This is a genomic window from Planctopirus sp. SH287, assembly GCF_056500625.1.
This window is the reverse complement of the sequence record NZ_CM151403.1, coordinates 2,865,515-3,326,887: the sequence shown is the minus strand read 5'-3', so window position 1 is coordinate 3,326,887 and position 461,373 is coordinate 2,865,515. Positions and strand designations below refer to the sequence as shown.

At 53.4% G+C, this 461,373-nt stretch carries 355 protein-coding genes and 5 tRNA genes (1 of these 360 running past the window's edge); 181 read left to right on the top strand and 179 right to left on the bottom strand.

The features are described from left to right. Positions 1–27 precede the first annotated feature (27 nt). Positions 28–1,083, top strand: a complete 1,056-nt coding sequence (locus SH287x_RS12330; RefSeq protein ID WP_479514613.1) for an alpha/beta hydrolase — start codon at positions 28–30, stop codon at positions 1,081–1,083. Positions 1,084–1,139: 56 nt separating this feature from the next. Here SH287x_RS12330 and SH287x_RS12325 read toward each other — a convergent pair whose 3' ends face one another. Next, on the bottom strand, positions 1,140–2,681 hold the full coding sequence (locus tag SH287x_RS12325) for a carboxypeptidase-like regulatory domain-containing protein (protein ID WP_479514612.1): 1,542 nt from the start codon (positions 2,679–2,681) through the stop codon (positions 1,140–1,142). Between the two features lie 414 nt (positions 2,682–3,095). Between SH287x_RS12325 and SH287x_RS12320 the strand changes: the two genes are divergently transcribed. Further along, on the top strand, positions 3,096–3,887 hold the full coding sequence (locus SH287x_RS12320) for a hypothetical protein (protein WP_479514611.1): 792 nt from the start codon (positions 3,096–3,098) through the stop codon (positions 3,885–3,887). A 251-nt stretch (positions 3,888–4,138) separates the two neighbouring features. Here SH287x_RS12320 and SH287x_RS12315 read toward each other — a convergent pair whose 3' ends face one another. The 3 genes from SH287x_RS12315 to trpE all read right to left on the bottom strand — a co-directional run bounded on the left by SH287x_RS12315 (position 4,139) and on the right by trpE (position 9,173). Next, positions 4,139–5,245: a WD40 repeat domain-containing protein gene (locus tag SH287x_RS12315; protein WP_479514610.1), complete on the bottom strand. Its 1,107-nt coding sequence runs from the start codon at positions 5,243–5,245 to the stop codon at positions 4,139–4,141. A 524-nt stretch (positions 5,246–5,769) separates the two neighbouring features. Continuing rightward, complete coding sequence (locus SH287x_RS12310) at positions 5,770–7,641, bottom strand: arylsulfatase (RefSeq protein WP_479514609.1); 1,872 nt, start codon at positions 7,639–7,641, stop codon at positions 5,770–5,772. Between the two features lie 83 nt (positions 7,642–7,724). After that, positions 7,725–9,173, bottom strand: a complete 1,449-nt coding sequence (gene trpE, locus SH287x_RS12305) for an anthranilate synthase component I (protein ID WP_479518705.1) — start codon at positions 9,171–9,173, stop codon at positions 7,725–7,727. 845 nt (positions 9,174–10,018) lie between these two features. On the opposite strand from trpE, the gene SH287x_RS12300 reads away from it, so the two are divergent. The 3 genes from SH287x_RS12300 (at position 10,019) to SH287x_RS12290 (ending at position 13,878) form a co-directional block, all read left to right on the top strand. Then, positions 10,019–10,543: a UvrB/UvrC motif-containing protein gene (locus tag SH287x_RS12300; RefSeq protein WP_479514608.1), complete on the top strand. Its 525-nt coding sequence runs from the start codon at positions 10,019–10,021 to the stop codon at positions 10,541–10,543. A 186-nt stretch (positions 10,544–10,729) separates the two neighbouring features. After that, positions 10,730–11,800: a protein arginine kinase gene (locus SH287x_RS12295; RefSeq protein ID WP_479514607.1), complete on the top strand. Its 1,071-nt coding sequence runs from the start codon at positions 10,730–10,732 to the stop codon at positions 11,798–11,800. Between the two features lie 605 nt (positions 11,801–12,405). Continuing rightward, positions 12,406–13,878, top strand: a complete 1,473-nt coding sequence (locus tag SH287x_RS12290; protein ID WP_479514606.1) for a POT-type proton-dependent oligopeptide transporter — start codon at positions 12,406–12,408, stop codon at positions 13,876–13,878. A gap of 48 nt (positions 13,879–13,926) precedes the next feature. Here SH287x_RS12290 and SH287x_RS12285 read toward each other — a convergent pair whose 3' ends face one another. Further along, the gene (locus SH287x_RS12285) at positions 13,927–15,528 is read right to left on the bottom strand and encodes a DUF58 domain-containing protein (RefSeq protein ID WP_479514605.1); all 1,602 of its coding nucleotides are present in this window, start codon (positions 15,526–15,528) and stop codon (positions 13,927–13,929) included. Positions 15,529–15,844: 316 nt separating this feature from the next. Between SH287x_RS12285 and SH287x_RS12280 the strand changes: the two genes are divergently transcribed. Together SH287x_RS12280 and SH287x_RS12275 are read left to right on the top strand one after the other, a co-directional pair. After that, positions 15,845–16,369, top strand: a complete 525-nt coding sequence (locus tag SH287x_RS12280) for a peptide chain release factor-like protein (RefSeq protein WP_479514604.1) — start codon at positions 15,845–15,847, stop codon at positions 16,367–16,369. Between the two features lie 192 nt (positions 16,370–16,561). Then, the gene (locus tag SH287x_RS12275) at positions 16,562–17,086 is read left to right on the top strand and encodes a hypothetical protein (RefSeq protein ID WP_479514603.1); all 525 of its coding nucleotides are present in this window, start codon (positions 16,562–16,564) and stop codon (positions 17,084–17,086) included. 34 nt (positions 17,087–17,120) lie between these two features. Here SH287x_RS12275 and tsaE read toward each other — a convergent pair whose 3' ends face one another. Next, complete coding sequence (tsaE, locus tag SH287x_RS12270; protein ID WP_479514602.1) at positions 17,121–17,663, bottom strand: tRNA (adenosine(37)-N6)-threonylcarbamoyltransferase complex ATPase subunit type 1 TsaE; 543 nt, start codon at positions 17,661–17,663, stop codon at positions 17,121–17,123. Between the two features lie 448 nt (positions 17,664–18,111). Between tsaE and SH287x_RS12265 the strand changes: the two genes are divergently transcribed. The 5 genes from SH287x_RS12265 to SH287x_RS12245 all read left to right on the top strand — a co-directional run bounded on the left by SH287x_RS12265 (position 18,112) and on the right by SH287x_RS12245 (position 25,223). Then, the gene (locus SH287x_RS12265; protein ID WP_479514601.1) at positions 18,112–18,906 is read left to right on the top strand and encodes a gamma-glutamyl-gamma-aminobutyrate hydrolase family protein; all 795 of its coding nucleotides are present in this window, start codon (positions 18,112–18,114) and stop codon (positions 18,904–18,906) included. Between the two features lie 294 nt (positions 18,907–19,200). After that, on the top strand, positions 19,201–19,326 hold the full coding sequence (locus SH287x_RS12260; RefSeq protein WP_479514600.1) for a hypothetical protein: 126 nt from the start codon (positions 19,201–19,203) through the stop codon (positions 19,324–19,326). A 110-nt stretch (positions 19,327–19,436) separates the two neighbouring features. Continuing rightward, positions 19,437–20,705, top strand: coding sequence for a PP2C family protein-serine/threonine phosphatase (locus SH287x_RS12255; protein ID WP_479514599.1), 1,269 nt, complete (start codon positions 19,437–19,439; stop codon positions 20,703–20,705). A 182-nt stretch (positions 20,706–20,887) separates the two neighbouring features. After that, positions 20,888–22,729: a glutamate mutase L gene (locus SH287x_RS12250; RefSeq protein WP_479514598.1), complete on the top strand. Its 1,842-nt coding sequence runs from the start codon at positions 20,888–20,890 to the stop codon at positions 22,727–22,729. A gap of 658 nt (positions 22,730–23,387) precedes the next feature. Then, positions 23,388–25,223 carry a DEAD/DEAH box helicase gene (locus tag SH287x_RS12245; RefSeq protein WP_479514597.1) on the top strand — a complete coding sequence of 612 codons (1,836 nt, stop codon included), beginning with the start codon at positions 23,388–23,390 and terminating at the stop codon, positions 25,221–25,223. 646 nt (positions 25,224–25,869) lie between these two features. On the opposite strand, the gene SH287x_RS12240 is transcribed toward SH287x_RS12245, so the two are convergent. The 7 genes from SH287x_RS12240 to gap form a co-directional block, all read right to left on the bottom strand. After that, the gene (locus tag SH287x_RS12240; protein WP_479514596.1) at positions 25,870–26,526 is read right to left on the bottom strand and encodes a hypothetical protein; all 657 of its coding nucleotides are present in this window, start codon (positions 26,524–26,526) and stop codon (positions 25,870–25,872) included. Positions 26,527–26,781: 255 nt separating this feature from the next. After that, positions 26,782–27,570 (bottom strand): ROK family protein, encoded by a 789-nt coding sequence (locus SH287x_RS12235; RefSeq protein WP_479518704.1) that lies wholly within the window; start codon positions 27,568–27,570, stop codon positions 26,782–26,784. Positions 27,571–27,712: 142 nt separating this feature from the next. Further along, entirely contained in the window at positions 27,713–30,562 is a 2,850-nt protein-coding gene (locus SH287x_RS12230; protein ID WP_479514595.1) for a c-type cytochrome domain-containing protein, read from the bottom strand. A 301-nt stretch (positions 30,563–30,863) separates the two neighbouring features. Next, entirely contained in the window at positions 30,864–31,715 is an 852-nt protein-coding gene (gene accD, locus SH287x_RS12225; RefSeq protein ID WP_479514594.1) for an acetyl-CoA carboxylase, carboxyltransferase subunit beta, read from the bottom strand. A gap of 259 nt (positions 31,716–31,974) precedes the next feature. After that, the gene (locus SH287x_RS12220) at positions 31,975–32,793 is read right to left on the bottom strand and encodes a histidine phosphatase family protein (protein ID WP_479514593.1); all 819 of its coding nucleotides are present in this window, start codon (positions 32,791–32,793) and stop codon (positions 31,975–31,977) included. 5 nt (positions 32,794–32,798) lie between these two features. Continuing rightward, positions 32,799–33,449, bottom strand: coding sequence for a ribulose-phosphate 3-epimerase (rpe, locus tag SH287x_RS12215; protein WP_479514592.1), 651 nt, complete (start codon positions 33,447–33,449; stop codon positions 32,799–32,801). 188 nt (positions 33,450–33,637) lie between these two features. Then, on the bottom strand, positions 33,638–34,660 hold the full coding sequence (gap, locus tag SH287x_RS12210) for a type I glyceraldehyde-3-phosphate dehydrogenase (protein ID WP_479514591.1): 1,023 nt from the start codon (positions 34,658–34,660) through the stop codon (positions 33,638–33,640). Between the two features lie 306 nt (positions 34,661–34,966). Between gap and SH287x_RS12205 the strand changes: the two genes are divergently transcribed. Continuing rightward, positions 34,967–35,548, top strand: a complete 582-nt coding sequence (locus SH287x_RS12205; RefSeq protein ID WP_479514590.1) for an HD domain-containing protein — start codon at positions 34,967–34,969, stop codon at positions 35,546–35,548. A gap of 121 nt (positions 35,549–35,669) precedes the next feature. Here the strand turns inward: SH287x_RS12205 and SH287x_RS12200 are convergent, their stop codons facing one another. From SH287x_RS12200 to SH287x_RS12190, 3 genes are all read right to left on the bottom strand, one after another. After that, a complete protein-coding gene (locus tag SH287x_RS12200; protein ID WP_479514589.1) occupies positions 35,670–36,935 on the bottom strand; it encodes a hypothetical protein in 1,266 nt (421 codons plus the stop codon). Positions 36,936–37,003: 68 nt separating this feature from the next. Beyond that, positions 37,004–38,074, bottom strand: coding sequence for a hypothetical protein (locus tag SH287x_RS12195; protein ID WP_479514588.1), 1,071 nt, complete (start codon positions 38,072–38,074; stop codon positions 37,004–37,006). Positions 38,075–38,419: 345 nt separating this feature from the next. Continuing rightward, positions 38,420–39,178: a DUF3299 domain-containing protein gene (locus SH287x_RS12190; RefSeq protein WP_479514587.1), complete on the bottom strand. Its 759-nt coding sequence runs from the start codon at positions 39,176–39,178 to the stop codon at positions 38,420–38,422. Between the two features lie 1,377 nt (positions 39,179–40,555). Here SH287x_RS12190 and SH287x_RS12185 point away from each other — a divergent pair. Beyond that, the gene (locus tag SH287x_RS12185) at positions 40,556–45,214 is read left to right on the top strand and encodes a type II secretion system protein GspD (RefSeq protein WP_479514586.1); all 4,659 of its coding nucleotides are present in this window, start codon (positions 40,556–40,558) and stop codon (positions 45,212–45,214) included. Positions 45,215–45,667: 453 nt separating this feature from the next. Here SH287x_RS12185 and SH287x_RS12180 read toward each other — a convergent pair whose 3' ends face one another. From SH287x_RS12180 to SH287x_RS12160, 5 genes are all read right to left on the bottom strand, one after another. After that, positions 45,668–47,224: a hypothetical protein gene (locus tag SH287x_RS12180; protein WP_479514585.1), complete on the bottom strand. Its 1,557-nt coding sequence runs from the start codon at positions 47,222–47,224 to the stop codon at positions 45,668–45,670. A 1,117-nt stretch (positions 47,225–48,341) separates the two neighbouring features. Further along, positions 48,342–48,644, bottom strand: coding sequence for a hypothetical protein (locus tag SH287x_RS12175; RefSeq protein ID WP_479514584.1), 303 nt, complete (start codon positions 48,642–48,644; stop codon positions 48,342–48,344). Between the two features lie 347 nt (positions 48,645–48,991). Continuing rightward, entirely contained in the window at positions 48,992–49,471 is a 480-nt protein-coding gene (locus SH287x_RS12170) for a hypothetical protein (RefSeq protein WP_479514583.1), read from the bottom strand. Positions 49,472–49,489: 18 nt separating this feature from the next. Then, on the bottom strand, positions 49,490–50,350 hold the full coding sequence (locus SH287x_RS12165) for a polymorphic toxin-type HINT domain-containing protein (protein WP_479518703.1): 861 nt from the start codon (positions 50,348–50,350) through the stop codon (positions 49,490–49,492). A 60-nt stretch (positions 50,351–50,410) separates the two neighbouring features. Further along, positions 50,411–50,851, bottom strand: a complete 441-nt coding sequence (locus tag SH287x_RS12160; protein WP_479514582.1) for a hypothetical protein — start codon at positions 50,849–50,851, stop codon at positions 50,411–50,413. An 890-nt stretch (positions 50,852–51,741) separates the two neighbouring features. Between SH287x_RS12160 and SH287x_RS12155 the strand changes: the two genes are divergently transcribed. The 9 genes from SH287x_RS12155 to SH287x_RS12115 all read left to right on the top strand — a co-directional run bounded on the left by SH287x_RS12155 (position 51,742) and on the right by SH287x_RS12115 (position 62,103). Next, positions 51,742–52,842, top strand: coding sequence for an aminotransferase class V-fold PLP-dependent enzyme (locus tag SH287x_RS12155; protein ID WP_479514581.1), 1,101 nt, complete (start codon positions 51,742–51,744; stop codon positions 52,840–52,842). 201 nt (positions 52,843–53,043) lie between these two features. Further along, positions 53,044–54,417 (top strand): lipid II flippase MurJ, encoded by a 1,374-nt coding sequence (locus SH287x_RS12150; RefSeq protein WP_479514580.1) that lies wholly within the window; start codon positions 53,044–53,046, stop codon positions 54,415–54,417. A gap of 19 nt (positions 54,418–54,436) precedes the next feature. Beyond that, positions 54,437–55,522: a glycosyltransferase family 4 protein gene (locus tag SH287x_RS12145; protein WP_479514579.1), complete on the top strand. Its 1,086-nt coding sequence runs from the start codon at positions 54,437–54,439 to the stop codon at positions 55,520–55,522. Positions 55,523–55,598: 76 nt separating this feature from the next. Then, positions 55,599–56,732 carry a hypothetical protein gene (locus tag SH287x_RS12140; RefSeq protein WP_479514578.1) on the top strand — a complete coding sequence of 378 codons (1,134 nt, stop codon included), beginning with the start codon at positions 55,599–55,601 and terminating at the stop codon, positions 56,730–56,732. A gap of 101 nt (positions 56,733–56,833) precedes the next feature. Beyond that, a complete protein-coding gene (locus SH287x_RS12135; RefSeq protein WP_479514577.1) occupies positions 56,834–57,982 on the top strand; it encodes a glycosyltransferase in 1,149 nt (382 codons plus the stop codon). Beyond that, positions 57,979–59,154 (top strand): glycosyltransferase, encoded by a 1,176-nt coding sequence (locus SH287x_RS12130; protein ID WP_479514576.1) that lies wholly within the window; start codon positions 57,979–57,981, stop codon positions 59,152–59,154. The genes SH287x_RS12135 and SH287x_RS12130 overlap by 4 nt, the downstream gene beginning before the upstream one ends. Positions 59,155–59,198: 44 nt before the next feature. Then, entirely contained in the window at positions 59,199–60,422 is a 1,224-nt protein-coding gene (locus tag SH287x_RS12125) for a glycosyltransferase family 4 protein (protein WP_479514575.1), read from the top strand. Position 60,423: 1 nt separating this feature from the next. Next, on the top strand, positions 60,424–61,470 hold the full coding sequence (locus tag SH287x_RS12120; RefSeq protein WP_479514574.1) for an NAD-dependent epimerase/dehydratase family protein: 1,047 nt from the start codon (positions 60,424–60,426) through the stop codon (positions 61,468–61,470). Between the two features lie 42 nt (positions 61,471–61,512). Next, positions 61,513–62,103, top strand: a complete 591-nt coding sequence (locus tag SH287x_RS12115; RefSeq protein WP_479514573.1) for a sugar transferase — start codon at positions 61,513–61,515, stop codon at positions 62,101–62,103. Between the two features lie 875 nt (positions 62,104–62,978). On the opposite strand, the gene SH287x_RS12110 is transcribed toward SH287x_RS12115, so the two are convergent. Both SH287x_RS12110 and SH287x_RS12105 read right to left on the bottom strand, forming a co-directional pair. After that, positions 62,979–63,449, bottom strand: coding sequence for a DNA-methyltransferase (locus SH287x_RS12110; RefSeq protein ID WP_479514572.1), 471 nt, complete (start codon positions 63,447–63,449; stop codon positions 62,979–62,981). Next, complete coding sequence (locus tag SH287x_RS12105) at positions 63,380–63,709, bottom strand: hypothetical protein (RefSeq protein ID WP_479514571.1); 330 nt, start codon at positions 63,707–63,709, stop codon at positions 63,380–63,382. The genes SH287x_RS12110 and SH287x_RS12105 overlap by 70 nt, the downstream gene beginning before the upstream one ends. On the opposite strand from SH287x_RS12105, the gene SH287x_RS12100 reads away from it, so the two are divergent. The 8 genes from SH287x_RS12100 (at position 63,708) to SH287x_RS12065 (ending at position 69,835) form a co-directional block, all read left to right on the top strand. Continuing rightward, positions 63,708–64,139, top strand: a complete 432-nt coding sequence (locus SH287x_RS12100; RefSeq protein ID WP_479518761.1) for a hypothetical protein — start codon at positions 63,708–63,710, stop codon at positions 64,137–64,139. The two genes, SH287x_RS12105 and SH287x_RS12100, sit on opposite strands and share 2 nt — an antisense overlap. Then, complete coding sequence (locus SH287x_RS12095) at positions 64,082–64,309, top strand: Y-family DNA polymerase (protein WP_479514570.1); 228 nt, start codon at positions 64,082–64,084, stop codon at positions 64,307–64,309. Before SH287x_RS12100 ends, SH287x_RS12095 begins: the two co-directional genes overlap by 58 nt. Positions 64,310–64,491: 182 nt before the next feature. Further along, complete coding sequence (locus tag SH287x_RS12090; RefSeq protein WP_479514569.1) at positions 64,492–64,848, top strand: hypothetical protein; 357 nt, start codon at positions 64,492–64,494, stop codon at positions 64,846–64,848. 450 nt (positions 64,849–65,298) lie between these two features. Beyond that, the gene (locus tag SH287x_RS12085; protein ID WP_479514568.1) at positions 65,299–66,207 is read left to right on the top strand and encodes a DNA adenine methylase; all 909 of its coding nucleotides are present in this window, start codon (positions 65,299–65,301) and stop codon (positions 66,205–66,207) included. Further along, entirely contained in the window at positions 66,204–67,730 is a 1,527-nt protein-coding gene (locus SH287x_RS12080; RefSeq protein WP_479514567.1) for an HTH domain-containing protein, read from the top strand. The genes SH287x_RS12085 and SH287x_RS12080 overlap by 4 nt, the downstream gene beginning before the upstream one ends. Then, a complete protein-coding gene (locus SH287x_RS12075; RefSeq protein ID WP_479514566.1) occupies positions 67,727–68,353 on the top strand; it encodes a methyltransferase domain-containing protein in 627 nt (208 codons plus the stop codon). Before SH287x_RS12080 ends, SH287x_RS12075 begins: the two co-directional genes overlap by 4 nt. Continuing rightward, a complete protein-coding gene (locus SH287x_RS12070) occupies positions 68,350–69,204 on the top strand; it encodes an SIR2 family protein (protein ID WP_479514565.1) in 855 nt (284 codons plus the stop codon). The genes SH287x_RS12075 and SH287x_RS12070 overlap by 4 nt, the downstream gene beginning before the upstream one ends. Next, on the top strand, positions 69,194–69,835 hold the full coding sequence (locus SH287x_RS12065) for a non-canonical purine NTP pyrophosphatase (protein ID WP_479514564.1): 642 nt from the start codon (positions 69,194–69,196) through the stop codon (positions 69,833–69,835). Before SH287x_RS12070 ends, SH287x_RS12065 begins: the two co-directional genes overlap by 11 nt. 154 nt (positions 69,836–69,989) lie before the next feature. Here the strand turns inward: SH287x_RS12065 and SH287x_RS12060 are convergent, their stop codons facing one another. From SH287x_RS12060 to SH287x_RS11960, 21 genes are all read right to left on the bottom strand, one after another. Further along, positions 69,990–71,258 (bottom strand): glycosyltransferase family 2 protein, encoded by a 1,269-nt coding sequence (locus SH287x_RS12060; protein ID WP_479514563.1) that lies wholly within the window; start codon positions 71,256–71,258, stop codon positions 69,990–69,992. A gap of 2 nt (positions 71,259–71,260) precedes the next feature. Next, entirely contained in the window at positions 71,261–72,991 is a 1,731-nt protein-coding gene (locus tag SH287x_RS12055) for a hypothetical protein (RefSeq protein ID WP_479514562.1), read from the bottom strand. 1 nt (position 72,992) lies between these two features. Continuing rightward, the gene (locus SH287x_RS12050) at positions 72,993–74,891 is read right to left on the bottom strand and encodes a hypothetical protein (protein ID WP_479514561.1); all 1,899 of its coding nucleotides are present in this window, start codon (positions 74,889–74,891) and stop codon (positions 72,993–72,995) included. Beyond that, on the bottom strand, positions 74,888–77,851 hold the full coding sequence (locus tag SH287x_RS12045; protein ID WP_479514560.1) for a hypothetical protein: 2,964 nt from the start codon (positions 77,849–77,851) through the stop codon (positions 74,888–74,890). Before SH287x_RS12045 ends, SH287x_RS12050 begins: the two co-directional genes overlap by 4 nt. A 4-nt stretch (positions 77,852–77,855) precedes the next feature. Next, entirely contained in the window at positions 77,856–78,002 is a 147-nt protein-coding gene (locus tag SH287x_RS12040; RefSeq protein ID WP_479514559.1) for a hypothetical protein, read from the bottom strand. 32 nt (positions 78,003–78,034) lie between these two features. Continuing rightward, entirely contained in the window at positions 78,035–78,463 is a 429-nt protein-coding gene (locus tag SH287x_RS12035) for a hypothetical protein (protein WP_479514558.1), read from the bottom strand. Between the two features lie 11 nt (positions 78,464–78,474). Continuing rightward, the gene (locus SH287x_RS12030; RefSeq protein WP_479514557.1) at positions 78,475–78,918 is read right to left on the bottom strand and encodes a hypothetical protein; all 444 of its coding nucleotides are present in this window, start codon (positions 78,916–78,918) and stop codon (positions 78,475–78,477) included. Further along, positions 78,918–79,886, bottom strand: coding sequence for a phage tail tube protein (locus tag SH287x_RS12025; protein ID WP_479514556.1), 969 nt, complete (start codon positions 79,884–79,886; stop codon positions 78,918–78,920). The genes SH287x_RS12030 and SH287x_RS12025 overlap by 1 nt, the downstream gene beginning before the upstream one ends. Next, complete coding sequence (locus SH287x_RS12020; protein ID WP_479514555.1) at positions 79,886–80,089, bottom strand: hypothetical protein; 204 nt, start codon at positions 80,087–80,089, stop codon at positions 79,886–79,888. Before SH287x_RS12020 ends, SH287x_RS12025 begins: the two co-directional genes overlap by 1 nt. 7 nt (positions 80,090–80,096) lie before the next feature. Then, positions 80,097–80,852: a hypothetical protein gene (locus tag SH287x_RS12015; protein ID WP_479514554.1), complete on the bottom strand. Its 756-nt coding sequence runs from the start codon at positions 80,850–80,852 to the stop codon at positions 80,097–80,099. A gap of 69 nt (positions 80,853–80,921) precedes the next feature. Then, the gene (locus SH287x_RS12010) at positions 80,922–81,392 is read right to left on the bottom strand and encodes a hypothetical protein (protein ID WP_479514553.1); all 471 of its coding nucleotides are present in this window, start codon (positions 81,390–81,392) and stop codon (positions 80,922–80,924) included. Between the two features lie 86 nt (positions 81,393–81,478). Beyond that, on the bottom strand, positions 81,479–82,534 hold the full coding sequence (locus SH287x_RS12005) for a C1 family peptidase (RefSeq protein ID WP_479514552.1): 1,056 nt from the start codon (positions 82,532–82,534) through the stop codon (positions 81,479–81,481). A 74-nt stretch (positions 82,535–82,608) separates the two neighbouring features. After that, positions 82,609–83,709 carry a hypothetical protein gene (locus tag SH287x_RS12000; protein ID WP_479514551.1) on the bottom strand — a complete coding sequence of 367 codons (1,101 nt, stop codon included), beginning with the start codon at positions 83,707–83,709 and terminating at the stop codon, positions 82,609–82,611. Next, on the bottom strand, positions 83,706–84,095 hold the full coding sequence (locus SH287x_RS11995; protein WP_479514550.1) for a hypothetical protein: 390 nt from the start codon (positions 84,093–84,095) through the stop codon (positions 83,706–83,708). Before SH287x_RS11995 ends, SH287x_RS12000 begins: the two co-directional genes overlap by 4 nt. Before the next feature lie 128 nt (positions 84,096–84,223). After that, positions 84,224–84,568 carry a DUF2190 family protein gene (locus SH287x_RS11990; protein ID WP_479514549.1) on the bottom strand — a complete coding sequence of 115 codons (345 nt, stop codon included), beginning with the start codon at positions 84,566–84,568 and terminating at the stop codon, positions 84,224–84,226. Between the two features lie 134 nt (positions 84,569–84,702). Next, entirely contained in the window at positions 84,703–86,934 is a 2,232-nt protein-coding gene (locus SH287x_RS11985; RefSeq protein ID WP_479514548.1) for a phage major capsid protein, read from the bottom strand. Beyond that, positions 86,915–88,390 carry a phage portal protein gene (locus SH287x_RS11980; protein ID WP_479514547.1) on the bottom strand — a complete coding sequence of 492 codons (1,476 nt, stop codon included), beginning with the start codon at positions 88,388–88,390 and terminating at the stop codon, positions 86,915–86,917. The genes SH287x_RS11985 and SH287x_RS11980 overlap by 20 nt, the downstream gene beginning before the upstream one ends. A 1-nt stretch (position 88,391) precedes the next feature. Next, positions 88,392–88,598 (bottom strand): hypothetical protein, encoded by a 207-nt coding sequence (locus SH287x_RS11975; RefSeq protein WP_479514546.1) that lies wholly within the window; start codon positions 88,596–88,598, stop codon positions 88,392–88,394. 158 nt (positions 88,599–88,756) lie between these two features. After that, complete coding sequence (locus SH287x_RS11970) at positions 88,757–89,614, bottom strand: hypothetical protein (protein ID WP_479514545.1); 858 nt, start codon at positions 89,612–89,614, stop codon at positions 88,757–88,759. Between the two features lie 245 nt (positions 89,615–89,859). Then, positions 89,860–90,039 carry a hypothetical protein gene (locus SH287x_RS11965; protein ID WP_479514544.1) on the bottom strand — a complete coding sequence of 60 codons (180 nt, stop codon included), beginning with the start codon at positions 90,037–90,039 and terminating at the stop codon, positions 89,860–89,862. Beyond that, a complete protein-coding gene (locus SH287x_RS11960; RefSeq protein WP_479514543.1) occupies positions 90,036–92,180 on the bottom strand; it encodes a terminase gpA endonuclease subunit in 2,145 nt (714 codons plus the stop codon). The genes SH287x_RS11965 and SH287x_RS11960 overlap by 4 nt, the downstream gene beginning before the upstream one ends. A gap of 285 nt (positions 92,181–92,465) precedes the next feature. Between SH287x_RS11960 and SH287x_RS11955 the strand changes: the two genes are divergently transcribed. Together SH287x_RS11955 and SH287x_RS11950 are read left to right on the top strand one after the other, a co-directional pair. Beyond that, positions 92,466–92,669, top strand: coding sequence for a hypothetical protein (locus tag SH287x_RS11955; RefSeq protein ID WP_479514542.1), 204 nt, complete (start codon positions 92,466–92,468; stop codon positions 92,667–92,669). Between the two features lie 142 nt (positions 92,670–92,811). Continuing rightward, positions 92,812–93,471, top strand: a complete 660-nt coding sequence (locus SH287x_RS11950; RefSeq protein ID WP_479514541.1) for a hypothetical protein — start codon at positions 92,812–92,814, stop codon at positions 93,469–93,471. Positions 93,472–93,586: 115 nt separating this feature from the next. Here SH287x_RS11950 and SH287x_RS11945 read toward each other — a convergent pair whose 3' ends face one another. From SH287x_RS11945 to SH287x_RS11855, 19 genes are all read right to left on the bottom strand, one after another. Further along, on the bottom strand, positions 93,587–93,823 hold the full coding sequence (locus SH287x_RS11945) for a DUF6011 domain-containing protein (RefSeq protein WP_479514540.1): 237 nt from the start codon (positions 93,821–93,823) through the stop codon (positions 93,587–93,589). Next, positions 93,820–93,990 carry a hypothetical protein gene (locus SH287x_RS11940; protein WP_479514539.1) on the bottom strand — a complete coding sequence of 57 codons (171 nt, stop codon included), beginning with the start codon at positions 93,988–93,990 and terminating at the stop codon, positions 93,820–93,822. Before SH287x_RS11940 ends, SH287x_RS11945 begins: the two co-directional genes overlap by 4 nt. 296 nt (positions 93,991–94,286) lie before the next feature. Next, a complete protein-coding gene (locus tag SH287x_RS11935) occupies positions 94,287–94,490 on the bottom strand; it encodes a hypothetical protein (RefSeq protein WP_479514538.1) in 204 nt (67 codons plus the stop codon). Further along, positions 94,487–94,792 carry a hypothetical protein gene (locus tag SH287x_RS11930; RefSeq protein ID WP_479514537.1) on the bottom strand — a complete coding sequence of 102 codons (306 nt, stop codon included), beginning with the start codon at positions 94,790–94,792 and terminating at the stop codon, positions 94,487–94,489. The genes SH287x_RS11935 and SH287x_RS11930 overlap by 4 nt, the downstream gene beginning before the upstream one ends. Positions 94,793–94,930: 138 nt before the next feature. After that, on the bottom strand, positions 94,931–95,305 hold the full coding sequence (locus SH287x_RS11925) for a hypothetical protein (RefSeq protein WP_479514536.1): 375 nt from the start codon (positions 95,303–95,305) through the stop codon (positions 94,931–94,933). Between the two features lies 1 nt (position 95,306). Next, positions 95,307–96,749 (bottom strand): hypothetical protein, encoded by a 1,443-nt coding sequence (locus SH287x_RS11920; protein ID WP_479514535.1) that lies wholly within the window; start codon positions 96,747–96,749, stop codon positions 95,307–95,309. 91 nt (positions 96,750–96,840) lie between these two features. After that, the gene (locus SH287x_RS11915) at positions 96,841–97,050 is read right to left on the bottom strand and encodes a carbon storage regulator (protein WP_479514534.1); all 210 of its coding nucleotides are present in this window, start codon (positions 97,048–97,050) and stop codon (positions 96,841–96,843) included. A gap of 195 nt (positions 97,051–97,245) precedes the next feature. Beyond that, complete coding sequence (locus SH287x_RS11910) at positions 97,246–97,452, bottom strand: hypothetical protein (RefSeq protein ID WP_479514533.1); 207 nt, start codon at positions 97,450–97,452, stop codon at positions 97,246–97,248. Between the two features lie 15 nt (positions 97,453–97,467). Continuing rightward, a complete protein-coding gene (locus SH287x_RS11905; protein WP_479514532.1) occupies positions 97,468–97,692 on the bottom strand; it encodes a hypothetical protein in 225 nt (74 codons plus the stop codon). A gap of 12 nt (positions 97,693–97,704) precedes the next feature. After that, on the bottom strand, positions 97,705–97,932 hold the full coding sequence (locus SH287x_RS11900; RefSeq protein ID WP_479514531.1) for a DUF7167 family protein: 228 nt from the start codon (positions 97,930–97,932) through the stop codon (positions 97,705–97,707). After that, entirely contained in the window at positions 97,922–98,212 is a 291-nt protein-coding gene (locus SH287x_RS11895) for a hypothetical protein (protein ID WP_479514530.1), read from the bottom strand. The genes SH287x_RS11900 and SH287x_RS11895 overlap by 11 nt, the downstream gene beginning before the upstream one ends. Before the next feature lie 36 nt (positions 98,213–98,248). Continuing rightward, positions 98,249–98,539 (bottom strand): hypothetical protein, encoded by a 291-nt coding sequence (locus SH287x_RS11890; RefSeq protein ID WP_479514529.1) that lies wholly within the window; start codon positions 98,537–98,539, stop codon positions 98,249–98,251. A gap of 14 nt (positions 98,540–98,553) precedes the next feature. Beyond that, entirely contained in the window at positions 98,554–98,769 is a 216-nt protein-coding gene (locus SH287x_RS11885) for a hypothetical protein (RefSeq protein WP_479514528.1), read from the bottom strand. Positions 98,770–98,798: 29 nt separating this feature from the next. After that, positions 98,799–98,885: transfer RNA gene (locus tag SH287x_RS11880), tRNA-OTHER, on the bottom strand. A gap of 20 nt (positions 98,886–98,905) precedes the next feature. Then, positions 98,906–99,256 carry a hypothetical protein gene (locus SH287x_RS11875; RefSeq protein WP_479514527.1) on the bottom strand — a complete coding sequence of 117 codons (351 nt, stop codon included), beginning with the start codon at positions 99,254–99,256 and terminating at the stop codon, positions 98,906–98,908. A gap of 82 nt (positions 99,257–99,338) precedes the next feature. Beyond that, positions 99,339–99,614 (bottom strand): hypothetical protein, encoded by a 276-nt coding sequence (locus SH287x_RS11870; protein WP_479514526.1) that lies wholly within the window; start codon positions 99,612–99,614, stop codon positions 99,339–99,341. A 133-nt stretch (positions 99,615–99,747) separates the two neighbouring features. Beyond that, positions 99,748–100,881, bottom strand: a complete 1,134-nt coding sequence (locus tag SH287x_RS11865) for a tyrosine-type recombinase/integrase (protein ID WP_479514525.1) — start codon at positions 100,879–100,881, stop codon at positions 99,748–99,750. 538 nt (positions 100,882–101,419) lie between these two features. Further along, a complete protein-coding gene (locus tag SH287x_RS11860) occupies positions 101,420–102,133 on the bottom strand; it encodes an MAE_28990/MAE_18760 family HEPN-like nuclease (protein WP_479514524.1) in 714 nt (237 codons plus the stop codon). Next, positions 102,130–103,188, bottom strand: a complete 1,059-nt coding sequence (locus tag SH287x_RS11855; RefSeq protein WP_479514523.1) for a GmrSD restriction endonuclease domain-containing protein — start codon at positions 103,186–103,188, stop codon at positions 102,130–102,132. The genes SH287x_RS11860 and SH287x_RS11855 overlap by 4 nt, the downstream gene beginning before the upstream one ends. 112 nt (positions 103,189–103,300) lie before the next feature. Here SH287x_RS11855 and SH287x_RS11850 point away from each other — a divergent pair, with 112 nt between their 5' ends. Then, on the top strand, positions 103,301–104,473 hold the full coding sequence (locus tag SH287x_RS11850; protein WP_479514522.1) for a DNA cytosine methyltransferase: 1,173 nt from the start codon (positions 103,301–103,303) through the stop codon (positions 104,471–104,473). A gap of 620 nt (positions 104,474–105,093) precedes the next feature. On the opposite strand, the gene SH287x_RS11845 is transcribed toward SH287x_RS11850, so the two are convergent. Both SH287x_RS11845 and SH287x_RS11840 read right to left on the bottom strand, forming a co-directional pair. Next, positions 105,094–105,167 (bottom strand) — tRNA-Asp (locus tag SH287x_RS11845). Between the two features lie 195 nt (positions 105,168–105,362). Beyond that, a complete protein-coding gene (locus tag SH287x_RS11840; protein ID WP_479514521.1) occupies positions 105,363–106,484 on the bottom strand; it encodes an LptF/LptG family permease in 1,122 nt (373 codons plus the stop codon). A 351-nt stretch (positions 106,485–106,835) separates the two neighbouring features. On the opposite strand from SH287x_RS11840, the gene leuC reads away from it, so the two are divergent. From leuC to SH287x_RS11815, 5 genes are all read left to right on the top strand, one after another. Next, the gene (gene leuC / locus SH287x_RS11835) at positions 106,836–108,242 is read left to right on the top strand and encodes a 3-isopropylmalate dehydratase large subunit (RefSeq protein ID WP_479514520.1); all 1,407 of its coding nucleotides are present in this window, start codon (positions 106,836–106,838) and stop codon (positions 108,240–108,242) included. 16 nt (positions 108,243–108,258) lie between these two features. Continuing rightward, entirely contained in the window at positions 108,259–108,708 is a 450-nt protein-coding gene (locus SH287x_RS11830; RefSeq protein WP_479514519.1) for an aspartyl protease, read from the top strand. A 54-nt stretch (positions 108,709–108,762) separates the two neighbouring features. Next, positions 108,763–109,374 carry a Uma2 family endonuclease gene (locus SH287x_RS11825; protein WP_479514518.1) on the top strand — a complete coding sequence of 204 codons (612 nt, stop codon included), beginning with the start codon at positions 108,763–108,765 and terminating at the stop codon, positions 109,372–109,374. 83 nt (positions 109,375–109,457) lie between these two features. Further along, the gene (gene leuD, locus SH287x_RS11820) at positions 109,458–110,069 is read left to right on the top strand and encodes a 3-isopropylmalate dehydratase small subunit (RefSeq protein WP_479514517.1); all 612 of its coding nucleotides are present in this window, start codon (positions 109,458–109,460) and stop codon (positions 110,067–110,069) included. Between the two features lie 378 nt (positions 110,070–110,447). Next, positions 110,448–111,968, top strand: coding sequence for an MFS transporter (locus SH287x_RS11815; protein WP_479514516.1), 1,521 nt, complete (start codon positions 110,448–110,450; stop codon positions 111,966–111,968). A gap of 80 nt (positions 111,969–112,048) precedes the next feature. On the opposite strand, the gene SH287x_RS11810 is transcribed toward SH287x_RS11815, so the two are convergent. Continuing rightward, positions 112,049–112,492, bottom strand: coding sequence for a hypothetical protein (locus tag SH287x_RS11810; protein WP_479514515.1), 444 nt, complete (start codon positions 112,490–112,492; stop codon positions 112,049–112,051). Between the two features lie 82 nt (positions 112,493–112,574). Then, entirely contained in the window at positions 112,575–113,834 is a 1,260-nt protein-coding gene (locus tag SH287x_RS11805; protein ID WP_479514514.1) for a lactate racemase domain-containing protein, read from the bottom strand. Positions 113,835–114,206: 372 nt separating this feature from the next. Here SH287x_RS11805 and SH287x_RS11800 point away from each other — a divergent pair, with 372 nt between their 5' ends. The 3 genes from SH287x_RS11800 to cysC all read left to right on the top strand — a co-directional run bounded on the left by SH287x_RS11800 (position 114,207) and on the right by cysC (position 116,827). Beyond that, positions 114,207–114,836, top strand: coding sequence for an RNA polymerase sigma factor (locus tag SH287x_RS11800; protein ID WP_479514513.1), 630 nt, complete (start codon positions 114,207–114,209; stop codon positions 114,834–114,836). A gap of 335 nt (positions 114,837–115,171) precedes the next feature. Continuing rightward, the gene (locus SH287x_RS11795) at positions 115,172–115,714 is read left to right on the top strand and encodes a PspA/IM30 family protein (RefSeq protein WP_479514512.1); all 543 of its coding nucleotides are present in this window, start codon (positions 115,172–115,174) and stop codon (positions 115,712–115,714) included. 501 nt (positions 115,715–116,215) lie between these two features. Continuing rightward, a complete protein-coding gene (gene cysC / locus SH287x_RS11790) occupies positions 116,216–116,827 on the top strand; it encodes an adenylyl-sulfate kinase (RefSeq protein ID WP_479514511.1) in 612 nt (203 codons plus the stop codon). A gap of 449 nt (positions 116,828–117,276) precedes the next feature. Here cysC and SH287x_RS11785 read toward each other — a convergent pair whose 3' ends face one another. Further along, on the bottom strand, positions 117,277–119,088 hold the full coding sequence (locus SH287x_RS11785) for an arylsulfatase (RefSeq protein WP_479514510.1): 1,812 nt from the start codon (positions 119,086–119,088) through the stop codon (positions 117,277–117,279). Between the two features lie 25 nt (positions 119,089–119,113). Here SH287x_RS11785 and SH287x_RS11780 point away from each other — a divergent pair, with 25 nt between their 5' ends. After that, complete coding sequence (locus SH287x_RS11780) at positions 119,114–119,239, top strand: hypothetical protein (RefSeq protein ID WP_479514509.1); 126 nt, start codon at positions 119,114–119,116, stop codon at positions 119,237–119,239. A gap of 934 nt (positions 119,240–120,173) precedes the next feature. Here the strand turns inward: SH287x_RS11780 and SH287x_RS11775 are convergent. From SH287x_RS11775 to SH287x_RS11765, 3 genes are all read right to left on the bottom strand, one after another. Beyond that, positions 120,174–120,671: a hypothetical protein gene (locus SH287x_RS11775; RefSeq protein WP_479514508.1), complete on the bottom strand. Its 498-nt coding sequence runs from the start codon at positions 120,669–120,671 to the stop codon at positions 120,174–120,176. A 137-nt stretch (positions 120,672–120,808) separates the two neighbouring features. Next, on the bottom strand, positions 120,809–122,083 hold the full coding sequence (locus SH287x_RS11770) for a glycosyltransferase (RefSeq protein ID WP_479514507.1): 1,275 nt from the start codon (positions 122,081–122,083) through the stop codon (positions 120,809–120,811). 112 nt (positions 122,084–122,195) lie between these two features. Next, complete coding sequence (locus tag SH287x_RS11765; RefSeq protein ID WP_479514506.1) at positions 122,196–123,251, bottom strand: PA0069 family radical SAM protein; 1,056 nt, start codon at positions 123,249–123,251, stop codon at positions 122,196–122,198. A 403-nt stretch (positions 123,252–123,654) separates the two neighbouring features. Between SH287x_RS11765 and SH287x_RS11760 the strand changes: the two genes are divergently transcribed. Beyond that, on the top strand, positions 123,655–124,518 hold the full coding sequence (locus SH287x_RS11760; protein ID WP_479514505.1) for a fumarylacetoacetate hydrolase family protein: 864 nt from the start codon (positions 123,655–123,657) through the stop codon (positions 124,516–124,518). A 138-nt stretch (positions 124,519–124,656) separates the two neighbouring features. On the opposite strand, the gene SH287x_RS11755 is transcribed toward SH287x_RS11760, so the two are convergent. Beyond that, positions 124,657–125,541: a tetratricopeptide repeat protein gene (locus SH287x_RS11755; protein ID WP_479514504.1), complete on the bottom strand. Its 885-nt coding sequence runs from the start codon at positions 125,539–125,541 to the stop codon at positions 124,657–124,659. 542 nt (positions 125,542–126,083) lie between these two features. Between SH287x_RS11755 and SH287x_RS11750 the strand changes: the two genes are divergently transcribed. Further along, positions 126,084–127,343, top strand: coding sequence for a sulfate adenylyltransferase (locus SH287x_RS11750; RefSeq protein WP_479514503.1), 1,260 nt, complete (start codon positions 126,084–126,086; stop codon positions 127,341–127,343). Between the two features lie 198 nt (positions 127,344–127,541). Here the strand turns inward: SH287x_RS11750 and SH287x_RS11745 are convergent, their stop codons facing one another. Beyond that, entirely contained in the window at positions 127,542–129,770 is a 2,229-nt protein-coding gene (locus tag SH287x_RS11745) for a hypothetical protein (protein WP_479514502.1), read from the bottom strand. Between the two features lie 418 nt (positions 129,771–130,188). Here SH287x_RS11745 and SH287x_RS11740 point away from each other — a divergent pair, with 418 nt between their 5' ends. After that, complete coding sequence (locus SH287x_RS11740; protein ID WP_479514501.1) at positions 130,189–131,499, top strand: TCR/Tet family MFS transporter; 1,311 nt, start codon at positions 130,189–130,191, stop codon at positions 131,497–131,499. A 220-nt stretch (positions 131,500–131,719) separates the two neighbouring features. Here the strand turns inward: SH287x_RS11740 and SH287x_RS11735 are convergent, their stop codons facing one another. The 5 genes from SH287x_RS11735 to SH287x_RS11715 form a co-directional block, all read right to left on the bottom strand. Beyond that, a complete protein-coding gene (locus SH287x_RS11735) occupies positions 131,720–135,058 on the bottom strand; it encodes a WD40 repeat domain-containing protein (RefSeq protein ID WP_479514500.1) in 3,339 nt (1,112 codons plus the stop codon). A 253-nt stretch (positions 135,059–135,311) separates the two neighbouring features. Beyond that, positions 135,312–136,496 (bottom strand): iron-containing alcohol dehydrogenase, encoded by a 1,185-nt coding sequence (locus SH287x_RS11730; RefSeq protein WP_479514499.1) that lies wholly within the window; start codon positions 136,494–136,496, stop codon positions 135,312–135,314. A gap of 127 nt (positions 136,497–136,623) precedes the next feature. Further along, positions 136,624–138,006: a SpoIID/LytB domain-containing protein gene (locus SH287x_RS11725; protein WP_479514498.1), complete on the bottom strand. Its 1,383-nt coding sequence runs from the start codon at positions 138,004–138,006 to the stop codon at positions 136,624–136,626. A gap of 262 nt (positions 138,007–138,268) precedes the next feature. Beyond that, positions 138,269–139,624 (bottom strand): tetratricopeptide repeat protein, encoded by a 1,356-nt coding sequence (locus tag SH287x_RS11720; protein WP_479514497.1) that lies wholly within the window; start codon positions 139,622–139,624, stop codon positions 138,269–138,271. Between the two features lie 635 nt (positions 139,625–140,259). Next, a complete protein-coding gene (locus SH287x_RS11715) occupies positions 140,260–141,285 on the bottom strand; it encodes an alpha/beta hydrolase (protein ID WP_479514496.1) in 1,026 nt (341 codons plus the stop codon). 630 nt (positions 141,286–141,915) lie between these two features. On the opposite strand from SH287x_RS11715, the gene SH287x_RS11710 reads away from it, so the two are divergent. Both SH287x_RS11710 and SH287x_RS11705 read left to right on the top strand, forming a co-directional pair. Then, positions 141,916–143,433 carry a carboxypeptidase M32 gene (locus SH287x_RS11710; protein WP_479514495.1) on the top strand — a complete coding sequence of 506 codons (1,518 nt, stop codon included), beginning with the start codon at positions 141,916–141,918 and terminating at the stop codon, positions 143,431–143,433. 65 nt (positions 143,434–143,498) lie between these two features. Next, positions 143,499–144,026: a TlpA family protein disulfide reductase gene (locus SH287x_RS11705; protein WP_479514494.1), complete on the top strand. Its 528-nt coding sequence runs from the start codon at positions 143,499–143,501 to the stop codon at positions 144,024–144,026. Between the two features lie 111 nt (positions 144,027–144,137). Here the strand turns inward: SH287x_RS11705 and epmA are convergent, their stop codons facing one another. Further along, complete coding sequence (gene epmA, locus SH287x_RS11700) at positions 144,138–145,223, bottom strand: EF-P lysine aminoacylase EpmA (RefSeq protein ID WP_479514493.1); 1,086 nt, start codon at positions 145,221–145,223, stop codon at positions 144,138–144,140. 441 nt (positions 145,224–145,664) lie between these two features. Here epmA and SH287x_RS11695 point away from each other — a divergent pair, with 441 nt between their 5' ends. The 3 genes from SH287x_RS11695 to SH287x_RS11685 all read left to right on the top strand — a co-directional run bounded on the left by SH287x_RS11695 (position 145,665) and on the right by SH287x_RS11685 (position 148,357). Next, entirely contained in the window at positions 145,665–146,333 is a 669-nt protein-coding gene (locus SH287x_RS11695; RefSeq protein ID WP_479514492.1) for a penicillin-binding protein activator LpoB, read from the top strand. Positions 146,334–146,434: 101 nt separating this feature from the next. Continuing rightward, positions 146,435–147,919: a COG3014 family protein gene (locus SH287x_RS11690; protein WP_479514491.1), complete on the top strand. Its 1,485-nt coding sequence runs from the start codon at positions 146,435–146,437 to the stop codon at positions 147,917–147,919. A 126-nt stretch (positions 147,920–148,045) separates the two neighbouring features. Next, positions 148,046–148,357: a MazG nucleotide pyrophosphohydrolase domain-containing protein gene (locus SH287x_RS11685; RefSeq protein ID WP_479518702.1), complete on the top strand. Its 312-nt coding sequence runs from the start codon at positions 148,046–148,048 to the stop codon at positions 148,355–148,357. Positions 148,358–148,509: 152 nt separating this feature from the next. On the opposite strand, the gene SH287x_RS11680 is transcribed toward SH287x_RS11685, so the two are convergent. After that, positions 148,510–150,417, bottom strand: coding sequence for an ArnT family glycosyltransferase (locus tag SH287x_RS11680; RefSeq protein WP_479514490.1), 1,908 nt, complete (start codon positions 150,415–150,417; stop codon positions 148,510–148,512). Between the two features lie 327 nt (positions 150,418–150,744). On the opposite strand from SH287x_RS11680, the gene SH287x_RS11675 reads away from it, so the two are divergent. Beyond that, positions 150,745–151,890 (top strand): formylglycine-generating enzyme family protein, encoded by a 1,146-nt coding sequence (locus SH287x_RS11675; protein ID WP_479514489.1) that lies wholly within the window; start codon positions 150,745–150,747, stop codon positions 151,888–151,890. Then, the gene (locus tag SH287x_RS11670; RefSeq protein ID WP_479514488.1) at positions 151,890–153,821 is read left to right on the top strand and encodes a heavy metal translocating P-type ATPase; all 1,932 of its coding nucleotides are present in this window, start codon (positions 151,890–151,892) and stop codon (positions 153,819–153,821) included. The genes SH287x_RS11675 and SH287x_RS11670 overlap by 1 nt, the downstream gene beginning before the upstream one ends. Before the next feature lie 61 nt (positions 153,822–153,882). Here SH287x_RS11670 and mdoH read toward each other — a convergent pair whose 3' ends face one another. The 3 genes from mdoH to SH287x_RS11655 form a co-directional block, all read right to left on the bottom strand. Beyond that, positions 153,883–155,925, bottom strand: coding sequence for a glucans biosynthesis glucosyltransferase MdoH (mdoH, locus tag SH287x_RS11665; protein ID WP_479514487.1), 2,043 nt, complete (start codon positions 155,923–155,925; stop codon positions 153,883–153,885). A gap of 168 nt (positions 155,926–156,093) precedes the next feature. Next, positions 156,094–156,756, bottom strand: a complete 663-nt coding sequence (locus SH287x_RS11660) for a hypothetical protein (RefSeq protein WP_479514486.1) — start codon at positions 156,754–156,756, stop codon at positions 156,094–156,096. Next, positions 156,753–158,408 carry a glucan biosynthesis protein G gene (locus SH287x_RS11655; protein WP_479514485.1) on the bottom strand — a complete coding sequence of 552 codons (1,656 nt, stop codon included), beginning with the start codon at positions 158,406–158,408 and terminating at the stop codon, positions 156,753–156,755. Before SH287x_RS11655 ends, SH287x_RS11660 begins: the two co-directional genes overlap by 4 nt. 528 nt (positions 158,409–158,936) lie before the next feature. Between SH287x_RS11655 and SH287x_RS11650 the strand changes: the two genes are divergently transcribed. The 10 genes from SH287x_RS11650 to SH287x_RS11605 all read left to right on the top strand — a co-directional run bounded on the left by SH287x_RS11650 (position 158,937) and on the right by SH287x_RS11605 (position 171,279). After that, complete coding sequence (locus SH287x_RS11650) at positions 158,937–160,745, top strand: alpha-keto acid decarboxylase family protein (protein WP_479514484.1); 1,809 nt, start codon at positions 158,937–158,939, stop codon at positions 160,743–160,745. 48 nt (positions 160,746–160,793) lie between these two features. Beyond that, positions 160,794–161,708, top strand: a complete 915-nt coding sequence (locus SH287x_RS11645) for a hypothetical protein (protein WP_479514483.1) — start codon at positions 160,794–160,796, stop codon at positions 161,706–161,708. Positions 161,709–161,905: 197 nt separating this feature from the next. Further along, a complete protein-coding gene (locus SH287x_RS11640; protein ID WP_479514482.1) occupies positions 161,906–163,960 on the top strand; it encodes a prolyl oligopeptidase family serine peptidase in 2,055 nt (684 codons plus the stop codon). A gap of 304 nt (positions 163,961–164,264) precedes the next feature. Beyond that, the gene (locus tag SH287x_RS11635; protein ID WP_479514481.1) at positions 164,265–165,080 is read left to right on the top strand and encodes an alpha/beta fold hydrolase; all 816 of its coding nucleotides are present in this window, start codon (positions 164,265–164,267) and stop codon (positions 165,078–165,080) included. 138 nt (positions 165,081–165,218) lie between these two features. Then, positions 165,219–166,613, top strand: a complete 1,395-nt coding sequence (locus tag SH287x_RS11630) for an alkaline phosphatase family protein (RefSeq protein WP_479514480.1) — start codon at positions 165,219–165,221, stop codon at positions 166,611–166,613. A 22-nt stretch (positions 166,614–166,635) separates the two neighbouring features. Next, the gene (locus tag SH287x_RS11625; protein ID WP_479514479.1) at positions 166,636–167,724 is read left to right on the top strand and encodes a methyltransferase; all 1,089 of its coding nucleotides are present in this window, start codon (positions 166,636–166,638) and stop codon (positions 167,722–167,724) included. 205 nt (positions 167,725–167,929) lie between these two features. Further along, positions 167,930–169,435 (top strand): prenyltransferase/squalene oxidase repeat-containing protein, encoded by a 1,506-nt coding sequence (locus tag SH287x_RS11620; protein ID WP_479514478.1) that lies wholly within the window; start codon positions 167,930–167,932, stop codon positions 169,433–169,435. Positions 169,436–169,646: 211 nt separating this feature from the next. After that, positions 169,647–169,970, top strand: a complete 324-nt coding sequence (locus tag SH287x_RS11615; protein ID WP_479514477.1) for a DUF6793 family protein — start codon at positions 169,647–169,649, stop codon at positions 169,968–169,970. Between the two features lie 147 nt (positions 169,971–170,117). Beyond that, positions 170,118–170,927, top strand: a complete 810-nt coding sequence (locus SH287x_RS11610) for an SDR family NAD(P)-dependent oxidoreductase (protein WP_479514476.1) — start codon at positions 170,118–170,120, stop codon at positions 170,925–170,927. Positions 170,928–171,206: 279 nt separating this feature from the next. Beyond that, positions 171,207–171,279, top strand: a tRNA-Lys gene (locus SH287x_RS11605). Positions 171,280–171,714: 435 nt separating this feature from the next. Here the strand turns inward: SH287x_RS11605 and SH287x_RS11600 are convergent. Together SH287x_RS11600 and SH287x_RS11595 are read right to left on the bottom strand one after the other, a co-directional pair. Then, positions 171,715–171,787: transfer RNA gene (locus SH287x_RS11600), tRNA-Phe, on the bottom strand. Between the two features lie 277 nt (positions 171,788–172,064). Beyond that, positions 172,065–173,093, bottom strand: a complete 1,029-nt coding sequence (locus SH287x_RS11595) for a hypothetical protein (RefSeq protein WP_479514475.1) — start codon at positions 173,091–173,093, stop codon at positions 172,065–172,067. Positions 173,094–173,567: 474 nt separating this feature from the next. Here SH287x_RS11595 and SH287x_RS11590 point away from each other — a divergent pair, with 474 nt between their 5' ends. From SH287x_RS11590 to SH287x_RS11580, 3 genes are all read left to right on the top strand, one after another. Continuing rightward, positions 173,568–174,887 (top strand): hypothetical protein, encoded by a 1,320-nt coding sequence (locus tag SH287x_RS11590; RefSeq protein ID WP_479514474.1) that lies wholly within the window; start codon positions 173,568–173,570, stop codon positions 174,885–174,887. Between the two features lie 118 nt (positions 174,888–175,005). Then, the gene (locus tag SH287x_RS11585; RefSeq protein WP_479514473.1) at positions 175,006–175,833 is read left to right on the top strand and encodes a hypothetical protein; all 828 of its coding nucleotides are present in this window, start codon (positions 175,006–175,008) and stop codon (positions 175,831–175,833) included. A gap of 87 nt (positions 175,834–175,920) precedes the next feature. Beyond that, positions 175,921–177,324 carry a hypothetical protein gene (locus tag SH287x_RS11580; RefSeq protein ID WP_479514472.1) on the top strand — a complete coding sequence of 468 codons (1,404 nt, stop codon included), beginning with the start codon at positions 175,921–175,923 and terminating at the stop codon, positions 177,322–177,324. Positions 177,325–177,375: 51 nt separating this feature from the next. Here SH287x_RS11580 and SH287x_RS11575 read toward each other — a convergent pair whose 3' ends face one another. Together SH287x_RS11575 and SH287x_RS11570 are read right to left on the bottom strand one after the other, a co-directional pair. Further along, positions 177,376–179,601: an ABC transporter permease subunit/CPBP intramembrane protease gene (locus SH287x_RS11575; protein ID WP_479514471.1), complete on the bottom strand. Its 2,226-nt coding sequence runs from the start codon at positions 179,599–179,601 to the stop codon at positions 177,376–177,378. After that, a complete protein-coding gene (locus SH287x_RS11570) occupies positions 179,598–180,389 on the bottom strand; it encodes an ABC transporter ATP-binding protein (protein ID WP_479514470.1) in 792 nt (263 codons plus the stop codon). Before SH287x_RS11570 ends, SH287x_RS11575 begins: the two co-directional genes overlap by 4 nt. Positions 180,390–180,875: 486 nt before the next feature. Between SH287x_RS11570 and fhcD the strand changes: the two genes are divergently transcribed. From fhcD to SH287x_RS11550, 4 genes are all read left to right on the top strand, one after another. Continuing rightward, a complete protein-coding gene (fhcD, locus tag SH287x_RS11565) occupies positions 180,876–181,805 on the top strand; it encodes a formylmethanofuran--tetrahydromethanopterin N-formyltransferase (RefSeq protein WP_479518700.1) in 930 nt (309 codons plus the stop codon). Between the two features lie 59 nt (positions 181,806–181,864). Then, the gene (locus SH287x_RS11560) at positions 181,865–184,030 is read left to right on the top strand and encodes a hypothetical protein (RefSeq protein WP_479514469.1); all 2,166 of its coding nucleotides are present in this window, start codon (positions 181,865–181,867) and stop codon (positions 184,028–184,030) included. Between the two features lie 143 nt (positions 184,031–184,173). Further along, the gene (mgtA, locus tag SH287x_RS11555) at positions 184,174–186,714 is read left to right on the top strand and encodes a magnesium-translocating P-type ATPase (protein ID WP_479514468.1); all 2,541 of its coding nucleotides are present in this window, start codon (positions 184,174–184,176) and stop codon (positions 186,712–186,714) included. 241 nt (positions 186,715–186,955) lie between these two features. Next, entirely contained in the window at positions 186,956–187,510 is a 555-nt protein-coding gene (locus tag SH287x_RS11550; RefSeq protein ID WP_479514467.1) for a hypothetical protein, read from the top strand. A 108-nt stretch (positions 187,511–187,618) separates the two neighbouring features. Here the strand turns inward: SH287x_RS11550 and SH287x_RS11545 are convergent, their stop codons facing one another. Further along, complete coding sequence (locus tag SH287x_RS11545) at positions 187,619–188,236, bottom strand: HNH endonuclease (RefSeq protein ID WP_479514466.1); 618 nt, start codon at positions 188,234–188,236, stop codon at positions 187,619–187,621. Positions 188,237–188,694: 458 nt separating this feature from the next. Between SH287x_RS11545 and SH287x_RS11540 the strand changes: the two genes are divergently transcribed. Together SH287x_RS11540 and SH287x_RS11535 are read left to right on the top strand one after the other, a co-directional pair. After that, entirely contained in the window at positions 188,695–189,636 is a 942-nt protein-coding gene (locus tag SH287x_RS11540; RefSeq protein ID WP_479514465.1) for an L-lactate dehydrogenase, read from the top strand. A gap of 160 nt (positions 189,637–189,796) precedes the next feature. Then, positions 189,797–190,525 (top strand): DUF3386 family protein, encoded by a 729-nt coding sequence (locus SH287x_RS11535; protein WP_479514464.1) that lies wholly within the window; start codon positions 189,797–189,799, stop codon positions 190,523–190,525. Between the two features lie 172 nt (positions 190,526–190,697). Here SH287x_RS11535 and SH287x_RS11530 read toward each other — a convergent pair whose 3' ends face one another. Further along, a complete protein-coding gene (locus SH287x_RS11530; protein WP_479514463.1) occupies positions 190,698–191,771 on the bottom strand; it encodes a formylglycine-generating enzyme family protein in 1,074 nt (357 codons plus the stop codon). A gap of 325 nt (positions 191,772–192,096) precedes the next feature. On the opposite strand from SH287x_RS11530, the gene SH287x_RS11525 reads away from it, so the two are divergent. Continuing rightward, positions 192,097–193,290 (top strand): FAD:protein FMN transferase, encoded by a 1,194-nt coding sequence (locus SH287x_RS11525; RefSeq protein WP_479514462.1) that lies wholly within the window; start codon positions 192,097–192,099, stop codon positions 193,288–193,290. 6 nt (positions 193,291–193,296) lie between these two features. Here SH287x_RS11525 and SH287x_RS11520 read toward each other — a convergent pair whose 3' ends face one another. After that, positions 193,297–194,370: a PQQ-binding-like beta-propeller repeat protein gene (locus tag SH287x_RS11520; RefSeq protein WP_479514461.1), complete on the bottom strand. Its 1,074-nt coding sequence runs from the start codon at positions 194,368–194,370 to the stop codon at positions 193,297–193,299. 677 nt (positions 194,371–195,047) lie between these two features. Here SH287x_RS11520 and SH287x_RS11515 point away from each other — a divergent pair. Both SH287x_RS11515 and SH287x_RS11510 read left to right on the top strand, forming a co-directional pair. Next, a complete protein-coding gene (locus SH287x_RS11515) occupies positions 195,048–196,412 on the top strand; it encodes a YkgJ family cysteine cluster protein (protein WP_479514460.1) in 1,365 nt (454 codons plus the stop codon). A gap of 429 nt (positions 196,413–196,841) precedes the next feature. Continuing rightward, on the top strand, positions 196,842–197,333 hold the full coding sequence (locus SH287x_RS11510; protein WP_479514459.1) for a SixA phosphatase family protein: 492 nt from the start codon (positions 196,842–196,844) through the stop codon (positions 197,331–197,333). Positions 197,334–197,383: 50 nt separating this feature from the next. Here SH287x_RS11510 and trpD read toward each other — a convergent pair whose 3' ends face one another. Both trpD and SH287x_RS11500 read right to left on the bottom strand, forming a co-directional pair. After that, the gene (gene trpD, locus SH287x_RS11505) at positions 197,384–198,445 is read right to left on the bottom strand and encodes an anthranilate phosphoribosyltransferase (RefSeq protein ID WP_479514458.1); all 1,062 of its coding nucleotides are present in this window, start codon (positions 198,443–198,445) and stop codon (positions 197,384–197,386) included. A gap of 207 nt (positions 198,446–198,652) precedes the next feature. Beyond that, entirely contained in the window at positions 198,653–199,915 is a 1,263-nt protein-coding gene (locus SH287x_RS11500) for a WD40 repeat domain-containing protein (RefSeq protein WP_479514457.1), read from the bottom strand. Between the two features lie 811 nt (positions 199,916–200,726). On the opposite strand from SH287x_RS11500, the gene SH287x_RS11495 reads away from it, so the two are divergent. The 4 genes from SH287x_RS11495 to SH287x_RS11480 all read left to right on the top strand — a co-directional run bounded on the left by SH287x_RS11495 (position 200,727) and on the right by SH287x_RS11480 (position 209,180). Then, positions 200,727–202,343: an amidophosphoribosyltransferase gene (locus SH287x_RS11495; protein WP_479514456.1), complete on the top strand. Its 1,617-nt coding sequence runs from the start codon at positions 200,727–200,729 to the stop codon at positions 202,341–202,343. Between the two features lie 188 nt (positions 202,344–202,531). After that, positions 202,532–206,059 carry a DNA polymerase III subunit alpha gene (gene dnaE, locus SH287x_RS11490; RefSeq protein ID WP_479514455.1) on the top strand — a complete coding sequence of 1,176 codons (3,528 nt, stop codon included), beginning with the start codon at positions 202,532–202,534 and terminating at the stop codon, positions 206,057–206,059. A gap of 283 nt (positions 206,060–206,342) precedes the next feature. Continuing rightward, positions 206,343–207,347, top strand: a complete 1,005-nt coding sequence (gene glsA / locus SH287x_RS11485; RefSeq protein WP_479514454.1) for a glutaminase A — start codon at positions 206,343–206,345, stop codon at positions 207,345–207,347. Between the two features lie 192 nt (positions 207,348–207,539). After that, positions 207,540–209,180: an MFS transporter gene (locus tag SH287x_RS11480; protein WP_479514453.1), complete on the top strand. Its 1,641-nt coding sequence runs from the start codon at positions 207,540–207,542 to the stop codon at positions 209,178–209,180. 39 nt (positions 209,181–209,219) lie between these two features. On the opposite strand, the gene SH287x_RS11475 is transcribed toward SH287x_RS11480, so the two are convergent. Then, on the bottom strand, positions 209,220–210,665 hold the full coding sequence (locus tag SH287x_RS11475) for an FAD-binding oxidoreductase (protein ID WP_479514452.1): 1,446 nt from the start codon (positions 210,663–210,665) through the stop codon (positions 209,220–209,222). A gap of 384 nt (positions 210,666–211,049) precedes the next feature. Here SH287x_RS11475 and SH287x_RS11470 point away from each other — a divergent pair, with 384 nt between their 5' ends. Genes SH287x_RS11470 through SH287x_RS11460 form a run of 3 tightly spaced genes read left to right on the top strand, consistent with a single transcriptional unit; the run spans position 211,050 to position 213,120 of the window. After that, on the top strand, positions 211,050–211,712 hold the full coding sequence (locus SH287x_RS11470; RefSeq protein ID WP_479514451.1) for a MotA/TolQ/ExbB proton channel family protein: 663 nt from the start codon (positions 211,050–211,052) through the stop codon (positions 211,710–211,712). Between the two features lie 52 nt (positions 211,713–211,764). Then, positions 211,765–212,250, top strand: a complete 486-nt coding sequence (locus tag SH287x_RS11465; protein ID WP_479514450.1) for an ExbD/TolR family protein — start codon at positions 211,765–211,767, stop codon at positions 212,248–212,250. A gap of 6 nt (positions 212,251–212,256) precedes the next feature. Beyond that, positions 212,257–213,120: an ExbD/TolR family protein gene (locus SH287x_RS11460; RefSeq protein WP_479514449.1), complete on the top strand. Its 864-nt coding sequence runs from the start codon at positions 212,257–212,259 to the stop codon at positions 213,118–213,120. A 52-nt stretch (positions 213,121–213,172) separates the two neighbouring features. Here the strand turns inward: SH287x_RS11460 and SH287x_RS11455 are convergent, their stop codons facing one another. Further along, positions 213,173–213,559 (bottom strand): GlsB/YeaQ/YmgE family stress response membrane protein, encoded by a 387-nt coding sequence (locus SH287x_RS11455; protein ID WP_479514448.1) that lies wholly within the window; start codon positions 213,557–213,559, stop codon positions 213,173–213,175. Between the two features lie 398 nt (positions 213,560–213,957). On the opposite strand from SH287x_RS11455, the gene SH287x_RS11450 reads away from it, so the two are divergent. The 3 genes from SH287x_RS11450 (at position 213,958) to SH287x_RS11440 (ending at position 217,428) form a co-directional block, all read left to right on the top strand. After that, a complete protein-coding gene (locus SH287x_RS11450) occupies positions 213,958–214,887 on the top strand; it encodes an NAD(P)-dependent oxidoreductase (protein ID WP_479514447.1) in 930 nt (309 codons plus the stop codon). Positions 214,888–215,087: 200 nt separating this feature from the next. Continuing rightward, a complete protein-coding gene (dapA, locus tag SH287x_RS11445) occupies positions 215,088–215,978 on the top strand; it encodes a 4-hydroxy-tetrahydrodipicolinate synthase (RefSeq protein ID WP_479514446.1) in 891 nt (296 codons plus the stop codon). Between the two features lie 118 nt (positions 215,979–216,096). Next, positions 216,097–217,428, top strand: a complete 1,332-nt coding sequence (locus SH287x_RS11440; protein WP_479514445.1) for an ATPase, T2SS/T4P/T4SS family — start codon at positions 216,097–216,099, stop codon at positions 217,426–217,428. A 42-nt stretch (positions 217,429–217,470) separates the two neighbouring features. Here SH287x_RS11440 and arfB read toward each other — a convergent pair whose 3' ends face one another. Then, the gene (arfB, locus tag SH287x_RS11435; RefSeq protein ID WP_479514444.1) at positions 217,471–217,938 is read right to left on the bottom strand and encodes an alternative ribosome rescue aminoacyl-tRNA hydrolase ArfB; all 468 of its coding nucleotides are present in this window, start codon (positions 217,936–217,938) and stop codon (positions 217,471–217,473) included. A 280-nt stretch (positions 217,939–218,218) separates the two neighbouring features. Between arfB and SH287x_RS11430 the strand changes: the two genes are divergently transcribed. The 7 genes from SH287x_RS11430 to SH287x_RS11400 all read left to right on the top strand — a co-directional run bounded on the left by SH287x_RS11430 (position 218,219) and on the right by SH287x_RS11400 (position 227,564). Then, complete coding sequence (locus SH287x_RS11430; protein WP_479514443.1) at positions 218,219–220,399, top strand: FdhF/YdeP family oxidoreductase; 2,181 nt, start codon at positions 218,219–218,221, stop codon at positions 220,397–220,399. 108 nt (positions 220,400–220,507) lie between these two features. Then, the gene (locus SH287x_RS11425; protein WP_479514442.1) at positions 220,508–221,359 is read left to right on the top strand and encodes a ParA family protein; all 852 of its coding nucleotides are present in this window, start codon (positions 220,508–220,510) and stop codon (positions 221,357–221,359) included. A 154-nt stretch (positions 221,360–221,513) separates the two neighbouring features. After that, positions 221,514–222,059 carry a signal peptidase II gene (locus SH287x_RS11420; protein ID WP_479514441.1) on the top strand — a complete coding sequence of 182 codons (546 nt, stop codon included), beginning with the start codon at positions 221,514–221,516 and terminating at the stop codon, positions 222,057–222,059. A gap of 604 nt (positions 222,060–222,663) precedes the next feature. Further along, positions 222,664–223,794, top strand: a complete 1,131-nt coding sequence (locus tag SH287x_RS11415; RefSeq protein WP_479514440.1) for a hypothetical protein — start codon at positions 222,664–222,666, stop codon at positions 223,792–223,794. Between the two features lie 188 nt (positions 223,795–223,982). Next, positions 223,983–224,957: a DUF1559 family PulG-like putative transporter gene (locus tag SH287x_RS11410; protein WP_479514439.1), complete on the top strand. Its 975-nt coding sequence runs from the start codon at positions 223,983–223,985 to the stop codon at positions 224,955–224,957. Between the two features lie 74 nt (positions 224,958–225,031). After that, positions 225,032–225,439, top strand: coding sequence for a hypothetical protein (locus SH287x_RS11405; RefSeq protein ID WP_479514438.1), 408 nt, complete (start codon positions 225,032–225,034; stop codon positions 225,437–225,439). A gap of 340 nt (positions 225,440–225,779) precedes the next feature. Then, a complete protein-coding gene (locus tag SH287x_RS11400) occupies positions 225,780–227,564 on the top strand; it encodes a RuBisCO large subunit C-terminal-like domain-containing protein (protein WP_479514437.1) in 1,785 nt (594 codons plus the stop codon). A gap of 61 nt (positions 227,565–227,625) precedes the next feature. Here the strand turns inward: SH287x_RS11400 and SH287x_RS11395 are convergent, their stop codons facing one another. The 3 genes from SH287x_RS11395 to SH287x_RS11385 all read right to left on the bottom strand — a co-directional run bounded on the left by SH287x_RS11395 (position 227,626) and on the right by SH287x_RS11385 (position 232,458). Then, the gene (locus SH287x_RS11395) at positions 227,626–228,138 is read right to left on the bottom strand and encodes an MEKHLA domain-containing protein (protein WP_479514436.1); all 513 of its coding nucleotides are present in this window, start codon (positions 228,136–228,138) and stop codon (positions 227,626–227,628) included. A gap of 49 nt (positions 228,139–228,187) precedes the next feature. Continuing rightward, positions 228,188–229,675 (bottom strand): trypsin-like peptidase domain-containing protein, encoded by a 1,488-nt coding sequence (locus tag SH287x_RS11390; protein WP_479514435.1) that lies wholly within the window; start codon positions 229,673–229,675, stop codon positions 228,188–228,190. 476 nt (positions 229,676–230,151) lie between these two features. Next, on the bottom strand, positions 230,152–232,458 hold the full coding sequence (locus SH287x_RS11385) for a tetratricopeptide repeat protein (RefSeq protein ID WP_479514434.1): 2,307 nt from the start codon (positions 232,456–232,458) through the stop codon (positions 230,152–230,154). 352 nt (positions 232,459–232,810) lie between these two features. Between SH287x_RS11385 and pgm the strand changes: the two genes are divergently transcribed. Beyond that, positions 232,811–234,457: a phosphoglucomutase (alpha-D-glucose-1,6-bisphosphate-dependent) gene (gene pgm / locus SH287x_RS11380; RefSeq protein WP_479518699.1), complete on the top strand. Its 1,647-nt coding sequence runs from the start codon at positions 232,811–232,813 to the stop codon at positions 234,455–234,457. Positions 234,458–234,603: 146 nt separating this feature from the next. Then, complete coding sequence (gene malQ / locus SH287x_RS11375) at positions 234,604–236,151, top strand: 4-alpha-glucanotransferase (RefSeq protein ID WP_479514433.1); 1,548 nt, start codon at positions 234,604–234,606, stop codon at positions 236,149–236,151. Positions 236,152–236,278: 127 nt separating this feature from the next. On the opposite strand, the gene SH287x_RS11370 is transcribed toward malQ, so the two are convergent. Further along, positions 236,279–236,440: a hypothetical protein gene (locus tag SH287x_RS11370; protein ID WP_479514432.1), complete on the bottom strand. Its 162-nt coding sequence runs from the start codon at positions 236,438–236,440 to the stop codon at positions 236,279–236,281. 89 nt (positions 236,441–236,529) lie between these two features. Here SH287x_RS11370 and SH287x_RS11365 point away from each other — a divergent pair, with 89 nt between their 5' ends. The 9 genes from SH287x_RS11365 to SH287x_RS11325 all read left to right on the top strand — a co-directional run bounded on the left by SH287x_RS11365 (position 236,530) and on the right by SH287x_RS11325 (position 254,621). Continuing rightward, positions 236,530–237,321 carry a ferritin-like domain-containing protein gene (locus tag SH287x_RS11365; RefSeq protein ID WP_479514431.1) on the top strand — a complete coding sequence of 264 codons (792 nt, stop codon included), beginning with the start codon at positions 236,530–236,532 and terminating at the stop codon, positions 237,319–237,321. Positions 237,322–237,659: 338 nt separating this feature from the next. Next, positions 237,660–239,258, top strand: coding sequence for an MFS transporter (locus SH287x_RS11360; RefSeq protein WP_479514430.1), 1,599 nt, complete (start codon positions 237,660–237,662; stop codon positions 239,256–239,258). A gap of 649 nt (positions 239,259–239,907) precedes the next feature. Then, entirely contained in the window at positions 239,908–241,125 is a 1,218-nt protein-coding gene (locus tag SH287x_RS11355) for a prenyltransferase/squalene oxidase repeat-containing protein (protein ID WP_479514429.1), read from the top strand. A gap of 98 nt (positions 241,126–241,223) precedes the next feature. After that, positions 241,224–244,004, top strand: coding sequence for a BatA domain-containing protein (locus SH287x_RS11350; RefSeq protein WP_479514428.1), 2,781 nt, complete (start codon positions 241,224–241,226; stop codon positions 244,002–244,004). Beyond that, positions 244,001–246,574 carry a hypothetical protein gene (locus SH287x_RS11345; protein ID WP_479514427.1) on the top strand — a complete coding sequence of 858 codons (2,574 nt, stop codon included), beginning with the start codon at positions 244,001–244,003 and terminating at the stop codon, positions 246,572–246,574. The genes SH287x_RS11350 and SH287x_RS11345 overlap by 4 nt, the downstream gene beginning before the upstream one ends. Next, complete coding sequence (locus tag SH287x_RS11340) at positions 246,571–248,244, top strand: hypothetical protein (protein ID WP_479514426.1); 1,674 nt, start codon at positions 246,571–246,573, stop codon at positions 248,242–248,244. Before SH287x_RS11345 ends, SH287x_RS11340 begins: the two co-directional genes overlap by 4 nt. Before the next feature lie 50 nt (positions 248,245–248,294). After that, positions 248,295–252,482, top strand: a complete 4,188-nt coding sequence (locus SH287x_RS11335; RefSeq protein ID WP_479514425.1) for a coiled-coil domain-containing protein — start codon at positions 248,295–248,297, stop codon at positions 252,480–252,482. A 116-nt stretch (positions 252,483–252,598) separates the two neighbouring features. Next, positions 252,599–253,651 (top strand): AAA family ATPase, encoded by a 1,053-nt coding sequence (locus SH287x_RS11330; protein WP_479514424.1) that lies wholly within the window; start codon positions 252,599–252,601, stop codon positions 253,649–253,651. A gap of 61 nt (positions 253,652–253,712) precedes the next feature. Continuing rightward, positions 253,713–254,621, top strand: coding sequence for a DUF58 domain-containing protein (locus tag SH287x_RS11325; RefSeq protein WP_479514423.1), 909 nt, complete (start codon positions 253,713–253,715; stop codon positions 254,619–254,621). Positions 254,622–254,766: 145 nt separating this feature from the next. On the opposite strand, the gene SH287x_RS11320 is transcribed toward SH287x_RS11325, so the two are convergent. From SH287x_RS11320 to SH287x_RS11310, 3 genes are all read right to left on the bottom strand, one after another. Continuing rightward, a complete protein-coding gene (locus SH287x_RS11320) occupies positions 254,767–254,913 on the bottom strand; it encodes a hypothetical protein (RefSeq protein WP_479514422.1) in 147 nt (48 codons plus the stop codon). Continuing rightward, positions 254,894–255,742, bottom strand: coding sequence for a hypothetical protein (locus SH287x_RS11315; protein ID WP_479514421.1), 849 nt, complete (start codon positions 255,740–255,742; stop codon positions 254,894–254,896). Before SH287x_RS11315 ends, SH287x_RS11320 begins: the two co-directional genes overlap by 20 nt. A 258-nt stretch (positions 255,743–256,000) precedes the next feature. Continuing rightward, positions 256,001–256,708 (bottom strand): hypothetical protein, encoded by a 708-nt coding sequence (locus SH287x_RS11310; RefSeq protein ID WP_479514420.1) that lies wholly within the window; start codon positions 256,706–256,708, stop codon positions 256,001–256,003. A gap of 744 nt (positions 256,709–257,452) precedes the next feature. Between SH287x_RS11310 and SH287x_RS11305 the strand changes: the two genes are divergently transcribed. From SH287x_RS11305 to SH287x_RS11295, 3 genes are all read left to right on the top strand, one after another. Further along, positions 257,453–258,391, top strand: a complete 939-nt coding sequence (locus SH287x_RS11305) for an STAS domain-containing protein (protein WP_479514419.1) — start codon at positions 257,453–257,455, stop codon at positions 258,389–258,391. A gap of 310 nt (positions 258,392–258,701) precedes the next feature. Then, positions 258,702–259,943, top strand: a complete 1,242-nt coding sequence (locus tag SH287x_RS11300; protein WP_479514418.1) for a GspE/PulE family protein — start codon at positions 258,702–258,704, stop codon at positions 259,941–259,943. Between the two features lie 227 nt (positions 259,944–260,170). Next, positions 260,171–261,964, top strand: a complete 1,794-nt coding sequence (locus SH287x_RS11295) for a cation:proton antiporter (RefSeq protein WP_479514417.1) — start codon at positions 260,171–260,173, stop codon at positions 261,962–261,964. 45 nt (positions 261,965–262,009) lie between these two features. On the opposite strand, the gene SH287x_RS11290 is transcribed toward SH287x_RS11295, so the two are convergent. From SH287x_RS11290 to SH287x_RS11225, 14 genes are all read right to left on the bottom strand, one after another. Next, positions 262,010–263,209 carry a magnesium transporter gene (locus tag SH287x_RS11290; RefSeq protein WP_479514416.1) on the bottom strand — a complete coding sequence of 400 codons (1,200 nt, stop codon included), beginning with the start codon at positions 263,207–263,209 and terminating at the stop codon, positions 262,010–262,012. A 167-nt stretch (positions 263,210–263,376) separates the two neighbouring features. Next, on the bottom strand, positions 263,377–264,312 hold the full coding sequence (locus SH287x_RS11285) for a hypothetical protein (protein WP_479514415.1): 936 nt from the start codon (positions 264,310–264,312) through the stop codon (positions 263,377–263,379). 114 nt (positions 264,313–264,426) lie between these two features. Further along, positions 264,427–265,449: a hypothetical protein gene (locus tag SH287x_RS11280; protein ID WP_479514414.1), complete on the bottom strand. Its 1,023-nt coding sequence runs from the start codon at positions 265,447–265,449 to the stop codon at positions 264,427–264,429. 319 nt (positions 265,450–265,768) lie between these two features. Beyond that, entirely contained in the window at positions 265,769–266,497 is a 729-nt protein-coding gene (locus SH287x_RS11275) for an HPP family protein (protein WP_479514413.1), read from the bottom strand. 126 nt (positions 266,498–266,623) lie between these two features. Continuing rightward, positions 266,624–267,160: a c-type heme family protein gene (locus SH287x_RS11270; protein WP_479514412.1), complete on the bottom strand. Its 537-nt coding sequence runs from the start codon at positions 267,158–267,160 to the stop codon at positions 266,624–266,626. A gap of 317 nt (positions 267,161–267,477) precedes the next feature. Continuing rightward, a complete protein-coding gene (rplU, locus tag SH287x_RS11265; RefSeq protein WP_479514411.1) occupies positions 267,478–267,822 on the bottom strand; it encodes a 50S ribosomal protein L21 in 345 nt (114 codons plus the stop codon). 108 nt (positions 267,823–267,930) lie between these two features. Then, entirely contained in the window at positions 267,931–269,541 is a 1,611-nt protein-coding gene (locus tag SH287x_RS11260; RefSeq protein ID WP_479514410.1) for an Rne/Rng family ribonuclease, read from the bottom strand. 743 nt (positions 269,542–270,284) lie between these two features. Continuing rightward, positions 270,285–272,033 (bottom strand): phosphoenolpyruvate--protein phosphotransferase, encoded by a 1,749-nt coding sequence (ptsP, locus tag SH287x_RS11255; protein ID WP_479514409.1) that lies wholly within the window; start codon positions 272,031–272,033, stop codon positions 270,285–270,287. A 63-nt stretch (positions 272,034–272,096) separates the two neighbouring features. After that, positions 272,097–272,294, bottom strand: a complete 198-nt coding sequence (locus SH287x_RS11250) for a hypothetical protein (protein WP_479514408.1) — start codon at positions 272,292–272,294, stop codon at positions 272,097–272,099. A gap of 228 nt (positions 272,295–272,522) precedes the next feature. Further along, positions 272,523–272,807 carry an HPr family phosphocarrier protein gene (locus tag SH287x_RS11245; protein ID WP_479514407.1) on the bottom strand — a complete coding sequence of 95 codons (285 nt, stop codon included), beginning with the start codon at positions 272,805–272,807 and terminating at the stop codon, positions 272,523–272,525. A gap of 154 nt (positions 272,808–272,961) precedes the next feature. Then, on the bottom strand, positions 272,962–273,432 hold the full coding sequence (locus SH287x_RS11240; protein WP_479514406.1) for a PTS sugar transporter subunit IIA: 471 nt from the start codon (positions 273,430–273,432) through the stop codon (positions 272,962–272,964). A 324-nt stretch (positions 273,433–273,756) separates the two neighbouring features. Further along, positions 273,757–274,092, bottom strand: a complete 336-nt coding sequence (gene hpf, locus SH287x_RS11235; protein ID WP_479514405.1) for a ribosome hibernation-promoting factor, HPF/YfiA family — start codon at positions 274,090–274,092, stop codon at positions 273,757–273,759. A 276-nt stretch (positions 274,093–274,368) separates the two neighbouring features. Next, on the bottom strand, positions 274,369–275,631 hold the full coding sequence (locus SH287x_RS11230) for a PQQ-dependent sugar dehydrogenase (RefSeq protein ID WP_479514404.1): 1,263 nt from the start codon (positions 275,629–275,631) through the stop codon (positions 274,369–274,371). A 376-nt stretch (positions 275,632–276,007) separates the two neighbouring features. Further along, positions 276,008–277,489, bottom strand: a complete 1,482-nt coding sequence (locus SH287x_RS11225; protein WP_479514403.1) for an SDR family oxidoreductase — start codon at positions 277,487–277,489, stop codon at positions 276,008–276,010. A gap of 734 nt (positions 277,490–278,223) precedes the next feature. Between SH287x_RS11225 and SH287x_RS11220 the strand changes: the two genes are divergently transcribed. From SH287x_RS11220 to SH287x_RS11205, 4 genes are all read left to right on the top strand, one after another. Then, the gene (locus SH287x_RS11220; RefSeq protein ID WP_479514402.1) at positions 278,224–279,375 is read left to right on the top strand and encodes a phosphatidate phosphatase App1 family protein; all 1,152 of its coding nucleotides are present in this window, start codon (positions 278,224–278,226) and stop codon (positions 279,373–279,375) included. A 21-nt stretch (positions 279,376–279,396) separates the two neighbouring features. Beyond that, on the top strand, positions 279,397–281,790 hold the full coding sequence (locus SH287x_RS11215; protein WP_479514401.1) for a hypothetical protein: 2,394 nt from the start codon (positions 279,397–279,399) through the stop codon (positions 281,788–281,790). A 146-nt stretch (positions 281,791–281,936) separates the two neighbouring features. Next, positions 281,937–282,446: a hypothetical protein gene (locus tag SH287x_RS11210; protein ID WP_479514400.1), complete on the top strand. Its 510-nt coding sequence runs from the start codon at positions 281,937–281,939 to the stop codon at positions 282,444–282,446. Between the two features lie 191 nt (positions 282,447–282,637). Then, on the top strand, positions 282,638–284,683 hold the full coding sequence (locus SH287x_RS11205; RefSeq protein ID WP_479514399.1) for a DEAD/DEAH box helicase: 2,046 nt from the start codon (positions 282,638–282,640) through the stop codon (positions 284,681–284,683). A 164-nt stretch (positions 284,684–284,847) separates the two neighbouring features. Here SH287x_RS11205 and SH287x_RS11200 read toward each other — a convergent pair whose 3' ends face one another. Further along, the gene (locus tag SH287x_RS11200; protein WP_479514398.1) at positions 284,848–286,656 is read right to left on the bottom strand and encodes a protocadherin; all 1,809 of its coding nucleotides are present in this window, start codon (positions 286,654–286,656) and stop codon (positions 284,848–284,850) included. Positions 286,657–286,757: 101 nt separating this feature from the next. Beyond that, positions 286,758–287,708, bottom strand: a complete 951-nt coding sequence (locus tag SH287x_RS11195) for a YybH family protein (RefSeq protein ID WP_479514397.1) — start codon at positions 287,706–287,708, stop codon at positions 286,758–286,760. Between the two features lie 305 nt (positions 287,709–288,013). On the opposite strand from SH287x_RS11195, the gene SH287x_RS11190 reads away from it, so the two are divergent. After that, positions 288,014–288,922: a DMT family transporter gene (locus tag SH287x_RS11190; RefSeq protein WP_479514396.1), complete on the top strand. Its 909-nt coding sequence runs from the start codon at positions 288,014–288,016 to the stop codon at positions 288,920–288,922. A 114-nt stretch (positions 288,923–289,036) separates the two neighbouring features. On the opposite strand, the gene SH287x_RS11185 is transcribed toward SH287x_RS11190, so the two are convergent. After that, on the bottom strand, positions 289,037–290,725 hold the full coding sequence (locus SH287x_RS11185) for a thiamine phosphate synthase (protein ID WP_479514395.1): 1,689 nt from the start codon (positions 290,723–290,725) through the stop codon (positions 289,037–289,039). Between the two features lie 375 nt (positions 290,726–291,100). On the opposite strand from SH287x_RS11185, the gene SH287x_RS11180 reads away from it, so the two are divergent. The 3 genes from SH287x_RS11180 to SH287x_RS11170 all read left to right on the top strand — a co-directional run bounded on the left by SH287x_RS11180 (position 291,101) and on the right by SH287x_RS11170 (position 298,084). Next, positions 291,101–293,659 carry an ATP-dependent Clp protease ATP-binding subunit gene (locus SH287x_RS11180; protein WP_479514394.1) on the top strand — a complete coding sequence of 853 codons (2,559 nt, stop codon included), beginning with the start codon at positions 291,101–291,103 and terminating at the stop codon, positions 293,657–293,659. Positions 293,660–294,104: 445 nt separating this feature from the next. Continuing rightward, positions 294,105–295,313, top strand: a complete 1,209-nt coding sequence (locus SH287x_RS11175; RefSeq protein WP_479514393.1) for a PQQ-binding-like beta-propeller repeat protein — start codon at positions 294,105–294,107, stop codon at positions 295,311–295,313. Positions 295,314–295,612: 299 nt separating this feature from the next. Further along, positions 295,613–298,084 carry a DNA gyrase subunit B gene (locus SH287x_RS11170; RefSeq protein WP_479514392.1) on the top strand — a complete coding sequence of 824 codons (2,472 nt, stop codon included), beginning with the start codon at positions 295,613–295,615 and terminating at the stop codon, positions 298,082–298,084. 363 nt (positions 298,085–298,447) lie between these two features. Here SH287x_RS11170 and SH287x_RS11165 read toward each other — a convergent pair whose 3' ends face one another. Further along, positions 298,448–299,278 carry a response regulator gene (locus SH287x_RS11165; protein ID WP_479514391.1) on the bottom strand — a complete coding sequence of 277 codons (831 nt, stop codon included), beginning with the start codon at positions 299,276–299,278 and terminating at the stop codon, positions 298,448–298,450. 391 nt (positions 299,279–299,669) lie between these two features. Here SH287x_RS11165 and SH287x_RS11160 point away from each other — a divergent pair, with 391 nt between their 5' ends. Continuing rightward, complete coding sequence (locus SH287x_RS11160) at positions 299,670–300,206, top strand: YraN family protein (protein ID WP_479514390.1); 537 nt, start codon at positions 299,670–299,672, stop codon at positions 300,204–300,206. Between the two features lie 60 nt (positions 300,207–300,266). Here SH287x_RS11160 and rimO read toward each other — a convergent pair whose 3' ends face one another. The 7 genes from rimO to SH287x_RS11125 all read right to left on the bottom strand — a co-directional run bounded on the left by rimO (position 300,267) and on the right by SH287x_RS11125 (position 308,581). Then, positions 300,267–301,700: a 30S ribosomal protein S12 methylthiotransferase RimO gene (gene rimO, locus SH287x_RS11155; RefSeq protein WP_479514389.1), complete on the bottom strand. Its 1,434-nt coding sequence runs from the start codon at positions 301,698–301,700 to the stop codon at positions 300,267–300,269. A 93-nt stretch (positions 301,701–301,793) separates the two neighbouring features. Further along, positions 301,794–302,351 (bottom strand): Uma2 family endonuclease, encoded by a 558-nt coding sequence (locus SH287x_RS11150; protein WP_479518698.1) that lies wholly within the window; start codon positions 302,349–302,351, stop codon positions 301,794–301,796. Between the two features lie 169 nt (positions 302,352–302,520). Continuing rightward, positions 302,521–303,150, bottom strand: a complete 630-nt coding sequence (locus SH287x_RS11145) for an adenylate kinase family protein (protein WP_479514388.1) — start codon at positions 303,148–303,150, stop codon at positions 302,521–302,523. A gap of 221 nt (positions 303,151–303,371) precedes the next feature. Next, positions 303,372–303,980 carry a 30S ribosomal protein S4 gene (rpsD, locus tag SH287x_RS11140; RefSeq protein WP_479514387.1) on the bottom strand — a complete coding sequence of 203 codons (609 nt, stop codon included), beginning with the start codon at positions 303,978–303,980 and terminating at the stop codon, positions 303,372–303,374. Between the two features lie 168 nt (positions 303,981–304,148). Then, positions 304,149–304,646, bottom strand: coding sequence for an SET domain-containing protein-lysine N-methyltransferase (locus tag SH287x_RS11135; protein ID WP_479514386.1), 498 nt, complete (start codon positions 304,644–304,646; stop codon positions 304,149–304,151). Positions 304,647–304,773: 127 nt separating this feature from the next. Then, positions 304,774–307,257, bottom strand: a complete 2,484-nt coding sequence (locus SH287x_RS11130; RefSeq protein WP_479514385.1) for an NfeD family protein — start codon at positions 307,255–307,257, stop codon at positions 304,774–304,776. 280 nt (positions 307,258–307,537) lie between these two features. Then, positions 307,538–308,581 (bottom strand): zinc-dependent alcohol dehydrogenase family protein, encoded by a 1,044-nt coding sequence (locus SH287x_RS11125; protein WP_479514384.1) that lies wholly within the window; start codon positions 308,579–308,581, stop codon positions 307,538–307,540. 242 nt (positions 308,582–308,823) lie between these two features. Here SH287x_RS11125 and SH287x_RS11120 point away from each other — a divergent pair, with 242 nt between their 5' ends. From SH287x_RS11120 to SH287x_RS11110, 3 genes are all read left to right on the top strand, one after another. Further along, positions 308,824–309,909 (top strand): NADH:flavin oxidoreductase/NADH oxidase, encoded by a 1,086-nt coding sequence (locus SH287x_RS11120; RefSeq protein WP_479514383.1) that lies wholly within the window; start codon positions 308,824–308,826, stop codon positions 309,907–309,909. Positions 309,910–309,983: 74 nt separating this feature from the next. Continuing rightward, positions 309,984–311,009 (top strand): zinc-dependent alcohol dehydrogenase family protein, encoded by a 1,026-nt coding sequence (locus SH287x_RS11115; RefSeq protein ID WP_479514382.1) that lies wholly within the window; start codon positions 309,984–309,986, stop codon positions 311,007–311,009. Positions 311,010–311,147: 138 nt separating this feature from the next. Beyond that, positions 311,148–311,468: a ribosomal protein L7/L12 gene (locus SH287x_RS11110; protein WP_479514381.1), complete on the top strand. Its 321-nt coding sequence runs from the start codon at positions 311,148–311,150 to the stop codon at positions 311,466–311,468. 45 nt (positions 311,469–311,513) lie between these two features. Here the strand turns inward: SH287x_RS11110 and SH287x_RS11105 are convergent, their stop codons facing one another. Then, on the bottom strand, positions 311,514–312,950 hold the full coding sequence (locus tag SH287x_RS11105; protein WP_479514380.1) for a sensor histidine kinase: 1,437 nt from the start codon (positions 312,948–312,950) through the stop codon (positions 311,514–311,516). A gap of 173 nt (positions 312,951–313,123) precedes the next feature. Further along, the gene (locus SH287x_RS11100; protein WP_479514379.1) at positions 313,124–313,867 is read right to left on the bottom strand and encodes a sugar phosphate isomerase/epimerase family protein; all 744 of its coding nucleotides are present in this window, start codon (positions 313,865–313,867) and stop codon (positions 313,124–313,126) included. Positions 313,868–314,216: 349 nt separating this feature from the next. On the opposite strand from SH287x_RS11100, the gene SH287x_RS11095 reads away from it, so the two are divergent. Together SH287x_RS11095 and SH287x_RS11090 are read left to right on the top strand one after the other, a co-directional pair. After that, positions 314,217–314,807, top strand: a complete 591-nt coding sequence (locus SH287x_RS11095; RefSeq protein ID WP_479514378.1) for a hypothetical protein — start codon at positions 314,217–314,219, stop codon at positions 314,805–314,807. Between the two features lie 351 nt (positions 314,808–315,158). Next, positions 315,159–315,347, top strand: coding sequence for a hypothetical protein (locus SH287x_RS11090; RefSeq protein WP_479514377.1), 189 nt, complete (start codon positions 315,159–315,161; stop codon positions 315,345–315,347). A gap of 42 nt (positions 315,348–315,389) precedes the next feature. Here the strand turns inward: SH287x_RS11090 and SH287x_RS11085 are convergent. The 3 genes from SH287x_RS11085 to SH287x_RS11075 all read right to left on the bottom strand — a co-directional run bounded on the left by SH287x_RS11085 (position 315,390) and on the right by SH287x_RS11075 (position 318,054). Continuing rightward, a tRNA-Arg gene (locus SH287x_RS11085) sits at positions 315,390–315,463 on the bottom strand. 85 nt (positions 315,464–315,548) lie between these two features. Continuing rightward, on the bottom strand, positions 315,549–316,481 hold the full coding sequence (locus SH287x_RS11080) for a hypothetical protein (RefSeq protein ID WP_479514376.1): 933 nt from the start codon (positions 316,479–316,481) through the stop codon (positions 315,549–315,551). A gap of 424 nt (positions 316,482–316,905) precedes the next feature. Further along, on the bottom strand, positions 316,906–318,054 hold the full coding sequence (locus SH287x_RS11075) for a XylR family transcriptional regulator (protein WP_479514375.1): 1,149 nt from the start codon (positions 318,052–318,054) through the stop codon (positions 316,906–316,908). Positions 318,055–318,238: 184 nt separating this feature from the next. On the opposite strand from SH287x_RS11075, the gene SH287x_RS11070 reads away from it, so the two are divergent. Further along, positions 318,239–319,069 carry a DUF1559 domain-containing protein gene (locus SH287x_RS11070; RefSeq protein WP_479514374.1) on the top strand — a complete coding sequence of 277 codons (831 nt, stop codon included), beginning with the start codon at positions 318,239–318,241 and terminating at the stop codon, positions 319,067–319,069. A 103-nt stretch (positions 319,070–319,172) separates the two neighbouring features. Beyond that, entirely contained in the window at positions 319,173–319,559 is a 387-nt protein-coding gene (locus SH287x_RS11065) for a hypothetical protein (protein ID WP_479514373.1), read from the top strand. Positions 319,560–319,697: 138 nt separating this feature from the next. Here the strand turns inward: SH287x_RS11065 and SH287x_RS11060 are convergent, their stop codons facing one another. Continuing rightward, entirely contained in the window at positions 319,698–321,215 is a 1,518-nt protein-coding gene (locus SH287x_RS11060) for a sulfatase (RefSeq protein ID WP_479514372.1), read from the bottom strand. Positions 321,216–321,542: 327 nt separating this feature from the next. Between SH287x_RS11060 and eat the strand changes: the two genes are divergently transcribed. The 3 genes from eat to eutC all read left to right on the top strand — a co-directional run bounded on the left by eat (position 321,543) and on the right by eutC (position 325,435). After that, a complete protein-coding gene (eat, locus tag SH287x_RS11055; protein ID WP_479514371.1) occupies positions 321,543–323,048 on the top strand; it encodes an ethanolamine permease in 1,506 nt (501 codons plus the stop codon). 50 nt (positions 323,049–323,098) lie between these two features. Beyond that, positions 323,099–324,484, top strand: coding sequence for an ethanolamine ammonia-lyase subunit EutB (locus SH287x_RS11050; RefSeq protein ID WP_479514370.1), 1,386 nt, complete (start codon positions 323,099–323,101; stop codon positions 324,482–324,484). Positions 324,485–324,613: 129 nt separating this feature from the next. Further along, the gene (gene eutC, locus SH287x_RS11045; RefSeq protein WP_479514369.1) at positions 324,614–325,435 is read left to right on the top strand and encodes an ethanolamine ammonia-lyase subunit EutC; all 822 of its coding nucleotides are present in this window, start codon (positions 324,614–324,616) and stop codon (positions 325,433–325,435) included. Between the two features lie 121 nt (positions 325,436–325,556). Here the strand turns inward: eutC and SH287x_RS11040 are convergent, their stop codons facing one another. After that, entirely contained in the window at positions 325,557–326,783 is a 1,227-nt protein-coding gene (locus SH287x_RS11040) for an FG-GAP repeat domain-containing protein (RefSeq protein ID WP_479514368.1), read from the bottom strand. A gap of 440 nt (positions 326,784–327,223) precedes the next feature. Here SH287x_RS11040 and SH287x_RS11035 point away from each other — a divergent pair, with 440 nt between their 5' ends. From SH287x_RS11035 to SH287x_RS11025, 3 genes are all read left to right on the top strand, one after another. Further along, positions 327,224–328,258 carry an SGNH/GDSL hydrolase family protein gene (locus SH287x_RS11035; protein ID WP_479514367.1) on the top strand — a complete coding sequence of 345 codons (1,035 nt, stop codon included), beginning with the start codon at positions 327,224–327,226 and terminating at the stop codon, positions 328,256–328,258. Positions 328,259–328,513: 255 nt separating this feature from the next. After that, entirely contained in the window at positions 328,514–332,083 is a 3,570-nt protein-coding gene (locus SH287x_RS11030; protein WP_479514366.1) for a PVC-type heme-binding CxxCH protein, read from the top strand. 219 nt (positions 332,084–332,302) lie between these two features. Next, on the top strand, positions 332,303–335,032 hold the full coding sequence (locus tag SH287x_RS11025) for an alpha/beta hydrolase family protein (RefSeq protein ID WP_479514365.1): 2,730 nt from the start codon (positions 332,303–332,305) through the stop codon (positions 335,030–335,032). A gap of 11 nt (positions 335,033–335,043) precedes the next feature. On the opposite strand, the gene SH287x_RS11020 is transcribed toward SH287x_RS11025, so the two are convergent. The 5 genes from SH287x_RS11020 to lepB form a co-directional block, all read right to left on the bottom strand. After that, positions 335,044–336,531 carry a TIGR01777 family oxidoreductase gene (locus tag SH287x_RS11020; RefSeq protein ID WP_479514364.1) on the bottom strand — a complete coding sequence of 496 codons (1,488 nt, stop codon included), beginning with the start codon at positions 336,529–336,531 and terminating at the stop codon, positions 335,044–335,046. Between the two features lie 338 nt (positions 336,532–336,869). Next, positions 336,870–337,736 carry a sigma-70 family RNA polymerase sigma factor gene (locus SH287x_RS11015; RefSeq protein ID WP_479514363.1) on the bottom strand — a complete coding sequence of 289 codons (867 nt, stop codon included), beginning with the start codon at positions 337,734–337,736 and terminating at the stop codon, positions 336,870–336,872. A gap of 574 nt (positions 337,737–338,310) precedes the next feature. After that, on the bottom strand, positions 338,311–339,498 hold the full coding sequence (locus SH287x_RS11010; protein ID WP_479514362.1) for an FtsW/RodA/SpoVE family cell cycle protein: 1,188 nt from the start codon (positions 339,496–339,498) through the stop codon (positions 338,311–338,313). A gap of 208 nt (positions 339,499–339,706) precedes the next feature. Next, the gene (gene lptB, locus SH287x_RS11005) at positions 339,707–340,495 is read right to left on the bottom strand and encodes an LPS export ABC transporter ATP-binding protein (RefSeq protein WP_479514361.1); all 789 of its coding nucleotides are present in this window, start codon (positions 340,493–340,495) and stop codon (positions 339,707–339,709) included. A gap of 164 nt (positions 340,496–340,659) precedes the next feature. After that, positions 340,660–342,591: a signal peptidase I gene (gene lepB / locus SH287x_RS11000; protein ID WP_479514360.1), complete on the bottom strand. Its 1,932-nt coding sequence runs from the start codon at positions 342,589–342,591 to the stop codon at positions 340,660–340,662. A gap of 448 nt (positions 342,592–343,039) precedes the next feature. Between lepB and SH287x_RS10995 the strand changes: the two genes are divergently transcribed. Continuing rightward, positions 343,040–343,678 carry a histidine phosphatase family protein gene (locus SH287x_RS10995; protein ID WP_479514359.1) on the top strand — a complete coding sequence of 213 codons (639 nt, stop codon included), beginning with the start codon at positions 343,040–343,042 and terminating at the stop codon, positions 343,676–343,678. A gap of 92 nt (positions 343,679–343,770) precedes the next feature. On the opposite strand, the gene SH287x_RS10990 is transcribed toward SH287x_RS10995, so the two are convergent. Both SH287x_RS10990 and SH287x_RS10985 read right to left on the bottom strand, forming a co-directional pair. Next, positions 343,771–344,712 carry a leucine-rich repeat domain-containing protein gene (locus SH287x_RS10990; RefSeq protein ID WP_479514358.1) on the bottom strand — a complete coding sequence of 314 codons (942 nt, stop codon included), beginning with the start codon at positions 344,710–344,712 and terminating at the stop codon, positions 343,771–343,773. Then, a complete protein-coding gene (locus SH287x_RS10985) occupies positions 344,679–347,630 on the bottom strand; it encodes a hypothetical protein (protein ID WP_479514357.1) in 2,952 nt (983 codons plus the stop codon). Before SH287x_RS10985 ends, SH287x_RS10990 begins: the two co-directional genes overlap by 34 nt. Before the next feature lie 149 nt (positions 347,631–347,779). On the opposite strand from SH287x_RS10985, the gene SH287x_RS10980 reads away from it, so the two are divergent. The 5 genes from SH287x_RS10980 to SH287x_RS10960 all read left to right on the top strand — a co-directional run bounded on the left by SH287x_RS10980 (position 347,780) and on the right by SH287x_RS10960 (position 352,436). Beyond that, the gene (locus SH287x_RS10980) at positions 347,780–347,923 is read left to right on the top strand and encodes a hypothetical protein (RefSeq protein ID WP_479514356.1); all 144 of its coding nucleotides are present in this window, start codon (positions 347,780–347,782) and stop codon (positions 347,921–347,923) included. Positions 347,924–348,071: 148 nt separating this feature from the next. Continuing rightward, positions 348,072–348,470: a DUF4440 domain-containing protein gene (locus SH287x_RS10975; protein WP_479514355.1), complete on the top strand. Its 399-nt coding sequence runs from the start codon at positions 348,072–348,074 to the stop codon at positions 348,468–348,470. Between the two features lie 156 nt (positions 348,471–348,626). Next, positions 348,627–349,037, top strand: a complete 411-nt coding sequence (locus SH287x_RS10970) for a hypothetical protein (protein ID WP_479514354.1) — start codon at positions 348,627–348,629, stop codon at positions 349,035–349,037. Positions 349,038–349,194: 157 nt separating this feature from the next. After that, the gene (locus SH287x_RS10965) at positions 349,195–351,513 is read left to right on the top strand and encodes a glycoside hydrolase family 5 protein (protein WP_479514353.1); all 2,319 of its coding nucleotides are present in this window, start codon (positions 349,195–349,197) and stop codon (positions 351,511–351,513) included. Positions 351,514–351,578: 65 nt separating this feature from the next. After that, entirely contained in the window at positions 351,579–352,436 is an 858-nt protein-coding gene (locus tag SH287x_RS10960) for an NAD-dependent epimerase/dehydratase family protein (protein ID WP_479514352.1), read from the top strand. 93 nt (positions 352,437–352,529) lie between these two features. Here the strand turns inward: SH287x_RS10960 and SH287x_RS10955 are convergent, their stop codons facing one another. Further along, positions 352,530–353,300 carry a DUF4890 domain-containing protein gene (locus SH287x_RS10955; protein WP_479514351.1) on the bottom strand — a complete coding sequence of 257 codons (771 nt, stop codon included), beginning with the start codon at positions 353,298–353,300 and terminating at the stop codon, positions 352,530–352,532. A 367-nt stretch (positions 353,301–353,667) separates the two neighbouring features. Here SH287x_RS10955 and SH287x_RS10950 point away from each other — a divergent pair, with 367 nt between their 5' ends. The 3 genes from SH287x_RS10950 to SH287x_RS10940 all read left to right on the top strand — a co-directional run bounded on the left by SH287x_RS10950 (position 353,668) and on the right by SH287x_RS10940 (position 359,304). Next, on the top strand, positions 353,668–354,384 hold the full coding sequence (locus SH287x_RS10950) for a TetR/AcrR family transcriptional regulator (protein ID WP_479514350.1): 717 nt from the start codon (positions 353,668–353,670) through the stop codon (positions 354,382–354,384). 73 nt (positions 354,385–354,457) lie between these two features. Further along, entirely contained in the window at positions 354,458–356,059 is a 1,602-nt protein-coding gene (locus SH287x_RS10945) for an efflux RND transporter periplasmic adaptor subunit (RefSeq protein ID WP_479514349.1), read from the top strand. Further along, a complete protein-coding gene (locus tag SH287x_RS10940; RefSeq protein ID WP_479514348.1) occupies positions 356,056–359,304 on the top strand; it encodes an efflux RND transporter permease subunit in 3,249 nt (1,082 codons plus the stop codon). Before SH287x_RS10945 ends, SH287x_RS10940 begins: the two co-directional genes overlap by 4 nt. Before the next feature lie 371 nt (positions 359,305–359,675). Here the strand turns inward: SH287x_RS10940 and SH287x_RS10935 are convergent, their stop codons facing one another. From SH287x_RS10935 to SH287x_RS10925, 3 genes are all read right to left on the bottom strand, one after another. Next, a complete protein-coding gene (locus SH287x_RS10935; protein ID WP_479514347.1) occupies positions 359,676–360,059 on the bottom strand; it encodes a CoA-binding protein in 384 nt (127 codons plus the stop codon). 97 nt (positions 360,060–360,156) lie between these two features. Next, a complete protein-coding gene (locus SH287x_RS10930) occupies positions 360,157–360,750 on the bottom strand; it encodes a putative metallopeptidase (protein WP_479514346.1) in 594 nt (197 codons plus the stop codon). Between the two features lie 212 nt (positions 360,751–360,962). Continuing rightward, positions 360,963–361,949 carry an adenosine kinase gene (locus SH287x_RS10925; protein ID WP_479514345.1) on the bottom strand — a complete coding sequence of 329 codons (987 nt, stop codon included), beginning with the start codon at positions 361,947–361,949 and terminating at the stop codon, positions 360,963–360,965. 335 nt (positions 361,950–362,284) lie between these two features. Here SH287x_RS10925 and SH287x_RS10920 point away from each other — a divergent pair, with 335 nt between their 5' ends. Then, the gene (locus SH287x_RS10920) at positions 362,285–363,715 is read left to right on the top strand and encodes an HD-GYP domain-containing protein (RefSeq protein ID WP_479514344.1); all 1,431 of its coding nucleotides are present in this window, start codon (positions 362,285–362,287) and stop codon (positions 363,713–363,715) included. A gap of 390 nt (positions 363,716–364,105) precedes the next feature. Then, the gene (locus SH287x_RS10915) at positions 364,106–364,525 is read left to right on the top strand and encodes a PilZ domain-containing protein (protein WP_479514343.1); all 420 of its coding nucleotides are present in this window, start codon (positions 364,106–364,108) and stop codon (positions 364,523–364,525) included. 40 nt (positions 364,526–364,565) lie between these two features. Here the strand turns inward: SH287x_RS10915 and SH287x_RS10910 are convergent, their stop codons facing one another. Beyond that, positions 364,566–365,420 (bottom strand): MurR/RpiR family transcriptional regulator, encoded by an 855-nt coding sequence (locus SH287x_RS10910; RefSeq protein WP_479514342.1) that lies wholly within the window; start codon positions 365,418–365,420, stop codon positions 364,566–364,568. 260 nt (positions 365,421–365,680) lie between these two features. Here SH287x_RS10910 and SH287x_RS10905 point away from each other — a divergent pair, with 260 nt between their 5' ends. From SH287x_RS10905 to SH287x_RS10885, 5 genes are all read left to right on the top strand, one after another. Beyond that, a complete protein-coding gene (locus SH287x_RS10905; protein WP_479514341.1) occupies positions 365,681–366,763 on the top strand; it encodes a metallophosphoesterase in 1,083 nt (360 codons plus the stop codon). 188 nt (positions 366,764–366,951) lie between these two features. Beyond that, the gene (locus SH287x_RS10900) at positions 366,952–367,935 is read left to right on the top strand and encodes a DUF1559 family PulG-like putative transporter (protein ID WP_479514340.1); all 984 of its coding nucleotides are present in this window, start codon (positions 366,952–366,954) and stop codon (positions 367,933–367,935) included. A gap of 114 nt (positions 367,936–368,049) precedes the next feature. Then, the gene (locus tag SH287x_RS10895) at positions 368,050–368,523 is read left to right on the top strand and encodes a hypothetical protein (RefSeq protein WP_479514339.1); all 474 of its coding nucleotides are present in this window, start codon (positions 368,050–368,052) and stop codon (positions 368,521–368,523) included. Positions 368,524–368,577: 54 nt separating this feature from the next. After that, positions 368,578–369,585 (top strand): hypothetical protein, encoded by a 1,008-nt coding sequence (locus SH287x_RS10890; protein ID WP_479514338.1) that lies wholly within the window; start codon positions 368,578–368,580, stop codon positions 369,583–369,585. Next, positions 369,582–370,748, top strand: coding sequence for a tetratricopeptide repeat protein (locus tag SH287x_RS10885; protein WP_479514337.1), 1,167 nt, complete (start codon positions 369,582–369,584; stop codon positions 370,746–370,748). Before SH287x_RS10890 ends, SH287x_RS10885 begins: the two co-directional genes overlap by 4 nt. Before the next feature lie 57 nt (positions 370,749–370,805). On the opposite strand, the gene SH287x_RS10880 is transcribed toward SH287x_RS10885, so the two are convergent. Continuing rightward, a complete protein-coding gene (locus SH287x_RS10880; RefSeq protein WP_479514336.1) occupies positions 370,806–371,687 on the bottom strand; it encodes a DUF58 domain-containing protein in 882 nt (293 codons plus the stop codon). Between the two features lie 285 nt (positions 371,688–371,972). Here SH287x_RS10880 and SH287x_RS10875 point away from each other — a divergent pair, with 285 nt between their 5' ends. Beyond that, complete coding sequence (locus SH287x_RS10875) at positions 371,973–373,163, top strand: M20 family metallopeptidase (RefSeq protein ID WP_479514335.1); 1,191 nt, start codon at positions 371,973–371,975, stop codon at positions 373,161–373,163. 65 nt (positions 373,164–373,228) lie between these two features. On the opposite strand, the gene SH287x_RS10870 is transcribed toward SH287x_RS10875, so the two are convergent. After that, positions 373,229–373,729 (bottom strand): hypothetical protein, encoded by a 501-nt coding sequence (locus SH287x_RS10870; RefSeq protein ID WP_479514334.1) that lies wholly within the window; start codon positions 373,727–373,729, stop codon positions 373,229–373,231. A 547-nt stretch (positions 373,730–374,276) separates the two neighbouring features. Between SH287x_RS10870 and SH287x_RS10865 the strand changes: the two genes are divergently transcribed. After that, positions 374,277–376,595, top strand: coding sequence for a HEAT repeat domain-containing protein (locus SH287x_RS10865; RefSeq protein ID WP_479514333.1), 2,319 nt, complete (start codon positions 374,277–374,279; stop codon positions 376,593–376,595). A 272-nt stretch (positions 376,596–376,867) separates the two neighbouring features. After that, positions 376,868–377,038: a hypothetical protein gene (locus SH287x_RS10860; protein ID WP_479514332.1), complete on the top strand. Its 171-nt coding sequence runs from the start codon at positions 376,868–376,870 to the stop codon at positions 377,036–377,038. Between the two features lie 497 nt (positions 377,039–377,535). Here SH287x_RS10860 and SH287x_RS10855 read toward each other — a convergent pair whose 3' ends face one another. The 4 genes from SH287x_RS10855 to SH287x_RS10840 form a co-directional block, all read right to left on the bottom strand. Then, positions 377,536–377,835, bottom strand: coding sequence for a hypothetical protein (locus SH287x_RS10855; RefSeq protein ID WP_479514331.1), 300 nt, complete (start codon positions 377,833–377,835; stop codon positions 377,536–377,538). An 837-nt stretch (positions 377,836–378,672) separates the two neighbouring features. Beyond that, on the bottom strand, positions 378,673–379,878 hold the full coding sequence (locus SH287x_RS10850) for an alpha/beta fold hydrolase (RefSeq protein WP_479514330.1): 1,206 nt from the start codon (positions 379,876–379,878) through the stop codon (positions 378,673–378,675). A gap of 124 nt (positions 379,879–380,002) precedes the next feature. Next, positions 380,003–381,499, bottom strand: coding sequence for a c-type cytochrome (locus SH287x_RS10845; RefSeq protein ID WP_479514329.1), 1,497 nt, complete (start codon positions 381,497–381,499; stop codon positions 380,003–380,005). A gap of 22 nt (positions 381,500–381,521) precedes the next feature. Further along, a complete protein-coding gene (locus tag SH287x_RS10840) occupies positions 381,522–383,564 on the bottom strand; it encodes a YjhG/YagF family D-xylonate dehydratase (protein ID WP_479514328.1) in 2,043 nt (680 codons plus the stop codon). A gap of 345 nt (positions 383,565–383,909) precedes the next feature. On the opposite strand from SH287x_RS10840, the gene SH287x_RS10835 reads away from it, so the two are divergent. Together SH287x_RS10835 and SH287x_RS10830 are read left to right on the top strand one after the other, a co-directional pair. Further along, on the top strand, positions 383,910–384,068 hold the full coding sequence (locus tag SH287x_RS10835; RefSeq protein WP_479514327.1) for a hypothetical protein: 159 nt from the start codon (positions 383,910–383,912) through the stop codon (positions 384,066–384,068). Continuing rightward, positions 384,068–384,385 (top strand): hypothetical protein, encoded by a 318-nt coding sequence (locus SH287x_RS10830; RefSeq protein ID WP_479514326.1) that lies wholly within the window; start codon positions 384,068–384,070, stop codon positions 384,383–384,385. Before SH287x_RS10835 ends, SH287x_RS10830 begins: the two co-directional genes overlap by 1 nt. Positions 384,386–384,437: 52 nt before the next feature. Here SH287x_RS10830 and SH287x_RS10825 read toward each other — a convergent pair whose 3' ends face one another. After that, positions 384,438–385,937 carry a DUF1501 domain-containing protein gene (locus tag SH287x_RS10825; protein ID WP_479514325.1) on the bottom strand — a complete coding sequence of 500 codons (1,500 nt, stop codon included), beginning with the start codon at positions 385,935–385,937 and terminating at the stop codon, positions 384,438–384,440. 127 nt (positions 385,938–386,064) lie between these two features. Continuing rightward, positions 386,065–389,529, bottom strand: coding sequence for a DUF1553 domain-containing protein (locus tag SH287x_RS10820; RefSeq protein WP_479514324.1), 3,465 nt, complete (start codon positions 389,527–389,529; stop codon positions 386,065–386,067). A gap of 558 nt (positions 389,530–390,087) precedes the next feature. On the opposite strand from SH287x_RS10820, the gene SH287x_RS10815 reads away from it, so the two are divergent. The 5 genes from SH287x_RS10815 to SH287x_RS10795 all read left to right on the top strand — a co-directional run bounded on the left by SH287x_RS10815 (position 390,088) and on the right by SH287x_RS10795 (position 395,590). Beyond that, positions 390,088–391,245, top strand: a complete 1,158-nt coding sequence (locus SH287x_RS10815) for a M24 family metallopeptidase (protein ID WP_479514323.1) — start codon at positions 390,088–390,090, stop codon at positions 391,243–391,245. Positions 391,246–391,594: 349 nt separating this feature from the next. Beyond that, entirely contained in the window at positions 391,595–391,834 is a 240-nt protein-coding gene (locus tag SH287x_RS10810; protein WP_479514322.1) for a hypothetical protein, read from the top strand. Between the two features lie 129 nt (positions 391,835–391,963). Then, entirely contained in the window at positions 391,964–392,845 is an 882-nt protein-coding gene (locus SH287x_RS10805) for an ExeA family protein (RefSeq protein ID WP_479514321.1), read from the top strand. Between the two features lie 80 nt (positions 392,846–392,925). Continuing rightward, on the top strand, positions 392,926–394,359 hold the full coding sequence (gene cls / locus SH287x_RS10800; RefSeq protein ID WP_479514320.1) for a cardiolipin synthase: 1,434 nt from the start codon (positions 392,926–392,928) through the stop codon (positions 394,357–394,359). Between the two features lie 208 nt (positions 394,360–394,567). Beyond that, positions 394,568–395,590, top strand: coding sequence for a glycosyltransferase family 2 protein (locus tag SH287x_RS10795; protein ID WP_479514319.1), 1,023 nt, complete (start codon positions 394,568–394,570; stop codon positions 395,588–395,590). Positions 395,591–396,601: 1,011 nt separating this feature from the next. Here the strand turns inward: SH287x_RS10795 and lptE are convergent. From lptE to SH287x_RS10770, 5 genes are all read right to left on the bottom strand, one after another. Next, on the bottom strand, positions 396,602–397,159 hold the full coding sequence (gene lptE, locus SH287x_RS10790) for an LPS assembly lipoprotein LptE (protein ID WP_479514318.1): 558 nt from the start codon (positions 397,157–397,159) through the stop codon (positions 396,602–396,604). A 2-nt stretch (positions 397,160–397,161) separates the two neighbouring features. Further along, entirely contained in the window at positions 397,162–398,676 is a 1,515-nt protein-coding gene (locus tag SH287x_RS10785) for a tetratricopeptide repeat protein (protein ID WP_479514317.1), read from the bottom strand. An 82-nt stretch (positions 398,677–398,758) separates the two neighbouring features. Then, positions 398,759–399,508, bottom strand: coding sequence for a DNA repair protein RecO (gene recO / locus SH287x_RS10780; RefSeq protein WP_479514316.1), 750 nt, complete (start codon positions 399,506–399,508; stop codon positions 398,759–398,761). A gap of 183 nt (positions 399,509–399,691) precedes the next feature. Beyond that, complete coding sequence (locus SH287x_RS10775) at positions 399,692–400,273, bottom strand: hypothetical protein (RefSeq protein WP_479514315.1); 582 nt, start codon at positions 400,271–400,273, stop codon at positions 399,692–399,694. 176 nt (positions 400,274–400,449) lie between these two features. Then, positions 400,450–400,845: a Minf_1886 family protein gene (locus SH287x_RS10770; RefSeq protein ID WP_479514314.1), complete on the bottom strand. Its 396-nt coding sequence runs from the start codon at positions 400,843–400,845 to the stop codon at positions 400,450–400,452. 440 nt (positions 400,846–401,285) lie between these two features. Between SH287x_RS10770 and xylB the strand changes: the two genes are divergently transcribed. The 6 genes from xylB to SH287x_RS10740 all read left to right on the top strand — a co-directional run bounded on the left by xylB (position 401,286) and on the right by SH287x_RS10740 (position 409,294). After that, the gene (gene xylB, locus SH287x_RS10765) at positions 401,286–402,821 is read left to right on the top strand and encodes a xylulokinase (RefSeq protein WP_479514313.1); all 1,536 of its coding nucleotides are present in this window, start codon (positions 401,286–401,288) and stop codon (positions 402,819–402,821) included. A gap of 135 nt (positions 402,822–402,956) precedes the next feature. After that, a complete protein-coding gene (locus SH287x_RS10760) occupies positions 402,957–403,913 on the top strand; it encodes an ornithine cyclodeaminase family protein (RefSeq protein WP_479514312.1) in 957 nt (318 codons plus the stop codon). Positions 403,914–404,100: 187 nt separating this feature from the next. Continuing rightward, positions 404,101–405,843 carry a pseudouridine synthase gene (locus tag SH287x_RS10755; protein WP_479514311.1) on the top strand — a complete coding sequence of 581 codons (1,743 nt, stop codon included), beginning with the start codon at positions 404,101–404,103 and terminating at the stop codon, positions 405,841–405,843. Between the two features lie 93 nt (positions 405,844–405,936). Next, complete coding sequence (locus SH287x_RS10750; protein WP_479514310.1) at positions 405,937–406,905, top strand: dihydroorotate dehydrogenase electron transfer subunit; 969 nt, start codon at positions 405,937–405,939, stop codon at positions 406,903–406,905. A gap of 180 nt (positions 406,906–407,085) precedes the next feature. Then, complete coding sequence (gene obgE / locus SH287x_RS10745) at positions 407,086–408,228, top strand: GTPase ObgE (protein WP_479514309.1); 1,143 nt, start codon at positions 407,086–407,088, stop codon at positions 408,226–408,228. A gap of 118 nt (positions 408,229–408,346) precedes the next feature. Beyond that, a complete protein-coding gene (locus SH287x_RS10740; protein WP_479518697.1) occupies positions 408,347–409,294 on the top strand; it encodes a ribose-phosphate diphosphokinase in 948 nt (315 codons plus the stop codon). Between the two features lie 329 nt (positions 409,295–409,623). Here SH287x_RS10740 and SH287x_RS10735 read toward each other — a convergent pair whose 3' ends face one another. Then, entirely contained in the window at positions 409,624–409,776 is a 153-nt protein-coding gene (locus SH287x_RS10735; RefSeq protein ID WP_479514308.1) for a hypothetical protein, read from the bottom strand. 207 nt (positions 409,777–409,983) lie between these two features. Between SH287x_RS10735 and SH287x_RS10730 the strand changes: the two genes are divergently transcribed. From SH287x_RS10730 to SH287x_RS10705, 6 genes are all read left to right on the top strand, one after another. After that, positions 409,984–411,789, top strand: coding sequence for a hypothetical protein (locus tag SH287x_RS10730; protein WP_479514307.1), 1,806 nt, complete (start codon positions 409,984–409,986; stop codon positions 411,787–411,789). A 115-nt stretch (positions 411,790–411,904) separates the two neighbouring features. After that, positions 411,905–412,372 (top strand): hypothetical protein, encoded by a 468-nt coding sequence (locus SH287x_RS10725; RefSeq protein WP_479514306.1) that lies wholly within the window; start codon positions 411,905–411,907, stop codon positions 412,370–412,372. Continuing rightward, complete coding sequence (locus SH287x_RS10720) at positions 412,362–412,817, top strand: cupin domain-containing protein (RefSeq protein WP_479514305.1); 456 nt, start codon at positions 412,362–412,364, stop codon at positions 412,815–412,817. The genes SH287x_RS10725 and SH287x_RS10720 overlap by 11 nt, the downstream gene beginning before the upstream one ends. Then, positions 412,807–414,495, top strand: a complete 1,689-nt coding sequence (locus tag SH287x_RS10715) for a hypothetical protein (protein WP_479514304.1) — start codon at positions 412,807–412,809, stop codon at positions 414,493–414,495. The genes SH287x_RS10720 and SH287x_RS10715 overlap by 11 nt, the downstream gene beginning before the upstream one ends. Before the next feature lie 147 nt (positions 414,496–414,642). After that, the gene (locus SH287x_RS10710) at positions 414,643–415,839 is read left to right on the top strand and encodes a THUMP domain-containing class I SAM-dependent RNA methyltransferase (RefSeq protein ID WP_479514303.1); all 1,197 of its coding nucleotides are present in this window, start codon (positions 414,643–414,645) and stop codon (positions 415,837–415,839) included. 173 nt (positions 415,840–416,012) lie between these two features. Beyond that, entirely contained in the window at positions 416,013–416,384 is a 372-nt protein-coding gene (locus tag SH287x_RS10705) for a response regulator (RefSeq protein ID WP_479514302.1), read from the top strand. A 71-nt stretch (positions 416,385–416,455) separates the two neighbouring features. Here the strand turns inward: SH287x_RS10705 and SH287x_RS10700 are convergent, their stop codons facing one another. Both SH287x_RS10700 and SH287x_RS10695 read right to left on the bottom strand, forming a co-directional pair. Further along, a complete protein-coding gene (locus SH287x_RS10700) occupies positions 416,456–417,577 on the bottom strand; it encodes a disk-shape morphogenesis protein volactin (protein WP_479514301.1) in 1,122 nt (373 codons plus the stop codon). Beyond that, entirely contained in the window at positions 417,574–419,688 is a 2,115-nt protein-coding gene (locus tag SH287x_RS10695) for a hypothetical protein (RefSeq protein ID WP_479514300.1), read from the bottom strand. The genes SH287x_RS10700 and SH287x_RS10695 overlap by 4 nt, the downstream gene beginning before the upstream one ends. A gap of 401 nt (positions 419,689–420,089) precedes the next feature. On the opposite strand from SH287x_RS10695, the gene SH287x_RS10690 reads away from it, so the two are divergent. Then, positions 420,090–420,953, top strand: a complete 864-nt coding sequence (locus SH287x_RS10690; RefSeq protein WP_479514299.1) for an NAD(P)-dependent methylenetetrahydromethanopterin dehydrogenase — start codon at positions 420,090–420,092, stop codon at positions 420,951–420,953. Positions 420,954–421,028: 75 nt separating this feature from the next. Here the strand turns inward: SH287x_RS10690 and SH287x_RS10685 are convergent, their stop codons facing one another. Further along, positions 421,029–421,220, bottom strand: coding sequence for a hypothetical protein (locus SH287x_RS10685; RefSeq protein WP_479514298.1), 192 nt, complete (start codon positions 421,218–421,220; stop codon positions 421,029–421,031). Positions 421,221–421,671: 451 nt separating this feature from the next. On the opposite strand from SH287x_RS10685, the gene SH287x_RS10680 reads away from it, so the two are divergent. The 3 genes from SH287x_RS10680 (at position 421,672) to SH287x_RS10670 (ending at position 424,255) form a co-directional block, all read left to right on the top strand. Next, positions 421,672–422,583, top strand: coding sequence for a UbiA-like polyprenyltransferase (locus SH287x_RS10680; RefSeq protein ID WP_479518696.1), 912 nt, complete (start codon positions 421,672–421,674; stop codon positions 422,581–422,583). Positions 422,584–422,896: 313 nt separating this feature from the next. Continuing rightward, on the top strand, positions 422,897–423,385 hold the full coding sequence (bfr, locus tag SH287x_RS10675; RefSeq protein WP_479514297.1) for a bacterioferritin: 489 nt from the start codon (positions 422,897–422,899) through the stop codon (positions 423,383–423,385). Between the two features lie 351 nt (positions 423,386–423,736). Further along, entirely contained in the window at positions 423,737–424,255 is a 519-nt protein-coding gene (locus SH287x_RS10670; protein ID WP_479514296.1) for a GNAT family N-acetyltransferase, read from the top strand. Positions 424,256–424,523: 268 nt separating this feature from the next. Here SH287x_RS10670 and SH287x_RS10665 read toward each other — a convergent pair whose 3' ends face one another. The 3 genes from SH287x_RS10665 to SH287x_RS10655 form a co-directional block, all read right to left on the bottom strand. Beyond that, the gene (locus SH287x_RS10665; protein WP_479514295.1) at positions 424,524–425,960 is read right to left on the bottom strand and encodes a DUF1501 domain-containing protein; all 1,437 of its coding nucleotides are present in this window, start codon (positions 425,958–425,960) and stop codon (positions 424,524–424,526) included. A 40-nt stretch (positions 425,961–426,000) separates the two neighbouring features. Next, positions 426,001–429,018: a PSD1 and planctomycete cytochrome C domain-containing protein gene (locus tag SH287x_RS10660; RefSeq protein ID WP_479514294.1), complete on the bottom strand. Its 3,018-nt coding sequence runs from the start codon at positions 429,016–429,018 to the stop codon at positions 426,001–426,003. 267 nt (positions 429,019–429,285) lie between these two features. After that, complete coding sequence (locus SH287x_RS10655) at positions 429,286–430,491, bottom strand: inositol-3-phosphate synthase (protein WP_479514293.1); 1,206 nt, start codon at positions 430,489–430,491, stop codon at positions 429,286–429,288. Positions 430,492–430,722: 231 nt separating this feature from the next. On the opposite strand from SH287x_RS10655, the gene SH287x_RS10650 reads away from it, so the two are divergent. Beyond that, a complete protein-coding gene (locus SH287x_RS10650; RefSeq protein ID WP_479514292.1) occupies positions 430,723–431,538 on the top strand; it encodes a sugar phosphate isomerase/epimerase family protein in 816 nt (271 codons plus the stop codon). A gap of 145 nt (positions 431,539–431,683) precedes the next feature. Here SH287x_RS10650 and clpX read toward each other — a convergent pair whose 3' ends face one another. The 3 genes from clpX to polX all read right to left on the bottom strand — a co-directional run bounded on the left by clpX (position 431,684) and on the right by polX (position 436,010). Further along, entirely contained in the window at positions 431,684–432,967 is a 1,284-nt protein-coding gene (gene clpX / locus SH287x_RS10645) for an ATP-dependent Clp protease ATP-binding subunit ClpX (protein WP_479514291.1), read from the bottom strand. 398 nt (positions 432,968–433,365) lie between these two features. Beyond that, positions 433,366–433,812 carry a hypothetical protein gene (locus SH287x_RS10640; protein WP_479514290.1) on the bottom strand — a complete coding sequence of 149 codons (447 nt, stop codon included), beginning with the start codon at positions 433,810–433,812 and terminating at the stop codon, positions 433,366–433,368. A 485-nt stretch (positions 433,813–434,297) separates the two neighbouring features. After that, complete coding sequence (polX, locus tag SH287x_RS10635) at positions 434,298–436,010, bottom strand: DNA polymerase/3'-5' exonuclease PolX (RefSeq protein WP_479514289.1); 1,713 nt, start codon at positions 436,008–436,010, stop codon at positions 434,298–434,300. Between the two features lie 245 nt (positions 436,011–436,255). Between polX and SH287x_RS10630 the strand changes: the two genes are divergently transcribed. Beyond that, positions 436,256–436,780 carry a hypothetical protein gene (locus SH287x_RS10630; protein WP_479514288.1) on the top strand — a complete coding sequence of 175 codons (525 nt, stop codon included), beginning with the start codon at positions 436,256–436,258 and terminating at the stop codon, positions 436,778–436,780. 102 nt (positions 436,781–436,882) lie between these two features. On the opposite strand, the gene SH287x_RS10625 is transcribed toward SH287x_RS10630, so the two are convergent. The 3 genes from SH287x_RS10625 to SH287x_RS10615 all read right to left on the bottom strand — a co-directional run bounded on the left by SH287x_RS10625 (position 436,883) and on the right by SH287x_RS10615 (position 440,321). Next, positions 436,883–437,869: a phosphate acyltransferase gene (locus SH287x_RS10625; protein WP_479514287.1), complete on the bottom strand. Its 987-nt coding sequence runs from the start codon at positions 437,867–437,869 to the stop codon at positions 436,883–436,885. Between the two features lie 83 nt (positions 437,870–437,952). Next, entirely contained in the window at positions 437,953–438,795 is an 843-nt protein-coding gene (locus tag SH287x_RS10620; RefSeq protein WP_479514286.1) for an enoyl-CoA hydratase, read from the bottom strand. Positions 438,796–438,803: 8 nt separating this feature from the next. Beyond that, complete coding sequence (locus SH287x_RS10615) at positions 438,804–440,321, bottom strand: hypothetical protein (protein WP_479514285.1); 1,518 nt, start codon at positions 440,319–440,321, stop codon at positions 438,804–438,806. A gap of 421 nt (positions 440,322–440,742) precedes the next feature. On the opposite strand from SH287x_RS10615, the gene SH287x_RS10610 reads away from it, so the two are divergent. After that, the gene (locus SH287x_RS10610; protein ID WP_479514284.1) at positions 440,743–442,332 is read left to right on the top strand and encodes an Hsp70 family protein; all 1,590 of its coding nucleotides are present in this window, start codon (positions 440,743–440,745) and stop codon (positions 442,330–442,332) included. Positions 442,333–442,563: 231 nt separating this feature from the next. On the opposite strand, the gene SH287x_RS10605 is transcribed toward SH287x_RS10610, so the two are convergent. Beyond that, on the bottom strand, positions 442,564–443,754 hold the full coding sequence (locus SH287x_RS10605; protein WP_479514283.1) for a DegT/DnrJ/EryC1/StrS family aminotransferase: 1,191 nt from the start codon (positions 443,752–443,754) through the stop codon (positions 442,564–442,566). Between the two features lie 979 nt (positions 443,755–444,733). Here SH287x_RS10605 and SH287x_RS10600 point away from each other — a divergent pair. Continuing rightward, entirely contained in the window at positions 444,734–445,654 is a 921-nt protein-coding gene (locus SH287x_RS10600; protein WP_479514282.1) for a peptidylprolyl isomerase, read from the top strand. A gap of 74 nt (positions 445,655–445,728) precedes the next feature. Here the strand turns inward: SH287x_RS10600 and SH287x_RS10595 are convergent, their stop codons facing one another. Continuing rightward, the gene (locus SH287x_RS10595; protein WP_479514281.1) at positions 445,729–446,298 is read right to left on the bottom strand and encodes a DUF6580 family putative transport protein; all 570 of its coding nucleotides are present in this window, start codon (positions 446,296–446,298) and stop codon (positions 445,729–445,731) included. A 1,066-nt stretch (positions 446,299–447,364) separates the two neighbouring features. Here SH287x_RS10595 and SH287x_RS10590 point away from each other — a divergent pair. Both SH287x_RS10590 and SH287x_RS10585 read left to right on the top strand, forming a co-directional pair. Beyond that, complete coding sequence (locus SH287x_RS10590) at positions 447,365–449,644, top strand: efflux RND transporter permease subunit (protein WP_479514280.1); 2,280 nt, start codon at positions 447,365–447,367, stop codon at positions 449,642–449,644. 202 nt (positions 449,645–449,846) lie between these two features. After that, entirely contained in the window at positions 449,847–450,665 is an 819-nt protein-coding gene (locus SH287x_RS10585) for an FkbM family methyltransferase (RefSeq protein ID WP_479514279.1), read from the top strand. 397 nt (positions 450,666–451,062) lie between these two features. Here SH287x_RS10585 and SH287x_RS10580 read toward each other — a convergent pair whose 3' ends face one another. Continuing rightward, the gene (locus tag SH287x_RS10580) at positions 451,063–451,842 is read right to left on the bottom strand and encodes a hypothetical protein (RefSeq protein ID WP_479514278.1); all 780 of its coding nucleotides are present in this window, start codon (positions 451,840–451,842) and stop codon (positions 451,063–451,065) included. A 580-nt stretch (positions 451,843–452,422) separates the two neighbouring features. Here SH287x_RS10580 and SH287x_RS10575 point away from each other — a divergent pair. The 4 genes from SH287x_RS10575 (at position 452,423) to SH287x_RS10560 (ending at position 456,376) form a co-directional block, all read left to right on the top strand. After that, complete coding sequence (locus SH287x_RS10575) at positions 452,423–452,797, top strand: hypothetical protein (RefSeq protein WP_479514277.1); 375 nt, start codon at positions 452,423–452,425, stop codon at positions 452,795–452,797. 531 nt (positions 452,798–453,328) lie between these two features. Then, complete coding sequence (locus SH287x_RS10570) at positions 453,329–453,883, top strand: RNA polymerase sigma factor (protein ID WP_479514276.1); 555 nt, start codon at positions 453,329–453,331, stop codon at positions 453,881–453,883. Between the two features lie 566 nt (positions 453,884–454,449). Next, complete coding sequence (locus SH287x_RS10565) at positions 454,450–455,178, top strand: hypothetical protein (RefSeq protein WP_479514275.1); 729 nt, start codon at positions 454,450–454,452, stop codon at positions 455,176–455,178. 238 nt (positions 455,179–455,416) lie between these two features. Continuing rightward, positions 455,417–456,376 (top strand): ROK family protein, encoded by a 960-nt coding sequence (locus SH287x_RS10560; RefSeq protein WP_479514274.1) that lies wholly within the window; start codon positions 455,417–455,419, stop codon positions 456,374–456,376. Positions 456,377–456,428: 52 nt separating this feature from the next. Here the strand turns inward: SH287x_RS10560 and glgA are convergent, their stop codons facing one another. From glgA to SH287x_RS10540, 4 genes are all read right to left on the bottom strand, one after another. Beyond that, entirely contained in the window at positions 456,429–457,916 is a 1,488-nt protein-coding gene (gene glgA / locus SH287x_RS10555; protein WP_479514273.1) for a glycogen synthase GlgA, read from the bottom strand. Positions 457,917–458,237: 321 nt separating this feature from the next. Further along, positions 458,238–458,936, bottom strand: a complete 699-nt coding sequence (locus SH287x_RS10550) for a hypothetical protein (RefSeq protein WP_479514272.1) — start codon at positions 458,934–458,936, stop codon at positions 458,238–458,240. Between the two features lie 135 nt (positions 458,937–459,071). Beyond that, positions 459,072–459,773 carry a hypothetical protein gene (locus SH287x_RS10545; protein WP_479514271.1) on the bottom strand — a complete coding sequence of 234 codons (702 nt, stop codon included), beginning with the start codon at positions 459,771–459,773 and terminating at the stop codon, positions 459,072–459,074. A gap of 215 nt (positions 459,774–459,988) precedes the next feature. Next, the gene (locus tag SH287x_RS10540; protein WP_479514270.1) at positions 459,989–460,432 is read right to left on the bottom strand and encodes a DUF2752 domain-containing protein; all 444 of its coding nucleotides are present in this window, start codon (positions 460,430–460,432) and stop codon (positions 459,989–459,991) included. 427 nt (positions 460,433–460,859) lie between these two features. Between SH287x_RS10540 and flhA the strand changes: the two genes are divergently transcribed. Next, positions 460,860–461,373, top strand: the start of a protein-coding gene (gene flhA / locus SH287x_RS10535; protein WP_479514269.1) for a flagellar biosynthesis protein FlhA. Its footprint extends 1,637 nt past the window's final position; 514 of the gene's 2,151 nt are visible here — the first part of the coding sequence; the start codon lies at positions 460,860–460,862; the stop codon falls past the right edge of the window.

Below are 461,373 nucleotides of genomic sequence, written 5' to 3'. Positions count from 1 at the left end.
TGTCAGTTCATTATCGGAAGCTCACGCATGTCGGCCTCTGTCTTCACCGTCTTGCCTCTCCATGGGTTTGTTAGTCGATTTTTTCTGGTTTATGTAACTGTCGGGATGACGCTGCTGGCGCTTGGTGTGCCATCTCAGGCCCAGCAGCGGGATCTTCAACAGAAGATTGGCACAACTGTCGCTGATCAGGAGTCTCCCCATTACCGGTTTGAACGATTCACCGTCTCCAGTGCCGATGGGCAGCGGACATGGCGCGTACAATTGGCAATTCCGCGCTCGCAAGCCCCGGATCAAGGGTTTCCCTCAATCTGGATGATGGACGGCAACGCCGCTCTGGCGGAATTTGATGCCTCACTTCTGGAAGATCTGGCCAAACAGCCGGTGCCTCATGTGCTGGTCTTTTTGGGGTATGATAATGATCTGCGCATTGATTCCCCCGCTCGTACCCGTGACTACACGCCTCAATTGACTCCAGCAGAAACACCCGCAACTCAAGCAGAAAAACCAGCAACGACGCCTCAGGAATTCACCGGCGGCGCGCAAGCCTTTCTGGAAATCATCGAGCGGAAAATTCGTCCACAGGTCGTCCAGCGTGTGCCGCTGAATCTTGCTCAGCAGACTCTCTGGGGCCATTCTTACGGCGGTCTTTTTACACTGCACACCCTCTTTACAAGAGCGGGAGCATTTCAGACTTATGCAGCCAGCAGTCCTTCCTTGTGGTGGGGAAAGGGGGCTGCTCTGAAGGAAGCGGATCAATTTATCGCTCACAATGCCGGTCACCCCGCCCGAATTTTGATTCACCTGGGTGGCTCTGAGCGTGTGGGAGATTTTGGCCCGCGTGATCTCAATGACCCGCGTGTGGCAGCCCATATGGCGCGTGTTCGTGCTGTCCCCCCTGATTCAGCAATGAGCCTGGCCGAACGATTAAAAAACGTTCCCGGCCTGGAAGTGACTTATCGCGAATTCCCCGGCTTGGGGCATGGGCCGATGCTTCGCGCATCACTCATGGGAACGTTACACACCGTCACTGGAGTCGAAGATCGCAGCAGCAGCTTGCGGACACCGCCTGCTGTGGGAAAGTGAACGTCACTCACCATGCTGTCGCTTCGCGCAACAGAGGCGCCTCAAGATGTGACGAGTCATCGAAACAATCGGACTTGAAGATTGACAAGCTCAAAGTCATCCAGATCGCCATTACAATTGCTGGCTCGAATTGTCAGTACGTTCTCACCCACCTGTAACCATTGGGGATTCAGTGGCAAAATCATCGTGCTGAAAGAGCCATCTCCCGGAGACTGAGTCAACCCATCAGTCAATGTGTGGCCATTGAGCTGGATTTGGGGAAGACACTGAATCCCTTTCGCCAGGAATGTGACAGCCGCTTTGGTAAAATTCCCGGATCGCTGTTCTCTGGTCACGGGAAATCGCACAGAGAACGACTCACCTTCGGAGGGTCGTTGAAACTGGCTGTTCTCCCGTCCCTCAAACTGATCGTTCCCCAAGTGATGAACGATCGGGGTCTCTTCAATGGAAATCACGTTTTCGCTCTGAGCCTTGAGAGTGAAGTCCAGCCGCTGCGACTGCGTTGACGCGGCGGCAATTCGCAGGTTTTTCGCTTCAGGAACGTATCCCAGCCGTGCCGCACTGACCGCCACGTTCTCCGGCATCTCGGAAAGTTCCAGTTGATAGACTCCGTTTTCGTCGGTACGAGTGACTGTGGGTCGCCCGTTGGCCAGATCCAGACGAACCGTCGCGGAGGCCAGCGGTTGCCCTGTCTCAAGATCCTTCACCACCCCGTGCAATATGGCCTGAGAATTTGACAAAGGGCGTTCTTTCGGCAATTCAGGGCGCGGGTCAGGGGCAGCCGAAGGAATCGTCATCGAAGGCGGTGCTTCGGTAATCAATGGGATTTTCGCGACCTGCGGCTGTTGAGTCGGGCTGGTTGGCCTTGCGAGCTTACGAAGAGTTTCTTCTTGGGAAGATACAGGCATTGCGGCTTTCCCCGGTGTGAGATCTCTTCTCGCAAACGGTGTTGATCGCGTCGCCGGCGGCTCAATCGCCAACGGTTTCGCGAAATCAGGCTCGATGGAAGGAGCCGGAATACGGGCAAGTGCTTCAGGAAATCTCGCTTCTGGTGAGATGATCTCTTGTGGCGCTGGCTGAGTCTTCACCGATGGAATCGCCATGAGAGGCACTGTCTTGTCCACTGGCCGTTCCATGAGTTCGGACAAAGCCAGAGGAGGTTTTATCGAGGGGAGAGATTCCTGCGGGGATGCTGTTTGAGGGGAACGTGCCGGTCGTGCTAACCGCTGAGCCGCCCCCACTGCCGCCAGGTTGTCAGCCATGACCGGAAGCTGCTCGTCACTGCCGGTCTCTGGTTGATCCACAAGGATCTCGCGAACGACAAAAGGATCTTCGGCAGAAATTGACTGCGGAGGAGCGAAGCTTAGCTCCAGCACCGTCGCCCAGCCCAAGCCGAGACAAACATGAATTAACACTGAAAGACTGAGCGATTTGGGCAATAGAAACCGGTCTTCCCAGCGCGTCCACCACAGGGTGATCAGCTGCAACAGAATCACAATCAGGCAAGCAGACAGTGTGACTCGCGCCAACACGTCCCACGCGCTGCCATCGAATCCTCTGCTGAAGAGGCCCCACGCTTGCTCTGCAAATTCAAGCATGGCCAACGCCTACCCTTTCTGCGGAAATTTCAACAGGCTTTGCCACTGGAGTTACGGTAATTCGCCATCCCATGGTGAGTGATATCGACCAAACTCACAGCAATGTACGTACCATTCAAACTTTTATCGTGCCGTATTACGGCTTTGTCTTCGGGTTGATGTCGCCGCAACGTCCTCCGTTGTCAGACTTAACAACAGAAGAGACCTGAATTTTATACTTTGACAATGCAATAGTAAGAAACGACTCAATAAAGACATGGCATGATGATGGCCAATCAATAAAAAACGTCAAAAAAAACGCGCTGACGCTCTCTCACGGCAAGACGGCGTTCTGAAAAATAGCTGGTGAAGCCTTGAATTTGATTTGATAGGCTAAGCGGCAGATCTCGATAGACCTCTCCAAGGAATCGGCAAATGCGAACAACTTCACTCGCCGGATTGATGATCCTGAGCCTCTTTTCAGGATTCGCCCATGCCCAGCCCCCTCAGACTGAGCCTGCGATCAGTCAAGCTCCGACTCCAGTACGAAGTGAGCAGGGACAACTGCTTAAGGCCCCTTCTTTCCAGCCCACGAATGCTTATGGTCTCCAGGTTTTAGCGATCCCCACACAGTTCGTGAGACTGCAGGTCAAGATCATGGCGTTTAATAAGAGCCAGATCACAGAGGGTGCCGTTTCTCAGGACGACGCGAAATCGGAGCTGCTCTTTCCTTCGATGGAACGTTTGAAGCAGTTGGAAGACGCTGGAAAAATCACCTCGATCACGCAGGCAGAACTTGTCACGGGAAGTGGACAGGAAGCCTCTTGGCACGATGGTGAAGCCTTGCTGGTTCCTGTGGGGCGGACGCCAAGTGGCTTCTCGCGCAGTGGCCGTGATGGAATCCCCACTCCGGCGTTCGCCGTCAATTATCAGCAGGAACTGATCGGCACGATGATCCGTGTCACGCCTAAAGTCCAGGGGGATCGGATAGTGACGGATCTCTCGCTGGAGCAATCGACTCTTCCCCCGGTGCCGTTAAAGGAAGCTGACGTCAACTCGTCACCGGCTTCACAACCCTTGCGGCGAACTCATACTGTAAAGAGCACACTTCCGCTGACATCGGGGACTCCGATGATAGTCGGCGGCTATCAGACTCTCACCTTCAAGGAGGGCCAACCCACCGAAACCTTCCACGTCGTGGTGATCTCAGCCCAGATGATTCCTTAACCCTGGTCGATCAAGAAATACAATTGAAGACTTTTTTCAATAGATCTTCACTACATAAAAAACGACTATCTATCGCCAGGCATTTACTACGTAGGGTGCATGAAGCGAATCGCAATGTACCAACTCGATTAATATCCGCCGCCCTGGCGGCGTAAGACCCATTCGCGGATGAACGGCTGGCTAGCAGGCCAACGAGCCTGCGGGTCTTCGCCCACGTCCCGGCCGATAGGCCCAAACCCCGCAAGGGGGGGTTAGGGTTCCAGTTCGTAGATTGGTTCGCTTCCGAATGCTCCCCAGACCTTGATTTGTCCATCCAGACCTGCTGTCAGGAGGCGTTCTCCTTTGTGGACAAAGCAGACCTGGCGGACAGGCCCGGCATGCCCGTGAAGAACCCGGATTTGATCTAATGTTTCGGTATTGAGAAGGCGGCAATTCTTATCAAATCCTCCGACGGCCAATACTGAGCCATTCGGACTGAAGGCCACCGTCGAAATCTGTTCTGTCGAGACCTTTTTGCAAACAGCGAATTCCTCAAGAGAGGGATCAACACAGAGCACAGAACCATTGAGATATCCCACCGCGAACTGCCCACGATCGCTCCACGCGGAACTGATTCCCCGATCCTGACACTCATTAATACTTCTCAGGGTCACAACCGATTGAGCATCGAGAATATCGATCTGGCCACTTGTCCGCGTCACTCCAATGTAGCGACCGTCTTTGGAGTAGCGCGCCATAAAGGCATCGCTGGAGATGTTCCGGACAAGGCTCAATTCTTTGTCGCAGATTTCATATTCTGCAACAGCTCCATCAACCATCGTGACCAGCAACCGGCTGTTAAGGGACGAGAAAGAAAAGTCGACTGGCCAACGATTCTTGAAGACTTCACCGACATCAAATTGACAGAGTTCACCATCGCGCTGGTGCCAGGCTGAGGGAACTCCCGTTGCTGTGATACTGAGATAATTCTCACCATCTTCCGAGGCTGCGAACGAGGGATAAGTTCGGCTGTGAACCTCGAATGACTTCAGAACATCTCCTGAGGTCACTGAGATGAGGCGGATCGGGCCGGTGGATCGCACCACCCAGACGGCATCCTGTCTTTCGGCAGGATACAGACGAAGAACCCCTTGTTCCGAGTTAGAGGCCAGAACCTTTTCGCTTTCCGGAGCCTGCTGTGTGAGGCTGGAACCAATCAGGATGAGAAGGGTCAACATCAGGCTGATCGCCAGGATTTCACGTCCCCAGAGGCAGAATCGTGAAAGTCCTGAAGGCCCGAACGGAGCCTCGGTTCCCGGTCGGCTGGCACCATTCCCACTTGTTGTGGAAATTCTGTTTGAAGCAGGAGAAGCAAACATTCAATGCTCCGGTCAGTAGCAAAAGAAGGCGGGGCTGGCAATTCAAAGAGCAGGATCTTTGTTGTCAGCAAAATCGGCGGGCATACATCAGGCAGGAAATCAAAGCAGGGCCACCACATGGGGGTTGTCGTAGTTAATCAATCCAACATCAGGATTTGATGAAGGCTTGATAAACATTTTCTGGAATCTCTGACTTAGCAGGATTCGTGCCATAGATGGGCCGAGGATGTAGATAATGTTTTTAAGCGTTGCCACGTAATGAGTTAAATCTCTTGAAGAAGACGATTGACGATCTGTTGATCTGTGCGTTGTCTGTACCGGCAACGCCTAGAAGTCAGGCAGAATCGCTGAGATCAACAAATCGCATTTCGTCTATTCAATTGGCATTAACGCCAGGCGCATCAACACCGGAGTGGGCTGCACACACATGCGGTTCATCGAAAGAGGGAGCTGCCCCAACCTGCCAGATCAGGCACCCTGCCGGCGAAGCGAATCATGGCCGGCAGCAAAAGTGCATCGTGCTCTCAATCAGCAGGCTTCGCAGCGGCTTTCCTGGCCTTCTTCTTGCCCTGACCATTACCTGTCGCTTTTGTGTTATCAGTGCCCTTGGCTCGAAAACCACCCAGAGGGAGAACCTGATTTTCTGCGGCCCACTGATTCCAACCCGCCTGCAGTTCTTGAGCTTTCTCTGCCTTCTTGTCGATCAGGTTGTTCTGCTCACCCCGATCATTTGACAGATCATAAAGCTCCCAAGGGGCCTTCTCTTTAGCGACAAGCTTCCAGTTTCCCGCATGGACAGCCCGGTTTCCTTCATGTTCCCAGTATAATGACGCAGGACGAGTCACCGACTGAGCGTTTAACAGTGGCAGCAGGCTAACCCCCGGCAACGGACGATTTAACAGCGACGTTGAATCCTTCCCAGAAACAGGATCGGTCACCACTTCAGGCTTCACCCCAGCCAGTTCCAGGCAAGTGGGCATCAGGTCGATCAGATGTCCCGGCGTCGCATCGATTCGACCAACTGCCTGAATCTGCTTGGGAAAAGAAATGATCAGTGGTGTCGAGATCCCGCCCTCATGAACGAAATGTTTGAATTCCCGAAACGGTGTGTTGGAAACACTGGCCCAGCCGTGACCATATCCGATGAAAGTGTCCTCCGGGCCAGGCATCACACCCACGCCCTGACGAATCGGCCGACCATCGCGCGTTTGCGCTGGACGTGAGGTCAGGAAAATATGCTCTTTGGGTAAGGGTTGGACTTTATCAGCGGCTGCTTGTGCTTTAGCACTGTTCTTTCCCGGCTGCCCCCGGCCAATTTCTTCCTGGCACCCGCCATTGTCCTGCAAATAGAAAATGCAGGTATTCTCCATTTCGCCCGTCTCTTCCAGCGCGCGAACAATCCGACCAATCCCCTGATCCATACAGTCGATCATAGCCGCATAGGTCGCCATGCAGCGGGCTTCCCAGGCTTTGTCTTCGACTTTCCCCCAGTCACGGGCCAGTGGCGCAGGCTGCCAGTTCTCAGGCAACAACCCCAGCCTTTTTAACTTGGCTAGACGAGCCGCATGGATTGAATCGTAACCATTGGTGTAACGCTCAATATATTTTTCAATAACACTCTGAGGAGCATGTAGCGGCCAATGCCCAGAGGTGTAGGGGATATACATAAAGAACGGTTCATTGCCTTGCCCTTGTTTGTTTTGGCCCTGCTGATGGTGCTGGCGAATGAAAGCGGAAGCGTGATCACTGATGGCATGCGTGTAATAATAATTCTCAGCCGGATATTCCTTATCCGTATGAATATTCAGCATCGTGTCGCCGCGTACGAGAGCTGCGGGATCAAAGTAGTTTCCGGCTCCCGCCAAGGTGCTGTAAACCACATCAAACCCACGGCGGTGGGGCCAGTTATGCGAAGGTGCATCGGGACGCACAAACCGGGTCACGTGCCATTTGCCGAATACAGCCGTCTTGTAGCCCACAGCTTTCAGACGTTCGGCAATGGTCGGAGCTTCCCGTGAAAGATCACCCCGATACCCCGGCAACCCGCGATCTTCCATCATGTGGCCAATGCCCACTTCGTGCGGATATCGTCCGGTCAAAAGTGACGCCCGGGTCGGGCAGCAGCGTCCGGTGTTGTAAAAGTGAGAGAGCCGCAGCCCGTTCTGTGCCAGCCGATCCAATGTGGGCGTTTCGATTTCTCCGCCAAAGCAGCCAATATCTGAGTACCCGATATCATCGCCCATGATCACGATGATATTGGGGCGAGAAGCCGGCTCAGAGGCAGCAGCCAGATGCACGCCTCCAACGTTCTCAAAGAACAGAATCGCCATGCAGGCAAAGGCCTGCGTGTGAAACGAAATCCGGGCCGGCCAAACAATGAAACAGTGCATCGCCATGAGAAGTTCCTGATCAGCAACAGACGGTCATCTGGGCTTCGGAATGTCCGATGGCCACTGAAACACAGTTATCGAATTGTCATTCAGCGGGTTAATTGCTTCTCGGCAACTTCGATTGCTCGTAGAAGCGCGCGGGCTTTGTTTAGCGTTTCTTCATACTCCGAAGCGGGAACGCTATCAGCAACAATCCCCGCACCCGCTTGAAGGTAAACCACATCGTCTTTAACAACCAGCGTGCGGAGTGCAATACAGGTGTCAAGGTTTCCTGAGTAATCAATATATCCGACCGCCCCGCCATATGGCCCCCGACGGTGAGGTTCCAGCTCATCAATGATCTGCATGGCACGCACTTTCGGTGCGCCAGAAACTGTCCCCGCGGGAAGTCCTGAGCGGAGTGCATCCAGTGGCGTTTTTCCCGATGCCAACTGGCCAGACACATTCGACGTAATGTGCATGACGTGACTGTATCTCTCCACGCGCATCATGTCAGACAGTTGCACCGATCCAAACTTCGCCACGCGGCCCACGTCATTCCTTGCCAGATCGACGAGCATAATATGCTCGGCCAGTTCTTTTTCGTCGGCCAAAAGCTCGACTTCCAGAGCACGGTCTTCCTCAGGTGTTTTTCCCCGCTTGCGCGTGCCGGCCAAGGGGCGGATTGTCGTCTCGCCTTCTTCAACACGCACCATGATTTCAGGAGAGGCGCCAATCAGGCAGGAGTCTTCTGTCTGCAAAAAAAACATGAACGGACTGGGATTAACTACCCGTAATGAGCGATAGATATCTAAAGGAGAAGCCGTTGTCTTTCGTGTGAGTCGCTGACTCAGAACCACCTGAAAGATATCCCCCGCGCGAATATATTCTTTGGCCCTCTCGACAATCTGCTCAAAGCCGGCCTGTGAGAAATTTGACTCATAACCATCGCTCACCGGGCCAAGAGGTTTGACATCGGCAATCATCAGTTGATCGGGTTGAGAGAGTCGTTCAACCAACTGGTCAATTCGTTCACAGGCCGCGTCATAGTCAGCCCGGCTGATTCGGCCATAGACAGGAACATGAGCCACGACCAGAATCGTTTTCTGGATGTGATCAAAAATCACCATCAGGTCATAGAGTGAAAAAACCAGATCGGGCAGTTGACGGTCATCTTCTGGCGCATTCGGCAAATGCTCGACATAGCGCACCGTATCATAGCCGGCATACCCGACGGCTCCGCCAATAAACCGGGGAAGTTCCGGAAGATGGACGCCAGGATACCGCTTCAAAAGTTCTTCCAGTTCCCCAAGAGGGTCTTGAGAAACATACCGACGAGGCTGCTCGAGACAGCGGGCCGGATCAGTCGTGATCGTGACATTCTCTCCTGAAGCACTGATCGTCAGAAACGGGTCAGAGCCGGAAAAGCTGTAGCGTCCGACGCGTTCTCCTCCGACAACACTTTCAAAAAGAAAGGAGCCAACCTCTCGTCGCATGCGGGAATAAGCACTGACTGGAGTCAGCGTGTCGCTGAAGAGTTGGCGATAGACAGGAACCATCACGGCAAAAGGAAGAGCCGCTGGCTGAGCCTGAGCCGCCTTTGCTGCCAACGATTGATACTGCTCAACGGCTCCGCGTGCCAGTTGTTCAAACTGATCCCAGTGAGGATCGTGAGACCCTGACGGCAATTCGGTGGCGACAGGGGCGGATGCCAGTTTCTGAACGGAACCTGGATTCTGACTGGGAATCGAGCTGGAAGGCATGAATCTCTTTCGTGAAACAACAGAGCATCTCACCCGGAGGAGTGAAACAATCGCTGATCAATTCGGTCTGGTCATTTGACGCTGAACACTGACAGTTAAATAAAGCCAACATAAGGCCAACGGCAAACCGCTTCTCTTTCACCGCTTCTATTCAGGTTCTATTCAGGGAGTCGCCCCGAAGCAGAAATGTTCGCGAATTCGCCTCAAACAGCAGGAAACGCACGACAGTTGGGCCACCACATGGACGCAAAACGAAAAGTATTGTCCCGCCTGAAATCCGGCTTTACCGACGATTGATCTTAACGCCAATGGAAATCGAACGAAACTCCTCAAACAGCAAAGAGTTGGAACCATGTTGCTCCAAGCTCCCCACCTTGACACTGATTCTGCGAAAGATAGAATTCGATGGCTTTCGACAGACAAGCAATCTGTGTAAAACCTGTTGAATAGAAATCACTTACGTCTTCGCACTTTGAAACGCCACGATTCATACCAGGCCACAATGAGCCGAAGTGTCATGGTCATCTGAAGTGTACAGACGGTTTGTGGGTTGGTCATTGGCCTGTTGTGTGTCGATATTGAAGTTTGCGTGATGTTGGGATGAGGTGAACCCTCCCGGCTTCGCGCAGGGGGGCTAAGACATGAAAAAATGTGAGCAGTGTTCAAAGCCCGCAGTTCTTCATATCACTGAGCTTCATGATGGTGCTGTCGATGCTCACCACCTCTGCGAATCGTGCGCGAAAGATTATCTGTCACACGAGGCGGAACCTGATTCCGAAGATCTCGATTCCGGGTTAGCGACTGACGATCTCGAAGCGGAAGCCAGCGAGACGATTCCCGATGAGCAGCCTCCTTGCCCCAACTGTGGCATCACATTCAAGGAGTTTCGCAGCCAGGGCCGCTTGGGGTGCGCCCATGACTACTCACATTTCCGCGAAGAACTTTCCCGTTTGATCGAGAACATCCATAGTGAAGTTCAGCACGTGGGCAAAGTTCCCCGCCGTCAGCCAGATGCCAGTCGCCAGCAGTTCGACCTCATTCGCTTAAAGCTGCAATTAAAAGAGGCGATCGATGAGGAGCAATATGAACAGGCCGCCAGCATTCGTGATCAGATTCGTAAAGTGGAAGCAGAACTGAGAAGCCCCTCGACCGCCGTCGATTCCTGACACCTTTTCTCACTTTTGATCGTTGGAAATCGCTCCGTTTGCAAATATCAAGCAGCAAGTTTTTTCTTTAATCCCGTTCACTTGTTATATCCAGACCAGCCATCAATCCGCGATTCAGAGATCACAGCCGCAGCAATGCAACCGGTACTCTCATCGCGACGACATTTCATTGAGAAGAGGTAGACCGTGGATCTCGATGCCCTCACACAACGCAGCGGTGAATGGTTGCGAGGAACAGGGCCAGACGCCGATATCGTGATCTCAAGCCGGATCCGCCTCGCACGAAATCTCGCAGAGTTCCCGTTTGTGAACCGCGCCAGCGACAGCGTGCGTGCTCAGATTGAAGATTTTCTGCGCAGCCGCATTGAACATCTTCAGGCCAAGCGGCCACTCACTTATTTACGAATCAGTGACCTCGAACCCCTCGACCGACAATTCCTCGTTGAGCGGCAGCTCATCAGCCGCGAGCAGGCCGAAGACCATGGCCAGTGCGGCGTCGGGCTTTCCCATGAAGAAAACGTCAGCCTGATGGTCAACGAAGAAGACCACCTCCGCATGCAGGTCTTGCGCAGCGGGATGGATCTCGATGCCGCCTGGAATGAAATCAACGAAATTGATGACCTGTTGGAACAGGAAGTGGCCTATGCGTTTGACTCTCAGTTCGGCTATCTGACTGCTTGCCCGACCAATGTCGGCACGGGTATCCGGGTGAGTGTCATGCTTCATCTTCCCGCATTGGTCGCGACCAAAGAAATCCAGAAAGTCTTTCAGGCGCTTCAAAAAATCGGGCTGGCGGTGCGCGGCCTCTATGGGGAAGGGAGTCAGGCCATGGGCGACTTCTACCAGATTTCCAATCAGGTCACGTTGGGCAAGAGCGAAGCCGACATTATTAAGTCGATCAAGGATGTCGTCGCACAGATCCTGGGTTATGAACGACGAGTCCGCACAGCGCTTGTTAAAGAAAACCGGCAGGCACTGCACGATCAGGTTTCTCGAGCATTTGGCATTCTCCAGAACGCACAGACCATCAGTTCCGAAGAAACCATGCACTTGCTGAGCAGTGTGCGCATGGGGGTGAATCTGGGGCTGATTGACGAAGTGGAAATCCCCACCGTCAATGAACTGTTCATTCAGACACAACCGGCCCATCTCCAGAAATTGCGGCATCAAAAACTTGAGTCGGCCGAGCGGAACGTCGCGCGGGCCGCCTACATCCGGCAGCGACTGGCCGAGAACAATCCTCACACATCTGCTTAAAGTCCCCCTGCGTGCTGCTGCGATTCTGATTTTTTCAGAAATAAGGATTGTGCGGTAAAACCGGGAAAAAGCGGCCATACTGCCCGCTGTCACTGCTGTTCCGTTTGACGCAACGGATCTAGTAGATTGATTACAGTCGCACGGCTAATTAGCCTGAGCAGTCTGGGAAATGTCGTCATATCGGCGATTTCTGCGTTGAGTCGTATCGGAATGCCGGTTGAAACTTGGTGTCTCCCCCAAGGGAGAGTCTCCTGGTTTGCCTGTTTTGCCGATAGTTTCAGAGAGTAAGCGTGTTCGGACATGTCTATGGGGCGTTCGTCCCTGATGGTGGCCTATTGGAGCTTCCCTTCTGATTTGACAGGTTAAGCAAGGAGTTTTGAGCAGGCCAACGAGCCTGCGGACAAGCTCAACAATCTGTCAGGACAGAGGGGTGGTGCCACTTCGGCTTTTGTCTCGACGATTTCTCTTCTCAATGTGGTTCATCTCTGTGCGAATCAGCTTTCCCTGGCGGGAACCAGAATCCTGACGGATTCTCTGGCCACTGCTTTGGAACATTGACCCGCTTGGCCCCAGCCGAATTGCTTCTTCATTGATCAGGATTGTTCATGACTGCGGCTCATCGGATCTCACCCGATCAAACATTAACGACCATGCCTCCCGGTATTCCGTTCATCATTGGGAACGAAGCCGCTGAACGTTTCAGCTTTTATGGCATGAAGGCCATTCTGTATCTGTATCTCACCCGCTATATCGTAGATGCTTCGGGACAGTCGGCGGCTTACTCTAAAGAGGATGCTACCTCGCTGGTGCATCTGTTTGTCGCCATGGCCTACCTCTTTCCTATCATCGGCGGGCCACTGGCCGATGCTCTTCTGGGCAAGTACCGCGTCATCCTGTGGTTGTCCTGGGCCTATTGCCTGGGTCATCTTTCACTGGCCACTATCGATGGCCGTAATGGATTGTGGCTGGGCCTGGCACTCATTGCGATTGGTGCGGGGGGGATCAAACCCTGCGTGTCTTCCCATGTGGGTGACCAGTTTGGACGTGGCAACCAGCATCTGATGAGCCGTGTCTTTCGCTGGTTCTATTTTGTGATCAATGTGGGTGCCCTCTCGTCGATGGCCATGATTCCCCGGATGCGCGACATGTTTCTCTCCCCCGAAAATGGGGCGCAGTATCTTGGCTTTCTTCCTGCTTCGTGGCAGGAAGCACTCTTCCCGCATTTCTCCCCAACTCTGGCCCATCACGTCGCATTCGGTTTGCCCGGCGTGCTCATGCTGATCGCAACCTTCATTTTCTGGCTGGGGAGAAACCGGTATGTCCATGTTCCTCCGGCACGTGAAGAGTTTCTTGAAGTCATTAAAAGCAAAGAATCCTGGAAAGCCATTTCTAAATTGCTGCCACTTTTTGCCTTCATTGTGGTCTTCTGGGCGTTGTTTGATCAGACGATGTCAACCTGGGTCGAGCAGGCGACTCACATGCAGCTCACCATCTTCCGCTGGGGTTCCTGGAAGTGGACAATGCTTCCTGATGAAACCCAGACGTTTAATCCTCTGTTCGTGCTGCTGTTTATTCCGCTGTTCGATTTAGCACTCTTTCCGGCAATTTCCAAAGTCTTCACGCTCACGGCGCTGCGTCGGGTTTCCATCGGATTATTTCTTGCTGCACTGGCCTTTGCTGCCAGCGCCTTTATTCAGATGGAAATTGACCAGAAGTTTGTTCCGTCGGTGCTCTGGCTGATCCTGCCTTATGCCATCATCACTTCAGCGGAAATTCTCGTCTCGACAACGTGCCTGGAATTCTCCTACACGCAGGCGCCGAACAAGCTCAAGTCCATCATCATGTCGCTGTATTTAGTCTCCGTGTTTGCCGGAAATATGCTGACCTCTGTCGTCAACATGTTGATCATCCGCAAAGACGGCACCTCAATGCTCGAAGGAAGTTCTTATTACTGGTTCTTCGCGGGCCTGATGCTGATCGCAGCGATTGGCTTCATCCCCTATGCCATGTTTTATCGCGAAGAGCGGTTCATTCAGGGCGATTCAGGCGAGGCTACCGGAAAACCAGCACGCAAGTAAGTTGATGATCGCAGGATCATCAACTGGCCAGCAGAAGAGAAAAAGCGATCAGTCGTCTTCCATCGGAACCAGTTCTGCTTCCTCCGCGCCCGTTTCACCAATTTGCTCACCGTTCATCATCGGTGACTCGTCCAGAATGACGAGGCCAGGGAAAGTTGTGGCATCGATATGAATAATCTGTGCACGGCCCGTTTGCGCGTGCAGAAGATCCTGTGACGTTGGCTTGCCGTGCAGACGAGAAGTCACCAGCACTAATCGTGTATTCCCGCTCGCCATACGCTGAGCCTCTGCCAGCATCGCTGTTGTCGTTGTTGCCGAGCCAGGTTCGACCAAGGCCAACTGATCGAGCAAAAACTCCAGATTCGCAGGCGAGGCAGCTGCTTCATAAACGTGGACATCTAAACCGCTAAGCGCCACTCGCACCGTGGATTCACGGCAGGTGCGTGAATGCTCGGCGCAGAGAGTCGCCACAAAGCTCAGTATCAGTTCCACCTCATGAAGTTCTTGCGGGGTGGGATGTTGTGAAATATGGAGATCCACCACCACAGAAAGATGGTGCTCCCGATTCTGATGAAATTCCCGAATGATCAATTCATTCCGGCGAGCCGAACTGCGCCAGTGAATCGCCTTGGGATTATCGCCCATGCGGTATTCCCGCAGGTGATGGAAATCATCGTTGAAAATCCCCCCTTTCGATTGGCTGGACGTGACCAGTTCCGAGGCGCCGACCAGATCACGTTTCCACCGCGGGTGCAGGCGGCCAATCATGGGATATATCAGGATCTCTGCCGAAGCATTGACGATCAACCCGCGTTCAATCAGCCCCAGGGGATACCGACTGGCAACACTCAGCGGGCCAAATGTAAATCGTCCCCGGTGCCCCAGACGCAGACGATAATGGGCCACCTGAGTTGATTTGGGGCCGACCCGCGTAAATAACACGCTGGCAACCGACTCAATTCCTTCCTGCCGTGTTTTGACAGCCCGCACCTGATCACGAACCAGCATCATCCATGCAGAAAGGAGTGGACGCTCATTGAAGTAAGTCACTTCCACACTGAAGGGTTCTCCGCACATGGCACGCCTGGGTGCTGTCCGCGAGACCCGTGAGCCTTGTAACGCCGTGAAAGCTGTCCAGCCATTCAGAACAAATGGCCCGGCCATCACCGCAAACACCAGCATCATCATGTTCGATTGGCCAAGCATCGAACCCACCAGCAGGACAATCATGATCCCCAGGTAGGTCAACCCTTCACGGGGGATATGGATTCTGTTGCGTTGAAAGACAGGCATTCGATGGGCCAGAGAGCGCTTGCGAATCCACTCTTCGACAAGTGTCTGCATGCTGAAAAGGACAAGCACGCCAATCGCCACAAAGAACGTCATTCGCGTCAATGTCGACCAGCGAGCCGTGATAGTCCATGCGCCGAAATAAACAACAAGCAGCACCGCAGCGACCATCAGCGCAAACATGGCACTGGGAGGAAGCGATAATGGCCTGGATTGATTCCGAACAGCGACAGGACGCTCCGAAGGAAACGCCAGACCCGAGGGATTGGTCGAGGGAAGAGTTCCCACGCCGTTTGCCAAATCTCGTGATGCGTCGAGATTCATCGTTACAGGTTCGGGGGCTGTCGGTGTCGGAGCCAAAACGTCACCATCCTTGATTGCAAGGCCGTTAGCTAATGGAGCTTCAATTCGGGATTGACAGGTTAAGCAATGGGTCGCGGGCAGGCCAACGAACCTGTAGACAAGTTCAACAACCTTAACAGGACGAAGTCGCCTTAAGGCAAAACTTTCTATCGAACAACGCCCTCTCGAAAGTCAGCGATACTGCCCTGCACAGTAGACTCAACTTCGCAGCCTCACGCCATCCCGCGAAGCATGAACTTTCCATGCAGAGATCAGTCGCATAAAAAGTCTGGAAGGTTGGCATCAGAGGGGAATGTCCCGAGGAAATCAGCACATGACGACTAACAACACCCCCTGGAAACACCCGGTATTGTTGCTTCCCGATGAACTTCTGCGGGAATGCTCGGTTCGACGACAAAAAACATCGGGGCCAGGCGGCCAGCATCGCAATAAGGTGGAAACCGGTATTTTTCTGAAGCACGACCCGACCGGAGTTGAAGCCCATGCCGGCGAGCGGCGCAGCCAGGCCGACAATCAACGGGTCGCTTTGAAGCGGCTGCGCCTCCGGTTGGCTCTGGAAATTCGCAGCGAGGCACAAGCCCAGGCAGCCCCGTCAGAGCTTTGGAAACAGCGTCTGAAAGAGGGAAGGATCGTCGTGTCAGAAGACCATTTCGACTTTGCCATTCTTCTGGCTGAAGCTCTGGATGTGCTTGCTGATGTTCTCTGGGAGCCAGGTCGCGCGGCCGATCGTCTCGGCTGCACCGCCTCTCAACTGACAAAACTTCTGAAAAAAGAACCACCCGCTTTCCAGTTGCTGAACGCTCAGCGACATCTTCTGGGGAAAGACCAGTGGCAATAACTCGTCCCGGTGACTGACTTTCCGCGCAGACAGAACTCTCAACTCCCCCTACAGTGGCAGGAATGGTGGTGGAAAGCCTGGGAAGATTATTGATCGAATCCCACGGCTTCGGCAGATCCAGGTCGGCCATCATCTCTTACCGGCCCTCACCGGTCGTTTGCTAAAACTCTGATTGTTGCAAGGAATCACACCATGAAAGTGGGAAGAACTTTGGGAGTCGTAGCGACCGGTGGAATTCTTTTCGGCATGTGGATCAGTGGCTGGCTCAAAGGATTCGGCCTGGGGGGAGGTCAGCTGACCGGCGTGCAGATCTCCACTCAGCAAAGCGGAGTCACAAGCGAAGAAGTCAACGAAACACTGCGGAAAAACGAAAAAACACCAGTCAAGCCCGCTGCGATGGAAGGGGGAAGCCAGAACGCCGACAACGCCCGATTGACCAACAACAGGCCCGTGCCGGCAGTGCTTGACATCATTATCGATGACGTGAACTATCACCTGCGTGACCCACAGACCTATGCCATTTTGCCGGCGTCTGTTTCTCTTGATGAGATCATCCAGTTGGCGCTCCAGACGCCACCGACAGGAGAAGGGCCGCGCGTGAAAATCTACCGTAAAGGATCAGCACGCCCCAGTGCCGAAGCACGCCTGGCCAACGCCCTGGCTGAAGCGGGTTTCAAACCCGTGGATATCTACTGGCATCCTGCGATTACTGAGTAATGAACGATGATTTTTAACAGTTGAGCACCGTTATTTACTCAGGCGGTAGCAGGCAGTCTTTCTGATCAGAAGCCATCAGATGGTTTCGCCAGCGGTCGAGCGCAGCCTCTGAAACCGGGCCGCTGGCCAACGCAGAAAATGCCCGTGATTCTTCCCCTGTATGAGTGATTTCCAAAGCCAGGCGATCTGCAGGAAGCAGTTCCGCCACTAACTCTGGCCACTCGATGATCACCAGTGCGTCATCCGCCAGTAACTCATCAATTCCCAGCGCCAGAAAATCGGCCGGGTTCTTCAATCGATATGTATCCAGATGATAGACCGGCCAGCGGGCGTCGTATTCATGAATCAGCGTGAATGTCGGGCTGGAAACATCATCAGATTCCCCTCCCAGTCCTTGCAGCACCCCGCGGGTCAAGGTGGTTTTTCCTGCTCCCAACTGGCCAGAAAGGGTCAAAGCCAATCGCCCTTCAATTGAGCGACCAAGAAACTCTCCCAGGGAAAAAGTCTCTAAACTACTTCTGGAAAGCAACTTAAGGAGATTCTTTCCTTCGTGGTCAGCCGGATCTGAGGGTTTCATTTCTGCCAAAGCCCTGCTCTGCAAGATTCACTCTCATCGGTGAGGCACAAGATGTTGTGTCCCCGATCGTTATAAGCCGCAAAATCGTCGAAATCGTTGCAGTCTGCCGAAAGTGTAATTATTTGTATTGCCATCAACGGCAGTTTCAGCCAGTCAATTTCAACAACACATCCGAGCATACTCTTCTCAACGTGCGATTGTCACGACGATGGCGGGGGCCATCACTGACAGTTTGTTGGCTTGGTATGGGGGTGTTTTTGAAGTGGATCTGATGAGGATGACGTTGGTTCTTCAAGCGAGAAATTTGGTGTGAGCCTTTTTTCTCAACGAAGGTCAGCAACGCTGATGAGGCAGAATGGATTCGATGCCCGGTGCTGAGCGTTCCTAAGGGGGGAAGTGCCAGCAATCACCAGATCGACGAAAGTCGGTCTTTGCACAAGGACGTGCCATGAGCAAGAAAACTGTTGAAAACAACTCCAAGCCAGTCGTTCTTTTGAACGGAGATTTCCGCTCGAAGAAAAAAGATGGCCCTGCTCTCAGCTGGTTTAATACTGGCTACTACGACTCGGTCACAGCCGCTGGTGCCCTTCCCATTCTTATTCCACCGCTGGAAAACACCGACGACCTGAAGCAATTGCTTGAAACGGTGGATGGTGTGGTGCTTGCCGGTTGCGGCCATGATCTTGATCCCGTTCGCCTGGGGCTTGAACCACATCCGCACACCCGCCCCATGCCTCAGCGACGTGAAGATTTTGACCGTCAGCTTTGCCAATTGGCCGTCGAAATGAAGTTGCCCATCCTCGCGATCGGCTCCGGGATGCAGACGCTCAACGTCGTTCTCGGCGGTTCAATCTTCCAGCACGTTCCTGAAGAAGTGCCTCGCGCTCTGCACCACCGTGATTCGGTCGAAAAGTGCAACCGTCATATCATTGAAATCACCGAAGGAACTCGCGTTTGGGACGTCTATGGCCCTGGGGAAATCCGAGTCAATAGTGATCACCATATGGCCGTAAACCATCTGGCCGAGGGCTTCCGCGCAGCAGCCAACTCACCAGACGGCGTGATTGAAGCTTACGAATCGACCGATCCCGAGTGGTTCTGCGTCGGCGTGCAGTGGCACCCAGAAGATGACACCGCCAGCGCCCTCGATATGCAACTCTTCCAGGAGTTCGTCGGGGCTTGCCGTATCGGCAACATGCCAGCTGTGATTCCAATGACCGGCCGACAGAAGTTCGCCGCGTAAGTTTGGTCATACGACAGCGATTATCGTTTGGAGCAGCGCTGCCAATATCACTTGGCAGCGCTTCCCGAACGATCAATGAACGTCAAAACCCATTCAATATTGTCAGGGGAAGCAAACGCTTCGCATTCACAAAAATTTGCAAACAGCTTTTTTCGCACAGAGTGAGCATCGCGCGCCACTGGCTCTGCCAGTGCAACTTCTGATTCGGGCAATATTTTTATCGCACTGGCGGAGCCAGTGGCAGACAACTCGGGCACACAACTCAAAAATCAAGCTGTGACAAGCATTGGCAGCATGGCTGGAAATCGCCTGGCTAAAGTGGGGACGGACTTCCACTCTGGACAGGTGCTGATGAGGCAGCGCGGGTCGAGCACGGATGTTCGCCCCGACGTTGCGACTAATCCGATTGATCGTCATTGAAGTGCAGCCAATTCTGTCACAAGCCATCAGCCCTCTCGCCCTTGAAGACTGCGGCCTGATTCTCCATCCTCTTAGCCTGATCAACGCACATGGCGTGAAAGGTTCAGAGCATGCAGTTGGCCCCGACGATTTCCAACGAAGCGGAACGCTTGCAAGAGCTACGTTCCCTCGATTTGCTCGATACCCCTCCCGATGAGCGGTACACCTCCATCGTCCGCACACTTCGCGCGATCTATAAAGTCCCCATCGCCTATATTTCGCTCGTCGATGAAGACCGCCAATGGTTCAAAGCGAAGATTGGCCTGGAGATCATCCAGACACCCCGAGATATCTCTCTCTGTGGGCATGCGATCGCCCAAGCTGCACCGCTGATTGTCCCCGACATGCTTGAGGATGAACGATTCAGTGACAACCCCATGGTCACTGGTTCTCCGTACCTGCGATTCTATGCGGGAATCCGTTTGCTGGGGCCTACCGGTCATGCTGTCGGAACTCTTTGCATGGCTGATACGGTTTCCCACCCACTGAATTTCGATGTGGGGCCGCTGCATGAATTGGCACATCTGGCTGAGCAGCAGTTAAAGCTCATGGATCTGGTTTCCAGTCAGCGGCAGTTATTGGAAGTTCGCGGTCAACTTCTCGAAACGCAGGCTCAACTGCAACATGAACTGAATGATGCTGCGGCTTATGTCCATTCTCTGCTGCCAGAACCTCTCACCGGCTTAATTTCTTCGGATCACGAACTCGTGGCCTGCTCCGCATTGGGAGGCGACCTGTTTGGCTTCCATTGGTTGAGCGAAGACGAACTGGCTATTTATCTGTTAGATGTCAGCGGCCACGGTGTGGGGGCCTCGTTACTCTCGGTCTCCGCCTTCAGTGCCTTGAAACGTCAGGCACTTCCCGGGGTCTGCTTTACTGATGTGGAATCGGTACTGAGCGGGATGAATGCCGCTTTCCCGATGGATGAGCACAACGAAAAATTCTTCACCTTGTGGTATGGCGTCTATCACACAGGACGCCGGGAACTGGAATATGGAGCGGCCGGCCACCCGCCGGCATTGTTATGGCAACGCCCTGATGGCCCCTGCACAACGCTCAGGTCAGACCAACTGATGATCGGTGTCTCGCCCGACTATCCTTACTCGGCCCAACGCATTCGGATTCAAAAAGGGGCACGTCTCTATATCTACAGTGACGGGGCTTTTGAAATTGATGATCCACGCGGGAATCAACTGGGAGTTCAGGGACTCACCGAGACCATTCAGAATGCCCGTCATCATGAAGTCGCCAGAGTGTCCGCCATTCGTGAAAGCCTGCAACGCTGGCAAGGTCATTCCCAGTTTGCCGACGATTTCTCAATGATCGAACTGGTGCTGTAAAACCTCTGCCTGTCTGCAATCAGGATCGCATCACATCTCCCCGATGGATGCTTTTCTCTGCCCATTATCCGGAATTCGGGCATCGCTCAGGGCGTCAAATCGCGTTAGAGTGAAGGCCTGATATCACCTAATAAGTACGATTTCGCTCAATCGGCTGAACCACATCACGACAAAGGAACGGCATGACGCAGCCGACTTCCAGTTCCAGGCAACTTCCCGCTGACCCCAATGAGTTGGAAGTCATTCTCGCCACCGATTGTGGCAGCACGACGACCAAAGCTATTCTCATTGAGAAGGTCAACGGCGTTTATCGGCAAACGTTTCGTGGTGAAGCGCCAACGACCGTCGAAGAACCAACCGCCGATGTCACTATCGGTGTCATCAATGCGGCTACTGAAGTAGGGGAATTGGCAGGTCGTCAACTGGTGGACGAAAACGGTTTCCTGATTCGCCCCTCTCGCGGCAACATCGGCTGCGATGCCTATATTTCAACCTCGAGTGCCGGCGGTGGATTGCAGATGCTGGTCTGCGGTGTTGTGCCCACCATGTCGGCTGCCAGCGCCACGCGGGCCGCGCTGGGGGCCGGTGCCATCGTGCTGGAAACGATGTCTTCTAACGATAAACGTAAGCCGCACGACCGCATCCAGCGCATTCGTGATCTGCGACCGGACATGATCCTGTTAGCGGGCGGAACCGATGGCGGAACTGTGCGGCATGTCGTGGCGCAAGCCGAATTGATTGCTCCTGCCAAGCCTCAGCCACGGTTTGGTGGTCAATATAAAATGCCCGTGATTTATGCAGGCAACCGCCACGCGGCATCTGCTGTCAAAGATGTGCTGGGCAGCATCGCTGAACTGTCGATGGTCGAGAACGTCCGCCCTGTGCTCGAGCGAGAAGCCCTCGCGGGAGCACGCGACGCCATCCACGATCTGTTTCTGGAGCACGTCATGGCCCATGCCCCGGGATACGACAACCTGATTGCGTGGGCCGACACGGCGATCATGCCAACTCCCGGCGCTGTGGGGAACATCCTCCAGACGATTGCAAGGACACGCGGCCTCAATGCCCTGGGGGTCGATATTGGGGGAGCAACCACCGACGTTTTCAGTGTCTTCAGTGAGATATTTAACCGGACAGTCAGCGCCAATCTGGGGATGAGCTACTCGATCTCGAACGTCTGTGCCGAAGCGGGTTTCGACGCCATTCTCCGCTGGGTGCCCTATCCGGAAAGTGAAAAAGAACTGAGGAACAGGGTCAAAAACAAAATGATCCGCCCCACAACGATTCCACAGACAATGGAAGCGCTGATTTTTGAACAGGCGGTCGCGCGAGAAGCGTTGCGACTGGCTTATGTCCAGCACAAACAATTTGCCACAACACTCGCCGGCGTTCAGCAGCAGCGAACAATCAGCGACACTTTTGCGCAGTCAGGTGGCCAGCGGACAATCGTGGACAACATGGCCCTGAATCTGATCGTGGGGTCGGGTGGAGTTCTTTCCCATGCCCCGCGCATGGAACAGACAACCATGATGATGATTGACGCCTTTGAACCAGAAGGTGTGACAGAGTTGGCCAAGGACAGCATTTTCATGATGCCCCATCTGGGAGTGCTGGCAGAAATTCATCCGCGAGCCGCCATGGAAGTCTTTGAGCGGGATTGCCTGGTGATGCTGGCGACCTGCATTGCCCCCAAGGGGCCGCCAAATCCGGGCAAGGTACTGATGTCGTATACCATCGAACGCGGTGGTCATACCCAGCAGGGCGAACTGCGAGGCCACGAGATGCAGCGAATGGAACTGGGGCCTGATGAAACGGCGAAAGTGCGACTTGTTCCTGCCAAGGGATATGATGTGGGTGCTGGCCCCGGCAAGCCTTTGGAGCGGGAAATCCGTGGCGGTTCGGTCGGTATTGTGTTTGATGGACGCGGACGGCCTTTGGCTTTGCCTGAAAAGACGGACGACCGGCGTAGCCTTCTCAAAAGATGGAACCAGTCGTTGAACCTCTACCCTCAATCTTCTCACTGACCGGAACCATGGTTCCGGGGTTGGTTAGGGTGCAAAAGTTTATCTATTCAAGAATAAATCACAAGACCCTTTCCTTTTGTACCCCATCTTGGTAATGTTCCGTCGTGAAAGAATGCATGCTGGGCAAGTCTCAGTACGACCTCTTCGGAGGTAGGTTGTCCATTGTGACAACGGTGTCTCGTGGTTTGGCTGTCACAACGTCTTTCCCACCAATGGCTTAGCTATCAAGCCGCAAATGTGGGAGATAAAGATTCCGGGGCAGCAGCCAGATTCGCACGCAGCGGATATTTGTCGGGTTTCTTTTAGAGAACCTGATGTTTGCTGTGGCGATGTGTGGCCCTGAGCAGTACCCGCCGCGTTCGATCGTTCCGTGTCTGCCTGTGAAGAGACTTCTTCAAGGTGATGGCGGTGCTTGATCACGTTGTGCGAGAACCGGATCTCCGGCTCGTGTCGATGTCTCGGAGTGCCTTTTCATCACCTCGACTGGGTTGCTTTGCTTTCGGAATGTGCCGTGTTTCGGCGCACGGAAATCGCTGAAGCGGAGAGCCAAACGAGTCTCACTTTTGAAGTGGTTCGTCGGGTTTGCCGGCCAGGCGATCACTGCCAGGAGTTACCGCACCCGTTTCTTGCCCGCTTTTTCCACTGAAAATCGAGAATAATGACTCAGTTGCCCGCCGAAGTTGAAACCACCACGACCTTTGCCGATCTGAACATCAGCGAGCACATCCTCGCTGCGGTCACAGCCTCAGGCTATGTCAATCCCACGCCCATTCAGGCCCGGACGATTCCCCTTCTCATTGAGGGACGCGATGTCCTAGGGATGGCACAGACCGGGACAGGCAAAACGGCCGCTTTTGCGATTCCGATGCTCCAGTCGATCGACTTGAGTCTCTCGTCGACTCAGGTTTTGATTCTGGCACCCACACGTGAGTTGGCCATGCAAGTGGCCGAAGCGTTTGAAAAGTATGCGGCCAACCTCCGTGGTCTGCGGGTGGCTGCCATTTATGGTGGCCAGGATTATCAACTTCAATTCCGCCAACTGAATCGTGGTGCCCATGTGGTGGTCGGGACTCCCGGCCGCGTTATGGATCACATTCGCCGTGGCTCGCTGAAGCTTGATGGTCTTAAGGGACTTGTGCTGGACGAAGCCGACGAAATGCTTCGGATGGGCTTCGCTGAAGACGTGGAATGGATTCTTGAGCAGACTCCCACAACCCGGCAGATTGCTCTCTTCAGTGCGACCATGCCCGATTCGATTCGTCGGATCGCTCAAAAGCATTTGAAGAACCCCGCCGAAATCACCATTAAGCAGCGTACGGCAACCGCCGAAACAATTCGTCAGCGATTTGTCGTTGTCCCTCCTTATCAGAAGGAATCGGTGCTGGCTCGGATTCTGGAAACAGAACCCATCGATGCCGTCATCATTTTTGTCAAAACCAAAAGCACAACGGTTCCGCTGGCTGAGTATCTCGCCACCAAGGGCTACCGTACGGCTGCTCTCTCGAGCGACGTGGCACAGGCTCAGCGTGAAAGAATTGTCGAACACCTGAAGGCTGGCAAACTGGACGTGGTCATTGCGACTGACGTGGCGGCTCGTGGTCTGGATGTGCAGCGCATCACTCACGTGATCAACTTCGATCTCCCTTCAGACAGCGAAAGCTATGTTCACCGAATTGGCCGCACGGGCCGTGCGGGCCGGCAAGGGGACACGATCCTCTTCCTGCATCCTCGCGAGCGATTCCAACTTCGCCGTATTGAGCAGGTGACTCGCCAGCCAATTGAAGCCATGCAGGTTCCACCAGCTGCTCAGGTCAATGAAAAGCGAATTGAACGCTTTAAATCCCGGATCAAGAATGCCCTTGATCATCGCGATATTGAAGTCTATTCCGCAATTCTTGAAGAACTGCGTAAAGAAACGGAAACACCGGTTGAACAGATCGCTGCGGCTCTTGCAGTTCTGGCGGTAGGCGATGCCCCATTGCTGGAAAAAGATGACATTCGCGATTTCAACACCGGCGACAGCCGAAGCCGGGATAACGGCCCCGCAAGAGGCAATCCCCGAATGGCTCGTGGGCAGGATGTTGAGCGAAACATGCGGCCCCGTGGTCGTGAAATGGGTCGAGAAATGGGCCGTGAAGAACGTGGCCCCCGGTCGGAAGGACGTCCTTTCCGACCCATGGAAACCTTCCGGATTCAGGTAGGCCAGGTTCATCAGGTCAAGCCTGCTAACATCGTTGGTGCCATTGCTAATGAGACGGGCCTCGATAGTTCGTGCATCGGCAAGATCGAAATTTACGACAACTACAGCACCGTGGATCTTCTGGCCGGGATGCCAGAAGATGTCTTCCACTCCCTCAAAGCGGTGGAAGTCCTGGGCCAACAGTTGAACATCTCTCGTGCTTCCGATCATCCCTTTAGTGATGATGCGGGCCGCAAGGGAAAAACCCGCCAGGATTCCAAGCGAACACTGAAGCCTAACTCACAGCGTTCGTAAAACAGCGTTCGTAAAAACGGTGTTCGCCATATGATCAACAGGCCCGGTACAGGATTCTTGTACCGGGCCTGTTCGTTAAATCATGTTCGGTGGGTAGCCCAGGTTGCTTTGCAACCGGGGCCGGCGAAGCCGGTGAGAGGTCGCAGTTTGAGTTAACCCAGCGATACCGTACCCGTCAAAGAAGGGACGTTCTGCCTCGAGGAAGACAGAAGTGGTGAAATGAATCATTTCTTTCCGAGACAGGAAAGTGTCACGAAATGGCAACAGAACTGGTTATCGATCATGCTTCGCGAGCCAGGCAGAACCCCTTCGTTTCATTAACGCCTTCTGGAGACAACCTCCTACGGCTCTGCCGCCCAGGTTGCAAAGCAACCTGGGCCACCCACGTAAAAACGGCGTTCCAAATGTCATCAACAAGCCCGGTACAGGATTCTTGTACCGGGCCTGTTCGTTAAATCATGTTCGGTGGGGTTCATAAGCACTGCCACTTGAAACAGCGCTCTGTGTGCTATGCTTGCGGCTTTGAGAGCAAGCATGCCCTGTGAAACGAGCGAAGAGCGGCGTCAAATGAACATCCGGCATACTCACTCAGAGCCGTGAGCATGGCACGAAGCACTTTCCATCACAAGGTGTTAAGGTCTCTCTATCACTGTGTCGTGACAGCGGTTGTGGCGCTATTGGTGGGAGCAGCCGCAAGACGAAATGTGGTTTTGCCGCTTCGGGATCGAATCACCAGCAGTTCGTCGGTGGATTCAAGCACATCATAAAGATGTTGTGCTCCCCATGACTTGCTGAGCGTCTTTGTCGTCGCAAGCGGGCGGCCACCCGCCATTTTCATTTCCAGACGATTCTCAAGCATTGTCCAGGTGAAGTCGAATTCCAGCTTGGGGCCGTAAAGAAGTGCTCCTACGGTGTCGAGTTCGAGAATCATCACTCCCGTGAAATCGTCACGGAATGTCATGGTGCGTTTTCCATGAAAATGATCGTTCCACGATCCCAGAACCCGTTGGGAATAATCGATCACGGGCGGTTCCTCCGCAGTCGGGAGCGGGGTTGGTCGAGAAGCTGCCACTAATTCGATGTGAGAATCAGAGGCGGGTTCAGGGGCAGGCTCCGGTGAGGAAGATTCGGCCTCTTGAGTGTCAGAAGTACCGGTTGACACGATCTCAGCAACCTGTTGATGGGGCGGAGTTTCCGTGTTGTCGCCAATCGCGATCCCGCATCCGGAAAACAGGCTACCAGCAAATAACCCCAACCCGGCCAAGCTCAGAAAATCATGGCAATTTGATGGATTCCAACTCACGACCGTCTCTCCACACGCCATTCATCGCCCGTCGAATGAGCCTGATCTCTGCTCGCCTCTCGACGCGATGGGGTGTTATTGAACGAACAATCTCAACGACCGCCAGTGTGCCGAAAATTGATTTTTGTGTTAAGAGGAGCCTCCCTCAAGGGGAAAGAATTCACAAAACTCAAATTTAAGCATTCTCGCCTTAATCCCTATCCACCTCCTCTGAAGTCGTTGTGACCCTTTGAACCCCTCGCAAGCACCGCCAGGCTATGAGGGTGTCACGCCCGGATTGGCTTCAAACAGCGAATCACCAATCACGCAATGTGCTCCTTCGGCCTGGGGAGCACGTACCAATGAAGTACCGCGGACACTCGTCCAAAGGGCCAGTCCGCCCAGCAAACCTAAAATGTTCTGCACAATCACAACATCCGCTGGTAGTTGTGACGGATCAAGAATCCGGGCGTTTCCTCCCCCCAGATAGAGCCGGTTGAAATTGAATGTGGCACGCAGCAAATCAATCGCCTCACTGAGATCCGCCCGCCAGACATCAAGGCCATTCTGATCGAGCGCCACCTGACCGAGTCGTTGTTCGTAAGTCGCGTTCTCTTTGAAAGGATGGTGCGGCAACTCCAGATTCGGAACAAGAATGCCATCAATAAACAGTGCAGAACCCATTCCCGTTCCCAGCGTCAGTACCAACTCAACCCCTTGTCCGTGAATGGCACCAAATCCCTGAACGTCGGCATCGTTGGCGACACGAACCGGAACCCGAAGCTGCTTTTCCAGTTCCCCTTCAAGAAAGAACCCTTTCCATTTTGGGGAAAGATTGGGGGCAGTCTGAGTGACCCCTTTTTGAACCACCCCGGGAAATCCCACCGCCACACGATCAAAGTGCCCCAACCGGCCTGCCAGTTGACTGATCACGTTCAGCACGGCTTCAGGGACTGCTGGCGATGGAGTCGGTAGCGATTCACGCGGGCGGACGATTTCTCCGGTCAGCCCCAAAACCAGAGCTTTGATATGGGAACCTCCGATATCAACCGCCAGCGTCAACAGGTCATGGGGACGACCTGCTGTTGTGGAACCAACTGAGGAACCACCTGTCGCATTTGTGTGAGGAATAGCAGGGGTCGAATTCACACAAACCTCTCGTAAGAAATAAGTCACCCCGATGATCGGGGCGTTGTCTGAAGCTGATTCATTTCGATGGGGCCGGAGCCTGCTCGAAAGGATCGTTGGGTGGAGCCGATGCCGATGGCAGGAGATTCAATGTGACAGCAGGAGAGACCTGAAAGCCGGCATTCAACGAGACAGCCGTCACTTGTCGCTGGTTAGGAACCACCCATGGCCTGGCTGTCAAAAAAATCTGCCGTTCGGTCTCTCCTTTGCGGATCAAAACTCCAGATAAACCAATGTTGTCAACAATGACTCCAAAAGGAAGTCCCTCAAGATCGAACTTGATATCTTCATGAAAATCTTGCCGGTCAACAACAATTCTGGCCGTACAGGTGGTGCCTGCGATCAAATCAATTCCCCTCCCGGCTGTTGCTTTTTCTGCCTTCGAGTTGGCGTCATCCGGCAGAAGTTTGACCGTATATTTCGCAGGTGCTCCCAGGTTGAGCTTTTTGAACCCTTCGACAACTCTCACTTCGCCCTTCGCAAGCGCTTGAATGTGAATCGCCTGGAGTTGCTCTGATGTGATCGCGGTGGCTTCACTGGTTGTCCAGATCGATCCCGTGCCATCAAGTGACGACTCATCAATGACAATCGGGGAGGTGACATGCCAACCTGCCGGCAAGCCACTCACCGTGACTTCCACGGGGCCGGAAAATTGATCGATCCGATCAACTGTGAATGTCACTTTCTGCCCGCTGTTCAACGGGACTGTTCTTTCGGGAGTGCCGAGTTTCACCCGAAAATCAGGTTTCCAGGGACGCGATAACAGTTCGTAATCATATCCTTCTCCACCAAAGCCACGCGTGTCGGCCACTCGCACCAGGTAGGTTCCTGTTTCCGGTGCAATGAATGTCAAACGACTGTCCGTTCCCAGCTCCCGTTCGGCGTCATCATCATTTGAGAAATACAGTGGAAAAGTGGGGAGGCCATTATCTGCAACCTGAGCATCCAATGGCCAGGCTTCAACGATGTAAACCGGATCATCCTTTTGATGGGCCACTGCCGTTGTGTCGAATAACGTTTGCCGCTTGCCCATTGAGGTTGCCAGCAGCAGGCCGGAATCTGGCCCACGTGGCATTCGCACAATTTTCGTTATCTCTCCGTTCATATATAAATACTGGCCAAGATCCATCTCTTCCCAGAATTCGACACGCACGTCTGGCGAAGAAGAATCAATCGGGCGAAAGTTGATCCAGGAGTCACGCACCGCTTGCAGCCAACCCCTTTGAACGGGAACTCCTTCGTGGCTTAACACCTCAATTTTTGTGTCTGCCTTCGAGTTCAATCTTGCGGCTTTCGTTTCCAGAACGATCGCCGTCCCCTTTTCGAGATCGATGGCATACAGATCCATGTCATTGGCGAGACTCAGGCTCCCTTTGATGACTTGTCCCGAGAGAATTTTCTGAGCCATGGCCGGCAGATGATTGGGTTCTGTTTCTGCAATTGGCGTCGCTTCGAGCACTTGGAGAGGGATCGTTTTCGTGTCAGGCGGAATTTCAGCCATCTGGGGATGTTGTCGCGTTGGCTGAATAAGCTCTGCCTTCAAAGGGATCGTCTCTAACGAGCCATCCATTCGTCCCACAAATAACCGGGAATCATCGGCCGAGATCGCAATGGCCGGCACCCAGTCAGGCTGATGGTCAAACACTGCAACCTGTGAATAGCTCTCAGTCTCCCAAACTTTCAGGCGACGATCTTCAGACGACGTCACCAGTAATCGCCCTGATGGCGAATAGGCCAGCTTGAGAATCGGCCCCTGATGAGCAAACCTCGCATACAGCAAGGGGTTGGTTCCTTCCTGAGCGGTGTCACTCAGTTCCCACACGCGCAGTCGCAGATCACCGCCAGCAGCGGCGATGTGCCGCCCGGCGGGGTGAATCGCGACGGTGAATTGCTCTTTCGCGGGTTGAGCGAAAGTATCCAGTCGCTGTCCTCGCTCCAGATCCCATAGCTTGATCGTTCGGTCACCACTGGCGCTCAATCCCAGCGGGCGCGTCGGATGGATCGCCACACTGAAGACCGCGTCATTGTGGCCAGCCAGTGATTTTGATGACTGATTGGAAAGATCCCAGTACCTTAAGTCGCGATCGTAGCTACCGGTCAGGGCGAAGGTTCCTTCGGCATTCAGCTGGCAGCTATAGATCACATCCTTGTGTCCATCGAGCGTCGCAACCACTGCCCAGGTCGTTGTGTCATAGATCGTGACTTGCCCGGAAAGTCCTGTTTCTCCTGAGGCTATCGCGAAACGATTTCCGCGGGCATTAAAGCCGGCATCAGCAATGACACCACCGCCAACAGGGAGTGAGCGAAGAATCCGGTTGGTCGCCACCTCGCGAATGTCGACCTGACTCGGGGTCGCCACCGCCAGATGCTGGCCGTCAGGGTGCAGGGAGAGAGCGACAACCGGTTGGCGAATTTTCCCCTGAACCGCAATTTTGGGCGTTTGAGGAACAAGGCTGACAGGCTTTTGGGACGAAGCAACCGCGCCAGCGGCAATCCAGCTTTCCAGCAGTTTCAATTCTTGTGGACTTAAACCCGGCGCATCATCGGGGGGCATTTTGGGAGCCGCAATTCCAGCCGACATCGTGTAGAGCAGGCTTTTATTGGAATGCCCCGGTACGACAGCCAGGCCCGACTTACCACCTTTCATCAGGCTCTGGTAGTCGGTCAGGACGAGACCATTTTCGACAACATCGTCCGCTCCGTGGCAGGCATTGCAATACTTACGCAGGAGCGGTGCAATCTCCGTTGAGAAGTCAGGAGCAGCGCAAGCTGAGGGAAGAGGGGACAGGAACGAGACCAGCCCCACCAGAGTGAAGCATGCCGTCATGAAAGGACATGGCCACCCGCAGATTCCAGCGTGACGAAGCATCGCCTCTCCTCTTCACCTGTCGGAAAAGCTCGTGAAAACGGCTCTCGATAAAACACGGGCGATGTCTGTGGTACTCGCCATCACATCAGATGATGCCGATGCAACGAGAGGGATGCAAGGTACGCCGCTTGTCAGTCAGACGCATTCCCCTCTGGAATATCGCGTTGTGTGCCATGCTTGCGGCATTTGTGCGATGCTTGCGGCGGCTTTGAGGCAAGCACGCCAAAGAGCCTGCGTGAGAGTTCTATGCCTGTCAGGAGAGTCTTTTAGGAAAGCCTGTCAGGAGAGAGTCGTCGCGACACTACTTGGTGCAGTAGTCAATAATCCGAACCAGCTCTTGCTTGAGATTCGGACGCGAGACGATGCGATCCACGAAACCATGCTTCTTGAGGAACTCACTGGTCTGGAAACCCTCAGGGAGTTCAATATTCACGGTATTTTTCACCACGCGCGGGCCAGCAAAACCGACCAGTGCATTTGGCTCGGCAATCGTGATGTCGCCCAGCGATGCGAAACTGGCGGCTACACCACCCATTGTGGGATTCGTCAGCACCGAAATGAAAAGCCCACCTGCTTCATGATAACGGGCCAGAGCGGCTGAGACTTTGCCCATCTGCATCAGGGATACAATCCCCTCGTGCATTCGGGCACCACCGCCGGAACCACTGACAATCACCAGAGGCAGGCTCAAGGCTGTCGCCTGTTCAACAGCTCTGGTCAGCTTTTCGCCAACGACTGAACCCATTGATCCCATGATAAAGGCCGAGTCCGTCGTCGCAAACACCAGTGGTCGACCACGCATGTAGCCACGACCAGCCGTGCAGGCGTCGCGCATGCCGGTCTTCTTCTGCTCGGACTTCAGACGTTCATGATAAGGTTTGGAATCCACGAACCCCAACACATCCTTGGGAGCCAGTTCGGCGTACCATTCCTCAAAGCTGTCTTCATCAAGCAACTGATTGATGCGTTCCGCCGTCGGAACATAGAAATGATGGTCGCATTCCGGGCAGAGATAAAAATTCTTCTCCACCTGCTTGCGGAAAACCGTGGCTTTACAGGACTCGCACTGGATCCATAGGCCATCAGGAACACCGCGTTTTGGACGCATTTGGCCATTGGAAGAAATTGCATCCAAAGGTGCCCCAGTGCTCATTTGATGTTCCTGCAAACCTGAAAGTCAGTCGTGGAAAGATGTTATCCGATGTTCAACGATCGCGAATTTCAACGAATTGGGCAGACCGCCTGTTCGTCAATGCTACCCTGTTTCAATGATTTTTCCGAGAGTAACGCGAACGCCCTCTAAGGAAAACAATTCAGTCAATGTTGTGTCAAATGACCGGCCCCTGGCTTTTCTAAATCCCGGCTTTTCTGCTGTAGCCGGAGTTTATTGGCTGTTGATCTTCTGGAGAAGCTCAGGAGTGATGTGAATCCAGACCGGATGTTGTTAACGACTTGTGTGAGGAAATTCCGTTTCCTGACCAGCTTCCAAACATCGACCAGCCACGCCCCGATTTAGGAGTTGGCATGGAAGCCGGAAGGCTTAATAATTCACAATGGCAATGATTCGCCATGGAATTGCTTTTCTCAGTTGGTGGGGGAGCACTGTTCATGTCGGCCTGCGCCTGTGCTGGCGACGAGGCGGCCCCCATCGGTGATTCCGTGGCTGTTGATCGTGTCACCACAGGCTCATCAAGAGGCCGCGATTCCAGAACCATGCTACCGACAGGATGAAGAACTTCGCGGAGGTACCGTACCAGCGGATCACCGGCCACCACAATCAGACCCATGTAACGACGCAGGGGCTTGCGAAGCACCGCAGCCACCCGTTCGCGAACATCCTCGGCCTCTTCGCCTTCAGGGGGAGAATCGACATCAAGAATGGTGGCTCGTGAACAGAAACGGCGGCCATATTTCCTCTCGATTTCTGACTTCTGAAGTCCTTCCCACAGCCCCAGCGATTGATTGGCAAGCTGGGTGGAAGTGATCAGCGGCAGTCCGAGAGCTTCGGCCAATAGCTCGGCGGTTTCCCGGGCTGGCCCAGAATCTGCCGCGTAAATCGCACCAACACCCAATTCCCGGAGAGCAAGGTGACTCAGGAGGGGAACCGTTCGACGAACCTGTTCAATTCCCGCTGGCGACAAAGGGACATCCAGGCCCCCGAGAACGCGAGAATTTGAACATAACTCCGTTGCTCCTGGTTGAACCAGAACAACGTGTGTGCAGCGAGACATATGCCTCAAGACTCCAATGGGGTAGACGCCAGCTGTTCCAGTTGCCTCATGGCAACGGCGTAATCGCTGGCATCAAAAATCGCACTTCCTGCAACAAACAGGCGTGCTCCTGCGGCCGCCGCCGCAGCAATGGTCGTGGTGCCGATTCCTCCATCGATGGAAAGTCTCACCGAAGGAGCAATGAGTTCACGAATTCTACGCACTTTGTCCAGCACCTCGGGCATAAATTTCTGCCCACCGAAGCCGGGTTGTACGCTCATCACAAGGACAAGATCACATAAATCGAGCCAGGGTTCAATCTCTGACACGGGAGTGTGCGGATTAATGGCCAGGCCCGCATGCGCCCCGAGAGAGCGGATCTTCTTCAGCAGTTCTGCCGGTTCGGGAACAGCCTCAATATGCACTGTAACGGAATCGCAACCAGCCGAGATGTATTCGTCAACATACTTGGCAGGATTGGCAATCATCAGATGTGCGTCGAAAAACAGCTCCGTTCGTTTTCTCGCACTGGCAATCACCATCGCGCCATAAGACAGGTTGGGAACAAAATTCCCATCCATGACATCCCAGTGCAGCACTTTGGCCTTAGCAGCTTCAAGACGTCGAATCTCTTCGCTGAGATCCGCAAAATCGACTTTTAGTATCGACGGTGCCATCGTCGATATCTGACTGCCAAAGCTGTTGTCAAGACGCCAGGGATTCGGACGCATATCGTGCCAGAAACAGGGAAGAGATAGCAAAACACCGTCTGACAGTCGACAATATTGATTGTCAGACGGTGCGTCTTCAGTCGTCAGGCAACATCACAATTCATGTTGCCTGATTCATCCAGTGAAACCAGTTCTTAGAGCTTGGCAACCTTGGCAATCAGGTCAGCAGTTCGGTTGGAATAACCGTACTCGTTATCGTACCAGCTCAGAATCTTGATCATCCGCTTCTGGAGAACCATTGTCCAGGGGGCGTCGAAAATCGAGCTGTGAGCATTACCGATCACATCGCTGGAAACGATGGGGTCAGTGTTGTACTGCAGGATCCCCTTGAGCGGGCCGTCAGCAGCCGCCTTGATGGCAGCGTTGACTTCATCAACGGTCACGTCCTTGCTCAGTTCAACGACAAGGTCGGTGATGCTGCCGCAAGGAACGGGAACGCGGAGAGAAATGCCTGTCAGTTTGCCATTGAGTTCTGGCAACACTTCGCCCACGGCCTTCGCAGCACCTGTCGAAGTGGGGATGATGTTGACAGCCGCAGCACGTGAACGATGGAGGTTGTCGTGCAGCTGATCAGCCAGGCGCTGATCGTTGGTGTAAGCGTGACAGGTCGTCATCAGACCTTTCACAATCCCGAAGCTTTCATGCAGAACCTTGGCCACTGGAGCCAGGCAGTTCGTGGTGCAGCTCGCGTTCGAGATGCACTTGTGTTCTGCAGTCAGCTGATCATCGTTGACACCCACCACAACGGTCAGGTCAGGCGTATCCTTGGCAGGAGCCGAAAGAATGACCTTGCGGGCGCCGGCTTCCAGATGGCTGTCGTAACCAGGCTTTCCATCTTTCGCACGAGCGGTAAAGAAACCGGTCGATTCGAGAGCGATTTCCACGCCCATGGCCTTCCAGGGAAGCTGGCGGGGATCGCGCTCAGCGACAACCTTGACCTTCTTGCCGTTGACGACGATTGAATCGCCATCAACTTCAACTGTTCCAGGGAAACGACCGTGAACGCTGTCGTATTTCAACAGCATGGCGAGCGACTCAGGCTTGCCCAGATCGTTGATGGCGACAATCTCGAACTCTTCCGGGCGAGCTGCCATTGCGCGAAACGCCACGCGGCCAATACGTCCAAAACCGTTAATGCCAACCTTCACCGGGGCCACAAGCACACTCCTCAATTGAAGTACTCCTCTGCCGGGCTGCTCTACCAAGAGTTGCCTCGACTGGAGGGAAGTCCATTGCGAGCGCGCAGTATACGGCGGTCTGTGCCGGTCAACAAGGAGGAGTTATTACACATCAGTGGATGCAGATTCGTTTCGCTCCCCGGCCGCTGCCCGATGGTTTGTACACGTTGCCGATTCTCCGATTGAAAAATATCTTCCCACGATAGAATCATTCTGAAATGAGAGTCGTCAGTCATTGATTGTCCCCCCACCCCAGCCTTTTTCTTCCTCACAGGATTCAGCGATATGGCCAAGATGCCTGAGTTAGCCCACAGCGATTCCCCCCAGGTTGTTCAGGAATTGATTAACCTCTTTGCCGTCCGTGGGGGATCCAACTATGGGAAAGAAGCGGTCACTCAGCAGGAACACGCGCTCCAGGCCGCTCATTTTGCGAAAGAGTTAAAATCGCCAGAGCATGTCGTTGTGGCCGCTTTGCTCCATGACGTCGGGCATCTGATGCATGATCTTCCGGAAGATGCCCCTGATCACGGGGTCGACGACCTCCATGAGATGGTTGCATTTCAATGGATGTCATCACGGTTCACACCGTCTGTCACACAACCTGCCTGTCTGCATGTGCAGGCCAAGCGGTATCTGGCGTTTGCCGAACCGGGCTACTTTGAGCAATTAAGTGCACCATCGGTTCAAAGTCTGGCCATCCAGGGAGGCCCCATGAATGCCGAAGAGGCTGCGGAATTCAAGAATCATCCGCACTTTGAAGATGCCATTCTCCTCCGACGTTGCGACGAAGCCGCCAAAGTCCCTGCGCTTCAGGTCGCTGGCCTGGAAGAGTATTTACCGATGATCCAGAAATACCTGCTCAATTAACGAGCTGGTGCCGTGTCACGGCTTTGTCTTAGGGTTGACGTCGCCGCAACGTCCTTCGTTGTCGGACTTAACAACCTGTTGAACCCTACTTTTAAGCTTTGGCAATGCAATAGTCGTTTCATTATTTAACCAGCAGGAATCGCTTGGCGTCACGCAGCAGGTTGGGGTCGGTTGACTCCACCTGCTTGAGCCATGCTTCCGCTTGCTGGCCGCGCTCCTGCACCACGGCCAGTTCTTCAGAAGTGAGTCCTGTTTCCGCAGCCGGCTTTGACTTCAATTCCTGAGCATCTTTAGCACAGTAGATCATGAAGCGGACAATGGCCCGTTTGATCGACGGAATGCCAAAATCGGGATCGTCAAATTTCTTCGCCAGCAGCGGGACAATCTCCCAATCCTTCCAGCGGGCAAGATCTGCAATCACAAGATCCGCCAATTCAGGGCGATCCAGCAGAATCTCCATCGATTTACGAAGCCGTTGCTGGGGAATAACGCCATTTCCATATTGCCACATGAAGCGAAGTGCCTGCATCGCGGCGTAAGTTTCGCTGAAAGGGGCGTTGAGATCGGCGAGTTTCTGCTTTTCCAGAACGTCCAGTCCCTGTTCTTTCGCCAGCAGTAAATAACCTCCCATGACACCGTCAATTCCCAGACGAAAATCCGTGTTGGCTTCGGTGATTTTCTGCTCCATCAAAGCCCGGTCATCATCGTTCCCTGACAACCCGAGCATGAGGCCGTAAAGCCCAAGCCGACTTGCGGAAACTTTGGGATCAACCAGCCACTTTCGCAGTTTTTCACGAGGCATGACAGAAGCCAAAGGCGTGATCTGATCATAAGGGGCGTTGGCAAACTCTGAATAAGCGTCGTCAGAGACAGGCGTCTCGGAGCTCTCGAGATAGTTCATGAAATAAGGCAACCGCTCACCGGAAGGACGATCCGGCTTCGGAGCGTTCTGCAAATAATCAATCAACGAGCGGCTTGCTGCCACAGGAGGTTGCCAGTCCAGATCATTCCCCGCGGGATTTCCGAACAGCAGATACAATTCCGTTTTATTGCCGGGGCGATAGCGAGGCAATGTGATCAGATCATTGGCCGAAAACTGTTCTTTGTCCTGCTTAATGACTTTCTGGATTCGGTAAGTTGTCGAGCCGACATCTGTTCCCTGGGCATCCTTCGCTGATTCCCAGTGGACTTCCAGCAAGGCCGAAGCATCTGTCACCTGTTCAGACAACGTCCTGCTGGGAGCGGAGCAGAATGGACAAGCCATCGCAAAAGGCATCACAAAGGAGAGCGCCACGCTGAGCAGGCAAAATCCCGAATAGAGACGTGTTTTTAACGAGAGTTTGTGTGCTGTTGAAGCGGTGCGGTGAGGGGGGAAAGTTGTCGGCATGTTGGCTCTGCACTGGCGGGATAATTCGGGCCAAAATCACAAAATTTATCGATGGAAACGATGCACGCTTAACGGTCAGAAATCACCGCGTCACGGATCCAGTAAAGGCCGAAGATTTCGCCCTCAGCTGAAGCCTTTTCGATAACAAATGTCCCCGTCACATCAAACGGACGATTGGGGATATAGTGAGTTGTTTTTCCAGCAGCCATTTTAATCCCGATCAGGTCATAAACCTTGGGATTACGGCCAAAACAACAGATCTGATTATCACGGGCGAGCACAAACTCCGTGATGCCGGTGGCTTCAAACGTGGGATACATAAAACCGCGAATGCGAACTTTCTGACCGTTGAGTTGTTTGAGCCAGTCGGGCATCAACTCCACACACTGATCGGTGACGGGTTCCATGTTCAAAACTTTGAGCAGATCAAGGTCATCATACGACACTCGCAATGCCTGCTCTTTCCCTTCGACAGAAAACTGCTTTTTGGGAATCAGCAGTTTTGTCTCTCGTAACATCACTTTAGCAGGTTCGCTGGCATTCTCTGGAGCGATCGCGCTGGTGGTTTCGCCCGTTGTAGCGCCTCCCTGTTGATCAATTTTCCCCATCGCAGAGTCAACCACTTGGCCGGGAACATCTCCCGGGACAGCAGTCACAAGATCACTGCGAAGGCTGCTGGCTTTGGTTTCCGGGCGGACGGGAGAGGGCATCGCTGTACCCTCTGAAACGACGGGACGTTCGCTGCTTACCGTCCCGTTTTCTGAACGGGATGCCGCCATGTCTGCACGAGATTGTGAACCCTGGGGACTCTCAACAGTGGTCTGGCCACCTGTTGCCCCGCCACCAGATGCCTGACTGGAGGCTGCCTCTTTTGTCTGAACTGACGACGCTCCCGTGAGATCTGCGGGAAGTTCAGGCGAGTTCAACGCCGCCTGATTCGAGGCGATATCGGTTTCAGTGGGCGTCAGAGGAGCAGCCGCAGGAGCTGTCGGAGCCGTCTCGCTCTCACCGTACGTTTTGTAATCACCATAATCGGATGAAAAACAACCGCTGAGTAAGCCAAGAGTTGCGGCCAGACAGAACGCTCTCCACGACAGGATCATCGGAGCGTTTTTATCAGCAATTCTGCGAGGGGGCATTTGCTCAGCCCCAAGATCTTTCGAGCAACACTCTTTTGAGCAACACAATGGACTGTGCGACTTTGAACAAAACGTCATGGCAACAAGTCTCCCCAGCGATTCTTTGTCTCTCCACCTTAGAGAGTTCGCCGGAATCCGAACAGCACGATTGACCCTCTTCACCAAAGAATCTTCGACATGCAATTGGTTTGCGAGTCTGGGAATTGGTGCATTCTCTGAAGCTCCAGACCCTCTGAATCTCTGGTGCCGTGCCACGGCTTTGTCTTAGGGTTGATGCCGCTGCAACGTCCTCCGCTGTCGGACTTAACAACAGAAGTGCCCCGAGTATTATACTTCGACTATGCCTTAGTATGCTGTGCGGGCAGGACTGTAAAAACGTTCGGCATTCAACTGATAAACCGGCGATTGACCATCGGCTTCGGCTCCATTCGCCAGTGTGAAAGTCCCTGCCACGGCTTTTAAGCCTGCCGAAAAGTTGACTCCCTCACCTTTGGGCAATGTGACCAGAATCATATCTGTCGGCTTGGGCTGGCCACCGAAACAGCAGTCGCCACTGTCTTTACAGAGCAGAAATGACGTGATTCCTGTCATCTGCTTGGTGGGATACATATATCCCTTCACAAAGATCGGCTTCCCCTGAAGTTCCTGAACCTGAGCTGGTAACTCGATTTTGCCTTCCACCGTTTTCATTCCATGACGACTGATATCCGACGCAAAACTGACGCGTTGATAGCCTTCAGGAACTTCAGTGAGATAGGCGTATCCATGCATCGAACCCGCTGAGATGATAATCACCCCCGCGGTGTAAAAAATGGCCCGAGCCGCTTTTCCCCCAGTATAAGCACCTGCGGATAGCCGGATTTTACGAATCGCCAAAGCTGCAATGATCATTCCCAGAATCGGCAGCACCAGCAGCCATTCATTGAGAAAAGCCGACAGCCCCAGAATCACCAATCCCGCAGCAATCGAAACCGAAACAGGGACGGGCTGATAGGTGAATTCCTCATCGGAATACCCACCATGCTCTGGTGTCAGCGCAGCAAACCGACCGGGAATACGGCTTGTCGAAACCTCATCCAGCGAATGAGCAGTGGCAGAACTCATATTGAAACTCGCTTGCAACGTCGGGCAATGCCCACAAGTGATCATGTCAGAAGTGAAAACCAACGGACTTTGAATAAAACTGAAAATTGATCGATATCGAAACTGATGCCGTGTCACGGCTTCGTTTTCGGGTTGATGTCGCCGCAACGTCCTCCGTTGTCGGACTTAACAACAGAAGAGACCTGAATTTTATACTTTGATTATGCACTAAGCCTTGTTGCAATCAGGTGTCGTTTGAACCAGACACCTCCCAAACGCAGCAAAGAGTCTGCTGACTGACTCAAGGCTGGCAGCAAACCCCCAAGGTGCGCGACTTCGTCTGCACTGTGTTTTTTGTTTCCAGTCTTCTTTTGTTTTCAGCAATCTCTATTGTCGGGTCTCCTGCGCCATGGGCAAGTGTTTCCTGAGAGGATTCATAAACAACCCGGAAACCACTTCCAAAACCACCGAAAACTTTACTTTCCCGGTTCATCGAGCTTCAATTCGTCGAAACATGTTCCTGTGTAATGATTTGTGTTAATTGTTCACGGTGTCCACCGCCGTTTGATCACGATTTTTCACGTTGTTCCGTGACGGGCGAGGGATCTCACACTTTTTAGACCCGCCGAAGTCAGCCAGATTAGACCCGTCGGAGCCAGCCAGAGACAATAAAAGCCGTTTCACATCAATACGCATAACCTGTTGATGCCAAAAGAAATACAGGCAATGGTCACAAACCTTTCACATCACGCAACTTCCCATTCCGCCTTCTCATGTCAAGATACGCCGGCTGGCACAGTTCGTTTGATGCTTCGCAGGTGAAGAATTGCAAAAAGCGAAGAGTTTCTGACCACACTGAAAAGTTGACTTCGCCTCTAATTATTATGCAGTAACGATTTGCAAGGAAAACGCAGAGGAAAGGAGGTGTGCTTTTTGCAAACCTCCCAGAGTCACCAATCTTAAGATTCGACGGATCTTCTCATTGATAACAGGTCAAGAGCCAGCCTGTTTGGCAAGAAATGCCGAAACTCTCGCAAAGACTACGTGTTACGAGAATTTTTCTGGCTTTCTGAACCCGACTCCGTATTGACCAATCCTTCAGGTTTGAAATACCAATGTGATGTATACGGAGGAGAGCGTTCTCGGGGATGAAGTGATTATTCAATTTCTTCTCTCTGATGACCGTTCGCCACCAGGCATTTTCCACTCACATCGTTCAAGAATGTCAAATCGATCGCAGGACTTTCACAGCCCTGAGATCGGCCCAGACAGCGGTCAAACCGGTGGCAAGGCAACACCAGACTGACCGTTCCCTGAATGCCAGCCAACTATCACATCACTCGCGTACGCTCGACAGGAAGTCTAGTGCATCACGCATGCCTTATGGAGGAGGCTACCTTGGGTAGGGTCATTGGTTTGATCGCGTGCAGCAGTTTGGTCGCCGCTGCACTCTGGCTGACAAATCTTGCGACCGCAACAAGGACTCTGTCCGCGGGGAATGCTCCCCAGGCAGAACAGAAGGCGATTGCCGCTCGCGACGCATTCAAGCGCGGCAAAGAGCTTTATCTGCGTGGCCGGTATGACGAAGCCATTCCGCTGCTGTTGACCAGCAGCGTGAATAACACCGAACTCAACCTGGCCGAACGCCAGGTTGCCGCCGAGTACCTGTCTCGGGCACGGCAGCGAACTTCAGGTTCGCCGGTTGCCCAAACGGGGATCCGTGCTCAATCACCTGATCATGGGGTGCTCCCCACAGGGGTTGAGGAGGCTGCCAAGACTCGCGTTGAACGCCTGATGACCCAGGCCAAAACGGCGGCCCAGCACGGTCGCATGTCTGATGCAACCACCCTGGCAACTCAAGCCTTTCAGATTTCTCGCGAAGCACGCCTGAAATTTTCCAAGGGAGAAACGTCTCCCGGCGAATTTCTGGCCATGCTGCAGGATGCTCCCGCAGGGGGCGCACAGAATATGGCCTGGGCTGAACCTGCCCAGCCGGCAACGGCCAAAAACGAGATTCAACTGGTCGCTGGCGAGACGCCAGAATGGGCCACACTGGCAGCCACCACTGAAGAGAACAGTAACGCTGTGAAAGGCTTGACCGCTGGCGGTTCGCCAAAAGCTCAAGCGGAAGCTCTGGTGGAATCCGCACGAAACGACATGAAAGCGGGCCATTACGACAGTGCTCGCAAGAAGGCACTGACAGCCCTGGATATGAAGGTCAGTTATGACCTGTTTGATGATCGCCCTGAATTGGTGATCGCTGATCTGGATCGCAAACAGGGAACAACGACTGTAGCCGGGGCTGCGACCAAGCCAGCGGCTGTTCAGTCGGATGCCCCCGGCAACAATGATGCCAGCCGTCAGCTTGCTGCCAATCTGGTTCAGGAAGCACGTACAGCCATGGATGCCGGGCAGGTCGAAGTGGCCCGCAACAAGGCCATGGAAGCTCAGAAGCTGGGCGCATCCTATAAGCTATTCGATGACCGCCCAGAACTGGTTTTGAGCGATATCGATGCTCGCCGTCAGTCGGCTGCCAAGATTGCTCAGGCTTCGGCCTCAGACGCCCGCATGGCAGAAGCAGCCCCCAACGCTGCCAAAGGACAAGTTGAGCAACTGCTCAAAGATGCACGTGCTGCACTGTCAGGTGGGCTGATTGAAGATGCCCGTCGCAAGGCCATGGATGCTGAAAAAATCGCCCAGGCGAACAAAGTCACCTATCAGTTGTTTGATGACCGTCCGGAAATTGTGATTGCTGACGCCGCCCGTATGGCTACCCGCGGCAATCCTTCTCCATCGACAGCCGTAGCGTCAACCGACCCTGCTGCCATCAAGGCTCGTAGTGAAGCAGATGAACTCTTGAAGCAGGCTCGGGCCGCTTTGGTCTCACGACAGTTCGATAAAGCCCGCTCTTTGGCTGCTAAAGCTGATCAGATGAATGTGGCTTATGAAGTCTTTGCTGACACACCGGATGCCGTTCTGGCTGATGTGGAAGCGGAACACTCGCTGTTTGTGGCTAATAGCTCCAAGGTTCAGCCAGCCGGAGCCATGGAGGCTTCAGGTGAGTCTGCCGATCGCAAGGTGGATTTTGCCAACAACGATGCGTTTGCAGCAGCTCCTGCAGCGATTGCTGCCCAGGGACTTTCGGCGATCGATCTTTACAACCGTGGGATGTTTGAACTCAATCGTGGCAATCGTGAAGCTGCCTTCGAGGCATTCAGTCAGGCCTATGAATCAGGTCAGAAGCTGGATCGCTTCCGTGCTCAGCGATTGCGAGACTACATGCGGGAACTCGCCCCTAAGGGAGGCCGCGATGTCCAGATGGTTAATCATCAGACCGATGGCGGGCCGGTTGCCGCTGGTGGTGTGATCGATGAGGCGGCTCGCGAAAAATCGCTCAAGTTTGACCGTCTCAGGACGGAAACGCTGAGCACAATTTTCAAGGCCGAGCAACTGCGTGAGAAGGATCCGGAAGCCGCTCTCCAGATGATCGACCGTCAGTTAGCGACCGTGGAAAACACTGATCTTTCCCCTGAATCGATGGCTCAATTGCAGTCATCACTGGGCAAGACACGGGTTTCTCTGACCAATGAGATTCTCGAGCGTAAGCCAAATCTCGAACAGAAGCGGCATAACGAAGAAGTTCTGGCCAAGATCAAAGGTTCCACAGAAACCAAGATCCGCATCGAACAGGAATATGCCAAACTGGTTGAAGAATTCAACGAACTCTTCAAGCAGAAGCGATTTGCTGAAGCGGAAGTCGTGGCCAAGAAAGCCAAAGAACTGAATCCTTCTGAGCCAACTTCAGAAACGCTGATTTACAAGTCACGCCTGGCTCGCCGGGTGGACTCCAATGAGCAGCTGAAGGAACGCAAGGAAAGCACGCTCTGGAACACACTCAACGACGTGGAAAACGGCCTGGTGTTCGGTGTTGGTGATGCTACGCCAATCGAATATCCCAAAAACTGGGCGGAACTCACCGATCGCCGCAGGAAGTATGGCACCGATAACCGCAAGCGAAGTGAAGCTGAACTCAAGATTCAGGACAGCCTGAACCGCACGATTTCGCTGCATGAAGATGGCGTTCCTCTGGCGGAAGTCATCCGCAAGATTGCCGCGATGAGCGACATCAACATCGTCATCGATCCACGCGGCGTGGATGAAGAAGGGGCTAGCACAGATTCTCTGGTGTCGATCGATATCGATGGCATCGCCATGAAGAGTGTTCTGAATCTTGTTCTTGAGCGATTCAACCTGGCCTATATGATTCAGGACGATGTGCTGAAGATCACCAGCCGCTTGCGTCAGCAGGGGCAGATGATCACTGTCAACTATCCCGTCGCTGACCTGGTGGTACCAATTCCAAACTTTGCCGGCGGCGGTGGAATGGGAGCCACGGGCAGCACGAATCGCCCAGGCAACATTGATGCCAGCGGCAGCATGATGAGCGTTCCCGCTGGCATGGGTGGCATGGGCGGACAAGCCATGGCACAAGTGGGGCCAAACGTCGCTGGTGGCATGAACCCCGGTGGTTCCAGCTCACGGACTCGTCCCGCACAACAACCAGCCGACTATGACACGCTGATCGAGCTGATCACCCGGACAATTGCTCCCGATTCCTGGGAACAGGTTGCTGGCTCAGCCTCAATTCAACGATTTGAAACAACCCTCTCGCTGGTGATTCGTCAGACTCAGGCTGTCCATGAAGAGATCACTGATCTGCTCAAGCAGCTCCGACGTCTCCAGGATCTTCAGGTCACAGTGGAAGTTCGCTTCGTCACAGTGACAGACAGCTTCTACGAGCGAATTGGTGTCGACTTTGACTTCAACGTGCAATCGTCAGTCGGTGGCCCGGATACTGATAACCAGGGGCTTCCACTGCCACCTTTCGGTTCGGTTCAATTGCCAACTCAAGGGGCCAGCACCACCACACAGGGAACTGCGGGAACCACGGGAACGACCGGAACCACGGGAACAGCAGGCACTGCTGGCCAGCAGGCACAGCAAGGGCAACAAACTGCCGGTCTCTTCGGCACTCAACCAACTCGTAACACGATCCAGCGCAGTAGCTATCAGAAGGGTGGGACAATCGTTGGTCTGGGAAGCCAGAACAGCTTCACTCAAGACCTTGATATCCCATTCCGACAGGGTTCGTTCGATCTTGGGGTGCCTGACTTCGGTGGATTTGACCCGACGTCTGGTATCACCACAGGTTTGGCGATCCTCAGTGACATCGAAGCGTTCTTCTTCATCCAGGCTGCCCAGGGCGATAGCCGCAGCAACCTGATGTTCGCTCCGAAATTGACACTGTTCAACGGGCAGACAGCCACCGTTCGTGATTCGGTCGATCGTTACTTTGTCACCGGATACGACACAACGGTTGGTGTGGGGGCCGCAATCCAGACTCCACGAGTGCAAACCTTCTCGGAAGGTGTGTTCCTCCAGGTGTCGGCTGTGATCTCTTCGGATCGTCGTTATGTCCGCCTCACCCTGATCCCTCAGTTCACCAGCATCACCGACGTCCAGACATTCTCGACAGCGTCGGGCGTGACTGGTAACCAGCAGCAAGGTGGCGGGAATCAGTTTGGTGGCGGCCAAAACAACAATAACAACAACAATAACAATAATAACAACAACAATAACACCGGTTTCGGTGGTATCGGTGGTTTCGGCGGTGCTGCACAGATTGCAAATCAGTCCTCGCGAGTCAGCATGGGACAGGTCAACAATCAGAACGGCAACAACCAGAACGGCAACAACCAGAACGGACAAGTTCAGCAACCGGTTCAGGTTCTGCAATTGCCAGTTCAGGAAGTTGTTGAAGTGCTCACCACCGTCAGTGTTCCCGATGGCGGGACTGTTCTCCTCGGTGGCGTGAAGCGTCTCCGTGAAGGTCGAAACATGGCTGGTGTCCCCATCCTGAACAAGATTCCTTACATCAGCCGTCTCTTCAAGAACTCGGGTGTCGGACGTGAAACCGAGAGCCTCATGCTCATGGTGACACCACGAATCGTCATCCAGGAAGAAGAAGAGGAACTGTTGGGTGTTGATCTCGACTGATCTTCAGCACCACAAATGACAAGTTCACGACACGTTTTGCGGGTAAGCCAGTGCACTCCGATCGCACTGGCTCACTCGACTGAAACCAAAATTCTCTGCCTGACGAGGATCCGTCGCAAATCCTCGCCCGCCGCAGTCACTGGCCAGTGACTGCGGCGTTTTCTATTCAATGACGAGCATCTTTCACCGTGGGAAGGGGCAAGTCCCTGACCCAGCCCGATGGGGTGATGATTTCACAAAGTGCAAGAACGGGCCGCCACAAGGCCGCGTCTGCAAGAACCGCGGAGCAAACGCGTAAGTCGACCGAGAGAAACCGGATCGTGAACCACGAGCCTAGGGCAACCACGAGCTTAGGGCGAACCGGCAACTCACCCCCAAATCCAGATCCATCAAGGCCGTACCGCATATTCTGGCGGCGTGCGTGGAAGGTGATCTAACTTTCCTGGTGCATTGTCAAAGTCTAAAAATACGGGGGTCTTCTGTTGTTAAGTCCGACAACGGAGGACATTGCGGCGACATCAACCCCAAGACAAAGCCGTGAAACGGCACGACGCATGAAACCCCAAGATAAAACCATGACACGGCACTCGGGATCTCTGTGATTCTGCCCCGGAATCGAAATCGGCCCTGTCGCAAAACGGCTTGATCGCACCAAAGGGACGGCACACGTCTCCCATCTTCGAGCGACTTGCGTGTTGAAATCACCACAGGCCGCTTCGAACGTCCGCTGATTCTGAACACTCCCATCATTCCCCGCGACCGTCTCGTGAGCACTCCGCGAGAATATCTATCGCCATCTCGTAGGGTGCCATGAATCGCAGCGAAATGCACCAATTCTCGGCATGAAAACTCTCTATGTTGACCAATGAAATCAACGCCATGTAAATAAATATTTTGTCGCGAATCTGCCTCACTCGCGACGGCTGAAACACTCCCCAAGAGCATCAGAAACAGTAGGGTGTCATGAAGCGCAGCGCAATGCACCAATTGTGGCATATTGAAGCGTTTGCGGCATCTTAGAGAGAACGTAGATCCGCATACATTAAAAGAATCAGCTAAATACGGCTTCGCGTTAACGATACCCCGATTAATAGCATCAATCTCATGGAACGAAACCGCCTCTTGCGCGACGGCTGGAACATTCCCGAAGAGTGCCAGAAAAGGTAGGGTGCCATGAAGCGCAGCGAAATGCACCAATTCTCGGCTTGGGAGGGTTATATATCTATCAATAGAATATAACTCAGCAAAACCCGCGTCTTGCAGCCACACCGCCTCTTGCGCGACGGCTGAAACACTCCCGAAAAGCATCAGCAGGAATAGCAGGCACCCAATTCCCAGCCAGCGCATGACATCCGCGCCGGACGTCTGGCTTGTACCCCACCGTTCGGGAGGAATTTCCGCAAAAATCTCCCGCAGCTTCTGCTGTTCTTCCGCCGCCGACATCTTGGGAGGCCGCACTTCGACCGGGGAACACTGCGTCAGGGGTTGAGCGGTTTCCGCCAAAGAAACCAGCGCGTCCTCCCGTTCCTCCCGATGTCCCAACCCATTCTCCTCTCGCCCGCCAGCATCCAATTCCAACCCCGCTCCGGCTGCCGCAGGCACAAACCCGCTGTGCGGGAGGCAGGCGCTGTGCGGGCGGTAGATGCGCAACCAATCTTGATAGGTGTCAATCACCGCCTCTTTGCGACCAAACCGGTGCTCCAACGTTTGCCACGACCGTTCCGAGATCCGGCTAAATTCAGAAATGGTCGGATACTGGTTCAAGCGGTTTGCCACGACGTGAAACTCCGCCAGCAGTTCGTCGTCGGTATACAGCACCGGCATGCGGGCCTTGCGGGAAAGCCCTGCTGCCAGGCGAAGATTGGTCCACGATCCCCACCGGTCATGGACTTTGAAGGGAGAAATCCCTGTTTTCTTGCGAAACTCCCGCAGCGTGATCTCCGCACCATTCGCTTCTTGAATCAGATGACGCAACTCTTCAAGAATCTCTTCCGCCGTATGTTCCACCATCCACCCCCTGTCTCAGAGAATTCGAGCGGCCAGAAGAACACCAACGTCCTCAACAACCACCCTCTCTTTAACTGGGAATGTTGCGCGCCAGAAATCCCCCACACAGGAAAAATGATCTGACACGAATCGTCCCATCCCAACGAGCCGGAAGCGTCAGCGACGGACACTCGCATTCGTGATCTCACAATCGGAAGCCAGACGAATTCAAGTAGTAGTAGGGCAGGCTCCCCCCTGCCGATGTTTCTAGCGGTCATCATTAGTCAGGTAGGGTGGGTTAAGGCTTTGCGCAACCCACCAGATCTGTCTCAAACGCAGCGGGGTAGCCCAGGTTGACTGTCCTTATTAGTAGCCAACGTTTCGAGCGGCTATCGCTAGCTGTGAAGTACATCCAACCGGCAGGCAGGAGCCTGCTACATGACTGTCAAAGAACCACGAGTCCAGTAAACGCGGTTAAATAATCACCTCCATAGGACGTCGGACGGATTCGGGTTCACCAGAAGTACATGCCCCGAAATCATAGATAGGCAATGCCCGCACCTACAGAGAACGCCGTAGCATGCACATACAGACGCCTTAGCCAGTCGCGCTAAAATAGCCGGTTTGGTATGATTTGTCAGTCAGGTCTTCATGCTCAGGCGCCAGCACTTACCCCTAGTAGGTATTTAGAGTCACCTTGACAACCACAGCTGAGCAAGACTGGAAGTTTATCACTCGATTGCCAATCATCACTGAAATGTTTGTTACAATATGGGCATTGCCAAGAAATATGATTGACTTCTGAATCGCAAGATTCCTTGATTTCAATTGAAACTGCGGCAGCTGCGATGTTAGTTGTAACAATTCGCCAGCCATCTTCATTTATTCCAATAGCTCATTTGTCACCTAAAGCACCGGCATCTCTACTCGGATCTCCAAATGCATGCGACCGCTCAACCAACGAGCGTGCCTTATCATAACTTAGCGCGTATGAAAAATCACGATCATTCCATCTTCCGACATAGACGTTAAGTTTTTTTTCATTCACCATAATTACTCAATGTTGCTTAAGACGTTGCGAAGCAGTCGACGAATATCAGTAGTAGGGCAGGCTCCCGCCTGCCGATGTTTTTAGCGGACATCATTTGCTGTGAAGTACATCCAACCGGCAGGCAGGAGCCTGCCCTACATCATCTGGCGTAACGGGGCCTGTGGTTGGTTTACGATTGGCGAATTTGCCCAGCAGGCTGTTGAGCTTCTCTTTGGCGGTTTGGGTGTTGATCTTCGACGGAATCACGCCCTTGATCTTCGCCAAAACCGTTTCGGCTTTCAAACCCGCTGCCACTTCGCCAGCACCCGCCGTCAGCACGGTGAACAGCACAATCCCATGAATTCTACCGCTCACCCGGGCATAGGTCACCGGATCAGTATAATACTGCTGCACCCCTTGCAGAATCGACCCCGCGGGGTGGCCCAGGTTGACTGTACTCAGTCCACCTGGGTGGCAACGTCACAAGAGGTTAACGAGATTGAAATAGGTTATCCGAAGGCTTTCTTAGCCGTGGCAAACAGGTTGGGTCACGACGCTCAATGGAAACAGTGACATGCCTTGTCTTATCGGTAGCCAATCTCTTGTGCTTCCAAGCACACAGGTCGCCCGCAGACGGGCAACCTGTGCCTCACAGCGTCATGTGGCGTCTCGTGTGACTGTCGTCACCCAGACGTCCAACACCACGTCCGAGTCATCCCGCCGTAAATGGCTGTGAGTCCCCTCTGGCAAATTGATTAATTCTATCTCTCTCCAACGATCGCCAAGCATGCGTCCTGGAATTTCATTTTATTGTTTTTTATCGCTAATGAACTAATAGCAACCGATGGCTGTATTATAGTGTTGCCGAACCAAAAACCAAACCCGTCTCGAATCTGTGTTTTTTCTGCAATTGCTATGGCCAATGCACAAGCTAGGCCAAGTATGTACTCTGTTGGTTCCCGTGTCCCACCAACAGAGACCGTTGCTACTCGATGATTGTCGTATATTACACTGGAGATAAAAACCTGATCTTGGAAATCTATGTATTCAATTTGGTAAAGAGCCTCATCATCGAGTATTTCACCATCCACAGGTGCGGATTCACCTTTAATAATTTGAGACAATGCAATTTGAGGAATCAATTTTGTGTTTAGTAAGCCTTGGAGTACGTGACCAGTTTCTTCGACTAATTTTTTTGCGATTATCGAAGTCGCAATATCAATTTCAAGGTCAATAGACATCAATCACTCCATGTTGCTTTATCTTGTAAAATGTACCCAGCCATCTTTTGTCAACACACTTATAGATTTCAAGGAAGGTTGCTGTTGAAGAATATCTTTGACAGGCCCGCTCAGTACTGCCTCAGCAGACACGTTCGCAGCTTCAATAAAAACTTCAACCCCTGATACCCCAGCGTTAGCAGCTTTTACACCAGCCACTTTCGCTGCTTGTGTTACAGCAACAGGACTTTTTCCGGACACACTTTTGAGTTGAGCTGGGCTTCCATTCAGCTCACCGTCGATTCCCGGTGTGTTACTCTTCAACTGGCCTTCGAATATACCGCCTTTCTCGTCGGCAACTTTCTGTGCGAAGTCGGCTTCTTCTTTTGAAAGCTTATTTTTAACAACAGTCCCAGTCCCTAAGCTTGAAGTAGTCCCCTTGGGTGGTAATCCAACGACATTATCATCGACGGCTTGTTGGGCCAGGTGTCTGGCGTAGTCTTCGGCTTCTGGCTTGGTATCGAAGATCCCGCCTTTGACCGTCTCGCCAAGCTCGTCAATGACCCTCCATTTTCCATCAGGCAGCGGATTGGGATCCACGCTGTACGCGTTATGCACCCAGACCGCGAAGCCCCAGTCGGGTTTGCCCACAAAGTACGTGTGATCCTCCTCCACCCGCAGATTATACACCACCGCATCCCGCTCTTCACGGTCGATGGCCTCCACAACAACCAATCCGCCCTCTTCCGTGGCGATGTGTAAGCCCACATCCAGATCAACAGCCGCTTTCCAACCCATTCCCGGCACAAAGAACGGGTGTTGCGGCGTGGTGTCAATGACCTGACCGCCAATCGTCAGGCGAATCGCTGTCGCCTGGAACTGGAACAGATCCTCCACCACCTGCAAGCGATTGGCAGCCGTGGAATCCTGCTCCGGCCGTGACCAGGGGATATTAAATATTTATTTTTCTGGGTATTTACTGCCATGTTTGAAAACAGAACCAGGGAACATATATTGTGCTTTCTCCATACGCATCTCCACCAACCGTCGAAGAGTCTTATCTCGATTTTCAGTAGAAAACAATCGCTCAATTTCTGAAAACTGTTGCCCCAGAAATGTAGTGTCATTCTGCAAATCTGTAGGAGCATCTTGCGGTACTCCACCAAGCAAAACAAGACGTACTAGATCAGGTGAGAACCATTGGGTTCCGTAACCGACTTCCAAAAATTCATCTCCACGATCACGCACAAAGCGAATGCTTAGTAAGTCTGTGGCCTCCACGACTTGTATCATCTGATCGAAGGAGTTTGATTTTTCAGGCTCCCTGACGCGTAATCCATACTGATCAACCAGATGTTGAAACAATGCACTTACACACACTGGTAAATAAACATGTGACATAATAACTCCATATTATCGAACTGGAGGGATCAATGTAGTTCCATCTAGACTGAGTTTATATCCCTTGGAGAAAAAGTAATCTAATTCTTTTCGGAAAAAGCTGCCAGACGTAGCACGATCCACTGGAGATGCGAGACGAATCTTGTCGCCATGAGCGATTGTGCGATCGAGAAATTTCAGATTCGCAGGGTGGCCCCAGTTGAAATTCTGATTTCTACTGGGGTGGCTAAGCCATAAGAGGTTTCATCCTCAAGTCGACGTCTGTCACAAGAAACACGGTTTGGCACAGGCTGCCTGTCTTCGGGCGTCTTATATGCTGAAAGCACAAGAGGCAGTTTAAGGAAAAGATTCGAGAACTGACACGTCGGACACGCAGGGGCAGTCTGGATCTGTTGGTAACATCACTGTCACGCCGTTCGCATCGCTGGAGTAGGAGCTATGGTATCTGTAAACACGAGCAGCCTACTTGTAAGATCCAGGCTCGAAGATTCATCCGAGCGTGCGTAACTTTCTGCTGCGTAACATCATCTGGAGAAAATAGCCGCGATGTAAAACAAAATTTGCGAAACGGCCAATGCGGAACGTGCCTCGAGACTTGGCAGCAACCACCGGCGGCAGCAGCCACGGAATGTGACGGCTAAGCAAAAGTCCCAGATTACAGCGAGCCTGCCCGGCGGTATACTGCCGGTCGTCAGAAATGCCTCTGTTGCGTCTCAAGCCAACTTAACCAACTGAATCATCTTGTGCAGACCCGTCCGCAGGGTGTTTTGGAAGAAGTCCGTCGCAAGGCAAACCCCAGTCCCGATTTAAAAAGACGCTTGGAGTGAGATATCCAGCAGAGAGTTTTTGCCTGATATCTCTCCCCAGCCCCAACCCATAATTCACAACTCATGCCCCGCCTCTACTGTGATAACGCCGCCACCAGCTTTCCCAAGGCCCCCGGTGTCGCCGAAGCCATGGTCAAATATCTCACAGAATGCGGAGCCGCCGCAGGGCGAGGCACCTATCGCTCGGCGCTGGAAGCTCAGTCTCTCATTGATCAATGCCGGCTCAAAATTGGCCGTTTTTTTCATGCCCCCGCTGATCGTTTTGTCTTCACGCTCAACTGCACCGACAGCTTGAATCTTGCCATTCGCGGCCTTCTCAAGCCCGGCGATCACGTCGTCACCACCGTCCTCGAGCACAATTCCGTTCTCCGCCCACTTGCCTGGCTCGAGCAAACGATCGGCATCACGCAAACGCTGCTCACTCCCAACGTACAGGGTTGGATCGAACCCGCCGACCTACGTGCCGCCCTCCAGCCAAACACCCGGCTGGTCATCACAACACACGCCAGCAACGTGACCGGCGTCATCCAGCCGATCGATGACATGGGAACCATCTGCCGTCAAGCCGGTGTTCTTTATCTTGTCGATGCTGCCCAGACTGCGGGGATCCTTTCGCTTGACATGTCATCCCAGCCTGTGGATCTGCTCGCCATGGCAGGGCATAAAGGGTTGAAAGGCCCTCTCGGCACCGGCCTGCTTTACATTCGGGAGGGACTCGACGCTGAAATTTCCCCCTGGCGTCTGGGAGGAACAGGGTTAGCCAGTGAAGACCTTTCGCCCCCCACCTCAGGCCCCGCCAGATTTGAGGCAGGTAACCAGAATTTGCCAGGAATAGCCGGGCTTTCGGCGGCGATGGATTGGTTAGCCGGGCAATCGTTGAAGGAAATTCAAGAGCGCGAGCAAATTTCTCGCAAAGGCTGGGAAATTGCTCTTTTCACGTTTCCGGGAATTCGGCTATTTATGCCGGACAGCCCGAGCGTGAACATCTTGAGCGTGACGGCAGAAGGATTCTCACCCCAAGATTTGGCATTGATTTTTGAACAGGAGTACGGCATGGAAGCCCGCCCCGGCCTGCACTGCAGCCCACTCTGCCACCAATGGCTAGGCACCCTAAAATCCGGCGGCACCCTCCGCGTCAGCGGTGAACGCACGGCTTCCATGTGAAATACTACATAGTTTAGTGACTAGGCCTCGGGTGTTTCGCTTGTTGTCACCAGATAGCATGCCCACCCGCACCGAGCAGTCAAACTCCTCATTGTATTGAAAAATGGCAATTGACTGTTTTGTGTCCTATAAGAAAATTGTCGGTGGCACAGATCAGTTTGAAGATAACAATTTTCATCTCTCAAATTCAGATGCCGAGCAATGACGGATTCGATAATTCGCATACTCAGAATTGTTCATGGTCTAGGAAGTTTCCTTGCGATCACGCTAGTATGCCGGCTCATTGGTTTGAGCAGAGAAATTTTCATCGCCAAGTCATTCGGAATGAGTCCGGCACTTGATCTCTTCTATGCGGCAATGCCCTTGGCAAACATTGTCTTGAACTGTGTAGCAGCGGCACTTGCGACTAGCGCGATCCCCCATATTGCTGAAACCATCAGTAGAAATGGTAGAGGCAGTGAATCGAAGGCCCTCGCAAATAGCATCAAAACAGCCTTCCAGATGCTTATCACTGCCGTTGCCTTCTGCTGGATCAGCATGCTGGCCTTCTGTTTTGGAATGGATAGCCTCTACTCAGGATGCAGAGCGCAACATTGCTTGGTGTTAGGCGCAATAATCTCACCATGGGTATTGATGGCAGGAGTCAACACTTTTATATCTTCGCTTCTGTCTGCAAGAGGCTTCGCGCGACTGGCGATGGCGACGACGGCAATTACACCGTTATGCGTCATAGCAAGCGTCATAATGCAAGAGCATAGTTCCGATGTGAGGATTATTGCTTATGCACTTCTGGCAGGATCTTTGCTAGAAGGAGTAGTAAACTTCTTCATGATGAATAAGTATATGCGAATAAGCGACATCGTAGCGAAGGCAAATAAATTCGATGTGCTTTTAGTCAAAAAAATGTCATCATTGTCCGGGGCGTCTTTAATGTATTCCATATTACCTGTCTGGCACAATTTCCTTGTGGGTCAATATGGAGCGGGAAGTATCACGACTTTGGCCCTAGGAACAAAGCTATTCTCCGCTGCGTCATCTTGCAGTACTCCGGTAATTGACAGGGTGTATTACCCAAATGCGATCGTTTCGCTAATAACCGGAAACAAAGTGCAGTATTTTATTAAGAAATGGTTCGTCTGGTCAATGTTTTCTGGTATAGGGTGTGCTTTTTTGGCCTTGTTCATAAGTGTCTATTCACACGAGTTGACGAAAATAATCTTCCATAGAGGGGCTTTTAGCTTAGAAAGTGTTCAGGAAGTCGCGTCAATCCAGGCGTACATGGCATGGTGTTTACCTGGCTTTGTTTTAACACATATTTGCTCGCGAGCGGCATCAGCATTAAATGTGAATCGGTATATACTCGCTTCGTGCATTATTACTGTTCCGGTGGGAATGGTTGTAAGCACACTGACAGTCTTAGGGTATGGCGCACTGGGCATTCCGATGGCCATTTTAGCGACTCAGTTACTGCATACGATAATTATGATTGGAGCAATTGTATACTGGGAAATTCCAAGACGACAATTGATAAAAGAGTCGCATCAGGCGTCGGCTTCCATCAGTATTGCCGCATAGAATAACAGGATAATATAAAATGCGGATTGCAATTGTAATATGCTCACTACAACAGGGTGGGATGGAAAATGTTGCTTTGCGTTTGGCGGTAGGTTGGTTGGCGACAGGTCATCAAGTGGAATTGACAACTATTTTTCCCGTCGAAGATGATTTCTACGCGGCCCCAGATGGAATAGTGCGTTACGATTTGTCAAAATTAGTTGGAGAAAAATCTGGGATATTCGGAGCGTGGAGGAGAATTCTTACTATTCGGAAACATTTGAGGGAGTCTGCGCCAGACGTGGTGGTTGCTTTTGGCGATGTTACAAATTGTACCGTAATCGCAGCAATGTTCGGCAGCAAAACCCCTGTTGTTATTACTGAGCATACAGACCCAAGGGAGAACCCTCCACCTCGTCAATGGGAAATCGCTAGACGATGTCTATATGGCTATGCGTCTTCGCTTGTTGTTCTTACAGATAGCGTACGTGATTGGGCCAGAAATCAGTTTCCAAGGCTAAAAGTGTTTACTATAGGTAATCCACTGCCTGAATTGCAGATTCCTATTGCAAATAGTTCAGTTAAGAAGGTTATCTCTGTAGGAAGGCTAGTGTCACTGAAGCAAGTTGACCTGATTTTACGTGCATTTGCATTGGCGTCTGAAAAAATCCCTGGTTGGCAGTTAGATATTATCGGAGATGGTGAGGATCGTGCAGGTTTGGAGCGTCTTTCACGAGAGTTAGGAATTGATAAATCCGTCTGCTTTATGGGGAGGTCAAAGGAAGTTTTCTCGCTCATGGCAGCAGGTTCGATCTTCGTGATGGCGTCTAAATTTGAGGGCTTCCCAAATTCTCTTCTTGAAGCGATGGCGGTTGGCTTGGCGCCAATATCATCAAATTGCCGCAGTGGCCCATATGAGATGCTTAAGGGTGGTGAGTGCGGTGTTTTGACACCAGTCGGTGACCTTCAGGGTTTGGCTTGTGAGTTGAGTCGCTTGATGGCGTCTCGAGAAGACAGGGAAGCTATTTCTACGAAGGCGCTGTATGTCCGAAAGGAATTTTCCATGCTAAGAATTTTAATGCTTTGGGACGAAGTTCTATTGTCTATGGTTCCAGTAAAAAGCTAGTCACACTGTACGCATGTGTAAACATTAATGAATGGCAATATATGGACTGCGTAGCATGCTAGAATGCCTGTCACTTATGGTCTGGGCGATTGGCTTTTTAATTCTAGCCCTTCGTCTTCAGCTTAAACATGCATTCATGATTGCGACCGCGAGAGTAATGGTACCGTACACCTATTTTTCCGGTTGGTGGGGTAGGCAATGGACACTTTCTGACGACATTGAGTACTTGGAGTCAGCAGAGCGATACCTGAACACTGGTTATTCTTTTCATGAACTCCTGTGGTCGTCGGATGCCTGGCAGTATTTAGAGTCGCTCGCTGGCGGGAGTCATGTTGTTTATAACGCGTTTAACGTTTTGTGCATTGAAACGTTCGGGTATAGCTATTGCGCTCCGGTGCTAGTGAATATTGGATTTAGCTTTGTTGCTGGCGAGTTTTATTCTCGAATCATGGAAAATGCTGGAGTTCCTCGCAAGATTGCGACTTCAGCAAGAATATACAGAGAGTGTCATGCCAATTATTTCACTTGGATTGCTATATTTAATTTAAAGGAGTCGCTCGTCGAACTCTGTATTCTTGTATTGGTTTATGGGTTGCTTGAGTGTCTTAAGCGGGTTAGCTGGGCATCGTTCGGTTTTGCATTCGCAGGGATGTTGTTATTAATTCCTCTCCGCAGTTATACGCCTGTGGTAGTTGGCGCATCTTTTGTGATTTATACTCTATTTCAGTTAAAGTTACGATATAGATTTGGCGTGATTGCTATATCGATGTTAGGATCTCCCTATGTTTATTCGCTAATGATGAGAGGAGGGCATTTTCTAAATCCTTCGGAAATTGTAAGCGGATCACTGACCTTTATTATGACTCCACGTCCCTGGGGGATTGTCCCAGAATATCAATTTATGCTTCCTGCCGCGATTCAGCAGTGGGTGATGTTTATTCCCGCAGTCTATGGTGGTTGGGTGCTATGCCGTAAGCATCAACCGAGATGTCGGGTGATTGTGGTGTTGGTGATTATGTTTATTGGATTTTATGGGATTTTCGAGGAATTACGAGGGCCTCGTCATCGAGTCCAGTTTACTAGTCTCATGACATTGCTGGAGTTTGTTGGAATAGGTGCAATCCTTGGTTGGCACAAATATGCACCAACCGGTTCAATTGCAGCGCTTCATACTAGAACTGTCCCCCCTGTTGTGTCCCGTGCTGCGTGAGCAGAATGAATTAGATTGCTATGGCATTGGAAGCTTTAAGCCATATTGTCATTTTTTTGTTTGACAAAATTTTGTGTTTAGAAATATGAGAGTTAACTCCAGTGCGTGTTCTATGTTGTGTCGCGACTTTGGATGTTGGTGGCGCGGAAAGGGTTATGTGCAATCTTGCCAATGAATTGTCATCTCTCGGTGTCAACACAACTCTAGCTGCTGGTGACGCATCAGGTAGGTTGAAAGAAGATATTTCTCCTAAGGTGCGTCTTGTTGATTTTGAGTCTTTCCGAAGCCTCGTTGCAATTCCAAAGTTGCTACGGGAGGTTTGGCGCTGGAGACCGGATGTTATCTTAACCGTCGGAACCCATCTGAATGCGCTAGTGGGGGCGGTGAGGTTTCTTTTCCCAAGTGGTGTGCGCGTGGTAGCTAGAGAAACTAGCTTGTTGGATGGTGTGTTTTCTGCTCAAAGTCGTTGCAAGAAGTTTTCCGCTAGTAAACAGTTTGCTCTTAAATATCTGGTTCGTTTTGGATATCCTCAATTAGACAATATTGTGTGTGAGTCTATTGGTGCTCAGAATGGGGTCATCAAGTATGGACACATACGGTCTTCAAGAATCTCGACAATCTATAATCCGGTGTCTTTTGAAACGATTCGTGAAAAAACTGCGTGCTCCATTGATCCTTTCGGCGACCGTTCGGTTGAGTTTCCGTTTGCTAAGAGGGTTGTCCTTGTCGGTCGTCTGGCAAAAGTGAAAGCTTTTGATCGAGTAATTTCTTCTTTTCCAAAACTGCTTTCCAAATATCCAGGAAGTTCTTTAGCCATCGTTGGAGATGGCGTAGAACGTGGCCCATTAACGGAATTAGCAAGCCGTTTGAATGTTGAGAAGCAGGTGCAATTCGTTGGTTTCGATAGTAACCCTTGGCGATGGATGGCTCATGCCGACTTGTTTGTACTCTCATCCGAATTTGAAAACATGCCAAACGTATTGGTCGAATCAATCGCGTGTGGTTGTCCTTTAGTTACCCTTCAAATACCCGGCGGCGTTAAAGAGTTTTTGACTAAGGTTAACCTGCATGATCGATTTATATCCAGTCTTGACGACTGGAGCGATGAATGGTTCAAACCACTTTCAACTGAAAGCGTGGAGAAAACCAGGTTATTGTTCGATGCGCCGAATATCGTTCAACAGTATATGGCGTTGATGGGGGTTACTTCTCCCGAAGATACGAGGACGAGTAAGGATTGTGAGCAATGAAGGTTTTGCACATTATCAACAGTAGTCATGTCGGAGGAACGGAGCGCGCCCTTGCAGGACTACTTGCTTATTCCTCTGCAAAAGGAGTCGAGAATTATGTCATGACTCTCCTTCCGGCAGGATCGTTGGACGAGGAGTATGTACGCAATTCACACGAAGTCATCTCACTTGAAATGACTCGCGGTTCGGCGTCACTGCGTGGCATTAGTCATGCAATCGCACAATTTCGAAAGATCCGCCCAGATTTGATTGTCACTTGGATGTATCAGGCGGATTTACTTTCTACTCTCCTATGGATGGGAGCATTAGGGAAAACCCCTGTAATTTGGAATCTCAGAACCAGTGCAACGACAGATCTTGTGGGACGGACATCGGGTATGGTTCGCTCCGCATGTGCGAAATTATCTCGATACATTCCTTCACGAATTATCTGCAATTCACCTGCGGTTGAAGCCGCGCATCGTCAGATTGGATACTGTAGTGACAGAATGCTTGTAATTCCAAATGGATACGATACGCAAGTATTTAAGCCCAATGCCGAACATCGGGATTCTGTTCGATTAGAACTGGGGATTTCAGCTTCAACAAGGCTTGTGGGAATGTTCGCACGATGGGATCCAGCAAAAGATCACCACTCTTTCTTAAGTGCGGCAATCCAGGTGTGTAGAAGACATTCTGACGTACATTTCTTACTATGCGGAGAAGGGACAACTTCGGCATTAAGCGTGATCTGTGATTTGGCCAATCACTCCGAATGTATGGGTAGATTTCATTTACTAGGTCTCAGACACGACATGAAGCGATTGCACGCTAGTCTCGATATTGGCGTGTTGATGTCGAATATGAATGAAGGATTCCCAAACTCCGTAGCGGAATCTATGGCCAGTGGTGTGGCGTGCATAGTCAGCGATAACGGTGGAGCAGCCTATGTGGTGGGCGACTCGGGGAGAATCGTACCTAAAGGGGACGTCGAATCGCTAGTTTATGAAATGGATCAGTTACTGGCATTATCCTCTGAAGAACTCGTGTCCATAGGGCACAAAGCTAGATCACGAATTGCCGAATTGTTCGACATGAATGTTGTTGCAAAAAAGCATCTATGCCTCTGGCAATCTTTTGGCACATCTCAGGCTGAGGTGAAAGATGCCAACCGATACTCGCGAGTAGCTTAAACAATATCAGCCATCGTATTGCATCGATAAGCAAGAAATTCAATATGAAACATGATCATGATTCCCTATACGACTTCGCGATCATCGTGACAGCTCCTCAGAGTGTCAGGACGTTTTTTCGTGGGTGCATCCAATCACTAGTACGTCGTGGCTGGCGAGTGGCGGTGATTTGTGGAGAGGATAAAGAAGCAAGAGAACTTGTTACATCAGAAGGTGGGATCTACGTCGCAGTGGAGTTTGATAGAGAGATTTCTCTCAGTCGCGATGTTCAGTCTCTGATGAAGTTGTGCTCACATTTGCGTCGGATTAGACCCAGGGTGATACTTAGTGCAACTCCCAAGGCGGGTTTTTTGGGAAGCTTAGCTGGCTTCTTGTGTGGGATTCCAGTGAGGATTTATGGCCAGTTTGGCCTGCGCATGGAAACATGCAGAGGGCTTAAAAGATGTATCACTTGGGGATGTGAACGTGTTGCTATTGTCACATCAACGATATGTTGGTGTGTAAGCATTAGTCTTCGTGACGCAATTGTAGAGTATCGACTGGCAGCCTCTTCAAAGCTAGTTGTTCTTGGCGACGGCACATCAAGTGGTGTTGAGTTCGACCGATTTAATCGCCCTAATGTCAGTGAAGTAAATCGAGTGAAAGGACTAGTGGCTGCTAATCCTGAGTTGCCATGGATCGGGTTTGTTGGCCGATTGACTAAAGACAAGGGGGTTGAGGATCTTTATTCCGCATTTTGTAAACTGAACGATACTGGCCACCAGTGCCGGTTATTGTTGGTCGGACGATTTGAAGACGGGGATCCCGTTAGTTCGGCAATGCGTGATATGATTGAGAATGATGATCGGGTGGTCATCACAGGTTTCGTACAGGACACCGCAATCTATTATCCGCTGATCAAGATGTTGGTGTTGCCTTCCTATCGTGAAGGTTTTCCCAATGTACCTCTCGAAGCAGCATGCGCTGGATTACCTACCGTTGGTTATGCCGCAACAGGTACTGTTGACGCTATTATTGACGGCACGACAGGGGCACTAGTTCCCGTTGGCGATGTCGAAGGGCTAAAGAATGCCATACAAAGATATCTTAGTGATGAGTTAGTACGAATGAAACATGGGGATTTGGCACGGCAAAGGGTTCGGCGAGATTTTGATCCGGAACGCATATGGGCTTGTCTTTTTGATCTCTGTAATAATCTGTTGATGAACAAAGGGCTTTTGTCTCCGTCTCTAAATGAATCCTCATATTGTGCCGATAAGGCAGCGTAAAATGCTGAGTCGTTTTAAGATGCTCGACCATGCGCTTAATGTAAGTAAATCGATCATTCTCGTCACCGGGGCCAGTGGTGCCGTGGGGCGGGAAGTTTGTCGGGGGTTGAGGGCGGCTGGATTTCTCGTCCGCGCAGTGGGCCGATCCGCAGTGGGGCCGGAGGTCGCTGATGAGTCGGTCGTGGCTGATCTCGATGATCGTGACGGGATTTTCAAGGCGATGAATGGTGTCGAGACGGTGATCCACCTGGCGGCGTTGCTGCATATCAACAATCCCGCAGCCGACCTGAAGCAGCAATATTGGAAAGTCAACGTAAACGGCACGCGGCACGTCTGCGAGGCGGCGGCCGCAAATGGAGTGAGCCGGGTGGTGCTGGCCAGTACCGTTAATGTTTACGGCAGCGCTCTAAAAAATGGCGTTGTGAACGAATCGACCGTTCCTCAACCATCGGACTGGTACTCCGAAAGCAAACTGGCCGCTGAAGGTGTGGCGCTCGAGTTTCCGAATACGACCGTCTGGCGGCTGGCAGCGGTTTACGGCCGCGGGTTGAAGGGGAACTATCGAACTCTTTTAAACCTCTCTCGCCGGGGGCTGTTGCCGTGCCTGGGGAATGGCGACAACTGCCGCACCCTGGTTCATGCCACCGACGTTGCACGGGCCGCGATTCTGTTCGGGCGGGGAGCGAAGTTGTCCTCAAGGATAGGGAATCTGTGCGACCCGCATATTCCCACGCTCAACGAAATTCTCGAGTCCATGAAGCAAGCGGGCGGCAACCGGGCTCGAATCGTACACATTCCCGCTGGGCTGGCACGCGGCGGCTTGGGAGCTGTGGAATTGGCCTGCGGCATCGTCGGTCGAAAGCCCCCCGTGGGGCGCTGGCTGGTCGACAAAATGTGCGAGGATGTGGCAGTGGATGGGTCGGCGTTGTGGCAGGAACTGAGGATGTCACCCGCTGTTTCGCTGGCTGATGGATGGCGGGATGCGGCTGGCGAATTGAACTTGATCGAAACGCTGAAATCTGAGAGACCCACCTCTCGGGCCGCCTGAATCTGTTGCGGCAAGTATTCCTGTATGGAATGAGGTCTTCAGGTGAAACGTGCGTCTGATTTAGTGCTCGCGTTGGTGACGGGGATGGTTCTGTTGCCGTTAATGGTGGCCATTGCCTGCCTGGTGCGTCTGACATCACGCGGCCCGGCACTCTACTGGTCAAACCGGGTTGGGCGGAACAATCAGATCTTCCAGATGCCGAAGTTTCGCTCCATGCGAATCGATACGCCCGTGGTCGCGACCCATTTGCTCACAGACTCCCGTTCGTGGATCACGCCGGTGGGGCGATTTCTTCGCAAAACGAGCCTCGATGAATTGCCGCAATTATGGTCGATTCTGCGAGGGGACATGAGCTTTGTTGGCCCTCGTCCAGCTCTATATAATCAGGATGATTTGATCGCAGCCCGAACATCTGTCGGCGTACATCAACTGCCTCCAGGCTTAACGGGATGGGCTCAAGTCAATGGGCGAGATGAACTGTCCATTCCGGAAAAAGTGAAGTTCGATGCAGAATATCTGCAAAAACAATCGCTAGTGCTTGACATCAAGATTATATTGCTGACAGCAGCAAAAGTACTTCGACGAGACGGAGTCAGACAAGCCGACGAAACATCATCACGACGAGCAGCCTAACCTCCCACGCCCACATCCCATGGGTAAGTCCAGACGTCAATGAACGGGCTTTGGCTGTTTTTTCAGCAACCTGTTAGCCAGCGAGCCGTGCGCACGCAGAAGATTCATGACGCGACGAAGCTGGTTTTTGAGCAGTCACACCAAGCCTAAAGCAGCGAAAAGATCACTCGCAAACTTCTACAGTGCAGTGTGCTGAATTTGCTTGTGTCGTAACAAGGTGGGCAAGGTCATTCAGGAAATAAGCCTCAAAAGCCGTGTCATTTGCCGAGACAGGCCCACCATCATGTAAAGTGGTTCGACGAAATGACCAGCAGAAAACGTGCTCGCTCAAGAGTTCACAGTAACGAAACCGAATGTGAAGCAAGGTTCAACGTGAGCTTCGCGGTGTGAAGTGATCCCCACCGTCCACCAGTCCTGGGTTGCGGCAAATATCCTGAATTCAGGTTGAAAATCACGAGATGGTGGAGATCCGCAGGGATCCCAAATGTCATCCGTGAAAATGAGTCTCAATAAAAAACAAAGCTCTCGGAGTAATCACTCTGAGAGCTTTGTTAGTGCAATTAGTGAGAATCAAACAGAGGTGTCTGGCAGCTTAGCATTTTCGTTACAGTAGAGTTTCCGATTGTTTCTTCAACCGGAAATTCCTCGACTGTTCTGTTTGCTGAAAAAAAACATTCACTCCTATGGAAGGAGTCTCGCATAGCGAGGCCGGCGGGGTTCGAACCCGTAACCTCCGGATCGACAGTCCGGTGGTGAACTTGTCATGTACATTCACCGGATTCTGCGGCTTTGTTGAGTTATTTCACACTCAGACCAAATGTCGATTCCAAAAAAAAGAACACTTGGCAGGAGTGCGTTTGGCCACAATTGGTATGTCAAACTGCCTGAAGACGCTTGGCGGCGATTTCGCAGCAGGCCTCCGAGATCTCGATGCCGATGGCTTTTCGTCCGGTCTGGCTGGCTGCCAACAGAGTGGTGGCACTCCCGGCGAACGGATCCAGAATCGTTCCGCCCTCAGGGCATAATCGCACCAGGTCGGCCATCAGTGCCGTCGGCTTGCCGGTCATATGATGCTTGTCTGTCTGGCGGACGGAGTGACGCAGGCAACCGTCGAACGGCCCGGCGTCGCTCCGGTTCACGCACTTCCCATGGGTTCCCCACACCACGAATTCACACTGGTGCCTGATGTAGCCACGATGTGGGGCTCTTGCCGCCGTCCCCTTGTCCCAGGCGAGAATGCCGCGATGAATGTAATCGGCTCCCTGCATGGCATCGGTCAGCGTGGGGAGCTGCCGCCAGTCGGTGAAGGCCAGCACATGGCAATCTGTTTCAAGTGTCGCCGACACAGCTTCAGCCACATCATGAGCCACCAGCCATAAGCATGACTGTCCTTGGTGTCACCTTGAAATGAAGGTCGACCGCAATCGTTGCTCCCTTGGCAGTACTTCACGCGCGGATCGGCTTTGGCTGCACTGCCAGCGGCACCGGAGCAATAAGGGGGATCGGTGATCAGGGCATCGACTGCCAAGTGATCGAGCTGCGGCAGTACCTCGAATAAGTCGCCGTGGTACAGAGTTACGTTGTCATTCTGGAAATAGGGCTTCATGAAACTCGTTCAAACCTCACAAACGGAACGATTGATTCGGACACACCAAGGGTCGGAATTTGTTCCGGGGGAGGGCGAGCCAGGACATCAAAGTCTGCAAGCTGACCTAAGTTCGTTGAACAGGCATGCCGCTGCATTTTTCGCTTCCTTGCGAATGCAGGTCGGCCTGTTCAAACCAGGTCGATTTGCAGGCCGGGAAGTTGTTAGAGCAGCTTCCCGGCCGACTTGTTTTCAGGGGATGATTTCGAGCGAAATCAATACCCCGATGGTGGCGCTTGCGCGGCATGAGTCAACCGCAGGTGCGCTCCCGAAAGCGTTCCTTAACGGTGTACTTATTGACACGGGTGGTTTCACTGTTGTATACAATGGTGCATGTTTACGCACCGCGCAAACAGTGTTGGCCATTTGGATTGCGACTGCTTTTATGTGAGTGCCGAGAGGGTGCGTCATCCGCACCTTCGTGGACGGCCCGTAATCGTTTTGGGCAACCAAGGGGCCTGCACAATTGCCAAGTCATACGAAGCCAAAGCAGCCGGGATTAACGATTCGTCGGCCCCATGGACGAAACCTAGGTTCCCTTTCAGCCCTGTCAACACGTGAAAATCACAATTGTTCATGAGTCGGCAGTGATGAACAAGCTGCCTGTGAAAATTCCTGAGCTATGTTCCCTGTGAAGTTTCTGACAGACCACTTCTATGGAACTCTTCATGATCAGCTAGGTTCCCCTCAGACTCCATCAGCCCCATGATCCCGCAGAACCGACTGGGCCGGAAACTCCCGCGTTGGATTCAGAAGGGGATGAAAACCAGTGGGCAATGATGGGCACGGCCGACCTGCACGGGCAGCTGGGCATGATCATGAGCTGGTATTGGGATTACGGCAGCATGGGAACATTCAGCGAAGCCATCCGGGGTGTGCGCCTGGTTCACCGCCTGGTGCGGGGACACACTGAGAAGTTCAGCAGTGATGACTGGTGGCTGATCGTGGACGCAGTTGGAAGCTACCCCGAACGGACTCCGGAGCTCGAGGAAGTCTTCCAAATCGCCCAGGCCGGATACCACGGACGCCTTCCAGAAGGCCGGCGAACAAAGAATATACGAAAGAATCAAAATACGGGATCTCATCGCATCCGAGAATGAAGTCAAGATCTATCTGAGACGCAACTGTCAGCTGACGATAAATCAACTCGCAACGATAGGAAGAAAAACCTTCAAGCCCCCACGCTCCGCCGTTCGACCGTCACATGGAGATGTGATCCAGGCGAAGAAAAAGATCAAATACCCTCCTACTGGAATAACCGAGAAAGTCAGCGCAACCGCGACAGCTTGTACCGACTGCATTTACGGAATTCCAATACAAAACTAAATCCACAACAATAGACAATCTCTCTTTTACAATCACGAGACGTACACTCCTGCCTAAACAATAAGAACACAAAGAAAAAACATATCAAACGATGCGAAGGTGACCAAAGCCGTTCGAATCACAACGCTTCAACAAGACAAGACACGTCCTTCTTCTCGTAGGACAATCATTGCTTCAGTAGACACAACGACTTGACGTATCACATCCATTAACAAAGCCACTCAATGCCTTACGCACACTTTCCAACGCCATTCCTTAAATGGGCAGGTGGAAAAAGATGGTTCGCCAACACATCATCGCTTCTTGCTCAAAAAATGACAGGAGCTCATGTCGAGCCATTTCTCGGCAGTGGCGCGTGCTTCTTTGCCAGCCCTTTGAAGACCGCAAGGTTAAGTGACGTTAATCCAGAACTCGTTGCAACGTTTCAGGTCGTCCGCGACCAACCAGAGGCGCTCATTGAACGACTCTCTGCGATGACAATCTCCAAAAGACACTTCGAACAGATCAAACGCGAACAGCCATCATCGAAACTAGAGCGTGCCGTAAGATTCATTTATCTGAACAAAACAGCATTCAACGGAATCTACCGTGTCAATTCCTCCGGAGTCTTCAATACGCCATTTGGCTGCAAGCCAGGCACTGAATTGTGCAAGCAAGATGAAATTCGTCTCTGTTCAGAACGACTACAGAAAACGACGTTGCGAACAATGCATTACACAGAGGCGCTAACTCCGCTTGCAGCCGGGGACTTTCTCTTTGCGGATCCTCCCTATGTAACACAAGCAACAAACACATTTAAAAGATACAACTCTCTTCCATTTACTTGGAATGACCAGATTCAGCTTGCACTGAAAGCTCGCAAACTCGCCGACAAAGATGTCGGAGTGGTCATCACCAATAAATACGATCCAGATATTACAAATCTCTATTCTTCTTCACACTTTATGTGTTTTGTCGTTGGAAGGCGTGCCTGTGTTGCGGCCTCAGCAAATGATCGATCCGAACGACAAGAAGCCATTCTAGTAACTCGTAACTTCGGCATACATCAGAAGAGAATGAAAGATCTTCTCGCATCAACAATCAATACTACGCTATGCTATCACTCACTCAAGCGCAATGTGGCAGTAGCATGACAAGTGAATTCATAGAAGTTGCCCTACAGGTGCTCAAGGCAGCACAAACACCACTAACTGCACGCCAGATTGTCGCAAAAGCCCGGAAAGACAAACTCTTCTCAGATAGTCTAAACGGAAAGACACCGCACCAGACGATGAAATCTAAGATCAGCGTAAGTATACGCACCTTAGGTGACTCTTCCCCATTTGTTAGAACGGCACCCGGTAAATTCTACTTGAGGAGCATGCTCGAATCACAAGGAAAAGAATACAAAGCAAGGCAACTAGCTCCACCTCGAGCAACGGAGCACGTATTTGCTTTCGACGAAGGATGGTGGCCAATAAAAGAAAGGCATAACGGGATAAGTCGCTCAGCGAACAAGTTGCTTAGAATCATAGGCCGCCCAGGAGTGTGCAAACCAGTTCCTCGACTTCAGGCAGAAAGCGACAATGGTCTAAAACAGCTCCTTACATACATTCTCGTACGGCGTGGCGATGCAGTACTATGCTTCAGACGTGGATCCTATAATAGGGTTGAGGAGCTTTTACGTGGCCGGCTTTGTATTGGGTTCGGTGGGCATGTTTCAAGTAAAGACAAATCACTGTTCTCGGCAAATCGAATACCTCTTTTAGAGTCGGCATGCAGAGAGCTGTCCGAGGAATTGAAGCTTCCCGACGATGACCTGAGAAAGCTGGAAGACCCGTCGTGTCTCACGCCTCTGGGGGTGCTAAATGACGACTCGAGTGATGACGGAAGACGCCATGTTGCATTCCTCTATGAGTATGAGGTCTCACAGTCCTCTCAATGGGATTCTCCAACACGCGGAGAAAAATCCATAACACAGCTACACTGGGTCACAAAAACAACGACGGGCGATTCACTATGGGAGTTTGAGTACTGGTCTCAATTGTGTCTAACGAAATTCTATCCACACCTCACGTCACACCTGCCTGCTTACAGAATCTTGAATCCAATGCATGACAAAAACTGTCATGCATTGATCGTGACAGGGCAACTAGCAGGTGGCAAATCTCAAGCAATAAGTGTATTGATTGACAAATTCGGATATGATGTGATTAATACCGGTCGTGTACTTGCAGATATGATGTACATTGCACCGGTACCACAGACACCAAGGGAAGTCTTTCAAAGAGAAGCGAAGAGATACTTGAGTCATAAAGAAAATCAGTCTCTGTTTGTAACTGAGATCTGTCGTCGAGTAGCCCACTCCAATTCAGATCGAGTTGTCATTGACGGGGTAAGATACAAGTCCGTGATTGATTCTATTCGACAAGTTCTAGCTCCTCAGAAAACATATCTGCTTTTCATTCATACGCCTCCCCACGAAGCATATAGAATGTATAAGTCTAGAGATGATAATAATGCAAGCTTTGCGAAGTTTTTATCCCTTAGGACTGACCACACCGAAAGCGAGGTTCCAGACCTATTGGAGATCTGCGATGCCGTGGTTTACAATACCCATGGTCTCGGAGTCTACAAAAAACTTTTGCTACAACTGTTTAGTCGGTGGCTCACATGATGGAATCCTTTGACGGTGGTTATGATGATGGGTATAGGCAGTGTCCGTGCTTCTGGGGGACGCAGCCGGGATCTATTGTCACTCTACTTAATGATCAAGTTGTCAGCTGGCATGGTATGAAGGTTCTCGATCTGGGTTGTGGGGAAGGGAAAAACTCGTACTTCCTATCCAAGTTGGGTGCAGATGTTTACGGGTTAGATTGCTCGGCACTTGCAATTGACAGTGCGAAGAGGAGATCCTCAGGCAACAATCCCCCAAAATTCTACTTGGGTAATGCGGTCGAGACGGGCCTGCTTGACCAGAAGTATGATGCAATAATTGCGTATGGGCTTCTGCATTGTCTCGACTCAGTTTCGGCTGCATCACAACTTATGACACGAATGAAGGCGGCAACTAACAGAAGGGGGTGGAATATTGTTGTCTGTTTCAATGATAGATCGCAAGATCTATCTGCTCACCCAAACTTTTCGCCTCTTCTATTTCATCATAGCACAATCACCCGAATGTATGCGGACTGGCAGGTCGTATACTGTACTGACTCTATCTTGTGGGAGCGACATCCAAACAATGAGATGCTCCACCATCATTCAATGACCCGCCTGCTTGCCAGGAGACCCGAATGATTAGTTGTCCAGAAGAGTTGAAGTTGCATTACGCTGCCGGGCGGGTCATTCCGTTCATTGGCGCGGGCGTCTCGATGTCACTACAATGGAAGGATCGCGAAGGAAATAATCGGAGTGGGCCGTCGTGGTCGGAGCTTGTCGAGAGAGCGACTTCTGTCCTAGGTTTCTCAGATGCAAGGCTCGCGAGAGCGAGAGGAACCGACCTGCAAATCCTTGAGTATTTTAAGGAGATGAACGCCGATCAGATCGCTCAACTTACCAACTGGTTTAGTAGCTCGATGATTCCTCCTAACGACAAATTGAAAGCTTCCAGCATCCATCGTGAACTTTCTGAAATGATGGAGTGCAAGACGTTTTACACGACTAATTTCGATACCTTCATTGAGGATTCGTTTAAACTCAATGGGAGGGAGTGTAGTGTTGTAGCTGTTGAAAGCCAAATGGGCCGATCAAACAACAACACTGTTGTTGTTAAATTCCACGGCGACATCAATCATCCTGGGGAAATTGTTCTAACGGAGTCTGATTACGAACACCGTCTTAGGCTAAGTCGACCACTGGACTACCGCCTTCGAGCAGATCTTCTTGGAAGAGTAGTTCTCTTCATAGGGTATAGTTTTCGTGACCCGAATGTGTCCTACTTATTCCGACTCTTTACAGATTCACTCACTGGTGAGAGCGGCGTGTTGAAAGGAAGCAGGGGTTACATTCTATACCCGAACCCATCTGATTTTGAACGTACTTTGTTTCAGAGCCGTAAGCTGAATGTCATTGGCTTTGACGAGCGTCATGCAACAAGAGAAGTCACCAAGTTCTTGCGTGAGTTACGAGGTGGGGATCATGCGTCGTAAGAAGATTGTCTATGTCACCATGAGCAGATTTAAGCGAGATGAGTCGTCGTTGATGCTTAAGTGTTGCCAGACTTCGAGTGGCGTGAAATTTGGTGATATTGTTGATTTCTCTTATGAAAATAAAGACGTCTCACAGATTTTGGAACTGGACATTAAAAAGCTAGTTGAGCGTAGAACAATTGACGCGTATGAGATGGTTCGAACACCTTGTATTGTCGAGTATGCGGGATTGATCCTTGATAAGTATTTGGACAGATCCTACCCGGGTGGAATTACTAAAGCCATGTGGGACGCTTTTCAAGACGATTTCTTGAAGGAGACTGGCTTTGCTGGCCAACGTGCCATTGCCCGTGCGGTCGTTGGCTACTGCGACGGAAAGTCTATTAGGACATTTGTAGGCGACACTCAGGGTGTTTTGTCACGGAAACCAAAGGGTGATCGTAAATTTTACTGGGATACTGTTTTCATCCCTGATGCACTCGAGGGTGAGAAGAACAAGCTAACCTACGCGCAGATTGTGGAGAGGTTCACATTGCGAGAGAAGGTGGTGAAGTATTCTCAGTCTATGAAGGCAATAAGAGGGCTGGTAGATTATCTTCAAAGCCCCGAGTCTAGGGGACTATGGATTTAATTGAATCTCTTTGGTCGTTTCTTTTCTTTATGCTGCATCCGTGGCGGGGTGACGCCTGTCACTAGAAACATTTATCTAATTAACTTTAAGTCGGCTGCCAGAGATGGTGGCCGGTTTTTGTTTTTTTCATCCCCAAAAGTGATTCCGCGTGGAATCAGGCGGAACTCACCTTCCGGGAGGGCATCGTTGGGGGCGGGGCTGGTGCTTTCGGGCGGTTGGTCTGATTGGTTTCCACAGCTTCCTGCGTCTGGCAGGTGAGGCAGTTGGTCAGATCGTTCCGGCGTTTTCCTAAGATCACCAGACCGTGCTTCCGACAGTCGAACGTGGTGACGGCCTGGCTCTTCATGCTCGGGCAGCCGATGTTGCACAAGATCTGCCCGGACTGGCGGCCACGAAAGGGGCAGGGCAGCGACTCCAGCAACTCCTGTTCGCCCGGTTGCAGGTGCTTATTGAGCAGGTTCGATGGCGGGGGGGTGAGGCGCTGAGTTGTCAGCGGTTTTGGTGGTAGTGGATCTTTTCCCCGGCCTCGCTCTACGATGCCCAGTTCTTTGATCAGGTCTGCCCATTGCTGTTCGCTCATTCTCCGGGGCTGGACGTGGGCGGCTTTGATGCCGGACAGTTCGGGATAGCCCAGTTCTTTGTAGCCGATCAATGCGTTTTTGGCTTTCGTGGTGAAGTCTTTTCCCACGTAGGGTGAGCCGTCCACGTCGCCGTATTGATGGACGTACTGGAACTCCGGGTGCACCCACGCATGACGGCCCGCTTGGCGGTACTTTTCTTGAATGTAGTGTTCTTCACCGCCCCAACCGCGACAATCCGCGTGGAAGCCTAACCAGCTCGCGCGAAGCACCAGAAAGAACCCGCAACCAGCGGTGGCTACCTTGTAGGGTTTCGCGTCCGCAGCGAGCGTGTGAGGTGCCGCCGTGCAGACTCCGAAATTGCCGTCAGCTCCCCAGCGCTCGGTGCGATGGCTGCAAACCACGGCGGGCGTGCCGTCCGGGTTGACCATCTTTAGATGGAGTTCCATCGCGTGGTGAATGTCATCGTCGAGCGGGTTCGCGTCGATCCATGACAGGATGCGTTCCAGAACTCGGGGTGGTAGCTCACAGTGGGAATCGAGGCACAGCACCCAATCGCCGCTGGCCTGACGCAGGACTTCATTCTTCGTGGGAGCGGTGCCTGCTGATTCACTGAACTCTACGTAACGGGCGTGGGGCAACTCGCCGAGCCGCTCTTTCGCTTTGGCTGCATGTTTCTGGCCACGGGCCTTGTCCGGGATGGTCAACGAATTGTCGACGCAGAGCAGCTCCACGTCCTCGACAACGCCCAGCGCGAGGCGGTCTTTATGCAGCCCCGCCAGCGTGTGCCAGAGGCGTTTATAGTCGCAGCATGTGGGAATGCCGATCGTCAGTTTGGGAGCCATCTTTATATCCAAGTGTAGTATTCATAACCGGCGTAATAGCCGCCGCCTTCGTCGATCATGATGTCGATGAACACGTCACCGACGTATTTAAGAATCAAGCTGTCGCCGACTCCACAGCTGATATAGGTGGCCGGTTCCACTTCGCAGTAGTATTGATGTCCGTGGAGGCCATCCCCCCACGTGAAGTTCGCCCCTTCGGGGTACAGTGGGCCGTAGACCGTGAAGCTGAGAATTTCATAAAAACAGGGCGACCCGCCCCCTGTCCCCGATCCGGTTTCGCTCTCACTCCCCGATCCGGTTTCAGACTCACTGCCAGTGCCGGAATCTGAGCCGGAACCCGTCTCTGAGCCGCTGCCAGCGCATTCGCCGTCAATGCTCCAGTCTCCGTTGCTGCCGGGGAGCGTCTCGATATATCGCGTCTCTTCGTTGAGTTCGTCGTAACACCTGAACGACGTGCCCTCACACTCGAGGGTGATCCAGCCGGTGTCATCAATCCAATGCCAGCCATCCCAGACCAGGGAATGGGGTGTACCGCTGATGGTGAGTACGATTTCGGCAGGCGTGCCGGGCGTGCAATCGCAAGGGCCGGTGCCGGTGCCTGATCCCGTTTCCGATTCGGTTCCGGAATCACTGCCAGTGCCCGACTCCGAGCCGCTGCCTTCGCAATCGAGCGGCATGGGCTGGCAGGGCGTTTCCGCGTATTGGCCGGTGTATTCTCCGGGAATTGTCGGTGGGCAGGCGTCGCAACCGGCTTCGTACGAACTACAGGGAGATGACCCCACTTTTTCCCAGAATCCCGGCTCTGAATAACCATTCCATTCCCACGATTGCGACGTCACGCAGGACGGGCCTGTGCCACTGCCGGTCTCGCTGCCAGTGCCAGAGTCTGAGCCAGTCCCCGAATCCGAGCCGCTGCCGGTTTCCGATTCACTGCCGCTGCCCGTCTCCAGCGGCGGGCATTCTTCAAGGTATGGTTGCGTGCAGGGCACATAGACCACTTCGCCGTCTTCCACGCCCTCGCGTGTGGGCGGGCAGGAGCGGCAGCCATCGGGGCACAGTCCGGTGCCCGCCCAATAACCATAAGTGGCCGACCAAGACCATCGCTCCTCAGTCTCGCAGCCTGTGCCAGATCCGGTCTCGGAACCGGTGCCAGAATCTGAGCCAGTCCCCGAATCCGATCCACTTCCGGTATCAGATCCCGTACCAGAATCAGAGCCAGTGCCGGTGTCATCGTCACAGCTGACAGCACTGAGGACAGCAGAGGTGGGATGCGTCGGCAATCCGGTCTCCGCGTCCTTCGGCAATTCGACAGACCCACTCAGCGACTCGCAATCACCGTCGTAAGTGTAGGTCGCACCGCCGACACCCACCACAATTGACGCCCCTTCGTCGTCCACGCTCACACTAATTGTGTGATCTTCGTTCGACCAGGTGCACGGATTGGACGTGCCGTTGGATGTCAGTCGATGCGTTCCATTGAGCGGCGCCGCACCTCCCGTGGCTCCGCTGAAAACCACCTCAAAACACTCGGGGCAACCGCAAGGATTTTCTTCAGGCTCCTCCGGCTCCCACGGGCCGGTAAAGCTGACCGGTGGCCATGGCCCGCCAACTGGCACGCCTTCGCTTTGACGCCGGAGATTCCGCCAGAGCCGTTCGATATCGACTTTTGCAATCTCCACATCTTGTCTGAGGGCATTTAGCTCCTGCATGGATGTCCGGAATGGCGTCGTCATTTTACTGCTCCATCCCAGTTTCTGGGTCGAGGTACGCAATCCGGCTGTGATGTGTCACGCCCACCACTTCACGCACCTTGTAACCCTTGTAGGTCTTGAACAAATCGAATGTGAGCGTCTGACCGGCGTAGAGTGTCACCTGCTCCAATGCCCGGATTTTGAGACGTTCCCGCAACTCGGCAGGATCTTGCCCCAGCAATTCGGCCCAGTCGCCTGAAAAGGTGATCGAGGTCAGACCTTGGGAGAGGTCGTATTCAACGTCTGTGACGACGGCTTTGATCTGCTCCCAGCCGGTAGCCATCGTGCCACCAGCCCCGTTGCCACTGGTCATAGAGACGCGACGATTCAGTCCAGCGAATGAGAAATCCAGACCGTCCAGAGTTGCACCACCCACCCAGACAATGTCTTTCTGCTCATCCAGCACAGAGCGGGCGTACTTACGGAACTGCTCCAGGCGGGCGGCAGTGGTGACGGGGGTTCCCCACTCTTTGCCGGTCGATAAAAACTCGCTGTACTCCTGAAGCTCTCGCGTCAATCCCGCTGAAGTGAAGGCCGTCCCCTCCCAGCCCGATTCCGGCACGCGAACTTCGAGGCAAGGTGCGTACGGTGCCCAGATGATGCGGACGGCGGATGGCGCGTAGACCGTCTGAGTCGTGCCGGGCCTGGCGGTCGGATGCTGGTAATAGGGCAACGTCCCCTGGAACGTCGCAATGCCGTTCAAGAAATCGAACCACACACTTTCGACCGTCACCCAGGAACCGCCGCGATTATACGACACCTGAATCACAGGCCGCTTCACGTTGTTGAATTGATAGGGGCCAACGGGGATCGTGATATACTCGGGCAGGAGAGCTGCTCCGCGACGTTTCACCGCTGGGATGATCTGCCAGCGATGCCAAGCCTGTTCGGTGTGATACCCGGACGAATCCCCCCACGTCTGTAATAACACGGGGTCACCCAACGGCATGAGTGAATTCACTGGCGGGTCAATGTCGTCTTCGGCGGGCAGAGTCCAGTGAAACACTTCCAGCGTGTTCGTCTCGGGGCCGTAGACCCTCACAGCCGAATGACACTCTTCAATGGACGACTGGAGTTGCATCGACAGTACGGGGAACGTGACGGCGGGATCGTTAAGCCGCAACGTCACCTCGGGCGAGGCGTCAATCTTGAGGAACCGCCACTTGCGACTACCCGGCTCGAACAACATGCGCATGCGGGGATCAAACTGCCTGACTCGCTCTAACGCTGATCGGATCCCCTCGGATTGGAACACCAGCTTCTGTTGCGGCTTGAAGTCAAACGGGGCCAGATCGGCATCGACAAACGGCATCTCTGCCGCTTCGACGGTGCCATCCCCAGGGGCTGCGTTGCGCCAGACCAACGGGTGATAACTGTATTCCAGGACGCCGGCCAGAATCTGACCAACCGTCCCATCACTGCCGACTGAATGCGCGTAATCATCATCCGCATCGTTTTTGCAGTTGTAGACCAGCCTCGGCAACGCGCCGACAGTCGGGTAGGGCCATTGCTCCTCAAAGGGATTTCCCGGTTCCCACGGCGCGTTAAACACCACGACTTCTTTGGTCACGCGATAGGTGGAATCAAAGCATTCGTAGTCGATACGATTGCTCTCGACAGGCTGAATGCTCTCCACGAACCCTTCAAATAGGGGGTTGCTGGACGATTGAGCTGCTCCCCTGATGGTCTCTCCATCGAGCCAGAGACGGATAAACCAATACTCGATTGGCTGCGTGTGCTGGGGTGCCACCACGGAAAACGTGAGCCGGGCCGCATGCTCATAACTGATCTGCAACTTCAGATTGGATAACGCCAAATCTTGCAGGTCGAGTTCGGTGAATTCGCCAAACGGTTCGGCCTGTGTCTGCATCCTCACAGTCATCGCGTGCTCCTCCGCTGGGCCGCTTGTCGCTGAGCGGCGGCTCCCTGAACGATGGTTTTCTGAGCGTCTTCCAGCTTCGCCAGACGTGCCGAAAAGGCTTCGTTGGCTTGCAGCATTTCCGTCTGTGCCCGGATGCCCTCTTCAATCACGTTGATTTCGTCTTCCGATAGCTGCTTGCTCTTGCGCATGGCGTCAATCTGGCCTTGGATCAGGTCACGTTGCGCGGCAACTTTTTGAACAGGGTCAGTCTTCCCCTGTTGATCCTTCACGACGGCTTCCCGCTGAGCAGCCGCCACGGCCCGCTTGCGTTGAGCCGCCAGCCGCTTCTTGGCCATGCCGTCAGCCCCCTTCATTTTGCCGGCGTTGGCCTTGTCGAAACGCTCCCCGGCGATGAGTCCGGCCCGATTGCGGAGCTGCTTGCGGACTGCGTTCGGATCTTGTCTGGCCAATGCCTGCGCAGGATCAAATTTCGCCACATCCTTCAGCCGTTTTTCAGCAGCCTCTTTGTTCTTCGCGTTGGCCTTGACCGCCCACTCTTCCAGCTCTTTTTCGCGGGCCAGTTTTCGGGCGGTTTCGCTGACCGCAAACGCGGCGACCGCTTCGGTCATTTCCATCTGACGTTTGGCTGATTCCTCAGCCGCTTCAGTGGCGTCTTTCACCAGCTCCATCCGTAAATCGGACTCTCTCTGGATGAACTCTTTCTTGCGGGTAAACAGGTTTTCAGCCGCTTGATCCTCTTCGCGGAATCGCTCTTTTTCCTGTTCAGCCAGCTCCTTGCGGATGGTCGCCAACTGCTCATGGTCTTGATGCTGCCATTCGGGTTTTGCCTGTTCGGCGCGGCGTTCCCCTATGGTTTCCAACAGCTTGATATCAGCCTCAAATTCGTTCTTTCTCGAAGTGGTTGCCAATTCGATCTCGTGTTTCCGCAGCGTTTCCTGTGCGGCGGCCTGATCCGCAGCAATCCGCGTGGCTTCGCTCGCCACCCGTCGTTCCTGCTCAATCCGGAAATCAGCCTCATCCCGGGCCAGTGACTGCCGCAGCTCCACCGTGGCTTTCAATCGGTCGGTTTCAATAGCCCGCAGTTGTTCGTTCAGGCTGTCTGTTTCTTCGCGTGTCAGACCTTCCCGCTTCAACTGGGCCTTCAGGCGTTCTTCTTCCTGATTGGCGAGAGCGGACTTTTCCTGCCACTCCGCTTGCAGGAGCCGTTGTTTTTCCGCGTGGACGCTCTGCGCCGCACTCATTTCGAGTTCGTGTAACTCTCGCTCAGAAGCCCCGCGGGCCTTGGCAATCTCGATCTCATGACGCCCTCGGGACTCGACCAACTCCAATTCCTGTTCGAGCATCCCCCGGCGTGCGATCAGAGCTTCCTTTAACAGTCCCTCGTTCGCGATGCGTGCCCGGTCAATCTTCTCGTTGACTTTGGCCTTTTCGGTCGCTTCATCCTTTCCCGTCAGCGTGTCTTCACGAGACTGAAGTTGACCGATTCGCTTTTCGTAAGTGGCCGTATCAATGCGTTCTTCGTTGAGCTTTTCCTGTGCCCGCCGGTTCTTGTCTTTTTGCTCGGGTGACAGGCTGGAATCCTGTGCGTCCAGGTCAAGGCGGGCCTGCAATTCCGTCTGTTCGACCATTTTCTGATTGAGTTTGTCGCGCTCTCCCACCACGTCAGAAACCGTCTTTAGTTCTCCGATGCGCTTCGTTTCTTTGGCGTCCTTTTTGTCCTTCTCCGCCTCTTCATTGACCTTGCGAATTTCCGCGTAGGTTTCTCTGGTCAACTCCTTCAGTTTTCCCATACGCTCGGTCATGCGGCCCATCTGGTCGAGCCGCCGTTGTTCGGCGATGTAGGCTTCCCCACTTCCTCCCGTGATGGAGACGAAGAGTGACTGAAAGCCCCACACGCCTTCCTTCGTGAGGCGTGACGTCTCATTCAGCCCCTCGACCTGATAGCGTGCCCACTTGGTGGCTTCCTTGTTGATCCGGTCATACATCGAAGGGAGAGGATTCAATCCGGACACGAGGGCACTGGCCGCACTGCCAATCCGTCCGAATTCGGTGGTGGCCGTCTTGCCCACCTCCCGATAGCCCTTGTTGATGCGGTCGAGATTGCTTTCGACCTTCACGGCCAGATCGTCGGCCAGGTCGATCCCTTTCCGCTTGGCCAGCGTTTCCAGGCTCACCCCCAGTTCCGTTGATTCCCGCTTAAGGTCTTCAAACTTGCGGCGTTGCTCATCGGTCGCCTTGCTGGACTGTTCAAAGGTTTTGCCGGTGCGAGCCATCACCGCGCTCAAGCCTTTGATGGCCGTGCTGAGCAGCAACGCCGCTGGCAATGCTTTGTCGACCACCTTGAGAGCCACGCCGGCACCTGTGCGAAGTGCACCGGTACCCAGGCCGGCACGCCCCGCCACTCTGCCAACGGCTCCCGCGCCTTTGGCGCCCACACGGACAGCGCCCCGCGCAAACCGGGCGGTGTTGCTGTTGCCAATCGCCTTACTGGCGGCTCTCGCTCCGCGCACTGTGTTGATGGCACTCGACCGCACGGAAGCACTGAGTTTGGCCCGGGCTTCGGTCAACTGGGCCGTGCGGGCAATGAGACGGCCCGTGCTTTCGACGGCTTTTTCGGTCTGCATCCCCAGACGTGTCAATCGCACGGTGTTTTCATCGAGCTGCGATCGTAACCCCGTCCAGGTGGTGAGCTGGCGGGCGTTCGCGGCGGTCAGTTGCTCGGCGACCTTGCGTTGAGCCGTGGCGGCTGCGGCATAGATCTCGGCGGAATAATACGTACTGGCAATGGCGGTGCCAGTTTTGGCAAACGTCGCTGCCTGCTCCAGCATGGCCTGTGACAGCCCACCGCTGGCCTTTTCCAGACGTTGTTGGGACGCTTCCGCCCTCGTGGCACTTTGCTCGATCTCTCCGAGCGGGCCGCTCACCTGGTTATTGAGCGTGTACGTCAACACCATCGCCATAAATCTAATCCTCCTGATGGCCAGGCTGCTTGGCCGCTGCCTCCTCAATCAATTCCCAGACAGCCAACCATTCCTCAGCCACTGCCAACGGCAAGGCCTCAAACTCCCGCAGGCTGATGCCCAGTTTCTTCCGCAGGCCGCTCGATCTCATCAGAGCGGCCAGGCGGTCGAGACTGGGGGAACTCAGGCGGCCGTGGAGCCATTGGCGGGCGAGGCGCCGGACTCCCCCGGCGTGCGGCCCTGGAGCAGTTCCGACGTGGCGACGGAAAACTGGCGGAAGGATTCCGCACTGACCAAGAGCAACTGCTGGAATCGCTTGGCACTGAACTCCAGATCGATGAGCACATCACGCGGGCTTTCGCCCACCCCCAGAGACTCCGCCGGTTTGGGTGTCTTCACACCCTTCCAGCCAGTGACTAAGGAAGCCCGCAACGCAATCAGCGCGGCGAAGTGATGGCCATCAGGATCATCAGCGAGTGACGACAATAGGGAATCCTGCCGCAACGATTCCGAGAACGTGGGCTTGCGGATGATCAGTTCAAATTCCCCTTCCGGTGAAGTCACCGGCAAGGTGATTTCGGTAGGGATATCGAGATTCAATACAAACGACATAGAACCATTCCTTAATCAATCAGCCCACGTTGCCGAAGAACGTCCTCAAACTTGGCGAGCTGGGTTTCCAGTAAAGCGTTGATTTGTGCGGCCCAGGCGGGCGGGATGCGGTCGGGCAGGAGCTTTCGGTGCCGCTCAAAGAACCGGGCCGCGAGGGCCGTGTAATGGACAGAGGCGGTTTTACGGACACGCTTGTTTTTCACCGCGAGCTTGACCGAACGTTTCAGCTCTCCGGTGATCACACCGATTGGCCCTCTGCGAGGCCGCTTCAGGGGTTGCCACCGCAGACCTGATCGGCCTCGACCCGAATGACCGAGGCTCTCGAATTCCTCTTTCGCGAACTCAATCAACAGTTGGGCAATCTCGTTGATCGAGGCCGACAGCGAACGATCCAGCTGGCGACTCAGTGTCGACAACTCGCGGTGCAATTCTTCGGGTCTCAGCTCAGTGGTCATCAGGCCACGTCTTCGTAAGCGAACGTGATGCCGTTCACTCCCGACGATTGTGGCTTCAAAATGTCGAACTCTAACGGCTGCTGGAGAATGCCCCGCTGACGGCCAGTCTTGGCGGATCGCAGGAACAATCGAGGGAGCGTGATCGTGATTTGCGTCCAGTCGGTGTCTTCCTCACCAGTGCCCATATGCAGCCCTTTCAGCACCAGTTCGGCTTCCACCTCTTGCTCTTCCGGATTCAGATCGAGAATGGCTTGCGACCAGGTGTTCGTGGTCTTGGGAGGATTGAATGTGACGGTCTCGACTGTGTCGCCCGCAGGCATCGACAGCGGCACATCGCTGTTGAGATAAGACGTGATCAGGTTGTGGTTAGTGACCAGGTTGAACCCACCAAACGGAACGGTGGCACCGCCCAGTGTGAGTGTGCAGTCTGGCCCGAACTGAAACTCGATCAGCTTCTTCCGATCGAACGGCACAGTGGGAGCCGCTCCGACCGTGGATTGTCCCTGCTGATCGCGGCCCATCAGGGCCAGAGCCAGGGTGATCGGGCCACCCTCTTGTCCTGCTAGCGTCGCCTGATTGACGCGCAGCCCCAAGTGCCGCTGATTGTCGACGTTCAACCCTTCGTACCAGTTGGCGGATTTGCTGGCCCGAAACTTGGCTTCCGGGTTCGCGAACGCCCAGGTAAGCAGGTACTCGGCCAGACTGGGCAACCCTTCCGCCTGCCGCCAGCCAAACAGGTTGGTGTTGAGATTGCCCGATGGCAGGCCTCTGAACCGCCGCCCGTGCTGCCGCTGGCGGGATCCGGTGTACGGAGTCGCGTTGCGGGATTCGGCCACGTATTCGACGTCGTAGGTATCCACGGGGATGTGGATCAGTGTCGGGGAACCGGGGTAATCCGCCCAGGTGGTTTCGTCGACGAGGGCCAGAAATGATTCGTTACCGGTCAGAATTTGAATATCGGCAGGCATCAGGAACTCCCTCCATGGAAGTAATCGAGGTAAACAGGCAACACGATGGTGAGCGTGACTTTGATTGCCTGACGGCTGGGGGTGCCAGGCAAGGTCACGCCGGAAATCTGAAACGGCCCGAGTGGTTCCGGCAGATGGCCAGTCACCCGGCGGACATAAGGCACCGTGCTCCCTTCCGGAGCACAGCGGCAAATGGCCTGCATCAACTGATCACCGAGATATTCCGCCAGCGTGAGGGAGCCGGCGGGTAACCAGAGCGGAAATGCGCAACGAGTACGGGCATTTTTGCAGCACGTTCAAAATCTGTTCGACGGTGAAGGGCTGTGCCCACTCGACGGCGATGGCAGGCAACTCAGCGAGCGACGGCGTCCCGCGCAACAGGAGTTCTTCCGTCGCGGCGTCTGATTTGAAGAGCCGTTCCCACTCGAAATCTTCCGGCCATGTCCAGTGTTCGATAGCTTGCCAGACCGCCAGGCGGGCTTGAGTGAGCAAGGCGGCAGGGGTGAGGGTGATCGGCTGCGCGGGGGCACCGGCCAGCAGTTCGATCGTGAGGGCAAAACTGGTGACATACACACCGGGTGTGCGGAGTGTCTCCCGATCGACAATGGCCGGCTGCTCGATGTCGAGCACCCGGCCGCCGGTCACTTCGCGGTCAGCGAGCCAGTCGCGGAGCTGCTCGGCCAGGCGGTCGAGCCGGTCAATCAGCGGATCTGTGGTCTTGGTGACCCGCACGGCGAGCACCACCCGGACGGTGTACTGTTCCAATGCCCGATCCGATGTGCGACCGACTTCCTGCCAGTCCTCCGGATCGAACAGGATGGTCGGCGTGGTCAGTCCCGCCAGGCTCTGGAGATCGACATGCCGGCGGTCGGCATCAAACGACAGTTCCCAGCCCCCCGCCGGTGGCGTGTTGAGCTGCATCAGCAGGGAGTTGATGGCGGTGTTGATGCGGGAATTGTCAGGCATGATGGGGGGCTTTCTGCTTTTTGGCTTTTTCGCTTCTCAGCTTTTCTGCTTCTCGGCGGCTTGGCTTCCTCAATTGCGGCCGAGTTTCTTCAACTGCTTGGGCGAAAGACCCATCAGTGTCTCGGGCTGCAGGCATTGGCCATTCCGGCAGGCCGGGGTGGGCATCGGATACAGCGCCGGTTGCGGCAGCCGGGCCGGCGGAACCGGAGGAGCTGCCGGCAAGGTCGGTCGCTGGACAGGAGGGGACGGCACGATCACCGGTGGTGCCGGAGCAGGCTTCGGTGGGGCGGGAATGGGCGGCGACTCGAGTAATTGCTCGAGGCAGGCGAACGACGGAGCCGGACAGGCGGCTGCCGGAGCGATCAATCGCTCGAGAGCGGCAAAGCTGGGGCTGGCGGCCGTCATCACCGGTGGTTCTGCCATCAGTCGATCGAGGGCGGAGAAGTCGACTTCCGTGGCCTGGGCTGGGGCAGAAACATGAGCCAGACAGAGGCAGGCGAGAATTCCGGCCTGCCAATAGAGCAATCGATAAGCATTCATTGAATCGGTTCCTTGTTTGCGAGGGGATGGTGTTTGTCGTCCCTTTTTTGCTTTCCTGCTTTTCCGCTACTTCGCTTCTGGCTGCTTTACTTCTTCGCGGCCTCTAACAGGCGGTCGAGAGAAGACCAGTCGATGGCGTCGGCCGGAAAGCCGGAGACATCGCTGATGGCGAAGACTTCCCCGCTGGGAAGGGTGCGGGCATGCGTCGCGGTGAGATCCGTTTCGAGCTGCTTTCTGGTCATCCAGAAGCTGCCAGCGGGTTCATCGCCCAGGGGTGCCGGCGTCGACTCGGGGGGATGGCTGTTGCGAACTAAAAAGTACTGGCGATCAGGGTCAGCGGAGCAGGTGCCGTCGTATCCGCAGAATTCCATGGCATGAGCCCAGCGGCCGACACGCGAGACCACCAGGCGGCCATCCCGTTTTTCAAAGCCAACCGGTTTGAAGGAAGTGCCCCACAAACAGGGGTAACCATTGGTGAGCGCTTTGCAGACATCATCGGCTGTGGTGCAGCGGTGATAGTCTCCCGAGCGGGTTTTGCCGATCTCGATCAAATGTTGTGGGGGGCCTGAACAACCCCAGCTATTGGCCAGTGACCCGGAATATGGTTGGCCCGCTTCCTCCCGCGTGATGAAGCCCATCGTCTTCAGAGCGATCACCGCATAGGACGGATGTGAGCCGGCAGAACCACAGGCAATCTTGGGAGCACCGACGTTTCGCCTGGCTGCTCCATAAAGATAGGGGGGAAACGGTTCGACCACTTTTTGCCGGCGGCCGGCGGCCACCTGCATGACGATCCGATCCCGGATGGCATGAGTCAGCGCGAAGCTGGTGCAATCCCCCGTCTGCTGGATCGAGACGGGCCATTGGTCGAGCAGGGGTTTGCGGGCTGATTCCACGAACAGAGCCGCTCGGTCAAGCCGGGCCAGTTCCCGGGCATGGTTGCGGTCGGGGTCATCGCCACTGGCGACGAAGGGTTTCGCGTCGGGATGCAACCCCTCCGTCACTGCCATGTGATCGGCCGGCAAGCCGAAATCTTCCCAGGGCGTTTCAGGGGCATGGAGCAGCACGGGGGCCACGCAGAGCACGCCGGCCACAGACAAGATCGCCAGCAGGATGCGCAGCCACAATTTCCAGTTCTTCATGTTGGTGTGTCCCATCCTTGGGCTGGCGATCAGGTTTCAAACGTGATTCATAAACGGACTGATTTCGGGCGAAATCACTCTGTGAGTGACTGGGCGGATTCGAGGGCTTGAGCGGCTTCGAGAAAGAAGGCGGCATAGTCCAGCGGTGTGCTGAGCTGGCCTTCTCCAAAGACACGTTTGATCTCGGCAATGATCAGGGAGAGCAGGGGTTTGTAGTCGGCAGGCAACTTGCCAAGGGCCGCTGCGAGCTGGTTGATGGCGGGGGTGACCTCGATCGATCCCGCCTGCAATGATTTGGCCGCTGACCTGGCTTCACTGATCACCCCGGACAGTTCGCCGGCTCGACCAGGCCGATGGATGGCTTTCGCTGCCGTCGCAATCCTGGCCGCAATCCCGAAGGTTTTTTCAGGCTGGGGAGCCGGAGTTGGCTTCACCGGTTCAGGCACCGGCACCGGTTTGGCTGGTTCAGGAACCGGCGGCACCGGGTCAGGTTTCACGGGCTGGGGAGCGGGCGGTGGAAGTGGTGGCGTTCCTTCCACCACAAACTGCCGGGCAATCGTGTCGATGCCGTGGGCATTCCCCACGCTGAGCGTCAAGACGTAGACCCCCGGATATCCGGCCGCGGTGATATCGACGGCACTGGCACTGGAGAGCTGTTTGCGTCCCTTGAGTTCCGGGGAAATTGTCCATTGATAATGATCGGGCTGGCCCTCCGAACTGCGGGCGGAGAATTCCATGAACTCCCCGGGTTCTCCCTTCGCTGGCCCACTGATGACTGCTCGAGGTGGTTTTCCAAAGGCGGGCTGGCAGCCGGTGGCCAGCAGACAGAGTAAGAGAGCCATCGCCCCCAGCGGCAACCACTTCACGCCGGTCGGTGACCGATCATTCGTCACGAGCTTTCGCAGCGCGTCGAGTACTGGCTGAATCGGATTCACAGGTGACGGGCTGGGTGTGCCGCCATCGGAGGTGTCATCGTCGCCATCTTTGTTGTCACCGTTTCGCAGCTTCGTGAGGTAGTTCACCAGCACGGGCGCAAAGCCGGCGACCAGGGGCGTGTAGATGCCGAAGTCCGTCGAGGTGAGCCATTGACTGAGGTAGGCAATCACCACGCCGGAGAGGCCCAGCAAGAACGATTTCACCATCGGCGATGGTGTCGGGAATTGAGGCAATGTCATGTGACAGGCTCCATCGAAACAAGCACGGTATGGATTTTGAGCGACTGGCCGGTGCCGTCGCAGAACTGGTATTCCCGCTGGGATCCCTCGGGGAGCTGCACGCGGAACGTGCGCCGGACGCCGCCCGTCACATGCTGGATCCGGTCGCCGGTGGTCGGGAGAAACGGCAAGCCCCCGTTCTCCAGGGCGGTGAAACGCACCACGAAAAAGACGCTGTCGAACTCCACCAGCAGGCCGAACGCCGCCAGGGCTTTCTGATCCGAGCTGGTGATCATCGACTGCAGCACAAGCTCCTGATCGTCCCGCAAGTAAAGGACAGACTCGGAAACGTGCTGTTCACGCTGCTGAGCCAGCCAGGTGCGGGCGGATTTCAGGAGATTGGCCACAGGTTTTCACTTTCAAAAACGGGTGAAAGAAAAAGCCCGGCGGAGGGCGTGAGGCATGCTCTCGTGCCGTCCGCCGGGCGCATCGTCGCCGCGGCCCTTCTATAGCGAGCCCGCAGCGCGTTGGATTCTTAGGTGTTGGCGAGATGCAGCACGTTCATCGTGCTGACACCGGTGGCATAGGCTCCGACCGAAGTGCCCATCCGCTTGTTGGCGTTGGTGTCGGAAGAGCTGGAGGCCTTCTGTTCGGATTCGTCCCAATAGACGATGGCCCCATCGGTAAACGTCGAGGTGTCCTTGGGGACGGTGTAGACCGCGCCACCGGCCGAGAGGGCACCGGGCGTGTTGGCGGCAATGGAGTGATGGGCAATCCGCACATCGTTTCCGATCACCACGACAGCTCCGGCCGCCACGTCAGCGGATGGGGTGTGGTCGAGAACGATCGGCTCGCCCGACTGAAGTTTTGCAATGGCCATGCGTGGCCCTCCTGCTGGTGTAAAAAAAAGACTTCCGACAACCCACTGACAACCCACCGGCCCCAAGACGGGGCGGGCAGAATGACCGAAGCCAGACAGCCCGCCCCGACTACACGGGTCGTTTCCAGCCGGGATTAAGCCCCGGAATTGCGTTGGCCGGCGTAGTGATCGGCCAGGGCGACGCCGAGGTCGTAATAACCCCGCATCCCGAAACCGAGTGAATCGGGGGCCAGTTCCACCTGCTCAATGACTGGTTGTTCCTGGCCATTGAGGAACACCACCTCAATCGCCGACACGTCGTTCGGATCGGCCAGCAGATACCAGGCGGTGTTGCTGCCACCCAATGTGGTATCGCTGAGGTAAGGACTCATGACGGGGGTCTTGTTGTACTTTCCGGCGTGTGGGTTGGCCGTCCCGTACTTCTTGTCGGTGCCGGTGTCCCGCAACTCGGCAGAGCTGAGGAGTGTCCGGGCAGGCGTGTCGAGGGAAGGTGGCACCAGCAGGATCTTGGGAGTGATCCCCAGCAAAGCCTTGGTCTTCAGATGCTTGCGTTCCAGCATCTGCTTCTCGGCAGCCGTCAGCGCATCAACGCCGAAGGCCGAGCCAGCGCCCGTCAGGATGTTGCCGTTACCGACCTTGAAGAAGTTGCTGTTGCTGTTGAAGGCCAGCCAGAAGACTTCATTCAAGGACAGAGCCGCTCCACGCCCGAGCAACTTCGTCACGGACTGCAAAGCCCCCATGTCATCGTTGATCAGGTCTTCGCGAGCAATGGTCAGGATCTTGGCGTAGGTTTCCGCCCGGTTGGTGTAGGACTCATCCGACAGCGAACCGTGCTTAATCTTCTGCCCGCGCCCCAACTTCTCGAACTTTAAGTCGTCGACCAGGCGGATGCCGTGGATCGTCTTGAAGTCGGTCACCGGCTTGATTGAAGCGATGGCTCGCCACGATTGATCGACGTGCAGGAAAGCATCCCGCACGAACTTGTTGGCGACGTCCATAAAGATGTCGGCCAGCTCGGACGTACTGAACGCCGCTTTCATGACGGCCTGCTCATAACCGCGGAAGCGGTGGCCTTCGTAGCCGTTGGCCTGAGCCGCTTCGAGACAGAGTTCTTGCAGTCCAATCCCTCGCTTGTACCGCTTGTCGGCGGCTTCGAGGACTTCCGGCTTAAAATCCTTTTCGACGGACGGCAGCTTCAGAGTTTTGCTGAGAGCAGCCTTGATCAGGGTGTTCTTCTCGTACCCACCCTGACGGCTGGAATGTGGGGAGACACCCTTGGGACGCTCGGCCCGCATGACCGCCAGTTCGGTCTTGTCGATCGACCAGTTCCCTTCAATCGCTTGGGCAGCAATCTCCGAGTGTTTCGATCCACAGAGTTTGGTAATGCCTGCCACCCGCTTTTCGTTGGCGGCATAAACCTTGTTCACCCGGTTAATACCGGCGGTCAGCGTGGTCTTGGCGCGGCGCTGCTCGAACGTGCTGGATCCAGCCGCTTTGGCCTTCACCTTCGCCTGGCGTCCCTTGGCCTTCACATTGCTCCCCTTGCGGCGGGCAGCGACGGGTTGTTCGTCCTCTTCTCCACCGTCTTCGGCTTCGACGTTTTCTTCGTCATCCTCAGCTTCGAGGTCGCTTTCATCGCTTTCCGCCGCCATTTCGGCGTCATAGGACTGCTGCAGCTTGGTGCGGCCCTCTTCGGTCAGTGTGCCGGGATCGGTGATACCAATCTTGGCTAGCCATTCTTCAAAGGTCATGGGGAATCCTTTCCCAGGTGAGGCGGAACCGATCACTTTCGCAGAGGCCCCGCCTTCGTCGGCCCCCAGCGCTACGAAACTCACTTCGTCGAGAGATGACCGCCGCGTCACATAGAGCGGCCCGACGAAGGTTTGACTGTTGACCACGACGGTTTCGCCTTCGGTGATCTCGTCGATATCAGCCCAATAGGCACAGGCTCCAATGGAGACTTCCCAGGGAAACCCGTTCCGGCCGGAATCCCGGACTTCCGTCGCATCGGCTCCGGCGCCCGAGAGAATGCCCGCCACCAGCAGATTCCGTTCCGTGGCGGTGACAGAGGTGGAATGTCCCACCACCCGGTCATGATCATGGGAACGGAGTAACGGCCGCTGCTGGGACTTGATGGCCAATCCGGAGAGATCCAGCACGACCGGCAGATCAAACTCCGCCAGCAGAAGACGGCCGCCGGTGTAGGCGATCATCTCGCAGCGAGGGAGTCCGTTGGTCTCAGCGGAGGCCAGAAACTTGACCGCATGGCCAGTTGCCCGGGCACGAAACGAAATTTTCCCCTTCAGCGCTTTTCGAGCTTTCACGGAGGGGGAACGACGGATGGATTTACGCGGCCTGGCGGGCATGAGGCACTCCTTCCGGTTGAGAATTCACGAGAGGAGCCGCCGGCTGGTAGATCACATTGGTAATGCGGGTACGAAGGACTTCTGTGGTCATCCCCAGTGCCTTGGCCTGTTTCTCCAGTTCGGCTTCCCAATCGAGTCCGCGCTTGGCGTACTCTCTGGGGAGCGTCGTCAGACCGAGCCGCAGTTCCCGTTCGATCGCGTCGGCCGTCTTGGCGGGATCGATGTCTTCATAGGCATCCCATTGCCAGGAATGCTTCAGTGCTTCCACGGTCAGTCCCCGGGGAATCAACCCCAGCAACTTGGCTTCCCGCACCCACAATCGGAACAACGGCTCCAGCGCCAGCAGCTCATAATCGGAGCGATCCATGTCACAGGTCTTGTAATAAACCTGATGATCGAGGCGGCCGCTCGAATAGTTGTAGCCTGAGGAATCGCCCAGCGCGACGTTCTTGGGCATCGACAGCGGCCGGGCCTGTTCGCAGAGCAGGTGTGTCTTGAAATCCCCGTACAGACTGGTCGGCTGTTCGGCCTTGAGCTGGCTGATTTTCCAGCCTTCCGGGAGCCTCATCAGCATCCCGCGTTCCATGTCAATCGTCGTAAAAGGATCGTCATCCGATTCGGCGGGATCTTCGACGGCTCCGGCCGTCTCCATGACAGCGGAGAGGTTGGCGGCCGTCTCGGCGGCCTGACAGACGGCCAGCGTGTAGCGCCTCATCATCGCACCCAAAGGGAGCGACGACATGATTTCAGGTAGTCCGCGGTGTTGCCCCGGACGTTCGCAGCGGAAGATGTGGGAGACATAACAGGCGGCAAGGGTGTCGTATTCCATGGTGGCGGAATAGCTGAACATGTCCCCCGGATGTCGCTTGAGGACATGGTAAGCCATGGGGTTCGACCATTCGTCGAACTCGATGCCGTCCACCTGATGGATGGTTAAAGCTTGCAGGAAGGGCGTGGTGAGCTGCTCGGCTTCGATCAGCTGAACATCGAGCTGGATGCCGGGCAAGCCCCCGTTGTTGCGGAAGATCGAGATCCCCTCGCCATCCTGGCACTGGGCCAATCGCTTCGTTCTCAGTTTCGGGCCAAGCCTGATCAGCATGGCCCACTGCGTGAAGAGGGCCTCCACCTGGGCGGCGACGGTCTTGTCCTGGAAGTGGATCTGCAACCGCGGGCCGGAACCGATGACGTCGTTCGCCAAAGTCCTGGTCATGCCGCGCAGATAGGAGTTATTGGCGATTTCGCACCGGGCACGATTCCGAAGAATTCGTCGCACGCCGGGAGAATTGGCGGCATCGGCGGAGAGACCATCCGCCATCCGCCAATGCCGAACATTGTCGGGAGAACTTTCGGCGGCGTCATAACGCGCCCGTACGGGAGCCCCGCGCCGGTGAGAGGCGCGGGATACCTGACGTTCTGCGATGAAGGGACGCCCATAAGCGTCAAGAATTCCGGCCATCTCAGGCAGCTCCTGGAGGACGGAATTTGAAGATCCGCAGCCCGCCCAGCTTGCGCTTGGCAGCCCTTTTCTGAGCGAGGTATTTGTCGACCTCGATCAGATCTTTCGGGTTATGGGTCTGCATGGCGCCCGCCGCATCGGAAGCCTGCGCGGGTCCCTGCGCGACTTCCTTGATGCGGTCAGTGAGATCCGGTAATTCGTCGGGCATGTTCGCGTCCTTGCGAGCTCTCCGTCCGGTCGGGCGTGGGAGTCTCGAAGGTGGCGCTTGCGCGAAATTCCGGAAGAGTGATTTCGGGCGAAATCACGAAATGGAGGGAGAAAGTTCCACATGTGGAACGGTACTACTACAATATGACGTACGCGAACTTATCGGATACGGACTTCGGTTGGAATACAATGGTAGAACCCACAAAAGATATTGTATGGCCCTCGATTACAGGTTCGAGGGTCAGAGATTGTGAGACCCGAATTATCTCGATTTGTTGCGGATGTACCACCAGGCTTGTGTGACCACATTGTATTACTATCGCGTCGATACCAGTGGTAATCGAGGAAGCCTGGAGTTGTGGAAATAACAAGAGCGATAATGTGCCCTTGAGTAGGAGTTACATCAGGATTTGAAGTTGGACGCTGTCCGTCTCTTTGTGAAGCGGCCCCTGTACCAGAGCAGCTTGGGGGGTAAGGCCCTTCCTGTCCACTACCACGCCCAGGCTGGGAAAATGTGTTGGTGATTTTATCATTTGCATAATTGTAACAATTGTTATTTCGTCGAATACTTGGATCGTTGTTCCATTTCCCTGGGTCGTAGGGCGGTATGGCAAATAACTCAATTTCACGAAGTGTGTTTGCCGTTCCGCCTTTCACGTTTTTTTGAATTTCTCGCTGAATGTATGTTGCTTCATCACCATCAAGTTGAAGTCCTGCTGTATTGATAAGGAACTCTTCAACCTCACTGTTTCCGTCGATGAAATTCTGTGTATCCGTATGAGTTGCCTCAAGTATTCCATCATAAACACGAGTGAATAAAATGGGGGCAGATTCATCTGCTGAGCTAATCCGAATACCGCGATAACCAAGAAGACCAGCCGGCGATGGTGACTTCATTGGCGTGGGTTCATGCTCCTTTTGGAGTAACTCGCGAAGTTTTTGTGCTTCAGAGTCAGATAACTCCCATGTGGGGTTGGGGCGTCCAGAATACATGTCAACGGTAACAACTACAGTCATAGTTAGCCCTTTTTGTGCTCTGCAATTTTCTGCTGGATAGTTAAACTTTTTTTAATGTAAATACGTACGATGAGCGATTGATCAATCCGAATTGACTGAAGAATTCAAGGATATGTGTGATAGAGAGGTTAGTTTTGAATGTGAACACACTCCTTCTAATGTGATACTTACAACCAACTCTGCACATTCAGTGTCTTTTGTTTAATATCCCCTCGCAATTGGGGATTCTGCTTAGATTTGTTTTTTTAACCCACAATCTTTTCCGTGGTCATGATCCGTCGCCCGCAGTGCCGGCAGGTTTTCACACGGCGGATGCTCTTAGACATGCGGCGGGTGTAGTAGGCCCGGAAATCGCAGCAGCCGCAGTGGGGACATTCCAGGCCTGCGGGTTCGTCCGGCGTGTTGGGCTTGTGGGAATCCGTCATGCGGCCCCCCGTCTGTTCATCGAGAACTTCTTGCGAGGTTTCTTGCCGGCGTCGGGGGCGTCATGGCCGGCGATGGTCAGGCCTTCATAGCTGGCGGCCACGCAGCTTCCCACCAGACAGTCGAGCAGATGGTTCTCGGTGTTGGGCACCGGATACCAGACTTCGATCTTCTCCCCGCCCAGATCTTCACTCTTGGGGGACTCCCCCCGCAGGTGATCGATTAAGAGCTTGTGTTGATCGGGGATCTTCGGGACGGCTTCGCCACCCGCCCGCCGGGTGGCCCATTCCCCGAAGAATGACAGCGAACCGGAACCGCCCATGCCGACACGCAAGCGGCCCCAGAGGAAGGTTTTCCAGAAGTTGGCGTTGTACGAAAGATGGGCCACGCTGGATCGGCGGCTGGTACGCCTGAGCCGCCAGTTGAAGCCGAACCGATCACCCTGTGCCCGGGCGGTTTTTGTGGGCTTGAACATGCTCCGCTGGGTTTTGCCCACGCCATGCGATGGCCAGATCAGGTCTTTGAAGGCTGATTCGGCACAGAAGGCTTTCGTGAGAGCGGACGTTGGCCCATGGCTGGAATCGATCAGGATCCGGCGGAGAGCGAGCTTGGCGTCATCTTCGCGGATCCACTCCCGCTCGAACATCTGCCGGCTGCAGGCGTCCAAGGCAGCGTAGAGCGCTTCCTCCAGGCTGACCGAATCGACCGACCGGCCCTGTGCTTTCGCGAACCAGGTGATCATATCGGGCCGGGCATCCCGTTTGTGGAAATAGATTTTTGACTGCGGCGGGAACGTGCCGTATTCGACCACGTCGCCCGTGAAGCCATCTCCCCAGGCGACGAGGCACCAGTAGAGCAGGTCTTCGTGGACATCGATGAAGCCGGTCAGTAGATGATTGCGGGCGGGCACCAGGCCCCGCTTCAGGCCATTAAGTTTGACCGAGAGTTTGTCGGCGTCGACCACCCGGGTTTCAAAGGCTTCATCTTCGGGTTCGTTCTGGTACTCGGCAAAGAACATGGCCCGGTTCTTGAAGAACAGATTCATCGCCCGTTGCAGGCCGGAGAGTTCCCCCTTCTTTTTCTGATAGTTGTCTTTCCAGGCCACCACGGCCCCGCGGTTCATCTCTTCCAGATTCTGGGCGTAGAACGCGGTGGCCACGGAGCCGTCGCCATCATCCCGCAGATCGTCGGCGAGGATCTGCCAGTACTGCTCCCACAGATCCATGCGCACGGGCATGGCGTAGAGCATCTTGCAACGAATGCCCCGCCAGTCGGGAAAGAGTTGGCGGTTGAGCATGCGGTCAGCCATGTCTCCCCGGCGAATGACGGTGACGGTCATCAAGACCGAAAGAGATTCCCCCGGGCCGACACAGCCCATCAGGTCATTCGTGACCAGTTCTTCACGCGTCTGGCATTGCAAGTCGCTGCGGGCGGATTTCTTGGTTTGGGGATCGTCGACCAGCACCAGGTCAGGCCGGATGACTTCCCCGTTGGGCAAGGCTTCATTGGCTCCCCGGACGGCACTTTCCAGCCCACCCACATTGAGAATGGCCCCGGAACACCTGGCCCCCTCGATCGAAGCGAACACGAGTTGCGAACTGCTGTAACCGATGTAAGTTCGCTGGCCCTGGTAGAGCTGGCCCGTGCAACGATTGGCGAGGCCTTCGAGGGCACGGACAGGCACGACGGCTTCGGGGAAGTCGTCCAGGAGGAGCGGGTTCCGCTCCATTTCGATTTTGATTTTCTTGAGCGACTTCTCGGCTTTTTCCTTCCCGGCGGCAATCAGCAGCCCGAAACGGCAGTGGCCGTAGAGAATGGCCCAGATGACGGCCCGTTCGCAGATGGTGGTTTTGCCAGAACCACGGGGCATGGCAATCGCCTGCTGGCCTCCGTCTCGTACCGCCGACTCGACGGCCGCCACCACTTGCAGATGATCGTCCGACCAACCGAGTTTGAAGGCATTGGGGAAATAGGTTTCCAGAAAGAGCTGAAGGTTGTTTTCACAACTGGTGCGGCGGGCGGGGTTTGCGACGGCGGGCAGCTCGCCGATGTCGCGGGTTTCTTCGCCGATTTCTTTCTGGCGGGCGCGCGAGCGTTCCTTGTGGCGTTCGTACGCGTCTCCTTTCGGCCGGGCTGCATCCATGCTGAAATCCCAGGAGGTTCGCGCGAAAGAAAGTGTGTCGTATCACTCAACCCCACGGACACGAGTCGAAATCGTCCAAAGTGCCAGGAAGTACCTTGGAAGCTCTGGACGAAATCCGTTGGCTGGCGACAATAGCCTCCCAGGGAGAGAGCCAGCCGCGTCCTTGCGTGCTGGCTCTCGGTGGGTTGTCGATCGACGAATCAGATGAAGGCGCTTGCGCAAGTGCCTGTCAAGACCACAGTCAAGACTGCATCCTGTCAAGACCACAACCCCGCGGGCCAACACATGACAACGAACAAGGGGCACGACGCCCAAAAGCAGAAGCCAATCTACGTCCGCACGAAGATCGGCTTTTGGGTGCTCATCCACCAGGCCGCCAGCCGCACCAAACACCCCGGCGGCATGAGCGGCTACGTGGCCGATCTCCTCGCAGGTTTGCACGACCGCATCCAGCAGGACGCGGAATCCGTCCCCGATGCCGCGGCCTGATTTGACCATGCCTGACTCTGGATCCGGATGTGGCGGTGGGGTTCGTGGATCCGTTTCCGCGCACCAAGGCGTGCTGGGGTAGGAGCCTTGTGCTAAACATATCCCCGTTCGTTTCCGCCTTTCTGTTGAAAAGAGTCCCGCCATGTCTCGCACGATTAAGCCGTTAAGCCTCTCCCCGTCCGGCAACAGCGCTCGGATGCCGCCCACGGTTCCTCCGGCCAGCGGCCCGATCACGGTCACCGCCACAGTCACGCGCGATCCGGGGGATGATTCCCCGGTGACCGTTCAGCTGGTGAACGATGGCATTGTGCTGGGATCCACCAACCTGACCACCCCTGCCGGCCCCGGCAACGTCAGCTTCTCCTTCGACGCCAGCCTCCTGGGCAACAACTGCGACTTTGAACCCACGATTGAAGTCATTCCGTGTGAGGAATGTTCCGAACAGGAACCGGTTTTTGTTGCTTGCTGTCCGGGTGTTCCGCTACCAAGAAAATTAATAATCAGTGATGGGGCTACCAGCGTTGAACTGCCATATATCGGAGGAGATACATGGTCTCATTCGGTCTTTAACGGAGATCCAGAGACCTCTCTTCTAGGATGTGACAGAGTGATATCTATTGCTGTGACATGCCCAGAAGGAATGGGATGGTTATCACAAGTAATAGTACACAATGATGTATTCACTGGTATTGATATTAACCCCAACCTGTCAACAGTGTCTTGTGAGCCACTGTTGTTGGCAGCAGCGCCTTTTAATTACCCCTGTGACGGAAATGAATATACTGTAACAGTTTCTGAGTAAGACTTATTCTGTCGTCGTGAGTTACAAGAACTTCATTGATCATTTCTTCACGATGTGCATATCGTCGTTGCTTGCGCATATTTCCCACGCAGTAATTAGGTTCGGGGCACAAGATTCAGCGGCTCACAATGAGTGGCTGGTCTATGACACGTTTCACCATCCGGCCGAACAGTCGGCCGATGATTTCATTCCGGATTCCCTCATGCTGCCGTCTCTGGCAGCCGGGGCCGATCCCGGCCCGGTGGCTTTTTTCGCTGGTCAGGCGTCGGCCGCAGATCGGGCAGTAGCGAATGGGCAGTTCACCCAGAAACGAGAGCTGCCCGGCCAGGGGTTTCGCTTTCGCCACTCTCATGATTTCTTCCCGGTGGGCTTGTCGCCGTTCAGCCAGATGGAGACATCGCTGCCAGATTCCTCTTCCGTCGAATCCACGACTTCGACGATGTCATAACACTCCTGGCCTGAGGAATTCGGTTGTATCCGGACAGTGGCACCGGCGGGATATTCCTGGAGGATAGCCATCAGTTCATAGTTCCTCATTCAAAGAGCCTCCTAAAAGGGAACGTGAAGCTGGTCACACTCGCTTGAACAACACCATTCATTGCCACCGGGGCCAGGAATCCAGTAACGATGGCCGCAGTGGCAGCACTTGTGCCCACGTATTTTCAAGAGCATCCACAGCCAGCATCGCTTGTTTATGCGAATCAGCCAGCAGGGCTGCTGAATGAAATCACCATCATAGATACCGGCACTACAGCGGAGGCAGCAGTACCAGTGGCTTGGGCATTCGCAGCCAAAGATCCAACACAGGTATCGCTTCATGATTCCTCCTCAATGCGCTCTGTCGAATAGGTCACCGACACATCCCGCGTCAGAAAGAACTTGCGATCACAGCCGCTGCACTCATGGTCTCCTTCCTCAAATTCCCATGAATCCCCGTGTTCATAGCCACACCAGGGACACACCACTTCATTCGTGTAATCCGTGTCGAACTCGATGTCATTTGATTGATCCCCACTCATTGGCACACCTCCTCCATGGCTGCCAGAAAACGTTCCACTTGCTGAATCGTGGAGACCGGTTTCGCGTAGGACAAAAACACCATCTCGCGGGATTGATCATCTTTCGTGATGGTGTGCAGTTCGATGTCGAACGCACGTGGGTTCTGATGGTTCTCCAGGAGCAGCACGGCCAGCCGGCTCTGGTCATCCTCGGCAATGGTCAGTTCCCAATTGCCCTGACCGTTTCTGCGAAAGCCCCTGAGTTCCAGAAGCGGCTCAATTCCCGGCTTATCAAACCGGTACTCGTGTGGCTGATTGATCATTTCACTGTAGGCAGTCCTGGACGCCTCACTGTCTGGCAGGTTGTTGCACGACAAGTATTCCTCGTAAGACTGAGCGTGACGGTGTCCCAAATTGAGGTGTTGGGACACCGTGTGGAGTCGATTGATCATGGCCATCTTTCAGGGAATCAGGGGTGAAGGGTCGGGTTTGTGTTCCAGGCGGAGCGTCCGTTGCGGCTTGCTTGTGAGCCTTGATTGCTTCGGCCGGGGAATTTCCAGCTTCGCGCCAGTCAGCAGCGGCACGGCCTGACGCGTCACCCACAACGCGGCATCTTCCAACGAGTGGAACGATTTCCGGAGCAGGTCGTGAATTTCGTCCGGTCGATCATCCAGGTAATCGACCAGGTCAATCCGGTAAGTGACGGAAGAGTACGTCCGCCCACGTTCCTTCTTGTGTCCCAGGTCGATGTGGAAATCGACGTCCGTTCCATCCGGGCACGTTTTGCAGAGCCATTCATAAAAGCCATCGATCGTTTTGGGAGCCTTGGTGGCCATGTCACACCTCTGGTAATTGGGAAAGCACCGCATCCATGCGGGAAGGATCGTCCGTGAACGTTCGCCGGGCCGCTTGTGCCCGGCGGAGCAACGCAAACTTGTCCAGCCCCGACCCGGCCATTGGCCCTTCGGTGGCTGCTGGCGGCCGTTCGGGCGTAGGGCTGATGTTTGAGGCTGTGGGCGATGATCGCGGCCGGGACGGCGTTCTGGCTTCGCTGGCCTGCATGGCCGTCTCATGGTCGAAGATGGCTTTGGCCTGCTTCCGGTCAATCGGTTCCGGTCGATCCAGACAGACGTTGCCCAGGCGATCTGTTTCGTTGGTCAGCAGGTAGTACAGCATTCCCCCCGGGCTGTTTTTTTTGGGATCCTGGGGGTTCATGCATTTTCGTCCCACGTAACAGCACAGCGCCGCAAATTGAGTGAGCGGGATGTCGTACCCGTGATTGGCCGCGGCCTGCTGCAGCTTGCGGATCAGGGCGGGATTGGTCTTCAGCGCCGAAGCGGTGATGGAAGCCACACCCCATTCGATGCGTGGCTTCTTCTCTGAAGAACTCTTCTCTAATAGAGAGATAGAAGAATTCTTCTTTCTATCTAAAGATCTAAATTCTATAGAGGAGGTTTGCGCGCTGGGGGTCACTGGGTTTGCGCTAGCGCCGAAGCTGTCGGCGCTAGCGCTGGGGGCCGTTTTCCGAGGTTTGCGCGGAGGGTTTGCGCGCTGGGGGTGGGGGTTTGCGCTCTCAGCACTAACCACAGCACTGGCCACAGCGGGGGTTTGCGCTGGGGGTGCCGGCGCAAAGGTGAACTCCAACTGGTCGGGCAGGGGTTTGCGCCAGGACTTGGCGCGCTGGGGGTGAGCGGTCGGCGCGCAACTGGTCACCAGTTCCACCACCAGACCCACCCAATAGAGCGTGACCGTCATCAGTTCCCCCGCCACATCCCGCTTTCGGCGCCGACGGTTCAGCACGCTGGGGGATGTCGCTGGGAATGTCACTGGGAACGGTGTGGGCACCATCATGGGAGCTGGGGTTGGAACTGTTGGGGATGAACTTGCCCGGCGTTGACGGCGGCTGGGCAGGGGCATCACCTGGCTGGAGAAAGTCGCGGGGGAGAAAGCAGCCGGAGTGATGGTCAAGCGGCTGGGCCGACCTGGTCGCACTTCCACCTCAAGCAATCCAGCCGCCGCACACTTGGCTGAACGCCGGGTGATGGTGCCGGGGTGACAGTGGAGCAGTTCGGCCAGATGTTTAGCGGGAGCGTTCCAGGTGAACGTGGTCGGATCCTGAGCGCAGATCGCCAGGAGCAGCTCGCGTTCGCCCGGGGGAATGGGGAGGAGCCGCAGCTGGTCGACGGGGTCGAGGTCAAGCGGCAGACGTCGCTGCATCTCGACCCCGGTGCTGTGCGCCTTGGCCTGTGTCGCTGGTATGGGTGAAGGGGGGCCTTCCATGGGCCTGACAATCAGCTGGGGTCACCTGGGAGCATCCTTTCCCCGGCGACCACCTCAGAAGCGACCACCTCCTGCGGCCGCGTGGGGAGATTCAGGCGGCCGCGATGGAATCCTCGGCCAGTTCGTCGACGGGGATCAATTCGACGCGGACGATTTTGACCGATTGCGGCGCATCGAATCCCAGCCGCATACCGCAGGCTCGCTGATCGATGGCTGTGATGTAGAGGAGTGTTCCGGCGGGGAGATCCTCGGTCAGTTTCAATTGAATGACTTCACTGGGTTTACGGGTTAAGACCAGCATGCGATCGATCCTTCGAGTAGAGTTAAGAGAATACAGGACACACTGATGTGCCATTGAATCGGGAGGGGCTTGAACCCCCGAGGCTAACATTGAGAACGGCGCGGCGTTGAACCGCAAAGGCGTCTCGGCTAGTGATCTCCCCGGCCCACAACGATCGGTTTCGCTCCGCCTTGTTGTTGCCGCCGACTCTTGGTTTTATACGTCAGGCAGATTGGCCACTTCGTCGTCAGTCATGTCCTTCAGCTCAAAGTCGACTGATAGCGAAGTGTCACCAGTTTCCACAGCATTCAGGATGAGTGAATGGAGGTGTTGCCCCAGACTCGCTTCATTGAGCGTCCCCGGCTCACCCCAGTAATAGGCGGGTTCTCCACTGTCATCCCGCACAAAGACTCGCAGTGTCATCAGTCCCCCATAGCATTAAGAAGTCAGCCCGTGTCGGGCGTTGTGATTTCGGATGTAGGCGTTGAGCTGCAGCATCAAATGCAGCTTTGTCGGGCTTTCGGGAAACTCCAGGACAGCGACGAGCGCCCCGCCATAGAAGGCGTTGCGCAGTCCCTCCCGTTGTTCGGCTGGCATCTCACTGAAGTCATCGAACGACGCTGCGAGCATTCCCAGAAATTGGTTTTCCAGATCAACGGCCATCTCTATTCGTTTCTATATTGAGTTTGTGATTTCTCTGAAGCCCCACTCCGCCCAATTGAAGGCCCATTCACGCATCAGGCTTTCCTGCTCTTCGTCACTGAGGCGATCCCACTGCTCGCTGGTGACACCGCAATCATCGAGTGTGACTTCGGTCTCATATCGACTCTGCGAATTAGCTCCGCTGTCGAGCCAAACATGAAATCGACGCGGTGACGGGCCGTTTTCGAGATCAGCGGCCATTGGCGGCTTTCCTTTCGGACAAATGCTTGTTGCCCTCATGGGGTTCCTTCCTCATTTCAGAAAGGACTTTTCGACCCCGCCTCATGGCATCACGGAGTACTCCAGTCACCTCGCCACTCTGAAGGGAAGGCTCCTGAATCACCCAGGCCAGCGTGTCACCCATCACATTCAGAACAAGCAATGACTGCCTGGGGTCTTGAGCGCGTTCCATCAATGGAGCCATCTCAATAAACCCGGCCAGCACTGCCAGAATGTCTTCGCGCGACACTTCAACAGCCATCTCTATCTCCCTCAAATTTCCGATACGGATCGGTCATTAGTGACCGACCTGGTTGAAGTCCGGGATCTCTGCAAAGCCGGCATCGACCACTTGCTGCAGGATGGGTGGCATGTCTTCTCGGGCGTCTGAAATAAAGCCCGTCATCATCTCTGCTGATGGGCCGATGTTCTGCGGATGCCGGAGCGCGAGTTGCAGATGTGAGATAAAAGCCAGCAAGAAACGCCCCCGGAGATTCAAGGGGATCTGGCGGTCAAAGTACGCCCGCGCCTCGGGATCCTGTTCGATCCGCCGGGCGGCCAGTTCCATGCCATTATCGAGCTGAGTCATTGCAAGATCACCTTTCAATTGTTGGAAGGGGTTTGGGTCAGATTCAGATGCTCGCGCACCATCTCCGTCGCGAGGAGTTTGCAGGCTGTGCATACCGGATCGCCGCAAGGTTCACCGTGCATGATCAAGCCGGTGACGACCTGCAAGGGAATCAGCAGCAGCGGCCTACTGGCTCCCATGCGATAGAGCGCCTCGGCCCGTTGCTCGATGGTCAGTTCAGAAGCTTTCATCAGTCGATCCTGATTGAGTCAATGAAAAACAAACCTGGCGGGCATCGAACCCGCAATTCCCCAGCAGTGGGGCGTGATGTTCCGCAAAGCGGCTTGTTCCGTTTCACCACAGGTTCTGGGCCGTCCGGACGGCCGTTCACCTTTGAAAACCGATTGGTCTGGTTACCAGCGGCGCGACTTCTTGCGCACGAATGGAACTGACCAGGTGATCGAGAATGCGTGCCAGGTTGTCGGCTTCGTCGACTGTCAGCACGATCGACATGGTGCCGGTGTGCGGCTCGCCGGGTGGCTCGATGGTGAGGCAGAGCTGCACGCCATCGAGCAGCTGGGCCGCCGCCAGGCGAGAGCGGCCACTATTTCGCACTTCGCAGACCGATTGAATGCGCAGGGCATCATCACGAGCGATTGTCCGCACCATGGCAGAACGCAGAGTGATGAGCTGCACATCACGGTCAATATCGGCGGTGGGGGCATTAGTCTCTGACATGGGTCTGAACTCCGTTGGGATGTGTGGTATGTATTGCCTGGCTTCGTGGCTTTTTCTCTTTGTTGCTTCTTGGCTTTTTCGCTCAGGTTTCCTGGACGCGGGAGTTGCCAGCGCCTTGCGCTTGTGACAGCAGTGCATCCAGGGGTGGCACACGCCCATACGGACAATCGACCAGCCACGCCAGAGTCCCGATGGCGGTCCGCAGTACCATCGATTCTTCGCGTGAGAGTTCACCGGGCTTGGGAGGCTGATCGTGCAATGTGGCCAGCGTTTCAATGGCTCGATTGACGACGTTTTGAGCGAATACAGGATTGACTGTTTCTACGGTCGGGGAGGCAGAGGATTCTGAAGTCATCATGAAACCTTTCAATGGGCGCACCGGGTGCGCAGAAAGAGGAAAAAAACACGCCCGGCCCCCACCGCGAGAGGCCATCGCAGCAGAGACCGGGCGCGCCGAGATGGATCAATTGAGGTTGTGATTTCGCCCGAAATCACTTGGAGTGTGATTGCTTGGCCAGATCGGCCTTGAGCTGCGTGAGCAGCGCTTTCGCCCCGGCACGAAAGGCTTTCGGTTGCACCAGGTGGTAAACCGCTTTCCGAACGCGGGCGGTGGCGTCCTGATAGTGCTTGGCGTTGACCCCCTTGAGCGAGTGACCGGTCACCCACGATCCCACGCCATCGAAGGCATCGTCGTACCGCGTGCTGCAGGTTTTGCGATTGTCCTCGTAGCGGGTGTTCCGACCCTTCATGCTCTGGAGTTGAGCGGCCTCGCAAATGTTCTTCCAGCAGCGGTAGAACGTTTTGTTCTTCTTGAAGCTGGGGAAGATTAAGGTGGCGTCGAGGCTCAACGCTTTCACCGCTCGCAGATGGATGGCCGAGATCTTGTTGAGCGGGATCGTTTGCGTCTTCTCGGTTTTCTCGGCCACGAACGTCACCGCCCCATAGCGGTATTTGTTGAAGTCGATGTTGGCCCACTTGAGGGCGAACAAATCCCAAGTCCTCGGGCCACAGTTGAGGCTCAACACCAACCCCGTCTGCCACAACAACGCATTGTAGAGATGTGATCGGCGGTGCGATTTCAGCGGCTTCGCGTGGTGGCTGGCGTTGTAGAGATCTGATAATTGTCCGCGTGTAAACGTGAAGTTTTCCAGCAGGTTGCGCGGCTCTGTCACTGGCTTGGGGAACCTGAAGTAATCGACCAGCCCCAGACCATCGGGATTGCGGGAATCCTTGGGCCACATCCGCCGCACCAGGGCTTTGAAGACTCTCATGAGCTTGTTGACCGTGGCTGGGGAACGCTTGCGTTCGCGGGGCGTGTCTTTGTCGATCAACTGGTTTCCGACCCGTGTGCGGAAATCCTTGACGAGGTCGCGATCGATTTTCCCCACCGGTCGATCGAGGGCCAGCTTCTCCCACAGATTGATAATGTTGCCATAGTCGCTGAGTGCATCTTCGCCGACTTCGAGGTCGCGCAGGATGTGCTTCAGATAGACCTGCCGGAGGCTGGATTGTGGGGTGCATTTCTCCTCGGGCTGGTGGAGGATCTTGAGCACAGGTCTTGAGACGGGTCGAATCGAGAAGGATCTGGTGCGGGCGCGAGGCTTGGCCGCTGAAATCACAGTCACTGTCAATCTCCGCTGTGGTGGATTGCCCGTGCTGGCGGAGAGGACGCCAGCCGCGATCCGTCGAAGCCTCCATGACGGGCGTTGTGGATAGGTTTGGTGGGTGTGCCTGCTGCTTAAATAAATAGCTTGAAAAATGGCACATAGCGCGCGTTTCCGATCAATGCGAGGGGACGCATTGGGGTTGAGCCAAGAAACGTGGACGCGCGGCGATCGATAGACCGTGGGTAGGTAAGGTCGATCGCCGCGCTATCACGCCAGCCCAGGAACGGGAAACAGGCGTGCCACGAAAACTCAGCAGGACGGGTGCCGGTCAAAATCCAGGCGTGAGACAGGACCGGCGTTGAACTTCCACAAACAAAAGCTTGGAGTTCGTGCCGCGGCACCCGGCTGAGACCAGCCCAAGAGCAGACGTTGCGAACTCACGCGAAATCACGTTTTTGACGACGTGGTCGAGCAGTCCCGACGTGTGGTATAAGAACGTCAGAGGAGAAGAATGTCAAATGGAAAAATTCACCGAGAAAAAACTAAGACAGGCAAATCAAGGGGCGGCAAGATAAGAACGGCTGGTCACAAAGTTTTCAAAACTAGAAATCAAGTCACGCATAAAATGTTCTGTCTCCAATACAGCCTGTTCAATTTGCGCCACTGTGACGCCACCCCCAATCACGCTAAATGCCTCATTGCCATGCGCGAGTAAATTTCGATTCTTCTTTACGCTTTCAAGCAACACACCACCATGGGCCTGTGGTGAAATGTTTAATTGGATGCCGTGCCGCTTACAGGCATCTCGAATAATATCGGCATTTAGATTCCCAGAAAATGGTAGGCGGTCAGGATCTAACGACACGGCTTCCTTCTTGAGTACTTGGCAGACAAGTTCATGAACGATTTTCATGTACACCCCAGGTGACCCGTCAAATGCGCTAACCATTCGATTTCTCTGCTCAATCCATTGGTTGCGAAAAGAATCATTAAGCTCCCCCCCGTGGTGTGAATCAGCATATATTTGATTAAATATCTCTTGAAACGCCCTCCGAACAAATGCCTCAATCATGTTGTATAAGACCAGATAGGCCGATCCTTTTAGGACTTTACTGCAATCTGCCGGTAACGTCCCAATCTGAAAATTCTGAATTGATACACCAGTCACAACGGCCAATTCCTCGTTGTCAATCGACTTGAGTAGTTTTAGAAATAGATGTACTTCTTGCACGCGGTTCTCAAACTCTGCTCTCAGGTCTGTGAAAGTCATTCCGCCACCCCCAAGATACGATCACGCACAAACTCAATACGACCGGAAAGTCTTCTGGGGGAATTGCTCGCATGTGTGGTCGTGCATTTTATGAAATCTTCGGAATTGATCCAATCCACTACTGGCGGCGGTATGACCTTCGGATCTCGTCGAAGTGCGAGATTAATTCCTACTGAGAGTGCCTCGAACCTTACCCGGGGTGTCGTAGTCGCCGTGGGTGTCTTGGCAAATCCATAAGGGAAGTGCTTATGCATGAATTTGAGCATACCGTCAAATTCTGAGGTGAATCGTCGCTGCGGAAACTGATTTAGATTGTCACGTACGAATTGATCTAGAAATTCATCAACATCATGAACGAACTCTGTATATCGCTCTGAGTAGGCAAAGAACCGTGTAATAAGTTCAAGAGGTTCCTTACGACTCCGCATAGCGGCCGAAACGGGGCATAGTTTGACGAACATCGGCTTCTTCGCACAATTCTCTAGGAACTGCATGAATTTTCCAGCGAGTGCACCGCGGCGGCGTTCGCTTGGAGTGAGTTTCTGACCAGATTTGTTGATTCGATTGAACAACTCTTGCCGATTTTCGTCTGACGTTTCCTGATCCAATATGACGATTCGCAATGCTCGGCTTAAAAACTTGTTCCTCTGAGTCTCCGTCAACATGTCATAGGTGAAGCCGTTCAAAGAAGTCAGCTTCTTTAGCCCAGAAAGCACCAGATCCCCGGACTTAAAACTATCGAGCGTCTGAATTCTTTGGGCACCGTCAACAATTTCAAAAGTTCCATCCGACGTTTCCCCTAAGAACATCATCGGAATCGGCAATCCCATTATGACCGATTCGATGAAATGGCTCTGGTCGAATTCGTTCCATACGAACTCCCTTTGGTACGGGGGAACAAAGAAATTCTCATTGCCAAACCGATTGACAATGGTCTCGATTGGAAAATCCCGTGTGTCGAACCGAATGTCCTGCTGAATCTGCCGAATCTGTTGGTCTGCCTTTGTGGATTCGGTTTGCGGATTCGCTGCTTTCTTTGCTTTTTCTGGCATCATCGAATTCCCGGTAAATTGCCTCGAGTTCTCAATCTGATTCTGCGATACTTAAAGATGGTGACCGGAGATATTGGCTCAGCACGTGACAGGTCGATAGCAATAAATGAACAAAATGCTGAAAGACTCTTCAAATCGTTCTCTCCGAACCGTCGGACTGTTTTCTGGTATCGGTGGCATAGAACTTGGGCTGAGTCGGCACGGTCACCGGACTGTTCAACTGGCTGACAATGACAAATACGCTCAATCGGTACTGAAAATTCGCTTCCCAGGCGTTGTCGTCACAGGTGATGTGCGAGAATTGCTTAGCCTGCCTGCCTGTGATCTCTTGACCGCTGGATTTCCCTGCCAAAATCTAAGTCAATGCGGAAAAACCGAAGGGATTGATGGGAGTGAATCGGCGCTTGTCAAAGAGGTGTTTCGATTAGTTGCCGATGCAAGTGAGAGGCCCAACTGGATCCTTCTTGAAAATGTCCCCTTCATGTTGCAACTGAATGGTGGCAAAGCAATTCGGTTCATCACTGAGTCGCTGAGTTCTCTCGGATACTCTTGGGCATATCGAACCGTCAACGCTAAGGCCTTCGGCCTACCTCAGAGGCGGCAGCGAGTCGTGATCGTTGCAAGCATGACGAATGACCCACGAACAGTGCTTTTTGCCGATAATGCAACCGAGCCACCCGAACCAACCGAATCCGACGCTTTTGGTTTTTATTGGACTGAGGGATCCAAGGGACTGGGTTGGGCTCCCAATTGTGTGCCGACGTTGAAGGGCGGCTCGACCATTGGCATTCCTTCCCCTCCCGCAATCTGGATTCGAGAGAAGCGGCAACTGGTTACGATCGATGTTCGCGATGCAGAGCGATTACAAGGTTTTCCGTTGAATTGGACGAACACACCATTAATAGCCGACGGCAAGAAGAATTTGAGATGGCGTCTGGTCGGAAATGCCGTCTGTGTGAGAATGGCGGCTTGGGTCGGTCGCCGACTGGCAACACCAGGAGTTTGCGTTTGCAAAAGCGGCTGCGAACTCAACGAAAAAGCTCGCTGGCCGGCCGCCGCCTATGGAGACAAATTCGGAGCCAGGGAGATTCTTGCATCGACTTGGCCAGTGGAATGGCAAAGCCGATCACTTTTAGAATTTCTGAGATTCCCACTACGCTCGCTCTCCGCCAGGGCTACGGCTGGCTTTCTTTCACGAGCAAGCAGAAGTTCGCTGCGATTTGATAAACGTTTTTTATTGGATGTGGCGCACCACTTAAAAAATGCTGAAAACTTGGCTGCGAACTGAACACCCCTGTTTTGTGTATTCTCACCAACTTCACCCCTGAATAGATCACCGGATACGTAGTCCGATGATCTATTCACGGCGTTTCTTCACGCTACGACCGCAATTTTTTTTCTGCTTTTGCCAAACAGTCGAAGTGGGGTGGCCGTGGCGTTGTTGGCTGGAGAGTCTCCATAGTTTCGGGGATCAGGCGGAGTTCGTATTCAGCACCTTCAGCGACCGCGAATATCTTGCTTACGCTCCATAGCGACCATGTGAACGTTGGGTCGTTGAAAGTATTTGAAACCCATTGTGGCTCGAATCGAAAAGGCATCCCGGATCTGGGAATGTCCGATCGCTCGACCACAACGGATCGCGATTCCACTCCGCTCTCCGGGTGATGCCGATAAAGGGAAAGGCGAACTAACACGGCGAGCCTCCCAGCAATTGATCCATATGGAAAAACGAAGAAACCCGGGCGGTGTCCCGCGCCCGGGTTTCTTCAGGGTCATCGAAGAGGTTCAAAACATGGTCGGCCGAAGCGTGAGGAGCCGAAGCTCTGGGCACACCGACTACGCCTCCATCCCTGACGAACGGAGCCTCATCCGAATCAGTTCTTTTTGCTTGACAGGAGTCTCGCATAGCGAGGCCGGCGGGGTTCGAACCCGTAACCTCCGGATCGACAGTCCGGTGCTCTAACCAATTGAGCTACGGCCCCGGAGAAACGTCTTGCCAACTGGCTTAACATTCCTTGGTGCGACGCCGATTGTAGCCATGCTGAAGCGTGGGTCAACCGAGCAGCCCTTTTCTTTGAATAACTTAGCCTGAACTCGGTCTAAATTCGGCAAATCTGGTGAAAGCCTCCCAAAGAGACCTGCACCCCTCTGCAATTTCTGAGGACAAGTGGGATATCTCAGGAGCGAATCATGTCGCTCGTCCAGGCGGCCAGGCCTCCTCCGACAAAAATCGGCAGCCAGGCAGCGATATCAGCCGTCATGACTCCGGTCGAACTCAGGTATGCTGACAACTGAATCATGCCAAACAGTGCCCCCTGCGAGAGAGCACAAATCCCCGAATCCATCACTAATCCTGCACTTTCCCGCCTCACCAACAGGGGAATTGACAGCAAAATTGCGATCAGATTAATCAGCGGCTGCGTCAGCCGTGTGTGGACCTGAGAGACAAATTTCTGCACTGCCAAAGGGCCGTAAGCCTCGTTCTGAATGCGTCCCAGCAATTCATTTGTCGAAAGATGAGAAGAACTCGACTTTCTCTTGAACAATTGATCACAGCTGACCGGGCTGGCAATGAAAATCTCCCCACCCTGACCTATCTGGCGGATAATTTCCTGGCCGCGCGGCGTTAAAGCGAGATCCTCGAAACGCGGAGTTGCTTCAAAAACGACCCAGCCATCAGGCCGTTGTCCCGCTGCTTTGCGAAATATGGCTTTTGTCCCTCGAATAATGGTCAAGTCATGAACAATCAGCGGCGCAGGAAGAACAAACTGGGCACCGTCTAATTGTAATTTGGCGGGATTTACCCTCTCGCCATTGATCGAAATTTTGGTGGAATAGTCGTAAATTGGCTCGACAAGTTGACCGTCGCCAGAAACCGATCCTCTGCCAGAGTGATTGGCATGGGCCACGGCTGGAACCACGAGTTCCTGATTTAAAGTGAGCAGGATCGTCACAAAGACTGGCCCTACTATTAACGCTCGCAAAACACGGTACATTGGCACACCAGCGGCCAGCATGGGATGTAATTCCCCCGATCGCTGAAAAAGCACCAGGACGACCATGACGGCCACTACCATCAAGGACGCACCACCCCGGTCAAGAAAAAAAATCGCCTGATAGCAGTAATAAGTGCCAATTGAAGTCAGAAGCGTCACAAAACCTGAGCCACGATTATTCATCATGAACTCATCGAGGTTTTCCAGCAGGTCGATGGTGACAACCAGACCAAACGCTGCGACAAAGCAGACGAAAAAAACATAGAAGAAATTTCGCAGCAGATATCGGTCAAACGTCCACACGCTGTTTTTCCTGAACGTTCACAGTTTCCGACCATCGCCACCGTGAAACCATCTCTTCCACCAGATTTCCGGCAGTCGGAAGTGAACCTGTGTTTACTTCGGTGTGATGATTCTTAACCTGAGATTGAACGCGGAGAAGCGTTTTGGGGTCAAGATCGAATCTTTGGGTGTAATTGGCTTTTTCAATCGCCACAATTGAGGGTGTCAAGGTCGTGCGACGCCGACAAGCAGTTACAATGGACGAAAGAACTTCCCAGCTGGCCTTCGGGGCCACTGGACGTAGAGCTTTTCTGGATCGCTCGGCAGCTTTACGTAATTCATAGCCAGGTTTTTCAAGAAGACTTTTTGATCATGACCGACAAACGAAATCTCTTCAACAAAGTGTGGGATCTCCATAGCTGCCAGGCACTTCCGTCTGGCCAGGATCAGCTGTTTATCGGTCTGCATCTCATTCACGAAGTGACCAGCCCCCAGGCATTTGCGATTCTTCGTGAGAGAAAGCTGAAGGTGGCTTACCCGGAACGAACAGTCGCGACCGTTGACCATATTGTCCCCACCGAAAGCGTCGCTCGCCCGTTTGTCGACCTGCTCGCCGAAGAAATGATGTCCGCCATTGAGAAAAACTGTCAGGATTTTGGAGTCCGTCTGTTCGATCTCAAAGACAATCGCCAGGGGGTGGTTCACATTGTCGGCCCGGAACAAGGGCTGACCTTGCCCGGTATGACCATTGCCTGCGGCGATAGCCATACCAGTACGCATGGTGCTTTTGGTTCGATTGCCTTTGGAATTGGCACCAGCCAGGTGGCCGATGTCCTCGCGACACAAACCCTTGCTCTTGGCCGTCCGAAAGTGAGGAAAGTGGAGGTCAATGGCACGCTTAAGACGGGCGTTTATGCGAAAGACGTTATTCTTCACATCATTCGCAAACTGGGAGTCCAGGGGGGCGTCGGTTACGCCTATGAATTCTCCGGCGAAGTCTTCTCGCGGATGTCGATGGAAGAACGCATGACCGTTTGCAACATGAGTATCGAAGGGGGAGCTCGTTGCGGCTACATCAACCCTGACCAAACCACGGTTGATTATATTCAGGGGCGGCCATTCGCACCTCAGGGAGAAGAATTCGAGCGTGCCGCAAAGTGGTGGCTCAGCCTGGCCAGCAGCCCGGAAGCGACCTTCGATGATGTCGTTTCTTTCGCCGCTGAAGACATTGAACCCACCGTGACCTGGGGCATCACACCTGCTCAATCCGTTGGTGTAAAAGAGAGCCTCCCGACCATTGCAAGCTTTGCCGCTGATGAGCAGAAAGTGATCAGTGAAGCCTTCCAGTATATGGATCTCAAGGAAGGTCAACCGATTCAAGGGTTGAAAATCAACGTGGCGTTTATTGGTTCCTGCACTAATGGCCGCATCAGTGATCTGCGTGAGGCGGCTAAAATCGTTAAGGGGCGGCACGTGGCTTCAGGCGTGAAGGCACTTGTTGTTCCCGGATCGCAACTGGTTCGCAAACAGGCCATGGAAGAAGGGTTAGATAAAGTCTTTGAAGAAGCCGGTTTTGAATGGCGTGGTGCCGGCTGTTCGATGTGCCTGGCCATGAATCCTGACAAGCTGAAAGGGAACGAAGTCTGTGCGTCGAGCAGCAACCGTAACTTCAAGGGTCGCCAGGGCAGTCCCACAGGCCGGACACTCCTCATGAGCCCGGCGATGGTTGCTGCTGCGGCAATTACCGGTTCGGTGACAGATGTTCGTGACTTGGAGTAATACTAAGGGGAAATTCATGACTGCCAGCGTATCGGGGATAGAAGCCATGGGACGTGTTGTGGTTGAAGCTGTTGTCACGAGCATTGACGACACTTTCCGTGCTCGTCGTGGAGAAATTTCAATTTCACAAATTCGCTCAGTCTCCATCCCTGAAGCGCTGGTCGATACGGGTGCCACCACATTGTGCCTGCCGACGCGGTATATCCAGGAGTTGGGGCTTGTCTCGTTTGGCACCCGTTCCTCAATGTCAACACAAGGCCGAAGGCTGGCCAAAATTTACGGCCCTGTGCAACTGACAATTCAAGACCGCCAATGCAACGTTGACGTGATTGAAGTTCCTGATGAAGTCCCGACATTGGTAGGGCAGGTTCCGCTGGAGTTGTTGGATTTTGTTGTCGATCCTCCGGGACGGCGGCTGATTGGAAATCCGGCCCATGGCGGTGAACAGATGCTGGAAATGTATTGATGATTGGCGTTTTTATCAGGTCTGGTTGATTGTTGAAAATAAAGGGATGTGACGATGGCAACTGCCATTTCCCCACAGAATAAATCCTGTTTTGGTCAAAACATCGACGAGCTTTTCCTTCAGCTTTCAGACATTGAAGGCAAGGCAGAAGTTGTCGACGGAGGGATTTTTGTCATGTCTCCGGCCAGTGCCTGGCACACATTAGTTGCGACAAAACTGGGGCGTTCTCTCGATGAGTATGCCAGTCAGGCCGGAAATGGTGTAGCGGTCGCCGATAACGCGACCTTCCGTTGTGAACTTCCTCACCGCCAATCCTTTTCGCCCGATGCGGCCTATTATGTCGGCCCACCCGCACGATTAGAGCCGTTTCCTATTGCTCCGGTCTTTGCTGTGGAAATTCGTAGTGAAGGCGATTACGGCCCTCGAGCAGAACAGCGTCTGGCAGACAAGCGAGCGGATTACTTCGCCGCAGGAACGCTCGTTGTCTGGGATATTGATCTGCGGTCACATGATGTGGTGCGAGTTTATCGCTCAAGCCAACCCGAGCAACCAGTCATCTATCGCGATACTGATCTTGCAGAAGCCGAACCAGCCGTCCCGGGATGGCTGGTTTCCGTACGTGAATTGCTACCTGATAACTGGGAAGTGATTTCCCCGTTAAAATAAGTCACTTTACGCAATAACCAGGCGTGAACAGGCTGGTTATTTAACAATAAATACGATCTTGTGATTCCGTCTAGAAAGACACCATGGCTCAAGCGATTACGAATGTCACCGGCACTGCTGTTCCCCTTTTGCTCGACGATATTGATACCGACCGCATTATCCCCGCGAGATTTCTCCGCTGTGTGACGTTTGATGGCCTGGGTGAACATGCGTTTGAAGACGACCGAATTCAGGATCCTTCCCATCCGTTCAACCAGCCACAGTTTCAGGGAGGCAAGATTCTTGTCGCGGGGCGCAATTTCGGTTGCGGTTCATCACGAGAACACGCTCCTCAAGCACTGATGCGATGGGGTATCCAGGCTGTGATTGCCGAATCGTATGCCGAAATTTTCTTTGGCAATTGCGTTTCTCTGGGGATTCCCTGTGTTCGCGCCAACCGGGCCGATCTGGAAGCCCTGACTTCGTTGATCAAGAGCGATCCTCAGGCGATTCTTTCGTTGGATCTGCTTGAGCAGACGGTTTCGGCGCAATCACCCGCAGGGAAACTGGTGACCGCGAAGGTCGATATTCCCGCCGGTGCCAAACAATCTCTCACCACGGGCGGTTGGGACTTTCTGGGCCAACTTCTTGAAGGAGAGTCATTCGTCAAAGCTAAGGCGGCAAAGATCCCTTATCTTCAGAAGTTTGCCGTGTAAGACGTTTGCCGTGTCATTGGGTCTCCACCTTCCTTTTCTCACCCGCGCGATTTTCAAAGTGGCCACCATCCACGTTGAAATTCGTGCGTTTCCTGACCTCTCTGAGCACAAAGTTTTGAAAGTCAGAGAGACGGATTGTGAGCCGGGTTGTCTCACGGATTGGCGGCTTCTTCTGCATGACGTCGCCCCATCGATCATCAATTCTCCCTGATGCGCTTGCGTTGAAGCATGAATTGATGTGTATTGGCACCTCGCAATCCTGCCAAAGCACACCGATGTGCTGGAAGCATTGATGGACTTCACCTGAAAATTGATTTCATCCTTCGCACGAGGCCGATCCAGGCTGACAGCCCAATAGGATGAGCGAAAGATTCGCCCATGCACAGTATCGATGCCCCCGCCAACTCGAATGCTCCTGTGCTTCCAGGGCCATGGTGGCGGTCAATGACTCGTTACCATTGGTTCGTTCTCCTGGTGGCTGCTCTGGGTTGGTTGTTTGATTGCCTTGATCAGCAGTTGTTCATTCTGGCCCGTCCTGCTGCGATGAAGGAACTGGTGGTGATTCCTGAAGGGGCTGACGCCGCCGCAATCAAAGCCGCACGCGACTTTGGTGCCAACATCTCCACGTCGATTTTCATCGCGGGATGGGCGACTGGTGGACTGTTCTTTGGGATGCTGGGTGACCGATGGGGTCGCGCAAAAACCATGCTCGTGACGATCCTGCTTTATTCGCTCTTCACCGGTCTCAGCGCCTTGGCCGTGGGGGTGTGGGATTTTGCGTTTTATCGCTTCTTGACAGGGTTGGGTGTCGGTGGTGAATTTGCTGTGGGTGTGGCACTGGTGGCGGAAGTGATGCCATCGAATGCCAGACCATACACATTGGGCTTGCTCCAGGCCCTTTCGGCGGTCGGGAACGTTTCTGCTGCTCTGATCAATCTCTCCTTGGGATTGGCTGAAGAACAGGGGCTTCCTTACAGTCCCTGGCGAATCATGTTCCTGATCGGAGCCATTCCAGCACTGCTGGCAATTGTCGTTCGTCGGCACTTGAAAGAGCCGGAGCAATGGAAGACGGCTTCATTGAACGAAGGCAAGGAGAAACAGCTTGGCTCCTATACAGCGCTGTTTCAGGATCCTGTCTGGCGAAAGCATGCTCTGCTCGGACTGGTTCTTGGCTGCTCAGGTGTTGTGGGGTTATGGTCTGTCGGGTTTTATACCCCGGACTTGATCCGGGAAGTTCAAGCCCCGGTCATTCGACAGTCCGTGCGAGCAGAATTCGTTGCACTACATGGTGCCGAGAAAATGGATCTGATTGATCCGCTTGCGAAGCCTGAGGCCGCCATCACGACGGAAGCGGTGGCAATGGAGTTACCAGAGGATCTCAATGCCCTCAAGACTTCATTTGATCAGACCGTCAGCGGCCGCCAGAATCGCTGGCCAAGCTATGTGTCGATCATGCTGAACCTGGGGGCCTTCTTTGGCATGTTTGGCTTCGGGGCACTCTCACAGAAGATTGGCCGCAAGCCAACCTTTGCGATCACTCTGATCGCTGCCTTTGTGAGTACGCTCACCGTTTGCCTGTTTCTCCGGGAATTCTGGCAGATCTTCGTCTTTGTGCCGATCATGGGCTTCTGTCAGCTGGCTCTTTTTGCCGGCTATGCCATCTACTTTCCGGAACTCTTCCCCACCCGTTTGCGATCAACCGGCACCAGTTTTTGCTACAACGTTGGGCGATTCATCGCCGCTTTGGGGCCGATGGGCCGTGTCTTTCTGGATTCCATGTACCAGGGTCATGCCGATGCCACACGACTGACAGGCGCAACCATGTGCTTCGTCTTTTTGCTGGGCCTCTTTGTTCTCCCGTTCCTGCCCGAAACGAAAGGCAAGCCCCTTCCTGAATAAGCCTTGTTTTTTACAGCCAGAAAGCCCGGTATTCATTCTGAATGCCGGGCTTGTTTTATTATCACCTGTCATCGTCGAGATTAGGTTGTCTCATCATTGTCAGCAGGAGACGTTGTTCTCCTGGCACGATGGGCATCCACCTGCTTCTGTAAGGCTCTTTGCTGCTCTTTGACTTGTTCCAAGTCAAAATGAAGTATTGTGCGGGCTGAAAAATAGTCAGCCAACGCCAGCAAGCCAATCCATAACGCAATCAACAGCACGCCGATCCAGTAGATCGCCATCAACAAGGGTGAAGGTCGCTGCTCCATCCAGAGGTCGCCAGCAGGGATAAGCAACCCTTCCAGAATCACCAGCGCCGCAATCTGCATTCGCCTGCGGGCACGCTTGTAGGAGAGCCTTGACGCCTCGTGATCCGCTTCATTGGCTCCTCGAGATGCCTGAGATTGCGACCAGGCATGCACGAGAAATGCGGCACCAATCAATACCAGCAGCAATCCCACCGCCAGGGCCGGAATTCGAGACATACCTCTCCTCTCATTTCATGGGAAAGTCCACATTGAATCCGGCACAAGTTCCCCAGTAGGCAGTAAGCAGTTGGCAGTAGACTTAATCACTGGATGACTCTGATGAACTTGCCGTAACTTTACCGCGAACATACTGAGCACCCGCCAGCAGAATGCAGTCTTCGCTCCCTTCCAACAGGCGATCCACTTCGTTCAAATTCGCCAAAGGGTGGAGGAAGAGATCTTCAAGAACATCACCTTCCGGCCCGCCCAATAGATAAATGGTGGCAAAATCAATCGCTCGCAAGAGTTGGTCAATCGGGATTTCATCATCGGGTTGCACCATCCGCACCCGCTTGATCGCATCGCGCGGCTGCGTGCAGTCTCGAACCAGTTCCCAACCCGTCGTCAGCTCAACCGGGAGGTCAGTCAGAAGAATAATACGTCCCCCACGAGTCACCAGACGTTTTGCCGCCTGAGCAGCCCGGCTGACATCTTCCCAAAGACAGGGGCGACCATCACGTGAAGAAACACCAGCGATGACAGTTTCACAGCGTCGATCCACCTTGAGCAGCCAGTGATCACGAATCGCTTGACGAGCTAACCGATGGACGGCTTCGGGTTGTCCTGCCAAGACCTGCGAAACTCCCGTTCCGCCCGCTGCCGGGACGAACTCCAGCGAAAATTGCAGCCCCAGCATCATGGCCACTTCTTCGGCCAACTGACGAATGGGCCGTTCGTCATCACCTGAAAGTTCTTCGTGTCCGGCTTTGAATAGCCGCTGGATTGTCTCGGCATTCGTCAATGCGGGAAAAATAGCGTGGATGGCGCCGCAGATGCCCTGGACGGGATCCATTTCGATGGTGGATACGGGAATGATGAAGTCCGCATCCAATAGTGCGCGAGCGACGTAAATCCGCTCTCCGCCAAGGCTGGTTCCCAAATAGCCCGATGCCGCGGGATCACCGGGCTGATGGATCTGCCACACCACTTCCGTTCGTACATTTTCCGGCAGCAAGACACGTGGGTCGCGGGGAGGCTCCATTGGTGAAGGGGCGTCAATGAATGTCACATTCCCTGGAGAGACCCCGCGAGATGCGAAGACTTTCCAGAGTTCACTAGCCACTTCTGCGCGCCCGGCAAGCCGGTGGTTAAGTACCACCACCACGCGGTCGTCCGAAATAATCGCTTCAGCCAGAGCCGGGAAATCGCAGGGAGACTGGCATGCCGTGGCCACTGCTGCGGCAATGGAAGAAACCGCCTCCGGGCCACTGAGTCTCGCAACAAGAGCCTCTCGCGGTAATGGACAATCCCACTGGCCAGTTGCACCAAAAGTCACAGGCGATTGAACGTCAGATTGCACTTCAAAACTCACTCAGAACAATAATTCACCGAATTGATAAGACAAGCCACAAACGGTTGCCTGTTTTCCCGGATCCATGAAGGGTTCGACTTCATGAATCTGAGGGGGGAGATTTCTCCGGGAAACATCACATTTCACCACAAAACTCTGACTGATGACGATAGACAATTCTGGCCGGGAATCATACGCTGCGCGATATGGTTGACCGACAAAGCCTGCTATTCCAGCTGCCATTTCGGATAAGACTTCCCACAAGATCCCTTTGACAGAATGCCTCGGGTTCGTTCCTGATGTGCTGTCGAATTTCATCTGCTTTCACGTAAGAGTCCCTTTTCTCCGATGACTGCATCATTGCCGACTGATGACGAGCTGATGTTGGCCGTCCAAGCGGGCGAAGCAAGGGCGTTTAACCAGCTTGTTGCTCGCTATCAAGGCCCCTTGACGGGTTTCTTTCTCCGCCAGATCCATGATGTGCAATTAGCGGAAGATCTGACTCAGGAAACCCTGTTGCGGGTTTACAGCCAATCGTGGGACTACCTGCCTCGCGGGGCATTTCGTGGCTGGCTGTTCCGGATTGCCCGTAATCTGCTGGTTGATAACCTGCGTCGACGTTCCAGTGATGCCCTGGTTCATTCTGTTCAACCCCGGCAGGAAGAAGACGAGTATCTGAAGAACATCGTGGCTGAAATCGGTTCACCCGAGCAGACAGCCGATGTCCATGAAGTCGCCAGTCTGGTGGATGAATTTCTCAAAGAACTTCCGGAAGAACAGCGTCTGACCTTTGTTCTGCATCATTTCAGCGAACTGACGCTTCCCGAGGTCGCCATCTCATTGGAAGCGAATCTCCCGACTACAAAAAGCCGTTTGCGTCTGGCCAAAGAAAAACTCCGTCAAAAACTCCAGGCACGCGGGATTCTTCCGCCTGATGAAAGAGATTCGCCTGCCCCAGTGGATAAAGTGGATGAAGATGAGGCAAAGCCCTCTCCTTCGCCCACCCTCTGAACATTTGACACATACAGATTGAGGAGGCCAGCATCGCGCGATCTTTAAGAATTCCACTGCGACTCTGAAACATTTTTGTTACTCATGATCTCTCAGTGGGAAAATTGCGTTGTCTACCAGATCCACTCGGCATCAAACTTTTCTGAGGCTAGTGCATTGTCAAAGCTGAAAAGCAGGGTTGAACAGGTCGTCAAGTCCGACAACGGAGGACGTTGCGGCGACATCAACCCGAAGACAAAGCCGTGACACGGCTCTCTGAAAATTTGGTCTCAATAAATACACAGACCCGTTGATTGCTCGATTCACGGTCTATCATCAATGGAGCTTTGTCGACCATGAATTACTTCAGCCGCCTGACTGACATCGTGACCTGCAATCTGTCGCAACTTCTTTCTCAGGAAGAAGATCCAATACAAGCCCTGGAATTGATCGTTCAGGAAATGGATCAAGGGATTGCGGGAGCACGCCGCAGTGTGACGGCTGCCAATCTGGCGGTAGAGCGGATGAACCAGGAAATTACGGAACGCCGCGAGCAAGTCACCAGTTGGCAGAATCGGGCCAAGGCCGAATTAAAAGCAGGGCAAGAAGCCGCAGCGCGTCTTGCGCTTGCCCGAAAAGCCGAAGTTGAAGATTTAGTCGCTGGCTTAATTCAACAGCATCGGGCGGCCATCAACACGTTCGAGCAGCTTCAGACGACTGAACGGGCACTGGAATCCAAGAAATCTGAGGCAACTCGCAAACTTGCCAGCCTGAAGTCGGGTGAAATCGAACAGTCGATTGAAAATCTCTTAATCTCTCCCGAATCATGTCACGAACAGGAACGAAATCAACGCATTGACGCCGACCTTGATGCCCTGCGCCGAGAACTCTTCGCCTAGCGCATCTCGTTTCAGTTAAACATGTTACGGAGCTTCACCCTGCTGACACGAAGTGGAGAAATGGTCGAGAACCACTCCTTTGGCGAGCGGCACCCCAGATCTTGAGTCGCAACCGCGCCGGCACTTAGTGTGACCAAAATCAACGATCGAGGTTCTACTTCCATCCGCAATCCACTTCGCCTAACATCTGCGATGTGTGATGTCTGAATGCGTTGAAACGAATGTGCCGAGAATCTCTCAATCGGCTTCTGCATGACTTGGCACGCCTCTGACAGTGAATTCTCTCGGTGACTGTTTGATACCGTCCACGGTAAAAAATGTGACATGCCTCCTCGCAAGGATCAGAGGCTGTTGATAAATTTTTTCCACCATGGGCAGTGCCAGTTGTCATCAGTAGCGGAATGCCTGTCGTGATGTCTCTTGCCAGTCTGAGGTCAAAGAGTTTTTGGCATCAGACAGCGCGAACCATAACTGTTTCTGTCAACCTGGAAAGTCGGATCGATGACCGAGCAAAAAGCAACGAATGTCACTTGGCACGAAAACAAAGTTACTCGCGCTGAGCGAGAAAAACTCAAAGGCCACAAGGGAGCCGTTCTGTGGTTCACCGGCCTTTCGGCTTGCGGTAAGAGCACCATCGCCAACGAAGTCGATTATCTGCTCAACCAAAAAGGATTTCACACCATCGTTCTCGACGGTGACAACATCCGCATGGGGCTGAACAAGAACCTTGGCTTCTCGGCAGATGACCGCGCCGAAAACATTCGTCGTATTGGCGAAGTGTCCAAGTTGTTCGCCACTTCCGGCACACTGGTTGGCACTGCCTTCATTTCTCCTTACAAGGCTGACCGCGATAAAGTTCGCGCTATCCTTGCTCCTGGCGAATTTATTGAAATCTATGTCAACGCATCGCTCGAAACCTGCGAAAAGCGAGATCCCAAGGGGCTTTATAAGAAGGCTCGTGCTGGCGAATTGAAGAACTTCACCGGGATCGACGATCCTTACGAAGCTCCAGAAAAGCCAGAACTTGTTCTCGATTCCGACAACAAGGGCATCGCAGAACTCGCTCAGGAAGTCGTCGCTCACCTCGAAGCGAACGGTTACCTCAAGGCTTAATTGAACAACCGGATTCAGCCGCGGGCGTGATCAATCAGGTCACGCCCTGCAAGACTCCAACGCCCGGTACGCTGTTAAAGCTGCCGGGCGTTTTTTTGTGCGCCGAGCATGTTTCTCAGCTTGAGGGTGTGAGTCCCTTATCCAACCTGATGGAGGTCAAAGATTAGCGAAGTGTAAGAAAGGGCTGCTGCGAGGCACATACCTGAAAGAAGCATGAGACAAACACGCCAACCGATGGATTGGGAGATCTGGTATATTTCGCTGGCGCTTCATGCTCACTACATAGATACATAAATACTGCTTATCGATAGACGGATGGTTGAAGATGTTCGTTTTGTGAAACGTTTTTTGTGACTGACGTGACCCAGGCGTGCAATGCCACGCCTGGGTCACGCTGCCAAGAGCGATCTCCGGGAAATGCAATCAGCCCGCCACCCTATAGCGGTTGACTACTTTTTCTCCATTTCCCGACGAAGGATTGGGAAATGTGACTCCAGCTTTCGTCCAGCCTTAATTGTCTTGAGTTTTTCTTCCATCAAATTGGCCGGATTAAAACTGGGAGGAAATGAGCGTGGTGGGAATTCATCAAAGGTATCAATGAATGTAAAGACCTCGTTCATCATTCCGTAAGCAGAGCCCACATGGTTGAGATTCCAGTCCCAATAGGTATTGGATGTGATGTCGGCTCTTTCGTAGGGGTCTTGCATCAGGTTGAAGATTTTTTGCAGCCGAAGAGTTGTAAATGGCTCGGCCCAGACTCCCATTGTTCCTTCTTTTCGCTGTTCCGAGAAGACATATTTATAGCTTCCCTGCCGCATGCCTACGAGCAGGCCATCGTCATCTGTATAGAAGAATTTATCTCGAGCACTTTTGACGCCATTATTTTTTCCGGCTGTTCCTTCGTATTTTGTGAGAAATGTCGACTGGTCGCAGCCATCGAGATGAACTTTGTAGGAACGTCCGTTCGCTTCATAACCTTTTTTGCACTTGTTAACGATATCAGGTTCACCGGCAATTGAGCAGAGTGTGGGAATCCAGTCATTGTGACTCATCAGCTCATTGGTAACTGTTCCCCCTCTAATTTTTCCAGGCCAGCGAACCAGGCAGGGGACACGAAATGCACCTTCCCAATTGGTGTTTTTTTCTGAGCGAAAGGGCGTCATGGCTCCATCAGGCCAGGTATTCATGTGAGGGCCATTGTCAGTTGTGTACAGAACAATGGTGTTGTCGGCTATCCCCATGTCATCTAATGCGTTGAGTAGTGATCCAATCGTATCGTCATGTTCGATCATGCCGTCTATATATTCACTATCTCCATGTTTGTATTTTCCGCGATGTTCAGTTCTGACGTGGGTTCGCAGATGCATTCGTGTCGAGTTAAACCAGCAGAAGAATGGCTTTCCTGATTTCTGTTGGCGTTTCATGAAATCAATAGCAGCAGTTGAGGTTTCATCGTCAATGGTTTCCATTCGTTTTTTTGTGAGTGGCCCGCTGTCTTTAATAATTTGCTTGCCAACTTTGCCAAAACGTGGATCAACGGTTGGATCATCAACGTCGGTCGCGAGACATTTAAGGACACCGCGTGGCCCAAACTTTGCCAGATAGGCGGGATCCTTCGGGTAGTCAGGGAGTTCTGGTTCTTCTTCTGCATTCAGGTGATAAAGATTGCCAAAGAACTCATCGAATCCATTGACTGTAGGGAGCGTCTCGTTTCGATCTCCCACATGGTTTTTGCCAAACTGGCCTGTTGAGTAACCCTGATTCTTGAGCAACCCACCTATGGTAGGATCAAGTTGGCTCATTCCCATTGGAGCACCAGGAAAACCGACTTTCGTTAAACCTGTGCGTATTCCATGCTGTCCGGTAAGAAAGGCTGCGCGACCTGCAGTGCAGGATTGCTCGCCATAATAATGCAAAAAACGAATTCCATCTTTGGCAATTCGATCGATGTTGGGTGTCTCATATCCCATGACTCCATCGCTGTAACAACTGAGATTGGAGATACCGATATCATCACCAAACAGCACAAGAATATTGGGTAAGTCACTTTTGGCTGGTTTTGTCTGGGTTACTTGGGAAGTCTCCTGAGCGTTTAACACAGAGCCGAATTCTCTGATTTCAAGTGGCCAGCAGCACAAAACACCACAGACAATCAGAGATGATAAGGCGGGGATTATTCGCGAGCGCATGATGTGACTCTCAAAAAGAACTTGGTCGCCAGCAGACCAATGAATTTGGCCATATCGCTTCGACAGGTTCACATCATCCTACGGACTCGTTCTGAGAATGTCATTTTTTTTCGGCCCTCTGATCTGCCTGTTACCGACTTCTGAACTCGCTCAGGAAGTCGTCGCTCATCTCGAAGCGAACGGTTACCTCAAGTGCATTGTCAAAGTTGAAAAGCAGGGGTGAACAGCTTGTAAAGTCCGACAACGGAGGACGTTGCGGCGACATCAACCCTAAGAGCCTGACAATAAACCTCATTGGGGAGTTAAAAACACTAAAGCATCCAAACGCTCGGGCAGGTATTTTGTCAGACTCTAAGACAAAGCCGTGACACGGCTCAAGGCTTAATTGAACAACCGGATTCAGCCGCGGGCGTGATCAATCAGGTCACGCCCTGCAAGGACTCCAACGCCCGGCACGCTATAAAAGCTGCCGGGCGTTTTTTTGTTGTGTCAGTCAATGACAAGGTTACCCATCTTCGTGCTGCCTGTGTGCCGCAGGGGCAAGGGGTTACGGTACTGGAGAGCGAGTCATCTCCGTTCCTCACTCTCAATCAGAACGAATCAAGACTACCCCTTGCGTCCCCATGCGGGGTTTGGGACGGCGTATATGGCCAGTTGTTGATTCACGTTTGGGTCTTACGCCGCCAGGGCGATAGTTCTCGTTGGGGTTGATTGATTGACTCCTCTCCCATTCCGATGGGAGAGGCTGGGTGAGGGCGAGCCAAAGCTGAAATAGCGATCATTACATTTGCTATGCGAATAGATGCCCAGGCACACTTTTATATTGAGAAAGCCATTGGAAAATCCCTCACCCGGCACTGCGTGCCACCCTCTCCCGCCTTCGCGAGCGAGGGTTCCCCCTTGCGGGGTTTGGGGCGGCGTATGAAGTCGGTTGTTAATTCACGTTTGGGTCTTACGCCGCCAGAGTGGTGATGTTTAGTGATTGGTGAGGTGGGTTACAGGATATATGTAGAGTTGGTGCATTGCGCTGCGTTTCATGCACCCTACGTAAGACTATACAGACACATAAGCCCTGCTTGTCTGTAGATATCCGGGGTGTTGCTCATAAAGTCGGAGTAAGAGACGCTAGACGTTCGGCTCGCTCGTAGAACATATTTCTACTGCTTACGAAAGCATGAAAAATAGTATTTCTCCTCCGAACATTGTGGTATGAAACCATTGGCTATTGCCATGTCAACTAGCTTTTGACCATTCTGGTGGCGCTTTTCTTTGGGTACAAAAATATCGTGCTTTAATCTTATCCCTAATACATACATCGCCTCCATATTTCCATTTGCTGCCGCCAACTCAAGATATTTCCAAGATGTGCCGAAATCATGAATTGCCGGCCAGATGATCCTGTTTTGAACCAAGTCGGGATAGGACTCAATCCATTTCGCATAGCCAAGTTGGCATTCCGCGTTTCCGCTGTTGGCATATTGACGGAGTATCCATCCTTGCGCCCAGAGTGGCGCAATAGGTGCAATGTACAATAGCAGTGAAAGTACGACCAGCATGAATCGAGAATGCGTCGTCAGCCTGTTAGCAAGCAGACTGAACACAGCTATTCCGATACATACAAAGATCATCACGATTGGAAGAAAGCTTACAGGCATTTAGCACGTTTTTTTCTGACAGTGATGAAATCGTTTTCTGTATCGCAAGCAGGCGGTCTTGAGTGGCATGTCAAAACTGGGGCTGGCATTCTTTCTCGATCACAACGCGTCATCTCAGTGGCGATTGACAATCTTTATCAGGTTGTTCGTGAAATGGCCCAATCCTCGAGGGCTTTTGCCGCTGTGATAACGCCATTTTCCTGTCGGATCTGCTCGCCGACTTTCTTGGCTCTTTCAAAGTAACCCGGTGAATTGAGGATTGATTCCATCAGTCGGGTCGCCCGATCAAGAGTGTATTGCCGGCGGGGGAGCCAATGGCCAACGCCCATGCGGGTAATCCGCGTCGCATTGTCTGGCTGATCGTGCGAGAACGGCACCACCAGCATCGGACGACCCGCGCGGAGGGCTTGTCCTGTTGTGCCAATGCCTCCCTGATGAATCGTCATCAGGCCGCGAGGCAACAAAGCGGCATAAGGAGCATAGTCAATCACCAGATGTGCGGCATCGAGATTATTCGGAATATTTTTTGCGAGCGGCCCGACAAGAAAAATGGCCCGACGCTTTAACCGCCGACTGACTTCCAGACTGATTTCATAAAAGTCTCCAGCCGTTCTGACAGCCGCTGAACCCAAGGTGAAAATCAGTGGCCGCTCCCCGGCATTCAGAAACGCTTCAATGTGTTCGGGAAGCTCACCCGAGTGACCTTCATCATGGAATGGGAAACCTGTTTGCGCTGTCTTGGCAGGCCAGTCACGCTGAGGCGCCGAGAAATGAGGCGAGAAAAGCGCCAGCACTAATTCGGTGGATTTCAGGTTGATTAAAACGGGATTTTCTCGCGAATAAGGCAATCCCAATTCCCTCCGCAACTGCTGGTATTCTCCCAGCCAGCCATTGACCATGTGATGAACCACCCAGCGGGTCGACTGCACACCCCAAGGCCCCATTTGATAGATCCAGTTGAATGGCCATGGCATGGGGAGCACAGGACGGTCATAGGCTGAAAAAAATGAAGCCGGGGCAATTGCCACCGACGACATGGGAATCCCTTTGACCTCCGACACCAGTTTTGTGGCTAATGTCAGCGGATGAGAGACAAAGGCATCACAGCCTGCCGATGCCGCCAATGTGGATTCATACATCGAACGAAGGTGCGGGAGCATCCATTCCTGAATGACATATTTGGTTCCCGTTCGCTCGTTCATGGCCTTGGCCATGATCTCGACATCACGTTCAGGGTCGGGAAGATCTGGCCCGATGGGCACGAACTCCATCCCAAATTGTGTGACACGCTCCTGATAGCCGGGAGATGTGGCCAGCACCACCTCATGTCCTCGTTGACGAAGCTGATGCCCGATCGCCAGATAAGGATGCAGGTCTCCTAAGGAACCCAGTGTGGTCAACAAGAATCGCATAACAGCCTCGAACCAGCGAAATGATTTCTCAACTCCCTGACATTAATCGATTGAGCAATCGTTCGCCGTGGCCTGAAGGGCCGGCAATAAAACATTCTTTGCCTTGATCCCGTCAAAACAATCGTAATTGGCCGCTTCGAGGGACGGCAGGTTCAAATTGGCTGGAATCAAGTGGAGGGAGATCAGTGAAGCCGAATTTCTGGCGAAAGAGGCTAAACATGGATTTGATCTGCTCGGCGATCTCGCCAGTGCCGATCATCCGCTTGCCCCAGGTGGAGTCGTTCAACTTGCCGTCTCGTGTCTGGCGAACAAGACCTTCCACTTTCTCTGCCTTGAGAGGTTGAGTCCGATGAAGCCACTCCAGAAAGACAGGTTCGACCGTCAGCGGTAAACGGAGCAGAGTGTAGCGTGCGTCGCTCGCTCCCGCTTCACTTGCGGCTTTCATCACTGCCGGGGCTTCGTGATCGTTCAAACCGGGAATAATCGGAGCCACCATCACCCTCACTGGCACTCCCGCTTTCGCCAGCATCTCAATGGCTCGAAGACGAGCGGAAGGAATGCTGGTTCTGGGTTCCATGACCCGTGCCAGTTCTGGATCAAGAGTGGTGATCGAGAGATTGACATGGGCCAGACGCTGGGACGCCATTTCCGACAGCACATGGATATCCCGCAGGACGAGGGCATTTTTCGTGATGATACTGATCGGGAGATGGCATGCATTGGCCACTTCGAGGCACTGGCGAGTCAGTCGAAACTCTCTTTCTGCCGGCTGGTAGCAATCAGTCACGCCTGAAAAAATTACAGGTTCCGGCGACCAGCGATCACGAGAAAGAAAATCCCGGAACAAGGCCGGGGCATCGTGTTTGACGAAGATTTTTGTTTCAAAATCCAGGCCCGCATTCAGCCCCAGGTATTCGTGATATGGCCTGGCATAACAATAGCTGCAAGCATGAATACAGCCTCGGTAAGGGTTGACGCTGTATCGGAAAGGGATGTCTGACGAGTCGTTCTCAACGACGATCGACTTTGACGTATCAGCCAGGTACTGGAGAGGCCGGTTCTCGTATTGCCGGCGGTACTCTTCGTCCCATTCCAGATGCTCAAAATCTGGCACGGAATGTGTCTTATCGAACCGATTCGGAGGATCGAGCTTTGATCCATGCCGCATGACTTTGACTCCTTTCTCTCGTCGAGCATGGCATTATGTATAGTTCCCCGGCAGTCAAAAATCGAGTCCATCGCGATTCAGGAACGCTTGAGTCGCCGCTTTTACTCAAACGGAATAGAAATTCCGCCAGCTTCCCCCCGCAGTTCAGAGAAATCCCGCACGATCTTGTGAACAGCCAGCGGCGAGATTACGTTTGTCAGGAGGTGTGCTTGACGTCATGGATCAACAACGATGAAGTCATGCGGGAATCGGCCATGAGTGAGACGTGTGGCTTTCTCCGGTAGCAATGACGTGATCGATCCCTCGTTTCTTGCCACAGGCTGTTTCAGGCTCACTCACTCATGGATTTGAACCCATGAATTTGAACATCTGAGAATCTGACCTCTGGGAACCGGAGTGCAACATGAAATTGGGCATGGTCGAAACCGAAGTGGGATCGCGGGTTGTCGCTCTGAATCTCGAGGGTCAGTATGTCGACCTGTTAGCCCTGGACGCTCAGATCGCACCGACCTTATTGGGAATCCTTGAAGATCCCGAGGGTTTGGCGCGCGTGGCGAGCGCCTTGATCACCGGTTGGACAAAAGGCCCTTTTATTGAAGGGCGGTTATTGGCCCCGATCACCCGTTGCGGGAAAGTGATCTGCATCGGTCTTAATTACCGGGCACACGCGATTGAGACGGGAGCAGAAATCCCTTCGGAACCCGTCGTTTTCAATAAGTTTCCCAGCGCCATCATTGGCCCGGAAGAGGCCATTGAACTCCCCTCGGTTTCAAAACAGGTCGATTATGAAGCCGAACTGGTCGTCGTCATTGGGAAGAGGGGCAAGCAGATCCCTAAGGCAAAAGCCTTTGAAATGATTGCCGGGTACATGTGCGGCAACGACGTTTCAGCCAGAGACTGGCAAAAGGGGCGTCCTGGCGGGCAATGGTTGCTTGGCAAGACTCCCGATAAATTTGCCCCTGTCGGCCCCTGGTTTGTGACAGCCGATGAAGTGGGCGACCCGCATGATCTGGCCATCACCTGCCGTCTCAATGGCGAAACGATGCAGCAATCTCGAACCAATGACCTGATTTTTGGAATCGATGAACTGATTGCTCACGTCTCATTGATGGTCACGCTGGAACCGGGAGATCTCATTTTCACAGGAACTCCCTCTGGCGTGGGAGTTGCCAGAACACCGCCAGTCTTTATGAAAGATGGCGATATCGTTGAAGTTGAGATTGAAGGGCTGGGGATCCTCAAAAATCCCGTCACAGTGAGCCATTGAGCATTGTAAGAGCCACTGAGCATTGCACCAAAATCCTTCTCCCTGAGGGAGAAAGTGGCCGCAGGCGGGAGAGGGAGTCTTCTCGGAGGCTCTCAGTACTTACATTGACCACACACCATGAGCGGGAAGATTCTCTGTTTATTGTGGCGGAGTGAAGCCTGCCGGTTGGACATTGGCCACATCACGGGCGAGCGACTCATTATTGACGAGCACTTTATCCGGTGATTCAGCAGACAGAAGTTGAGCCAGCGTCGTGGCGCCACGGTGCCCGGGTTGGATCGCCAACGACTTTTGCAAACTGGCCATGGCATGACTGCCACTGCCAGCATGGAACTGAGCCTGGGCCAACTGATACCAGTCATCAGCTGAGGATTCCCGTTCAGCAATCGCCTGTTCCAGTCTTTGGCACGCATCGTCCCAGCGCTGATGGGCCGCATAGGCCAATCCCAGTTGCCACTCTGCCTCCCGTTGCTGAGGAAGCGTGGCATAAGGATTCTGCATCACGCTACGGAGAATGGGACTGGCTCGATCAGCCTGTCCACGCTCAATCTGCACGCGAGCCATCGCAACTTTAGACGCAATATCGTCAGGCCAGAGATCGCCAATCGATCGGTACATTTCCACTGCGGAGTCGAACTCTCGTTGCTTTTCATAAATCTGTCCCAGCAGCATCCGGGCCGCAACGGACTGTGAGTCTCGGAGTAACGCCGATTCAGCAGACAGGCGGGCTTCATCAATCTGACCAAGCTCCAGATAACACTGCCCCAGACAGACTGCCGGCTGAGGATCACCAGAAAACTGTTCTGCCAGCTCCCGATACGCCACGATGGCTGATTGTTGATGCCCGCTTTCCCAAAGAATCTTCGCTTTCATTTCGCGAGTTGACGCATTTTTGGGATTTGTTTTTTCAATTTCTTTGATGAGTGACGCGGAATGATGAAGGTCACCTTGATCGCGAAGAGCCTCTGCATCGCGACAGAGCTGTTCACAGCGATGATCGTGGTTCGCCACCTGGCGCTGCATCCATGTACACCCGGTCAGGGCCAGAGTGCAGGAGAAAAGAGAAAGTGACGCCAACAGCTTCCGGCAGATTCTGCGGTTCTTCCGTCGCCTGCATGTCAGGGAAGCCAGGCCCATAGCACTCTTCTCAGGGGAAAATCCATTTTCTTCGAGGAAAGACACCAACGGGAAGAATTGAGCAACTCTCCAAATTGACTGTTCACTGAATACCACATCGGCGATTTTCAAGGGAAGACCGAAGTGATTTTCGAGCCAATGGCTCATGTTTGATCGCTTATTTTTCAGCAAATCTTCAGGATTTCCGCCCACTGAAGCGTCACACTTGATTTGACAGGTTGAGCAAAGAGCTTGGGCAGCCTGACAAACTGCGGACAAGTTCAGAATTCTGTCCGGAAAAAGCGACAGCGTTACGACCTCTGGCTGGAAATGTCAGCACAACTTGATCTTTCAGAATAGTCCCCCTATTGTTCGCCGGAAGTAGTCACCAGCGGATTTTCCGACTGACGCACCCGTCCACTTCCTTTCTCTCAGGATTCCAGGTCATTATGGCTGATTTGATTCCTCCCCATGGAGGATTGTCCGAACCGGTCAATCTTACCGTTGCAGACAGTGACATCGAAGCGTTCAAGGCAGAAGCCGCTGGCTTGCCCAAGGTTCCCGTCTCGGCGGCCGACCTTTCGACGGTCTATCGCCTTGCCGACGGGACACTCTCCCCTCTGACTGGCCCCATGGACAGTGCGGTATACCACCGTGTGCTTGATGAAGCGGTGATTGAAAACAATGGCAAAAAATACGCCTGGACAATTCCCCTCGCGTTTCCTGTCACGGCGGAATTGGCCAAAACCATCAAGGCTGGCGACAAAGTCGCTCTGACAGCCCCGGATGGTTCCGCAGTTGCCATCGTTGAATTGACTGATGTCTATGCCTGGCCAAAGCTTAAGTATCTCCAGAAAGTTTATCGCACCGACCGCATCGATCATGCCGGTGCCGATATGGTTCTGAAGGGCGATGCTGACAAGTCCCATCTGATCGGTGGCAAACTGCGAGCACTCCCTCAGCCTAAGAACCCCGCGTTCGGCAAATACGTTCTGACGCCACGCGAAGTCCGCAAACTGCTGGCCGAAAAGGGCTGGGACGCTGTTGTCGCCTTCCAGACTCGCAACCCGCTGCACCGTGCCCATGAATACGCACTCGTTTACGGCCTCGAAACGTTGATCGGCGGCGGCAAGAACGCCGGCGCTGTCCTCAACCCGCTCATTGGTGAAACCAAGGGTGACGACGTCAACGCCGAGATTCGGATGTCGACCTATGAAGCGCTGATTCAGCAGCGTCAACTGGGTGATGGCGACAGCGACGCCACTCTGTGGAAGAGCCGAAACGAATCCGTGCCTGATCGCGTGATCCTGCTCGGTCTCGACATCAAGATGTTCTACGGCGGCCCCAGCGAAGCGGTTATGCACGGGATTTACCGTCAGAATATGGGTTACACCCATATCGTCATCGGCCGTAAGCACGCCGATGTGCCTTACGCCAACGGCGAAGCGATCTGGGGTGATTTCGATGCCCAGGAAATCTTCAACAAGCTCGGCGGTGAACTGCTGATTCAACCTGTCAAGGTCGGCTTTGCAGCATTCTATGAGTCGATCGGGCGCGTTGACCTCACCGAACGTCATGCTGGCGAAAAGCCCGTTTCGATCAGTGGCAAGGACATCCGCACCACCCTCCAGAAGGGGGACATGGTCGATCCCCGGATTATGCGCCCCAGCACCTCCGAGATTCTCGCCAAGGCGATGAAGATCGCGTAATTCATGCCAGGTGCATGTCAATTTAATAAATAAAGGCTGTCGCGAGTTTCTCCCGGCAGCCTTTATTTATTAGCCACTTACATTAATGACGTATGAATACGGCATCTCTCTCAGTTGCTGCGTTCTGGAGGCGTAAAACCCCAAACTTTTCAGGGCAAATGATGCCCACACACCGCCACAATTAACCCGGAAACGGGTTTAGTTCAGAGACGGCAAAGCGGGAAGAGGGTACTTCTCCAGTTGGTCGGCATTGGCACGTGGCGAATTGATGCGGCTACCACGAAGAGTCTCGACAGCCCACTTGAGTTGACCATCAGGCAGATCTTCTAATGAAGCGAACAGTCGCTTTTCATCAATCCCTGTGACCGCCCATCCATAGCGCTGCACATGAGTCAGCAGGTTGTTTGTAGAAATCACCCGCAAATTTTCAGGCAAGCTGGAATTTGTTATCAGCTCGATCAGTCGTGTCTGTACATCACGAGAAGGGATGGCCATCAACGCCTGCTGTGCCGCAGGTCCGAGTTTGCCATCATCCACCAAAGCCATCAGTGGTGCCTGGATGTGCTCCATGTCAACACGATTGATTTGGTTGGTCTTAGCGAGATAGCCCAGCCAGGCTAACGCATCAGCACGCATTTGCTGGTGTTCTTCCGGTGTCAGTGCCGAGGCAGTAAACCGTGTCAGAAAATCACGCGACTGGGTCTGAAAAGATTCTGTGGTGGATGATTCTGCCACGTAAGCGATGGGAGGGTAATCACGAATCAAACGAGCAACCGCGCCCCGTGAAGACTCAGGGCCATACAGCAGGATTGGAAGGGCTGCCGTCCGCGCATCAGCACGGAAATTGGCCAGAGTCTGCGATAAATCCCAGCGAGCGATATTGATATGGATGACCAGCAGAGCCGTTTGATTCGAGGCGACAGCCGTCTTGAATCCCTGTTGACCGGTCTCGACACGAACCGCGTCATATCCCATCTCGGCAAGAAAGCCCGCCAAGGCTGTCCCGCGGGTATCGTCGGCATCCATAATCACAGCCAGTGGCTCTGTTCCAGAAACCAGGCTTCTTGCCAGAACGTTGACGATCTGATGGGACAGTGTGCCAAAATTCTTGGGAGCCAGCTCCATAATCGCAGTAGCCGCAGCGAACTGCACACGGACATCAGGATAATTCAAAGCTGCCGCTAACGGCGACTTGAGAGTCCCTGTTGTCTGGAGGGCGATTTCCGAACGCTGATCGACGATGGCGTCAATGACTTTGACCGCCGTGGCAGGCTGCCGCACAAGCAATGCCTCTGTCAGTACAGAAGAGAGCAATTCAGGGCTGAGCGACCGCAACATCTGCGCCGTCTGTGCCGCAGGATGACCCACGGCTGATTCATAGGACAGATAACTGGTTAAATACAAACGCTGTGCCTCCCGGCGTTCCGGACTGATTCCCAGAACCGCACGAGCCGTTTTGGTCGCGAGAAAACTTGACGCAATCTCGGGCGATAGTTCTCTGCTCACCACCAGATTCTGCTGAGGATCATAGGCCCAAACCGTCACTTGCCCATCATCATGAACGTCCAGAGGGCCTTGCCCCTTCAGGTAGTCGACCGTTCTTTGCTCAAGTTCTTTCAGCGCCACGACATCGGAAAGGCGATCAGCGCGGTCAGGATTCCCATAAAGAATTCGTCCAATCGCTTGACCCGCGGCGGTCTTCTCAGAGGGCGATGATTTTTTTGCAAATGCGATCGCATAAAGATCGAGAACAGCAGCTTGGGCATTAAGGTAACCCAAGGCATCAATCACACGCAGGCGGGTGGATTCATCAGGAATGCCAAGCCCCGCACGCAATGGATCAATGGCCATATTCCCCAGACGGGTCACCGCAAAGACCAGCAAGTCCTGTTCGGCAATGTCTTTGGTTGTTTGCAATCGTTGCAGGATCGGGCCGACGACAGCAGAACCAATACTGCGCATCTCGGTAATCGCAAGCTCGCGTTGAACGGGAGTCCCACCCAACTGATCGATCAGTTTTCCAATAAACTCGGGATTAGCAGCTTGCTCTCGGGCGGCAACAACCAGTTGTTCCTGAAGCCGAGTCGAGAGAGGACGCAGTTCTTTAATCTGAGCCAGCTTGAGAAATGACCCGGTGCCGTGCTTCTCACGCAATTCCAGCAGCAGTTCCGGGGAAGGAGATCCTTCCATGAACTTTTCGAGGTATTGCCGGGCCAGATCCAGACGTCCCAGGTCAACCATCAACAAGACGACGGAAAACTCTTCCGCCGGTGTCGCAGGGGGAGTCAGCAACGGGTTGGCATCATCCAAAAGACCGACGTTCCGGGGCGCTGTGCCATTGGCTTCTTGAGCCATAGCAATAACAGAGCTTGACCCGATCAGGCCAGCAAGAACCATCAGCAGCATAATTCGCACTGCGAACAACATCGGCAGCAGCTCCGGGCATTCTAACAACCGCGAGACACGCCCCTCCCTGGATCGCCTCAAGAATCCGAGCGCACTGCGCTCGTAACGATTCCTGCCGATAGTAAGGTTCCGGAGAAGGGAGTCGCAATCCATCGCTTCAACGGTTTCACATAATGAAGTGAAGTTTGCCGACCGACCGACATCCTCACGGGTGATCGGTTGACCGGGATGAAGCACTCTTCTCTGCGCGGTATTCCAAACCCGTCTTGAGGAAGATCACGTCTATGGTAACGGTCATAACGGTGGTGACTGACAATTCCTCAAAGTCAGCCAGGCTCTCTTTACCCGCTAATGCGTTGTCACTTAAAAGGACTGGGAAGCAAGTTCATCCCTAAAACGCTATACAGTCATTGATTGTCTCGCGTGAAGTGACACCGAGATGACCATGGGATCTTTGAAATCCCCCCTTCAGCCCAGCCTTTGGAAAACCTGCGCACGGATGGATACATCGATGGTTTCCACTTCCCGAAACACAGCCGCCATCGGTTTTATCCTGTTGACGCTGCTATTGGATGTGCTCGGGATTGGTCTGATTATTCCGGTTCTTCCTGATTTGGTGGAATTACTGTCAAATGGAAACCAAAGTCGCGCCACGCTCTGGTACGGCGGTCTGATCACGGCTTATGCCCTGATGCAATTCCTGTTTGCTCCGCTGATCGGTGCCCTTTCTGATCGCTATGGTCGACGTCCTGTCCTGTTGGTGAGCATTGCCGTATTGGGGGCTGATTTTCTGCTGACAGCGTTTGCCCCGAATCTCTGGTGGCTGCTATTCGCGAGGATTCTTTCAGGCATGACCTCAGCGAACATCACGGCTGCGAATGCCTACATTGCCGACATCAGTGACGACACCACGCGAGTCCGGAATTTTGGTCTGGCAGGGGCCATGTTTGGATTGGGCTTTGTGCTGGGGCCGGTTTTAGGAGGGTTAGCGGGAGCGATCAGTCCCCGGTTCCCCTTCATGCTGGCGGCTGGCCTTTCTGCCATCAATTTTTGTTACGGCTGGTTGGTTCTTCCCGAGTCTCTTCCCAAGGAAAAACGACACTGGCCCGAAACGGCGTCACTCCTTCCCGGACGGGCGTTTCAAGTGCTACAGCATGACCGCATGATTCTGGGCCTCTCCCTGGCGTTTTTCTGTGCCAGTTTTGCAGAAATGACGCTTCGCTCGACATGGATCCTGTTTACGAAAAAGGCGTTCCACTGGGACTCACTTCAGAATGGAATCGCCCTGTCTGTTGTTGGCGTGATGACAGCTCTGGTGCAGGCCACGCTTTTAAGACGAGTCTCCTCACGAATCGGGGAACGAGCCACATTACTGCTGGGGTTAATGATTTCCATCATTTCGTATCTCTGCTACGCCTTCGCAACCGAGGGCTGGATGATGTACGGGATTATTGTGCTGAGTGCACTGGGTGGAATGGCAGGGCCGGCGGCTCAATCCATCGTGGCCCGTCGCGTTGCCCCATCAAATCAAGGGCGAGTTCAAGGGGCTTTAGCGAGTATCTCCAGCCTGACAGCGATTATCGCTCCTCCCATCGCAACGGGAGCCTTCTGGCTATTCACAGAATCAGGGCAAACGTTCTATTTCCCTGGAGTTTCATTTCTTTTGGGCAGCCTGATGGTGACGGCCGCATTTTTCATCTCACTTCGGGCAACCGCAATACACTCTCATACGCATTCCCATTTGAAATAGCGCTCTTCGTGCCATGCTTGCGGCTTTGAGCAAACATGCTCTTTGAATTGATGGACGATCGGCGTCAAAGGAGCATCCGGCATGCTCACTCAGAGCCGTGAGCATAGCACGAAGGCACTCGATCTCATCTCCGGGCCAGTCGTGTGCAGAAGCCCTGCACACCAGAAATCACAAATGAAAACATTGCCGGCTGGATGGCATCTCAGCAATATCAATGGGGTTAAGGAATCTCGTTGGACAGGTCATACTGAGAGATGACCCCTGACCCACTGAAGACGACCAGTTTTGGCTCATTCGGATGCCAGGCAATTTCCGAAAACGAACGAATGCCAGGCAATGACTTCCATTTCGCTGGAGAGCTTGAGCGGTTAAGAATCAAAATTTCCGCTTTCGCCTGAATCGCAGGGAACTCCCGAACCACCGCCCATTGTTTCCCTCCTGCGGAGATCTCTAATCGGCCATAAGGCGATTGGATTGGTGAAGGGACAGAGAAGAGAGAGGTGCGTCTGGTGGCATCGTATTCGGTGATGACTTTATCTGTCGCGATTACCAGACGATTTGATCCTGAATGGAATGCCAGCTTTAAGACGTTTCCTTCTTTTACGCGAATCACTCCCAGTTGTTTTCCATTCGTGAGATCAAAAATCGCCACTTCGCTGGGTGAGATCCCAATCGCACCGCGTCGGCTATCTGGCGAGATAGCCAGCGGAGTTTCGTATCGCATCGCCGGCTTCATGGCATTGGGCACTTGAATGAGAATCTTTAGCTCATTCGCCGAAATGCTTGTCAAAATCACTTCACTGAGATTTTGAATGTTCAAGAGATATCGGCCATCAGGACTTAATTTTCCTTCGACCAGGCCATCAAGGTTAGGCACTGCTTTGCGCCACACTTCACTGCCGACCGCACGCGAAACTTCAACTCCGGCAAAGACCGTCACTTCCCCTCCTTTACCGACAGCCAGGTCATAGAGGTGATATGAGGTGGGAAACGCGAGGTTGGTCTCTGGTTTCCCTGTTTTCATGTCGAAGGTTCGCAGCCCACCTCCACGGTTCACCGCAAAGACTCGCCCCGTCAGAGCGAAGTATTTGACATGTCCCGGAACAAGCCCAAAGGCTCGCCAGGAGAGTGTGGGATACTTCACGTCTTCAATCGCGTCATTCCATTCCGCGAGTGAGGAAAACTCTTCGTCGCTGGACAATTCCATCGTCACGCCCAATGAACGCCACAAGCTCTTTCGTGTCGCCTCATCGGGAAGATCTCCAATTTTAGCCTCCGCGATCTTGGCCAACGTGCAGTAAGTCAGAGTGATGTAATCATCTGGCTTTAAGCGACGCAGGGCCTCTAAAGGCCGATCTAATGATTTGGCGTCAATTCCACAGGCGGCTTGCCAGCGTTCAGGCTCAAGGCTCATTGAACAACGATAAACACGACAAGCCATCGCTTCGCCAACATCGCCCGGAAATTGCTTCTTGAGTCTTTCGGCAAACTTGGCGGGGCCGGTCGGGTCATTGCTCCAGCGCTGCATGAGATAGAGCGAAGCGGTATCAATCATATCCAGAGTAAAGTATTCTGTCTGACAACCCGCCATCGCGGCTTCGATGATGGAATCCGAAGTCATCGGTGCGGTCACAGCCAATGTTAACTTCATCAAGGCGGTGTAAGGAGGATTGCTATTCTGGGGAGATTTAGCCAGTGATTGGCTTGCTAGCGACATTAAGTCAATAAACTTGTCGTGATATTCATTGATAACCCGTGGTTCAGTTTTGGATCTGCGCGCCTTCCAGGCGTGATCAATCAGAACGTGAGTTCTTCCCGGATGAACATGGAGTGAATTCGGATACTCCTTCTCGTATAGATCCAGGAGTTCCAGTTGGCTGACCGGATCAGGAGCGTAGGGAACCAGAAATCCGTTGTAAACCGCACCAATCATAGGAGTCCCGAAGCCAAACATGGCTTTCGATTCATGGAGCTTTTGTGCCAAAGTTTCGATTTGGCCAAACTCTTTTTGTTTGAACAGCCAGCGGATCTTCTGGGTCAGAATCTTTTCCTGAGTGCCAGGAGGAAAGAGCTTGAAGGCTTCTTCTGTCATGTAAGGCTGCCCGGGAACAAAATAGAGTTCCTCGTTCTCACGAACGGTTTTGAGTAGCCTCATCGTGTCGACATCGGAAGGGTCTTCCATGCGACACATCAGTCGTGAACCAGCCTTCCAGGGACAGGGGCCACAGTCATACCACCGATCTTTGGAACGTAGCAGTTCCCGATGAAGAACCTGTGACATCCTTTGCTGAGAATCCTCACCAGAGGATTCCGAAGTGACATAGTAGAACAGACCGGCAACTTTGGCATCCGCTGAAACGAAGCTTCGATCTGATTCAACAGGCTTCAAGACCCAGGATCCCTCCATATAAGGAGGGGCGCCCGGAATGGCGAATTTACTGATTTCCAATTGCCGGGAGGTCACTGGGGCATTGGGGTCAACCTTGGGGGCTGGCTTGGTAACGACCTTGTAGTTTTCCGGCTTCAGGTTCAGCTTCCCACCCAGAAGGGCTTCAGGAGCTTCGGATGAAGGTAGCAGTTCCTTCAGATCCCACAGTTCCACCGACCGATCATTGCTGCGCACAGCAAAGACACATTCTTTACCATGGAAAATATATTCTTGAATCTTTGCGGGAAGCCCTGTGATCTCGCCTGCTGGAGACTCAGAAACCATATCCCAGATGATCGCTGGTGTGTTCGGCTTCTGATGCTCAGTCGCCAGGCAGATGGCGTATCGTCCGTCATAAGAGGATTGGACGACAAACCGATCCATCCCGGAAACTCGAGTCTGGTGAGGACTGTGAATCAACGGTGATCGAAAAGGAATCAGGATGCCACGATCGAACGCTGCAATCGATACGGTCTGATTGTCTGCTACTGACAAATTGCTGAAGGTTCGCGGTTGATCGGTAAACTTCTTTCCCATGAAAAGCTGGTTGTCCTTCAGGCCCGTGGGAGGCAATATATTCTGCTCTTTCGGCCCGCCATAAAACGCGTAACTGCCGCGATCAACATGAACGAGCGATGTCAGCGGCCCTTGATATTTTCTTTTCAGCAAAACTTCTGACGAACGAACATTGAGCACTTCGATTTCTTTGGCGGCGATGGTCACACCCTGAAAAAAGGCTCCTTGTCCGAGATGGGTGATTGAACCTTTGCAAATAGTCTTTGCAACCGCCTTCTTCGTTTGCAGGTCAAAAACCTGAACACTGGAGTCACGACAAGCCACGGCCAGGTAAAGATCAATATCATTGATACTCATTGCTACAATGGGCGAATCCAGCTTCGGCCACGGAGTCCCAACCTCTTTCCCTGCAAAATTCCACCAGTGCACACTGCCATCCGTATGGCCTGTTGCCAGCTCTTTGCCTCTTCTCTTGATGGCCAGGCACGAAATGGGCGATGGAGCCTCTATCACCGTAATCTTACGGGCATCTGCCGCCTCAATAGTGATATGACCTATTCCCAGCCAGGGAACCAACATTGTTACTAGCAGGAGTTTCTGGCAGTTAGATATCATTGATGTCTTCTCCCCAGACAGACGAATGCAATGTGAGCAAAATGATTCGTGCGAAGAGCGATCTTGTGCTGCGTGACAGCCATCTCCTGTTCAGCTTCAGGCTGCGGCAGCCATTGGAGCATTTGAAAACAGTATCTGGGATAATTCAAGCATCTCTATTTATTTAGAACGCCTGACAAAACCGGTTGTGCCTGTTGGGAAACGTTGAATGCTTCGTCAATTCCCACTGCATCAGAGGTTTTGTTAGAGTTTTTTAGTGTAAATTTGTCAGCCATTCTTCTATCTCACGCGGAGTGACGGCTCGCGGGTTGCCTGAAAGGCTGTTTCCCTGAGAAAGTTGTGCCAGTAAGGGAAGATGATCCGCAGTCACTCCCAATTCGCTGAGCCGACCGGGAATCTCGCATCGCTGGATGAGTCGTGAAACCCGTTCTGTCAATTCATGAGCAGCGGTCGCGGGATTGGAGCCAGTAGCCACACCAGCCGCCAAGGATAACTGGGCAAGTGACTCACGGCTGACGCTTTGATTCATCGTCAGAGCATGCGGCAACATGACAGCACAGGCCTTGCCATGAGCAATGGGATAGACCGCACCTAAAGCAGCAGCCACAGCATGAGCGATCCCCAATCCCGAATTCGCCAGAGCCACGCCCGATAGATATGCCGCCGATTGCATGGCTCCTCGAGCGGCAAGATCATCAGGGTGGTCGAGCAATCTTTCCAGTGCAGGCAATCCCCAGGCCAGTCCCTGAGCTGCCAGCATACTGCTATATGGGGTTCGTTTACTGCTGATGCCACTCTCGATCAGTTGAGTGATGGCATCAAGCCCCGCCCAAAGCGTGACATCGCGCGAGAGTCCCAGTGTCCACTCAGGATCGAGAAACACAGCTTGAGCATAGAGTTCATCAGATCGAAAGCTCTTTTTGAAAGGGAGTCCCGCACTTCCTTCATCGGAGGAAATCACCGCATTGCGTGTGGCTTCAGCCCCTGTCCCCGAAGTGGTCGGCATCGCCATCCATCGCAATGGCGATTCAACCAGAGATGCTCCCGTTCCAACACCCTCCAGATAATTGCGGCATGATTGAACCTGACTCTGACTGGCCAAACCACAGGCGGCTTTCACCAGATCCATCGCTGAGCCACCACCAACAACCAGAACAAGATCGTCCGGGCCAGCAGCATGGTCGCGGAAAGTTTGTGCCAGCGTATCGGCATCGCGAATCTGTGGTTCACGCGAAGGAAGAGTCAGATCACTGACGACAGGGATCACTCGGCTCAGACTGGCCAGCCAGTCCTGATAGAGCGGTTGTTTTGCAAGTGTGCGGCTGCCGGTCAGCACAAACAATCGGCTGGCTTTTCCCTGAACAAAAGCAGACACCTCATGCCGCACTCCTGCACCAAAACGGACATGCCGCGGGCCACTGACCTGCCACGATTTCATGAGAACGTTCCTGTCGACCGCTGTTAATTCAAATTTGAGTCTCTCACCTCTTTAACCTTGACGGTCGTTACAGAAAGGTGAAATGTCAAATGATGGCGGAAGCACAGGTCGTTGAGGAGTGAAAAGTTTACCGGGCTGCCACATTCGGGGCTTCAGCAGCGTGCAGTGGCTGTGACTGATATCGCGAAACCTCGGCTCCCGGATAGTAATGTTGCACAATGCCGCGGGCATTCATGCCAGTTTCTGCCAGGCCTCGGGCGCCCCACTGGCAGAAGCCCACACAATGACCACTTCCCTGCCCTTCGATTTCAACCTGGTGGTCAGTCAGTCTGATTGAGAATTGCGGACTGGCCAATTCTTTGGTGCCCAGAAGTCGCCGAAGTTCTGTTGAGGAAACCTGCTGAAAATTTCGCCCATCGGTCAGAGTAAACTGAGGAGCTTTCCCCGCATCCTGTTGACGCATGCGGATTGTCATCAGTGATGCCAGGGCAGGCTGGGAAGTCGAAGCGGGCGCGAGCTTGGCCAGCATGTCATTAGTGGGGATCTGCATTTGCCATCGGTAAAGTGGAGCGTTGCGACAGCCTTCGCAACTCACGCTTTTCAAGCAGGGAGCAGTTCGTTGAGACATGGTCGCCCCATCAAGAGTTCTGCCTCCGCAAACAGCGGAGTAATAACTGGTGAAAATCTGTCCCTGGCAAGTGGCCACCAGATGAGCTGTCCGTTGAGCTGCTGCCGTACCGGCGGCAGTCTCGCCCTTTAATCGCTGGCCACGAGCATCAAGATACTCGGCGCCCAGATATTTCTGACTGCGCGTTGTGCCATAGACATCAAACAACGCTGCGGGATGAACTGACTTATGACGGGCAATGGCATAGGTTCGGGCGATAATCGCCTGAGCATCACGGGCTTCCTGTGGGAAAGAAGCCGGCATTTCGCTGTCGACGACCGAGGCGACATAACTTTCAAGGGGAACATGGTTCACGAGCGTGAAGGTCGGTCGAAGTTTGAAACCTTCTTCATTACGCGTGCGATGAACGCTCAAAAAACCTTTGTATAAACTTCCCCCGAAGCCAATCAGTCCCTGACTTTGAGGAATGACCTTGATCGACGAATAATCCAGCAGGTGCGGGCCAACCCTCAGACCTGTGGGCGTCGCTGCAATTTCAGCCGCTCGGAGCATGGCCCCCTGGGCAATCGGCCGCGATGTGACCGCGTCTTGAATCACGTAGGGTGACGCGCATTGAATCGTCCCAGTGGAAAGCAGGCCTTCATGCAGCACGACACGGATTGTCTGCGGAGGGAAGCGAGAGAGATTTGCCGTGCCACTGTTAACTCCTGCTCCCAGAGTCGATTGACTGCGGGTGACATCCACAGGCCCAAGTGGTCTGAGATCTGGCGTGCGGCTGCGGGTTTGCTGCAAGCCAATAAAAAATGCCAGCAGAAAAAGTCCAGGGATGATCAGGAGAACCGTACCTGACGTATCCCGTCTTCGTTGTGATTGGGCCAGCATAGCGCTTCCTTGCGCGATCAGTGAAAGTCAGAGACGTTTATCGAGTGGCTTCATCGGGAAGCGATAACGTACGACGAATCCAAAGGATATGGGGACTCCTCTGATCAGGCCAGAGGAGTTTGCGGCTTGCTTCTCTGGGTATGGTTGCAGCAATGAAGCGGCTCAAATTTAGGGCAGAATCAAGGCTCGGCAATAAAAAAAGCCCGCCGAACCAGAAACTGGCAGGCGAGCCTTTTTTATAGGACTGCAAAACGCGACGAAATTAATCGTTACGCAGTTTGAGATTGTGTTCAGTCAACTGGGCGCGAATTTCGTTGAGTGAAGTCACACCGAAGTTTTTCGTCGCAAGCAGTTCGTCAGCACTGCGCTGGACCAGTTCTGCCAGCGATCCAATTTGCAGACGGGCCATACATTTACGGGCACGTACCGACAGGTTGAGGTCGGAAACAGGACGGCTGAGCAGAGCCTGCTCTTGCGGTGAAAGATCGTTGCCAATTGGTGCGAAAGCGGCAGCAGGAGCACCACTCCATGCGGCATCGCGTGGCTTGGAAGGCTGAAGGTTCTGTCCGACTTTCAACCCGTGTTGCTGCATCAGATCACGGATTTCGACCAGAGAGGTCTCGCCAAAATTCTTACCTTGGAGCAAGTCGCTTTCGCTCACGCGGGTGAGATCACCCAACGAGTGAATATCCATACTGGCCAGGCAGTTGCGGCTGCGTACCGACAACTCAAAGTCAGTGACCGGCCGGCTGAGCAACTGAGACAGACGGGCTTCATTTCGAGCCATATCGTCGTCGTAGTACATTTCCTGCGTGGCTTCAATATCCTTCATATACATGCGGGCACGTGCATGATTCGGATCAAAGGCCAAAACACGACGGAAACAGAAAGCCGCAGAGGCGTAATTGCCACGGTCTTCGTACAGCAGGCCCAGATTCAGCATCGCTCCCAAATGGTAAGGAGGACGGGAAAGAGCTTGCTCGTACAGGCGAATCGCCTCGGTGTCATTACCGTAGAGGGCATTTTGTTCAGCCAGACGGAAGAGAGCCTGACTGTGGTGAGGATCCATATCCACGGCGCGTTCAAAGTATTCAATCGCTCCGTAAGTATCACCACGATCAGACAGAATTGATCCCATCTGGAAGGAATACTCAGCTCGCCGTGCCCCTTCAGTCCCTGACTGACGAACGGCTTTCTCCGCTTCGTCCAGACGCCCTGCCAAACGCAGTGCACCGGCTCTTTTCAGCGTAGAATCGACAGGATCATATCCTGCCTTGGCGGCTGCTTCAAATTTTTCTGCAGCAGCATCAAACTGTTCAAGAGCCGACAAAACATGACCATGGGCATAAAGTGCCAGTGGTTCAGTCGTCAGTTTTGAGAGGATACTGTCAGCAATTGCGTGCTGACCCAGCAACCAGGCGCCAATCCCTGCACGGGAAGCGGGGCCGACATCGGTCTTGCCAGCTTCCACGTCACGAATAATCGTTTCGATTTCGACTCGCGTTGTCGCGACCTGATCACCAGAAATCGCACGGCGCAATTGCGCCAGGTCGTCAGCGGTCAGGGAGTTTTTGCCTTGCAGAATTGCACGAACGTCAACCGGTTCCAAAGACTTCAAGGTCGCCTCGCACTCTTTCGCGTTGAATCTGAAATGTGGCAAACTTTTGCCAACTTCTAAGAATAAGCAATTTTGACAGTCTACTGCAACCGAGACAGCTTAATGTCTCTGATTTGTTGTCACCACAGGGGGATTTCAAATATACAGAGAGCCACGCAGCATGATCTGAAAAAATTGTCTTGCCAAAGTATCCAAATAACAGATATTCCGGCGATTCTTCAAATCATCCGAATGGACTTCACTTCAAATGGGCCGCCAGATGGGATCTGGCTTGATGTGAAATTCGGCAAAATGGAGTGACTTGGTATGAAGTGTCCGCGTTGCAAAACTTCCGATGTTTACCGCAGCCGATCAGGGAAAAATGGAATTCTTTCCATCATGACCACGATGGTTCGCTGCCACCGATGCTGCCATCTGTTTCGGGTAGGCCCCTGGGCACACATCCCTGAGACGCCACCTGTCGAAGAATCAAGCGGTGCGGGGAACGCGTTTAAAAGACGGGCAGCCTGAACAAAAACGACTCAGCAAAAAGCCATGCTTGCCCAGAGCTGCGGCAAGCATGGTACAAAAGAGCGACACTTGAGGGTGAAATGCGTATCAGCCGTGAGGTGATTTCCGCAAAGCCTGCTCGTAAGTTATTTTTTCCTGGAAACATTCGTTGAAGAAGCCGGCTTGGCAGGTTGTGAAGCACCAACAACCTTCGGCTCACGGATCGTCACTTCCTGTTTTGAACCGGGTTGAACCACATCCGACCACAGCCAGCGACTGGCATCAGGAAAGATGACGCCGCCAAAGTTCCCGTTATGTGGCCCTTTTCCTTCCACAATCTTGTAATCGTAGTCCTTAAATTTGAATGAACTGGCCATCTGCTTGTTGGCCAGAAACCAGTTTCCGTGCTGGTTGTCGACATCAAACTCATTCGCTTGAAGGAAAACCTTGATCGGCTTTTTGTCGGTTTTACGGATCACTGTGGGGTAGACATAACCGCCACGAATGTCTGTGAAGCTTCCCACCTGAGTCATAACCTTGCGGAAGCTGTCAGGACGCTCCCAGGCGACGGTGAAGGCACAGATCCCGCCCGAGGAAATACCGCAGATCGCCCGCTGATTGGGATCATCAGTGATGTTGTACTTCGCCTTGACTCGTGGCAGGACATCCTCATGCAGGAATTTTGAGTATTTGTCCCCCAACGTGTCATATTCCACGCTGCGATTATCGGTCTTCCAGGGTGTTTCCGGGAGCTTTCCCTTATTGCCGGGATTGATAAACACCCCGATGATGGGCGGCAGCTGCCTGGTATGAATGAGATTGTCGAACACAACCGGGACGCGAAAATCCCCCTTCTCTCCCAGATAGGTATGCCCGTCCTGAAACACCATCAAGGCGGTGGGCTTGCCATCATATTGCGCCGGCACATAGATCGCGCATTCGCGGAATGTTCCCGGATAAACCTTGCTGTCATTAAGCTCGAATTTTTCAATCTTCCCCTGAGGCACCCCCTCTTTGCGCTGCGAGTCCGGGCCATGTTCGTATTTCAATGGCTCCTCAGCCTGAACTGCCAGTGAGAACGGAGTCAGGCACAGGCCGAGCGCCATCGCAGACACCGCGTGACCAAACCGCCGCGCCAGATGACCCCAGGTACGATTGGACAAAATTTTCATCGATGAACCTCATTGCGAATGCTGTTTGTCTGTGATGTCTCGTCAGTCATGCCGACTCAGTCATGTCGGCTCAAAGTGATTGAACCGGCGGGTGCTTGCTTCTCTCAGGATTTTGCATCAGTTCATGTCAATGTTCTCAGAGCCTGTCCGGAAAAAACTCCCTCGCCCGCTTGCGGGAGAGGGCCGGGGTGAGGGCAATTCTTCCGTGTTTCTGATGGCAATGCACAATCCTTATGCCGAGAGTATCGTGCTCCAGTTCTTCCAGCCTGCGTCCCCCATCTCCCTGAGGACGAAGGGGGCGAAAGTTTCAGGGAAGACTCTCAGCAGCATGAGAAATTTGCCCTCGACTTTCCAGAAAGAAATGCCATTTCTCATTCTCCCGCTGCCACCTGCCTTTAACGATTCCCGCAGGGAAAATTGCTCGTTTTGAAATCTGACAAGTCGTCCTGATTCTTTCACTCACTTGACGATTGCTCATGACCTTCAAACGATAAGGGCCAATCATTGTTTTGAAAAAGCCGAATTGCTGAACACTTCAAACCAGGTGTTCATCCAGAAATACCGGCTGAAGATGCCGACACCACCCGCTTGCAAACACACGACACACGACAAACGACATAAGGATGATTCATGTCGAGCACTCCCGCGATTTATGACGAACTTTGCCAGCGACTCAAAGAGGTGGCCGTCCTGGGGTCATGTAATGCGGTTCTGAGTTGGGATGAACAGACGGGAATGCCGCCGGGCGGTTCAGCACATCGTGCCGATCAGGTGGGGCTGATTGCGGGACTGATCCACGAACGGTCGACTCATCCCCGGATTGGCGAACTTCTGGAGTATTTGGCCGGTGTCGCTGATCTGGGAGAAGAAGACTCGATTCAAGTGGCGAATGTGCGGGAAGCCCGACGAGCTTATGACCGTTCGCGAAAACTCCCTCGTCGTTTGGTTGAAGAGCTTTCCCGCACCACCAGCCTCGCCCAGCAGGCCTGGATCAAAGCCAGAAAGGACAATGATTTCCCCGGATTTCTCCCCTGGCTGGAAAAGATGATCGGCCTCAAACGCGAAGAGGCTGAAGCTGTTGGTTATGGCAACGGACACCTTTATGATGCGTTGCTCGACGAATATGAACCCGGTGCCACAGCGGCATCAATCCAGACGGTCTTCAGTGCCTTGCGCCCCCGTCTGGTTAACCTGATTTCTCGTGTGGGAGAGTCCAAAACCAAACTCAGCACCGAGATTGTCGACCGTCATTATCCCAAGGCAGCGCAAAAGGTCTTTGCAGACGCCGCCGCCCGTTCGATCGGATTTGACTTTGAACGAGGGCGGCTTGATGAATCCGCTCATCCGTTTTGTTCTGGTGTGGGGCCGGGCGATGTCCGCCTGACAACTCGTTTTCTTGACCATCACCTGAATTCAGCGTTCTTCGGTGTCCTGCACGAAGCCGGTCACGGCATCTACGAGCAGGGCCTTCCTGAAGATCAATTCGGCCTGGGGTGCGGAAGTGCCTGCTCACTCGGGATTCATGAATCTCAGTCGCGGCTGTGGGAAAACTTTGTCGGTCGCAGTCGGGCCTTTTGGGATTACTTCTATCCCAGCGCACAGCAGGCATTCCCGGCCTCACTGAAAGATGTCAGCCAGTCCGATTTCTATCACGCAATCAACGTGGTTCAACCGTCATTCATTCGCGTAGAAGCCGACGAAGCCACTTACAACTTGCATATTATGATGCGGTTTGAGTTGGAACTGAAACTCATCACAGGCGAACTGGCTCCGAAAGATCTGCCAGCTGTCTGGAATAGTTCCTTCCAGCGGGACTTTGCGGTAACGCCACCGAATGATACCCAGGGGTGCCTTCAGGACATCCATTGGAGCGCGGGGCTTTTTGGCTATTTTCCCACATATGCTCTTGGCAACATCTACGCTGGTATGCTGTTTGAAGCGGCTTCAAAAGATCTGGGCAACCTTTCATCCCGGTTTGCGAAAGGTGATTTCTTGCCACTCAAGCGTTGGCTGGGTGACAAAGTCCATCAGTACGGCCGCCGGTATTCAGCAACCGATCTGATTCTGAAGGCAACAGGCGAGCCTATATCCCACGAGCCTCTGATGCGTCATCTCGAACAGAAGTATGCCGAGTTATATCAATTGTAGCCTTAACGGTTCGTGGATGTTGTGTCACTTTTACCAACCGATTTCTGCGTGAAAGCTCCCCAGCGATGACCGATAAAAAGCGTCAGTTTCTCTATGCTTTGTTTGCCGTCGTCGTGGCAAGCGTCGTCTTTACACGCTGGTATTTTCCTGGAGGAGAATCGGGAACGTTTGGCCCGCAAGGAGCGCTTCCTTCATTCCGTCAGGAAGGCTGGATCAATGGCCCTGGCCCTACGGTTGATGAACTCAAGGGAAAGATTGTTGTCATCGACCTGTGGGCCTTCTGGTGCGGCCCCTGCCGGGCGGCAGTGCCCGACATGCTGAAGCTCTACAAGACCTACGGCCCCCAGGGAGTTGTCTTTCTGGGAGCAACTAACCACGGAGTTGATGATCTGGCCAAGAGCCAGGCTTTTGTGAAAGAGACAGGGATTCCGTGGCCGAATGCCTATGGAACCGAGCAGTTTTTTGACGATCTGGTGATCGAGGGAATTCCGACCCTGCTGCTGGTCGATGCTCAAGGCCAGATTGTCTGGCGCGGGCACGATCCTGAGCGACTGGAATCGGCAATGAACAAAGTCCTGTCCGCTAAAAACTAAGATCTCTCATGACTCCTGGCGGCATCCTTCGTACGCTTCGGTAAAACTTGGCTCATGCCATCGCCGTCAGCAAGGAAAGCCGCCCCTATGATTTCCAGTAGCAAAGAGGGGTCAGGCGCGATCCCAGGCAAAGCTCAATACCTGCGAAACCTGATCGGCTCCCAAAGCCAGCATGACCAGACGATCAAACCCTAACGCCACGCCCGTGCAGGGGGGGAAGTTCTGCACCATCGCAGACATCAACTGTTGTGGCGCCACCAGCTCAGGAAGCTGGGCTGCTTCACGAAGTCGAGTTTGCTTCTGCGCACGGTGTGCCAGTTCCACGGGGTCGGTCAGTTCGTGATACCCATTGCATAACTCGACACCATCGATATACAGCTCGAATCGATTCGCCACTTCAGGGCCAGCGGGATAAAGAGCACGGGTTGTGGCCAGTGCCGCTTGCGATGCGGGATAGTCCATTAGGAAGGTGGGCCGTTCATATCCCAATTTTGGTTCGATGTAAGTTGTTAATAAAAAATTCAACCAGCCATCACGGTCATCTTCTGAAAGGTCTGGAGTCGGAATTTCTCGAGACTGGGCCAACCGTACCAATTCATTTGTGGGCGTTTCCAGAACTGAAACTCCCAGATGTTGTTCAAAAGCCGCCTGATAAGTCATGCGTTCAAAAGGGAGCGAAGGCAGCAGCTTTCCGTGGGATGCAGGCGTTTGGGTGTCACCAATCCTATGCGAAGCCAGAATTCGCAACCGAGCCGCATCGGCGAAAAAACTTCGGACAAAGTTTTCCACAAACTGGATTTGATCAGCCAGCTCATCATGCGGCTTGTACCACTCCAGCATCGTGAATTCCGGGTTATGAAGCCGCCCGACTTCCCCTTTCCGAAAGACATGGCTGAACTGATAAATGGCCCCGGAGCCATCGGCCAGTAATCGCTTCATATGCGCTTCAGGAGAGGTTTGCAGGAAGTGCTTATCACCGAGAACCTCCTCCTCCCTGGTCTCCTTTTCGTTGGCGACCTGATTCTCAAGCGTGAACGGATCGACCCACGAGTCAATGACGATCTCTCGCGAAAGAATCGGGGTAGTTACTTCCCAATAGCCCGCCGTTTCAAAAAACAGCCGTGTGGCAGCCACAAGTTTGGCCCGTTGCTTCAACACAGCCATTGACGCCGACGAGTGTTGATAATCATCCAACACGGGAAAACATCCTCTCGAGTCTGGTTTTCTCTGCTTTTTGGTAACTCAGAGGGCACGCGTTGTGTCAACTCTGGCTCCTGTCGGCCGGATTGTATCAAACCTGAGAGCCTCTCGCTTCGTCTTGTGTTGAAAGACCGGCAGATCTGGCCGATTAACCCGACGGGATCAAAAATCTCCGTCCAGGAAGATGCCCTCATTCAGCAAGCGGACAGATCTTGCGTGAACAGAAGATGGCCAATGGGTTTGCGCGAATTCAATCAGAGAAACAGGCTCAAACCATCGGCACAAAACGCCGCAACTTTATCAAGCGGAGAGAATGGTCTCTCTTTGGCAACGTAATGAGCCGAGTTAAAACGGACGTACGCCTGATGAATGACTCCCGATCGATCCCCGAGTGATGACAACGCCTGCGTGGCTGTCGAGCACGGAAAGAGGTTTGCGATGGAACGCCGAACATTTCTTCATACCGGATGCTGGTCATTGGCACTGCTGACACTGGCAGCCACGGGGTGTCGTGGCAAACAGGTCGCTCATGTGCTCACTGAAGATGATAAAGATATGGTGGGGAGCCATACCGCTGGTGCAGAAACCTGGGAACCTTTGATTCAGGAATCCGTGGGGAGCCTGTTAGGACGCCAGCATGTTGTCGTCCAGACGACAGGTGGCGAAATGGCGTTACCCCTCAGGAAGCGGATCTGTTTTGCAGGAGTCGAGAACAAGAGCGCCGAAGAAATTGGCGACTTTAAAGCCCAGATCTATCAAAAAGTTGACACCTGTATTAATGCCTCCGAAGCATTTGAAGTCATCAATCAACGATATGTCGAAGCCGGTTTGCGTCAGTGTGGCCTGCGTCCCGATGACCTCTTCGTTCCCAATAGCCGTCGGCAGTTTGTGGCCACCATGGAGAAACTGGAGCAGCCTTTTGACTTCCTGTTATTCGCAACCATCACCTCAGGAACGACTAAAAGCAACGAGAAAAACTATCAGCGGGATTACCTGCTGACGTTGGAACTGGTCAATCTGATCGATGGAACGGCAGACAAAGAGTCTGCTGAAATCCGAAAAGGTTATCACAAGTCTCGCCTCGGCCAGGTCAAGCATTACGGCTAACACCACCCCAGCTTTTCAAGCTCGCATGACACTCTTGTGCTGCCGCCATCGAGTTACTGAGATGATAAGCACCACTCCTTCCAATTTTTGCTGACGCCGCCATGCTTGCACGTCACTTATCGCGATTGCTGCTGTTCGTCACGCTGGCCGTGCCGTTTTTTGCCGTTGTGTTGATGCCGGGATGTGCATCGCATTTCAGCCGAACAGTCGCCGTGCGGGACGCGTTTTATACAAACGATCTGCAAGGGGCACTCACTGAACTGGAGAAGCACAAAGACCGCCGGCTTCGCAATCAGGACGTGAAACAGCTTGACCGTGCGATGATTGAACTGGCGAAAGGTGATCCTCAAGCATCTGAGCGCCTGCTGCGGGAAGTACGCGATCAATTCGATAAGAACGAAGAGGTCTCGCTGGCCGAAGAGGCCGGCATGCTGCTGGCTGATGGAAACGTCCGCGCCTATGCCGGCGAAGACTATGAGAAGGTGCTGATCCGCACTTTTCTCGCACTCAGCAATCTGATGCGAACGGGAGACGATGCAGGAGCCTATGCGCTCCAGGCCACTGACAAGCAGCAAGAGATCATTCAGCGAGTATCCGCTCGCACTGAAGCAAAAGAGGAAGAAATTCTCGCGTACAAACAGGTCGCCATCGGGCCTTATATTCGGGCCATGCTGGCAGAAGAATCACCATTAACACTTGATGATGCGGCTCGTGCCCGTGTGCAGGTTGCTAACTGGGCACCTGATTTCCGTGATGCAAAAGCGGATCTTCAAAGAGCACAATTCGAGTCCCCTCATCGTCCCGGCGAAGGGACGTTATATGTTTTTGCGATGGTGGGGCGCGGCCCGGTCAAAGAGGAAGTGGCGGAGATCGCCACACAAGCCTCTCTCCTCATTGCTGATCGAATTCTTTCCAATAACTCGGATCGAGGATTACCACCAACGCTGGCTCCTGTGAAAGTGCCCAAGATTCGGACATTTTCACCAACCTTCGACAATGTGGCTCTTTCTGTTGATGGCAAAGAACTGGGAAAAACAGCGACATTACTCGATGTCGGAGAAATGGCCGAGCGCCAGTCTCAAGCTCACTTTCCACGTTTGATCGCCGAAGCGGTGGCGCGTCGTGTCGTCAAAAAAGGCGTCATCTATGCGGCGAAGGAAGGGGTCGATGCCTCTCCCTGGTCAGCTGCCAGTGTGGGGCTGAATGTTCTGGGCGTGGCCTGGGAAGCGACAGAAACTGCTGATACACGTTGCTGGTCGCTGCTTCCCGATCAGATTCAAGTCCTGCGGGTGCAATTGCCCGTGGGTGAGCATCAGATCGCCCTGCATGCATCTCGCGGAGGAAACGCAGTGGGGCCATCCGCCAGCACCAGAGTGACAATCACTCAGGGCCGGAATACCTATGCCATGGGCTTCTTTCCGGATCAACGGCCAGTCGGCGAGATTCTGGTCAGCCAGCGTGTCTCCCCTGTCGGTTCAGATGACATGCTGGAAGACTCCGACAGTCGTCTCGAATTGACGGTTCCAGAACCACGCGCATCCAGTGGCATCTCTCATGGGGCGGTTCTACGAGTCGGGATTCAATAATCATTCCGTAAAGAGTGGCTCGGGGAAGGTGCAATTTTGGACAAGACAGAAGATCTGAGTGCCGATCACGCGACGAATGACAAGCCGGTTGCTGGATCGACGCATTCAGATCGGATCACTCCAGAGATGGCATTAACATTACCGCAGCTTCAAACTCTGATCCGGGAAATGTTCGGCAGCAAAGATGCCTCTCGCGGTGTCGCCGGGACATTCATGTGGTTCATGGAAGAGGTGGGAGAACTGTCAGCTTCCCTTCGACAAGGAGAAGCTGACCGGGAAAATCTGGAACTGGAATTCGCGGATGTCCTGGCGTGGCTCGTCACTTTGGCAAACATCTCAAAAGTCGATCTGGAAGCTGCCGTTCGTAAGAAATATGTCAAAGGCTGCCCACGCTGTGCGGCCAACCCGTGCCATTGCCCGGCATCCCAAAAGCCATAGCGGTCTACCTACTCGGCGACATGTTGATGCATTGTGGATTTATAGAAAAACGTGCTTCTATAGCCAATCAGCAGGGCAAGCTGGGACAGCAGATTTCAGAACAGCAGCAGAATAGCAAAAAGTATTGAGCTGCCGCGATCATCATCAGCACCTCAGGAAGGATTCGCCTTGGGTGCAGAATCGATGGCCTCGCGTAGGGTTTGAATCGCCTGTTCAAACGCAGTGACTCTCTCTGGAGTATTAAGTCGGTAGAGAAAGAGGGAATCTCCCGCGCGAGCATCAGGTTCCCAGTTTCGGAATTTCTGATAGGGATCATTCCCAAGGAGATAGAGGCCCTGAAGTTGCGAAAGCGAAATCGCGAGAAGGTCGTATTCTTGGGGCGAATCAGTCAGTTCGGGAATCACGTCTCCCTCATAGCCATAAGCCGCAGGGATCGCAGTACCAAAATACTGCAATGCCGGCTTCTTCGGTTTGATATGGGCCAATTCCTGCATCAACGCGGGCAGATCCTGTCCCCAATCAAGATTGGAGTCGACAAGCAGCTTCCATCCATTCCGGGAGCCGCCGCTCATCTGGTTGAAATAAGAAAGATAGCGAGGATGAACAGCCGCATGGCTCCCGACTTGCCCTCCTAGCAAGAGTATGGCAGGGACAATCAGCCAGCAAGATGAAAGATGGCTTTTTGAGAGCCGGTTCCAAAGACGGTCATAGGCACTGCACCCCAGCAGGAAAATCATGGGATAAAGCACCAGTACATAACGATGACCGATATTGATTCGAGCGGAGAGCAGCAGCCCGCTGATAACCACGAGAGAAAGCAGGAGGCACTGATCATCACAACCAAGCTTGTTCCATGCTGTGACGGGATGGCGCAAACTGGTAAGCAGGCAGATCACTAGAAATAGCATCACCAACAATTCGGCTGGCGTGCTTTTAAAGAGAATCGTGCAGGGGAAATAAATCTTCCACCCTGCCTGCGAAATCGACCCCATCAGAAAGCTGGGATGTCCTCCCTGGTTGTGTAAATATTGAAAGAGAATGCCGCTCAATGGAGCAGGCCGATAGAGTTTTTCATGTGCCAGATCCATGGCCCAGTCAGCCCATGGCCCACGCCCTAGAATTTTGACCCAGGGAGAGTCATCAGGAGTGGCAGCCAGCGGGACGTTTTTCAGTGGCCCGGTAAATGAGAGTCCGTGGATCAGCCAGCAAACGGCAAACGCAATCAACATCAGTAGTACGAAGCGTGCGATCGATGACTTCAGGCTTTGGTAAAGACGCGACAGCCATGACCCCGTCGGAAAGTCTTTGATCTGAGGAGATGATTCGGACAAAACTTGTTCTTCGGTCGAAATGGGATTTTCAGGAGTGGCTGGAACAGTGGCTTTGTAATCCCGCTGGAAGAACATTAACCCAATCACTGGAAGCATAAAAACGCCAGAGTATTTAGCTGACAGGACAGCCCCTAAAGCCAATGCCAGCATGAAAAACCGCGGCCAGGAGGGGGCTTTCAAATAGTAGGCCAGCACTAAAATCGACAGTAACGCAAAAAAAGTAAAACCGAGATCAGTGGTGGCCAAAGCGGCATGGGCGGTGACGGTGGGTGAAAGTGACGTAAAAAGCACACCCATGGCAGCCATCGATGGCCCAAAGCGGTACATGAGCCAGCCGTAAACTAAAAGTAATAAAGAAACGCCCATCAGGAGCGTGTTAAGTTGCCGGGGTCCTTGAATCAGAGACTTATCTTGTGGCTGTCCCTTCCAGACTTCTTTTCGATACTCTCTGGGTTGGAAACTCAGAGGAAGAAAATAAGTGAGGCTAATGGGAAGTGGAGCCACTCCTTCGGCTGGCAGCATGGGATCGATTCTGCCCTGTGACACGCTGCGCAGGCCGCAGTTGAGATAAAACGTTTCATCAAACGTAATGCTGGTGGTCTGCTGCACGCGATGGCACGACCAGAGCAAAACAAGAATGGCCACTCCCAGTGCGGTGTACGACAAAAGGCGTGCCCATGGTGATGTCTGTGGTGCCTCAAGAGGATTGGTGGGGGCCAGAATGCTCATGAGCGACCAATGGTTCTTACAAAAGGATCTGCGATCAGCATCATCGTCGATCTGAGAAAAATGAGACGTGATGTCATCTTGGTCAAAGAGTCTGTCACAACTCAGTGAGAGTATTCCTTTTCTCGTGTGTTGTCGCCACATTGAGAATCTGGATTTCAGACGTGGTCACGTCTTGCACATTTTCTACGGCCTTGATGATGAATGAATCATTTCTCATCGCGGAACCGTAGAATCTCTTGAATGATCATCACGATAGAGACCGGTACGGAGGATGCAAGGTTTCGATTCGCGAGTACCGGTGCGAGTTTTTCAAAGGGTCGTTTGCGCATGTCCAATTCTCCCGGCCACCATGAGAGTCACTCGAACCCGACTCTTGTTCGTCCGCCACGCTCTCGAATGGCTTTGATCCTGCTAGCGGCAATTCCACTTCTGGTGGCCTTGGCTCTGGGTAGTCTGGCAATTGGCTGGGTGCGTCAATGGGGCGGTCGGCCCGAAAATTTACTGGAAAAACCACCCATGGGTGCCAAGGCTCCTGTGGGAATGGCCTGGATTCCCGGCGGAGAGTTTGTCATGGGTTCCAGAGATCCTCTGGCCTGGCAGGACGAAGGGCCACCTCATCCAGTCTTCATCGATGGGTTCTGGCTTGATGAGCATGAGGTCACCAATCGGCAGTTCGCAGAGTTTGTCAAAGCCAGCAGCTACGTGACCACAGCTGAAAAAGCCCCCACAGCCGAAGAAATCCTGGCCAATTCTCCTCCGGGGACACCAGCACCCTCGCCAGAAGTTCTGGTGCCTGGCGCGCTGGTCTTTACGCCACCTGATCACGCGGTGCCATTGAACGATGTTTCTCAGTGGTGGGTCTGGACTCCCGGAGCCAGTTGGCGGCATCCGGAAGGGCCTGGCTCGAATATCGAAACCCGCGGGGAACATCCGGTAGTGCATGTCTCCTGGGATGACGCCACTGCTTACGCGAAATGGGCCGGAAAACGGCTTCCCACTGAAGCGGAGTGGGAACGAGCAGCGCGCGGAGGCCTCAAGGAAAAACCGTTTGTCTGGGGGGATAACCCGCCCAGTGAGACGTCGCCTCAGGCCAACCTCTGGAATGGCAAGTTCCCGTTTCTCAATACCAGGTCTGATGGATATGTGCGGACGGCGCCGGTCAAGTCCTATGCACCCAACGGGTTTGGCCTGTACGACATGTCTGGCAATGTCTGGGAATGGTGCCAGGATTGGTATGACCGCGACTTGTACTCTTCACGCCCCAAAATTGCCGTCACCAGGAACCCTCAAGGCCCCGCGAGAAGCCATGACCCGACACAGCCATATCAACAACTGAGAAGCCAGCGGGGTGGCTCATTCTTGTGCAATGACAGTTATTGCTCACGTTACCGGCCCAGTGCACGACATGGATGCAGCCCCGATACGGGAATGTCACATGTCGGTTTTCGGTGTGCGAAGTCGGTGTCGCCGTGATGGCCAAAACCCAGGAATTGAAAACGGCGGCTTTTCATCCATGGTTCTCGGAAGGACGAATCCAGACATCGATCGCCGCACTGGCAATAGTGGCCATGATCCTCGCGTGCGTGCTCGCGTTATCGTCAACGAACCCCGTCATCTGTGGAAACATCCGTTCTTCCGATGTGCCATTGCTTTTTGCGTTGCTGCTTGGTGGGGGATGGCTTGTTCTCGGCCTCTTGGGAAATCTGTTTCATGGAGAGTTTGGTTCAGATTTATTGGCTGGCATCTCGATTGTCACATCCTTGCTGTTGGGTGAATATCTGGCCGGAACGCTGGTCGTACTGATGCTCTCAGGAGGCCAGGCACTGGAGGCATATGCCGTGAGACGGGCTTCATCGGCGCTGGATGCGCTGGCCAGACGCATGCCCACCATCGCACATCAAAAGATCGCAGCCCAATTGGAAGATGTGGCCATCGATCGTGTCGCGATCGGGGATTTTTTAGTCATCTTTCCCCACGAAACGTGCCCAACGGATGGGACGGTCACGGAAGGGCGAGGAACGATGGATGAATCGTTTCTCACCGGTGAACCTTACTTACTCCCCAAAGCTGTGGGGGCGAATGTCCTTTCAGGAGCGATCAACGGGGAGTCAGCCCTGACAATTCGTGTTGACAAGCTCGCGAGCGATTCCCGGCATGCAAAGATCATGGAAGTCATGCGTGTCTCCGAACAGCGCCGTCCCCGTCTCCGCCGCCTGGGTGACCAACTGGGAGCCTGGTACACACCTTTGGCAGTATCGATTGGTCTTGCCGCATGGTGGGTCAGCGGGGAAGCGGTACGATTTTTAGCGGTTCTCGTCGTGGCCACGCCTTGCCCGCTGCTGATAGCAATTCCTGTGGCGATCATCGGAGCCATCTCCCTGTCGGCACGCAAGGGAATTGTGATCAAGGATCCTGCAGTGCTGGAGACAGTCACCGGGTGCCGTGTGGGGATCTTCGACAAGACTGGCACCCTCACCTATGGTCGCCCTGCGATGGTGGCTCTCACCCCTCTGGCCGGTTTTCAGAAGAACGAGGTGTTACAACTTTCCGCAGCATTGGAGCAATACTCGCGACACCCGTTAGCGATGCCGTTTCTCGAAGCACTCCATGCCGAGAACCTTCCCTTGCTCGAAGTGACCAGCTTGGCTGAACTTCCCGGGCAGGGACTGACAGGCAAAGTGAATGGACGGCAGGTGGCCATCACCGGTCGAACGAAACTTCAGCGGAATCAGCCTCAAGTGGCTGAGCAATTGCCGGCCACGCGGGGAGGGTTAGAGTGTGTGATTCTCGTTGATGGTCACTTGGCGGGAGTGGCCAGTTTTCGTGACAGACCACGAGCGGACGGAATGCGTTTCATCCATCATCTTCGTAACAGACATCACTTTCAGCGGGTGATGATTGTTTCCGGTGACCGTGAAAGTGAAGTTCGATATCTGGCGGAATCGGTGGGAATCACAGAAATTTACGCAGATCAGACGCCCGAACAGAAGGTCGCGATCGTCCGCAAGGAAACACAAAACGCTCGCACACTCTATGTGGGTGATGGTATCAACGACGCACCTGCCCTCCTGGAAGCGACGGTCGGGTTGGCGTTTGGCCGTGGCAGTGACGTGACAGCAGAGGCTGCTGGAGCCGTGATCCTGGATGGGAACCTTAAGCGGGTCGATGAGTTTCTACACATTAGTCGCAGGTTACGTTCAATCGCCCTGCAAAGCGCCATTGGTGGAATTGTATTGAGTCTGCTGGGAATGGGGTTTGCGGCCGCTGGTTATCTGCCACCTGTTGCTGGGGCAGTGTTGCAGGAAGTGATCGACGTCGCGGCAGTGCTCAATGCCCTGCGGATGGGCTTTCCAAGTGCAAGCCTGATCGATTACGACGCCACGGGAACGGACACCGCCACATAGACGGACACTGTCATGTAGGTGGTGCAGGCGTTGGTCATAACATCGTGAGGTTGGCCAGAATTCAAGAGGCGGATGACATGATCCCCTCTTCCTGATTCATTTGACGAACGCGGTACTGAATGTGAAGTTCACGCAGTGCTTCCCGGTCGAGGAGCAACTGCCGGCGGTCTTCAATGCTGAGGCTTTCGGGGCCGGAACTGAAAATGGTTTGTGTCCATTCCCGAACTTTGGCCTCAGGCGCAGGGCTTCCTGATGATGTCTGCTGCAATATCGAGGCATGCAGTGACTGGAAACCCGGGTCAGAAAGGAGTTCGGTAAACAATCCCTCGCGGTCGTGGGAGTTCGCATATTGCTCATGTTGTTCAATGGCCCGCCGCTGGAGTTTCAGAATCGGCGTGAGTTCGGCCTCTTCAGGAATGAGCAGGAGTTTGCGATGAGCCATCCATTGCCCAAGTTCGACACTTCCCAGAATGCGCGAGAAGGGAATAGTTAATGTAAGACCCACAAGGATTGGTGAAAGCCAGAGGAACAATCCCGGACTGAAGAACAGCACAAAGGCTGAACCCAACAGGCCTGTAATGGTATGAGGGCCGAACACTCGGCAAGCTGTCAGCAGATCAATATCGCCATCACCACGGTTCTGCGCATTCCACTGAACTTTCTCTCCCAGGAGCGTGGAAATGACAAAACGGGTGTGGAAGAACATCATAATGGGAGCGACAAGAACAGAGGCTATGGTTTCGATCATGACGCTGGGGATAATTTTCGCCCAGCCGCCAAACTGTTCCCGACGTGGCTGATCGTAAGCCAGGGCCAACAGACTCCAGACCTTGGGAGCCATGAGCAAAAACATGGTGAAGGCAAACACCACCAGACCACTCACCATGCGTTCGGTGCTTTCGAGCCAGGCACCATCAATGGCCATGGCCAGCAATCCGAGGAGTGTGAACATCAACCAGAGAGGTGATGAGAGGTAAGCCATCACACCCATCGCCAAGTGAAGTCTGCTGATGGGCCGAAGTCCTTCGCTGATGATGAGCCGCATGTGCTGCAAATTTCCCTGGCACCAGCGCTGGTCGCGTTTTGCATAGTCCAGCAGCGTGGTCGGGCACTCTTCATAGCTGCCTGCCAGATCATGAGCCAGCGAGACCTTCCAGCCGCCACGTGCCATGAGTGCCGCTTCGACAAAGTCATGGCTGAGAATTTCCCCACCCAGCGGGGCGACACCGGGCAGCTTGGGGAGGCCGCAATGTTCAATGAAAGGGGCAACACGAATGATCGCGTTATGCCCCCAATAGTTACTGTCAAAGCTGGCCCAGGAACTGAACCCTTCCATATGGACAGGGCTGAACATTCTCGCTGAAAACTGCTGGAGACGGGCAAAAAATGAAAGGCGATTCACAGGAACCGGAGGAACCTGCAAAATTCCCAGTGAGGGATCGTCCTGCATGCGGCGGGACATCTCAACCATGGTCTGACCATCCATGACGCTGTCGGCATCGAGGACAATCATGAGATCGTATTGAGATCCCCATCGTTCGCAAAAGTCGGCGATGTTGCCAGCCTTGCGAGAGGTGTTCTTGGGACGACGACGATAGAAGAGGTCGGTCGGGCCGGTGATTCGTTGACGAAGACGTGCCCACATCCGTTCTTCTTCAAGCCAGATATCCGGGTCGGTGGTGTCGCTGAGAACAAACAGGTCAAAGTCGGCCGCGTGATGAGTGGTTGCCAGTGATTCGATCATTGCTTGCACGTTGGCAAACACACTGGCGGGTGTTTCATTGTAGACCGGCATGAGGATCGCCGTTCTTGGCAGTGAACGTCCTTCTGGCTGAGGAAGCGCGGGGGGACGGTGACGATTACGAATGGTCAGCCAAAGTCCCAGTGTGCTTGTCCAGAACGAGAAGGAAATCGTGGAAACAAGCACTGTAAATAGGGGAATGAGGAGCCATTCGGCCGGATTCCAGCCAATCTCCCCCAGGGAGATGACAAATAGCAACAACGCAAAGGCCGATGTCGCCAATGTCAGGATGGCTAATGACCACCGAAACCGGCGACAACCCGGCTGCAATACTTGCGGAGCCTTCAGAGGAGTGGCACTCATCTCACTCACGGCGATCTTTCAGGGTCGAACAATCCGTTCGAGGGAGCAAGCCAGATGATGTTGGGAAATCTTCCGAACAAAAAGGCTCGCAAAAGTGGTCTCTAAAAACAGATGCCAGCGGCAATTGCTGTCACTAATACCTCACGGCCTTGTTCAACGATTTCGCTTTTAACGAACAGGTTCAAAGGCCAGTCGAACCCGGTGACTCGTCCGACAGGTCATCTTCCAGAGAGATCGCCAGAAGCCCTTGCGAAAGAGGAAAATCAATCGCGGGCGCAACTGAGCACGCATCGGGACTTTCTGACTCATCGGAGCCACATCTGAGGGCTGAACCCGAGACATGGCGAGCAAGCTCAAGCCTTGGCTTGCCGTGTTCAGGCGATGTCCTGTGGTTCGTGCTCCTCCTGCTGGCCGCGTTCCCGCAGCCACCCCATTATTAATAGTGCTCGTGGTTTCACCAACAACATGGTGATTATTGAAATCCAGCACATCGACCGACTGAGCGGCGACAGGAACCGGTTCAGCAGCCGAAAGTGGCCCTAACGACGCTTGTGCAGCAGCATCCAGTTCGCGCATCGCGAGACGGAGGGCGGCTTCACAGAGTTCGGCTGCGGTGAACGCCACCGGCTCTCCGCCAGGATCAGCCACCTGCGTGTCTTCCAAAAGCTGCCCCGCTTCTTCGACGAATCGACGGGAGAGCTTCGAGAGCAGATCAGGATGCCTGATCCCAGCGTCTCGCAGGTAATCTGCCACGTGACAACGCGCGACGATCTGCGCGGGGCTGCCGAGCTCAACGGGTGAATCTTCGACGGCAAATGCAACCATGATCATCGAGGTGTCTCCTCCTGTGTCTGCTGAACTCGCCATGGCGGTAAAACCACAGGCGGCGCTTGAAGTGGACAGAGGTAACTCCAGCGTTCCGAAATCGGTTGACCGTTTTCAGTCAACCGGGCAATCAATTCCAAAGGCCCTTCTTCTGTTGGCTCAAGTTCCAGATGTAGCGTCCATTGATCCGCAGTGACTCGTTCGATGCGCCGCGATGCGATTGAACAACGGATCGATGTCAGTTCCACATCTGTCTTTGCGGGGTCTGCTTTAGCAAGGGCCGCGCCATTGAAGTCGAGATCGATAAAGAATTTTTTGGGAGCAACCCGGTTCAGGCGAATGGCAACCACTTTGGCTGCGGTATGTTCGGCAGGATCACCTGCAAGGAAGCTCACTTTATAATTCAGTTCAATCGGCTGTCCGACTATAGGTTTTTGGTCGGGAACCCACCAAGTTGCCACATTGTCGATCCCTTCGTGCTCTGCGGGAAGTTCGAGCAGTTCAATCGCCCCCTTTTCCCAGGGAGTGGTCGGTTCGATCCAGATGCTGGGGCGAAGAGCGTAATTGGCTTCGTCGTCTTTGTAGTTTTCTGGGTTACGGTCTCTTTGAATGACTCCAAACCCCGCCAATTGATCCATCGGATAACGAACGATTGATGGGTAGTTCTGGCGATAGAAACTACGCCAGGCCCATTCCCCATTTCCGTTCTTCATCAGAAGTCCATCGGCATCGTGAACTTCCGGTCGATGATCACCTTTCGGGCCAGGGAGCGCATCCCCCCACATCCACATGCTGGTGAGTGGAGCAATCCCCACCTTCTCGGGAACTTGGCGAAAATGAAGTCGAGCCTTCACATCAAAGGTGGTGACGAGTTTTCCGGGAGTCATGACAAACTGGTAAGCACCGGCCACGCTCTCGCTATCCATCAGTGCCAGAAATGTCAGGCTGAGATCGCCCGGTTGTGGCATACGAACATAGAAGGCACGAAAGACTGGAAACTCTTCCGGCTTGGGAAGCCCGCAATTGACTGCCAGACCCCGGGCAGATGACCCCCAGACCGTCTCTTCACTGTGAGCGCGAAAGTAACTCGCTCCCACAAAGGAGGCAATTTCTGAATACTGAGGGTTGTCTGGAAAGAATCCGACAAACCGCACGCCGGCAAATCCCAAATCTGCGGGAAGGTCGTCGGCTTTCAGCTTCCCTTCATAATTAAATAACGCTTTGTCGAACTCGACCTGCCGAGTTTGGCCCGGCTTTAACAGGTAGAGCTGTACTTGATCCTTGTGAACAAAGCCCCGGTGGAACGTCTGCAACCAGAATGGCAGTTTATCGTTCTTCCAGAGGCTCAGCTCTGGACGAAAACGAATCATTCGGAATTGGTCATATGTCATCTCCGCTAATGATTTGGGGAGAGGATCTGTTGGTAAAGAGCTGCTTTTCGCCAGTTTGACGGCTAATGCATCCAAGTCTGCAAATGACTGAACATGCAACATTTCCTCCTGAATTCCAGAAGGAACGTTGTTCGCCATGCTAACGGATATTGGCAGGCACCAAATTAACGCGATGGAAAGACTAGCGACCATTGCTCCGGAAGAACTTCGACGGAGAAGAGGTAACAGCGAGACCAGCACGCGAGCGGCGAGCGTGGGAATCAACATAGAGAGATCTAGCTACTGCCTCCAAATTGAGCGAGAAGGGAACTATGGGCTAAGAACAGCAAGTCGTATGCCAGCATCGTCAGGTTAGCGATTCCGCATACGCATCAGTTGTTGCTCATTTGTTTCCCGCCTCACTTAAAAACAATCTCGCTAAATAGTATTGATCGACCGGGCGATCACGTTACGAGCGGATCATGGTTAATAAAGAAGAACTTGTCATATGCCATTCGGGCGATGCAATCAAAAGTCAGAGCCAGATCGCCAACAATTCAGCTCCTTCAAGTCCACGATCAACAGCTTTGCAGTGTGTTCATCATGGGGGACGCTTGTGAATCAATTGTTGTTGATCCCAGCCAGTTTGTTCTCACTTTTTGAAGTTCGCCCCTTAAGTTCGATTCCTTGAGAATCTTGAATTGACCCCACAGACCAGGCGCCTGAGAATCGAAGAAGACAGATTCCCGTTGTCTCACCTCATCACATTTAACGAACGCTGGTTTTCAGCGCACGACTTCTCAGAGGACGCGAAACATGGCTCGTGGCAAACCCCTTCCTTCTAGTTCCTCATCTGGGAATAAAGTCGCCAAGCCATCGAAGAACGGCTCTGCGAAAGCCGTTCCCGCTGCCGCAGCTTCTCCCAGAAAAAAAGCACCGTTGAATCCCTCAGCAGTGACTGCTCAGGGAACAAGCACACCGGCAATCGCTGATCATTCGGCTCTGACGATTGGTGGTTACCTGATTCAGCGACTGCTCGACTATGGAATGAAGGATATCTTTGGCATCCCCGGTGATTTCGTTCTTCAATTCTACGGAGATCTCGAAGCCAGTCCCATTCGTGTGATTGGTTGCACGCGCGAAGATAATGCCGGTTACGCCGCTGACGGATATGCACGAATTCATGGCATTGGCGGTGTCTGTGTCACCTACTGCGTGGGGGGACTGAGTGTTTGCAACTCGGTCGCGGGGGCGTTTGCTGAAAAATCCCCCGTGGTGGTCATCACGGGTTCTCCCGGAGTTGAGGAACGGCGATCCAATCCCCTTCTCCATCACCGTGTGAGAGAATTCAGTACGCAACGTGAAGTCTTCGAGAAGATTACCGTCGCCTCAACCGTTCTGGACGATGCTCTGACAGCTTTCCGGGAAATCGACCGTTGCCTGGAAGCCTGCATCCGCTTCAAGCGGCCTGTTTATATTGAATTACCTCGCGACATGATCAAGGCCCGGTGCCCTTACGAGCATGTTCCTCAGGCCAATGTGGTCAAAAGTGACAAAGCCGCTCTCAAGGAAGCGCTGCTGGAAGCCGGGGAGATGCTGGCCAAAGCCGAGCGTCCGATTATTTTGGCCGGCGTGGAAATGCACCGCTTCGGGTTGGCTGACGAACTGATCCATTTTGCAGAAAAGTTTGAAATTCCTATATCGGCCACCCTGCTTGGCAAATCTGTCATCAGCGAAAAACATCCCCTCTTCATTGGCATCTATGAAGGGGCGATGTGTCGCGAGTCGGTGAGGAAATATGTCGAGGAAAGCGACTGTATCGTCATGCTTGGAACATACATGACAGATATCGATATGGGGATCTTTACCGCAGAACTTGACGTATCGAAAACTATTTATGTGACGAGCGAGACCTTAAAAATTTCGCATCACCATTTTCACGACATTCTCGTCAATGATTTTGTGAAGGGGTTGTCAAAGCTCGAGACAAAAATCAAAAAGCGGCCACTTCCCGCCAAACTCAAGCCGTTGCCAAAGTTTGTGGCAGTCCCCGAGACAGACGTATCCAGCGCAAGATTGTTCGCGAGAATCAACGAGTTGCTCGATGAAAAAATGGTGGTTGTGGCCGACGTGGGAGACTGTCTGTTCGGGGCCGCTGACCTGACAATTTATCGAGACACCGAGTTTCTCAGCCCGGCTTACTACACTTCGATGGGCTTTGCCATTCCCGCAGCTTTGGGCGTCCAGGTTGCCAGAAAAGATCTGAGGCCCATCGTGCTAGTGGGAGACGGTGCATTTCAGATGACGTGTCTCGAGCTTTCCACGGTGTTACGCCATAACTTCAATCCGATTGTGATTGTGCTGAATAACAAAGGTTACACGACCGAGCGATTTATTCAGGATGGCCCGTTCAATGACATTCTCAACTGGAACTATCACCGGATGCCGGATCTCCTTGGCGGAGGCTGGGGATTTGAAGTCCGCACTGAAGGTGAGTTGGATCAGGCACTTCACGCGGCGGTGAACAACAAAGAGACGTTCTGTCTGTTGAACGTTCATCTTGACCCACTGGATGTCAGCCCTGCTCTCAAAAGGTTAGGCGAACGATTGGCTCGTCATGTATAAAAAACGGCTGGAATATCATCCTGAGTTGGGGACTGTGGGAAACCTCCGATGAGCGTGCCAGCACCGCGCGACCCTGCTCTTGCCGCACCACTTCCCGTTCCGTTGGGGGTGACGCCGTTTAACGTCACGACCAGTTTACTGGTGGTGTTGATCACGGCGCTCGCTCTCCTGATGGTGGCGCTGGTGGCGTATTACAGTTCCATTCGGACTGTCACCGTCATCAGTTCTGTTCCCGTAGAGATGCTTGAACTTCCTGGCGGGGCCGAAGATGGGGCACAGGGTGAGTCGCTGCGTGTCGAGAACGACTTCCCGGAATCCTATGACGCATCCACCTCAGAAATTCCTGCCGAAGTTTCAGAAATCGCAGCGGCCCTTGACTCGATGGTTGAACTCTCGGGCCAGTCGGCAGAAGTGGCTGAGCAGCAGTTTGATGTGGGGATTGAAAATCTGGGCAAAACCGGAAGCGCTCAGGGAACCGGGCGCCGCGGATTGGGAAAAGGGCCGGGAAAGAGTGGCCTTTCACGAGAGCAGCGTTGGTATGTCAGCTTCAGTGATCGTGTGACGGCTGATGAATATGCTCGTCAACTTGAGGCGATGGGCATTGAACTGGGGGCTGTCGAACCTGATGGGCAGGTGGCCTATCTCTCCAACCCGGCAACTGCTCGGACAGTGCGGCGTGGAATGTCGGCCACAGAAAAGCGGTTGTTCATGTCCTGGCAGGGTGGTAATCGGCGGCAACTGGATCAGGAACTGCTTCGCAGAGCCGGGATCAAGATCAATGAACAGACCTTGATGGTTCATTTTTATCCGCCTTCGCTTGAGCAGACGCTTCAGAAGCTTGAGCAGGATTTTCAACATCGCCGGGTGCAGGAGATCCGTCGCACCTATTTTGAAGTGACCATGAAAGACGGACAGTACACATTCATCGTCACCCGTCAGGTGCTGCTTTCCTCGCCGAAGTAAGGGGCGACCATCCTGACAGTTACAAATCTTATCCCTTTGCAAGCAGCAATGTCTGACGTTTCGATTGCCAGTCTGTGATGCAATTCGTACCTTGCCATGGATCAGCACTTCGGCATTCGTTAGCGCGTCGTTTGACGCCCAGCGGCCTGAAGTCTGCATGAACGACAACACGGATTGAACAGGCAGGTGGATTCGCAATGCTGAGTCTTGGAATTCGTCGTGAGAAACTTCTCACAAAAGTCGCTGGCTTGATGCTGGTATTTCTCGTTTCTCCAACGGCACTGTTCGCTGATGGCCCAGGCGACAATCAGGTGGCCAATGTGCGACCGGTTCCCCCGCCGGGAATTGCCATCGATGACGCAGTGCGGAAGGAATTAACCGAGACACTCCAGAAACTGGAAGCCAAGGTCAAAACGCTCAGCGAAAAAGCCGCCAAGGACGCGAACACGGCTAGATATTGGCCAGATGTCGCCATCTATTCACGAGGTGTCCGATTAGCGCTGGACGAGAACACTTTCTATGACGCCAAGGAGTTTCAGCAGGCGAAAGATGTGCTGGCTGAAGGATTGACACGGGCCGATGAGCTGGAATCGGGCAAGGCTCCCTGGGCCACCCGCACGGGTCTGGTTGTCCGTGGGTTCCGATCAAAGCTCGATGGCAGTGTGCAGCCTTATGGGGTTGTCGTTCCCGGCAATTATTCGCCCGATGTGCTTCATCGATGTGATTTGTGGTTCCGGGGGCGAGCCGAACGGACTCCCGAAATGCAGTTCATCTACCAGCGATCCCGACAAGTCGGAGAGTTTGCTCCACCTCGCACGTTGGTGGTTCATCCCTTTGCCCGTTTTTGCAATGCGAACAAGTTGGCCGGAGAGGTTGATTCACTCGAAGCGTTGGAGCATGCTCAGGCCAATTACGCAGTTGATCCCCAGCGAATTGCCATTCGCGGGTTCTCGATGGGTGGCGCTGCGGTCTGGCATTTGGCTGTTCATTATCCTGATCGCTGGTTTGCCGCCAATCCTGGGGCCGGCTTCTCGGAAACGCCGTTATTTCTCAATGTGTTTCAACAGGAAAAATTAGCTCCCGCAGACTTCGAGCAGACCCTCTGGAAACTTTACGACGCCCCCTACTGGGCATTGAATCTGCGAAATCTTCCAACAATTGCCTACAGCGGAGAGATCGATAAGCAGAAGCAGGCCGCCGATGTCATGGAAGCCGCCATGGCCAAGATTGGTGACCGGCTTGTTCACATTATTGGGCCGCAAACCGCCCATAAGCTCCATCCCGATTCCAAGGTCGAGATCGAGCGTCGGCTGGCCTCATTGGCAGTCGACGGCCGCGATCGAACGCCACGGAATGTCCATTTCACCACCTGCACGTTGCGATATGACCGTAGCTTCTGGGTCCGCGTGGTCGGACTGGAAGAACACTGGAAGTTTGGAACGGTTCAAGCTTCTCTCGTAGAACCAGGTGGCATTCGTGTGAACGCCAGTGGTGTGACTGAAATCGAATTTGATTTTCCTTCTGGAACATTCCCGCTCCCCAATCAGACAATCGCGGTCGAATTTGCGGGAAGCTCACCTCAGATGATCGAAGTTCCCGGCGGCATGTCAGATCGCTCATGGACAGCTCGCTTCCATCAGGAAAAGGGTCGCTGGAAGAATGGCCCTGCTCCCGTCAAGGGACTGAGGAAAGTCCATGGACTCCAGGGGCCAATCGATGATGGCATGATGGAGTCATTTGCCTTTGTGCTTCCCACTCAGAAAGGAGCCACGCCAGCATTTGATGACTGGGTGAATAAAGAAGCCACCCGCGCTCAGAGGGAATGGCTCCGGCAAATGCGGGGGGATGTCCGTCTGATTGCGGCCGATAAAGTCACGCCCGAGGACATGCAGAAGCATCATCTGATCCTGTGGGGCGATGAAAACAGCAACCCGTTGATTGCCAAAATTGTGGAAAAGCTCCCCTTTCGCAAAACAGGAACATCGTGGCGAATTGGAGAGGAACGCTTTTCTATCGATCATCATGCCATTGCGATGATTTATCCCAATCCGCTCTCGCCCACAAAATATGTGGTTCTCAACAGTGGTCTGACTTATCGCGAGTATGACTATCTCAACAATGCCCGGCAGGTTCCTCGCCTGCCCGATTGGGCGATCATTGATTTTCGCACGCCACCTGATGCCAGATTCCCCGGCAAGATTGTGAAAGCCGGCTTTTTTAGTGAAGACTGGCAACTCCGCCCTGTAAAGTGATCCAGAGAACGGGATTTCTCACAGCAAAGTCCGGCATCTGATCAACACTGATCAAAGAGAACGGGCAGTTCATAATGTGATGGGCTGCCCGTTCTTCTATGAGATGCCACCTCTGAGTGATGGTGTGAAGTCATGAACACCTCGTATGAGATGTCCTGAAAAAGAGGAAACGCCGCATTGGGTTTCTCCTTTTTTCGATTCGTGCAAACTCACTGACCGGGCGGGACTTTGCGACCGCCGCAGTCAGACGTAGACTGCATAGTTGGCTGATGCGAGACCAGATGAACCCCCTTGGGGAAAGATCATGCCCTACTTTGAGACATCGACCGGTAAAGTTTATGCCGCTGTTCAGGGAGAAGGCGATCCCATCCTGCTGCTTCACGGCTTTCCTTTAAGCCATCGGATGTGGCGGGAACAGTTAGGGCCGCTTTCAGCCTATGGCCAGGTGATTGCGCCAGATTTCCCAGGGTTCGGGCAAACTCTTCTCGCGACTGATTCTGCGGTGGCCAGCGAAGTGTCGCTCGAAACTTATGCCTTGTCGGCACTCTCTGTCTGTGACCTGATTGCCCCACGCAAGCCCGTGCATGTGGTCGGGTTGTCGATGGGCGGATACGTCGCCATGGCACTCCTCCGTCTTTTTCCCGAGCGAGTGAAGTCACTGACACTTTGCAACACCAAGAGTGAAGCAGACACTGAAGAGGCGGCTCAGAAGCGATTCGCGATGGCAGAGAAACTGCTGACCGATGGCAGCCGGGTTGCTGCCGAAGCCATGTTGCCACAAATGATGGGGACAAAGATCAACGAAGACCGCCCGGCGTTGTTCGATTTTGTGCGCGACTTAATGATATCACAGTCGGCCCGCGGGCTGGCGGTGGCTCAGCGTGCGATGGCGAAGCGAACGGATTCTAGCGAAACGCTGGCACACGCCAAGCTTCCGGTTCTTGTGATCGCAGGCGAACATGACCGAATCACGCCCCCCTTGGGCATGGAGCAAATGGCAGCGCGAATTCCGCAAGCCCGATATGTCATGGTTCCCGAGGCAGGGCATCTTTCCGTTTTAGAAAAGCCCTCAATGGTGAATGAAACGCTGATCAATTTCATTGGTTCGACATCATTGTAAGCCACATTATCCTAAGAACGGGTCTATCCAGTAATCCCGCCCCCGGTTTGCTGACGGTACGCCGGACATGAGTTTTTGTCATTGGCAGAGCGCATGCCCTGCACCCGCTTGACTCTTGAATGAGAAATCGACTGACGCATGGTCAAGCCGCTGGTCATCATCAATGTTGTTGGACTGACTTACGAGCATCTGGGAACACAGACTCCCTGTCTTTCAGCTTTGGCTCGTGAAGGTTACGCCGCTCCTGCAACTGGCGTTTTCCCGGCGGTCACCTGCACTGCCCAGGCATCCATGCTGACTGGCAAACTGCCCACCCAGCACGGCATCGTCGCCAATGGATGGTATTTCCGCGACACCAGTGAAGTCCGTCTCTGGTTGCAATCCAACCGGTTAATACAAGGGGAAAAGCTCTATGAACAGTTGGCGGCAATCGACCCCGGCCTGACCACCGCCAAAATGTTCTGGTGGTACAACATGTATGCCCCCGTGGCATTTTCAATGACGCCTCGCCCCTGCTATCCGGCGGATGGCCGCAAGATTTTTGATTCTTATTCGCAACCCGCGTCATTGCGGGATGAATTGCAATCACGACTGGGAGTCTTCCCACTCCCAGCGTTCTGGGGGCCTATGGCAGGGATCGAAAGCTCCCGCTGGATTGCCAGTGCTTCCCTCGACGTGATGCAGCGGCACCGACCGGCATTGACTCTCGTGTACTTGCCGCACCTCGACTACGACCTACAACGATTTGGCCCTGAGGCACCGCAGATTGAAACGGCCCTGCGTGAGGTCGACGCGGAAGCCGGACGCCTGATCGCGACTGCCAAAGAACAGGGTGCTGAAGTTCTTGTGGTGTCGGAATACGGAATTACTGCCGTCCATCAGCCGGTTCACATCAACCGTGTTCTGAGAGAAGCGGGTTTGCTGACTGTCCGCCGTGAGCCGTTGGGTTATGAAACGCTGGATTGTGGCGCCTCCCGGGCGTTCGCTGTCAGTGACCACCAGGTGGCCCATGTCTATGTCGCCCGATCCTCGGATCTTCAACAGGTCAGGCAGTTGCTGGAAAAGACTCCCGGCATTGAACGAGTTCTCGATGAATCGGGAAAAAAAGAACTGGGTGTGGCCCATGAGCGGGCCGGTGAACTGGTGGCAGTAGCAGCCCCAGAGGCATGGTTCACCTATTACTTCTGGCTGGATGACCGGTTGGCTCCCGATTATGCGCCCACGATCGACATTCATCGTAAGCCCGGCTACGACCCGGCAGAACTGTTCTTTGACCCACAACTGCGCTGGCCAAAACTCAAGGCCGCCAGGCGACTCCTCCGCAAAAAACTGGGCTTTCGTTATTACATGGATGTGATTGGCCTGGATGCCTCGATCATCAAAGGTTCGCACGGCCGCCTGGCAACTCCCGGGCAAGAAGCAAGCGAAGGGCCAGTCATACTTTCTTCAAGCAGAAACATTCCCACAACGTCCTGGGGGCTGACTGACGTGCCATTGCTGGCGCGGCATTTGATGAACCTGACGTCTCGATAACACCAAGAAAAAGCTAAACCTGATGCTGACACGTGACGCCCTGCGGTTTCCACCATCCGATGCCACACCTCTGTTCGATCTGTTTCGTGGAAACTTTGCAACAGAACTGCTGGCAGCAGCCGTTGCTCATCTGAAGGTCTTTGAACGGCTATCCGACCAACCGCTTTTGTTCGATGAACTGCAACAGTCGCTCGCACTTTCCGAGAGAGCCGCCCATGTGGTGGTCACAGGGTTGTGCGCCATGAATTTGCTATCGCGCCAAACGGATGGCAGGATCGAGCTGACAAAAGCAGCCCGCCATCATCTCGTGCCCTCAAGTCCGTTTGACATCGGCGGCTACATCGCTCTGGCGGCCCAGTCACCTGGAACACTGGCACTGGTAGAGCGTTTGCTGTCAGACCGTCCTGCGGGTGAGTCCACCTCAGCCGGGGCCGCATTCATTTACAAGGAAGGCTCTCAATCGGCGATGGAGCAGGAGGCGTCGGCACGATTTCTCACGTTATCACTGGCGGGTCGCGCATGGAACGTGGCTCCCCATCTGGCTGATGTGTTACGTGATCCCGCTGGTCACTCAAATGCCCGTTCTCAAGCAGATGGCCAGCCGGGGCGTGTGGTGCTGGACGTGGCTGGTGGCAGCGGAATTTACACGATGGCGCTATTGCAAAAGCATCCCACCTGGCGAGGAATCGTGCTGGATCGCCCGGAAGTTTTGAAAACGACGGCGGAATTGGCTCGCGAAACGGGAACGACTGATCGTATTCAACTGGTGCCAGGGGACATGTGGGCCACCCCGTTCCCACATGCCGATGACATACTGCTTTCCAATGTATTGCACGATTGGGATCGGCCCGAGTGTGCGAAACTGGTGGCAAAAGCTGCCCACAATCTTCCGGAAGGCGGAAGATTACTGATTCACGACGTTCTGCTGGACAACGATTTGCAAGGGCCACTTCCCATCGCTCTCTATTCCGTGGCACTATTTTCATTGACTGAAGGGCGTGCTTACAGTGAGTTGGAATATCGGGGTTGGATGGAAGGTGCGGGGTTGGAGTATCTCGAAAACGTCAGGACAGCGGCACATTGCCACCTCTTAATCAGTCGAAAGAATTGAGTCTCGGAAAACGAAGGCCCGGCAAGGAAATTTCACGAACAAGACGACCTCAAGCGAGGTGAGAGGTCAGGGGAGTGATCAGGTCATTGACCCTTGCAGTTCTCTCTCGTATAATACATGTGCATTTCTACATCTATTCATTGATTGATATTTTGAAGTCTGGTGGTGCCAATTCTGGCCATCACTCCAGGCGGGAAGCTATCGCATGGCAACAAGCCTTCCAACGTCGTCGTCTCCCGCGACCCCATCAGCCAAACCGGTTTTTTCGCTGAAGGCTCCGCCAGCCAAATCAGTCAAGATGACGGAACTTGCCGTCACGATTGGTGTTAGCGCTGTTTTTCACGCCATCATTCTGGCCGCCTGCGCCATGATGGTCTTTGACAGCCGGGTCGTCGAAGAGATTTTCACCACGATTGCTTCGATCAATGAGACAGAAGCTGATCCGATCACCGAAGAAAGCTCGGTCATCCAGCCCGAAGAAATTGACCAGACGAACCTGGATACCAATCCCGGCGAAGCGGGAGCCATGGAGATCGCAGAAGTCCCCATCGAGATGCCCAGTATCAATGATCTGGATCCCTCGATGGTGCTGGATTCGGTGGACAATGGCGCCGCGAATCTGAATATCAAAATTGGCGATGCCATGGCAGGCCGTTCTGCTGTGGCCAAGGCCCAACTTGTCAAAGAACAAGGGGGAAATGATGCCAGCGAAGCCTCGGTACTCACGGGTCTGAAATGGCTTGCCAATCATCAGGGAGATGACGGCAGCTGGAATTTCAACCATACCTCCGGCATCAAGGATTGCGACTGCAAGCAGCCGGGGACTTTGAAAGCCTGTAAAACGGGCGCCACAGCGATGGCAATGCTGGCCTATATGGGTGGCGGCCATACACACCGTAAGGGTGACTACCAGAAGGAAATGAAGGGCGCCGTCGACTTCATGATCAAGAGCCAGAAAATCACTCCCGAAGGGGGCGATTTTCGGGGAAACGTGCAGTCGAACGAGGGATTCTATACACAAGGGCTTGTTACAATTGCTTTATGTGAAGCATTGGCGATGACCAAAGATGAGCGATTAAGAACCCCCGCATTCAATGCGGTCAAATTTATTGTCAACGCTCAGAATCCAAAGGATGGCGGATGGCGATATCAACCACGTCAGGCAGGTGATACGTCGGTGGTGGGCTGGCAGGTCATGGCGCTGAAGAGTGCTCAAATGAGCAAAATCCGCGTTCCACCACAAGCCTTTCGCGGTGCAGAAAAGTTTCTCGATGCCTGCGCTAAGAATGGCGGATCACAATACACCTATGTGCCTGGAACTGGTGATGCCAAGAATTCCATGACCGCTGCGGGGCTTCTCTGCCGGATTTATATGGGGTGGGAACCCACCAAGACCGCTCTCAAAGAGGGTGTGTTACATCTTGATAAGGCAAAGCCTGCGAAGAACGACATGTATTACAATTATTACGCCACACAGGTCATGCACCACTGGGGAGGGCCGGAATGGCAACGGTGGAATGCTGTGATGCGTGAGCAACTCATTAAAACGCAGCTTAAAAAAGGGCATGAAGCGGGAAGCTGGAATGTGGCCGACCCCCACGGCGGGAGCGGTGGCCGTCTCTATATGACCTGCCTGGCCGTCATGACGCTGGAAGTCTATTACCGACATCTGCCCATCTACCAGCGTGAAGGTGTGAAGGTCGATTTTTAATCGGGCTGACAGTGCTGTCAAAAAAATTGGTGTTTTGGAGGGGTAATCGCTGCCAGTAATGGCTTGCCACAGTATTTCTCCTTTTGATGTGAGCGATTGTTTTTCTTTTTCAAAATTGACAAGTTGTCATCATCAGCCTCTGGGTGGAGCAATCCGGCGGAGCAACCTATACTTTTCAGGGTGTTCTGAATGCTAGTTGCGAGACCGATTCATGCCCCTGTTCGAGATTGAAACGTCTGCCCACATCATGGTGGCCTGGACTGAATCCAAAGATGCTGCCGAATCGCTGACGCATGAGACCTTTCCTGACGAAGAGGTTTTGCGTATCAGTCGTCGGCCACGTGATGCCTGGGTCATCTCCAAGCGGCTTCTCGGACTGACAGGCCCCACCTCTCCCAGTGAAATGGCGCGGGACTGTTTAGCCAAGTCTCATGGCGACAAGGTGGGAGCGATTCATCTCTATATGGAAGGGATGGGAGTCTCTGAAGATGAGGCTCAACGCGCCATCGAGACCAACATGTCTCTGGGCTGGTAAGTCTCAGGCTGGTAATCAGTGCCGTCCCACGGCTTCCCCTTGAGGTTTCATGATCTGTTACGTCCCTCGCTGCGGAATGTGACAGACGATTCAATACAAATCCACAACAGTGATCACTCAACTGGTGGTTTTTTCAGAAAGACATGCATGTCGCGCTTGCTTGAAGGAAAAGTCGCCCTGGTGACTGGGGCAGGTCGTGGTTTGGGTAGAGCCTTTGCTGAACATCTGGCAAGTCTTGGATGCCATGTCGGAATTCACGGCCTGAGGGAAAACGGCCCGGCTGAATACGGCGAAGGCACCAGCCTGACCCAGACAGCGGACGAAATCTCGCAACAATTTTCGACCCGTACGTTTCGCGTACTCGGGGATCTGACGCAAGAACATGACGTGATCCGCGTTGTGGACGAAGTCACGTCTCAACTGGGGCCGATCGACATTCTCATTCACTCGGCGGGAGGTGATATTGCCGCCGCTGGCGGTAAACCCAATCCTAACGACGCCGTCATGATCAAGCCGATCGATGTTCGGGCTGTCCTTGATCGCAATTTGATAAGCACCATTTTTGTCTGCCAGCAAGTCGCCCGCCAGATGATGGAACGACGGCAAGGACGCATCGTCACCATAAGTTCCATTTCAGCTTTTAAAGGCAACGCCAACAGCGCGATCTATTCCACAGCCAAGGCTGCTGTCGTTGAATATACCCGTTGCTTGGCCGAGCAGCTTCGGCCCTATGATGTGACCTGTAATTCATTGGCACCAGGTGAAACGAGAACTGGTCGATTTCTCGGAACTCGCGTTGTTGATGAAAGCCGCCTGGTGGAATCAGGAACTTTGGATCGCATTGGTCTGGTCGAGGAAGTCGCTCGCGTCGTCGAGTTTTTCGCCGGCCCACTGGGGCAGTTTGTCACTGGACAAGTGATTCGAGTTGATGGCGGAAGTCAAATCTGGCCCGCTTAGCTTCGTACTTTCATCTTGTTTCAGGTCGCGTATTGCAGGAAACGCCATCTGCAGATCCTCGTATCAGGCGTCATTGCCGCCAATCGTTTCGTTGGAATCGATCACAACGATTCTTCGGATCGCGTTTATTAATTGTTTACCCGTGGGTTTGATACGAATTGTCGCCGGTTGGTTTTACTCCTGCGAACCAGAAGCTACACTTCGTGTCTCAAGCGGATTACCGCTAACGTCAACGGTAATCTATGGCGTGACCGAACGCCTTGTGAGATGCAAGAGTTTGAGAGCGTAGCTCAGTCGGTAGAGCAACGGACTTTTAATCCGTAGGTCGAGGGTTCGAGTCCCTCCGCTCTCATTTGTTTGAGGCCAATCCCAAACAAAAAAGTACACGCAGCGTTTTTAATGCGAGAAGAGCCACGGATGGAAAGTCCGTGGCTCTTCTCGCATTAAAAATAGGAACAAGCCTCATCCTGACAGGTCAATGAGATCCTGCTGCAGCATGCAGTGAATAATCATCAACTGATATCGCTCGCTCACTGGCCATGACGCTCCATCAGGAGGCAACAAGCCGAGTGATCCTAGCTGAGGGCCATCGAGAGCCACACTTGAAAAAGGCGAGTTCATCCCGAATATGTCACTCATCTCGGTGAGGCCACGCGGGATCAGCGGGGAGACCTGCTGAGGGTTGATGTGGTGGTGACAGTTGCAGGCACGGCTAGGTAAAAGCAACACGCCGAACCCGCACGCCCAATCGGGCCGCCGGTTCGGCGTGCTTTTTCAACTCAAAAAATGGCTAGGGCCGGGATCGAACCGGCGACACCAGGATTTTCAGTCCTGTGCTCTACCGACTGAGCTACCTAGCCAGAAACCTCCTTGAGGTTCTCTCGACAGAGCCGAGTATAAGTGAAGCCGATTGTCATCGCAAGTTGGAGAGCAATAAGAAGCACAGAGGATTTAACTCTTTTCCAGAAAGAGGATTGTGTCTCATCCCCCGAGAGACTGAAGACCGCTCTTTTGCTTCTCGTCCTTTTCCTGGCTGCCTGTCTCACCCGAGTGATGGATCGGCCATGAATCAGTGACTTCTTCGTGCACACCAGAAATTCTAAGGGTTCAGCATCTGCTTCCAAGTGCGGCTCAGTGTTACTTGGTCTTTTCTTGAGTCACTGACTCAGAGGCTGTTCCGACAGAAAGGTTCGCGGGAAGTGCCGGCTTGGGTTTAGCTGAAAAAATTCGTTCCAGATACTGTTTAGTCACATCCTCGGGGATGACCCCTTCGGTGGGAATAAAATCGAAACGCTGATCATCCAGAGACGCATCGAGAATAATGTTCTCGAACTCCATTGAAAGAAGTGGCCGCAAACCGGCCTGAGACTCGTCTTTCTTTGAGGTTCTTTCCACTCTTTTGAAGTAGAGCAATCGCACGGGAAAGAGAGTATCTGCGGCGTAAGTGATGCGGATCACGTCCGGGAAGTAGACCATACTTTCGAGGGATTTATTTCCAAACCACTTTTGGGGAAATTCGGGCTTCCATTCCCCCTGCACCCGGTAAACCTGGCCACTCTCGGTTGATTCTGGCCGCATGGCGGTGAAATCCATACAGCGCTGAATCGAGGCCATGATCCCTGGTAATCCGCCCAACCCGAGTTCGGACAGCATCAAAGTTTCTGTCGTGCCGCCGCTGGCACCCGCATTGAGAATTTGCCGGACATCCCGCCGGGTATACCTCTTCATGTCGTCAATGACCGTACGACTCCAGAGCGTTTCCCCATCGCAAACTTCCAGAAGTTCCCCCTTCAGGCCCGACTTCAGCTTTAACTGAGTCGAAAGCCGGAGCTTCAGGCCTTCAGCTTCGTAACGCCCCGTCGCCACCATGGCCTGCTCGCCGATCTGCACCAATGTTTTGACATCTGCCTGAATCGATTTTCTGCGGGCCAGCCGGATCTGCGCCTCTTGAACAAGGGCCAGGATCTGAGGTGACGTCGTGTTCGATTTGACCAGGGCAGAATCACTTGATGCCTTCTCTTTGATCTCTCCGGCATTTTTCGCCGGTGACGCGATGGGATTTGGCACCGCCTTCAAAACATCCGGCGAAAGAGATTGATCCGCATTGATGCGAGGCGTTGGCAATCGCTCGTTTTGATTGGCAGAAGAGGACGTTACCGAGTGCACAGCTGTTAAAATAGTCCCGCTATCAGATGTAACTTCTTTCATTTCATTGAGTTGTGCTGCAAACGCAATCTTATGCAAGTGCGGAACCTGCCAAAGCAGTCCCCCCGCGAGCGCAACCAGCAGCAAACCATGCCAATAACGAAGCCTGAAACGGGAAAGTGTCCGTTTCTGCGTGTTCCTCCGGGATGTTCGACTTTGCGGGTTATGCATTTCGTTCCCAAGTTGACGGATTTTCCAAAGCTACAGGACGTTGGATTCCGAAAAGAGGTGTGTCAAGTGCTTTTGCACGAGGTCTGTGCTCGATACCCATCTGCTGCTTCACTGGCGCGGATAGTACGCGAACTCAGCTTCGGAGTGAACGGGAAGTTCATTCTTGGCAAACGCACATCAGCGTCACAGTTCGGACACGAGGTCTGTCCAGGTTGGCAGCCCGGCGTCCCCGGATGGTGCAGTGGATAGCAAAGAGGGGTCGCGATGAAGTTTTACTTCCTGGCATTGGGGACAGTCGTCGTTGTGTGCGTCGGCTGTGCCATGGACGGACAGCAACACATGAACAAGGGCGAGTACCATGCTCCACCCGCTGCCATGATGCAGCGTCCGGGGCCGATGGTCGATGGCCCGGGGCCTGGCGTCATGCCAGCTCTTCCTGCTTCAATGAATGGTGGGCCGATGATGGGTGGCCCCGGAATGGGCGGCCCAATGATGGGTGGCCCTGGCATGCCCGGCGGGGCGTTCTGTCCTCCAGGCATGGGTCCCGGGATGGGAATGGGGATGCTGCCTCCTGGCATTCCAACCACGACTCAGGTTCGATTTGTCGGGCCGGATGGAATGCACGTGGGCTGGCAGATTCCTGATGGATATGCCGAAAACCAGCTGGTTGCTCCCGCTCGATTCAACTTCTTGCAGGCTGCAACATACCGGTTGAAGCTTTCCAATGTTCCAGGTCGCCCGGGGCTGAACCTGTACCCAACGCTCCAGATCTACCCCAGCCATCCGAATACCGTCGGCTACCTGTCTCATAACAGCGTGCCACTGCAAATCACCGTCGAAGATCTTGATCAGGTGGAAAGCAACAACTTCGTCACCAAGGTCATCTATCTTCCCGATGCCAAGTATCAGGAACTGGCGATTGCCAACGTCGAAACACTGGTCTCCACACGGCTTGACCCAGGTGTTGACCCAGTGCAGGAAGCTGACAAGCGGGGCACAATCATGGCGATCCTTCGCTTGGGTAACATGGATCTGGAAATGCCGGGTGCTCCCGGTGCTGTGGGTGCCACTGTCGGTGGCCCACATGGCTCAGTCAATCAAGTCGCTTTCACTGCTGTTGATGGGGACAAAGGTCAGCATGTTCCTCCGATGCCTATCACCACCATGCCCGGCTATGGCCCAGGTGTCCCCGGTGCCATGATGATGGCAGGTCAGGGCTTGCCCGGTCAGCCAGCCGGTAGTCCTTATGTCAGCGGTATGGGGATGCCAATGTGGGGCCAGCCCATCACGGGAACACCCATCGGTCTTGCCGGTCCACCCCACCTGCCATATGGTGGTCCTGCTAGTCTCAAGAGCCACACAATGCGTAACCGTACCAAGATGGATATCCCCGATCCTGTCGACCACATGCTGATCGATGTGGAACATGCTCCTGGAATCAGCCTGCCGAAGCCTGTTCGTTATGTGCAGTACAAGGAAACTCATCCTGTCTACTCACCCGGCGAACTGAGCAACCCAGCCTGGAACTCTCCTGGGGCTGGTGGAGCCAACGGTGCTTACTGCCCACCCGGTATGCAACCATAAGCTTGATCAAAACGGCCTGGCCCCAGAGTTCGCTCTGGGGCTTTGGCGTTCTTCAGTCGGTATTCTCCCGCTTAATTAACGACATTGTCTCTCCTTCTCCCTGTCAAGAGCCACTCACATGCGATGGCATATCTCCCGATCACTGCTCGCAATGTTCCGTCCTGCGGCTTCTCTGGGGCTTGGCCTCATGGTGGCCATGGGTTTGGGAACTGTCGCACTGGCTCAGCAGTATCCGTCGACCAACGGTCGGCATTATCCTCTGAATCATATGACTTCACCTGGCACAGCGGCCGCCTGGTCGACAGCCGTAGGAATTTCTCAACCGGCATACTTTCAGCCGGTTCGCGTGAGTCTTCCCAGCCAAGGGCAGGTTGAATTCTTTGATGGGGCACCAACTCGCCCTGTGAGTTTGCCCGCTCCGGGACAAGCCTCGATTCTGGTGGGGCAGACCTACCGGTTGAGATTGTCGGGACTTCCTGAATTTCCCAACCAGGAGTTCTATCCAACCATCGAACTGGTTGATCGATTGCATCCGCCCGAAGGACTGGCTGATCGATTCCCGGTTGAAGTCCAGTTCAGCGAAGAAGATTTTGAATTTGCCGCTCAGGGACGCTTGGTCACCAAAGTCGTTTATCTTGAAAAGCCTGATCGCATTCCGCTAGCCGTTCTCGATGCCGACCTGCGCGTGACAGAAGTCCCTCCTCATCTCAATGCGCTTGCGGAAGCTGATCAACTGGGGCGGCCCGTGGCAATTGTCAGATTGGGAGGACGCACACCTGATCCCCATTATCCCAACGATCCGTCATTCTTTGGCATCTGCCCGCCAGTGCAATTGCCAGCGGCCAAGCCTGTGTCTCCAGAGCTTCCACAAGCGAAAAGAACATCGACTCCATCAGCCGTTCGGCCAGCCTCTCAAGTCACTGTTGAGGCGTTGATCCGACGATAATCCAGCAGAATTGATGCTGTATTCACGTTGTTATTGAATTTTGAAAAGTCCAGCAACGTCCTGGCTCTCTCTACCGAGGTCACTCTGATGACTCTGACCAGAAATACCGCCGTGAACCACGCACTTCGCGTCCAGAACCTTGTGCTGGGCGGGCTGTTGCTGAGCGGTTTGATGACTCAGGGGTGCACGACACAGCGGGCTGTCACCGCCATGCGTCAGATCACAGAGCCACCCGCGTACCTGATTTTGAATGACGAACAATCTGTCGTTCGTGGTCAGGCCCCAGATTTTCCCGAGCAAATGTCCGTGACAGCTCCTGCCAACCCTGATGGTCGGGTTCGTCTGGGCGGAAACCGTCGTCAACAAGACCCTTCTGCCCGGCAGATCCAGCAAACGGGCTATACCCCGTCAACGGCGGCTTTGCCTGCCAGCATGAAAATTGAAGTCTGCCCACCGGATCGCCGTGTCGTCGCTGGCTGCCCTGATCCCAATTTCTGCCCCCATCCCTTTGCACCTGGCTTTACCATTCAGGAATGCCTGTTGATGGAATGCCGCAAGAAGTATCCCGATGAATATATCTGCGACGGCGGCGATCGTGGGCTTCCAGTAGGATTCGACTCCGTCAGATTTGAAGGCTCCGTAGGACTCTCTGGATTTGAAACCGAAGACACCGTTGCCGAATTTGTCGACCACAATGGTAAAGAACGTCTGAAGCCTTCGAGCCGAACCTGTATCTACTCTCCTCGCTTCTCTGCCGTTCGTTCAGTCAGCGTACCTGCCGTCGGCGAAGCCGTCAGTGAACTGGCCAATGTGGCCGGTGCGACAGGTGATCGCAGTATGCGGGCCAACACAAAAATCGATCAGTCGGCACAGCAAACTCCTGCTGGCGGACTGCGGATGAGATCTCGCTCCAGCGGCCTGGAATCGACCTCAGGTCAGAACGACTTCGCACAGATTACGCGACTGGGTGCCCACGAAAAGTTGATCAATGTCTTCCAGAGTATTGGCTTCTTGCGAACCGGGCAGATGGAATTGAATGACATTGCGATGATTCAGGAAGGGATTCAGGCATCCATGGCATGGAGCCGTGAGCAGTCTCCGATCATTGCAGCCAAGTTGGAAGTCCCCATCGAAGGCCGCAGCGATGTTCATGCAGCCGTCATCACGTTGATTGACGATGCAAAGAATGCGGCTCCCGGTGAAGTCCGCGTCGTCAAGCTGGCTGATAAGCAAGACGCGACGAGTGGCGAAATTGTCGAATTTGTCCTTCGCTTCGATAACATTGGCCCGAACGCCGTTTCCAGCGTCCGGATCATCGATAACCTGACACCACGGTTGACCTATGTGGAAGGAAGCTCCACCTGTTCATTGCCCGGCCAGATCACAGTCACGCCCAATGGTCTGGGAAGTGACATTCTGATCTGGGAATTGGATGCTCCACTGGAAGGCAAGACTGGCGGGGTCATCACATTCAAGGCCCGTGTTCGATAATCAGAGTTCAATCGCTTGTGTCCACAACGAGAAGTCAGCAGAGATCAAAGGCTATGGCTGCTCGGTTTTCACAGCAGAACCGAGCATGCCAATCCCGACGAGAGCCCCTGTCCCCAAGGCCAGTGCGGTCATCCACCAGGCGGCGGGAAGGCTTTGGAGATCATTGGCATCAAAGCCAAAAGCTCCAAAAGTCTCTGCAAAATGGCCAAAAACCAGCACCGTGCCGTTATTCAGCACATGCATCAACATCCCGGGCCAGAGTGAGCCAGTCTTCTCCCGGATGATCCCCAGCAGGACGCCCAACAGAGCCGTGGGGATGAATCGTTCCAGAACGATGGCATCACGCACCAGAATATGGAACAAGCCGAAAACCAGCCCTGTCAACAGAATCGTGGGCCAGACGCCCAGTGACTTTCTCCACGATGAAAACAGCAATCCTCGAAAGAAAATCTCTTCACAGACAGCTGGAACGACTGCCAGAGCAATCAGTTTCACGACCAGCGGCAGCTCTTTGATCTTCAGTTGAAGGCCGCCAAAGAGCTTCATTAACTCTTCTTTGCGAACATCAGACATCAAGGTTGTTTCGGCTTGCAGCAGAACCATCCAAAGTGAAAGACCGGCCACCCCTGCCAGACATAATGCGAGCAGCTTCGGCTGCTTCATCCCCAGAGCGACCGAAAGCGGCCAACGGTTCCAGATGGCCAGCACCAGTGGGATTCCCGCAAACAACGAGATGGTGACCAGGCTGTTGACCATTAACCGGGCGATCAGGCTCCAGTCGCCCAAATTTCCTGCCAGGCCGCTAATGACGACAAACAGGGGAGTGACCGCCATCAGGGCAAACCAGCCAGTGGTCGGTGGAATGCTCACCGGTTGTCCCCAAGCCTCTGGTTCTGGTCTTTGGAAAAGTTCGAGCCACGAATTCTGCGAGACCACCAGAAGGGCATCGCTGCCAAATGACCGGGCGGCGAAAGCCAGGCATGCCCCTGTGTAAATCGCTGTCGTCGCGATGGCCAGCGCCAGCAGGGGCCAGTCGATGGTTGCGGCAAAGACATCCCGCGTCGCCAGCACCAGATTAAGCACTGGCACGCACGCAAAAGTCGGTGACAGACTGATCTGTGGAAGCAGACTGGCCACGCCCGGTGCCAAAGACACAATCATGAGTGGAATGATCGACGCTTGAGCTTCTTTGAAACTGCGGGCATGGCTGGTTATCGCCAGCAGTGCCGCTGAGAAAAAGCCGGCAAACAACGCCAGCATTCCAGCCAGGCGGATGATCAATCCAAAGCTCAAGCCTTCATCGCCCAGTAACATCTTTTCCAGGCCGGAAGAACTGAGCGTCACGAACATCGCCAGCAGATTGACGGCTCCTGTCAACATGGCCACAGCCACCACTGCGATATACTTGGCGGTCAATATTTCCAGACGTGGCAGCGGTGCGGCCATCAATGTTTCCAACGTGCCACGTTCACGCTCACCGGCCGTCAGATCGATCGCCGGATAAACAGCACCGGTAATGGTCATCAGGATCAGCATGAGCGGAATGAGGGCACCAATAGAAACGAGTGGCCCACCCCCAGGAAGCTGGATCTCCAGACTGGTTGTAGCTGCCGGCAGTTCCAAAGGTGGTTGCTGGGAAGCCAGCAGTTGTCGAATAAAATCGTCGTTGACCAGTTGGAAACGCGAAAGAATCCCTTCCCGTGCCCGCTGGCTATTGATCAATTGTGGCGAATAGATCAGTTGCCATTCATCGTTTTCCTGTCGTCGAATCCCGACATCGGCAATCCCTTCCTTCACAAGCAATTCCACATCCATCGTGGCCTGTCGGTCATCAGGGAATATCAGGCGAAGCTCGGGACGGAGTTTGTCGGAAAGCGTTTTCTTCAGTCCATCGGTATCTATTTCTTCCATCGTTTCAGTGGAATCGTCAGTGGACGAAGGTCGTTGAATCGATGGGGATCTCAAGTCTGAAACAGCATCTCCGGCCCGTTCAATCGCATCCGCTTCACGGAGCAGATGCGATACGTCTTCGGATTGTTCCCGATTTTCGGCCACCACCCGATAGAGTGGTCGCTCGGTGGAAGCCAGACTCGAGACAAAGAACTTCTGCATCACACTTCCCACCAGGGGATAAGTGATCAGCGGCATCACCAGCAGCGTCAGCAGCGTCCGGCGGTCACGGAGCGTTTCCCGCAGTTCTTTCGTGGCCAGCCGCCACAATCTCCACAGGCGTTTCATGGGATCGAACGGAGGTTGCCGGGCAGAAACTCCGCTCATGAACGTGCCTCCGAACTTGGCATCGAGGACGAAGAGGCGTTGGTTGCTGTCATCAGAACTGGTTTCCCAAGATGTTTCACGAACATCTCAACCAGATGTTCACAACCGGTCTGCTGCTGTAGTTCGGGAAGTGTGCCCTCAAATCGAAGCTGCCCGCGATCGATCAGGCCGAAACGATCGGCAAAGCGTTCGGATTCATCCAACCGGTGCGTTGAAAGCACCACCGCTTTCCCTTGAGATTTCAGCAACCCGATGTATTCAAAAATGACTTGCGTTCCGAGAATGTCGAGCCCGCGCGTTGGCTCATCAAGCAACATCATGGGCGGGTCGTGCAGCAGCGCACGAGCCAGATTAATACGCTGCTTTTGCCCTGTGGAAAGATTGCCGCAGGCGCGATCGAGAAATTTGGCAAAATCGAGCAACTGGCTCAGATCCTGAATTCGCTGCGCTGTCATTTCGGGTGTCAGGCTATAGATATCGCCAAAATATTGGAGCATTTCACGAGGCGTCAGCCATTGATAGATCCCGGTACTGGCCGAAACCAATCCGATCCGCCGTTTGACTTCCTCCGGCTGAAGGGTGACCTGATATCCATCAACGGTCACCTCTCCTGATGTGGGAGCCAGTAATCCCATGATGATTCTGAGCGTGGTCGTTTTGCCGGCTCCATTGGCCCCTAATAATCCGTAGACCTCTCCGGCTTGCACGGTGAACGACAAATGATCGACAGCGCGAAGGATGTGATTTCCTTGCCCGAAATCTTTCACGAGTGCGCGAGCCTGAAGCATGCAGCAATCTTTCGGATTGAAATGGATACCGTACTCGGTCAAAAGTGAGACGTTCTGCCTCGCGACATGCAGAGGTGATGCGAGAGATCAGCCAGGCAAATCTGTTTTCCTGGGAATGAGCATCACACAGCCTTTCATCGCATGCAACTCCCCCGTCTTGAATCCAGTCAGCAGATAAAAGACTGTTTGAGTAGAATGAGTATTGCACCGACAAAGTGGACTAAACCTCGATCCGGGGGATTTTCCAAGTCAGAAATTTCTCAGGATTGAATGGGAAAACGTCTGGACGACTCTGACGAGAAATGGTGTTAAGATTCCCCCTGCGAGCATTTGCTCGGGTCACTCTTCGAGGGAATTCATCCTGAGAAAAAGTCAGACCAGCGAGGATGATGTTGCCCCTGATTCTTAGCCTGTTCACATTGATCTCCGTGCCGAAAAGAGATGCCATTGATGCACGATACGTCCTTGCCAGAGCTTGATGAATCGATGGCCGATCTCCGTTCGCGCTCTGCTCGATCCGGGGCGGGAGCTTTGATTGAATGGACATTCGCCGAAGCTTTTCCGATGTCATACACGCGGTTAATCGTGACCGCCCAGACATTACATTGGGTCGAAATTGCCGCAACGGTCTTCACAGGTTACGCAACCAGCGTTATCGGCTGTGACCTGGAAGCGGGCGTCGAGAGATATCTGGCTGCCAACGAAACTCCTGACGGAAGACCAGGGGTTTCGTTGATGATGTTCAGTTTTAGTCGAGAGAAGTTGGGCACAGCCGTTGTCAATCGTGTTGGCCAATGCCTGCTCACTTGTGCCACGACAGCCATCTTTGATGGATTGCCCGATGCTCCTTCAGACAAACGAATTCCCTTAGGAGATCGACTGCGTTACTTCGGTGATGGTTTCCAGATTTCCAAACAACTGGCGGGCCAGCGGTACTGGCGCATTCCCGTGATGGATGGCGAGTTTTTTTGTGTGGACTCGGTGGGTACTGGGAAAGGCGTGGCGGGTGGCAATCTGATCTTCGGCGGCACGACACAAGAAGGAACATTGTCAGCGGCTGAAATGGCAGTGGCGGCGGCGCGTCAGGTGGCGGGAGTGATCCTCCCTTTTCCCGGCGGTATCGTGCGGAGTGGCAGCAAAGTTGGGTCGAAATACAAAAGCCTCCGTGCGAGCACCAACCAAGATTTTTGTCCGACACTGGCAGGCTGTTCTGCCAATGCCACACTCCCTCCTGACACTGTGGCGGTCTATGAAATTGTGATTGACGGGGTTGATTTTGACTCAGTAGAAGCAGCCATGCGTGCGGCCTTTCAGACACTCTGGAATGCACCAGGGCTAACAGTGATCACTGCCGGAAACTATGGCGGGAAACTTGGCCCCCATCATTTCCCGATCAAGAAGCTCATGGACAACTGATTGCTTCGGGAAGCCGGGCAACCTAACATCGTCAGAGATTGAAGGTTTCCTGCTTTTCCGTGCCCATCAGTGAAGTGCTTCCCTTGAGTTCCTCGACCACCTTGCCCTCTGAAAATACTCTGCCGCAATCAACGGATTCTCACCGGTTTTATCAGTCATTTGTGATCTGGTTGATACTGGTGGTCGGCACAGTGCAATCAGCCATCATTCTCAATGCTCAACCGCTGCAAAGTGCCAATGATCGCTCCCGCTGGTGTGCTGTCTGGTCGATTGTGGAACGGCGCTCCTTCCAGATCGATGAGATTCGCCGCGTCCCCGGTTGGGACACCATCGATATGGTTCGCATTGATGGGCGCTTCTATAGTACGAAGCCACCGATTCTGGCCGTCATGGCAGCGGGAGTGTATGCACCACTTCGTGCGATGGGATGGGATCTGATCAATTATCCCCAGATCGTTTCTGGAATCACGTTATTAATACTGAATCTGTTGCCATTTTTGGGTGGGCTATTTCTGTTTTCTCGCTACCTCATCCGTACCACGGGAGATGCCCTCACCTCGGGAATTGTGCTAGCGGTCATCGCCTGGGGAACAATGGCTGTTCCCTTCCTGGCGACGCTAAATAACCACCTTCCTGCATTTGCGATCACGATGGCTCTCATGTGGAGTGTGCAGATCTGGCTGGAGAAGACGCAGCATGCCGAAGCTCCATCAGGTGAGACAACTTTCTCCGCAAGCCACAAGTCTGCCGGATACTATTGGGCTGGTTTAACGGGGTTTCTGAGTGGATGGCTAGTCTGTTTTGAACTTCCGGCAGCTTTTATGCTCGTCGTGATCCCCTTATTGCGGGTTGTCATTGGCTATCCGTTTCGCCTGGCCAATCAACGACTGATTCCTGAAGCCATCGCCTATGGGTTGGGCGTTTTCATCCCATTGACTCTCTTTTTGATTTGTAACTATCTGGCGACAGGGGAATTTTCTCCGTTATATGCCTCCTATGGTTCAGACCGATATCGGTTTGTCCACGAAGGAGTTCCCAGCTATTGGATGGAGCCACAGGGCGTTGATCGTAATGATGATCGATTCCCCCTTTATCTCTTTCACTGCCTGTTCGGGCATCATGGATTGTTTTCGCTGACACCATTCCTGTTGTTAGTGTTGCCAGCCTGGTTCGTGGCCAGTCGGCAATGGATCACCGCTCGTTTAGAACTTCTGTCAATCACCAATGGCCTCAGCTTAATCTCCGCTGCGACCTGGTTTGTCGTGCTTGGTTTCTATATGACCCGCACCCAGAATTATAACTACGGCGGCGTGAGTGTCGCTTTGCGCTGGGCCTTATGGCTGGTTCCCTTAGGTCTGCTCTCGACGGTGCCGGTTGTCAGCTGGATGACGAGAAGACGATGGGGGCGCTGGACACTGGTCACGCTGGCTGGACTGTCGATCATTTCGGCATGGTTGCCAGCAGGAAATGCCTGGCAGCAACCATGGATATTTCACTGGATGAACCGAACCGGATGGATCAATTACCGTCAGGCACCCCCCGCGTTGTCAGCACCTCTAATGACCTGGTTTTCCAGCATCCCTGAGGGGGAAGCTTCTGCGACGTGGCAGAGTGTGTCGCCTGAAGGAAGCCGCGCGACGTTAACGCTTCGTACGACGGGTGAGGTCAAGACATCTCGCGGAACCCGTTATTCACGAGTTGAAGTCACCGAAACGAGCAGGGCCTGGACTGGCCAGACGCAGCATTCGCAGCGGACACTCTGGATTGATGCCGCTGGTCTGGCGAAGGGCAATCCTCCGGCACAAATCGTCGCCTGGTTTGATGAGGTGACATTGGAAGAACAGCTTCAGGATCTGACGTTTGTGCGTGGTCTGCCTCTGATGCGACCTTATGCCGCTGGCTATATTCGCTATATCAAAACGCCATTACGACGGGATGCGTTTCAAACACAGCGAGTGGCCACGGAAGTCGTCTACCCTCAGGAGTTTCCTGCATCCGGGAATCAACCCCCGGAACATTCAACCTCTCCTCCCCCCTTACGACTGAAATATCGCATGGATCTTTGGCTCTCGCAGGAGGTGCCTTTTGGCACATTGCAATGGGAACGCACGCTGCGTGATCCAGTCACCGGGCAGTTGGTCGGAACGCAATTATGGCAGATGATCGAAGCCCACCCGGCTCCACCGCCAAAAAGTTCACTCAAGGATGAAGTGACACGTCCTTAAGATTCATAAAAGGTTCTGCTTTTCGATTCAGAAATTCTGGCAACTGTACATTCAACATCCGGCGTAATTTTGGCATGATGCCACCGCCTGGAACGGGGTGAGTTCACAATCCGGTTGGAGTACGAGTCGAGATGTCGACCAACATGTCCGATTCCGATGTTTTCTGGTCAGTTGATCTTGAGCGACTATTGATCCGGTTGCAGACAACGCCTGAAGGTTTGTCTGATTCTGAGGCACAGGCGAAGCTGGCAAACTCCCATCAACTGAAGCCACATCGAAAATCGGTATTGGGACTGCTGATCGATCAATTCAAAAGTCCCATCATTCTGTTGCTGTTCGTCTCAGCCGTGCTTTCCTTCACGTTGCTGGATGATGCCACGAACGGCGTGATTATTATGATCATTCTGATTCTCAGTGGTCTTTTAGGCTTTTGGCAGGAACTGAGTGCTGCTGATGCCATGTCCAAACTGCTGGGCATGATTGAGACGAAGGCCGCTGTGATTCGCGATGGCCAGGAAAAACTGATCCCACTGAACGAAGTTGTTCCCGGCGATATTGTCAGCTTGCGAGCCGGAGATCTGATTCCGGGAGACTGTCGGTTGTTGACAGCACGCGATGTGTTCGTCAACGAGGCGGCTTTAACGGGAGAAAGTTTTCCCGCAGAAAAATCGGTCGCCGAGCTTCCTGCGGATGTTCCCCTTTCGCAGCGTTCCAACACGGTTCATCTGGGAACACACGTCATCAGCGGGTTTGCCACTGCGGTCGTTGCAGCCACAGGCCCGGAGACAGAATTCGGTAAGATCTCGGAGCGATTGGAGCACAAGCCCCCCGAGACGGGCTTTGAGCGTGGCATTCGCCAGTTTGGTCAACTTCTGATCAAGGTGGTGGTCGTGATCACGGTGCTGGCTTTTGCCGTGAAAGTCGGCTTACAGGATCGTCCTGTGATCGAGCAATTAACGCTCGCCCTGGCGCTGGCCGTCGGCATGACCCCTCAATTGCTGCCCGCAATTACCAGTGTGGTGCTGGCCACTGGTGCGAAGTCGATGTCGAAACATCAGGTGATCGTGAAGCAGCTTCTATCAATCGAGAATCTGGGAAGTATGACGATTCTCTGCTCGGATAAAACAGGGACATTGACCGAAGGGGTGATTCAACTCCACGACACACTGGATATCGATGGACAACCGAGTGATCGAGTGCAGCAACTCGCCTATTTTAATGCGTTTTTTCAAACGGGCTTTGCGAACCCGATTGACCGTTCGATTTGCGATCATCGCCCGTACGACACCTCGGGCATCGAAAAGCTGGATGAGATTCCTTACGACTTTATCCGCAAACGTTTAAGTATCCGTGTCAAGCAGAATGGTGAGAAGCTTCTGATTACTAAAGGGGCACTTGCCAATGTTTTAGAAGTATGTACTCATGGAGAATCGGCAAATGGCGAAAAGAAAGAGATCGAGTCGCTTCTGCCTGCGATTGAGCAACGATTCAATGAAATGAGTGCTCAGGGGCTGCGCGTCCTGGGATTGGCCGTCCGCTCTATTGATACCGCACATATTACCAAAAACGATGAACACGACATGGTGTTCACTGGCTTTCTGGTCTTTGCTGATCCACCAAAAGCCGACGCGAAACAGACCATCGAAGATTTGCGGCATCTGGGCGTGGGCCTCAAGGTCATCACGGGTGACAACCGCGCCGTCGCGGCATCGATCAGTCAACGCGTAGGGATCACTTCACCCACAATCATTACGGGCAGTGACCTCCGGATGATGAGCGATGAAGCGATTGGGCTGCGTGCTCTTGAAGCTGATATTTTTGCGGAGATTGAGCCTAACCAGAAAGAACAGATCGTCCTCGCGCTGAAGCGTTCCGGGCAGGTCGTCGGATATCTTGGCGACGGGATCAATGATGCTTCAGCGCTTCACGCCGCCGATGTGGGGATCTCTGTTGCTTCAGCCGTTGATGTGGCCCGTGAAGCGGCTCAGGTTGTGTTGCTGAAGCATGACCTCAGCGTGCTGGTTGAAGGTGTTCGTGAAGGTCGTCGCACCTTCTCAAACACTTTGAAATACGTCTTTTTCGCGATTGCGGCCAATTTTGGCTACATGTTCAGCCTGGCCATTGCAGGCATGTTTTTGCCGTTTGATCCATTGCTGGCCCACCAGATTCTGTTAGTGAACCTGCTGGCTGACTTCCCCGCGATGGCGTTAGCAACCGACAGTGTTGACCCTGAGCAGATTCAAAGACCTCAGAACTGGGATACAGGCTTCATTACACGCTTTATGATGTCTTTCGGCTTCGCCAGTTCGACATTTGACTTCATGACCTTCGGGGCGATGTGGGTGATGTTTAACTCCCTGCGAACCACGGAAAGCCCCGAGGCATTTGAGAAGCTCTTCCAGACCGGCTGGTTTGTGGAATCCACGCTGACGGGTCTGATGATTCTCATGGTGATTCGCACAAGACGCCCGTTCTTCCTGAGTCAACCAGGACGACTGTTCTTATTTGCGATCATCGCCGTAGCGATCACGACGGTGCTGATTCCGTTCTCACCGTTCGCCGAAAAACTGGGCTTTGTGACACCACCGCCGATGTTGCTCGTGATTGTCTTTACGATCACCATGCTTTACGGTGTTGGCATGGAAATCGTGAAACGCATGTTCTATCGCTATCTGACGAATTGAGTTGTGAAAAAATGAAGCGACATCAGGAATAATCTCTCTTCATGAGTTTCACTCCGCAGTTTCATCAATTCTGTTAAACTATTGAATCTCGTAGATCTTTCGTATCAACGAGACCTCGACTGAGCGTAACGATTCCTATCAACTCATCGTGGAGCCTGACTTGGGGCAACCCAAGGCTCCTTGACCAAAAAATCTGATACTGAAAAATCAGAACCCGAGAATTAAAAACAAGGAAGACATTATGCAATTGACCAATTGGAAGCTGGCTGTTCCTCTGGCCAGCCTGTTGTTTGTGGTCGCGATTGGTTGTGGTGGCTCGGGGGATTTCAAAACCGCGTCACAGATTAAAAGCGAGGGCAAACACGATGATCATGATCACTCACATGCCCACGGCCCGCATGGCGGGACATTATTCGCGCTTTCCAAGAGTGAAAAAGACGTACAGGGCGAACTTGTTCTGGATGGTAAGCGTCACGCGATTGTGATTTTCCTGCTTGCGGGCGACGGAAAGACGCCAGTCCTTTCAACGGCTCCCGAAGCGGAAATTGCTGTTGAAGATGGTGGAAAGCTCGTTCTTGTGGCCGCTCCTCAAGAGGGAGAAACGGATGGTAAGACCTCCCGCTATGAACTTGTTGATGAAAAGCAGGTTCACGAAATTATTGAAAGCGGGTTTATCCACGCCAATGCCAAGGTGAGCGTCAACGACAAAGCCTATACCCCTTTCCTCGACGTGCATCTTGAGGGCGATCATGATGATCACGATCACGGCAAGGAAGACATGCCTGCCGCTAAATAAGCAGGGCATCTCACGATAGAAACAAACAAAACCCCGAAGCTGACACCTGTGTCGACTTCGGGGTTTTGTGTTTCTGCCAGCAGAAAGTACGACTTCATGGGCTGACTGCTATTCCGTCCGGATAAACGCCCGCCACGTGCGATACTTATCGGATTCCAGATGCTGTTGAAGAGCGGGACTGCGTGCCGGCTTGACCGGAACTGTCATCAGTTTCATACCGGCCTCAACGGGAGTTCGGCCCCCCTTGCGGACATTGCAGTCCAGGCACGAACACACAATATTTTCCCAGGAAGTCGGGCCGCCCCGGCTTTTGGGCATCACATGGTCGAGGCTCAATTTATGGGTACCAAACTTCTTGCCGCAGTATTGGCAGCGGTTTTCATCGCGCAGAAAGATATTGCGACGGTTGAACTTCACCGCATTGCGAGGCATCCGCTCATAGGTGAGTAACCGAATAATCTTCGGCACTTGAATTGCCAGGCTCACCGATTGAACCCAATCAGTCCCTTCTTCAAAGTCGCCGAGCGACGACTTGATCTGGCTGAGTTCCAACCATTGGCCAAAGTCGAGCGACTGGTACGAACCTTCCTCTACCGAGATGACTTCCGCGAGTTCTTTCGCCAGGAGGCAGAAAGAACGGCGTGCTGAAATCACATGCACTGCCGCATAATGCCGATTCAGTACGAGGACGCTGGCATGCAGTCCCGTTGTTCGACCCGCAATCATCGCGATATGACCCCTTTCAATTTGGGTCTGAAAACATGACACCAAATACTGAGTTGGAGGACTCGCTCTCGCTAGAGACAAATAAACCGCAAGGAACCAACACGTTCCCCTTCCCGCTGTCGAGTTGCAGAATTCTACCCCTGCCAATCTTCACCGGCAATTCCCTCTTTCACGATGAGAGCATGTTAAGGGCAGCGGTTCACGTGAATTTCAATTCATGATTCAGAAAAGAACGACTTCACCCGGAACACCGAATGGCCATTTTTTTCAGGGAAGCCATTCTGCACACGGGTTCCTCTTTCGTTACCGTCCAGTAACCGGTTAAATGACCACTGGTGTGGATTCATGAACAGATTTAGTGGGTTGACCCGCTCGCATGATCTCTCCGAGTGAAAATCAGACGATTCAACAGGGGCCGCTCTCCTGAATTCGTTCACCTTCTTTCCAGGAGTCAGCACATGAAAGTCGGAATTGTCGGCTGTGGTATGGTGGGGTCATCTGCGGCTTTTGCCATGATCATGGAAGGAATCGGGCGGGAAATTATTCTGGTCGATAAGAGTACGGCACGGGCCGAAGCCGAAGCTGACGACCTGTTTCACGCGGTCCCTTTTGCACATAACCTGCGTGTCCGCGCGGGAGGATATTCGGATCTCGCCAATGCCAATGTGGTTGTTTTGACTGCTGGAGTGAATCAGAAGCCAGGCGAAACCCGACTGGAACTGCTCACCAGAAATCGAGCCGTCTTTGAAGATATCGTCCCTCAGGTTCTCAAATATGCTCCGGGGGCGGTCATTGTTGTCGCGACCAATCCCGTCGATGTCATGACACACCTGACCGCAGAGATTGCGGCTCGAGGGGGAGTGCCAGCGAATCGCATTATTGGTTCGGGCACCATGCTGGATACCGCCCGCTTCCGTACGTTGCTGGGCGAAGCCCTCGCCGTCGACTCGCACCATGTGCATGCTTATGTGATTGGCGAGCATGGTGATTCGGAAGTATTGACATGGTCACTCGTGACGGTGGCTGGCTTGCACCTCGATGAAATCTGTCACGGCCTGGGCATCTGTCTGCACGATAGCCAGAAGCAGATGATCGATGATCGGGTTCGTGGAGCCGCTTATCGCATTATCCAGGGAAAAGGTTCGACGTATTATGGAATTGGTTCGGCACTTGCCCGTCTGGTAAAGACAATTCTGCACGATCACCGGGCCATCCTTACGGTCTGTTCACGAGAGGCTCTGGTCGAAGGGGTGGAAGACGTTACGCTGGCTTTGCCGCGTATTGTGGGTGGGAATGGCGCACAAGCCACCATTCCCATGCGACTCTCTTCGGCAGAACACCAACTTCTTGGCAAGAGCGCTCGCATCCTCAAAGAAGCGATTGCGCAATTGGAAGGATAGCTCGCTCCGGTTTTTGACCGCAGTTTTGGGCAGCTGTTTTCGCCACTGTTACACGGGCTGATCCGGTCATATCAGAAGATAATGTGCAAGGGGCACGTTGGAAGCAACGGGCACAAAACAAACGGAAATCTCAGGTCTCTTCAACTGGAAAGTCGACTGAATGTTTGCAATGGGCAAGATGTTTCGCTGTTTCTCTCTGGCTCTGGCCTTGGGAGTTTCTGTCAGGCTGGTGAACGCTGCTGATGAACCGGTTCAGAATGATCCTGCTGCCGCTCAGGTGATGACGCAGGTTCACGACAGCCGCCACACCTGGGATCATTTCCCTGGTTTTACGGCGAAAATCAAAGTGTCTACGGGAACCGCCAGTCAGTCCGGAACGGTCATCGTCGACAAAAAATGTGACCATGTCCTTCATCTGGCAGACGCTGAACGGCATCCCTGGCTGGAAAGCAAACTGGTGTCGGTCATTGGGCATCGCCGCCACACACCGGCTCCAACTTACCAGGTCGCTTTTGCCGATCAGGAGATGGGTCATCCCTCCGGGCGACTGATTCGAGACCTGAAGGATGGGAGCCTGCTGCGCGTCAAGGACGCTGTTTTGACAGAAGTTCATCGTAAGTCAGACAAAACCTGGTTCACCATCTCGACACTCTCTGTGAATCGGGTCGATGGAGGACGCTACCTGCCGCACCTGACTTCTGTCACTTACCGAGACCCGGTCACTGGCGATCTCAAGTCGACTCGGGCCAATCTCTTTGAATGGACAGTTGTGGATGGTCAATACCTTCCTCTCCGAACGGTGACCGTCGTGACAACAGGCAATGGCGGTTATGAGACTCAGGAAATCGTCTTCTCGGATCATCAGCTCACAACACCCTCTCAGAAATAGTAGAAATTCCGAGACGAGTCCCGTTTCCGGGTCGGTTGTGGCGACTTTGTCGTTCATGAAAAAACTGAGGGCGTAGAAGAGAAAACTCTCCTCTACGCCCTCTTGGCTTTTCACGGTTGCTCAAAAACAGGCAAGGCAACCGTCAGCATTTTTTGAAGAAGTCACGACCTCATCAATCCACTTTGCGGTTGGGATTTTCGCGGGCATCGATGGGGAGAATCGCGTCATAAGTCCGCGCCTTGCGTTCTTCCGCAGCAGGGGGAGTCAGCGGTCGAACCACTCGGAAACCGACGTGCAGCGCATCGGTCATATACCACACCGACTTGGGAAGATTCGGGTCTTGAATTTTCCATTCATCAGACGAAGGAATGCGTGCGGCGCTGCGGAGCAGCGGGGCGTCATCATCCCATGAACCGCCACGCGCAACACGTGGGTATTCAGTAGAAGGAACATTGACGGGATTGACAGGGATCTCGCCCTTTTTAAACGTGGCGTAGAAATCGGGATCGTATTTGTCAATGCACCATTCGGAGACATTCCCGTGGATATCAAACAGGCCCCAGGGGTTGGGTTTTTTCTGGCCAACCTTCTGATACTTTTCGCTGGAGTTCTCGAAATACCAGGCATAGTCATCGAGCTTTGCCGGGTCGTCTCCAAAGGAGTAAGCCGTGTTAGTACCGGCCCGGCAGGCATATTCCCATTCCGCTTCTGTCGGCAGGCGATAGTAATGACCTGTTTTGGCACTGAGCCATTCGCAATACTTCTTGGCAGCATGCTGTGTCATGCAGATGGCTGGGTAGCCCTTCTGTCCCATACCGAATGTCATGTCGGTGTAGGGGCGAGTGGGGCGAGAAACAAGATCCGCGATTTTGTCTTTCGCAGTGGGGGCTTCACCAGAAAGCTGGCGACGCTGAATATCAAGGTTATATGACCAGATATCATATTCGTCCCAGGTGACTTCAGTCGCCCCCATCCAGAATGGCTCGATCTTCACCTGATGCTGAGGGCCTTCATCAGCATTGCGGCCTTCTTCAGACTCTGGGCTACCCCGCAGAAATTCTCCTCCGGGAATGGGAACCATTTTGAAGGAAACGTCTGTATTGCCAATGATTTCCGTATAAGGCTTCATGACAGGAGGCAATGGATCAGCAGCCAGGAGAGCAGGTGTTCCCTGGAATACGCCCAGTGACAAAGCCACAGCCAACAACCGGCCGGCGGCACGCATTTCGAACTTACGGGAAGGCATTTCATTTTCCTGGAAAAACAATAGGCTCGTGTTGCTCACACAAGTCGCCGTATCCTTACGATAACCTTTGGGCATGTGGTGGAAAATAAGTGCTTTCCATGTTTCTCACACAGATTATTCATACGGACAGGCGCAGGGAGGGATTGCAGGCAGTTGCCTCATGCTAACATTGCAGGGAACCATCAGCAAATCCCCCATTCGCGATGAACCCCATTTATCGCCAAGAATGACCTCCATCCGGCACAGTTTGACTTTCATCATTTGTGAAATGGTTGTTCTTGTCAGCTTTGCAGAAAACACCAATCGCATTTTGCCTGGTTGATTGATGAAAAAAACACATAAAGACATCGTTTCCCCCCTGCTCCCTTGCTGCCTGGTCACGGTGATGTTCACTCTTACTGTGGTGCTCACTCTCATGGCGGGGCCTGCTGCCCGTGGAGAGGACGCCTCTTCACCATCGTTAAGACTTTTTACTGATCAGGCGATCAAGCTGGGCGTGGATGTGTCACTTAAAGTGTTCGCCCCCGATGAAGATCACGCGACGCGGGCTTTCAGGAAGGTTTGGAAGCGAATTGATCAACTCAATCAGGTTTTAAGCGATTATCAGGCAGACAGTGAAATCATGCGATTGTGTGCGTCATCTCCGCATGACAAACCGATGACTGTCAGTGATGACCTCTGGCATGTCCTCAATTCGTCGGTTCGTCTGGCAAAAGAATCTGATGGTGCATTTGACGTGACCATTGGCCCTCTGGTGAAACAGTGGCGCAGAGCACGCCGACGGCATGTTCTCCCCACGCCCGAACAAATCACCCAGGCCCGCCAACCGCTGGGCTGGCAATCGATTGAGCTTTTTCCTGACTCTCATTCAGTGAAATTCACACAACCACACATGCAGGTTGACTTTGGTGGGATTGCCAAAGGGTTTGTCGCCGAAGAAGCCCTGAAAATCTTTCGGCAAGAAGGTTTACCGATTGCAGCGGTCTCGGTGAGTGGTGACCTGGCCCTGGGAGACGCCCCGCCACCAGAATCTGACGGCAAGGATCATGCCGCAAAATCTCATCCTCACGGGTGGAAAGTCACGCTTCCGATCCCTCAGTTTCGCGGTCTCTCGGTCAATTCGGAAAATGATAACTCCTCACATAGGGCGAATTCCATTTCCCCAGTGGAGCATTCATCACATGTCGTCTTTCTCGCCAACTGCTGTGTTTCGACAGCCGGAGATGAATTCCAGTTTCTAGAAATTGACGGCGTTCGCTACTCGCACATTCTTGACCCGACAACCGGGATGGGCCTGACTCGACAGATCCAGGCCAGTGTCATTGCGCCGCATGGCCTGGATGCTGATGGGCTGGATACCACACTTTGCATTCTTGGCCACGAGAAAGCTGAAAAACTGATGCAGCATCATCCTCAAGCTGCCTGGATTCTCTATGAACTGAACTCCGACGGAAAAATCTTGAGCACATGCAACAAACGCATGGAGAGCATGATTAAACAAGACGTTTTGATGCCGTAAACGATCTCATTGAGTTACGGGCGGCGACACAGCAGTGGGTTCGATGCGGTAAAGGTGAGTGCGGGATCTCAGATACAGGACATCGTCACTCACGGCTGGCGAGGCCATAAAGCCATCGCCCAGCTGGCTTTCCCCCAATTCCTTGTACTCGCGAGTCGCTGCCAACGTCTTAATATTCCCCTCCTGATTATAAAACCAGAGTTTGCCATCAGCATACAAGGGAGTAGCCGTATAATTGCCCCCCAGTCGCTCCTGCCAGAATTGCTTGCCGGTCACCGCATCAAAACAGATAGCGGCACCGCCATCATGCACCATGAACAGCAAATCACCAACCAGCACATGAGAAGGTTTTGATGGAATCCCTTTGGAGGCACTCCACTTGATATGGGTTTCCGTCACATCGCCGGTTCCTGTGGGATCGACCGCATGGAGAGCCGCCTTGCCGAACCCGGTGTTGATATAGACCAGACCATTGCCAAACACCGGACGGATCGTGGCGGAGAATTCTTTATAGCGAATCCGCCAGATTTCCTTCCCCGTGTCAGGATCCAATGCCAGACAGGCTTTGGACGTCGGGCTGATCAGTTGAGATTGACCGTTCACAGTAATCACGGTGGGAGTACAGAACGCCTTTTTGAAGTCCCCATTTTCTGTGCCGTATTCGACCTGCCGATCCACTTTCCAGACCGTTTTTCCGGTCTCTTTATCGAGAGCAATGACATACTGCACGTCAAATCCATCCATATGAAAGATCAGCAGATTTTCATAGAGAATGGGAGAACTGCCCGGGCCACGGAAATGCTCGCAAGGGAGGTCTCGACGTTGCCAGAGAACTTCGCCCGAGCGACCAGCCAGACAGGCCGTGCCATAACTGCCAAAACTGATCCAGGCTTTTCCATTCTCAAGCACGGGTGAAGGCGAAGCGTAGCTGTTGAAATCGTGGATTTCGCTGGGCTTGTCGACCTCAAACAACACTTTATCCAAAACAACTTTGCCACTGGGCTTGTCGATGCAAATCACCGAAAGCTGATGACCATCAGGTGTGGCTGTCGTCAACCAGATGTCGTCTCCCCAGATCACGGGAGATGACCACCCTTTGCCATGAATGGCGGCTTTCCAGCGAATCAGGTTTTCTGAGACAACAATCGGTAACCTGGTGCTGGTTGAATGGGAGTCTCCTGTGGGGCCAAGAAACTGAGGCCAGTTGGTCTGTCCAATGGCGACCGAAACTCCGGCGGGACGATCCTGCCCTGCAAGAATTGACAGCAGGCAGATCGACAGAATCAGCGTGTTCGTGAGTAATCGGGGGATCAGAGGGCACCTCGGAGTGTCAAGGGGTGTTGGGCCTTTGGGGAAAGCCTGAGAAACAGAGTCGCTCCGTCCCTTGGTGAACAGATCAAACTTTCCTTGCGCAGGATAATCGGCTCAAGGCTCCAATGCCACCTGTTAGTCTCATGCCTCGGCTTTGTCTTGGGATTCGATACGATGTAACGTCATCAGGTCATCCGCTGTCGGACTAAGAGTCTGTCTGAAAACTCTCAAATCCTTCTCCCTTGAGGGAGAAGGTGGCCGCAGGCCGGATGAGGGGGAGCGTGTTGCTCTCGATGAAAGGGTTGTGCTTTGCCATTGGGAACGCTGGTGATTAATCAGCCCTCACCCCAACCCCGCAAGCGGGTGAGGGGGGGGTTCTCGGACAGGCACTTAACAACAGACGAGACTCAATTTTTAAACATTGACAATGCACCAGGCTTGCAAGAATGAAACCTCGTCTGCTTGAACTCCCCCTCTTACAAAACTGGAGCTGTCACAACTGTGGCGGCTGCTGCAAAAAACACCTTATTGAGATCACAGAAGAAGAGCGTCAACGGATCGATCGTCAAGGCTGGACTTCAGCCGACCTTCCCGATGAACTGGCACCTTATGTTCCACTGGGTTCTGCAGCCAGTGGGCGATTTCGGTTGTCTCAGCGAGCGGACGGAGCATGTGTCTTTCTGAATGATCAGGGGCTATGCCGGATTCATGCCAAATTTGGTGAAGCAGAAAAGCCACTTCCTTGCCGGCTCTATCCCTACGCCTTCCATCCCAGTGGGAAAGGGCTTGTCGTCGGGTTGCGTTTCAGTTGTCCCTCTGTTGTTCGCAATGTTGGCAGCTCTCTGGCATCTCAGCAGAATGATTTAAGGAAGCTGGCCGGTGAAACGGTTGCCGACTGGCCAGACAACATCCCGTCACCGCGACTTTCGGATCAGTCACCGGGTGCCTGGCCGCTCGTGGATGTGCTGCTGGCAGCCCTCATTGAAGATCTGGGAGATCGCTCCATCTCTCTAAGGCTGAGGCTGATTCGTGTGGCGGCCTGGACTGAGCTGATTTCTACAACCAATCTCACGGAACTGACTGTGGGGCAACTGCGAGAGACCTGCCGGGTTGTCCGTGCGACGGTGCAGCAATTACTGGCTGATGACGCCGCTCAGGGGGTGGGATTGGCTCGCTGCGACCGGCTCACCCGTCTGAGCTTCTCTCAACTGGCCGCCTATTACACACGGGAAGATACCGTGGTTGATACGTCCCGCGGTTGGCCAGGCCGGTGGAAACTTCTGAGGGATATTCTGGTCTATACGTTTCGAGTCGGAAGTCTCCCGGATCTTTCGCCAACCTGGGCAGGAATTCCTATTCAAGATTTAGAAACGCCACTCGCCTGGAATACCCTCGAGGCCGATGAACTCTTCACACGGTATCTATTGACCAAATTGCAAAGCCGGGCGGTGTTCGGAGCGGCGTATTATGGCGAGCCAGTCATCGAAGGGGTCTGGAGTTTACTGCTGACAATCCCTGTCACGCTCTGGCTCGCACGCTGGCATGCACTGGCTCATCACCGCGCCAGCATTCTGACCAACGAAGCGGAAAAGATTAGCCCTCCTCAAGAGATGGAGGAAAACAAACAGGCCCTGGCCTCTGGCCCAGTGACTATCCGTCAGGTCGATCTCGAAGCGGCTCTTTCGCGTGTCGATCACAATCATGGCTACTCGCCTGCTCTGGGGATGAGGAGTATCAAATCACGACTCCGTAGCTTTGTTCGCAGAGAACAATTCACCAGCCTGCTCTGGGAACTGACTCGAGAGCCATAACAATTGGCAATTCCTGTTGATTCGACCAATCGATCCTCTGGATTCTGTGCAATCGCCTCATTGAACCAATTCAGGTAATACAGACCGTAGTGCCGTGTCACGGCTTTGTCTTGGGGTTGATGTCGCCGCAACGTCCTCCGTTGTCGGACTTAACAACAGAAGAGACCCGAATTTGACACTTTGACAATGCAGTAAGTAACGGCTAAGCCGATCAAAACACCCCGCGACCAAAGAACGACTCGACCGACAGTTTTTTCTAAAAAAGGCAAGGAAAACAGGCCGGGGCAGTTGCTAGTCTGTTGGTGGCAACGAGCTACCCGGGAATCATTGAGCAAGACTTTACGTTTTGCCGGGATTCATTCTCAGCGAGCCACGATGGTCGATGAGAAGAACGTCCCCTCCTTCATTCTTCTCTGACGAGGGATCCTCATGAAAACGCTGCTTCTATTGCGACATGCCAAAGCCGTTGCGGAGGATGCCAGTGGGCAGGATCACGAGCGTTCTCTCGCACCTCGCGGGTGTGAAGATGCCGTTCAAACAGGAGAGTGGATCGTCAAGAAAAATTTGATTCCTGACTTCATCATGTCGAGCAGTTCCCGCAGAACAATCGACACATTGCGCCTGGTCGGAACGGCTTTTGGTCATTCTCCGCTGGTGATGATCCGTCGCAGGCTCTACATGGCTCATGAGACCGATTTTCCGCCATTACTTCAGGAAGCCCCTGAAAATTGCGAACGCTTGCTGGTTGTGGGACACAACGAAGGCTTGCAGGAATTTCTCAGTCGCCTGACAGGGACAGGACGTGCTGTCCCCACATGTACGCTGGCCGTAGTGGAACTGCCGATTCAGGAATGGTCGGAAATGACCGTGACGACCAAAGGAAAGCTGATCCATCTGGTCACTCCAGATGACCTGACGTAGTTTCGTGGGTAAAGACTGCTTCGTGGACAAAGATTGAAAGATGAATGGAGTCAATTCGTGATCTGTGAGGCAGCGTGCTGATGCGTCCAATTTGCCAAAGCGACTAATTGTGAATGAGCCTGGCCCGTGCCAATGACTTCACTGGCCAGTTTTGCGGCAGCGGCCAGATCATTGGCCTGACCGGCCAGCCATAAGCCGACAGCTGCATTGGCAGCGACCATGTTGTGAGGTGCACCGGCTTTCCCGGTAGTTCCGGCATTCTCAGTGAAAATTTCCAGAATCGTTGCGGCACTTTCCTGAGGGTTGCCCACTTTCAAATCATGGACAGTGCATTCCGGAAGTTGGAAAGTGGCAGCATTCCAACGAAGCTTTTCGATAACAGTCCCTTCCACAAGCCAGACTTGGGTTTCACCCCACAGACTGACTTCATCGATATGATCACCACAAATCACCGCAGAGCGGCCTGTCCCCAGAAGGGACAACGCTTCTGCGACCAGTTGGGCTTCGTGGGGTTGACTCACGCCCAGTACCTGATGCTGGGCATTGGCCGGGTTCGTCAGCGGCCCGAGCAGATTGAAAATCGTGCGAATCCCCAGTTGCTTTCGCACGCCAGCCACATGCTTCATGGCTCCGTGGAAGAGTGGTGCAAAGCAAAAGCCGATTCTCACTTCATCAATGCAATCAGCAATCGCTGCGGGAGGAAGGTCGAGCCGCACGCCCAACGCTTCCAGCACATCGGCCGAACCACTGAGGCTGGTGACGCTGCGGTTACCATGTTTAGCCACGGGCACACCAGCCGCTGCAATCACAATGGCAGCGGCTGTACTGATATTAAAAGTGGCCTGGCCATCGCCCCCGGTGCCGCAAGTGTCAAGCAGGGGGCTGCTTTTCGGGGTCAAAGGAGTGACGTGGGATCGCATGGCGCGGGCTGCGCCGGCCAGTTCGTTGGCTGTGGGGCCTTTACAAGCCATGGCTGTGAGAAAGCCGGCAATCACCGCATCCGAAAGTTGGCCTTCCATAATCTGGAAAACAAACTGCTCGGCCTGCTCAAGCTCAAGCGATTGACCACTGACCAACTGACGAAGTGTATGACTGGCAGAAACAGGCGTCATGCAGAGAAATCCATTACAGGGCATTCGGTCGCTTGCAAAGCATGACAATGTTGCAAGTCCACCGCAGGAACTCAACAACGTCGTCGTCACTGTATCATCAACTCTGCATCATCATCTCTGTGTGTCGTGATGACAAACTTAAAAGCGGGTCGGGGGCATCACAGGAGAGCTTGGCTTTTGACTGACAACCCTCATACGATCAATGCCCTATGGCGCTGTCTCAGGCGACTTTGGAGCGGGTGGCCAATGAGCAGGAACTGGTGTTTTTTTCTGCGTCTCAGCGGGAATCGCGGCACCTGGATTCAAAGCCCCTACTTGAGGCTTCAGTCCACTTAACTGAAAAATGCGTGCGGTGCGATCACGGCTGACCGACGCCAGCAGGTCTGCTTTTGGCGATAATGCCAGGCCGACCACTGGAAGCTGATGATCTTCACTTAAGGTCAAATCATCTCCCGAATCAACAGTCCATCCACGAACTTCATTTTTCCCCGTAAACCGACCACCCACACTGGAAAAACAGACATCCAGTTCAGGGGACTCACTGACCGCGGGGACGAGGTCACGAATTGGTCGTGAATGACCGCCGTAAAATCCCAGCGGTGTGCCATCTTTGGTGTGGAAGACATACGCCTTTTCATCCAATCCCCCAGCAATGACAAATTTTTCGTCGACCGTGAAAATGGCTTTGAGCACGGGGCGTTCAAACCCTTCAAACTTGCGAATGACCTCGCCGTCGGACGCTTTTCTCAGAAAAACCTCGCCAGCTTTGTGAGCACGGGTTTCATCACCCGCCGCAGTCAGCAACCATTCTCCAGAAGCAGACCATTCCACTGAAGTGACGGGATAGGAGTGATCAACCAGCATGAGGAGACGTTGGGCATCTGTCACACTGAATACACGAGCGGCTTCGTCATCAGAGGCCGACGCAATTCGAGTTCCGTCGGGACTCCAGGCCAGATCCAGTACATAGCCGCGATGGCCGGGAAGTGGTTTCACTAAAGATAACGAGGGCACGCCAGTCTCATCATCTTTCCACTGATAGATTTGAACCGACTGATATCCCCCCACGGCAAGCTGAGTCCCGTCCGGTGACCAGGCTAATGCACGGATCTGCCCGGCAGGCACCGCAAGATCCAGTCGTTTTTTTCCTGCGATTGTGTAAATGGCAATCGCCTTATCCAATCCAACCGCCAGATAAGCCCCGTCGGGCGTCATGGCAATGGAATATCCGGGACTGGGTAGCTCAATTGTGGCCTTCAATGTCATCCCGACTTTGGGCAAATTGTTGGCCGGTGCATTATCCGCGAATGCCGATGACAAGCCGGCCAACATCGCCAATGCCAGAATGAATCCTGTTCGCCATTCCAGTCGTGTGAGGCTGATGAGCAAACGAATCACAACAGGGATGCCACAGTACGACTGGCGTGCATGTCGCAAATGTCGCGTTGCCGAATTGATCGATGTTAACATGAGATGATTCTCTCAACTGGGGGCAACGGCGGCGTATACAGTTTGTCTCTGTTTAAGAAACCATCAAAGTTCATCGAACATCGTGGTCAATTTCTTGCGATTGCATCCTGCCAAGTCCCCACAAAACCAGCAAGATTCTGCGGCCCGCCTTTGACACTGAGAAACGACTCCTGACGACAATAGAGTATCCCGTCAGCAGTGTCTGGTCGTATCTCTCACGATGAGACTTTTTGAAGATCCAGATGGTGGACAAACGAGTCGATATCCAATGGTACTCAGTGACACATCAGGACGTCCCTATTCGACAGGGTTTTTCTTCACCCTTGACCCGCAGGATTTGCGGCTTACGCTGACAGCGAACGGAGGGATCAGAAACTGATAAAGAGAAGTTCTGCGACTGCCCGAGGATTGGGCAAGTCCCTGCCGACAATTAGTGAAAACTCAGGATGATTACGGCAATTTTCTTCTCTGAGAATTCACCATTGGCTGAACTCGAGGTGAATCTTGTGTAAGATATGACTGAATTCGGGTATCTCCTGATGAAAGCGACGTTCCAATATTGCTGGAGATGGCCTGACGGCGAATGTCATTCAGTGATTGACAAAATCAGCCATCATTTCACTGTGATTGACCGGAAACGACGGCATTGTGTGTCTTGCATTATCTGTCTCCGACCAGAAACTCTTGCAGTGATGAACGTTATATTCATCGCGAACCATTTGACCACTTGAGCGAATCACAGCCGAACTGAGCCAAAGACCTGCACTTCCTTGAGTCAGGTCGAGCGAATTTCACACGGGATACCAGCGACATGGCGGAATTGCATCACGAGTGCGGCGTGGCAGCCATCTATCATTTGCCCGGTATGGGCGAGAGTCCACTCGCACCGCGCCAGGGGGGGGATCACTCTTCGTGGCATATGCCTCGATTGTTGCTCGAAATCCAGAATCGCGGTCAACTAGCAGCGGGAATGACTTCTTTCGACCCCAACAGCGCCCAAATTCTTGAAACCCATAAAGATGTGGGGATGGTTTCTGAAGTCTTCGACATCCAGCATCAGGAACGATATCTGCCACTGATGGAACGCCTCAAAGGGCCGGCGGCTATTGGACATGTCCGCTACGCCACCTGCGGAAAAGAAGACCGCTGTTATGCCCATCCGTTTGAACGAACTCACATCGAGAAGAACAAGTGGTTTTCGTTTGCCTTCAATGGACAGATTGCGAACTACACCCAGTTGATGGAAGAAATTCAGGCTAAGCGGGAGTTTCATCTGGCTCGTCAGACCGACACCGAAATTCTGATGCACCTGATCTCCCAGCAGCTTTCGGGAGACCGCCGTCCGTCGCTGGTGGAACTGTTGGCAGAACTCGCGAAGAAGCTCGATGGGGCTTACAACATTGTCTTCTTGAATGCGCTGGGAGAAATGTTTGTCGCCCGAGACCCGTTGGGCCTCCGTCCACTCTGCTATGCGATCGAAGGTTCAATGTTTGCCGCAGCCAGCGAAAGTGTGGCTCTCTCGAACCTGGGTTTCAAAGATGAAAATATCCACACTCTCCCGCCTGGTCACGCGGTGATCATTCAAAACAATCAGATTGAAGTTCGAAAGTTTGCCGAGTCTCCCAAAACGGCTCACTGTTTCTTCGAGTGGATTTACTTTGCCAATGTCGCCAGTACGCTGGATGACCGAAGCGTTTATCTCTCTCGAAAAACCTTGGGCGAAGAGTTGGCCTCACTGGAAGATATCGAACGTGGCGACGACCTCATTGTTGTTCCCGTTCCTGATACTTCCAAAGCTGCGGCTGATGCAATGGCCTATAAACTGGGCATTCCCAGCCTCGAAGGACTGATCCGCAACCGCTACATCGGCCGGACATTCATCGAAGGAAAAGATCGTGCCGACAAGGCTCGCCTGAAGTACACCCCACTCCGGGAAGTGCTGGAAGGGAAGCGCGTGCTGCTTGTCGAAGACACCATTGTCCGCTCGACAACAATGCAAGTCTTGATTTCACAACTGCGAGAGCGGGGTGGGGCGAAAGAAGTTCATGTGCGGGTCGCCTGCCCTCCCATTGTGGCCCCCTGTTTTTATGGCATTGATATGTCATCAATCAGCGAACTCTTTGCCCCACGTTTCATTCAGTCGAATGCCGAATTGACCGATGAAGTTCAGGCCGAGATGGCCCGTGTTCTGGGAGCAGATTCACTGAGATACCTGCCTCTTCCTGCGATTGCCCGAAGTTTAGGGATGCCTGAAACTAAACTATGCCGTGGCTGTCTGACAGGGGAATACCCGACACCAATGGGCGAGCAGCTTTACCAACTGGCTGTGGATGAAGCCCTGAAAAAGAAGCAGGGCCTCCATGTGGCGGCACGCCGGACATACGAGCATGTTCCAGCAGCACCCGCAGTGGCCTGTTCCACGACATAGAGGCCGGGAGCCAGGTAGTCAGGTAGGGCAGGCTCCTGCCTGCCTTCTCGACTCCCTTCTTGAGGGATCGAACCTGTTCATCGATTGATCGCCCGTTTTTTCATGATCATCGAATCGGCAGGCGGGGGCCTGCCCTACTACTACTACTGCCAGTCGACGAATCCGCCACATTCTCAAGTGTTGAATCTATGACTGAAACCCGTCCCTTCGCGCATCTTCATTGCCACTCGCAATACAGCCTGCTCGATGGAGCGACTCGGCTGGACGGGTTAATCAAGAAGGTCAAAGGCTCGGGAATGAACGCTGTTGCCGTCACCGATCACGGCAACCTGTATGGTGCTCTCGACTTTTATCTAATGGCCAAGGGAGCAGGCGTTAATCCGATCCTGGGGATGGAGGCCTATATCGCCCCTGGTTCTCGACTTGAGAAATCCGGCGCGTCGCGGATGAAAGAGGCCAGCTATCACCTCACCTTGCTGGCCATGAACCGGCAAGGTTTTCAAAACCTGATCAAGCTCTCTTCAAAAGCCTTCATTGAAGGTTTTTACTATAAGCCGCGAATCGACAAAGAGATTCTGGAAGCCCATAGCGAAGGATTGATCTGCCTTTCAGGTTGTGCTGCGGGAGAACTCTCGCAGTTCCTTCTTGGAGATCGATTTGAAGAGGCTGAAAAACTTTGCCACTGGTATGACAAGACCTTTGGCGACCGTTTTTTTATGGAGATCCAGAACGCCGGCTATCAGATCCAGCGGGATTGCCTCGAGCGAACAGTAGACCTTGCCAATAAGATGGGATTGCCTCTGGTCGCTACGAATGACGCTCACTACCTGAACACGGAAGACTCCGGCGTTCAGGATGTGTTGCTCTGCGTGAACACCAAGTCCGAACGGAGCGACCCCAAGCGAATGAAGATGGAAGGCAACCAGCTTTTCGTTCGCACTCCTCAGGAAATGTACGCCGCCTTCCCTGGTTTTGAAGACGCTGTGGCAAGGTCGCAGGAGATTGCTGACCGGGTTGATATCGATCTGGATCTGAAGACCCGCCACTTTCCGGTCTTTGTGACACCCGATAACAAGAAAGATATCGACTATCTGCGCGAACTTTGCGAAGAAGGAATGAAATGGCGCTACGGGGAAGAAAATATTCAGCCGGAACATCGCGAGCGTTTGGCGTTTGAGCTGAGCGTCATCGAAAAGATGGGCTATCCCAGTTATTTCCTCATTGTGTGGGACTTCGTCCGGTTTGCCACGGAACGCGGAATCCCGGCGAGTGCGAGAGGTTCGGCTTGCGGTGCTCTTGTGGCCTTTGTCCTGGGACTGAGCCACGTTTGTCCCATCAAATATGACCTGCTGTTTGAACGATTTCTCGATCCCAGTCGTACGGAACCGCCTGATATCGATATCGACTTCTGTCGCGACCGGCGGCAGGACGTCATCGATTACACCAAGGCCAAATACGGCGAAGCCAACGTCTCACAGATTGGGACATTCGGAACCCTCAAAGCGAAGGCCGCGATCCGTGATGTGGGGCGTGTGCTATCTGTCCCACTTAAGCGAGTCGATGAAATTGCCAAGCTGATCCCCGAAGAACTGGGGATTGAACTCAAAGAGGCGCTTGAAAAAAGTGCGGATTTGAAAACGGCTTATGACACGGATTCACAGATCCGCGAACTTTTAGACTTTGCCATTCAGCTGGAAGGTCTGGCACGCAGTGCAGGCACTCACGCGGCTGGTGTGGTGGTCTCAGACCGCCCCATTTCGGACTATGTGCCTCTCCAGGTCATCAGCGGCAAGACCGACCTGGTGACACAATGGGAAGGCCCGACGGTTGAAAAGGCCGGTCTTCTCAAGATGGACTTTCTGGGTCTGCGGAACCTCTCCATTCTTGATTTGTCGGTGAAGAACGTCGCTAAGCATCGAAATATGGTGATTGATCCTGTCAAGCTGCCACTCGATGACAAGCCGACTTATGCGCTGCTTCAACGCGGCGAAACCAAAGGGGTCTTTCAGCTTGAGTCCGGCGGCATGCGCGACCTGCTGACCAAAATGAAGCCCGACTCCTTCAACGACATCATCGCCACTTCGGCCCTCTATCGGCCTGGCCCTCTGGAGGGGGGCATGGTGATGACTTATGTCGATGTGAAGCACAAACGCATTCCCCTACCGCGCGTCCATCCCATCATGGATGGTGTTCTCGATGAGACCTATGGTGTGATGGTCTATCAGGAGCAGGTGATGCGCATCCTGAATCGACTGGGAGGGATCGAGCTTCCTCAGTCTTATCAGTGCATTAAGGCCATCAGTAAGAAAAAACTGGAGACCATCGCCCAGTACAAGGCCCAGTTCATCGCGGGATCGTTAAAGAATGGGCTTCCCGAAAAGACCGCGACCGAACTTTTTGAAATGATCGAAAAGTTCGCTGGATATGGCTTTAATAAGTCGCACAGTACGGCTTATGCCGCTTTGGCTTATCAGACGGCGTACCTCAAAGCTCATTATCCCGCAGAGTTCATGGCGGCGCTCCTTTCCTGCGAAATGGAAGATACGGATCGCATTGCCGAACACATTGACGATTGCCGGCGGATGGGGATTGAGATTGTTCCCCCGGATATCAACCACTGCGATGTCGAGTTCACGGTGCGTGGAGAACGCAAGGTGGGGTTTGGCATGGGTGCCATTAAAGGAGTGGGGGAAGCCACCACGCGGGCAATAGTCGAAGCTCGTGAAACCAAGGGGCCATTCAGCAGTATCTTCGATCTTTGCGAGCGGGTTGATGCCAAGAGCCTTTCCAAAGGCTCGCTGGAAATTCTCGTCAAAGCAGGGGCTCTCGATAGTATCACTCCCCGCCGCGCAGCCCACATGGCCTGTATCGAGCGGGCCGTGCAAGCCGCCCAATCCCTTCAAAAAGACAAACAGCGTGGCCAGAAAAATCTTTTCGGCGGCGACGATGAGGCCACCACGTCAGAGGCAACAGCTTCCGTTGCACTCCCTGATGTCCTTGAATGGTCGCACCGGGAGAAGCTGGCCCATGAACGAGAAGTTCTTGGCTTTTACCTGACTTCGCATCCCCTCACAGAACAAGCGGAGCACATTGGCAGATATACCTCACACAAGGCGAATCAGTTAGCTGAACTCGAAGACGGAACGGAAGTTCTGCTGGGTGGAATGGTCTCTTCGATCAAGAAGGCCACGACGAAGAAACCCAGCCGCAATGGCCACTCTCGTTATGTGAACTTTGACCTGGAAGATCCCTCGGGGGTTGTCCGCTGCATCATGTGGCCTGAGCAATTCGCCTCAGCGGGGGAAAAGGTTGAGGCCGACGAGATTCGCTTTGTGAAGGGGAAAGTCGATAAACGCAGCCGCGAGCCAAACGTGGTCATCGATCAGATCTGGACACTTTCAGAAGTTGAACGTGATTTCACCAAGCAGGTCGCGATCAAGTTTCAACGAGGGCTGCATGATGCTGCTGTCGTTCGACGAGTGAAAGACATTATTGGCAAGTATCCGGGGAAGTCGGATGTGATTATCGTCGTAGACTCGATCGATGAGGCCGACGCTGAGCAGCGGTTAAGATATGTGGCTCAAAAGCCTCTGGGAGCCAAAGTCTCCTGCAACTCTGAACTGCGAGAAGAATTGCTGGATGCCTTGGGAGAAGGCAATGTTTCTTTGGTCGCTGAAAAGAGACCCTCCCAGCGATCAGGCAGCATTGGTCGGTAAGTGGCTCCCCATTTGTGGGAGAGAGCCGGGGTGCGGGCTGATAAACCATCCGTGTTCCTGACAGCAACAGGCAACCCCTCCTCGTATTTTTGATGCGTCTTCACTGATCAAAAGAGATTTCTGTCGACTTATGGCGCAGTTGATAGGCATCATCTACTCATGCCAGTCACCATCTCCGAGAAATGAAGATTCCCACGCAGATGATCCCCGTGTTTCTCATGGGCCATGATAAAAACACTGGCCCTGATGACGTGAGAGCCTTTACCGCCAGAGAGAAGCCGCAATGACAATCGACGCCACAGCGAATTACGGAGCCAGTGAAGAAAATTATGTTTCGACAGGCCATCTTCCCTCTGGGGAGGTTGTCCAGGGCTGGGTCAATGATGCCCACCGTCGATTCAGCTCCGATACTCAAGGTGAAACTTCACAGGTTTACCCGGCACTTGCCAGAGTTCCCCGGGATTTGTTTGGCATTTGTGTTGTCAGTACAAACGGAGATCTCTATAGCGCGGGAGATTGTGCTCATGAATTTACGATCATGAGTGTTTCAAAACCATTTATCTTTGCTTTAGTTTGCGAAGTCTTAGGCGCCGCAGAGCTTCACGCTCGTATTGGAGTCAACGCCACCGGGCTTGCATTTAATTCCTTAGGTGCTGTTGAACAGGGAGCAGCCGGACGTACAAACCCGATGGTGAATTCAGGGGCCATTGCCACCACCAGTCTGGTGCCTGGTGAATCTCTGCGGGAAAAGTGGGAGTTTGTGCAAAATGGTTTGTCTCGCTTTGCAGGGAGAGACTTATCAGTCAATGAAGAAGTCTATATTTCAGCTTCAGAAACCAATTTTCGAAATCAGGGGATTGCCCGCCTGCTCCAAAGCTATGGCCGTATTTATATGGATCCCGCTGAGGCCACCGATCTTTATACAAAACAGTGTGCACTCAATATCACAGCACGGGATCTGGCGGTGATGGGAGCGACGCTTGCCGACGGCGGTGTGAATCCCGTCACAAAAGAGCGGGTTGTTGACCCATCAGTCTGCCACTATGCGCTGGCTGTAATGGCCACAGCGGGACTGTACGAGACTTCTGGCGATTGGCTATATAACATTGGCTTGCCCGGCAAAAGTGGGATTGGCGGCGGAATTGTTACCGTTTCTCCAGGGAAAAGTGGGTTAGGAACATTCGCTCCACCATTGGACGCCGCTGGCAACAGTGTAAAAGGGCAACTTGTGGCCCAGTTTCTCTCTCAGAAATTGGGAATGGATCTCTTCGTCTCCCGGCCCGCGTGATACAGAGATGACAACCTCTGGAAAAACTGGCTGAACATGTTAAAAAGACGCCATCAGCCTAGTTGAGACAGATGATATCCGTTTTCCATGAATCTCTTATTAATATATAGTACCGAGTGTATTTGCCTGTCTTTTTAAACGATTTTTTAAGTCAATATCCGCTGAAATAACGCTTTTAAGGCAGTGATTTCTATGGCCAGTGCCGCCCCCATTCCGACCGGTGACAATGCTGAGATTCGCAACTCATGGATTCCCATGATCGTGATTGCGATGGGGCAGGCACTGATGTCTTTTAATGTGGCCGCTATTCCCGTTTCAATGGGCGGCATGATTGAGAGCTTTCAAACGCCTCCGACGACGATCGGCACCGCGATTGTTTTGTACTCACTCGGCGTTTCCGGCTTCATCATGCTGGGTGCTAAACTGGGGCAACGGTTTGGCTCCAAGATATTTTTTCAATGCGCTGTGGCTCTCTTTCTGCTGGCGATGATCCTGATGGTTGTGTCTCCGACAGCCGAAATTATGCTGGCAGCCCAGGGATGTGCGGGGATGGCGGGTGCCGCTCTGGTGCCAACACTCGTGGTGCTGATTGCCGATCATTATAAAGGGCGCCAGCAAGCCGAAGCGGTGGGATGGCTGGGGTCAGCCCGCGCAATCGCTGGCGTGCTGGCGTTTGTGACCGTGGGGTTTGTGGCAACGATCAACTGGCGGCTGGGCTTTGGTATTCTCATTATTCATGCAGGAGTGATTCTGCTTCTCAGTACTCGACTCAAGCCGTCTTCGCCAAAACCTGGAGTGCGTGTCGATTTCTTTGGAGTCGTTCTTTCCGCGACTGCAATCATTCTGATCAGTTTTGGCTTTAATAATATTCGTACATGGGGCGTGCTTCTGGCTCGCCCAGCGGCACCTTTTGATGTGCTGGGTGTATCACCTGCCCCGGTGATGATTGTCGTGGGAGTGACCATTGGTCTGGCGTTTCTCGCCTGGACTCAAAGACAGGGACGCTTGGGAAAGACGCAACTGCTCGCGCTCGATGTTGTCAGTTCCCCCCGCGAATGGGCGGCCGTTGCAGCCCTGTTTACGATTGTCGGGATGGAGGGCGCTATCAACTTTACGGTGCCGCTCTATATTCAGGTCGTCCAGGGGAGTAGCAGCATCATGACCTCTGTCGCCATGATGCCCTTTATGCTGACGGTCTTCTTTACTGCGATTCTGATTGTTCGTCTCTATTCAAAATTTAGCCCGCGCCTCATCGCTCAGTGCGCATTTACGATTGTTGCCATTGGCACAGGCTGGCTGGCATTTGTCGTGAAGAATGACTGGAACGCCTTTCCGGTTGTCGCTGGATTGATCATGGTCGGCCTGGGGCAAGGAGCTTTGGTCACCTTACTGTTCAACGTTCTGGTCACATCAGCCCCCAAGTCGATGGCAGCTGATGTTGGCTCACTGCGCGGCGTGACACAGAATCTTGCTGCTGCGGTAGGAACAGCCCTTGCCGGCGCAATGCTGGTGGCTTTGCTCAGCTCAATCATTGTGACAGAAAAGACGCAGAATCCAGTCATTACGGCTGAACTCGCTGATCAGATCAATATGAGCAATATGAACTTCTTCAGTGATGTGCAGGTGCAGGAACGGTTGGCAGGAACCACAGCGACTCCTGAGGAAGTCACACAAGCCCTTGCGATCAATGCCACGGCACGCACCCGTGCCATCAAGACGGGTTTCCTGATCCTCTCGGGTCTCTCACTTCTGGCGATTTTCCCCTGTACCTGGCTCCCCAGTTATCGACCGGGGGATATAAACATTGAATCACCAGACAAAGCTGACAAATAGACCTGTTTCCCGGTTAAATTTGTCGTGACCTCGTGGCGTCTAGGGAATTGCGGTGCGTTTTCCGGGATGTGCGCGTTCGATATGCTCGCTACCACAGCCGGATCCTGCGGGAAACATTTTTCCTGGACTGAGGAGATTTTCCGGGTTAAATGTCTCTCGCACGCGGGCCATCACTCCCACATCGGCTGGTGTGAAAAGTTGTGGCAGGAAGGCTCGCTTTTCGACACCGATGCCGTGTTCACCGGTAATGCTTCCGCCCAGCCGCACGCATTCAGATAAAATCTCTTCGCCAGCTTGCAGCACCCGTTGAAGTTCTCCTTCGCGCCGTTCATCGAAGAGGAGCACCGGATGAATGTTTCCATCCCCTGCGTGGCAGACATTCACAATCCCGATGTGATACTTCTCGCTTGTTTTTTGAATAAAGGCCAGGATCTCTGGCAGCTTGGTTCGTGGAACGACTCCGTCTTGTGTGCAATAGCTCGGACTGAGTCGGCCAATAGCACCGAATGACTGTTTACGGCATTTCCAGAGAGCCAGGCGTTCTTCTGCTGTCTGGGCAAAACGGGTTTCTCGGACGTGATGTTTTGCAAGAAGCTCAATGACCTGAGCAGATTCTTCTTCTACCGCGACTTCCAGTCCATCGAGTTCAATGATCAGCACGGCACCGGCATCCAGAGGGAATCCGTAGTGAAAAGCCGCCTCCACCGCACGAACAATCCCTTGATCCATCAGTTCCAGCGCTGCGGGGATCAACCCTGCGCCGATGATCGCACTGATCGCATTGGTGGCATCAGCGACTGTGGGGAAAATGGCCAGTAATGTGCGCCAGGCAGCCGGGTCGCGTGTTAAACGGACCCAGGCTCGAGTACAGATTCCCAGTGTTCCTTCACTCCCCACCATCAATCCCGTGAGATCCAGAGGATCAGGCATCCCCATTGGCCCGCCAAAGGTTTCGATTGCGCCATCGGGCAGCACCATTTCCACGCCGAGCACATGGTTGACTGTCACGCCATATTTGAGTGTATGAGGCCCGCCACTATTTGTTGCCACGTTCCCGCCAATCGTGCAGGCACTTTGTGATGAGGGATCAGGAGCGTAGTGATATCCAGAACCTGCCAGTGTGCGATTCAAATGCACGTTGACCACGCCGGCTTGAACGACGGCATAGCGATCCCGGAGATGAATTTCCTCAATCGAGGTCATGCGTGTTGTCGCGATCATGAGACCGCCGCCAATTGGCAGACAACCGCCGGCCAGCCCTGTTCCGGCACCGCGCGGCACCACAGGAACTTTGGCGGCATGGGACAGCTTCATCACACGCGACAGCTCATCCGTGGAGGCGGGAAAGACCACGACTTCAGGAATGTTCTTCTCAATGGTGTAGCCATCGCACTCAAAAACGAGCAGCTCGCTTTCTTTTGTCCGCAAATGCTTTGGCCCCACGATCGCTGCTAATGAAACGAGCATATCCTGAGTCAGCGGCATGAGATGATCTTTCTTTGTCGACGAGAGCGCAGGATCGAAAACCGTTTAACCTAACGGGGAGCAGGTCAAAGGCAAAAGCCACTGGCCATCCTGAACGTGTTTTCCTCGGGTAAGACTGACATCGAAACTCGTCTCGTCGCCACTATCGACCATCGGAACCAAGAGGGAAACCCCTGGAACAACCACAGGAACCAGCGTCGGTGGGGAAGAGTTAACCGACAATTGACCATCCCCAATTGCTTACGCCTCGTTTCAACGCCAAGATAATGGGAGTATGGCTTTTTCGTGTGGCAAAACATCAGCCGGCTGTGATCGGTTCACGATCCTCAGTCTCTGTGATCGATTCTTTCCACGTTAAACAGAGGCGTGGGATCGCAAGAACAGATGACCTCAATCGACTTCAAGGGAAGAGTGATGACCGTCAATGAATTGGCAGGCTGGCTGGATGATGCCTGCTATGGGTTTCTCGCGGCAAACTTTCTTTGGGGTTGCTTCTGTGTGCTGGTGATCTGGCGGCGTTTACGTGAACTTCGCTTTCGCTCGCAGGAAGCAGAATCCGAATTCATCACGGAGTATCAGAACCTTGTGCGGGCTGGCGAATATGACCGTGCGACAGAACTCTGTGATTTCGATAGTCGGGCGTTGCCACGGATTGGCCTGTTGATACTGGCCAATCGTCATCTCGAATATCGACAGCTTCGCCAGTTTGTGGCATCCAGCATGCACCGCCAGATTTTCCGCGATCTGGAACATCGGATGGGCTGGGTGGTGACAGTGATCAAGAACGGCCCGCTTCTGGGCCTGTTTGGAACGGTCTTGGGGATGATGGCTGCCTTCGGGCGGATTGGCACTGGCGAAAAGATCCAACCATCGCAAATTGCCGACGAAATCAGCATTGCTCTGATCTGTACCGCCATGGGATTGGGAACCGCGATTCCTCTGGGGTATGTGCTGGCAGGATTACAAAATCAGGTGCGAGGTATGCAGGAATCACTGGAAGAAAGTGTCACGTGGTTGCTGGAGTTGTTTCGGCCTCCTGCAGCTTAGTCACGAATCAGCAAACAGATAACCACTCTGTATTAGAACTTGAGGCAGGACGATGGCCAGTTCTTTCATGCGATATGACTCGGAGGATCTTGACGCTCCGCTGGTTGCGCGCCGTCCGCATCAGGATGAAGCCCGGTTTGATATCACGGCCATGATCGATCTGGTCTTCATGATGAATATCTTCTTTCTGGTAACAACGATTGTTGCCGGTCTTTCGGAGATGGATCTGCCCATTGTCAGAAACTGTGTGGCGGCCGATCTCGACAATTGCGTCATCATCTCGGTGGCTGCCGGAAAAGATCGGGAAGTGGGGGAGGTCTTTATTGGTAATGGAGATTCCGGCCAGGCGATCGTGACGATTGACGAACAGGAACGCGCCATCCGCCGGGCCGTGGAAGATGGTCGTCGTGAGCAAAAGCAAATCGTGCTCATCAAAGCAGAAAAAGAGACTCGATTGCGGGTGATCGGGCGTGTCGCGGCCGTCGCGGGTGCCATTGCGGGAACGGATCTGCGATTGGCTGTCATCGAGAAGGAGTAATCGACCTTGTCTGATGATCTCCAGCCAGAAGAAGACGCCATGGAATTTCGTAAGTTCGATCTTAGCTCGATTGAAGCGACTTGCCCGCGTTGCCGTCGACCGATGGTCTTCTCTCAAGAAATGGTGAACTTCCAAACGACAGGAAGTCCCACTGTTGAATGCGGATTCTGTGGCTCTCTCATCCCATTAGCAGATTTTGGCCAGGATCTGGTCACCGCTATCATGGCAGCAAAACCAGAGGAAGAAACAGCGAAAGTCCCACCTGTCGCTGACAAAAGAGTCTCTGCATCACTGGCTACCGTTGAGTGTGTGAAGCCACAGCCAGGTATTCGCCCGGAAAAACCACATCCCGATCAATCGCCGCGCGCTGTAATTTCCAGGAAACACTCATCCGGAGAACACTCACAATTTGAGGCACCCCTCATTCGTCCTTCGGCAGAGATCGATCAGGAAGATCTCATTGATATGACGGCGATGGTGGATATCGTCTTTTTTCTGTTGATTTTCTTTCTGGTGACATCGCTGCATCCGCTGGAATCTTCGATCAAGTTTCCTGTCCCCAAGCCTTCCGAAGGAGCAGGAGCCAGCCAGACATTCGATCAATTGCTCGATGAGGAATCCGACGAAATCGAAGTCATGATTAACGCGAAAGATGAAGTGCGTATTCAGGGTCTGCTCATGAAAGATATGGTCGATGTGACCTCTCGACTGCGTGAACTCTCCACGTCACGGTCAGGTTCCAGAAGCATGCTGGTCATTGGCCATGGCGATGCGAGCCATGGAGTCGCAGTCAATGTTATGGACGCGGGCTATGAAGTTGGCCTGGAGAAGATTCGCTTCGCGGTCGAGCCGGATCAGAGGCGATCATAAGCCGGGGACTGCAAGCGGTCTTTCAATGGCAGCGTTTCTCAGGCGGTCTTTCTCAGGCGGCGTTGCGACGCCGGCGACGGTAAGTGACACGCTCACCACTCTGCAACGTCCCCCCATCGACAGCTTCCACGATGAAATAGGAATTCGAGAGAATCCGGTAGAATAGTAACAGGACAAAGGCCCCCGCTGTTGCTGCGAAGAATCCGCTGACACTGATGGGTGAGATACGCAGCGTGGAATCCCAGAGTAACAGCGAACCGCAGCCAATCACGCTTCCCGAGATGCCGATGCAAACCGTTCCCACGGCTCCACCAGGATCTCGCCCCGGCATAATCGCTTTGCCAGCAAGCCCAACGAGCGTTCCAAAGCCGACCCATAAAAGCATTTCATGAGCCGCTTGTTCGATGGCAAGGGTCAATTCTGGACTGAGCATTCCCATCGAAATTCCATCCTTGGATCATCGTCCCCATCAATCCTTGATGGAGGCAATCAGTCCACAGCAAAACAAGTGATAAAACTGGGAGGATTGCAGAACGTCTTTTTCGGCAGGTTATGCCGATCAACAGCGGCGCGCGTCATTCCCTACTGAAGAAATCGGGAGATTTCGTGATAAACTTTTTGAAAAATGCGAGAGAAAAGATTTCCCCGTGAACTAAAGAATATCGCTCAGAGCTATTACCTTGAGTGGCGACAACGGGTCTGATGACTGTTTGACGTGGGAACGATACACTTCCTGAAACTGAGAATGCTTCGCATCGTCAGACGCTTTCGTTTGCAATCCCTGCGTGGCATCTTGTCGACAATCCGAATGCATGCCGATTGAAAGGATGAACAACTGTGGTTGAATTCGCTCCCGGAACAACACGAATTGGCTGGATTGGAACGGGCGTGATGGGCCGCAGCATGGTCGGGCATCTGATGAATGCCGGCTATCAGGCCACGGTTTACACTCGCAGCAAAGAAAAAGCGGCAGAACTCATTGAGAAGGACGCGGCATGGGCCGCTTCACCGAAAGAAGTCGCTGCTAAATCAGATGTTGTCTTTTCTATCGTGGGTTTTCCCGCAGATGTCCGTGAGGTCATGCTGGGGGAAAATGGAGCGTTGGCTGGCGCAAAGCCCGGAACAGTTCTGGTCGACATGACGACCAGTGAACCTTCTCTGGCCGTTGAGATCTATCAGGCTGCAAAGACGAAACAGGTTCACTCCGTGGATGCGCCAGTCTCGGGTGGTGACATCGGCGCAAAGAATGCGGCCTTGTCGATCATGGTGGGTGGCGACACTGACGTGGTTGCCAGCCTGAACCCATTATTTAGCCTGATGGGCAAGACGATTGTCCATCAGGGGGAAGCTGGCGCGGGGCAGCATACAAAAATGGTTAATCAGATTCTGATCAGCACAGGGATGATTGGCGTCTGTGAAGCATTGCTTTACGGCTACAAAGCCGGACTGGATCTGAACACCGTCATGCAGTCGGTTGGGCCAGGGGCTGCGGGAAGCTGGTCGCTCTCAAACCTGGGGCCACGAATGATTGCCAATAATTTTGATCCAGGCTTCTTTGTCGAACACTTCATCAAAGATATGGGCATTGCTCTGGCTGAGTCCCGCAGAATGGGCTTGTCGTTACCGGGATTGGCGCTGGCTGAGCAGCTTTATCAATCGGTCAAGGCAAAAGGATTTGGCCGTAACGGGACACATGCTCTCATGCTGGCGCTGTCGGAAATGTCGGCGATTGACTGGCGAGGGCGTGCTGTTGCTTCAAAAGGATAGTCTGGCTCAATCCTTCTTGATGTAGGTTTTATGAGTTGAAATGGATGCTGAGCATAGACATCAGTGATAAGAGACGGTGTGATGCAGGCTGAGATTTCTCCGGTATCTTGATAGTCTCTTGTGGTTGGTTGTGCCTGGGTTTCTTCATGTGACGATGAGTGGTTCACTTGCGAACCATGGTGTGTCTCCAAGGAATTGAAATGATGCCTCGAAAAGGCGAGCAGTTTGCCGGTCTCACAGTCGCAATTGTCACTCCCTTCAAGAACGACCGGGTTGACGAGGCTGCCATTAAGAAAATCGTTGATTTTCATGTGGAAGCGGGAACCAACGGGTTGTGTCCTGTCGGCACCACCGGAGAAAGCCCGACGCTCGATCATGAAGAGCATGAGCGGATTGTGGCCCTTGTGTGCGAATATGCTGCCGGGCGCATCAAGGTGATGGCTGGGACAGGATCCAACAGCACCCGTGAAGCCATTCAACTGACCAGGTTCGCCAAGTCGGTCGGTGCTGATGGCGCCATGATGGTGGCCCCTTACTACAATAAGCCGACGGGTGAAGGCTTCTATCGTCATTATGCGGCTGTGGCGGAAGCGGTTGATCTACCGATCATCCTTTACAACATTCCCGGCCGTACCGCTAAGAATATGGAACCGGAAGTCGTTGCCCGTCTGGCCGAGATCCCCAGCGTTGTCGCGATTAAAGAAGCGACAGGTTCCATGGATCAGGCTTCGCGGACTCTGGCGGAAACCAACCTGACCGTTCTCTCTGGCGATGACAGCCTGACGCTACCACTTCTTTCCATGGGGGGAAGCGGGATTGTGTCTGTTGTCGGGAACATTGTTCCCCAGGACATGTTGAAGCTGCTGGCTGCCTGGAAGGCCGGTAACCTGGCAGAAGCCCAGGCGATGCACTTCAAACTCTTCACCTTGTGCCGAGATCTGCTGGGGCTGGCGACAAACCCCATCCCCATCAAGGCGGCGATGAAGCTTCTCGGGCGGGATACCGGAGAAATCCGTCTCCCCATGACACCGCTCGGTGCAGCGGAAGAAGAAAAACTCGTTCAGACGCTTCGAGCCTACGGCCTGCTGTAATCCTCCGATGATCAGAGACCATCATCAGGTCGAATTCTGTTGGTCGAATACTGTGCGATAAATTCTTTTTGACAAGTTCGGACGTTATTTCCATTTCGGGTCAGGCAAAGGATCGTTCATGATTTTTGGCATGTTCGGGAAAAAGCCATCGCAGGACTCGGGCGGCGATCATGACGAAGAAGAAGAGGTCGAACTGGTCTCCTTTCTGGGAGCACTCAACGGGAAGTCGGCTGATCTGTCTGCCAACGCCAAGTTGGCACAGATCGGCTTGATGCCCTCCAAAGAGTTTGTGACCGACGCTCTCTCACGGCGAGCTGAAACGATCAAGCTTGATATCAAAGGGGAAAAAGCACAGTCCACCATGACTGTGGACGGTGTTTCCTACGCAGGATCAAGGATGCCGCGTCCCCAGGCGGTCGCCATCACGCAGATGATGAAACTGCTGGCTGGGCTGGATGCCAAGAACAAAGCCACTCCTCAACAGGGTGGTTTGAAAAGTGATTACGAGGGACACCCCTGGGAAATCACCGTTGAAACGACTCCACAGGCGGAAGGAGTCGAGCGGCTCACATTGCGGTTCCGTGACCTGAAAGCCAAGTTGAATACGCTGGATGAACTGGGTTTTCCGGGCAATGTCCGCCAGAAGATCCGTGAGCGAACACCGCAGCGTAAAGGCTTGGTCATTATTGCCGGGGCTCCTGGCAGTGGTGTGACCACGACGACATTTGCCGCAATTCGCGGTATCGACATGTATATGTATTCGTGCATGTCGGTGGCTGATCTTGGCTCGCGAGAAATTATCAACTGCACAAAATTTGAAGAGCTGGAAGGGGATTCGCTCGTTCAATCGATTGCCCGTGTGCAACGATCTGAAGCCGACATTCTGTTTGTGAATCCCATCAAATCCGCCGATTATGCTAAACTGCTAGTCGATAACTGTGATGGCATGACGCTCATTGCAGAAATGCCCGCGAAAGACGCCGCTTCAGCGATTGCGCAATTGGCGCTATGGGTGGGGAACCCTGAGAAAGTCGCGAACGCGATAGAACTGGTTCTGAGTTCCCGCCTGATCCGCCAATTATGCGACGAATGCAAAGAAGCCTTTAAGCCAAACCCCAAGCTGCTTGCGAAAGTGGGGCTACCTCCTGAGACAAAAGTCCTCTACAAAAAAGGGGAAACTCCTGTCGATGAAAAGACAGGGCAGGAAGGCGATCCCTGCGGCAAATGCGGAGGCATTGGCTATTACGGCCGCGTGGCGATGATCGAAATGATCGAAGGGACCGAGGGTCTGCGCGAAGCCATCAAGCAGCAGCCAACAGCTGATGTCATCAAATCCCAGATGCGCAAAGAAGGCATGCAGACTCTGCAGAAGGATGGGCTGCGGCTGGTGATGGAAGGGAAAACCTCCCTGGAAGAATTGCAGAGGATTTTCAGTGCTGGCAATGCTTGATCCCAATTGCCGGCTGAAAACTGTTGGGGAGTTCCGACTTGATTAATCGCTGATGTTCCGGTTTTTGCGGGTTTCAGCGCGATGTTTTTTCTCTTTAAGTCGGCGAGCATTCGAGGCTTTCGATGGTTTGGTGGGACGCCGGACTTTCGGAGGAATCGCCACCGACTGAATCATTTGCACCAGCCGGTTTTCGCAGGCTTCAACGTTCTGTTTTTGATCGCGGTGTTCATCGCTCGCAATCACGAGTTCCCCTTCGTTCGTAATGCGATTGTTAAATTCGGCACGCAGCCGCATACGAACTTCGATCGGGAGAGCCATTGAAACCATGGCTGGCCAGTGAAGCGTGGCTTTCGAGTTGACCTTATTCACATTCTGCCCACCCGGCCCCGAACTGCGGCTGTACGTCCACCGGAATTCTGACCGGGGGATCTGAATCCTGGGTGTGACAACGACAACATCTGCACGTGGCGAAGAGGGGTGAGGCAGCGGCGATGTGGGTTCGGCAGGCATAGTCATCACTCATGGCAGGGAATTCGTCATTTCCGTTTTGCGGCTTGTTTAAAACGGGATATCGACAATTGGCAGGCGACTTCGGTTCGCAAAAGTTTCAAAGAAGAGGCTGATTCGCGACTTGAGATGGCTGGTCAGTGAACCTCTTCTGTAAATTACCGTAACAGTTTACGCTCTGGAGGGGGAATCTCGTGCGCCTCCCATTCCCACTTCGGGAATCGCTGTCATCACGAATTCTCAGCATCACCACCGACGTTGATCGACCCAAGGCGAATGAATCATGCGAAAGATTACCACGGGTGGCGGCTGGCCCGCCGTAATTTACACCTTCCGCAAAGCCTATGAAATGGGTGGTGTGTTTCGCCTCTGGAAAGCCATGCGTTCCAAAAACGCCTGCAAGACCTGTGCGTTAGGGATGGGTGGTCAGAAGGGTGGGATGGTTAACGAGGTCGGTTCGTTTCCCGAGGTCTGTAAAAAATCACTTCAGGCCATGGCTTCGGATCTGCAAAATGGCATCTCGTCTGAGTTCTGGCAGAAGTATTCGGTACCACAACTCAGGTCATTATCACCTCGAGAGCTTGAGTCTTGCGGTCGCATTGTGGAACCCGTGCTCCATCGTGCCGGTACATCGCATTACATTCCCATCAGTTGGGAAGAGGCGTTGACGCGAATCTGTGAATCACTGAAAGCTCTCTCGGCGGATGAAACGTTCTGGTATTTCAGCGGAAGAAGTTCCAACGAAGCCGGCTTCCTGTTGCAACTGTTTGCCCGTTTGTACGGGACGAATAATGTCAACAATTGCAGTTTCTATTGCCATCAGGCCAGTGGCGTGGGGTTGGCCAGCGTGCTGGGAACCGGGACAGCCACATTGACACTGGAAGACGTTGAACACGCCGATTGCCTGTTTTTGATTGGTGGTAATCCGGCGAGCAATCATCCGCGACTGATGTCGACTCTCAAGCAAATTCGCCGCAAGGGTGGCGAAGTCATTGTCATTAACCCGGTGGTTGAAACAGGGTTGGTAAATTTCAGTGTGCCCAGTGATCCCTGGAGCCTGTTGTTTGGAACCAGGATCGCGTCGTTGTATGTGCAACCACAAATTGGCGGAGATCTGGCACTGTTGACGGGGATCAGCAAGAAGATTCTGGAAATGGGAAAAGTCGATCTCCCCTTCCTGACAGCCCATTGTGATGGCTGGTCGGCGTACAAAGAACTTCTGGAAAACATCCCCTGGAGTGAAATCTGCGAGAAATCGGGCGTGGGGATCGACGAAATCAACGCCTTGGCAAGACGATATGCCAGATCAAAGAACACCGTCTTTGCCTGGACGATGGGCATCACTCATCACGCTCATGGGGTGGAAAATGTCGAAGCCATCGCCAATCTCGCATTGATGCGGGGCATGGTGGGGCGACCGCACGCCGGCCTGATGCCTATTCGTGGACATTCCAATATCCAGGGCATTGGCAGCATGGGGGCCACGCCTCAACTCAAAGAGGCCATTTTTAAGCGATTAGAATCCACCTATCAGGTCAAGCTCCCGACAACGCCGGGTCGCGATACTCTGGCCTGTATGGACGGGGCCATGTCGGGCGAATTGAAATTGGGCTTCTGTTTAGGAGGAAATCTCTACGGCTCGAACCCTGATGCGGCTTATGCAGAGAAGTCGCTTCGCCAACTGGATCTGATGGTTTATTTGAATACCACGCTGAATACGGGGCATGCGCATGGTTTGGGGAAAGAGACCTTAATTCTCCCGGTCTTGGCACGAGACGAGGAGCCTCAACCGACAACACAGGAATCAATGTTCAACTATATCCGGTTGAGTGATGGCGGGCCTGCCCGACATGATGGCCCGCGTTCTGAAATTGAAATTATCGGAGAGATCGCCGAGAGGGTCTTGAAAAAAACAGGGCCAATCGATTGGAGCCGGATGAAGCAAGCAGAGACGATTCGTGAGTCGATCGCTCAGATCGTTCCCGGCATGGAAAGCCTGGCGACGATCAGCCAGACCAAACAGGAGTTCCAGATCCCCGACCGGACATTTCATACACCGACGTTTCCGACGGCAACAGGTCGTGCCCAACTCAGAACACATGCGCTGCCCGCACTGATTGGCCAACCGGGAGAATACCGGCTGATGACAGTTCGGAGTGAAGGGCAATTCAACACTGTGGTTTATGAAGACTATGATTTGTATCGCAACATTGACCGTCGAGATGTGATTCTGATGCACCCTGATGACCTGCAGTTGGCGGGATTATTTGATGATCAACGAGTGATTGTGAAAAGTCCGGCGGGAGAAATGCAGGGAATTCACATTCGGGCTTTTAAGGAAGTCAGGCCGGGAAATGTGGTCATGTACTATCCCGAGGCCAATATTCTGGTTCCCCGGCAAGTGGATCCCCGCAGTAAAACCCCTGCATTTAAGGCAATTCCTGTCACCGTGAAGGCCATGTGATCGGAGAGCAGAAACTCGCGGCGAGTTCGCCTTTGCGATTTAGAGCGATGCGGATAGGATTCACTTCACAGTATTTTGCGTTTCAACAGCTTCCAGGGACGGAACGAAATGCGCCGCATTGCAGTGATGAATCAAAAAGGGGGCGTCGGCAAGACGACCACCAGCGTAAACCTGGCAGCAGGATTGGCTCGGGCCGGTCAACGCGTGTTGCTGATTGATCTTGATCCGCAAGGACATGCGTCAATTCATCTGGGCGTTGAAGCCTATGGCCAGGTTCCCACTATCTATCAAGTGTTCACCGGTCAGAAAAAACTTCCAGAAGTCCAGCAGCTGGCCTGCGAAAACCTTTGGTTAGCTCCTGCCAGTCTCGATCTGGCGGCGGCTGAGTTGGAACTGGTTGACGCACGTGATCGGGAAGTCATTCTGCGAGATGCGATCCTCTCCGCAGGGGATGCTGCCAATTACGACTACATTGTCATGGATTGCCCACCGTCGTTGACGGTATTGACTGTGAACGCACTAACAGCCTCCACCGAAGTTTTCATCCCTTTGCAGCCGCACTTCTTTGCGTTGCAGGGGCTTTCCAAGTTGTTTGAGACAACGGCACTGGTCAAACGCCGGCTCAATCGGCAATTAAAAGTCGGCGGCATCGTCCTTTGTCTTTATGAAACGGGAACCCGACTGGCGGCAGATATCACCGACGACCTGACTCGTTTTCTGGAAGAAAGCGATCCTCAGGCTCCGTGGGCACAGGCGAAGATTTTTTCTTCGCGGATTCGCCGCAATATCAAGCTGGCAGAAGCACCAAGCTTTGGGCAGTCGATCTTCGATTATGCGCCAAAAAGTACAGGGGCTGAAGATTATCAGGGCCTGGCTGATGAAGTGCTGGCAACTGCGATTGCAGCGGGTGCTGGTGTCACCGCAGCTAGCGGGTCAGTCGGCCAGCCTCATGCGGCCTGATGTGAAGGTGGGGTATTACCGACAGTTTGAGCTTGTTGAGCTTGAAAAAACGTTTGCTGATGCAACAAACTGTGAGGGAGGCACTCTGTGACGAAAGAGTGCTTCTCGATGAAAGTCCCCTCATGACGCAAATGAACCGAATCAGGTGAGGCCCATGCAGAGAATATTGTACTCGCGCTGGACGGTCGCGCTGGTTCTATGCGTGACCATTCTGGCCTCTGATCAGTTGAGCAAGCTCTGGGCTGTGGAAGCACTCGCTGGCGAGCAGGTCTGGACATATCTTGGTGACACGTTCCGCCTGCAATATGCACTGAACCCTGGAGGATTCCTGGGACTTGGCGGAACTCTCTCCAGTGAAATGCGGGCGGCATTGTTCATTGGTTTGAATGGCGTTGGGCTTTTGGCATTGGCGATTTTGCCTTGTGTGAAACGTCTCAGCCTGCCCAACTTCTTTGCATGCTGGTTGATTTTTGCAGGTGGTATCGGCAATCAAATTGACCGCATTCGTCTGGGCGGCTTTGTCATTGATTTTCTCAACATTGGTTGGGGGCCTGTCCGCAGCGGCATTTTCAATGTGGCCGACATGGCGATCACATTAGGCGCCATTATTCTCTTCGTGACGGCTCTGCGCACTCCTTCGCCAGTCGTTCACACGTCCGCACAGGAGTTGTCTCCCTCTCCGGTTCCTCAGGGCAAGTAGCCACGGGGAAAGTCGCACTCAGGGAAGATCTTGTGCCCAACCATAAGCTTCATCTTGGTTGAAGCTGCACTGACCGCCCCCTATCGCTGTGCGAATGCGAGGGAAATACCTCAACTCTTGAGGATGACAAGCAGCTCGTGCGTCTCTGAAGATTCTTCAGTGCTGAAGTCATTTCCCGTCAGTAAGCCCAATGTCGTGGGATACTGATATTGATGACTGTGATCCTTTGACAGATGCATGGAATCTGCGGTTTTCTACGACGGAAAGTCAACGACACTTGCCTTGTCGGCAACTGAAGAAAACTCGACGCATCTTTCACAGTCCTCCAAATGTGAATGAGCCTTGCTTTTGGCTGAATGCTGGCGAGTGACTGTGCCGATTCCCCTTGCTGTAGCGATTGTGCCGAGAATCGGAGCTTGGTCACCGCTACGGATCACAGGAGAGTTTTGCAATTGATGGGCTGTCCCGGCTACTGAGAAATTAGCAGCTGGGGACACAGGGCAGGCGGCAGGCTCGGGGGAGCACGCCACTGGTTCTGATCCGCACAACAATTGTGAACTCTCCTTCGATCCGGTTGACGACCTGAATGGGGAGGGGCCGCCGGATGAGATTTCACGGCGCGAGGTACTGTCTTGTCCTGTTATGCGGGGCAACAGTGTTATGGAATGTTCGCGTGGGGCGAGGTGATGAATTGCCACCTGAAGACGAGGGAATCGTCCAGACGCAATTTCAGATCAATAGCGAACCAGATCCCTTTGAAGAGTTGGGGATTCAGCAGATCAAACCGGGGACTTCCGGCAGTGCTTTAAGAAAAGAAGCTCTGGCAGATCTTCCGCTGCACCGGCTGACACCCGAACAACGGAGCAAGATTTCAGGGATCACCAATTCGGTCTCACTGTACCGTCGCTTGCCAACGTTGCAGTTTGAAGTCGATCCTGATGCTTATCGATTCTTTATGCAGAATCCTGATGTGGCGGTCAGCACATGGCGGGCGATGGAAATCTCGAAGTTTCAGCTAAAAGAGACCACGCGTGACTTATACCACGCGGATGCTGGTGATGGTTCCGTCGGTAATGTGGAAGTCTTGTATCGACAACCCGAAGACACTTTGATCCTGTGCGATGGTCAGTTCAAAAGCCCTGCTGCAGTACGCCCCATTACCGCTAAATCGCTGATGCGGTTTCAGGCGTCATTCACCAAGCAACCGGATGGACGTGTGATCTGTGTTCATCGCGGAGACGTGTTTGTGGAATTTCCTCAGCATGTGGTCGATGCCGTGGCACGTGTGATTTCTCCTGTCAGCCATTCTATCGCTGATCGAAACTTCAAACAGATCACGTTGTTCGTCCACATGATGTCTCAGATGATGGAGCGTCAGCCCTCTTGGGTTGAAAGCCTCAGTCAGCGGATGGATGGAATTACTGATGCTCGCCGTATCGAACTGGTTCGTTTGACAGATGTGGCCTACCACAATGCTCAGGATCGCTTACGGACAACGGGGTTGCCAACGGCTCCCATTGCTGTCGACAGAATTATCGAACCGATGAAAATTTCTGAAAATCAAGGAAACCCGGCAACTCCCGCTTTACTGCCGACCACAACCAGTCATGTCAGCCAGGCAGGCAATCGCCAAGTCACCGAACCAACAGCCGTGATCCGGGCCGATCACGCTGTCCGAGCGGTTCCCCCTGTTCAATCGACAGTTCAACCGTCGGAGAATCGTTACCGCCGATAAGCAGACCTCAAACACAACTCGTTGACTTAAAACGGGACGTGCAGCCGCGTGATTTCTCGATGCGACGGAGAAATCGCCACTCGCACGTCCCGTTTTCTCTTGACAAGCTTCCAGTTAAACATCAATCTAAATCAAGGTTTTGAGAAATCAAAAACTAAAAACCGATTGCTATTTAACTGGAATTGCATATGAATATAACCGTTTTGCGTAAAGGGTTTACGCTAATTGAACTGCTGGTGGTCATTGCGATCATCGGCGTATTGGTGGCCTTGTTGTTGCCGGCAGTCCAGCAGGCGCGCGAGGCAGCACGAAAAACCCAGAGCAAAAACAACCTGAAGCAGATTGGGTTGGCTCTGCACAATTATCACGATGCTCACAACGTCTTTCCGGCCTCATATCTGGCCAACACCCGACATGCCGCGCGTGACCCGGACACCTACGACGCCCCGAACGGATTTGCCTGGGGGGCCATGATTCTGCCGCACCTTGATCAAGCCCCGCTGTACAACAGCCTGCGGACAGATCGCCCCTGCTGGGATGCCGTGAACGCAACAGCTGTCGGGATTAATCTTCCGGCGTTCATGTCTCCTTCAGCCACAAATTCAAGTGGTTTGGTGGAAGTGAAAAACAGCTCAGGCACTGTGCTGGCCCGCTTTGGACGCGCTCACTATGTCGCGAATGCCGGAAAGGATGAGCCGTGGGGATATCAGCTTGAGGACTATTCACAGATCGCTGATGGGCCGATGTATCGCAATTCCAGAACACGCGCGGCGGATGTCACAGACGGCCTCTCCAATACGGTCTTCATTGGCGAACATAGCCAGATCAGTGATAAAACGTGGGTCGGCGTTGTGCCGGGAGCCAATGTCTGTGGGATTGACCCGATCAAGTTCCCCAACACGTTATGCGATCGGGCGGCAACGTTAGTCAACGTCCATTCTGGGCCAGCCACAGCGGAAATTGACCCCTTGACTGGCTTTGCCCCCATCCATCCCCCCAACAGCCCGCTGTGTCATGTGTGCCAGATGTATTCACCGCATGCGGGCGGTGCTCATGTGTTGCTGGGAGATGGCAGCGTGCGATTTGTTTCGCAGTTCATTCATCAACCCACCTGGGAGGCCCTTTCGAGCTGCCGGGGAAATGAAGTCGTGGGCGAATATTAAGGCTTCACGGGGAATGAATTGGTCTTCGGGCTGTTGACCGCTGTTATCTCAATCACATGAGGGAGGGTCGTTTTGTGCGGACATTTGAGAGTGATGGAGTTGAAGATGGTCGGAATCGTGTTTTAGTATGGGGCGGAGCAGGTCTTGTCCTGATCGTGGCCCTGGTGATGTTTTTTCGATGGTGGGCCACTCCACCCGCTGTGGAATATGACAATCTCAAATATATTCAGTTGCTCTGGACGGCGGTTTCTTCACGAAACACAGCCTGGGTCGAAAAAGTGGCCTCAGCGGTTGAGCAGCGTCATCACTCCGGTGAGATGTCCGACGGAGTGCTGAGAGAATTTCAACGAATCATTCGCCTCGCCCAAGCTGGCGAATGGGAAACGGCGTCGCAGGAAAGCTATCAATTCGCAGAAGGGCAACTCAACCGCAATCATGGCCCGCGCGAGACTAACACTCACAACGATAAGCATCAGCACTGACGTTTGACGCCCTCTACGATGAGATAAGTGACCTCGACAGAGACAATCGCTCTCAATGTCGCATGTTCGTGATTCTGTGGCAGCCGTTGACCTTCAAACCCAGCTTATGTGTCGTTTTTCTGCGATCTGTTAAGTTGAAATGGTTGTGGCCAATTTTCAGTGGAGTGTGTGACAGAATTCTGTGCCAACGATGCCGTTCCAGGCTCTGTTTTGGTACAACGTGGGGCTGGAGTGCCATGCGACGCTTTGACAGCGAGTTGGCGCTCTGAGACATAACCAACTGGCCGACACGTTTGCCTTGGCTTCCTTTACGGAAATCATCGGCTCGTCAGCGGCTGAGATGTCCCACTACGGACAGCCAACATTGATGAACCCTCCCGCGACTGCCTTCACGACATCCTCGCCACCCACCATGCACACCTCGGAATCCACTGAACAATCTCTGAGGTCAGGTTTGGGTATTGCTGAAAACTCCGCGAGCAATGCTGAAGTTCTTCAGGCCATTTACCAACTGACATGCCCGGCCAATGAAGCCGAGTCACTCGCACAGGACGTGGCCCTTGAGCAATCAGTTGAAGTTCCTCCAGGGTTGATTTCCGACAGTCGGATCTGGAATGAATTTGTTGGACGTGTGAAGGGGATGACTTCCACTTCTGAAAACACGCATCTGGCGACTGTGGAGTATCCCGCGCACCTGGCAAGTGGAAATCTGTCACAGACACTGAATCTGTTGTTTGGCAACGTCAGCCTGAAGCCGGGCATTCAATTGCATGACGTGCAATTTCCGGCATCGCTGCTGTCCCAATTTGCCGGCCCCAAACTGGGGATCAATGGCCTGCGAGCCGCCTGCAATGTCTGGGGTCGACCATTATTGGCGACAGCACTGAAGCCGAAAGGTTCCACGATCAGTGAGCTGGCACGGATTGCAGGTGAGTTTGCACGAGGAGGCGGCGACCTTGTCAAAGATGACCATAATCTGGTGGATCGTCGTCTCGAAGATTTCAAACTTCGCGTTGAAGCTTGCCAAGAGGCTGTCACCCGGAATGCCGGATTTTCGCAACACTGTCTGTATTTCCCGAATCTCTCGGGGACACTCCATGATCTGGAACAGCAGGCGGCTTATTGCGTGAAGCTGGGCATCAAAGGGGTTCTCGTTGCACCCATGATTGCCGGTTTAGAAACCATCAGGCATCTGGCGGCTTCATTTCCCCTGGCGATTCTCGCGCATCCCACGATGTCCGGATCGCTTCTTCAACCTGGGCAAGGGATTTCCCACGGATTGTGGCTATCCACTTTCATGCGGCTTAGCGGCTGCGATGGCACGGTCTTCCCCAATGCGGGCGGTCGATTCTCCTTTTCCCGAGACAACTGCCTGGAGATTGCCGCAGCGGCCAGAAAACCGTTGGGACATCTCAAAGACTGCTTCCCCGCGCCGGCGGGTGGCATGACATACCAGTCACTGGATGGCATGGCGGCCGATTATGGTCAAGACACGATCTTCCTTGTGGGTGGTGGACTTCTCGGTTATTCCCCTGATCTTGTCGCCAGCACAGAAGCGTTTCGATTGAGGATGGAAGAACTCTTTCCTGATTCTTCCGAGGGCGGGAACGTGTCTGCCAGCGAAGAGACCTCTCGCAATGGGCATGTTTCGGCCTGTGAACTTCCGGGGCCTCATTCAAGTCATCATGAGAAGCCGGGAACTTCCGGGGAACATGATGCCACAGCCGCATCGTTCACCGCCAGATTATTGAAATTCCTCCCGGAATTTCGCTGGGAAGGGCGAGAAGTCACCCTCTATAAGCAGCAGGCCGGAATTCCCTTTGCCAATGTGGATCGGCAGGAATTAATCGGAAAATTCGGAGAATCAACCGCGTTTGATGTCCGTTATTTTGAGATTGCTCCGGGAGGTTACTCCAGCCGCGAGAAGCACTATCACACCCATGTCATCATCCCGGTTCGTGGAACTGGCCAACTGGAATGCGATGGCGCGACCCTGACGCTGGAATCAATGGATATTGCTTACGTGCCACCGCTGGCGATTCATCAACTGACAAATCCATCACCTGAGCCATTTGGCTTTCTGTGTATTGTCGACCACCGACGCGATGCCCCCATGGCTCCTTAAGCAGCATGAGAGTGATCGGGCGCGGGATCAACGAGCGATCAAAAACACCTGAACCTGGCGGCTATCTGCTCTTGGCTTCCAGAGGTGACCAGGTGTGGAACATGGCGGCTTGCCCTTGGTAGGTGCCCTGCTCGTCGACCACGTTCCAGACCAGTGCCTGATGGATCTGGAAGCGTTTGCCGGTCGATGAAACACGGATTCCCTGATAGTCGTCGACGTAACCGTCGCGAGTCGTTCGTTCCAGCAATAACGCTCGTTCATCTCGATGAACCGGCTCAGCCGTAAAACGGGAAGGGGTTCTCAGAAATTGAGCGAGATCCATTTCCCAGAGCGTGAGTGCCGTGCGGTTTCCATAGCACAGAATCGGATCACTCTCACAGCCATGAGAGACCAGCACAAATGGAGCTTCAAACAACGTTTGATAAACAGCAGCGGGCGTCTCGGCCAGCAAGGGATGGCCCGTCCAGCGCCGATGTGAACGGGATGCCCAATCAATCCATGTTTTCCAGCGAGGATGCAGCCAGGGGTTCTGGAGTGAAGCGATTTCATCGGCTAACGCAGGCTGATCCGTCACTGATCTTTTTCCTATCGTATTGAACCCCAAAACATCGCCGTGCAAGCCACTATTGCAGAGCCGATTGCGGGAGTTGAACCAGGCATTCGACGGACTCTCCCCCTTCCAATCGCATGACCCGCATGGGGATTGTTTTCAGCGATTTGCCTGCGGCAAGAACACTGGCGACTTCAACTTCGGAAGCTACGGGCCACTGATCGATTTCCACAATCAGATCACCCGCTTTCAGAAGTCCCCGCCACACACTGGCCTCATCCACATTGTTGACAAGCACGCCGCTGGTGCGAGCCGGCAGGCGATGAGTTTCCTTGATTTGAAGGTTCAAGGGAACCAGTTGAAGCCCGGCTGGTAATGAGGTGGGCTTGATACGAGGCTCTTGCCATTCGGGTTGAGGAATTGCACTTTGTTCCCGCATTTCGGCACGGTCACCCAGTTGGACAATGACAGGAACTTTTGAGCCTCCCCGCCAGACAACCATGCGAACTTTTTTCCCAAACGGAGTGAGGCTGACAAGATTGATCAGGTGGTTTTCATCCTCGACCTCGACACCATCAAAGCTAAGAACAACGTCGTCATAAAGCAGGTTGGCTTTGGACGCAGCGGTATTGGGATAAACCTCTGTCACACGTGCTCCAGAGACACGATCCAGCTTCAACCGCGAGGCCGATCGCAAGTCGAATGCCGGGTCGAGTCGCACGCCAAGATAAGCTCGTTGAACGACGCCGTATTCAAGCAACTGATCCATGACTCGGCGAACAAGGTTGCTGGGAATACTGAAGCCAATCCCTTCGTTTCCACCGCTGCTGCTGGCAATCGCGGTGTTGATACCGATGATTCGCCCCTGCAGATCAATGAGCGGCCCACCGCTATTTCCAGGATTGATGGCGGCGTCTGTTTGCAGGAAATCCTGATTGAGAACGGCGGTCGTTCCCAACTTGAGCTTCCGGCGTCCTTTGGCACTGATGATTCCAAATGTGACAGACTGGCTCAGGCCAAACGGACTGCCCACTGCCAGCACCATGTGACCAATGTCGACCTTATCAGAATCGGCCCAACGAGCGGGGGCGAGGTTGGTAGCATTCACCCGAAGAACGGCCAGGTCGGTATCCCGGTCAGCACGAATGTCATCGGGGTTGATGACTCGTCCATCGAAGAGCGAAATGGAAATGTTGCCGGGAATGGCTCCGTCGATCACATGACGATTGGTAACGACATAAGTTCCTTTACCATCGCTCCCTGTGACCAGCACACCAGAGCCGGTCTCTTCGACAACCCCCTTGTTCGGAACATTCCGCCGGCTTTCGATATGCACCACACTGGGAGTTGCCAGATGTGCCACGCGAGCCAGTAATGAACTCCCTTCCTGAAGCGCGGTGACTTTCTTATTCAGATCGTCATAGGCCTCTTCCAGAGCCGCTTTATCGACAGCAGCAGCGCGCACCGCATTCATCACCGGAATACTCAGTATCCCAGCTCCTAACAGACATCCCAGCACAAATGTGAAACCTGGAGTGCTCCAGCGAATCAATTTCGACATCTCAGGCTTTCTTGAGGAACTGGAACCTGACAGTCGCGAGGTTCTTGCACGAGCGGCAAGCGAGAATCGCTCACCTCGTATCTTCGGTTTTGTTGGCCGAACCTCACAGAGAAACTCAGACGCGTTGGATTGCAACAGTTGGAGAGTTTCTTCGTCTTTCCACGTGTTTTGATTTTCCGGACTTTGCGAACTCATGTTTCACACCTCGCGTCACAGCATGCTGATGCAGTCTTGGCGACACAAGAAAGTGACAGGATCATGTCATTTCAGAGAAGTTTGATATCGCGTTGTGGCCTGAGGTCTGTCTCTGCCGCAAGGTTGACCGGAAACAGAGATACTTCAGAGATAAGGATGACAAGGTTAGCCTGACACATGCTGCTGTTGATGCCGCCGGACTGCTCACTTTTCTTGCCACTTCTGTCATCGTGTTATTCGATATTGCCGATCAGCCAAGCCTGGTAAAGTTTGACGAGAATTCAGCGGCTTGTCTTGGGGAGTTTCAGGTCTTTGCCCAATTGCTCCAGATTTTTGTAATCAGGGTTGTCCGGCGAAAGCTGCCTCAAGAACTGGGCAACCAGTCGCTGGGCTGACTCACGATCACCTGCGGCAAGAAAGAGATGGGTCAGTCGCAGAATGGCTGGCATACCCCGCCGCTGAATTTCTTGCATGGTGGCTGGCTTTGCCAGTAATCGCCGGAGGATCTCAGCAGCCTGTACTTTCGCGGCACCGCTGGCATCAGGCTGACTCGACAATTGCCATGCCAACTCTTCATTTAACCCATAATCGAGTGGATTGGCCGCAGATCCGTTTTGCAGAATCTCCAATGCTTGAACTGGCCTGTTTTCACCTAAGTACCAGTGAGCCAGATTTCTCCAGCCATCAGGCGTTTGAGGCGATTCTTTAATCGCTCTCTCAAAGGAAAGCCGAGCATCCCGCCCTTTTCCTTGCCGAGCGAAACAAATTCCCAGATCAGACCAGGCCTGGCCATTGGAAACACTGAGCTGTGTGGCTTTTGTCAGGAATTGCTCTGCCTGTTGAAGGTCTCCCCGATCCATCAGCAAGGCGCCATAATCTCCCAGCAACGCCGACTCATGCGGGAAACGAGCGGCTGCGATAGCGAAATGCTTTTCACCAGCTTCCAGCAATCCAGTCCCTGCGATTGCCCGCGCCAGCATCCGATGGTACTCAGGTTGTTGATCAAGCCGCTGGTCGAACTCTTCACGCCGGGCCAGGATCTCTTCATAGGCTCCAAGTTGAAGCTTGGCCGTCATCCAGTTCAAAAGATTGGTTTCAAGAATCGGATCGCGGCGGTAGACATCTTCGATGTGTTCCAGGGCTGCGACAGGATCCCCCTGCTCGATCAATATCTCGGCAAGGTTCGCGCGCGCGACAGTCGCTCCCGGATTGGCCGCCGCCGTAGCCTGCCATAATGTCCAGACATCCTGATAAATTGCTGTCTGGTTCCGTGAATTCAGCACCAGCAAGATGACCGCCACACCCGCAAGAGTAGAAGCCATGGGAGCAACCCACGGTGCTGCCCAGGGAACTACAGAGCCATTCCTGTGACAGAAGGTCTGAATGAGTTTTGCGGCACCGACGGTTAATCCTGCTCCAACCAGAGACAGGATACCCAGGCTGGCGAGATAGACGAAGTGATCGGCGACATAAGAAAACCGCATCGGATAGACATTGAAAAAGCCCAACGCAGGAAAGAGCGTTCCGAGAAAAAAGCTCACCGCCACGAATGGCCCACGTCCCAGCGTTCGCCGATAAATCAATGTCAGGAGCAGTACAGAAACGGTCATTAGCGGATACAGCCACTGCACACTGTCGCCCGCGTTGATCTTCCATTTGGGATAGATAAAGAGAAGTTCGCGTGGCCATATCAATTGGTACGCGTAAAACCAGGGGATGCGTCCCGCAAGGACAATCCGATCCCAGGGAGTCAGGGGAACATATTCGCTCGTGGCACCGACATGGGCGACTTCCAGATAAGCTGTTAGCAGCCCCATGGAAATCCCCACAACAAAAAACGGTGAGGTGATTCGCCAGTCACGCCATGTCAGTCGCCCCCTGACACCCCAGGTAACAAGCAGTGCCGCTGCAGGCAAAGTGCATGTCACAGTTTTGCTCAAGAGAGCGGCAATAAATAGCACCATGGCCAGAGCATACCTCCGCCACGAAAAATCAATGGCGGCATTGTTGAGACCAGCCCCCTTGTTCGCAGGGAGTGCTCCCAATAATTCAAGCAGCGGTGTCGCTGCCAGAAGATAGAACAACCCCGACAAAACATTCTTGCGTTCAGTGATCCATGCCACTGACTCCACATGCAGCGGGTGGGCCGCAAAAAGCATGGCAATCCACCAACTGCCTGGAACATTCAATCGGTTGAGCAGTCTCCCGACCAGTACCGATGTTGTCGCGTGGAGCAAGACATTGGTCGCATGAAAACCAACCGGCCACAGGCCCCACAAGTGGTATTCCACCCAGAAAGTGGTATGCACCAGCGGATAGTATTGAGGCGTCGCACCGGGATTACTCCAGATTTGCCAGAGGCCATCAAAAGTTCGCAGCGTTTGATTGTGCAGAACGTAGTCGTCGTCATCCCAGATGTAGCCGCAGGTCAAGCTCTCTCCATGAGCAACAATAGCCACGACAAAAACCACAACAGCCCAGATCCAGAAGGAGGAGCCGAGTGGCCAGATACTGCTGGCATGAACCGTAGGCGTGCTGCTGTGTGGTTCGAGTTTGGCGGATCGCGGAAGCGGCGCAATATCCGACACGCTCTTAGCCCTCACGCACCGTAAACAAAAGAACAGGGTTCCTGGCAGGTGCCGATGTCTGAATCTTTTAGCGTCCTACAAGGAATTGCCCAAGCCATTCCCCTCAGTTTCCCTTGAGATCCCTGAGAGTGAAACACGAAATTGTGAAGAATTGATGATCCAACTGCCATTCCGGTCAACAGGAAGCCTGAAGCCCGGAACTCGATCTTCTTTGCCAACATCGATTGATTGAGGCAAAGCTGCATTTCTTCGCAGTTGCCATCTTTGTAGTCTTACGGCTGCTCGCCCCAGTTCAGGGGAAGGGCAGGGATCGTCGCGAATGGCTCACTCGCAAGAGAAGGAAAAGTCTTTCATGGGTTTGCATGCTTTGGCCGGTCAAAAGGCTCCTACCGACTATCTCGTCAATATCGAACACCTGTTGCAGGAATATCAGGATCATCAGCCCGATCTCAGTGATCCGGCACAGCGAGTCTCGTTTGGTACAAGCGGCCATCGGGGAACCTCGTTGAATGGTTCATTCTCTGACGCTCATATCGCAGCGATTGCACAGTCGATTGTGGAATACCGTGCGTCCAAGGGAATTACCGGCCCGCTGTATATGGGACGTGATACTCACGCCTTGTCAGTTCCCGCGCAACAGACGGCAATTGAAGTTTTTGCTGCCAATGGCGTGACAACCATCATTCATAGCCAGAATCGCGCGACGCCCACTCCCGTGGTCTCCCATGCCATTCTCGTTCAAAATCGCGGTCGTACGTCGGGATTGGCGGATGGTGTGGTCATTACACCCTCTCATAATCCACCTGAAGATGGCGGTTTCAAGTACAATGGCACTAACGGCGGGCCGGCTGACACTGATGCCACAACCGTCATTCAGGATCGTGCTAACGAGATTTTGGATACGGGATTAAAGGCCGTTCGTCGTCTCTCTTTAACAGAAGCCATGGCTTCAGGACACATCAAGGCGATCGACCTGATTTCGCCCTATGTCAATGATCTGGGCAGCATCATCGACATGGACGTCATCCGCTCCAGCGGGCTTTCGATTGGTGTGGATCCTCTGGGGGGATCTTCACATGACTACTGGGCTTCGATTGCCGAAAAATACAGCCTGAATCTCAAGGTGGTGAACCCCATCATCGACCCGCAATTTGCGTTCATGACGCTTGATCATGACGGAAAAATCCGCATGGATTGTTCAAGTCCGTGTGCCATGGCCAGCCTGGTTTCTCTGAAAAACCAATACGGCATTGCCTTTGCCACCGACCCGGATGCTGATCGCCACGGGATTGTCACGCCGACCGGCGGTCTGATGAATCCCAATAGTTATCTGTCAGTGTGCATCCAGTATCTCTTCCAGAATCGTAAGAACTGGAGTGCCAACGCGGGTGTGGGCAAGACGCTGGTTTCCAGTGCCATGATCGATCGCGTTGCAGCGTCCATCGGCCGTAAACTGGTCGAGGTTCCTGTCGGTTTCAAATGGTTTGTTGATGGACTTTATGATGGAACGCTGGGTTTTGGCGGCGAGGAAAGTGCCGGAGCCAGTTTCCTGCGAAAAGATGGGTCTGTCTGGAGCACCGACAAGGACGGCTTGATTCTGGGACTGTTGGCCGCAGAAATCACCGCGGCCACCGGAAAAGACCCCAGCGAGCATTTTGCCGAGTTGGGTGCCAGGTTTGGCGTGCCGGAATACACCCGGATTGATCAGGTCGCGACTCTCGAACAGAAAGCGATTCTCAAAAAATTATCGCCTGCCGACGTTACAGCGACCACACTGGCCAATGACCCCATTACCCAACGATTGACAAACGCACCGGGAAATGGAGCTCCAATTGGCGGTTTGAAGGTTTCCACCGACTATGGATGGTTCGCGGCTCGCCCTTCAGGAACCGAGAATATCTATAAAATCTACGCAGAAAGCTTCCGGGATCTTGTGCACCTGGGATTGATTGTGGCTGAAGCGAAAGACATCGTGACAGCGGCACTGACGAAGAAATAACGTCATCTCTGCGAAGTGTTCAAGGAAATCCCCTACGTTCAAAGTCGTCTCCGCCTTTCCAAAGGTCGCGAATTTGCGGAAGATGTGCGGGCGCTCCGGGATCTTTCCTTCTCCTTATTATTTCTCAATAAAGAACGAGTTGTTGCATGGATCGTGCCAGTGGAGTGCTGCTTCATCCCACATCATTTCCCAGCCGTTTTGGTACAGGTGACCTGGGGCCAGAGGCATACAAGTTCGTCGACTGGCTGGCGGCAGCTGGTCAGTCGTACTGGCAGGTGTTACCGCTGAATCCTGTGGATGCGGGATTTTCGCCTTACCAGAGTCCGTCATCTTTTGCAGGAAACTCGCTTCTTGTCAGCCTGGAAAAGCTGGTTGAAGATGGCCTGCTCACGAACGAGCAACTGGATCAGGCGGCCATTGCCGGGGCTTACGGGTGCGGCGAATCAAACTTTGAACTGGCGCTGGAGCGTAAGCTTCCGCTCCTGGAGCATGCCGCCCATACCTACCGGACTCTCCCTGAAGATCATCCCCTGCATGCGGAGTACCGGGCGTTCTGTGCCACGCAAGCGGGCTGGCTGGATCAGATGGCTCTTTTCATGGCACTGAAAGGAGCCAATGGAGGGCGATCATGGACAACCTGGACTCACCAGGTTGACCACCGACATCATGCCGGCCCGGAAGCCATGATGGTTTTGCAAGAACCCGTGTTTCTCTGCAAATTTCAGCAATTTCTGTTCTTTCGCCAATGGAATGAGCTGCGTGCTTATGCCCGGGATCGTGGCATCCTGATCATTGGGGATGTTCCGATTTATGTCGCCCATGACAGTGCTGATGTCTGGTCGAACCGACAGCTTTTCCAACTCGATCATGCCGGACATGCGATTCAGGTCGCGGGGGTTCCCCCCGATTACTTTTCAGCCACAGGACAGCTCTGGAACAACCCGGTCTATGACTGGCAGGCTCTGGATCTCGACGAATACCGCTGGTGGGCACGACGCCTCAATGCTGTCATGCAGGCGGTGGACATCGTCAGGCTGGATCATTTTCGCGGGTTTGAAGCTTACTGGTCGGTGCCAGCGGGGCACGCTACTGCCGAGCAGGGGATGTGGGTGGTCGGCCCACGCCAGAAACTGTTCGATGCGCTCAAGCGGCAGTTGGAAATTCCTGACGGTGCCCAGCGGCTACCCATCATCGCAGAAGATCTGGGAACCATTACTCCCGAGGTTGACGCTCTCCGGTTGGCTTATGGATTGCCCGGCATGAAGGTGCTGCAGTTCATGATTGCAGAAACGGATCCTTTTTATCCTGAAGACTTCCCAACAGAATCCATCTGCTACTCGGGCACGCACGATAACGACACGACTGTCGGCTGGTTCCTGTCGCATGTTCAGCCCTTCAGCGACCGCATGGATCGCATCCGGCGACATACCCGGGGAGAAGTTGAGACGATCGCGTGGGATCTGCTGAATGTCGTTTGGAAATCCCGCTCGAATCTTGCCATTGCTCCGCTCCAGGATGTGCTAGCGCTACCGGGTACCGCGAGGATGAATACGCCTGGAACATTTGGGACTGAGGCTCGCAACTGGATCTGGCAATACGCTCCTGATGTTCTGACGATGGATCTGGCTGTCAGGCTTAAAGAACTGACAGTGGGTGCCAATCGATGCCTCGACCAACGTGTACCACTCTTTTGATATCTGCGATTGATCGCGTTGCCTCCGGTCATTTTGACAACCTGGCTACAGTTCTCTTTCTTTGTCGGATGAAACTCCATGAACAGAGAGCTTTCCGTGATTTTGTCGTGTCTTTCTTCAAAAAATCTCAGGTAACAGTGAAGTGAAAGAGATGCCCGACGCTGATATCGCGCCGAACGGTCAAGGCTCCATGCACGTGCAGAACGATTTGCTTGCGAATGATCTCGGCGGGTCTGTCTGTCAGGTTTGCTGTCCCGTTTGTGGTGGTGAATTCATGGAGATTCGACATAAATTGATCTGTTCAAGGTGTCACACCATCTGTGAAACCTGCTGTGAAGGTGGGCGAGGTTAAGTCGAACGGCTGAGAAAGCGGAATCCATGGAACTGCGGGCCTTTGCTCTCCAGGTGTTGAGGTCGCCCCTCTGCGCAGACAAACTGGCCCCTGTCCGCGAAGCCATGACGGATGAAAATCCCGGGCCAGTTGAACGCTGGGAACTTCCAGCCCGTGAAGACAAGCTGGTGTTCGGTGCCCGGAGAACCGCCCCCGCAATGCCTCCCTTTCCTCGCTTCAAAGAGGCGGGCCAGCGGGCCATTGCTCATCACATCATGGCGAATCATGAATTGCAGGCACTGGAAGTCATGGCCTGGGTATTGCTGACTTTTCCCGAGGCTCCCACAGAGTTTCGGCAGGGTCTGGTCAAGGTCATGCAGGATGAACAACGGCATACCCGGATGCACATCGAGCGATGCCGTTCGTTGGGTGTGGAGTTTGGATCGTTGCCTGTGAACAGTCATATCTGGCGTCACGCGATGGCGTTCACCTCGGTGCTCGATTATCTCGCAGGATTACCGCTGACTTTTGAAGGTTGCAATCTGGATCATAGCCTGGAGTTTGAGCAGGCATTTCAGAATGTAGACGACCCGAAAAGTGCGGCGATCATGCGGCGAATTCATGACGATGAAATCGAGCATGTCCGTTTTGGTCTGGAATGGCTGAGAAAACTCAAGCCGGAAGAAATGTCTGATTGGGAGGCTTATACCCGGCATCTGCATTTCCCCCTGCGCCCGGAGAAAGCCTCAGGACATCAATTTCACGAGGCTTCCCGTGTGGCCACAGGGATGGATCTGGAATTTATCCAAAAGCTGAGAGAGTCTGCCGAGAAAGCTTAGCTCGCAGGAGAGCACGCCTCTCTGATCAGTGTTTTTTCATCTGCGACTCCACGGGTTGTCTTCTCAATCCCTCAGACGAGATGAAATTCTGGAAAGTTGTCTGAAGGAATGGTTACATCTGATTGCGTTTATTAGTCTTGCCGCCCAAAATCGCTGTAACTGACAATATTGATCTATCAACAAGACCGGCTCATCTCGCCTGAACGCCCAATCGGTTCCTATCCAGGTTCGCGTGATGAGAGTCACGTCGAGCAGAGTGCATCTGGGTCTTCGATGGTGTATATGGGTGATGACGTCGATGACCGAATTGCACGTTTTGTCTCATTGAAAGCGTATTCATGACTGACCGGACGATTGATCTTTCCGCTTCCAAAGGACAGGTTCGTTCTTCTAATGATCGTGGGAAATGGATGGCATTGGCCGCAGCATTGCTGGGGTGGATGTTTGATGGTGCCGAAATGGGCATCTTCTCCATGGTCGGTCGGCGGGCAATTCAGGATCTGCTGGGGATCCCACTGGTGGCTACCAGTGAGCAGGAAGCGATGATCGGGCCACTTTTTGGCATGATTATCGCCATTTTTCTGGTCGGGGCGGCAACGGGGGGCGTGCTTTTCGGCTGGCTGGGAGACCGGATTGGCCGTGTGCGGGCCATGAGTCTTTCCGTACTGACCTATGCCATCTTTACCGGGCTTTGTGGCTTTTCACAAACGCCATTACAACTGGGCGTGCTCCGGTTTATTGCGTCTCTCGGTATGGGTGGTGAGTGGTCACTGGGCGTCGCTCTTGTGATGGAAGTCTGGCCCAACCGTTCGCGGGCATTGATGGCGGGCCTGATTGGGGCTGCCGCTAATGCTGGCTACTTTCTCGTGGGGATTGTGGGAATTCTGCTCGACCGTGTCATCAAGACATTGGAGGGCGGACTTCTGGGGATCGGGCTGCCAGCTTCAACCGTTGACATGCTGATTGCCTATGATGGCTGGCGAATCATGATGATGTTGGGAACACTTCCCGCGATCCTGACATTTTTCTTTCGGATCTTTGTCCCTGAATCGGAAAAATGGCTAGAGGAAAAGGCTCAGGGAAGCACCAGTTCACTGGCGACTTCCGATTTGCTGGGGGTGCTGGTGGGAACGGCCGGGCCTGCGCTGGTCATTGCGATGTGTACACTTTCAGGGATCTCATTCCCCGTGCGTGTGCTGGGAATCATTTTGGGCGTGTGTATTGCCGCAGCGGGATATCTGTTTCCCGCCATCCGGTTTGTCAGTCGTGACCGGGCATCAGGCCGCATGCCACCGCTTCAGTTTCCTATTCAGCGAATGTTGCTGGGAGCCGCAATCAGTGGTGTGGCCTTGCTGGGAACCTGGGGATCAACGCAATGGTCAATGGCCTGGGCTGGGCAACTCACTCAAGGAATTGATAAATCACAATTGGAATGGTGGTGGCAGCATCCGAAAGAATTCACTCAATTGACCACCGCTTCCGGGGCTATTGTGGGGACGATTCTTGCCGCTTATTTTGGCAATTTTCTCGGTCGCCGAATGAGTTATACGATCCTCTGCCTGTTATCACTGATTTCGGTACTCGGTTTTTACCAACTCCAAAGTGAATATGGACTTGTGTTTCTGGGGACTTCCTTTGTGCTGGGGGCAACGACGGCTTCGTTCTATGGCTGGCTGCCACTTTATTTGCCCGAGCTTTTTTCCACACGATTGCGGGCGACAGGCCAAGGGTTTGCCTTTAACTTCGGGCGGGTCATTGCCGCGATTGGCACGCTTCAGATCGGCAGCCTGCTGGGATTGCTAAGCCACGTGCAGACGCTCGCAGGTGTTCGTGGGGGATATGCTGTGGCCTGTAGTGTGATCTGCCTGGTGTATCTCGTTGGTGCGGTAATTATCTGGTTTGCTCCAGAAACCCACGGCAAAGAACTGCCTGAATAGTTCTTAACCGCAGGCTTTTCAGTCAAAGCCTTTTTTGAGCGGGAAACATGACCGGGCGGGAAGTTTGGCGTCATTTGGTCTGCATTCTGGGTCTCCATTCTGGGCCGGTTAATGAACCAGATGCTCTTTTTGTCACAGCGCGCGACAGAAAACTTTGAAATCCGTCGTGATTCTGTCGTAACTTCAGTCTGAAAAGCGGCAATTGGGATTGTCGCCTCTCAGAAGTCTCAATGTGATGCCCTTTCTCCTTGACGATTCACCGTCACGTTTTCGTTAGTATTTTGTTTGATGATTCAGAGTTCGACTTAAATCAACCCAGAGGTTTATCCTGGTTGATCATCGATCTATTGGATCTGGTCATCGTGACTCGCGAAAAACGACTAATGCATTGTCAACGTTGGAAAGCGGGGTTGAACAGATCGTTAGGTTCGACAACAGAGGACGTTGCGGCGACATCAACCCGAAGACAAAGCTGTGACACGGCACTACGCATGAAACCCCTCTCATGGACAAACCCAGGATCCAGGTTGAATCGGCTTCACCTGTCGCTTGCAGGATACGCACGGTTAAGTAACCCCTTTGGCAAATAATGAATAACGTCACCTCCTGTTTCCGCTGTGGTCTTGAGGCAGTGCGTGAGCGATGCCTCGTGCGGTCGGTGCTAGTGGCCGTTTATCTGCTGTCTGGCTGGCCGGCGATATCAGCTATTGCGCAAGGGGAGTCGGTCAGGCCCTCGGGTAAGGCTGAGATCAATTCCAGTTCACCGATACTTGCTCCTGCAAAGAACCTGGCACCCGATTGGGAAATTACGCCTGAAAGCGAAGCCGCCCTACAAAAAGGGTTGGCATGGCTGGCCCGAAATCAGGGGGCAGAAGGGAACTGGGAGTCGGAAGACCTGGGGTTGGTCGGATTGGGAGGCATGGCGTTCCTTGCGGCGGGGCACCTTCCGGAACGTGGTCGCTACGGTGATACGGTTGATCGCGCGTTCAAATTTGTCCTCAGGAAAGCCAAGCCTTCAGGTCTGCTCAATTCTGCTGACGCCCAGCGGGATATGTACAATCACGGGTTGGCGGCGTTTGTACTGGGGCAGGCTTACGGCATGACGGGCGATCCGCAGATCGGGCGGGTTCTCGACAAGTCACTTCGGTTGATTTCCAACACCCAGTGCGAAGATGGTGGCTGGGATTATCGGGCACGTCGCCAGCAGAATGGCCACGACCTTAGCCTTGTCGTCATGCAGGCCAAGGCTCTGCGCAGTGCGGTCGATAGCGGCTTTGAGGTTCGCAACGATGTGGTTCGTTTGGCGATCCAAAGTGTGCGAGACCACTATAAAGCGGAAAACGGTGCCCGCGGTTTTGATGATCGGGCCAAAGAGGGGCCGGGGCAATTTACCTATGATGGTAACCGAACCACTCTGGCAATGGCCGCCTGCGGAGTCGTTTGTTTGCAGGAATTCGGCCAATACGACGACTGGCGCATTGCCAAAAATATGGAGCAAATCTCTAAAGAGATTGGCCGCATTCGGCCCAATCGGGCCAGTGGTGAAGTCCCTTTTGATGCGTATACGCTCTACTATGTTGGCCAGGCGCTGTATCAGGTGGGGGGCGACGACTGGAAGCGAAACTATCCACTCCTGAGGGATTTTCTGGTCGCGTCTCAGGTCAGGCGTCCCGAGAACCCCGGCGAAGACGGCAGCTGGCGCGACACTCGCTGGGTTCACGGTAAGCAGGGCCAACTCTATGGAACAGCCGTTGCCTGTTTCATTCTGGCCATGCCCAACCGTTATTTGCCGATCCTTCAAGAAGGGAAAATTGAAGGGCTGAAAGACCAACTCTCTGGAAGTTCGCCCTCACTGAAACCTCAATAAAGCCACCACTTTTTCCTGACGAATGAATCCTTTGTTTTCCCATTGTATTAGCTGATTTCTGGTCTGACTTCTTGGTTTATCAGGATCCTCCCGCTCACATGTTCGGTCTTGACGCCACCAGTTTTGCTATTGCCGGAGTTGTCGCTGCTGCGTCTCCGCTGGTGATCCATCTGTTTAATCGTCGCCGATTCAAAGTGGTTGAGTGGGCTGCGATGGATTTTCTGCGAAAGGCGATTGAGCGGAATCGAAAAGTTCTCCATCTGCGTGACTGGCTACTGCTCGCCCTGCGAATGGTGGCCATGATGGCTCTGGGGCTGGCTCTTGCACGCCCTTGGGCGACCGGGGCTTCCAGTTGGCTGTTCGCTCTTTCGATTCTGGCAGGCCTTGTTGCGATGGCATGTCTGGCTAAGGCTGTCATCGACCGCCAGGGGGCGCATCGGTCATTGACAATGGCCGCCAGTCTCCTGAGTTTTTTTGTTGCTGGTGGGCTTTTTTGGGGAGGAGGCGGTTTCGCCTCTTCAGGCCAGGGTGCTCTCAGTTCACTCGATCCTCTGCATGCCATTCTTCTGATTGATAATAGCCGAAGCATGGGGGCGGGGGCATTGAGTGGCACCCGGCTGGATGCCGCCAAGGCTCTTGCGCGAGATTTTGTCGCTTCTTTGCCTCCTGGCAGCCGTGTCACCGTGATGCCACTAGCAGGGATGGCAGAACCCATCACGACCGATCCTTATCGCACTATGGTCGATGCCCGACAGGCGATCGATCGAATCGTACCGGTCGACACTGCCGGGCTGCCTCGCCTGGGGGCCGAACTCGCTGCTGAGGCGTGTGCGACCGCTCAGGATCTTCCCACCAAGCGAGTCATCATTTTTTCGGATCTGCAAAACACGGTCTGGAATGACGGAACGTTGAAAGAACGTCTGGCCCGCCTTCCCGATGTGCAGATTGTCCCCAGCGGAACGGCGGAAGCCGGGAATGTCCATGTTGCCAGTTTATTGGTAGAAGATGGCCTGATCAGTGTCGAGACACCCGCGCGGATTCTGGCAAGGTTGGAAGCGGGAACCGATCAGCCAACCGCCTCAGTGCTGGTTCGTTTGCTGGCTGACGGGATGGAGGTTGCCAATCAGATTGTGTCTTTGACAGCTGGCCAATCGTACGAAGCGGAATTCTTCTGGAACTATGATGGCCAGGTTGACCCGGAGAGGCCTCAATGGGTTGAACTCACCGTTGAAATTGCCTCTGAACAGCCTGAGGCCGATTTACTGATGGCCGATAACCGGCGAACCATTCTTGCTCCCGTATTAACTGCGGTTCCCATTGTGTTTGTCGATCAATATGGAGACACGGCTGATGTTGCTCGCGGGCAAATCGGGGAAACGTCGGCCTTACAGCATTTGCTGGCGCCTCGCTCGACTTCCGAATTTGCACCACGACCTCTTTACCAAATTGTTCGCAAGCGGATTGATGAACTGGATGAGCAGGTACTGGCACAAGCTCGTTGTGTCGTGATTGCTGGTGTTGATCGTCCCGGGCCGACAACACAACTGTTGAGAGAATATGTCCACCAGGGAGGGCCTCTGGTCATTTTTGCTGGCGGGAACTTTGATCCTCGCGGCTGGATGGAAGATGCCTGGCTGGATGGTGATGGAATTCTCCCCGTCCCCCTTCAATCCGAGTTCGTGGGATTCACGCCAGAAGAGTCTCCACAACGACTTGAACCGTTCTCTGTGCGTGGCGACACCCTGAACAGCGAGATTTTTCAGGTGGAAGGGGAAGATCCTGAAGCGATCAAATCGCTGTTTGAGTCGCTGCTGTTTTTCAAAGCCATCCGAGCTGATGTCTCCGAAGAAACCATCAGTACCGCTCTGGAAGCCACCCGACAACGACTGGTCAAAATGGTGGGAATTCGCAGCAGTGATTCAGCGAACGTCACCGTTGCTGCCAGCACTTCCAATGAACCCGCCTGGTGGGTCTGGCGGTCTTCATTAACACCCTTCCGGCAAGAACTTCAGAAACTGCAAACGGTGCTGGCATCTGCAGAAGGGATGAAGACCAGCGACGCTCTGGATCAGCTACAAATGATTGCCAGGCGAGAATCGCCACAGGTGCTAGCTCGCTTTTCCAAAGACCATCTGCCGTTTTTGATCGAACGCAAACTGGGCGATGGGCAAGTTGTGCTTTGTACCAGTGGCGTCACCAGTGACTGGAATCTCATGCGGCTTTCACCCGCGATGTTCGCCTATCATCGATTATTGACTCAATTGGCAGTCAGTTCCTTGCCAGAACATAATTTCGATGCTGGTTCCCGAATTCAATGGGCGGCTTCCGTGTCTGGCGAACAGCTTCTTCTCAAGCGACCCGAAGGAACTGTCAGTGCCGCGACAACCGAAGCTCTCGGGGCGGAAGTCTATGGATTTGTGATCCGCCGTCCTGTGCATGCCGGGATTTATCAATTGCGAAGTGAGGTTCCAGCGACAGCCTCAGTTCCAGAGGCAGGCTCAGCCCCAGAGACAGGCCCAGTCCCAGCGATAGCGACTGAGACCATCGCATTGACCACTCCCGAGGCCCTGACGACTCAAGCACCTCGCTCTGAAATCTCCAGCGAGGCCGACAAGCACGTCATCTACTCCGTTGCCGTTCAGGCTCCTGCGATGGAGTCAAAACTGGAAGTGATGCCTCCCTCAGAATTAGCCGCACTGTTGGGATCAGAAACGGTGCGTGTTTTAGATGTGGGGAGTCGCCCTTCAATGGCTGGCGGACGTGTCCGTGGGACAGGACTTTGGCAATTGGCAATTGGCACGATGTTACTGGTACTGATCATTGAAATGATGGTTGCCAGCCGCTGGGTCACCTCCTCAAATCAGGGGGCTGGACGATGATTCCCTGGTTGGGCCATCTGTTGGGGTTAAAAAACTTCAGCGAGTTTGAAGGAGGACGCATCTCGTTTGGCGCCGCCTGGGTTCAGGATCAGATCTGGTTGCTGGTTCTGCTCTGCGGCCTGGCCATGGCGATGGGATATCTCTGGTATGGCTATTTACAGAACGGAAAATGGACTGCTGCCAAACTCCTGCTGGCCACATTACGAGCGGCAATCTTAGCCTTACTGGTTCTTATTCTGGCAGAACCCGTTCTGGAGTTGAAATTTGTCAGCAATCCCAAGCCATGGCTGTGGGTTCTGCTGGATGGAAGCGACAGCATGGCCATTCAGGATGAAGTGACCGACATACCAGGCAATGGTGTGTTGAAGGCTTCTGCTGGAACAACCTCTGTTGGAACAGGCACTGCTGGAACAGGCACTGCTGGAACAGGCACTGCTGGAACAGGCACTGCTGGAACAGGCACTACAGGAACTCCCTCGTCCTCCTTTAATTCACAGGGATTATCTAGAGCGGATCTGGTGCGGAAGACTTTTCAGGATCAAGCGACGGATTCGCTGAAGAAACTGGCAGAGAACTACCGCATCCGTTTGTTCTCCATGGTCGATAGCCAGGGCGTTCGCGTCCTTTCCACCAATGAAGAATCGCAGGGGAGTGATCGGGCCATATCGCTTGCCTCATCGGGTCAGATCTCTGATTCCGAGGCACAATTTGACGTTCCGTCGTTATTGAGTGCCTTGGATCAATGGAAGACCAACGGCGATGTTTCAGCACATGGGGCGGCACTGGATGATCTGGCCAGACGTCATGCCACAGATCATCTGGCCGGGCTGGTCATGATCAGCGACTTCGATCAGAACTCCGGGCCATATGCCGTGACCAGTGCCCGCCGGTTGGGTGTCCCGATCTTTGCGATGGGAGTCGGCCCCGTTTCGGCTCGTGATCTGTCTGTCGATTTGCTGGTGCCGCCGACGATGAAAAAGGCCGAAAGCTCGTCCATCACCGTGACGGTTCGCCAACGGGAAAGTCAGGGGGAGACAGTTGCCGTCAAGTTAAGTGTTCATCCTGCCGGGGCTGAGTCACAAGCCAAAGTGATCGGTACGAGCCAGGTGCATCTCTCTGCGGTGAGTGTTCCTATTGAGTTTCCCTTCCTCCCCGATCAGGCGGGACGGATGGTCTTTGTTGCTGAAGTGGAAACGATTCCCGGAGAATCGATTGTTGAGAACAACCGTGTCGCTCGCGACGTGAATGTCATTGACGATTTTCTCAGGCTGATGTTCGTGGAATATGAACCCGCCTGGGAGTGGCGGTTTATCAAGGAGGTCTTTCACCGGGATCGTCTGGTGGGGATGCGTGGCTTCCGGACATATCTGCGTTCAGCCGATCCCGTCGTGCGTGAGACCAACGACTTTTTCCTGCCATCGCTGACACTGCCTCGCAATGAATTCTTTCAGACGGATGTGATTTTTCTGGGAGATATGCCATCCTCGGCGCTGACCACGCGCTTCTGTGAAATGACACGAGAATTTGTTGGGCAGTTTGGGGGTGGGCTTGTTGTGATGGCCGGCCCTCGGTTCGGGCCGGGCGAGCTGGCAAATACCCCCTTGGCCGATATGCTGCCGGTCGTGGTTGATCCCGATGGGCGCATTGACGACCGTGAAGAATTTGCGATGTCGCTCACCCCACTCGCCAGCCAGTTTGATTTCATGCGTCTGGGTGAAACCGCCGACGAACAGAAGCGTGCGTGGGCCAATTTATCCCGCATCCCCTGGTATCAGCCAGTTGTCCGCGTTGAACCACGTTCCACAACGGTTCTGGCCGAACATCCCACGGCAATGTGTGCCGATAACAAAACCAAACAACCACTGATTGCGATCCGCAAATATGGCCGGGGTGAAGTTGTTTATATCGCTCATAATGAAATGTGGCGATTGAGGCGGCTCTATGGTGAGACGTATTACCGCCAGTTCTGGGGGCAACTCATTCATCGTCTCGGGTTGAGTCATGCCATTGGAAGTCAGAAGCGATTTGTCGTTCGCACAGACAAGACCCGTTATCGCGGTGACGACCAGGTTGTCGTCACGGTCGAAGCTTACGATCAGAATTTCAATCCCTTGAATGCGGATCAATTGCCCGAAGGCCGCTTGAGTGGTGAGTTGACGACGATCGATTCTCCTGGTGCTGAACCTCAGAAAATAGTGATCCCGGCGCTTCGTCCGGGGGTGTTTGAGACTCGCATCAAAGTGACTCAAGGGGGTGAACACCAGTTGCTGGTTTTTGATCCGCTGGAAAAACAACCCGTGACCACCAGCTTTACCGTTTCGGCTTCGTCGGCTGAAAGACGTTCTGCTGTGCGTAATGAGGCTCTGCAAACGGCTCTGGCGACTGAGACCGGGGGGAAGGCTTATGTTCTCTCCCAGTTTGCTCAACTGGCCAACGACATTAAATCTCCAGAATTTACCGCTCAGCAGATGGTCATTCTGCCGCTCTGGGCGACCTGGCTTTGCTTTGCTTTGATGGTGACGCTGCTATCGCTGGAGTGGGCCATTCGGAAGGGAGTCAACCTTCCATGAAACCACTGACTCTTCTGGTTCAGCAACTGGAATCTCTCAGCCGTCGTCGCTGGCAACGGGAAGCCTCACTGGCCATGTTGTGGCTGGCCTCTGTCGTGCTTGCTGTCCTGCTGGGGATTTTCTGGCTGGATTATACCCTTTCTTTGTTATGGGTCGTCCGACTGCTACTGGTCATCGCTGCGGTCGCTGGACTCATGGTGGTGCTGAAGAAGCGGTTGATACCACGACTGGCTCACCGGGATGACATCGAAACGCTGGCTCTCCATGTCGAAAAGCAGCATGAGATCGATAATGATCTGGTCGCAGCCCTTCAGTTTGCTAATCCCCGAACAAAGCGTTACGGCTCACGTGAACTCTCTTCTGCGGTGATCGAATATGTCGATGAATTTACTCCCTCATTAAATGTCTTCGACGGGTTTACATGGCAACCGGTGAAACGCGTATTCCTGATCGCAATGACTCTGGTGGTGCTCTGGGGAGTGCTGGCGATTGTTGCTCCTGAAGCCACACGTGTCTTTTTACACCGAATGGCCTTAGGAAGTCAGAAGTATCCCACATTAACGACGATTTCAGCGATCACGATTAACGGCCAGCTTGTCGGAGCGAATTCCATCCCTCGTGTGGTTCAAGGGGAACCACTGCATATCGAAGTGCAAACGGCGGGAAATATCCCCTCAACAGTTCAACTTCAGGCCCAGACAACGACTCGCGAAACCCGCGAATTCCTGCTCAATTCTCATCCCGAAACGCCCCGGCAATTTCGAGCAGAGATCCCGGAAGTGAGACAATCACTTACTGCGAAAGTGATCGCCGGTGATGGTCAGAGCGAAACGTTTTCCATTGAACTGGTGCAGAGGCCCATCGTGGAGGTCACATTAGTTGTTGACCAGCCAGCCTATACCCGACAGAAGGAAGGGAGTGGGCAACCAGCACGTGGGCAATTGCAGATTGCTGTTCTAGAAGGTTCTCGAGTGAGGATGAATGTCTCTTCTCCTTCTAAACCTTTACAGACAGTTCAGGTTCGGATTGGTGAAGAGATGGTCTCTCTGATACGTGATGCGTCGAAAACGGGCCAGACTCAGGGTGGTCAGGAACCCGAGACCTGGATCACTCCCTCAGGGACTGCGTGGGATTCTCTCCGGGAGAACGTGCGATTTGAAGTCTTCGTCGAAGATCTTGACGGGCTGGGGTTGGCCGAGCCACTGACAGGATTGATTCGTATCCGTAGCGATCGTCCACCCCGAGTCGCGGCAGCGGCAATTAGTCGGTTGATTCTGCCCACAGCCGCTCCGGTCGTCTCGTGGGGTGCCACCGATGACTATTCTATTTCCCGAATGCGATTCAGCATTATGGTTATCAACGAATCGGGTCAGCAAAAAAAATCGACACAAGAAATCATGCTGACGGAACGTGGTTCGCTGTTACGTGGAAAGACTCCTGTGGATCTTTCGGGAATCGTTTTGGCAAAAGGCGATGAACTGCGTGTCGTAGTGGAAGCTGACGATGATCGAGGGGAATTGCCCTCACAGACAGGGGCCAGCGAGCCTCTGGTTTTTCAAGTCACTGATCAGAGTGGCATTCTGGCAGGTCTGCTCGAAACGGATCAGCAATCAGCCAGACAGCTCGATGCGATTATCCAGCGTGAACTGGGAATTGGAGGCGCTCCGTGAACATTTGGCCGCGGTCTCAGCATCTGTTGATTTCTCATGGACTCACTTGGTTGGCGTTCGCCAGTCTGGCATTCTTCAGTCTGCCGTTCTTCAGCCAGACGTTGACATCATCGTCGGAACTCTGGGCGGCCCCTCCTCCAGCCATTGATAGCGCGCTGCTGCGTAAAAAACAGGATGATCAACAGCGGGCACGGACCATGGCTCGCGATCTTCTGACCAGTGTGCTGGATGTGCAACTGCGCCAGCTGGAAGAAAATGGCTTAACCGAACTGACGGTCTATCGAGACATCAGCGTCATGCGGGCCAATATCGGCAAGCTCGTTGATTCCGAGATGGCACAAGTGATACGGCAATTGGCAGATGCTCAGCAGCTTCCTCCAGATCAACGGGAAGTCAGCTTTATTGAAGCGCGGCAAACGATCCGCAATGTCGTGATCCGCTTGTCAGCCGAACGGCAAAGCCTGTTGCGCCGATTGAAGTCTGCCGAACTTGCCGAGCAGACTCGTCGACTGATCGCTTTGCAAACGAAGGCTCAGGAGCAAACGCTGCGTATCCCGCAGGAGTCGAAGACATTGCAGGAAGCATTAGCGATTAAGACCCGGGAAGATCAACGGGACGTGAGTGGGCTGTTCGTTCAATTGGTCGAGACGCTTGCCGATGTTCGCACCTGGGGCGGAACGATAGGTGAAGGGGCCACTGCCAGCCTGGCTTTGTTGGCAGAAAAGCAAGTGGGACAGCATCTTGATCAGTCGGAAAAACAATTGATCGCGGCTGATTATTTGTCTGCCAATCATCGCCAGACGCTCGTGATTGCCGGGCTTCAGGATCTCTTGCGCGTCATTGAGCAAACACAGGGACTTTTGGATTCCCGCGAACAGCAGGTGCTGGAAAAGGTTCGTGAACTGATTGCTGCCCAGAAGCAAATGCGGGATCAGGTCTCCAAGTTAGAGACAACAGTTTCGATTCCTGAAGAAATTGTTTCGGCACAGTCAGCACTACAGCAGAAACTGGTTTCATTGGGGCAAGAACTGCACGGGACACAAGTCGCTCAAGATCATGCTCAAGCCGCGGCGCAGTCGGCATTTGATGCGACAGCGAAACTTCTGGAGAATGCCCCCACAGAAGCATTGGCCCAGCAAAATTCGGTCATCGGACGCTTGTCCGCCCTGGAAGCCGAGTTGACCCGCCAGACCATGAACGCGGCGACAGACCGTTCGGCGAGTGAATTAAAGGGAGAAGCGGCTCAGCTCAAAGCGGCGGAAAAGTTGATTGAAGCCGCTGCTGAGCGAATCGACTCCGCGTTGGAAAAATTGCCTCAGGAGAGTGAAGAGACTCGTCAAGCCGCTGCCGAAGAGGTTGCTCTGGCACGTGATCGGGTGGAAGAAGCTCAGAAGGTTGAAGGACTTCCCAAGAATGCCGAGACAGCGGTTGATCTCGCTGCCGAAGCCACACGGGCGGCGGCTGTCCCCGCAGCGCAAATGAAAAATGACTCCTTGGTCGAGGCCAAAGAGGCTTTGGAACTCGCGAAGGCAGCATTGCAACGGGAACGGTTGGCTGCGGAGAGAAAAGCGACCGCATTAGAGATTGGCGAGCTGGCACGAGCGGCAGAGGTTCTTGAACGGGCAGCGGCTGAAGAACGTGACGTCGCCAATCAAACGCAAGAACTGGCCGCCTCTCAAAAACAGGCGGATCATTCGACAGAACAGACTGATCAGCCAGACAAGACAAACAAGGCAGACCAAGCAAAGCAGACCGATAAGAAAGCCACAAGTCAGACATTGGCTGATCGCTCCCGAAGCGTGGCGGAAGTGGCGGAATCGATCAAATCGGGTGTGGGTGAAATCAGTCCCGCATTGAAAGAAACGCTGGCAGAAGCCGAAAAATCAGCAAAGCAGGCGGCTGATCAATTAGATCAAGTGCACAAGGAAGCAGAGAAAGCCGAAGCTCCTTCAACTTTGGTCGCTTCAGCAAAGAAAGAAGCCGAGGCTGCGGCTGATCAGTTGGCGCAAGCGGCGAAATCGGTTCGGGAAGAAGTTGCGAAGAAAGCAGAAGCATTGGCGAAAGACTTCCTTGATGAGGCCGAGAAAGCGGCCCATGTGAAAGAGAAAACGGAAGAAACTCTCGCCACAGAAATGGAAACCCGCACCGATGCACTGGATGAACTTGTTAAAGCACAGAACGCTGTCGATGAAGCGATTGAAGCTCAGCTGAAAGCCAGTGGCCGGATGGAATCAGCGGCGATGAAGTCGATTGAAAAAGGACTCAACCAACTCACTCATGATCAGGATTCAATCAACAAGAATAACCCCGCTTCCCAGAAAGAAGATTCTGACAAGACCCCTTCTCCGGCAGTCATGACCGCGAACGAACGAGTCGAACAGGCCGCTGGGCAGCAGGCGATTGCTGATCGTCTTAAGGCGGCGGCTGATCGAACGGCCCGTGAACTCCCGCAGGAAAACTCGTTGAGAGAAGCGTTATCACAGGCGGCGGATGCTTCGGAAAAAGCGGCGAAACAGTTGGCCTCAGGAAAAGCCGAAGCCGCAGAACGAATTCAAAAACAAGCGAGTGAGGCATTGGCTAGTGCTCGCCAGGAGGTGGCAACTCGCGCGGAAGCATTGGCATCCCAGCCACCCAAAGCGTTGACAACTCCGGCGGAGATACAGACAAAAAGTCAGGACGTTGCCAATGCCGCCATCAAATCAGCGGCGAAATCAGCGAAGGCAGCCACAGCCATGATGGGGACATCATCTGAAGCGACTGACAACGTCGCGCAATCCCTGACTGCAGCCGAGAAAGCAGGAACACAGGCGGCCGAAAAACTGGCAGCATCAGATAAGCAGGCCGCAGGCAGTGAGCAGGAAGAAGCTCTGGCAGCTTTGAACGAAGCCAATCAATCGTTGAAAACCGCGATGCAGCAGGCGGCCAAAGATCAACAGAATCAACTGGCCGACGCGGCTCGCAAATCCGATGAGCTAAAATCGGCTGTCGCGCGAGTTGACGAATCGGCCGCTGCAGCTTTGGAGGCAGCCAGCCAGCTTTCCAGCAAGACCGCAGGAAAATCGGGGGCAACACAATCAAAATCTCAGACTCAGACTCAGACTCAGGCTCAGAAACAAGCTCAGGACATGAACCAGGCGACACCTGCCGCAGCAGATTTAACCCACAATCGTGATCAATTGGAAACGCATCTCGCTCGGGCTGCCGCAAATCTGGCGGCTACTGAGGATCAATTAAGGCGGGAAGCTGAGATGGCGCAGGCGATCAGCGAACAGGCCCGTGCTCAGCAAGCAGCTTCGGAACAGATCAATGCCCAGCGAAATCTGGCGAACACAGCAACTCCGGCTCCGGGTGGTCAATCCCCTGTGAATATCGGAGAGCTTGCGAAGGCGACTCAACAGTTTGCCCAATCCCAGAAGGCAACGGGGCAAGCTGTGGCTCAGCTTTCCGGGCAGCAGGCTGTGGGTAATCCTCAATTGAAAGAGGCACTGGCAGCCGCCAGCGAATTCACAGGCGGCCTCACTCCCCCCTCAGAAATGGGAGCTAATGCAGCACAAAGTCCCTCAGGAGATGACGCAGGTGCCTCCGGAGAGAACGCGTCATCAGCAGCTGAATCAGGCAAAAATTCCGCGTTAACAAATCCTCCATTGCCGAAATCGCCAGGGCCTGGTGGAAAACCTGCTGGAAGTGAAGCCGGTTCTCCTTCACAGAATGGATCCTCTGCTCAGGAGTTGGGCACCGATTTTGTTCCCGCCTCGCCGGAAGTGACCGCCCGCATGATGGCGGGAAGTGCTGTGCAATCCGCTTTAGATGCGGCACTGGCGGACATGGCTGCGCCGGGAGATGAGGGAGCGGCCAGTAGTGCCAGCGCATTGGCTCAGGCGGCTAGCGAAGCTCCCGGAAAATCGTCAACTGATTCTCAGGCCATGTCTGACTCGGCATCCTCTTCGAGTGCGTCGCAATCATCGGCTGAGCAAGGTGTTCAAGGTGGCCCGACGGCAGAAAACAAAGGGCTGGTAGCAGCAGGGGATGATCCGCGAGACCCTTCAAATCCTTCGCTAAAGCCAAAAGAAAAAGGAAGCGGCAGCGATACCGCAGCCAACTCAAGATCGGTTGAACAACAACCTTGGTTCGCGAAGCTTCCTCCAGAACTTCGAGGTGCCATTCGTGCCAACAGTCAACGACGACCCCCTCGCGCTTATGAAGAAAAACTGAAACGATATTTCGAGAGTGTGGACTGACCGCGTTGAGACACTTCTCTTTGTCATGTTTTCAACCTGTCAGGACAGAATGGTCGTATTACTGACCTTTCGTCCGCCGCAGAACATTCATTTTTGAGTTGATGAAAGAAGCTTCTATGAACGAACAGCAGTTGCGGGGCGATGTCGCCAATGACGATCTGGCGGCTGTCCAGAAATGCGAACAGGCATATAACAAACTGCGTGATGAGCTTTCTAAAGTCATCGTTGGACAGGGAGATGTCATTGAGCAGGTGATGGTCGCGATTTTTGCGCGTGGTCATGCCCTGCTCGAAGGGGTGCCGGGCCTGGCCAAAACACTGCTGATCAGTTCGCTTTCACAAGCACTGCACCTGTCGTTCAAACGAATTCAGTTCACTCCCGATCTCATGCCCAGTGATGTTTCGGGGACAGATATTATTCAGGAAAACCTTCAGACCCGTGAGCGGGAATATCGATTTCTTCCCGGCCCTCTGTTTGCCAATATGATCCTGGCGGATGAAATTAACCGTACCCCGCCGAAAACTCAGGCAGCCATGCTGGAAGCGATGCAGGAACGGCAAGTTTCAGCAGGTGGAAAGGTTCATAAGCTTCCCAATCCGTTCTTCGTGCTGGCCACCCAGAATCCGCTGGAACAAGAAGGAACTTACCCACTGCCTGAAGCGCAACTGGATCGGTTTCTATTGCATATTCGCGTGGACTATCCGACCGCTGCGGATGAATGGGAAGTGGCTCGCCGGGTGACTTCGGGAGAGATGGGCGTCGTTGAACCGGTGCTGACGGCGGCGGATATTGTCGAGTATCAAAAGCTGGTGACCCGAGTTCCTGTCAGCGACCAGGTTCTCGGTTATGCCTGGGCATTGGTGCGCAGTTCACGTCCGGGGTCGGAAGAAGCCCGTGACTTCGTCAATAAATGGGTGAACTGGGGAGCGGGGCCTCGTGGTGTGATTACTCTGGTGACATGTGCGAAAGCCAGAGCAGTCCTCTATGGTCGTTATCATGCGACAACCGCTGATGTTCGAGCTATTGCCCGCGGAGCGCTCAGGCATCGAATTGCACCGAACTATGCCGCACAGGCCGCTGATATTAATAGCGACCGGCTCATTGACATGTTGCTGGAAGAAATTCCCATTGACCGCAAATACACCAAGCCGGCTGCTTTCGCGGTCTAATCAACGAGTGTGAGTTTTGTCTTGAGTCAGGGATCACTAATAGACCTCAGGAAGCAACCTTATGGCTGGTAGCCTGCTTTCACGATACCTGGATCCAGAAACATTGGGCCGTGTGGCCGATCGGACAATCGAACCGCGAGGAATGGTTCTAGGGACATTGGCCGGAGCACACAAGTCGCCCCTTTCTGGTTTTGCTGTTGAGTTTGCGAACCACCGGGAATATGTCATTGGCGACGATCCCCGGCATATTGATTGGCGGCTTTATTACAAACGAGATCGCTATTTCATCAAGCAATATGAGATGGAAACGAACTTCGTTGCCCATCTCATTCTCGACATCAGTGCCTCGATGCGATACGGCCAGCAACAGCAGCAGAAGCTCGCTTATGCCGCAGAACTGATTACGACGCTGGGTTATTCCATTGTTCGGCAGAACGACAAGGTTTCGTTGTCGACATTTGACAGCCGAGTTCGGGGTTCGATTCCCGCCAGTAATTCGATGTCACAGATCATCAAAATGGCCCGGCATCTTGATGAGTGTGATGCCGTTGAGAAAACCGACATGGCGGGGTGCCTTTCAGAATTGAACGGCCGTTTTGCCCGTCGGGAAATCATCATGATCTTCAGTGATTTTTTGACCGACATCGAGGCCTTAGAGCCTGTTCTGCAACGGATGCGATACAACAACCATGAAGTGGTGCTGTTTCATGTGATTCACCACGATGAATTGACGTTCGACTTTTCCGGGATGGTCAAGTTCAAAGGAGCAGAGATCCCCGATGAATACCTGACTCAGACAGAAGACGTGCGACGTGATTACCTGGCCGCTCTCGGGCAATACATGAGCCAGTTCGAGGAAATGTGCCTGAGAAACCGCATTGAACGGGTTCCGTTGGACACCAGTGAATCCGCCGCTGAAACGCTGATCAGCTATTTGAACCGCCGCTCGCTGATCAAAGCCATTCGCTGACTCAATCGAATCACGAAAGCCTGCTTCAGAAATTTATCTCTCGAGGAGATATTCAAAACTGCCCAACGTTAAAGAGTGGGGCAGCTTGAAAGATCCTCAAAACTTCCCCTGCCGACTCTTCTGAGAAGAAGATCTCGGGGGAAAATTAGGGGGCGACCTTCCAGCCGTACTCACCTAGCTCGAGCACGAGGAAAATAATCCCCATGATCAATGCCGAGAGGGAGACGAAAAGGAGGGCGTCGTAAATCCCGGGACTGGGAGCTTCGTTGGAATTAGAGCCGCGTGGTGACATTATCGCCTCGCTGAATAACACTGTTCTTTGTTCGTTCAACGACCTCGCCCACGGCGCGATCGGGAGTGATGTAGTTCAAACGGACTTTACCCAGGTATCGATCATTTCGATAAACAGTCAGGACATGCCCTTTGATGAGGCCATCGTCGCTGCCCAGAGAAATTTCGATCGACTCACTGGAGCCGGGACGAGCTGGACGGGTATCCATGACAACACCTGTGACAGGTGGTGCAGGGGCTGTCGATGCGACCATGCTCTGAGGATCTGTTGGCAGATCTTTAGAGGCCAGGAAGGACTTCATCGTCGCCAGATCCCGCAATGACTCTTCATGTTTGGCGATCAGCGCATCCAGTTTAATCTGCGAGCTGAAGACGTCATCACGAAGCTTATTGTTATCCGTGATCAATTGATTGCGCGAGGCTTCCAATTCCAGGTTGCGTGCCCGCTGCAACTGAGCTTCCAGTAAACGCTGTTCCGCTTCTGACGTGCTGAGACCAGCCACTTGTTGCTCAGAATTGACAAGGGCTTTCAAACGGACGGCTTCGGCATCCAGAGAGGTGTTCCGGAGTGTGAGGGCATTCTTTTCGCCTGTCAGTTGCGTCACTTGCCCGCGGAGATCTTCCTGGGTTTTCGCTGCGGTATCCTGTGCCTGCGTCAGAGCCGCTGATTTTTCTGCCAGTTCGGTCTTTGTCTTATCCAATTGTTTCTGCGTGTTTTCCTTGGCCACGCGCCAGTTGGCCTGAGCCGTAAAAACTGCCCCGGCAAACGCCATGAAGACCACTGCGAGTAACAGATGGAGAACGACCAGAATTTTACCGACGAATGTCATGGCAAGCCCCGAATCACAAAGAGTTCAGCCTTTTTTGATGCTGAGTTGAGCAGTTGAACCTGCCGACTCCTTGCCAAACTGATGATTTATCTCGAACAAAATTTACTGTTGGTCAGCACATCATTGGTGATCACAAATGGCCTCGTGGCTCACTGCAATCGACAATGATCTTATCATTATTTTTGAAATTATGGTTTCTATCGATCAGACACAGAACATTTGATTTCCGAACTTTCCCTCGATTGCAGAGCCGACAAATCAGTTGACTTGACTGACTTGTGCTTCGTCAGCAGCAGGTTCATCGTAGGGCTGTCCGAGTTGTTGTTTGAGTTGTAACTGTCGGCGTTTGAGACGCTCCAGATTCTGTTGAAGGCGAAGCAACTCATCTTCCAACGCAGATTTCTGCTGAGCGGCTGCAAACATGTCGGTTCGCAAGAGTTCCAGCTGATTCTTCAATCGATAGACTTCCGCTCGGCGTTCTTCACCTTCTTGCCGGACTTTTTCAATCTGTGTGGCAATACGAGCGGCTTCATCCGTCGCCATAAGAACTCGGTTACGCACCGCTTCCAAGTTTTTAAGCAGTTCTTCTTCCCGATTGACCAACGCGACTTCATCATCTTTCCGCATGTTCTGAAGGGAAGGGATGCGGGGCTTCAGATTATCGATATCACCTCGGGTTTTCTGAAGTTTCTCGTTGAGTTCGAGATTCAGCTTTTGTTTGGCGGAATTAATGACCTCTGGCAGTATGGGGCCGGAAGCCACTGACTGCTTTGTGGCCCGATCCAGAGCCGAGTAGACGGTCTTCTCACCCGGCTGTTGGGTGAATTCATAACGGTCATTGAGTGGAGAGGAGAGAGTATCGCCCATCCAGTTACGACCGCCACTGGCTAAGGAAGCAGCGAAAGCTGCAAAGCCAAGACTGGCAGCAACGACGATTACGACAAGGATGCGTCCCAGCTGCGCCATTCGTCAGCAGTTCCTGAAGCACGTTAAGAAGTCATTGAAATTCGGAAAACGACTGGTAGACCTGCCAAGAGATTCACCAGAGGATTGCAGGTCACCCACAGCCCTGGAGCCACAGGTACAGTCAAGATCTATCGATTTCGTCAAGTTTATGAGATGATTTCACTATAGGGGTGTGGAAAAATCCCTGTCAACGACGAATAGCAGCCAGCTCTCAACCTTCTTCGGGGTTTTCGTCACAAACCTCCCCAAAAGGACACAATGGCTTGGCTTGCCCGCAGAATCCGTAATAAGAGAGCTTAACAACCAGGCACTGGGTGTGTTTTTTCCGTGAATGCCGATCATCGCGATTGTAGCAGAACGCGAAGGAACGCATGATGTGCCATGATGGCTGATCAAAATAAGCGAAAGCAAAGAAGAAGGTTTGATCTTTGAGGTCGAATTTCGATCTGTCGAGGAAAGCACTTTACTGCTGTTCGCAGGTTTTTCATGGGACTGAGATGTTAAACAAACATCAGGTCGTCATGTTCATCATTCTGGGTTTCTGATGGTTGTTTTTTGAACGTTCTTATGTTTTTCAAGTTTTTGATCAGTTCTCATACCAAGGGTGGGTGAGTCCTCAGCAGAAAATGGATTCTGCGTAATAGATCAATGGCACAAAGGAACTTGGCAGATGTCTTGTTTTTCAATGTGCAAATAAGCCGTTCAATGATTGACTAATGTCACGTTTTGTTCGACAGGGTGGCCATGTTGACTAAGCCTCATTCGTACCAGCTTTCACTTGATGGTGGTCTTCTTTTACTCAAGGTTGAACCTGGGCTGACAGAAGCTCCATGGTCTGAGATTGAGCAGGCGGGCTTTGAAACGGTTTCTGAAGTCCAGAAACTTTCCAAACCTCAAGTCGTGATCGACCTGACCGAACTCACTTACATTGGCAGTTCACAAGTCGCTCTTGTCATTCGCGTCTGGAAGGCGATTAAAGTCCAGGATGGTGCCATGGTGGTGGCGACCGCCAACAGCACGGTTAAAGAAGTACTGGCTTTGTCGGGCCTTGATCGTGTCTGGAAAATTGTCGACACCCGCGAAGAAGCCAAAGCAGCCCTGGGGCGGCGCGATGTCGAACCGGCACCGGATATTGACGAAACCGAATGGTCGCCTTTGCCCGCTTATGCGCTGCTGGCAGCCTGTTGCGTGGGAATTTGTGGCCTCGTCGCATTTGGGATGGGGGCCAGCTATTTCGGACGAGGATTCCTGGTTGTCGGCGGCATACTCGCGATGATTTCAGGTGTTTGGGGATTGCTGGCACATACGGGCACCATGCGATTATTTGCAGGGAGTGGTGTCACAGCGGGGATCGCGTTCCTGATCTTTTCATTCCTCCTCCCTCCTTCAATATCAAAAGAGTTCCGCCGTACAACGGAAGGCGGCGAGAATACCGGCGAAGTGGCTGTCACTGGTCGTGAAGCAGCCGATGTCGTTCAACCTGCCTCTGTAAAAAAGACAGTGAAAAAGACGGCGGAAGCAAACCCGAAAGAGGCGACTCCAGTGGTCGCACCAACCACTGGTACGAACACGAACCCGGCAGCAGTAGAAAATCCTTTCACTCCAGCGGCTACAACACCAGCGGCAGCGACAAATGGGCCTAAGGACGCTGTGACTCCTCGCTCAACGATTGAAGATCTCTAAGCGAATTTTCTCTCCAGGTTTGCCCGGATGTGGGTTGTTACCGATGGGGAGATTCCACGGGATGGCATTCAAGTTCACCGGGAGAATTGGAACTTATTGATGCGGTTGCCTGTGGAGATCTCAGATCACATCCTGGCGCCTCTCATCAGTATTTGAACCGAACTCAGGGGAGCGTTTTCTCGCTGTCGGAAACTTCTCCTGAAATCGCCCGGTGACTCTTTGGATCGCAGGTTGAAGGTCTTGATTGTCGCAATACTTGTGTGAACTCCCAGTCTTTTCCATCAGGTTTTTTTCTTGAGGATCGTCGCTCATGGCTGTCGTCCCCGAAGTCGGTGGTGAGTCTCGTCAACGGGCTCTTCAGCACGAATTGCGAGAACTGGTTGATGTCGTCGGCCCGGCACCGTTGGTCGACCTGCTGCTTGAACGCAGCTTCCAGCTGAATGCGACGGATATTCACCTGGATCCCACTCCCACGGGGTTGCGAATTCGCCTGCGAGTCGACGGACTGCTTCATAACATTCTGGAACTACCCGGCGAGATGATGCCGCAGGTGATCAGCCGCCTGAAGCTGATGGCGGGGATGAATATCACCGAGCGACGCCTTTCTCAGGATGGTCATATCAGCGGCGCAACATTACGTGCCTCGCGTGATATCCGAGTGGGAAGTGGCCCAACCATTTACGGCGAACGTCTGGTGTTGCGTCTGATGCCCGATGAAAATGTTTTTACCAAGCTCGATGATATTGGCTTTCAGGAAACTCAACGGAAGCTGGTAGAACGAGCTCTCAGGAAGCCCTATGGATTGCTCATTTGTGTGGGGCCGGTCGGTAGCGGCAAAAGCACCACAACCTATGCACTCCTCGATCATCTGAATTCTCCTCACCGAAGCATTGTCACTTTAGAAGATCCTGTGGAGCGGCGGATTGATTCCATCAATCAGATCCAGATCGATCCTCGCATCAACTTCAATTTCGCTGATGCCCTGCGAGGCGTCTTGCGGCAAGATCCTGATGTGGTGATGGTTGGGGAAATCCGTGATGCTGAAACAGCCCATATCGCTTGCCGGGCTGGCCTGACCGGTGTGCGAGTCCTTTCGACCCTGCATGCTAACGACACAGCCGCCACGATTGATGTGCTGCGCGAGTTTGGGATTCCTCCCATGTTTATCGCCGATGCTGTTAATTGCATTATCTCCCAGCGTTTGGTTCGAAAAGTCTGCCAACAATCGCGAGAGATTTATCATCCTGATGAGGCCGAGTGCCGGTATCTGGATATCGCTCCTGAATTTGCGGACACCGTTGACCTGGTTCGTGGCATTCCTGCGCCTGTCAATTTTGGGACGGGTTATGTTGGTCGATCTGCGGTATTTGAAGTGATGCCGGTCGAAGCGCGATTGCGCCATGCAATTCTCTCAGAAACACCGGTGACTCAACTCCGCCAGATTGCCATTGATGAGGGCCTGATCACACTGGAGAAAGCCGGTCTCCTGAAAGTGCGTGAAGGAATCACCTCGCTGGACGAGGTTCATCGCGTCCTGCTGACATCCGTTTAAGGCGGAACGCTCGGATCCGATGAAAAGGCCTTTTCATAAGCAAAGCCTGATGCCGCTTTTTGAAAGGATGATCGACTTTATACCGATTCCACGAAAAATGAGGGTTGATGGTTGAACTCGCGCCATCAAGAACCGACAACCGGTGGTGAGACTTTCTGGAAGAGCATTCGCTCTCAGGATCCATCTTCTCCGGCTCGTTTTTCGCCCCCGGCAAAAGGCACTGATCTGTGCATCATCTGGATTTGATTTTAACTCTCACCGGAGGCCTTACGGCTGCGCTCATACTGGGCTATATCACTCATCGGCTGGGCCTCTCACCGATTGTGGGCTATCTGATGGCCGGGATTGCCGTTGGCCCCGCGACTCCTGGTTTTGTGGCTGATCGTGATATTGCCGAGCAGATGGCCGAGGTCGGAGTGATCCTGCTGATGTTCGGCGTGGGTCTGCATTTTCACATTCAGGATTTACTGTCTGTTCGTAAAGTGGCGATCCCCGGTGCCATCGGCCAGATTCTGGTTGCCACGGCCCTGGGATGCGGCCTTGGGATGTTTTCTGGTTGGGGAATGATCCCTTCGATCATTTTTGGACTTGCTCTCAGCGTCGCCAGTACGGTGGTACTGGCCCGTGTCCTGGCAGACTATCGGGAACTTCATACGAATACTGGCCGCATTGCCATGGGCTGGCTAGTGGTGGAAGACCTGTTCACGGTCATCACGCTGGTTCTCTTGCCCACGTTCCTGGCGAAAGATGCTGCTATCGGGACGATCCTGCTTGCCGGCGTGGGAACACTACTGAAAATAGCCTTGTTTGTTGTCATTGTCATGATCGGCGGCGGTAAGGTTATCCCCTGGATCTTTGAGCGAATGGCCAAGTCAGGGTCGCGGGAATTGTTCACGCTGACCGTGCTGGTCACGGCGCTGGGAATTGCTGTCGTGTCTGCAAAGCTCTTTGGCGTCTCGATGGCCTTGGGAGCTTTTCTTGCGGGAATGGTGGTGGGCCGATCTGACTTCAGTGCGCGAGCGGCTTCTGATGCCCTCCCGATGCGCGATGCGTTTGCAGTGCTGTTTTTCGTTTCGGTCGGCATGCTCTTTGACCCCTCGCAGCTATTTTCTGCCCCTGGGATTATCTTTGGTACTTTAGCGATTGTGCTCATTGGCAAGCCGCTGGCGGCTTTTCTGATCGTCGTCTTCCTGCGATATCCTCCACGAACGGCACTTTCAGTGGCTGTGGCCCTCTCTCAGATTGGGGAATTTTCCTTTATTCTGGGAACATTGGCTCAGCAGCTTGGCGTCTTTCCCAGTGAAGCCAATCAGGGGCTGATTGTTGCAGCGATCATCTCGATCACGCTCAACCCTCTGCTCTACGGCATGATTCCTCATATGGAACGACAGCTCAATAAGATTCCAGGCTTACGTTCCCGGATTAACTCGCGGCTGGATGTTAAGCCCTCTTTGGCATCAGATCTTGATGACGCTGAAACTGATGATAAAGCCCGGGCCATCATTATTGGATATGGCCCCGTTGGCCGGACGCTCACTCGGATTCTGACAGAGAATTCGATCAAGCCAATTGTGATTGAAATGAATCTGGACACTTTCCGCATGCTGCGCAGTCAGGGAATTGCGGTCGTCTATGGCGATGCCCGTCAAGTTGAAGTCCTCAAGCAGGCAGAAATTGAGCGTGCTCAATACCTGATTTTCAGCAGCGCTCAAAGCCAGGGAAGCGAGGAAGTGATTCAGCAGGCCAAGATGCTGAACAAGCAAATTTCCACATTTGTCAGAACTCGGTTCTTGCACGATGTCAAAGAACTCAACCATTTCGGAGCATCGAAGATCTTTGTTGATGAAGCCGAAATTGGTCTTTCGCTCGCAGCTGCCATTCTGAAAAAGCTGGGGGCTTCTGGAGAGCAACTTGATCGGGAGCGCGACCGTGTCGAGAGGGAATTCCTCCATGTTGCGCAGCCTTCTTTGAAGCCCGCCAATGAGTCTGACGTTAACCAAGCTGCCGACAACGTCGGTTGAGTTGAAAGACCTCTGACTCCGATTGATAGCAAGGCGTGTGCGGTGTTACAGCACCCAGCGTCCCAAGTTAAAGTAAAAGAGCAAGGTCACAACGTCACTCAAGGCCAGCGCAATCGGGCCTGAAGCGAGTTGCGGGTCGCGACGGATCAGACGCAGTACAAAAGGAACACTCAGCCCGACAAGCGCGGATGCAGTGACTCCCGTGGCGATCCCTAGAAACAAGCTTGCGGACACTGCAAAACTTCCCTTCCAGGCGAAAGCAATTGCTGCCACCGCCAGGCCACAACTGATCCCCAGCATGGCGCCCACCGTGATTTCAAAAGCGGCCTTGCGAGTAAAAGTGGCCCAGGTGGGATGCTGACCATGCAAGGCCTGAAGCGCAAGACTCACAGACTGAATACTCACGCTTTCTGCTAATGCGGTCACGAGAGCGATAAACGGAGCCACGACTGCCAGCGTTGCAACGTCTTCGTAGGCATCGGCAATCAATGCAGAGAGCATGCCTCCCAAAACATTGCAGAGCAACCAGGGAAAGCGGCCGAAAAACGCACCACGAGAATTGCTCTGGGAAGCTTCCGTAAGATGCACACCAATGAGTTGAAACAGGTCTTCGCTATCCTGTCGCCGATCAATCTCCATGATCTCAGAGGTGTAAAGATCAACATCGACGGCCCCCAGGACTTTTCTCTGATCATCAACGACAGGAAACGCCAGAAATTTGTACCTGGTAAAGAACTCACAGGCGTCTAATACCGTGGCGGATGAAGGAATGGAAACCACGTGGGGAGACATGATCGATCGAATCATGGTTGCTGGGGATGAAAGCAGCAGTCGTCGACTCGCGACCACGCCTTGCAGGCAGAGTTCATTATCGACCACATAAAAATAAACGACTCGACCGACATCATTGGCTTGACGTATTGCCGCCAGAGATTCTTCCACAGTGGCGTTAACATTGAGTAATGGCGAGGCCGACACCATGTGACTGGTGACGGGATGATTTAACGCGTCTCGAACATCAATAGCCGGACGAAACATGGGAGGTGACACCTCACCCGAATGATCCTGATCAATTGCTATGTCATCATCCGCCACATGATCATCCGCACGATGCTTGACCTCAGATTCTCCGGATTTTTCAGAAGCGTCCGGGCAGTCCCCGGTGATCGGAGTCATTGACTCATCATTGGCGGGTTGATCACGATCTTCAGGCGGTTCCTCCGTGACATTTGGCTGAGACGGCATCGTGATTTGTGATCCTTGGTCTTCGCGGCAATGATGTGCAAAGGGAGAACGTCGAAACAGACACGGAGGATCATACCGCAGCCCGTCACCTTTTGACGTTTCACAAAACTTGCCAGTTTTTGCCTTCTGGCATGCACATCATGCGAGATGTTCCAGAAAGCCAATTGCTATGGAAGTTCAAGATTGTGAAATTCAAAAGCGAACTCTTTTGAATCAACGACTTCTAGCAACGTCAGCTTCAAGATGTGCTCACCAAGTCGATTTGTGAAGTACTGCTGCTCATGAATCGATTGCTCCTGATTTCGCACAGGAGGAAGAGGTGCTGTTTGCAGTAGCACGGATTTACCGGCAGTATCAAAAAGCCCCCATCGACGAAGCCGGGCATCGAAACGCGGGGCGGACAGACGCAAGATGGGTTCATCTATTAAGATGTACGTATTATCGATCTCGAATCGAAGAGGAATGTCCTTGAGCAGTGGATGAACCAGTTGTTTACCACTGAGCGACGGGAGGTCACTGAATGTCAAATCGACCTCCTTCACTGTATTGATCACGGCATTCCCCTTGATCAGAGGAATACGAGTCGCTGCCCGCGCGGGGTTTTCAAGAACCAGTGGAACCAGTAATCCGCTTTTTCCACGAACAACCTTTCTCCTGAAGTTCCATTCGTCTTCATGAAAAGCACGTAGCAGTTTGAGCCGTGCAGGAGTCGACAGAAGGGTGCCGGTCTCATCCTTAATCGGCTCCAGGTTCTTGATTTGAATTGTTTGTGGCAACCAAGGGAGATTCCTGCTATCCGGACTAAAAATGATGTCCTGGACATATGGTGGTGGTTCTTGCCCCCCTGGCTCACTAAACCAGAGCATGATGGTCAACTGGGAAGGAGCCTCTTCAGGGAATACCCCTGATTTCTGTTGCCGCTCGATATGAATCGAGTGGATTTCAATATTGCCACTTTCAGCGATTGGAGAAAACACAAAATGGCTGCCGGGAGTTTCTGAGGCAATCAACGATGAAGCGAGCGGTATCACGATTGCCGACACCAGCACCAGTATTCGCATCTTGACCCACCAAAGATATGGACGCAGCAATGTCTCTATCATGGAGTCCCTTCCGTCCTGAAAAAACAGAGATTGATTGCGTGAATTTGTAAAATGTCTGATATCAAACGACACCCATTAACTATCAGCTAAGTCAGATAAACGAAGGCATCACGTTCACGGCAGAGCAATATCCCGAAACTCGAACTCAATGACTTTAGATTCGATCGGCTCAATCACAGTGATTTCAAAGGCAGCACTCTCAAGACGATCTGTGTCGTAAATTCTTGTACTGAAAATCTCGGTTTCAGTCCGTCGGTAATGACCGACGTTAGGAAGGAGTTTCACGCGTCGACGGATCCCATCAAAATCCCAGTTAATCACTCTCGTTTCCCGATCATTTTTTACAGCAGGTGTTTGAACGGTCACCAACATCTGTCCCTTGTTGGGGTCAGGGGTGAAGGTCGCTCGAACGGGGTGGTTCTCAAGGAGAGGATGTTCGATGATTTTGCCGTTGATTTTCACCAGATCGTCGAATTTTAGCACCACTCCCCTTGCCTGGGGATACGAGACCCGCCCTTTGATCAGCGGAAGGTGTGTTGCCCGCCTGTCGGGGGCATCGATCACCAGTTTCAAAATATTGCCGACTCGTTTGCGATCTTGTTTGTCCCCGTTGCCCACACGAACTTCCCGCCCTAATGCAGCCATCTGCTTCAGACGATGCTCTGTCGTCAGCAGCGTCCCTTGATTGTCACGAATGTCATCCAAGGCTTCGAGTGTCATCCATTGACGCCGCAAGACTTCAGCGTTGAATTCCGCTTTTGTTCGCGAGCCATAGGGGGTCGGAAAGCTAAACCAGATTTCAATCACCAGGCGAACAGGATCAGGGATGCCTCGCTTGTCGAAATCTGAAGTTTTGGAGCGATCAATGATTAGCGCATTTAGTTCAACATCCCCTGACCTGGCAATAACCGGGGACATCTGCGAATGCGTGGTTTCTCCTTGTGCCATTTCATGTGAATGAGACGCACCTGATAAAGCCAGTTGTATTAGTTGGCACAGACCCGATGCCTGGTCAAAACCAAGGGCATCAGAGGTTTTGTTAGAGCTTGTAAAAAAGATCCCCATCAAGAGAGCCATGAGGCCAATCAAATGAAATCGCCGACTTTCACGCGATAACAGGATACGAGAACTCATCATGGGGCCTGTTTCCGTATTTTTCTCAGTAAGCGGTTCAGCACAAATGGATTGAATTCCAGTCTTCTTCCTCATGAAAAGACTGGTCATTTGTCGTGATGATACCAATTCCACAAATTGAGGTGGCTCAGGTTTCACTTGTCCCATGGTCGCGACCTGCACGGGGGACTCTCGACGTTCCGTTCAGGACTGGGTGCTCGCTATCTCGAAGCAACCACTGGTCGAATCGGGCATATCGCACGGTGAAGACACAGGACGATAGCATGTCACCTTTTGACGTTTTCATCAAACTTGCCGATTTGCTCGCTGAACCTCATGGGATTTATGAACTCTGATGCCAGTTGGACAAGCGAGATTGCGGAGTTTTGCTTTGTTCCCGTTTTACTGTCGGGGGTTGCTCAGAAAGTATGGCAACCAACTGGGTCAGATCGTCTTCAGTGATATCCACAAAAGAATCCAGTTGTCGCAGAGCGGCTACCACTGATTCATGAGGGATCGCAGCCGGATTATGCTTACGGGACACGTGAGCAAGAGCGGCAGGATAGCGTCTCCAGGGAAAAGCCGCATTGAAGCCCACAGCCAAAGTCACCATACAAACCGCGTTGATCAGCACTGGGCACAAGACAAATTGAAAGCCTAGAGCGGTGATGGCAGGGCCACCGATCACCGCGGTTAAAGCAGTTGCTCCTCCCGGTGGGTGGATACATTTCAGTTGGTGCATCATTCCGATAGATACGCCCACAGCCACGCCAGCGGCTAGAGACACATCGGGAATCCATTCGCGACACATCACGCCAATCAGTGCGGAAAAACCATGCCCTGCGATCACAGGCCAGGGTTGAGAAAGGGCACCATGCGGAACACCAAAGAGCAGAACCGCACTGGCACCCATGGACGAGACCAGGAGAGCGACAGAAGGGCCTGGAAGACAAATTTGACTGATCAATACAACAGCAAGAATTGCGACAAAGCCTCCGATGGCAGAGACCAGTTTTTCTTTGTGGCTGACGGGATCGAGTTCGACCCCCATCCACTGCCAAAGACCTTGCATTCGGGAGCGCTCCGAGAAGGTAGCTTATAGTCGAGGGTGAAATTATGAGAGTTGATAGCAGATTCCAACGCGGCTGGATGATCTCCTCATTAAGTCAAACGGTCACCATGGGAGTGTGAGGCATTCTTACTTCGACTTGAGAGGGATCGAAATGACCAATCCCGCGGCCCGATCCCGATTGCTGTTTCGTTGTGGGGCATGACATTTCAAGCATTCGGAGGAAAGAGTAATGACCCCCACATGCCAGTACTGAGTCTCGTTTGTTTCCTCAAATTCCTGCTTCCCTGCCGTGAGAGCCTCAACCGCACGTTGCTCAAATCCTGCATGCGGTTTATGTTCAACATTCATCGCTTCAGCGTTAACAGCCAGCCATCGCAGTTCGATTCCATGCTGATTTTTCATTTCGGTGAACACGGACTTCAGAGTCGCCGCTGGCAGCTTCAGCGATTCGTCCTCTCGATAATATTCGTGATGGACGACATGCAAAGTCGTGTGAAGTGAGTCATGCAGCAGACGGGCTTTTTCCCTCGCAGCGTCTATCTGGACTTCTCTTTGAGAACCCGTGCCGGCAGTGAGTTGAGTGACCACTACGATGAATAGGGTCAGCAGGCCAATGGGCACCAGAAGCCCTCGCGAGAGAAACGCAAGCGATCTTTGAGCCATACTTGCCCCCGCTGTGAATCACACTTTTAAGAAGCTGCCTCAAACAGATTGGTGAGGCGGCTGTATCCCAAGTCGTACAGACATTACTCGTTCAAACAACAGTCGTCAAGACAACAGTAGGGTCTGGCCTCCACTGGTCTATGACTTCCGCTGGTGAGCAAAAACTCATCTGGCAATGAGACTGACAAAATCTCTGGCGAAAATAACAAAAGCAGGCGGAACTTCTGGTTTGAAGTTTCGCCTGCTTTCAATCTGCAACTGGTCGCCACGATTGGTTCGCGACTCCAATGTTCAACAGCTCAAGACAACCATGGGGCTTACTGAGCGGCTACCGCCAGATCAGGGACATTGACAGCCGTCACCTTGATCTGAGTGTGCTTTTGGCGGTGACCTGTGTGTCGCTTGCTGCTCTTACGGCGACGAAGCTTTTGGATTTCAAGCTTGGGGCCTTTGTAGAGGTTATTCACCACTTCAGCGACCACGGTAGCACCCGAAACAACAGGAGCACCGACCAGGCTGGCGGCACCACCGTTGGCAAGGAGAACCTTATCAAACGTCAGCACGTCACCGTTATTGGCTTCGTTGCGATAATCCACAATCAGGACATCACCGACCGAAACGCGATACTGGCGACTGCCGTCTTCAAATACTGCAAAAACCATTTCCAGACTCCTGCGGCGGCACACCAGCCAGCCATTCAAAGGCAAATTCCATATCGGATCGGTGCCAATCCGTCATGTTTTCAATGCGAAACCACACGTTGTAACGGACTATCGACGGACTTTCGAGTCTTCGGGCGAGGAAAAGCGAATCTCGACCCCCGCATCGCTCGTGCAATAGAATCTCAAATGTTCAGGTGTGGCACTCAAAATCGAGTTAATGCTGATCACAACCTCATACTGCTCCTCGAGTTGGCTGATTTCACGCCGCTTTTTATTGTTCAGGTAAGCCCCGACTTTTTCCTGGACATCCACGACGATTTTCGTGACTTCCTGATGGTTGGCGTGGAACATGAGCAGCCGCATGACTTCGATGGCCATGCTTTCCGCCGTTTTGACTTGACCGGTGCCAGCACAGCACGGGCAGTCTTCATATACGCTGCGGCGGAGAGATGGCCTGATCCGTTGACGAGTCATTTCGACCAGCCCAAAAGGACTGGTGCGCAGAATTTTGGTTCGTGCCCGATCCCGCGCGACGGCATCGGCCAACGCCCGCTCAACGCCACGGCGATGACGCTCTTCCCGCATGTCAATGAAGTCATTGACGATCACGCCACCCAGATCGCGCAGACGAATCTGACGGGCAATTTCATCAGCCGCCCGCAGGTTCATGTGATACGCGTTTTCCTCGGCGTTCTCATCCTGCCGGAAACTGCCGCTGTTGACGTCGATCGCCACGAGAGCTTCCGTCTGGTCAATGACAATCGACCCGCCCCCCTTGAGTGGAACATGTCGACGCTGAATTCGGGCGATCTCTTCTTCAACTCCATGCTTATGAAAGAGTGGCTCTTTCCCGTCATATAGCTGGACGCGATCCACGGCGCGGGGCAGCACGATTTTCATGAACTCTTTAGCGCGTTCATAGGCCCTGGGTTCATCAATCAGAATGGACTCGATCTCGCTGTTATAGATATCGCGGATCGTGCGGATCATCATGTCGCTCTCTTCGTAGATATCTACGGGAGCCGGGAACTTGCGAATCCGTTTAACAATCACGTTCCAGAGGCGGAGAAGATAGTTCATATCTCTCTGCAAATCTTTCTGTGAACGATCAATCCCGGCTGTCCGGATGATAAAGCCCAAGCCTTCAGGAGGATTGAGTTCCTTCAGCTGCTGGCGCAGCCGGCGGCGAGTGGAATCATCACCAATCTTGCGGCTGACACCCACGCGTTGCAGGCCGGGCATGAGCACTAAATAGCGTCCGGGAATACTGATATAAGTGGAAAGCGTCGGCCCTTTCTGGCCAATCCCTTCCTTGATGACCTGGATCAGAACTTCGCTGCCACGGCGGAAGATCTCTTGAATCGGTGGTTTTCCACGAGATGTTCGATCCGTCGGACGGGGCGGACGACCACGGCCGCGCGGCTTCTCGTCGTCGTCATCATCGTCATCGAAAGCCTCATCCGGCCCATCGACCAGATGCTTATAGTATTGATACTCCACATCGCTAACGTGCAGAAAGCCATTTCGTCCGACGCCAAAATCGACAAAAGCCGCCTGGATACTCGGCTCGATATTGACGATGCGGCCTTTGTAGATATTGCCGACATAGTTTTCGAGACTGTTCCGTTCGACATAGAGTTCTTCAAGAACTCCGTCTTCCAGAATGGCAATTCGACTTTCCTCCGGCTGGAGGACGTTCATCAACATTTCTTTACGCATGGCGGGCCTTTCGGTGCCATCCGCGTGCAAACATGACCGCGTCATTTCCAGTTAGCAACTACACAGTCGCAAATCGTTTCTGGAAATGTTCGTCGGGCTGATCTGCCACCCGAGCAGGGGCGATCGCTAAAACAGAATGTAGAGCTTTACAATGTTGTGGCAATCGAGTCATGGTGCGCCGAAGCAACAAACCATCCATGCACGACAAACGCAACCCACGTTCTCCTGAGTAACAGGAAACGGAATTACGGCTTCCGAAGGATTCCAGAAAGCCAGAGAATGCCTGAGATTTCACCAATAAAGCCAAGAGCGGCCTGGCAGTATGGCATGAGGCAATCGACCGGGCTTCTTTAGTGGGATCTGACAAAACCGGTTGTGACTGCTGGAATTCGCCGAATACTCGGTCGATCCCAGGCTTTTCAAAGGTTGTGTCAGAGCAAACAAGAAACCGAAGGGAAGCGCGCGCTGGGCAGGAATCGGAAGGCCGACAAGAGCAAGCAGAACGCCCAATTGTGGGGATCTCACTCTGATCGGCGACGCCGCCCCTGCATACAGGATCGCCGCAGCACTGAAAAACGTCGACGACACTACGGTGCCACCTTCCGCTGGACGCGGAGATTGCAATGTTGGAGTGTTTCGTTTTCAGCGAAGCTGACAGATTGTTCACACGAGGACTAACTTTGAGAGACTAAAACTTGATCAATGACAAACTGAAACAACTGATAACTGGTCTACAAATCGAATCAGGCAGGCGATTCTGGCGAAAGCTTACGGTATTCACCACGGAGAAAACTTTCGACGTCGTTGGCCGTTTCCATTCGCATGACCCGGTTGGCCAAATTCTCAGCCTTGGAAATCGTCAACTTTCGGATCAGCTCTTTGATCTCTGGAATCAAGTGGGGGGTAACGCTCAGATGCCTGAGGCCTAACCCGACCAGAAGCGGAACAAACAACGGATCCGAACTCATTTGACCGCATACTGATACAGGAATTCCGCGATTCTGGCCAGCCTTCACCACAATTTGGATCAAACGGACAATCGCAGGATCACCGGCACGATAGAGGTTGGAGATCCTGGGATCACCCCGGTCAGCAGCCAGTGTATACTGAATCAGGTCATTGGTACCGATCGAAAAGAAGTCAACTTCGCGAGCAAACTGCTCGGCCATAATGGCAGCCGAAGGGACTTCCATCATCATGCCTACCTTGATGTTACGAGCAAATTCAATTTGCTGTTCTTCCAGATCCTCCATCACATCCCCGAGAATCATTTTCGCCTGCCGTAATTCGAGCAGCGTTGAAATGAGAGGGAACATAATTCTTAAATCGCCATGACAGGCTGCCCGCGCAATGGCCCGTAACTGCGTGCGAAAAAGATCAAGATGCTGAAGACTCAGGCGAATGCTGCGCAAGCTGAGAGCGGGATTCACCCCCTCAGGATACTCCATCCGGAAACCAATCGGCAGTTTATCGGCACCAAGGTCGAGCGTGCGAATCACGACCGGACGATCCGGAAAAGCCTTGAGAACTTCGCAATATGATTGATAGTGATCCTCTTCGGTTGGTTCAGTGCTGGCATCGAGGTAGAGAAATTCCGTTCGATACAGACCAATCCCTTCCCCACCCCGCTGCCGGGCCGAAGCGGCTTCGTGAGGGAACTCAATATTTCCATAAAGGGAAACCGCCACACCATCCTGAGTCACGCTGGGAAGTGTGCGAATGGACTCAAGGCGGTTTGAAAAATTTCGATGCTCTTCTTCCGAAGCGCGGTACCGAGCTAACGTTTCTGCATCGGGATCAATAATGACAGTCCCATGGCTGCCATCAATGATCACCATGTCGGCACCAGCCACGTCTGACAGAAAGCTCCCTACTCCGACGACAGCCGGAAGCTCTAGCGCCCCGGCGAGAATCGCGGTATGACTGGTTGTGCCGCCAACTTCCGTGGCAAAGCCCAGGACATATTTTTTATCAAGACTGGCTGTCTCGCTAGGCGTCAGGTTGTGTGCCAGCACAATGGCTGGAGCCGTGATATTTCGCAGTTCTTCCCGCCGGGCGCCGAGAAGCTGTCTGAGGACTCGTTTTTCCAGGTCAAAAAGATCCGTGGCCCGCTCAGCCAGATAAGGGACGCCAAGATTTTGAAACTTCTTGGCATACTGACGAAAGACTCGGCTGACAGCAAATTCGGGCGAGAAACACTTCTGTCGCACCAGTGATTCAATTTCATCGACAACTTTGCGATCTTTCACCATCATCAGGTGAGCGGTGAAAATAGCCGCGTACTGCGATCCCAACCGATCCCGGGCAATGGTTTCGTTTTCTTCAATATCCAAGCAAACAGCATGCAAGGCTGTCTGAAATCGCGTGATTTCGGCATCTACGGCAGAAACACTGACAAATCGCTGAGGAATCCGAAAAGATTCCGCTCCCAACACCATGGACTGGCCAATGGCGACGCCGGGAGAAACCGCGATTCCATGTTTCACCAGCATGTAGCATATCTCCTGAAATCACTCACCAATCCGAGATTATCACCGCGGGAGAACCAACTTGACTCAAAAACCACCAGTTGGCTCTGCACTGGACAGGCCCAGGATTAGCGAAGCCTTGTCAAAACTTTGCTCAAGGTTTCCTGTGCGAATCCATTCTCCGTTGCCCGATTTGGCGATTGATTCAATCCAAATTTCGACAGTAACAAACCACTCTGTACTCTCATCCCGCTGAAAAAGCATACCTGACTGCGATCTGGCCATGCCATCTTCTCATCCTGGAATTACAAACAGGCAAGCCAGTGCAGGCAAGAGCGGATTACCCCAGTTGATCAATCCGGGAGAAAGAGTCTCACGATTGGTCGAATTAGACATGAGTCTTGCCGCGGCAAGCATCTGAAGCGACTGCGGCCGAGGTGGTTTTAGCGCCAAACCAAACAGCCGATTCACTCTCCTGTCTCCAGATCAAGCCATTGCTCAACAGTTGACAGGTCAGTGAGAAGTGCTCACCAAATCATGCTCAAACAGGTAGAGGATCGCATCAACCGCCTGTGGGGCGTCATCGCCATCCACCTCAAGTACCAGTTCAACACCTGGGCCAGCCGCCAAAGTCATCAGATCAAGTACACTCTTGGCATCCGCTCGGACTGAACCGGAAATCAACAGAATCTTTGATGAGAACTTCTGAGCCGTTTGAGCCACTCGCGAACATGGACTCAAATGGAGGCCATGTTCCGTGCGAACAGTCACTGTCCGTCGATGGATCATCGGGTTCATACCGGCTGCTCCTTTCAGCAACGCGGATTGCTCACAAAAACCGCTGTCGGCCTCAACATGCGCAAGACACTGAAAATGCGATAAACTCTGCCACAACAAGAAACTGGCACAGTCAGAAATACCCCAAGGAATTTCTGACCTGTCTAAGAATTACTTAAATTTCGTTGTTGTCAGCTTCTTTGAGCAGATCAAGTACGTCTTCTAATGACTTGGACTGCTTGAGAAATTTGCAGAAGTTATCGTTTCGCAAGTGGCGGGAAATGTTTTCCAGCCCCCGCAGATGATCACCTGGACGATCCGGTGGCGAGATCAGCAGAAACATGATGAAAACAGACTCGCCATCCAGGCTTGCAAAATCCACGCCGGACCTTGAAAGAGCCACAGTGGCAATCAGCCGATCCACCGAGGGATGCTTGGTATGAGGGACAGCCACACCACGACCAATACCAGTGGATCCAAGCTCTTCCCGCTTGAGAATCGCGGCAATGATCCCCTCTTCGTCGCTGGCAGGAATAGCTCCGGCTTCACGCAGGCTCGTCACCATCGCACGGATGGCAGCCTCTTTGGTCGTCGCCTGAAGATCAGGCACAATCGCCCCGGGAACGACGAAGTCGCACAACTTCATGAAACACCTCTGCTTCAGTCAACCTGACCCGACTATCATAACTTTAAATCAGCCGGGAGAATTCAGTGCAGCACTAAACTAACAAGTGATCCCGTCAAGGCACAGTCTCACCCAATGACGAAATTCATTACAGCCGGAGAAGACGTCAGTTTCTCCGGTCGAGACTGTTTTTCGGCAAGTTTTGCAGGCCAGATCCTGAGACAAGGTTTCCGAACACCCTTAGCCCCAGAACATCAGGCCTGGTATTGCCAGTTCTTCTCTCCAACATCTCTCACGCGGGCTGCTTGATTCAGGCAGTCCAACCTCAAAGAGCGGACGAAGCGTTTAATCTTCTTTTGACGCAGTCAGATCAGCAACGGTCGGTGCCCCCTTATGGTCTTGCACCTTTTCTTTGTACTTATGCAACTGCTGCTCCATCTTGTGCAATGCAGCATGGAAGACACCGACCACTTCGTCGCCGGTTTCGGTTGCCACGAAATCGTGCTTGTGCTCGGCATCGACCAGGATTTCCACCGTAGCCCGATGGTTTTCAAAGCTGATGGTCACATTGATGGCTGTCACTCGGGCAAAATAGGTCAACAGCTTTTCAGACTTCTGACGAATGAGATCCTGAGCATCAGGACTGATCGAACCGTGACGGGTCGTGATCGCGATTTGCACGACGGATGACTCCTCAAGAGCAGGGTCTGCGGTATTAACTGCTGCCAATGCTGGCTCTGGACAAGCTGCAACAAGGACTTCATCGCCTCACAGCCTGACCATGCCACACGTTATTCTCATTACAAATGGGGGTTAGCCAAGTGATTTTGCCTGGCCAACCCGCAACTGCAACTCGCCGATTGTATTGGCAAGGGAAGCTCCGTCAATGCAAATCGATACGTTGCTTTCATTTGCATTCGGTTCCCTTTACCAAAAGAAGGGCGACTTCGCCAAGGACTACTTTGGCGCCCCCAAGCTTGGCGCAAAAGTAAACATCCCTTTGCCGCTGCCAGAGACGGTCATGAAGTAAACCTCACCTTGCTCATCTTCACCAAAACTGACGACGGGAAGCTGACTGCCGGGAATCAGGTGATTGCCCACGACTTTCTTTTTCCTGGCGTCGTAATCCAGTGCCCAAAGCTTTCCTGAAACATAGTCCGCGTAGAGGTACTTCCCTTGAAGATCTTTCACTTTGCTTCCGCGATAGACCATTCCCCCCGTGATTGACTTCCCAATATCGTGGTGATATTCAAAAATGGGATCAATCAGTCCCTGCTTGGACACGTTCTGGTTGTCCCCAAAAGGATGGAATCCTTCACGGATGTTCCAGCCATAGTTCCCCCCTTTTTCGATCAGATCAATCTCTTCCCAGAGGTTCTGCCCGACATCTGCTGCCCAGAGCTTGCCAGTGGTCTTGTCGAACGCCATACGCCAGACATTTCTTAAGCCATAAGCATAGATTTCCGGCTTGGCCCCTGCGGTTTTCACAAAGGGATTATCAGCGGGGATCGCATAAGGCTTTCCTCCTTCCTTCTTATCCACATCAATTCTCAGAATTTTGCCCAGCAGGGTTCCGAGATTCTGCCCGTTCTTGTGAGGATCACCGCCGCTTCCTCCATCGCCAAGAGCAATGTAGAGATATCCATCAGGCCCAAAAACGATTGTGCCACCGTTATGATTCCAGAAAGGCTGAGGAATTCTCAGGATTTCTTCTTCGGTCGACAGGTCAACAGTCTGTGGCTTTGACCCTGAAGCTTTGAAGCGGGAAACGACCGAAGTGTGTGGGGCGTCGGTTGTGGTGTAGTACACAAAGAGTTCGCCGTTTTCACGAAAGTTGGGATGAAACGCCAACCCGAGAAAGCCTTCTTCGTTCTCTTTGTCTTTGTAAGTCACCTTACTACTCAGATCGAGCAGAATATGTGACTTCTGCTTGGCCTGAGTGTTCTCCAGCACATGGACGACTCCCTGCTGTGTTGGTACAACGACGCGATTGGAGCCATCACCAAAGTTTGTCAGCAGAATCGGCCGAAAGATCGAGGGGCGGCCATCCTCGCCAACAGCTTCCCAACCATTCCAGACCACATTTTCAAATGCAGGGACAGCCTTAACAGGGAGCGGCGATGTCGAGATCTCATCATCCGCCAAACAGAAACTCTGACCGCTGCCGCACAAGGCAACCAAACCCCAGACAAACATCCACAGCGTGCGCTGACTCAACATGCGGTCTCCCTGTGATCAAATCTTGAACATCCAACAGCTTCATGTTCTGGCGAGGATCGCCACACTTCTGACAACCCACCATTCGACCGTGAAGCAACCTGTGCCGCAAGCAGGAATGCCTCAAGCACAAACGACATTATTCACTTCAATGACAATTCAGCGCGGCCAGACGCAGACAGATGGCATCTCTGAACGACACAAAAAGAGAAAGAGACCCGATGCTGAACATGGGCCTCCTTCTCTTTAATTTTACAGATCTGTCAAGTGCCGTGTCACGGCTTTATCTTGGGGTTTCATGCGTCGTCACGTCCTCCGATGTCGGACTTGACGACCTGTTCAACCCCGCTTTTAAGCATTTGACAATGCGCTTCGTGAGTTACTTTCGCACAACGACAAGGTCAGCTTGAATCAATTGATCCAGTACCGCTGAAGTTTGCTCGCTATTCAACCCCTCACTAAGCTGCAGCAGGCCGCTGGCAGTCAATTGTTCCGTGGTGCTGCGTCCCGTCACGAGATCACGAAACGAGTTGGCAGAGAGTTCCGCAACGGAAAGAGTTTCATCGTGCAGGCCCACTTCAGCTCCCACAATTGCCCCATGCCTTGTCAGCAACTGCCATTGCCCGCCCCCATGGCCAAGGATGTTCAATCCGACAAGACGCTCGCACTCGGCAAACTGTGGATCACGTGACGACTGCTCCAGCAGAGGCTGAAAGTAGCTGGCGGCATCAAACTCAGGCTCCACTGGTCGCTTGCTCGGTGAAGGGAAACCATCTCGAATCACGATTCTGGAAAGCTCTACCAGGCGATGACGATCAACAGCCGGGCATGGAAGATGGGGAGCCGCTTTGAGAGTGTTCGTCCGATCAAAGTGAGGATCGTTTTTCCAATACGAGTTGTAGACTCGAATGTGTTCGTAAAAGATGCTTTCCGCTTCGTTCATATTATCAAGCGGCTTCCCCGCTCCATCGAGAGTGGCACCATAGAAGTGGCACGTTTCCTCCAGAACATCACGAATCATCCGCACTGTGACCGGGTGCTGAGGAGTCAGGTGATAGGTTTGTCCATGATGCTCGGGGTGCATGATGACATGCGACATCACCGCTGACACCCAATCGACCGGCACCAGATGCTTGGTTTCGTCACCATTAAGGGCCAGACGCACCTGCTGAGCCCCAATTAACCCCGTCTCATCAGTAGCAAAAGTTCTTGCAATGGTATGGCACAACTGAAGTGCTGCGTAAAAACCATGATATGTGGTGGTGTAGCCAGTAACGGAATCGCCAATGATAATTCCCGGACGGAAGACCGTGGGGTTATCAAGGAATTCGCACTCAAGAACCGACTTCTCTGAAGCCAACTTGCTCTCTTCGTAAGCGTTGGAAAGCTCCTGGCCAACATCCAGTTCGGTTTCCAGCACTCGCCCGCGGCGCTGCCCGGCAATATATGCCGTTGAAACGTGGAAAAACTGGCGGACTCCTAATGTTTTGCAGAATTCCAGGGCATGGCGGGTGCCGCCAATGTTGGAACGGTAAGGCTCACCATCTTCACTGGTTGCGACAAAAGACAGGCTGGCCGCGTTGTGGATAACGCCCGTGACATGCTCGGCAGCCCAACGCATGCTCACGCCATCCAGGCCGAGATCTGGCTGCGAAATATCGCCTTCTAACACCACGGGACGTGGGAGCTTGACCCCCAGTGTGTCATCCCAATGACACAACAGAGTCTCGATTCGCTGTCGAACATTCTGTCGACGATTGGGGCGAACAACGACAGCCAGCCGGCACCCCGATGACAACAGATCTCGCAACAGATATGTGCCTAAAAGCCCTGTGGCACCTGTTAAAAGCTGATAACTCATCCGGGGGCAATCCTCGTGGCCTCAAAGAATATCTCGTCGTGACAGACAACTTGACTTGAGATGACAGACCTGAGGCAATTTCTGTCAACTTTTTGGCATGATGGAAGCCATCGCAACTATGTTTTCACTGAAAGGCGACCTTGGCTGTGTCACTTCCCATTGCCGTTAGTCTATGAATTTCCGTTGATCAATCGCAACACTCAGGTCATTTCTGACAGGTATTTCCACTAGCAAGTCTGATGCTTGTCCCAAATACACCTGATGCTGAAATTTTCAGGGTACATCCGGGGTTAAAATGTGGGATCCTGTTGAAACTGAACACCCATAAGGCACACTCCAGCGATAACTTCTTTACGAAAAATGACTTACAAAAAAGCCAACCAATTCTGGATCGAACTTATTATCGGTTGCCAGGCAGTGAACATTCCAGAACGAGATAAGAATTAACGGTTTTAACAATAGCGAGAATTCTCACAAACTGATGTCTCTTTTGCGGTCACAATCAGTGTACAGAAAAGTTGGGGTTTGATGAAAGACCGCCTTAAAATCCCAGCGAGCTTCTCTAATCTGCCATCTTCAATGATTGTTCAAAATGATTGATGATTTAAGAACTTTCAGATTCTCGCGAAAATGACGATTGTTGATTTCCTTCTGTTATGGGAAACTGCTCAGTCCGCAACTTTGCTGCTGGAACGATTTTGGCAGCCGTCATGACATCTGAAGTGAGGGATCGCGTGCTGTTTCGATCAAAGCCACATTTCCGAAATCAGTCCGCGTGTGAAGTCTGGCACGACGAAGAAATTGTGCTTTACCCTTCCTATGTCGCTCCCGATACGACGGGCGACCGCTGGACGATCACGATTCAGGGGTGTCTCTACAATTTGAACCTCACCTGGCTGCGACACCCGATCATGTCTGCCATTCGCCGGGCCATGCGCATTAGTTCCGAGCACGCGGAAGTTTTCACCACACGCTTGAAACCTTTCCTCGTGGGGGCGGAAGAAGGCCGACGGATCGTGATTCAGATCGGTAAAGAAGTGATTTCTCTGGGGGAATCATCGGCTGCAGGACTTTTCAGCGGGACTCATACTGTCTCCCGAGCCGACATCGAAGAACTGCTGGGAAAGCCACCCCGTCCTGGCGAATGGGTCAACTACCAAGCCGTGCTGGCCAGTCCCGATGATCGACAGTTCGAGGGGTCATCACTGATTGTGGATCGCGTTGGCCTTTCTGTCATTTCTGATGTCGATGACACCGTGAAACATAGCAACGTGTCTGACCGTCGCGACCTGTTCCAGAACACCTTTGCCCGGGTCTTTGCTCCGATTGATGGGATGCCTGCCATTTATCGGGATTTAGCGCAAAAGGGAGCCGTCTTTCATTATGTTTCGGGCAGTCCCTGGCAGCTGTATCGTCCACTGCGCGACTTCTGGGATACGCATCACTTTCCCGTAGGTTCCATCCATCTCAAACGTTTTCGATTGCGTGATTCTGCTCGTAAATTGAAGATGTCACCGCAGATGATGCACAAAAGAACCACGATCGACCCGATCCTGAGTGCATTTCCCGAAAGACGATTTATTTTGATTGGCGATACCGGGGAACAGGATCCGGAAATCTATGCCAGTCTCTTGCGAGATTATCCCCAACAAATTCTTGGCGTTTATCTTCGTGCGATCCGTAGTGAGACGAAAACTTTGCCCCGTTTTCAGACAGCTTACGCCGATTTGCCAGCCGATGCCTGGCACCTTTATCAGCATCCCGATGAATTACGGCCACACGTGATCGAGCAGGCCGAAACTTATTTCAAAGCTCATCCCCACGCCCCCCAAGTTGATTCTAATAATATTGCGATCCCAGACTCAGCACAGACAACCACGAGCTGAAGAAGTACGTGAAAACGATCTGTGTTTCAGCTGTTTCCACAAGGGAACCACATCGGCCCTGCGGCTCAGGGAATGGTTAATGAAATGAGCCAAACAGACGATTTCTCTCTGACGCCAATCGCATTTGCATGGCCTGTTTCCCCGGTTGAAAGAGAGGGCCGACCGACTGACAGCGCCATGGGCAATTACGGACTCGAGAAACTCAAATACAAACCTCGTCCTTTTCTCAGACCAGATATTCAGCGGCTTCCGTTTGCAGGTGGTCAGCCGGGTGATGTGTTTCTTCACGACCCATTGACCATGAAAAACTCACTGATCGGCGCTGAAGAGGCGTTTCTGATTAGTCTGTTTGAACAGGGATTTCCTCTCGCTGAAATTTGCCACGAGTTTGACGCTCGATTTTCAAAGAGATTGAGCGAAGCGGAGATCCTGCAATTCATTCAGACGGCACGGCAACAACACTGGGCAATCGCTGACGGAATCTCGGGATCTGAATGGGCAGATACGGCACGGATAGCGGCGCGCCGCACGTTCTGGGGCAAGTTCATCAATCCTTTGGCGATTCGCTTTCGAGGAATCAACCCATCTCATTTTATGGGCGGGATTGATCTGTTGGCAGTTGCCAATGTTCTGATCGGTTGGCTCTTTACCTGGCCCATGGTCATTCTTGGTTTGATTTTTTCAACGATCGCGCTGGTTGTGGTTGTGACTCATCCTGTGGAACTGATGGCGGGTTTTCTGCGATCAACACAGCAACCTACCGGCCTGCTTGAACTGGCGGGCTGCCTGATTGTGGTTAAGATCCTCCACGAGTTTGCGCATGGGATTGCCTGCCATCGAGCGGGCGCCCACTGTCACGAACTGGGCGTGATGCTGCTGGTCGGGACTCCCGTGCTTTATTGCAATGTGACGGATAGCTGGCGCCTCCCATCGCGCTCTGCACGAATGGGGATCGCAGCAGCTGGCATGTATCTCGAAGCCTGGATCGCTTCGTTAGCCACGTTTCTGTGGTGGATGTCAGAACCAGGAACCGTTTCAACGATCGCACAGCAAATCATGGTGATCTGCGGTATCAGTACCTTTCTCTTTAACGGTAACCCTTTGTTGAAATACGACGGTTATTTTATTTTGGCCGACTTCATGGGCATGCCGAATCTGGCTGAGCGAAGCCGGCAAACACTGATTCGAGCCATTGATTATTTCTGGCTGCAACTCGACCGGGAATGGCCACGTGGTGTGACCGCCCGCATGGCACTTTGGTTGATCGTTTATACTCTTGCCAGCATGATCTTTCGTGTCGTGCTGATTTTTTCTATTCTCTGGGCCTTACATGTGTGGCTGGAACCCTACGGCCTGGATGCAATTGCCATTGGGTTAGGTTTTTTTACTCTTTTCGGGATGGCCCTTTCCATGACGTGGCAAGGGCGACGATATTTTCAGGATCGTGAACGCCAGAAACGCCTTCGTTTCCTGCGTGCCCGCCTGATTGCGGGAGGATTGCTTGTCATCCTGTTTGTGATTCTGGTTTGGCCTATTCCCACTTCCGTGACAGCCTTGGGAACAATACTGCCACAGAATGGCGTGATTGTTCGTGCAACGGCATCAGGAACAGTCGTCAAAGCGATCCGAAACTCTCCTGTCCAACAGGGAGACGTTCTTCTGGAACTCGCTGATTCCGAACAGGAGCGACTTCTCCTCAAACAACAGGCGCGAGTGACTGATCAAAAAATCTTGATTGAAAGCCTCGAGCAGCGGCAGGTCGTGGATGCAGCGGTCAGCGCGCGTCTTCCTACGGCTCGCGAAGAGTTGAAAGATCTCGAGCAGCAGCTCAGCCAATGGGAAACTGAGGCCAAACGACGCACTCTTCTGGCTCCTTGCAGTGGTCAGTTACTCCCCATGCACCGCCGATTGGATCGAGCGCCCACGGCGGGAATCTCGGGGGGATCACCAACGGCAGAAATTCTGCTTCATCATTGGGAAGGTTCCATATTTGACGAAGCGAATGCTCACGCCTTTGTTGCAGCCGGTAGTGAACTGGCGTGGATTGCTCCTTCTGCCAAATTTGAAGTGCTCGCGATTGTCAGCCAGAGGGACATCAATCGCATCGCCATCGGACAGACAGTCAAAGTTCAATTGCTTGCGGCGGCCAATCAGCTTCTGACAGGGAAAATCACAGAGGTCTCAAGTAGCCCAATCGTTACAACCAGTCCAGTCGGTGGATTGCCAAATTCCTCCCAGGCGCAGGGAACCTTCACATCTGACCAGAGGGCCTACGAGGTGCGAATTCGCCTTGAAGGCGAACATGAGCGAATCCCTTGGGGAGTTCCCGCGAGTGTGAAGATTCAGCTTCCTGCTGAGTCCTGGCTGCGATGGCTGAGCCGTGAACTTCGGCGAATTCTGCGAATTGACTGGTAAATTTTGCCCAATCGCGCCAGCAAACTCTGCCTATCTTCTAACTGCAAGGAAGAGCCGTTCCCGCTCAAGTCTCGCGGTGCCCTCGACGATCAAGACCATTGCGATGGGCAGTTTCCCTCTTCTGAGCTTTCTGAGGATTACTCTGGATGTCGGATCAGGCCAAGAAGGATCAGCTCCGCCTCGGTTTCCTGACAGCCGTGGAAGACCCCGAGCGGGGGTTTATCGGTGGTCTCCTGGTGACCAACCGGTTCGGTCGTCCCCTTGAGTTTCAATGTACCACTCCTGTGAAGCCCAACCGGACACAGCAGATCCTGTACGGCCCGACATTGCGGCCCTATCTGCTCAGTGAACTGATTGGAAAAACGCTTCTCGAGAAGGTGGGTGTGAAGCCGCATCTCGTGCTGACGGAAGACGAAGGGCTGATTGAACTTCGCGAGCATGTGAATATCCCTGTCGGTTGCTTCAGCGACGAAGGGAAAAGCACGCTCCGCATTGGGAATCGGCACCTGGAGTTTCACAGTGCGCATGATGCCGAGATGGAGCATGTCGCTCATCAGTGCAAAGATGTCCCGACGTCAGCCGATTTGAAAGAGCCGTTTGATCGGATTCGCGAAGCGCTTCAGGAAACGATGAAAGTCGCAACCGGTCGCGCCTGATCACCATCACGACCAGGGTTTCCTACTGCATTGTCAAAGTTGAAAAGCAGGGTTGAACAGGCCGTCAAGTCCGACAACGGAGGACGTTGCGGCGACATCAACCCTAAGACAAAGCCGTGACACGGCACTACTTATCAACACAACTCAAATTGGGTTGGTGATCCTACAAGTTCAGAGCGGAAACGAAGATCATGGATGATTCTTCTTCAACTCGAAGCACCACCGCTCTCGAACATGAGCAGGCCAACCAGGCTACTGGCACAGGTACAAGTCCTGGCAATGGCCTTGGCAATAGTTCGGGCAAAAGGCCGGCAGACGGTGCTGTTCCGGCGCCTCACTGGTTGCCGAAAGCGTTGGAATCACTCGCTCAGTTTGAAGAACCCGACGCACAAGCTCCCGAGACACAGGATATCTCATTGAAGATGGGGGCAGATGTCCATTTTGCCGGGATAAACAGTGCCCTCCAGCGGACTCCCAAGCTTGATGCCGAAAGCACGCCGCTCCTGAAGTCCATCCCCTTAGGCCCGGCATGGAAACCTCATGCCCCCCGCATCCAGACCTTTGGTCTCAAGTTTCCCGAAGGGATGGAATTCCTTCCCCCAGCGAAGCCCAAAAACGAAAAAGTGGCAACGGTTTCAGAAGAGGAGCCAGTAGCGACCACAGGCGTCGTAGAACCAGCGACTGACGCTGTGGCCAGCGAGCAAGTGACCGCTGGTGATTTGATCACGAAGTCTGAAGAAGCGCTGGCGGAACAACCCGCCCCCAAGCTGACACGTATCCGACCACCAGCCGGCGTACTGACGTTAGAGGATCGGTTGTTCTATCTGCTCCAGCCTCCATTGCAAACGTGGCTGAAAGGGCAGGAACTGATCATGCCCTTTGAACCGTTCCCTTATCAGTACGAAGGGATTGCCTGGCTCTTTTCGCATGATGCAGCCCTATTGGCTGACGAAATGGGCCTGGGAAAAACGATGCAGACAATCACCGCGATCCGCCTGCTGGTTCGTAGCGGGCAGGTTCGACGTGTGGTGCTGGTCTGTCCGAAGCCGCTGCTTCCCAACTGGCAGCGAGAATTTCGCACATGGGCTGAAGAACTGCCATTCGTGGTCGTTGAAGGAGACACTGATCGCCGCCGCATTACCTGGACGATGCCGGGCGTTCCTGTGCTCATCGTGAACTATGAAACGCTGGTGCGCGATGTGGCTAACTTTGGCGATGAGTTCCCCAAGTTTGATCTTGTCGTGCTGGATGAAGCGCAGCGCATCAAGAATCGCACCTCGCGTACGGCTGAAACCGCCCGTGCCATCCCTCGTCGCCGATCCTGGGCACTGACGGGAACGCCTATCGAAAATCGCCCTGAAGAACTGGGAGCGCTCTACGAGTTTCTGGAAGTCGTGCCTCCTAATAGTTCCCCCGACTTAAAGCAATTGCAGTCACTATCACAGGAATTCATCCTCAGACGCACCAAAGATCTGGTGATGAAGGATATGCCGCCGCGACTCGATCGCGACGCGATTCTTGAACTGACACCGGCTCAGCGCTATACCTATGAAACGGCTGAAAAAGAAGGCGTTATTCAACTGAATGAGATGGGGGATTCCATTTCAATTCAGCATGTGTTTGAACTGGTGATGCGACTCAAGCAGATCACAAACTGGGATCCACTGACCGGCGAGAGTGCGAAGTTCGACCGTCTTGAAGCGGATATGGAAGAAGTGGCGGCCAGTGGTGGAAAGGCGATTCTTTTCAGCCAATGGACAAAGACCATCGACTTCCTGAAAAACAAGTTAGAACGCTTCGGCCCGCTCGTTTATCACGGTGGCATTCCGACCAAGCTCCGCGAACCGGTTCTTAAGCAGTTCAAGGAAGATCCCACGAAACACATCATTCTGATGAGTTATGCCACAGGAGCGGTGGGGCTTAATCTGCAATTTGCGGGATATGTTTTCCTCTATGATCGCTGGTGGAACCCGGCTATTGAAGATCAGGCCATCAACCGTGCTCACCGTATTGGCTGCAAAAGCCAGGTGATTGTGACGCGATTCATCTGCAAAGACACGATTGAAGAGAAGATTGATCGCGTCCTGACCGAGAAACGGGATCTCTTCAAGTCCATTCTTGGTGATGGGGACGATGTCGACGCTGGCCGTTCATTAACTGCCTCAGAAATCTTCGGCCTCTTCGACCTGAAAGCCCGACACGGCAAAGGCACCCGTCCTATTGGCCCAAAACCATAGCTTAAAACCTGATCAGCATGGCTTAACATCAATGGAATAAAATAGAAGCCTCGCAACGGCACATCATGGCTGTTGCGAGGCTTCTGTCTTTCACATGCACATGGCAAACAGGTCTGAATGTGGTGTCATCGTATTGCTGACGCCCTATTCAGAGTTCATCAACCTTATGGATTTGACGATCCGGGGGTGACCTGAACTCCGGTGCTGTTGCTATTTGAAGAAGCCCCGCCTCCTGATCCGTCCTGTCCGTTTGCAGGCTTCTTAATTCGTACGAGCAAGCATTGCTCAGTCTTGTCTTTGCCCAGGTGAACCAGAGCTGGTGCTTCGTCTTTGGTCAGATTGTACAGCCCCGTCTCATAAACGGTGGTGGTGTTATTACCGGCCGTAAACGCGACTTTCTGAGAAGCTTCATCCACTGCCCCCGAGATCGTTTCGGTCTTGTTGGTCGCTGAATCCACCATGTTACCACGAATCACGCCAGCCTTATTGACGGCCAGTTGAACTGTGGTGGTGGAATTGGTCTGACCACTCATGGAAAGGAGGAACACACCCAGCGGTAGCCAGTCTCCCTGGTTGGTCACGGGCAGTTCTGTCCCTACGCTCGCCAGGCTGGAGGCCTGGTTGTAGTAATCGGACTGGCTTCCCATATCCTGGTTGTTGACGTAAACCTGATCGTTCTGATAGACGACATTGTTGCCGTAGTCATAATAAACCGGTGGAACGTTATAGAAACCGCAATAAGGAGCGGCCAGTGCCCAGGAGGCCGTGTTCCAGGCAGCACCAGCCACCCAACCTGTCGCGAACCAGGCACCGGGATGGTCGTTGTACCAGCCGTGGCCATAGTAGTTGTAGTTATTAAAGTTGCCACGGCAGCCGTTGGCGACAGTGTACCGGTTTGTGGGCGACATTGGCGTATAGCCTGATACAAATCGCCCAGCGGCCGCGCCACCGTTCGGGCCAACAGCGACTCCCCGGCCCGCTACCGTTCCGTTCGCACCGCGAACACCCTCGCCAGCGACAGCGCCACCATTCGGGCCGACAGCAACCCCGCGTCCCGCTTCTGCTCCATTCGCGCCGCGAACACCCTCGCCTGCTGCGACGCCACCATTGGGGCCAACAGCAATCCCTTGTCCGGCTGCTGCTCCGTTCTTACCTTCCACCCCACGACCTGCCACCGCTCCGCCATTGGGGCCTTCAGCCGCGCCGCGGCCATAAGTATTTCCTGCGGGGCCAGTGACGGCTGTTCCCGATGCTGATCCGCCTCGCGGGCCATCATAGGAACCGTGATTGACATCGACGGCACTATTCGCCCCACTCAGTCCGTGCATACCTTCGTCAGATGGCAAGCCAAGAAAACTATTTAACTGGCTTCGGCTGGGAGCGTTGTTGAAGCCCTGGCTGCCACGGTCGAAATTACCACCCCCGTTGAGACCTCCTCCTCCCAGATTGCCCCGGTCGAAACTGCCTCCGCCTAAATTCCCGCGGTCAACACTCCCACCGCCACCGAGATTTCCGCCACCCAGGTTTCCGCGGTCAAAGCCACCGCCCCCGTTGAGACCGCCACCGCCGAGATTGCCCCGGTCAAAGCCACCACCTCCAAAATTTCCGGCCCCACCGCCTCCACTAAAACCACTACCGCCACCGCCGAAGTTGCGATCACCGCCTCCAAAGCTCCCACCGCCTCCACCGCCGCTGAAACCACCGCCGCCGCCACCAAAGCTACGGTCTCCACCGCCGCCCCCACTGAAACCGCCACCGCCGCCGCCACCAAAACTACGGTCTCCACCGCCACCGCCCCCACTGAAACCACCGCCGCCGCCAAAGCTACGGCCTCCACCGCCTCCTCCACTGAAACCGCCACCCCCGCCGCCGCGGCCACCACCGCCACCGCCAAAACCACGGGCAAAGCATGGCCCGGCTGCTGCCAGACCAATCAATACGCACACCATCGGAGACCAAACGTAGCGAACCATAATAATCGTCCTCAATTTGAGGGATGTTTCTGGAATGAAAACACGAATTGCAAACTCAGCGACCGCCTAAAATTTTCCAGCCGGAATCTGGCCATGAAAACTTAAGGCTGTCTCTTCAGAATAATCTCTTGAGTATCGGGAAGTGGGACATCGCCAATCCGTCGGGCGATGGAACGCCAGCTCTGGGCGTTCTGATCGATTGGTGTCAGAAGGTTAATCGCAAAAGTCTCAGTTCCATCGATGGTGATGCCTCGGACGGCTGCCGCCCATCCTTTTTCTTCCGGTGTCCAGATGCCAATGGCCACCGATCCATCCGATCCAAAATTCCAGGACTGAATCTGCCCACTGGTCGGGCTGTAGCCAATCAACTGAAGACCAGATGTCACTCTCTTGTCATGATGCTTGATGGTATAGGAACGCTTCAGAAAGCTCTTGTCTGCGACCCACTCAAAGACCGATTCGCTGACTGAACCATGTTCTTCTGCCACCCATTTTCCGACCAGCCAATCCAGGTCGGCTAACTGACGGCGAGCCGCCGGGATGGCGGCAGGCAGATCGCGAACGCTGGCCATTTTCCAATGACCATTCTCTTTAACATGCACTGCGGTGTATCGGGCAAAGGGCGGAGCGCCGGGGATCGTGGGGGCCAGGTAGGTTCTTCCATCCTCAATCGCGGTCGTGTCGCTCAAGAGCCGCAACGAATCGATGGTGACCTGAATTTTCAACTTGGGATTGGCGGCAAAAAAAGCGGTGTATTCTGCTTTGATTGATTCCCGCCCGACAAACAACTGGCCATTCCCGGCTGAGTATTCGCCGTCCTTTGTCCAAAGTTCGGCCACAGCTTTGGCGTCTGCACGATTGAAGGCTTCCACGAAGGCCTTTGAGGTGGCTCTGACCGCGGCCAATTCCGGATTTTCCGGGGCTGCTGGTGAGGCGTCAGCCCCTTTGGCTGCTTTAGCGGGAGCCGGTGCAGCACTGGGCGGTTGTGCGAACACCAGAGATGTTGAAGCCAAGAGGGCCATGCCCAGACCCAGGAAAATGTGACGTTGCATAGACAACCTTGAAATAGGGAACAGCGTAGTCGATCGTTTGATCCGCCAATGGCGGGAGACCTCACTTCAGTCTACCTATCATTTTCTGAAGAAATGACAAAATTCGTGCTAAGTCGCCAATACCTGGTTTTCAAGTGGTACGACCACTCTGTCCTGACGGATTAGAGAGCTTGTACGCAGGCTCGTTGGCCTGCTCGCTGCCTATCGCTTAACCTGTCAGTTCACGTTTGATGCTCCACGATCGACAACTGATGTGCGAATTTGACGGCGGCGTGGACAAATCGGGTGTCAAAAGGGAGCCGGAAGTGTTGTCTCGATCACAGCCTTTAACGGCTATCACGTTTACGCTGACAATGCTCACCGTACTGCTTTGGGCCGGGAATCCTGTGGCCACGAGCTTTTCGGCAGATGTGCTGCCGCCCGTTGCCATTGCTGGTATCCGCTTTCTGCTTGCCACCGTCTTCATGCTGGGCTGGTGTTTCATCGAACGGGCGCCGCTGGCTCTGAAAAGCGGCCAGTTTGTTCCGGTGCTGATTGCCGGCACATTACTGGCTTTACAGATCTGGACGTTTACCCTTGGCGTCGCGTGGTCGAGTTCCAGCCATTCATCGCTGCTTATTAATAGCTATGTCTTCTTTGTGGTGGTCTGTGACCATTTCATCACCCGTCAGTACCGGTTGGGCTACTGGGCGTGGGGAGGCTTCTGGCTGGCCATGGTTGGTGTAACAGCTCTGTTGATCTCGGATGATCCCGTTAGCCACTCACAACGTGATACGCCCGGCCTGGCTGGAGATCTGATTACGCTGCTCAGCGCGTTCTTGTTTGCAGCCAAGATGCTTTATTCCAAACAGGCACTGAAGGTCATCAATGCCACGCAACTGATCTTCTGGCATGATGTTGTGGCTGTTGCCATGTTCGCTGTCGTGAGTTTCAGCACAGAACATGTCGCCTGGGAACTTGTGACGCCCGTGGGGTGGGTTGCCCTCTTTTACCAGGGTGTCCTTGTCGGCGGCCTGTGCTTCGGTCTCCAGACATGGTTGTTAAAATGGCACAGCGCTTCGCAGATTGCCATCTTCAGTTTTCTGACGCCTCTGATGGGAATTGCACTTTCCGCTGTATTGCGTGGTGATCAACTGACAATCGCCATGGGCGTCGCGGGATTGTGCGTTGCGGTCGGTATCATTTTCGTGCAGTGCGATCAGAGGTCAGCCTGAAACGGCCCATTTCAGTGTTCCAGATAATTTCAATGAGTCCAGATAAGGAGTGCCGGATAAGATTTTTCTGGCAGCGATGCTTTTAGCACACGCTCATTCCGATTACTTCCCCCTTTATTCTTCGGTGACAATCCGTAAAGGCATAAGAATCTCCATGAGCCTCTGTGTGGTGTCATAAGGGTCTTCCGCGCTGCAAATCTCACTGGAAACAGCGACTCGTGTGGCACCAGCTTCAACAACAGCAGACAAATTGTCCGCCGTGATGCCGCCGATCGCATATGATGGCAGGGTTATTTCGCGGGAAATCTCCTGGATAAACTGCAGACCGGCAAAGTCTGTAAATGACTTCGTTTTTGTCGGAAACGTCGGCCCCACGCCGATATACGTGGCTCCGTCAATCACTGCTGCTTCGGCCTGAGCCAGTGAATGGGTCGAAACACCCACCAGCATGCGTGGCCCGACGATCTGCCGTACTTGCGCTACTGTCAATTCATCCTGCCCGACATGAATGCCGTCGAGTTCTGCCAGTGCGGCTAAATCGGGGCGGTCGTTCATTACCACCAGAGCATTGTATTCACGGGCCAGATCGCGGACTCGACGGGCAAGATCGAGCAGCAATCGGTCGGACATCGTTTTTTCGCGGATCTGGACAAGGCGAACGCCCGCCCGCAGTGCCGCCGTTAATGTCTGTCCCAGTGGAAGCCGACACAAGCTTTCCGTTAACAGCAGGTAGAGTTGTCTCTCATGCAGCGTTTTGAGCGACAGTGCATTCAGACGGAACGACTTTTCAATCGTGTAAGACTGATAACGAATCGGCTCAATGCGTGATGCAAAATAGCCATCAACAATTTTGCCATATTCTTCCAGCGAGCGCAATGATTCCTGAAGCCGCTTGAACCCGGCTGCAACGACATCATCCGCTGACGAGCGAGCCGACTCAGACTTCGTTGCAATCACGGTTCCCACATCGCCCGGAGTATCACGACTGGTCAGTAAGTCCTCTTCGGGCAGCAATCTGAGAGCCGCCGAGAGGGTATGTCTTAATTCTTTCAACTGACGGGAAAGCCATCCCTCGTTGTGAATCATCCGGGCCGCATCTTCGATGACCCGCAAGCCTTCTCTCGCCCGATTGGCTGAAGCATCCAGCAGGCGATAGACCGCCGTCAGATTTTGGGGCGGGGCGACATCGGGAAGCTGAATGGCGTCATACTCCAGTGGCGGGCCAACCAATGCCTGGGAATTTGCGGTCGATGAGACGGTGTTTTCAGCCAATGGCACCAAATCTTCTTCCGACAGCCAATGGTTTAGCCAGCCGTTAACTTCGAACAAGGCACGCAATAAGTGTTCGCTTCCCACTTCCGATGAGGAGGACATGTGATGAGCCGCATGCTTTGCCTGGCGAATCAGGCGTTCTAATGCGGCGGCGTACCCATTGTTTTCCGGGTGAGAAACAGGGGCTTCTGCTCCCCTGGGTTGAATCAAACCAGAATCCTGAAAATCACTGTCTGCTTCTGTGAGATCTGCGAATTCCGGGAACATTGAGGCGTAAGCGGAAGCATTTTCATATCGCCACAACCGTTCACGTAAATCATCAATATCCAATCCTTGATCCACCAGGCGTTGTTGCGCCACGGATTCTTCTTCGAGCAATGCGGCAAAAACAGCTTTCTCGACGTGCCAATTCTCCATCAGCACCACGCCATGATCATCTGAAATCTCTATAAACATCTGGGGTTGCTGCACCAGCAGACGACTGGCGGTTTCAATTGTGCGTTTGGCAGCGGCTGTCAGAATGTGTTCCATGACTGGCAGAAAACCTCAAGCAGGACATTTGGTCTGGTAGAAACCGGCTTTGTCGATAAAGGCCAACCCAGAGTGAAAGAAAAACCACTGAAGTTCAAGAAACTGAACGCTCTCACAGCAGGGCACCGCTCATTTGCACGTTAGATCAAACAATGATTGAACTTCCGTCATCAAGGAACTGCAAAGGTCTAGCTTGTCTCTCCGGCTGAGCACTACTAGAATCCCGAGGATCTGATGAAGGCGACGAAACTATCGCCGTTTGGTACATAAGCTGCTGTTTCACCAAGTTCCTTCACAAGACACGCTGTGCATCGACGGAATTGTTTCCAGAATAATGGCATCGGAGTCTGAACCCTCCACTGTTGGAGAATCGCCGTGTACGAACGTTTTACTGATCGCGCCCGTAAAGTGATGCAGCTGGCCAACCAGGAGGCCCAGCGGTTCAATCACGAATACATCGGAACCGAGCATATTCTTCTGGGGCTGGTTAAAGAAGGCTCGGGCGTCGCTGCGAACGTTCTCAAAAACCTCGATGTCGATCTTCGCAAGATCCGCCTCGAAGTTGAAAAGATCGTCCAGAGCGGCCCGGAACTTGTCACCATGGGCAAGCTCCCGCAGACACCACGAGCCAAGAAGGTGATCGAATATGCGATGGAAGAGGCCCGCAACCTCAACCACAATTATGTCGGTACAGAACACCTCCTCCTGGGACTGATCCGGGAGCAGGAAGGTGTTGCCGCTCAAGTGCTGATGAACCTCGGACTCAAGCTGGAAGATGTCCGCGAAGAAGTTCTCAATCTTCTGGGTCATGGGATCGAAGGGGGCGAAGGCACCAGCGAGCGCGGCAATCCTGCCACAGCCGGTGCAGGCGGCGGCGGTGGTGGCGCGACCTCCACAAAAGGTTCAAAGAGCAAAACCCCCGCGCTCGACAGTTTTGGTCGGGATCTGACCGAATTGGCTCGTCAGTCAAAGCTTGATCCCGTGATCGGCCGAGAGAACGAAATCGAACGAGTGATTCAAATCCTCTGCCGTCGCCAGAAGAACAACCCTGTTCTGCTGGGCGAAGCCGGCGTGGGTAAGACCGCTATCGTCGAAGGTTTTGCTCAGATGGTGGTCGATGGCTCGGTGCCAGAACTGCTCCGCGATAAGCGAATTGTGGTTCTCGATCTGGCCATGATGGTGGCCGGGACGAAGTATCGCGGCCAGTTTGAAGAACGCATCAAGGCCGTGATGAACGAAGTGAAGCGTGCCAAGAACACGATTCTGTTCATCGACGAACTTCATACGCTGGTTGGGGCTGGTGGTGCAGAAGGAGCGATCGACGCTTCCAATGTGCTGAAACCCGCTTTAAGCCGCGGTGAGTTGCAGTGCATTGGTGCCACCACTCTTGATGAGTACCGCAAGTACATTGAAAAAGACGGCGCTCTTGAACGTCGCTTCCAACGCGTGGATGTCGAGCCGCCAAGCGCCAGTCAAACGGTGGAAATCCTCAAAGGCTTGCGAGATCGGTACGAGCAGCACCATCGCGTGCAGATCACCGATGATGCACTCGCTTCGGCTGTTGAGCTGTCAAATCGTTACATCACTTCGCGCTGCCTGCCCGACAAGGCCATCGATGTCATCGATGAAGCCGGTGCCCGCGTGCGGCTGAAGTCAATGGTTCGACCCCCCGATCTGAAGGAACTGGAAGACGAAGTCGAGCGTCTGAACCAGGCCAAGGAAGAAGCGGTTGCCAATCAGGACTTCGAGAAAGCCGCTGCCCTGCGCGATCAGGCAGACAAGCTCAAGAAGAAGAAGGAAAACCTTAACCGCGAATGGCGGGAAAAGTCCAAGGAAACTGACGGTGTCGTCGATGCGGAAGTCGTGGCGGAAGTCGTCTCCAAGATGACCGGCATTCCCCTGACACGGCTTTCAAGCGAAGATGCGGTTCGTCTGCTCCAGATGGAATCCGAGCTTCACAAGCGGGTTGTCAGTCAGGAAGAAGCCATCAAGCAAGTGGCGAAAGCTGTGCGTCGCAGCCGTTCGGGATTGAAAGACCCCAAGCGGCCGATCGGTGTGTTTCTCTTTGCTGGCCCGACCGGTGTGGGTAAGACGTTGACGGCCAAGACGCTGGCTGAATTCATGTTCGGCGAGCAGGACGCGCTGGTTCAGATCGACATGTCTGAGTACATGGAGAAGCACAACGTCAGTCGCCTGATTGGTGCTCCTCCCGGTTATGTCGGATATGAAGAAGGTGGCCAGTTGACGGAGAAGATTCGTCGCCGGCCATACGCGGTAGTGCTGCTCGATGAAATCGAAAAAGCTCACCCCGATGTCTTCAACATGCTGCTGCAGATCATGGAAGAAGGCCATTTGACCGACAGCTTTGGTCGGAAGGTGGATTTCAAAAACACGATCTTCATCATGACAACCAACGCAGGAGCCAAGGTGATCAGCCAGGGGAACACGTTCGGCTTTGGCAAGCAGGACGAAGACTCCAGCTACGAACGCATGAAGCAACGCTTGATGCACGAGATCGAAAACGAGTTCAAGCCCGAGTTTCTGGGACGTCTCGATGAACTGGTCGTCTTCCGTCCGCTGACCCGCGACCATTTGAAGTCGATCGTGGATATCGAGCTTTCCAAGGTTCGCCAGCGTCTGGGCGAAAAGGGGATGCAACTGGTCATGACCGACGAAGCTCGCGAGTTCATCGTCGAGAAGGGAAATGCGACCGAGTACGGTGCCCGACCGCTTCGCCGTGCTGTGGAAAACTACATCGAAGATCCTCTGGCGGAAGAATTGCTCAAGGGGACATTTGAGGGTCAAAACCGCGTGACGGTGGTGGTGAAGGAAGTCGGTGACATTAAGCACCTTGAGTTCGATTCGTCCATCTCTGAACCAGAGCCTCAGTTGGCCCTGGCTGCGGAAGCCTCCAGCGAGCCAGCCGCTCAGTAGTAAAAGTCAACGGGTTTGGTGATTGAAGATCCGCGGGATGTTACCAGCAAATCTTCAATCACTGGCCATCGGATCTGTTTAACGATCTGTGAAACTCAAAGAAGTCCGGCTTGGTCTCATTGATCGGGTCGGACTTCTTTTTTTGTTACAGGTGTTTTCTGAAATGCTCTGTCGTCTAAAGTCGTTTACTCTGTCAACCAGGGGTTGATTACCGCCAGAAATCTGATGACGATCATGCGTGCCATGTGACAGTGCGTCCTATGGCACGCATGTTGTATTGTTGTCTTCTCTGGTGTCATGAATGATGATTTTCTTCGCTGCTTGCCTGAAGTTATTCGTCCGGATCAGAACCGCCTCTATTGTGCAGAACCGATCGCGCAAGAAGGGCGGGTTGCAGCCGCTTCACGTCGGTCTTGCGTGTTCAATCTCACGATTCACCGGGGTCATGCTGTGTGGATCTGTGGTGCTGGCCAATGGTGCAAAGGCTGAAGATTGGCCCCAGTTTCGTGGGACAAGCGGGCAAGGGATCGGTAGTGCAGCCAAGCTTCCTCTGGAATGGGATGAAGAGAAACATATTGGCTGGGTCACGACGATCCCCGGTCGAGGGTGGAGTTCGCCCGCCATTCGTGATGGACGGATCTGGCTGACAACCGCAGTGGACGATGGCCGCCAATTGCGGGCTATTTGCGTTGATTCCACCTCGGGCCAGGTGCTGCACAATGTGCTGGTCTTTAAATTAGATGATCCTGGTGCGATCCACTCCAAAAATTCTTATGCGTCGCCGACGGCCTGGGTCGAAGAAGAACGGGTCTTTGTCCATTTTGGATCCCATGGGACAGCATGCCTCAGTTCGCAGGGGGAGATTCTGTGGAAAACCAAACTGGCCTATGATCACCGCCATGGCCCCGCCGCTTCGCCCGTGTTGGTCGACCAGTTCCTGATTATCAGTTGCGACGGTGATGATCGTCAGTTTGTTGTGGCTCTCAACAAAACAACGGGTGAGGAAGTCTGGCGGGCCGAACGAGAAGGCCGGATGGCCTATTGCACGCCGCTGCTGATTCAAGTCCCTCGCGAGAAGGGGCATTTGCAATCACAGATCGTCTGTCCGGGGGGAGAGTGGGTGATTGCCTATGATCCCCCAACAGGTAAAGAGTTGTGGAAAGTGCGTTATCCCAAAGGGTATTCGAATGTCCCCCGGCCAGTTTTTGCGGGCGGGTTAGTCGTGGTGTCATCGGGATATAATACGCCCGTCGTTTATGCCATCGATCCGACGGGAGATGGGGACATCACCGACACCCACGTTCGCTGGCAGATGAAGCGCGGCGCGCCGCTGAATCCGTCGCCAGTCGTTGTTGGTGATGAGATTTACTTCGTCAATGACGGAGGGATCGCGACTTGCGTGGATCTCCAGACCGGGAAAGTCCATTGGCAGCAGCGGATCCCGGGGAACTATTCTGCGTCCTGGGTCTATGCCTCGGATCGTCTGTATGTGACCAATGAAGCGGGAGTGACGACCGTCCTCAAGCCGGGAAAAGAGTTTGAGGTCTTGGCCGAGAACACCCTCCCCGGCCGCACTCTCGCCACACTGGCACCCTCAAAGGGCGCCATTTTTTACCGCAGCGATGAAAAGCTGTATCGTATCGAAGAAAACTGAGTTGGCCCATCTCTGCTCCAATCTTCCGATACCAGGTGCCAGGCCAAGAGAATGAACCCATAAGTCTTTTGCCTGAAATCAGTTGCACAACTCCTTCTTGGGAAATTGCCATCTGGCAATCTCGCTTCCTGCGGAATCATTCTGGCTGGCTTGGGATCATAGATTTTAGGATGGCTGGTGAGCATGACGGAGTGTCATTTCTGCCCCATTTCGGGTAACATCTGAGATGTCGAAAACTCTTGGTGCGCAGAGGATTGCGCCGGAGTCATCGCGCAGTCTTTATCAATCGGGAGTGACCGTTGTCTGACGCCGCCGAGACACCTACCCATTCCGCTAGCGAATACAGCGAAAAGAACATCCGGGCACTGGAAGGGATCGAGGGGATTCGCCTTCGTCCCGACATGTACATCGGTGATCGCGGCACCCGAGGTTTGCATCACCTCGTCTTTGAAGTGGTCGATAATTCGATCGACGAAGCCGTTGCAGGCTACGCAACGTGGGTCTCTGTGAAAATCAATGTCGATGGGAGTGTTTCGGTCATCGATGATGGCCGGGGAATTCCCGTGGGTGCCATGGCTGATCAGGGTGGAAAGTCGGCATTGGAAATTGTGCTCACCAAGATTCACGCAGGTGGTAAATTCGACCGGCAGGGGGGATATAAGACAGGCACTGGTGGTCTGCACGGTGTGGGGATTACCGCCGTCAATGCGCTCAGTGACTGGCTTTCCGCCGAGATCCGCCGCGAAGGTCATGTCTGGACGATGGACTTCGCCCGCGGTACCCGCACCACGGAACTGACAAAGCTGGGCCTGGCTGAGACCACCGGCACCAAGATTACCTTCAAGCCCGATGGAACAATCTTCACCGAAAGCAAGTTTGCCTTTGATGTGTTGGCCAAACGCTTACAGGAACTGGCGTTTCTAAATGCGGGCATTCATATCAAGCTGCACGACGAACGTACCGATCAGTCCGAAGACTTCCATTATCCTCTGGGATTACTGGAGTTTGCCAAACACCTGAACCGCACCGAGACCACACTCTATTCCGACATCCTCTCCATCGACGGAGAGACTGACGGCGTCAAGGTGATGGTCTGCCTCCAGCACAATGATGGTTTCAGTGAAACCGTCCGTGCGTTTGCAAATAATATTTACAACATGGAAGGGGGCACGCACCTGTCGGGCTTCCGTTCTGCTCTCACACGGGCCATCAACAATTATGGCAAGCGTGAGAACCTCTTCAAAGATGTCGATACGACTGGTGACGACTTCCGCGAAGGTCTGGTCTGCGTGATCGCTGTCCGTGTGCCTCACCCGCAGTTTGAAGGACAGACAAAGACGAAACTGTCTAACGGGGAAGTCGAAGGGATCGTCAATTCCATCGTCTTTGAAGGACTGACCAAGTACTTTGAAGAGAACCCCGGGATTGCTAAAAAGATCTGCCAGAAGGGAGCCATGGCGGCGGAAGCGCGTGAAGCGGCCCGTAAATCGCGCGAGATGGTTCGCCGCAAGGGAGCGCTGACATCAGGTGGCTTGCCGGAAAAGCTGCGGGATTGCCGGAGTCGTGAATTAGGAATTACCGAACTTTACCTAGTGGAAGGTGATTCGGCCGGTGGATCGGCTGATACCGGACGCGACTCCAACACTCAGGCGATCCTTCCCCTTCGTGGTAAGATTTTGAACGTTGAGAAGGCTCAACTGGTCAAGATCCTCGATAATGCTGAAATTGCAAACCTCTTTAAGGCCGTCGGCATTCCTCCGATGGCTGAGTTTGAAGATGTCTCCAAGCGGCGGTACGGCAAGATCATTCTGATGACCGATGCCGACGTCGACGGCAGCCACATTCGCACACTCCTGCTGACCTTCCTCTTCCGTCACATGCGTGCTCTGGTCGAGCATGGTTGCATCTATATCGCTCAACCGCCGCTCTATCGCGTCATTCAGAAGAACAAGACCCGGTACGTGCAAACCCACGACATGATGATGGTTGAACTCATTGAACTGGGGATGAATGAGTCAAAACTCATCGATCCTCTGGATGGGTTCTCATTTGAAGGCGAAAGCCTGCGGCGAGTGGTCGAGCTCATGCGTCGACTGGCTGAACCGCTGGAACTGCTTGAACGCCGGGGGATTTCGCTGAAATCGCTTGAACCGTTGGTTAACACGGCTCACAAACTGCCCCAGTACCGGGTGACAATTGGCCGCAGTGATCAATGGTTCCATTCTCGTGAAGAAGTGGAAACCTTCCTACAGGCTGAAGCGGCCAAACGCGGTGCCGAACTCAACATGGCTGACGAGGATGTGCAGCCTGTGGCAGCGAATGCCAAACTCACCGAAGGGGCCGCTCAACTGACGGATATCCATGAGATCCGTACATTGAACGACGTTCTGTTTGACCTGCGCGGCTTAGGCATCCAGTTCAAGCATCTTGTGCCTTTTGGCATGAAAGACGGCGAACTCGTTTACCGGTTCCAGATTGTCCAGGGAAAGAGCACCATCAAACTGCAAAGCTTGCGTGAACTGCTCGAAAAATTGCGGTCACTGGGTGAAGATGGTCTGACCGTCACTCGCTTTAAGGGACTAGGCGAAATGGACGCGGAAGAACTTTGGGATACCAGTATGGATCCTGCCTTCCGAACATTGCTTCAGGTTCGGATGGATGACGCGGCTGCTGCGGATGAAATGTTCCGTGTCCTGATGGGCGATCAAGTGGAACCACGCCGGGAATTTATTGAGAAGCATGCCCTCGATGTGAAAGATCTCGACGTTTAACGGTCATTCAACCTGACGTTTGAACTGTGAAATATCAAAAGGATCCGGCGATGGTTGCCAGCCATTACCGGATCCTTTTTTCGTGATTCCCTCTTTGGTTTCGCTTGCCCCTTGTCTCTGGCTACTCAGGTCGATTGAATATCGCCAACTGAGCCACCTCTCGTGGAAGTGGGTACCAAGATCAAACGCCTGATATGCAACTGAAACGAAAGTGACCTACTAATAGTCCTGACGCAAATCGCTTAAGGTGCAATCCCTCTGGTGGGTTGCGCAAAGCCTTAACTCACCCTACATAGATACATAGCTACTATATGGTTGCGGGCAAGTCACGCGATCTGCCGGAACAAGGGGGCGTGCCACTTTTCAGCTTGCGTCTCGTGGCAGGATCATGTCTTGATGCCAGTACTGGTTCAAACCCACCATCAACCGGTTGAACTTTTCCATATCCAGGGGCTTGGTGAGATATCCCTGCACCTGAAGGCGTTCTGTCTCCAGGAATGTCGCTTCATCAGTCGACGCCGTCATGATGACCACGGGGATCGAACGAAACTCAGGGTCTGAACGTAACTCGCTCAGGATTTCTCGCCCGTCTTTTCCAGGAAGGCCAAGATCCAGAAAAATGAGATCTGGTCGCGGGGCTTTCTGGAAGATACCTGCCTGACGAACAAAGTCGAGCGCCTGCTCTCCATCTGTGACCCAGGTGAGGCGGTGCCTCAAATGACTATTTTTCAGCGCACCGATGGCAATGCGTGAGAACATTAAACTGTCTTCGACCAGCAGAATCTCCATCGGGCGGCCGACAGTTTCACTATGAATCATCTGGCCTCCTCGTGAATAAACGGCTTGACGACTCAATCTTCGCGCAGGAGATGCCTGAGGAGCAAGTGAGGACTTGGCAAAATGAGCAGGTTTCACCAGATTTCGTGGGAGGGAACCCTCCTGTAAACGTAATCGGGATTGCTTCTCCCATAATCGCTCAACGACATGATCCAACTGGGCAAAAGAGGCTCCATGCAGCCATGCCGACGGCCCCCAATGAACTTGACGATTTTCATTGGTGGAATCGCAGCGGAGGTTCAGAGCCTCAAGAGTTGGACTGACCATCACACATTCTGCCTGAGCCGTAAAGACCTCTGGTTGTGGCGGAGCTTCGTGATCCTGGTCGTCAGTTTCGAGTCGATAAGTGTCAATCATTAGTGCACCATTGCAGCGAGCCGGCTGCCTGGGATTCTGCGAACTCAAAAAGGAAAAAGAAATCTGCCAGGAATCTGGCCTTGAAATGATCTGCAAGCGTGAGCATTGTGTACGCGTGTGATCTTTTCTTCAATCGTCTGTGAAAAAATCTCGAAGAAGCCAGAAATGTGTCCTGCTCATCGTTTTAGCTTGCCAGACCACCAAAGCATGTTCGCCACACTCACAGAGAAAAACGAACTCCAATAACCATCAGGGGTGAGCCGCCCCTTACCACTCAGTACCGGCCAATTCCTCAACTATTTCAGAGACAATCCACGACAGCCAGACACGTTCACAGAAAAGAAGTTCACTTCACCCTCTTACTGATGACTTCTTAAGAAAGGATGTCCTGTTGAGTACAAACGACCAGACAGGACATCAAAACAGGCCCAATGAACGGGCGGTTCAGAAACCGGGCGGAGCCGTTTTTGATATGCGCCGATTCATCAGGGAATGGTCGTCTGTCGTCCAAAGCTGGCTGGGTTCACAACTTCAACGAGCTTCCCTCATCAGTCCGACCAGAGGCGTGGTTTCCTTAGGGACACGAGGTGAACAGCTTGCGGAAAAATATTTGCGCCAGAAAGGCTGGAAAATCCTGGCGAGAAATTTGAAGACCCGCCTGGGAGAGATCGATCTTCTGGCAATTGATCGAGAAACGGTGGTCTTTGTCGAAGTGAAGACGCGATCATCAGATCGATGCGGACGCCCGGAAGCAGCCGTCGATCGGAAAAAGCAAAAGCAGCTTTCACGAGTCGCGACCAGTTATCTTAAGCAGCAGGGCTGGCTTCATCGCAGGGCACGCATTGATGTCGTAGCGATTACCGGTGAGCCGGGAAGTGACAGCTGCCAGCTAAGGCATTTTGAAAATGCCGTCTCGACAGATACCTGACGGCGCAACAAGTGCCTTCTTCCAATATGGCCGCAACATGAATCTGTACCGGTGGGAATTTTATTCTGTGGCGGTCGATAAGCTGGCTTCTTCCATCACAGCAACAGCGCGGAGGTCGTAACCGTCTCGTGCTGTAATTTCTACGGGAACCATTTGTCCTGCCTTCAGCCCTTCCCCCGTGACGAAGACGTTCGCGTCGATATCGGGAGCGTCGAAGAAACAGCGGCCCACCCAGGTGGTGTCATTCAACTTGCGATCAAGAACGGCATCCAGTTCATAACCCATCCATTGATCAGCAAAAGCGAACGCATGTGGCTGCTGAATCTCCATGATCTTGTTCTGCCGTTCCAGCTTCAGTTCTTCAGGAAGATGGTCGGGCAGTCGGATGGCGGGTGTCCCTGGTTCATAAGAGTAGGTAAAGGCGCCCAGGCGAGCGAAGCGGCCTTCATCCACAAATTCACAGAGTTCCTCAAACTGCTCCTGGGTTTCTCCGGGGAATCCCGTAATAAACGTGGTGCGAATAGTCAGGTTGGCAACTCGGGATTGTAATTTGTCGAGCAGGTCAATCGTTGCGGCTCGGTTGGTTCGCCGCTGCATCCGGCGAAGCATGGTGTCGTTTATGTGCTGCAAAGGCATATCAAGGTAAGGCAGAATTTTGGCTGAGCCGGCAATGGTGTCGATCAGTTCGTCAGTGAAGTGGATCGGGTAAAGATACATCAACCGGATCCATTCGATACCGTCGACTTTCTCCACTTCCCGAAGCAGTTCTGCCAGCCGCACGCGCCCATAAAGATCAAGGCCATAGTAAGTGGTGTCCTGCGCGACCAGAATCAGTTCTTTAACCCCATCTGCGGCTAGCCCGCGAGCTTCCTCAATCACCATTTCAATGGGCTTGGTGATGTGCTTGCCACGCATTTTAGGGATCGCGCAGAAGGTACAAGTCCGATCACAGCCTTCCGAAATTTTGAGATAGGCAAAGTGACGCGGCGTAATTCTCAGGCGGTCGCGGTCATCCATGGCGCGGATCGGAGCCGGACGAAAGACTTCCCGCTGCTCACGAGCACCACCGATCATGCGGTCGGCCACACGACCAATTTCTTCCCGGCTGAACACGCCCACGACATGGTCAATGTCAGGAATTTCCTGCAGGAGTGTCCCGCCCATTCGTTCAGGAAGGCAACCCGCCACGATTACGCCGCGCGTGGCACCTTTGGCCTTGAGGGCCAGCATTTCCCGAATGACAGATTTTGATTCTTCGCGCGCACTGTCAATGAAGCCGCAGGTGTTGATCACGACAAAGTCGGCCCCCGAGGGATTCTGCACCAGTGAGTAACCATCCTGGGCGAGAGTCCCCAGCATCCGCTCGCTATCCACAAGATTCTTGGGGCAGCCCAAGCTGACGAAGGCGTAGGTTCCTTTGGAATTTGTCTGTGGGTCACTGGTGACCATCGGCAGACTGGGCGAGTCGGTGAGAGAAATAATGGGCAGCTGCATTGTCTGGTTCATTTCAACGAAATTCTATTCATTACGAGACAATGAATTGAGGGGAGCGAATGACTCACTCAGGCGCTCAACCATTGCGTGGCGTTATTCAAAAAGGCTGCCCACATTGACTTCAAAACCCGGCAGAATGTCTGGAAATGTCAGCCGGTCGGTGCTGTTCAAAATCGTTGCTTCATTGTCAGCCGAGTAGATATGCACATGCTGCGAGTCGGGATCAATCACCACAATAGTCAGCACATTGGCATTCAAATATTCAGCCACTTTTTGCAGGATGTCTTTCCAGCGATCACTTTTGGAACGAATCTCAATCACCAGTTCAGGGCTGGCAGGCCAATACCCCTCTGGCAATGAGCCAGCCGGGATCCGTTGGTAGCTGTAAAACGCGATATCAGGGCCACGCACCGTATCGGGATCATGTTGGGTAACAACCCCCGCATCACCACCGACGACTCGGCCAAGGTTGTTCTTATCCACAAATGACCATAAAAGCGCATTGATCCGGCTTAAGAAATAACCATGCGATGTGAACGGACGATTCATCTCGACGATTCTCCCGCACACTAGTTCCGTCAATCGGCCGTCGTTTTCGAGTCGCCCATATTCTTCCGCAGTCAATAATTTCGAGCTTAGCAGCGTTGTCATCATTGACCTTTCCCCCGCGAAACCGGCTCACTTTTCGTGTTTGCATCGATTCTATCGAAACACAGACCTCAGGGAAACCACCTCTTACGGCAAGGGAAAGCGTCATTCATTGAGGATTGGAGTCAGAAACGCGTGATTCGTTATTCTAAATAAAGAGTCCCTAAGAGCTTCAGTCGTCCTGATTCTTTAACGTCTCAAGCCAAGTGGCCTGGACGGGAATCAGAATCTGTAGGATGTCAGACAAGACTTTTGAGGGCCGCTGTAGGGCATCGACATAGGCGACTTGATCAGGCGGGTAACAGTTGATGACCGGGTCGCTTTCCCGCTGATAGATCTCAAAACGGCGACGAATAACTTCTTCCGAGGCGTCATCCGCCCGATTATCACGAATCGCCCGTCGCTTGATGCGATCGATCATCTGCTCTTCATCGGCACAAACCAGGTGCACGACTTTCAGAACATTGATCGTTGATCGCAGGATCTCAGCCTGCATGACTGTGCGGGGAATGCCATCCAGAATCAGCAATTCTTCCGGTGGGCGGAAGCGGGAAACAGCGATATGGCCCAGGAGTGCCTTGTTCCAGACACGAACAGTCAGTTCGTCGGGAACCAGTTCCCCGCGCGAGCTGAAGTCATAAATTTCCTTGCCCTCGGGCGAACGGATATTCAACGAGCGGAAGACATCTCCGCAGGCCAAATGAAAGAATCCCGGAATTTGTCCGAGAATCGTTCCTTGCGTCCCTTTGCCCACACCGGGAGCGCCAAACAGCAGAATCGTGGGGTAGCTATTATCACTCATAGAAAAGTTCAATAAATGGGACTGTTGAATTGCTTCTCTGGATTTCACTTAACACCTGACCCGCTGGCCGGGAGGAGTCATCAAAACCAGAAGCATGCAGCATCATACGAAGAACCCCTCGAAGGCAACCTCCGAGGGGTTCTCAAATATTTGATTTCCTGCTATTGGACTTCCCGTTGTGAAATCGAGTTGATCGTCAGGCAAGTCTGTTATTCGCGAAATTATCGCGACATGAGAGCCACAACGAGACCGATTTCCACTGGAAGACTGATATCAGTGGCTGTTGGGAGAGCGATGACACGAATCTCAAACCCTTGCCGATCAACAGCCAGCCAGTCGACCGAAGGAAGCGAAGCGCTTTCCACAAGGTCGGCATAGAGAGCCTTGACATTCGGACGATTACGCAGGGTGATCACGTCACCTGGCTTCACGAGGATCGACGGAATGTCGACGGTGTGGCCATTGAGCTGGAAGTGACGGTGCACAATCCCTTGTCGTGATTGCATACGGCTCTTGGTAAAGCCAGCACGACGGATGATATTATCGAGGCGGCGTTCGCAAGTCAGGAGAAGGAATTCTCCTGTGTTACCACGCTTGCCACGAGCGATTTCAAAGTATTTACGCAGCTGTGCTTCACGCAAGCCGTAATAATACTTGATCTTTTGTTTTTCAAAGTGAGCCGTACCGTAAGCCGAAAGTTTACGACGGCGTTCAGCCATCCCTGGAGGATTGGCACGACGCTCAAGAGCGCGAATTGCTCCCGCGTTTTCAAAAACGATGGCGCCCAGTCGACGATTCACCCGTCCCTTAGGACCCGTATAACGACCCATGCAGAAAGCTCCTACACGACCAAAGTCGTGCGCACCGAATACTCTGACAAATTTCGCCGGAAGTCACGAATAATGGCGACTGATCTCGCAATCGTCAACCATACAGGGCTAATTGAACTCAATCTCTTGCATGAAAAGCCAGGACGGACAAAAGAAGCACAACCTGTTTCACACACGAGCTTTATGTGTTTTCGCGGCTGTTTTCTTGGTTGCTGCCGCCTTTTTTTCTCGTTTCAGAAGTTTGGGTAATTGTGCCGGATCAATAATCCACCCCCGACATTCGGCTGCTCCGCAGAGGCAGGGGATCGCGCCAACAATGTCCCAGGCATAGTCAATTCGCACCTCATCGCCCGTACTAATATCGGCAATGGCCTCAACAGTGACCTCCGTTGGCCCGGGAGTTCCGTCTTTGTAAACCGTCTCTTGCAAATAAAGTTTGGCATTGGGCACACAGCAGTGATTCATGTATCGGAAGGGGCCACGCGGTTCGAGCGAACTGACGTTATCTCCCAGGTCGATACAATAGGACGACGTATACTCAGGATCGTTGATGACCTTCCCTGTCACTTTCCCGATCAACGTGCCCTTGGGAATGTCACAGATGGCGAAGACGGCTTTGCCATAAGAAACTTTGCCAACACGAACAATTTCATACCAGGCGGGCATCGGGAAACTTTCTGTGCCGCAAATTGAGATACGGGCAACGGTGGCAGAAGACGTTCTGACACAACGAGCGGGCATTCTGCTCCAGACGATCAGAAGTTCCAACTCAGTCACGAGCGACAGAGAAATATTAACCGGGCGTCTCTTCGATGGGGCGCACGATAATGCGAACTCCATCCGCGGAAATGACCTGAACCGGGGTTCCCAAAGGCACAAACCCTCCATCGCTCACAACATCGAGTGTTTGCTGGCCGACACGGGCCTTTCCCGAGGGGCGCAACATTGTGGTCGCCACGCCCCTAGCTCCAACGAGATCAAGATGGACAATGGCAGCGTCTGCTGTATGCCGTAATCGAGGCCGCCCGACCATTTCCATGGCCGCTGCACCACCGGGAGGAGCGAGAATCATCGAATCCATCCAGGGCAAGCTGGGCAGATACTTGCTGACAAAATAGCCAAAAATCATGACGCCGGTCATCGCGGCGGCAATTGTGCCCAGTCCATGGGCCACGTTCATGGAAGCCCCCCAGAAGTCGACATGGCGGAACGATTCAATCGCCATCACCAGCGAAGCCAGCACCAGGAGTATGCCGGAAATTCCGGTGACTCCAAAGCCCGGCACCACAAAGACCTCCATGAGAATCAAAGCCACTCCCAGCACAAACAAGGAGACTTCCAGCCATCCTGCCGTTCCTCCTAGAAACGCAGCCCAGAAAAAGAGGGTAAAACTCGTGGCGGAAACGATGCTCAGCAGCCCCGTGAAGAAATGGGCTTCTAGATAAAGTGCCCCCAATGCGACCATCAGCAGAAAAATTTTCATCGGCGTGGTGTTGAGGATAAACACCAGCGAGTCGACCCAACTTGGTTTTACAGGAACAAGCCTTAAGTCGGCAGGAATCCCCAACTTCTCTTTCAACGCGTTCAGGTCAGTAACCACTCCGTCGGCGAGCTTTAATTCGACCGCACGATTAGCGCCCAGGGTCAGCACCATCTCACCACGAGTTTCTTCCAGCTGAGGGCCACGTTCCCAAAGATCAGATGACGCTTCGGCTTCCTCTTCTGTCATGAACCAGACCCGGCCTGTGGCTTTTTCACTCATCCGGTAGACACGGGTTCCGCGGTCGGCCATGGCGGCTGCAATCGCTTCCGGACGCCCTTTCTGTTTGGCCAATGCCTGCAAAGTGGCTCGAACAATCGTCATGACTTTGTCTGGTGCCCGTTCAAAAGCTTCACCAGGGCGTGCCTCCAAGGGCAGAACATCACCAAACTTGGCGCCTGGTGCCATATAAATTTCGTCACAGCCCATAGCCACCATGGCGGCTCCACTGATCGCATGGCGAGGAACCCAGGCAATGGTGCGAATCCCTGCTTCTGAAAGACTTGCGACCTGTTCAGCCAGTTCCGAACTGACGGTCGTCAGCCCACCCGGCGAATCGATCTCAACAATGAGTGTCTCGACGTGATCCGCTTGAGCACGCGCAATCTGGCGACGAAGAAAAGTCCCATTCATCTGATCAATGGGGCCATCCAACCGCACGATTCCCACTTTTTGCTGTTCATTCGTGGGGCGCAGTCTCATCGACTCTTTGGGCAGTTGATAAAGCTCTGCGACTTGAGATTTGTTCTCGGCTGTTTGTGTAACAATCATGCCCCAGTTTCGCAGTGTTTCACCACTGAATCGTCCCACCAACCCCGCCTCTTTGAGACGTTGTGTTTCATCAATCACGGCTTGAGTTGCCTGCAATTGTTTGAGTTCTTCGGCATCAACAAACCGAACATCCGCACCACCACCAGCATCAGCCGCATTTCCCCGGCCCAATTGCACGCGCCACAAGACGGCTTCGCGTGAGGAAAGGCTCGTTAAGACTGCTTGACTGATGCGAGGATTCACGCGGCGCGTGGCAATCAGTCGCAATAACTGTAAATCCTCTTCGGGAAGCTTTTCACCCCGTCCCAAATCCCCCAGTTCGGCATTGGGAGCCATCACGACATCCTGGCAAGCCAATGCGATCATTGCCTGACGACCGGTGAGTGTCTGTGGAATCCACGCCACGAAGCGAACACGCGGCGTCTGTGCAGACAGAAGAAACCGCACCAACCCCTGCACCTGATGGGGTGGACTCACGCCGGGGTCGATTTCCAGGACAAGAACGGCTGGACGATTTTCCGCACTCGCTGTGACCTGAAGCTGTTGAGCCACGCTGGTAATCTGGCTGTAAATCGCATCGTTCACGGGAGCGCCGACCGTCACAAACTGCCCCAACGGCAAGCGGTTGACAGTGTCTTTAGGGGCAGGAACACCAGTATCTTTAGAGGCAGCGGTTGCAGTCTCTTGAGAAGCAGGAACGGCTGGGTTTTCAGGAGCGGGAACTGTGGGAGCAACCGGCTTTTGATCAATGGCCTGCTCACCTGACTCTCTGGGAGGAGCCGCAGGCTTTTCATCAGCCACCGCTGTTAACGCCCGCGTGTCTGACGCGGGAACAATCAGGCACAGTATCAGCAGCCAGGTCGCAAATAAGAAATGGCTGACTCTCAGCGACCGGGAGCAACCTCGCGCGTGGCCGCTGATCCAGCGAATAGAGGCCATCGAGTCACCAGATGAACTCGCGCGCATAGACACTGCTCCTCAGAGCCAGGGATGCTGGCTGTAAACCATTCGACAGGACAATAGACCCTGGCAATTCCTCTTTCAGCGACTCACTTGTGTGAATCACGTCTCAGGCAAGAAGTACCTGTGGAAGAGGATCGCCAGGGACTCTTCTGAGATTTCTGCACACTTGATTATAGCCCATCCAGCAACACAAAAGGAGATCCCACATGGGAAAGATTTGGCTTTGCGGATCTCGTGCGAGGGAACACCCAGCACAATGGAACCTCCACAACGATTTGCCAGATTATCGCGACCCCAACGTCAGCAGCACTTTACCGGCTTTGCCACGTTCTTCCGAAGCTCGGATCGCCTCCTTCACCTGATGTAGCGGGAATGTCGCCCCTACTTGGGTTTGGAGAATCCCCTTTTCCTGAAGTGACTTCAAAGTGCGGATCAGTGGTAATTTTTCCAAAAGGCTCATCCTGGCCATGACCTCTCCCAGCCAGAAACCTTGAATGCTGGCTCCGTATGTCATCAATGAACGGGGAGAGACAACAATTGGCTCATGAGAAAGCGTTCCGTAGAGCACAATTTTCCCCGAAGGGCCGAGCATCCCGGCCAAGGCCGAAGTGAGCGAGCCACCGACGGGATCAATCGCATAGCGGATTTTCCTGTCCGGCAAATGGCGCGCCATTTCCTCCTGCCAGCAAGAGGGTTTGAATTCCGCAGCCGATCCTTCTTGCCCTTGAGGAGCAGAATCTTCATGGCAGATCAGTGCGACATCGCCGCCGGCTTTGAGAACCACCTCCCGAGCCTTTTCGGATCGAACGAGGTTCAATGTCTTGAAGCCATAGTGCTGGCTCAAGGCAATGACCATCTGACCGACGGCCGAGGCGGCAGCCGTCTGAACCAGCCACCCCCCTTTGGGAACTTTCAGAATTTTTTGCGTTAAAAGCAGTGCCGTCGCCGGGTTCACAAAAAAACTGGCCGCCTGCTGAGCCGACAGCTTCTTCCCCACGGGAATCACACTTTTGGCAGGGACATCAATCTGCTCTGCCCAAGTTCCCCCATTGCCCGCCAGCACGGCCACACGCTGGCCCACAAGCCAGCGGCCATACAGCCCGGCATTGGCTGATTTCACAATCCCTGCCCCCTCATATCCAATCGGTGCAGGTAACGTGGGGTGTTTGGTGTAGCGACCTTGTATTGTCATCAGATCTGATGGGTTCACAGGAGCTGCCTCCATGGTGACCCGCACCATTCCCGAGGCCAGTTTCCCCGGCGTCAATTCTTGAACCTGCACAACATCGTCGGGATTGCCGAAAGCGTTGAAGATCGCTGCCTGCATGAATTCATCCTTCCCTGGAATTCGCCACACTCATCAATGCCATGAACCTGATCGATGGGCCATCATCACCAACGCTGGCTGCCGGAACAAGGACATAACTTAAAACCGGCCAATTCCACATATGTGACTGCTTGCATTTGATAAGAAGCGTGTAAGACCTTCTTAATGGGTCTGGTAAATGTCGTGCATTGGGTGTCAAAATTCTGTCACCGATAAATCTCTGATCAGAAAGTGAAGATTGCATGAGCCAGTTGTTCAGCCCCTATTCGATAAAAGACGTGACATATCGGAACCGGATTGTGGTTTCGCCCATGTGCCAATACTCCTCTGAAGAGGGACACGCCAATGATTGGCATCTGGTGCATTTGGGAGCCAGAGCGGTCGGCGGCGCTGGGCTGATTATTGCTGAAGCAACGGCCGTCTCCCCCGAGGGGCGTATCTCGCCGTTTGATGCCGGATTGTGGACTGATTCGCAGATTGAACCTTTGCAACGGATCAATCGTTTTGTCAGTCAACATGGAGCCATTCCCGGGATTCAGATCGCTCACGCCGGTCGCAAGGCAAGTTCTGATAAGCCCTGGAAAGGAGGCCAGCACCTCAACAACAATGAAGGGGGCTGGGAGACGATTGCTCCTACGAATGAACCCTTCGGTGCGGAACTTCCCAAAGTCCCTCGTGCCATGACGATTGAAGAGATTCACCGGGTGCAGGCTGATTTTGTCTCAACCGCGAAACGATCTTTGGCGGCTGGCTATCAAACGCTGCAGCTTCATTTCGCACATGGCTACCTGGCGCATGAGTTTTGGTCGCCACTGGTCAATAAAAGAACTGACCAATACGGTGGTTCGTGGGAAAATCGTGCTCGTTTCATGTTGGAGACGCTGGACGCGGTTCGCGCCGTCTGGCCTGAAAACCTGCCTTTGATGGCCCGCTTGTCGGTGACCGACTGGATCGATGGTGGCGCCACGGTCGACGAATCCATTGAGTTGGCCATCGCCTTCAAGAAGCGTGGCCTGGATCTGCTGGATGTGAGCCACGGTTTCATTACTCCCGATATCTCACACGTCCCTTGGGGCCCCGGCTTTATGGTTCCCATCGCCGAACAGATTCGTCGAGCTGCCGGTCTCCCTGTTTCTGTGGGTTGGATGATTTCTGAACCACAACAGGCCGAGAACGTGATCGCGAGCGGTCAGGCCGATCTGGTAATGCTGGCTCGCCCCATGCTTTCTGATCCGAACTGGCCTTATCATGCAGCCAAAGCTCTGGGAGTGACAGCCCCGATGAATATACTTCCCGAGCAATACGCGGGTGCCTTGAAGCGGGGTTAATCCTGCTTCAAGTGTTAATTAACGATCGAGACTTATTTCATTCACATCAGATGGCATCAGAGCATAGGCACACCATGAGCACGATCGACGTTTACGAATTCTCTCCTTCGGCGGACAGTTATCATCTGGAGCGGAAGCAACGCCCCTTGCATCCGCTGGGGCCGCTGGAAGTGCGGGTCGAAGTGAAGGCCGTTTCTCTGAACTACCGCGATCATATCATTCTTAAGAATCTGGCCAATCGTCCGGTTGGCGGCCGAATTCCCTGTTCGGATGGAGCGGGTGTTGTGGTGGAAACCGGGCGTGATGTCACTCGCTGGAAAGTGGGTGATCGTGTCATGGGAAGCTTCTTTGCCACCTGGCAGGACGGCCCATTTCTGATGGAATATCACCAGCATGATCTGGGTGGCACGGTTGATGGCATGCTGGCAAAAGTTGTGACGTTGGCCGAGTCGGCACTGGTCGCAACCCCGGCTTACCTGAATGATCTCGAAGCGTCGACTTTGCCATGTGCCGGATTGACAGCCTATCAGGCGTTGTTTGTCCGTGGTGAATTAAAAGCGGGGGAAAGCGTGTTGTGCCTGGGGACAGGCGGTGTCTCGATCTTTGCACTTCAACTGGCAAAGGCGGCGGGCGCTCATGCCTATGTCACCTCCAGTAGCGATGCCAAGCTGACTCGTGTAAAGACCATGGGAGCGGCAGCGACGATCAACTATCGTGCCTATTCGGAATGGCAGAAGGTCGTCCTGGATTTAACCGGCAAGCGAGGCGTTAATCACGTGGTGGAAGTCGGTGGCCCAGGCACGTTCGAGAAATCGATGCAGTCTGTCGCTGCTGGCGGACACATCGCGTTGATTGGCGTACTGACAGGCTTTGGCCCACCTTCTGCCAGCCTTTTCCCACTGGTCGTCAAAAACGCCCGGCTCAATGGTATTTATGTCGGCAGCCAGGCCATGTTTCAGGAATTCAAGACCTTGATGGAGCAGCACCAGATCCACCCGGTGATTGACCATGTTTTTGACTACAACGACGCCTCCAAAGCGTTTGCCCATTTAGCCTCTGCGTCACACTTTGGGAAAGTCGTCATTAAAGTTTCGGAATAGCAGCAAATTCTTTTTTTCAAACAGCGTTGGCTTAAAACCCTAAAGCCAGAATTCTCTATGACACCTATGGAAAAGATGTTTATCGTCTCCATGGGGAATCAAAAACAGGGCAGCAGTCTTTTCAACAGGAATTCATCCATGGCGGCAACAGCAGGGCTACTCATCGCAGGCGGGATTGCCGTGGTGTTGGGGTTATCGGTTCTCTTTCTGCTTGCAGGGGGCCTACTCGGGATCGGAACGACGCACAAGCCCATGGATCCCCATGAACAACAGAAAATTCGCCAGACAGCCTATGATCGTTTTGACAAGCTGGGACTGAAACTTCCCGATTCTACCAAGCATGAGATCATTGAGTTGACCACTCAGCACCAAAAGATTCAGGCCATTAAAGTATTGCGAGATGCCGCCGGCCTGGGATTGCGTGAGGCCAAGGAGGCTGTCGAGTCTTTGACCGCATGATCTTGATCGAATCAAAGCTGCTCCCGCTGTTGTTCGGTAACAGCTTCACGAGACCTCTTCGATGGGGAATTCTCCCTTTTCATCTCCTGAGGAGAGATGATCCAGCTCTTTCAAAGCCTCGTTGGTGAGAAAAACGGTGAATGTCGAACCGCTGGATGTCGACTCCGTCAGTTCAATTCGCCCATGAAACTGCTGTTCAATAATGTTGCGGCAGACAAATAACCCCAGACCTGTGCCAGTTGATTTGGTTGTGAAGTACGGCTGAAAAATCTTCGCCCGGCTAGCCGTATCGATCCCGTGGCCGTCATCGCGAATATCGATTCTCAGCCATCCCTGTTCCACAGATGTGGCAATGCGGATCATCCCCCCCTCTTCTGTGGCGTCGAGAGCATTCAGAATCAGGTTCAAAAAAACCTGCACCAGTTGATCACGCAACGCGCGAACACGTGGGACACCTTCGGCAAAGGCCGTAATAATCCGTTTGCCTTTCTTGCGCTTATAGTATTTCGCAATACTCAAAGCGGCACCGAGCACCTCGTGAATATCGCAATTGGTTTCAATGTTCGTGGCAGGTCGGCTGAAATCCACCAACTCGCGCAATGTCCGCTGGATGCGACGCAATTGGTCATCCACCAGATGCAGTTTTTCCCTGGTGTGGTTATCGATATCGCGACGATTCAACATCTGCACGAGAGAACTGATGGCAGCCAGCGGATTTCCCACTTCATGGGCAATCCCTGCGGCTAACAATCCGAAGGCGGCCTGTTTTTCATGCTGAACCAGCATCGCCTGAGATTCCTGAAGTTGCCGGGTTCGTTCGCTGATGCGCTGCTCCAGTTGCCCCTGATTTTGTCGCAACACCTGATTCAGCGACACGAGCCGGCGCCCGGCACGCTTGAGCAGACCTGAAAGCGAAACCGTCGCCCAGGTGACCCAGGACATCAGCACCAGCATAAAGACGAGAGCCGCCCCTCGCTGGCTGGTGAGTGGCGCATTGAATGTTAGAGCGGCATAGCTGGCTGTATGAAGAAACAGAGAGAGATAAGTCATCCATGCGGGATGCCTTAAGGCACAGACCAGCAGCGACAGAAAGTAATAGAATCGAAACGGGCTGAGCAGCCCTTCATCGAAGTAACAAAGCAGCCCAATGAAGACCGCTTCCATGCCGGAAATCAGCAGGGGAGCTGCATCCAGAAACACAAGCCCGCGAAAACTATACCACGTATCAACGATGGCATAGATGGCTCCTAGCGTGAGAATCGCGTTGAGAATGAGCTGGTTCTGACCACTTCCCACCACGTTTACCAGCACGAATCCCACCAGCACACCAAACCAGCGAATGCGGACGGTGATGCTCTCAGCGGCGAGATCCCAATTCAATTCGTCCAGAGGAGTCCGGCCATTCGCTTGTGAAAGCAGGGAGGATTCTCCGGCTGCGGACACGACAGGTGTTGCAGGAGCAGCCGAGTTTCCTACGCTCATCACGATTTCGATCCCCTCGACCAGCGACACCCTGTGAACGAGACCCTCATGGGGAGGTGATCGTTCACATCAAGGCCGATCGTGTCTCGTCACTGGCCTGAATATTGGGAAGAACCGTCACCAAAAAGGGGAGCAGGTGCCCTTAAAATATCTTGGGAAGACAGCATGTCGTTTTAAAGCTGGCTTTCCAACAAGAGACGCATTTTGCGAAGTTCCAGTGTTCGCTCGGTTCCTGAAATCAATTCAGGGTACATTTCGACAGAGAGAGCACGGTGATAGCTGCATCGCTCTAACTGGCTGATAATGCGGCCGTAATCGACCTCTCCCAGCCCGACAGGCACCTGAAACTGCGTAGGTGAGGTGTCTCGCAGGTGGGTATGATAAGTGTAAGGGAAAACGGGGTCGATGGACTGGTTTGAATGAGGGCCACAGATCACCGTGCTGGGATCAAGGGTGATTCCCAGTCCTTGAACCGATTGGCAAAGCTCCACTGCCGTCCGGGGATCTTCAGTAAGCGTTGATGTCTTCATTTTCAACGAAAGGCGGATACCAGCAGTATTCGCAATGGCCAATCGATTGCGCAGACGATCAATTTCTTCGTTGAAAGGGGTTCCCAACGATCCGGCTGGCAATGTGATCTGCGTGATCTTCAGCATCTTCGCCAGTTTACAAAGGGATTCAAACGGCCCCGATGCAATATCGTTTTCCAGGGTAATGGCAACAGGCGCCATACGAGTGACTTCACGGTATTGCTTGGCAAATCGTTCTGGATTTTCAGCAACGACAGAAGGCTTCAGATGCTCGGAAGCATCATCCATCCATATTTCAAGTTTGTCGTAGTGAAGATCCGAAATCAGCGGACAGGCATCGACAAATGGAATTTCCGAGAAACATCTCGAAGAGATCGTGACGAACATTTGCCCCTCCCTGACAACCTGCAACACTTGCCGGAATTCTGCAGAAAGGACTGGATAACAAGCCCAAAACCACAGGAAACAGCTTTATCTGATTTGCTATAAACCTAAGCTGAAGAACAGCTTCTGCCTAATCGAGCGAATGGCCGATCCTTGGCCTTCGACGCTATGAGACTTTAGCCGGATTGGGCTGACCCTGCAAGGCGTTCCGTCTGTAGTGCGTATGCCGGAGAGACTTGGCAAATCAATTATTCTTGTTTTGACGCGAAACAGCCGATAACCCTTACTGAGAGTCCAGAGAAGTCTTCTCTGGCGAGGGGGTATTGGTTCGGACGGTGGGAGAATGGCGAGAATGAACTCGACATCATCGCTGGGAATTCTGGCGTTAGGTATTGCAGTCCTGTTTTCAGGCTGTCAGTCAACAAATCAGACAGTGCGCGGTCAAACGCCCTATGTCTTGGCGGATGGTTCCCCCGTGGACCAGGCCACAATTCTGAACCAGGAGCGAACACAGGCTCCTCTGATCGGGTCAGCTCCGGCATATGGCCAGCACGCCAAGGCTCATGCCAAGCACCACGATTATTCGTTGCTGCCACAAGCTCGCAACCATAATTATGGTTTTGACGGCGGTTATTACGCTGGCAATGAAGGGTACTTCACCGGTGCTCAAGGGCAGATTTACACCAACCATAATCGCTACGGAATGGGACATGGCCCAGGTGCTCAGACTGGTGATGGCTGCCCGGAATGTCAGAACGGTAACGCTTGCCCCCCTGATGGCTGCCGAAAGTGCGGTAAAGGTTGCGGTTATCCCCACAACCACCACACCTATCGTCATGTCTGGCCACAGAATCTCAGCTACCCCACATCCCCGGTTCCTGCCGGAATGGTGCAGTACCCTTACTACACCCACCGCGGCCCGACGGACTTCTTCATGAAGTAACGCATTGCGGCTCAAACTCATTTCAGTGAAAAAGCCTCATAGAAATATGAGGCTTTTTTCGTTGACCGTTTGAAGCAACATCCTGAAAACGGCTTCTTTGTTGCTGTTGGTTCCTTCCAGGCAGCCCTGTTTCGAGCGGCTTCATGCAAGTCACTTTATTCATGCGGTTACGGTAAGCCCTTCTGTCAAGTTACTCAAAAGTCCAACTGCGACTTTATTGAGTAACCCTAATAGGCTGCTGAAGAAGCCCGCACTATTGCCGGTGAACAGTCAGCGCTAGTGGATCACCAAGTCAGAAATCGACCGGGCATACCATTCGCTGGTTTCCGGCTTACCATAGCGACCGAGATCATGATCTCTTCCCTGGAAGCGGACAAGGGCTTGGCCGGAGGACTTGCGAAGAGTCAGACGGGGGACGCCGGCGTCTTGGGCGGCAAACCACGCTGGAAAGAGGCGATCCTCGATGATCTCACAAAAGTGGTAAGAGTACCAATTTCTCAGGAGTTTCGAGCCGCACTACGAACCATCTACAGAGAATAGATTGGTACGCTAAGTCTTGCGTCCTGGATGACTTGCGGAAAATGCACCCCAGTGGAGTCGAACCACTAACCTACGGTTCCGAAGACCGTTGCTCTATCCAATTGAGCTAGGGGTGCGTCTGGCTTTGATTGGCCAAGCCATGGGGAGGGAGTATCTCGATTGTGCGCTCAGTTTGCAAGCCGATCAGGCAGGAGCAGCCTGTTACGGTCGAGGACTTTTTGGTTTGGCTCCTTCTTCAGGAACTTCCTCCGGGAAGTATTCACGAAGCATGACACGAGATCCGGGTTTCATGTCACGGACTTCAAGGATCAGCATTCCTTTTTCCGCTGAGCGAAAAATGGTTGTCAGCTTGTAGTCGATCAGCAACGGATTTGCTGTTGTCGGTTTCCATCCCTGGGCTTGAAGAAGTGCTCGCATTTCCTCAATGAGCGGCGTTGGCTCAGAACGACTGTCCCAGCCGACCTGTGTCAGTTGATCCGAATATTGAACAGCCGTGGCATTGGCGGAAATCGGGAGATCTGCTGAACGAAGGGATGATGAGTACATCACCATGGTCTTGCCCCCTTGAGCTGGAGCCGCTGAAATCATCACGTTCAGCAGCATGCCATTCTGGCTGAAAGTGAGCATCGGGCCAGCAGATCCATAAGGTTTCCATCTCGAGGCCAAAAGCTGCTTTTCAATGATTGATGTCGTTGTCGGGGCATCCGTGGGAGCCATGAACATGGCCTGAGCGGGCGATTTGATGATGAGCTGAGAACCCGCAGGAACGGGCAGCTTATCGAGCGACAGGTTCCCATGAGGTGTGATCGAGATTCGGGATTTCTTGCCAACTTCAGAAACCATCAGAGAGATGCCGTAGCCGTTCTTTTCAAACATGCCGGAAGCGACGGAATCCATTGCTGAGGTTCCCGGGAGTTCTTTCCAACCGGCTGCTTTCAGTTGATCCTGATGAAATTTGAAAGCCTCGGTCACTTTGCCGGCGGCATCATAGCTCAGCCACATGGAAGGCCGGCGTGTGAGGGTCTCTGCCCCAGGTGCTAACTTCAATTGAGAAAGATCAATCACCTGGCGGGCTTCCGCGGTGGTGGGGATTTTGGCTGTTGATGATCCCCCCTGTGATTGAGCGGTCGGCATGGAAAGGCATATCAGGGAAGTGATGATTGTGCAGATCAGAAAAGTCCGGTTAGCGGCCCGGAAGTTGTCGAAAAAACTGTTCCCACATGGTTGCAAGGAATTGACCGTCGTGAGCGGCATGCGAGCGTTCCAATAAATACTCGAGACAATTTTCCGTTGAGAGGTCACCAGACATCATACAACTGGCTCAGAAAAAATTCCTTAAGCCAATCTCTCGCGAGTTACCGTCTGCGCGAATGTCCTGGTTTTGATGAGATCTTCAGGCGGGCTTGAATTCACACTGACTGAGAGCCTGTCTGAGAATCCTCTGTATTTCTCATCGCAATAGGCGACCCTATATCGGGAACCAAGTGCTCCCCCTCATCCGGCCTGCGGCCACCTTCTCCCTCGAGGGAGAAGGGTTTGAGAGTTTCAGGATAGGCACTTAATGTGAGCGTTGGTGGCGACGGAAGTCGCCGGGGGTGATCTCTTCGCTTGAACGAAAGGCTGTGCAGAAATATTGGGACGATGAAAAGCCACAACGGATTGCAATCGTCTCAATGGAGAGTTCGGTTTCAATGAGGAGTTTGCGAGCCGCTGCCAGTTGAACACGCATGATTTCTTCTTTGGGGGATCGTCCCAGAAGCAGTCGCGTTTTTCGTTCCAGGGTACTTCGTGAGAGCAATGCGTGTTCAACGACATCACTCACATCGATTCCGTTACAGGCATTTTCTCTAATAAAGCGAACGGCACTGGCAATCTGCCGGTCATCGATTGCCACGACATCTGATGACTGCCGATTAACGATGCCGAGTGGTGGAACCAGTAATCGTTCTTTCCCTGGAGAGGTTCCCTGCATCCAGTCATCAAGCAGGCGAGCAGCTTGATAGCCAATCTGCTTGGCATCATAGGCCACACTCGAGAGAGGTGGCCTTGCCATCGTGCAGAGTGTTTCATCGTTCTCGGCTCCGACAATAGCAGCTTCCTCGGGAACAGAAATTCCCGCTCGCTGGCAGGCATCGAGCAACCAATACCCCAGTTGATCCGTGCAAGCCATCAGACCGACAGGTTTAGGAAGCTTCAGCAGCCAATTAACCAGTAATTCCTGATGTTTTTCCCATTCTGTGGGTTGCTCCCGATGATCAGGAGCACGGAACGATTCAACGGGATGCCCGGCACGAATAATTGCCGCCGTGAAAGTCTCGCGCCGTTCGGCGAAGTAGTCTTCAACATCCAATTCGTAGACACCGAAGTGACGAAACCCTCTTTCCAGCAAATGGGTGGCGACCATCTCACCCAGCGCCACGTTATCAACACCCACAAAGGGAAAAGGTGTGTTCAGCTTGGTTGCTCTTAACTCCACGGTGGGGACATTCACCTGGATGAGCGCCTGGGCCATGGTTTCAGAACCTGTGCGCGTCAGAATTCCATCCCCTCGCCATTGAGACAACCAGGCGGGAGGGCGGGAATCGAGTGCCCGTAATTCCAAGTACATTGACCAAGGCTCGTGCTCTGCCACATAGCGATGAATTCCTCGCAGGAGGTCTCTCCCATAGCTGCGAGAGGTTTCTATGAGTAGCGCTACGTGTTTCATTAGGTAATAACACCTGTTCTGGCCGCCGGGTGACGCAATTTGACGCAAAAGCGAAATTCTTTTCCGCAATATTGTAATGACAGACAGTTAAACAAAATTCAATATGAGAGTTTGTTGATTTCAAGTCTTGCCTTCTGACTTCCTGTCATCTTGTTGTCCCTTCTTCTGGTTCAAGGAGTGCCTCATGAGCACCAACCGCTTCCGCCGTGCGTTCACGTTGATTGAACTGTTGGTGGTGATTGCCATCATCGCGATTCTGATTGCGCTGCTCCTGCCGGCTGTCCAGCAGGCACGAGAAGCGGCCCGCCGTACTCAATGCAAGAATCATCTCAAGCAACTCGGGCTGGCGTTACATAACTATCACGACACGCACAATGTCTTCCCGCCTGGAAGCATTTATCAGAATCGCTCCAGCACCAACTATACAATGATCAACACTTTTGTATTTATACTGCCGTATGTCGATCAGGCACCACTTTATAAACTGTGGGATTTTAATGTTCCTGTAGATCACTCCAGTAACATCAATGCTGCGAAAGTGCCGGTTTCTTCCTACTTCTGCCCCTCAAAACCTAGAGGAGCAACCTCAGGCGGAAATACGGCTTATGGTGACTATGCTGTCTCTGCGGGAACTGGACACACTAATAGCGGCGTTAGCACCAGTTGGGTCGGTCTCTTTAACCAGAACAGCAATATTAAAATGAGAGATATTACTGACGGAACATCGAACGTTTTTGCAGTGGGAGAAAAAAGAACTGTCCAATCCACGACCTTAACAAGTCATCAGTATCGTTGGGGGTGGCATGCCTGTCGGAACACGACGTCACATATGAATCGAAATGTGGAGACTGGCTCCTTTGATGATAACGATGCGAATTTTGGAAGTGACCATGTAGGCGGCACCCACTTTGTCTTTGCCGATGGTGCTGTCCGTTTCCTCAGCGAAAATATGGATAAGCAAACTTATCGCTGGTTGAGCACCCGTGCGGACGGAAACACGGCATCACCCGAATAGGCTGGTTCATAGAGGGCACTCTGCGTCCGATGCTTATTGCTGATGGCTTGGGAGAATGAAAGTGGAAGCTCGATTACGAATAGCAGCTCAATATAGAGATCTCATGCAAAAAACTCTGAGATTTTCATGGGTTGCAGCATCACTGGCCATGATTGCGCTGTTGTCGGGGTGTGGAGCCGCTAAAAACGACACTCCCAGCGCGACCGTCAGTGGCGTTGTCGAGTTGGACGGTGCGCCTGTCGGGCCTGTTGGTTTAATTTTCTATTCAGGCCATCTGGGCAAGATTACAGAAGTTGAGACGGAGGAGAGCGGGCAGTTTTCTGTGAAAGAGACCATTCCACCCGGCAGCTATCTGATTTGCCTCAGATCTTCGGCGAAAGGGAAGACGCCCGCAGGGATCCCGCAGAAGTATTTTATGGATACCTCCACGGATCAGCACCATGTGCTGGAATCCGGTCCAAATCGACTCGTGATCTCTTTGAAGAAGTAGTGCGAGATCACTCATTTTATTCGTGGAGTGTCCCAAACGTGGTCATGAACGTCTGGGACACTTCTCACTTCCCACTACTAGCATTATCGCTATTTACTGACTGTGCTAGCTTTTCAGGGTATTTAGCGCTTTTTGCGATCAGTCATCAGACGATTGAGCAGCAGCGGCTTTAGCTTTCTTTCCTTTCCCCTTGCCCTTCCCTGGCTTTTCAGTGGACGCTTTGGTTGAAGGTTCATTTTTTGTGGGCATGGGTGCCTGAATCTTCTCGCGCCAGGCATTAAGCCGGGCCAGAAGTTCTTTGGCTTTTTCTGGTTCAGCAGTGGCCAGGTTTTTGGTTTCGCCGACATCATCGGAAAGACGATAGAGTTCCAGGTGTCCGTCTTCGAGGAATTCCATCAATTTCCAGTCGTCCGCTTGAATCAGGCTGACCGGTTTGGTGCGCCATTCCCCTTTTCCAGATCCCAGATAGCCAGGGAAATGCTGGAAGATGGCGTCTCGACTCAGATCTGACTCGGGAGACTTCACTAAAGCCACAAGGCTTTCTCCATCGAGCACATGCTCAGGCTTTTTCGCTCCAGTGAGTTCCAGCAACGTCGGGTAGATATCCACGTGGATGGTGGGGACAAGGCAATCACTTCCCGCTGGTGCCACGCCCGGCCAGCGAACGATGAGTGGAACACGAGTTCCTCCCTCGTATAAGCTTCCTTTTCCGCTACGAAGGGGAGCGTTGTCCGTAATGTCGTTTCCTTTGGTGATCCCTTCGCGGCGATATCCACCCACGCCGCCGTTATCGCTGGCAAAAATCAGGATCGTGTTGTCTGCCAGTTTGAGATCATCCAGTTTTTGCATGATCCGACCGACGCTTTCATCAATGCTGGCGATCATTGCGGCATAGACAGGGTTATTGTGCCCGCCCACACCCGGCTTGTTTTTGAATCTTTCGACCAATTCTTTTTTTGCGTGATGTGGGCTGTGCACTCCAAAGTGAGGCAGGTAAAGGAAGAACGGCTCTGACTGATGGCGATCAATAAAATCCACCGCACGATCTGTCAGATAATCAGCAAGGTACTTCCCTTCCGTGTCGGACTGAGGAGGATTTGTTTTGAAGTTGAAATGAGCACCATTGGACTCAATCGCTTCATCAAACCCACGTTTTCCGGGAGAATAGGCTCCGTTCTGGCCAAGATGCCATTTGCCGAACATTCCCGTTTTGTAGCCAGTCATTTTAAGTTGATCAGCAATGGTCGCTCGATCGAGCGGCAGGTTCGTCATGTTATCGACAGGGCGTAAGGGCTGGCTTTGCCAGTCAAACCGGTCGATGTTGCCAACGGTATAGATTCCCGTTCGTGCCCCGTATTGCCCTGTCATGAGTGCCGCTCGTGTGGGAGCACAGTTCTGGCAGTGATGGTGTGAACGGAAGGAAACTCCCTGTTGAGCGAGGCGATCGATATTCGGAGTCTCGTAATACTTGCTGCCGTAACACCCGACATCTGTTCCTCCGAGATCATCGGCCAGTACGAAGATGATGTTGGGACGTGTGGCAGGTTTGGAATCAGCAGCAAAGCCAGGGGCCATGAATAGCCATCCCCAAAGGCATAGCGAGACTGTGGGCACTAATGACCAGCGTGATTGCGGTGGAATTTGAGGGAATGTCATCTGTGTGAACCTCTTCGAGAAAAGACAGTGATGCCGCTGGTCTATGACAGATCCGTGCTGTGATAGAACGATCCAGGTGGCTTTATTGAACTGCCGATCTGACGAGTCACGCAAAGTCGGTGAGCTTGGCACGTGCTGTTCGTAGCCGCTCGCGCATCTTGTCCAGGCATCGAATCAATTTAGCAAGTTCCACTTTTCAGTGCCTCAATACGCAGGTAATGTGGCCACATATTCGGTGATGCGCCCTCGCCGGACAATGGTTCTGAATTTCGTTCCTATGGCAATTTTGCCGAGAGGTTACGGGATTCCTGCAGGGTGAAGATTGCGATGACAAGTGACGGGTTGGCCGCAAGTGGACATGCACCGGAACTCCAGAAGAGTCTGGGGCCATGGACACTCTGGGGATTGGGTGTCGGCTATGTCATCGCCGGAGAGTACTTCGGGTGGAACATTGGTTTACCAGCAGGTGGCACTGGCGGATTGCTGGTCGCCTTTGTGCTGGTAACGATCATGTATATCGCGTTTGTGCTCAGTTATGCCGAACTGGCATGCGCGTTACCGAAGGCGGGCGGTGGTTTTGTCTATGCGCTCCGCGGTTTGGGGTCCTATGGCGGGTTCCTCACAGGGATCGCTCAGCTCATTGAATTTGTCTTTGCTCCGCCCGCGATTGCGATGGCGCTGGGGGCGTATGCCGTTACGAACTGGCCGGGAGTTGACCCGAAGCTGGTGGCTGTCGGCTCGCTATCGGCCTTCACGCTGCTGAATCTTGTGGGGGTGAAGCAGGCGGCTCTCTTTGAGTTGGTCGTGACGGTGCTGGCTGTGGGAGAGTTACTGCTATTTATGGGAGTGACCGCACCGCATGTCCGTACGGAACATCTTCTGGCGAATGCCTGGCCCAGTGGCTGGACAGGAGTGATTGCCGCACTGCCCTTTGCGGTCTGGTTTTATCTGGCCATTGAAGGGGTTGCCAATGCCGCTGAGGAAACGAAGAACCCTCAACGGAATGTGCTGATCGGGTTTGGTACGGCGCTCGCCACGTTGGTGTTTTTGGCCGGTGGCGTGTTGATTTGTGCTGTGGGTGTGGGTGGCTGGGAACGAGTGGTCTATCAGCCGGAACAGGTTTCTCTTGTGGGCGAATCGCTGACAATCACAGAGCCTGGCAGAATGTCAGACAGCCCACTTCCTTTGGCCTTAGGTCAGATCATGCCCAGCACTCATCCTTTGTATCAGTTATTGATTGGGATTGGTGGATTGGGTCTGATATGCAGTTTGAACGGGATTATTTTTGCGGCTGGCCGATCACTCTTTGAGATGGGGCGTGCTGGTTATCTTCCCTCGAAACTGGCTACGATCCAGCCGCGAACACATGCTCCGTGGGTGTCATTGGTTGTCAATTGGGGATTGGGAGTGCTGGCTGTTTTGTTTTTTGACACGGCTGGCATGATCACGATTTCGGCCATGGGAGCGGCATTGCTGTACATTCTTTCGATGGAGGCACTGGTGCAGCTTCGGTTGAAAGAACCCGATTTACCACGTCCTTATCGCGTGCCGTTTTATCCTCTCATGCCGCGACTGGCTCAATGGCTTTCGATCGTGCTACTGTTAGCCATGCTGTGGCAAAATTTGAATTCAGGGAACTGGAAAGCGTCATTAAGTCTTCAATTTCTGGCCTGCCTGCTCCTGGCGACAGGCTATTACCTGATGGTCATTCGTCCGGGCTTCTCTCTTGAACAAACGGCAAGTTTGCCTGCTCCCAAAATCAACAATTCGGGGATGGGCAAGATGGAAATGAATGCGTTAAGAGTTCCAGAACCGGGAGCCAGCGAGTCATAGGGCTGATGATTTTCTGCTGTGTCAGAATGAATCCCTTTAAGTGAGTCTTCATGAGAGTCTGGCGAAGTCATCTGGGTTCGACGACATGGGTCTTTGAGGGCTTGGGGGAATTGCTCGCCAAGGCTACGGCCCGCCGCTCAGGTGATGAGTTGGCAGGCATTGCGGCCCGTTCGGAAGAAGAGCGTGTTGCGGCTCGAATGGCGCTTGCTGATGTCAGGCTATCGGACTTCCTGGAAGAGATGGTCATTGATCCTGAGGTTGATGAAGTCTCGCGGTTGATTCAGGAATCGCATGATCCAGTGGCTTTTTCCACGATCCGCAGCCTCACGGTGGGTGAGTTTCGAGAATGGTTGCTGAAGTATGAGACAACCAGTGAAGTCCTTGCCCAGGTTTGTGCGGGTATCACTCCGGAGATGGCAGCGGCGGTCAGCAAACTGATGAGGAATCAGGATCTGGTGCTGGTGGCCAGCAAGTGCCGGGTGATCACAAAATTCCGCAATACCATTGGGCTTCCCGGCAGGCTTTCCGTACGGTTGCAGCCCAATCATCCGACGGATGATCTGCGGGGAATCGCGGCGTCAATTCTCGATGGCTTGTGTTACGCCTGTGGTGACGCGGTGATCGGTATTAATCCCGCGACTGACAACGTTCCGCGAACGACGGAACTTTTGAAGTTACTCTCCGAATTGATTGAAACTCATGAGATTCCGACTCAGTCGTGCATTCTGGCACACATCTCCACCACGATGCAGGTGATGGAACAGCAAGCTCCGGTGGATCTGGTGTTCCAGTCGATCGCGGGGACAGAACAGGCGAATCGCAGCTTCGGCATTTCGTTGAGCATGCTGGATGAAGCCTGGCAAATGGCGAAAGAGCTTCGCCGGGGAACAATCGGCGACAATGTGATGTACTTTGAAACGGGTCAAGGTTCCTGTTTATCGGCGGGTGCCCATCATGGCATCGATCAGCAGACGCTCGAAGCTCGTGCTTACGCGGTCGCCCGGCGCTACCAGCCTTTATTGGTTAATACCGTCGTGGGGTTCATTGGCCCGGAGTATCTATATAACGGTAAGCAAATCCTGCGGGCGAGTTTAGAAGATCATTTTTGTGGCAAGCTGCTGGGGCTGCCCATGGGCTGCGATGTCTGCTACACAAATCATGCGGATGCCGATCAGGACGATATGGATGTGCTACTTTCCATGCTGGGCATGGCGGGTGTGAGCTATATCATGGGGGTGCCTGGTGCCGATGATATCATGCTCAATTACCAATCCACGTCATTTCATGACAGCCATTACTTGAGACAAACCTTAAAGCTCAGGCCGGCGCCTGAATTTGAACAGTGGTTGGTTGAAACCGGGATTATGGATGAATCGGGACACTTGGCGCCGGTGACTTTGCAGCATCGTCTGGCTCAGCATCTCAGCCTTCGGTAGTGCCGTGTCACGGCTTTGTCTTCGGGTTGATGCCGCCGCAACGTCCTCCGTTGTCGGACTTAACAACAGAAGAGACCCGAAATTTATACTTTGACAATGCAGTAGTCTCCTGTGGGAATGACTAAGGATATGGCTTCCTCTGGATCTCAACCTGACGCGTGGTCATCGTGGAGAGAATTGACAGCTGCCCGGATTGCTTTGGGCCGCGCGGGGGGGAGTCTGCCGACTCATGAATGGCTGAAGTTCAGCCTGGCGCATGCCCGCGCCCGCGATGCGGTGCATGTCGGGCTTGATAGCGAGCTTCTCACCAGGGAAATGCAGCACCGTGGTTGGGAAACGATCACGGTTCAGACTCAGGCCAGCGATCGCACCGAAATGTTGCAGATGCCGCATCTGGGGAGAAAACTGTGTCCCAGTGATGCGATTCGTCTCAAAGAATTGGCGAATCAGGCATCAAGCGAAACATCAGGTGGCTTTGCCTTTGATCTGGCCCTTCTGATTGCCGATGGCTTGTCGGCGGTGGCAGCTCAATCTCATGCCGTGGGGTTATTGGAGTCTTTGCTACCACCGCTTAGTGATCGTGGCTGGAAAATATCTCCGATCGTGATTGCCCATCAGGGACGAGTCGCGTTGCAGGATGACGTCGGGTTTTGCCTCAACGCCCGTCTTGCTCTTTCTCTGATCGGGGAACGTCCGGGATTGGGAACTCCGGATAGCCTGGGGGCCTACTTTGTCTATGAGCCACGTCCTGGGCGAAACGATGCCGAAAGAAATTGTGTTTCCAATATTCGCCCCGCAGGCTTACCACTGCCTGCTGCTGCCGACACGCTGGTGTACCTTTTAACGGCTTCTCACACCCGGCGATTGAGTGGAGTCGATCTCAAGGATGACCGGGCATTGCTCGGAGAGAATCGCTTCAACGTGAAGTCGATATTTGATTCGTCAAAATAAACACAGCGGCAGGGCATCGTGATTCATGCCCTGCCGCTGGATTGCTTGTTGCCGTGGCTGATTTCGATTCAAAACCCGATCTGTTGCACGAGCGTGAAGTCTGCATCAGCCAGGGAACTGGTTAAGGCTTAGGTTTCTGGAAGAGGACGTTGACGCCTTTTTTGTTTGAGAGAATGACGTCCAGTTGCCCGTCGTCGTTCATGTCACGGATCTCGAATTGCGTGCCAATCCCTGTGTCTGCTCCGGCTCCAATCTCACGGCGGATGAACCTGGGAGGCTGGCCTTTCTCGCGGATGATCTCATAGGTGAGTATGACCACGGGTTCCTTTTCTCCCGGATCTGAGCCGTTGTGTGCCCAGAATCGTTTGCCGGTGACCAGATGAGGATGACCGTTTTTGAGATCGACCATGAGGAGAGCATGATTTTGAGAAACGGTGTCATCGATCTTGTGGAATGTCAGAGCGTTGCCATTGCCGGTGTTTTCGAACCACCAGAGACCGTACTTATGGGCGGAACTCATGATGATGTCGTTGTCCCCATCGAGATCCAGGTCGATCACATGGATATTCGCGGCGGGCAAGGGGGGGCCATCTGGTTTCTCGGCCAGTTTCCAGGGATGAAAAGCCCAGGGGGAACCATCGAGCTTCTCGGGCTGTTCCCACCAACCATGGGGAATCAGAACATCGACGCGCCCGTCACCGTTGAAGTCGCCGGCCCCTAAGCCGTGATAATACTTGAACGTTCCATTCTGAGCGGGATCACCCGGTTCACTGATGGGCACAAACTTCCAGCGTTCGTGAATCTTGTCGGCTGCCGGAATTTCCAGATATCCCATCTGTCGTTCGGGTTGTGATCCCAAAACGAGTTCCGGTTTGTCATCGCCTGTGATGTCTGTGAAAAGCACCGTTTCGTTGCAGGCACTTGTCCAGATTTCGTGCTTCTTCCAGTGGCCTTCGGCGTTTTTCGGGTTTTCATACCATGAGAAGGGATCGCCTGGGAAACCGATGATGATCAGATCGTCCCAGCCATCGTTATTGATGTCGTGGGCGAATTCCACAAAGCACTGGCTGTAGTTGCCGTTCCATTTGTACTCACCCACCGGACGGACTTCGTGCTTTTTCCAATCAGGAGCGGCATACCAGAAGTCACCAGCGGCAACATCCATCAAGCCATCATGGTTGAAGTCACCTGTGGCGACGCCTTCTGCGCGGAAGGTTTCATCGAGTTTCGCCCGCGTCCAGCCATCATCGATCACGATCTCTACTGCAGAAACGACATCAGGATCAGTCCAAGCCGTCAGGGACAACAGCCCCAGGGCCACAGCAGTGATCACAGACCTGCACATCATTAAAACTCCTTGGCGGGGTCGCATCAGCGATTATTGATTCTCGCAGATGTTGTAATCTGCGGGCAGGGCGAATGTCCAATGGTTGTGAGGGGTGTTAAGTCAGTGGAGCGACTTGGAGAGGGAAATCGTGAGCAACGGGCTTGCGGAACATGATCGTGCTGGCGCAACAAACTGCGTTATCAGTAAAGGGACTTCTGAATGTCAGATTGTGGTCGCTGTTGGGGGCTCTCAGATTGCTCGATGAGTGTGACTTCTCGCACTCAGGGTGGCATCCATCAACTCCTGTGGATATCTTCAACGGGGTGAGTGCGCCATGAGAGATTCCACCGGAGTTTTCTGTCGAGATCAGCTCGCACGAGAGAAAGATGGTTATGCCTCGCTCAAAAAAAAATCTGCCCCCTCTTCGGCGGTACGATACTTCCAGGAAATTTCTGACAAGCATGTTACAGACGAGATTCACGTTCACAAGGCTTGCATTGAAGGGGCTGGCGTTGATGGGGTTTGTGCTATCGCCGATTCCCTCAGCGCTTGCCAGCGACCTGCCCAAAGTCCACACAGTACCGGCAGTTCAAAACTCTCCCTCTGATGCCGCTGAGAAGCCCGTTTTGCGTGCAAACGACCGGATCGTCTGGATCGGGCCGACCTGGGTTGAGCGTGATGTGAATTATGGCCAGGTCGAAACCGAGTTATTGACACGCATGGGGTCACAACCGTTCGTGTTGAGGAACCTGGGTTGGAGCGGTGACACTGTCTGGGCGGAGAGCCGGGGAATTTTTGATCCGCCCGCTGTGGGATATGCCCGGCTGATTGAACTGACCAAGGAGCTTAAGCCCACTGCTGTCTGGTTATCGTATGGTGCCAATGAGTCCTGGGCGGGAGCAGCGGGGATTGGCAAGTTTGAAGCCCAGTATCGCAAACTAGCCAAAGAGATCACGGCGGCCACCGGGGCGCGACTGGTTTTGATCACTCCGTTTCCGTTTGAAAAAACAGCCGCTCCCATGAAAGATCCCTCGGGACAGAATGCCGTTCTGAGTGACTACGTCGCGGTTATCAAGAAGCTGGGGAAGGAACTCAATGCGCCGGTGATCGACCTCTTCACGTCCTTGCCGGCAGGCGCAGATTTGCGGGCAGAAAATGGTCTTCATCCGGACGCAAAAGGAGAGCAATTGGTTGCCCGGCGGCTGGCTGATCAACTGCAATTCGCAACCGCCGATGGCCAAGCCATTATCCGTGTCAATGTTCCCGAGGACGAGCGTGAAGAATTGCGGCAAGCGGTGATCGCTAAAAACACGCTCTTCTTTCATCGGTGGCGGCCACAAAACATCACTTATCTCACGGGCTTCCGCAAACACGAACAAGGCAACAACGCGGTGGAAATCGCTCAGTTCGATCCTCTGGTTGATGCTGCCGAGAAGTCGATTCTTCAGTGGCTGGCAGTTCGCAAAGATGCCAAACCTGCCTCCACAAAGCCCTGATCGTGGCGGTGATTGCCGTCGACAAGTGTTCCTGTTCTTCCCAATGCGGTTTTATTGTGACTTCGCATTGGGACGTTCGGAACTGGCTTCAAACGCGATGAACGTTTACTGCTAAAAACGAGAAATACAGATAAAAACGAGAAGTGCAGAAGAAGGCTGAGATTCGTTTGTTTGTCAGCCTCTTTCTTTTCGTAATAACAGACGTTTTTGCTCTGAATCATACCCACTGATCATTCCCCAGGGATGCTTCATCTGATGGCTATCTCCATGCTTCGTTCCTTGCTGAACTGTTCTTCCAACGCCGCACGATCTTCGACCGTAACACTGGCGTCGACCGCCACACTGGCGGTGCTTCTGGTGGCGTTGTCTGGCCCGGTGGCTGTTGCTCAGCGGGATCTCAAAGATATTCCCTCCACTGATCCCGCGGACGAGCAGAAGACACTGGAAGTTGCTGAGGGGTTTGAAATCAACCTCTTTGCTGCTGACCCGCTGATTCACAAACCGATTCAGATGAATTTTGATGCTCGTGGCCGACTGTGGGTTGCGGCCTCAGAGATTTATCCCCAGATCGAACCGGGCAAGGTCGCCAACGACAAGATCCTGATTCTTGAAGATACCGATGGTGATGGTCAAGCCGATAAGACCACGGTTTTTGCCGATGGGCTGCTGATTCCCACTGCCGTGATCCCTGGTGATGGCGGGGCTTATGTTGCCAACAGCACTGAGCTGGTTCACTTCAAAGATGTTGACGGAGATGGCAAAGCCGACGAGTCACGCATCGTCCTGTCCGGGTTTGGAACGGAAGATACCCATCATATCCTGCACACTTTCCGCTGGGGATTTGATGGGCTGCTTTATATGAACCAGTCGATTTATATCCATAGTCACATTGAGACGCCGTTTGGTGTCAAACGGTTAAATGCGGGGGGGATCTGGCAATATCGTCCAGCGACCGGACGGCTTGATATTCTTGCCCGAGGATGGGTGAATACCTGGGGCCACCATTTCGATCGCTATGGTCAATCGTTTGCGACAGATGGCGCGGGGGGAGAAGGGATTAACTTTGTCGTTCCCGGTGCGTCATATCCCACGGCTGCTGACAGCCCGCGCATTCTGCATGGCCTTAACCCTGGCAGTCCCAAGCACTGTGGCCTGGAAGTCATCGATGGGCGGCATCTTCCTGAAGACTGGCGTGGCGATCTGATTACCAATGATTTCCGTGGCCACCGTGTGTGTCGCTTCAAACTGACGCCCGAGGGAACAGGGTATGTTTCCAAGCCCATGCCAGATGTCGTGCGGACAAATCATGTGGCTTTCCGACCCATTGATGTCAAGCAGGGGCCAGACGGGGCGATCTACATTGCCGACTGGTACAACCCCATCATTCAGCATGGTGAAGTCGATTTTCGTGATCCTCGTCGAGATCATACGCACGGCCGTATCTGGCGTGTGACGGCCAAGGGGCGGCCGCTCGTCAATAAGCCGGTTCTTGAATCGGCGACCAATGCAGAACTTGTCGGGTTATTAACGGCTCCCGAGCAGTTCACCCGTCAACAGGCCAAGCTGGTGTTGCGGGAACGCCCTACGGCAGATGTCATGCAGGCTCTGGCTGCTCATGCGTCCCAGATCAAACCCGGCGATGCCAATGCCAGTGAATGGCAGCTTGAATCACTGTGGGTGCATATCGCTCATGATCAGACGGACTTTGTCACACTGGAACGCCTGTTAAAGGATTCTGATTCACGAATTCGAGCTGCTGCTGTGCGAGTTCTGGGGCATTGGATTGATCGTGCGCCAACACTGTCCCCTTCAACGATCCCTCTGTTGCTGGCTATGTGTGATGATCCTCATCCGCAAGTGCGGATGGAAGTGGTTAGAACACTGGCCAGAATCCCGACATCGCCATCGGCTCAGGCTGTTTTGAAGGTTGCTGCGCAGCCGATGGATGAGTTTCTGGAATACGCCGTCTGGAAGTCGGTGAATGAACTGGCCCCCCAGTGGCATGCCGCGGTTCTTCAGGGGGAATGGTCACCTGAAAAAATGATGCCCAATGGTTCGATCCAGCCTCTCCTTTATGGAATCAAAGCGACGAAGGCTGTCAATTTGATGTCGCCACTTGTGGCCTGGTTGCAACAGGGAAAAATCCCGGCGGGTGAAGTCGGGGCGACGATGGAGGTGATTGGGAATCTGGGCGGGCCGGCTCAACTGAGCATGGTTTTGGCGGCAGCGCTCGATGCCAAGACCCAGAGTCGCCAGCGAGCCATGCTTCTGGAAGCGCTCGCATCAGCCAAGCGGATCCGTAACATTCAGCCAGCAGGAGAGATGGACGGAATTGCTCCGTTTCTTAAATCCGAAGATGCCAATGAGAAGCGAGTTGCTATTGAACTGGCAGGACTATGGAAACTGCAGTCGCTGGCTGGCGAATTGCGTGCTCTGGCACAAGATCGAACGGCCGCTAATGACATGCGGATCACAGCCATTCAGTCCCTTGCCCGTTTGGGGGGGGATCAAAATCTGGAGTTGCTGGTGGCGCTGGCCAATCAGGGCAAGAGCACTGAGGAGGCAAAGTCCCCGGCAGAAAGCGCGGTTGTCCGGGTGGCTTGTGTGAAGGGATTAGCTCCTGTTGCTGCCGAGCGGGCTGCGAAATCCGCAGGGAAACTGCTGAGTGAGGCTCCCGCGCCAGACGTGGTGAATGATGTCTTGCAGATTTTTCTCAGTGAAAAGGGCGGTTCACCGCTGCTGGCCAGTTCCTTGGCGAACGTGCGTCTCAGCGAAGATACTGCCAAGTTGGCACTCCGATCTGTGACAGGCTCGGGGCGTGAAGAACCACAACTTCAAGCGGCCTTGCGCGAAGCTGGTCAGTTGGGGAGCGGGCCTAAGGTCTGGTCTTCTGAAGAACTGGCAGCCATTCTGGAGACTGTTTCCAAGCAGGGGAACGCGGCCCAAGGGGAACAAATCTTCCGGCGAACGGAACTGGCTTGCGTGAAGTGCCATGCGATCGGTGGCGCTGGGGGAGCGGTGGGGCCAGACCTGGTGAGTATCGGTGCGAGCGCTCAGCTGGATTATCTTCTGGATTCCATGGTCACACCGAACAAGCAGGTCAAAGAAAATTACAATACGGTGATTCTGGCTTTGATCGACGGCAGAGTTCAGACGGGAATTGTTACTCGCAAATCAGCGACGGAAATCGTGCTGCGGGATGCGAATGATGTGGAAATTTCGGTGCCTGTTAAAGACATCGAAGAGCAAGGGGCGGGGACATCACTGATGCCTGCGGGGCTAGCCGATGGCCTGACCCAGAAGGAACTGGCTGACCTTATTGCCTTCCTCTCTCAGCTTGGAAAAGTTGGCCCCTATGCGCCACCTTCCGGTGCGTATGCCATGCGTTGGGAAGCCCTTGTCCCGACCGACGATGCCTGGACAAAGCTCTATCGCACCTCTGATACGGAACTCTTAAGGAGTGGAACTGGCCTTCAATGGAAACCTGCTTTCAGTCAGGTGGCAGGGATGCTCCCGCTGGCTGACCTGCCTGCCTTCCGTACCCGAGATCGGCTGGCGGAAAAAGCGAGGCAGGTGATGTTCCTTAAGACAACGGCTGTCGTCACCACTTCGGGGAAAGCCAGGCTGGTTCTCAACGACGCCACCGGGATTGACCTATGGATCGATGGTGAGTCAATGCCGGCCAGTGCGACCACGCTGGTTGACTGGTCTGCGGGAGCACACACCATTCACTTAGCGATTGATCTGCAAAAGCGGTCGGGGGAAGTCCGTCTGGAACTGTCTCCTGAAGGGACAACCCAGGCGAAATGGCTCGTCAAACCCTAAGAAATCAGCCAAGGTCTGGACGCCGGTTGTCGACTCTTCGGGGGAAATCCCGCGATGAAGTGAGCTTTTTGCGATGACTTTGCCATGAATTTATCGCTATGCTCGACAGGCGAATTTCACTGTCCAGGAACGCGCTCCTCCTGGCAGTTGATGCAAACAGGACGACCCCTCGGGATGACCCGGTGAGTGCCGTCCGAATCAATGACATAAGGCGATGGCATGGTGAAGTCGGCGAGAGCGGATTCGGCGTGGTTTTATTGGCTTTTGAGTTTGACGCTCGGTCTGTCAGGGATTAGCGAGACTGCGCCAGTCCTGGCTGCTGATGAAACCGGTTACAAACTCCCGCCGGACGAGATGGTGCAGATTGTTGATGCGCCATTGCCATCGCAGATGGTGCTCTCACCTGATCACACTCAGTTGGCTTTGCTCGATCGAACCCCGTGGCCTTCCATTGAATTCTATGCACGGCCTTATCTGAAGATGGGTGGTTTGAGGGTCGACCCGACGCTCTCGACGCTTCGTCGGACGGCGGAATATCGTCGGATTGCTTTACAAAAACTGGCAACAGGGAGCCAGCCTCGTGTTGTTGCGGAGCAGAAGGGCCTGTCGACTCCCATCTGGTCACCGACGGGTGGTCGTCTGGCCTACACGGTTGATACCCCGCTGGGGATGCAGCTTTGGGTTCTGGAGACCAAGGGAGAAGACCTGACTCCCCGATTGGTTCCAGGAATACTGCTGACCGATGTCGGAGGAATCGCTGTTCGGTGGATCGATCATGGTCGTCAACTCCTTGTGCGGCAGATTCCCTCCGATCGTGGATCGCCACCTGTTGCCTCCGTCACGCCGACGGGGCCATTGGTTCAATCGACGTCAGGACAAAAAGCCAAAGCCAGTACCTATCAGGATCTGCTGAAAAGCCCGCATGATGAAATCCTGTTCGAGTATTATGCGACGGTTCAGTTGGCCCGGGTCGATGCAGCCTCTCTTCAAGTGTCTCCTGTCGGTCAGCCAGGCATTTTCACAACGGCCAGCGTCTCGCCGGATGGCCAATACATGGTGGCGACCAAACTGAAGCGTCCTTATTCGTATCGTGTTCCTTACAGCCGGTTTGCCCGAACCGTTGATGTCGTGAAGCTGGAAACAGGAGCGATCCTGAAAACCCTCAGTGATATTGAAGCCCCTCAGTTTGCTGCGACTTATGGCGTGAGTGCTGGCGGCCGTATGTTTGAGTGGAATCCACATGAGGCTGCTCAACTGTTCTGGGTAGAGACGCTGGATGGGGGTAATCCTGAAACCCGTTCAAAATATCGGGATCGTCTGGTCACGCTGGCCGCACCATTTAATGGGCCAATTCGTGAAGTGCTGCAAACGGCTCAGCGGTTAAGTGATCTGGACTTCACAACGCTCTCAAACGAAGTCCTGATCACAGAAACCAACTCCATCCGCCGCTGGAAGACTGTGGCTCTGGCGAAACTGGATGATCCTGTCAATAGCCGGCGTGTACTCTTTGATCTTTCGACCAGTGACGCCTATGCAGATCCTGGCAAGCCAGTACGTACCCATACGGCTGATGGCCAGAGTGTGGTGCTCAAGGAGGGTGACGCCATGTTTCTGGAAGGAACTGGCGGTTCTCCGGAAGGTGATTATCCATTTCTTGACCGGGTCAATTTACAAACGGGAGTACGCGACCGACTGTTTCGCTCTCAGCGGGGAACCTATGAGACGTTTGTCGCCTTCGCCGATGATGGCCTTCGCACCATTCTCACTTCTCATCAGAGTCCGGCCTCACCGCCCAACTATTACCTCAAGCAACTTCCCACATTGAAGCGTCAACCATCAGTTGTTCTGGATGCTCCGGCTGACGCATTGCATCCTGTCAGTTACGACAGTGCCGGGAGACCGCTTGATCCTTATGTGATGGCGGCAGCTCCTGAGTTCCCTGCTGCTGGTCAGGATCTGGGGCCGGTCACGACCTTCGCGGATCCACATCCTCAATTCACCTCATGTACCAAGGAACTCCTCACATATTCCCGCGCAGATGGCGTACCGCTTTCAGCCACGCTGTATCTTCCCCCCGGCTATGACCGTGATTCAAAAGTCAAGCTGCCGGTGATCATGTATGCGTATCCTCGCGAGTATGCGAATGCGGAGGTGGCTGGTCAGGTTCGGGGTTCTCCCCATAAATTTACGCGGCTATGGGGGGCCAGCCCGCTGATGTTTCTGACTCAGGGATACGCCGTCATGATGGATACGGCCATGCCAATTGTCGGGACTCCCCGGAAGATGAATGACACTTATGTTGAACAGTTGGTGGCCGATGCCGAAGCTGCTGTCAAAACGGTGACAGAATTGGGGGTGGGTGATCCCGAGAGAATTCTGGTCACCGGGCACAGCTATGGTGCGTTCATGACTGCGAACCTGCTGGCTCATACCGATCTTTTTGCCACAGGTGTCGCGTGCAGCGGGGCTTATAACCGGACGCTGACGCCCTTTGGTTTTCAGAATGAACCACGAACATTCTGGGAAGCCCCTTCTGTCTATTCGCGGATGTCCCCCTTCTTTCACGCGAATCAGATCAAAGAACCCATCATGTTGATTCATGGTCAGGAAGATCAGAATTCGGGGACATTTCCCATGCAGTCTGAACGATTCTATGAGGCGCTGGCTGCCAATGGAGCGACGGCAAAACTGGTCGTTCTGCCTCACGAAGGACATGGCTATCTCTCGCGAGAATCGATTCTCCACCAGTTAGCTGAGATGACCGAATGGGCTGATCGGTATGCGAAAAACGGCCAACGGATCAAGAATCTGCCGTCCCGTTCCAAACCTTCACAGACAGCTTCCCCTCAGGCGACACCATCTGTTTCTACGAATGGGTCAAAGCCAGCGTCCGACTCCAGCTCGTCAAATTCCGCTTCGGAAAAGCGTGTCGAATCGTTCAAAAACTGATCTGAAAATGATCAGTGTGAGACCGCGTTTGTGCTGCGGCCCAGCAGGTGGCAGAGCGCGTCTTCCAGATCAGGAGTGCGAAAGGAATAACCGGTTTCCAGCAATCGGACAGGTTGTACTTTGCTGCTGGATAATAAGAGTTCGTCTGCCATTTCACCGAATGCCAAACGGGCAGCAAAGGCTGGAACCGGGAGGAAGGCCGGTCGATGAAGGACTGTGGCCAATGCTTGTGTCAATTCGGCATTGGTGACTGAGCAAGGTGAAGTGGCATTCACTGGCCCTTGCAGAGTTTTTGCAGCAATCGCGTGGAGGATGGCCCCGCAAAGATCATCCAGAGAGATCCAGCTCCAGAACTGGTCTCCCTTTCCAATACGCCCACCCAATCCCAGAGAGAAGGGAGGCAGCAGTTTTTGAAGTGCTCCTCCCAGAGGTGTCAGTACGGCCCCGATCCGTAAATGAACCACACGGATCCCGGCTTGCCTGGCGGGTTCACAAGCCTCTTCCCATTCCTGGCACAATTCGGCGAGGAAGCCGGTCCCTGCTGAGGACTGTTCTGTCAGCACTTCGTCGCCACGATGGCCATAAAAACCGGTGGCGGAGGCGCAAACCAGAACATCGGGAGGTGAGGGGAGCCTGGCGAGCATTTCACACAACCGGCGTGTTCCCTGAATCCGGCTCTCTCGGAGCTGAGTTTTGACGGAGTTCGTCCAGCGAGCACTCGCAATGTTCGCACCGGCCAGATGCACCACCGCTTGTAATGCAGGAATCTCTCCGCTTTGAATTTCTCCTGATTCCGGATTCCAGACAACGTCGGGTGCTCCCGTAAAAAAAGGAGGGTTCGACGGGCGGCGAAGCAGACGCGTGACGCGATGTCCCTGAGTAGTGAGCATCGGAATTAACTGAGAGGCGACAAGACCTGTGGCACCGGACACTAGTATCTTTGAAGGCTTTAACCCCGCTTGATCAAGTGATTGCCATTGCTCCAGATCCTCTTTGGTGACGCGGTGCCGGTAGGTAAAAACGGAAAGGAATTTGCGAATGATGGCTTCGTTGGCCAGCCAGTCACCAAGCATGCCACCGGGGAGCGTGTAGAGAATTTCATCCTGCAATTCACAAGTCTGTGCCGTTTTTGGTAACAGCCGATGGGTATGCTCGAAGTGGGCAAATGGGCCTTTGATTTGAATGTCATGGAACTCCTGTCCCCAGAGACAGCGATCATGCTGTGCGACCCAGGTTTGCTGGATCGGGCCGAGGGGAATGGAGAGCGTTACCAGTCCATCATCAGCGATTCCCCCCACACGGGAGAGAACGCGAATTCGGCTCCATGGCGGATTGAGCCGCTCAAAAGCTCCGGGAGCCGCATGCCATTCAAAAGCTTTTTGGGCATTGACCGGGAGTGGTGACTGTTGCACGAATACCCGATGAGGGGGCAGCGCCTTGACCGAGAGGGACTGACTTTCGCTCAACGATTCAGTGGCATTGACAGCATGGCTAGCCACGATCAATTCTCCCAACGTGCAAGTCCAGCATTCTGATGGCTGACTCTATTTTGTGAACTTTTGTGGCGCGAGGCACCTGGCTTTTGGGTTCTAAAAAAGGATTCCCGAAAATGTTTTTTACGACCCTTCAAAAGCCGTGGAGATTGGAGACGAACCTTTCGCTCATCGCCCCCTTTTGATTTGTCGCCTCGAAGTCTGTCTGTGAACTCAGCTTCTCCCTTCGCGAGTAAACTCCGGGATCAGGGGGCGATGAATTACCAACTGTTCCCGCGGGAATGTTCGCCCTTTCACTCTGCCTAAGCCGCCAGTTTCTTCAAGTGAGAAGGGATTGAGTGTTCTCAGGCAGACTCCTGGACGGAATACATCTCACGAAGTTGTGGGTATTGTCGGGCGACTGTTTTTAGCTTGTCCAATGCTTTAATAACAATTTGTCTGACACGCTCTTTACTCAGGCCCACTCGTTGAGAGATATCAGCAAGGCTCTGTCCGCTGTGCTGGTCATTCAGGCCGTACCTTGCCGTAATGACGATTCTTTCTCGCTCGGACAATGTCTCCAGGAGGGCCATGAATTCGGGATGAGAAGAGGCATCGATAGAGAACATGGCTTCTTCTGAAGAGAGATGGGCATCTGCAAACTGTTCCAGGCTTCCTTCAAAATGACTGGACGCAAACAGATTTGATTTCTGTATTTTTTTCAGGCTGCGATGCAATTGATTGCGGACGGCCCAGGTGGCGTAGGTACTGAAGCGGTTGCCGAGACTGACATCAAAGAGTTCGACGGCTCGAATGAGGGGCATGATTCCCTCAGAGACAAGATTCGTCAGCTCTTCGACCGTATGGCTTGTTTGGCGAGCCAACGCGACCACCAATCGAAGATTTGCCTGGACGATTTGATTTCGAGCCAGCACAGCCCGCGCTTTCCATTGATGAAAGCTGGCACGCAGTTGACGTCTGCCAGGGGAAGCGATCAGGCGAATCCGGTACGCCTCCGCTTGATACAAACAGAAGTTCATCCGCAGGAAGAGATAGTTTTCCTCTGCGGGGGTCAACAATCGAGATCTCGCAAAAGTGGGCAGGAGAAGGCTGGATGTTGGAGCCGCAGTTGGTGTTGTCAGCTCTAATGTTTCGAGAGAGGCGGGACGAAGACGTGCCAATTGTGCTGACGCCGTCCGCTGGCTGAAGAGAGGATGACTCACAAAAGCCACGGGGGTGAGTTCATTGAACTGAAGGCCCCCAGCTTTGGGATCAGGTTCTTTTGCCTGTGGTAATATCCGGCTACTTTGAGCGTTTGAACGTTTTGGACTTGAAGTTGAGCATGCAATCAAAGGGGCGGCTGGCTGATCGTCATTTTTATTCGGAGGCGTTTTCCGTTGAGTCATCTTTGGCAAAGAGGGAATTATGTGCGAAGGTTGAGTCGCTCTCTGTGAAGTCTGCTGGCGTTGCTGATCGCTCTTGGTTTTTTGTACCGCGGTGGCCATGTTCACCCTTTCGGGGCAGCGGTCACTGCCCAGTCCCGCAAAGATCTCCTTTCGTTTAAACCGTACAAAGAATGGGAACCTAACCAAATTTTCTGGAATTTTGACCCGATCCTGCAGACTGGCAATAACTCACGATGACTTCGTTGCTTACTGACCAGATTACGACTTGTTCAGTTCAAGCCATGATTGATGGTCAAAACTGTCTTTGTTGTGTGAGGACAGGCGTGCTGGCAAAACGTGCCATTTATTGAATGTATGGCGGGAAGGTCGCTCGCGAGACGCTCTCTCCGGTGGCTGATGTTCAGGCACGTGCTGGTGTGAACAGGAATGGTTCCGCGTGGAGTTGCTCGCGCGTTTGTCGTCGGATGCTCATCAGCAAACCAAGCTCGATGGCTGTGGCTAGCAGGCTGGAACCACCGTAACTCATGAGGGGAAGTGTGATGCCAGTGATGGGCATCATTCCCACAGCCATCCCGGTATTGATCAGAGTTTGAGAAGCCAGCAGAACGGTAATCCCCGTTGCAATCAACCGACCATAAGGTTCCTTGCAGGCAGCGGCAATGCGCAGTCCTTCAATCAGAAGAACAGCATAGAAGCCTAGCGTCAGCATTGCCCCCCACAAGCCAAATCGTTCTGCCACCAGGCAAAAAACAAAATCAGTTTGACCGGCCGGCAGATGATAGGCCGTTGGTTCGTCGATCAACTGGCCATTGATTTCACTGCCCCACACACCACCCAGTGCGATGACCTGCTTGGACTGGTGTTGGTGGTAACCATCCCCGCGAGGGGCCGGCCCGCCATCTGACTGTGTGAAGAGCGAGGTGACACGGGATTGCTGTTCGGCATTCATTCCCTGCCAGAAAAGGGGGAGCATCACGATCGACAGAAACACGATCAGCAGCAAATGCCTTGCACGAGCACCAGCGGTAAATAACATCGCAAACAGGACAGGGACAAACAGCATTGCTGAACCCAAATCAGGTTCCAGCAGAATCAATGCGACGGGGAAGAGCATGACAATAAAAGGGATCAACAGTCCGCGAAACGTACGGTGATTCTCGCGAAACATGAGATAGTGGGCCAAGGCCATGATGAAGGTCAGCTTTGCCAGTTCCGAGGGTTGGAAATCAAAAATGCCCAGCGGAATCCAGCTGCGAGCCCCATTGCGAGGCGGCGTTAACAGCACGACGACCAGAAGTGGCAAACTGAATACGAACAACCAGTCGCTCAGCCCTTTGAGTCGTTCATAAGAGAGGGTTGCCGCCCCCAGAAATGCCAGAGCAGCTGGAATGAGCCAGATCACCTGACGCTCATAACGCGGTGTGACCGATAGCAGTTCATCTGCCCGGGCAATCCCGGAAAGTCCCAGATAAAGCAGCCCCATCGCGCTGAAAAGTATCGGCCAGGAAATGCGTTGCACCACTCCCCAGTTGAGCAATACCCAAGGGGCCGAAGCAAGGCTCGTACGATCGTTCAATGAATGAGCCATCTCGATAGTTCGCAACGAGCACGTTAGAAAAATGTCTGCAAGATCTCGCGAAGAATGACAATGCTACGGCAGCCTCTATGTCAGGAATCTCTTGATCAGGTGTTGGCTTTTAAAAAACTCTAACAAAACCTCTGATGCAGCAGGAATTGACGAAGCATTCGACGTTATTCAACAGGCACAACCGGTTTTGTTAGGCATTCTAAGAAATTTAAGCTGCTGTGCGTTCTTCAAACTGGCCGGCTTGAAAGACTCCCTTACTGGCAATGATCGATTGAGCATCGAACCGACTGCCAAAGTAATACTTCTGGGCATCGGGATCGTTCAGGACTTGTTCGGCATCGCCGCTGCAGAGAATTCGGCCACCAAAGACGATGTAACTGCGATCTGTAATGGTTAACGTTTCTCGTTCGCGGTGATCAGTCAGCAGGATCGAGATCCCTGAATTTCGGAGTTCCGCGATAATGTCCTGAATGCTGTTGATCGTCACAGGATCGATCCCGGTGAAGGGTTCGTCGAGAAGAATGAGTTGAGGCCGACTGGCGAGGCATCGGGCAATTTCCAGGCGTCGTCTTTCACCGCCGGAGAGCGTCGATGCAATCTGAAACCGCTTTTCCGTGATTCCGAACTCATTAAGAAGTTCATCACACCGATACTTCCGGTCTTTTGCCGAAAGTGGCATGTATTCCAGAACCGCAATCAAATTCTGCTCAACGGTCAGCTTCGTGAAGATACTGGTATCCTGAGGCAGATAGCCCATTCCCGCTTGAGCGCGCCGATAGAGTGGCCAATTGGTGACATCAACGCCGTTGAACGTCACACGGCCACGCGTCGGTGTCACCAGCCCGCAAGTCATCCGGAAGCTGGTCGATTTGCCAGCCCCGTTAGGGCCTAGCAGTCCCACCACTTCGCCAGGTTGCACATTAAAGCTCACGTCGGCGACAGCGAGCTTACGCGGGTACTGCTTAACCAGTCCGGTGCATTCCAGAAGCGTCTTCATCCGATCCTCCATGATCTGATGCCGTTCATGTGTGGCGTTGTGCGACACATTGAAGCTGATGAATCTCGTCTAACAAACTCTAACAAAACCTCTGATGCCACATCATCTGAATAAGCATTTTGCATTTCCAAACAAGCACAGCAGGTTTTGTCAGGGCATCCAAGCTAACGAATTCTCGTCCACCGCCACCACTGAGGATAGAACGGAATTGAAAAGCGGGGATAGTTTTCCACGGAAGGCTTCTTCGATTGATCCACCTGATGATAGAAAAAGGGAAGGGGGGCATACCCCTTGCCATCATTCATGAACGGGACACCATGTGGCCAGAAGATGCTGAAGGCTTTCCCCACCAGCGCCGAGCGGGGAACGGCATGTCGCCTGGGTGCTCCTCGGGTGTTTGACCACTGCCGGGCGTCCTGACTTCGAGGAGAATTATCTCCCATCATGAAGTATTCATCGTCGGCTAATGGTGGAAATTCTGCTGCGAAGGCATGAGCTTCGTACTCGGCTCCCCAGGCAATGGGATCGTTCAGGAGTGATGCCAGCCTGGCATGATTGTAAGGGGAGTATTCATCGGTTGCTGTGACGGGATCCGGGAAAGCCGTCCCATCCGTCGCGTCCCGGTCGGCCCGATAATAGATATCGCGAAAAATCTTGAGATCAGAGACTGTCACCGGGCGGCCTTGAGCAAATATCCCCACAGGCGAGAGATCTCGCAGTTGTGGCCCGTGCAATGTGGGAGGGGAGTAGCCGGTATCAGCATCGAATTTCACTAACCGATCATTGATCCACACACAGAGTCGCTGATCCACATTGGCGAAAAGCAGCTTGAAAGTGGACGAAGTCGCGACAGCCGACTGACTCCGGGCCAAATCTCGGAAGCGAGATTCTCCACTGAGGTCATCAGACATTCGTAAGGTCAGGAACCCATCCGTGCCAATCAGACATTGATAGATCCGGATCCCGCGGGTCAATTCCACCACAACCGTTCCCGGCGCAAGTGGCGCTCCGCTTTCGTCTCCCGTAGTCTGCGCGGCCGTTTGTGCTGAAGTGTCTGATTTTCCCGCTGTGGGTGCGCCCAGCGTAAAATTCCCTTCGACAGAGATATCGCCCACCCAGAATGGGTCGGGGATGTCTCGCTGACCACCGCTATTGGGGGCGTAATGGTTATAGGCACAGAAATCAGCGATCAATTCAGGACGTGGTGGGAAGATCATCGGGTTGCCAGCCAATGCCTGCGCCCAGGCTTCTGTTGACGGCACAAAATGGCGATACCTCAGCCATTTCCCCTGGTCGCCAGCGGCATCGGTCAATTGATAAGTGCGGGCTTCCCGATCAGCGGCCCACCCGTCTTTATCCTCTGACCATTGGGCTGGTGATTCTTCCGACTCCGGGTTGCGAATCCCTTGCCACCGTTCTGGCCAGCCCGCATCCAGCAGGACACGAGGAGCCTCCGTGTCGTCATAGACGGGTTGCTGAATCGCCTTCTGCTTGTCGGGATCGTCTTTGCGGGCGATCTTGTATTCACCCTCATATCCCTGGCGAACGTAGACATCGCCTCGCCAGACTCTCAGCATTTCACCGGGAAGGCCGACAAGCCGCTTGATGTAATTGACTTCCGGATCTTCTGGGAACTTGAAAACAACCACATCCCAGCGGTTGGGATTCCCCAGTTCATACGACCATTTATTGACCAGAATCCGATCACCGTTAAATACGGGCCGATCTTTAATGTCACTAATGACACGACAGTTCGGGCACATGGAGGTGTTAATTCGCATGTTTAACCGGCCGGTTTCCCGGTCAAGTTCGTCGCTGGCGCCAATGGCGTAGTGGTGCCCGCATTGAGTGCAGGCAATTTCCTTGCAGCGGCCATAGAGGGTCGGAGCCATTGACCCCGTGGGAATGACAAAGGCTTCGGCAAGAAAGGTTCTCAGCAGGAACGCGAGAATGAATGCAAACGCGATCGACTCCGTGACCTCGCGGGTGTCGTTGCCGTTTCTGACTGCTTTTTCCGAAGTGGCTTGTTCAGACGGAGGGCTGGATGCTGCCCGTCGATTCTTACCGAACCAATCACTCCAGCCGATGGCTGCCATGCCTGCCTCAAATTCCGTGAAATTTTCTTGGGCCGCACGAACCGCTTCGTGCGGCAGTTGTTCTTGTCGCAGCAAACTCTACGACAAACCCGGCCAAACTGTGGGCGGAGTCTACCCGAAAACCACCTGCGGGGAGAAGCCAGAGTTCTGATTCAGAAAGGTCATTTTTGACGCTGTAAAAAAACATTTATCGTACTAAACGGTTTTTCCTCAATGAGTTGTGCCTTGGGGTGGCATGCTTTTCAGAGCGAATTGATGCCTGATAACCAGAGGCTTAAGCTTCCACGAACATGGCATTAAGCGAACCGATTTGAGAACGAGCGACTGCCCAGGCTGAAGAAATCTGAGCAAGACGTTACAGTCTGCTCGAAAAATCAAGTCGTCACGGTTTGTCAAACGTTGACCCGTTGCGGGATTGATCAGACGATTATTTCCTGAAGGGGATTTTATGCGGAGGGAACCGCCGGCCGAGATTTGCCGCATTTTTCTGTGCCGTCATGGAGCCACAGCAGCCAACGAAATGCGACCTTACATTTTGCAGGGGTGCGAAATGAACGGGCCGTTAACGGCTGTTGGTGAGTCTCAAGCCGAGTCACTGGCGCAAGCACTCAAAGAGATTCCCATTCGCGCTGTTTATGCCAGCCCACTTCAACGAGCGAGGCAGACAGCGCAAAGAGTCGCTGACCAGCATCAATGCGAAGTGGTGACTGAACCGGATCTGAAAGAATGCAGTGTCGGCCGTTGGGAGGGGAAGGATTGGGAGACTATTCGTCGAGATGATCAGGCGGCACATGATGCGTTCTTTGCTGATCCTGCTCAGGTTCCGCATCCCGGCGGAGAATCGTATTCTGATGTGTTAAATCGGGCGATGCCTGTTCTGGCGAAGCTGGCGGAACGGCACCGGGGGGAATCGATTGTGGTGGTCGCTCATAATATGCTCAACCGGGTCGTGCTGACTCCGTTACTGGGCTTGCCTTTGAAAGTGGCCCGTCAGGTGAAGCAGGCCAATTGCTGCATCAATGTGATCGAATGGAGTCAGGAGAAGCCGGACCTCATCACGCTGAATAGCATTTTACATCTTGAGTGATGAGTTATGCCGTTGGTTTCTTTGATCTGTTTTACTGTCACTCTTCACTTTGAATTTCTCTCTCGTTTGCGACCTCGCTATTGGGTCAGTTTCTATTTGGCCGGTTTCTGCTGTGCCCAGAATTGGGCGGGAGTGCGGAAGCGGCCGTCGCCAAATGCGGTATCAAGTTCTCGTAGGCTGTTCATTTCACGGATGACGTTCATCCCCTGTTTAATTTTGTCGGGGGTGAAAATCAGCCGCTCTAATGTGAGAGTAGCCAGCGGTGTCAGGTCTGTGACCTGCGTTTCGCCAAGATGCAATCGTCTGAGCGAACGGAGATTGCTTAACGGCTGAAGATCAGCCACCGGGGTTTTATGAAGCGTCAAACTGACAAGCGGCAGAGCGGCCAAGGGACGAAGATCTGTCACTTTTGTTTCATTGAGCCACAACACTTCCAGCGGTGATTTGGCCAGTGGCGCAATGTCCTCCACATGGGTTCCCAACAGGTTAAGCTCTCGCAGCGGCAAACCTTCCAGCGGCTTTAAATCGCTCACGGGCGTGTATGTCAGCCAGAGCGTTTTGATCGGTGATCCGGCTAACGGCGTGAGGTCTTTGACGTGGGCCTCTTCAAGATAGAGAGCTTCCAGCTTCAAATCCTTGAGGGGGGACAGATCCTGAACCAGACTGTTGCGGATTCCCAGTGCCGTAATTGGAAATTTGGCCAGCGGCGAAAGATCGACCAGATCGGCGTTGTCGAATTCAACACGCACAATTTCGCCGTTTTGCTCTTCGGCACGCATGTTCTCAAAGCGCAGGAAAGGATTCCTTGCCTTCAATTCCCGTTGAAATTTTTGAAGGGCATCTTCAGGAATTTCAGGGGCCATTGGTGCGTTGGCAACAGCGTCGGGAGGCGCAGGCTGCGAATTATCATACGCCACTGGGGACGATTGGTCACATCCTGAAACGGTACATATTGCCGCAAGCATCAACAGGAATGATCGCTGGAAGCTTAGAACAATGGTCAGAGGCCAGTGACTCGAAGAGATTTCCACCATGCGAATTCATAGTTCCAGTTGTTGCTCTCGTGCCGGACTTCGACCGTGAGCGGGATCGTTGAAGAAAGGCCGGTCGTGAGGTCGATGTCAAGGTCGACCCATTGATCATGACCTTGAATCAAGCGGTCATCAACGATGCGACCATTCACCAGAGTTACCAGTTTGAAATCTTTGTCTTTCTCGGCGTGCACGCGGCCTTTCAGCATGACTGGCCCAGAACCGACTTTGGGGAAATGCGCAAAGAACCGACAGGGACGATTGGGTTCCAGCGGATGAGTCTTAACGACATCGGTTTCGCCTTCATGCTGCCCCACAAGCGAGATGCCGGAAAGGGAATTCATGGCGATAAACTGAGGGGCCACCTGCCGAAGGAGAGAACCATAATCTTCTTGGCGTTGAGCAAGTTCTTTCACTCCCGCAGGGAGTTGAGAGGGCTGCTTCCTTAAGCGGTCAATCTCTTTAATTCGTTCGACATCCTGAGGTGTGCGTGCCAGTACGAGACTGTCAAAAAATGCCGCTGTCTCCCCCGTCGTTTCAAAGCCCAGTCCCGTGAAAGACAATCCTCCAAAGTCGTGAATCAGGTCGCGTGAGACCCATTGCCAGTCACGGGGAAGCGACCAATCCACACGCAAGGGGGCACCAGCCGATTGTTTGACGTCACCTGCATCGAAGGTGTAGCCATGCCGTAATCCTCTGTCTTCTAAAGGAATTTCCTGTCCACCCCGACGTGTAACCGCAGGACGGCCACGCAATCGATCCAACGCCGCTTCGGCAATGGCTCCTCCGATGCGGCCTTCATGAGCGATCAGTAATCGAATGGTTTCTTTCGATTTCTTCTCATCGTCAACTTTTCGCCAGGCAAAGGTGAGAAAGCGATATTCCCCCAATTTGGGATGCTCTCGCACAGGAGCTTCATTCTCTAATAAGCGGGGGGCAAACCGACCTGGTGCTCGAACCTCCAGGCTGACACGTCCGGAATAGGGCAGGTCGGAACTGATCCGGGCGGTGCCCATCCCTTCGGGCAGTCGATCGGGGAAATCCTCTTCTTCATCAAATAAAGGGAGAATTCCCGGAGGGTGACGGCCTGGGGTCACTCCCCGAAAATCCAGTGTGGCGTGAGAATTTTCTTTTAACAGGATGATCTCGCACTGAACGACCTGTCCTGCAAAAGAACTGATGTTGAAAACTGGTGGTTGAGGTTCAATCGGGCCTTCACGTAACGGGATCGGCAGCACACCAACTCCCTGGCCATTCATGCGAACAAAGCACAGGAGCGGACTGGCAGGTTCCGATGGCCGGAATGCGTGGACTGTCAGCCATCGGTCGTCTGGCTTCAGCGACAGACGGCGGGAGAGCATCACGGCATCTCCCGTGAAATGGGCGACCGAGCGAAAGCGCGGCTCTCGTGAATTCCAGGTTTCCAGAAGATTACGAACTTCCATACCTGACGTCTGCTGGCTGTCATATCGCCATCCGTTAACTGTCCATCCTGTCCAGCCGAGAATTGTCTGACTGGCGGCCTGTGCTGTCAGCATTCCCGCATGACCGGCATTCAAACGAATCTGCGGCTCGATCCAGTTGGAAAAATCTCGAAGATCAAGAGGATCTTTGCCGCGAATGGCGGCATCGGCCTGCATGTCGGTTTCTAATCGGACTGGCCTGGATTTGAGTTGATCCGATGTGGTTTCACTGGCTGGCAGGCTCTGCCAATTCGTCCAGAGGATGGGATCGCGACCAGTTTTCTCACCACTGTCGAAGAGTGTCGACTCCTTTCCATCGGTCATTACGCGAATCGAAGCGCTGACACATCCCCCTTGCCGAGCCGCAGGGTCTAGCCCCCATCCTGTGCGGATCGCTTCCACAAATGAAGGGAGTTGAAATGTCAGTTGTGATGTTCCAAACACTCCCCAGCCCGTTGGCCCCCAATCGTTGCCGACGTGCAGACGTTCGCCTTGAACGTTGACATTCCAGCGGGGTCGCCAGCCACTGCTGAAGATGGCTTCATGAGAGACTTCTGCGGGCGTGAACCAACTCAGGGGTGGTTCTGTCACCAGCCAGGTTTTCCAGCTGACAATCTGGGGGAAACGAATCCAGAGAGGATCCAGTGACCAGGCCGGCTGGATCAGTTGATACCAATCGTTCTGACGGTTTCGGTCGCCCCAATGCCGGGCCTGGAGACGCTGGGTGGATGTGGTCAGTAAGCTTCCCTGACTGGTTTCGAGCCGAACCCATAGCCCTTTTCCATCCGGTGTGAGATGAGCGGCTGTTTCAAAATAACGTGCCCATTCATCATCAGCCGGAAGATGAATTTCAGCGATTTCTCCTAACGAAAATTCCTGAAGGCCACTGGATGTCAACAGGTTGACGCTACCAGGATTCCAGCGAAACGTGCGGAACGGAATGCGTCCACCATTTCGCAACCAGACCATCCCCGGTTGGTAAGCGTCACCAGCGACAGGCTCCCACACAATGCGACGCACAAAAGAAGCCGTGACTCGTACCGGTTGAAGATACTTGAGTTCGGGAGGCTGTGTGCTTGTGCTGGGTCTCAGAAGAAAATGGGGGGGAAGAATATCGTAAGGATCATCTTGTCCGTTTGACCATCCCAGCACTTCTCCTGAAAATCGATCTCCCCCGGACATTTCGATGCGACGTGCCGGTTTCTCCAAAGGAGGTAACGGCATTCGCCAGAGTGTCGAAAAGGAGCCATGACTATCAAAAAGTCGGCGGCCGTTCAGATTAGGTTCGGCTGTGGGATCATTCCACTCTTTGAGGCTGGCAGGCCCGGTCACATTTCCCTCGGCCCAGCGAGCCATGAATTCGGGATCGGCCGCCTGCAAGAAGGGATGATTTAATAAACAGAGCGCTGCGAAGATCCAGCAACAGTTCCAGAAATGGCCCCAGACTCCACGGGTCATATGAATTTCACCTTTTGAGAATCTGGTCAAGGTGGTGCAGTGCGTTCAGTGCGAAAATCAATCTTTGCAAATCCTGCCAATTCTTGATGTCTTTCTGGCAGGTTCAGCCAGTCTGAATCGGCGAGACAGCAAAAACAAGCCGGTCGCCAATGGGGATGCAACAGGAGAAGAGTGGAAACGCCGCATTCCCGCGGGCCAAAGACCGGGAAGATGCGGCCTCGCTTCCTCAAGTCACTGGTAAGACGCTGGCATTTTCAGACTCGACCAACGATTTCGCAGTAAAAATGCGGTAAAATTTAGGTGATCACGATTGTCAAATTGATAAACCAACAACGAAGATATGAATCACCCTATCAGCACTGGCAGCCCCTGCGGCTCACGAGAACGCTGCGTCGGCTTCTCATGCTATCGTGCTTTTTTTGTCATCTTGAGTAGTGACCTATGTCCACGGATCAGTCTGTCACCGAAGAACTTCTTGCCCTCAGCCAGCAACTCCTGACCACCATAGACCGTGGTGACTGGGATGCTTATGCGAAATTGTGCGATCCCAGTATTACGTGTTTTGAGCCAGAAGCCCTGGGACATTTGGTCGGCGGCTTGCCATTTCATCATTTCTACTTCCAGTTGCCCGGTACACCCACGAAGCCGGCTAGGCAGTCGACAATTGCTTCGGCACATGTCCGCGTGATGGGCGATAGCGCTGTCGTCTGCTACACACGTCTGGTGCAGAAGCTTGATGGCGCAGGAAGCCCGGTGACCGTCGGGGCCATGGAAACGCGTGTTTGGCAAAAGCAGTCCGGCGGTTGGAAGCATGTCCACTTCCATCGAACCCCGCTCTAAATCACGGCATGCTCTTAACACGGCTTAATAGAGGCCATGATTGAAAAGTCGCTTCGTGTGCAAGATCCCGGATCGTTCACGAAGTGACTTTTTTCTGATCGCGGCGGGCGCCCGTGACTGTGATCAGTTCCGATAATCGTTTGAGGTCGCCACCGGATGTCCAGCCCCACGTCTCTCCCAGCGAATTCTGAAGCCACACCAAACGGAATGGTGGTGCTGATTGCCAAAGATCTGACTTTGGCTTCTGCCATCCATGCGACGGCGCGGGAATGTGGTCGACCTGTCAAGCAACAACTGTCGTTTCGGCCAGAAGTCTTTGAGGCTCTCGTTCAAACAAACACCACGCCAACAAGTACCGTGTCGTTGTGCATTGCGGATTTAACGGTCATCCCGCAGAGCATTGCGGCTCTCGCGGAATGGTGCAAGCTGCATCAGATTGCTGTGGTTGGCTATTGTCCCCATGTGGCGGGTGACTTGCTGCGCGCAGCACGCGAAGCAGGTTTTCAGGACGTCATTCCCAACAGCCAATTGCACAGTCGTGTTGGTCAATGGCTAAACGCCCTGTAACCAAAGCCGGATTCTGGTCAATCATCAACAGTGCGGCATGGGAGTCTCTCACCATGCCCCGGCATTTTGTTTGATATTGCGCGTGAAGAGTCACTGGGGCCGCTATTCAGTCACTCTGCCACTGTTCCTGTCTTTCCGTTCGGAAAAGTGAAATCCTATGTGGCAAAGCCTCAGTCATTGCGGTCAGCGTTCAGCCATTGGCCGGATCAATTTCCCAGGGCATCTTCCCCGGGGACTTGTCACGGCAATCTGTCTGGCTGTCATGTGCCTGGCTGTTTTTGGAACATCACATGCGGTTCCGGCTGAAGAGAAACTCCTTCAAAATCTGATCACCAACGGTGGCTTTGAAGTCGACAAAAATCAGGATCAATGGCCTGATGATTGGGCACGTGGGAAATCGGGTGTTGCCTGGGTCACAGAGGACGATCATCGTTTTCTGCGATTGAATGTCGAGGCTCCCGGACAAAGTGTCGTGATTTACAGATCTGTGAATCTGCCCCGTGATTTGCGGGCACTGAAGCTGACATGGCGCTGGCGTGTGAATGAGATTAAACCCGGAAAACAAGCCTGGTTCGATGCAAGGATCATGCTGGAGTTCAAAGATGCCAACGGAAAAAAGTTAACTGGTGCACCCTCAGCTCCGCATCGTCGGACAGCCACTGACGGTTGGTTAGAGCAAAGCCTGAGCTTTCTGGTTCCGACCGATGCTCACACACTGGAAATCATGCCCTCTCTGCTGCAAGTGGAACGCGGCGTGATGGATATTGATGATATTCGTCTGGAACCAACAGACGCGGCTCCTCTTGAAGCTCAGGCGAAACTGGCAGAAACGGCTTTGCGAGAGAAACAGGAGAAAGAGGCCATAAAACGCCGAGCCAAAGCGTCAGCACAGTGGGAAAAGTCTCAGAATCTGATTGGGAATGGCAATTTTGAAACTCCACGCAAAGCGGGCGACTGGCCCGATCAATGGGGAAGTCCCAAGGCTGGGATGAGTTGGCTGGAGGAAGAGAACAATCATTTCTTTCGTTTGCAGGTCACACAGCCCGGGCAGACGCAGTTGGTGCATCGCACCATTGATCTTCCGCCGCAAACCCGGGCTTTGGAACTGACATGGCGGCAGCGTATCAGCGACTTAAAACCCGGTAAAGAACCCTGGTTCGATGCCCGCATGATGCTGGAGCTTAAAGATGTTGCCGGAAAAAAACTGAAAGAGAGTCCTTCGGCGCCCTATTCCAGAAGCAACACCGAAGGCTGGGTAAGCCGCAAGGTGGAGTTTATTGTTCCTGAGCAGGCGATTTCTCTCGATTTGATGCCCGCACTCCTGCAAGTCACTCGAGGGACGTTCGATCTGGATGACCTTGTCCTTCGGCCGGTTGACGCAGAACCTCTTCTGGCTCGTGCCAGGCAAGCGGCTGAAGAAGCTAAAGCCGCGATCGTTCCCGAAGAAGAACCACAGCGTGCTTCGTGGCCCAAAGAGCTGCATGTTTCCGGCAACAGGATTCTTGATTCCAGCGGTCAGCCAGTCTGGTTACAGGGAGTCAATGTGGTCAGCCTGGAATGGTCAGTGACGGGCGAACGGGTCTTGAAATCCACGCTGGTGGCGATTGAAGACTGGAAGTCGAATGTCATCCGCCTGCCAGTCAAAGAAGAATACTGGTTTGGCAATGGCCCCGGCCAGAAAGATCAAGGCGAGTCATACCGCCGACTTGTCGATCGCGTCATCACATTGGCAGCCAATCGCGGGGCTTATGTCGTGCTGGATCTCCATCGGTTCCGGGCGCCACAAGCCATCCATGGAAAGTTCTGGGTCGACGCTGCCACCCGCTACAAAAATCACCCGGCCGTGTTGTTCGACCTGTTCAATGAACCCCACGGCGTCTCTTGGGAAGTCTGGCGCAATGGGGGATTTGTGGCTGAAAAATCTCAGGCTGCCAATGCTGATGAGAATGCCTTTCTGTCTCCCGAAGATAAGGAAAATGCACAGCGAGGGTTTCAGTCGTTAGGGATGCAGGCGCTGCTCGATGCCGTCAGATCAACTGGGGCGAAGAACATCGTCATAGTTGGTGGTCTGGATTGGGCGTATGACTTGTCAGGTATTGCAGACGGCTATGGGTTGTCTGATCCTCAAGGCCACGGAATTGTCTATTCCACCCATATCTATCCCTGGAAACGAGATTGGGCAGGTAAGGTGCTTCGTGTGGCTGAAAAGCATCCGATCTTCGTGGGAGAAGTCGGTGCCGACATCAAAAAGATGACGTTCATCCCCGCTGAGGCTCAGGAAGATGCCGAGACCTGGATGCCCGAGATGCTGGGATTGATCCAGAAGCATCAGTTGCACTGGACAGGATTCTCTTTTCATCCGAAAGCGTCACCCGTCATGATCACCGGGTGGGACTACACACCAACTCCCTACTGGGGAAAGCTGGCCAAAGAGGCACTTTCAGGCAAGTCTTTCAAGCTGAATCGCCTCAGATAGTTTGCATTGAGTCAGGCTGATTTGATTGTCACGACACCATCAACGAACATCATCATCGGTTTCCCATGTCATTTTCTGTTGATACTCTGATTTTTGGGTGTGGTTATCTTGGCCTGCCTCTTGCGCGGGAACTCGTCTCCCGTGGCATCACTTGTGCTGCTGTTACTCGCAGTCAAGAGAGGAGTCAGCAACTCACGGCGGAAGGGATCGTGCCGGTCATTGCTGACGTGTGTGATCCTGGCTCACTGGCTGCGATTCCTCAGGCAAAACGCGTGCTCTGGGCTGTCGGTTATGACAGGACGGCACCTCAAGGCAAAGACGTGGTTTACATTCAAGGGATCACCAACGCTCTGGCGGCTCTTAAGACCCCTCCTCATCAACTGGTCTACATCTCCAGCACGAGCGTTTGGGGATTCGATGACGGCCGCTGGGTCGATGAAACCACTCCGGTCGCACCCAACACGGAAGGTGGCGAGATCTGTGCCAGAGCCGAAGATGTCTTATGTCGCGTCATCGGCTCCGAAAGCTGCACTATTTTACGACTGGCTGGGATTTATGGGCCAGGCCGGCTGCTCGCCAAAGTCGAAGCCCTCAAGAACAAGACACCCATCGCAGGACGGGGAGACGCCTGGCTGAACCTCATTTATCAAGCTGACGCTGTTCAACTTGCGATTCAGCTTTTGCTCGAAGGCGGCCCGGAATTGGTTCTGGGAGTCGATCAGGAGCCTGTCCAGCGGCAAAACTACTACGCTGAATTAGCTCGCCTGGTGGATGCTCCACCGCCCATCTTTGATGAGTCGGCCACGGCAAAACGTGGCGCAGGCGGACTCAATAAACGAGTTCGTTCGATTTATCACAACAGGGGAAATCTGCAATGCCCCAATTACCGAGCAGGTTTTCAAGCGATGACAGATTCTCAATAAAACAACCCGGCCTCGTCAGGGGGGACGAAACCGGGTTGAGTTTTTTGCATGCTTCAAAGATCGAAGCGTGTCATGTCATCACGATGGGTCGGTTTAGAGATCATCATTAGCGGGACGAGTTGGAGCAGGACGGGTTCCGCCGGGACGACCTTCGCCACGTCCTGGTCGACCACCTGCACCACCACGACCACCAAAGCCACCCCCTTCAGGGAAGGTGAACGAGGCACCCTTGAGTGTCTCAAACTTGGTTTTCTGTTCAGCTGTCAGAACTTCCAGAATCTTGGCCTGAGATTCTGTTCGCTTGGTACGCATTTCTTCCATCATCTTGGTGCGTTCTTCTCGGCTCATATCCTGGAAGTTGCCTTGGATGTTGGGACGGCTGGCTGTGCGGATTTCTTCGATCTTCGTTTTCTGATCGCTGGTCAGACCCAGCTTTTCGGCTACAGCGGGCTGCGACAAAGCTTCCACACCAGCGCGCTGAACCTGAAGCTCTTCCAAGCGGGTAAACTGCTCAGGTGTGAGAACTGACTTGATCGATGCGGTCAGCTTGGCTGTCCGTTCCTGCATGGCTTTTTCGCGTTCTTCCCGGCTCATATCACGGAAGTTCGCTCCCCCTTCGCGCTGCCCCTGCATGGCTTCGCGAAGCTTTGTTTTTTGCTCGTCTGTGACTTTCAGTTCTGTCTGGACTTCTGGAATCATCAGCAGGCCGGATGCCCCGCCACCACCAAAACCCCCGCCGCCAAAACCGCCTCGCCCGCCACCACCAGGTTGAGCCTGAGCGGTTGATACGGTCAAAAGGGCAACTCCGGTCATCACAACCATCCAGCGGGCGGCTGGAACCAGTGCAGCACGAATTGTACTCATTCATCTCTCCTGAAAATCGAAGGGCCTTGTAGAGAACGTGTCATCTGCCCACAGAGCGATTCTCAGAAACTCATTGAGAATCCGCAGCTGCCTAGTGCCCCGCGCTTTCCGTGCATGACATTGTTTGACGGGAGATGACTGTCTGTCGACTTAACCCACATCATGATGCGAAGTGTCGCAAAAGCTGACGGATTTTTTGTTTGTCATCAGGTTCTGTTTTTATGCGGGGGTTTCTCTTCACAACCTCACTCGATTCCTGATGACCTGATCAATTGATCTTGACAGTACGATCTGTCGGGCATATTTATTGACTGACCGGTCCGATTAATAATCCATCTTCAACAACACTAAATATCGCCACTCGGTTATGCCTCACCAAGCTGCCAAAGTCGGACGTCCACCCAATCCACAACTTCGCGAACAGCGTGAAGCCGAAATTCTTTCTGCCGCAGCACTATTGTTTGCTGAAAAAGGCTTTGCCGACGCCGATATGCAGGAGTTAGCCGAGCGGCTGGGAGTTGGTAAAGGAACTGTCTACCGTTATTTCCCAACTAAACAGGCCCTCTTTCTGGCCACCGTGCAGAGTGAAGTTGGTCGTCTGGCCGTTGCCTTGGATGAAGCGGTTCCCCGAGAAATCAGCTTGCTCCGTCAGATCCCGCTGGTGATTGAAGCTTACCTGAGATTCTTCCAGCAGAACCCGCAAGTCATTGAACTCATGGTTCTGGAGCGGTGTCACTTTAAGCAAGGCGGGGCAACCTATTTTGACAAACGGGATCAAGAGTCCTGTGGCCGATGGGATGATCTTGTCATTAACCTGGTCGAGGCAGGGATCCTCCGCGATCTCCCTGTCGACAGTCTCCACACTGTTGTCGGGGACTTAATCTATGGAACCATGTTCTCCAATTACATGTCCGGGCGACCGGCTGACCCGGCAGAACAGACACGGGAAATCGTCAAGCTCCTTTATCTGGGTCTGCTCACACCGCTTGGCCATGAGACCTGGCTACAGGAAGAACCCTCACAGCTTGACCACAGCCATTTGCCCCAGGAGCGGCCTTCAATCCCGGAAACCAGGAACTCGTGAATTAAAAAGGTCTCCTTACGAGTCCCGGAAATTTCGGTCTTCTATTAAAGCGATCGCCAGCAGGACTTCGATTTTGTCCACGACCACAAATGTGACAACGGCTCCCTCCCCCGTCCCGCTCGACACTCCGGCACGCTCCAGGAGTGGGGGGTGGTTACTCATTGCTGGCTTTATCCTCATCATGGCTCTGGGAGTCGGCTGGTGGGTCTTGCCAATGCTGCCTCAGCAGCATGATCAAAAGGCAAACGGTGACTCACTCAAACCGGCCGTTACAGGAACGCAGCAGAGAGTTGAAGAACTTCCTCCCGTGGCAGTGACGATTCAACCGGCAGAGATTATTGACCTTCAACGACGGATCAAGGCCGTGGGGACACTTGAAGGTTATGAGGAAGTCAGCGTCAGTCCACAGGTTGGCGGTCGCATTCTGGCGATTCATAAAGATGTTGGCGATCAAGTCGTTCCCGGTGACCTACTTCTGGAAATTGACCCGCAGGATGCTCAGCTTGCTGTCAATGAAGGACAGGGTAGCCTGGAATTGGAACTGGCCAAGATCGGCTTGAAAACGGTTCCCAACGAAAATTTCGACATCGAACAGCTGCCTGCGATTCAAAAAGCCAAACTGCTCGAACGCAATGCCCAGCAGATTCTTGATCGTGTTCGTCAATTGGCCACGCAGAAAGTGACCACTCAAGACGATCTGGAGAAAGCCGAAACCAACCATCATGTCGCGATCGTCGATGTCCAGCAGCAGCGACTGACCGCTGGTGAAACATTGGCCACCATCCGTCAGCGGGTGGCTCTCTTAAAGACGGCTCAAAAACGATTGGCTGACACGCGAGTCGTGGTGCCTTCTCTCACCTGCCTGGAAGATTCCACAATTCCTGGGGGCACGAAGGTGCCTTGCAGCCCGGCTTTGACCATCGCTGAACGGCATGTTTCCGAAGGGGAAAATGTCATTGCCACACAAGTCTCGCCTCTTTTCTTATTGGTCATGGAGCATCCGTTAAAGCTGAAGTCTCAACTTCCCGAACGAACTGTCGGCCAGGTGAAGGTCGGTCAACAGGTCGAGATTCAGGTGGAAGCCTATCCTGGTGAGAAATTTGCTGGCCGTGTGAAACGAGTGAATCCCACCATTCAGCGAAGCAGCCGGACTTTTGAAACGGAAATCACAGTTCCCAACGAAGACCGGCGCCTGAAAGCGGGATCATTTGGAGTTGCCGAGATTCTCATCGACCACAACCCCACGGCTCTGATGGTGCCGGAATCAGCCATCGTCCGCTTTGCCGGTGTGGTGAAGCTGTTTGTGATGAATTCGGAAAATCGCGTTCGCGAAGTTCTGGTCACGGTCGGAGAGCGCATTGAGCGACTTCCCGAAAGTGATCATCCGGGCCATCGCTCAACGAAAAAGAGCATGATCCCCTGGGTCGAAGTCAAAGGAGACCTTTCCACAGGTGATCTGGTTGTGACTTCCGGACAGTCTCAGCTTTCGGGTGGTCGAACCGTTCGAGTGCGAACCGCAGCCGGCGATCCCACTGCCACACAAACCGAAACAGGCCCCGCGCCCACAACTTTGAACGCACCGGCGACTAACACCCAAGCCAATAACGCCACATCCAATAACGCCACAGCGACTGATGCTCCAGCGACAACAGCTCGTCCAGGAGTTCAGCCATGACGCTCTGGGAAGTTTGCATTCGCAGGCCCATTTTCACCACGATGCTGATCGCGGCTCCGGTTGTTCTCGGACTGGCGGCCTATCCCGGACTGGGGGTCGAGCTTTTTCCGAATGTCGACGTGCCGATGGTGACGATCACCACCACGCTTCGTGGCGCGAGCGTGGAGGAAATGGAAACGGGGGTCACCAAACCCATCGAAGAAATCGTCAATACCGTCTCCGGTATCGATGAACTGAAATCAACCACCAAAGAAGGAACATCCCAGGTTGTTATCGGGTTTGATCTCGATAAAGACGGTAATATCGCGGCTCAGGAAGTTGATGCCAAAGTCCGTACCATTCTCACGCAACTGCCCGAGGGGACTGACCCGCCCATCATTGATAAGTTCGCCGTCGATGCGACTCCGGTATTGACGGTCGCCGTTTCCGGCCAGCGTGATGACCGTGAGATTACGGAGATTGCCCGCCGGCAGATCAAGGAAATTTTAGAAACGGTTCCGGGCGTGGGATCGGTTGCCATGGTCGGGGGCCGACAGCGGGCGGTAAATGTCTGGATTGATCCTGATCGACTCCAGAAATTTGAAAATCTCACCATTGAAGATGTGCGGCTGGCACTCATTCGTGAGAATCAGGAACAACCCGGGGGACGCGTTGATCGTGGCACCAGTGAAGTCGTTCTGCGAACGATGGCCCGCATGAAAACCCCCGAAGAATTCGCGGATCTCATCATTGCCAACCGGGGGGGCCAGGCCATCCGGATTCGTGATGTCGGCCGAGTTGAAGACTCCATCGAAGAACCCCGGGGCCTGAGTCGTTTGTGGAGTCGGTCTCCTGATGGTGACAACCTCAATGCCGTCGGCAATGCGGCTGTCAGTCTGGTGATCCAGAAGCAGTCGGGAACTAATACCGTTCAAGTCGTTCATGAAGTCAAAAAACGTCTGCATGAATTAGCGGCAGTCGTTCCCCCTGACATCCACATGGAGATCATCCGCGATCAGTCCCGCTTTATCGAAAACTCCATGCACGAAGTGCAGGTTCATCTGGTTCTGGCCGCTGTGCTGGTCAGCTTGACGATTCTTCTCTTCATGCGGGATTGGCGGACAACGGTGATTGCCGCGCTTTCGATTCCCACGTCGATGATTGCGACGTTTGCCTTCATGGAGTTCATGGGCTTCACCATTAACAACATCACCATGCTGGGACTGATCCTCGCGGTGGGGATTGTGGTGGATGATGCCGTGGTGGTGCATGAGAATATTTTCCGTCACATGCAGGAGTATCGGCTCAGTGCGATGGAAGCCGCCCGGTCAGCGACCGCAGAAATCGCACTGGCAGTGATTGCGACGACCATGTCGCTCCTGGTGATCTTTGTTCCGGTGGTCTTCATGGGTGGAATTGTTGGCCGATTCTTTTCCAGCTTTGGTTACGTGGTCGGCTTCTCGATTCTGATGAGCATGGCGATTTCCTTCACCATGACTCCGATGCTCTGCTCTCGATTTTTGAAGCTGGAAGACATCCCTCATACGGAAGGGGGATTCGTCTGGAAGGGAATTCTTGCCGCCTACGACTGGATTCTCCGTCTGGCGATGAAGCACCGCTGGGTCGTGGTGGCCACCTCTTTTCTGGTGCTCCTTTCCACGCCCGCCTTATTCATGATTGTGGGAAAAGACTTTGTCCCCAAGGACGATCAGAGCGAATTTGAAGTCTCTGTGACGCTCCCCGAAGACTACACCCTCAGCCGTGCTGACGAAGTCCTGATTGAACTCGACCAGAAGGTTCGCCGCGTCCGGGGTGTGACAAATTCTTTCATCACGATTGGTGACACAACAGGGCGGATTACGAAAGGTCAGGGAGAGGTCAACAAGGCCACGATTTACTACCGAATCCTGCCGATTCATGAGCGAGATTACACGCAGTTCGACGTGATGAGCGAGGCCCGCAAAGTTCTGGCAGATTATCCCGACCTGCGGGCAGCCGTTCAGGATGTTGCCGTCATTCAGGCGACCGGTATTCGGCAAGTTGCCATCGATCTGAATCTGCGCGGCCCCGATATGGACAAGCTGAAAGAATATTCCGACCAGATCATGGCCTGGATGAAGCAACGCAAGCACTATGTCGATGTCGACACCAGTCTGGCACTCAACAAGCCCGAGTTGCGTGTGCTGCCACTGCGTGAACGGGCTTCGGAATTAGGGGTCTCGATGGCTGCCATTTCCGCAACGGGGAATGTTCTCGTGGGCGGTCTGCCGGTCACGAAATATAAGGAAGCCGATCAACAATACGATGTGTGGCTGCGAGCGGAACGAATTAACCGGGCCAGCTCCGCCGAGATCGCACGCCTGATGGTTCCTTCGACCAAAACGCCTAATGGAGTGGTGGAATTAGCGAACGTTGCACGTTTTGAAGACGCTTATGGCCCCAGCACCATCGAACGCTTCTCGCGCCAGCGGCAGGTGGTGGTGATGGCCAATCTGGAAAAATACGCATTGGGAACCGCGGTCGATGAACTGACGGAGTATGTCAAATCGATGGATCTTCCCGCAGATTACCGCTGGGAATTCATTGGCCAGGCTCGGGACATGGGGGATGCGCTGGGGTACTTCTTTATCGCATTTGTCCTGTCAATCGTGTTCATGTACATGATTCTGGCGGCTCAGTTTGAAAGCTTTGTCCACCCGATCACCATCCTCCTTTCCTTGCCTTTGACAATCCCCTTTGCGATTCTTTCGTTGATCATGCTGGGAACGAGCCTGGATATTTATGCGATGTTCGGACTCTTTATGCTGTTCGGGATCGTGAAGAAAAACGGGATTCTTCAGGTGGATTACACCAATGTCCTCCGGGCACGGGGCTTGCCGCGTGATGAAGCGATTCTGGAAGCCAACCGAACTCGCCTCCGCCCCATTATGATGACCACGGTGATGCTGGTGGCGGCAATGATCCCCATGGCCATGGGCGAAGGGCCGGGAGCCGCTGCCCGTGCGGGGATGGCCAAGGTGATCCTGGGAGGACAAGCCTTGTCGCTGCTTCTTACCCTGCTACTGACACCGGTCGCTTATTCGCTCTGGGATGATCTGGGACTTTGGCTGGCCAGATGGTGGCCTGCTCAGGAAAAATCATCCTCCGGGACAAGTTCCCCCGCAGGACTGGAAGCGGGCCTGGCCTATTCGGTGGGGCAGAACTCTGTGGCCAATCACCCGATGGCCTATCACACAACGCGACATGCCCCGGATCATTCTCAGTGAACTGATCGAACAGCATGATGGGGATTCATCGCGCACAACTCCCGCAAGCGGGAGTTTAATCCTTCTCCCTGAGGGAGAAGGTGGCCGCAGGCCGGATGAGGGGGCGACGCGTGGCTCTCGATGAAAGGGAGCAGATAGCCATCGACGATTTATGATTGATAGCTATCTCAAATGCAAAGGTTAATGCCCCTCACCCCGGCCCTCTCCCGCAAGCGGGCGAGGGAGTGTTGTTGGATAGGTTCTTATAAAGCTGACTATCTACTAAAGCCGACTGTCTACAGAAAAGTATTGCGGCGTGTTCTCTTGCCGTTGGAAACGACGGCATCAAATCCGCTTCTATCAGAGCAGAGCTTATTGATGAGGTCGCAACGCTATTCCCCGAACTCTGTCGGCGTTGTTCCAATGTCGATAATGCTACAGGCAATGATGACGTTCAGTCCCAGTGCGGTTGCTTTTTCATAGAGTTCGTCGCTTTCACTTCCCGGGTTCAGCCATAACTCTTCAGGATTCGCTTTCACGATCTCATCCAGCAATGCCAAGCCAACTGGTGGTGGCACATACATCGAGATTCGCTGTAACGGCACTTTGATATCCGTCAGACTCCTGAAGACTTCCTGGCCTTCTATTTCCCCACCTTTGGGATTCACGGGATAAACATCATATCCCTGGGCCAGATGTGCCCTGAGGGACTTGTTTCCATACTTGGAGCGATCGGCACTGGCTCCGATGATGGCAACGGCTGGCTTGGCTGTCATGGCTGAGTTCTTCCGCAAAAAAGAGATGATCCTGCCTCAAGAATGAGCCATCCCGTGCCCGCTTGCAACCACACGAAACCAGGGCTTTGGCATTTAGTCAGGCTGTCCGCAGATCGGGGATCCGCAGCATTTTGGGAATGGGGATCTTCAGCCCGACAACTGACCCATACTCCTGTTCCAGTTCACGAAAGTTGAACTTCAGAAAATGCCATAGCTCAGCTGGTGGCCCCAGTTGCAGATACTTATCAACCAGTTCCCCCATCTGCCGATCATATTCATGCTGGCTGTGGCTATGGACATGGTAGCGTCCATCCAGCCGCCGGATATCTCCATTGAATGTCGGGCTGATGTGGTAGAGTTCGTGGCAAACGGTGATCAGTTTTTCCCGAAACGATTGCTCCTGAAATCTTGGCAGATAGAACGTGAGGATGTAAAGGATTTCCTGCTCACCAGAAAACAGCCGGCGAATTGTCCAGTTGTGTCGCCCGCGCCTCGTGACCAAAGTGCCATTTTCAAACCGCATGGGAGTCAGTTTGGCCTGCAAGCCATACGACACACTCCGGCGAGCCTGAGCGAAGCCAACGGCCACTTGATCCATATCGATATGCCGAAATTCAGGCAATCGAATCGCAATGTCTTCACAGAGCCTCCGGACAGCATGGCAGAAATCGAAGGAGGAGCGTTTTAACACGAGATTCCCTTCTCGAGCCAGGAAAGGTGTCGAGACAAAATGTCGAATACTGGCAGTAAACCCGACGGCGCAGAGCGAAGCAAGATCCTGTTTCTATATGGGGCAAGAAGGCCTGTTTTCTGACACCCTGATCACTTGCCAACCTGCCCCAAAGCGGCCTCATCTGTCACAAAGAATACGCCCTGTGAGAAAAAGTCTTACTGAAAAACGTCTTACAGACTGGCAAAGCGTTTGACTTCTTCTGGTGTAAATTTGCGGGCTAGCCGGGCACCGAGCTGGGAAACCACACGCCCGGCAGCCTGTGAGGCCAGGTGACCTGATTGCCGGTAAGATAACCCGTTGGTTAGGCCATAAAGAATTCCAGCCGCGTACATGTCCCCCGCCCCGGTGGTATCGATCGGCTTGATGGGTGTTGCTTCAATGGGAATCACCTGATTGTCTCGCAAAATCAGCGAGCCATCACCACCCAGGGTCAATGCCACATCAGCAGCCAGATGATGCAACTGCTGGGCGCAATCCACAGGTTCCGTCTTTCCTGTCAGACTGCGGGCTTCTTCCAGATTGCAGAACAGCAGGTCAACCGGCCCGGCAATCAGCTTCAGAAATTCCTCTCGGAAGAGATGAATCAAAAACGGATCAGAAACCGTAAATGCCACCTTCACCCCGTGCTTTTTCGCCAGTTCAATCGCACGATAAGCAGCAGCTCTGGTGCTGTCTCCTGTAAAGAGATACCCCTCGACATAGACATACTGTGAAGCCGCAATTTGTGCTTCATTCAAGTCATCTGGCCCCAGGGTTGCCGAAATCCCCAGATGAGTGAGCATTGTCCGCTGAGCATCTTCGGTAATCAGAATCACCGATGTTCCCGAGACCCCTTCACCTGAAGGAGTATCAACAGTGACTCCCAATGCCTGCATATCACTGAGCCAGAATTTGCCAATTTCATCATTGGCGAGCTTTCCGGCATAGGCCGCTTGTCCGCCAAAATCGGCAATCCCGGCAATCGTGTTGGATGCCGAACCGCCAGCACAGCGGTTGACAGGAAGCCCCTGGAGGCTGGCTAACACATGGGCCTGCTTATCCGACTCCACCAGCGTCATGACGCCCTTGGTGAAACCGATTTTTTCCAGAAGCTCATCAGAGATCCGGGCCTGGATATCTGTAATCGCGTTGCCCACACCATAGACATCGAATTTCATGCGTATTGCCTGCTTAAATCCTTGCCGCATCCGGGCAGTCGACTGAATCAACCGTTAAACGATCCCTTAGGGAATCACTGAGCGGAGAAAGTAACGCATCCGGCAGCCGGGAAGAACCATCCCGAAGAGAAAACTCTCTCTGCGAGAATTCGATGCAACCGGTACAGGTGGATCAAACATCCATCATGGAAATTCCCGACATGGGGAAAGCCCTACCAGCTGGCCCGCCAATTCCAATTCATAAGGTATATTTGTACGACGAATGAATTCATCCAGGAACATCGTCACGGTCAGAATTTGGATTGAACCCGTTGTCATGTCCTGAAGCCGAGGACATGCGGCGTGTGAAATCTGACAAATCAAGCTGTGACACGGCACAAGTTAAAAGCGAACGCCCCGAGGACACGGGTTGGGAGTTTTCTGTGATCACGGCGCCCCCTTCCGAAGCCGCCACGAATGATGCCGATAGCGCGCGGCTTGAAGTCTCGATCGACGATTTGATCGTCGGTCGACCGCTGGTTTTTCCTGTCAATGACACGAAAGGGCGTCTGTTGCTTGCCGCTGGGCAGGAACTGACGGGCACTGCCAAGCGGCGGCTGAAATCGATGGGTGTCCACCGGGTTTCGGCCCACCCTTCTGATTCGTTAGTCCAGAACCTGTCCCATGTCGAACTGCGTTCCACATCCAGTCTGGCCAGTTCGGATGAAATTTCCGCAAAGCTTGATCAGGTCATTGAGCAGGGCTTGTTTCAAGTGCAGAACAGCGGGCCAGCGGTTCGCGAACGAGCTAGAAAGCATGGAGCCACCGCTTTTAATCGCGACCGCCAGGAAAATGTCTCAAACCTAAAGTCCGAGACGCAGGCCGAGCTGGCTGGCCTGGTGAAAGAGGCCCTTCAAGGACGCAATGACACGGGGGGGGCCGTTGCACAAATGGCGGCTCAGTTCCTGGCCCAGTCCATGCAGGACACGGACTGCGTTCTGTCGGTGGTTCTGGAAGCGGCCAAGAAACCCGATCTTGCTGATCACTCGCTGAAAATGGCTGTCCTGGCCATGGCGATCGGGATTGAAATGGGTCTGGATGAAGATAATAGCCGGCGGCTCTGCGTGACCGGTCTGGTCTGCGATTGGGGGATGTATAAACTACCCGATCATCTGCTGGATGCCGACCGTGTTCTGACCATCAATGAACACCTGCAGATTCAAAAACACTCTCAATACACGGCGGAAATTCTGGATCGAACCACCGGACTTCCGACTCAGACAGCCGTGATTGCTTATCAAGTGCACGAACGGCCCAATGGGCGCGGTTACCCCAAGCAGCGTCAAATTGAACGCATCAACCTGTGCTCCAGAATTCTGTCGGTGGCCGATACCTATACTGCTTTGACATCTCCCCGGGCGTGGCGTCCCGCCTTGATGCCTTATGCTGCCATGGAAACGATCCTGAGGATGGCTCGCACGCGTGATGTTGACCCGGAGGCCACCCGAGCACTTCTCAAAGTTCTGTCCCTCTTCCCGCTTGGCAGTCTGGTTGCTTTAAGCGACGGCAGTATCGCTCAAGTCATTCGCCGCAATGGTGAACTCTATGATCGTCCCATCGTTGAAGTTGTCCAGACGCCCGAAGGACAAGCCATTCCTCTGGAAAGCCGCACAGTCATTGATCTGGCAAACAGCTCATTGACCGTCACTCAGGCCATTGCGCATCCGGGGGCTGTCCAGCAAACCTGGGGCGAACCGTTTGTATCGATTGAACGAGATCTCTGTTGAGGTCAATCCCCTTCGTGGCATGGGGGATTTGAATACCTATCCCCTATCGATCAGAGCGTCTGAGGGGGGATATTTGGCTTCATCGTGCCAGCAACGGCATCACGCCGTTTTCATGAACAACTCCCAGCACGATGGGCACACCGTTCTGATGGTTCTTGCTTTAAGTGGCCTCACATCAGCACCCATCAAACACATGAGCACTTAATTAAACGAGATTCTCGTTGCAGGATTCTCTTTGTATGTGCGGTGTGAGAAGCGTGAGTTGATGGCGAAGTTCGGTTCAAAATGAATGCCAGTTGAGAGAATCCATTTGACCAAGTGATTCCAGATGGCACATTTCCGATATGTGAGTGTTTTCCTGCAATAGATCCTGCGGCAAGGTTTTGAGTTATGTCATCCTACTCTACCGTATCGAGCGATCGTCAGGCCCGTACTCTGGAGCGAATGATGAAGTGGCTCGAACGGATGGGTGAGCGGGATCAACAGCTTTATGGGGCTGTCCGTCAATTTGAACGCAAAAGCTTTCATGCCAATGTCATTGTCTGTGTCACAACTCCAGATCACCCGTTAGCCAGCGCGGATCATCCGACTGCGAGCACCGCTGTGGCTTTCAATATATCGCAAGGGGGAGTCGGTTTAGTCTCCTCACAGACCTTTGAGACCCCCACGATTCAAATCGGCCTGAAATTGCCCGACGGTTCTTATCGCTGGAAAGAAGGACGCGTGGTTCGCACACGAGAAATTCCTGGCGAATCGTTTGTTGAATATGGCGTCTCATTCCGCCGGACGACTGAGGCCTCTGCCACATAAAGCCAGCAAACCTCCAGCCGCAATTCCTTTTTCAGCCGGTTTAGATTTTTCGATCCGAGACAACCTGAGATGAACTGATCAGGTGTTCGCGTCGTTCTGGCGCAAGGCACAGCAGACGATCAAGCAGGATTTCCGCAACGGCTTCCCCGGCTATGATCGAAGGAATTTCAGCCTTCAGCGGATCGCGACTCGACGACGTGATCAGCGAAATCGATGATTTCTGGCTCAATGGCGAGCTGGAAAAATTGGTGAGAGCGATCACCTTGGCACCCATCGAATTCGCGATATCCGTCGCATGGAGAATATCCTTGGTTGCTCCGGAGGCGCTAACGGCAAAAAGGATGTCATCTGGCCCCAGAAGCGTTGCCTGGATCGCCATGATGTAGCCTTCAGTCGATGCGCGGGCATTGATTCCAATCCGGCATAACTTCCAGGCCAGGCTGAGTACGATGGGCGCGGAACTGGCCACGCCGACAATCATGACGCTGCGGCAACTATTCAGGCTCTCGGCAGCGGCATAAAGGTTCTCATTGTCCAAAAGTCGAAGCGTCTCGGTCAGTTCGGCACGAAGCCGGGTTTTGACTTCGTCGATTTCATTGAGGCCAGAATCGCCTGAAGAACGAGCGGCGTTAATTGCCGCATCACCGGCCAAAAGGAGCTTAAACTCCTGGAAGCCCTTGCATCCCAACTTCTGGCAGAAGCGAACGATTGTGCCATAACCAATGCCGCTGTTCGCGACCACTTCCGTGATGGAAAGATAAGCCGAGTCGGCATGGCTTTCAAAATAGTCGCCGGCTCGACGTTCGGCGTTCGTCAGTTCAGTCTGAAGACGTCGATAGCGTTTTCGCCAGGAGTCGTCGCGGATTTTATCAGGCACAAGGGTGTGATCGGACATTTTATAAAATCTCTCCCGTAAACGTGATTTGAATTTTATATCCAAATCATCGGGCATCATCAAAGTTTCTTGATAGAAATTCAGAGAAAACATGAGAACTAAAAGCCAGTACACCTTTATTTAAGTGAAGTTTTCATGAGTATTTCAATTTGTTAGCGTCTCTCACTTTCCCTTCAAAGAGGAAAGGATATTGTATCCACTGATTGGTAGGCGACCTTCCCGCCATACAGTTTCAGTTTCTTCTGGCAAGGATCAAAGCAGTGACATTTGAGTCAACACGACGAGAGATGCTGAAAGCCGCAACTTTGGGAACATTTCTGGCTGCTTGCCCAACCTCATGGGCGCTGGCACAGAAAGAGTCGAAAAAGAACCCTTACGCAGATTTCGTGCTGGTCAATGGTGCTCCTCCCCTTCCGGTAGACGGAGCCTTTACCATCGCGGTGCTGCCTGACACTCAGAATTACAGTCAGCATCATCCCCAGACATTCCTGGCTCAGACGAGTTGGATTGCTGAGCAGAAAACGGCTAGAAACATGGCCTGTGTGCTCCACCTGGGAGACGTGACCAATACCAGTGCGAAAATCGAGTGGGAGCGCGCTCAAGCGGCTATGCGTCAGCTTGACGGAAAGGTTCCTTACTTCATGGTTCCCGGGAACCATGACTACAGTACACGCGGGCGGGCTACAGATCGTACAACGCTCTTTTCTGAATACTTTTCTAAAGCAGACTTTGAGAAGACTGCCACCTTTGGAGGTGTTTACGATCAAGAGCCAGAGCGGACGGAAAATAGCTACCATCTTTTTGAAGCCGGCGGCAGAAAATTCATGGTGTTGTGCCTGGAGTTTGGCCCCCGCAAAGATGTTGTCCGCTGGGCAAATGAAGTCGTGGGCAAACATGCTGACCGGGAAGCGATTCTCATCACTCACGCCTATATGTACTTCGACGACACTCGTTATGACTGGAAAAAATACGGCAAGAAGCAGTCATGGAATCCTCATGATTATGCCCTTGCTAAAGCGACTGGCGACGATGTGATGGATGGCACCGAATTATGGGATCATCTGGTCAGCCAGCATGAGAATTTCATTCTCACTTTGAATGGTCATGTTTTGAATGATGGCTGGGGAAAAATGACCAGTCAGACTCCGGCAGGCCGAGACGTTCACCAGATGCTCGTCAACTATCAGGTGAGGCCCAATGGTGGTGACGGCTGGATGCGTCTGCTCGAATTTCGACCCAATGGGGTGATACAGGTCTGTGATTATTCGCCCGTTCTCGATCAGCGAAACGAGGCAACTCAAACCTGCTTTCAGGTGAAGGCATCGCCCGTCAAATTGTCATAGCGTGCCGGTCACAGACATGTATTCATACATGTCTGTCCAGAAAAATTCTGTTAATAACGACAAGCGACCGATTCTGCCTGTTCCTGAATCATGCTTGAGTTTTTTTGATGACTTTCGGTTCTATCCGTGTTTTGCAGTCGGTCTGCAAAATAATTGTTTCTAATAGTCCTGTTCCCAAGGATGCTGTCATGAGACATCGTGGTTTTACATTGATTGAACTGCTTGTCGTCATTGCCATCATAGCTGTTCTCATTGCCCTGCTCTTACCAGCAGTGCAACAGGCCAGAGAGGCCGCCCGGCGTTCACAGTGTAAAAATAATCTCAAACAACTGGCACTGGCGCTACATAATTATCACGACACGCATACTGTATTCCCTCCTGGTGCCGTGAATCCACTTGGAGATAACCCGAATGGCCGCAATGGTGGAGGGGCACCGGGAATTATGGGAAACTGGCTGATCCTATCACTCCCCTATCTTGAGCAGGCCGTTCACTACAACGGATATGCCAAGATCGCGAATGAACGACCTGAGACCGTTGATTGGTTCGGGAACCCCGCGTATGTGAATCAGGACATTACGATCGGCATGAATCCGTTGCCCTTTACGGGCTGCCCGTCACATCCACTGACACTTGAACGGCTTGATAACGGAACAAACCAGGAAGATCTTGCCCGTGGTAACTATGGTGCCAGCTATGGCAAGGGAGGGTATGGAATCGTCCATACGAGCGATGGCACTATTGGAGGGATGTTCGGCAACAATTCACGGATCGGGATGCGAGACCTGACCGACGGATCTTCCAACACCCTGGCCTTAAGTGAACTTAAATACCGAACGCCAAGTGCTTCTGGCCCTTCAACCGCAGATACCCGCGGAACCTGGTCTTATGGAGTGACAGGAGCCAGCATTCTTAATACGCAGAACAGCCCGAATAGTGCGGTGCCGGATGGAGTCTGGGGTTGCCGTACAATGCCATCCGAAGGTATGCCCTGTGTGCAGATTGGCAGTCCCTATACACAAATGCATGCCGCCGCTCGTAGCTATCATCAAGGGGGAGTTCAAGGGGCTATGGCTGATGGAAGTGTGCGATTTTTCTCTGAAAACATAAGCCTTGCCGTCTGGCAGGGGTTGGGAACTCGCGCAGGCAGCGAAGTGAATGGAGAATTCTAGAAGAATCATATTAACTGAGGCATTGTTGAAGAGTTGAAGTGAATGAAAGAGCGATACCCCCGATTTCGTTTCCGATAACTCTTGATAACGACAATTTCATAGAAAGCGATCCACGTGTTACGAATAGTCAATATCCCGCTACTGTTAGTCTGGCTGGTGGTTGGCTGTAGCAGTGACCGGGTTCCTGTCTATCCTGTGAAAGGCCTCGTGCTCCTTGATGGTCTCCCCATGTCAGGAGGCGGATCGATCTCCTTTATTCCCCTTGAACAGCAGGCCGGAAAAGCCGCAGGGGGTGAGATTGACCAGCAAGGGCACTTCATCATCTCGACATACGAAGAGGGAGATGGATCCTCGGCTGGCAAATTTCGTGTCCTGATCAATCAAAGTGTCTGGGATGAACCTGTCAATACGGGGGATGATGCGGACAAGGAAAATGGCAGTCAGTCAAAACCAGTCATGCGTGTTCAGGAAACTCAGAAAATCCCCAGCATTTACTCAAATGTGCAGGAGTCGCCAGTGATCATTGATGTCGGGCCTGACAGTTCACCGGTTCTGACGATCAGCCTTGTGACACCCCCTAAGTCCTGAATGATGAGTGTTTCGCACGTATTGCCAAAACCTCAACGACCGGCTTCCGGAATTTTGGTTAAAGGCCTCGCTCCCAGCCAACAAAGCCAGTGGCTATTAGGGACATGGCTTGACCTTCTCTTTCTGGCAAATCTTGGCTGGGTGGTCTTATGGGTCATAGCTGAAGCGATGGGACTGGAAGGACAGGGGCGAGTTCAGTTCTGGCAGATCTATTTTGTGACGACGCCGCATCGCTGGATCACGCTGGCACTGGTATTTCTTGATCGGGAGAGATTTTTAGACCGCCCACGTCTTTTTCTCGGCCTGGCCATTGCTGTCACTCTGCTCTGCGTAGGAACGCTATTGGTAACAGGTCAGCTAACCTGCCTGCTAGCAATTGATTACTTATGGAATGCGTGGCATTTCTCGGCTCAACATCATGGAATCTATCGTATCTACTGCCGATTGTCTGGGCCGAATTTAACCGGATGGCCACTCTTCCTTGAAAAGTGGCTATTACGGGGATTCCTTCTGTATGTCATTTTTCGTGTGGCCGGGGCCACACTCTCGAATATCGGAGGGCAAGCGGATTTTAAACTACTGGATTTACTGGCATTAACAGTTCCTGCCGGCATGTTCATTCGAGAAATCTACCGTTCGCGACGACAGCATCCGGGACGCACCAGTTATCTCCTGAGTGTGCTCGCGCTCTATAGCAGCTTATTATGGGCTGTTCATACAGACCAGTTAAAGACAGCACTGATTTTAACCACATTATCAGCTCTGTTTCATGCCACCGAGTATCTTGCAATCGTCGGTTGGTCGGTCAAGCAGCGGGCAATTAAGAATGGTGAGTCGATGGGAGTCATGGGCTGGCTGGCTCCACGATGGGGGATCACGATTGGTATCTATATCATCATTCTGGGGAGTGCCGGCTGGATGATTGAACATGGCTGGTTCCAGCTCTGGTTGCTCATGAACGTCATCGTGGCATTTCTCCACTATGCCTACGATGGATTGATTTGGCGGGTTGTGAAACGGAAACCCATGGCAACGTCCTCAGGCATGGTGTCTGCCCGATGAACATCGTGCAACTTCTCATGAGAATGGCCAGTTCTCACTTTCTGGCAATCACCAGTCTCGTGTTGCTGGTCGGAGGGAGCAGCCTGTTTCTATGCCGGCAACTTGGTTTTGCCTGGAGCGATGTGGCACTGGTTTATTTTCTCGGTGCCAGTCCGCTGGCATTTCTGTGTTCTCAAGTAATTTTTAGACACTGCGGTCGAAAGCTCACCATTCTGATTGGGCTTAGTTTGACAGGACTGGGGTTGTTCCTTTCGACAAATCCAATTGCCACGACCATTCCCGCAATTCACTCACTCATCGCACTCGTTTGGATGAGTGCTCTATTTAGTATTATTCACTTCAATCAATGGCAGATATGGGGCGACAGTTTCAGTCGCAACTGGTACGAGAACGTCTGTCTGGCATGCCTCATGCTCGTGATGCCACCCATGGTCTATAGCGAGTTTCGTGTCTCTCAGGAGACTCGACGTCTGTCGGATCTGCTGGATCAGTCCCGTCTTGGCGAAGCCCTGATCGTGGCGGATCATCTTCTGGCATGGAATGCCGATCTTACATGGCAAAACCAACCACTGCGGCGAATTCACCAGACGGTTGCTCGGCAGGTCTCTCAATTGTCCCAAGAGGTGGAAAAGCCACTCTCACGAGACGCCACAGCGGGGGAACGCGGTCATCGTGCGAGGTCGTTGGCGATGCTGGGGCGAACCGATGAAGCGTTGGAAGTCATACGCCTCATTCCCAGAGAGATACAATCACCGTCCATACGAAATCTGATGGCCACGATTTATGAAGCCCAAGGAAAGTGGGCTGAGGCCAGTGAGTGGTATCAATTGAGTCTGGCTGCGATCGACCCGACGAAATTGGCAAGGGGATCGGTCGACGAAAATGAAGCGATTCGTGCGTGGCAGGGGATTGGGTTCAACGAGCGTAAACGGGGACATCTCGAAGAAGCCGAGTTCGCTTATCAGGAAATGTTAAAACTTGCCCCAGATGCTGTCCATCATTATCTGGTTGGTCAATTCTATGAAGATATTCAACAGACGGCATCCGCCAGAAAATATCTCCAGCAAGCCATAGAACTCGATCCCGCAAGATATCAGGAAAAAGGGAATCACCTGCTGCAAAAAATGGCGATAGGCCACTTCGGCTGTTTTCAACTTTTCTAAAGAGCTTCAACGAGGCAATAGTTCGCTCGACCCCGCAACACTCCCTGAGAATTCAGGTTAAAGCTTGGGGTTTCTCTGAATAATAGCTCGCAGGACATGATCCATCGGCATATCAGTGGAAATGGCGAACAGATCGATATTCAACTCCTGACAAGCTTCTGTCAGTCCTGTTTGAAAACGTTGATATTCTGCCAGGTAGGCATCGCGAATCCCCCTCGCATCCAGTGTGATCTCTTCCGACGATTCGAGATCCTCAAATTGAGTCCATTGTGACAAAGGGAAGGTTCGTTCAACGGGGTCAAGAACCTGGATCAGCAGAACATCATGTCGACGGAAACGCAGATGGCGTAGCCCTTCGATAATCGCGGCCAGATCGTCTAAACCATCGCTAACGATCGCCACGATGGATCGTCGATCAAGTCGCTCGGTGGCATGTGCCAGGCTGGAAGCAAATTGCCCCTTCCCGACCGGTTTTTCCGCTTCAACTTCGGCCAGCATCTGTCGGTACGCAGGCCAGTTCCTGGCAAATGTTGGCCCGGGAGTCACTTGCGAACGGAAGGTACTGAGCCGAACCGCATCCTGCTGTTGAATCACGACATATCCCAACGATGCCGCCAGCAAACGGGCATAGTTGTACTTACTGAGCGGCGCATCCTTTGATTGAAACACCATCGATTCACTGGCATCCAGCAGGATCTGGCAGCCGAAGTTGGTCTCATCATCGAATTGCTTGAGATAAACCCGATCCGACTTTCCAAAGACCTTCCAATCGACATACCTCAGATCGTCGCCGGGGGTGTACTCACGATACTGGGCAAACTCGATGGAAAAACCACGAGACGAACTCAAATGACGCCCCGTCGCCACGCTGTCCACCAGCGTACGTGCCTGAAGTTCCAGCGAGCCTAATTTTTCAACAACCGTCAGATCGATTGACACCGGGATCCCCTGTGTCTGTATTTAAGAAAATTCACCTCATCCCGGTAAGTTTGCTCCGTGGTGATCGCGCAATCAACTCACATCCTGAAGTGAATCGCCTTGTAGTGCCGTGTCATGGCTTTGTCTTCGGGTTGATGTCGGCGCAACGTCCTCCGTTGTCGGATTTAACAACCTGTTCGATCCTGCTTTTCAGCATTTGACAATGCGGTAGTAATCTCCGAACCAACCGGGCATAGTATCTTCAGGCGATCAAAGGAATGTTTGAAGAGAGGTGTTTGCGTGTCGATGTCCAGTCTGTGTCAGCGTGCGATTGCCATCACGAGAGATCTGGTCGCGATGCCGACGGTTAGCCGGGACAGCAACCATGCGGCCACATTGTATTTGCAGGACTGGCTATCAAAGCACCAATTTCATACAGAGGTTCTGACTTACCACGACGCACGCGGGGAATTGAAGTCGAGCCTCATTGGTCGACGCGAATCCTCTGGCACTGCTTCGCAAAAAACTCGGGGCAAGGCCGGTGGGCTGGCCTATTTTTGTCATACGGATGTGGTGCCTGCTGAAGGCTGGATGGGGCCGGGAAATGCAACGGAACTCGGACATCCTTTCGTTGCCGAAATTGTGGGCGACAGGCTCTATGGCCGGGGAAGCTGCGATATGAAGGGGTCGGCAGCCGCTTTTATGGCAGCTGTTGAACAGATTGACCCACTCAAACAAACCGCTCCCATTTCGATGGTGGCCACAGCCGATGAAGAGATTGGATTTTATGGAGCGGCTGATGTCGCCTCACGTTCCCGATTGTACCGTCAGTTGGTCGACGATGGAGCCGCCGGGATCATTGGGGAACCAACGGAACTGCGTGTGGTTCATGCTCATAAAGGGATGTTCGTCCTGCGGGCGATCTCTTATGGCAAAGCGGCTCATTCCAGCACTCGCGAAGGGATCAACGCGAATCTGGCCATGATCGATTTTCTTCATGAGATGAAAGCGATCCACGAAGAAACGCTCGTTGATTCTCAGTGGCTGGATCCGCGATTTGATCCTCCCTGGATCAGTTGGAACATCGGTATTAACGATCATACCACGGTGGTCAATATGACGCCGGCTCGCAGCGTGTGCACGGTGTCATTTCGCCCAATGCCGGGACAGGTTCCGGAAGCATTGGTGGAGCGTGTGCAGCAGATTGCGTCTCGACTGGGGATTGAACTGGAAGTCGTGCGACGTGGCCAACCTCTGTTCATGAATCCTGAATCGGCATTCGTCCAAAGAATATGCCAGTTGGCCGGGACGAATGCTTCAGAAACGGTCAGCTACGGGACTGATGGCACCATGTTAACCGAATTGGAGCAATTGGTGGTTTTAGGGCCAGGATCGATCCAGCAGGCTCATACCGTGAACGAGTTTATTACGCTTGATCAACTGGAAGCTGGTGCAAAACTCTACAGCCGACTGCTGACGCATTTTTGCTTTGAATAGTGGCTTTGAATAGCGGCCACTTGCCAGGTATTCTTGCCATCAAAGACGCGTCTTGGCCCCATCACTTATTGATCGTAAGGTTGAGAAAACGCTGGCACTGGTGGCACTGCTGGCACTGGTACTGTCGGCGATGGTGGCATGACAGGAGTCGTCGGCGTGGGGGCTGGCGGAAGTGAATTGCTCGGTAACGTTCCGGCTGGCGCCCCGTTCTGCGGCAGATTCTGCCAGCTGTCGCGTTCGATCGCATTGTTCGGATAGACGTACGGATAAGCTTGTGGATACGGGTGACAGCGGCAGGGAGGCGTATAGCAACCCTCTTCGCTGCAACGTTGCTGACATCCTCCACAGACATGACACTTTGTGCCACACCAGTCGGCTTTCCCGATCCGGGTCAGATCCCACTTGGGCGACCAGAAGTATTGAGCGTTGCACTCGTGGTCGGAAATGTCATCAATGACGCCGGCATATGGGTCAAACAAACGGCAGCATTGGCAGCCGCTCGTGCCGACCAGCCCCAATAACCCCAAGCCCATGAGTAGCATGGCTGTCGAAAATGTGTAGCGCATGCGTCTCCCCTCCAAGTTTCCCCTGGTGGTGGTATCGGCGACGACTCCTTCCGGAATTGAGGATTTTACGGACTGGGTTGAATGAACGGAAAGAATCAGTCGTGAGGTTTCAGGAGTGACAGTACGACCTCATCTGTTTGGCCTGGATTCGCTCATATTGACAAGGGATTGCCAGGAAATGTCAAACTTTAACGAATGTGGCGATTGTGACGACATGCCTACCCTGCACTCTACGGAAAGTTCCGAAGGGGTGGTCGAAGTGGCTGATTCCATAGAAGCGTCACAACCGATACCTCGAAGGACAAGGAAAAGGAATCACATCAAGAACAGCACTGGAAGACGTCTTCTTACCGGTGGTGTTCGGGATCTCCTGGCGGCGAAAAATGGCCGTCTCTGATGTCTATCTCCTGATGGCCGAAGTCTGCGAATCAGTGTTGCCCATTTTGTGAATGAGGCTGGTGTTGCGGCGTGTGTGCCATGTCGGGCCACGATCGTCATCTTCAACGAATCCATCCAAAACGGGCGTCACAACGGAAGGTGCAGAGTCATGGTTAAGTGGTATCTTCTTCGAAATGTGCTTCTGGCTGCCGTGGTTGTGACCGCTGGTTCAGGCTGTGCCCGCTCCAGCCAGACCGTCACCGGCTGGTTTGATCGAGAGCCTAAGGTCGACGCCAAGGGCGAACCATTGGCAAAAGATAAAGAAGTCCTGGCCAGCAAAGAGAAGGAAAAGTCTTCTCCAGTTGCTGAAGAGGATGAAGGTGTGAAGAAGGCCAGCTGGTTCAGCTGGGGCCGTGATGACGATTCTTCCAAGTCAAAAGCTGACGACAAGAAATCGACCGTCGCATCCAAAGAGAAAGAGACCGAGGCAAAATCCTCGAAAGATCAATCGGATCAGAAAGCTTCTACCGAGAGTCAGCTTGCTCAGAAAGAGAAGGCCGATAAATCCAAGCCTTCCACCAACTCTTCCAGCACAAAAGCGTTTGCCGGAACATCATTGGCTGAAAAGTCTGCCAGCGGTGATGCTTCCAGGAATGCTTCCGCCGATCAGGAAGGGCTTGCCAAGACCGGTAAGAACTCTGCCAAGGCCACTCGCGGTCCTTCTCATGATTTGATCCCCTCTGATGAAGATCCATTCCTGGCCGAAGCACTGGCCGATATTGCTTCCGGTCGTGGTGAAGGGCCAGAGCGGGTCGCTGGGAAAGTGACCACGACTCCATCGGCCAATAAGTCAATCGCCGCGAAATCCGCAGCTGAAAAATCATTGACCGAGAAAACACTGGCAGACAAAACTGCTGCCAAAAAAGAAACAGAATCCAAGGTGGCAGCAACGTCACCAAACACCACCAAAACAGGTTCAGTGGCCGAAACGAAATCCGCTGTGAAGTCCGCTGTACCGGCTCGCCCCAGTTCAGAAATCACCGGCGAGGACGAATTTGCCTCGTGGATCGCCAAAATTGAAGGTCGAACCGATGCGACTGGCACGCCAGAGAAGTCCGCATCCGAAACTCGCACCAGCGAGTCACGACCCAGTGCAGAAAAACTGGTTGCTTCTGTGAAGTCTTCCAACGACCTTCCCAAGATGGATAAGTCTGCCATCGACCGGGTCGGCACCGAAAAATCGAAAACTAGCTCTGACATTGTTCAAGCTTCACGATCCAGCGCTGGTGATGATCTGCCAGCCTGGGCGAAAGAAGAAACGGCCAAAGTCGAATCATCAATGGCAAACGCCGAGCAAAAAACTCGCGAACGCATTGGGGATATGAAGTCTGAATCTGCCAAGAAAATTGAAGGCCTCACGCGGTCATTGAAGTCGAGTGCCAATGACTCCCGTGATCTGGTCGCGAATGAGCTGATGGAAACAAAGGCCATCGCCAGTACCGAATGGGACAACGCCCGCACAAATGCAGTGGAAAGTGGTCGTGAGGCTGTCACTGCCAAGACCAATCAGTTTGCAGATCTGGTTGATGAAAAGAGTCGGGCCGCCAGCGATGATGTCTGGGCTACGATCGACGAGCAAAAGGGGCGTGTCTCTCAGGCAGCTTCTCAAACTTTGGCCAAGGTTGAAGAGTCCTATGATTGGGAAGCGGCTGTTGGAACGGCCTCTTCAGCAGTCGCTCGCAAGACCGGCGGAACAGCTCCGGCAGTCACCGGGCTGATTGAAAAGTGTGGTGCACTGTCAGCTGACGTGAAACCTCTGGTCGCCGGGCTGGAAACCACCAGCGTCGATTCCATTCGTCATAATGTGCATCGTCTGGGCCAGATGGACACCAAGGGACAGGAAGCTGTCCCGGCCTTGAACGCCCTGCTCGATCACCAAGATTCCTACGTTAAAGTTCACTCGGCCCTGGCTTTGAGCCGTCTCAATGCCGAGTCACCAAAGGTTCTCAAGACGTTGGTGGGTGGGTTGAAGTCTCCTGATGCCGGTGTTCGCAGTTTCTCCGCTGCGGTGATTGGTGAATTGGGGCCACTCGGTTCGGAAGCTCTTCCGGCTTTGGCCACCTCGCTGGATGATTCCGATGGCTACGTTCGCCTGCATGCAGCGGAAGTGCTGGTTCGCAATGATCGCTTTGCCAGCCGGGCTTTAGAAACACTACAAAACTGCCTCAAAGATAAAGATGAAAACATCCGCTGGCTGGCCACCTACTCGCTGGCAGAACTGGCTCCACAGCGTCCTGACACGGTTCTCAGCCTGCTGAAAGTCGTGAACGATCCTGTTCAACGAGTCAGAGTGGGCGCGGTCTATGCCCTGGGAGAAATCGGAGCCATGGCCCGTCCAGCCATCCCGGAACTCGAACAGGCTGCGACCGATCCTGACAAGGACTTACGAGCCGCTGCTCAATATGCGTTGCAGCAGATCAAGTCCTGATCGTACTTCTGTGACATGACTGATCATGAGAAACAGCCACTGATCTTTACGATTGGTGGCTGTTTCTCTTTTATATAATTGACTTGATACATGATCAGGCAGAAAACGGCATGGTTTCACTGGCCAGTGGGTAGCAAAGGAGGTTCAGGCGGCCTGAACCGCTTGGAAGCGAGAAACCTCTTGTGGCTGTGCCACCCCGGTAGAAATGGGAATTTCAACCGGGGCCACCCTGCGACAGATCGACATGGGCCACCTCACAGAAGCGACTCCAGATGCCGACCCACGGCCTGCATGATTCCTACAAAAGTCGCATTGCCCACTTCTACCAGGTTACTCAGCATGGCGCAATCGCCCTGGGGCGACCCTGCTGTCACAATGGTGAAAAAGAATATCCTGCCATGATGATTCCTGCGGTCATCGCTCATTTGATCGGGTTTCTCTGAGCTGGTGGGTTGCGCAAAGCCTTAACGCCACCCTACTTTTGGCATCGACTAATCATGTGAATTCAGATTTTAGCTACGTAGGGCAGGCTCCAGCCTGCCGGTTCGTGGGATAGGGGGATCACCGGGTAGCACAGGTTGCCCGTCTTCGGGCTACCTGTGTGCTGTAGGCACAGGAGGTACAGACGGCCTGAACCGCTTGAAAGCGAGAAACCTCTTGTGGCTCTGCCACCCCGGTAGAAATCGGAATTTCAACCGGGGCCACCCTGCGGCCTGAACCGCTTGGAAGCGAGAAACCTCTTGTGGCTGTGCCACCCCGGTAGAAATCGGAATTTCAACCGGGGCTACCCTGCTGTGAAATCTCAAAAGGATCCGGCGATGGTTACCAGCCATCACCGGATCCTTTTTTCGTGATTCCCTCTTTGGTTTCACTTGCCTCTTGTGTCTGGCCACTCAGGTCGTTGTGTACTGTCAACCTGAGTCCCGTGTAAATAGTATTTCTAGGTGTCGATATAGAATGATACACGCCTGTCGTTAATAAGGAGTTGCAACTTTTTAATCTGAATCGCATGGCTGCCAGCATAAACAGCCGTGAAATTCATTCTATTGATCTCTTCATCTAAAGAATCAACAAGCGGTATTATTTGGCCGTTGACGCACTGTTCGTATTCCGTAAATAACGAAAGAAGCTGTGGCGGCAAGCAGGTGTCTGTGATATTGCCTTTAAACAGAAGACCGTCAAATCTACCCTCGGCACGCGCGATTATTTCTCCGTTTGATCCGACAATTTCTACTTCCATCTTCTTGTCCTATGGCGGGGTGGGACAGGTTGCCGGTTTTCAGTCTACCTGTATGCTGAAAGTGCAAAAGACCAATTGCCGACGAACAACGGTACGCACAGAGGCATAAGTTGAGCCTCGCTTCCCGACCTGTAGGTCAAATGAGGTGAGGGTCTTCAGCAAGCGAATATTTAGTTATGCCGGCCTCTTGCGGTTCCGCAGCCAGGTAGACTGAGTTCAGTCAGCCTGAGCCACTCTGCGAAGTCATTGAAAACCCACTTCGGCTTATGTGTGTGTCGTTTTTTTCTGCCAGATGAGTAAGATACCTGGATGTTCGTGCATTCTCCAGGTTTCCAGTCATAGTCAAGCCTTATCTTCAATGAAGTGAGTATCAGAAGGTTGACTTGGTTTTGAGGTCTCTATGCTTAGATTCTTGATCCCCGTGACCTGGTTCATCACCAGTTTTATCTCGATGAGCACTTGTGCCTTCACTCAGGAAACTGAGATCGTCACCGACATCGCTAGTAGCGTAGGGCAGGCTCCAGCCTGCCGGTTCGTGGGATAGGGATCACCGGGTAGCACAGGTTGCCCGTCTTCGTGCTACCTGTGCTACCGGAGGCACAGGCGGTTCAGGCGGCCTGAACCGCTTGGAAGCGAGAAGCCTCTTGTAGCTATGCCACCCCGGTAGAAATCGGAATTTCAACCGGGGCTACCCTGCTGGTGGGTTGCGCAAAGCCTTAACGCCACCCTACTTTTATGCATCGACTAATCATGTGAACTCGGATTTCAGTAGTTGTCGTAGAAATCCACATTCGCTTTATATAACATTGAGCAAAGTTATCTACAAACGGTATGGTTTCATTGGCCAGCAGGGAGATCAACCGGAGAGTTTGGAAGTGGAGGAAACAAAGGTTCGCTCCTGGGGATGGGTTCACATTGCCCGTTGGATCGCAACGAACCTGTTTCCAGAAATCTCATGGCGTGCTCTCCCACTGGCTGGTTTCGCATCATGAAGGAGTGAATCACGGGAAGTGTGATGAAGTCGGTAGCGCCGGGAAGCCGCGTGCTGGCGACTTCGACGGTGCCGTCATCATCTCCTTCGATAAACGGATTCCAGCCACCACCATCACCACGAGCGCCGGCGATGATCGCAAACTCGAAGTTGGGCGTGGGCAGCCGGGGAATCAAGCCATTCGCATCCGTCACCAGTTGCTGACCAGCAGGCCCGAGCACGGTGCGGAAGACATAATTGTTGCGAAGATGATCTGCCATATGTGCCCCCTGATTGGGGGTTCCCAGCATCACCAGGCGTCCAATACGGGGATCGTGATGATTTTCTAAATAGGCTCGCAGCACCAGTCCCCCCATGCTGTGAACGATAAAATGGATTTTCTCAATCCCATCCAATGACTCGATGCTCTGGTGGAGATATTCCGCGCATTCGTGAATATCAACCCGCGTGCTGGGATAGTCGAACTCCAACCCCAGCATCTGATGTTCTTCAGCCAGCCGGGCAAGTGTTGACATCGACTTCGAGGATCGCACGATGCCATGAACGAAGATCACGCAGGTGCCCGCCATGGGCGGAATCTTGTCTCGAACCCGGATCTGCTCCAGCATCTGCTGGCAATCCTTCAATGAACCAGTGGCCAATCGGCGGTCGCATCCATCCAGCAGACGGAAATGTCCAGTAAACACGTTCTTCTGGATTCTGAAGTGGTGGAACATCTGCACGTCACCCCAGAACTGACGGCCACCCAATGTGCTGGCCCAGATGCTGCCTGTGGGAACCCGTTCTGAACTTCCCATGGGTTGTTCCTCGTTGCTATTGGCGGGTTGAATCTGAGACGGTGTTTGCTGTTTTTCTGGCAATTGATGGGTTTGCAGTGGGTGGGTTTCCACTGGAGTGGAAGGAGTTGGCATAGTGGTTGAAGGCGGCCCAGCACATTGAGCGATGGAGCACGGCGAGAACACATTCCATAGCCCGACCGTCAACAGGCCCCAGGTGAAAAGCCGCGAGTGTGGAAGAGATGATTCCGGGCGGCCCCTGCTGTTCTCATTCATGTCCGAGTCCATGGAAGATGCTCTTACGATCTTTGAATAACGCCACAATGGGTGGTCTCCGCAGCGGAAAGACTGTGAACGGTTATCTTCGTGGCCTGATCACGATCACAGCGACCCCCGACCCTCACAGCGTCTTCAAATACTCCAGTAACGCCTGTTTTTCATTGTTATTCAACGCATTGGGATAATCATGCCCTTTGGCTGACTTTCCCTTCAAGCGGGTTTCAAAATACCTGCGACGCTCGGCAGGAGAATCGATGTTGCCGGGCATTTTTGTCAGTTCTTCAACCTCAATCCCCACACGCCCTGTGTCATAGCCATCTTCCGAACGCTTCCAGATCTTTGGCCGCTGGTCAGGATGCAGGACATGCCATAAGGTCGGGACACTTCCATTGTGCAGATACGGCGCGCTGGCCCAGATGCCAACCAGAGGCGGCGCCACATACCCTGAAGGATCGAGGATCACTTCATCTTCGCCATATCGACTGACCCAACTCTCTTTCATCCATAGGCGGTAGTCGACAGTCAATGCGTTTAATCGCACCGGGTCAGTCCCAATCTCATCGATCGGAATCGTTTTTTGCTGATAGACCACCTCATCACGCCGCCGTGAGGAATCTTTCTGTAATGTCCCGGCTCCATAGGTTCCATGGCAACTGGCGCAGTTGTTCTCAAACACAAGGCGGCCTCGGGCTGCCAGTGATTCGTCGACCGGGAAGGGATATTTGGGAGCTTCCACCGCTTCAATCCAGGCCTGAATCGCCTGGAAATCTTCTTCCCAGCCATAGATGGTCTCTCGATCATTGATCGGGAGCAGCATGAACTGCATCAATGGCCGGTGGGTCTTGGGAGCAAAGCCATCACAATAGAGTGAGGTCTTGTATTTCACATTCCAGAAAGGGGGAGCATCGACATCATGATGCACCGTCGGGGGAACTTTCCGGCTCAGATCAACCGTCATGTCTGGCAAACGGAAGGCCCCCAGAATCACACCAAAAATGACCGAATTGGTTGTCCCGTTGGATGCTCCTAAAGGAATGGTCAACGAGGCGATATCCAGATGAGACAGCTGCTCTTTGCGTGCCTGCTTGACCTTCCGTACATCTTCGGCAAGCGTATGCAAAGCGATGTGGCTGTTGGGAAGCCCTGCCTGTGCCTGGCCAGCAACCTTACCTCCATGGCAGGCCAGGCAAGTCATCACCCAGTCGCCATGAACTGTTTTCAGATACCCAAGCGGGGGAGCCTCAGGCGACGTCTCTTCAGGATCTTCAATCAAACCATAATACGAATAGAGCAACCGCTGCTTGCCAGCGTCGTCAGCCGCCTTGTACCGGGTTTGCCAGGACTCGGGCCAGGTCGTCCAGAGTTCCTGAAAATGCCTGTCGTGAAAATCAGGCGGAAGGAAGGCTTTGGATTTCAGAACCTCATAACCTTGGGCGGGAGTAAAAATCGGCTTGGCAGTAAGACTCTCTTTCTTATCAGCCCCTTGTACAGCTTCAACCCCGAAAACCAGGCTTGCGGGAGTCAGGAGCATCAGACAAATCGCCCACCGGTTGAACAGGCAGCTTCTTTGCGTTCCCCTTGCTGACTTGCTCAGGCTGCGATGATCGCACAACACCATGTCATTGAGCCTGCAAGACCCGTCAACAGTTGCTTTTTGTGTGGGTAGTGAAAAACAGTCCATCGCCGTCTGACCCTTGAGTGCCGAGAGATTTGGCCTGTCCTGATTCAAGTGCGCTGACAATCGCATTGACATCGTAGACACATCCGCCCCAAGTCCCACCCCCAAATTGCTGAAGTGCGGCCCAAAGTTTTGTATCGTCCGGCAAATCGACATCCGGAGCCAATTTCGGATGGGGCTGCCGACTGGCCAGAATCCTCGCTCCATGTTCTGCGGTAAAGGTGGTTTCCCCTTCACCAATAAAATTCATGGTGCCAGTCAGATCCCGCGTGTCGATTCGCACTTCAACGAGATCACCGTCCCTGAGCTTACCAATCGGCCCGCCCGCGAGTGCTTCCGGCCCGACATGGCCGATGCAGGCTCCCGTCGAAACCCCTGAAAATCTCGCGTCGGTGATCAGCGTCACTTCTTTACCAAACGGGAGATAACGAAGACTGGACGTGATCTGATAAGTCTCTTCCATGCCGCAACCGAGCGGCCCGCGTCCAGCCAGAATCAGGATATCGCCCGCTTTGACCGGAGGCTGGATCTGCCCTTTGACCGCCCGGATCGCTTCGCGTTCGGTCGTGAACATCCGGACTGGCCCGATCTTGTGATAGACACCATTCGCATCCAGCGTGGTCTTATCAATCGATGTCGCCTTCACCACAGACCCCTCGGGAGCGATGTTGCCCTTGGGGAAACAGACGGTGCTGGTTAATCCCCGTTCTTTGGCACGTGGAGGAGGCATGATGACATCGTCAGGATCAACACGATCCCGCCGCTTCAAAACGTCTCGGACACGCTGACGACGTTCGCTATGCTCCCACCAATCGAGAACATCACCCAGCGGCTTGCCGGTCGCCGTCATGGCGTCCAGTTTGAGCAGTCCCAACCCTCGCAGATGGAGCATCAGTTCCGGCACGCCTCCTGCCAGGAAAAATCGCACCGTCGGATGACCCACCGGGCCATTGGGTAAACAGTCCACCAGACGTGGAGTCGCCAGATTGACCCGGTTCCAGTCTTCAGAAGTTGGTCGCATGAGTCCTGCGGCATGAGCAATCGCAGGGACATGCAGCAACAGATTCGTCGAGCCACCGCAAGCGGCATGGACGACCATGGCATTGTGCAGCGATTCCGGCGTGAGGATTTTCTTCATCGTCAGGCCCGTAAGCTGCTGTGTCACCACGGCCCGGGCCGACCGGGTGGCCATATCCAGCCAGACAGGTTGTCCTGAAGGTGCGAGTGCCGCATGAGGGAGCGTCATCCCTAAAGCTTCCGCCACCACCTGCGAAGTGGCTGCAGTGCCAAGAAACTGGCACCCGCCACCGGCTGAACCACACGCCCGGCACCCCGCTTCGGCGGCATGCTCCAGCGTGATTTCTCCCTTGGCATATCGGGCACCAATGCTCTGAACCTTGCCTGTGTCTTCGCCTTGAACAGGAGGAAGAGTGACGCCACCCGGTACAATCACGCAGGGAAGATCGTGCATGGCTGCCAGCGCCAGCATCATGGCCGGCAGCCCTTTATCACAGGTTGCCACACCAATCACCCCCTGTCGCACAGGAAGCGAACGGATGAGCCGCCTTAGAACAATGGCCGCGTCATTCCGATAAGGAAGGCTGTCCATCATCCCCGTGGTTCCCTGCGTGCGGCCATCGCACGGGTCACTCACAAATCCAGCAAATGGCAAGCCTTCCAGGCGATTGATCTCTTCGGCAGCGGCCCGCATCAGCAGGCCGACTTCGTAATGTCCCGTGTGATAGCCAAGTGCGATCGGCTTGCCATCTTCGCCGCGAATCCCCCCTTGTGTGCTGAGGATGAGATATTGCGGCCGCAAGACCTGATCCACCGGCCAGCCCATGCCCGCATTTTGAGTCAGGCCAAAAAGATCACCGCTGGGAGCATTGCGGAGAATTTCATCCGTGAGCGGCAACGCTCCTTGAGGGCCGGGGCCACTGGTCTCAATGTTCCAGAGATCCGGATGGCGGGAATCGACGATGTCCTCAAAGGAGGCTGGCTGCATGGCTGGCTTTCGATCCATCAGTGAGTGCAAACTTCAGAAGCGACGCTTTGATGGTAACAGAAAGCACGTCAAGAATTGATAGTTGGACGTCGTCCATTGAAGGCACAAGAGCAACGACCTCCCACCCCTTGGGAAGGAAGAATCTTCTGTGACAATCCTGATCTCCACTCATCGCGACTCATTTCGTCCAATTTTCGCTCGACGCACCCGTCAGATGTTTTAATAGAATAGGAGTCGACTTCACCTGCGAAAGAGTCACCAATGGCCTGGTTTGAATTCTTCTGAACACCGGATACCGAAGAATATCTGGCCCAGCATGGTGTACCGGTAGAGGATTTCGAGTATGTGGCCTGTTTTCCGACAAACCGTGAAGAAAGTAACGCGTCGGAGAACATGATTGCCAAGGGCTGTGACCGCACTGGCCGCTGGCTGATCTGTGTTTATGACAAGATCGATGACATGACGATCCTGCCGGTGACGGCGTATGAACCAACGGAGAAATGATGAAAAAAGAATTTTCCATCAGCCCGGAGGAACTTCAGGCAAAGCAGCAGGCAGCCATCGCCGAGCGACCTGCCATTGAGGCCAAACTGCAATTGGCCGAAGCGGCTGCCAAAGAACCGACTTTCTCAGGGTGGCTTCGTCGGCAAATTCACGCCCACCCGGAAGTCTCATTTCAACGACTGCAGGAAGCTTCTGGGCTGGGAAAGCATCCTTTCATTGATTTTCTGGAAGGGAGCGCCCCTATCAGTACCGAACAGGCGGACGCTCTCTGCACTGCGTTAGGCATTGTGCCCGCCGGTTCAGAGAAAGTTGCGTAAGGCTGTCTGGATAGAAGTGAGTGGAATAAGAAACGCAGCCTCTCTTTGTATACTAAGCCAGAATGGGCTGAATCACTTCGCCATGGACGTCTGTCAGGCGATAGTCGCGTCCCTGAAAACGATGCACCAGTTTCGTATGGTCAAAGCCCAGCAAGTGCATGATGGTGGCTTGAACATCGTGAATATGCATGCGGTTTTCGGCAATCGAAAAACCCAGCTCATCAGTGGAACCATACGAGAATCCCCGCTTGACACCCCCGCCGGCCATCCACATGGTAAAGCAGTCCGGGTAGTGGTCGCGCCCCAGAACTCCGCCCCCTGCCGTTCGCCCTTCACGAAAAGGTGTCCGGCCAAATTCACCGCCACAAATCACCAGCGTGTCTTCAAGCAGGCCACGTTGCTTCAGGTCTTTCAATAGAGCCGCCACCGGCTTGTCCATCGTCCGGCATTTGTTCGTCAGGCCATCACGAATGTCTTCTCCCGGCCCTGTGCCGTGGAAGTCCCAACCCCAATCGAACAACTGGACGAAACGAACACCCTGTTCCACCAGACGCCGGGCCAGCAGACAGTTGTTACCCAATGACGATTCACCGGGCTTGGCGCCATAGGCTTCTAACACGTCCGCTGGCTCGCGGGAGATATCCATCACCTCGGGAACAGAAGCCTGCATCCGATAGGCCAGTTCGTACTGCGCAATCCGGGTCAGCGTTTCGGGATGGCCTTCCGTCGCCGCCTGGATCTGGTTGAGATCACGCAGCGTATCGAGGGTTTGCCTTCGCAGTTGCCGATCCATCCCCGCGGGATCAGACGCATAGAGGACAGGGTCACCCTTGGATCGGCATTGCACCCCCTGAAAGACCGAAGGGAGGAAGCCGCTGCCAAAGCTGCTCTTGCCACCGTTCGGCTGCACGCCGCTGGAGATGAGCACAACAAAACCAGGCAGGTTTTCACTTTCAGAACCCAGGCCATAAGTGACCCAAGAACCGAGTGAAGGGCGACCCGCGCGAGGCGAACCGGTCAGTAACAAGAGTTCAGCCGGCGCGTGATTAAACTGATCCGTGGTGACAGCTTTCAGCATGCACAGTTCATCAGCCATCGTCTGAAGATGTGGAACAGCATCGGAGAGCCAAAGCCCCCCTTCACCATATTGTGCGAACTGACGCGGGGTGCCGAGAAGTTTTGGCGTTCCTGAAGTGAAGGCAAACATCTTCCCTTTGAGAAACTGATCAGGACATTCCTGCCCTGTCCGCTTCACCAATTCGGGCTTGTAGTCATACAGATCCAGATGGGGCGGTGAACCGGTCAGATGAATGTAAATGACCCGCTTGGCCTTCCCTTTGAAGTGTGCGGGATGCGGAGCCATGGGGTTCACCACGCGACCCAATGGCGTTTGACCCGTGTTCGTGCTGCTTTCGGCGGCCTGAGATGTGGTCAGCTTGGCCCCGAATTGCGACGCCAGAGCCAGACCGCCCAACGACAAGCCGGTCTGACCAAGAAAGTATCGCCGCGTTTGTGCGGCTGTCGACGAAAGGGATTGCAGGTCAGGCGTCATGATCAGAACCTTTGCGGGGTTTTGTCAGTGAAGAATTTTCAGCGAAAATGCCAAGGTCACTTGAGAAGAACGAGTGGTCTCTCTCACTCTTCATTATCTATTTGTCTGTTAATCGTACGATCAAAGGTCAGCGTTTCATCAGTGCCTCATCGAGATTCAGCAGGACATTGCAAACGGCTGTCCATGCGGCAATGCTCGGAGCCAGCGAGATTTCAGTCGGGCCGGCCTGTGAGAGCAGACGGGCCTGTTCGGGATTCTGCTGGAACTCGGCGAAACTGGCGTCATAGAGTTGACGCACACTTTCGACTTCTTGCGTTGTGGGCGGACGGCAGAGAATTGTCATCCACGCCAGAGTGATTTGTGAGTCCAGGGATTGATCTGCCGGAAGGGGAGATTCCTTAATGATCCGGCGAGCCATCTGTTGAGCCGCTTCAATCACCACGGGATCATTAAGTGTCACCAAGGCCTGAAGTGGCGTATTGGTACGTATCCGACGGAGATTGCACACCTCGCGTGTGGGTGCATCAAAGGTGGTCATGGATGGGTAAGGGTTTGACCTTCGCCATTGGGTGTAGATGGCTCGACGGTACTTGTCTTCCCCCAGACTGGTTTCCCAATCCGTGTTGCCACCGAAAGCGGCATTGAGACCAAGTTTGGGTTGTGGTGGTCGAACTGGCACCCCCCCCATTTTGTTGGAGAGCAGCCCACTCACGAATAAAGCCTGATCACGCACCATTTCGGCACTCAGACGCAAACGTGGGCCACGGGCCAGCCAGCGGTTATCGGGATCAGCTTGATAGGCTTCTGCTGTTGTCCGTGATGATTGCTGGTACGTCTCACTCAGGACAATCGTCTTGAGAAACGTTTTCAAATCCCATTTCACACGGTGGAGTTCGGTTGCCAGCCAGTCGAGCAGTTCGGGATGACTGGGAAGTTCGCCTTGAGAGCCGAACTCTTCGCTGGTCGAAACCAATCCCACGCCAAACAGATCTTCCCAATAGCGGTTGGCAATCACGCGAGCAGTGAGCGGGTTCTCTTCACTGATCAGCCATTGCGCCATTTGCAGGCGGTTTTCTACATTCTGAAATTTTGCTGACTGGAAGATGGCCGGAATACCAGGAGAAACTTCTTCTCCCTTTTCAAGGTAGTTGCCGCGAAGCTGGATATGAGTTTTACGCCGCTGGTCTCCCGATAACTCCTGACAGACAGGAACAGTCACCTCTTTAATAGCAGCCAGGGATTTTTCATGTGCGGATTTTTCTTCTCGCACTTTATTCAGAGAAGGATGACTCTCTAAAAACGCTCGTGCCAGTGTCTTGACCTGTGTCGGAGTCCGCTGGTTACGTTCGATCAGCAGAATCGTGCGAACTGCCTCAGAGTAATTCAACCAGTTGGTGAGGTGAGGATCAGAAGTGGCCAGAACCCGGAACGATCCCAGCAGATGGTTCGCATATGACGATTTTTGTGAAATCGTAACCACCAGTTCCCCCGCAGTCTGAGCGGTGAAAGGCTGCTTCAACACCAGAGTCAATTCATGGGCCTGGCCCTGTTGTCCACCGACAGCCCAGCCTTTGCTCTTCTTATCAGACTTGATGACCTGATCGGCGGAAAAGCCCGATTGCGAATAGTCCGCAATCGCAGCCTCGAAAGGTAACGCTGCACTTCCATTTGTTGGCAACGTCAATGTTGGTGAAGGGACTTCTGGTGGCGATTGCGTCCAGATGACTTGACGATTGGCGTCAAGTAGCTCAACGACATATCCTGAGAGTCTCTTTTGCAGGGATCCATCTGTTCGGTTCCAAAGCACGATCTTTTCGATCGGGCACAGTTCTTCCAGATCCACTTCCCATGAAGGATTTGTCGAGACAGCCGTGTGAGTGACCGAATTCGCATTGAAGTCGCCATCGGTGTTTCCATCGACTGCCCGCTCGGCAGCGCCGCCAAAATCGGTCGAGCTTTGATGGGTCGGCTTTCGCAACGCAAGATTAGAACTGGTGGTTGATATCGAATTACGCCCAAAAACCTGAACTTCCGCCAGATGGATCATCTTCTGGTCACCTGGCAGGCGAATACGAACAAACCGAGCCATGGGCAAAGCGGCAGTGTTTTCCTCTGGAACAAACTCAGCTTCGATAGAGGAAATCACAAAGTTCCCACCACCATGCCCCGCGCCACCACCAGGAAGTGACTGATCGGGAAGGGTTTCAATCTTCAGACCACTAATCATTTCAGCGGCAGCCACAGGGAGACGGAGAGTGTATGAGTCCCGGTTGGCTGATTGGCTGGCCAGCAGGCGGCTCTCGTCGCCAATCGTGGTGGGCAATCCACTTTCTCGCGAGAAAAGAGTCGGCTTCTTTGCCTGCCATGTCAGTGCACGGGGGAACTTTTCATCCCAGGCAACAAAATCACTCGCGAGGTGATCCGGCAGCGTTGAAAGCTGCTGATCCAAACCCGCGATCAAACCCGTCAGACGGTCTCGTTCTGAATCCTGCTCAGGCGTAAACCAGCGTTCCAGCGGTGATTCATCCCGTCGATCAGCATCGGAGGTATTATTTAAAAGGGCATAGAGCTGGAAGTATTCTTGATGTGAGAGCGGGTCATATTTGTGAGTATGACACTGGGCACAGGCAATCGTGGTGCCCATCCAGACTGCAAGCGTCGTATTCACACGATCCACCACAGCCACGGTGCGGAACTCTTCATCGTTGGTTCCCCCCTCGTTATTGGTGAGCGTATTGCGATGAAAGGCGGTCGCAATCCGCTGCTCACGCGTGGAATTGGGCAGCAGGTCTCCCGCCAGTTGTTCAATCGTGAATTGATCGAACGGCTTGTTCGCGTTGTAAGAATTGATCACATAGTCACGATAGGCCCAGATCGTTCGTTGTGGATCATCTGCATAGCCTGCCGAATCCGCATAGCGGGCCAGATCGAGCCAGCGGTGAGCCCAATGTTCCCCGTACGCCGGACTGGCGAGCAAACGATCAACCAGCTTTTCATAAGCATCAGACGATTGGTCATTCACAAACGCCTGGACTTCGTCAATCGTTGGTGGCAATCCCGTCAGATCGAGGCTGATACGCCGAATCAGCGCGGCTTTGTCGGCGGGTGGTGCCGTACGAAGGTTCAATTCTTTTAAGCGATGTCTGACCAATTCATCAATCGCGCCAGCAGTGACAAAGGGAGACAAATCCGGCTGATGCTGGGTGGCCACCACCTGCGGTCTGACCGGCTTCACATAGCTCCAATGAGGCGCGTAGGGTGCTCCTTCCTTGATCCACTGTTTGAGCAAAGCCACATCGTTCGCAGAGAGTTTTCGTCCCAGGGAAGGGGGAGGCATCACCAGATCAGGGTCGTCTGAAAGGATACGCTCGAGGATTCCACTGTGATCGGGATCACCAGGCTTGATGGCTTGCGAGCCACCTCCCAGATCGAGCGTCGCACCGTCGAACGTATCCAGCCGCAAGCCGTCGGTGCCCCCTTTGCGATCAGCCTCGTCGGGGCCGTGGCAGTGGTAACAGGCATTTGACAGGATGGGCTTGATGTCTTTGACAAAGCTGACGGGAGCCGCGTGACCCAATGAACAAGTGGTCAAAAGCGACAGGAAGCATCCAGTAATTGGAAATATCGACCTGATGTCCATAAGAACCTCAAAAGATCGTCATCAAATGGAGGTGGCGAAGGAAGGATGCCTGCAAGAAGCGAAACTTCAGCAGACATTATAAGGTGGGAGATTCACTGACCGTTGGGCTAATTTGGCTTGGTGGAAATAACACCAAACCATCACCACCTCTCAATTTGACAGAAATCTCGCCAGAAGCTGTCAGGAGGACGGTCAGGTCATGAGTAAGACTACCGGCGCACTGTTCGTCAGGCCATAGAGAAACACCAAAATCTCTCCGATAATTGACCTGTTAATTAATCAACATATTTAACGCAGTGCCCGACACAGCCTCAAACTTGATTCAGGAGCAATTGTCTGACTCACCAGGAAAGAGGAAAGCTTGCCGCTTCATTACGAACTTTCTTGAGTGTTAATTTGTGTTTTCAAGCGAAACATCTGTCTTGGGCGTGCTACACTTGGTAATTCTACGGGGATAACACGTCCCATTCGCATTTTGACTCTCTTTGAGAGATGATCGAGGCCAAGTTCATGGCAACACTCGTCGATCAATCCGATCCTCTTTCGTCGGCAGAGTTTGTGACCGTTGATCCGGCACTGGCTGCGCTTGTCGATCGAAGGCACCAGCGGATCAGTGAGTGGTTGAAAACTCACCATTATGACGCGGCGCTGCTGACCGATCCTGTCAATCAGGCCTGGCTGTCGGCGGGGGCGGATTTCTCTGGCAGTGATGCGACTGGCCCTTCGACCGCCATGTTTATCACTCCCGAATCACGCGTGATCGTCAGCCATAATGTGGCTTCGGCTCGTGTGTTTGAAACATGTATCGGCGGCATGGGGTTTCAGATCAAAGAGCGGCCTTGGTATGAACCATTGGAAGTGCTGTTGAGTGACCTCTGCCGCGGTCGGAAGGTGATTCTTGATCGGTATGGGCCTCTGGGAGATGTCAAACCCGACGTCTTCCGTAATTTCCGCTGGCCGCTCGACGATCATGATGTTGAGCAACTGAAAATGGCGTCGAAGATTCTGACTCATGGAGTCGAAGCGACTTGCCGCGGTTGGTATCCCGGCAAGACCGAATCAGAACTGGCGGGCGAAGTCTCTCATCGGTTACTGAAACATGAAATGACTCCCGTAAGGATTCAGATTCTTGCAGACGGCCGTTCCCGCCGGTTTCGTGACTGGACGTGGAGCAATGACGAGTCGACTCACTCAGTCACGATTGTTGCGGTGGGGCGTTACAAGGGCCTGCACTGCGGTGTCGCCCGAACCGTTATGGAAGGAGGCCCGGAAGGGTCTGTCGCGGAATCCTGGGAGAAAATTGCCCTGGTGCTGGCGACAGCCATGTTTTTTTCTCAGGGAAGCACTCCGCTGGCAGATGTCTGGGGAAAAGTCAGCCGGATCTATGAGAAATTTGGCTGTGCTGATGAATGGGAGCAGGCTCCTCAAGGGGAGATCATGGATTACAGCCGGGTTTCAGCCCTGATTACTCCTCAATCGAAAGTGGCCATTCCTGCAAGGGCAGCACTTTTTTGGCGGCCATCAATTGGTGTTGCCATGGCTGGCGAAACCGTGCTGGCTTCTTCACAGGGTGCACGGGTTTTGACCCATAGCGACGATTGGCCCACCTGGGATGTTGAAATCAAAGGAAGCACAATTCCCGTTTCGGCCATTCTTTCCCGTCGATAAGCCTCTTTCTCGCACTGAATGAGTATGAATCAAACGATATCAGATCTTGATATTCGTCAGGGTTCTGGAACGATTGGTTCTATTCTCACGACGGTCAAAACCCCCGTTCACTCCGGCGAAATCCGCCCCTCATCATCACAATGACGCCTGCCGGGCGCAATTTGGCCGATGATGCTTTGTAAGGAACGTGAGATTTTAAGCGGCTTTACGGATTGTAGCGAAGTTTTCGTGTGAACCATCCGATGAAATAGGGGCCGGGCGGGAGTGTTTTTCCCGTTCGTCTCGCAGAGATTGCCGGAATCGGTCGCATAAGACGCGACCCTCTCTTCGCCAGTGGCAGGATGGAACTATGAACGGATTGCAAACGACCGCTTGGCGGATGTCAGTTGTCGCAATGGTGGCTTCGGCTTCGCTTTCCATGTCGGGCTGCTTCCAGACCACTGTTGGTGGCCAGACACTTCCGTCAGCCTATTATCTTGATGACGACGTGCAATATTTCCCTGCCGGGCCGGAAACTCGTCTCTACAACGAGATCCAGGCCATGGAACGTTACAAGATCGAGAAAGAGCAGCTGGAAGCGTCCTACTAAAAAGTGGGGCGATCAGTGGCGATGAGACGCTCATGGAATCATGAGTGTGCCCGTTTTCATCGCTGGCGGTTTATTTCCTTTGAACGATTCATACCGGTTGATCCTCATGTCGCATTGGCATGAAGATCGATGCGATTCTTTCCACTTCCTTCACGTGTCAGACGACAGGTGCCCGACATGATGCCGGAAGATTCCATCACGTCCCGTTCACCGTTTCGCCCAACCGTGGATCCTGTGGACTATTTTGTCAGTATCGAACACGAAGAAGCCCTCTCCCGTTTGTGGTATCTGGCGGAAACTCGCCGTCCCTTGGGAGTTCTCAGTGGCCAGGGTGGAACGGGAAAGTCCTTCACTCTGCATGTGCTGGCCCGTGAACTGATCAGCCAGAACATGGAAGCGATCCACGTGGATGCCACCGGCATGGATCGTCATGAACTCCTCTGGCGCATCGTGGAAGCACTGGGCCTGGGGCCAGATGTTGAAGAGAGTTCGCTTTGGCTTTGGTCTCGACTGACCGATTTTCTGGAGGGCTATGCAGCGACCCAGCGGCCTCTGGTCATCATGGTCGACCATTGCCAGACGCTCGACCCCGCAGCAGGGCATGTGTTGCGGCGTCTGGTCTCCATTTCCCTGTCAGCCCGTGCCAACGTCACCTGGCTTTTCTGCATCGGTAAGGCTCATGAGCATGCTCACCTGGCCTGGCTGGAAGAGATGAGTTCGCTAAGGATTGAAATTCCCATCTGGTCATCAGCCCGTTGTGACGAATTTCTTCGCTGGCGATTATCGACGACAGGGCATCAGCTTCCACTCTTCACGAAAGCCGCTGTGGATCGACTCTACACCAGATCCCGAGGCATTCCTGCCGAGATTTGTCGATTGGCAGACTTGGCGATGCTGGCCGGGTCTGTCGAAGGGCGTGAATTGATTGGTGCCGAGACCATTGATTGCGTCGCCCAGGAACTGATTGCCGAAGTGGCCACAGGAAAAGCGAGTCCCGTTCTATTTGACTGAGGCTCTGGCAGAATGCACCATGATTCTGTGACCTGCACAATGTCGTAAGCCGGTTGCGGTCGCATTAAGGATCATGGGACGTGTTTGATTGGCTGCCGGGATTTCTGACGGTTATCGGCTACATCCTGTCATGGTCGTTAGTTGCTGTCGTGCTATTGACGAAGCGTCGTCAGGAGACCGCGACTGTCGCTTGGATCATGGCCATTATTACGATCCCCTATATAGGAGCATTACTGTTCCTGACATTCGGGCTAAATCGTGTGGAGTCCCGGGTTCAGGGACGATTAAAAGCCTGGAAGCGGCTGCGTCATCGCATGCCAGAACTTTCCGAGCGGCATCTGCTCGATAATGAGCGACTGACACCCTTGCAAAAGAATCTGGCTAAAGTGGGGACCCGGCTGTCAGAAAGCCGACCGACGATCAATAACCGCGTCGAACTTTTGCACGATGCCAAACTGGCGTTCGAGGAAATTGAAGAAGCCATTCGCAGCGCCAGTTCCACGATCCATCTCGAATACTACATCTGGCAACCGGATCGTATTGGAACACGCCTGCGTGATCTGTTGATTGCCAAAGCGAAAGAGGGAATCACGGTTCGTTTTCTCTATGACTCGATTGGCTCGATGAGGCTTTCCCGAAAATTTATCGCCCCCATGCGGGAAGCCGGGATTGAGATTTCCGCTTTTGTTCCCGGCCGTGGGTGGTATGAAGCCTGGTCGCTCAATCTAAGAAATCATCGCAAGATCATCATTGTCGATGGAAAAATTGGCTTTACGGGCGGAATGAATGTTGGTGATGAGTATTTGAGCCGCGATCCGCATTACGGCTATTGGAGCGACACACACTCTAAACTGGTCGGCCCTACTGTTCTGCAACTGCAACTGATCTTCGCCGAAGATTGGCATTGTGCCACAGGGAAAGAAATCTCGTGGCAGGACGATTTTCCCTGGCCAGAAGAACATGGGCATATCGAAGCTCAGGTCGTCGCTGGTGGGCCTCACCTTGAGGACAGCGTCTTTCAAACGTTGTTCTTTGTCGCCATAACAGAAGCCCGGCATCACATTACGATCGAAACCAGTTACTTTGTTCCGACCAATGCGCTGGTCTCTGCCCTGGAAAGTGCAGCACTGCGTGGTGTGAAGGTTCGGTTACTCCTTTCTGGTGAGAAAGGGTACTGGTACACACGGATGGCAGGCCGTTCAAGCTATCATCCACTTCTCAGGGCGGGTGTCGAAATCTGGGAATTCGACAAAGGGTATCTGCATTCCAAAACGTTGACGATCGATGGCGAGTATTCTCTGGTCGGTAGCCCGAACTTTGATTCTCGTAGCGTTTTTCTCAATTTTGAAGTGGCCGTGGCTTTGTACGACCTCGGCATCTCCGAGCAGTTGAACACCCAGTTTGAAATTGATGTTCTGAATGCCCACCGCATCGACCGGGATCTCTGGTCGAAGAGGCCCCTCTGGCAAAAACTCCAGGAGAACTGGGCCAGAATGTTTGCGCCAATTCTCTAGCCATCCCTGTTTCACCGCCGGGAAGATCATCAATGCGTTCAGACCAAGCTTTCTCTTGTTGAAATCCAGGAGGTCTGGACGACTGAGGGCTGATCTGGCAAACTCTGCACTTAATCTGTTTTTTGATTATTGATCTGCCTGCATTGATGGCACGGATGCCATGATCAACGATGCAAATGCCTTGGATGTCGGCAACAGGCTCACAAACATGCACGTCTCGATTGTCGTTCCCATTTACAACGAGCTTGAAAATCTTCCATTGCTTCACGCGGCGATCATGCGCGTGATGGATCCATTGGAACACACCTGCGAACTGATCCTCATCAACGATGGTTCCACCGATGGTTCTACGGAAGTGATGAACGAGATTGCCGCAGCCGATGAGAGGGTCAAGCTCATCGAGTTCCGTAAGAATTTTGGTCAGACAGCGGCCATGCAGGCGGGCATTCAGGCTTCTACCGGCGACGTCATTGTGACGATTGATGGTGACCTTCAGAACGAGCCTGAAGATATCCCGATGATGCTTGCCAAAATTGAGGAAGGTTACGACCTCGTTCATGGCTGGCGGAAGAATCGTCAGGACGCGGTACTTCATCGGAAGCTACCGTCGGTCTGTGCAAACTGGCTGATCGGTCGCGTGACGGGCTTCCCGGTTCATGACCTGGGTTGCACGCTCAAAGCAATTCGCAGTGAAATCGCCAAAGAGCTTCAGCTTTACGGCGAAATGCACCGTTTCATCCCCATTCTGGCCCGTCAACGGGGTGCTCGCTGTATCGAAGTAGTCACTCGCCATCATCCTCGCCGCTTCGGTGTTTCCAAGTATGGCCTGGGACGCGTCACCCGTGTGCTGCTCGATCTGGCAACAGTGAAGTATCTGATTCAATACGCCGTCAGTCCCATGAAGCTATTTGGAATGATGGGGCTATTGGCCATGTTCGTCAGTGGCGTTTCTGCCATGGCCAGCGTGGTGCTGAAGTTTGGTTATGACTTCGACATGACTGGCAATCCATTGCTTCTCTTGAGCGCTGTTTCGGGTTTGGCATCGATACAATTTGTGTTTATTGGCCTGCTCAGCGAACTCTGCTCGCGCATCTATTTCCAGGTGCAGAACGTGCAGACCTATGCCGTTCGTAAAACGACAAACTTTGAAACGGTCTCACTGGCCATTTCACCCAACCCGGCTTTTCATCGCGAATCATTACCGCAGGATCAACAGCGCAAGGCCGCTTGATTTGCTACTGAATCCATGGAATGCGTCCTGCTAAGAATCCAAGGATTTCACTGAGAATTGCGTGCAGGCATGATTGCTGCACTGAGCAAGCATGCCTGCACGACTAAAATACCGACAAGAAAAGTCCACGACCGATCAGGGCCGCGCAGAGAGTCGCCGTCACGAAGTTTCCTTCGTGAGAACCACGCTTGCGAACTTAAGCACCTGTCCCACCGGTTTTGCTTTTCCTGAGAATCACGGGGATCCAATTGTTGTCGGAAGCCGTTGTGAAGCTCAGAAAATGACCTGACATTCCAGAGAATCATCTTGGCGGCAAGGAATCACTCCGTTGCCGCTGACAATCCTTTGCGGCCAACAAGTCGGAAAACCAGTCGGAAATCTCGAATTCGAGTTGAGAGCGCCACAGGCCTCTCAAGCTGGCAGCCTCTTGCGACACTGCCGGCACAACACGGCCCTGATCAAGCCGCTGACGAGGGTCATCTTCCGGATCGCAGGCTGGCCCATTGATGGCCCTGACCGACGAGGCGCGCCCAGCGAATCCCCTCTAACCTAACCAACCTTGGTGCGCCCACCTTGTTGTGCGCTCAGAGTTGCGCACTCAGAACCCTCTCCCGCGTCTTCGCGGGTGAGGGCTCTTCATCCTGAGTCACGTAGGGTGCATGAAGCGAAGCGCAATGCACCAACTCCCCCGTGTCATTGCCACCCGACCCACTGATTCGCCAACCGCCTATTTACAACCCAACGAGCACCACCCTGGCGGCGTAAGACCCATTCGTGAATCAACAACCGACCCTCATACGCCGCCACGAAGCCCGCAAGGGCCCCGCAAGGGAAGCAAGCCAACGAGCCTGCGGATCTTTAGCCCAAGTCCCGGCCGATAGGCCCAAACCCCGCAAGGGGCTGGCGGCGTAAGACCCATTCGCGGATGAACGACTGACCCCCATACGCCGCCACGAAGCCCGCAAGGGCTTGAAATATCTCTCAACGCGCCATTGATTTCCGGAAAGCGAATTACCAGGGCATTTCCATCATGTTGACGATCCGCTTGGCCAGGAGAGATGTGCTGTCAGCAGTCGCTGTGGCTAACGATTGCCCCACTTCCGGAGCAAACTCGGCTTGCATGGAAAGTGCCGTTGTCCCATTTTCCAAAGGAGCCTGCTCGCGGGCCAGAATTTCCCCGCTGCGAAGATCTTCCCAGGTGACATGCACCATCAGCGACACTTGAAGTTCGCGTGGGTCATCAAAGTTCGTTTCACCCAGCACATCCTTACGAATCTCAACGATCCGTCCGGTTAGGCGGGTGTCCGCTTGATCTCCATCAACCAGCTTGAAAGGAGTCCGTGTCCGGATTTCCTTCTGAACAGCTTCGGTTAATTGATATTCAATTCCTCGCCGGAATGTCTCGTTGGTAAAGATCGGGACGCTCACGGAACGGATTTGCGGGCTATAGGCGTTTCCCACCATATACCCACATCCAGAGGCGGAAAAAAAAGGGAACGCCCCCAGCATTGCGAGAATTTCGCGACGGGAAATCGGACAACCAGCCGACTCGAACTCAGTGTTTCCCATGATCAGGACTCTCCAGCGTCACTGCCCGAAACTTGAAGATTTCGAGGCTCGAGAGTCGATTTCCCAGGGGAATCGCTATCGTCGGAATCGCTGTCACTCGAATTGTCGGAATTCGATTTCTCACCATCTTCCGAAGGGGCCGAAGGCTCTTCTTTATTACGGCTTCCCCCCCACCAGCTTTTAGAACCTTCTGATTTTTCTGTCTTTTCAACAGGCTTTAACTCAGGAGGTGTGGTCGGCGTGAGGCCGGGAATGGGAGGAATCAACGTGGGTTTGGGTGCCGGTGGAGGTGCCAGACGAAACTTGTTCCCAGTGGCATATTGTGGCCCCAGTTCATTCAGCACTTCACGGGCTTGAGAAGCCAGAGGGGAATTGGGATATCGGTCAATCAGCATGTGGCAATACAAGCCAACGGCATTCGGCTTTTTCTTTCTTTGATAGAATTGAACCTGATCCCACAACCTTGCGACTTCCGCTTCTTGAATGGCGGCCAATTCCCGCTCAAGTCGTGCCCGATCCTCTGCTTCGGGGTACAGGCGCATGGCCGTCTCTTTCAGCTGACGTGCCTCTTCCAGCCGTCGTCCGTCATAGCCGGCTCCTTCATAGGACATCAGCTTGACGTGAGATCCCAGCAGAAACGCTTTTTGAACATGAGGACTATTGGGGTACTGTTCTCGCAGCAATGAGAAATAATTGTCTGCTTCAACCCACTTGCTTCGTCGGGCAAAGTGGCTGGCTGCCAACATCAGTGAATCGTCAGCCAATGGCCCCGCAGGATCGTTCAACCAGATCGCCCGGAGTGCAGCGATGGCGTTTCCTTCTGTGTCGAAGACGGGCCGCTTCTCATCAAAGAGATTCAGGCCAATCATGCTCTGGCGTTTTTCATCACTGGGTTCAGGCGCGGGAAGATGCTGACCGGGAGTGTCCAGATTGGCCTGCTGAATCTCGTTGACCTGCACAATTTTCGGGTCATTCAACCAGATACGAGCAATTTCAAAGAGCCGGCGAGAGGTGGAATCCAGATATCGCGAAGAGGGATATTCCTTCAACAGGACAGCAATAATGTCGTATGAGTCCGCGTAATGTTGCCGCTGGAATGCTGATTCCGCCTGCATGAACAGAGCGTCTTCGCGAATCTCACTCTTTTTGTACTTCTTGGCAACTTTCTTGAAAGCCGCCTCGGCTTCTCCAAATTTGCCTTCTTTGAACAAGACCTCGGCTGCTTCGTAGTCTTCACTTCCCACAATCGGGGCCAGTGATCTTCCATCGCTGTCAGATAACCGGCTGGCACTGGCCTGAGCAACCTGATCGCGGCGAAGCCGTCGCTCGGTAGGCCCCTGGACGCCATCGATTTTCGGTTCTGGAAATTTGGAAGCCAGAGGGGACTGCCAGTTCATGGTGCTGCAACCAACCCCTGCCACTCCCAAAAGAAGTAACAGACTGGCGACAGTCATCCAGCGGGCCAGCAAGCTGACCGTTGGCACATAATGATGATGATGCGGGCCGGTTCCAGACATGGTCATCCATGACACAAAGTCGGGCAGGTGCAAAGAGACGGGAAAATTGAGCAAGCCCGCTGGTCATAGCAGATCATCGCAATTACTGGAAGCGCAGTAGTTTCAACGTATTGGGGCGGCGACCTAAAATCTGACTGACAGCAGCCAGCATGACTTGGCGAATTTCCTTAACTTGTTGTGACGATGGGATTAAACGCTGCCAGCTTGTCGAGTCTTCCTCAGCGAGCCGGCGCAGCAATTGAGCTGTTCCCGCATGCACAGGGATTTGTGAATAGTCCTCTTTCTGGCAATCGGGACAGATTAATCCCCCCTGAGTTGGCCAGTAACCAAAAAGTCGTCCTTCGACCAGGCTGGCCTCACAGCCCATACATGTCTGGAAATCGGGAAGCTGGCCCGTTTCCCGCAAAAGGCTCAACTCAAAACGGGTCATTTTGATGGCGAGATTCTGCACATCGACCAAAGATTCCAACAACAGCTTCGCTTCATCAAACAGGACTTCATGAGGGTCGTAATCTTCTGTCAATGACAGTAGAAGTTCCGCGACATAATAACCTGCATAAAGGGCGTTGAGCTGGTTGGCTTCAGGGCGAAAGCGTTGAACCAGCCGGGCTTCGGTCAGCAGATCAAGTCCTCCCGAACCTTTCTTCAGAAAGACAACATCGCAGATCGCCAGCAAATCCAGCGATGACTCGAACGGCCCCTTCAAACGTCGTCCTCCCTTGGCTAAGGCGGAAAAACGACCGTGCTCACGAGAAAACATCACCACAATGCGACTGGTCTCACTGAAGTCGGTCACTCGGAGAATGAGCGCGACCCCTTTCTCGGCAGCCATACTTTTCGTCGATCCTTGTCTCAGGTATCACAGGCCAGATAGAAAGCCCCGAGTGCATTGTCAAAACTTAAAAGCGGGGTTGAACAGGTTGTCAAGTCCGACATCGGAGGACGTTGCTACGCATCAAACCCCAAGATAAAGCCGTGACACGGCTCCCAAAGGAATCTGACCCGTGAAATCGCCTCAGGGAGTCTTCTGGTTTGATTGAAGATCCAAAGCCACCTGCAGTTGTTTCTGAACTTCAGGCTGATCCGGATAGGTCAACGGACTGAGCTGAGTTGCGGGAATCCGTGGGTCTCCCAGGCCAGTGTCACCCCAGGATGCTTTTCCCTGTGTCACGCTCCAGGTCTCCCCATGCTTCTGCAAGGGAAGAATGATCCGGGTTCCTGCCGGCCAGTGTCGAAGCTCAGGAAGCAGGGGAACAGCTTCCAATGTGGCCCCTTTCCAGGTCTTGAGGACAGGAACCATGGCTGCCGGCAACGATGATTTCCCATGATTTTCAGGGACTTCAATCGTAACCACAGCATCAGAGACCGTGATCTGGAGTTGGTTCACAACAGGAGGGTTGGCTGTCGTAGCGGCCAGTGTGCCCAGGACAATGATCCAGACAGCCACCATTCCACCAGCCAGATAAAGTGGCCAGCGATGGGCAGGAACCACATCAAGGGGAATCACAGGAGGGCCGCTATGTTGTCGTGAGGGAGGTGCAGCCTGGGTTGTTGAGGGTGATCCGCCAGTCGTCACCGGGGGAGCCATCCCCATCATGCGATTCCTCCCTGAAAAAAACACGGGGATGTTCCCACCACATTGATAACCAGAATCCAACGCAGAGTCTGCTGGCTCTGCGTTCGCCATCAATGAATGGACACTATCCTGAGTTCAGAAGTCCAACCAGTCAGAGTTGAATACCGCCCGTTCATAAAAGACGGGTAACCTGCCGCTTAGCGAAAAGCCTTCGTGGTATCAACGGGATAGGCTTCCAGAAACACGTCATTGAATTCATAGATGCCATCGAAGTCTGTCAACTGGTCATCGTCGGTCTTGCGAAGTTCCCCCCGCTCCACCAGGTCGAACACCACTCGACCAAAGTCATGTGTCGACTCAATTCCCCAGAGACGAAAGACCGTCGGGGCCATCATCCCGAACATGCGTGTCCCAAGAATTCGGACACCCTCCAGAAGCTCGACCCCGGAAATGTGGGCCGATTCTTCGTCCTCATCGAGGTTTCTTAGCTTCCCCGCCTGATCCTGCGCCACTTTCAGTGCCTCGGTCACGAAAAGGTACGCTTGGGGCGGAAATTTCAGTTTTGGTCGGGCCGCGCGATCAATCAGGCTCATAGAATTTCACGTTACCGAAAAGACTTGAGGGATGCGGAAAAAAGATGATAACAGCCCTCCGGCTTATATCCCCCGATAATACACACGCAACTATGGTTGACGGAAGACTGAACTGAGGTAGCTTTTGTCGAAATTCGTTCCCCACTCGCTCCTCAAACTTAAAAATCAGGGTTGAACCCGTTGCAAAATCCTGCAACCGAGGACATTCCTTCGCAGGAAATCCCCAAATAGAGCCGTAATTACGGCTTTTTTTGCGTCGCCCGCGCAGTGACGTGTCTCTTCTGTTAAACTCCTGCTCCGATCGAGGTGAGCTTTTCTCTATAGTCTCCGCTGGGTTAACCGCAATCGCTTCCACTTGGCAGAACGTTGCTTCTTTTCCCGGCCATTTCTGTGGCCAAAGCCGCCCGTAGTGTAGATGAACATCTTGAGGGTAGAGGTCTATGGGCGTTTTTCTCGGTATCGACATCGGCACCAGTGGCACGAAAACTCTCGTCATGCAGGCCGACGGCGAAATCCTCGGGACAGCAGTGGTCGAGTATCCACTCTCCAGCCCCAAACCCGGATGGTCAGAACAAGACCCCGAAGATTGGTGGAACGCCACAACCGAAAGCATCAAGAAGGCACTCAAAGCCGCTAAAATGAAGGCTGATGATGTCTCAGGCATCGGCCTCAGTGGTCAAATGCACGGCAGCGTTTTTCTCGATAAGTCGCATGGCGTCCTGCGTCCTGCCATTCTCTGGAATGACCAGCGAACCACCGCCGAATGTGCCGACATCGAAAAGAAAGCCGGCGGGCGAGAAAAACTGATTGAAATGGTCGCCAACCCCGCTCTCACCGGGTTTACGGCTCCAAAAATCATGTGGGTCAAGAAAAACGAACCCAAAATCTTCGACAAGACCACACAGATTCTCTTACCGAAGGATTACGTCCGCTTCCGGATGACAGGCACGTTTGCCACCGAAGTGAGCGATGCTTCCGGGACACTCCTGCTGGATGTCAGCCAGCGCATCTGGTGCAAGCCTCTGCTCGACAAGCTGGATATTCCCGCTTCCTTGCTCCCTCAGGTTTATGAATCCGAAGAAGTTTCAGGAACACTGAGCGCCATTGGCGCCAAGCAGCTTGGATTGAAGGCCGGGATTCCTGTTGTGGGCGGGGCTGGCGATCAAGCCGCGGGTGCTGTGGGCAATGGCATTGTGAAACGAGGCGTGATTTCCGCAACCATGGGAACCAGCGGCGTGGTCTTTGCCCACTCCGATGAAATGCAGATTGATCCGCAAGGCCGCGTCCACACGTTCTGCCATGCGGTTCGTGGCAAATGGCATGTGATGGGCTGTGTTCTCTCTGCAGGCGGCAGCTTGCAATGGTATCGAAACACGCTGGGACTCGTTGAAGTTGCCGACGCCAAACGCCTGAAGACTGACCCCTATAATCTGATTACTGAGCAGGCGGCAGAAGCTCCTCCGGGTTGCGAAGGACTCTTCTTCCTGCCTTATCTCACAGGCGAAAGAACGCCTCACGCCGATCCTCTGGCTCGTGGTGCCTGGATTGGGCTGACACTGCGTCATGGACGTGCTCATCTGATTCGTGCCGTGATGGAAGGGGCCACCTATGCCATGCGGGACTGCCTGGAAATCATCAATGAATTGAAGATCCCGATTCGCGAAATCCGGGTATCAGGCGGTGGTGCCCGCAGCCAGTTCTGGCGTCAAATGCAAGCTGATCTCTACGGCCGGCGCGTGGTCACGATCAACGCCGAAGAAGGCCCTGCTTATGGCGCCGCGTTACTCGCAGCAGCTGGGACGGGCGAATACAAGAGTGTGGTGGAAGCCTGCACCGCCACCATTCGCATGAATGGCGCGACTGACCCCAATTCAGAAGCCAAGCGAATTTACAACAAGTCTTACCCCATGTTTGGTAAGCTGTATCGGTCACTCAAGCCCGACTTCCCCGAGCTGGCCAAGTTGGTGGACGTTTAGTTCATCAGCCATCACCTGCCGGAATGATACCGTACTCGGTCAAAAGTGAGACGTTCCGCCTCGCGATATACAAGAGGTGATGAAGGCATCATCTCTCACCGCGGGCACTATAACACCCTTCTGAGAGTCGTCACCATGACTGCCATTTTCCTCTCTGAAGGGGATGTTCGCTCCGTTGCTGACATGCCTCTGGCGTTAGAAGCTGCTGAGCGGACATTCGCGGAATTGGCTGCTGGAACCGCAGTAAACATTCCTCGCGAGCGTGCTCCTGCACCGGGGATCATCCTGCACAACATGGCGGCCTCGTCGGCTGTCACTCAGGTCTTGGGAACAAAGTCTTACACAACGACCCGGCAAGGTGCCCGTTTTCATGTCACCTTGTGGGATGCGATCAGTGGTCATCCCCTGTGTATTATTGAAGCCAACTATCTGGGGCAATTACGAACCGGGGCAGCTTCAGGGCTGGCTTGTCGACTGATGTCAAACCCCGAGTCGCGAGTTGTCGGCTGTCTTGGCTCGAGCTTACAGGCACGCACGCAACTGCAAGCGGTTTGTTTGAGCCGTCCGATTGAACGTATTGAAGTTTATTCTCGCAACAGTGAACGCTGCTCGTTATTCGCAGATGAGATTTCTCAACTTTGTGATGTTCAAACTGTCGCGGTGCACAGTCCTGATGAAGCGGCCAGTGAAAAAGACATTGTGATCTGTGCCACGTCGAGCAAGACCCCCGTTTTTCAGGGAACCGTTCTGACGCCGGGTACTCATCTCTGCGCGGTGGGGAATAACTATCTGACAAAAACGGAAATTGATCTGGAAACGATCCGTCGGTCAGACTGGATTGTCTGTGATGATCTGGCGGCCTGCCAGAAAGAAGCAGGTGATTTTCTGCCTGCTCTGGAAGCAGGGTGCCTGGAGTGGAGCCGCGTGCAGGAATTAGGCCACGTGCTTGCCGGGAACCAGACGGGGCGTGCTCATGCCGATGACATTACTCTTTTCAAATCGGTTGGCCTGGCGATTCAGGATGTGATTTTCGGGATGGCCGTCTATGAGCGCGCCCGGGATGAGGGGCTGGGGCAAAAGCTACCGTTCTAATCGCCACTATGTCGCAGCCCTCAATGAATTTGCCCCGTTTTACCTCAGCAGTGTCGCGATAAGTGCCTGACCGCCTCCCTGGTAAAGCAGGCAACAAGAGCCGTCCTCTTTTTAACGAACGGCTCGTTACTCTTTCACTGATCAACCTGCTAAACTAAGGGACTTACTATAAATTTTCAGGAAAATCATGAAACGCTCCCGTCCCTCGACAGACCGTAATTTTAAGCCACGCAAGCCGCGTGCCCCGAGGGAGGCGACAACGGGAGAACAGCTTCAAGGCGAACGACTACAGAAAGTGTTGGCAGCCGCTGGATATGGCTCCCGTCGTGCTTGTGAAGAGTTTATCGAGATGGGACGCGTCACAATCGATGGCGTCGTCGCTAAAGAGCTGGGCGTTCGCGTTGATCTGGCAACACAAAAAGTCGCCGTCGATGGTGAAAAGCTCAAACCCGAGGAAAAGAAGTATTTTCTATTCCATAAACCAACCGGTGTGCTCTGCACCAATTCAGATCCTGCTGGTCGGCCCCGTGTCATTGATTTCTTCCCGCCCAATGTGGGTCGGCTCTTTACAGTCGGCCGGCTTGATGATGGCACCGAAGGGTTGCTGATCGTTACCAATGATGGGGATCTGGCCGAGCGATTGACGCACCCCAAGTTTGGAATTCCCCGCACCTATCGAGCCGTTGTGGCGGGGTCGCCATCGGCAGAAGCCCTGCAACAATTGCTGGAAGGACTCTACTTCACCGAAGGCCGCTTCCGGATGTCGAGCGTCACTCGTATCAAATCGCAAGGAGCCGCTACGGTTCTTGAAATTGTGATGCGAGAGGGACAAAACCGTGAAGTTCGCCGGTTGCTGGCCCGTGTCGGGCATAAGGTCATGAAGCTGAAGCGGGTGAGCTATGGCCCGATCAAGCTGGGGGATCTTGAGCGGGCGGCTCACCGTCGGCTCAGTGCGGAAGAACTCGATAAACTGCACGATGTTGTGGCGGGAAAGTGGAAAGAACCTCCTCCCCGCAAAGCCTCCTCTCGCGGTGAAGACCGAAGGAAGACTCCCAATCGCTCTGGTGAAGGATTGGGCAGCTCTGATGAGGTGACGCAGAACTCGTCCCGTTTTTCTGGTGAAGGAGCCGCGTTTGCTGGAAGACCCACGCCCCGAGGTAAAACCAGCGGCACAAATTCCCGCAGTACACGGATCGGTGTTACGGGTGGCCCCATGGCCAATGCACTCGAAGCGACCGTGATTCCGGGTTCAAAGTTAAGGCGATTAGGGGCTGCCCGACAGGAAGCCGCCGCTAAAGAAGCCGAGGCGGCGACTAAAAAAGCGGCTCGCGCCAAATCAGACGCTACTGCCATGGCCTCCTCTTCTTCTTCAAATCGTTCTAAGAACACCGCATCGCCTGGCCCAAGGGCTTCGCGCAGCAAACTGCCTGAGAGCCTCGCTCCGGTCATGGATGAAAACTCCTCACGAGTCAAGCGGCGTGTGCTGGATGGCGACGGAGGGTTTGTTTCTTCTCGCAAGCTGCGAGGGGCGGCTCCCCGATTGTCCTTTCCAAAGGGCGTTTCAGGGAATGATGCGTCAGAAAGCGACGAATTTCTGCCTCCGCCACCCATTGAAACACTACAGAGTGGCCGAAAGCTCCCGCGGACAAAGGATCATGTCATTGCTCCTCGTCCACGTGGGCGCGCCATCGCAGAAGCCTCCGTTGATGAGGACTCTCACAGCAGTGATTCTCACAGCGGCGACTCTCAAACATCGATTGGGAAACGCTCATCCGGGAAACGCTCACCAGCAAAACGGTCTCCCGGAAAACCCTCAACAGGGAAACGCACAACCAGCAAGCCGACCCTTCGCAAGAAAACGTCAGCCAAGCCGTCCTCTCGTTCGGGAAAGAGTTCTGAAAAGTCGGCAACTCACAAAAAACGCCGCTGATTTGCTTTCAGCACTTGATCATGAGTTGCCTGTTGTGGGCCTCATTTGCTGAGAATACCCTCACTGCACCTTCCTTCCTTAAATCACTTTTGTATGTCCTCCATCGCCACACATTCCTGTGCAGCCACCACACCTTCTTGCCAGTCGGATGAGATTCCGTCGCTGGGTTTACCGGGGCAGGTGGCAACTGCCATTCAGAAGACATGCCAGGTCGTCCTGCATGAGTCGATGGCTCGGAAGACCTACCGCATGCGGCTGGATTGTGCAGAGTTAGCCCGGCAGATCACACCGGGACAGTTCTTTATGATTCGTGTGCCGGGAGAAAATGACCCACTCCTGGGGCGTCCCTTTGCTCTCTTTGATATTTGGAAGAATGCAGCGGGGGAAATCGCCGGGCTGGAATTTGGCTATGTGGTCATTGGAAAAGCGACGGAAAAGCTCAGTCGTTTGAAAACCGGTGATGAGGTAGAGATCTGGGGGCCACTTGGAAACGGATTCCCGGCTTCCCCCGGTGGTCGAGTCCTCTTTGTCGCAGGGGGAATTGGTCAGACACCTTTTCTGGCACTGGCTAATGAGGCTTTAGGCCATACGCGATATCCTGCCGTAAGCCCTCGGCCTGTCGTGACACCACAACAGGTCACGCTCTGCTACGGAGCCAGGTCTGCGGAGTTTCTCGCAGGAGTTGACGATTTTCGGAATGTCCTGGGGCTTAACGTGGAAATTGCGACGGACGATGGTTCGTCAGGTCATCACGGCTTTGTGACTCAGCTTCTGCAAAAACATCTGGAAACTCCGGGGGATCCCATCACAATTTATGCTTGCGGCCCGGAACCGATGTTACGAGCCGTACAGAAATTGGCATTGGCGGCTGGCGTCACCTGCTGGTTGTCTTTGGAAACGCCCATGGCCTGTGGCTTCGGAGCCTGCTTCAGTTGTGTGGCTCGCATTCGTGAAGACGACGGCACACCAGAGGGTTCATGGGATTACCGCCGAACGTGTGTCGAAGGCCCCATTTTCGAGGCTCGCGATTTGATTTTTGAGGATCGCCCGGCACACCACTGACAACCTTATGATCCCTCAGCAACGGTTATCTCCGGTGAACTCGGTCTGACTCCTGAGACACCAACACCTTGATCGCTTTGATATTCCACCGCTGATTTTCAGTTTTAAGTAACAACTTTAAGTAACCATGAGCCACCAGGCTCCCACTGCGACCATCGCTCTTACGGTATTTGGCAGACCATGTTTGTTGATCAAATTGAAATTGTTTGTAAAGGGGGCGATGGCGGCCCCGGATGTTCAAGTTTTCGCCGCGAAGCTCACGTCCCGCGAGGCGGCCCCGATGGGGGTGATGGCGGGCGCGGCGGCCACGTGATCATTATTGCCGACGAAAACGTCGACAGCCTGGTGCATCTGGTCGGTGTTCGTCACTGGTTCGCAGAAAATGGAAACCCCGGAACCAGTTCTTTGAAAACGGGGAAAGATGGTGGCGATCTCGTTATTCGTGTTCCTATGGGAACCATCCTCCGCGATGCCCAGCGCGGATTTGTCCTCCGCGACCTGACGGAAGATGGTGACACAGTGGTGGTTGCCAAGGGGGGCGAAGGAGGATACGGCAACACGCGATTTATGTCATCGACAAATCGCGCCCCACGCGAGTTCGGCCCTGGTGATGCGGGTGAAAAACGCGAATTAATGCTGGAGTTAAAGGTCGTGGCCGATGTCGGCCTGATTGGAAAACCCAATGCCGGTAAGTCCACGCTGCTATCGCGGCTCTCTCGTGCCACGCCCGAGATTGCGAACTATCCATTCACAACGAAACATCCCAATCTTGGAATTGTCCGTGTCGGTTACGAGCGGCAGTTCGTCATGGCCGACATTCCGGGGTTGATCGAAGGAGCGCATGCCGGAGTCGGTCTGGGACATGAGTTTCTGAGGCATGTGGAACGCACGCGAGTGCTGGTTCATTTGATTGAACCCAACCCGGATGATCAGACAGATCCCATCGATAATTATCTGCAAATCCGTGAAGAATTACGGTTGTATGACGATGAACTGGCGCAACGCCCCGAGATTGTCGTGATCAGTAAATCAGAACTGTTGGATGCCGATGCGGCAACAGAGCTTTTACAGGAAACCATTGGCCGGCCTGTGCTGCAAATCTCGGCTGTAACAGGTAAGGGCCTGCCAACTCTGGTCAAACAGATCATTGAAATTCTTGACCGGTTGAAACAGGAAGCGGAAGAGGCTGAGGCAGAGGCGGCATACCTGGCGAGAAAAACATCCACAGAACCCATTGATCTTGCCACTGAACTTGCCACAGATCTCGCAGAGGTTCCCGCCGTTGAACATGAACCTGCCAACCCTGAAAATCTCTCCAGCTAGCAGCACCTGGCCGGGCGAAGTGTGAGCAAGAACGCCGGGCCGCTTGAAACAAAACTCGTGGATCGTTGAAATGAGTGTCTCTCGAGAGACACTCTTCGGAAGGATGATATCTGTGGCCATGTACGATCAACTCTGCCTGCTCAGTGGCAGAGCTCACCCGAAACTTGGCCATGAAATTGCCAGCTATCTGGGAATAAATCTGGGAGCTGTGGAACTGAGCAATTTTCCGGATGGCGAAATCTCCTGCCGTCTGTATCAGAATGTTCGTGGCGCGGATGTCTTTCTGGTTCAGCCCACAGGGCCAGCCGTCAACGACAATCTGATGGAACTGCTGGTGCTGATCGACACTTGCAAGCGGGCGAGTGCCGCTCGTGTGACAGCGGTGATTCCGTACTTCGGATATGCCCGGCAAGACCGCAAGGACATGGGCCGAGTGCCGATTACCGCCAAGCTGGTGGCGAACCTGATCACCAAGGCAGGGGCTGATCGTGTGCTGACGATGGATCTCCATGCGGCTCAGATTCAGGGTTTTTTCGATTGCCCGGTCGATCACCTCTATGCGGCTCCCATTCTCGATGAGTACTTCCGTTCGTTGGATCTTCCCAAAACGAATTTGGTGATCGTGAGTCCCGACGAGGGGAGCATCAAACGATCACTCCAGCACGTGGAGCATCTCGGGGGTTCCTTCGCGATTGTCGACAAGCGCCGATCCAACGCCTTTGAAACACGCCAGGAGAATTTGATTGGCGGCCCGATCACTGGGAAAACCTGCATTATTTTTGACGATATGATCACCACCGCAGGTTCCATGGTGGGAGCCGTTAAAGTGGTTGCTCACCACGAGGCCGCAGAAATCTACGTGGGAGCCACCCATGCCATTATGTGTGGTTCTGCGGCGCAGCGTCTTTCAGAAGCCCCGATCAAGGAAATCGTTGTCACTAATAGCCTGCCGCTAACGCCTGAACAAAAACTGCCCAACTTGCGCCAGGTTTCAGTGGCACCACTTCTGGGTGAGGCAATCCGGCGAATTCATCGAAATGAGTCCGTCAGCTACCTCTTTGACTGAAAGTCTATCCGGGAAGGCTCCCTCTCCCTTGAGCATTAGTCTCTACACATCTCAAAAACCCCATAATAATAGTATAAAACACGAAGCGTAGAGGGACATCACCTGAAACCTAGCCATCCCGTCTTGCCTATTCTGTGAATCTAACGATCTCTTTGAGGACGTTTTTCTACTTTTTCAGAAGATGTTTTTTCGAGATCAATCTTGATTCCGAGATGTGTAGAGACCAATGCTCCCTTGAGGGAGAGAGTTGGGGTGAGGGGGCCGATGAACCAGCTGTGTTTCCAAAGCCAAAACCAATCCCCTCATCTAGCCTCCAGCGACCTTCCCCTTTAACCGAAGAAGGATTCGAGCGCTTTCGGATACGCTCTGGCTCCAGACGTCACGCCCGTCTGGGGCGATGTGCTCACGCGAACACGTTTTCTCGCTGTTAGCCCCTTGAATTCGCCAGCCATTTCGTCTCGAAATCGGTTCGTGCCCAGCATGAATCATACCTCCTGCGTATCCCACGCAAAAAAAATCAAAAACCGTTGGGGCCGTTGAACTTTGGGTAGGAACACCTTCTTAATGAAGGTATCGTATATTGTGATGATTTAACAAATTCTGCCCTTCTTATTTGTTGATTCGATTTTCACCTCCTTGTACTCGCCGACTGCGACGTTCATCTCGCGGTTGTTTCCAGTGAGCCGTTTATGTCGATTGGAATTTCCCCCTGTCCGGGGTGTGGAACGCTTTTGCTCGATGACACGGTTGAGTGTCACCGTTGCCATCATGTCTTTGATCGAGAACGGGCGATGGAACTGGCGATCCAGGAATTGCCCACAGACGATGCCGTCATTCAGGATCTGGGAGTCTGCCACAATTGCGGAGAAGCGGTGCGCAGCGGACTGGTGCGTTGCTGGAACTGCTCGGTCTTCCTGCGAGCCGATATTCAAGCGGCTTATGACGAAAAACAGTTGGAAATTCCCCGTCCCCAGGTTGCTGTCGACCAGAACCCGCAATCCCGCTCGATGCTGAGGCCACTGCCACACACAGCGGCCAGTATGAGCGAAGCCGATAAGCATGCACAATTGGCAGCATATGCGGCGGGACACAATGGGCACGAGCCTGGAACCCATTCAACAGAGGCTCCAGGCAGTGCGACCTTGCCTGTCGATGAGACCATCGCGGACGATGACGACTTTGAATTGTCGGATGATATTGTTCTTTCGGAAAGTGCTTTCTCTCCCGAGACATCGCAGGTTGCCCAAATCGAGGGAGAAGCTGCCAGTCAAGCAGAATCACTGAATCAATGGGATCATTCGCAGGCAGAGACACCTCCTGACGTCTTTGAGATCCCTGCGATTCCCGAATCTGAAGCCACAGAGGGAGACGATCCGGCAGCTTTCACCATTCCCGCCGATTTTCAGGGAGAAGGCGCGACTCAGGATGCCACCCCTCAGGACGAGGAACTGAGTGAAGATGATCTGCTGCTGCAAATCGCACTGACCGAAGAAAAAGAGGCTCTTGAACAGGCGGCAAACCCGAAGAAAAAACGAGGATTTGTCACCACATGCGATGCCGGATGTAAAGTCCGCGTCATGGAACATCATCGAGGAAAAGTTGGCAAGTGTCCCAAGTGTGGTGCCAAGCTGACCGTTCCTCTTCGCTCGTCAACAGGGGCGGGAGCCGAAGAACCTGCTCCGCTCGATCCTCCGATTGTGCTCGCGCCGATTGGCAAATTTTTGCATGTAATTCCCGATGTCCAGCAGCATGTGATCCCTAAGGGGAAATTGAAGCTGAAAGAGGGTGCCCATGCAAAATCGCCTTCGCTCGTGGATCTGGCCATTGATCCCCAGACACTCGTTCTCCTGACCTGGCCCAAGGGAACGATGCTGAAACCAACGACAAAAAAGCTCCCGGAGTTGCGTGCGGCTCTCAAGGCGAAACTGACATCCAAGCCCGATGAAACCGACCTGAGTCCCGCACAAGTTTCTACAGCATCGGTCACACCAGAGTCGATCGTCATCGTTCAGCCCTCCATTCCCGGAAGCAATGAATCACTCCAGGGGGTGGCTGTTTTCGGCAAAGGGCGGATTGCTCTGGAATTGCTGGCGACGGAGGAAACGGCTCCGCAACAATTCTTGACCTTCAACCTCAGTCAATTCCGGCAGTTGGCTCGTGCGATCCACGAAGGAGGCCAATGGGCCAGCTTTGCCGAAGGAAGCGGCATCCCGTTGGTCACTGAGCCAGCGACACTGACATGCCATTACAACGAAACGCCAGTGCAAGAACTGAAGGATCTGGAGTACTTCCAGAATGACCCCGGCTTCACTTTGCAACTGACTGGCTACCGCTGCCAGGGTTGTGGGCTGATTGTTTCTGAAGATGGACGAAAGAAAGAAAAGATCGGTGGCAAAACGCCAGCCTCCATCAAGTCGGCCAAGTGCCCCAAATGTCAGAAGCCTTTTGGTTACGGCCCGCTCTATACGCTACAACGCGGCAAAGCCAAAAGCTGATTCGAGACAACACCGCCCTTGTGATGAAACCTTCGTCTGGAATTTTTGCGGCAATTGCGGTCGAATCGATGAATAACAGACAACTCTGACATGTGTTCGACCAGTGGATCTTTCCATGAAACCGATCCAGCGTAATTCCGGTGCGGCTCGCGGGGCCGCTTCACTGTTAGCCGTGACATTTGTGATCGTTGCTGGTCTGGTCGGGTGTGCAACCATTGTTGTGACGGCCACCCAGGAGATTCTGGTGCCATTGGCGCTTTGTATCACCATTTTCGCGATTCTTGGCGGTGTCTGTTTCTGGCTGGTCGTCGCTCCGGGAAAACCTGTTGGCGAGACAGCCATAACCTGGCTTTGGCAGCATCGGGCAGAAAAACCGCAAATTTCCTACCGTCTGAAAAAGATCAAACGCACCACTGCTGAATCGGTTGCTCCACGCCAGCCACCCAGCGTTGAATCACTGCGGGATGCCAAAGAAACGTTTGCACGCTGGGTTCCCGCCAGCCATGGCCGAAATTCCACCAGCAAGCCTGCAAGCCATGGCCTCACTTCACCGACCCAGAGGAAAGACTCCCATGCCGGGTGAGACGGTCGTCACAACGCGTCAGGCGACAGGACAAATCCTCTCCCTGGACGAGATTGATCCCGTTTCCTGCCCCTGCGGCTTCGCGCGCCGAGCGTTTGGTGACCAACCCAATTCGCCTGTCAGCGTTCATTACACACAGATCCTGCAGAACGCACGCACGCATTATCATCGCGAACATCACGAGATTTATGTCGTGCTGACCTGTGAGAACTCGGCCTGTATGGAACTGGACGGTGTGCTGCACCCGCTCAAGCCGCTCATGGCGATTTCTATTCCCCCTGATGTCAGGCACCGCATCGTTGGCCAGGCGACAATCATCAATATCGTTTCACCACCATTTGATCCGCAAGATGAATGGTTTGACGACACCGCAGATGAAGTCATGTCATGTCCACCCGCCAGGCAGGCGATAAATCCGCCAGCAAAGGAACCTCATGTCAATTGATCAACATTGGGGGGTGGGTTCAGAGAGTTTGATCAACCTCTTTCCCTGCACACCACGGCAGTGGAGACGATGGGCAGCGATGATCGGCCTCTGTACTTCGAGCTTTTGGACTGCCGGCTGTGGAACAGCCCCGCCGGAGACGATTCCTGTCCCTGAAACATCCCCAAAGTACGAACAATCATCGTCTCCGTCTTTGCCCACACGTTCTTCAAACAGCAAAGGAAAGCCAACTGAGACCGCAACTTCTGAAGACTCAAGTCTTTCGCAAACAGCAGCACAACGGCGTGCCGCTGACATCGCGGCCAACATGGACGAACTCCCTGAAATGGTGGTTCCCGAAGCTCATCCTGACGCTTTTGCCAACACCCCGACATCCCCGCTGATGCTTGCCCCGCAAATCGTGGCGATCGATGTCCCCGCCCCCCGTCGAACAGATGCCGAACTGGAGTCGCTTGGCTTCCATGTGGTGTCATCTCCAAGAATCCAGTTGGTCACCGATTTACCAGTTAAGGATGTCGAAGGACTTCCTCAAATCGGAGAGGAATTGCTTCAGCAATTGGAAGTTGATTTTGACCTGCTCTGGCCCAAAGAGCAGCGGCTGACCGGTTACCTCATGGTTGATCAACGGCGTTTTCGGGAAGCTGGCCTGTTGCCTGAAGACCTGCCGGGATTTCTGCACGGCCGGCATCGCGGCAGCGAGTTCTGGATGAATTCTCAAGCAGCACCTTACTATCAGCGGCATTTGTTTCTTCACGAACTAACACATGCGGCGACACTCATTGGTGACCGTGAGACCCTTCCAGTCGGTTTCAAAGAAGGAGTTGCCGAGTGGTATGCGACTCACAACATCACTGAGGAACAGAAGCCGCTCTTTGGGGTCATGCCCGATGCCCCGGAAAAGTTCTCTGGCTGGGGCCGAATCGGGCTGATCCGGAAAGATGCCGCAGGGCAATCTTTGCGTTCCTTCGATGATCTGCTTCAAATGACGGCGGACGATTTCACAACCAACGATGACTACGCCTGGGCTTGGCTATGGGTGGATTTTTGCAGTCGGCAAGCCCCCTATGATGCTGCCTTTTCTCAACTGCGAAAGTCACGGGATCTTGCTGATTTTTCCCGGAAAAGTCAGATGATCGACACAGAGTCACTCCGCTGGCTGGCCAGTGAATGGCTCCGATATGCCGCGGATATGACCTATGGTTACGACAGCGGATTGGCTGGCATGAAGCATGCCTCTTTTGAATCGCTGAAAACCTTTGAATCACTGCAATCCTCGCCAATTGAAGTCAGCATTGAGGCTCGGGGAGGCTGGCAATCGACGGGAATTCTGGTGCCTGCGGGAAAAGCGATTCAGATACGTGCCACTGGTCAGGTGGAACTCAATCGTACGACTCGCCCCTGGATCTCCCATCCCTCTGGGCTTTCGGTCGAGCATGTGGGAGGCGAACGCCTTGGCAAGCTGTTGGCCTGGTGGGCCATTCCCGATCTTTCCACCAGGTCCAAAGACTCAGAACTGGTCAAAGTGATGCCAGTAGGGCAGTCCGCCACGTTGACAGCCCCTCAGGATGCTGTGCTGTATCTGCGAATTAATGATCATTTTTCAAATCTGGCAAATAACAGCGGGCAGTATCTGGTCACAATGGAACCGGTGTCTGAAAGTTCTGGCCCACAAAAGTAGTAGCCGCGAGAAGAGTTTGTCAGGAAGCATGGTGGCCTTGTTGGGAGTCATCGTCTTCCCTACTCGCCATCGTCAAATCGTGTTAAACTGCCCGATCACAGCAAAATCGACCGCTGAAGATTTCGGCACCTGTTCTTTGAGAGTTTTATGACTTCGCTGGATTTAATCGCCACCACGGCTTTCGGTTTGGAATCAGTCGTCTCGCGCGAACTGGCCGCACTCGGCTACAATGAACAACAAATTGAAGATGGCAAAATCACCTTCAAAGGGGATGAGCTGGCGATTGCTCGTACCAATCTCTGGTTGAGATCAGCAGATCGTGTTCTGATGCAGGTTGGCAGATTCGTTGCCAAAGATTTTGACGAGCTGTTTGACCAGACGAAGGCACTCCCATGGAGTGATTTGCTACCGGAAGATGCGGCATTTCCCGTCAATGCCAGTTGTGTTCGTTCGCTACTGCACAATCCCCCCGCAGTTCAAAGTCTGGTGAAGAAGTCGATTGTTGAGAGCCGCAAGCAGACATCTCAACGTCACTGGTTTCAGGAAACGGGTTTTGAATATCCGATTGATGTTTCCATTCTTCGGGATATGGTCACCATCACACTGGATACATCGGGAGCCGGGCTTCATAAGCGCGGATATCGCAAAGTGGGCGGTGCTGCTCCTCTCAAAGAGACGTTGGCCGCGGCGCTGGTGCAGCTCAGTTTCTGGAACCGGGAACGACCGTTTCTCGATCCCTTTTGTGGCAGCGGCACCATTCCTATTGAAGCCGCTTTAATTGCCAAGAACCGCGCTCCCGGGTTGGATCGCAATTTTCAGGCCGAACGCTGGGAACGCCTGCCCTTAGAGAACTGGTTAAAGGCCCGCGAAGAAGCCCGCGACCTCCAGGTTCAAAAAGGAACGACATATCCCTTATTTGCTTCTGATATCAGCCCGCAAGCCATCCAGATGACGAAAGACCACGCACGTGCTGCGGGGGTCGAAGGACTTCTGCATGTTGTCCAGCAGGATGTTTTGGAACTCAAAGATTCCCGCGATTATGGCGTGATTGTCACGAATCCCCCGTATGGTGAACGGATGGGCGACCGGGATTCTGCGGAAGCCATCTATGATGATATGGCTGATGCTTTTGCTCCATTGACGACATGGTCTATTTATGTCCTGACAGCCGATGTCGGATTTGAGCGATTCTTCCGCCGCCGGGCTGATCGCCGCAGGAAGTTATACAACGGTCGCATCCAGTGCCAATACTATCAATACTTGGGGCCGCGCCCGCCGGGAAGTGCGGCGCATGATCCTGAGAGCAATGAGGAATTCTCGTCCTTTAGCGATGATCATTCCTGATTCGCAATCGGTTAAGCCGCAACACGGCACCGACCATCTGTTTTCTGCAGCCTGTTATCGAGAAAACTACAGGTGTAAGAATCCAGGGATTGAAAAGTATTATTAAGCAGAGATCTTCCCTGATATCCGTGATCTGTGAGACCTGAACACCCCTTTTTCTGAGAGTGAAGACCATGTCACGCCGCGTGCTGAATGTCGGCCAATGTGTTCCCGACACGATCAAGATCACAAATTTTCTGAAGTCGAGTTTTGATGTGGAGATTGTCCCCTCAGCCACGCTTGTGGAAACGCTCGATCTGCTCGGAAAGTCGCAATACGACCTGGTGCTGATCAACCGCAAGCTTGACGCCGACTACAGCGACGGGATGGACATCATCCGTCAGATGAAGGCCAATGAGAACTTTGCCAACGTCCCCGTCATGCTGGTCACCAACTATCCTGAGTATCAACAGGAAGCGGTCGCTGCCGGCGCGGTCTATGGTTTTGGAAAAGACGAACTGGCGACATCAGACGCCGTGAACCGGGTGGTTCCATACCTGAGTTAATATTGAATGGTCAATTTTTGGACGGCGACATCGGTCTGGTGAACCCATGAGGGTTACCAGGCCGATTGTCATTAAGCCGCCGGACGTTGCACGGCTAATTCTTCCAGAGCGGCATGAATGAGGCAGCCGCGGGCCACGCCGAATGGTGAAAGCTCCGCTGAGCGATAGGTTTCAATGGCAATTGGCCAGTCAATCTGGCGCATGGCGTTTCTCAACATCACAGGGAAACCCGCTGCCCGACTCAGTCCCCCGCCATAGGCAAGAACCGTGGGCTGAGGGTAGTTGGCCAATCCGGGCACCTTCGCCAGTCGACGGCCTGCCTCTGAAAGAACCGACATCAAAAACTGACGGTAAAGATCCGCATAGCGTCCTTCAACCATCATTGAGGGATGCCCTTCCTTAGAAGGAATACGACTGGCCTGCTCGCGATCGTTCCGAGCTTTTTGAATGCTCAACGCAAATTTAATCCCATTCTCAGAGCGGTCACTCTCAGTTGCGGAGTCGCCGCGTGAAGAGATGGAAAACGACATTGCGGCTAATTGTTCATCAATCCAGTGACCACCACGAGGAATGACGACGCGAGCAATTTCCCGCCCCTGATGCGCAACAGCAAACTCTGTCACAGAAGCACCAAAGACAGCGGTCACTCCACAAAAGCTCTCTCCAACTAGCTCTGCCAGAGTGACGGCGAGTGCCTGTCCCAACGCCAGAGGTTGATAACCACGAAGTTTTACCAATTGGCAACAGTAATCAAGCTCAGGCCAGTCGCCGGTAAATCCTCGTTCCATGAATTGCTGGCCGTTGACAGATTCTGGTGTCTCGGCAATTCGGGCAGAAGGGATCGTTAAACAGCAAATTTCTCCTGGCGTTTTTGCCTCAGGGAGAATCGCATCAACCATGGTGGCCATGATTTGCCGCACGAGTGCGTCTCGCGTATCCAGCTTTCCGCCGGGAAGCACGGAATAAACTGGCAATGACTTAACCCGAGCCAGCTCAATAGCGGCATCCCCCAGGACAACCAGTTGTTCACCACAGGGAACAAACACAGCCTCATTTCGGGCCAGTCGCTGCCGCTGCTGTGGATCATCAGGAATGATGATATAGCTGGCAGGAAAACGCCGGGCACGGAGTTCGCGACCATGGTGACGAACCGACCGAAAGACAGATGTACCGAGATCCAGGCCCATACTCATGACTGTTTTGTCCCACGAAGTTGAACCAGGGCGCGTTCAAAGGGCGCAGTCGCACCTTCGCTGGCCGGAACAACTCGTTCACCTGTAATCGCATTTTGTGCGACGTCAACTCGCCTGAAGACTGGTTTCGATGCCGCTTCCGTTTCGACACTTCGGCGATGATCCGATCGGCCGATAGGACGGTCTCCCATCGGGATCGGAGATAACGGTTCATCATTCATGGAACGGCTGGATGGCAGAAAATGCGGCATTTGCTCAGAGGCTGTCGACATGGCCGGTTCTGCCGGATCGATGCGGACAAACCGTCTGTCACTGGTCAGTTCCTGGAATCGCAATTGTCGATTGACGATGACCGGTTCTTCGACCAATTCCAGACGCTGATGCAACAGGTCTTCAATCACTCGCTCAACGGGGATTTGCTGAGCCGTTGATTGCTGAGTTGTTGATCCCTGAGTTCTTGATTGCTGTGCCGGTGGCAATTTTTCTGCTTCTGAAGCGTCTTCCCGTAATGTGGGAACAACCACACTCGTTCGATCTTCTGACGCAAGTGCCGTCTTGCCAGCCTCATTCAGAATCAGATGAAATGGCTGTGATAACTCGCTCGCAGAACTCTGAGGCTTGGGCGGCGGCGATGATTGATCATCGACCGATTCTGCGGTGCTGACAAACCGCTCGAGTGAAAGAAACGTGGATGGATCTGACGAACGTTTCTGAGAATTGGCAGGATCAACCAGTCGACCGACCACAAATGCCGCACCCATCAGGCCGATCACTCCGCCCAGAACGGCTGCCATCGCAATGACATTGCCGCCAGTCCATCCCGTTGAAGCCGCTTGAACGTCATCATCAAAGGAAGGCGGTTCTGGAGCATCTGGGAATGGAGTGACCTGATTAACTGCGGGAAGCTCAACACGTGTGGGGCCAGTGTAAGGAGCCAGGGAAGGGATCGGAACGCTGCCCTCGTGATTTGAGGGATTCATCTCACTGCGATCCAGAACCGCACCACTTTGGGACATTGTCGTCGCCAGGGTGCTTCGAGCCGTCCCCTCAAAAGGAATCGGGTTAGCAGCGATTTGAGGATCGAACCCCGCGTTGAGAGGCGGTGGAGGGACATCTTCTACTCTCCCTTGAGAGTGAAGTTGACCACCATGAGCTGGCGGTTGCAACGAGGGTTTGAAACCTGTTGGAAAGTTCGTCGCACTTGAAAGAGTGCCTGTGGTTGTCGATACAGACCGCTGATCGTGTGTCGAAAGTCCTTCGCCGGGTAATGTGGGTATTGGCAATTGTGGAGCCATGATCGACTCGGTACGCCCCACACCAATCTCGGCTTGCTGGAGATTCGCCGTGTTGGCTTCAGCCACGGAAACTTCTCCACGCGGTGAGTTGATAAATCCCGCCGGAGCAATGTTCGCACTCCCCACAGGCTGCCCCATGTGAGCATTGCTTTTTGTCGAAGAGAGTTCTCTCACTGCTGGAAAATCGGGGAGAGCACTCCGCTCAATCAACTGTTGCGGAAAAATCAGCAACGCGCTTTCAGCGATGGTCTGATCGAGAGAATTGACGCGAATAGCGGCAAGAACTTTGACCTGTGCGGCCAGTTCCGGTCGCTGTCCCAGCATCTGGCAAATGCTGTTCACACTCGCCTGATGAGGTTTCACTCGCACGATGACCGGACGATCAATCACTCCCAGTAATGCCAGTTGAACCCCTGAGGGTTCTGAAACGTCAGGCTGTTGCGGAGCATGAGAGACCACCTTCTCGGCAACAATCACATCACCATTCTCAAGAGAGGTGTTTCCCTCCGGGAGATAATAAACCCGTTGATCAGGACGTGACTTCCGAATTAACCGCAAACTGGGGGAGGCTTCTTGCAGCAATCCACCGTTCTGCTGAATCAGCGCCTCAAGAGAGATCTTGACCCCAGCAGGAATTCGGTAGACGCCTGGCTGGGGAAAATTTCCCACCAAAGCGACAAAGCTCTCTGCCTGAGAAGGGGCAGAGGATGAGAATTCGATAATCCGGGGTGTGGGGCGATGACCCTGTGCCACGGTTGTCCCGCAAACGCACATTCCAAATCCCAGTGCCAAGGTCGCCATCCATGGCCACTGCATAATCCACACTCCGCAAAAAAACGATACAAAGCAAAAACGCGATGCTTTTGATTTCATCGGCAGAGACGACGCAGACCATCAGAAAAACAGGCTTGAACCATCGGAATTGAACGCCTGAGCACGTTTTCTCAAAGTCTTCGGTGCTGCAAACAATCAGCTGCGGCAGATTTTGCCGGATGCCATCAGGATGCACACATAAAACCTGAGTGCGTTGTCAAAGTATTAAACTTCGGGTCTCTTCTGTTGTTAAGTCCGACAACAGAGGACGTTGCGGCGACATCAACCCGAAGACGAAGCCGTGACACGGCACTGAGAGGCCAGCAAGCCTGGAGTCAGCGTCATGACTGGTTATGATCAACACCACATTTTTCCTCCAACAGCCATCAATAGCTGAGGTCTTTATGGATCGCATCCTGATTCAACTTGATACCGATCTGCACGCCAGCGTTTTTGATCGTGTGGTGGCTGTTGATTCAGGGGTGGATCAACTTTTCAGCTATTGTGGCATGACACCAGAAGCGGCTGTCGCTCTGGTTCACGGTGCGATTTTTACGAGAAAAGTGAGTGACCTGAAATCGACCGCCATCTTTGTCGGTGGCAGTGACGTTCGCGCGGGCGAAGCGGTCTTTGCCAAGGTTCGATCGACATTTTTCGGCCCCATGCGCGTTTCTGTGATGCTCGATTCCAATGGATCGAACACAACCGCAGCGGCAGCGGTGGCTTCAGCGGGAATGCATCTTCAGCTATCACAAATCAACGCCACAGTTCTGGGAGGAACCGGGCCTGTCGGATTTCGTGCCGCTCAGCTATTGGCAGCCGCAGGAGCGAATGTCACGCTCGTTTCCAGGAGTGCAACCCGTGCCAGCGAGGCGTGCGTGCAACTCCAGCATCTGGGATTACCCGGAAAAATCACCGCAGCCGTCTTCAATGGAGATGGTCAAACCGCTCAGTTAATAGAAGGAGCCAACCTGCTGATTGCAGCCGGTGCGGCTGGTATTGAACTGGCCTCGCTGGAAGATTTGCGCCAAAAGGGAGTCCAGGTGGTGGTGGATGTGAACGCGGTTCCCCCGGTTGGCATTCGAGGTGTTGAACCGGGCGATAAAGCCGTTCATCGTGATGGGATCATCTGTTACGGCGCATTGGGCGTCGGAAATCTGAAGATCAAAGTCCATCGCGCCGCGATTAAAGAGCTGTTTACAACCAATGATCTTCAGCTCGATGCGATGGCCATTTATGGCATTGCTCGTCACATCATCGCGGAATAGCAAAACACTGAATAACAAATGGCTGAGAGGTCATTGAAAATCCCGGCCACTCGATGAAGCGGACTTGGGAAATGTTCAGGCCATTTCGTTCAGTGAGTCGTATCCCATGTATGCAATGATCCCAGCGGCTAACAGGAAAATCACATCAAACGTCACGCTTCCGCCAAAGGGGATGCCGGCAACCATATCGACAATGGCAGCAAGGCTGACCAGAGCACATGCAGCAAATGATGCGAAAATGATCTTCTTTGGCAGACTCGCAGCCATAAGATGTCGACTTTCCTGAGAGGCAGTAAAACAGGGATCATCCAGACGGTGTGGCTTTCCGGAAAAGGAAATGAACGTAACGTCCGTTCAGGTGCGTGTTGCAACCTGAGCCACTTGACGGGATCGAAGTATAAGGGGAGAGGTTGCCCTGACGCCAGAGAGAGGATTTGAGGAACCTGAGAACTCCTCACAGGAAACGTAAGTTCCTGCGGGAGGAAGCGATTATGACGCACGAAATCTCTCCAATCGCCCGGAGAAAACCGGGGAAGAACAGATCATGGACAGGGCACAAAATCCGGCATCAGCTAGAATCAATTGAGCAGGGCCGCACAATGAGTTCTTGCGGGGAATGCGTGGCGAATCTGGCAAAGCCGGCATTGGTTGTGTGACTTGACTCCCGATGTCTTTGCCTTGATAGCCCTTGATCGTCATGGAGATTTCTCACAACGCCATGTCCGCAGCACTAACCGATTATTGGACGACATTCACCAGAATCATGGGGCTGATTCGATTCAGTCACACGATATTTGCCATGCCCTTCGCGGGATTGGCGGCGATCCTTGCCTGGAGGACTGCCGGGGTTGTCTTCCGCTGGCAGGATCTGGCAGGCATTGTCTTGTGCATGATTTTTGCCCGGTCGGCAGCGATGGCCTTTAATCGACTGATCGACCGGGATGTCGACGCAACGAACCCGCGCACTCAGAATCGACACCTCCCCGCTGGCCTGCTTTCGCTGCCGGTCGTTGTAAGTTTCACGGTGATTTGTTCGGCGGCGTTCATTTTATCAACACTTTGTTTTCTGCCGAACCCATGGCCATTCTGGCTTTCAGTACCGGTGCTGCTATTTCTGCTGGGCTATTCCCTGGCGAAGAGATTTACCATCTGGTGCCATTACTGGCTCTCAGCCGCGCTGATGCTGTCACCCATTGCGACATGGATTGCATTAACAGGAACAATCGCAGCGCCCCCCCTTTGGATGGCTTTCATCCTCTTCTTCTGGGTGGGAGGATTTGATCTGATTTATGCCTGCCAGGATGCTGACTTTGACCGGTCTCGCCAGTTATTCAGTATCCCGAGCCGCTGGGGAGTCCCAACCGCTCTCCGGTTGGCTGCTCTCAGCCATGTTCTGGTTGTGATCGGACTCTTGGGATTATGGCAAAGTGCGGGATTTGGTTTCGTGTTCCTGCTGGGAATTGCCGCGATTTCCGTGCTATTGATCTATGAGCACTCTCTTGTCCGCCCCGACAATCTTTCGCGAGTAAACGAGGCGTTCTTCAATGTAAACGCTGTGATCAGCCTGGGAATCTTTGGATTGGGTGTCATTGACCTGCTCCTCAAAAACCAGGCCAATTTCTCATTTTGAACCCACGGTTTCTCCCATCAGCATTCGTTTTCACGACATGCAGGTCTCCATTGAGACCAGATCCGCACTTTCACAAGGTCTGGTCTCAATTCCGTGTAAGACTTGATATCAACTTGGAAAATCTCAACAGGAGTGGCGCAGCAGCCATAGCAGCCCACTTCTATCGCTCATAAAATCCGGGGGAGCTTGCCCTGTTTGAAAGTTGCGGTTCTACCGTTGAGATTGTGAAAACATCGGGCAATGTTATTGGAAAATCAGTTCGTGAATGCCGCAATTGACGGGCATTTCACTTCATTGAGTCAGGAGATTCATCATGCAAGGTCATCAGAAAGTCATCGACGCGCTCAATGCCGGTCTCACGATCGAGTTGACAGCGATTAACCAATATTTTGTGCAGGCAAAAATGTGTGCCAACTGGGGACTGCATAAGCTTGCCAAAAAGCATTACGAAGAATCCATTGGTGAAATGCGTCATGCGGAGAAATTGATCGACCGCATCCTGTTTTTAGAAGGTGTGCCCGAGATCGCCCGTTACGACGTGATCCGCGCTGGCACCAATGTTGAAGAACAATTCAAGTACGATCTGGAACTCGAAACCAAGGGCGTTCATACCTACAACGAAGCCGTGCAAATCTGCATGGAAATCAACGACAACGGCAGCCGTGAAATCATTGCTCCCATTCTGGTGGAATCAGAGGGGCATGTGGACTGGCTGGAGTCTCAATTGGACTTGATCAGCAAGATTGGCATTCAGCATTACCTGGCTCAGATGATCGGCGAATTCCCCGATGAAGGTCACTAATTAATACCCTGTTACGGCTTTGTCTTGGGGTTCAGTACGTCGCGCCCATGACGCGGCATGGTCTTCGGGCTGATGTCCCACACTCTATTAAGTATGGCATAGCCCGCTCATGGCCCCGCTCGCAGTTCGTTGATTAACCCGTTAAATCGGGTTTGAAACTCCACGAGCGGGCTGCAATCGTCAAAACAGGATCGATCACGGAAAAGCTCTGTTGGTTATCAATCGACGGAGCTTTTTCTTTTCACGTTTATTGCTTGAATGGCGTATCCGTTACATCACCGCGAAAGTCTGACATCATGTGACCTCTGAATATCACAAATGCTTCAGGTTGAGGTGCACGGAAAGCGACTCATGCTGTTCTCACTGATCGATCTGTTGCCTGGTCATGTTAATGAAATCCTTGACATCCAGTCGGTCGTTTATCCGGTTGAATTTCGTGAGTCGGCCGTGGTCATTGGTCGAAAGTTCGTCGAGCCATTTGGTCAAAAAGGAGGCTCGATCACTGTCGGACATCGAGACACCGAGTTTGGTCTTCTCGCCAGCTACGCATTGGCTCATCCCTGGACAAGCCTGACGCCGCCAGCCATTCATTCGACCAGACAAATGCGTTTTGAAGAATGTGACGTTCTGCACCTGCACGATCTGGCCGTTGCTCCGACGTTCCGTGGCCAGGGACTCGCATCGATGCTTCTGGACACGATCAGGCAGCGTGCGACTCTCGCAGGCTGGAAACGGATCACATTGGTTGCCGTGAGAGACTCGTGGTCATTTTGGGAAGGACTGGGATTCACCACCATCTGCCGCCACGACTACGCCGGTGAATCGGGCTTCTGGATGCGACACGATCTCGATCAAACAACACAAGATTGAAGAAAGTGGTCAAAGTGAGTCGCCAGCTTTTCTGGGCGTTCTCACAAAAAAGGTTGCCTTCGCAGAACAGAGAGTCCTGCCTGAGTAATACGGTTCCCAGGATTTAACTGCGGGCTATGTGCCAGGCTTGCGGCTCTGAGCAAGCATGCCTTACGCATCACTCAACGCGCTGTTGATTTCTGGAAAGCGCATAAGCCCGGCAGAGCGGCATGGCCATTCTCAGGTCAACGCATCGCCATCGCCGCATCACATCAACTCATTAGTTGTCCTATGACAGCACCTCTTTCACGACATTCCCATGCACATCAGTCAGGCGGAAGTCGCGACCCTGAAAACGATAGGTCAATCGTTCATGGTCGATTCCAAGTTGATGAAGCAGCGTCGCGTGGAGATCGTGCACATGAATTTTCCCACTGGTGGCTCCAAAACCCAGCTCATCCGTCGAGCCATGGATGACCCCCGGTTTGAATCCGCCACCTGCGACCCACATGGTGAATGCATCAATATGATGATCGCGACCAACAGTGCCGCGAACCTCTCCGAGCGGTGTGCGGCCAAACTCTCCTCCCCAGATGACGAGCGTGTCGTCTAACATCCCTCGTTGCTTAAGATCCATAATGAGTGCAGCAGAGGCCCGGTCAACTGCCTGGCATTCTTTCTCCAAAGCGTCACCCAGGTCGGCTCCTTTGCCACCGTGATGATCCCAGTCAGTGTGGTACAGTTGAACGAACCGCACGCCGCGTTCCACTAACCTTCGGGCAAGAAGACAATTGTTCGCGAACGAACCTTTTCCCGGTTCTGCACCATAGAGCTTCAGCGTGGACTCCGTTTCCTGAGTCAACTCCACCAGTTCAGGAGCACTGGATTGCATGCGCCATGCGGTTTCATAGGCTTCGATTCGAGTGGCAATTTCAGGGTCGCCCGTCTCCTGTGACTGCAACTGATTGAGTTGCCGCAAGGAATTCATGAATGCGGCCTGACCATCGTTCCCAAAACCGGGTGGTGTTTCCAAATGAAGAATCGGCGGCCCCTGCCCGCGCAGTGGCACGCCTTGATATTGAGAAGGCAGGAACCCACTTGACCACAGGGTGTTTCCTGCACGTGGGCCGCGCGGGCCACTTTGTAAGACGACAAAGGCCGGAAGATTTTTTGACTCGCTTCCCAGACCGTAAATCAGCCAGGAACCAAAACTGGGACGCCCCGGCGCTTGAAACCCGGTGTTCATAAAAAGCTTGGCAGGGCCGTGATTGAAGACATCTGTTGAGACAGCCTTGAGCCAACAGACATCGTCGACAATGGAACGGTGGTGGGGAAGGAGATCACTGAGTTCCATGCCACATTGACCATACCGGCCAAAGCGGCGTTCACTCCCCAGAAGTTTTGCATCCGGCTTCAAGAACGCAAAGCGGCGTCCATCCATGAAGCTGGCCGGTGGGACATCACCATGCCATCGTCTCAGTTCTGGTTTGTCGTCGAATAGCTCAAGCTGACTTGGCCCACCGGCCATAAACAGGAAGATTACATTTTTGGCGCGCGCTAACGGGGACGATGATCCGGCAGCAGCCAGTCCCTCATTCGCCAGTAACGAAGCCAGAGCCGTGGTTCCCATCGCCAGCGGGGCTTGTTGAAGAAAATATCGACGCCTCAACATCGCTTCGTTGATGGGGGAGCGATCAGCGACTCCTGGAAGGTGTGTTTCGGTCATGAACCAACTCCGTCAGATGGGGATCGACTAAAACAACCTGTCAGTTTCGTGTGATAAACTCATCAGTATTCATCACCAGTCTGGCCAGAGTGATCGCAACGGCAAGTTCATGGTCACTCACTCCGGGGGGCACATCATCGACTCGTACGAGATGACGAATGGCCGCGGAATCTTTCGGTGACTTTTGTAACCGGAGACCCTCTTCACGCAAGAACTTGTCCGTGATCGCCAATTCTTCCTGAGTAGGAACTCGCGACAAACAAATCTCCCACATGCGGCGTGCGAGATCGTGGGAAGATCGATGTCCTTCCTTCAAGACACGGATTGCCAACCCGCCCGCAAGCTCCAGAAACATGGGATCATTCGCCACAGCCAGGGCCTGTAGAGGAGTGTTACTGGGCTGCCTGCGAGTGCAGGCTGAACTGAAATCGGGCGTATCAAAAGTGGCCAGAAGTGGGTAAGGCGCGCTGCGGTAAAACATGGTATACATCGTGCGCCGGTTGCGGTTTTCTCCCTGCTCCTCATTCCACGGCTTGGAATTCTGAGTAAACCGAAAAACGCCATCTGGCTGAGGGGGAAAAACGCTTGGGCCGCCAATCCGGGGTTGGAATCGACCACTGGCAGAGAGCATCAAGTCTCTGACAATCTCAGCATCAACACGCACTCGCTGCTGTCGCCCCAGCAGACGATTCTGGGGATCACGTTGCCACTCTACTGGTGAAATCCGGCTTTCACGACAATATGTCTGTGAAAGCAGAATTTCCTTATGCAGGCCCTTCATCGACCATCCCAATTCTTGCAATCGAACGGCCAGCCAATCCAGCAACTCAGGAGATGCCGGAAGTGATCCCTGAAGTCCGAAGTCATTTTCTGTCTCGACAATCCCGCGTCCGAAATACCGCATCCAGACCCGATTGACCATCACCCGTGGTGTCAGCGGATTACGGGGACTGACAAGCCATCGCGCCAGATCAAGCCGATCTTTTAATGGCTCCTTCTGCTGTGTTGCATCTCGCAATGATTCTGGCACCCCCGGTGAGAGCGCCCCCAGTTTCTTATCTGGAGTCAGAAAATCCCCGCGAAGAAACAGATACGTTTCAGGAGGTGACTTGTGATTGCGCATCACCATTTGCAGGAATTCACGTCCTGATCCTGGAATTTTCTGTTCCAACTGTTTGATTTGCCGGGACAGTCTGGCGAGTTCTTCCTGCTGAGGGGTTGATTGCAAGTTACGGGAGAGCGGTTGATCCGAAACCTCGATCGCCAGCCGACCGATCAGGTAATGGGCATTTCGATCATGCCGCATCACCAGAGTCACCGGGCCGTCCAGGATTTCTAGTGAAGTTGAAAAGGCGATCTCATGGCGATCATTCATTTTTAACGCAGGATTTCGGGCTGCCTGATCTTTTGAAACATTGATGGCCCACCCGCTTTGAGGATCACCATCAATCGCATGCAGCGCCGTATACCCCTGCTGTTCATGATCCGCGATGGCCTGCTCAAATCGAACTTCTCTCTCGTTCTGTTTCAGCAAAATATCACTCAGGACAAAATTGCCGTTGGCAGCCAATCCTGGCCCATGCTTGGGAAGTGATTCATGGGTCAACGCCACAATCCGCACTGATTTTGCCCCTTTGGGCCAGACGAAGCTCAATTCATAACTGTCGTTCTCTGACAGATTCTTGTTGGCAAGAACGGATTGATCGGGCAGTCGTGCCAGAACACCGTTACTCCCTGTGTTGGCGCTGGTCAGTTCCACTCGTTTCCATTGAGACTGTTGAGCGACTGGCGTTGACTCTTTTTTGAGCTTCTGGGCACTTTGTGAGATCTCACTTTTCAATTGCCCCTGACGCTCGTTCAACGTCTTCAGTTGCGCGAGTGTCTCCTGTGCCTCGGGAGACATTCCAAAAACTTCTCCCACATGAACAGCGACCGTCGCCCCCTGGTTGTTATTGTCATCAGCCGCATTAAAAAAGGCATACATCCGATGAAAATCGATGTGTGTGATCGGATCATATTTGTGAGAATGGCATTGGGCGCAGCCGATGGAAAGACCCAGCCAGACGGAACCGGTGGTGGCCACACGATCGACCATGGCTTCGTGCCGGAACTGATCGGCTTTCACGCCTCCCTCTTCGTTGATCATCGTATTGCGATGAAACGCTGAGGCAATCAGTTGTCTTTGCGTCGGGTTCGGAAGTAAATCACCGGCCAGTTGCTCGATCGTGAATTGATCAAAAGGGAGATCTTCATTGAGAGCCGCGATCACCCAATCGCGGTAAGGCCACATCACGCGTGCTCCATCAATGGAGTAGCCGTTGGAGTCAGCGTAGCGTGCCTGATCCAGCCAATGTCTGCCCCAGCGTTCACCATAATGAGGATTGGCCAGCGTGCGTTCGACCAGCTGCCTCCAGGCCTGTGGCGAGTTATCGTTTTCAAACTCTTCGACTTCTTGAGGCGAAGGAAGCAGTCCCAGGACGTCCAGAAAGAGCCGGCGGATGAGAACATGCCGTGCCGCTATCGGAGAGGGAGATAATCCCTTTTCTGAAAGCCCTTTTCCAATCAGCACATCAATCGGGGAGACAGGGACGAAATCTTCCGCGGCAGGCTGGGGAACATTCACAACAGGCTTTGTTAATGGCGCGAAAGCCCAATGGGCCTGGTACTTGGCCCCCTCACGGATCCAGCGTTTGAGAACCTCAATTTCTGCGAGACTTAACTGTTGCGGGGAATCCAGCGGAGGCATTCGGACATCTGCATCACGGCTTTCAATGCGCTCAACGAATAAGCTTTGGTCAGGATGCCCAGGAACAATCGCTGCCTGAGAATCCCGCAGTGCAGTGGCACCTTCAACGGTATCCAGCCTCAAGTCGGCTGCCCGGTTCTTCTCATCAAAACCATGACAGCGAAAACACTTGTTCGATAAAATGGGGCGGATGTCACGGTTATAATCTAAAGAAACCACCCCTCCCCTGGCAGGAACCACCTCATCAGCAACGACAGTACCAGCAACAGTAGTGACCGACCCCACCCACAGACAGCACGCCCAGATCGCCACTCCCACCAGCCTGAGAAGACCTCCCGAACAAAACGAAGTTCCCCGTGGTAGAAAACGACGTTCCCATGATCTCTGCGAGCATAAACTCTCGGAACATGATCTTACCGGAAGTGAGCTTGTCGACGGAGATTTGAACGAGGCCAATTCGGGAACCGACATCAGATTGCGCTCCCGTGGAACCCGCGATCTCTCAGCATGGAATATTCATGGCGATTGAACAGGATATCAGTTGAATTGACTCAATCAACATGAAAAGCATCTTTGAGATCAGGGGAGCCGTGATTCTGCCCAATCGACCAATTGTTGGTATTGAGCCGCAAACTCGGGAGTTGAACATCCCATCGGGCTTTTGAAGAACGATCCCAGAAAGGTCAGCAACCCGCGTGAACCAGACCGGGCTTCAAATTCCGTCAAGCGAACAAGATCAAGCACTAGTGGGGCAGCTAACAGGGAATCGCAGCCTTGCCAGGTGAATTGCATCGCCATCCTGGTGCCGAGGAATCCTTCAAAATGAATATGATCCCAGGCTGTCTTCCAATCACCTAATGATTCGATGTATTCGATAGAAACTAATGTCTGTGGTTTATAGCCGAGAATCTCGGTCAACAGATGATCCTTCGATTGAACCTTGTTGGCTTTATTCACGGGATCATCGAGCACCTTGCCATCAAGATTACCGAAAATGTTATGGCCAACCCAACTGTTGACGTGCAGGTTGCGGGCGGCAAACATCGGCCCCAGCACCGACTTCAATAACGTTTCGCCGGTCTTTCCATCACGACCGCAATGAACCTGCCCCATCTCCAGAGCCAATTCATTGAGAGCCGGCAGGTCGGTGCCGACCGAGGGAGTAAAGTTGATGTGCGAAGCCCCAAACTCCAGAGCAGCCACCGCGTAAAGCGAACTCGCAGGTAACGGGCAACCGGGATGATTTTCCAATTCAGACTTCAATTCGGGCCAACTCATCTCTCGCAGTGAAGCGTCCGGTGGCGGCTCGGTCGATGCCACGTTCACCATCACCACACGGTCAAGCTGATGCCGCTGCTGGAACTCTTCCAAATCCTGGCGGATCCGGGCGATGGCTTTACGCGGCGTATCTTCGGCATGTGCCTGTGCCTTTTTTCCTGCCAGGGATCGAATGCGATCACCGACATTTACCATGACGCCAGGACGGATATTCTGATCCCAGGCTGCAAAATCCTGAGCCACCTGCTGTAACAATGCCGGCGAGAAAACCCGTGACTTCTCCCACAAGACCTGGGCTTCGGCGGCATAAGTCGTATCGCGGATGTCGTGACCACCCACCACAAATTCTGACCAGTCTGCCAGTGGCAGTTTGCAAAAAGGCTCTTTGGCACTCACCAATCCCATGGGGGCTGTCAGCCCTTGCCGCAATGCGGAAAGTCCGGTGGCGACTGTCGTTGCGACACCACCCCAAGCACCCACCATCCACAGGCCAACACGTGCCGTCATCAATCGTTCTCGCTTTTCAAATACCAAAGTCTTCTCAGAATGATCTTCCGATGACTCCGAGAAATGTCATTTTTGTTCCAACAAATAAGGTATCACGAGTGGGTATCCAGAAACGAGTGACAGATGTTCCGAAATCGCTAATCAGTTGTTCCACGCGATGATGAACCTCACAATCATGCAGACTTGCGTTCTGATCTTTGTTTTCCCTTTGAATGGTTGCCCCCGTTTTCCATGAACCAGAACCAGCTTTCGCTTCCGACCCGACTCTTTCAACTTCCGATCCGCCAGGCATTGATGGCTGTCAGTGACGCCGGCGTACGTGGAGTGCAACTCGATCTGGCACGTGAAGTCAATGGGCCTGACTGGTCGATCACCGCACTGGCCGGACTAAAAAGGTTCGCTGCTGAAAATGGGATCTCACTTCACAGCGGATGGCTTCCTCTCAAGCAGTCGCTCTATGAAGAACAGGGATTAGACACGCGTTTGGTAGCAATCCGGCGAGCCATTCAATTGGCCGGTAAACTTCGACTGGAAACCGTCTGCCTTCGTCCCGGTCGGATTCCTCAGGTGGGAGCGGAAGGAACCCCGCCACCTGAAACGAAAAAATTTGAACTGTTATTGGAAGTGCTCACTGATCTGGCGCATGTGGCGGATCATGAGGGGACTACGCTCTGTCTCATCCCTTCGGGTGACTCTGCTGATTTGTTGAAACTACTGGCAAGCCGTGTTTCCACAGGGCGCGTCGCGATCGACTTCGACACCGCGTCATTTGCCATGAATGGGATTCCTGTGACCGAGTCTTTAACAACGCTTCACGGGCATCTTGGCCACCTGACATTGCGAGACGGTCTCAGAGATTTCCAGCGAGGGGGAATTGAGATGCCCGTTGGTGACGGTGCCGTTCCCTGGGTCGAAGTGGTTGCGGTACTGGAAGAAATGGATTACCGAGGCCAACTGACTCCCATGCGGACACAAGGCCAGGATCTGGTGGGCGACCTTCTGAGAAGCGTTGCGTATCTGAAATCGATCCTGCCACCGGGTTTCTAAACGACTCATACATCATGAGTAACCATAAAAACACCGGCCGCCATTTCTGGCAGCCGGTGTAAAAACAGAACGATCAGTTCATGAGTCGGTCTGTTAGGTTGATGCGACGAGAGTATCGTAGCAATAATTTACGATCTCTCGGGCATTAAGCAGCGGCAGGTTCATCCAGTGGTCGGAGACGGCGTTCGCCACGAACCACTTCTGGAGTGAGAACGTACTTCTTACCTGATTCCATATCAGGAAGTTCGTACATCACTTCAAACATCGATTCTTCGACCACCGAACGCAGACCACGTGCCCCGGTATCTTTAGCGCGGGCGATACGAGCGATTTCAAACAAAGCTTCAGGAGTCACTTCCAGTTCAGCGTTCTCCATCTGGAAGAACTTCTGATACTGCTTAACCAGTGAATTCTTCGGCTCTGTCAGAATCTTCACCAGATCCTGTTCTTCCAGTGGAGCAAGAGCACTCACGATTGGCAGACGTCCGACCAGTTCGGGGATCATGCCGTATTCAATAACGTCGTCGGTGCAAGCCTGTGAGAGCAATCGCCCCGAACGTGTTTTATGGTCATCGACACTGGAGCCACCGAAGCCGATGGTCTTCTTGCCCAGTCGTTTGGCAATGATTTCTTCCAGACCAACGAACGTCCCGCCGCAGATGAACAGAATGTTCGAGGTGTCGATCTGAATGTACTGCTGCTCCGGATGCTTACGACCACCCTGAGGAGGGACGTTCGCCACGGTACCTTCGAGCATCTTGAGCAATGCCTGCTGGACACCTTCACCGGAAACGTCACGTGTGATCGACACGTTCTGGCTGGTCTTCCCGATCTTGTCAATTTCGTCGATGAACACAATCCCCCGCTGAGCGGCTTCGATATCAAAGTCGGCAGCGTGAAGCAGTTTCAGCAGCAGGTTCTCCACGTCTTCGCCGACGTAGCCGGCCTCGGTCAACGTGGTCGCATCGCCGATCGCAAAAGGGACTTGCAGCAGGCGGGCCAATGTCTTGGCCAGCAGCGTCTTGCCTGAACCCGTAGGCCCGATCAGCAGAATGTTCGATTTCTCGATTTCCACTTCATTTTCAGCATCGGCAGCCGCTGTGAGTCGTTTGTAGTGGTTGTAAACCGCGACCGAGAGAAGCCGCTTGGTGCGATCTTGCCCAATGACATATTCGTCAAGGTGAGTGGTGATCTCTTTGGGTGTGGGAATGCGATTGAACAGCTTGGTCGCCCCACCACGACGCTTTCGCTCCTGGTCGAGGATCGACTGGCAGAGTTCAATGCACTCCCCACAAATATAGACTTCGTCAGGCCCCTCCACCAAAGGCCCTACTTCACGGTAGCTTTTGCGGCAGAATGAACAATTGGCGTTCTTCTTACCTGTGGCACCGCGTTTACCTGCGGACATGAAATCGCGACCTGAGGGCATCCGTTTTCCTTCAACTCTGCCGGTGGTGAATCCGTTGTTCGATTGAGTCGTGGCGCAACGGGGCCATCCTTGCTCCGTCGAACAGGTCTACATTGCAGAGTTCCACCTTGAACTCTTCCAGGCGAACAGGTCGTTGATTCTGTGTCTGACTTTTCATGACCAGTTCCCCTTTGGCGAGCCGCAGAGGAACTTGTAAATCAAGCAGTCACATCACACTAGACCGATTCGCCTTCAATCTTCCTTGTTACCGATCCCTGTTACTGTGGCATTTTGGCGGTGACTTTGTGACTTGCTGTTCATAAAGAACCACCAGATCCGAGATCACAGCATTCAAACCACAGTATCTTCTTCTTTATCTTCTGCTGATTGAATCCCATTGGTGAAACAGTTGAGGAACACTAAGGCGACTGCTCGTCGCTTTTTTGCTCTTCCTTCTGTTCAACAGATTGAGACTCAACGGGTGGTTGAGCATCAACTTGCTGGTTACCCCCCATCACGCCAGTCTCAGCAGTTGCTTCGGCTGGCACGGATGCCTTGGCTGGCAGGGGCCGTTTCACGGATGAAGAGGAAGTTCCGCTCATCGTTTTTGAGACGCTGACACCGAGCCTCCGCTTCAACAATCGGTATTCATCCTCTGATAACTCACCCTCACGGGTCATTTCGTTGAGTTGAAGCAGCAATTGGCGTTCAGCGGCCGCAGGATCGTCATCGTCGCTTAACCATGCTCTGAGCCGGAAGATCCCCCAGATCATCAATCCCGTTATGAACGCTATTGCAAGCATCTCCCATGTCGAAGGAAGGCGATTTGTAAAGTCAGCCCAACCTCGGGCAGCTGCAAGCAACATTTTCCTTTGACTCCCACTCGTTCATCGACCATTCGTTGATAACATCTCATTATCGGCGAACGGGTTGCGACGGGCAAGCCGGAGTGTTGGGAATCATTCGCAGCTTTCGTGCCAACAGACTGATGCGTTGCAATTTCTTTGAGCACTCTCAAACTGTGGCGAAATCTGCCGATTCGCGTGATGTCAAGGTGATTCTGCAGTTTTAGTCGCGAATTCTGCCGCAATCTCCGTTGTCGAAATTACAAGAGATTTTCTCCATTGTTCAATCGGGGTTGGCTCCTCAAACAAGACTTCAATCCGGCGACTTTCGCCGACGAATTTACGGCTTGTACACTGATCGGCGAAACCTGCTGGAGTACGATTCAGTCCATTGTCAAAGTCTAAAATTCGGATCATGTCTGTTGTCGGGTTTCGTCTGTTGTGAAGCTCGCCAACGGAGGTCTTTGCGACGACATCAACCCGAAAACAAAGCCGCGACAGGGCACTCAGCGGTTTCTGCGAATCATCTTGCAAAAGTCGTCAAAGCCTCGGGTATTGGCAACATCAGCGACTGACAACCCGCCGCGGCGCGCTTGATGGATGCCATACTCCAGCACACTGAAGCCAGCGGCATGGTGCGAGTCCGAGCTGATGACGATGGGAATCTTCAGTTCCCTGGCTCGGGCAGCCTGCACATCGTTCAGGTCGAGTCGGGCGGGATTCGCATTGATTTCCAGCATCACTCCATAATCGCTGGCGGCTTGCAAAAAGGTGGAGTAATTGATGTCGGCCCCTGCTCGAGAGCCAATCAGACGCCCCGAAGGATGACCAATACAATCAACATGAGGGTTGGCAATGGCACTGAGCAAACGCTTCTCAATCTGGTCGGCTGGTTGACGCAGTCCATAATGGAGAACAGCGATCACCCAGTCGGCTTCGGCCAAAACCTCATCGGGTAAGTCGAGAGTGGCATCTTCCAGAATGTCGCATTCAATACCACAGAGAACATTGATCCCTTTTGCCTGACGCCTGATGGCATCAATCTGTTTCCAATGCTCGCGCAGTCGTAACGAATCGAGGCCATTCGCCATGGCGACCCGTTTCGAGTGATCTGTGATGGCAATATATTTCAAACCGAACGCCTTTGCTCCTTCGATCATCTCTTCGATGGTGGCCGTCCCATCGGTAGCGGTGGTGTGCATGTGTAAGTCACCTTGCAGATCCTTTCGCTCGACAAGCTCGATGGGCGGGGTTCGTTCAAATTCGCCGCGATTCTCCCGGAGTTCCGGGGGAACCCAGGGAAGCCCCAATGCGGCATAAATTTCGGCTTCCTCCTGACCAGCAATCACCTCCTCATCTCGGAAGAGTCCGTATTCGTTGAGTTTCAGTCCGCGTTCCTGAGAGAGTCGCCGAAGAACAACATTGTGTTCCTTGGAACCTGTAAAATACTGCCATGCTGCACCAAAGGATTCCGGGGGAACCACACGCAAATCCAGATCTAAGCCACCAGTCAGTCGGACTTGCTGTTTGGTTTCTCCTCGGGCAAGAACCTGTGCGACCAGAGGATGCTTTGCGAGCGCATTCATCACTTCGGTGGAATCTGCCGCTGAAGCCAGAATGTCAAGATCCCCGCAGGACTCCTTCCATCGGCGAGCACTTCCTGCAATTTCAACCCGTTGCACTCCGGGAACATTCCGAAGACTCTTCGCAATGTTTTCCGCAGCACTTCGTGCCACCGAAATCAAGACTCTCCGACCAGAATCACGCGCTTGAGTCAGGCCAGCCAGAATACTCTGCTCTGTTTTCTTGCCGAATCCTTTCAAACTGGCAATCTGGCCAGCGGTTGCCGCCGCCTGAAGATCATCCAATGTTTGAACCTGTAATTCCTTCCAGAGCGTTGCCACCTTCTTTGGCCCCAGCCCCGGAATGCGAAGCATCCGCACAACACCTGTCGGAACTTGAGAGCGAACCTCGTCCAACTGCTGGAGTTTGCCTGTGTTTGCCAGTGACGCAATCTTTTCGGCCAGATCTTTCCCAATGCCATCCAGCGTTAATAACGCAGTGGGGGAGTCATTTAATAATGTGGCCACATCGTCAGACAGGCCATCGATCGTGCGGGCCGCACTGCGATAGGCGCGAACACGAAATGTGTTTTCTCCCAAAATCTCGAGGAGGTCCGCTAGTTCTTCCAAGGCCGCCACAATTTCTGAATTGCCCACGCCAGATTCCTTTTCATGAGGGAGATCTGGCATTCTGAGCAAGTGGCAAGAAATCTGCGATTCCGCCGATAGAGAACATTTTGCAGAATCCCATTTTTGGGAAGATCTTATTTAACCGCCCCTATTGAGGTGGTTCTCCCCATCATTCATCGATAGTCTTTAATGAATCGCGGAGAAGGTTTTGATCATCCGGGGCATGGCTCGAAAGCAATGGCCGTCGGATTTCCTCTCAATGTGAGTCTTTGATGGATCGATCAGCCATTTCACTCCTACCGGCGTGGCTCTCTTGTCAAAGCCACGAAGCCATGGTGGCTCCCCAAAGCCTGCATGTCGCGGCCCGAAGAGCGGCCGAAGAACACAAATGGCTGGAAAGCCAAAAAGTAGGACGGGATTTAGGCCAAAGTGCCATTCTCGACTGGTATCGCCATCATTGGCGCTCATTTTGTCGACACCGGCGACTTGAGCATCTGGGCGGTGTCAAAAAGTGGATCGAATTCAACGATGAGAGCTTTGGGCAGATGTCAGCCATTCCCAAACTCATTCCGAACCCCATGCTTGATCCCTCGACCGTGGGCATCGTCTTCAATAAGTTGGCCGAAGGTTGTGAAAACCTCATCATTATCGATTGGGCTCACGGCAATTTTCTGAAGTCATGCCGCAATCGTGTAGATGCCATCGTGGAATTGCTCACGATCATCGATATCAACTCGGCCCGGATTGATCCTCGACTCGATGAACCCCTGGCAAGCGCCTTGGGATCACGTTGTTAATCCCGATTCTCGTGCAAAATTTAAACGCTCTGGCGTGAACGATTCAGGAGTGAGCCTGAAGTCCCGAAACAGAGACTTCAGATCATCAACTTCCCTGATTCACTAAACAAGGGCCGTCGAGATCGCCAGTGCCAGAGAGTTGAGTCGTGTGCTGGTTTCATCCGCACGTGACATGAAGACCACAGGATGAGATGTCCCCATCAGCATCCCACCAAATCGGCAGTGGGCTGTATACATCATCGCCTTGACCGTCAGATTTGCGGACTGCAATGACGGAAAGAGCATGGCATCCGCGTTCCCCGTGATCTGTCGATCCAGACCTTTACGATTGGTGGCCTGGGCATCCATCGCCATGTCGAATGACAGTGGCCCTTCGATAATGCAATCAGAGTAAGCCTCGGTCTCCGCCAACGCACACAAGGCCGGGCAATCAAGCGTGTCTGGCATGGCTTCTGAGACTTTTTCCGTGGCAGCCATCAATCCAATCCGGAATTGATGATCCGCGTTTGGCGTCTCTGATTTCCCAAGTGTCTCTGATTTCTTAGTAGAAGAGTCAGAACTCAGGGCAGACAGCCCACGCCCAGCCTTGACGAGATGCGCCAGCATCTGCTGCTTTTGTTCGAGCGTAGGAGTGATGGTGATCCCTGTATCGGTCATCAAAAAACGACGCTCATGCGAAAGCAGTTCCATCAGCACCACCTGGCAGATGACCTCTTGAGTTCGCAGGCCCATTTCTTTCTGAAGAACGGCTTTCATCAGATAAGGAGTGGCAATCTGCCCTTTCATGAGAATCTGTGCTCTCCCCGCGCGAATCTCAGCCACTGCCGCCATGGCAGGTGCTGCGCCATCGTTTTCTTCTTCAGGGAGATCGATGACTCGGAATGGTTCCAGCGACACACCCAGAGAATCTGCCAACTGCTGAATGGTTGCCAAATTCCCGGTCACGATCGGGGATATCCAACCTCGTTTGGCGGATTCCGACATCGCTGCCAACACCGTGGGATCAGCACCGCCAGCGGCTACCACTTCAATCCCAGGACGCTTCGCATCCAACTGCGAAAACAGATCATCGAACGTGGGGAGCGGCATGGCTCAACCTTGAAGAAGCCCCAAATTGAGCCATCCTGAAAACAGGTGGATCACTGCTTGCGGTAAACAGATTTCAGGGACGGTTAATTTTCTGGATAAGTTGCGGGAGCATGATCCCATTGAGGAAGCCGCTTTTCGAGAAATGCGGAGATCCCTTCCTGAGCATCGTTGGCAATCGCGTTGCTGGTCATAATACTGACCGCACGCGTATAGGCCTCTGCCTCTGAAAGTTGCTCTTGCTCATAGAACGCCCGTTTTCCGAATTCCATCGTGGTCGCGCTCGCAGCAACGATCGCCTCGACATATTTTTCAATGGTCGCATGAAGTTCATCAGGCGGCACCACGACATTCACCAGCCCGATCTGTCTGGCTTCCTGGGCAGGAACAACACGCCCCGTCAGCAGCATCTCCATCGCAATTCGCGGAGGCACAACTCGCACCAGAGGAACCATGGGAGTGGTGCAAAACAAACCGATTTTTACACCCGGAGTCGCGAAACCGGCTGTCTCTGAAGCGACAACCAGATCACAAGCTGCAGCCAACTGACAGCCCGCAGCAGTTGCCAACCCTTGAACTCCGGCAATCACCGGCTGAGGCAGTTGTCGAAACCCCAGCATGACGCGCGAGCAGCGGGCAAACAAATGCTGATAGTCAGCCTCTGATCGGCCGCGCATTTCTGAAAGATCATGGCCTGAGCAGAACACTGGCCCTTCTGCCACCAGCACAACCACCCGAATCGACCGGTCATTCCGGATGGCCAGAAGGTTGAGTTCCAACTCTTCCAGCATTCGTTCAGACAATGCGTTGCGACGCGCTGGCCGCGCAAGTGTCAGCCAGACGGCCGGGCCTCGGCGTTCAACTTTCAGACAAGCTGGATCGGAAGCCCCCGGACTCTGGGCAGACAAGGGTGCTGGTTCAATGGTCACTTGGAAACTCAATTGCGGCTGGCAGGAATAGGGGTCGCTGAATTGACGGCACTTTGAGAACCCTGGGCCGGCGAGCTGTTGGCTGCCGGAGAAGCAGCAGGCTTCTCATTTCCCAGAGCTTGAAGATTCTTCACTGAATCAACCGGAATGGGCTGTTTCTTTATCGCAGCTCTCACAATAGGCAGCAATTGTTCGTAAACCGGCTTCGCTTGCGGGGCCAGTGTACTGTGTGCCAGTAAGCCGCCCGCGTTTCGCCTTAAAGCGTCACGATCAGAATCATCCAGCGGCTGGAAAGCTAAATACAGTTTAACTAGCGCTGAGCGAAGTAAGGCTTCATCCTGAGGAGATTTTTTCATCGCCCCTGCCAGTTCCACCCCAAAGTCGGCTAACGACTTCATGACGGTTGCCGCTGGAACAGAGGGTTCGTAGGCAATACGCCCCAGCGCGCGAGCCGCCTCACCGCGAACCAGCCAATGCCGCTTGGGATCATTCAGCACCCCTAGCAATGTCGCCCAGAGGAATGGCTTGCGTTCTGCACGATCGTAAATCGTGTCATTCGCACTCAGCATCTGCACAAGCCGCATTTGATACCAGAAATGCGAGTCAAGTGAAGCCAGTTGAGACACGCCAGCCTGAGCAATTTCAGCCTTCAGGTTCGAGTCGGGCTGACCAACCTTCAAGATACGATGCAGGCTGTTCGTGGCCGCCGTTTTAATGGCTTCAGGTTGTGCGGGATCATTGAGAATTCCCAGCAATGGCTTGGCAGCCGGAGCATAAGCGACAACCTGAAGTCCGTTGCGAGGGTCATTGGGAAGAACATCGAGTTCCCCTAATAGCATGGCAATTTGCAGCCGCACATAAAAATTATTATCGAGCAACGGTGTCGCCTGTTTCACAATTTCGTCGCAAAAGGCCGTCCGAAAGCTGCGGATATCATCCGGACGAGACTTGTTCTTCGCAGCGAATTGCATATCCCGCACCGTCAGATCTTCGCGGAATTGATACAGTTTCTCGCGATTCTGTGGGTCGGTCATCAAGGCGAGACGATAGCGAATCCCTTTTTTGAGAAGGTTCTTATCGGCATCACTGGCCAACTCACCGTTAGTCACCACGGTGCGATATTTTCCGACATCTCGCTTAAGCTCGTCCAGTTCTTTTTGAGTCGCCAAAGGTTTGTCGAGTCGGGTCATTTCGAGTGGTTTGACGGGCAATCGATAGTCAGCAGGCAGCTTTTCCGAGTCAGGAGGAACCCAATCACGATTATCGCGGTCAGAGCCTGGAATCACTTTAGGAGTTGGTGAAGGAAGTGGCCGTCCGCTACCCGGCATCATACCGCCGCCAGATGGCATCGCACCGGGAGAAAAAGGGCCGCCGGGCATCCCTGGTGAAGACCCGGGACGAGCCTTCCCCCCTCTGGCTTTTGGAGCGGGTGGCTGCGCAAACGCCGACTCTGAAGGTGTTGCTCCCCATGCCACTGCGACAGCAGTAACGATTGCAAAACAGACTTTTTTTGGCAGATGAGACATGATCGGATGTTCCGCTGCGAGAGTCGACTCAAAGGCTCTGTGGTGGCTGTGGAACTGCGCGTGACAGGTTCCTCTAGATTAATCCCAATTCGCACCAAAAGCCACAATGCTCCATATGGTTACGCCAAATTTGATTGATCTGTAGGAAAGATTTGGGACACACCGCTTTTGCGGCTCTTGTTTTCAATTTTCTGACACCGAACGACCTCTCCTTCGGCTTCAGGACTCATGGGGATCCGCCAGAAAATACCCCGTCGTGCTGCGTACATAACACTGTTGACAAAGCACTGCGTATGAAGAATCAATGAATCAGCGATGGGAACACCTTACCACTGCTTCGCTGCCGTCAGGGATCCGGTAGACTAGAGGCCAGTCAGAGTCTTTTTATCGAATTTGTCTCCATTTTTCGTCGGGCTTCCTCATGACGCAGTTTGTTGAAGGATTGACCGTTGGCATCGATCTGGGAACCTCCTCGTCAGGGATTGCCAGCCTTTCACCCGAGGGCCAACCAGTCATTATCCCCAATTCGGATGGCGAACCCATCACGCCTTCAATCGTTGTCCTCAATGACAATGGGGAGGTTGTCGTCGGCCCCCACGGCGATTGGATTCGCGAGGTCAACCCTGATCGCGTGATCGTTGGTATCAAGCGACAGATGGGCAACCCTGATTATGTGAAAGTGATTGACGGGCAATCCCTCAATGCCGACTTCTTCTCTGCCCTGATACTGATGAAACTCAAGCAGGATGCCGAAGCGCGCTTGGGGGCACCGGTTGCTAACGCGGTGATCACGGTTCCTTACTATTTCAACGATCCGTGCCGACGCGCGACACTTAATGCCGGTCAGATTGCCGGCTTGAATGTGGTAGATCTCTTGAATGAGCCGACGGCAGCCACTCTGGCCTATGCCTGGCAACAAGGGGATTTAGGCCAGAAAGCTGCAGGTGAGGCGGCTCGGGAAAAAACGATTCTTGTTTATGATCTCGGTGGCGGCACATTTGATGTGACTGTCGTTCGTTACTCCGCCCAGCAGTTTCGTGTGCTCGCTACCGATGGGGATACGTTTCTGGGCGGGCTTGATTGGACACGACGGCTGGTCAATCATGTTTCCGAGCAGTTTCGTTTGAACTACCGTTTAGATCCCCGCGACGATGCCCGATCCCGGCTATCGCTTACGGATGAATGTGATGACGTCAAGCGGGCTCTTTCTGACCATGCACAAGCATCACTTCAGTTTGACTACAAAGAGAAATCTGTCAAAACCGTGATCACTCGAAAAGAGTTTGAACGGCTGACTGCTGATCTCCTGCAACGCACCAGAGACACGACGGAATTTGTGCTGGATGGGGTCGGTGTTGATCCCTCCTCACTCGATGAAGTCTTGCTGATCGGCGGCTCGACCTACATGTCCGGGGTCGGGACAATGCTGGAAAAGCTTTGTGGTCGAACACCGATCCGCATCCTTGATCCCCAATTAGCTGTTGCCCAAGGTGCCGCCATCCATGCAGGGATTCTTCAGGCAAGAGAAACTGGGCGAGTCTTCGGACAGACGCAAGCGGTTGTCAACCGACTCCAGGCGATTGAGTCGGTTGACGTCAATTCGCACTCGTTAGGAATTGAAATTACACCGCCTGGGGATCGTTCCAAAAAGCTCAATCACATTATGATTCCAAGGAACACTGCCCTCCCTTGTGAATTCAAGCAACGATTTGTGACCAACACTCCCAACCCTGCGGGGATTCTTGTCCGTCTGCTGGAGGGCGAAACGAAAGAGGTCGATGGCTGTACTTTTATTGGTGACTTCCGAATCACGGGCTTGCCTGCCGGCTTGCCTGTGGGATCGCCCGTAGAACTGACTTATCGTTACGACGAAAACCGCCGCATTACTGTCGTGGCCAAAGAACTCACGGGTGGCAACGAGGCCCGCTGCAATGTCCACTGGAGCGCTAACGCTGAGACAGCCAGCGTGGATGAAATGCAGGCACTGGTCAACGGCTTCCATTTTGATTGATGGCTCGTGATTTCCTCAAAGGAAATCGACCCATGCCGACTGCTTGAAATGTCGCGCCCGCCTGACGACTCATAAAAAGAAAAGAGGTGTGACGGGGAGACCGCACACCTCTCAAAAATGTCATTTAGCAATGCTTATACGCATTTCAATTTGAAATAGCGCTTTGTGTGCCATGCTTGCGTTGTTGTTGATTTCTGGAAAGCGTATCAGACAAGCATTGCTACCGGTTGATCAAGCCGCTTTGCGGGCTGCTTGCGAATGACTGACACCGTGGCAGGCTTCGACCAGCGCTGAAACCACGCGATCTTGATGAGCAGCAGGAAGCTCCGGGTAAATCGGCAGAGCCAGAATGTCTTTACAAGCGGCTTCCGCTTCAGGGAACTGCCCTGCCTGATAACCGAGAGGTGCAAAGCAGGTCTGGAGATGGAGTGGCTTGGGATAATAGACCATGCAACCCACCTGACGACTGCGAAGCTCTGTCATCACTTCGTCGCGGCGGCCATCTTTGACTCGAACACAGTATTGATTGTAAACGTGCCGACTTTCGCTAGAGGCATGTGGCATTACCAGTGAATCGGTTAAGCCAGCCTGCGTCAACATTTGAGCATATCGGCGGGCATTCTTCTGGCGCGCTGTTGTCCAGGATTCCAGGTGCCTCAGCTTCACCCTCAGGACAGCTGCCTGAAGTGCATCAAGCCGGCTATTCATACCCACTTCGATGTGTTCGTACTGACCGATGTCGCCGTGAACGCGGAGCCGTTTGAGTCGGGCAGCGATTTCCGGATCGTCGGTGGTCATCATGCCACCATCGCCAGCGCCACCGAGATTCTTGGTGGGGAAGAAGCTGAAGCAGGCCACGCTTCCCAGCACACCAGCTTTGCGACCCTGGTACTCGGCACCAATCGCTTGAGCAGCATCTTCGATAATCGAAAGACCATGCTTGGTCGCAATTCGCCAGAGTGTATCCATATCGCAGCACTGCCCAAAGAGGTGGACAGGCATAATTGCTTTAGTACGAGGTGTAATTGCATCTTCAACAGCCTGTGCGTCCATGTTGAACGTCTTGGCGTCGATATCAACAAAGACCGGTTTTCCACCGGCTCGCACAATCGAACTAGCCGTTGCGAAGAACGAAAAAGGTGAAGTGATGACTTCATCGCCCGGCTGAAGTCCAACCGCCTGAAGGGCGATGATCAAGGCGTCTGTTCCCGAGTTACACCCAATGGCGAAACGTGAGTCACAGTAAGACGCGACTTCATTTTCCAATGCGATGACTTCGTCGCCCAGAATGAATCGCTGTTCAGCGAAGACTTTCTGGACAGCCGCCATGACTTCATCAGAAATGGCTTGGTGTTGTGGCACCAGGTCAATGAATGGAACCGACGAAACAGAACCCGAGGTCAGCGAGATCGTAGCGGTCATTGCGACTCCATTCGCACATGAATTTGATCGACGGACTGTAGGTCTGGTTGAGCAGAATTGTCAAGGTGGCTTAACGAAGCAGAACCAGGATTACATTCGATGAACATCCGGCGGTTCGCGACTCATAAATAGCCGGCGAATCTCGGCATCTTGTCCACTGCCTCATTCCATCGGCAAGTCCATAGATCTTGCGTGAATGAGACATCCCGCAAATTTTAACAGAACTCGGCTCATGAAAAGAACCCGACATTTCTGCCGACCCGGGTCGTTATTGAGCAATCAAAGATCTGATTCTGAGATCACAAAATCAATCGTGCCGATGAGGAACATATTTCAACGGCGATTTTCGCCGAAGTAAGTTTTTGCATTTCCCTGTTGACCCGTTTGGAAGTCGCACCTATGTTTCGCCCGCCTCGAACGCACACGGATGTGCCGCAGAGGTCAGGAAGGTTTTCCTTCCAGGTTTAACGCGGAATGATGGGGTCTCAACTCAGCCTTGAGTGGTTAGTCCATTGTTCCGCCGAATGCCATCGCTGGCATGGATGCTCGCGATGGCTTTTCGCTGCCTGACAACAACTGGCATGGCTCGACTTGTCATTGATGACCAGTCTGCCCCCTGTTGAAATAGCGCCTCCGATCGCCCCGGAAGTGGTCATCCTTCGCCCCCCTAGGATGGCCGCTTCCGGGTCATTTTTATTGATACCTCGCCCAATGCGAAGTGAGAGATCCTGTCTGGCGCGGGTCATCAAGTGATCAAAAATCATTTCTCGCCATAGGCAAGATGGCAACATAGAAATACACCTCAGCGATTGGCAAAAACCAATCGGTGCTCAGAGACAACTGATACACTGAGAATGGTTAAAACCGATTCACTAAGCTCGCTTCATTTGAATGAACCATCATGACTGATTGCTTATTTGATTTGAGAAGCTCTGGCAGTCCCAACAGAATGAGTCTCGACAGGCTCATTTATGCGGCCATGCTTGGTCTCGTTCTATTTCTCGCACCGATAGTCGCAATAGCACAGGTTGCAGAATCCAGGACAACTCAGCCAGTTCGCCATTCGGTTGTGGTAGCGAAGGTCAATGGCCGACCGATCACGGAAGCACAAGTTGAATTCCTGCGGATTTCTCGGGGCATCCCTGATGAAAAGGCGTTGGCTTCAAGACCCGTTCTGGTCGAACTCCTGATCGACAGCGAGCTATTGCGGGAGTTTCTCGCCAAATCCGAGGCAACAGTCACCACCAACAGCCTGCTTGAGCGAAAGGCTCAGGTGATAGCGCAGTGGAAAAACCTGGGATACGATCTGCCAACTCTGACAACAGGCTGGGGACTGCCTGAAGCCGTCTGGGGTGATGATCTCTCCCTGCCGCTTCGATGGCAGATCTATGCAAAGACTCAACTGAGTGAAGAGGCGATCCGCGCGGAGTATCAAAAAAATCTCAACCGATGGAATGGTACACGATTACGCGGCCGTCAACTGGTCATTCGCTGGCCAAATCGAAAACCTGACCCAACCACCCGCCAGAAGGTGGCAGATATCCAGAAGGCCATCACGACAGGAAAAATGACTTTCCCCGAAGCCATCGCCAAGTTCAGCGAATCCCCCGCGGCGTCAACAGGGGGCGACGTGGGCTGGTTTGGCTGGCGTGGACGACTTCCTGCCCCCGTGAGCGAAGCGGCTTATGCTCTGAAGCCGGGAGAGATCAGTCCGCCGATTGAATCCCTTGTCGGCATTCATTTGATAGAAGTTACTGACACACGCCCCGGTGAATTAAGTGTTGAGGATGCTCGCCCGGAGATCATTGCCGAGCTTTCGCAGCAACTCTGGCAAGACCGGATCGCGACCAGCAAGGAATCGGCCAGGATCGAACGCTTGACGAACCCACTCCCCCAATGAAACAGGTCTCCATTGTTCGGAGATGAAATCAAGACTGTCCCGATACGAAATCAAGACGTTGGGTATCCACCGTTTCAGACTTCATTCGCCTGAGGGGATTCCTGATCGCTATTCACAAATCGCATCGCAAGGTTCCAACCACCAAAGAGAACCATGGTGAACAACAGGTCGCCAGCCACGCTGTTCTGGAAAAAAGGAATCGCGAGAACATAGTTCTCCAGCAATCCTTCGCGGGTATGAGGATAATAGGCCCACCAGTTTGCCAGGTTTGTCAGTAGGAAAAACTGTACAGAACCGGCCAGTGCCGCCGTACCAATCGTGATTGGGCCACTGTTCAGGCCCGCCCACCGACCAAGCAGGACGTTGATCACGAAGCACCCGTAAACGACGGGGGCCAAGCTATGAAAACCGATCATCGCATCGGAAATGGCGAGGATCACCAGCGGAACGAGCATCGCCAGTCGGCGGTCAGCCAGATAGGCACCGCTGAACAGTGCCACAGCCCCAATGGGAGAAAAATTGGGAGGGTGCGGGATAAATCGTGCAATAATGGCCAGAACGATCAATGTGCAGACGCCCAGCACACGAAAGCTTTTCTCGTTCGCGAAATGGCCCCCACCTTTGACTTCATTCTGACGCTGCACTCGCCTGCTCCTGCACTGATATTCAAACAATTATTCAAACATTCAATGGCCATCACTTCCCATGGCCAGGGATGATTTCAGAAGACGCTGAAGATCGTGTACTGGCTAAAGGAAAGTGTCCAAACGTTTCGTTGGAAACGTACTGGTCATCGCCAACCTTTTTATCAAAAGAGTGGTGCTGAGCCAGCTTTGCCGCCTCCATGACTCCCCGTTCACCGCCATGCACATGAGAGCATCACGAATTGATAGTGGAAATCGGGAAGATCTCAATCGCAAGTGAGCGTAACGAACGCAACAGCGACATTCCACTGACTCTCACACCACCTGACTGCTGTATTCATCCCCCCGTCAGAATTGGTCTGTGAGCCAGGAAGGGCTTTGGTGACGCCCTGCAATCGAAGAGGATGGCAGGCAGGTAAAAAATGACGACTGCGTAAAGTGATTACATCGTGAGGAATGTCTGGCTCGCAAAGGACAAGGTTCTAAAGAGCCGCAGTGAATGCCGAAGAGTTCAGGGATGATGGGATTTCAGGCAATCCAATGTGAGAGACCCTGCCCGGTCAAGGAAGGGACGTTCAGCTTCGCAGGCCACTTTGATTGTTGACAACTGTGATTGTTGACAACTGTGATCGTTGACAACTGTGATCGTTGACAACTTTTTTCTATCCAGCGCGGTGCAAAACGTCCACAGATTCAAGACCTCTTAAGGATTCTCGCTAAACACGACATTCACCAGAGATGGCAGGCCATGGATGCTGACTCAATCCAGACTCTGTATTCCAACACGTGTCATGTGATGTTCGCGACTGTTCTTACCGAGTGCATTGTCAAGGTTGAAAAGCGGGGTTGAACAGGTCGTCAAGTCCGACAACGGAGGACGTAACGACGCATGAAACCCCAAGAGAAAGCCGTCACACGGCACGAGTGCTTTGGGTGAAATCTCATCGCCAACAATTCCGTTCGCATTTCACGACTGATTGTCCCCATCTAGTGCTTATGCCTCCGGTTAAGTAAGCCGGTTCAATGGTGTAAGGCTTGACGCTGCATTGCAGGGAATGGCTGGCCCATGATTTCGACCCTGTACGCCCGATACTATAAGCACATGCTCTGGTTCGTGGCGCTAACGATGCCGCTCTTCTGGTATCAGGCGGAATCCATCAAGTCGAATAACGACATTGAAACCTGGATGCCCCGAGATACCGGCGTCCGCCAGACCTACGAGCAGTTCAAGCTCGACTTTGGTGCTGAAGAAGTGATTCTGGTCGGGGTCGAAACATCCGCGGTCGACACCCAGGCCATGGAAGCCCTGGCTGGCCGATTGGAGCGACTTCCTGGCATCCGCAGTTGCTGGACGCCACATCGCCTGACGTTTCGTATGGAATCACTGGGAGTCGAACAAGACGAAGCCCATCGCCGCCTGGAAGGACTGCTGACCAATTCGGATCGTGGAATGGTCGGGTTGTTTGCCGTCTTGTCAGAAAAAGGGACAAAAGATCGCGCAGGAACTGTCAGCCAGGTTCGGGAAGTTCTCGATTATTGCCAACTCAGCTCGGCTCATGTCGCGCTGACAGGGGCACCTGTGATTGTGACGGAACTGGATCACCTGGGAAACGCGAAGTCTGGCCGTAAGTTCTTTGCCATTACTCTCGCGATCTGCCTGGGGCTGCTCTACTTCTCTCTGCGCCACTGGAATTTGTCACTCGGGATTCTGGGGGTCACGCTCTGGGGGATCTTCGTCACGCAGTCGATTATCGCCTGGTGTGGCGGTGAAATGAACTTCATCCTTGGCTCGCTCTCTGTCCTGGTGATGATCTTCACACTGTCTATCGCAGTCCACTTTGTCAGTTACTACACCGATGCCGTAGAAACTGGCGAACCACAGCCACTGGATCACGCCTTCCGGGCATCGTTCAATCCTTGCTTTCTGTCAACACTCACAACACTTCTTGGTTTGGTTTCACTGAATGTCAGCAGCATTCTCCCCGTGGCTCAGTTTGGATATGCCGCCGCCACTGGGGCAGTCGTTGCCATGGTTGTTGGGTTGGGGTTAACTCCCGCCTTACTGATGGTCTGGCCTGACTGTGCTGCCAAATCATTCCGTATTCACCACGTTGATTTCAGTTGGTGGGCTGGCTGCGTGAACCGTCATCGTCATGGCATTCTTGCTGCTGGCGCGGTCATGCTGGTCATTACGGCGGTGGGTGTCTCACGCCTTCGTCCGGATGTTGACCCTGTCGATTTCCTCCCACGTGACAGTCAGGTTCTGCTCGACCTGGGACGCGTGGAAAAAGAGTTGACAAATGTGGATTCCATTGAAGCCGTTGTCGACTTCAGCGGACGCGACATGACTTTTGTTGACCAGCTTCAGATGATCCGTGAACTGGAGACGATCATCCGTCAGCAGCCAGGTGTACGGCACGTGCTCAGCCTGGGAACGTTCTTTCCTGATGAGTTACCGGATGGGCCTCTGGCAACGGCACGCCTGTTCTCGACAGCTCGTAGCTACCAGGGTGATGACGGGCTGGTTGCCAACGATCAGAAGTTGTGGCGAATTTCCATCCGTGTTCAGGATGACCCGCGTGTGGGCGGTGGAGCCGATCAGGTTCTACATGATATCGAAAGTCAGACGGCCTCATTCCCGATCCATTACACCGGGATGACTCCACTCCTGGATAGCGCGCAGAAAGAAATCTTCGCTGGCTTCTGGGAAAGCTTTACAGCCGCCGTATTAACAATCAGCCTTGTGATGCTGATTTCCCTCCGTTCGGTTGTTGCGACCCTCATCGCGATGGTGCCCAACATCGTCCCCATCTGGCTGGTGTTTGGAGCCGTCGGATTTTTCGGCATGCCGGTGGATATCGGGATGATGATGACTGGCAGCATCTCGCTGGGGATCTCGGTCGATTGCACCTTCCACTTCCTGGTTCAGTACAATCATTCGATCAAGCGAGGTGAAAGCCCCGCGGAAGCCGTCAGGCATGCTCTGGAGCATTCTGGCGAACCCATGCTGGACTCTACGATTATCTCCAGCACTGGGATGTTGGCACTTTGCTTGAGCAGCTTCGCCCCGACGGCCCGGTTTGGTTGCCTGATGTCAGCTCAGATGGTGGTGTCGATTCTTGGCGAGTTGGTCTTCCTGCCCGCCCTGCTCTGCTGCCTGCCAGATCGCAACGCAGATAAACGCAAGCAGATGGTCGACGAGGCTGCAAAACTATCGAACGAAGAATCGACGCACGAAGAAGTCTTATTGACTGACGACGAGCCTCAGATCCATCGCCTGCCTGCTCCGCATATCAGTATCGGCCAGAAATCCTCCCGTCGGTCTGATACCGCGATTCACAATTGATTCAGCAGGAGCACCTGACTTAAGGGCAGCATTCGCTGCAATGGATTCCGAGCGAGAACTTGCAAGGAGTCAACGGGTTAATACTGTCCGGCTGCAACCGCTCTCAGCAAAACATCAGAATTGACAAGCGAATCTCGCACCGCCAGAATGCCGCGCATGTTCAGTTAGCAGATCTCCGGTAAACTGGATCAGGGAGTGAGAATTGAAGCTGAAGAATCTGCTGCAGATCGTTGGTATTAAGGGGAAACCCAAGCATTACCTTTATGAGGTGATCGAATACGACCTGGGGAAACGCGGTGTCGCAAAGTATGCTCATTGGAAGCATCCGAGCAGCTCAATATGGCCCATGACCTCAGCACTGGTGGATGCGTATCAGGCTTATATCCAGCCCGGCGATTTCTGTATCGATATCGGTGCCCATTGTGGTGATACAACCTTACCCATGGGAATTGCGGCGGGATCCTCTGGCTGTGTGCTGGCGTTAGAACCTAATCCCTATCTCTACCATGTGTTAGAAAAAAACGCCCGGGCAAACCGTCAGATCTCTAACATCAGATCCCTGATGGCTGCAGCCGGTTCCGAAGAAGGGTTCATGCAGTTTGAGTATTCAGACTCCGGCTTCTGCAACGGCGGACGCCATCAGGATATTTCCGTTCTCAGCCATGGGCACCCCTTTAATCTGACCGTTTTTGCCGTGAATCTCGAGAAAGAACTGCGATCCGACTACGCTGATGACCTTCCTCGACTGAGTTTCATCAAGGTGGACGCGGAGGGCTACGACCTGTTTGTCCTGAAATCGATGGAATCGATTCTTCGTGAATTCCGCCCAACGATTAAGGCCGAAGTCTTTAGTAAGACAAGTCGCTCATATCGTGAGAACCTACTGATTTTCTTGGAAAATCTGGGCTACACCGTTAGCAAAATCGCTGTGGAGCCTGTCGGGATCGGCGAACGTCTCACACGAGATAACCTCATGGAGAGCGCTCACTACGACATTCTTGCCTTGCCCAACAAGCTCTAACGGTCAGTTGAGTGAGTTGATTTCAAGAGGTCGCTCAAGCTCTGATTTTCATACGGCCCATGACTGAAATGGAGCCATGTTTGCCGCTGATCGAAATACATGAAACTGCGGGGCATTCGCACTCCTGCTTGGTTGCCTTGAATTTTTCAAAAGTGAATTTCCAATCTCAGCGCGCAGCAGAAAACTCCTGGCCCTTTGGGAACCAGGAGTTTTCTGCTTTTTTCTCAACAAAAATCAGACGGCACGTCTCTTGTCATACGGAACCCAGGGTTAAATTGCGCCTTGCGTGGCCTGCTTGCGGCTTTGAGGCAAGCAGGCTTGACGCAACTCTCAACGCGCCATTGATTCCTGGAAAGCGTATTAGGCATGAATCTCCAGTATGAAACCAGACTTGGCTTTAGTGAGCCGGAGTCCAGGCAGGTGTGGCTGGCCGGGCCTGGACAGGCTGTAAAAACTGGACAGGCTGGATGGTTGTGGGTTGTACCTGCTGGGGAACAGCCACTGGAACTGACTGAGGCTGAATGCCAAAGCTGGGAACATTGCTGACTGTGGCCGTATTCACCGGAGCAAAGGTGGGAGCTGCGACCATGGAAGGTGCCCCTGTGGGTGTTGGCCCCTGAATGACAACGCCCGGCAATCGCTGAAACTCCTCATAAGAAACCTGCTGTGGCTCCATTTGCACAAACTGACCACCAGGAGTCATGGTTCGTTGGCTGGAGTTGAACTCAGGGATTGGCATCGGCGTCATTGGATGAACTGGGGCTGGGTTATGAACCGGTGGCACCGGGGCAGCGGCTGGCACAGGCGGAGCCGACGGGGCAAACGACGCTCCCGCGCTCATCGCTCCACCACCGCCACAGCTATCGCAACCGCTTGTCCCACCCAGCAGGAAACCGGCGCCTGAACCACAACCACTGTCACAACCACAGCTTGCAGCTGCTGTGTCTCCGCAGCAACTGCTGCCACACAGACCAAAACCGCATCGACGAGCAGCCCGGCGAGCACGCCAGCAGCTGATTTTTCGTTGGAACCAGGTGCTGTGTCCGCATCCGGAAATCACCGTTTCACAGGGATCAGGTACGCAAGGATTCACACACGCATACTGCCGAGGGCAGCAGCAACCGGCGGCAAACACGATGGCCATAGCGGCCACGCCGAGAGAAAGAAGTGACTTCATGTCTTGTCCTAGTGAGAGACCGAGGCAGGATGGGAGAGAGGAGGGGAAGGCAGTGAGGCGAGAACCTGAGTTGACTGGAAGGCTTGCAGGAGAGCCTTCAGTGGAGCATTGCACCCCACATCGAAGTTATCGGCAGTCTGATGAGGCAAACTTTGACGCTTTAATCAATTTTCTGGATTTTTTCGGAAGAAACTTTGCCGATGAGCTAAAGTCTTGACTTAAAACGGGATAAGAACCATTTCTTCATACCCAAAACGGGTAATGAAAGAGATTCAGAAAGAAATTTCCAAAATCGCTGAAAGAATTTCCGATTTCCCCGTGAACCTCTCCGAATAACCTGCTGTCATACCTGCATGCGGGAGCCAGGTTGCTCTTACCGCCACTGCTGTCTCATTTGTGAGGTGGTTGTGTGTTTCCCTCAGGTGGTGTTCGCCGAGTGTTTTAAGGTAAGGTACTGTTTGGCAATTTTCGGGGACGTTGTTGTCTCTGGACGCATGAGAGATTGACCAGGAAAGAACCGAAGAAGCTCAAAAGTTCGATTCCAACAGGAAACTGCGGCAAGTCCGCAGGGGGTGCTACGATGCAGCAGATTAACGGCATTGCGATTGCAAACACCACGACCCTTGTCGCCGCAAACATTGCGACAGTCGCTGGCGCCGCTCTGGCTCATCGTGGACTGAAATCTCATAAGATGTTTATGAAATCAGACCCCAAATCAGGGCCGTCGCCATCGCGCTCGAAATGTTATCGCCGCAATTACAGTGTACAAGTACCCATTGAGGTATATCGCTCTGTAGGCAGGAACATTTCACCCGATTCGAGCGATGTGAACTGCTCCAGAGATCCGCAGCTAGCTACGTTGATGCCAACGACAAATTGGCAAACGCAAAGCTGGCGACTGACCGCCAACGCCATCAATGTGGCGCTAGGTCTGCTCAGTGCGAATCATGGCTAAGTGGTACGACCACTCTATCTTGACCGGTTGCTGAATTCGTCCGCAGGCTTGTTGGCCTGCTCTCGTTTCCTGCTTAACCTGCCAGATCAGAATTGAAGTTCCATTTGTCACTTAACTCGCACAGCAGCACGTCACTGACGGATTTTATCCGCCAAAGATGTGAGGCAACGGACGACTGGCAATGTTTGGCGCAGGTTGAGGGAGTGCGATCGCACCGCTTGATCTTCGTTATGACAAAGCAGGAGACGTGGCAGGTTGGTTTCCCACCTCGCCACAATGGGCAACCGAGTGATGCACGGAATGCAGACTCAGGTTGCAATTTTCCCCTGAATTTTTCTTGCAGCACCTGGTGACTGAACTTCAATTGCAGGTGATCTCCTTGATGTCGCTATCTCTCTGATGAGAAGGCGACAGCATAGGAATCACTTCAAGAGCAAGAGTGACCAAGGCGCAAGACCTGTCAAATTTGCATGAGCCTGGAAAGCTGATGTGGCGATGTCGCTGCACATGCAGATTGGGAATTGAACCTTCATGACTGATGAATTGAGTTTGTTAGAACTGGTTGAATTGGCACAACAGGGTGACCGAAACGCTTTCGGGGAACTGGCCCGGCAATTTGAATCAACGGTTTTCGCGATCGCCCTGCGGCGGTTGCGAAATCGGGCGGAAGCTGCTGAATTAACTCAGGATGTTTTTGTTCAAGCCATGCGAAAGTTGCCTCAGCTCCGTGAGCCTGAGCGATTTGCCGGATGGCTGCGGCGGATTACCGTCCGGATGGCGATTAACCGGGCTGTCCGGCGACCACCAGAGTTGGTAAGCAATCCGGAATTGTTTGGCAACATTCGTGGCCGGGGGGACTCACCACTGGATCAAATTCTGGTGGGTGAAGCGGCGGGTGAAGTGACTGCAGGTTTGAGCAAGTTGCGAACACTTGACCGGGCTACACTCCTGGCATTCTATTTCGAGGGACAGTCGCTGATTGAAATGAGCCAGCAGTTTAAAAGCCCCGTGGGGACGATCAAGCGTCGGCTTCATACAGCAAGGAATCGATTAAAGGACGTTCTCAGCCATTTACAGCCCGCCTGAGTCTGTCGGACAACATCCATGAAATTCAACCTGAAAACCTCTGTGGAGCAAACACTGCTCTCCAGAGGTTTTTCATTTGAGTAGCGACTCTCCTCACCACATTTCACCACACTCACAAACTCGCTCCCCAGAAAAAAAATACGCAAAATTAACCCTCGCCCGCGCAGGCGGGAGAGGGTGGCACGCAGTGCCGGGTGAGGGATTTTCCAGTTGACTTTCTCAATAATTAAGCGTGCCTGAATATCTATCGGCGAGTATATAAAACGTAGGGTGCATGAAGCGCAGCGCAATGCACCAACCCTTGCTGTGCTCTTGTAAACCAGCGCCAACCCATCCGTTGCCAATCGCTTGAAATCAATCTGTGAAAGCCATGCCCGGTGGCGTAAATCCACTAAAAATCAAACAAACAGCCTGATGAATATCCTCACCAAGCGGCTCAAAACACCTTTTGAGAGATGTGTCATGTCGCTTGCAGGCGCCCCATCAAAATGGCTTTGGACGGCCCCAGTTTTGCTTTTCTCGCTGAAACACCTCATAAGAGAGTGATTCTGATGCGAGGGCACCACATGGCGATGACAAAACTCCCCCAATGCTGCTTATTGACCACAATCCTGTCATTCATGACAAATGTGGCGCATGCCGAAGCGGTCGTCACACTGGTTTCCGGGAAAGTCCTGAAAGCCGATGCCGTTGATTTCCCTGAAAACAGCGGTTTCATTGTGATGGAATCACGCCGTGAGGGAATTCTGATCAGGCAGCGGATTCTTCGTGAGAATGTCACTTCCATTGATGTTGATGATAAATCGTTGGTGACTTCAAAGGGTGCGGAATTGCCAGCCGATGGGGCGATAGGAGCTGCTTCCCTTCAGGTGGCCAATGAACGAGTTCAAGCTGTTGCTCGCAGAGAAGAATCGCTGCTCCCTGCTTTTGATGAAAGGGCTTTTGTACCGACGGATCAGGTCGCCGTTCCTCACTCATTGGTGGGATTTGTGGAGGGGGTTCCGCTCGCGCCACAGAATGAAAAGCAGATGCCTGGATGGCCACCAGCGGGTGTCGTGGTGGGAGTGCGTCAAGATCCCCTGGAAGCTTACGCGGGGGCAATGGCCCGATGGTACCCGCAAGGCGTGCCTCAATTGGAAGCTGGTTTTGCACGCCAACTTCTCAGGAACGAAGCGGCTTATCAGGTGGCTCCTCCCTGGGCGTTCAACACCTGGAACAATCCCATGGGAACAACCAATCCCGGCTATGCCCGGCCTGCGCCCCATCTGCCATCGCCCCGTCCGCTGCTTCCTTAACCGGGCACAGACTCGGTCATTTTCACCAAAGACTGCGTTATGGATGACAAGTCATCCACGTGCTACAGCCTGCCAGAACCTGCGCATTTTAAAAATTCTCAGGCGTTTGTGATCTTGATGCGAGAAGCGATGCAAGATTCATCAAAAGAATGACTTGCCGAAGAGAATCTGGTTGGTATTGAATGAAGCAGCAGCTGAGCCGCACGACTGTCACGATGCTGTTTCGCAAAGGGAGATCATGCCACACCTGGGAATTGAGATCGGTGGTACCAAACTTCAGCTTGCTGTAGGAACCGCTGGAACCGACGATTTTATTGAACTTGTTCGTCGGGACATTGATCGACATCGCGGGGCACCGGCCATCCTTGATGTCTTGAAGGCCGAAATTTCCGACCTTTGTACTCGGCATGCGATTGAAAGCCTGGGTTTTGGCTTTGGCGGCCCCGTCTGGTCGGCACAAGGAGTGATTCAGAAAAGCCATCAGGTTCGCGGTTGGGATAATTTCCCACTCGTGGATTGGGCCAGAGATCTCACCGGAAAGTCAGTGGCTATTGCGAACGATTGCGATGTCGCGGGGCTGGCGGAAGCTCATTATGGTGCCGGAAAAGGACGGCAATCGATTTTCTATGTCACAGTCGGAACAGGGATTGGTGGTGGTTTAATCATCGATGGCAAGATTCATGGAACCCACCGGCCTGCGGCTGCGGAAATTGGACATCTGCGTCCGGGACTGGATGCCTGCACTTCCGGGCAAACAGTTGAGGCTCTGGCTGCTGGGCCAGCGATTTCAGACTTCGTGATTCGACAACTGGCATTACTGACGGAGACTGAAACGCTCTCCTCTGATGGTCGAGAAATTCTGGAAAGTTGCGAAGGAGATCATTCGAGAATCACGACTAAACTTCTGGGCGTCCATGCCGCTCAAGGGAACAGCATCGCCTTACGGGCCTTTGGTGAAGCGGCGCACGCTTTGGGTTGGGCGATAGCCCAGGTGATGACATTGATCGCACCTGAGCGGGTGGTGATCGGCGGCGGCGTGTCACTCACAGAGTCAGAAGTCTTTTTGGGGCCGCTACGCAAATTCACCGACGATTATGTGTTTCCACCATTGAAGGAAACATACGACATCGTCCCTGCATCGCTTGGTGAAAGCGTCGTGCTGCATGGAGCGCTCGCACTGGCAGAACAAGCGGCTTGATGAGACAAATTCACCCGCCTGGGCAATCATTGTCGTCCAAAGCCACAGTCGCTTAAGACTGAGAATGCGCTTTCTTAAGGCAGGCCTGCTGATAGACGTTGAGGTATTCCTGAGCACTGCGCCGCCATGACCAGTCGCGTGTCATGCCGGTCTTTTGAAGTTTGAGCCACGTCGTTTTATCGAGGAAGTAACCAAGCGCCCGGCAGATCTGACGGAAAAGCACTTCACTTTTATACTCGTAAAAACTGAATCCGTTTGCATTGCCCTTACCCAGGTTGGCCTCGGTCACATCAATGACGGAATCGGCCAGGCCGCCCACGGCCCGCACGATCGGCACTGTGCCATAGGCCAAACTATACATCTGGTTGAGGCCACAGGGTTCAAACTGACTGGGCATCAGGAAAATGTCGCAACCGGCTTCAATCTGATGAGACAGAGCTTCATCGTAACCAATTTTGACCGCGATCTTGTCGGGGTAATCCTTGGCCAGCGCCAATAATCTCTTTTCAAGCACTGGGTCACCTGTCCCCAGAAAAATGCACTGAATGTTGAGATCAGCCAGATCTCGTGAACAGTTCAGAATCAGATCCAGACCCTTCTGAGAGGTAATCCGGCTGATCATGCCCAGCACGGGAACATTGAGGTGTACCGGCAAGCCCATGGCCTTTTGCAGCGCAACTTTACAGACAGGCTTTCCAACTGAAACCGTGGATTCGTCGAAGCGTTCTGCGATGAGCGTGTCAGTGGCTGGGTTCCAGACTTCCTGATCAATCCCATTCAGAATGCCCACGAGGTCTTCTCGCCGGGATGTGAGAACACCGTTGAGGCCGGCCCCAAACTCCGCTGTCTGAATTTCGCGGGCATAAGTGGGACTCACCGTCGTCAGCATGTCTGCGAATGTGATCCCTGTTTTCAACAGGTTCAGTTGGCCATGGAACTCCATCTGTCGCCAGTTGAAGTATTTCCAGTCCAAGCCTGTCAACAGCATATCCCAGTGCCAGAATTGACCCTGAAATGCCATGTTATGAATGGTGTAGACGCTAGAAGTGCGTTCAAGCCCGTACTTCTGGCCTTCAATCCTCAGGAGGGCCGGAACCAGCCCCGTCTGCCAGTCATTGGCATGAATCACATCAGGATGAATCGAAAAGCGGCGGCAGATTTCCAGAACAGCCCGGCTAAGAAAGATAAACCGCTCACAACTGTCACGATAGTCGCCTTCGGCATCGCCATACAAACCGGGACGATCGAAGTAATCAGGCTGGTCAACCAGATAGACTTTCACTCCCGTTCCGGGCAGGGTCGATTCCAGAATGCGGGCTGTAACGTCTTTGTGTCCAATTGAGATGGTGATGACGTGCCCCGTCGAGGTAATCGACTTGGCCAGACCGTTCGTTTCGGCCTGACGGGGGTAGAAAGGCGTGATGAGCCATAAATCATGGCCCAGATGGGCTAACGCTTTGGGAAGTGCAGACGAAACGTCGGCCAGTCCACCCGTTTTTGAGAACGGCACCGCTTCGGAACTGGTCAGTACGATCCGCATAGCTGCAATATCCGTCGTAATGCGTTGAGATCAGGGCGTTTGGAGTCGAAACGACATGCCAATTTTTGCGTGACAAACCTCTCCAACAGTACGTTGGGTTTTCACCCGCTGCAACCCGCCTCCAAATTCAACAGAAGGAAAGAAGCAACCAGAGAGTGCCAATCGTTACCAATGGATCATCAACGGAGAAGTGTTGGGAAGTCGACAGGCTGTTAAATATCACCACAGAAAATATCACCAAAGAGGCGCGGCTGCGATTTCGTGTTGAAAACCATCCAGTGACAGGACAACCCGATGAATCTGGGCAGTTGACAGCAGTCATTATGTGGCGTCGGACATATCGTCGCCTTTGTAGTATTCGTAAAAGAGACGTCCGACTTCTTCACTTAATCGTGACATATACTGGGCTTTGAAGTTCGTCAGCGTTTCGTCGGCTGCACTCTTGGGCTGATAGAGAGGATACTTCGAGATGATTTCCTTGCTGAAAATCTTCTCGGCTTCTTCAAAGGACTCGTCCATTTTCCAGACGCTGACAATCGCTTCGGCCCGGCCGCGATACAACGAAGCACTCCCTTCTTCATAGAGCGAGAATGACTTCAAGTCGATATAGATCACATAGCGGGTCTTGAACGCGGCTCCGATTTCTTCCGCGCGATCCCAATCAGGGTTCTGATCCAGCCAGGCTTTGACATAGTCGGGCGAGATCGACTTGATCTTGTGCTGTTCCAGACGGAACGACACCACTTTACTCACATCGTAATTGATGTTTTCAAAGCTGAATCGCACTTCGGTCGGAGCGTAACAAACGACTGCCACCTGCACATCTTTGGCAGTCATCGACTCTTTAGTCATGGCGTCGAACTCCGGCTCAATCGACGGTGGTCCGCCGATCAGATAGCCGATCATAACGACATAGTTGCATCCTGAGAGAAGCACGCAGAGCGATGCCACCAGCGAGAATGTCAGTCTTCGGTGCTGAACGAACGCTAGATACAGCGTTGCAAAGATCGAGGTTGGCATATTCATTCTCGATAAAATGAAACGGTGTTGGAAATCCACCGATTCAAAAGGATTCGGAAATACAGCTCTCCACTGAGTGGCAGAGAGAAAAACAGGTCAGCAGCCGTGTGATGTCAATCGATTAAGATTGATGGTTTACAACGTATCGTTGAGTGACTTGTCGAAGAACGTCTCAGCTAACAGTTCACTCACACGGTCGAGATATTCTTTTTGAAAAACCAAAGCCGAACGGCCGTTTTCAGAAATCGGCTGGTGTTCAGGATAGGTCGAGTTGAATTCCATTATGAACACCTGATTGGGAAGCTTGTTTGCTCCCAGGTCTTCCACTTTGAAAACACGGATTTCTGCCAACATGCGACCGCGATGCAGCTTGGGAGCGTTTTCTTCCGCTGTGGCAAAATGATGCACATCGATCCAGGCGAGATAGTCGGTCTCAATGTCCTGAGCGATATCAGTGATGTCGCCACCAAGTCCACCATGATCATCGAGCCAGCCATTGATCTTTTCTGGATCAACGACCAGAACTTTTCGGCGGCGCAGGCGTCGCGTGATGCCATCAATCAGATCAGCTTCCAGTGTGGAGTTCTGCTGAGACAAGTCAGAAGGTGTCGAGCAGACAATCATCAGGCGATGTTTCCCTTTGCAAAGATCAACGCCAGTCATGGCTTTGAATCGACTGGTTTGCTTGGGATCACCCTGGATCATCTTGCCTGCCATCACAAAGAGTGAACAGCCGGGTAACAGACTGAGGAGCGAGCAGGCTCCCACGGAAAGACAAGTCGCGATCCACTCTCGACGAGTCAACGATGTGGCCTTGCTCTGGACGGTGGAATCCATCTGAGGAGATATCCTCGAAATTGAGCAATCACAACTGGGCAAGCAGGTCAGAAGACCGATTGGCCCAGTCCTTCGATCACTGGGGACAGGCGGACGGGAAATGAGCACGCGGTAAGCGGGAATGGCGGGAGACAAGAATTTTTAAGGCGGGACGTGAGATAGACGAGAGCGGAATAGGAAACGCGAAAAGGCAATAGGCAGTGACTATTAATCGATTACAACCAGATCCAGCAGATTCGAGCTCCCCAGTTCAGCAAAACGACACCCAGGATGATCAGACACAAGAGGCCAAGAACTTCCAGATAGTCGTCAGTGAGCCAGGAAACTCCTTTTTTTGCGCTGACCAGCGACCAGATCACCGCCAGCACGGAAACGAAAGCCAGTAAAATGCCCCCGGGGTTTGCACGAGCCGCCTGAATCCATTCCAGACGAACAAAGTGTGCAAAACAGGTTGTCATTCCACAGGCAGGACAAGGAAAACCGGTAATTGTCAGAAAGAAGCAGGGAGGAAGACCAAGTTGTTGATGGGTGCCGGAACCGGCGGGGTAAGGCGTGAGGCAGGCTGCCAATCCGAAACCTCCCATCAGCAACACCGCCACGCAAAGCAGCAGTATTCGATGAGCAGTCCCGAGTGAGCGAGATGGGCTGAAAGTTGTCAACGGTTTGTACACGGTCGGCAGGCTATGTAGTTCTTGGGCAGTTTAGCTGCAAGACAATCTTTCATCGGCGGAAATTGCGTGACGATAAAATATCAAAGCCAATAGCAAGATCAACGCACATCTGTTCAAGGTCAGATGGTACGAACATTTCTTTTGTTTCCCACCCAAAGGGCCTGCTTTGCGAGGTCTATGCAGTTTTTTGAAGCAACTCGTTTACTGCAAACTGCAAATGGCCGCCAGTCTCCCAGCATGATGGCTTGTCGGGAAAGCTGGCTGGACAGACTTGAGACTTTTTCATACTACCCCCGAAGAATCTCAAAAAAACACGTTCACTCCTTTCCCAAGTTCCGCCTGATCGTGCATTCACACGCTGATGGCAGTTTATTTGACTTCTCCTTTCATTGACACGTTGTGTCTGGAGCATTGCATGCCCGCTGGTCGCGCCGAAAATTTGCGCGAAATTAGTAAGTTCGCACAGGGCTTACTGATGCCGGGCCTGTTCGTGATGTCCATTCTGGTGATTCTGGCTCCGTTGCCGACACCGATTCTTGACATGCTGCTGGCGGGGAACATTACGCTGGCGGTCGTAATCCTCCTGACCACGATTTATGTCTCGAAGCCGTTGGAATTTAACGTCTTTCCTTCACTTCTTCTGGGCACCACGCTGGCGCGTCTCGTCCTGAATGTGGCTTCGACCCGTCTGATTCTGACGCGAGCCAATATCGATGGCACTGGAGCCGCTGGCGAGGTCATCGAGGCGTTTGGTGAATTCGTCGCTGGCGGGCAGTTGGTTGTTGGCCTGATTCTCTTCGTGATTCTCGTCGTCATTCAATTTGTTGTGATCACCAAAGGCTCAAGCCGCATTAGTGAAGTGGCCGCCCGATTTGCTCTGGATGGTATGCCGGGCAAGCAAATGGCTATTGATGCGGATCTTAATGCGG

Bases quoted from the DNA above. Each gene is read 5' to 3' on its own strand.
- SH287x_RS12330 (WP_479514613.1), top strand. From the start codon at position 28: ATGTCGGCCTCTGTCTTCACCGTCTTGCCTCTCCATGGGTTTGTTAGT.
- SH287x_RS12325 (WP_479514612.1), bottom strand. From the start codon at position 2,681: ATGCTTGAATTTGCAGAGCAAGCGTGGGGCCTCTTCAGCAGAGGATTC.
- SH287x_RS12320 (WP_479514611.1), top strand. From the start codon at position 3,096: ATGCGAACAACTTCACTCGCCGGATTGATGATCCTGAGCCTCTTTTCA.
- SH287x_RS12315 (WP_479514610.1), bottom strand. From the start codon at position 5,245: ATGTTTGCTTCTCCTGCTTCAAACAGAATTTCCACAACAAGTGGGAAT.
- SH287x_RS12310 (WP_479514609.1), bottom strand. From the start codon at position 7,641: ATGGCGATGCACTGTTTCATTGTTTGGCCGGCCCGGATTTCGTTTCAC.
- trpE (WP_479518705.1), bottom strand. From the start codon at position 9,173: ATGGTTCCTGTCTATCGCCAACTCTTCAGCGACACGCTGACTCCAGTC.
- SH287x_RS12300 (WP_479514608.1), top strand. From the start codon at position 10,019: ATGAAAAAATGTGAGCAGTGTTCAAAGCCCGCAGTTCTTCATATCACT.
- SH287x_RS12290 (WP_479514606.1), top strand. From the start codon at position 12,406: ATGACTGCGGCTCATCGGATCTCACCCGATCAAACATTAACGACCATG.
- SH287x_RS12280 (WP_479514604.1), top strand. From the start codon at position 15,845: ATGACGACTAACAACACCCCCTGGAAACACCCGGTATTGTTGCTTCCC.
- SH287x_RS12275 (WP_479514603.1), top strand. From the start codon at position 16,562: ATGAAAGTGGGAAGAACTTTGGGAGTCGTAGCGACCGGTGGAATTCTT.
- tsaE (WP_479514602.1), bottom strand. From the start codon at position 17,663: ATGAAACCCTCAGATCCGGCTGACCACGAAGGAAAGAATCTCCTTAAG.
- SH287x_RS12265 (WP_479514601.1), top strand. From the start codon at position 18,112: ATGAGCAAGAAAACTGTTGAAAACAACTCCAAGCCAGTCGTTCTTTTG.
- SH287x_RS12260 (WP_479514600.1), top strand. From the start codon at position 19,201: ATGGCTGGAAATCGCCTGGCTAAAGTGGGGACGGACTTCCACTCTGGA.
- SH287x_RS12255 (WP_479514599.1), top strand. From the start codon at position 19,437: ATGCAGTTGGCCCCGACGATTTCCAACGAAGCGGAACGCTTGCAAGAG.
- SH287x_RS12250 (WP_479514598.1), top strand. From the start codon at position 20,888: ATGACGCAGCCGACTTCCAGTTCCAGGCAACTTCCCGCTGACCCCAAT.
- SH287x_RS12245 (WP_479514597.1), top strand. From the start codon at position 23,388: ATGACTCAGTTGCCCGCCGAAGTTGAAACCACCACGACCTTTGCCGAT.
- SH287x_RS12230 (WP_479514595.1), bottom strand. From the start codon at position 30,562: ATGCTTCGTCACGCTGGAATCTGCGGGTGGCCATGTCCTTTCATGACG.
- accD (WP_479514594.1), bottom strand. From the start codon at position 31,715: ATGAGCACTGGGGCACCTTTGGATGCAATTTCTTCCAATGGCCAAATG.
- SH287x_RS12220 (WP_479514593.1), bottom strand. From the start codon at position 32,793: ATGTCTCGCTGCACACACGTTGTTCTGGTTCAACCAGGAGCAACGGAG.
- rpe (WP_479514592.1), bottom strand. From the start codon at position 33,449: ATGGCACCGTCGATACTAAAAGTCGATTTTGCGGATCTCAGCGAAGAG.
- SH287x_RS12205 (WP_479514590.1), top strand. From the start codon at position 34,967: ATGGCCAAGATGCCTGAGTTAGCCCACAGCGATTCCCCCCAGGTTGTT.
- SH287x_RS12200 (WP_479514589.1), bottom strand. From the start codon at position 36,935: ATGCCGACAACTTTCCCCCCTCACCGCACCGCTTCAACAGCACACAAA.
- SH287x_RS12195 (WP_479514588.1), bottom strand. From the start codon at position 38,074: ATGCCCCCTCGCAGAATTGCTGATAAAAACGCTCCGATGATCCTGTCG.
- SH287x_RS12190 (WP_479514587.1), bottom strand. From the start codon at position 39,178: ATGAGTTCTGCCACTGCTCATTCGCTGGATGAGGTTTCGACAAGCCGT.
- SH287x_RS12180 (WP_479514585.1), bottom strand. From the start codon at position 47,224: ATGGTGGAACATACGGCGGAAGAGATTCTTGAAGAGTTGCGTCATCTG.
- SH287x_RS12170 (WP_479514583.1), bottom strand. From the start codon at position 49,471: ATGTCTATTGACCTTGAAATTGATATTGCGACTTCGATAATCGCAAAA.
- SH287x_RS12160 (WP_479514582.1), bottom strand. From the start codon at position 50,851: ATGTCACATGTTTATTTACCAGTGTGTGTAAGTGCATTGTTTCAACAT.
- SH287x_RS12155 (WP_479514581.1), top strand. From the start codon at position 51,742: ATGCCCCGCCTCTACTGTGATAACGCCGCCACCAGCTTTCCCAAGGCC.
- SH287x_RS12150 (WP_479514580.1), top strand. From the start codon at position 53,044: ATGACGGATTCGATAATTCGCATACTCAGAATTGTTCATGGTCTAGGA.
- SH287x_RS12145 (WP_479514579.1), top strand. From the start codon at position 54,437: ATGCGGATTGCAATTGTAATATGCTCACTACAACAGGGTGGGATGGAA.
- SH287x_RS12140 (WP_479514578.1), top strand. From the start codon at position 55,599: ATGGTCTGGGCGATTGGCTTTTTAATTCTAGCCCTTCGTCTTCAGCTT.
- SH287x_RS12130 (WP_479514576.1), top strand. From the start codon at position 57,979: ATGAAGGTTTTGCACATTATCAACAGTAGTCATGTCGGAGGAACGGAG.
- SH287x_RS12125 (WP_479514575.1), top strand. From the start codon at position 59,199: ATGAAACATGATCATGATTCCCTATACGACTTCGCGATCATCGTGACA.
- SH287x_RS12120 (WP_479514574.1), top strand. From the start codon at position 60,424: ATGCTGAGTCGTTTTAAGATGCTCGACCATGCGCTTAATGTAAGTAAA.
- SH287x_RS12100 (WP_479518761.1), top strand. From the start codon at position 63,708: ATGAAACTCGTTCAAACCTCACAAACGGAACGATTGATTCGGACACAC.
- SH287x_RS12105 (WP_479514571.1), bottom strand. From the start codon at position 63,709: ATGAAGCCCTATTTCCAGAATGACAACGTAACTCTGTACCACGGCGAC.
- SH287x_RS12095 (WP_479514570.1), top strand. From the start codon at position 64,082: ATGTTTACGCACCGCGCAAACAGTGTTGGCCATTTGGATTGCGACTGC.
- SH287x_RS12085 (WP_479514568.1), top strand. From the start codon at position 65,299: ATGCCTTACGCACACTTTCCAACGCCATTCCTTAAATGGGCAGGTGGA.
- SH287x_RS12080 (WP_479514567.1), top strand. From the start codon at position 66,204: ATGACAAGTGAATTCATAGAAGTTGCCCTACAGGTGCTCAAGGCAGCA.
- SH287x_RS12075 (WP_479514566.1), top strand. From the start codon at position 67,727: ATGATGGAATCCTTTGACGGTGGTTATGATGATGGGTATAGGCAGTGT.
- SH287x_RS12070 (WP_479514565.1), top strand. From the start codon at position 68,350: ATGATTAGTTGTCCAGAAGAGTTGAAGTTGCATTACGCTGCCGGGCGG.
- SH287x_RS12065 (WP_479514564.1), top strand. From the start codon at position 69,194: ATGCGTCGTAAGAAGATTGTCTATGTCACCATGAGCAGATTTAAGCGA.
- SH287x_RS12060 (WP_479514563.1), bottom strand. From the start codon at position 71,258: ATGGCTCCCAAACTGACGATCGGCATTCCCACATGCTGCGACTATAAA.
- SH287x_RS12055 (WP_479514562.1), bottom strand. From the start codon at position 72,991: ATGACGACGCCATTCCGGACATCCATGCAGGAGCTAAATGCCCTCAGA.
- SH287x_RS12050 (WP_479514561.1), bottom strand. From the start codon at position 74,891: ATGACTGTGAGGATGCAGACACAGGCCGAACCGTTTGGCGAATTCACC.
- SH287x_RS12045 (WP_479514560.1), bottom strand. From the start codon at position 77,851: ATGGCGATGGTGTTGACGTACACGCTCAATAACCAGGTGAGCGGCCCG.
- SH287x_RS12040 (WP_479514559.1), bottom strand. From the start codon at position 78,002: ATGAGATCGAGCGGCCTGCGGAAGAAACTGGGCATCAGCCTGCGGGAG.
- SH287x_RS12035 (WP_479514558.1), bottom strand. From the start codon at position 78,463: ATGTCGTTTGTATTGAATCTCGATATCCCTACCGAAATCACCTTGCCG.
- SH287x_RS12030 (WP_479514557.1), bottom strand. From the start codon at position 78,918: ATGACCACTGAGCTGAGACCCGAAGAATTGCACCGCGAGTTGTCGACA.
- SH287x_RS12025 (WP_479514556.1), bottom strand. From the start codon at position 79,886: ATGCCTGCCGATATTCAAATTCTGACCGGTAACGAATCATTTCTGGCC.
- SH287x_RS12020 (WP_479514555.1), bottom strand. From the start codon at position 80,089: ATGCAGGCCATTTGCCGCTGTGCTCCGGAAGGGAGCACGGTGCCTTAT.
- SH287x_RS12015 (WP_479514554.1), bottom strand. From the start codon at position 80,852: ATGCCTGACAATTCCCGCATCAACACCGCCATCAACTCCCTGCTGATG.
- SH287x_RS12010 (WP_479514553.1), bottom strand. From the start codon at position 81,392: ATGAATGCTTATCGATTGCTCTATTGGCAGGCCGGAATTCTCGCCTGC.
- SH287x_RS12005 (WP_479514552.1), bottom strand. From the start codon at position 82,534: ATGAAGAACTGGAAATTGTGGCTGCGCATCCTGCTGGCGATCTTGTCT.
- SH287x_RS12000 (WP_479514551.1), bottom strand. From the start codon at position 83,709: ATGACATTGCCTCAATTCCCGACACCATCGCCGATGGTGAAATCGTTC.
- SH287x_RS11990 (WP_479514549.1), bottom strand. From the start codon at position 84,568: ATGGCCATTGCAAAACTTCAGTCGGGCGAGCCGATCGTTCTCGACCAC.
- SH287x_RS11985 (WP_479514548.1), bottom strand. From the start codon at position 86,934: ATGCCCGCCAGGCCGCGTAAATCCATCCGTCGTTCCCCCTCCGTGAAA.
- SH287x_RS11980 (WP_479514547.1), bottom strand. From the start codon at position 88,390: ATGGCCGGAATTCTTGACGCTTATGGGCGTCCCTTCATCGCAGAACGT.
- SH287x_RS11975 (WP_479514546.1), bottom strand. From the start codon at position 88,598: ATGCCCGACGAATTACCGGATCTCACTGACCGCATCAAGGAAGTCGCG.
- SH287x_RS11970 (WP_479514545.1), bottom strand. From the start codon at position 89,614: ATGACTGTAGTTGTTACCGTTGACATGTATTCTGGACGCCCCAACCCC.
- SH287x_RS11965 (WP_479514544.1), bottom strand. From the start codon at position 90,039: ATGACGGATTCCCACAAGCCCAACACGCCGGACGAACCCGCAGGCCTG.
- SH287x_RS11960 (WP_479514543.1), bottom strand. From the start codon at position 92,180: ATGGATGCAGCCCGGCCGAAAGGAGACGCGTACGAACGCCACAAGGAA.
- SH287x_RS11955 (WP_479514542.1), top strand. From the start codon at position 92,466: ATGACAACGAACAAGGGGCACGACGCCCAAAAGCAGAAGCCAATCTAC.
- SH287x_RS11950 (WP_479514541.1), top strand. From the start codon at position 92,812: ATGTCTCGCACGATTAAGCCGTTAAGCCTCTCCCCGTCCGGCAACAGC.
- SH287x_RS11945 (WP_479514540.1), bottom strand. From the start codon at position 93,823: ATGAGAGTGGCGAAAGCGAAACCCCTGGCCGGGCAGCTCTCGTTTCTG.
- SH287x_RS11940 (WP_479514539.1), bottom strand. From the start codon at position 93,990: ATGGCTATCCTCCAGGAATATCCCGCCGGTGCCACTGTCCGGATACAA.
- SH287x_RS11935 (WP_479514538.1), bottom strand. From the start codon at position 94,490: ATGAGTGGGGATCAATCAAATGACATCGAGTTCGACACGGATTACACG.
- SH287x_RS11930 (WP_479514537.1), bottom strand. From the start codon at position 94,792: ATGATCAATCAGCCACACGAGTACCGGTTTGATAAGCCGGGAATTGAG.
- SH287x_RS11925 (WP_479514536.1), bottom strand. From the start codon at position 95,305: ATGGCCACCAAGGCTCCCAAAACGATCGATGGCTTTTATGAATGGCTC.
- SH287x_RS11920 (WP_479514535.1), bottom strand. From the start codon at position 96,749: ATGGAAGGCCCCCCTTCACCCATACCAGCGACACAGGCCAAGGCGCAC.
- SH287x_RS11915 (WP_479514534.1), bottom strand. From the start codon at position 97,050: ATGCTGGTCTTAACCCGTAAACCCAGTGAAGTCATTCAATTGAAACTG.
- SH287x_RS11910 (WP_479514533.1), bottom strand. From the start codon at position 97,452: ATGACACTGCGAGTCTTTGTGCGGGATGACAGTGGAGAACCCGCCTAT.
- SH287x_RS11905 (WP_479514532.1), bottom strand. From the start codon at position 97,692: ATGGCCGTTGATCTGGAAAACCAATTTCTGGGAATGCTCGCAGCGTCG.
- SH287x_RS11900 (WP_479514531.1), bottom strand. From the start codon at position 97,932: ATGGCCGCTGATCTCGAAAACGGCCCGTCACCGCGTCGATTTCATGTT.
- SH287x_RS11895 (WP_479514530.1), bottom strand. From the start codon at position 98,212: ATGGCTGTTGAAGTGTCGCGCGAAGACATTCTGGCAGTGCTGGCCGGG.
- SH287x_RS11890 (WP_479514529.1), bottom strand. From the start codon at position 98,539: ATGACTCAGCTCGATAATGGCATGGAACTGGCCGCCCGGCGGATCGAA.
- SH287x_RS11885 (WP_479514528.1), bottom strand. From the start codon at position 98,769: ATGAAAGCTTCTGAACTGACCATCGAGCAACGGGCCGAGGCGCTCTAT.
- SH287x_RS11875 (WP_479514527.1), bottom strand. From the start codon at position 99,256: ATGTCAGAGACTAATGCCCCCACCGCCGATATTGACCGTGATGTGCAG.
- SH287x_RS11870 (WP_479514526.1), bottom strand. From the start codon at position 99,614: ATGATGACTTCAGAATCCTCTGCCTCCCCGACCGTAGAAACAGTCAAT.
- SH287x_RS11860 (WP_479514524.1), bottom strand. From the start codon at position 102,133: ATGACTTTCACAGACCTGAGAGCAGAGTTTGAGAACCGCGTGCAAGAA.
- SH287x_RS11855 (WP_479514523.1), bottom strand. From the start codon at position 103,188: ATGATGCCAGAAAAAGCAAAGAAAGCAGCGAATCCGCAAACCGAATCC.
- SH287x_RS11850 (WP_479514522.1), top strand. From the start codon at position 103,301: ATGCTGAAAGACTCTTCAAATCGTTCTCTCCGAACCGTCGGACTGTTT.
- leuC (WP_479514520.1), top strand. From the start codon at position 106,836: ATGACCGACAAACGAAATCTCTTCAACAAAGTGTGGGATCTCCATAGC.
- SH287x_RS11830 (WP_479514519.1), top strand. From the start codon at position 108,259: ATGACTGCCAGCGTATCGGGGATAGAAGCCATGGGACGTGTTGTGGTT.
- SH287x_RS11825 (WP_479514518.1), top strand. From the start codon at position 108,763: ATGGCAACTGCCATTTCCCCACAGAATAAATCCTGTTTTGGTCAAAAC.
- leuD (WP_479514517.1), top strand. From the start codon at position 109,458: ATGGCTCAAGCGATTACGAATGTCACCGGCACTGCTGTTCCCCTTTTG.
- SH287x_RS11815 (WP_479514516.1), top strand. From the start codon at position 110,448: ATGCACAGTATCGATGCCCCCGCCAACTCGAATGCTCCTGTGCTTCCA.
- SH287x_RS11810 (WP_479514515.1), bottom strand. From the start codon at position 112,492: ATGTCTCGAATTCCGGCCCTGGCGGTGGGATTGCTGCTGGTATTGATT.
- SH287x_RS11800 (WP_479514513.1), top strand. From the start codon at position 114,207: ATGTTGGCCGTCCAAGCGGGCGAAGCAAGGGCGTTTAACCAGCTTGTT.
- SH287x_RS11795 (WP_479514512.1), top strand. From the start codon at position 115,172: ATGAATTACTTCAGCCGCCTGACTGACATCGTGACCTGCAATCTGTCG.
- cysC (WP_479514511.1), top strand. From the start codon at position 116,216: ATGACCGAGCAAAAAGCAACGAATGTCACTTGGCACGAAAACAAAGTT.
- SH287x_RS11780 (WP_479514509.1), top strand. From the start codon at position 119,114: ATGTCATTTTTTTTCGGCCCTCTGATCTGCCTGTTACCGACTTCTGAA.
- SH287x_RS11775 (WP_479514508.1), bottom strand. From the start codon at position 120,671: ATGCCTGTAAGCTTTCTTCCAATCGTGATGATCTTTGTATGTATCGGA.
- SH287x_RS11770 (WP_479514507.1), bottom strand. From the start codon at position 122,083: ATGCGATTCTTGTTGACCACACTGGGTTCCTTAGGAGACCTGCATCCT.
- SH287x_RS11765 (WP_479514506.1), bottom strand. From the start codon at position 123,251: ATGCGGCATGGATCAAAGCTCGATCCTCCGAATCGGTTCGATAAGACA.
- SH287x_RS11760 (WP_479514505.1), top strand. From the start codon at position 123,655: ATGAAATTGGGCATGGTCGAAACCGAAGTGGGATCGCGGGTTGTCGCT.
- SH287x_RS11755 (WP_479514504.1), bottom strand. From the start codon at position 125,541: ATGCAGCGCCAGGTGGCGAACCACGATCATCGCTGTGAACAGCTCTGT.
- SH287x_RS11750 (WP_479514503.1), top strand. From the start codon at position 126,084: ATGGCTGATTTGATTCCTCCCCATGGAGGATTGTCCGAACCGGTCAAT.
- SH287x_RS11745 (WP_479514502.1), bottom strand. From the start codon at position 129,770: ATGTTGTTCGCAGTGCGAATTATGCTGCTGATGGTTCTTGCTGGCCTG.
- SH287x_RS11740 (WP_479514501.1), top strand. From the start codon at position 130,189: ATGACCATGGGATCTTTGAAATCCCCCCTTCAGCCCAGCCTTTGGAAA.
- SH287x_RS11735 (WP_479514500.1), bottom strand. From the start codon at position 135,058: ATGATATCTAACTGCCAGAAACTCCTGCTAGTAACAATGTTGGTTCCC.
- SH287x_RS11730 (WP_479514499.1), bottom strand. From the start codon at position 136,496: ATGAAATCGTGGCAGGTCAGTGGCCCGCGGCATGTCCGTTTTGGTGCA.
- SH287x_RS11725 (WP_479514498.1), bottom strand. From the start codon at position 138,006: ATGCTGGCCCAATCACAACGAAGACGGGATACGTCAGGTACGGTTCTC.
- SH287x_RS11715 (WP_479514496.1), bottom strand. From the start codon at position 141,285: ATGAAAATTTTGTCCAATCGTACCTGGGGTCATCTGGCGCGGCGGTTT.
- SH287x_RS11710 (WP_479514495.1), top strand. From the start codon at position 141,916: ATGTCGAGCACTCCCGCGATTTATGACGAACTTTGCCAGCGACTCAAA.
- SH287x_RS11705 (WP_479514494.1), top strand. From the start codon at position 143,499: ATGACCGATAAAAAGCGTCAGTTTCTCTATGCTTTGTTTGCCGTCGTC.
- SH287x_RS11695 (WP_479514492.1), top strand. From the start codon at position 145,665: ATGGAACGCCGAACATTTCTTCATACCGGATGCTGGTCATTGGCACTG.
- SH287x_RS11690 (WP_479514491.1), top strand. From the start codon at position 146,435: ATGCTTGCACGTCACTTATCGCGATTGCTGCTGTTCGTCACGCTGGCC.
- SH287x_RS11685 (WP_479518702.1), top strand. From the start codon at position 148,046: ATGGCATTAACATTACCGCAGCTTCAAACTCTGATCCGGGAAATGTTC.
- SH287x_RS11680 (WP_479514490.1), bottom strand. From the start codon at position 150,417: ATGAGCATTCTGGCCCCCACCAATCCTCTTGAGGCACCACAGACATCA.
- SH287x_RS11675 (WP_479514489.1), top strand. From the start codon at position 150,745: ATGTCCAATTCTCCCGGCCACCATGAGAGTCACTCGAACCCGACTCTT.
- SH287x_RS11670 (WP_479514488.1), top strand. From the start codon at position 151,890: ATGGCCAAAACCCAGGAATTGAAAACGGCGGCTTTTCATCCATGGTTC.
- mdoH (WP_479514487.1), bottom strand. From the start codon at position 155,925: ATGAGTGCCACTCCTCTGAAGGCTCCGCAAGTATTGCAGCCGGGTTGT.
- SH287x_RS11660 (WP_479514486.1), bottom strand. From the start codon at position 156,756: ATGATCATGGTTGCATTTGCCGTCGAAGATTCACCCGTTGAGCTCGGC.
- SH287x_RS11655 (WP_479514485.1), bottom strand. From the start codon at position 158,408: ATGTTGATTCCCACGCTCGCCGCTCGCGTGCTGGTCTCGCTGTTACCT.
- SH287x_RS11650 (WP_479514484.1), top strand. From the start codon at position 158,937: ATGGCTCGTGGCAAACCCCTTCCTTCTAGTTCCTCATCTGGGAATAAA.
- SH287x_RS11645 (WP_479514483.1), top strand. From the start codon at position 160,794: ATGAGCGTGCCAGCACCGCGCGACCCTGCTCTTGCCGCACCACTTCCC.
- SH287x_RS11640 (WP_479514482.1), top strand. From the start codon at position 161,906: ATGCTGAGTCTTGGAATTCGTCGTGAGAAACTTCTCACAAAAGTCGCT.
- SH287x_RS11635 (WP_479514481.1), top strand. From the start codon at position 164,265: ATGCCCTACTTTGAGACATCGACCGGTAAAGTTTATGCCGCTGTTCAG.
- SH287x_RS11630 (WP_479514480.1), top strand. From the start codon at position 165,219: ATGGTCAAGCCGCTGGTCATCATCAATGTTGTTGGACTGACTTACGAG.
- SH287x_RS11625 (WP_479514479.1), top strand. From the start codon at position 166,636: ATGCTGACACGTGACGCCCTGCGGTTTCCACCATCCGATGCCACACCT.
- SH287x_RS11620 (WP_479514478.1), top strand. From the start codon at position 167,930: ATGGCAACAAGCCTTCCAACGTCGTCGTCTCCCGCGACCCCATCAGCC.
- SH287x_RS11615 (WP_479514477.1), top strand. From the start codon at position 169,647: ATGCCCCTGTTCGAGATTGAAACGTCTGCCCACATCATGGTGGCCTGG.
- SH287x_RS11610 (WP_479514476.1), top strand. From the start codon at position 170,118: ATGTCGCGCTTGCTTGAAGGAAAAGTCGCCCTGGTGACTGGGGCAGGT.
- SH287x_RS11590 (WP_479514474.1), top strand. From the start codon at position 173,568: ATGAAGTTTTACTTCCTGGCATTGGGGACAGTCGTCGTTGTGTGCGTC.
- SH287x_RS11585 (WP_479514473.1), top strand. From the start codon at position 175,006: ATGCGATGGCATATCTCCCGATCACTGCTCGCAATGTTCCGTCCTGCG.
- SH287x_RS11580 (WP_479514472.1), top strand. From the start codon at position 175,921: ATGACTCTGACCAGAAATACCGCCGTGAACCACGCACTTCGCGTCCAG.
- SH287x_RS11575 (WP_479514471.1), bottom strand. From the start codon at position 179,601: ATGAGCGGAGTTTCTGCCCGGCAACCTCCGTTCGATCCCATGAAACGC.
- SH287x_RS11570 (WP_479514470.1), bottom strand. From the start codon at position 180,389: ATGCTTCAGGCTCGCGCACTCGTGAAAGATTTCGGGCAAGGAAATCAC.
- fhcD (WP_479518700.1), top strand. From the start codon at position 180,876: ATGGCCGATCTCCGTTCGCGCTCTGCTCGATCCGGGGCGGGAGCTTTG.
- mgtA (WP_479514468.1), top strand. From the start codon at position 184,174: ATGTCCGATTCCGATGTTTTCTGGTCAGTTGATCTTGAGCGACTATTG.
- SH287x_RS11550 (WP_479514467.1), top strand. From the start codon at position 186,956: ATGCAATTGACCAATTGGAAGCTGGCTGTTCCTCTGGCCAGCCTGTTG.
- SH287x_RS11545 (WP_479514466.1), bottom strand. From the start codon at position 188,236: ATGATTGCGGGTCGAACAACGGGACTGCATGCCAGCGTCCTCGTACTG.
- SH287x_RS11540 (WP_479514465.1), top strand. From the start codon at position 188,695: ATGAAAGTCGGAATTGTCGGCTGTGGTATGGTGGGGTCATCTGCGGCT.
- SH287x_RS11535 (WP_479514464.1), top strand. From the start codon at position 189,797: ATGTTTGCAATGGGCAAGATGTTTCGCTGTTTCTCTCTGGCTCTGGCC.
- SH287x_RS11530 (WP_479514463.1), bottom strand. From the start codon at position 191,771: ATGCCTTCCCGTAAGTTCGAAATGCGTGCCGCCGGCCGGTTGTTGGCT.
- SH287x_RS11525 (WP_479514462.1), top strand. From the start codon at position 192,097: ATGAAAAAAACACATAAAGACATCGTTTCCCCCCTGCTCCCTTGCTGC.
- SH287x_RS11515 (WP_479514460.1), top strand. From the start codon at position 195,048: ATGAAACCTCGTCTGCTTGAACTCCCCCTCTTACAAAACTGGAGCTGT.
- SH287x_RS11510 (WP_479514459.1), top strand. From the start codon at position 196,842: ATGAAAACGCTGCTTCTATTGCGACATGCCAAAGCCGTTGCGGAGGAT.
- trpD (WP_479514458.1), bottom strand. From the start codon at position 198,445: ATGACGCCTGTTTCTGCCAGTCATACACTTCGTCAGTTGGTCAGTGGT.
- SH287x_RS11500 (WP_479514457.1), bottom strand. From the start codon at position 199,915: ATGTTAACATCGATCAATTCGGCAACGCGACATTTGCGACATGCACGC.
- SH287x_RS11495 (WP_479514456.1), top strand. From the start codon at position 200,727: ATGGCGGAATTGCATCACGAGTGCGGCGTGGCAGCCATCTATCATTTG.
- dnaE (WP_479514455.1), top strand. From the start codon at position 202,532: ATGACTGAAACCCGTCCCTTCGCGCATCTTCATTGCCACTCGCAATAC.
- glsA (WP_479514454.1), top strand. From the start codon at position 206,343: ATGACAATCGACGCCACAGCGAATTACGGAGCCAGTGAAGAAAATTAT.
- SH287x_RS11480 (WP_479514453.1), top strand. From the start codon at position 207,540: ATGGCCAGTGCCGCCCCCATTCCGACCGGTGACAATGCTGAGATTCGC.
- SH287x_RS11475 (WP_479514452.1), bottom strand. From the start codon at position 210,665: ATGCCGCTGACTCAGGATATGCTCGTTTCATTAGCAGCGATCGTGGGG.
- SH287x_RS11470 (WP_479514451.1), top strand. From the start codon at position 211,050: ATGACCTCAATCGACTTCAAGGGAAGAGTGATGACCGTCAATGAATTG.
- SH287x_RS11465 (WP_479514450.1), top strand. From the start codon at position 211,765: ATGGCCAGTTCTTTCATGCGATATGACTCGGAGGATCTTGACGCTCCG.
- SH287x_RS11455 (WP_479514448.1), bottom strand. From the start codon at position 213,559: ATGGGAATGCTCAGTCCAGAATTGACCCTTGCCATCGAACAAGCGGCT.
- dapA (WP_479514446.1), top strand. From the start codon at position 215,088: ATGATGCCTCGAAAAGGCGAGCAGTTTGCCGGTCTCACAGTCGCAATT.
- SH287x_RS11440 (WP_479514445.1), top strand. From the start codon at position 216,097: ATGATTTTTGGCATGTTCGGGAAAAAGCCATCGCAGGACTCGGGCGGC.
- arfB (WP_479514444.1), bottom strand. From the start codon at position 217,938: ATGCCTGCCGAACCCACATCGCCGCTGCCTCACCCCTCTTCGCCACGT.
- SH287x_RS11430 (WP_479514443.1), top strand. From the start codon at position 218,219: ATGCGAAAGATTACCACGGGTGGCGGCTGGCCCGCCGTAATTTACACC.
- SH287x_RS11425 (WP_479514442.1), top strand. From the start codon at position 220,508: ATGCGCCGCATTGCAGTGATGAATCAAAAAGGGGGCGTCGGCAAGACG.
- SH287x_RS11420 (WP_479514441.1), top strand. From the start codon at position 221,514: ATGCAGAGAATATTGTACTCGCGCTGGACGGTCGCGCTGGTTCTATGC.
- SH287x_RS11415 (WP_479514440.1), top strand. From the start codon at position 222,664: ATGAGATTTCACGGCGCGAGGTACTGTCTTGTCCTGTTATGCGGGGCA.
- SH287x_RS11410 (WP_479514439.1), top strand. From the start codon at position 223,983: ATGAATATAACCGTTTTGCGTAAAGGGTTTACGCTAATTGAACTGCTG.
- SH287x_RS11400 (WP_479514437.1), top strand. From the start codon at position 225,780: ATGTCCCACTACGGACAGCCAACATTGATGAACCCTCCCGCGACTGCC.
- SH287x_RS11390 (WP_479514435.1), bottom strand. From the start codon at position 229,675: ATGTCGAAATTGATTCGCTGGAGCACTCCAGGTTTCACATTTGTGCTG.
- pgm (WP_479518699.1), top strand. From the start codon at position 232,811: ATGGGTTTGCATGCTTTGGCCGGTCAAAAGGCTCCTACCGACTATCTC.
- malQ (WP_479514433.1), top strand. From the start codon at position 234,604: ATGGATCGTGCCAGTGGAGTGCTGCTTCATCCCACATCATTTCCCAGC.
- SH287x_RS11370 (WP_479514432.1), bottom strand. From the start codon at position 236,440: ATGTCGAATCTCCATGAATTCACCACCACAAACGGGACAGCAAACCTG.
- SH287x_RS11365 (WP_479514431.1), top strand. From the start codon at position 236,530: ATGGAACTGCGGGCCTTTGCTCTCCAGGTGTTGAGGTCGCCCCTCTGC.
- SH287x_RS11360 (WP_479514430.1), top strand. From the start codon at position 237,660: ATGACTGACCGGACGATTGATCTTTCCGCTTCCAAAGGACAGGTTCGT.
- SH287x_RS11350 (WP_479514428.1), top strand. From the start codon at position 241,224: ATGTTCGGTCTTGACGCCACCAGTTTTGCTATTGCCGGAGTTGTCGCT.
- SH287x_RS11345 (WP_479514427.1), top strand. From the start codon at position 244,001: ATGATTCCCTGGTTGGGCCATCTGTTGGGGTTAAAAAACTTCAGCGAG.
- SH287x_RS11340 (WP_479514426.1), top strand. From the start codon at position 246,571: ATGAAACCACTGACTCTTCTGGTTCAGCAACTGGAATCTCTCAGCCGT.
- SH287x_RS11330 (WP_479514424.1), top strand. From the start codon at position 252,599: ATGAACGAACAGCAGTTGCGGGGCGATGTCGCCAATGACGATCTGGCG.
- SH287x_RS11325 (WP_479514423.1), top strand. From the start codon at position 253,713: ATGGCTGGTAGCCTGCTTTCACGATACCTGGATCCAGAAACATTGGGC.
- SH287x_RS11320 (WP_479514422.1), bottom strand. From the start codon at position 254,913: ATGTCACCACGCGGCTCTAATTCCAACGAAGCTCCCAGTCCCGGGATT.
- SH287x_RS11315 (WP_479514421.1), bottom strand. From the start codon at position 255,742: ATGACATTCGTCGGTAAAATTCTGGTCGTTCTCCATCTGTTACTCGCA.
- SH287x_RS11310 (WP_479514420.1), bottom strand. From the start codon at position 256,708: ATGGCGCAGCTGGGACGCATCCTTGTCGTAATCGTCGTTGCTGCCAGT.
- SH287x_RS11305 (WP_479514419.1), top strand. From the start codon at position 257,453: ATGTTGACTAAGCCTCATTCGTACCAGCTTTCACTTGATGGTGGTCTT.
- SH287x_RS11300 (WP_479514418.1), top strand. From the start codon at position 258,702: ATGGCTGTCGTCCCCGAAGTCGGTGGTGAGTCTCGTCAACGGGCTCTT.
- SH287x_RS11290 (WP_479514416.1), bottom strand. From the start codon at position 263,209: ATGCCGTCTCAGCCAAATGTCACGGAGGAACCGCCTGAAGATCGTGAT.
- SH287x_RS11285 (WP_479514415.1), bottom strand. From the start codon at position 264,312: ATGATAGAGACATTGCTGCGTCCATATCTTTGGTGGGTCAAGATGCGA.
- SH287x_RS11280 (WP_479514414.1), bottom strand. From the start codon at position 265,449: ATGATGAGTTCTCGTATCCTGTTATCGCGTGAAAGTCGGCGATTTCAT.
- SH287x_RS11275 (WP_479514413.1), bottom strand. From the start codon at position 266,497: ATGCAAGGTCTTTGGCAGTGGATGGGGGTCGAACTCGATCCCGTCAGC.
- SH287x_RS11270 (WP_479514412.1), bottom strand. From the start codon at position 267,160: ATGGCTCAAAGATCGCTTGCGTTTCTCTCGCGAGGGCTTCTGGTGCCC.
- rplU (WP_479514411.1), bottom strand. From the start codon at position 267,822: ATGGTTTTTGCAGTATTTGAAGACGGCAGTCGCCAGTATCGCGTTTCG.
- SH287x_RS11260 (WP_479514410.1), bottom strand. From the start codon at position 269,541: ATGCGTAAAGAAATGTTGATGAACGTCCTCCAGCCGGAGGAAAGTCGA.
- ptsP (WP_479514409.1), bottom strand. From the start codon at position 272,033: ATGCTGGTGAAACATGGAATCGCGGTTTCTCCCGGCGTCGCCATTGGC.
- SH287x_RS11250 (WP_479514408.1), bottom strand. From the start codon at position 272,294: ATGGCCAGATCGCAGTCAGGTATGCTTTTTCAGCGGGATGAGAGTACA.
- SH287x_RS11245 (WP_479514407.1), bottom strand. From the start codon at position 272,807: ATGAACCCGATGATCCATCGACGGACAGTGACTGTTCGCACGGAACAT.
- SH287x_RS11240 (WP_479514406.1), bottom strand. From the start codon at position 273,432: ATGAAGTTGTGCGACTTCGTCGTTCCCGGGGCGATTGTGCCTGATCTT.
- SH287x_RS11230 (WP_479514404.1), bottom strand. From the start codon at position 275,631: ATGTTGAGTCAGCGCACGCTGTGGATGTTTGTCTGGGGTTTGGTTGCC.
- SH287x_RS11225 (WP_479514403.1), bottom strand. From the start codon at position 277,489: ATGAGTTATCAGCTTTTAACAGGTGCCACAGGGCTTTTAGGCACATAT.
- SH287x_RS11210 (WP_479514400.1), top strand. From the start codon at position 281,937: ATGTCGGATCAGGCCAAGAAGGATCAGCTCCGCCTCGGTTTCCTGACA.
- SH287x_RS11205 (WP_479514399.1), top strand. From the start codon at position 282,638: ATGGATGATTCTTCTTCAACTCGAAGCACCACCGCTCTCGAACATGAG.
- SH287x_RS11200 (WP_479514398.1), bottom strand. From the start codon at position 286,656: ATGGTTCGCTACGTTTGGTCTCCGATGGTGTGCGTATTGATTGGTCTG.
- SH287x_RS11195 (WP_479514397.1), bottom strand. From the start codon at position 287,708: ATGCAACGTCACATTTTCCTGGGTCTGGGCATGGCCCTCTTGGCTTCA.
- SH287x_RS11185 (WP_479514395.1), bottom strand. From the start codon at position 290,725: ATGGAACACATTCTGACAGCCGCTGCCAAACGCACAATTGAAACCGCC.
- SH287x_RS11175 (WP_479514393.1), top strand. From the start codon at position 294,105: ATGCTGTGTGGATCTGTGGTGCTGGCCAATGGTGCAAAGGCTGAAGAT.
- SH287x_RS11165 (WP_479514391.1), bottom strand. From the start codon at position 299,278: ATGATTGACACTTATCGACTCGAAACTGACGACCAGGATCACGAAGCT.
- rimO (WP_479514389.1), bottom strand. From the start codon at position 301,700: ATGCAGCTGCCCATTATTTCTCTCACCGACTCGCCCAGTCTGCCGATG.
- SH287x_RS11150 (WP_479518698.1), bottom strand. From the start codon at position 302,351: ATGACAACGCTGCTAAGCTCGAAATTATTGACTGCGGAAGAATATGGG.
- SH287x_RS11145 (WP_479514388.1), bottom strand. From the start codon at position 303,150: ATGAGTGATAATAGCTACCCCACGATTCTGCTGTTTGGCGCTCCCGGT.
- rpsD (WP_479514387.1), bottom strand. From the start codon at position 303,980: ATGGGTCGTTATACGGGTCCTAAGGGACGGGTGAATCGTCGACTGGGC.
- SH287x_RS11135 (WP_479514386.1), bottom strand. From the start codon at position 304,646: ATGCCCGCCTGGTATGAAATTGTTCGTGTTGGCAAAGTTTCTTATGGC.
- SH287x_RS11130 (WP_479514385.1), bottom strand. From the start codon at position 307,257: ATGCGCGCGAGTTCATCTGGTGACTCGATGGCCTCTATTCGCTGGATC.
- SH287x_RS11125 (WP_479514384.1), bottom strand. From the start codon at position 308,581: ATGCAGGCAGCGATCTTCAACGCTTTCGGCAATCCCGACGATGTTGTG.
- SH287x_RS11120 (WP_479514383.1), top strand. From the start codon at position 308,824: ATGAGCCAGTTGTTCAGCCCCTATTCGATAAAAGACGTGACATATCGG.
- SH287x_RS11115 (WP_479514382.1), top strand. From the start codon at position 309,984: ATGAGCACGATCGACGTTTACGAATTCTCTCCTTCGGCGGACAGTTAT.
- SH287x_RS11110 (WP_479514381.1), top strand. From the start codon at position 311,148: ATGGCGGCAACAGCAGGGCTACTCATCGCAGGCGGGATTGCCGTGGTG.
- SH287x_RS11105 (WP_479514380.1), bottom strand. From the start codon at position 312,950: ATGAGCGTAGGAAACTCGGCTGCTCCTGCAACACCTGTCGTGTCCGCA.
- SH287x_RS11100 (WP_479514379.1), bottom strand. From the start codon at position 313,867: ATGTTCGTCACGATCTCTTCGAGATGTTTCTCGGAAATTCCATTTGTC.
- SH287x_RS11095 (WP_479514378.1), top strand. From the start codon at position 314,217: ATGAACTCGACATCATCGCTGGGAATTCTGGCGTTAGGTATTGCAGTC.
- SH287x_RS11090 (WP_479514377.1), top strand. From the start codon at position 315,159: ATGATCTCTTCCCTGGAAGCGGACAAGGGCTTGGCCGGAGGACTTGCG.
- SH287x_RS11080 (WP_479514376.1), bottom strand. From the start codon at position 316,481: ATGCCGACCGCTCAATCACAGGGGGGATCATCAACAGCCAAAATCCCC.
- SH287x_RS11075 (WP_479514375.1), bottom strand. From the start codon at position 318,054: ATGAAACACGTAGCGCTACTCATAGAAACCTCTCGCAGCTATGGGAGA.
- SH287x_RS11070 (WP_479514374.1), top strand. From the start codon at position 318,239: ATGAGCACCAACCGCTTCCGCCGTGCGTTCACGTTGATTGAACTGTTG.
- SH287x_RS11065 (WP_479514373.1), top strand. From the start codon at position 319,173: ATGCAAAAAACTCTGAGATTTTCATGGGTTGCAGCATCACTGGCCATG.
- SH287x_RS11060 (WP_479514372.1), bottom strand. From the start codon at position 321,215: ATGACATTCCCTCAAATTCCACCGCAATCACGCTGGTCATTAGTGCCC.
- eat (WP_479514371.1), top strand. From the start codon at position 321,543: ATGACAAGTGACGGGTTGGCCGCAAGTGGACATGCACCGGAACTCCAG.
- SH287x_RS11050 (WP_479514370.1), top strand. From the start codon at position 323,099: ATGAGAGTCTGGCGAAGTCATCTGGGTTCGACGACATGGGTCTTTGAG.
- eutC (WP_479514369.1), top strand. From the start codon at position 324,614: ATGGCTTCCTCTGGATCTCAACCTGACGCGTGGTCATCGTGGAGAGAA.
- SH287x_RS11040 (WP_479514368.1), bottom strand. From the start codon at position 326,783: ATGATGTGCAGGTCTGTGATCACTGCTGTGGCCCTGGGGCTGTTGTCC.
- SH287x_RS11035 (WP_479514367.1), top strand. From the start codon at position 327,224: ATGTTACAGACGAGATTCACGTTCACAAGGCTTGCATTGAAGGGGCTG.
- SH287x_RS11030 (WP_479514366.1), top strand. From the start codon at position 328,514: ATGGCTATCTCCATGCTTCGTTCCTTGCTGAACTGTTCTTCCAACGCC.
- SH287x_RS11025 (WP_479514365.1), top strand. From the start codon at position 332,303: ATGGTGAAGTCGGCGAGAGCGGATTCGGCGTGGTTTTATTGGCTTTTG.
- SH287x_RS11010 (WP_479514362.1), bottom strand. From the start codon at position 339,498: ATGGCTCATTCATTGAACGATCGTACGAGCCTTGCTTCGGCCCCTTGG.
- lptB (WP_479514361.1), bottom strand. From the start codon at position 340,495: ATGAAGACGCTTCTGGAATGCACCGGACTGGTTAAGCAGTACCCGCGT.
- lepB (WP_479514360.1), bottom strand. From the start codon at position 342,591: ATGGCAGCCATCGGCTGGAGTGATTGGTTCGGTAAGAATCGACGGGCA.
- SH287x_RS10995 (WP_479514359.1), top strand. From the start codon at position 343,040: ATGCGGAGGGAACCGCCGGCCGAGATTTGCCGCATTTTTCTGTGCCGT.
- SH287x_RS10990 (WP_479514358.1), bottom strand. From the start codon at position 344,712: ATGGTGGAAATCTCTTCGAGTCACTGGCCTCTGACCATTGTTCTAAGC.
- SH287x_RS10985 (WP_479514357.1), bottom strand. From the start codon at position 347,630: ATGACCCGTGGAGTCTGGGGCCATTTCTGGAACTGTTGCTGGATCTTC.
- SH287x_RS10980 (WP_479514356.1), top strand. From the start codon at position 347,780: ATGGGGATGCAACAGGAGAAGAGTGGAAACGCCGCATTCCCGCGGGCC.
- SH287x_RS10975 (WP_479514355.1), top strand. From the start codon at position 348,072: ATGTCCACGGATCAGTCTGTCACCGAAGAACTTCTTGCCCTCAGCCAG.
- SH287x_RS10970 (WP_479514354.1), top strand. From the start codon at position 348,627: ATGTCCAGCCCCACGTCTCTCCCAGCGAATTCTGAAGCCACACCAAAC.
- SH287x_RS10965 (WP_479514353.1), top strand. From the start codon at position 349,195: ATGTGGCAAAGCCTCAGTCATTGCGGTCAGCGTTCAGCCATTGGCCGG.
- SH287x_RS10960 (WP_479514352.1), top strand. From the start codon at position 351,579: ATGTCATTTTCTGTTGATACTCTGATTTTTGGGTGTGGTTATCTTGGC.
- SH287x_RS10955 (WP_479514351.1), bottom strand. From the start codon at position 353,300: ATGAGTACAATTCGTGCTGCACTGGTTCCAGCCGCCCGCTGGATGGTT.
- SH287x_RS10950 (WP_479514350.1), top strand. From the start codon at position 353,668: ATGCCTCACCAAGCTGCCAAAGTCGGACGTCCACCCAATCCACAACTT.
- SH287x_RS10940 (WP_479514348.1), top strand. From the start codon at position 356,056: ATGACGCTCTGGGAAGTTTGCATTCGCAGGCCCATTTTCACCACGATG.
- SH287x_RS10935 (WP_479514347.1), bottom strand. From the start codon at position 360,059: ATGACAGCCAAGCCAGCCGTTGCCATCATCGGAGCCAGTGCCGATCGC.
- SH287x_RS10925 (WP_479514345.1), bottom strand. From the start codon at position 361,949: ATGAAATTCGATGTCTATGGTGTGGGCAACGCGATTACAGATATCCAG.
- SH287x_RS10920 (WP_479514344.1), top strand. From the start codon at position 362,285: ATGCGGCGTGTGAAATCTGACAAATCAAGCTGTGACACGGCACAAGTT.
- SH287x_RS10915 (WP_479514343.1), top strand. From the start codon at position 364,106: ATGTCATCCTACTCTACCGTATCGAGCGATCGTCAGGCCCGTACTCTG.
- SH287x_RS10910 (WP_479514342.1), bottom strand. From the start codon at position 365,420: ATGTCCGATCACACCCTTGTGCCTGATAAAATCCGCGACGACTCCTGG.
- SH287x_RS10900 (WP_479514340.1), top strand. From the start codon at position 366,952: ATGAGACATCGTGGTTTTACATTGATTGAACTGCTTGTCGTCATTGCC.
- SH287x_RS10885 (WP_479514337.1), top strand. From the start codon at position 369,582: ATGAACATCGTGCAACTTCTCATGAGAATGGCCAGTTCTCACTTTCTG.
- SH287x_RS10875 (WP_479514335.1), top strand. From the start codon at position 371,973: ATGTCCAGTCTGTGTCAGCGTGCGATTGCCATCACGAGAGATCTGGTC.
- SH287x_RS10870 (WP_479514334.1), bottom strand. From the start codon at position 373,729: ATGCGCTACACATTTTCGACAGCCATGCTACTCATGGGCTTGGGGTTA.
- SH287x_RS10865 (WP_479514333.1), top strand. From the start codon at position 374,277: ATGGTTAAGTGGTATCTTCTTCGAAATGTGCTTCTGGCTGCCGTGGTT.
- SH287x_RS10860 (WP_479514332.1), top strand. From the start codon at position 376,868: ATGCCGACCCACGGCCTGCATGATTCCTACAAAAGTCGCATTGCCCAC.
- SH287x_RS10855 (WP_479514331.1), bottom strand. From the start codon at position 377,835: ATGGAAGTAGAAATTGTCGGATCAAACGGAGAAATAATCGCGCGTGCC.
- SH287x_RS10850 (WP_479514330.1), bottom strand. From the start codon at position 379,878: ATGAATGAGAACAGCAGGGGCCGCCCGGAATCATCTCTTCCACACTCG.
- SH287x_RS10845 (WP_479514329.1), bottom strand. From the start codon at position 381,499: ATGGTGTTGTGCGATCATCGCAGCCTGAGCAAGTCAGCAAGGGGAACG.
- SH287x_RS10840 (WP_479514328.1), bottom strand. From the start codon at position 383,564: ATGCAGCCAGCCTCCTTTGAGGACATCGTCGATTCCCGCCATCCGGAT.
- SH287x_RS10830 (WP_479514326.1), top strand. From the start codon at position 384,068: ATGAAAAAAGAATTTTCCATCAGCCCGGAGGAACTTCAGGCAAAGCAG.
- SH287x_RS10825 (WP_479514325.1), bottom strand. From the start codon at position 385,937: ATGACGCCTGACCTGCAATCCCTTTCGTCGACAGCCGCACAAACGCGG.
- SH287x_RS10815 (WP_479514323.1), top strand. From the start codon at position 390,088: ATGGCAACACTCGTCGATCAATCCGATCCTCTTTCGTCGGCAGAGTTT.
- SH287x_RS10810 (WP_479514322.1), top strand. From the start codon at position 391,595: ATGAACGGATTGCAAACGACCGCTTGGCGGATGTCAGTTGTCGCAATG.
- SH287x_RS10805 (WP_479514321.1), top strand. From the start codon at position 391,964: ATGCGATTCTTTCCACTTCCTTCACGTGTCAGACGACAGGTGCCCGAC.
- SH287x_RS10795 (WP_479514319.1), top strand. From the start codon at position 394,568: ATGCACGTCTCGATTGTCGTTCCCATTTACAACGAGCTTGAAAATCTT.
- lptE (WP_479514318.1), bottom strand. From the start codon at position 397,159: ATGGGAAACACTGAGTTCGAGTCGGCTGGTTGTCCGATTTCCCGTCGC.
- SH287x_RS10785 (WP_479514317.1), bottom strand. From the start codon at position 398,676: ATGTCTGGAACCGGCCCGCATCATCATCATTATGTGCCAACGGTCAGC.
- recO (WP_479514316.1), bottom strand. From the start codon at position 399,508: ATGGCTGCCGAGAAAGGGGTCGCGCTCATTCTCCGAGTGACCGACTTC.
- SH287x_RS10775 (WP_479514315.1), bottom strand. From the start codon at position 400,273: ATGATGGGGATGGCTCCCCCGGTGACGACTGGCGGATCACCCTCAACA.
- SH287x_RS10770 (WP_479514314.1), bottom strand. From the start codon at position 400,845: ATGAGCCTGATTGATCGCGCGGCCCGACCAAAACTGAAATTTCCGCCC.
- xylB (WP_479514313.1), top strand. From the start codon at position 401,286: ATGGGCGTTTTTCTCGGTATCGACATCGGCACCAGTGGCACGAAAACT.
- SH287x_RS10760 (WP_479514312.1), top strand. From the start codon at position 402,957: ATGACTGCCATTTTCCTCTCTGAAGGGGATGTTCGCTCCGTTGCTGAC.
- SH287x_RS10755 (WP_479514311.1), top strand. From the start codon at position 404,101: ATGAAACGCTCCCGTCCCTCGACAGACCGTAATTTTAAGCCACGCAAG.
- SH287x_RS10750 (WP_479514310.1), top strand. From the start codon at position 405,937: ATGTCCTCCATCGCCACACATTCCTGTGCAGCCACCACACCTTCTTGC.
- obgE (WP_479514309.1), top strand. From the start codon at position 407,086: ATGTTTGTTGATCAAATTGAAATTGTTTGTAAAGGGGGCGATGGCGGC.
- SH287x_RS10740 (WP_479518697.1), top strand. From the start codon at position 408,347: ATGTACGATCAACTCTGCCTGCTCAGTGGCAGAGCTCACCCGAAACTT.
- SH287x_RS10735 (WP_479514308.1), bottom strand. From the start codon at position 409,776: ATGCTGGGCACGAACCGATTTCGAGACGAAATGGCTGGCGAATTCAAG.
- SH287x_RS10730 (WP_479514307.1), top strand. From the start codon at position 409,984: ATGTCGATTGGAATTTCCCCCTGTCCGGGGTGTGGAACGCTTTTGCTC.
- SH287x_RS10725 (WP_479514306.1), top strand. From the start codon at position 411,905: ATGAAACCGATCCAGCGTAATTCCGGTGCGGCTCGCGGGGCCGCTTCA.
- SH287x_RS10720 (WP_479514305.1), top strand. From the start codon at position 412,362: ATGCCGGGTGAGACGGTCGTCACAACGCGTCAGGCGACAGGACAAATC.
- SH287x_RS10715 (WP_479514304.1), top strand. From the start codon at position 412,807: ATGTCAATTGATCAACATTGGGGGGTGGGTTCAGAGAGTTTGATCAAC.
- SH287x_RS10710 (WP_479514303.1), top strand. From the start codon at position 414,643: ATGACTTCGCTGGATTTAATCGCCACCACGGCTTTCGGTTTGGAATCA.
- SH287x_RS10705 (WP_479514302.1), top strand. From the start codon at position 416,013: ATGTCACGCCGCGTGCTGAATGTCGGCCAATGTGTTCCCGACACGATC.
- SH287x_RS10700 (WP_479514301.1), bottom strand. From the start codon at position 417,577: ATGAGTATGGGCCTGGATCTCGGTACATCTGTCTTTCGGTCGGTTCGT.
- SH287x_RS10695 (WP_479514300.1), bottom strand. From the start codon at position 419,688: ATGCAGTGGCCATGGATGGCGACCTTGGCACTGGGATTTGGAATGTGC.
- SH287x_RS10690 (WP_479514299.1), top strand. From the start codon at position 420,090: ATGGATCGCATCCTGATTCAACTTGATACCGATCTGCACGCCAGCGTT.
- SH287x_RS10685 (WP_479514298.1), bottom strand. From the start codon at position 421,220: ATGGCTGCGAGTCTGCCAAAGAAGATCATTTTCGCATCATTTGCTGCA.
- SH287x_RS10680 (WP_479518696.1), top strand. From the start codon at position 421,672: ATGTCCGCAGCACTAACCGATTATTGGACGACATTCACCAGAATCATG.
- bfr (WP_479514297.1), top strand. From the start codon at position 422,897: ATGCAAGGTCATCAGAAAGTCATCGACGCGCTCAATGCCGGTCTCACG.
- SH287x_RS10670 (WP_479514296.1), top strand. From the start codon at position 423,737: ATGCTGTTCTCACTGATCGATCTGTTGCCTGGTCATGTTAATGAAATC.
- SH287x_RS10665 (WP_479514295.1), bottom strand. From the start codon at position 425,960: ATGACCGAAACACACCTTCCAGGAGTCGCTGATCGCTCCCCCATCAAC.
- SH287x_RS10655 (WP_479514293.1), bottom strand. From the start codon at position 430,491: ATGACGGCACGTGTTGGCCTGTGGATGGTGGGTGCTTGGGGTGGTGTC.
- SH287x_RS10650 (WP_479514292.1), top strand. From the start codon at position 430,723: ATGAACCAGAACCAGCTTTCGCTTCCGACCCGACTCTTTCAACTTCCG.
- clpX (WP_479514291.1), bottom strand. From the start codon at position 432,967: ATGCCCTCAGGTCGCGATTTCATGTCCGCAGGTAAACGCGGTGCCACA.
- SH287x_RS10640 (WP_479514290.1), bottom strand. From the start codon at position 433,812: ATGTTGCTTGCAGCTGCCCGAGGTTGGGCTGACTTTACAAATCGCCTT.
- SH287x_RS10630 (WP_479514288.1), top strand. From the start codon at position 436,256: ATGGATCGATCAGCCATTTCACTCCTACCGGCGTGGCTCTCTTGTCAA.
- SH287x_RS10625 (WP_479514287.1), bottom strand. From the start codon at position 437,869: ATGCCGCTCCCCACGTTCGATGATCTGTTTTCGCAGTTGGATGCGAAG.
- SH287x_RS10615 (WP_479514285.1), bottom strand. From the start codon at position 440,321: ATGTCTCATCTGCCAAAAAAAGTCTGTTTTGCAATCGTTACTGCTGTC.
- SH287x_RS10610 (WP_479514284.1), top strand. From the start codon at position 440,743: ATGACGCAGTTTGTTGAAGGATTGACCGTTGGCATCGATCTGGGAACC.
- SH287x_RS10605 (WP_479514283.1), bottom strand. From the start codon at position 443,754: ATGACCGCTACGATCTCGCTGACCTCGGGTTCTGTTTCGTCGGTTCCA.
- SH287x_RS10600 (WP_479514282.1), top strand. From the start codon at position 444,734: ATGCTTGGTCTCGTTCTATTTCTCGCACCGATAGTCGCAATAGCACAG.
- SH287x_RS10590 (WP_479514280.1), top strand. From the start codon at position 447,365: ATGATTTCGACCCTGTACGCCCGATACTATAAGCACATGCTCTGGTTC.
- SH287x_RS10580 (WP_479514278.1), bottom strand. From the start codon at position 451,842: ATGAAGTCACTTCTTTCTCTCGGCGTGGCCGCTATGGCCATCGTGTTT.
- SH287x_RS10575 (WP_479514277.1), top strand. From the start codon at position 452,423: ATGCAGCAGATTAACGGCATTGCGATTGCAAACACCACGACCCTTGTC.
- SH287x_RS10570 (WP_479514276.1), top strand. From the start codon at position 453,329: ATGACTGATGAATTGAGTTTGTTAGAACTGGTTGAATTGGCACAACAG.
- SH287x_RS10565 (WP_479514275.1), top strand. From the start codon at position 454,450: ATGGCGATGACAAAACTCCCCCAATGCTGCTTATTGACCACAATCCTG.
- SH287x_RS10560 (WP_479514274.1), top strand. From the start codon at position 455,417: ATGCCACACCTGGGAATTGAGATCGGTGGTACCAAACTTCAGCTTGCT.
- glgA (WP_479514273.1), bottom strand. From the start codon at position 457,916: ATGCGGATCGTACTGACCAGTTCCGAAGCGGTGCCGTTCTCAAAAACG.
- SH287x_RS10550 (WP_479514272.1), bottom strand. From the start codon at position 458,936: ATGCCAACCTCGATCTTTGCAACGCTGTATCTAGCGTTCGTTCAGCAC.
- SH287x_RS10545 (WP_479514271.1), bottom strand. From the start codon at position 459,773: ATGGATTCCACCGTCCAGAGCAAGGCCACATCGTTGACTCGTCGAGAG.